The sequence below is a fragment of the Rhodococcus sp. SORGH_AS_0301 genome (assembly GCF_030818285.1).
Classification (GTDB): Bacteria; Actinomycetota; Actinomycetes; order Mycobacteriales; family Mycobacteriaceae; genus Rhodococcoides.
Genome location: NZ_JAUTAC010000002.1, coordinates 1,195,469 through 1,656,841, shown reverse-complemented (window position 1 = coordinate 1,656,841; position 461,373 = coordinate 1,195,469). Strand labels below are relative to the sequence as shown.

Genomic DNA, 461,373 nt, shown 5'->3' with positions numbered 1-461,373 from the left:
AGTTCGTCGGCCTCGGCGACACGCCGACGCTTGAGGTCGGGATCGGGAACGGGGCACGACGGATCGGCGGTGTCGTCCGGGGCGCGTCGGTGCCGAGGCTCGCCGGCGCTCGGGTCGGCTGCGCTCGTACCTCCGGCGCTCACAGACCCCCACCTCGCTGCGAGACGTTCATCGTCGAGTTCATCGACCATGAGACTAGTGGCCATCGTCGTCATATCCTCACCCCCTCGGCGATCGTGGTCCTGCGCGTCGCGGTCCTGGCGTACGCGCCACCGGGTCATGGCGCCCACGTCGCCGGGCAATGGCGCCCACGCCACGGCGCGTACATCGTGCAGGAATCATTCGTCACCGGGGCGTGAGTGGATCGGTGACCGGCGTCTCCGGCGAAAAACCCGTTGCGGACCTGCAATGACTGCGGGACGCTCGTCGCACCGGATCGGACGATCCGGACATACCGATGAGATCGTGGCGGATCAGGAGTCAGCACTCACATGACGACACATGACGGGAAGGCCGGAGGCCGGCCGCTGGAGGACGGGAAGGCCGGAGGCCGGCCGCCGACGGACGGGAAGGCCGGGGGCCTGGCGATCGAGGCGGTCGGTCTGGTGAAGAGGTTCGGGGACACCGTGGCGGTGGACGGCGTGGATCTCGCCGTCCCGCGGGGCGGGGTCTACGGGGTGCTGGGGCCGAACGGGGCCGGCAAGACCACGACGATGCGCATGTTGGCGACGTTGACCGGCATCGACGGCGGGTCGGCCCGCGTGCTCGGCCACGACGTGGCGACGGAGTCCGACGCGGTGCGGTCGACGGTGGCGCTCACGGGCCAGTTCGCTTCGCTGGACGAGGACCTGACCGGAGTGGAGAACCTGGTGCTCCTCTCGCGGCTGTACGGGTTCTCGCGCCCGGCGTCGCGGGAGCGTGCCGATCTGCTGTTGGGCGTCTTCGATCTGGTGGAGGCCGGCGGCAAGCAGGTCAAGGCGTACTCCGGCGGTATGCGGCGCCGCCTCGACATCGCGGCGAGTCTGGTGGTCACGCCGGAGCTGATGTTCCTGGACGAGCCGACCACGGGTCTCGATCCCCGCAGCCGCAACCAGGTGTGGGAGATCGTGCGCTCCCTGGTCGCCGGCGGCACGACGGTCCTGCTCACCACGCAGTACCTCGACGAGGCCGATCAGTTGGCCGACCGGGTGGCAGTCATCGACCGGGGCCGCGTGATCGCCGAGGGCACCACCGGTCAGCTCAAGGCATCGGTCGGCTCGGGGTCGCTGCACGTCCGCGTCGCGGAACAGTCGCGCCGCGACGACGCCGCCGACGTCCTGCGCGCGACCCTGCACACCGACGTGACTCTCGAGTCCGATCCCTTCGCCGTCACAGCGCTGGTCGACGACACCGCCCTGGTGGCCCGCGCACTCGCGACGCTGTCGGACGACGGCATCGGCGTCACCACCTACGCCCTCGGGCAACCCAGCCTGGACGAGGTGTTCCTGGCACTGACCGGACGAACGACAGAACTGGAGGCGTCCTGAGAATGACCACCACCAACTCCCCCACCGCCGCGACGGGCACCGCGCAGCCGAGCATCGCCGAGTTGCTCCGCGACTCCGGTCCCCGTCCCGATCGACCGTCGTCGATGTCGGCGGCGCTCTCGTTCGGGTGGCGAGCCCTGCTGAAGATCAAGCACGTCCCCGAGCAGCTGTTCGACGTGACCATGTTCCCGGTCATGTTCACGCTGATGTTCACGTTCCTGTTCGGCGGCGCGTTGGCGGGCTCGACCAGTGCCTACATCCAGTTCCTGCTGCCGGGCATCCTGGTGCAGACCGTCGTCATGATCACGATGTACACGGGTCTGACCTTGAACAAAGACATCGAGAAGGGCGTCTTCGATCGGTTCCGGTCGCTGCCCATCTGGCGGCCGGCGCCGTTGGTCGGCGCCCTGCTCGGAGACGTGGTCCGCTACACCCTCGCCTCGACGATCGTGCTCGTGCTGGGTCTCGCGCTGGGCTTCCGGCCGGCGGGCGGCGTGCTCGGCGTGCTGGCGTCGGTGGCGTTGCTGCTGGCGTTCTCGTTCTGCGTCTCGTGGGTGTGGACGATGTTCGCGCTGATGCTGCGCAGCGAGACCGCGGTGATGAGCGTGTCCATGCTCGTGCTGTTCCCGCTGACCTTCGCCAGCAACATCTTCGTCGACCCGACGACGATGCCCGGGTGGCTGCAGGCGTTCGTGTCGGTCAATCCGGTGTCGCATCTGGTGACGACGCTGCGCGGCTTCGCCGACGGTGTGCTCGAGACGGACGCGCTGATGTGGACCGGCATCTGGTCCGTCGGACTGCTGGCGGTGTTCGGACCGATCACGATGCGCCTGTACAACGCCAAGTGACGCGTCAGTCCCGGACGAACGATCCGATGCACTCGACGTGGCTGGTCATCGGGAAGGCGTCGAACGCACGGAGATTCTCCAGGCGGTAGCCGTGCGAGAGGTAGAGCCCCGCGTCCCGTGCGAAGGACGCGGGGTCGCACCCGATGTGCACCACACGATCCGGGTGCGCACCGGCGACCGCCGCGATCACCTGTCTGCCGGCGCCGGATCGTGGCGGGTCGAGGACGACGACGGACGGCTGTGGCGGCAGGGATCCGATCGCGCGCTCGACGGGCGCTGCCTGCATCGACAGCTGCGGCAGGTCCGTCACCGCCGCACGCCCGTCCACCACCGCCCGGTGGGAGAACTCGACCGCTGCGACGGTGCCGCCCGGTCCGACCGCCTCGGCGACGACGGACGCGAAGGTGCCCGCACCGGCGTAGAGGTCCCAGGCCGTGTCACCGGGCCGAGCACCGGACCACTCCCGGACCACCTCGGCGTACTGCGTGGCAGCCGCCCGGTGAGCCTGCCAGAACCCCCACGAGTCCACGGTCCACTCGCGCGACCCGACGCGCTCGACGGCCCGACCCGAGCCCGCGCGCACCCGGTGCGCGCGGTCACCGGACTTCGCGGCGCGGCGCGACGAGGCGCCGCGACGACCGGTGTCGGCGCGCACGCGACGGTCGACGGCAGGAGCGATCTCCACGACGTGACGGGTCCCGTCGGAGTCCACGGCCACCGCGAGATCGGCGCCCGGCGTCCACGACCGGGCAGCCAGCCCGTCGTACATCCCCGGAACCGCTTGTGGGCAGGCCAGATCCGTCACGATGTCGGCGCTGCGGAGCCGGTGGAAACCGGGCCGTCCCTCGTCGTCCACACCCAACCGGATGCGCGTCCGCCAGCCGGTCTGATCACCGAGCGACTCCACCTCGACGGTGCGCTCGATGCCCCCGACGCGGCTCAACTGCTCGGCGACCACGGCCGCCTTGATCTGGCGTCCGGCCTCGGCGGTCGCATGGGAGAAGTCGCAGCATCCCGACCCACCGGGGCCGGAGATGGGACACAGCGGCGCGATGCGGTCGGGCGAGGCCTCCAGGATCTCGACGGCGTCCGCGCGGCAGAAGGACTTGCCGGTGTCCTCGGTGACCCGCGCCGTCACCAGCTCGCCGGGAAGGCTGTGCCGGACGAACATGACGCGGCCCTCGTGCCGTGCGACGCAGAAGCCGCCGTGTCCCGGCTTGCCCACGCGGACCTCGACGACCGCGCCGAGCCACGAGTCGGTCATCGTTCGGATCGCCGTTCGGCCGAGGTGGGCTCGTAACCACGACGGGACGAGCCCGGTGCGTTCTCGAGGCTCTCGCGCTTCGCCCGCTCGGACGAGTTGAGCTGCCAGGGCACGCTGGTGACCATGACGCCGGGCTGGAACAGCAAGCGACTCTTCAGTCGCAACGCACTCTGGTTGTGCAGCACCTGCTCCCACCAGTGACCCACCACGTACTCGGGGATGAACACGGTGACGACGTCGCGCGGTGAGTCCCGCTTGACCCGGCGCACGTAGTCGAGCACGGGCTTGGTGATCTCGCGGTACGGCGACTCGACCACCTTGAGCGGGACACTGAGGTCGCTCTTCTCCCACTCGCGCACCAGGGTGCGGGTGTCCGCCTCGTCGACGTTGACCGTGATCGCCTCGAGGGTGTCCGGCCTGGTCGCACGGGCGTACGCGAGGGCGCGGAGAGTCGGGCTGTGCAGCTTGGACACGAGCACGATGGAGTGTGTGCGGCTGGGGAGCACACCGTCCCACTCGACGTCGGCGAGCTCGGTGGCCACCGAGTCGTAGTGCTTGCGGATCAGTTTCATCAGTCCGAAGATCGCCAGCATCGCGATGATCGCGATCCAGGCACCCGCGAGGAACTTGGTCAGCAGGACGATCACCAGGACGGCGCCCGTCATGGCCAGGCCGATGCCGTTGACGACACGCGACCGCATCATCGACCGGCGCTGCGCAGGGTCGGTCTCCGTCCGCAACAACCGCGTCCAGTGCCGCACCATGCCGGTCTGACTGAGCGTGAACGAGACGAACACTCCGACGATGTAGAGCTGGATCAGCTTGGTCACCTCGGCGCCGAACATGACGACGAAGAAGATGGCGGCGGCCGAGAGGAACAGGATGCCGTTGCTGAACGCGAGCCGGTCGCCGCGGGTGTGGAACTGGCGGGGCAGGAAGCGGTCCTGGGCCAGGATCGACCCGAGTACGGGGAACCCGTTGAAGGCGGTGTTGGCGGCCAGCACCAGGATCAGCGCCGTCACGATGGTGATGAAGTAGAAGCCGGGCGTGAAGTGCCGGAACACGGCCTCGGCCAACTGCGCGATGAGCGTCTTCTGCTGGTAGTTCTCGGGAGCCCCGACGAGCTGGGTCGCCGGGTCCGCCGCGTACTTCACACCGATCTTCTCCGCCAGCAGGATGATGCCGAGCAGCAACGTGATGCCGATCGAGCCGAGCAGCAGGAGCGTCGTGGCGGCGTTGCGCGACTTCGGCTTGCGGAAGGCGGGCACGCCGTTGGAGATGGCCTCGACACCCGTCAGCGCCGCACACCCGGAGGAGAACGCGCGCGCCAGCAGGAACGCGAACGCGATGCCGTAGAGGTGACTGTCCTCCGCCTGCAGCTCGAAGTTCGACGACTCGGCCGACACGTCGTCGCCGAGGACGTACACCTGCACCAGGCCCCACACGAGCATGACGACCATGCCCACCATGAAGGCGTAGGTGGGGATCGCGAACGCGGTACCGGACTCGCGGACGCCGCGCAGGTTGATCGAGGTGATGAGCACGATGGCGGCGACCGCGAACAGCACCTTGTGCTCCGCGACGAACGGCAGGGCCGATCCGATGTTGGAGGCGGCGGCCGAGATGGACACGGCGACCGTGAGCACGTAGTCGACGAGGAGGGCGCTGCCGACGGTCAGGCCCGCGGTCGGTCCCAGGTTGGTGGTGGCCACCTCGTAGTCGCCACCGCCGGACGGGTAGGCGTGCACGTTCTGGCGGTAGCTCGCCACGACCACCGCCATGACGACGGCGACGGCGAGACCGATCCAGATGGAGAACGAGTACGCCGAGATCCCGGCGACCGACAGCACCAGAAAGATCTCTTCGGGCGCGTAGGCGACGGACGACATGGCATCGGACGCGAACACCGGGAGGGCGATGCGTTTGGGCAGGAGCGTGTGTCCGAGCGTGTCGCTACGGAACGGCCTACCCAGCAGCAGCCTCTTGGTGGCCGTCGAAAGCTTGGACACATCGCAGAGCGTAGGCCGTACCGGGCTCGACCGTGGGGCAGGGTGACCGATAGCGTTGCGCGAAGTCCCTCCCGGCAGCAATCACCTGGGCACCGTCCTCTCGACTCCCGAACGGAGCGTCTGTTGTACGTAGTCGTCATGGGGTGTGGCCGCGTCGGCTCCGCCCTCGCGGGTGCACTCACCCGCATCGGCCACGAGGTCGCGGTCATCGACCGCGATCCCACCGCGTTCCACCGGCTCGGTCCCAACTTCACCGGACGTCAGGTGATCGGCATGGGGTTCGACCGGGACGTGCTCGTCGAGGCGGGCATCGAGAAGGCAGACGCACTGGCCGCGGTGTCCTCGGGCGACAACTCCAACATCATCTCCGCGCGTGTCGCCCGCGAGACGTTCGGTGTCGAGCGCGTCGTCGCGCGCATCTACGACGCCAAGCGCGCCGCGGTGTACGAACGCCTCGGCATCCCCACGGTGGCCACGGTGCCGTGGACGACGGATCGATTCCTGCACACGCTGATCCACGACAACGAGCTCACCAAGTGGCGCGATCCGTCGGGCAGCGTCGCGGTGGCCCGCCTCGACATCGGCGAGGGATGGGTGGGCAAGGGCGTGACCGCGCTCGAGAGTGCGACCAAGTCCCGAGTGGCCTTCATCATCCGCTTCGGTGCCGGACTCCTGCCCGACCGCAAGACGGTGATCCAGGCCGACGACGAGGTGTGGATCGCGGCGGTCGACGGCATGGTCGCCGAGGCCGTGGCGCTCGCGAGCAACCCTCCGCCCGAGGACTGACGGCTCCTGCCTCACCTCGTGTCCGTCCCCGCACCAGACCTGTCACTCGAAGGATCCGTCATGAGAGTCGCCATCGCCGGAGCGGGAGCCGTGGGCCGTTCGATCGCCCGCGAGCTCCTCAGGTCCGACCATCACGTCCTGCTGATCGAACGCAAGGCCGACCACGTCGACCCGGCATCGGTCGAGGCGGCCGAGTGGATCCACGCGGACGCCTGCGAGCTGGCCACCCTCGAGGGCGCCGGCATCGAGTCGTACGACGTGGTCATCGCCGCCACGGGCGACGACAAGGCCAACCTGGTCCTGAGCCTGCTGGCGAAGACCGAGTTCGGCGTCGACCGAGTGGTCGCCCGCGTCAACGACCCGCGCAACGAGTGGCTCTTCGACGCGTCGTGGGGAGTCGACGTCGCCGTGTCGACACCGCGCATGCTGGCCTCGCTCGTCGAGGAGGCGGTCTCGGTGGGAGATCTGGTGCGCCTGATGACGTTGCGCCAGGGCAAGGCGAACCTCGTGGAGATCACGTTGCCGGCGAACACACCGCTGGCGGGCAAGCCGGTGCGCCGCATCACGCTTCCTCGCGACGTCGCGCTGGTCACCATCCTGCGCGGTGGCCGCGTCATCGTCCCGGAGAAGGACGACCCGCTCGAGGGCGGCGACGAACTGCTGTTCGTCACCACCGTCGACGTCGAGGACGAACTCCGCGAGGTGCTGGGACTCTCCCAGCGTTGACGGACAGGACCGACCGACAGCCGTCAGGGCTCGATGCGGTCCGCGTCCACGACCTCGGTGGTCTCGCTCTCCCGGTGCGTCGCTGCGGCCACGACAGCGTCGGCCCGTCGCACGGCCCAGAACGTGACGGCGAACGCGACCGCCGCGAGCGGCCAGCCCATCGCGATGCGGGCGACCGCGAGCCACCCGGTCTGGTCGGAGTCGTAGAGCTGCGATTGCACGACGTACCGCGCGACGAACACGAGAACCCAGGCGAACGTCGCGATGTCGTACGCGCGGACGGCGGCCCGATGCTCGCGCCAGGCCTTGCCGGTGCCGTTGAGGTAGCCCCACACGATGCCGACGAGCGGCCGACGAGCGAGGATCGAGACGAGGAACACCCCGCCGTACGCGAGCGAGGTGTAGATCCCGAACAGGAAGTAGCCCTTGGCGTCTCCGGTGCGGTAGGCGATGAACGCGCACACCGCCACGCCGAAGAATCCCGACACGGCCGGCTGGATCGGATCCCGCTTCACGAGGCGCCATACCAGGATCGCCACGGCCAGACCGAGGGCGGCCCAGATGGCCGCGGTGAGACCGGCGAGGGAATTGACCGGAACGAAGACCAGCACGGGCAGGGTGGAGAACACCAGTCCGCTGACCCCACCGAGCTGGGACAGGATCGTCTCGGGAGGCGCGTCCTCGGTGGGCTGACTGTTCGGTGACTCGCTCATGCAGTTCAGGGTGCCAGACGATGCGGCTCCCGAAGAACTAGTCCTCGGTGCGCAGCTCGTAGTACGGGTTGTAGATGACCTTGCGGCCCTCGCGCTCCCCCACGCGACCACGGACCAGCAACTGCGTGCCGGACTCGATGCCGGCGATCTTGCGTCGGCCGATCCAGATCAGTGAGATGGTGTCGGTGCCGTCGAAGAACTCGGCCTCGACGATGGCGTTGGCGGCCTTGCTGCACGTCTCGACGCTGCGGAGCCGTCCGACCATGGTGACCTCGTCACCGCGAGTGCAATCGCATGCTCGTTGGGCGCCGGACGCCTTCGACGTCGACTCCAACTCCTCGGCATCGAGTTGATCGATGTCCTCGGTCAACTTCCGGGCCATGCGGCGGAAGTATCCTGCGGCAGCGGGTGCCATGAGTGCTCCTGGAGCGGTTCGCGCGGGCCTTCCGCGGCGGATGTTCTGCTTCTGTCAGCGCCACTGTAGACCTTTCCGAGCACGCCTCACCACACCCGGCCGGTCGGGTCGGTGAACGCCACGAGAAGATGCGGACACCATGGAGACAACCACCGTCGTACTGCTGCCCGGCACCGGCTCCGACGCGTCGTTCGTCGAGGGGGCCTTCGGTGATGTCGTGGCGGATCTCGGCTGGTCGCTGCGGGTGATCGAGCCCGAACCCGCCGACGTCGTCGGGGGCTACGTGCGGGCGCTCGACCACGTACGAGGCGCCGTTCGAGGGGACCTGATCGTGGGCGGTGTCTCACTCGGCGCGGCGGTCGCGGCGCGGTGGGCGCTCGACCGTCGGGGCGCCGCGCAGGGCGCCGTCCTCGCGATGCCGGCGTGGACCGGATCTCCGGGCGACTCCCCCGCTGCGGTCGGTGCCGCCGCGACGGCGGCGACGCTGCGGGCCCACGGCCTCGATGCGTCGGTGGCGGCGATGGCGCAGTCGAGTCCGCGGTGGCTCGCCGAGGCGCTGACGCGGTCGTGGCGAGCACAGTGGCCGCTGCTGCCGACGGCGCTGGACGACGCCGCCCGGTACGTGGCACCCACCCTCGACGACCTGCGATCCCTCGCGGTGCCGGTCGGCGTGGTGGCAGCGATCGACGACCCGGTGCATCCGCTCGGTGTCGCGCAGGACTGGTGCGCGGCTCTTCCCACGGCGCACCTCGACACCTTCGCGCTCGACGTCCTCGCCGCGTCCCCGGGCGAGCTCGGCAGGCTGGGCGTCACCGCGTTCCGGCGTGCGACGGGCGGGTCCTAGTCGAGCTGCTCTCGCCGAGAACTCAGTCGAGCTGCTGCATCGCCGAACCGGAGGGCCCGCGCCGACGTTGCGCCTCGGCAGCGGCGTCCGCGTCGGGGGCCTGCTGCTGAGGTACCTGCTGCTGGGGTACCTGCTGCTGGGGTACCTGCTGCTGCACCGCCGCCCGGGCCTGCGCCTGTGCGGCAGCCATCTGCTGCTGCTGCGCGGCCGCGAGCTGCTGAGCGAGTGCCGGCGGCAGACTGATGGGCAACGGCGTCCGCACCGGGTGCGGATCCGAGCCGCGATCGACCACGGTCGCCGCCACGACGGCACGCGCCTGCTCGACCAGCGGCGATCCGGCCTCGACACTGCCTGCCGGTCCGCTCGCCACGCCGCGGATCATCCAGCGGTACCCGTCGACGCCGATGAAACGCAGATCCCCGCCGGCCGCGGAGCCCACCACCTCACGGCCCCACGGGCCGGTCTCGGTGGCCACCCGCGCGTTGTCGCGGCGCAGCGTGTCGGCCAACTCGGCGGCGACGTCACGCCACTGACCGGGCGACTTCGGAGCGGCGAAGGCCGCCACGGTGATGCGCCCGTTCGGAGTGACGATGTGGACGGCCTGGGGTGCGCCGGCCTGCGTCATCTCGACCTGCAGCTGTCCGCCGGCCGGAAGCATCAACAGCACGGACCCCAGGTCGAGCCGTCCCTCCGCGATGCTCTCGCGGTCGCCGTCCAGGTCGTCGATCGACCACGGCCCGGTGGTGTCGTCCGCCGTACCGTCCACCTCGTCGACCTCGTCCACCTCCTCGACCTCGACGTCCTGCGCGGAGTCGAGATCGGTGGCGTCGACGTCGTCGCGCCCCTTCTTCTTGCGTCCGAACATGCTCAGTTCTCCTTCTCGCTGGCGGTGACGGCATCGAGAACCGCGTGTCCGCCGCTGGAGCCGTAGCCGCCGACACCACGGGTGGTGTCGTCCAGCTCGGCCACCTCGACGAAGTCGGGCAGTTCGACCCGCTGCACCAGCAGCTGGGCGATGCGGTCCCCGCGCCGCAGTTCGATGGGGGTGCGTGGATCGTGGTTGATGAGGCAGACCATGATCTCGCCGCGATAACCGGCATCGACCGTTCCCGGCGTGTTGACCACCGACAATCCCGCTCGCGCGGCGAGGCCGGACCGGGGGTGGATCAGGCCGACGGTGCCGACCGGCAGCGCCACGGCGATACCCGTACCGACCATGGCACGCTCACCGGGTTCGATGACGACGTCGACGGTGGAACACAGGTCCACACCCGCGTCACCGGCGTGTGCACGGACGGGCAGCGGGATGTCCGGATCGAGTCGTCTGACGGCCACCGTCTCGACGGCCGGTGCCGATCCCTGGTCTCCGCGGGTCGTGCGTGTCGCCGTCTCGGCCGTCAGATCGCTCACATCGGTCGAGATTACTCGCCGATGCACCGTCGACCTCCCGCCCGTCCGACCCTCTACTCTGGAGAGGTGTCCGACGCAGCTTCGAGAGAGACCTCAGCAGATCACGCCACCCGGACGTCCGGGACGGCACACGACGGCGGGGGTGAGACGGTCGTCTACAGCGAACGGCTCCGCGTACCCGTCTGGTACTGGGTGGCCGCGATCGGCGTCGCGGCGATCCTGTCGGCCGAGGTGCACATGGGATCACCCGGCGTGATGGCCTGGCTGCCGTACGTGGTGCTGGTGCCGTTCGCGATCTGGGTGGTCTCGTACCTGGGCCGGATGCGCGTCGAGGTGACGGAGCAGAACGGCGAGCGCATGCTGCACGCCGGCAAGGCTCGGCTCCCCGCATCGGTGATCGATCGGGTGGCGGTGGTGCCGGGGACGGCGAAGAGTGCCGCCCTCGGACGCCAGCTCGACCCCTCCGCCTTCGTTCAGCATCGTTCGTGGGTCAAGCCGATGGTGTTGGTCGTCCTCGACGACGAGAACGACCCGACACCGTACTGGTTGGTGAGCACCCGGAACCCGGATGCAGTGGCTGCGGCTCTGACTCCGCAGCCACCGACCTCCTGACGGAGGTCTCCTCGGTCAGGCCGCGCAGTCGCGGCAGACCAGAACGCCGCCGTTGTCGGACGACAGCCGCGAGCGGTGATGCACCAGGAAGCAGCTCGAGCACGTGAACTCGTCGGCCTGCTTCGGCACGACACGCACGGACAGTTCCTCACCGGACAGGTCTGCGCCCGGCAGTTCGAAGGACTCCGCGGTGTCCGTCTCGTCGATGTCGACGACGGCGGACTGCGCCTCGTTGCGGCGTGCCTTCAGTTCTTCGAGGGAGTCCTCCGACACGTCGTCGGACTCGGTACGGCGTGGTGCGTCGTAATCGGTGGCCATGTTGTTCCCCTTACCTTCCTGCTGAGACCGGGTGTGCCCGGTCTCCTTCGATCGCCTTCATGGGGGATGTTCAAGACGTCGACCGCTTCTTGTTCGACGAACTCGTCCTCTGTCGGACTCACACCCTCGGATCCCGATGCAGGTCGTTCGTGTTCCTCGTCTGCTGTTCGTGGCAGAACATCGATCCGGTCGGACTTCTTCCCGACTTCCGCCGGGAGGATCTCCGTCCTTCTCGCTCACCTATTCGCAGCCGTCGTCCTGACGGATGACGGCCGGCGTGCGGGTGAGCCGACTGTGCCCGAATCCCCGTGACGGGAAACATTCGCTTGCTGCGGGCGTGCAGGCCCGAGGAGCCCGACCGGCCGTGAGTTCGATCCGCCGGGCCGCCAGACAATAGCCGACGACGAGCCGGTGTGGAAAACACCCTGCCCAGCGCGGTGTGTCGTGGCGCGAACGGCTCCCGCAGGAACCGCATCTCACCTGTTCACCCCGCCCAACGCCGTCGACCGTGCAGACGTTCCCACCCGCCGTGCGTCGCGCGTCACATGCCGGCGCGGCCCACTACAGTGAGCGAGTCACCGCCCGTGACACGACAGCGCGACACGTATCAGCAGAAGGGCACGCTCCCGTGGTCTCACTCATCACTCACGGCTCCTCGACCGACGACAAGGGGCGGCCGTACGCGCGGCGTCGGGCCTTCCCGATCCTCGTGGTGCTCGTCGTGCTCGCCCTCGCCGGTGCGGCCGTGTGGGTGAACATCCTGACCACGACCGAGACCGGCACGGACGCCGTCGCCTGCAACGCCCCCCAGCCGGCCTCCGATCCCGCCGCCCCCGCGGCCGCCGAGCCCGGCAGCGTCGTGGACGCCTCGGCGGTCACGGACACCCAGCCCGCCCCGTTGTCCGCCACCCGCGTGCGCGTGTTCAACGCGAACGGACAGGGCGGCCAGGCCGCCGAGATCGCCGCCGATCTCAGCGATTTCGGCTTCGCCAGCGCACCGGACGTGCAGGTGGGCAACGACCCGGTCTACGTCGACCAGAACATGCAGTGCATAGCTCAGATCCGGTTCGGCGCGGCCGGCGTGGCCACCGCTGGCACCGTCGCACTGGTCGCGCCGTGCGCCGAGTTCGTTCAGGACACCCGCGAGGACGACACTGTGGATCTCGCGCTGGGCACCAACTTTCGTGCGCTGGAACCGAACACCGACGGCGAGGAGGTCATCCGCTCGCTCGCGGACGTGGCTCCGGGCGCCGCGGCACCGAACCTGGACGTCGATCTGCTCGCCGCCGCGCACCGCGTCAACTGCTGACGCGGATCAGGCCTTCGCGATGGCGGCGACGCCACCGAGACGGTCGAGTACGGACAGGAACCCGTCTGCCACACCTTCCGCCACGGCGATCGTCACCTCGCCGTCGTCGCTGCGGGAGTGCGGCGACGGAGTGATCACCCGCGCACCCGCCTCCGCCGCGACCAGAGCGCCAGCCGCCCAGTCCCACGGGCTGAGCCCGTGCTCGAAGTGGGCGTCGACGCGCCCCGCCGCCACCATGCACAGATCCAGTGCCGCCGAGCCGATGCGACGAACGTCCCGCACCTCGGGGAGCAGAGCCGCGATCAGCGCGCCCTGACGGCGGCGGCGCGCCGCGTCGTACCCGAATCCCGTGGCCACCAACGTGAGTGCCACGTCGTCGATGTCGTTGACTCGCAGGCGCACCCAGTCTCCGCCCGCGTCCGAGCACCACGCGCCGCCGCCGAGCGACGCCGCGTACGTGCGATCCCCCACCACGTCCTCCACGGCGCCCGCCACCGACGCACCGTCGATCTGCGCGGCCACGGAGACCGAGTAGGCCGGGATGCCGTAGAGGAAGTTCACGGTGCCGTCGATCGGATCGAGGACCCACCGGACACCGGACGGGGCGATGTCCTCCCCGCCGCCCTCCTCGCCCAGTACCGCGTCGTCGGGACGCAGCCGGCTCAACAGGTCCCGGATGACGTGTTCGGTCTCGGTGTCGACCACCGTCACCGGATCGGTGGGCGTCGACTTCGACCGGACGGCGTCCACCGCCGCACCGCCCGCGCCGAACACCTCCGGCCGACGCCGACGTACGTGGCGTCCCGCCTCACGTGCGACGTCGACGGCGATGCGGCGCAACATCTCCGGGTCGAGCGTGCCCGTCGAGTCGTCCTGCGGCAGATCGTCATGAGGAGTCACCCGGTAATCCGAACACATCGGGCGGCGGAACGGTACGGCGCGCCACCCGCCGCGGTGCCGCGCGACCGGGAACGCCGTCAGCAACTAGGGTGACGTGCGCGCACCAGATCTCGCACGAACGCGCCGGTCGCCGACGCGTGCGTACGCCACCAGGAGGTTCTGTCATGACGAACGACCACACCGAACCCGGCCCGGTCTCCATCGCCGGGAAGACGGGCTCGCACCCCGAGGGCCGAGGCTTCGGTGTCGACGTCGGTGGCAGTGGCGTCAAGGGTGGCGTGGTCGATCTCGCCACCGGCGAACTGATCGGCGAGCGCTACAAGATCGAGACCCCGCAACCGTCGACTCCCACGGCCGTGGCCGAGACGGTCGCGGCCATCGTCGACCACTTCGAGTGGACCGGGGACGTGGGCATCACCCTCCCCTGCGTCGTCACCGGTGGCGTGGCGCGAACCGCCGCGAACGTCGACAAGGGCTGGATCGGGACCGACGCCGGCGCGCTGTTCCGCGACCATCTCGGGGGTCGTTCGGTGACCGTGCTCAACGACGCCGACGCCGCGGGCATCGCGGAGGACAAGTTCGGCGGCGGCAAGGACTCCAAGGGTGTGGTCATCCTGCTGACCTTCGGCACCGGCATCGGATCCGCGATCCTGCAGAACGGCGTCCTCCTGCCCAACACGGAGCTCGGGCACATGGAGGTGGACGGCAAGGAGGCCGAGCACCGCGCCGCGTCGTCGGTCAAGGACGACAACGGACTGTCGTACAAGGCGTGGGCCAAAGAGGTCTCGCGCGTGCTCGAGCGCATCGAGGATCTGTTCTGGCCGGACCTCTTCATCGCCGGCGGCGGCATCAGCCGCAAAGCCGAGAAGTGGATCCCCCTGCTCACCAACCGCACCCCGGTGCAACCCGCGACGCTGCGCAACGCCGCCGGAATCGTCGGCGCGGCCCTCGCCGCACAGTCCGGTGTGGCGCCCTGATTCTCGCCGAGGGCGGACACGCGCCCCTCTGACCTGCGCCGCGTCGGCTCGCCGATGCGCGATGTGACTCACACCCCACTGCCGGTGAGCCGGGAACCTCGGCGTCCTCCCGCGCGTTGGTGCTGTGCACTCGCGGCGGTCGTTACAATGGTCCACGCCCCGGTTTCACGCCGGGAAATCCACAGACCTCTCCGCCGGATCATCACTCTGGCGTGACGCCGCACGACACCGTCACGAAAGGGCGTACGTGGCAGCCATCGATATTCGTCAGACCGCGGACACCGCGCCGGCAGTAGACAGCACTCCGGCCGTCGACACCGCGTCGGCCGACGGCACCGCACCCGGCGCCGTCGGAACCGCACCCGCGAAGGCCCCGGCCAAGAAGGCGGCCCCGCGCAAGGCAGCAGCCAAGAAGGCCGCGCCGCGCAAGGCCGCAGCGAAGAAGACCGCAGCGAAGAAGGCGACGTCTCCTGCGACCGGCGACGACGCCGACGAGCCCACCGCGGACATCGAGGACATCGACGTTCCCGAGGGCGAGCTCGCAGCCGAGTCGGACGTCGTCGAGGTCGTCGCCGTCGGCGACGAGGTCGAGGACGACGCGACCACCGAACCCACGCCGGAGGACAAGGCGTCGGGCGACTTCGTGTGGGACGAGGAGGAGTCCGAGGCGCTGCGACAGGCCCGCAAGGACGCCGAACTCACCGCCTCCGCCGACTCCGTCCGCGCCTACCTCAAGCAGATCGGCAAGGTCGCCCTCCTCAACGCCGAGGAGGAGGTCGAGCTCGCCAAGCGCATCGAGGCCGGTCTCTACGCCGTCCAGCTCATGGCCGAGTCCGCCGAGAAGGGCGAGAAGCTCCCCGTGGCCCAGCGCCGCGACATGACCTGGATCTGCCGCGACGGCAACCGGGCGAAGAACCACCTGCTCGAGGCCAACCTGCGCCTCGTGGTGTCACTGGCCAAGCGCTACACAGGCCGCGGCATGGCGTTCCTGGACCTCATCCAGGAGGGCAACCTCGGTCTGATCCGCGCGGTGGAGAAGTTCGACTACACCAAGGGCTACAAGTTCTCGACGTACGCGACGTGGTGGATCCGTCAGGCCATCACCCGCGCCATGGCGGACCAGGCCCGCACCATTCGTATCCCGGTGCACATGGTCGAGGTCATCAACAAGCTCGGACGCATCCAGCGTGAGCTCCTGCAGGACCTGGGTCGTGAGCCCACTCCCGAGGAACTCGCCAAGGAGATGGACATCACGCCCGAGAAGGTGCTGGAGATCCAGCAGTACGCTCGCGAGCCGATCTCCCTCGACCAGACCATCGGCGACGAGGGCGACAGCCAGCTCGGCGACTTCATCGAGGACTCCGAGGCCGTCGTCGCCGTCGACGCGGTGTCGTTCACCCTCCTGCAGGACCAGCTCCAGTCGGTTCTCGAGACTCTCTCCGAGCGCGAGGCGGGTGTCGTGCGACTGCGTTTCGGCCTCACCGACGGCCAGCCGCGCACGCTCGACGAGATCGGCCAGGTCTACGGGGTCACGCGTGAGCGCATCCGACAGATCGAGTCGAAGACCATGTCGAAGCTGCGGCACCCGAGCCGGTCGCAGGTGCTGCGCGACTACCTCGACTGACAGTTCCGCACCTCACCCGACGGCGACGAACGTCCCGTCGTCGTCGGGCAGGTAGGGCTGCACCTCGACCACCGCGGTGAGCGGGACCGGTCCGTAGAGGTGTGGGAACAGCATCGAACTCGGATCACCGGGTACTCCCGGCTCCCACTCCAGCCGGTCCTTCAGTCGAGTGGGGTCCAACGACAGCAGCACGATGTCCCGGCGCCCGGCGAACAGCCGGTTGGCCGGGAGATGAACCTGCTGCGGCGTCGACAGATGGACGAACCCCTGCTCGGCGAGCGACGCGGGTGCCACCTCCCCCGCGGCCACACTCGCCTCCCAGTCCGCCGCCGGGCACATGTGCACCAGGATCTCGGTCATCGGCCGTCCTCTCGTGTCGGGTCCTGCAGTCGCGTCGTGTCGGCCGGCGGCGCCGGTCGTGCGCGTCGTTCCACACCGCCCAGCGCGACGGCGACGATCACACACAGGATGCCCGCGAGTTCGGCGATCGAGGGCACCTGCCTCAGCACCACGACGCCGACCACCGTCGCAGTGGTGGGCAGCAACGCGAGCAACAACGCGAACCGTGCCCGTCCGACCGTGCGCAGGACCACCTGGTCGAGCGCGTAGGGGATCACGCTCGACAACACACCCACCCCGACACCCAGCAGCCACGTGGACGGCGCGGTGAACACCGACGGATCGTCGAGTACCTGGGGCGTCAACGCGAGCGGGGCGAGGATCACCGACGCCACCGCCATGCCGACGGCGAGGGAGTCCAGCCCGTCGCCCGCCGTCGCGACCGACTTCCCGAGCACCACGTAGCCGGCCCACAGTCCGGCGGCGAGGAGTGCGAAACCGACCCCGACCAGGCCCACGTCGAATCGCGCTCCGGCCACCAGCGCGACTCCCGCGACCACCAGGACGAGTGCGAGCACGTCGCGAGCGCGCCGCGATCCGAGTGCGGCGACGAGGACAGGACCGAGGAACTCGATCGCCACGGCGGTGCCCAACGGGATGCGGGCGATCGCCTCGTAGAACGCCAGGTTCATTCCCACCGTGACGACACCGAACCCACCGGCCACCGCGATGGTGCGGGCCGTCCATCGCGTGCGCCAGGGACGACGCCAGGCCAGCAGAACGGCCGCTGCGCCTGCCGCGCGCAGCCACGCCACGGCCGCCGGCGAGATGGTGTCGAACAGATGGACGCCGATGGCGGCACCGAGATACTGCGCGAGCGCTCCGACCACGAAGACGAACGGCACCGACCACGGCGGGAACGAACGCCCCACCGACGCGAGGCCGCGCGCGTCCACATCCGTCATGGTCGAACCGTATCCACCGGTCGCGACACGGGCGCACAGGGGCGGGTGCGTTCTGCCGACAGCGAACGATGCTCGAGAGGGACGTGGTTCACCAGCATGTTTCGTGTCTGTGACAACACACGGCCATCCGCGTGGGAACAACGCACGAACCCCATACGTCTGTAAGAGTGAACGAACCGCGTCGAACCGACGTGGCGGACCGACCCCAGGACCGTGGTAGTCACGGTCAGTACGGAGGAGTCATGCCCGATTTGTTGACCGACACCACCCTCACCGCTGCCGACAGGTGTGATCGTTGCGGAGCGGGAGCGCGGGTGCGTGCCGTCCTCCCCACCGGCGGAGAACTGCTGTTCTGCCGTCACCATGCCAACGAGCACGAAGCGCGTCTCCTCGAGATGAACGCCACCATCGTCGCGGACGCGGATTCCGACGCCATGGCGTGATGACCGGGGCACTCGGTCCCACAGCATCAGCACTCGACTCCTGACACCACGAAGGGCGGCCACCGATCCGGTGGTCGCCCTTCGTCGTGCGCGGGGCTCGTGCAGTGATGCGGTCACCACGAACGCAGGGCCGAGATCCTCTCGGTGAGCTGCTCCGCCGTCGCGATCGCGGTGGGCGGCCCACCACAGCTCCGTCGGAGTTCGCCGTGGATGATGCCGTGGGCCTTGCCGGTGCGGTGGTGATGCATCGCCACCAGGCCGTTGAGCTCCTTACGCAGATCGGCCAGCTTCGCGGCGTCCGCGGACCGCCCGGCGGGCGGGAGGGTGACCGGAGCCGGAGTCTCCGTGGGCATCGCCGGGCGTGCCAGCTGCGTCTCCTGCCGTTTCCGCAACAGCGCGCGCATCTGGTCGCCGTCCAACAGGCCCGGCAGGCCGAGATAGTCCGCCTCGTCGTCGCTGCCCGAGAACGTCGCGGTGCCGAAGGAGGAGCCGTCGAAGATCACCTGGTCGAGCTCTGCGTCGGCACCGAGCGACGTGAACGCCTTCTCCTCCTCGCCGGGCTCGTCCTTCTGCTGGTTCGCCTCGATGAGCAGATCGTCGTCGAGACCGTCCTTCTCCCGGTGCGGCTTCCCGATGACGTGGTCGCGCTGCGCCTCGAGCTGGCTGGCCAGGTCCAGGAGCACCGGCACCGAGGGCAGGAACACGCTCGCCGTCTCACCCTTGCGGCGAGAACGCACGAAGCGCCCGACGGCCTGGGCGAAGTACAGCGGTGTGGAGGCGCTGGTCGCGTAGACGCCGACCGCGAGGCGCGGGACGTCCACGCCCTCCGACACCATGCGCACGGCCACCATCCAGGTCGACGTTCCCGCGCCGAACTCGGCGATGCGGGCCGAGGACCCGGGATCGTCGGACAGCACGAGCGTCGGGGTCTCCCCCGTCGCCGCCTCGAGGATTCCCGCGTAGGCGCGCGCGGTGGTCTGATCCGACGCGATGACGAGGCCACCCGCGTCGGGAATGCCGCCCTGCCGGAGTTGGTGCAGCCGGGTGTTGGCCGCGGCGAGCACCGACGGCACCCACTCACCGGACGGGTCGAGAGCGGTACGCCAGGCCCGCGCCGTCTGCTCGGCGCTGAGCGGCTCCCCGAGACGGGCGGCGAACTCCTCGCCCGCACTGTTGCGCCAGCGTGCCTCGCCCGAGTACGCGAGGAAGACGACCGGCCGCACGACACCGTCCGCCAGCGCGTCGGCGTAGCCGTAGCTGTGGTCCGGGCGCGACCGGGGCAGGCCCTCGTCGTCCGGCTCGTAGTTCACGAAAGGAATGGGGCTGTCGTCGCTGCGGAAGGGCGTTCCCGTCAATGCCAGGCGGCGCGTCGCGTCGCCGTAGGCCTCGCGGATGCCCTCGCCCCAGCTCTTGGCGTCACCGCCGTGGTGGATCTCGTCGAGAATCACGAGCGTCTTGCGGTTCTCGGTCCGCACCCGGTGGCGGGAAGGGTGCGACGCCACCTGTGCGTACGTGACGACGATGCCGTGGAAGTCGCTGGACGTCTGCCCGGTGCTGTTGGAGAAGCGGGAGTCGAGGGCGAGTCCGACGCGCGCCGCCGCCTCCGCCCACTGGTGCTTGAGGTGCTCGGTGGGAGCGACGACCGTGACCTGGTCCACGGTGCGGTCGCTCAGCAGCTCGAGCGCCACGCGGAGCGCGAACGTGGTCTTGCCGGCTCCCGGAGTGGCGACGGCCAGGAAGTCGGTCGGACCCGCCGACAGGTACTTCGTGAGCGCTCGCCGCTGCCAGGCGCGCAGTGGCGGCAGGGCGACTCCGGCCGGCCCTGTCACAGGGAGACCTCCTGCGCTGTCGACCTTCTCGCCGATCTCGGCCGTCATGAACGGGCCTCGTCCGGCGCCGTACGTCCACCTGAAAGGATGCGAACCACCCGTGGCATGGAACTCCCGTTCGGCTCGTCGTCTCGTGTGCACATCCGTCGATCAGACTATCGCGGACGTCGGCGCGCCCACCAATGCGCACGTCGCCGCCGGTGCCCGCGACGGCGACACACCGGGCCGGGACGTGCCCGAGCGACGCCGGTGGGCCATGCTGGAGTCATCATGAGCGCACCCGCCGACAACACGTCCGATCGGGACACCGCGGCAGCGTCGACGCCCGACGGAGAGCCGGGGCCCGGTCCCGTCCCGGGACGGCCGCTGCGCACGGCCTGGCGCGTCGTCGCGAGGACGGCGGGCAAGGCGTGGGACGACTCCATCTTCGGCAAGTCCGCCACCGCCGCCTTCTGGCAGACCCTGTCGCTGCCGCCGCTGGTGCTCGCACTCCTCGGCAGCCTCACCTACATCGCGGGGTGGTTCGGACCGAACACTCTCGACATCATCGAGTCGAAGATCGTGACGTTCAGCTCCACGCTGTTCAGCGACAACGTCGTGGACGAGATCATCGCCCCCACGCTGACGGACATCCTCAACAGCGGACACGGTCCCGTCGTGTCCGTGGGCTTCCTGCTGTCGTTGTGGGCCGGCTCGTCGGCGATCTCCACCTTCGTCGACTCCATCGTCGAGGCACACGGTCAGCAGGACGCGCGCAACCCCGTGTGGCAGCGCATCTTCGCTCTGCTGCTGTACGTCGCGTTCCTGATCGTCGCGGTGTTCGTCCTGCCCCTCGTCGCGCTGGGGCCCACCATCATCGGTCGGGTGCTGCCGTCGTCGTGGTTCGAGATCGGCTCGCAGGTGATCGACATCGCGTACTACCCGGGTGTCGGACTGCTGCTCATCGTCGGCCTGACGACGCTCTACAAGGTGGCTCTGCACACCTCGCTGCCGTGGCACCGCCTGCTCGGCGGATCGCTGCTGGCCGGAGTGTTCTTCATGCTGGCGAGTGCGGTGCTGCGCACCTACCTGTCCTGGGTGACCGGAACGGGCTACACCTACGGCGCGCTCGCGGCTCCGATCGCCTTCCTGCTCTTCACGTTCTTCCTGGGATTCGCGGTGGTGCTGGGGGCGGAGTTCAACGCCACGGTCCAGGAGTTCTGGCCGGCGCGCGCCACACGCATGGACCAGGTCAAGGGATGGATCGCCGAGAAGGCAGCCGATCCGGGTGCGGGCACCGTCGGCGCTCTCGGCCGGCTGGCCACCGGCCCGATCCGCATCGCACGGTCGGATCGGGACGGCGGCGAGTCACCGGAGAAGCGTCAGGTGACGCGTGATCGGCAGGATCACTCGCCCTTGCGCAAGCCGTCGTAGACCTTCTTGCAGTCGGGGCACACGGGTGACCCGGGCTTGGCCGACTTCGTGACGGGAAAGACCTCGCCGCACAGTGCGACGACGTGGGTGCCCATCACCGCGCTCTCGGCGATGCGGTTCTTCTTCACGTAGTGGAAGAACTTCGGAGTGTCGTCGTCGGTGGTCTCGTCGGTGCTGACGTCGGGGCGTTCCTTGGTCTGCGTGCTCATGCATCGATTATGACGGTTGTTCCCGACACGCGCGTCGCACATCTCACCACCTCCGATTACTGCACACTTCGTTCAGTAGTGACACAGTGGAGTCATGGCACACGACGGCATCTCACCCCGCGACAGCGTTCGCGAGGCCGTACTGATCACCGAGGCACGAACGTCGGTCGAGGAACAGCACCGAGCGCGCGTGCGCAAATACCTCTTCATCATGTCTTTCCGTATCCCGGCGCTGGTCCTCGCGGCGCTGTCGTACGGCGCGTGGCAGAACCCGTGGATCGCCATGGCCATCGTCGGCGTGTCCATTCCTCTCCCGTGGATGGCAGTCCTGATCGCCAACGACCGACCGCCGCGGACCGCGGACGAGCCCAGCCGCTACGGCTGGCGGGCGACCGACTCCACCGCGCTGGAGGCCCGCAGCCACCCGGTGGTGAACCTCGACGAGGAACCCGATCTCGACCGCCGCGCGATCTCGAATCCGCGCGCCACGTCCTGAGACGGGTCCGTCCCGAGATCGGTCTGCTGACACACTGACGCGGTGACCGACTCGAACCACCGCACCTCGCCTCCCCCGTCCGTCCCGGTGGACGCGGACCGCCTCGTCGACCTCGCGTCCACGTTGCGGGTCGCGTTCGACCGAGCGGACTTCACCGCGGACGGGATCCTGGAGGCACTGGGCGACTCGGTTCATGCCGCGTTGGGACGTGGCGAACCCGCACCGGTGCGACGCCGGTGCGGAGAACTCGGTCCCCTCGGCACTCTCGTCCTGCTGTTCCTGCTCTCCGACGACGTGGCGATCGACGCCGCGACCACCGCCCTCGCGCCGACGACACTCGACGGAGCGGTCGCTGCGGGCCTCCTCGAGACCGGCAGCGGCACCGTGCGCAGTCTGCTCGACATCCGCCCCCTCGATCTCGGCACGGGCACGCGGTGGGTGGTGTCCGACATCGATGGCAGCATGCGCGACGTCCGTATCGGATCCGATCACGTGCTCGGCGTCGGTCACGCGTCGCTGTCGCTGGTCCGCGGGACACCCACCCGTGTCGACGGGAGTCCGCCCACCGTCCTGGATCTCGGTACCGGCTGCGGCATCCAGGCGCTCCACGCGGCGCCGTACGCCCGGTCGATCACCGCCACCGACGTCAGCGATCGGGCCATCGCCCTCACCCGCATGACGGCTGCCCTCAACGGTCTGGACTTCGAGACGATCCCGGGCTCGTGGTTCGCACCCGTCGCGGGGCGGACCTTCGATCGCATCGTCGCCAACCCGCCCTTCGTCGTCGGATCGGGCCGAGTCTCCCACTCCTACCGCGATTCCGGCCTGGACCTCGACGGTGCCAGCAGCCTCGTCGTGGGAGCGGCACCGGACCATCTCGCTCCCGGCGGGACCGCGTCGTTGCTCGCCTCCTGGGTTCACGTGGACGGTGAGGACTGGCGGTCACGGGTCGCCTCCTGGCTGCCGGACCACGGTGTCGACGCGTGGATAGTGCAGCGCGACATCGCGGACCCCGCTCTCTACGTGGGCACGTGGCTGCGGGACGGCGGACTCGATCTGCGAGACCCGGCCGTCGACGAGACGGCGACCGCCTGGCTCGATCACCTCGACGCCGCCGGCGTCACGGGTGTCGGCTTCGGCTTCGTGTACCTCCGCCGGACCGACCGGCCCACCAGCGTCCTCGCGGAGGACCTGATGCACGGGTACGAGGATCCCCTCGGCGACGAGGCACTCGACGTCCTGGACCGGGTGGACTGGCTCCGCACACACGATCTGCTCGACGAGTGTGTGGCCGTCGCCCCGACCACGGCACTCGAGGAGGTCTCCACCCCCCGATCCGGACGGTGGGTGGACCACCGTCGTGCGCCGGGTCCACCGCGGCGACGGGCCCGCGTGGTCCCACGAGATCGACGCGGACGGGGCGGCACTCCTGGCCGGGATGCGCGCGGGCGGACCGACGGTCGGCGACCTCACCGAGCTTCTCGCGGCCGCACGCGGTGTGGACGCCGCGGAGCTGACGGACTCGGTCGTCGCGTTGGTCGCGGGGCTCGTCGTGCACGGGTTGGTGATCCCCACCTGAGCCGAGCAGTCGTTTCTCTCAGCAACTTCTCAGGGCTGAGGTGGTGAAACCGCAGCTCAGAGTGTTTGACGGAGGTGGGCTTCGGGAACTTTTCTGACGTGTCCCGGCGTTGTAGCCAGTGAGACACCACCGATCAGGAGGCACGTCATGACCAGCCCCACCACCATTCGCCCTCGACCGAGTGATGCCGACCTGGATGCACAGAGCCCGGCAGCGGACCTCGTTCGCGTCTACCTCAACGGTATCGGCCGCACGGCTCTGCTGACGGCCGCGGAGGAAGTCGATCTGGCGAAGAAGATCGAGGTGGGTCTGTACGCGACCCATGTGCTCGCGACCGGCAAGCGCCTCTCCCCCGCCAAGAAGCGTGACCTCGCGCTCATCGTCCGCGAGGGCCAGTCCGCTCGGGCACACCTCCTCGAGGCCAACCTCCGTCTCGTCGTCTCACTCGCCAAGCGCTACACGGGCCGCGGGATGCCGCTGCTGGACCTCATCCAGGAGGGCAACCTGGGTCTGATCCGTGCGATGGAGAAGTTCGACTACGCCAAGGGCTTCAAGTTTTCGACGTACGCCACCTGGTGGATCCGTCAGGCCATCACCCGCGGCATGGCGGACCAGAGCCGCACCATCCGTCTCCCCGTGCACCTGGTGGAGCAGGTGAACAAGCTCGCGCGGATCAAGCGTGAGCTGCACCAGCAGCTCGGCCGCGAGGCCACCGACGACGAGCTCGCCGAGGAGTCCGGCATCCCGGTCGAGAAGATCGCGGATCTGCTCGACCACAGCCGAGACCCGGTGTCGCTCGACATGCCCGTCGGCAGCGACGAGGAGGCGCCGCTGGGCGACTTCATCGAGGACTCGGAGGCCACGTCCGCCGAGAACGCCGTGATCGCCGGGCTGCTGCACACCGACGTGCGCAGCGTGCTCGCCACGCTGGACGAGCGTGAGCAACAGGTCATCCGGTTGCGCTACGGCCTCGACGACGGTCAGCCGCGCACCCTCGACCAGATCGGCAAGCTGTTCGGCCTCTCGCGTGAGCGCGTACGCCAGATCGAGCGTGAGGTCATGGGCAAGCTGCGTCAGGGCGACCGCGCCGAGCGACTGCGGTCCTACGCCAGCTGATCGTCCCCCGCATCACGAGACAGGCCCCCGGCTCTGGCCGGGGGCCTGTCGTCGTTCACGGCCTCAGCGCAGGCGACGGGGGCCCAGATCGATACGGCTGGGCTCGGGCCCGATGCGGATCCGTGCGTCGGTGGTCTCCGCGCCACTCGGTGACGCGAGGACCGGGTCGCACACCAGCTCGCGCACCTCGGACAGATCGTCCGCCAGTGTGGAGACCCGGAGCACGACGTCCACCAGCGCGCCCTTGTTCACCGGGGACGCGGTGCGGTACCCCGACAGCATCGGCGCGGCCCGCGGCGCGTCGATGAGCTCCGCGGCTTCCCTCTCGGTGAGTGGGAGCACGCGGTACGCCCTGTCTCCCAGCAGATCCGACATGATGCCGGACAACCCGAACGACACCAGTGAGCCGAACGACGGATCGTCCTGGACCCGCACCAGGCACCCGATCCCCTTGGTCGCCATCCGCTGCACCTGCATCACCGGGGTGCCCGATGCCTCGAACAGATCCCGGTACGCGCGGGCGACGGCGTCCGGCCCCACGACGTCGAGGCGGACACCGCTCAGGTCGGGGCGGTGTCGCCACTGATCGCCGGTGGCCTTCACCGCGACGGGTCCTCCCAGCTCGCGAGCCGCCTCCACCGCCTCGGCCTCGTCCGTCACCGTGCGGAAGTCGGCGATCTCCACGCCGTAGCACCGCAGCAACTGCTCGGTCTCGACGTCCGAGAGCCACCGCCCCGACGGACTGGCCGCCATCCAGCCGGCCACCAGTGCGCGCGCCGCGTCGGCGTCGACGCCGCCGGGCCGCACCACGCTGTCGGCCGGTCGATTCAGCCACGAGGCGTACCGCCACGCCTTCTGCAGCGCGTAGACCGCCCGCGCCGGGTCGGGATAGGACGGCACCGATCCGCGGATCGGCGTTCCGTCGTCGCCGCGGACCGCCAGTACGTCCGGAATGCCCTCGGCGGCGAGGAAGGTCGTCAGCACCGGCTTGTCGGCGCCGCGGACCGCCGCGCCGAGTGCCTCGGCGTAGGAGGCGACACGGACGGCGACCGGAGGCACGAAGACCGCGAGAACGGTGTCCACGTCGTCCGACCGCAGCGCCGTGGTGACCGCGGCCGCGAACTCCTCGGGCGTGGCCTGCGCGCCCACGTCGACCGGGTCCGGTGCTGTCATGCCGCTGTCGCGTGCGGCGTCGACGGCGAGGACGCCGAGCGCCGTCGAGTTGCCGACCACCGCGACCCGCGGACCTGCCGGCAGCGGCTGATAACCCAGAAGGATGGCGCAGTCGAACAGTTCCGCGATCGAGTCGACCTGGATCACCCCCGCCTGCTCGAAGAGGGCACGCACGATCGTGTCGTCTATGTCCGTGCCGGTCGCCAGCGCGGGCGGCACGGCTCCGCGTCCGCTCTTGACCGCGACGATCGGCTTGGACCGCGCGACCCGGCGCGCGATGCGCCAGAACTTGCGGGCGTTGCCGAAGCTCTCGAGGTAGAGCAGGACCACCTCGGTGGCCTCGTCCTGGTCCCAGTACTGCAGCAGGTCGTTGCCGGACAGGTCGGCGCGGTTACCGGCGGAGACGAACGTCGACAGTCCCAGGAGCCGTTTCGACGCCTGCGCCAGGATGGCGATACCCAGGGCACCCGACTGGCAGAAGAAGCCCACGCGTCCGCGACCCGGGAGGTCCGTCGCCAGCGTGGCGTTGAGCGACACCGCGGGATCGAGGTTCGCGACGCCGAGAGCATTGGGGCCGACCAGGCGCATGCCGTGTGCACGAGCGGAGTGCACCAGGCGCCGTTCGTTCGCGCGCCCGTCCTCTCCCGTCTCACCGAACCCGGACGAGACCACCACCAGCGCCTTCACGCCCTTGGCGAGGCAGTCGTCGAGCACCGCGTCGATCTGGTCGGCCGGCACGGCGGCCACCGCGAGATCCACCTCGTCGGGAATGTCCCGCACCGTCGGGTACGCGCGCACTCCGCGCACCGACGTGTGTTCCGCGTTCACGGGATAGACGGGTCCGGTGAACGACGCGCGCAGCAGGTTGGTCAGCACCGCGTTGCCCACCTTCTCGGGGTCCGTCGAGGCACCGATGACGGCGACGGAGCGTGGGCCGAGCACGTTGCGGACGCTGCGGGCCTCGGCCGCGCGCTCGCGGGAGTTGCGCACCTGGACGAGCGCGTCGCTGGGATCGATGTCGAAGTCCAGGTTGAGCACGCCGCCGTCGAAGCTGCGACTGACCTGGTAGCCGGCCTGCCGGAACACGGTGACCATGTTGCGGTTCTCCGCGAGGACCTCGGCGACGAAGCGGCGCACCCCGTTCTCGGCGGCCGCCCCCGCCAGATGCTCGAGCAGGATCGGACCGAGCCCACGACCCTGGTGCGCGTCGGCGACGACGAAGGCCACCTCGGCGGAGTTGCCGTCGCCCTGCGGCAGGCGCTCGTACCGGCCGACGGCGATGATCTCGTCGCCGAGCGTCGCGACGAGGGCCACCCGCGACGTGTGATCGACCGTCGTGAAGTTGAGGATGTCGCGCTTGGGCATGGTGGGGTACGGACCGAAGTAGCGCAGGTACCGCGTCCGCTCGGACAGCTTGCCGTGGAACTCGACCAGGGCGTCCGCGTCACCGGGCACGATCGGCCGCAGATGCACCACGCGGCCGTCGGACGCGAGCACGTCGGCGGCCCAGTGCCGCGGGTAGTTCTCGGCCCGTTGCCGCTCGAGCTCCTTGGGATCCGGCGGCGTCGGCGCGTCCGGTGCCGTCTGCGCTGTCGGTGTCTCGGGTGCGGGTGTCTCGTCAGTCACGCGGATCCTCCGGGTCGAGTCCCCACAGCGGGTAGACGGCGCGGCGGGTGGCCACGATGGCGGTGTCGATGCGTTGGATGGCGCGATCGACGTGCTCGACACCCGACTCCGGGGAACCACCCGGCCCGTCCCACGGCGGGTAGTCCACGTCGCCGTCGTCGCTCATCGTGGACGGCAGGTCGATGCTCGGCGCGGCGAGCCGCACCTTCTCGTGCCACTCGTCCGGAATGGAGGTCGTCGGATCGAGATCGCGGTCGAGCACCGCGGCGATGAGATGGGTCCAGGCACGGGGCACCACCCGCACCAACCCGTATCCGCCACCCCCCACCGCGAGCCACCGACCCTCACAGACCTGGTCGGCGAGGTCGCGCATCGCACGGAACGCGGCGCGCTGCCCGTCCACGGTGAGTCCCAGATCGGCGAGCGGATCCTCCCGATGACTGTCCACGCCGCACTGGCTGATGATGATCTGCGGCTTGAACGCCGCCACCGCTCCGGGTACCACCGCGTGAAACGCTCTCAGCCACAACCGGTCTCCCGTGCCGGGCAGGACCGGCACGTTGACGGAGGTGCCCTCCGCGGCGTCGGCACCCACCTCGGTGGACCATCCGGTGTTGGGCCACAGCGTGGCCGGGTGCTGGTGCACCGAGACCGTCATGACGCGGGGATCGGCGAGGAACGCCGCCTGGACACCGTCACCGTGATGAGCGTCCACGTCGATGTAGGCGATGCGGTCGTACCCGTTGTCGAGCAGCCACGAGATGGCGATGGCCGCGTCGTTGTAGACGCAGAAGCCCGACGCCCAGTCCGCCATGGCGTGGTGCATGCCCCCGCCGATGCTCACCGCGCGGCGCGAGCGTCCCGAGGCGATGGCCCGCGCGGCCGTCAGGGTGCCACCCGCGATGACCGCACTGGCCTCGTGCATGTCGGGGAACACCGGATTGTCCTCGGATCCGAGACCGTGCAGCACCTCGGACGCCCGCGAACCCAGCGGCAGGTCACGCGGCGCGCGCTTGACCGCCTCGACGTACCCCGGTGTGTGCACCCGCAACAGCTCACTGTCCGACGCGACCTCCGGCGGCAGCAGTTCGGTCCCCTCGAGCAGACCGATCCCCCGTGCCAGATCCATGGTGAGTGCGAGACGGGTGGGATTCATCGGGTGGTCGTCGCTCCACCGGTAGTTCAGGTAGTCCGCGCTCCAGACCAGAGCGGGCTGCCCCGGAGGCGACTGCGATGTCGAGGACGACTGCAGAGTCATGGCCCTCAACCTACGTGTCCGATTCGGCGTTCGTGATCGACTCGCGCACACGTGCTCGACGGGTCGTGGCAGGGCGGACGCACCGCGGCTCACCATGCCGCACCTGGACCCACCGGTGAACCGTCCGTACCGGTAGAATCCACTACGACGAAGGGTGTGATTGTGAAGGATCTGGTGGACACCACCGAGATGTATCTCCGGACCATCTACGACTTGGAAGAAGAAGGGGTCGTTCCCCTGCGCGCCCGCATCGCCGAGCGCCTCGAGCAGAGCGGACCGACCGTGAGCCAGACCGTGGCTCGGATGGAGCGCGACGGGCTGCTCCTGGTCGCGGGCGACCGGCATCTGCAGCTGACGGAGAAGGGCCGCGAGCTCGCGGTCGCCGTGATGCGCAAGCACCGGCTCGCCGAGCGGCTGCTCGTGGACGTGATCGGCCTGCGCTGGGAGGACGTGCACGCCGAGGCCTGCCGCTGGGAGCACGTCATGAGCGAGGAGGTCGAACGTCGCCTCGTCGAGGTGCTGGACAACCCGACCACCTCGCCGTACGGGAACCCGATTCCCGGTCTGGCACTGCTGGGTTCGTCCCGGCCGACCGAGCAGCCGGAGGATCTGGTGCGCCTCAGCGACATCGCGCCCGGAACGCCCACCGCCGTGGTGGTGCGCCGCCTCGCGGAGTACGTGCAGTCCGACCCCGACACGATCGCGCGCCTGCGCGAGGCCGGAGTCGTCCCGGACGCGCGCGTCACCGTGTCCGTCACGCCGGGCGCGGTCACCATCACCGTGCCGGGCCACGACGACGTCGACCTGTCCGAGGAGATGGCGCACGCCGTTCAGGTCCGCACCATCTAGCTGCTCGGGTCTCTCGCGGAGTTCCCAGACACAGGAATCGGAGTTCGAGTGAAGTTCGTGGTGACCGGCGGCGCCGGCTACGTCGGCAGTGTGTGTGCGGCCGTCCTGATGGAGAACGATCACGACGTCGTCGTGGTCGACGATCTGTCCACCGGCAACGCCGACGGAGTGCCCTCGGGTGCGGAGTTCGTCGAGGGCCCCGTCGCCGAGGTCGTCTCGTCCGTGCTCGGACGCGAGAAGGTCGACGGGGTCCTCCACTTCGCGGCTCAGTCGTTGGTCGGCGAGTCGGTGGAGAAGCCGGAGAAGTACTGGCGCGGCAACCTCGGTGCGGCGCTGGAACTGCTCGATGCCGTCGTCGAGCACCAGGTTCCGCGCCTCGTGTTCTCCTCGACCGCCGCGACGTACGGGGAGCCCGAGCGCACGCCCATCACGGAGGACTTCCCCACTCGGCCCAACAACCCGTACGGAGCCAGCAAGCTCGCGATCGACCATGCGATCACGGGATACACCGCGGCGCACGGGTTCGGGGCGACCAGCCTCCGATATTTCAACGTGGCCGGAGCACACGCCGGTCTCGGCGAGAACCGTGTCGTCGAGACCCACCTCATTCCTCTCGTCCTGCAGGTCGCTCTCGGACACCGTGAGTCCATCTCGGTGTTCGGCACCGATTGGCCGACACCGGACGGTACGGCCGTCCGTGACTACATCCACGTCCGCGATCTGGCCGACGCGCACCTGCGCGCCCTGTCCCAGAGCGTCCCCGGGAGTCACCGGATCTTCAATCTGGGTAGTGGCGAAGGGTTCTCGGTGCGCGAGGTCATCGACGCGTGCCGCCGCGTCACCGGCGTCGACATCGCCGTCACGGACGCACCCCGGCGAGCCGGCGATCCGGCAGTGCTCGTCGCGTCGAGCGAGAAGGCCATGGCCGAGCTCGGCTGGAAGCCCGAGCTCACCGATCTCGACGTGATCGTCGCGGACGCCTGGGCGTTCCTGCAGTCTCTCGGCGACAGGGCGCACTCCGCCCGTCGCTGACCCCGGGCCTCACACCGCGTCCGGCGGCAACTCGACCCCCAGGTCCTCCGCCAGTGACCGCGCGGACAGCACGAGCTCACGCACCACGGTGGGTCGCACACCGTTCTGCAGAGCCGTGTCCAGCAGTTGCGCGAAGCGGTACTCCGGATCCGCGGTCAACGCCGTCTGCAGCGCCACCCCGGCGAGCGGTCCGTCTCCGCGCAGGTACGCCCACGCCCCCAGCATCGTCGCGGGGTGCGCTCGGTCCGGTCCGCTGACCCGCCGCGTCAGCTCGACCCACACCGCCTCGGCCGTGGGTCCCAGCGCGGTCGTCGCGAGGCCGAGAACGGCGTCCCGCACCGCGATCGTGCTGATCGCCACCATGATGCGCGCCGCCGTCAGGTGGTCGAGCTCGTCGGAGGCGTGCAGTGCCTCGAGGAAGACGACCGTGTCCGCCAGCAGGTCCGAGTGGCCGACCGGCCCGTCCTCCAGCTCGACCCGCAGTCGGCTGTTGCGGAACCGTTCGCACTCCGACTCCGGAACGGGTTGCAGCAGCAGCGCGATCTCCGACCGGGACGTGCGGATCTGCCGTCCCGCCATCACGCGGGACGCCGCGACCTGCGACGATCCGGGATCGGGCAGCGTGCCGCACCGCGGATCACCACCCAGGCTGCGCCACCGCTGACCGACCGCCAGGTGGGACACGTGGTGCACACCGAACAGGTCGATCCCGCGCGGGTCGAGTGTGTCCCGCAGCGCATCGGCCACCACCTCGTACGGCATCGTGAACTTCGACCCGGTGATCAGCACCGCGACGACCGCGTCCAGACCCTCTCTCGTGCAGACCTCGCCGCACCGCTCGATCACGTCGGCGAGCTCGGGTGAGTCGAGCCGGTCGGAGAGGTCCTGCCGCATGCACATCTCCACGACGGTGGGGCTGCCGGTGCTGAGGCAGATGAGCACGATGGACCGCGCCGGCACGAAGCCGAGCAGAGCCGGAACGGCGGCGATGAGGTCGCCCACCGACGTCACGACGGGGTGGTCCGCCGTCGTGGACGACGGGGATCGATGGCGGGGAACGGGGTAAGGGCGTCGAGTCATGAGGAGGACTGTCCGCGTGCGGCCGACAGGTCGTCCGGGGTCGACCTGGGCCGATGAAACGGCCTGTGGATCGGCCCGCGCCCGGGGATGGACGCTCGCGCGGGTGCCACACTCGTCAGGAGACGACGAGAGGCAACCGTGCGCGCAGTGATTCAGCGAGTGAGCGAAGCGACCGTTCGAGTCGACGGCGTGCAGGTCGGACGTATCGGCGCCGGACTCCTGGCACTCGTCGGGGTGTCACCGTCGGACGGCGGCGCGGACGTCGAATACGTCGCCCGCAAGATCGCGGATCTCCGCATCCTGCCGGACGAACGATCCGTCTCGGACGATCCCGACGCAGCCGAGGTCCTCGTCGTGTCCCAGTTCACGCTGTACGGGGACACGCGCAAGGGCCGTCGGCCGTCGTGGAACGGTGCGGCGTCGGGCGACATCGCAGAACCGCTGGTCGATGCGGTGGTGGCGTCGCTCCGTGCGCGCGGCATCACGGTCGCGACAGGTGTGTTCGGCGCACACATGGCGGTGCAGTCGGTGAACGACGGGCCCATGACCGTCCTCGTCGACAGCCCCTGACTCACCGGCCTCGTCGGCGCCGCGGACGGCGCCACACCACTTCCTCCGGCAACATCCAGCCGCGACGGCGCGCGAGGAGACACAGGGCCGCGCCGACCACGGTCGCGGCGATCAGAGCTATCGTCGGTTGCCCTGCAGCCTGCACCACCACGAGGGTGGCGCTCGCGATCAGGGCGCACGACGCGTAGAGCGTGTTGCCACCGAAGATGGTGGGGATGCGCCCCACCGCGACGTCGCGGATCGCACCGCCGCCCACCGCGGTGACGGCGCCGAGCCCGATGGCCGGGAGCCACCCGAGCCCGACGCCCAGGGTCTTCTGCGCTCCCGCCGCGGCCCAACAGCCGAGTGCCAGCGCGTCGACGTAGGGGAAGACGCGGTCCCACCCACGCCCTTCGAAGCGCACGGCGAACGCGACGACGGCACCGATCAGCGCCACCGTCAGATAGCGGTAGTCGGTGAGTGCGACGGGCGGCCCGGCCTGGAGCAGGGTGTCGCGGATGATGCCGCCGCCGAGCCCCGACACGATGGCGAGAACCGAGAAGCCGACCAGGTCGAAGCGGAAGGCCCGAGCGACGGCGCCGCCGAGAAGGGCATTGGCGAAGACACCCGTGAGGTCGAGGACCCGGAACAGCTCGGGCACTGCCCATGACATGGGCTATCCCCCGGCCTTGACCTTCTGCACCGCGGCGGTGAACGTGCGGTCGAGCGTGGCGGAGTCGGGCGTCAGTTCCCCGAAGGACATGTACGTCGCCGTGACGCGGACGTCGTCGACCTGGGCGAGCAGCGACAACATGGACTGCGTGACCTCGCCCGCCTGACCACCGGAGGTGACGGTACGACGTAGCGCGAGGGTGTCGTCGGCACCGATGGGCGGCGGCGGGACGATGTCGGTGGTCACCAGGCTCGTCACACCGGCTGAGGTGGCCTCGACCTCGGAGCACTGCTCCCAGAGTGCCTTCCGATCCTCCAGCGTCGTGTCCACCCGCGACAACTCGATGGAGATGGTGGCCCGGTCGTCGGGATCGGTCGCGACGAGCAGTGCCGTCGAGTCGGGATCGGACGATCGTGCCTCGGGCTTGCATCCCGTCGGTTCGACGGACGCGTCGGCCGCGATGCCGTCGAGGTCCTGAGCCGCCTGCGCCACGGCCTGCGGGGGCAACACCACGGCCTGGTACGGCGCCGTGAAGGTGCTGGGATCGAGGAGCAGGGCCGACAGCGATCCCGCCGCGTCGGGACTCGCCGAGGTGCTGGACGGAGAGCTCGACGGTGTGGTGGTGGTCGACGACGACGATCCGGGTGCACTGGACGGCGCGGCGGAGGGCGGCGGACCGCCGGCCTCCGGCGTCCCGCTCACCGTGGAGCCACTGCATCCCGCCAGCACGGCGGCGGCGAGGGCGACGAGCGCACCGGCACGCACCGCGGACACTCTGCTGGTGGCACCGGTACTCGTCGCTCGCGTCTGCATGTCTCCCCTGTCGGTGAGGTCCCCGGGCGTCCGGTGACCGTGCGTGGCCTCGACGCTGCCACACCGGCGCCCGCCCGCCCGCGGGCCACACCGAGGGGTGTCCGGTTCGTTACCCGGCACTCGGCTCAGGATCCGCGTGCGATCCATTCCTCGAGATGGGGCGATTCGTCGCCGATGGACGTCCCGTCCCCGTGTCCGGTGTTGACCACCGTCTCCGGTGACAGGGCGAACAGTCGTTCCCGGATGCTGCCGATGATCGTCGGGAAGTCCGAGTAGGACCGCCCGGTGGCACCGGGCCCGCCGGAGAACAACGTGTCGCCGCTGAAGAGCTGACCGGCCTCGGGGAGATACAGGCAACTCGATCCCGGTGAGTGACCCGGCGTGTGCAGGACCTCGATCTCGGTGCCGGCGACCGAGATCCGGTCCCCGTCCGCCAGATCACGGTGAGCCAGTCCCGGGTGCGTCTGTTCCCAGAGCACGTCGTCTGCCGGGTGCAGCAGGATCGGTGCGTCGAGCCGCTCCGCGAGCTCGGGCGCGACCGTCACGTGGTCGTTGTGTCCGTGGGTGCACACCACGGCGACGACCTTCCGGCCACCGACGGCGTCGACGATCGGGCCGGCGTCGTGTGCGGCATCGATCACCACGACCTCGGAGTCGTCGCCGACGATCCAGATGTTGTTGTCGACGTCCCAGGATCCGCCGTCGAGCTCGAACGTGCCCGAGGTGACGACCTTCTCGACACGGAAGCCGGAAGGCGTGGTCACAGGACCACCACCGAACGCAGGACCTGACCCTTGGCCATGGTGTCGAACGCCGCCTCGACGTCGTCCAGCGCGATGCGCTCGGTCACGAACTTCTCCAGCGGCAGACGACCCTGCTGGTACAGGTCGACCAGCATCGGGAAGTCGCGCTCGGGAAGGCAGTCGCCGTACCAGGAGGACTTGAGTGAACCGCCGCGACTGAAGAAGTCGATCAACGGCATCTCGAGCGTCATGTCCGGCGTCGGGACACCGACCAGGACGACGGTGCCGGCCAGGTCGCGGGCGTAGAAGGCCTGCTTCCACGTCTCGGGACGCCCGACGGCGTCGATGACCACGTCGGCACCGAAGCCGCCCGTCAACTCCTGGATGGCCTCGACCGCGTCCACGTCGGAGGCGTCGACGGTGTGCGTGGCACCCAGGCCCGTCGCCCACTCGAGCTTGCCCTTGTCGCGGTCCACCGCGATGATCGTGCCCGCTCCTGCCAGCCGGGCACCGGCGATGGCGGCGTCACCGACACCACCGCAGCCGATCACCGCGACCGAGTCGCCGCGACCGACGTTGCCGGTGTTCATCGCCGCGCCGAGGCCCGCCATGACGCCGCAGCCGAGCAGTCCGACGACGGCGGGGTCGGCGGAGGGATCGACCTTGGTGCACTGGCCCTCGTGCACGAGGGTCTTGTCGGCGAAGGCGCCGATGCCCAGTGCGGGCGAGAGTTCCGTGCCGTCCTCGAGTGTCATCTTCTGCGAGGCGTTGTGCGTGTCGAAGCAGTACCAGGGCTCACCGCGCTTGCAGGCACGACACTGACCGCACACGGCGCGCCAGTTGAGCACCACGAAGTCGCCGACCTCGACGTGGGTGACCGCGTCGCCGACCGTCTCCACGATGCCGGCCGCCTCGTGGCCGAGCAGGAACGGGAACTCGTCGTTGATGCCACCCTCGCGGTAGTGCAGGTCGGTGTGGCAGACGCCGCAGGCCTGCACCCGCACGACCACGTCGTTGGAGCCCGGATCGGGGATGACGATCGTCTCGAGGGACACCGGAGCACCCTTGCTCCGAGCGACGACGCCGCGGACCTGCTGTGGCATTTCTTGCCTCCATCTGTCGGTACTGCCGGGTGCTGCGAACCTGACCGTCACCCTAACGATGCACAGGTGCGAACTGCTGCATCGGAGAGGTGTTCACCCAGTCGTGACACGCACGGCACACCGGATTCTCCTGACGGGACTACTTGTTGGGGCATGTCGGACCAACTCGAATACGACCTGGTAGTCATCGGTTCCGGACCGGGAGGGCAGAAGGCCGCGATCGCGGCGGCGAAACTGGGCAAGCGCGTCGCCATCATCGAGAAGGGCAGCATGCTCGGCGGCGTGTGCGTCAACACGGGCACCATCCCGTCGAAGACGCTGCGCGAGGCGGTTCTCTATCTGACAGGCCTCAATCAACGCGAGCTCTACGGAGCGAGCTATCGCGTCAAGGCGAACATCACGCCGTCGGATCTGCTGGCCCGGACGTCCCACGTGATCGGCAAGGAGGTCGAGGTCGTCCGATCGCAATTACTGCGCAACCGAATAGAGATGATCACCGGCGAGGGCCGGTTCCTCGACGCGCACACCATCGCGGTGGACGACCGCAGCCGCGGCGAGCGCATCACGGTCGGCGCGCGGAACGTCGTGATCGCCACCGGGACGGCGCCCGCCCGTCCCGACGACGTCGAGTTCGACAACTACCGCGTGCTGGACTCCGACGGCATTCTGGATCTGCAGTTCATCCCGTCGTCGATGGTGGTGGTCGGAGCCGGCGTCATCGGGATCGAGTACGCCTCCATGTTCGCGGCGCTCGGATGCAAGGTGACCGTGGTCGAGAAGCGCGACACCATGCTCGACTTCTGTGACCGTGAGATCGTCGAGTCGCTGCAGTTCCACCTGCGCGACCTCGCGGTCACATTCCGCTTCGGCGAGGCGGTCACGGCCGTCGACGTGGGTCCGTCGGGAACGGTGACCACGCTGGCGAGCGGGAAGAAGATCCCGGCCGAGACGGTGATGTACTCGGCCGGACGTCAGGGCATGACCGACGGGCTGGATCTGGAGAAGGCCGGGCTCGAGGCGGACGCCCGAGGACGGATCGACGTCGACGACGACTTCCAGACCAAGGTGGACACGATCTACGCGGTCGGTGATGTCATCGGATTCCCCGCGTTGGCCGCGACGTCGATGGATCAGGGCCGACTGGCCGCGTATCACGCCTTCGGCGAGCCGGGGAACAAGCTGACCGACCTCCAGCCCATCGGCATCTACTCCATCCCGGAGGTGTCGTACGTCGGCGCCACCGAGGTGGAACTGACGAAGAACTCGGTTCCCTACGAGGTGGGCGTGTCCCGCTACCGCGAACTCGCGCGCGGACAGATCGCAGGAGACTCCCACGGGATGCTGAAACTGATCGTGTCGACCGTCGACCGACGGGTCCTCGGCGTGCACATCTTCGGTTCCGGCGCGACCGACCTCGTGCACATCGGCCAGGCGGTCATGGGGTGCGGGGGCACGGTCGACTATCTGGTCGACGCCGTCTTCAACTATCCCACCATGTCCGAGGCGTACAAGGTCGCGGCGCTGGACGTCGCCAACAAAATTCGGGCTCTGGAGGCTTTCACGCGCTGACCGGCGACGGCGGGGAATGTCGGGGTCCCCGCCGTCGTTGGGAGGAGAAACGGGTGAAGCCCGGTCGCGCAGGGTCGCTGTGGGAAAATGGGGTAACCGCACAGTGGTGCCCCGGCAGGACACGCACGGCGACGAGGAAGGACACCGGCATGGACGAGAAGTCGAGAATGTACGAGCTGGAGTTTCCAGCGCCCCGAGTGTCGTCCGAGGACGGCGTGGGTCCGGTGCTGGTCCACGGCCTCGAGGGTTTCTCCGACGCAGGTCACGCGGTCAAGCTGGCCACCACGCATCTGCGTGAGACCCTGGAGACCGAACTGGTGGCGTCCTTCGACGTCGACGAGTTGCTCGACTACCGCTCACGTCGCCCCATGATGACGTTCTCCGCCGACCACTTCTCCGACTACGACGAGCCGCACCTCAATCTCTACGCGGTGCAGGACGCCGTGGGCACCCCGTTCCTGCTGCTGGCAGGTCTCGAACCCGACCTGAAGTGGGAGAAGTTCACCACCGCGGTGCGTCTGCTGTCGGAGCAGCTCGGAGTACGCCGCACCATCGGCCTCAACTCCATTCCCATGGCGGTGCCGCACACCCGGCCGCTGGGCGTCACCGCCCACTCCAGCGACACCGACCTGGTGGGCGAGCACCACAAGTGGTCGGGTGAGCTGCAGGTGCCGGCCAGCGCCTCGTCCCTGCTCGAGTACCGCATGGCTCAGCACGGCCACGAATCGATGGGCTTCTCGGTGCACGTGCCGCACTACCTGGCACAGACGGCGTACCCGAGCGCGGCGGAGACGCTGCTCGAACTGGTAGCCGAATCGTCGAAGCTGACCATTCCGTTGAACGCACTGACGGAATCTGCGGCACGGGTGCGCGAGCAGGTCGACCAGCACGTCGAGGGCAACCCGGAGGTCCAGTCCGTGGTCCAGGCACTCGAGCGTCAGTACGACACCTTCGTCACGGCGCAGGAGCAGCAGTCGACGCTCCTCGCCGCGGACGAGGAACTGCCCAGCGGCGACGAACTGGGTGCCGAGTTCGAGAAGTTCCTCGCGGAGCAGACCGAGTTCGTCGAGGACGAGCCGTCGCCCGAGGGTCCCGAGGACGGAACAGACCGCTCCTGACGTCACGAGTTCTTACCCAGCCGTAACCCGACGGCTGTGTGAACGGTGACGATCCCGGTTTACGCTCGGTCGGCGACACACACGGTGCCGCCGATCGAGAGGGGCCGGGATGTCCGACACACGCCGCCGCGCCCTGCGTCCGGTTCCCGACGCGGAACCGCGGCTGCACTTCCGCACGGTGCACGGTTATCGACGTGCCTTCCGGATGGCGGGAGACGGACCGGTACTGCTGCTGATCCACGGCATCGGTGACAGCTCCGAGACCTGGCTCGACGTGCTCCCCCATCTCGCGTCGAAGTACACCGTCATCGCGCCGGACCTGCTCGGCCACGGACTGAGCGACAAGCCTCGTGCCGACTACTCGGTGGCCGCATACGCGAACGGCATCCGCGATCTGCTCGTCACCCTCAACATCGACGCGGTGTCCGTGGTGGGCCACTCGCTCGGCGGCGGTGTGGCCATGCAGTTCGCCTACCAGTATCCGGACATGGTCGAGCGCCTCGTCCTCGTCTCGGCGGGCGGTGTCACCAAAGACGTCCACCCGGCGCTGCGACTCATGTCCACGCCCATCGTCAACGAGGCGTTCAAGTTGCTGCGCCTGCCCGGCGCCATGCGCATGCTCCGTATGGCGGGCGCTGCGATCGACCAGTTGGACGGCACTCCTCTGCACCCCGGAGCCGTCCTGCACGACACGCCCGATCTGGTCCGCGTTCTCGGCAACCTCCTCGACTCCACCGCCTACGACGCCTACCTGCGCACGCTGCGGGCCGTCGTCGACTGGCGCGGGCAGGTGGTCACCATGCTCGACCGGTGTTACCTGACCGAGAACCTGCCCGTGCAACTCATCTGGGGTGATCAGGACACGGTCATCCCCATCGCCCACGCGACGCTCGCGCACGCCGCGATGCCCGGCTCCCGCCTCGACGTCTTCGCCGGCGCCGGCCACTTCCCGTACCGCGACGATCCGATGCGCTTCCTCGAGGTCCTGGAGAACTTCCTCGGGACGACGATGCCGCTGAAGTTCGACGAACAGCGATGGCGGCAGATGCTCGTCTCCGGTGTCGGCGAGGACGCCATCACCGGCAGTGCGACGACGAGGCAGGCGGTCCTGGGTGCCATGGGGTCGGACGAGAGGTCGGCTACGTAACCTGTAGTGATGCTGCTGACCGAGATGGTTCCTGACTCCGCGTCGGCCGACGATCTGTACGACGCGTTCACCACCTGGGTCTCCGACCGTGGACTCGAGCTGTATCCGCTGCAGGACGAGGCCGTCATCGAGTTGGTCTCCGGCAACAACGTCGTGCTCGCCACCCCCACGGGGTCGGGAAAGTCGATGGTGGCCATCGCCGCTCACTTCGCCGCGTACGCGGCCGGCATCCGATCGTTCTACACGGCGCCGATCAAGGCGCTCGTCAGCGAGAAGTTCTTCGCACTGTGCGAGATCTTCGGTGCGGACAAGGTCGGCATGGTCACGGGCGACGCCTCGGTCAATGCGTCGGCACCCATCATCTGTGCGACAGCGGAGATCGTCGCCAACATGGCACTGCGGGAGGGGCCGGACTCGTCCATCGGCCAGGTGATCATGGACGAGTTCCACTACTATTCCGAGCCCGATCGCGGCTGGGCGTGGCAGGTGCCGCTCATCGAACTTCCCCACGCCCAGTTTCTGCTGATGTCCGCCACTCTCGGCGACGTCTCCTTCTTCCGCGACGACCTGACCCGCCGGACCGGACGGGTCACCACCGTCGTCGAAGGCTCCGAACGCCCTGTGCCCCTGATGTTCTCCTACCGACTCACACCCGTCGTCGAGACCATCGAGGAACTCGTCTCCACGCACCTCGCACCCGTCTACGTCGTGCACTTCACGCAGGCCTCCGCACTCGAACGGGCTCAGGCGCTCACCTCGATCACCGTCGCCTCCAAGGAGACCCGTGCGGCCATCGCCGAGGCCATCGGTGGCTTCCGGTTCACCACCGGATTCGGTAAGACGTTGTCCCGCCTGGTCCGTCACGGCATCGGCGTGCACCACGCGGGCATGCTGCCGCGCTACCGGCGGCTCGTCGAGAAGCTGGCGCAGGAGGGTCTGCTCGCCGTGATCTGCGGAACGGACACTCTCGGCGTCGGAATCAACGTGCCCATCCGCACCGTGCTGCTCACCGGACTGACGAAGTACGACGGTGTTCGCACGCGCCAGTTGCGCGCCCGCGAGTTCCATCAGATCGCCGGTCGCGCAGGCAGAGCCGGGTACGACACCCTGGGTACCGTCATGGTGCAGGCACCCGAGCACGAGGTGGAGAACGCCCGGTTGGTGGCCAAGGCCGGAGACGATCCCAAGAAGCTCAAGCGGATCCAGCGCAAGAAAGCACCGGACGGGTTCGTCTCGTGGGGCAAGCCCAGTTTCGAGAGGCTCGTGGCGGCGAGCCCCGAGCCGCTGACGTCGAAATTCACCGTCAACAACTCGATGTTGCTCAACGTCATCGCCCGCCCGGGCAGTTGTTTCGACGCGATGCGGCATCTGCTCGAGGACAACCACGAGACCCGAGCGAACCAACGGCGGCACATTCTCCAGGCGGTGCGGTTGTACCGGGGTCTACGCGACGCCGGCATCGTCGAGCAGCTTCCCGAGCCGGACGAGGACGGGCGCACCGCACGGCTCACCGTCGACCTGCAGCGCGATTTCGCTCTCAATCAGCCGCTGTCGCCGTTCGCCCTCGCGTCGTTCGAGCTGCTCGACCAGGAGTCGCCGTCCTACGCGCTCGACGTGGTGTCCGTCATCGAGGCCACCCTGGACGACCCCCGCCAGATCCTGATGGCCCAACAACACGCGGCGCGCGGCGAGGCGGTGGCGCAGATGAAGGCGGACGGTCTCGAGTACGAGGAGCGTATGGAGCTGCTCGAGGAGGTCACGTGGCCCAAGCCGCTGGCCGATCTTCTTGGCCCCGCCTTCGAGATCTACCGCGGTGGGCACCCCTGGCTGTCCGAGTTCGGCCTCTCCCCCAAGTCCGTGGTGCGCGACATGATCGAGAAGTCGATGACGTTCACGGAGCTGATCTCACACTACGGTCTCTCCCGCTCGGAGGGCTCCGTGCTGCGGTACCTCGCCGACGCGTATCGCGCTCTGCGACAGACGGTTCCACCGGAGGCGCGGACCGAGGACGTGCAGGACATCACCGAGTGGCTCGGCGAGACCGTGCGCCAGGTCGACTCCAGCCTTCTCGACGAGTGGGAGAACCTCACCGATCCGACGTTCGAGGAGGACGGCACACCCGTCGTCGCGTACGGAGCAGACACACCGAAACCCATCTCTGCGAACCCCCGAGCGTTCCGAATCATGGTGCGCAACGCCCTGTTCCGACGCGTCGAGCTGGCGTCCCGTCGTCGCTGGGAACTCCTCGAGGAGCTGGGCGACGAGGTCGACTGGCAGGACGAGCTCGAGCCCTACTTCGAGGAGTACGGCGAGATCGGCATGACGCCCGCCGCCCGCGGACCGCACTTGTTCTCGTTCGTCCAGACCCGCGAGGAGACCACTGCGCGTCAGGTTCTCGACGATCCGGACGGCGACCACGGCTGGTCGCTGGACGCGACGGTGGACGTCGAGGAGTCCGACGCCCTCGCCGAGATCGTGTTCGACGACATCACCGTCACCGCAGGCTGAGAGGAAGACCATGTCATTCGACGTCCATGTCGTGCGGGTGTTCACCGACGACCAGGGTCGATGGGGCAACCCCCTCGGCATCGTCGACGCTGCGTCCGTTGCCCCGTCGGATCGCCAGTCCGTGGCGCACGACCTGCAGTACAGCGAGACGGTGTTCGTCGATGTTCCCGAGAGCCCTGTCGACTCCGCCGCCCTCCGCATTCACACGCCCGCCGTCGAGTTGCCGTTCGCCGGGCACCCCACCGTGGGCACAGCAGCATGGCTGGCCGGCCGCGGAACTCCGGTGGAGACGTTGCTCGTCCCCGCGGGCGAGGTTGCCGTCCGAGTCGCCGGCGACACCACCTACGTCCGTGCACGGCCCGAATGGGCACCACACTTCGAGTTCCGTCAGGTCCGGGGCGCCGACGAGGTTCTGGCCGTGGACCCCGCCGAGTTCACCACGGGCCACCACTACGTCTGGGCATGGGTGGACGAGGAGCGCGGGGCGATCCGGTCACGCATGTTCGCCCCCGACATGGGCGTCCCCGAGGACGAGGCCACGGGCTCGGCCGCCGTCCGCGTCACTGAACTCCTGGGTCGAGATCTGGGCATCGTCCAGGGCCGCGGGTCGATCCTGTCGACCACGCTGTCCGACGACGGGTGGGTGGAGCTCGGTGGGCGCGTGGTGGCGGACGCCTCGCGCACTCTCTAGTCCAGCACGACCGCGATCTCACGCCCCAGCTCGACGCCCTCCGCCAAGGGAAGGTGATCGCCGCTCCAGAACCGGCCGGGGTCGTACCAGTTCGCGCGGCGCCGCGGTGGCTTCAGGCCCACCTTGTCGAAAGGCTTCAGCGGCGTCGGTGACTCTCGCGGATCGAGCAGACCCATCGCCTCGTACGTCAGGGCAACCACCTCCGCGCAGTAGGCGGTCTCGAGTCGACGGTCGTCCTTGGCCGACACCGCTGGGAGCCGCCCCGCGAACCATCTACCCGCCAGCTTCGCGGTGGTCGGGAATGCGGTGCCGTCGAGTCGCGCGATGGTCCGCATCAGCTCGTCTTCTTGTTCACGCGTGATCGGCGACTGCAGTTGCCGGAACCAGCATTTCTGGTCGTAGCGCTCGCCCCAGTGAGTGACGGCGTCGCGTAGGTCGTGCAGCTGCACGCCGCGCTGATGGCGCCCGGTCCACATGTCGGGCAGTGACTGGCCCAACTCTGCATGCCACATCAAGGGCGGCAGATCGTCGAGGACCACGGCCATGCCCACGTGATTCACCGGGCTGTTCGTCAGCGTCTGGATCGCTCGATCCGCCGCCGACCGGCCGCGGAAGATCCAGAGATCGCCTGTCCGCGTGGTCTCCACGGCGGTGGCGAGGTTGACTGAGGACACTCCGTCGACGCTCATCGACGACGAGCCTAGTTCGTGGCGCTAGCCTTCATGAATGGCTGCACGATCCCGAAAGATCTCCGTGCGCGGTCTGCTGAAGGTCGCAGGTCTCGCCGGCGCCGTCGGCGTGGCAGCGTCCGGCGTCCTCGTCGCCCGCAACGAGCGTCAGCGTCGTCAGTACGAACCGGACGAAGTGCGCGAGCGGTTGCACCAGCGGCTGGCCGTGGCCACGTCCACGAAGCGCTAGCGTTCGATCGTCACCTCGTAGCCGATCGGAGTGGTGATCGAGCGAGCGAGCGCAGTCGCGGGAAAACGCTCGTCGCGCCGATAGTCCCCCAGTCGGCGCGCGAGCGCCTCGGCAACCTGTCCGGGCGCGTCATCGCCCACCAGCAGTCGCAGCCTGTCGTCGCCCGGGCTGCGGACATGGTCGACGATCGCCGCCGCAGCATCCGCGGGCGCCGTCCCACCGCCCGTCCCCTCTCGCGGCCACGGCACGGCGGGAGTGCCGAACACCGCGGTCCGCAGATCGTCGTAGTCGGGAGACGGAGCGCTGAATCGCATGCTTCCTGTGCCCCACTGGGTGTCGACCGCGCCGAGCTCCGCGATGCTCACGCGAATCCCGAAATCCTTCACCTCTGCTGCCATCGCCTCACTGAAGGCTTCGAGCGCCCACTTCGACGCGGCGTACAGGCCCAGGGTGGGCATCGTGCCGACGGCTCCGACGGTCGATATCTGCACGATGTGGCCGGACCGCCGAGGCCGCATGACCTCGACGGCTGCCTGACTGAGCCAGAGCGCACCGAAGAAGTTCGTGTCGACGATGTCGCGGGCCTCCTGCTCCGTCGTCTCCTCGATGGCACCCACCGCCCCGTGACCCGCGTTGTCGACCAGTACGTCGAGGCGGCCGAACTTCTCGACGACGGACGAGACGACCGCCCGCGCCGCGCCGCGATCGCGCACGTCCAGGTGATCGACGACGAGTCGCTCGTGAGCGGGAAGGTCTGCCTCGCCCCTCACGGTCGCGATCACGCTGTCCCCCACGTCGAGCACACGGTCCACGAGCGCGCGACCGAGCCCTCGACTCGCACCGGTGATCAGCCACACCCGGCCGCTCATGATCCGACCCCCGCTCGACGGGTGTACTCGGCGATGACGACTCCGGAGTCGAACGCCCGCAGTCGGGTGCGCTCGAACGGCCGGTCAGCGTATCGGGCACCGGCGAACAGGCGCATACCGTCTCCGAGAACAACCGGGTTGATCTTCAGGACGAGTCGGTCGATCTGGTCGACGAGGTCACCCGCCAGCGCTCCCCCACCCGCCAGCCAGATCCCGGCGCCGTCTTCCCCACGAAGTCGGTCGAGGGTGGCTGCCGGATCGTTCGTGACGGTCACGTCGTCGGACTCGGATCGGCGGTGCCGGGATGCCACGAACTGCCGCAGGTGCGGATAGGGGCTGACGATGCCGACGTCCAGGGCCGCGGAATATGTCGTCCACCCCATGATCACCGTGTCGAACATCGTTGCGTCCGAATGGATCCCGAGCGCATCCTGCACGTGTCCGGGAAGCGTGTCCGCGAACTCGTCCACGAGCACGTCCATATGGTCGCCCTCGTCGAGGAACGCGCTCCAGGTGCCGTCGGGAGCCGCGATGAATCCGTCGAGACTCGTGGCGACGTAGTAGGTCAGTTCTCGCATGGGCGAACCCCTCTCGGTCGACTCTTGCACGGTAGGTGCTCGACCAGCGACCGCGCGACCCCATTTTCGTGGTGGGTGCAATCGGGCGCGCCTGACGCCACATGATTGCGACACATTCTGCGGATCGGTGGACATCGTGACGATCGTGTGGCAAAAGCGCACAGAGGGGTTGAGTAGCCGCCGATGCCGAGGTTCGATGCCCGGATGGCTGTCATGACACGGCGGTGACCGCGTGGCAGAGGACACGTACCGCGCGCGGCCCGGGTTTCGTACCGTCGAACGATGTGGCGACGACGCGTGCGCGGGCCTCTCGTACCCGAGGGAACGCTGGCCGCAGCAGCGGCGACGCGAGGGCTTGTTCTCGACACGTCTCAGCTCGAGGCCGCAACCCGTCTCGAAACCATGGCCGGCCAGGGGATCTACCTCTGGGGTCCGCCCGGTCGGGGCAAGAGCTGGCTGATGGACACCTTCCTCGCGGAGGCACGCACCAGCCGGACGACGAGGACACACTGTCACCGCTTCTTCACCGACCTGCACGCCGAGCTGAACCTGCGCGGTCACGACCTCGACGCCGCGCTCGATCACATGCTCGGTGATGCGGAACTGGTGTGCTTCGACGAGTTCCACGTCCATGACCCGGCGGACGGCATCTTCGTCGACCGACTGCTCGACGCGTTGTTCCGGCGGCCCGTCAGAGTGATCCTGACGTCGAACTACCCTCCGCGACGGCTGCTTCCAAACCCTCTGTTCCACAGCATGTTCGAGCCCACCATCCACCGCATCGAGCAGGCACTGGCGATCGTGCACGTCGACGGCCCGATCGACTATCGCACCCTGGACCTCGACACACCGCGCAGCGGGTTCGCCGCGGGACGGTGGATGACGGGGGACCGATTCTCCGATCGGCGAGAACCAGGTGACGGAGACGCGGCCTCACTCTCGATCGGGGTACGTACGGTCGTCGCTCGAGCTGTGCGTCCGGACCTGGTGTGGTTCACGTTCGACGCTCTGTGCGCGCGACCCACCGCACCGTCCGACTTCCTCGAGCTCGCGGACCGATTTCCTCGGTGGGTCATCAGCGAGGTACCGGGACCCGACCGCCTCGGACGAGACGCCGCCCATCGGTTCGGCAGCCTCGTCGACGTGCTCTACGACGCGTCGATACGCACCGATTTTCTCGCGGAGGTTCCACTCGGACAGTTCCTCCTGAGCCGGCATCTTCCGGTCGATGCCGAACGTATGGCGAGCCGCCTGAGCCAGTTGCAGACGACCCCGTGAGCAGCCGTCCCGCGGATCGAATCGGTTCCCGCTGATGCTGCAGCATCCACCACTCCCGATGACGTCCGCGGGAACTACGGCGACTCCACCAACTCCGGCCCCGCGGGGAAGTCGAGCACGTATTCCTCGCCCACGTCCCCACAGCATCGGACGCGGCGGTCGTCAGGACGATGCGGTGGTCGTCCAGAGATCGGATGCGCACTGTGCGCCCCTCGAACCGGAACCTGTTCATGAGGAACCGGAGGCCGCGGCGCTCCAACGCTTCTTCCGCATCGGGCCACTCCGACACCGCCGACAGGGGTCGACCCAGTCGATCGATGGGGATCAGATTCGGAGTCGCCGTCTGCATGTCGATCCACCCGACCACCTCGCCGTCCTCGCGGGCGTGCGGGATCCAGTGATCGGGAACTGCCACGACGCTCAGCTCACCGTGGCGTCCAGCGCCCGCGCGGTGGCGGACGCCATCTGTTCGACCTGCTCGTCGGTCATGACGAACGCCGGCGAGAACTGGATCGCGCCGTTGCCGGCCGCTCGCGCGGAGACACCTTCGCGGCGCAGAGTCTTGACGAACGGCATCGCGTAGGACGGGTCGGCGAACTGCACCGCGGCGACGACACCCATCCCACTGCGGACCTCGCTGACCAGGTCGTGCGAGGCCAGGGGCGAGAGATGCCGGTGCAGCGTGGCTTCGAGGCGCGACGCGTGCGTCAGCAGGTCCTCGTTCTCGATGATGTCGAGGTTGGCCATGGCCGCGGCAGCGGCGCCGGCGTGACCGCCGTACGTGTAGCCGTGGCGCCACCAGGCGCCGCCCTCGTAGAACGGCTCGGCGACCCGCGGGGCGACGAAGACCGCACCCATCGGCACGTAGCCCGACGTCAGACCCTTCGCGGTGCACATCATGTCGGGCTCGAGGCCCAGCTTCGACGACGCGAACCACGCTCCGCCGATACGACCGAATCCGGTCACCACCTCGTCGGCCACGAACAGGATGTCGTGGTCGCGGCAGATCTGACGCACCTCGTGCAGGTAGCCCTCGGGCGGCAGGTAGACCCCGCCGGCACCGATGATCGGCTCGGCGAAGAACGCGGCGATGGTGTCCGCGCCCTCCTTCTCGATCAGTTCGAGCAGCGCCTTGCCCTCGTCCCACGCGACCGTCCGCGCGTCCGTCATCAGCTCGCCGTAGTTCTCCCGGTTCAGCGGGAGTCCGGACAGTGCGGTGCCGGCGACGTGCATGCCGTGGTACGCCTTCTGGCGGCCGACGACGACGGTCTTGCCGGGCTTGCCCATCTGGTGCCAGTAACGCCGGGCCAGCTTGGCAGCGGTGTCGATCGAGTCGGAGCCGCCCGAGGTGAAGAAGATCTTGCTGCCCGCGACGGGCGCGATCGCTGCGAGGCGGTCGGCGAGTTCCAGCGTCACGTCGGGAACGACGTCGCCGAACGTCGAGTAGTGCGCGAGCGTGGACAGCTGCCGCGCCACGGCGTCCGCGATGGCGGTGCGGCCGTGACCCACGTTCGTGAACCACAGACCCGCGGTGCCGTCGAGATACTCGGTGCCGGCCGTGTCCCAGATGCGCGCGCCCTCACCTCGGGCGACGACGAATCGGCCGCCGGACTCGACGGTGTGCATGTCGGCGAAGCCGTGCCAGAACGCGGAGGACGTGTGCTGGGGAGTGGTCACGAGAGGTCAGCCTAGGCCACTCGTGGCGTGCTTCCGCGACCGGCGGGACGCCGCCAGTTCGCCCACTCTGTCGACCGCCAGGGCGATGAGCAGGAACGCCACGACCAGGACGGCGAGCCCGATCGCGAGGGGGCCGTACCCCCGCTCCCGCGGGTCCAGGAACGGATACGGGTACCAGTCGACGATGGGCCCGCGGATCAGGCTGTAGACCCCGTAGACCACGGGAAAGACCAACCACAGCACCGGCCCGCTCTCCGCGCTGCGACGACGTGGTGGCGCCAGGATCCAGTCGAGAACGATGAGGACGGGCACGATGCGGTGCAGCACCGAGTTGGTCCACGCGTCCTGGATCTGCACGTCGACGTTCGACAGCAACACCGCGTACACGATTCCGGTGATCACCATGTAGGTCGTGGCCGCCCCGCGAAGCCTGTCGAAGGTCTCGGAGCGGGGATCGACGACCCCGCCGATCACGAAGACCACGACGGCCAGCACGTTGCTCAGCACGGTGAAGTAGCTGAAGAAGTTGGCTAGCGAGAATCCGGCGACGTCCGCGGACCGGACGGGGATCCAGATCAGGGCGGCCAGCCCGAGCAGCGCGGCGACGACTCGGAGAACGCGCAGCGCGACAGGGGTGGCGACGCGATCGTCCGGCGGAGTCATGGAGCGATCCTCACACGAGCGCGGTCCTCGGCGCCGAGCAACGAAGCACTAGATCGCGACGCGATGCTCCCTGTCGCCCTGCCATGCGTCCACCGCGTCGGAGACCGGCAGTCCCAGTGCCGCACAGATCTGCAGCACGGTCCCGAAGCTGGGGCTCGCGATCCGACCCACCTCGATCTTGCGGAGCGTCTCGGGTGAGATCCGGGCGTCACGGGCGACGATCTCGGGGTCTCGTCCCGCTCGTGCGGCGCGCAGGACGGCGCCGAGGCGACGACCGGCCTCGACCTGCTCGGGACTCAGAGGAATGCGGACCACAAGGTCAGCATAGCGGTATTCCTGTACCGGTCTGCTACCGTTCGTTGGTATTGAAATACCGACAGGAAGCGATGGACGGATGATCGAGCTCAAGGGCCCTGCCGAGATCGACAAGATGGCGGTGACCGGCGCGTTCGTGGCCGAGACACTGACGACGCTGTCGGAGCAGGCGCAGCCCGGCGTGAACCTGATGGATCTCGAGCATCACTGCCGCGACCTCGTCGCCACCCGCGGCGCGGTGTCCTGCTACTGGGACTACGCCCCCGAGTTCGGCAGCGGGCCGTTCCGCAACGTCATCTGCCTGTCGGTCAACGACCGTGTACTGCACGGCCTCCCGTTCGACCACACGCTCGCCGCTGGGGACGTCCTGAGCCTGGACTTCGCTGTCTCCATCGACGGATGGGTCGCCGACTCGGCGCTGACCGTCGTCGTCGGCGACAACCCTGATCCCGCGGACGTCGAACTGATCGAGAGCACCCGGCGCGCACTGGATGCCGGCATCGCCGCGGCCGTCGTCGGTGGGCGACTCGGGGACATCTCGGCGGCGATCGAGAACGTCGCCCGGGAGACCGGAAAGCAGGTCAACACCGATTTCGGTGGTCACGGCCTGGGCCGGACGATGCACGAGGACCCGCACGTGGCCAACGCCGGCCGTGCGGGATCGGGATTGACACTCCGGGCCGGCATGACACTCGCGTTGGAACCCTGGTGGTCCCGCGGGACGGCGAAGCTCGTCATGGACCCGGACGGATGGACCCTCCGGTCGGCCGACGGATCCATGACCGCCCATTCCGAGCACACCATCGCGATCACGGACGACGGGCCACGCATCCTGACGCCGCGGTGACGGATAAACTGGCGTGAGCCATGTCGACATCTGCTCCCCCGTCCTCCGGACCCACCCGCCGCGACCTCACGGCCCGCCTGTCCGACCTCACCTTCCGTGACGCGCACAGGCTGCGCCGTCGGCTCGACCGCAGCCGCAAGCCCGCCGAACTCGAATCGATCGCTGCCGACATCGGCCGCGCCGAAGCCACGATCGCGGCTCGTCGAGCCTCCGTTCCCACGATCACGTATCCCGAGGCACTGCCGGTGTCCGCCCGCAAGGACGACATCGCAGCCGCCATCGCGGAGAACCAGGTCGTCATCGTCGCGGGCGAGACCGGCTCGGGCAAGACGACACAGATTCCGAAGATCTGCCTCGAGCTCGGTCGCGGCGTCCAGGGCGTCATCGGACACACACAGCCCCGGCGACTGGCCGCCAGGACGGTCGCGGAACGTATCGCCGACGAACTCGGGCAGGAGATCGGCGACGCCGTCGGTTACACGGTGCGCTTCACCGACCACTCCAGCGACAACACCCTCGTCAAGCTGATGACGGACGGCATCCTGCTCGCCGAGATCCAACGGGATCGGCTGATGCGTCGGTACGACACGATCATCATCGACGAGGCGCACGAGCGCAGCCTCAACATCGACTTCATCCTGGGCTATCTCGCCCGGTTGCTCCCCCAGCGTCCCGATCTGAAGGTCATCGTCACCTCGGCCACCATCGACCCTGGCCGCTTCGCGCACCACTTCGCGGTGAACGGGGTCGACGCGCCGATCGTCGAGGTGTCGGGCCGGACGTTCCCCGTCGAGGTCCGGTATCGGCCGCTCACGGTCGAGAACGGCGAGCAGACCATCGAACTCGACCCGGTCGACGCCACGTGCGACGCCGTCGAGGAACTGCTCACCGAACCGGAGGGCGATGTCCTCGTGTTCCTGTCGGGCGAGCGCGAGATCCGCGACACCGCCGATGCTCTGAAGGATCGCCGACTGCGCAACGTCGAGATTCTTCCGCTCTACGCCCGGCTGTCGGCAGCCGAGCAGCACCGCGTCTTCACCGGCCACACCGGTCGACGAGTCGTGTTGTCCACCAACGTCGCCGAGACGTCGCTCACCGTGCCCGGCATCCGGTACGTCGTCGACCCCGGAACCGCGCGCATCTCGCGGTACTCGCTGCGCACCAAGGTGCAGCGTCTGCCGATCGAACCCATCTCGCAGGCGTCGGCCCGCCAGCGAGCCGGCCGGTGCGGTCGCGTCGCGGACGGCATCTGCATCCGGTTGTACTCGCAGGAGGACTTCGAGGCCCGCCCCGAGTACACGGATCCCGAGATCCTGCGCACGAACCTCGCATCGGTCATTCTGCAGATGGCCTCGCTGGGACTGGGCCGCATCGACGCGTTCCCGTTCGTCGAGGCACCGGACCCGCGCAGCATCCGTGACGGCCTGGGACTGCTCGACGAACTCGGGGCGCTCGAGTCGCAGGGCGAGGACGGGCCCGTGCTCACCTCACTCGGCAAGGAGCTCGCCGGCCTCCCGGTCGACCCGCGCATGGCGCGCATGCTGGTCGAGGCCAACCGCAACGGATGCCTGCGGGAAGTTCTCGTCATCGTCTCGGCGCTCTCGATCCAGGACGTGCGCGAGCGGCCCGCGGAGCATCAGCAGGCCGCCGACGAGATGCACAAGCGTTTCGTGGTGGAAGGTTCGGACTTTCTCGCACTGTGGCAACTGTGGACGTATCTGGGAGACCAGCGCCGAGAGCTGTCCTCGAACCAGTTCCGACGCATGTGCCGATCGGAATTCCTGCACTACCTGCGCATTCGCGAATGGCAGGACCTGCACGGTCAGCTGCGCCAGATCACGCGTGGCCTGGGCTGGACCATGCCTGACACGGCCGACTCCTCGGAGCCGAACCATGCCGTGATCCACCAGGCACTGCTGCCGGGTCTGCTGTCGCACATCGGTCTTCGTGAGGGCGACAAGAAGGATTTCCTCGGAGCACGTGGGTCGACCTTCGCCGTCTTCCCCGGTTCGAGCCTGTTCCGCAAGCCGCCGCGCTGGATCATGGCGGCCGAACTCGTGGAGACCAGCCGACTCTGGGCCCGGATGGGTGCGCGCATCGAACCCGAATGGGCCGAGAAGCTGGCCCCGCACCTGATCAAACGCCAGTACTCGGAGCCGCACTGGTCGACGAAGCGCGAAGTGGCGATGGCCTACGAACGCGTCACGCTGCACGGCATTCCTCTCGCCGCCCGCCGGCCCGTCACCTTCAGCGGTATCGATGCCGAGGTGTCTCGCGACTTGTTCATCCGCCACGCTCTCGTACAGGGCGAGTGGCGGACGCACCACCGCTTCTTCCACGCGAACCAGGAGATGCGCAGCGACGCCGAGGAACTGGAGTCGCGCGCCCGCCGACGCGACATCGTCGTCGACGACGACACCCTCTTCGCTTTCTACGACGAGCGTGTACCTGCGACCGTGGTGTCGGCCCGTCACTTCGACCGGTGGTGGAAGAAGGCGTCCCGCACGACGCCGGACCTGCTCGACTTCGACCGCGCCACCGTCGTCAATCCGGACGCCGCCGCGGTCGTCGAGGGCGACTACCCCGACGCCTGGCGTCAGGGCGAGGCGCAGTTCCCCCTGACCTACCAGTTCGAGCCGGGCAAGGAGGACGACGGCGTCACCATCACCATTCCCATCGCCCTCCTCCCCCGCGTCGCCGACGTCGGATTCGATTGGCTCGTCCCCGGCATGCGCGTCGAGTTGGTGACGGCCCTGATCAAGACTCTTCCGAAGGAGTTGCGCCGCAACGTCGTCCCAGCGCCCGACCACGCGGTGGCCGCCGTCGCGGCGATGCGACCGAGGACGGAACCACTACTGGTCGCACTGTCGCGTGAACTCACCCGCATGGGCGCCGTGCCGATCGCACCGTCGGATTTCGACCCGTCCGCGCTGCCCCGCCACCTGAAGATGACGTTCGTGGTGGTCGACGATCGCGGCCGTCGACTGGACAAGGACACGTCCCTCTCCGCCTTGCGCACCCGACTCGGTGCTGCCGCGGCCGCTGCGGTCGGCGTCGCCGCCAAGGACTCGGAGAAGGCCCCGGTGACACGGTGGACGTCCGAGACCATCGGCACACTCGAGCCCACCGTCACCCGAACGGTCAACTCGCAGAAGGTGACCGGGTATCCCGCCCTGGTTCCCGAGAAGGGCGGGGTCGCCGTTCGTGTCCTGGGCACCGCCGCCGAGCAGCGAGCAGCGATGCGCGAGGGCACCCGACGCCTCCTGCTCGACGCCATCCCATTGTCGACGAAGAACCTGCTCACCGGACGCTCCCCGGCTCAGCGGCTCGCGCTGGGGCAGAATCCGCACGGAAGCATCGAGGCGTTCGTCGAGGACTGCCGCACCCTCGCGGCCGACGAGCTCATGATGAAGCACGGCGGCCCGGTGTCCACGCCCGAGGCGTATGCAGTGCTGGAGAAGGCGGTCCGGGGCGAGCTCGCCGGCCGGACGGCCGCGGTGCTCCGGGTGGCGGAACCATCTCTCGGTGCCGCGACGAGGGTCCGCCTCGCACTCGACGACGCGACGGGTGATGCCGCGGACGACGTGCGCCAGCAGCTCGACGGGCTGATCTTCCCCGGATACGTCTTCGAGACCGGCGAAGCGCACCTGCCACATCTTCCGCGCTACCTCGAGGCGGCCGAGCGCCGACTTCGCGCATTCCCGTCCAGCGCTCGCCGCGACGCGGCGGGGATGGACGTGCTGGACCGCGTCTATGCGGACTACGACGCCCTGCTCGGGTCGGTACCGGACTCGGTGGGCCGCAGCGATGCCGTGCGGGAGATCGCCTGGATGATCGAGGAGCTGAGGGTCAACCTGTTCGCTCAGACCCTGGGAACGCTGTACCCGGTGAGCGAGAAGCGGGTGCGCAAGGCCATCGACGACGTCCGACGTGCGGTGCGGCGCTGACTCACCGCTGAGCGGCGGGCTCCGCGTCCCGGGCGGGGGCGGCATCGTGCTCGGCGCGGTGGCGACGAAGGTCCTCGATCTCGCGCTCGAAGTCGTCCGCACTGCTGAACGAGCGGTAGACGGAGGCGAATCGGAGGTAGGCCACCTCGTCGAGATCGCGCAGTGGCCCGAGTATGGCGAGCCCTACCTCGTTGCTGGGGATCTCGGCCGACCCGGAAGCCCGCACCGTGTCCTCGACCTGCTGGGCGAGGAGGACGAGCGCGTCGTTGTCGACCTGGCGGCCCTGGCAGGCCCGACGGACTCCCTTGACCACCTTCTCGCGACTGAACGGCTCACTCACGCCACTGCGTTTCACGACGGAGAGCACTGCTGTCTCCACCGTGGTGAAGCGTCGACCGCATTCGGGGCAGGAACGACGCCGCCGGATCGCCTGGCCCTCTTCCGCTTCACGCGAATCGACGACGCGCGAGTCGGGGTGACGGCAGAACGGGCAGTGCATCGGACAGAGACCCCTCGATGGCTCGGGCATTTCCCGAGCGCCACGGCGGCTCTCGGTGTGTCCAGCGTACCGGGACGGCCTTCCGCGGCCCCGGGGGCGTGTCCGGCCGGTGTCAGCGTCCGGAGACGACGCCCATCTCCACCTGCTCCGAGATGGACGGCTGTGCCGGAACGTCGGCGGAGCGCATGTTCGCCAACCCCACCAGCCCCAAAACGGACACTGCTGTGATCAGCGCCACAGCGATGGGCGTCGCGAATCCGTGTCCCCGACGAGTGCGGTGTTCGACCTGCGAGACACCGTTCGAGCGGCGACGGTAGTCGACAGTGCCGCCGTCGGGGCGGCGGGAGTCGCGCGGAGCGGGGCTGCGGCGGACCGTGGTGCGCTCGCGCACGTCGGTCGTCGTGGACCCGGCCGCGCGGTCGGCCACACCCCAGTAGGAATCGTCGTCGCAGGTCCAGCGCGTGCGGACGGGTGCATGCATGTCGATGGAACGTGCGGTGCCGACAGTCAGCAGGTCACTTCGAGTCATTGCAACCACTCCTCGTGGATAGCCGGTGGCCGTCCGCGTCGCCGATGCACCGAGGTGTTCGAACAACACATTCGCCCACGCGTTCGAATGAACGCATGTTCGATGTATAGCAGTCCGGTCCGACAAAGTGCATCGAACACGCGACACGCTTCGAACAGGTGTTTGATCCGAGTCCCGTTTCGGTTTAGGTTCGACACACGCACAACGGACGTGACACCAGCACCACCTGCCCCACGTCCACTGCTACCGATGGAGGTATCTCGATGAAGGACGACAGCTCATCCGGCACGGTCGGCGGGCGCGCGTCAGCGACCGGCTCGGCCAAGACCGCCGACACCGAGTCCGGTCTCACCGAACGTCAGCGGCGAGTGCTCGAGGTGATCCGTGCGTCGGTCGTCGAACGCGGCTATCCGCCGAGCATCCGGGAGATCGGTGACGCCGTCGGATTGACGTCCACCTCGTCGGTCGCGCATCAACTGCGCACCCTCGAACGCAAGGGGTTCCTGCGCCGCGACCCCAACCGTCCCCGCGCCGTCGACGTGCGTCTGCCGGGCGAGAACGGGCGCCCCGAAGAGGTCTCTGCCGTCGCGCAGGACGATCTAGTCGCCGCGGACACCACGAATCACCTCGACAGCGCGGACATACCGTCGTCGGACGACGATCGCCTGCCCGCACCGACCTTCGTCCCCGTCCTGGGACGTATCGCCGCGGGTGGTCCGATTCTCGCGGAGCAGGCCGTCGAGGACGTGTTCCCGCTTCCGCGCGAGCTCGTCGGGTCCGGCTCGCTGTTCCTTCTCCGCGTCGTCGGTGAGTCGATGATCGACGCCGCCATCTGCGACGGTGACTGGGTGGTCGTGCGTCAGCAGAACGTGGCAGACAACGGGGACATCGTCGCCGCCATGATCGACGGAGAGGCCACCGTCAAGACGTTCAAGCGGACTGGTGGGGACGTCTGGCTGCTCCCCCACAACGACCTGTTCGAGCCTATTCCCGGGAACGACGCCGTGGTGCTGGGCAAGGTCGTCACCGTGATGCGCAAGCTCTGATTCCGGACACACGAACGCCGGCGCTGGATTTCCAGCGCCGGCGTCGTCGTGTTCGAGGTTCCTACAGGTCCAGACCGCGACCGATGATCTCCTTCATGATTTCCGTCGTGCCGCCGTAGATGGTCTGCACGCGGGAGTCCATGTACGCCTTGGCGATCGGGTACTCCTTCATGTAGCCGTAGCCACCGTGCAGCTGCAGGCACCGGTCGATGAGCTTGACCTGGTTCTCGGTGGTCCACCACTTCGCCATGGCGGCTTCCTGGACCGACAGCTCGTTCGCGTTGAGCTGCTCGATGTACTTGTCCACCATGATGCGGACGGCAGTCGTCTCGGTCGCGCACTCCGCCAGCACGAATCGCGTGTTCTGGAACTTGCCGATCGGCTTGCCGAACGCCTTGCGGTCCTTGCAGTACTGGATCGTCATCGCGAGCGCGGACTCCATCGCGGCAGCCGCGACGACGGCGATCGACAGGCGCTCCTGCGGCAGGTTCTGCATCAGGTAGATGAAGCCCATACCCTCCTGACCGAGCAAGTTGGCGGCAGGGATGCGGACGTCGGTGAAGCTGAGCTCCGCGGTGTCCTGCGCCTTCATACCGATCTTGTCGAGGTTGCGGCCGCGCTCGAAGCCCGGCATGTCGCGCTCGACGACGAACAGGCTGAAGCCCTGCGCGCCCTTCTCCGGATCGGTGCACGCCACCACGATGACGATGTCGGCGTTGATGCCGTTGGTGATGAACGTCTTGGAGCCGTTGAGCACCCAGTCGTCACCGTCACGGACGGCCTTGGTCTTGATGCCCTGCAGGTCACTGCCCGTGCCCGGCTCGGTCATCGCGATCGCGGTGATCAGCTCGCCGGAGCAGAACCCGGGCAACCAGCGCTGCTTCTGCTCGTCGTTGGTCAGCTCGATCAGGTAGGGAGCGACGACGTCGTTGTGCAGCGTGAACCCGATGCCGCTGTACCCACCGGCCGTGGTCTCCTCGGTGACGATGGCGTTGTAGCGGAAGTCCTTGACTCCGCCGCCGCCGAACTCCTCCGGCACTGCCATGCCCAGGAAGCCCTGCTTGCCGGCCTCGACCCAGACACCTCTGTCTACGATGTTCTGCGTCTCCCACTCCGCGTGATGCGGCGCGACGTGCTGCTCGAGAAACTTCTTGTACGAGCTGCGGAACAGGTCGTGCTCGGGCTCGAACAACGTGCGCTTCATGATTCTCCTCGTCGTGCGTACGGCGGATCTGTCTCGAGCCTAGAACCAGGTACGAGCGGGGTCGATGACCAGTGCGAGCACGTTCGGTGACCTCGGCGTCACTGACTCGAATCCGGTGTGTTGAGCCGCGGTATCCGCGGCTCAGCGCACCCAGCCGCCTCAGAGACCGAGCACCCACCGGTGCCCGACGCGCTCTGCCACCACACCGCCGCCGGTCGCGGACGCGAGGACACCGTCGAGCCGGTCGCCGTCACCGATCACCCGGAGCCGCACGTCGGATCCGTAGGCGACGTCGTCGACGGCGAATCCGTGCACTCGCAGGACGCCCTCCACCCGACCGGCATCAGCATGGGACAAGTCCATCTCGAGGACGTCGACTCGCGCGAGCTCGCCGACCTCCGCGCGGTCGAGCGCCGCACTCACCGCGCCCGAGTAGGCGCGCACCAAGCCACCGGCGCCGAGCTTGACGCCCCCGAACCACCGACTGACGACGGCCACCACATCGACGAGGTCGCGGCCGGTCAGCACGCCGAGCATCGGAACACCTGCCGTACCGCCAGGTTCGCCGTCGTCCGATGCGCGCTGACGACGGTGCTCCTGATCTGCGCCGACGACGAAAGCCCAACAGTGGTGGCCCGCATCGGGGAACTTTGCCGACACCGCAGCGACCACGTCGAGCGCCTCGGACTCGGTGTGGACGGTGACCACGCGGGCGAGGAACCGGCTCCGCTCGATCACCGTTTCCGCATCGACGTGTCGGGTCGAGACGAGGGCATGCGGCACGGAGCCAGCCTAGATCCGGTGCAGAAATCGTCGGTGAGCGACGAAATCTGCACCGGATCGCGTGACCCGGCGGTTGTGCCGAGCCTGCAGAACGAGGGGCGGCAGAACCCAGACGACGAGCGCCGCGGTCACCCACCAATACCAACCCGGAACGGCATTCAGCGCCAAGGCCCCGACGAACAGAGCAGACCCACTGCAGCTTTGAAGCAGGTCGACGTCTCGGCGACGCACCGCGGGGCCGCGCAACCAGGAGATGCGCTGGTCGCCGCTCTCGCGCACGGCTCGGCGTACGGATGCCACGGCGAGGACCACAGCAACAATCAGGGCAACAGCCGCAACGGATGCACGAGCAGCAATGTTCGGCAGCGCGAGCGTCGAGGCGGCTGCTACAGCCGAGACAGCCATGAGCGCCGGAACCTTCCACGCCGGCGTCGACGGCCACTCGTCCGGCGCGAGGCGCACGGGTCGCATCGGGTCGAGGTGTGGGTGGCTCACCGCCTCAGCGTGACACAGACCGCTCAGTCTCGTCGCCGCTCCGACAGCGCGCGGGAGCACCGGGTACGCGACCAGGATGCCGACCGAGCCCCACACGATGCCGCCGAGTTCGACGGATCCGATGGTCAGCGTCAGGTCACCGACACCGGCGACGAGGGCGGCCGCCGCGACCATCAGGTTGAGCGGTTTGGTGAAGTCGATCCCCGCTTCCTGCCAGATCCGCACGCCGAGAAGGCCGATGAGACCGTAGAGCACGAGCGTCGCGCCGCCGATGACACCGCTCGGGACCGTGAAGATCAGCGCGCCGAACTTCGGGGAGAACGAGAGCACCAGCGCCGTGGCGGCGGCGACCCAGTAGGCAGCGGTGGAGTACACGCGGGTGGCGGCCATGACACCGATGTTCTCCGCGTAGGTCGTGGTGCCCGAACCACCACCGGCACCGGCGAGGACGGTCGCCGCGCCGTCCGCCATGAGGGCGTCACCGGCGACGTCGTCGAGGGACCGACCCGTCATCGCCGCGACCGCCTTCACGTGACCGACGTTCTCGGCGACGAGCACCACGACGACGGGCAGTGCGACGAGCACGACGGAGAGCTGGAACGAGGGGCCGGTGAACTCGGGCAGTCCGATCCACGACGCGCTACCGAGTGCGTCGACGCGTGCGGGATCGAGAGCACCGGTGACGGCAGCGAACACCCATCCCACGACGACGCCGACGAGGATGCCGAGGCGACCGATCAGCCCCGGCACCGCGACGGTGACCAGCAGGACCGCCACGAGGGTCACGGTCGCGACGAGCGGCTGAGCTTCGTACGAGGTCGCGGCGGTGGACGCGAGGTTCAGGCCGATGAGCGCCACGATCGCGCCGGTCACGAGCGGCGGCATGACGGCGTCGAGGACGCGGCTCCCCGCCAACCGGACGAGCAGGCCGACCAGGAACAACACCACGCCCACCACGAGCACCGCGCCGAGCTGCGCAGCGGGACCGTCGCCCGCCGTCGCCGCCAAGGGTGCGATGAAGGCGAAGGACGAGCCCAGGTAGCTCGGGATCCGGCCGCGCGTGGCCAACAGGAAGATCGCGGTACCCAGGCCGGAGAAGAACAGCGTCGTCGTGACCGGGAACCCGGTGATGGTCGGCACCAGCAGAGTGGCGCCGAACATCGCGACGACATGCTGCATCCCGATCCCGATCGTGCGCGGCCACGAGAGCCGTTCGTCCGGAGCGACGACCGCGTCGGGCGCCACGGTGCGACCGTCACCGTGGACGGACCAGCGAGGGAAGAACTGTCTGGATCGAGTTGTCGTCACGGCGGAAATGATGTCATGCGGGAAGGCCGGAGGCCGGTCGGCAGGTCACCGGGAAGGCCGGAGGCCGGTCGGCAGGTCACCGGGAAGGCCGGAGGCCGGTCGGAGGGCGGGAGCGCATCACCCGAGCAGGCCGGCGGCCACCTCGCGTGCTTCGGCCGGGCTGGAGGTGGACAGCACGGCCTCGGCCGCGGCCCTGCACTGCTCGAGCGTCACGGTGCCGAGCTTCGCGCCGACACCGGCCACGGCGGCCGACGCGGCCGAGAGGGACGTGACGCCGAAGCCGACGAGGACACAGGCCAACAACGGGTCCGCGGCGGCCTCTCCGCAGACTCCGACAGGCTTGTTCACCGCTGCGCCGGCCTTCGCCGCGTGGGCGACGAGCGTCAGGACTGCGGGCTGCCACGGATCGGTCAGTGCGGCCAGGTCGGCGGACATGCGGTCGGCCGCCATCGTGTACTGCGCGAGGTCGTTGGTTCCGATGGACAGGAAGTCGACGTGATCGAGGATCCGGTCCGCGAGCAGCGCCGCGGCGGGCACCTCGATCATGACGCCGGGGGTGAGCCCGCGTTCCCGCACGTCGGCGGCGAAGGCCTGCGCCTCGGCGGACGTGGCGATCATCGGGGCCATCACCCACGGGGACGACTCGGTCGAGGCCGCCGCGGCCGCGATGGCGTCGAGCTGGCGGTGCAGGATGCCGCGATTGCCCTCGGCGATACGGATGCCGCGCACTCCGAGGGCCGGGTTGGCCTCGTCGGCGTGGTTCGCGAAGCGCAGCGGCTTGTCCGAGCCGGCGTCGAGCGTGCGGACGACCACCTTGGTGCCCTCGAACGCGGTGAGCACCTCGGCGTAGATCGAGGCCTGCTCGTCGACGGTGGGCTCGACGTCGCGGTCGAGGAAGCTGAGTTCGGTGCGGAAGAGTCCGACGCCGTCGGCCGCGGTCGACCGGGCTGCGCGAGCGCCGGCGCCGTCCTGCACGTTCGCGAGGATGTCGACACGGTGACCGTCGGACGTCCGGCCCGGCCCGCTCCAGTCGGCGACCTCGGCGAGGTGGGTGGCCGATTCCTCGACCGCGGAGCGTGCCGTGGACGGATCGGGCTCGATCTCGATGCGGCCGGTGGTGCCGTCCACCATGACGAGCGTCCCGGCGGGGACGTCGTCGAGGCCCGTCGCCGCGACGATGCACGGGATGCCGAGCTGACGGGCGATGATCGCGGTGTGGCTGGTGGGTCCACCGAGCGAGGTCGCGAGGCCGACGACCAGCGTGGCGTCGAGTCCCGCGGTGTCGGCGGGTGCGAGGTCCTCCGCCAGGAGAACCGAGGGCTCCGACGGGGTGGGCACGCCGGGCTCCGGGAGATCGGACAGCTCGGCGATCACGCGGTCGCAGATGTCCATGAGGTCGGTGATGCGCTCGGCCATGCGTCCGCCGAGCTTGGCGAACATGGCGACGAACTGGTCCGTCGCGGTGACGGCGGCGTACGCGGCGTCGGAACCCTTGCCGATGGCCTTGACGCCGGCGCCGATCCACCCGCGGTCCTCGGCCATCGCGGCGTTGGCGGCGAGCACCTCGGACGCGGAGCCGGTTGCCAGTGCGGCACGGGCCTGCAGACGTCGACCGACCTCGGCCGCCGCGGCGCGGAAGCGCTCCTTCTCTGCATCGCGCGCGTCCTCGGCGATCTCGACGGCCGTGTCGGGACGTGAGGGGCGCGGCGCCGGGCGGATCGCGGGGCCGTAGCCGACGCCGGGCACCACCGGCGTGCCCTGCACCGCGTGGGCCGTCGGCTGTGCCTCGTTCACGGTGAGCGATCCCGTCATCTGCTTCCTCCTGCTGCGCGGTGGTGCGGGGGCATCTCGCCTACCCGCTGTGCATCGCGTCTCCCGCGATGGCTCTTGTGACTCAGATTACTCGAACCTCTTGACATGTCAACAGAGACGGGCGTAAAACAACATAAACCAACAGTGAAACAACGGTTCGGACGGAGGGGCGGTGAACACGATGTACGCGGAAGAGCGGCAGAACGCCATCGCCGGCCTCATCGGACAGCGCGGTCGCGTCTCCGTCGCCGACCTGGCCGACACGTTCGGTGTCACCACCGAGACCGTGCGCCGTGACCTGGCCTCGCTCGACCGTATGGGCGTCGTGCGCCGAGTCCACGGTGGCGCAGTGCCCGCCACGTCGGTCACCGCGGTGGAGCCAGGGATGGCCGAGCGCGAACACACCCGCGCGAAGGAGAAGGACCGCATCGCCGCTGCCGCCCTCGCCTACCTGCCTGCACCCGGCGGATCCATCGCGCTCGATGCCGGCACCACCACCGGTCGCCTCGCCGCGCTGATCCCCGTCGAGTCGGATCTGACGGTGGTGACCAACTCGCTTCCCATCGCGACGCGTCTCGCCGCGGTTCCGTCCCTCGATCTCCACCTGCTCGGTGGCCGCGTCCGCGGTGTCACGCAGGCGACCGTCGGCGAGGACACCCTGCGAGTGCTCGGGACCGTGCGTGTCGACGTGACGTTCATGGGCACCAACGCGATCAGCGTCGGCCACGGTCTCTCGACTCCCGACACCGACGAGGCCGCCGTCAAGCGCGCGATGGTGAGCGCGGCGGACCGCGTGATCGTCGTCGCGGACTCGGCCAAGATCGGCCTGCAGTTCTTCATGTCCTTCGCCGCACTCGACTGTGTGGACGTCCTCGTCACCGACGACGGCATCACCGACACCGACTGCACCCGTCTGCAGCAACACGGATTGGAGGTGGTGGTCGCATGATCCTCACCCTGACGGCCAACCCCAGCATGGATCGCACGGTCTCCCTCGACGTGCCGTTGGTGCGCGGATCGGTGCATCGCAGCGCACTGACCACGACGGAGCCCGGCGGCAAGGGGGTCAACGTCGCACGCGTCGTCACCTCCGCCGGACGGACCGCCACAGCGGTGCTCCCGTGCAGCGGTTCCGATCCGCTGCTCAGCGCGCTCGGCACCCTCGGAGTCCGGTACCACGCCGTACCCACGTCGGGTGTCGCGCGCACGAACCTGACCATCAGCGAGTCCGACGGCACGACGACCAAGATCAACGAGCCCGGGGCCGGACTCGCGCCCGAGACGGTCGACGCCCTGATGGCGTCCGTCCTGGAACTCGCGCAGCGCGCCGACTGGGTCGTCCTGTCCGGATCGATCCCGCCCGGAATCGACGCCACCTGGTACGGCCGCCTCGTCACCGCGCTGCACGAGGTGTCGGCCAAGGTCGCGGTGGACACCTCCGACGATCCGCTCTCGGCACTCGCCGCGGGCTTCCCCGCCACGGCACCGGACCTGATCAAGCCGAACGCGGAAGAACTCGCACACCTCACCGGACACGACGGCGCGGCTCTCGAAGCCAGTGCCGCACAGGGTGACCCGTATCCCACGGTCGAGGCCGCGCGCGTTCTCGTCGACCGCGGAGTGGCTGCCGTCCTGGCGACACTCGGTGGGTCCGGGGCCGTCCTGGTCACCGCGACAGGGTCGTGGTTCGCCACCCCTCCCCCGATCACCCCGCGAAGCACCGTCGGCGCGGGCGACTCGTCGTTGGCCGGATACATCCTGGCCGATCTCGACGGCGAGGACGGTGCCGGTCGACTCGCCCGGGCCGTCGCCTACGGATCCGCAGCCGCCGCCCTACCGGGCACCCGGTTGCCGACGCCGTCCGACGTCGACGTCACTGCCGTCCCCGTCCACACCCTCGACTCGTCACCCGCCGTACCCCAGTCCTGAAACCCCAGTCCTGATCCCCCAGCTCCACTCCACTCCCAGAGGAAACGACATGTCCAGTCCCACCACGGCTCACGATGCCAAGCCCGGCATCATCGCCGAGGACCTCATCCTGCTCGACGCCGATCTCGGCTCGACGAAGGACGACGTCATCGCCCGCCTCGCTCGCGTCCTCACCGACGCGGGCCGTGCATCGGATGCCGACGCCCTGCGCGACGCCGCGATGGCTCGTGAGGCGCAGTCGGCCACCGGCCTGCCCGGCGGCATCGCGATTCCACACTGCCGCTCCGCCGCGGTCACGACGGCATCGCTCGGATTCGCTCGCCTGAACCCGAAGGTCGAGTTCGGCGCACCCGACGGCGACGCGGACCTGGTCTTCCTCATCGCCGCACCGGAGGGCGCCGGCGCGGAGCACATGAAGCTGCTGTCCTCGCTCGCACGCGCGCTGGTCAAGCCCGCATTCGTGACGTCGCTGCGCGAGGCGGCCACCCCCGCCGACGTCGTCGCACTGGTCGAGGGCGTTCTGGCCCCCAAGCCTCCGAAGGCTGCGACTCCCGTCACGACCACGAAGACCGCTCCTCCCGCTCCGACCGCCACGGCGGACGCTGCCAAGCACATCGTCGCCATCACCGCGTGCCCCACCGGCATCGCCCACACCTACATGGCCGCCGACTCCCTCAAGGACGCCGGCGACCGTGCGGGCGTCACCGTGCACGTCGAGACGCAGGGCTCGAGCGGCTCCACGGCACTGGACCCGGCGCTCATCGCGTCGGCCGAGGCCGTCATCTTCGCGACCGACGTGGGCGTCAAGGGCCGCGAGCGCTTCGCGGGCAAGCCCGTCATCGAGTCCGGCGTCAAGCGCGCGATCAACGAGCCCGACAAGATGGTTGCCGAGGCTCTGCGCGCCGGCGGTGACCCGAACGCCGCACGCGTCTCCGGTACCGCACCGGGAGCGTCCGCTGCGGCCGCTGCCGGTGGACTCGGCTGGGGCACCCGGTTGCGCCAGATCCTCCTGACCGGTGTCAGTTACATGATCCCGTTCGTCGCGGCCGGTGGACTCCTCATCGCCCTCGGCTTCCTTCTCGGTGGATACGAGATCAAGGGTGTCGCCGAGGACATCATGACCAACAACAGCCTCACCAACCTGCCCGACGGCGGGCTCCGCATCTTCATCGGCGCGGTGCTGTTCCAGCTCGGCGGCCTGGCCTTCGGCTTCCTCGTCCCGGCCCTGTCCGGTTACATCGCCTTCGCCATCGCGGACCGTCCCGGTCTGGCTCCCGGCTTCACCGCCGGTGCGGTGGCCCTGTTCGTCGGTGCCGGCTTCATCGGTGGCCTCGTCGGTGGCCTCATCGCCGGCTTCGTGGCGCTGTGGATCAGCCGGATCGCGGTGCCGCCGTGGCTCCGTGGCCTGATGCCCGTCGTCATCATCCCGCTGGGTGCGACCCTCGTCGTCGGCGGTCTGATGTTCCTCGTACTGGGTCGCCCGCTCGCTGCCATCACCACCGGCCTGACCAACTTCCTCAACGGCCTCTCGGGCTCGTCGGTCATCATCCTCGGCATCATCCTGGGCCTCATGATGTGCTTCGACCTCGGTGGACCGGTGAACAAGGCCGCCTACGCCTTCGCTACCGCCGGGCTCAGCGTCGACAACGAGGCATCGCTGCGCATCATGGCCGCCGTCATGGCTGCCGGTATGGTTCCCCCGCTCGCCATGGCACTCTCGTCGACTCTGCGACCGAAGCTCTACAGCGAGGCAGAGCGCGAGAACGGCAAGGCTGCATGGCTTCTCGGAGCTGCGTTCATCTCCGAGGGTGCGATCCCGTTCGCCGCGACCGACCCTCTACGTGTCATCCCCTCGATGATGGCCGGCGGCGCTGTGACCGGCGCCCTGATCATGTCCTTCGGGACGACGCTCAGCGCACCCCACGGCGGACTGCTCGTGTTCTTCGCGATGAACAACTTCTTCCTGTTCCTGCTGGCTCTGGCGATCGGCACCGTGGTCTCCGCGGCGCTCATCACCGCAGCCAAGCAGTTCGCCGGCAAGAAGCCTGCGGAGATCGTCGACGAACCCGTCGCCGTCGCAGCCTGACACCCACGTCACCACCCCCACAGCTGGCAGTATCGACACCAGCACTCACCTGACGAAGAAGGAGATCACCACGATGCCCAGCACCACGGTCACGGTCGGATCCGCCATCGGCCTGCACGCCCGTCCCGCCGCCGTCATCGCCGAGGCGGTCGCCGACTCCGGCGTCGATGTCACCCTCGAGGTGGAGGGCGAAGAGGCCGTCGACGGCGGCTCCGCGCTCATGATCATGACGCTGGGGGCCACCAAGGGCACCGAGGTCACGATCACCAGCGACGATCAGGCCACGCTCGACAAGGTGGCCGCACTGGTCGCGTCGGACCTCGACGGCTGATCTTCCGCACAGACGACGACGGCCCCCACACACCGTGGGGGCCGTCGTCATGTGTGCTTCTGTGTCTACCGCGACCGGAACAGTCGACGCACGAAGAACAGGGTCAGCACCACGACCACACCGACCGACGCCGCGGCGGCGATCAACGGAACGAGGATGGACCCGGTGGGCTCGGCGGGTGCTTCGGAGTCCGCGGTCTCGGTGGCCTCCGGGCCGGCCTCGGCGGAGGGTGCCACATCGCGCAGGACGAGGACGGCGGGACGAGCTGCAGCCGTGTCCACACCCTGCTCGGACCCGAGCAGCACCTCGTCGTCCGAGGTGAAGGCGATCGACTCGCCCTGCGGCTGCGGCGGGAGCGCGACGACGCGGGCGGGGGCCGACGCGAAGGCCGCGGCCACGTCACCGTCCCGCACGGACCACAGGTACAGATCGGTGTAGGTGCGCACGGCAGCGATGGACCCGTCGGCGCTCACGGCGCCGCCGGTGACCAGGCGACTGCCGTCGAGCAGCGGCGGACCCCCGGGTGTGGTCGTCGCGGACGGCGCGAAGTCGGCCACGCGGCGCAGCGGGGTGGGACCGGGACTCGGGAGATCGGACACCGACGTGTCCGCGGTGTACACGGCACCGGTTCCGAGACCGTCCTTCGTGACGACGACGGGACGGCCGTCGGGCCCGATGAGGAGTGCTTCGGCATCGTGCGCACCGTCGGGATAGGTGAGCCGGTGCAGTTCACCGGCACCACCGGCCGCAGGATCCATCCGGGTGAGGGCCACGGCGTCGCGTCGACGGTCGTTGTCGCCGATGTCCGCGAGCCACAACGACCCCTCGAACGACGAGAGATCCTCGACGTCGTACGGATCCACCGGATTCGGAAGCCACTCCGCGACAGCACACTCGGAGTCGAGGCGCGCGACACGGTCGTCGGCGCCGCTGTCCCCGATCGCGTACACCGTCCCGTCGAGTACCGTCATACCCGAGAGTTCGGACAGTCCCGGATCGGTCGGCACACAGTACGGCTCCGCATCCGGTGCCTCGGTCTGCGCCGCCGCGGGAGACGCTGCCACGAGCGCCACCACGGCAGCGCCGAGCACCGGCGCGAACCGACGGCTCACGCGCTGTGGGCGTATCGCGTGAGTATCGAGGCCAGCGCCGTCGGCACGGTCGCGTCGATGCGCGTACCGCCGCTCTCGTGACTCGTGCTCGAGATCCGTCCGTCCGCATGGATGCGCGACACCAGGTCGCCGCGGTCGTAGGGCAGCAGGACGCTGACCGACACCTCGGGCGGGCGGACCAGCTCGCCGAGTCGTGTCCGCAGCTCCTCGATGCCCTCACCGGTCTTCGCGGACACGAAGACCGCACCCGGCAGCAGGCCCCGCAGCTGCGTCAGCGTGACGGGATCCGCGGCGTCGATCTTGTTGACCACGATCAGTTCCTCGGGCGCCGCGGCGTTCTGCTCGCGCACCACCGAGACGATGACCTCGCGGACCGCCTCGATCTGCCCGATGGGGAGCGGGTCGGACCCGTCCACCACGTGCAGCAGCAGATCGGCGTCCGTCACCTCCTCGAGCGTGGAGCGGAACGCCTCGACCAGCTGGGTCGGCAGGTGGCGGACGAAGCCGACGGTGTCGGTGAGCACGCACTCGCGGCCGTCCTCGAGCGTCGCCTTGCGCGTGGTCGGATCCAGGGTCGCGAACAGTGCGTTCTGCACCAGCACACCGGATCCGGTCAACGCGTTGAGCAGCGACGACTTCCCCGCGTTGGTGTAGCCGACGATGGCGATGGACGGCACGTTGCCCTGCAGCCGGCGCTCACGTTTGGTGTCGCGGGCCTGCTTCATGCCCCGGATCTCGCGACGTAGCTTCGCCATGCGCTCGCGAATGCGACGACGATCGGTCTCGATCTTCGTCTCACCGGGACCACGCAGGCCCACACCGCCGTTGCTGCCGGCGCGGCCACCCGCCTGACGCGACATGGACTCACCCCAGCCGCGCAGACGCGGAAGCATGTACTCCATCTGCGCCAGGGCGACCTGCGCCTTGCCCTCGCGGGAGGAGGCATGCTGAGCGAAGATGTCGAGGATCAGCGCGGTGCGGTCGATGACCTTCACCTTCACGATCTTCTCCAGTGCCGTCAGCTGCGCAGGCGTGAGTTCACCGTCGCACACGACGGTGTCCGCGCCGGTCGCGATGACCACCTCGCGCAGTTCCTTCGCCTTGCCGGAGCCGATGTAGGTGGAGGCGTCGGGTCGGTCGCGACGCTGCACCAGCCCTTCGAGCACCTCGGAACCCGCCGTCTCGGCCAGAGCCGCGAGTTCGGTCATGCTGGACTCCGCCTCCTCGGCGGAACCGCTGGTCCAGACACCGACGAGCACCACGCGCTCGAGCCGCAACTGGCGGTACTCGACCTCGGTGACATCGGTGAGCTCGGTGGAGAGTCCGGCCACACGGCGCAGTGCGCTGCGATCGTCGAGCTGCATGTCGCCGGTGGACCACTCGGCGTCCTGCTCGAACCCGTCGCTGTGGGAGGAACCTGTCGTGTCGGCCCTGTCGGCCGCTGCATTCGTTGTCGTCATACGAGACCCATGATCCACGAGAACGTCCTGACGTGCACTGTCATTTACGCAACCGTGTCGCGGGGAATACCCGCACCCCGGCCGTCACGCTTCCAGCCCCGCCCACCAGGCGTCCGACAGCTCCCCCGACGCCACCAGCACCGACGGCCCCCGCATCGACGCGGAACCGTTCGACACGCGCACCGACACGACACCACCGGGAACGTGGACGGCCAGCTCACCGTCGCCGGACCCGTCGAAACGCAGCGCGGCGACCGCGGCGGCGACGATGCCCGTGCCACACGACCTGGTCTCCCCCACGCCGCGCTCGTGGACACGCATGCTCACCGCACCGTCCTTCGGCACGGTGACGAACTCGATGTTGACCCCGTGCGGGTACACCGCACCGTCGAAGGCGGGTTGCGCCGTGAGGTCGAGGTCGCCGAGGGTCTCCGCATCGAGATCCGCGGACACGCAGGCCAGGTGCGGATTGCCGACGTCGACGCCGATGCCCGTGAAGGACCTGCCGTCGACCTCGGTGTCGGAGGTCTCGAAGACCCGCGGGGTACCCATCTCGACGGTGACCACGGCGTCGGTGGCGTCGTGCGAGTGCACGGTGACCGGTTTTCCGCCGGCGCGCGATCCGACGACGAACTCGTCCGAGTCCACGAGACCGGCCGCACGAACGTAATGGGAGAACACCCGGACACCGTTGCCGCACATCTCCGCGATGGACCCGTCCGCGTTGCGGTAGTCCATGAACCAGTCGCCGGCGGACACGCCCTCGGGCAGCGCGTCGAGCACGCCGCGGTCGACGAGAGCACCGCTGCGGGCGACCCGCAGTACCCCGTCCGCGCCGAGCCCGGCTCGGCGATCGCACAGTGTCGCCACACGGTGTGCGCTCAGATCGAGGAGTGCGTCCGGATCCGGCAGCACGACGAAATCGTTCTGCGTTCCGTGTCCCTTGGTGAACTGCATGGGATCAGTCTCCCACCGGCGCGGACGTCCGCGCGATCAGCCGTTGGCGGGTGATCTCGTACAGCCCGACGGCGCCGGCGGACGGTGCTCCGAGGGAGCTCGCCGCGCCGCCTATCGGGATGGACACGACGACGTCGCAGGCATCCCGCCACGCGGCACTCATGCCGCGGGTCTCGTTGCCCACCACCAGCACCGTTCCTCCTGTGAAGTCGTGCTCGTGCGCTGCCACCGTGCCGGTCTCGTCGGTGCCCACGATCGTCATGTCGGTGCCCTGCTGCCGCAGCCTGTCCACCATCGCGCGAACCTGCTCCGGACCTCCGACCTGTCCCACGGGGAGTGCGAACAGGGAGCCGGTGGTCGCGCGGACGCACGCGGGATCGAACGGGTCCGCGGCATGCCCGCTGACCAGCAGCCCGGACGCTCTGAAGGCGTCCGAGGACCGGATCAGGGTGCCGAGATTGCCCGGCGACGTCGGCCGATCGAACGCGACCACCACCGGCGCGTCGCCCGTCGGAGTCCAGTGGCCGGGATCGAGGAGCCGGGACCGTGCGAGGAGCAGGACCTCCGGTGGTTGATCGACGCGTTCGCCGAGCTCCGCCATCAACTCCGGCGCGACACCCACCGCGGACACGCCTGCGGCCCGGCAGCGGTCCACGGTCGACGTGGCCCAGGACGACAAGGGGTCGCCGGTTCGATAGAGCACGGACTCGAGAGGCCACTCGTGCTCGACGGCCAGCGTCACCGGCCGCACTCCCTGCACGAGGAAGACTCCCGCCTTGGTGCGCTTGCCGCGGGTGACGAGGTAGGACTGCCACTGCTGGAACCGCGCGTTCCTCGACAGGACGAGCGCATCGCTCATCGGTGTTCTCCCCTCGTGCGCAGTGCGGCGTCCAGCAGGTCCGATGCGCCCCCGCGCAGCCAGTGCACGCGGGGATCACGACCGAACCAGGACCGTTGGCGGCGAACATAGCGACGGGTACCGACGAAGGTCGCCTCGCGCGCGGCCGCCTCGTCGATCTCGCCGTCCATCAGCTGCAGCACCTGCGCGTAGCCGATCGCCCTCGGGGCGGTGACTCCCTCGCGCAGTCCCTGCCCCACGAGGGTCTCGACCTCGGCGACGAGCCCCTCGGCGAACATCGCGTCGGTGCGTGCCGCGATGCGCGCGTCCAGCTCGTCGGTGTCACGGTCGATGCCGAGGACGACGGTGTCCCAGCGCGGCTCGCCGATGGTGGGCGCCGACGCGGCGAACGGCTTCCCGGTGAGGCGTCCCACCTCGAGCGCGCGGACGATGCGTCGGCCGTCGGTCGGCAGGATCGATGCCGCGGCCGCCGGATCGGACTCGGCGAGTGCGCGATGCAGCGCCGCGACCCCCTCGGCGGCGAGCCTGGCCTCGAGTTCGGCACGCACCGCGGCATCCGTGGCCGGGAACTGCCATCGGTCCAGCAGAGCCTGGACGTACATCATCGATCCGCCGACGACGACGGGCACGACGGACTGCTCGAGCAGCTCCTCGATCTCCCGCACCGCGGCGTCCTGGTACGCCGCCACCGTTGCCGTCTCCGTGACGTCCAGGACGTCGAGTCGGTGGTGCGGGATGCCGCGACGCTCCGCCACCGGCGTCTTCGCGGTACCGATGTCCATGCCTCGGTACTGCTGCATCGCGTCGATGTTCACGATGTGCCCGCCGAGGCGCTCGGCGAGATCGAGCGCGAGGGCCGACTTGCCCGTGGCCGTGGGTCCGATCACCGCGACCGGTGTCGGTCGCGTCACAGCGACCACGAAGCGACGTGATACCCGACTCCGTAGGGGGCACCGCGAAAGAGACTGTGCGGCACCACTCGTGCGGGTCCGACCAGCGTGGCCGCCACCTGCCATGCCACCCGCCCGTCCACGCCGAGGGCATCACACAGAGCAGCGTCCAGGGACGCCAGCGCGTCGACGTCGGCTCTGCCGAGCGCATCGTCGATCGCGTGCTGCACCGCCTCGGCCCGGTCGTCGAACGCGCCGGGCGCCTTGTCGGTCAGGGTCGTCGCCCCGTCACCGACGACGAGCAGCCCCACCGGGCCGGGCGCGGCGTCGACGCGGCCGCGCAGGTCGAGCGCCACCGCCGCCACGTCCTGGACACTCGCGTTCCGAGCGACGAGCTGTACGGGGACCGACCACTGCGGAACAGCCTGCCCGCGGAGCAGCCCGACGGTCAGCGCGGCCAACTCCATCGCGCGATCGACAGGCCCGCGATCCGGGGCGAGACCGACCACGACATCGGCCCCGAAACCGGCGTACGTACCCGCGGCATCGCCGTCGATCCAGGTCGTGGTCGCACCGACCCCGACCCCGATCCAGTCGTGACAGGACTGCCCCAGGTCGTCGCACACCTCGCGCACGGCTGCACGCAGATCGTCCAGTTCGCCTGTGGCGGAACCGGCGAGCTCCGCGAGCAGCAACGGAGGCGACGGGACGAAGGCGAGGGCGGACAGCACGGACGCCACGGTAGTCGACCGTCCGAGGGCGTCCCTTTTCCGCGCGTCCCTCGGGGTTTGCATGGTCGCCGACGCGCGGAGGGGGTTGAATGGGCCGAGAACGACCGAGCAGAGAACCACGTAGCGCCAGGCAGCCGTGACGCGCGGCAGAGACGGAGAGAACCATGACCGAGCACGAGACGACCGAGAACGCCCCCGGCGAGGCGCAGGCGAGCCCCACACCTCCCCGGCCCGGGCCCCGACCGGGTCCTCGACCCGGCGGCGCACCGCGCCCGGCGCCCACCCGGCCCGGTGCCCCGGCCGATCCGTCCGCACCGTCGTCGTCCACAGGCGACGGGGAGTCGCACCCGACGCCGCATCGGGCTGCACACCACGTGCCGACGACGCCCGCTGTCGTCCCGGTCGTGACCGATCCGTCCCGCTGGGGCCGGGTCGACGAGGACGGTTCCGCGTGGGTACGTACCACCGACGGAGAGCGGCAGGTCGGTTCCTGGCAGGCCGGTGACGCGGCCGAGGGCCTCGCACACTTCGGGCGCCGCTACGACGATCTCGCCACCGAGGTCGCACTCCTCGAGGCGCGACTCGCCTCCGGCGCCGGCGACGCCAAGAAGACGAAGACCGCCGCCGTCGCGCTCGCCGAGACCCTGCCCACCGCTGCTGTGATCGGCGACATCGACGCGCTGGCGACCCGCCTGCAGGCCGTGATCGAACACTCCGACGAGGTCGCCGCCGAGCATCGCAAGCGCAAGGATTCCGAGCGGACCGAATCGACGGCACGCAAGGAGGCGCTGGCCGTCGAGGCCGAGACCATCGGCAGCGAATCCACGCAGTGGAAGGCCGCGGGTGACCGTCTTCGCGTGATCCTCGAGGAGTGGAAGACCATCCGCGGCGTCGACCGGAAGGTCGACGACGCCCTGTGGAAGCGCTACTCCAAGGCACGGGAGGCGTTCAACCGCCGCCGCGGCGCGCACTTCGCCGATCTCGACCGCGAACGCGGTGCCGCCAAGGTGCGCAAGGAAGAACTGGTCGCCAAGGCCGAGGAACTGTCGTCGTCCACCGACTGGGTGGGCACCGCGCAGGTGTTCCGCGATCTCCTGACCGAGTGGAAGACCGCCGGCCGGGCTCCCCGCGACGCCGACGACTCGCTGTGGCAGAAGTTCAAGGGCGCCCAGGACGTGTTCTTCGAGGCACGCAACGCGGCTCAGTCCGAGCAGAACGCGGAGTTCGAGCAGAACGCCGAGGCGAAGGAACGGCTGCTGGCCGAGTCCGGTCACATCGACCCGTCCAAGGACATCGAGGCGGCCCGCGCAGCACTGCGGACATTGCAGGACAAGTGGGACGCCATCGGCAAGGTCCCGCGGGAGAAGATGCACGATCTCGAGGGCAAGCTCCGCGCGATCGAGAAGCGCGTCCGCGACGCCGCCGACTCCGAGTGGCGACGCACCGACCCCGAGGCGATGGCGCGCGCGGCTCAGTTCCGCGAGCGGGTCGCGCAGTTCGAGGAGCAGGCCCAGAAGGCCGAGGCCGCGGGCAAGGCCAAGGACGCCGAGAAGGCCCGTGCGCAGGCACAGCAGTGGCGCGAGTGGGCCGACGCCGCCGACAGCGCCCTCGGCGGTCTGTGACTCCGGAGGATCAGTTGTCGCGGCGCCGGGACGTGTCCAGCACGTTCTCGCGCCGCGCCTCGTCCATCACGGCCGCGTCCCGCCGGGCGGCGGCAGCCGCCCACTGAGCGTTGGAGCGGTTCCACACCACCTTGAACCAGTGGAACGCCAGCACGACCACGAGCAACCAGCCGAGGACGAGGCCCAGCCCGGGGCCGGCCCCGGTGAGGCCGACGGGAACGGTCTGACGCGACCAGATGGCCAGGATGCCCAGCACCGTCGCCACCCCGGACCCGTAGAGCGCGACCCAGGCCAGCGCCCAGCGTTGAGTGACCAGGGCGAGGGCCGAGAAGCCGACCGCGAACACCAGGGTCAGCCACACGAAGATGCGTGACGGCAGTGCCACCGACTCCGCCACGGCGTCCTCGTCGTGCACCAGCACGTCCCACGCGTTGGCCGAACCTGTGTGCGGCAGTGCGAAGCTCAATAGCAGCAACAACACGACCACTGCCACGACGACGGCGCGGACCCCCGGGTCGATACGACCCGAGATCCGCTTCTCGGCGGCCGCCGGATCGGACCCGGTCGTCGGCTCGGTACTCACAGTGAACATCCCATCGTCGTGACCGGCTCGGGCGCCGGGGCGCCGACGGACGGCAACCCCAACCCGACACCGACCGGTGCGGTCCGGGGCATCGTGCCCCGCTCGTGTCGGTCGCCGGCCGTGGTGCGCCGGTGCGAGCGCACCGGGACGTCGGCGACCAGGTGGTACGGCTTCGCGTCGGTCACCGTGGTGACGACGACGTCGCCGGGCCGGACGGCGCGGTCGATGGCGCCCGTCGGGGTGAAGTGCACGAGTCGCCCGTCGCGGGTGCGCCCACTCATCCGCTCGGTGACGGCGTTCTTGCGTCCGGCCCCGTCGGCGACGAGCAACTCCACCTCGGTTCCGACGACGCGACGGTTCTCCTCGTGGGAGATCTCCTCCTGCAGAGCGGCGAGCCGTTCGTAGCGTTCCTGCACGACGGCCTTCGGCACCTGATCCGGCATGTCGGCGGCCGGCGTTCCCGGTCGCTTGGAGTACTGGAACGTGTAGGCGCTGCTGAAGCGAGCGCGACGGACGACGTCGAGGGTCTCCTGGAAGTCCTCCTCGGTCTCCCCGGGGAAGCCCACGATGATGTCCGTCGTCAGTGACGCGTGCGGGATGGCTTCGCGCACCCGGTCGATGATGCCGAGGAACTTCTCCTTGCGGTACGAGCGGCGCATGGCACGCAGCACGCGGTCCGATCCGGACTGCAGAGGCATGTGCAGCGTCGGGCACACGTTGGGCGTCGACGCCATCGCCTCGATGACGTCGTCTGTGAACTCGGCGGGATGCGGCGAGGTGAACCGGACGCGCTCGAGACCGTCGATCTCCCCGCACGCGCGCAGGAGCGATGCGAACGCACCCCGGTCACGCGGCTGCTCGGGATCCGCGAACGAGGCGCCGTACGCGTTGACGTTCTGTCCGAGCAGCGTCACCTCGAGCACGCCCTCGTCGACGAGGGCCTGCACCTCGGCGAGGATGTCGCCCGGCCTGCGGTCGACCTCCTTGCCGCGCAGTGCGGGCACGATGCAGAAGGTGCAGGTGTTGTTGCACCCCACCGAGATGGACACCCACCCGGAGTAGGCGGAGTCGCGCTTGGCCGGGAGAGTCGAGGGGAACGCGTCCAACGACTCGAGAATCTCGACCTCGGCGCGCTGGTTGTGGCGCGCCCGATCGAGCAGCGCCGGCAGGGATCCGATGTTGTGGGTGCCGAACACGACGTCCACCCACGGCGCCTTCGTGACCACGACGTCGCGGTCCTTCTGTGCGAGGCACCCACCGACGGCGATCTGCATGTCGGGGTTCTCGTCCTTGGCCGGCCGGAGTTGGCCGAGGTTGCCGTACAACTTGTTGTCGGCGTTCTCCCGTACCGCACACGTGTTGAAGACGACGAGATCGGGGGACGACCCGGAGTCGGCCTTCTCGTAACCGGCCTCCTCGAGAAGGCCGGACAGTCGTTCGGAATCGTGCACGTTCATCTGGCAGCCGTACGTGCGCACCTCGTAGGTGCGCGCAGTCCCGGACCGCGCAGGCAGGGTCTGGGTGTCGATCGTGTCCACCCCTCCAGGGTACGGCGGCGCTCGAACCCGACCCACCGAGCGGTCCGAGTAAAGTTTCCATTACATATCCGCGGTCCCCGCACCAAAACGAGCAGTGGCGGAGGAAACTACCTCTAGGGTCATCGCCATGACCCACCCTGACGGCGAGCGCGAACATCGCTCGTCCACAGCATCGTCTGCCCCCATGATCGCGATGCACGGCGTGCAGAAGCACTTCGGTGATCTGCACGTCCTCAAGGACATCGAACTCGACGTTCCCAGCGGCCAGGTCGTCATCGTCCTCGGCCCCTCCGGGTCGGGTAAATCGACGTTGTGCCGCACCATCAACCGGCTCGAGCCCGTCGACGAGGGCACCATCGAGGTCGACGGCAAGGCACTTCCCTCCGAAGGCAAGTCGCTCGCCGCGCTCCGCGCGGACGTCGGCATGGTCTTCCAGTCCTTCAATCTCTTCGCGCACAAGACGATTCGTGAGAACGTCATGCTCGGGCCGACAAAGGTCCGCAAGATGAAGAAGGACGAGGCCGAGAAGACCGCGCAGCGTCTGCTCGAACGCGTCGGCATCGCCAACCAGGCCGACAAGTACCCGGCGCAGCTCTCCGGCGGCCAGCAGCAACGTGTCGCCATCGCGCGTGCACTCGCCATGAACCCCAAGGTGATGCTCTTCGACGAGCCGACCTCGGCGCTCGATCCCGAGATGGTCAACGAGGTGCTCGACGTCATGACGTCGCTGGCCAAGGAGGGCATGACCATGGTGGTCGTGACCCACGAGATGGGCTTCGCCCGACGCGCCGGCGACCGTGTCATCTTCATGGCCGACGGCCAGATCGTCGAGGACACCGATCCCGAGACCTTCTTCACCACACCGAAGTCCGATCGCGCCAAGGATTTCCTCGGCAAGATCCTGAGTCACTGATCTCCCACCCGCTCGTCCCAACTTCTGGAGGATCTCGATGAGAATCACCCGTACCGCCCGCGTCGGCGTCGCCGCACTCGCGCTCGCCTTCGCCGCCACCGCGTGTGGTGGCGACGAGGCCACCAGCGCGTCGTCCAGCGCCGAGAGCGGCAAGCTGACCGTCGGCATCAAGTTCGACCAGCCGGGCCTGGGCCTGCGCACCCCCGACGGCTCGTTCAGCGGCTTCGACGTCGAGGTCGCGAAGTACGTCGCAGGCAAGCTCGGTGTCACGCCGGAGAACATCACGTTCAAGGAGTCGCCGTCGGCGCAGCGCGAGACGCTGATCGAGAACGGTGAGGTCGACTACATCGTCGCCACCTACTCGATTACCGACGCCCGCAAGGAGAAGGTCGACTTCGCCGGACCGTACTTCGTCGCCGGACAGTCGCTTCTCGTCGCCGACGGCAACACCGACATCACGGGCCCCGAGTCGCTCAGCGGTGGCAAGCGCCTCTGCTCCGTCTCCGGCTCCACCCCCGCGCAGAAGGTCAAGGACCAGTACGCGCAGGACGTGCAGCTGCAGGAGTTCGACACCTACTCCGCCTGTGTCGAGGCACTGCGCAACGGCGCCGTCGACGCGGTCACGACCGACGACATCATCCTGGCCGGCTACGCGGCTCAGTACCCGGGTGAGCTCAAGGTGGTCGGCGAGCCGTTCACCGAGGAGCGCTACGGCATCGGCCTGGCCAAGGGCGACGACGAGACCCGCACCAAGATCAACGACGCGATCGACGCCATGATCGAGGACGGGTCGTGGCAGAAGGCATTCGAGGACACCGTCGGACCGTCCGGGTACCCGCTGCCCGCACAGCCGACCGTCGATCGCTACTGATCACCACTCTTCGCGAGACCCGAACGGGCGGTTCACACCGGTGAACCGCCCGTTCGACTCGTCACCGCTCTCGGAAGGAGTCGCCGGTGGACATACTGAGTGACTACGCGCCCGAACTCCTCGACGCGTTCTGGATGACGATCAAGCTGACGGTGCTCTCCGCCATCGGCGCTCTCGTCCTCGGCACCCTGCTCGCGGCGATGCGGGTCTCCCCCGTTCCCGTCGCGCGGTGGATCGGTGCCACCTACGTCACCATCTTCCGCAACACCCCGCTCACGCTGATCCTGCTGTTCTGCGCCTTCGGCCTCTACCAGACCCTGGGCGTCACGCTCGCCGATCAGGCGTCCCCGACCGGCCAGGCGGACAACAACTTCCGGCTCGCCGTTCTCGGTCTCAGCATCTACACGGCCTCGTTCGTGTGCGAGTCGCTGCGGTCCGGAATCAACACCGTGAACGTCGGTCAGGCGGAGGCCGGGCGTTCGCTCGGTCTGACGTTCTCGCAGAACCTGCGCTTCATCGTGCTCCCCCAGGCGTTCCGTGCGGTCATCGGCCCGCTGGGCAGCGTGCTCATCGCCCTGACGAAGAACACGACCGTCGCCGCGGCGATCGGCGTCCTCGAAGCGGCCATCCTGATGAAGGAAATGATCGAGAACGAGGCGGCGATCTTCGTCGTCGGCGGTATCTTCGCGCTCGGCTTCGTCATCCTGACCTTCCCCACCGGCCTCTTCTTCGGCTACCTCGGCAAGCGATTGGCGGTTGCCCGATGACCACAGCGAACGCACCTCTGAGCACCGAGGCACCGCCCAAGAAGGTCGCCTCCGCCGAACGCGCCACCGTTCTCTACGACGCTCCGGGGCCCCGCGCCAAGGTGCGCAATCACATCATCTCGGCCGTCGTGCTCGTCCTGGTACTGCTGGCGGCGTACGTGATCTACGCGAAGCTGGACGAGAAGGGCCAGTTGACATCGGAGAAGTGGAGCCCGTTCGTCGAGTCGTCGACCTGGACGACGTACCTGGTTCCCGGCATCCAGGGCACCCTGGTCGCCGCGGGGCTGTCGATCGTGCTGGCGCTGATCCTGGGCGCGGTCCTGGGCATCGCGCGCCTGTCGGACCACCGCCCGGTGCGGCTGGTCGCCGGATTCTTCGTCGAACTGTTCCGCGCCATCCCGGTGCTGATCCTGATGATCTTCCTGTACCAGTTCTTCGCCGAGTACCAGGTGTTCAAGTCCCGCTACCTGGCCCTGGCCGCGGTGGTGACGGGCCTGACGCTCTACAACGGCTCGGTCATCGCCGAGATCGTGCGGTCGGGCATCCAGTCCCTGCCGAAGGGTCAGACCGAGGCGGCCATGGCCATCGGCCTGCGCAAGGGCCAGATCATGCGCATGATCCTGCTTCCCCAGGCCGTGACCGCGATGTTGCCGGCCATCATCTCGCAGATGGTGGTGGCGCTGAAGGACTCCGCGTTGGGCTACATCATCGGCTATGTCGAGGTGGTCCGGTCGGGCCAGCAGGTCGGTGCCTTCTACGGCAACTTCCTACCGGCGCTGATCATCGTGGCCATCATCATGATCATCCTGAACTCGCTGCTGACGTACCTCGCCACGAAGGTGGAGAAGCGACTGCGACGAGCGAAGAAGAGTCCGGTTCCTGTCGATCAGGGTGCCGCCATGGGTGGCGCGACAGTCTGACGTTCTAGTACTCGAGGCCTTCGGAATCGTTTCCGAGGGCCTCGAGTTCTGTCCGAACCACGTCGAAGGCCATGCCCTGGGCGAACCCGCGACGCGCGAGCATCGACACGAGCTTGCGCACCACCTTGTCGCGTTGCGCACGCCGCTCCCGCGGATCCTCGATCTCCTCGTTCAGAGCGGACAGCAGAGCCGGGGCTCGGAGCTTCTTGACGACCAGTTCGCGCGCACGCTCCCGCTCGTCCTCGGGCTCGATCATGTCGAGTGCCTCGGTGGCCAGCACCGGATCGATGCCCTTGGTGCGTAGTTCTGTGCGCAGCGCCTGCTTGCCTCGGCCCGAGTACGTGTGTCGCGAGCGGACCCACTGATGCGCGAAGTCGCGATCGTCGACCAGCTTGATCTCGGTCAGCCTGTCGAGCACGGACGTGATGATCTCGTCCGTGAATCCTTTGGCGGCCAACCGCTGTTCGAGCTCGACGCGGCTCCGGGCGCGATCGGTGAGCAACCGCAACGCGGCATCCTTGGCCTGCACCGCCGTGCCCCCGCCCGGGGGCGGCGTCTCGCCCGATCGGCGGCCGGAACGGGACCGGGCGCCCGACGTACGTCGGGCGCCCGGTGCACGCGAGTCCGGAAACTCGTCGTCGTTCACAGTCGAGAGACCTGCTGTCAGAAGTCGACCGGAGCAGAGACGGCCTCGTCGGGCGTACGCACGTCTGCACCGATGCCGAGCTTCTCCTTGATCTTCTTCTCGATCTCGTCACGGATGTCGGTGTTCTCGAGCAGGAACTTGCGTGCGTTCTCCTTGCCCTGGCCCAGCTGATCACCCTCGTAGGTGAACCAGGAGCCGGACTTGCGCACGAAGCCGTGCTCGACACCCATGTCGATGAGCGAGCCTTCCTTGCTGATGCCCTTGCCGTACAGGATGTCGAACTCGGCCTGCTTGAACGGCGGCGACACCTTGTTCTTGACCACCTTGACGCGGGTGCGGTTACCGACTGCGTCGGTTCCGTCCTTGAGCGTCTCGATACGACGGATGTCCAGGCGCACCGATGCGTAGAACTTCAGCGCCTTACCGCCCGTCGTGGTCTCGGGCGAGCCGAACATGACGCCGATCTTCTCGCGCAGCTGGTTGATGAAGATGACCGTGGTGCCGGACGAACTGATGGCGCCGGTGATCTTGCGCAGGGCCTGGCTCATCAGGCGGGCCTGCAGACCGACGTGACTGTCACCCATCTCGCCCTCGATCTCGGCACGGGGAACCAGGGCTGCCACGGAGTCGACGACCAGGATGTCGATGGCACCGGACCGGATCAGCATGTCCGCGATCTCGAGCGCCTGCTCACCGGTGTCCGGCTGGGAGACCAGCAGCGCGTCGGTGTCGACACCGAGCTTGGCGGCGTAGTCCGGATCGAGGGCGTGCTCCGCGTCGATGAACGCGGCGATGCCGCCGGCGGCCTGTGCGTTGGCGACCGCGTGGAGCGCGACCGTCGTCTTACCCGAGGACTCCGGGCCGTAGACCTCGACGATGCGGCCGCGCGGGAGTCCGCCGATGCCGAGCGCGACGTCCAACGCGATCGAACCCGTGGGGATGACGGCGATGGGCACACGGGCCTCGTCGCCGAGACGCATGACCGACCCCTTGCCGAAGTTCTTGTCGATCTGCGCGAGCGCGAGATCGAGCGCCTTGTCCCGATCGTATGCAGCTGCAGCCATCATGGTCTCCTTCTCGAAGTTCTTGTCCCCGAAGCGTCTGTACCCCGTCGATCTGTCGCCAAGGTAGAGGGGGGCACCGACAAGAACCGCTGCCGTGCGATTCCCGTCGACTCTGCACACGACTATAAGCGAACAGGTGTTCGATACCCAGCGACACGCCGGAGGTTCACCACCGCGATCGGGGAACGTCGAACTCGACGCACAGTGCACGCCACACGTCCTTCGGATCCTCGCCGTCCTCGATGGCCTGCGCGGCGGTGCGGTTCCCGAGGCTCAGCAGCAGGTGGTCGACCAGCATCGAGTCCCCGGTCACGGTTCCGAACTGTTCGGCGACACGGTCGTGGAAGTCGGTCAGGCGCACCATGTCACCGTAACCCGGGACGTCCGCGCTCCCCCTCAGCGCGGGCGGGAGTCGACGATCACGCTGCGGCACACCGCGACGGGATCCTCGACCGCGGCGGCGGTCGCCGCGGCACGACCTGCCGCGGCGGCGTACGTCGAGTCGTTCAGCACCCGGTCGATCGCCTCCGCCACGGCGTCGGCGGACACCGGACGCACGATCGTGGCGCTTCCTTGCCGGGCCGCGCGGTTGGCCAGTTCCCACTGATCTCCCCCGCCGGGGATCACGACCACCGGGACGCCGGCGGACAGCGCCTTCGCCAACATCCCGTGGCCGCCGCCGCACACCACGACCGACGCCAGCGGCAGCAGCGCGTCCTGGCGCCCCAGTCCGCCCACCGCCCAGGACGGTAGACCGGCCGGAACGTCGTCCACCGTGGTGATCACCAGTCGACGACTCCGGCCGCGCGCACGTGAGGCCGCCGTCGCCTCGACAGTGGCCTCGACCATGGACACGGCGCCGGTCGCGGCCGTCGACGGTGCCAGCAGGATCAGCGGTTCGGTCCCCGGCGGCGGGTCGAGGAGAGCGGTCGTCGGCTCCCACAACAACGGACCGACGACCCGCGCCTCGGCCGGCCAGTCCGTCCGCGGCACCTCGAGCGCGGGGATGGTCGCGACGAGGCGCCGCGCGGGGCCGGGGTCCGACGCGGGCAGACCGACGCCCTCGCGCGCCCGAGCGCGCTGCGCCAGCCCCGCTCGGACGGAGCGGTCCGTCAGAGCTCGCATCACGGTGTCCCGCAACCGACCTCGCAGTCCCGTGCCCGGTGCGAGACCACTCCCGATCGGGGGCAACGACACGGAGGGCCGGTAGAGCGGGTGCGGAGACAGTTCCACCCAGGGAACTCCCAGCCGCTCGGCGGCGAGACCGCCGCCGGCCGTGAGAATGTCCGAGACCACCAGATCGGGAGCCGCCTCGGAGAGCACCGGCAGCAGCATCGAGGACATGTGGGCCGCTCGCTCGTGGATTCTGCGGCCGGCGTCCGCGTCGTCGTCCTCGGGTCGCGGTTCCAGTCCCGGCAGCAGGCGAGTGTCCACCCCGTCCGCTCGCGCGGCGTCGAGCCACCGATCGCCGGTGTAGACCACGGCCGTCTCTCCTGCGGCCGTCAGCGCCTTCGCGAGCGCGATGGCAGGGAAGGCGTGCCCCGCATCGGGGCCGGCGACCACCGCGACGAGCATGGGCGAAGCCTAGGTCAGCGCGGCACCGGGGACGTCAGAAGGGTGACTTCGCCGAGTCGCGATCGCCGCTCATCGCGCGGAAGAGGAAGTAGAGACCGGTTCCCACCACGGCCAGCGCCACCAGGGGGAACAGCGCCTTCAGCAGGGCGCCGAGAACGACGATGCCGATCCACACCAGAACGATCGCACCGAGAATCTTCCAGAACATGTCGAACTCCTTCTCGTCGGGGACTCCCGTCGCCGGCCGCGGTGGAGTTCACCGGCGATCCGTCGACGAGTTCGACACTGCCAGAACCGAACTGGCACAGCACCGAATCGTCGCGGAGTTCAGGGTGAAGATCGGGGTCGACCCCGAGGACGGTAGGTCGATCTCAGGGTCGCGGTCGGGGTGAGACCGTCGCCGAGGTCAGGGCTTCTGCAGGTGCTCGAGGCCGAATGCCCAGCCCTCGAGGCGATCGGACGCGAACTGGAGGGCGTCCCGTCGCGCGTCGAGTGCGGTGAGCGAACCGGAGGAGCCCGGCGCGGTGAGCAACGCAGCCGCGGCGACGAGCCCGTCGAACTGGTGCACACCGTCCGTCAACCGGGCCGCGGTGGACCCGATGGACCCGGACAGATGGACCGCTGCAGCCGGACTTCCCAGCGCTGCTCTCTCCATCGCGACGATGTCGTGCGCGACCTCGGTGAGGGCTGCCGACGCGGCCGCGGCGATCCGGGTCGTGTCGTGCACGTCGTCCGCGGCGACCGCCCCGGACCGAGCGAGGATGCCCGTCAGCTCGTGCAGACTGCGTTCGGCGGCCGCGAGACGTTCGATGGGCTCGCGAGCGGCGGAGCCCACCGGAGGCAGAGCACGGCGGACCGGCGCTGCAGCCGGCAGTGGCTGGGCCCGCAGCCGTCGGTAGGCCGCCGCCGCGGCCACGGCGGGCACCGCGAACAACACCGTGGTGCCCGATCCCCCGACGACGATCCAGTCGGGTGCGGACGTAGCTGCCACCGTGACGGTGGCGACGCCCATCGACCCGGACGCCGCACCGAAGAGCGTGGCCCGCCGGCGAGTCCGACGGATCCGCCGTTCGGCCTTCTTCCGCGGGTCGTTCCACGACTTGGCGGCGTCGAGGAACGGCCGCGTGACGTCCACGACGCCACGAGCCCGGGCGCGCACCAGGTCGGCAGCGCGCCCCACCTCGGGCGGAGCAGCGGGCCGCTCGTGCCACATCGGCCGTCGGTGCGGGTCGCCGTGTCCGGACATCAACGCTCCGTGAGGGTCTCGTGCAGGCAGATCAGTTGGCCTGAGGAGGCTCGGGGGTCGCCTGCGGGGACGACAGGTTCTTCTGTGTGGACACGCCGTCCGCGGAGGGGCCGGCGGTGAGCGAGTCGCCCGCCATGGAGGCACGGATCTGCTCGAGGCGGCTGTGTCCGGCCATCTGGACGCTCGCCTGCTGGACCTCCATCATGCGGCCCTGCACGGAGTTCTGAGCGAGCTCGGCGGAGCCGAGCGCGTTGGCGTAGCGGCGCTCGATCTTGTCCCGGACGGCGTCGAGACTGGGCGTGTTGCCGGGCGCGGACAGCGTGGAGTCCATCGAGCGGAGCGACTCGCTGACGCGCTCCTGCATCTTGGCCTGCTCGAGCTGGCTGAGCAGCTTGGTGCGCTCGGCGACCTTGGCCTGCAGCGTCATGGCGTTCTGCTCGACGGCCTTCTTGGCCTGGGTGGCGGCCTGGAGCGCCTGGTCGTGCAGAACCTTGAGGTCCTCGACGCTCTGCTCGGCGGTGACCAGCTGGGCCGCGAACGCCTCGGCGGCATTGGTGTACTGGGTGGCCTTCTCGACGTCGGCAGCCGCATTGGCCTGGTCGGCGAGGGTGACGGCCTGGCGCGCATTGGCGTTCAGCTTCTCCACCTCGTCGAGCTGGCGGCTGAGCTTCATCTCGAGCTGGCGCTGGTTACCGATGACCGACGCGGCCTGCTGCGAGAGCGCCTGGTGCTGACGCTGGGCGTCCTCGATGGCCTGCTGGATCTGGACCTGCGGATCCGCCTTCTCGTCGATCTTGGAGTTGAACAGAGCCATCAGATACTTCCAGCCCTTGACGAAAGGATTGGCCATCGGTTCTTCCTGCCTCCATGTGATCCGCCGCGTACGCGACCCGGCTGGCGACCGTCACCGCCGGTGATGCTGCGCGTGTCCGGGACACGCGGTCTGTCTGTGATCGGTACCCGCCATGATCCCATGTCGAACCACGAATGGTCGGAAACGGGACGCGAAGATCAGGCAGCGGCGAGTGCTCGCGCGGTCGGGGCCGGGATGACCACGCGCGTCTCGTCCGAGATGTGGGCCGCACCGCGCTCGGCGGGAACACCCGTCGACGCGGCCGCACTCGCCATCGTGTCCGTGAGCGATTCGCTCACATCGAACAGAACGTCCGACAGTGGGACGTCGAGGGCATCGCAGATGGCGTTGAGCAGTTCGCTCGACGCCTCCTTGCGGCCACGCTCGACCTCCGAGAGATACCCGAGGCTGACGCGCGCCGTGTTGGAGACCTCGCGCAACGTGCGGCTCTGAGCGACCCGTGTGCGGCGAAGACTGTCGCCCAATGCCTCACGCAAGAGCAGCGCCATGTGGCCCCTCCTTCATCGTGTTCGAACTACGTCGTGGTCGACCGCGGGAACGCCTGTCGGTGCACCGTCGCTCGACCCTCGTCCACCTACAACGCCGGAACGGTCCGATCGGTTCCCGCGACGCGTGTGGACACCCCGTCGGAACGGGTGAGAGAACCCTAACCCCCGCCCGCGATCCGCACGCGGCGGAGCACCGGACGGCTCATCGCCCGTCGTGTGGTGTCCGGACCCGCGGCCGCACTGCCTGCACCACGTAGTCGAGGCCTGTGATCACGGTCAGCGCCACGGCCACGATCATCAGCACCATCGCTGCCGGGATCACAGCGTCGGGAAGCGGCAGAACGTAGACCCCGATGGCCACGCTCTGGACGAGGGTCTTGAGCTTGCCGCCGCGTCCCGCGGGGATGACACCGTGCCGCAGGACGGCGAACCGCAGGAGCGTGATGCCGATCTCGCGGGCACCGATGACGAGGGTGATCCACCAGGGCAGGTCCCCCAGCATGGACAGTCCGACCAGGGCCGCCCCGATCAGTGCCTTGTCGGCGATGGGGTCCGCCATCTTGCCGAACTCCGTCACGAGCCCGTGCTTGCGCGCCAGTTGGCCGTCGATGCGATCGGTGATCGCCGCGACGACGAAGATCCCGAAGGCCGCGAGCCGCCACCCGGTCTCCTGGCCACCGTCCGCGAACAGAGCCCACAGGAACACCGGGACCAGCGCGATCCGCAGGACGGTCAGGACGTTGGCGATGTTGAGCAGTGGAGCCGGAGTGAGCGGGCCCGAGCCGACGACGGCGTCCGGCGTCGGCGCGGACGCGTCACCGGGGCCACGACCGACGTCGTACTGAGCGCTCACGTCGCCGAGCCCGCTCTCGGGACGTGACGTGAGTTACCGGCGCGGGACACACGGTCACAATATCGGTACGCCCGATGACTACTGTTCACCCCATGACTTCCGACCTCGATCCGGAGACGGACTCCCGGGCGGCGCAGGATCGCGCAGACGTCCGGACCGCGTCCGGGTCCACCACCGAGCGCGTGCGCCTGCGCCGTGCCCGCACCTCCGACATCCCGGAGATCAAGCGACTCATCGACATCTACGCGGGCCGGATCCTGCTCGAGAAGAATCTCGTGACCCTCTACGAGGCGGTCCAGGAGTTCTGGGTCGCCGAGGTCGACGGTGTCGTCGCCGGCTGCGGCGCGCTGCACGTGCTGTGGGCGGATCTCGGCGAGATCCGCACGGTCGCCGTCGATCCGTCGGTCAAGGGCCACGGCGTGGGCCACCTCATCGTGTCCCGGTTGATCGACGTCGCCCGCGAACTGCAGCTCTCCCGCATCTTCGTGCTCACCTTCGAGGTGCCGTTCTTCGCCCGCCACGGGTTCTCCGAGATCGACGGGACCCCGGTCACCGCCGAGGTCTACGCGGAGATGTGTCGCTCGTACGACACCGGTGTCGCCGAGTTCCTCGATCTCAGCTACGTCAAGCCGAACACTCTCGGCAACACCCGCATGCTGCTCACGCTCTAGATCACCCACCACCCGCTCACACCGCAGGAGAACATCGATGGCCCATTTCCTCGTCAACTACACGTACTCGTCGGCCACCGCCGAGGGACGCGACCGCGTCCGCGCCGAGCACCGCGACTGGCTGCGGGATCTGCTCGCCCGCGACATCGTGGTGGTGGCGGGACCGTACGCGGACGACAGCGGCGCGACCATCATCGTCAAGGGTGAGAGTGCGGACCAGGTGGGCACGCTGTTCGCCGAGGACCCGTTCGCGGTGGAGAAGCTCGTCGACGCCGTGGCGATCCAGGAGTGGAAGCCGGTGATGGGCGTCCTCGCGGAGTGACCCCCCTCCGGCACCCACCGGACACACGAACAGCCCGGCACCTCTCGGTGCCGGGCTGTTCTCGTGCGGGACGGATCAGCGCGAGTCGCGCTCGGTGTCCGTGACGCCGGTCGACGTGGTACCGGTCGAGGCGGCCGTGGTGTCGTCGCCGAGGACCGGGCTTCCGGTCTCGCCGTCCTTCACCGCGGGCTTCGCGTCGCCGCGGGTCTTGAGCAGGCTGGCCACGGTGGTGACGATCAGGATGCCCATGATGACACTGAGCGACACTCCGGTGCTGATCTCGGGGACCGACAGGTTCTCGCCGCCGTTGATGAAGCCGAGCTCGTTCTCGTGGAGCGCGTGGAGGACGAGCTTGACGCCGATGAACGCCAGTACCAGGGACAGGCCGTAGGACAGGTAGACCAGGCGATCGAGCAGTCCGCCGATCAGGAAGTACAACTGGCGCAGACCCATGAGGGCGAAAGCGTTGGCCGTGAAGACGATGTACGGCTCGGTGGTGAGACCGTAGATCGCCGGGATCGAGTCCAACGCGAACAGGATGTCGGTGAAACCGATGACGACCAGGGCCAGCAGCATCGGGGTGACCACGCGCTTGCCGTCGATCTTCACCGTCAGACGATCACCGTGGTACTCGTCCGTGGTGGGGAGGATCTTCTTGGCGAACTTCATGATCTTGGTGTCCTGCTGGACCTCGTTCTCCTCCTCTTCCCCGGCCTCCTTGATGAGCTTGTAGGCCGTGTAGATGAGGAACGCACCGAAGAGGTAGAAGACCCAGCTGAAGTTGTTGATGGCCGCGGCACCGAGGGCGATGAAGCCACCGCGCATCACGAGCGCCATCACGATGCCGATGAGCAGCACCTTCTGCTGGTACTGACGCGGTACGGCGAACGTCGTCATGATGATGAGGAAGACGAACAGGTTGTCGACGCTGAGCGCCTTCTCGGTGACGTACCCGGCGAAGTACTCACCGCCGTAGGTCGCGCCGTACTGCCAGAACACGATTCCGCCGAAGATGATGGCGATCGTGATGTAGACGACGGACCACGTCGCCGATTCCTTGAAGGTCGGCTCGTGGGGGGTCTTCACGTGAGCGAAGAAGTCGAAGACGAAGAGTCCCAGGATCACCACGATGGTGACGATCCAGACTGTGGACGAGACATTCATGTGAGCAACTACCTCCGGTAGTCCATGGGTGGGCTCCGGAGGTCTCTCCCACAGAACCAGTGATGATGTCTCGTGTGACCACTGTGTCTGCCGATGACCCGGATCGAGGCAGGGCTCGATCGTGCTGACGGGTCCTTCGCAAGCTGGGGATACTCCCCTCCTGAGAACAACCATGCCACAGCCCCGGCCGTATGGAGGCACGCGAAGGGTAATGCACAGGTAAAACTCAGCTAGCGTGAGAGTCAATTCACAACGGGGCCACCGTCACTCGTCCGGATTGTCCGACTCTCCCGGATCCCCGCCCTTGATCGACCACAGCAGCCCGTCCAACTCGTCGGGCTTGACCAGGACGTCGCGGGCCTTCGATCCCTCGCTCGGGCCGACCACGCCGCGCGTCTCCATCAGATCCATGAGCCTGCCGGCCTTGGCGAAGCCGACGCGCAACTTGCGCTGCAGCATGGACGTCGAGCCGAACTGACTCGTCACGACGAGTTCGACGGCTTGGAGCAGCACGTCGAGATCGTCGCCGATGTCGGCGTCGACGTCCTTCTTCTCCGCGGCCTTCTGCGCGGTGACGCCCTCCTGGTACTCCGGCTCCGCCTGGTTCTTGGCGAAGTCGACGACCGCGGTGATCTCCTCGTCGGTGATGAAGGCGCCCTGTAGACGGGTGGGCTTGCCCGCGCCCATCGGCAGGAACAGGGCGTCGCCCATACCGATGAGCTTCTCCGCACCCTGCTGATCCAGGATGACGCGGGAGTCGGTCAGCGACGACGTGGCGAACGCGAGCCTGGACGGGACGTTGGTCTTGATCAGGCCCGTGACGACGTCGACGGACGGGCGCTGGGTCGCGAGCACGAGGTGGATGCCGGCCGCGCGCGCCTTCTGCGTGATGCGGACGATCGCCTCCTCCACGTCCCGCGGCGCGGTCATCATCAGGTCCGCGAGCTCGTCGACGATCGCGAGGATGTACGGGTAGGGCTTGTAGACGCGCTCGCTGCCGAGCGGTGCGGTGATCTCGCCCGACTTCACCTTCTTGTTGAAGTCGTCGACGTGGCGCACCCTGTTTGCCTGCATGTCCTGGTAGCGCTGCTCCATCTCCTCGACCAGCCAGGCGAGGGCCGCGGCAGCCTTCTTCGGCTGCGTGATGATCGGCGTGATGAGGTGCGGAATCCCCTCGTACGGGGTCAGCTCGACCATCTTGGGGTCGATGAGGATCATCCGGACCTCCTCCGGCGTCGCCCGCGCGAGCAACGACACCAGCATGGAGTTGACGAAGCTCGACTTGCCCGAGCCGGTGGAGCCCGCCACCAGGAGGTGCGGCATCTTCGCGAGGTTGGCGCTGACGAAGTCGCCCTCGATGTCCTTGCCGAGGCCGATGACCAGAGGATGGTGATCCTTGCGGGTCGAGGGCGCCGTCAGCACGTCGGCCAGGCGGACCATCTCGCGGTCGGAGTTGGGCACCTCGATGCCCACCGCCGACTTGCCGGGGATGGGGGCCAGCAGACGCACGTTGTCGGTGGCCACCGCGTACGCGATGTTGCGGGCGAGCGCCGTGATCTTCTCGACCTTGACGCCCGGTCCGAGCTCGACCTCGTAGCGCGTGACCGTCGGTCCGCGGGTGAAGCCGGTGACGGCGGCGTCGATCTTGAACTGCTCGAGGACCTCGGAGATCGCCTCGATCATCGCGTCGTTCGCCTGGCTGCGCGTCTTCGGCGGATCGCCGTCGATCAGCAGGGACAGCGAGGGCAGGACGTAGTCGCCGTCGACGACGCGGTCCATGACGAGTTTGTCGTCCTCCTTCGGCTTCGGCGGAGTCGCCGCGACGACCGGAGCGGGCTTCGGCTTCGGCGTCGGCTCGACCGCCGGTTCCTTCGCACGCGTGCGGACGGGCGGCGGCACCGGCACGTACTCGGTGGGAGCGTCGTCCACCGGTGCCGACTCCTCCACCGGGTACGCGTCGGCCGGCGCGGACGATCGGCGGCGGCGCGACCTCGCCGGCTTCTCGTCGACCGGGTAGCCGTCGGCGTCGAACAGGGCCGGGTCGTACTCGTCGTACGAGGAGCCGTAGCCCGCGGAGTCGTACCCGTCCGGTGCGAAGTCACCGAGGTGCGACTCCTCCTCCCAGTCCTCGTAGTCGCTGTACTCGTCGCCGCGGTTCGCCGTACCGAACAGGGTCCGCAGACGCGCGGGGATGTCGCGCACGGTCGTCCCGGTGAGGAGAAGGACGCCGAACAGGACCGCGAGCAGGAGCAGCGGCACGGCGAGCCAGACGGTGACCCCGCTGCTGAGCGGACCGCCGACGACGAAGCCGACGAAGCCGCCGCCGGACGCACGCCCGGCCAGGTCGTCCGGTGATCCCGAACCCAGATGCCAGAGTCCGAGCATCGGCAGGCCGACGAGCAGAGACCCGAGGACGAGCCGGGGGCGGTCGTCGGGAGCGGGTTCGGTCCGCATCAGGGCTACGGCGACGCCGATGCCGAGCAGCGGCAGCAGGATGGCCGCGCTGCCGACGACGGCGCGCAGCCCGATCTCGATCCACTCCCCGACCGGGCCACCGGCCGAGAACCAGAGACCGGCGGCGACGACCACGCTGACCGCGAGGCACCCGAGGGCGATGCCGTCGCGGCGGTGGCCGTGTTCGATGTCGGCGGCCTTGCCGACGGTGCGAGTGGTGGCACCGAGTCCGCGCGCGGCGAGGCCCCACCCCTTGCCGATGCCGCGACCCACGGAGTTCAGGGCCGCGCGACCGGGCGAGATCGTGCGCTTGGGGGCGCTGCGAGGTCGGGCTCCGGACGACGACCGTGCGGTACCGGACGAGCGAGTCGCCGGGGTGCGCCCGGTGGACGACCGCGGGGCGGTGGGCTTGCGCGGCGTCGTGACCGTCCGCCCGCGTCCGGTGGAGGCACCACTCGTGCCGGTGCCTGCCTTGCTCGATCCGGCCGCGCCGGATCGGGACGCGCGCGTACTCGTCTTGCCTGCCATACCCGTCAGGCTAGTCGGTCGACCCCATCCGGACCATCCGCAACACCAGTAACAGCTCGACCGCTGTCACACGCCGCGGTCGAGGCCCTTCACCGCGGCGACGTCCGCCTGGTCGCCGTCGAACTCCAGCACCACCGCATCGCGGCCGAACGCGTGCAGCACGAGCTCCGACGGCTCCCCGCGCAGCGCCACCCGGCGCGAGGCCGACTTCTTCCCGAACGTGCGCCGACGACCGTCCGGGGTCTCCACGTCCACGACCACGGGGGCTCCCCTGTAGGCGACACGGCCGAGCAGACCCAGCAGACCCCACAGGGCGGTCTGCATCTCGGCGCTCAGTTCTCGCGGAGTCGGTGCGGATCCGTCGGCCCGCCGGACGTCCTCGTGGTGGACGAACATCTCCCCGAGGTTGATCTGCGCGTCGAGGAGCTTGTACGGCGACCACACCGGAGGTCCCGTGCGCACGTCGTCGACGAGGCCCACCCACTCCCCCGCGGCGACCGAGTCCTGCACGCGGCGCGTGTACCCCGCCAGCGGCGGCAGGAAGATGCCCGGAGCCGCATCGAGGCGGCGTTCGCGGATCACCAGATGCGCCGCGAGATCCCGGACGGTCCAGTCACCGCACAGGGTGGGAGCGTCCGGACCGACCTTCGCCATCGTGTCGGCCAGTTCCAGACGTTCGTCATGCGCAAGGCTCATGACACACGAATCTAGCCGTGTCGTACGGTCGCCGGTGTGCCCGTCTCCGAAATAGTCCTCGTGCTGCTCGCGGGGTTCGCCGCCGGTGGCATCAACGCCGTCGTCGGGTCAGGAACGCTCATCACGTTCCCCACCCTCATCGCCTTCGGGTACCCGCCCGTCACGGCGACCATGAGCAATGCGATCGGACTGGTGGCAGGAAGCGCCTCCGGCGCATGGGGCTACCGACGCGAACTACGCGGCCAGTGGTCGCGGTTGCGCTGGCAGCTCCCCGGATCGCTGCTCGGCGGCGTGCTCGGTGCCTGGCTCCTGCAGCACCTGCCCGAGAAGACCTTCACCGCCGTGGTTCCGGTGCTGCTGATCCTGGCGCTGGTCCTGGTGGTCACCGGCCCCCGCATCCAGGCCTGGGCCCAGAAGCGCTCCGAGCCGGACACCGCCGCCGGGATCGGCCGCGGACGCTTCGTGCTGCTGGTGATCGGGACGTTCGCCGTGGGTGTCTACGGCGGCTACTTCACCGCGGCCCAGGGCATTCTGCTGATGGGCGTCATGGGAGCGTTGCTGCCGGAGAACATCCAGCGCATGAACGCGGCCAAGAATCTGCTGTCGCTCGTGGTCAACGTCGTGGCGGCGGCATCGTTCATCATCTTCGCCTTCGACCGGATCAGTTGGGCGGCAGCCGGTCTCATCGCCGTCAGCTCCCTGATCGGCGGCGCGGTGGGAGCACGGTACGGCCGACGTCTGTCACCGCGGGTGCTGCGTGCCTGCATCGTCCTGCTGGGCCTCGTCGGCCTGTACAACCTGCTCGCCTAGCGGGCCGACGACGGGGCGAGAGACACGACAGGCCGGCGCCGGGGTGTCCCCGGGGCCGGCCTGTCGAGTGCGACCGTGTCAGCTCGGCGTGACCTCGAGCACGGTCGGCACGATCATCGGCTTGCGGCGGTACTTGTCCGCCACCCAGCGACCGACGATGCGGCGGACGGACTGCGCGATGCGGTGCGTGTCCCGCACACCCTCGCCGGCGAGACGCACCAACTCCGCCTCGACCAGCTGCGCCGCTTCCTTCAGTGCCGCGGGATCGTCGGAGAAGCCGCGACCCGAGACCTCGGGAGTGCCGACGGACTTGCCGGTGGTGGTGTCCACGGCCATGGTGATGGCGATGAAGCCGCCCTCACCGAGGACGAGGCGGTCGGACAACGTCGAGTCGCCCACGTCGCCGACGGACAGGCCGTCGACGTACACGTGGCCGACCGGCACCTGGCCGACGATCTCGGCGAGGCCGTCGACCATGTCCACGACGACGCCGTCCTCGGCCAGCACCACGCGCTCCTCCGGCACACCCGTCGACACCGCGAGAGCGGCATTGGCGCGCAGGTGCCGCCACTCGCCGTGCACGGGCATCGCGTTGGTGGGACGGACCGCGTTGTAGAGGTACAGCAGCTCGCCGGCCGACGCGTGGCCGGAGACGTGCACCTTGGCGCTCTGCTGCGTGACCACCTTGGCGCCACGCTTCGCGAGCCCGTTGACGACGGCGAACACGGAGTTCTCGTTGCCGGGGATCAGCGACGACGCGAGGACGACCAGGTCGTCGGCACGGATGTTGATCTGACGATGCTCACCCCGCGCCATCCGGGACAGCGCGGAGAGCGGCTCGCCCTGCGAGCCGGTGGAGACCAGGACCAGCTTGTCGTCCGCGAGCTTCGTCGCGGTGTCCATGTCGACCTCGACACCCGAGGGCACCGTCAGGTACCCGAGCTCCTGGGCGATGGCCATGTTGCGCACCATCGACCGCCCGACGAAGGCGACCTTGCGGTTGTAGCGGTGTGCGACGTCGATGACCTGCTGGATGCGGTGCACGTGGCTCGCGAACGACGCGACGATCACGCGGTTCCTGGCCTTGCCGATGACCGTGTCCAGGACACCGCCGATCTCACGCTCGGGCGTGACGAATCCGGGCACCTCGGCGTTGGTGGAGTCCACCAAAAAGAGGTCGACACCCTCGTCGCCGAGTCGCGAGAACCCGCCGAGATCGGTCAGGCGGCCGTCGAGCGGCAGCTGGTCGAGCTTGATGTCGCCGGTGTGCAGCGCGACACCGGCATCGGTACGGATGGCGACGGCGAGCGCGTCGGGGATCGAGTGGTTGACCGCGAAGTACTCGAGCTCGAACGGTCCGTGGTTCGTGCTCTCGCCCTCGCGCACCTCGACGAGCTTCGGCTTCTGGCGGTGCTCACGGCACTTCGCCGCCAGCAGCGCCAACGTGAACTTGGAGCCGATGACCGGGATGTCCGGGCGCAGGCGCAGCAGGAACGGCACGGCACCGATGTGGTCCTCGTGACCGTGGGTGAGCACCAGGGCGACCACGTCGTCCATCCGGTTCTCGATGTGACGGAAGTCCGGGAGGATCAGGTCGACACCGGGCTGTGCGTCCTCGGGGAAGAGCACACCGCAGTCGACGATGAGCAGCTTGCCCTTGTGCTCGAAGACCGTCATGTTGCGGCCGATCTCGCCGATGCCGCCGAGAGCGACGACGCGGAGACCGTTCTTCGGTGCCTTGGGCGGAGCTCCGAGTCGCTGCGTCTTGTCCACGACCGTGCGCGCATCGGGTCGCTGGATGGCAGCGGAGTTCTGCGGGGTGCGCGCGGGACGCGACCGAGGACCGCGGCCCCCACCCGAGCCCGAGTTGCCGTTCGACGATCGCGAGCCGCCCGACTGGCGGTCGCGGCCGGTCGGCGCGTCCTTCACGGGCGCCTCCTTCACGGGAGCGGCTTTCGCCGGCGCCTGCGCCGCGGGGGCGTCCTGCACGGGCGCGGCCTCGGCCTTCGGTGCGGGAGGAGCGGGCTGCTGTTCCTGCGGGGGAAGTTCCGCGGGCGGTCCGGCACTACGGGTGGCACTGCGCCGCCTGGGCGGTCGAGTCATCAAAGAACTCCTGCACGGTGAAGATCGGCTGCCAGAGCATCGATCTGATCGGTGGACGGTGGAACTTGCGGCAGACGGGGCTCCCCCACGTCGATGCCGAGAAGACGAAGGCCCGCCTTGGAGCCCGTGACGCCGCCGAGTCGGGCGAACGACCGCACGATCGGCAGCAGACCGACGTTGATGGCCTGCGCTGCGGCGATGTCGCCCGCGGCCCAGGCGGAGTGGAGATCCCGGAGCTTGCCGGGCACGAGGTGCCCGATGACGCTGACGAAGCCGATGGCCCCGACGGACAGCCAGGGCAGATTGAGCGGGTCGTCGCCCGAGAAGTACTCGAGACCGGTCGAGGCGATGAGTTCGGCTCCCGCGGCGAGGTCGCCCTTCGCGTCCTTGACGGCGAGGATGCGCGGATGATCGGCGAGGCGACGCAACGTCTCCGTCTCGATCGGCACCACCGAGCGGGGCGGGATGTCGTACAGCATGACGGGCAGATCGGTCGAATCGGCCACGGCGACGAAGTGGGCGTACAGGCCGGCCTGCGGCGGGCGCGAGTAGTACGGGGTGACGACGAGCAGTCCGTGTGCCCCGGCGTCGGCGGCGGCACGAGCGAGTTCGATGCTGTGCGCGGTGTCGTTGGTACCGGCGCCGGCGACGATGCGAGCGCGATCTCCGACGGCAGCGACCACGGCGCGCAGCAGGTCGGCCTTCTCGCGATCCGTCGTGGTCGGCGACTCGCCCGTCGTTCCCGAGATCACGAGGCTGTCGCACCCGCTCGAGACCAGATGCGCGGCCAGTGCGACGGAGGCGTCGATGTCGAGAGCACCGTCCGGAGTGAACGGTGTCACCATCGCGACGGAGACGGCACCGAACGGCGAGGGCGTGCTGCTCGTCTGCACTCGTGCCGCAGTGTCGACAGTCCCCGCAGCGTCGACAGTCCTCGCGGTGTCACCGATGGTCATGGTCAGGAAGGTTACCCGGTCCCCGTCCGGCCGCCGGACCCCCACGACCCGCGCCGCCTATTCCCCCGCGTACGAACTCCTGGCGACTTCCGTTCCGTCGGCCAGTGTCTCGATCTCGAAGTCGGCGAAGACGTCGGGTGCGACCTCGACGAGGCGCCGCAGGCAGGCCACCGCGAGCCGTCGGATCTCGAGATCCGCGTGCTCGGAGGCCCGCATGGTGACGAAATGCCGCCACGACCGGTAGTTCCCGGTCATCACCAGGCGCGTCTCCACGGCGTTCGGGAGCACTGAGCGCGCGGCCTGCCGCGCCTGCTTCCCGGCGACGACCGCAGGCGAGTCCGCACCGGTCTCCGCTTCGAGTGCGGACAGCAACGCGTCGTACGCGGCACGGGACGAGTCGGTCGCATTCTGGAACAACTCACGCAACGTCGCGTCGGACTCGAGAGCTGGAGGCACGACCATCAGCGCGTCGCGTTCGGACACCGAACGCTGGGAGAGCTGAGAGAAGGAGAAGTGGCGGTGCCGGATCAACTCGTGACTGCAGGAGCGTGAGATGCCGGTGATGTAGAAACTCGCGGACGCGTGCTCGAACACCGACCAGTTCCCCACGGCCAGTAGATGGTTGAGATACCCGGCGTTGGTCGCGGTGCGCGGATTGGGCTTCGACCAGCTCTGGTAGCAGGCCCGGCCGGCGAACTCGACCAACGCCTGACCGCCGTCGGCGTCGGTCCCCCACGGCACCTCCGACGGAGGGGTGAAGGACGTCGCGGCCACGAGCTGAACGGACAACGGGGCACCGGCTCGATGCTCTGACACTGGACGCTGGGACATTCGACACAGACTATGGGGTGGCGGAGTCATCGAGAGACGGCGCGTACCTCGCGGCCCAGGTCGGCCGCGAGATCACCACGGTCACCGACCACGACGTCGGCCACGTCCAGCCATTGCGCCATCTCCGTCACCGACGCGGCCAGCGCCGCCGCCACCTCGCCACGGCGGCCGCGGGCGTCGACGGAGGGCTCGGTGAACGCACCGGGCACCGTGAGCACTCCGGCGGAGCGATCGACCCGGATGTCGACGCGGGCGACGAGCTCGTCGTGCAGCAGGAACGGGAAGACGTAGTACCCGTACGTCCGCTTCGGCTCGGGCGTGTAGATCTCGATGCGGTAGTGGAAGTCGAAGAGACGCTCGGTGCGCGGACGCCCGAAGATCAGCGGATCGAACGGGCACAGCAGTGCGGCCGACTCGACCGACCGCGGTACCCGGGTGTCTCGATGCAGGAAAGCCTGATCCCGCCACCCGGTCACGGTCACGGGCACCAGCACGCCCGCGTCCACCAGGTCGGCCACGGCCCGAGTGGTCTGGGCCGCCGACAGCCGGTAGTGATCGCGCAGGTCGGCCGCCGTGGCGACCCCCATCGCCTCGGCCGACTTCTCGACGAGCTGACGCACCGCGTCCACCTCGTCCACCCGTCGCGACACGACGTCCGGGGGCAGCACGCGCTCGGCGAGGTCGTACAGCCTCGTGAACCGTTCCCGCCGCGGTACCGACAACACGCCGCCGGCGAAGAGCTGTTCGCACACCACCTTGACGTCACTGTGGTCCCACCACGGCCCCTTGGGGCCGGGTCTCCGGCGATCCAACAGAACTTCGAGCTCTCGCGCGGTGACGGGCCCCTGGTCGCGGATCGCGTCGAGCACGTCCTCCACCAGTCCGGGACTGCGCGCAGCGACCCTCGCGGCGCCGCCCCACCGACCGTGCTCGTACTGATCCATCCGCCACCGCATCAGCGGCCAGTCGGCGACGGGCAGGAATGCCGCCTCGTGCGCCCAGTACTCGACGAGCAGGCGCGGCGATCGCGCCGTGTCGGTCCACGCCGCATCGTCCAGCGCCTGACGGTCGTAGGGGCCGACACGACTGAACACCGGCGCGTAGTGCGCCCGCACCGCCGCGGACGCAGAATCGATCTGCAGCAACTTCGTCGAGCGCACCACACCCGCCACCGCGCGCCTGCCGGAGACCGCACCGGACCGCGCTCGACCGAAGCCCTGGGCCGCGACGGCCGTGCGACGCGCTGCCGCCGCGGACAGCTCACGCATGGGCACCGCCCGCGTTCGTCCGGGCGTGGGTCACTCCGGCGTCGACGACGGACACCAGGAGCAGCACCGCACCGACGGCGCCCACCGCCGTGAGTCGTTCGTCCAGCAGGATCACTGCCAGGACGGTACCGGTGAGAGGTTCGAGGAGTGCGACGACCGCCGCCGTCGACGCCGCCGCGGTCCGCAGTCCGCGGAAGTACGCGCTGTAGGCCACAGCCGTCGGGACGAGGGCGAAGCTGAGCACGAGGAGAATGCTCGTCACCGACACGACCGGGAGCAGCGCCGTGCGGTCCGTGGCTGTCGCTGCCACCGCGAGCAGCGCCCCGCCCAGCACGAACGACCATCCGGTGACGACGGTGTCGTCGCCCTGCGCGGCATGTCGACGACCGACGAGGGTCATCGTCGCGAACGCACTGCCCGACACCACCGCCAGAGCGCCGCCCACGACGGTGGACCGCAGATCGCCGTCGGCCGGGGAACCGACGAGCAGCCCGAGCCCCGCGACACCGACGACGACGGTCCGCACGACGGCACCCGCCGGGCGGCGACGTGCCGTCAGCGACTCCACGAGGACGACCACCACGGGAGCCGACCCGATGGTCACCAGGGTCGCGGCCGCCACGCCCGCCGTGACGGTGGCCGCGAAGTAGGCACCCTGGAAGACCGCGGCGAGTGTTCCGATGACGGCGATGCGACGCCACACAGGTCGGCCGCGCGGCAGGACACCCCCGGTCGCGGCCACGACCGCGAGGAGCATCAGCCCGCCGAGGCCGAGCCGGTACGCGGCGACCGCGGTGGACGGGAGGTCCGCGGAGCGACCCAGCGCGGTTCCGAGAACACCGCCGGTCCCCCACAGCACGGCGGCGACGACGAGCAACGCCACACCTGATCGCGGCGCACTCGTGTGCGGCACCGGCAGCCTCCTCACCCTCACGTGTCCAGCGACCGTAGCGCCGGTGGACAGTACTGCTCACTCCGGCGTAACGTGCGTAACAGTACAAGCGTACTGTTTGCCGGCCCGTCGAAGGAGCCATCATGTGGAGCCCGTCCGACTACCTCACCTTCGCCGACGAGCGCACCCGTCCGTTCCGCGAACTGATCGCACGCATCTCTGTCGGGAGTCCCCGGCGCGTCGCCGATCTCGGCTGCGGCCCGGGCAATGCGACGGCGTTGCTCGCGCACCGCTGGCCGGACGCCGCCGTCGAGGCGTCGGACAACTCGCCGGACATGGTCGCGGCCGCGCGCGCTGCCGGTCTGGACGCCACCGTGCTCGACGTGCGGGACTGGGTGCCGTCCTCCGACACCGACGTCGTCGTCTCCAACGCGACTCTGCAGTGGGTGCCCGAACACCGGGAACTGCTGGCGCGCTGGCCCGGCCAGTTGCCGGACGGTGCCGTGATCGCCGTCCAGATGCCCGGCAATTTCGATGCACCGTCGCACCGCATCATCCGGGACCTCGCGACATCGGACGCCTGGGCACCGCGGCTTCCCACTCTCGAGCTGCGGCACGCGAACGCCGTGGACGATCCCGAGCAGTACGCCGACCTGCTGGCCGCCCGGGGTTGCGCCGTGGACGCCTGGGAGACCACGTACGTCCAGCAACTCCGTGGTGCCCGGCCCGTTCTCGACTGGGTCTCCGGCACCGCTCTCACCCCGATCTTCGACCTCCTCGACGAGAAGGGTCGGGACGAGTTCCGCGACGACCTCGCTCCGTTGTTGGCCGAGGCCTACCCGGCACGATCCGACGGGACCACCTTCTTCCCGTTCCGACGCGTCTTCGTCGTCGCGGTGGTGCGGAACGGCTGACGAGCAGGACGGTGCGGCCGGACGGATACTCTCGAATCATGCATCGGTCGGCGCTCGTTCCCCTGATCCTGTCGGCCGCCCTCCTCGCCGGCTGCTGCGGCAGGGCCGTCGAGGGACGTCCGACGGCCGACGCGTGGGTGCCCACCGCCGACAATCCCGACCCCTCTCTCGCGCTCGACGGCATCGAGGTGGTCGACTACCCGCCCGCCTACCACGTACTGCCGAACTACCGTGTGGCGTACGCCTTCTCACCGCCGATGGGTGGTCGACACGACAACGCGTGGGCGACGTGCACCGGCGTGGTCTATCCGGAGGCCGTGCGCACCGAGAACATGGTGCACTCCCTCGAACACGGTGCCGTGTGGATCGCATACGACCCCGAAGCGCTCGACGACGGCGAGATCGCAGCGCTGGCTGCGCGGGTGGAGGGCGAGCCGTACCTGATGATGTCGCCGTATCCGGGCATGGATCGCCGGATCTCGCTGCAGTCGTGGGGGCATCGCCTGGCAGTGGAGAGCAGCGACGACGAGCGCATCGACCGTTTCGTCTCGGCACTGCGCCTGAATCCGAACACTTTCCCGGAGCCCGGCGCGACGTGCGCGACCCTGCCCACCACGTTCGACACGGCGAACCCGCCGGCGTTCGTCGAGAGCGCGCCGGATCCCGCATCCCCGCTGACCCTTCCGGAGTGATCAGGCAGGCATGATCGTCGCGGCCACCGTGCCACCGAGTTCGACGAGCCGTTCCCGCGCAGCGGCGTCGAACCCGGTCACCTCGACGGGCACCGCGGCCGGCTCGAGGCCCCATCCGCTCACGATGCTCGTCAGTGCGCGCACCGCGCCCGCAGTGTCGTTGTTGCCGTACACCCAGGCGCCCCAAGGCTTTCCGTTCATCGACCCGAGCGTCGGGTAGTACACCGTGTCGAGGAAATGCTTGAGAGCACCGGACATGTACCCGAAGTTCGCGGGAGTGCCGAGGAGGATGCCGTCCGCGTCGACCACGTCGGCGATCGTGGCACCCAAGGCCGGGCGCACCCGGACGTCGACACCCTCGATGTCGGGATCCCGCGCCCCGGCCAGCACCGCCTCGAGCATCTCCGCCATGGGCGGCGACACCGTGTGGTGCACCACCAGCAGGACGGTCACGCGCTCTCGGTGCGCTCGAGTTCCACGGCGCGCCGCATGATCTCGCGTGCGCGCCCGCGATCGCCCGCGTAGTCGTACGCACGGGCGAGACGGTAGTTCGTGCGCCAGTCGTCGGGCGACTTCTCGTACTCCGCCTTGACGTCCGCGAAGAGCGAATCCGCCGCGCCGCGCTCGATGCGCCCCGACGGCATGCGCGGAAGGTCGTCGACGTCCAGCTCGAGATTCTCGTCGTGGATCCGACGGGCCAGGTGCTGGTGCCGAAAACCCGCCCGCAGCGTCGCCGCCACGATCCACAGGCCCAGCAGCGGAAGGATCAGCACACCGATACCCAGCCCGATGTTCACCGGACCGCCGAGCTGGATGAAGTCGATCCCCCGCCCGCCCAGGATGACGAAGTAGACGCCGAGAACCAACACCATCACGGCGATGATCGCGACCACCCGCGAATACTTGCTCACTCCGACCGTCCTCCGGACTTCCCGCTGCTCATCACAGATCCATCAGCGGTTCGATGCCCAACGTCAACCCGGGCCGCGCCGCGATGGACCGGACGCCCAGCAGCACACCGGGAGTGAAGGAGGTGCGGTCGATCGAGTCGTGCCGGATGGTGAGAGTCTCGCCCTGCGTTCCCAGGAGCACCTCCTGGTGCGCCACCAGACCGGCGAGGCGCACGGAGTGCACACGCACTCCGTCGACGTCGGCGCCGCGCGCACCGTCGAGTTCGGTGGTGGTCGCGTCGGGACTCGGGCCCACTCCCGCCGCGCGCCGCGCGTCCGCGATGAGCGCCGCCGTGCGGTACGCGGTGCCGGACGGCGCGTCCGCCTTGTTCGGGTGGTGCAGCTCGATCACCTCGACCGAGTCGAAGAAGCGTGCCGCCTGCTGCGCGAACGCCATCGACAGCACGGCGCCGATGGCGAAGTTGGGAGCGATGAGCACTCCGGTCGCGGGCGAGTCCGCGAGCCAGGACCGCACCTGATCGAGTCGCTCGTCGTCGAACCCGGTGGTGCCCACGACGGCATGGATCCCGGCGCCGATCAGGTACTGCAGGTTGTCCATGACGACACTGGGATGGGTGAAGTCGACCACGACCTGCGCGCCGTTCTCAGCGAACGTCTCGAGCCGGTCGTCCTTGTCCACGCGAGCGACGAGCTCCGTGTCGGCCGCGGCCTCGACGGCCTCGCACACCGCCTGGCCGACCTTGCCGGCCGCGCCGAGTACTCCGACACGTATCGCCTCTGTCACCTGTTCACCCCTCACCTGGAACCGTCGGGGACAGCCTAGTGGTCGAACTCGATGACCTGACGAATCGCCTTGCCGTCCGCCAGTTCGTCCATCGCCCGGTTGATCCCGTCGAGCGTGATGCGTGAGGACACCAGTTTCTCCACCGGGAAGCGGCCCTCGCGCCACATCTGCTCGTACGTCGGAATGTCCCGTTCGGGAACGGCGGACCCGAGGTAGCTCCCGACGATGGTCCGCGCCTCGGCCACGAGCGTGAGGGGCGAGATCGACGCTCGGGCGTCCGGCGACGGCAGGCCCACTGTCACGGTGGTGCCGCCCGGAGCAGTGGCAGCGAGAGCGGTCTCGAAGGCGCGCGCGTTGCCGGCGGCCTCCACGACGATCTGGGCACGCACGCCGGACTCGGCCAATTCCTGCGGGGTGTACACGGACGTGGCGCCCAACTCGCGGGCCGTCTCCAGCTTCTCCGGCATCGAATCGACCCCGATGACGTCGCCCAGTCCGAGCGAGGCCGCGGTGAGCACCGCGGCCATGCCCACTCCGCCGAGCCCCACCACCATGATGGTGTCGCCCTCGGTGGGGGACGCGGCGTTCAGCAGTGCGCCGCCGCCGGTGAGCACCGCGCACCCCGAGCACCGCGGCGACGGCCGGCGGGACGTCGTCGCCCACGGGCACCACCGACCGGCGGTCCACCACCGTGTGCGTCGCGAAACCGGACACCCCGAGATGGTGCTTGATCTCGACGCCGTCGCGGCGCAGCCGCACGTCTCCGCCGAGCAGAGTGCCGGCGTTGTTGGCCGCGCTGCCGGGGATGCACGGTGTGCGCCCGTTCGACCGGCACCCCGAGCACTCACCGCATCGAGGCAGGAAGGTCATCACCACGCGCGTGCCGAGCGCGAGATCGACCCCCGGGCCGACGCCCTCGACGATGCCCGCAGCCTCGTGCCCCAGCAGCATCGGGACGGGGCGCACGCGGTTGCCGTCGACCACCGACAGATCGGAATGGCACAACCCCGCCGCCTCGATGCGTACGAGGATCTCCCCCTCGCCGGGAGGATCGAGCTCGAGCTCGGACACCGTCAGGGGACGCGACTCCGCGAACGGCCGCGAACGGCCGATCTCTTCCAGGACAGCTCCGCGAATCTTCATGCCGCCACGTTAACCCGGCGGCGTCGGCGGTTGCGGCACTCTGGGATTGAGAAGATGCGCGACCAGCGCCGTCCATCCGGTCTGATGGCTGGCGCCGAGCCCCTCTCCGGTGTCCCCGTCGAAGTACTCGCTGAAGGTCGGATGTTCCGACCACAGCGGATCGTCCGAGGACTCGATGCGATCGCCGTCCGACGGCCGACCGGATCCGCGCACGCGGAACAGGTCCGCGAGGCCGTTCTCGATGATCTCGGCGGCCTCGACCAGGGTGTGCTGCACGCCGGACCCGGTGGGGATCTCGATGGTGAACGTGTCGCCGAAGTAGCGACCGTAGGCGCGGAGCTTGTCGGCGAGCAGCACGTTGACGGGGAACCACACCGGGCCGCGCCAGTTCGAGTTCCCGCCGAACATCGACGTGCGGGACTCCCCCGGCTCGTACTCGATGGACAGTGATCGGCCCTCGACCTCCATCGTGACGCCGTCGCGGTAGGACGCGGACAGCGACCGGATACCGAAGGACGACAGGAACTCGTCGCTGTCGAACATGCGCTCGAGGATGCGCCGCAGCCGATCGGGATCCACGAGGGCGAGGAGCATGCGCCAGGTCCCGTTGTCGTTGCGCGACATCATCGGGGACACCAGATCCGGTCTCCGGTGCTGCAACCACCGCAAGCGAGACGTCAGGTCCGGACACTCCTTCGGCACCCATGACGGGATCTCGGTGGCCCCCAGGATCGGCAGGAGGCCCACCATCGAGCGCACCCGCAGCGGCACCGCGTCACCGTGCGGTGGGGCGAGGACGTCGTAGAAGAATCCGTCCTCCTCGTGCCACAGCGACATCTGCGCCGACCCGAAGGATCCCACGGCCTCCGCGATGGACAGGAAATGCGCGAAGAACTTCGTCGCGACGTCGTCCCAGGCGGAGTCGTGGCGTGCCAGTTCGATCGCGATCTTGAACATCTGCTGGCAGTAGAACGCCATCCAACTGGTCGCGTCGGACTGCTCGAGTCGGAAACCGGGAGGCAGTGGCTCCGAGCGGTTGAACATCCCGATGTTGTCCATCCCGAGGAAGCCGCCCTCGAAGATGTTGGAGCCGCCCGCGTCCTTGCGGTTGACCCACCACGAGAAGTTCAACAACAGCTTGGTGAACACCCGGACCAGGAACTCACGGTCGCGGTGTCCGTCGATGCGGTACACCTGCCACACCGCCCACGCGTGGACCGGCGGGTTGACGTCTCCGAACTCCCACTCGTACGCGGGCAGTTGACCGTTGGGGTGCATCGCCCACTCGCGACACATGAGTACGAGCTGTTCCTTGGCGAAGTCCGGGTCGACGTGCGCCAGCGGGATGGTGTGGAAGGCGAGATCCCAGGCGGCGAACCACGGGTACTCCCACTCGTCCGGCATGGAGACGACGTCCGCGAGCGAGAAGTGCGACCAGGCGTGGTTGCGGGCGGTCGCGTCGAGTCGCGACTGCGGCGCCGACGCTCCCACCGGATCACCCTGCGCCCACTCGCGTACGTCGTAGCGGTAGAGTTGTTTGCACCACAGCAGGCCGGCGTAGGCGCGCCGTGCGACGTGGCGGTCGGCCGCGGACAGATCCGGGCCGATGACGTGGTCGTAGAACTGGTCCGCCTCGTACCGTCGGTCGGCGAGGACCGCGTCGAAGCCGGGGCCGAACGTGAACGAGTCCGGCACCGTGGTGCTCAACCGGAGACGGATGCTGCGGGTCTCGCCGGGCGCCACGTCGTCGAGCGAGTACCAGAACGCACTCTTCGTCCCCGTGCCGTCCGGATTGACGGCCGACTCGTCGCCCTCGACGATGCGCCGCCCGATGCCGTCCTTCGTCCAGGCCGAGAGGTTCTCCGCGGCGCCGAACAGCTCCACCGCATTGGTCTCGTTGTCGCAGAACAGCACTCGCGCATCACCCTGAGCGGCGAGGTGGTACCGGCCGAGAAAACCGTGCTCCGCACGCACCACGGCCATGTCACCGGGAAGCGCGTCCGCCGTGACGTCGACGATGGAGGCGGTGCGATCGTCGCGCCCCCAGGACCACGTGTTGCGCAACCACAGATGCGGCACCACGTCGACCGATGCGGCCTCGGGCCCGTGATTGGTGACGTCGACGACGATGCACACGTCGTCCGGCGACGCCTTGGCGTAGGTGACGACCACGTCGAAGAACCGGTTCTCGTCCAGCACCCCGGTGTCGGCCAGTTCGAACTCGCGGTCCATGCGTGTGCGCGCGCGGCTCGCCTCACGCAGCCCCTCGTAGGGGTACTCGGCCTGCGGGTAGCGGTAGAGCCACGTCATCCAGCTGTGGGTGGGCGTTCCGTCGAGCGCCCACCAGTACTCCTTGGCGTCCTCGCCGTGATTGCCCTCACCGTTGGTGAGTCCGAACAGCCGCTCCTTGAGGATCGGATCGCGCCGGTTCCACAGGGCCACCGAGAAATTGAGGAAGCCGAAGCGGTCGCAGATGCCCCCGAGGCCGTCCTCGCCCCATCGGTAGGCGCGCGAGCGGGCGTGGTCGAAGGGGAAGGACTCCCAGGCGTTGCCGTCCTCGGAGTAGTCCTCGCGCACGGTGCCCCACTGACGGCCCGCGAGATACGGGCCCCAGGTACGCCAGGCGCTCTGTGCTCCGGGCGATTCGGCGAGCCGAGAGTGCTCGACGGTCGGGTGTGCAGGCTGATCTGCGGCGTCGGTCACCGCCACAGTGTGCCCCGACGGACGCGGACGTGCATCGCACCGGAGGCCCGGGCGTCACACCGCCGCGGGAAATCCCCGTCCGGGCGCGCTGACGGTGCAGCCGGTGACCAGACCGGCCAGAAGTCCGACGAGACCCGCGACCGAGGCCGACGGGTGGGACAGGTCGAAGAGAGTGCCCGGCGCGAGACCCGCACGGACGGCGAGATCGGACACCGACGCGGCCAACTCCTCGTGCGTGACGGTGACGCGTCCGGTCGTGCCCGGACCGAGCGCGACGAGGGCGGGCCGCCAGGCGTCGAGTGCGGTGGGCCGGCCGGCTTCGGTGAGACCCTGATCCCAGGCGGGCGACTCCCACCAGACACCCTCGTGATCCACGACGGCGTCGAGACGAGCATCGAACGTCACCGACGCGGCCGGTACGGCACCGACGGCCGCGCAGGCGTGCGCGCGGAGCACGTCGGGAAGTTCGGCGTCGACGGCGAACAGGGGATGCCCGGAGGCGAGGACGGCCAGGACGGAGGTGACCGCGTCGACCGAGCCGTCGGCGAGTACGGCGAGCGGGACGCGGTCGCGGGAGTGGGCACGGCGCAGCGCGGCTCCGCGGTTTCTGGCGGCCACGGCGAGCTCGCCGTAGGTGATCGAGTCGGCGGGTGAGACCAGCGCGAGACTCGACGGGTTCCGCCGCGCCACCGCGTCGATCGCCGCGACGACACCGCTCCGGAGCGCCGACGACGGCGGTGCGTCGAGCACGCCGCGCGGGTGGAGACCGGTCATACCGCAACACCGCCAACTGCCGAGGAAACTATCGGCGATCAGGTCAAGGACTCCATAACCATACCTGAAGTATGTTTCCATTCGTAACACTCACCCCCGAGACTGTGAGAAGTCACGGTGTCAGTCGCCGCCGTATCCCAGCTTGCGGCTGATCTCGAGGGCCGCACTCATCGCGTCCGCCGCGACGGACGCGAAGTCGTCCGGTTCGAGCCGGTAGGCCGGACCCGAGACGCTGAGCGCAGCCACGACGTCCCCGGTGTGGTCACGCACGGGCGCGGACACCGCGTTCAGACCGATCTCGAGTTCCTCACGCACTGAGGCCCAGCCCCGCGAGCGCACCGCCTCGAGCTCCTGCTCCAGCGCGGTCGACGAGGTCACCGTGGTCTCCGTGAAGGAGTCCAACCGGGACGGGAGGCGCCGACGTACCTCGTCCCGCGACAGTCCGCTGAGGAGAATCTTCCCGCTCGACGTGGCGTGGACCGGGCTGCCCTGGCCCACCCACGTACGCAGCGCGACCTCGGACTCGGACCGAGCCTTGACGATGTTCACGGCGCGGTCCTCGTCGAGCACCGCGAGGTTGGTGGTCTCCCCCACCTTCTCGGCCAACATGTCGCAGATGCCCTGCGCTGCCTTCGCGAGGTCGCGTTCGGCCGTCGCGGACCCGGCGAGGCGGACGATGGTGAACCCCAGCCGGTACTTGCCCCGTTCACCCACCTGCTCCACGAAGCCGCGGGCGTCCAACACCCCCAGCAGCCGCGAGACGGTGGACTTGTGCACCCCGAGTTCGTCGGCGATGGCCGTGACACCGGCCGTCCCGAGTCGAGCGACGATCTCGAGGACCTCGAGAGCGCGGTCGACCGACTGCACCGCGGTACCGCGCGTCACCGCTCTGCCCGCGTCGTCGCCGTCGTCGGTGCCGGACGTGTCGGACACGGAGATCTCGGAAGAAGCCATGATGGTGTCCGATTCTATCCGGCACCGGGTGTCAGCGGTCGCGCACCGCGCGGGGCACGGGGACACCGACGGTGGACGCCACGTGGCCCACCCTGCGCTGGACCGACGCGATCTCCCGGATCGCGTCCATCACCATGCTGCGCTCGAGGGGTGTCAGCTCACCGAGGGCCACGACGTCCGTCGGGGTGCGCCCGTCGCTCAGGCAGTCCACCTGATGGCCGAAACGCAGGTGCTGCAGCCGCTCGAACACGTCGACGAGCACGCGTGAGTCCGGTTCCGACAGCAATCCGTTGCCCGCCGCCGCGGTCAGCCGGGCGGGTGTCGACGCGCAGGCGACGCCGACACTCATACCGCCCCACCGCGCCAGGTTCACGATCGGCGACACCGCGTGCGACTTGAGATCCACCGTCGTACCGCGCCGCGCGAGCACGTCCCGCACCGACCGCACCCGTGCTCGGGTGGCCAGCGCATCGCGGAGCTGGAGCCGCAGCGCCTCGGGATGCTCGACGGCCATCTCGCGGTACGCGTCCGGAACCGAGTGGAGATCGGGATCGCCCCACACCACCCGGCCGTCGACCAGGAGCGAGGACATGACGATGCCGCGATCGCCCAGGGGGTCGTCGAGCCAGCCGCTCGCGGCGGCGCGCCACGCGGAGGCCGATCGGGCGAAGCGGGGGCTGGACGCGATCGCGTTGTTGGTGTCGGCGGGCAGTCCACAGGCGTCGAGCGTGCGGTGCACGGCGCGGGCAAGGCCGCGGAGCGCCTCCTCTCGGCCGGCGAGGCCGTCGCTCCACGACAACGCGCTGTCGACGTCGGACGACGGCATCGCCTCCCGTCGTCCGACGCTTCCCAGCGACAACCACGCGAGATCTCGGCCGCGCAGCGGGGTCGGCGATGCCGCGATCGCCAGCTCCACGGCACGACGGACGAGGGCGTCCACCACCACGGACAGGATCCCGGACGCGGCCCCCGCGGTGGTCCCGGTGCGCCACAGGTCGACGATCAGCGGACGCAGACCCGCACTCACCCCGATCAACGCGTCGGTGGACACGGCTGCCTCGACGTGCCGACGCAACGAGAAGCTGCGGGTGGTCGAGTTGGCCAGCAGATCGGCGCTCTCGAGGACACCGACCAGACCGCCCCGGACATCGACGACCGGCATGTGTTGCACGCCGAGCTCGAGCATCTCGAACAGGACGCCGGTGGGCGTCCGGTCCGCGTCCACCACGGCCGCCGGCGCTGTCATGACGGATCCGATCCGCGTGTCCACCGGCACACCGGCGGCGACCACCCGCGTCCGCAGGTCTCGATCGGTGAAGATGCCGTACCGGCCCCGCGTCGTCGGGATCACCACGCACGACGACCCGCGCTCCGTCATCAGGCAGACTGCGTCGCGGATCGAGGTGTCGGCGTCCACGGTCGCCGCCGCACGACGCACGAGGGCGGCCGCGGTGCCGCCGGGCGCCGACGACAGACCGGCGCCGTCGGGACTCGGTGAGGCGATGGACCGGCCGCCGAAAGACTGCGCGATCGTGCGAGCCAGGTACGTCACGCCCGCGGGGCTCGCGAACACCGGTCGCGCGGACGGACCCGGCAGGCGCACGACGACCGACGGCCGCGCCGCCGTCGCCGTGAAGGTCCTGCGCAGACCGACGAGCATGGCCGAGAAGCCGAACAACCCACCCGGCTCGATCGTGTCGAGCGGCGCGGCGCCGTCGACGTCGTCGGGGTGCAGCAGGTCGACGCTGCCGGACCACACCACCCACACCGCGTCGATGTCGTCGACACCCGGTCCGACCACGACGTCGCCCGCCGCGTACTCGGCGGTGGACGCCGTCGCCGCCAGATCGGCGAGATCGCTTCTGGTCAGCGAGTCGAACGGAGAGTGACCGGCGAGGAATTCTGCGAGCGTGTCAGCCGGTGACGAGGTCGGCACACCGTTCCGCCATCGTCATCACCGTGATGTTCGGGTTCACCGCCGGCAGCTTCGGCATCGCCGACGCATCGACCACCCGCAGATTGTGCACGCCCTTGACGCGCAATTCGGGATCGAGCACCGCCATCGGATCCGACGCGGCACCCATCTTCGCGGTGCCGGCCGGGTGATACACGGTGTTGTGAGTGCGATGCACGTAGTCGAGGAGATCGTCGTCGGTGACGGCGTCCGGCCCCGGCGCCAACTCGCGGGCGATCCAGTCCTTCAGCTGCGGCTGGTCGGCGATGCGTCGAGCGAGCTTGAGACCCGCGAGCATCACGCGGTCGTCGTGCCCCTCGCTGTCGGTGAAGTACCGCGGGTCGACCTTGGCGCGATCACGGAAATCGCGTGAGCGCAGTCGGACGGTTCCGCGTGAACGGCCCTGTGTCACATTGGGAGTCAGGCAGAAGCCGTTGTCCGTGGTGGGGTAGCCCCAGCGCAGGGTGTTCATGTCGAACGGCACGCTGCCGTAGTGCATCATCACGTCCGGATACGTCAGATCGTCCTCGGTCGTGGCGAACAGGCCGATCTCCCACCACTGCGACGACGTGGTGACCATCGGCTTCGACGCCTCCCAGAACACCAGGCCCTCGACGTGGTCGTCGAGGTTCGCGCCGACGCCCGCCGAGTCGACACGCACCGGAATCCCCATCTCGCGCAGGTGCACCGAGGGCCCGATTCCCGACAGCATCAACAGTTTCGGAGTGTCGATCGCACCCGCGGTGACAATGACCTCACGGCGTGCGGAGACGACGTCGTGCCCCGTCAGATCAGGACGCTGATACCGCACTCCGGTGGCCGTGAGCGAGTCGTCGATGACGATCTCGCTGACCCAGCAGCCCGTGCGGACCTCGAGATTGGGGCGCGTCGCCATGATCGGATGCAGGTACGCGTGCGAGGTGGACATGCGCAACCCGTCGTCGGACGAGTTGATCTGGAACCAGCCGGCCCCGTTGAGCACCGTCTCACCGCGATTGAACTGCACGGTCGGCAGTCCCACGCCGGCCGCGGACTCGAGGACGGCGGCACCACACGGATCGAGTGGCGGAACGTCCCGCAGCGTCACCGGTCCGGTGACGCGCGAGACGTACGGGAGGATCGACTCGGCGTTCCAGCCCGTGGCGCCCATGGCCTCCCAGTCGTCCAGGATCCCGGCCGGTGGATGGAACGCGATGCACGAGTTGTGAGACGAGCAGCCGCCCAACACCTTCGCCCGCGCGTGGCGCATGAAGCTGTTGCCGCGTTCCTGCGGCTCGACGGGATAGTCCCAGTCGTAGCCGGAGTCGAGCAGATGCATCCACCGGTCGAGCACCAGGATGTCGTCGTTCCCGACGTCCGTGGGTCCCGCCTCGACCAGACACACGGTCACGGTGGGATCCTCGCTGAGGCGTGCGGCGAGAACACATCCCGCTGTTCCGCCGCCCGCGATGACGTAGTCGAAGATCGCGTCCGTCATACCTTCTCGCCTTCCGCCGTACCCGTTGTGGTGGTCGCTGCGTGTGACGTCAACGTACCGATGTGTCCGCGACCGACGGTGAAATACCACAGATACCCGAGCCCGAGGATGACACCGATGTAGACGAACGCACCCCAGGTGTTGTACCAGGGTGTCCCGTAGACGGCTTCGCGCGGCCACGCCAGATTCAGCGCCATGCCGGCGCCCCACACGACCGCAAAGATGTTGACGGGCAGACCCCAGCGACCCATCGTGAAGTAGCCACCCTCCTTCAGGTCCTTCGGCGGCCATTCGCCCTTCAGTCGCTTCTTCAAGAGCGGTCCTGTGACCATCAGATACGCCAGGTAGATCATGATGATCGCGATCGACGTGAGCACAGTGAAGATCTTGGGCTGCCCCACGTTGATCACCAGGATCAGGATCGAGAGCAGACCGATCACGACGGCGGGCACCACGGGCGTCTGGTACTTCGGATGCACGGTGGCCAGCCGCTCGCCGAACGGCAGCGCGTTGTCGCGCGCCATCGCGAAGGTGAGGCGGATCGCCGCCGTGTGCACCGCGAGCGAGCACACCGTGACGGCCACCAGGATGCAGATCAGGAACACCGTTCCCAGGGGTCCGGACAGCACCGAGGTGACGATGGACTGCAGTCCACCCTGCGGCGTGCCCAGCTCGGGATCGTTCAGATCCGGCGCAGCCATGACGGCGAACACGAGGATGGCGCCGCCGATGACGAACGACGCGAGGATGGCCCGCAGGATCGCCTTGGGGGCGGTACGCCGCGGTTCGACGGTCTCCTCACCGAGCGAGCTCGCCGTGTCGAAGCCGTACATCACGTAGCCCGACGCCAGCGACGCCACGAGGAACGCGCCCAGGTACCCGGCACTCTCCTCGGTTCCGTACCCGTTGGTGGAGAAGAAGATCTCCGGGCCGCGCTGAATGTTGAACGCCAGGATCACGGCGATGAGCACGGCCGCGACGAGTTCGATGAAGACGCCGGCACTGTTGATCCGCGCCATCAACCGGATGCCCGCGGCGTTCACCAGAGTCGTGAACGCGATCATGATGGTGCCGAGAACGACGGCATTGGTGGCGTAGTCGTACTCCCCCGTGCCGTCCCCGATGAGCTGGAAGCCGGACCATAACCGAGGCAGGTTCACCTGCAGGGCGAGCACCACCGCCGACAACGTGACGATCGACGCGGTGAGCATGAGCCACCCCGACGACCATCCGACGATGCGGCTGCCGAGCAGCTTCGCCCAGTTGTAGACCGAGCCCGCCACCGGATACTTGGCCGCGAGTTCCATGAAACACAGCGCTACGGCCATCTGCCCGACGAAGACGATGGGCCAGGACCACAGATAAGCCGGGCCCGCGGACCCGAATCCGAAGTAGAACAGCTGGAACGTGCCGGTCAGGATCGAGATGTAGCTGACGCCGGCCGCGAAACTCGCGAACTTGCCCAGACTGCGGTCGAGAGATTCCTTGTATCCGAAATCGCCGAGACCGCCGTCCTCGACGTCGGAAGTGGAAGACACCATGTCGCCTCGCTCACGTGAGAATGGAAGAAACTAGCTGGTGGTGCCGAACCACTCCGCCCGAGGTGCTGCGGTGTTGTTCCAGATGTGCTTGGTCTCCTGGTACTCGTGGAGTCCCGCGGGCCCGAGTTCGCGCCCGTTGCCCGACTTCTTGAAACCGCCCCACTCGGCCGCGGCCGTGTAGTACCCGAAGTCGTTGAGCCACACGGTTCCGTGTCGCAGCCCGCGCACCATGCGTTCGCCGCGTTCGGGATCGGTGGTGCGCACACCGGCCGCGAGACCGTAGTCCGTGTCGTTGCCCAGTCGCAGTGCCTCTTCCTCGGTGGTGAACCGTTCGACGGTCAGTATGGGCCCGAAAGTCTCGAGCTGCACGATGTCCATCTCACGAGAGCAGTGGTCGAACACCGTGGGCAGGAAGTAACTTCCGTCCGCCAGAGCCGGATCGGACGGTGCGCGGCCGCCCGTGCGCAGAACTGCACCCTCCGCGAGGGCGGTCTCGACGAACGCCTCCATCTTGTCGCGCTGTGTCGTGGAGACCAGTGGCCCCGTCTCGCTGGACGGATCCGTTCCCGGTCCCATCCGGATGGCTTCGGCGCGGCGCACGATCTCGTCGACGAACCGATCCGCCACCGAGTCCTCGACGATGAGACGTGTTCCGGCCGAACACACCTGGCCGGAGTGCAGGAAGACGCCGGTGAGCACCTGGTCGACGGAGGCGTCGAACGTGTCCTCGTCGGCGGCGTCCGCGAACACGATGTGCGGATTCTTGCCCCCGAGTTCCACCGCCACCTTGGTCACGTGCGGCGCGGCACTCGCGAGGATCGCACTGCCGGTCGCCAGTCCACCGGTGAACGACACGAAGTCGACGTCCGGATTGTCCGTGAGCGCCGGCCCGATGGTCGCGCCGCTGCCCTGCACCAGATTGACGACACCGTCCGGCACCCCCGCTTCCTCCAGCAGGTGGGTGAACGCGATGGTGCTCAGCGGGGTGACCTCGCTCGGCTTGAGCACCATCGTGCAGCCGGCAGCCAGCGCAGGCGCGATCTTCCACGAGATCTGCAGCAGAGGGTAGTTCCAGGGCGCGATCATCACGCAGACACCGATCGGCTCGTGCACCACGCGCGAGATGACCGCAGGATCACCCACGTCGACGAGACGATCGCTCGAGACGGCGGCGAGCTGAGCGTAGTACCGAAACACCGAGGTGACGTCGTCGATGTCGATGCGGCTCTCCGCCAACGTCTTCCCGGTGTCGAGGGTCTCGATGACCGACAGTCGCTCCTTGTCGCGCTGCAGGAGATCCGCCACGCGGTCGAGCACCGCACAGCGTTCCGCGACCGGGGTTGCGGGCCAGTCGCCGCGATCGAAGGTGGCACGGGCCGCGGCGACGGCGGCGCGGGCGTCGTCCGGCGAGGCCTCGTCGACCGACACCAGGACGCGACCGGTCGCGGGGTCGATGCAGTCTCGGGTCTCCCCCGAGGTGGCAGGGACCCACTCACCCCCGATGAGGAGAACGCGCTCGAACAGTGTCGGATCGACGTCGTGCTCGGTCTGTTGATTCACTGCCCCACCCTTTCACCGATCGGTCACCCCTGCAGGCGCCCGTCCTCCCGCAGGCGTTCCGCCAGCCAGTCGTGGAAGAGCCCGATGTGATGCTCGGCCGGCACCAGAACGCCACCGTCACGGTATGCCCGTGAGCTCATCGCCGGTTGGGTTCGCTCACATGCGTCGAAATCCTGCACGTTGACGCGATGGAACAACTCGACCGATCGGCTGACGTCGCGGCCGGACTCGACGACGTCCCGCGTGTACAGCCAGTCGCACTCGACGACGGTGCGGTCCGCGGACACCGGGTACATGCGGTGCAGGATCACGTGGTCGGGAACCAGGTTGACGAAGACGGTCGGCTTGATCGTGATGGCGTAGTACCGCCGGTCCTGATCCTCCGAGAGCGTCGGCAGGGCGCCGAACCCCGCGGACCCGTCCACGGTGAATCCGTCGATCTCCGCGCCGAACTCCGCACCGTGGCCGACGAAGTACTGGGCCGCGAGCCCGTCCGCGAACTCGGGGAGGACCTCGGTCAGCTCCGGGTGGATCGTGGCGCAGTGATAACACTCCATGAAGTTCTCGACGATCAGCTTCCAGTTGGCCGCCACGTCGTAGACCTCGCGGCGACCGAGTTCGAGAGACGGCATGTCGTACCGGTCGATGGCCGTCGGGTCGCCGAGCCGCTCGGTGACCGCGCCGATCACCTCGTCCTCGAAGGACGGCGGCTCGTCCGCAAGGCACAGCCACGCGTAGCCGAGCCACTCCCGGAGCGCGACGGGGATCAGACCCCACTCCGTACGGTCGAGCGGGGCACCGGACCCGTCCGACAACGCGGACAGATTGGGAGCGGCCACGAGCTTCCCGTCCAGCCCGTACGTCCAGGCGTGGTACGGACACTGCAGATTACGCTTGACCTGGCCCGACTCCTCCGTGCAGATCTGTGCGCCGCGGTGGCGGCACACGTTGAGGAACGCGCGCAGGACCCCGTCACGCCCGCGCACCACCAGCACGCTCTCGCGGCCCACGTCGACGCGGCGGAAGGCGCCGGGTGCCGCGAGATCGGCACTGCGGACGGCGCAGAACCACATCGTCTCGAACACGTGCTCCTGCTCGGCCAGAAACGTCTCCGCGCTGGTGTACCAGGATCCGGGGAGAGTGGGGATCAACGACTGAGTGCGGGGCGCGGCGCTTGTCATACGGTCACCAATCGGCGGGGATCGAAGAGGGTGATGGGGTGCGCGGTCGTCCCGGTGGTCGCGAGGTCGGCCAGGATCTCACCGACGACGGGCACGAACTTGAAACCGTGGCCGGAGAACCCGCACGCGACGGTGACGTTGGTGGCGTCGGGGTGCCGCGCGATGACGAAGTGCTCGTCCGGAGTGTTGGAGTACATGCACGTCGCGGAGTGCACGCTCGGCCCGTCGAGGCCGGGCACCGTCTGCCGCACCCGGGTCTGCATCGCCTCGATCTCGTGCGGGTGCACCGTACGGTCGATGGTGTCCGGCGTGCACTCGATGCCCTTGCGGAAGAAGGGCCACCTTGACGCCGCCGTCGGGACCGTCGATCGCCGGGAAACCGTAGTCCTGCATACCGTCCGCGGCCTCGTGGATGAAGATCGGGTTGTTCTCGTACGCTGCGGTACCGGCGCTCGCGCCGAACCAGTGCAGTACCTGGCGCTCGACGACGATCGGTACCGCGAACTGCTCGAGCAACTGCGGCGCCCAGGCACCGGGGCAGATCACCACCTGGCCCGCCGTGTGGGTCCCCTTGTCGGTGGTGACGGTGACGCCGTCCCCCGACTCCTCCCAGCCGAGCACCGTCTCACCGAACTGCAATGTCGCACCGCGGTTCTCGGCGAGGTCCAGATGGGCCTGAACGGTGAGTTCAGGCCTCGCGAAACCCGCGGCGGCCTCGAACAGTGCCACCTCGTCGGGGTCGGGATCGAAGGTGGGGAACGCCTCGCGCACCTGCGCGGCGTCCAGGATCTCGTGCGGCAGCGACCATTGCCGTGACGCCAGCAGCGAGCCCGAGAACGTCACCGAGCTCTCGCGCCCGAGGAACAGTCCTCCGGTGATCCGATGCACCTCCTTCCCGGACATGCTCCTCAGTTCGTCCCACAGTTCGTAGGACCGCAGGAGGAGCGGGACGTAGGCCGGGTCCTCGAAGTAGGACTGCCGGATGATCCGCGATCCGCCGTGGCTCGATCCCTTGTCGTGGGCGGGGGTGAACTTCTCGAGTCCCAGCACCCGCTGTCCGCGGTCGGCCAGATGGAAGGCGGCGGCGCTGCCCATGCCGCCGAGTCCGATGACGATGACGTCGTAGCTCACGTGGTTCATCTCCTGATCAGCTGTCCGGCGGGATCGACGACCGCGTCGTCGGACACCGTCGCACCCAGTGCGGCGGCGAAGTAGGTCACCGACACCGCGGTGCCGAGTGGAGTGTCCAGCGGAAGCCAGGCGTACGCGACGCACCGCCCGAGGGTCGCCGACCATCCCGCGCTCGTGACGTACCCGACGACCGTGCCGTCGAGAGAGACCGGCTCCTTCCCGAGCACCACGGCGTCCGGGTCGTCGAACACGAGGGTCCGCAGCCGTCGCGTCGCGGGCCGAGCGGCCAGGGCCGACCGACCGACGAAGTCCGTGGCGTCCTTGACGGCGAACTCGACGCCCGCGTCGGCCGGGGTGTCCTCGGAGGTCATGTCGTGCCCCCACGCGCGGTACCCCTTCTCGAGTCGCAGGCTGTCGAACGCGAGCCGACCGGCAGCGATCACCCCGTGGTCGGACCCGGCCTCCCACAACAGGTCCCACAGGGCGCCGCCGTACTCGGCGTCGGTGTAGATCTCCCACCCGAGTTCGCCGACGTACGACACCCGCATCATGATCACGGGAATCGCACCGACGTACGTCCGCACGGCGCGGAAGTAGCCGAAGGCCTTGTGTCCCAAATCCGCGTCGGCCAGCGGTGCCACCATCGCGCGGGCACGGGGACCCCACACTCCGACACAACACGTCGCTCCGGTGACGTCCCGCACCGTCACCGGACCGTCGGGCGTTCCCGCCCTGGTGCGGCGCAGCATCGCATCGAGGTCGAGTGGACCGTTCGCTCCGACGCGATAGTGATCGGCGCCGAGTCGCGCGACCGTGAGGTCGCTGCGGATCCCGCCTCTCTCGTCGAGCATCAGCGTGTAGGTGACACGGCCGATCGCGGTGTCCACGTCGTTGGTGGTGAGGTGCTGCAGGAAGTGGGCTGCGCCGGGTCCTTCCACGTCGTACCGGGTGAGCGGTGTCATGTCGTACATCGCGACCCGGCTCCTCGTCACCGCGGCCTCGGCCACGGCGATGTCGGAGAAGTGACGCGCGGACCACTCGTCGCGGACCGGAAGGTGGAACCCGGTCTCGAGGAGCGCCGCGAGTTCGCCCGCGTTGCTCTCGTACCAGGCGGGGCGCTCCCAGCCTCCGCCCTGGACGAAGCGGGCGTCCAGCGCGACCTCCGCGGCGTGGAACGGGCTGCGCCGCAGTCCTCGCAGCGCCGTGCGCTGCTGGCGGGGGTGCACGATGTCGTACACCTCCACGAACGCCTGCGCGCTGGTCGCGGCGATGAAGGCGGGACTGCGCTCGACCGATTCGAAGCGATACAGATCGGACTCGTGGAGGTCGATCTCCGAGGCGCCGTCGATCAGGGTCTGGGCGAGAGCGCGCGCGATACCGGCGGAGTGCGTCACCCACACCGCCTCCGCCACCCAGAAGCCGGCCAGATCCCGGTGCTCCCCGACGATCGAGTGACCGTCGGGAGTGAAGGAGAAGATGCCGTTGAATCCGGATTCGACCTTCGACTCCCGCAGCGCCGGAAGCACTCTCGCGGACTCACGCCAGGCCGGCGCGAAATCGTCCTCGGTGAACGGCAGCATCGACGGCATCGGTGGGGGCGCCACGGACGACGCGTCACCGTCCGCGTCCCACGACAGCGCGCCCATGTCCGCGGGCATCGGGTCGTGGCCGTAGTAGCCGATACCGAGACGATCCCCGTGCTCCCGGTAGTAGAGGTCGCCGTCCTGGTGACGAAGGATCGGCAGACTCGCGTCCGTCGCACCGGTGTTCCGGCCGACCAGCGCCTCGATCTGTCCGGTGTAGGCGTACTGGTGCGCCATCGGGACCAGGGGAACCGTGAGGCCCACCGTGCGCCCGAGCTCGGCACCCCAGAAGCCCGCGGCCGACACGACGATATCCGCCGGCACGTCGCCGTGCGGGGTCCGCACTCCCGTCACACGTCCACTCGCCTGGAGGATCTCGGTCACCGGACTGTCCCCCCGGAACACCGCCCCGCGGGCCTGCGCCGCACGCGCCTGCATCTCGGCGGCCCGCACCGCCCGGGCGAGACCGTCGCTCGGAGTGTGGAACGCGCCGAGCACGACGTCCGGGTCCACGAGCGGGTGCAGAGCCGCTGCGGCCGCGGCGTCGACGAGCCGTCCCTCGATACCCCACGAGCGCGCCCACCCGGCCTTGCGTTGCAGATCAGTCCACCGAGCCTCGGTCGTCGCGATCTCGAGGCCGCCGAGCGTGTCGAAGCACGGCCCGTCGTCGTGCGTGAGTGCGCGGAACTTGTCGGCCGTGTAGGCCGCGAAGTGGGCCATGGAGCGCGAGGGATTCGTCTGGAACACCAGTCCGGGGGCGTGCGACGTGGATCCGCCGGTGGAGAACAGCGGCCCCTGGTCGAGCACGGTGACGTCAGTCCACCCACGGGCGGTCAGTTCGTCCGCCAGGGAGGTCCCGACGATGCCGGCGCCGATGACGACGATACGAGGTGCCACGAGCGCCCCCCTGGGACCTGTTGCGATCAGCGCAACGATGGGTGGTTTACGCAACACAGACTCGACGCCTCGGGCCGGGCTGTCAACCCGGCACGCTGTGGTTCGACACACCGGTGCAGCGATTGACGTGGTGGATCGTCCTGGTGCATCCTGTTGCGCAGATCGATCATAGTTGCGATCGACGCAACACCGTCACACTTGCGGGAGGCATCATGCCGGACACCGTTCATCGCGTCGCCGTCTGCTCCGCATCGGCCCTCCCCGTCGGCGAGGTCGCCACCGTCACCCCGCCGGGTCACACCGCGATCTCCGTCTTCCACACCGAGGAGGGCCTCTTCGCGATCGACGACACGTGCACACACCAGGACGCCTCGCTCGCCGACGGATGGGTGGAGAACTGCGCGGTCGAGTGCCCGCTCCACGAGTCGTGCTTCGATCTGCGGACCGGCGCGCCCTCGGGCACACCGGCGAAGACTCCCGTTCGAACCTATGCGGTGCACGTCGTCGACGGCGCGGTCGTGCTCGACCTCCCCGGCTCGTGACGACCCCCGACAGGCCCGACGTCGAGACGGTGAACTCCGTCCTGGTCGTCGGGGCGTCGCTCGCGGGCTCGACCGTCGCGACCGCTCTCCGCGAGGACGGGTTCACGGGTCGCGTCACCGTCGTCGGCGACGAGCCCCACCTGCCGTACGATCGCCCGCCCCTCTCCAAGGCCTTCCTGCAGGGATCGGCTCCCGACCCGTGGCTCGTTCCCGAACCCGATGCGCTCGACGTCGACTGGGTGCTCGGGACACCGGCTGTCGGCATGACCGGGCGGAGCGTGGAGCTCGCGGACGGGCGGGAGGTGAGTGCCGACGTCGTCGTCATCGCGACCGGCGCGCGCGCACGGACCCTGCTGGGCGCCGACGACCTCCGCGGCGTTCACACGCTGCGCACGTTGGACGACGCCGCCGCACTGCGCTCGTCGCTGGCCACGGCGACCACCATGGTGGTGATCGGCGCGGGATTCATCGGATCCGAGGTGGCGTCCACGGCCGCCGGCCTCGGCATCTCCGTCACCATCGTCGAGGCGTCCACCGCTCCCCTGTCCGGCCCGCTCGGCCTGACGATGGCCGAGGTCTGCGTCGATCTGCATCGTGCGAACGGCGTGACCCTCCTGCTCGGCGCCGCCGTCGACTCTCTCGAGGGCCGCGACGGGGCCGTCACCTCCGTCCTGCTCGGGGACGGGACGGTACTGCCCGCCGACGTCGTGGTGATCGGAATCGGATCGATCCCCAACACGGAGTGGGCGGCAGCGTCCGGTCTCGCCATCGACGGCGGTTTCGTCACCGACGCGCAGTGCCGCACCACCGTTCCGGGCGTCTACGCGATCGGGGACTGCGCTCGCGCGTTCGACGAGGTGCTGCAGGACCACCATCGCAGCGAACACTGGTCGCACGCGGTCACCCAGGCTCGGCGAGTGGCGCGGTCGATCGTGGGGGCGCAGCCCGCGCCGTCCGGTGTTCCGTACTTCTGGTCGGACCAGTACGGCTCTCGCATCCAGTTCGCCGGCCGTCGCCAGTCGACCGATTCGGTGCGCGTGGTCGAGGGCGACCCGGAGGCCGGCTCGTTCGTCGCCGTGTACGAGCGAGCGGACGACGTCGTCGCCGTCCTGGCGATGAACAACGCCCGATCGTTCACCAGGATGAGGAAGAGCCTCGGGGCCTGATTCTCCGCATGCCGATCAGCATTGGGTGCGTATAACAATCTCGAAGTCGCTTTTCTGTGATCAGCCCGGAGAACTCCGTTGGCACTGCACAGCGCTCGTCGCCGGGGATAGGTTGCCGTCATGACTGCCGAGATCCTGGCCACCGACGCCGTCGCGAGCGACACCACGTTCGACCCGGCGCAGCATGCGCTGGACATGGTGGGCTACCACTACCGCGCCGACGACTACTACGAGGTCGGCCGCGAGAAGGTGCGGGAGTACGCGAAGGCCGTCCGCGACTTCCATCCGGTCCACTGGACCGAGGAGGGCGCACTCGAGGTCGGCTATCCGGCACTGATGGCGCCGCCCACGTTCTTCTCGCTGGTCGGCATCATCGCCCAGCAGAAGCTGCTCGAGCGCATCGCCACCGGATACGACCTCAGCCGGATGCTGCAGACCGACCAGCATGCCGAGTACTTCGCGCCGATCCTGGCGGGCGACCGGCTCACGTGCGACGTCTCGCTCGACTCCTTCCGCACGGTCGTCGGCCGCGACATGATGGTGACCAAGACCGTCATCACCAACCAGCGCAACGAGCTGGCGCAGATCACGTACACCACACTGCTCATCGGGCGCGCCGACGACGGCGACGACAGCATCGCGGACGTCGCGCGCGGCATGGTCATGAACGGCATGTTCACCCTGTCCACCTCCGACGAGGTGGCCGACGTCAATCCCGGCGGTGACGACCTCGAGACGGTCTACGCCCCGCCCGTCGTCGTCCCGCACACCGGCCATGCCCGTCGGCGCTTCGAGGACGTGGCGGTCGGCGACGCACTGCCCACCAGGACGGTGCTGCTCTCGCGCGGCGATCTCGTGAACTACGCGGGCGTGGTCGGCGACAACAACCCCGTGCACTGGAGCGACCACTTCGCGTCGCTGCTCGAGCTCGACACCGTCGTCGCCCACGGCATGCTCACCATGGGCCTCGGCACCGGCTTCGTGTCCGAGTGGCTCGGCGACCCGGGTGCCCTGAAGGACTGCACCGTGCGCTTCACCAGCCCCGTCATGGTCGACCCGGTGTCCAAGTCGGAGATCGTCATCGACGGCACGGTGAAGTCGAAGGACGAGGCGACCCGGACTGCGGTGGTCTCCATCGACGCCCGCTACAAGGGCAAGCGCATCCTCGGCCACAAGGCCATGGCCACCGTTCACCTGGCCTGAGACGCCTCAGCTCCCGGCCACGGCTCCGCGTACCGAGGCCGGGAGCTTCGTCACCTTCGAGAACGGCCCGACCACGGCGGCCGCCATGGGCCGCGCCAGCAGGGTCCGGGCGACGTCGCGGACCTCGTCGTTGGTCACCTGATCGATGCGCGCGAGCGTCTCCTCCACCGACCTGTGGTCGCCGTAGTTGAGCTCGCTGCGACCGATCCGGTTCATTCTCGATCCGGAATCCTCTAGTCCGAGAACCAGTCCCCCGCGCATGCTCCCCTTCGCGCGAGCGCACTCCGCGTCCGTGATGCCGTCGGTGGCCACCGACGCGAGCACGTCGCGGATCACCGAGGTGACCTCGCCGAGATTCTCGGGCTGGCATCCGGCGTACACCGAGAACGCACCCGTGTCGGAGAACGTGTCCACCGAGGAGTACACCGAGTACGCGAGACCGCGCTCCTCCCGGATCTCTTGGAACAGGCGCGAACTGAGCCCTCCACCGATGGCGGTGTTCAGAACCGACAACGCCCACCGATGACCCTCGTGGCGTCCGAACGCCCGCACGCCCAGGCACAGGTGCGCCTGTTCACTGTCCCGCGTCGTCAGGCTCAGGGCCGGGCGCGCGGTGATGCGGCCCGCTCCCCCACGCCGCGGTGCCGGTTCGGCGGCACCGGCGATCCGGTCGGCGAAACTGCGACGGACCCCCGCCACCACGTCGTCGTGGTCGACGTTGCCGGCGACCGCCACCACCATGCGCGGCGGGGTGTAGCGCCGAGTGTGGAACGAGTGCAGCTGATTCCGCGTCATGGACTCGATGGACTCCACCGATCCGATGACGGGACGACCGATGGGGTGGTCACCGAACAGCGCGGTGAGGAAGGCGTCACCGAGCAGGTCCTCGGGGTCGTCGTCGCGCATCGAGATCTCCTCGAGCACCACCTGGCGTTCGACATCGACGTCCTCGGCGCGGCAGCGACCGCGGAGCACCACGTCCGCCACCAGGTCGAGTCCGAGGTGCAGGTCCTCGTCGAGCACGTGCGCGTAGAAGCACGTGTGCTCCTTGGACGTGAACGCGTTGAGCTCGCCGCCGACTCCGTCCATCACCTGCGCGATGTCCAGAGCCGTACGGGTGGGGGTGGCCTTGAACAGCAGGTGCTCGAGGAAGTGCGCGGCACCGGCGACGGTCCGGCCCTCGTCGCGCGAACCGACGGCGACCCAGACGCCGACCGAGGCGGACCGCACGCCGGGAACGAACTCCGTGACGACGCGGACGCCGCCCGGCAACACCGTGCGGCGGACGCCGGACGGTTCGGGTGTACGCACACGGCGGCGCGGCCGGGAGCCCGAGAGCTCCGCAGACCGCGCCGCCGCGTTCGTGTACTTCTTACTCAGCGCTGACCTCGTCGGAGGTGGCGACCTGATCGTCGGCCGGCGCGGCGGCTGCCGCGTCGTCCTCGACCGGGACGAGGCTGATCTTGCCGCGGTTGTCGATGTCGGCGATCTCCACGCGGAGCTTCGATCCGACGCTGACGACGTCCTCGACCTTGTTGATGCGCTTGCCGCTGCCCAGCTTGGAGATGTGCACCAGGCCGTCACGACCGGGGAGCAGCGAGACGAACGCGCCGAATGCCGTGGTCTTGACGACGGTTCCGAGGAACCGCTCGCCGACCTTGGGCAGCTGCGGGTTCGCGATGGCGTTGATCATGTCGATCGCGGCCTGTGCGGACGGGCCGTCCGCAGCACCGACGTAGACGGTGCCGTCATCCTCGATCGAGATGTTGGCGCCGGTCTGCTCGGTGATCGAGTTGATCATCTTGCCCTTGGGCCCGATGACCTCGCCGATCTTGTCCACGGGGACCTTGATCGCGGTGACACGCGGTGCGTACGGGCTCATCTCGTCCGGCGCGTCGATGGCCTCGGCCATGACGTCGAGGATCGTGACGCGCGCGTCCTTGGCCTGCGACAGCGCACCGGCCAGAACCTGCGACGGGATGCCGTCGAGCTTCGTGTCCAGCTGCAGGGCGGTGACGAACTCGCGGGTGCCGGCGACCTTGAAGTCCATGTCGCCGAACGCGTCCTCCGCACCGAGAATGTCGGTGAGGGCGACGTAGCGGGTCTCACCGTCGACCTGGTCGGAGACCAGACCCATGGCGATGCCGGCGACCGGTGCCTTCAGCGGCACACCGGCGTTGAGCATGCCCAGCGTCGACGCACAGACCGAGCCCATCGACGTGGATCCGTTGGAGCTGAGCGCCTCCGAGACCTGACGGATGGCGTAGGGGAACTCCTCCTGGCTGGGGAGCACGGGGAGCAGCGCGCGCTCCGCGAGGGCTCCGTGGCCGATCTCGCGACGCTTCGGCGATCCGACGCGTCCGGTCTCGCCGGTGGAGTACGGCGGGAAGTTGTAGTGGTGCATGTAGCGCTTGCTGGTCTCGGGTCCGAGCGAGTCGATCTGCTGGGCCATCTTGACCATGTCGAGGGTGGTGACGCCCAGGATCTGGGTCTCGCCACGCTCGAACAACGCGCTGCCGTGGGCGCGCGGGATGACGGCGACCTCGGCGGAGAGCTCACGGATGTCCGTGATGCCGCGGCCGTCGATGCGGAACTGGTCCCGCAGGATGCGCTGACGCACGAGCTTCTTGGTCAGCGAGCGGAACGCTGCGCCGATCTCCTTCTCGCGGCCCTCGAACCGGTCGCCCACGCTGGTGAGGATCTGATTCTTGACCTCGTCGAGCTTGCTCTCGCGCTCGGTCTTGCCGGCGATGGTGAGTGCCTCGTTGAGCGGGATCTGAGCCGCACCCTCGACAGCCTCGAACACGTCGGACTGGTACGCGGGGAAGAGCGGGAAGTCGCCGGTGGGCTTGGCGGCCGCCGTGGCGAGCTGCTTCTGCGCCTCGCACAGCGATGCGATGAACGGCTTCGCTGCTTCGAGGCCCTCGGCCACGATGGCCTCGGTGGGCGCCTGCGCGCCGTCCTCGATGAGGGCGATGACCTTCTCGGTCGCCTCGGCCTCGACCATCATGATCGCGACGTCGGCGTCCGCACCGGTGCCCGAGACGACGCGGCCGGCGACGACCATGTTGAACACGGCCTTCTCGAGCTGCTCGTTGGTGGGGAACGCTACCCACTGCTTGTCGATCAGGGCGACACGGACGCCGCCGATGGGGCCGGAGAACGGCAGGCCCGCGAGCTGGGTGGACGCCGACGCGGCGTTGATGGCCACGACGTCGTACAGGTCCTTCGGATCGAGGCTCATCACGGTGATGACGACCTGGATCTCGTTGCGCAGTCCGTCGACGAACGTCGGACGCAGCGGCCGGTCGATCAGGCGACAGGTCAGGATGGCGTCGGTGCTGGGGCGTCCCTCACGACGGAAGAACGATCCGGGGATGCGGCCGGCGGCGTACATCCGCTCCTCGACGTCCACCGTGAGCGGGAAGAAGTCGAAGTGGTCCTTGGGGTGCTTCGAGGCGCTGGTGGCCGAGAGCAGCATGGTCTCGTCGTCCAGGTATGCGACGACGGCGCCGGCGGCCTGCTTGGCCAGCCGGCCGGTCTCGAAGCGGATGGTGCGGGTGCCGTACGACCCGTTGTCGATGACGGCGGTGGTCTCGAACACGCCCTCGTCGACCTCGGTGGCCGCTGCGGTGTTCGTGGTGGTCTCTGACATGGAAGTCTTCTCGTCCTCTCGTCTTCGCCGTGCCCACCCGGGCGCGCACTCGAACCCGGTGGTCCGGTGCGGCGTCCCCGAGTCGACGTGCGAGCGGAGGCGGCCCACGATCGAAGTCCCCCGGGCCGGGTCGCGCTCCGCGCGTCCGGAAACCGAGAGACCACTACCGAAGACCGACACCGCGACGTGTGTCGGGGACGAACGGCTGATGGTGCTCACCGCCGAGTCGGCGGCCTACCTGTGGTGCTGTGCACTCCCGGAGAGGGAGTACTGCTGTGACACTACCGGTCCACGACGAACGGCCGACGAGGAACAGCCGTGGGCTGCCTCGCCGGCGCGATCGCGTGAACCATGACGGAATTATCGACGCAGTCCCAGACGCTCGATGAGCGAGCGGTACCGCGCGACGTCGACCTTCTGCACGTACTTGAGCAGACGACGACGACGACCCACGAGCAGCAGCAGGCCGCGACGCGAGTGGTGATCGTGCTTGTGCACCTTGAGGTGCTCGGTGAGATCCTGGATGCGCTTGGTGAGCATCGCCACCTGGGCTTCCGGCGATCCGGTGTCCGTCTCGTGGACGCCGTACTCGCCGAGGATCTGCTTCTTCTGTTCGGTGGTCAAAGCCACAGTGAAACTCCTGATGCAGTGCCGTCCGCGCGTGGATGGTGCCGCACCCGAGGGCGCGGTGTTGCAGCCGCCGCGGACCGCAGCGAACAACAGTCGTCCATCCTACCTCAGTGGCCGAGGCCCGAACGACACCTCTTCATTCAGGCGTCCAGGGCGGCGAGGATGTCGCGGGCACGGTCGACGTCGAGATCCATCTGCGCGATCAGCTCGTCCACCGAGGCGAAGGCCTCCATGCCGCGCAGACGCTCGACGAAGTCCACCGCGACGTGCTGCCCGTAGAGATCGGCGTCGCCGTCCAGGACGAACGCCTCCACCGTGCGGGTGCGCCCCGAGAACGTGGGATTGGTCCCCACCGACACCGCTGCGCGACAACGCTTTCCGGGAGTCACGGTACCCATGATCGGTCCGGGTCCGAGCACCGTGAACCACGACGCGTACACCCCGTCCGCCGGGATGGCGGCGTGCATGGGCGGCTTGACGTTGGCCGTGGGGTAGCCGATGGTGCGGCCACGGCCGTCACCGTGCACCACCACGCCCTCGACTCGGTGGGGTCGACCGAGCGCGTCGGCGGCCGCCGCGACGTCACCGGCGTCGACGCAGGCGCGAATGTAGGTGGAGGAGAACGTGACCGACTCCTCGGCCAGCAGAGTGACACCGTCGACCGCGAACCCGAACCGCGTGCCGGCGGACCGGAGCAGATCGACGTTGCCGGCGGCCTTCTTGCCGAACGTGAAGTTCTCCCCCACCACGACCTCGGCGGCGTGCAGCCGCTCGACGAGGATGTCGTGGATGTAGCGATCGGGGGTGAGCTTCATGAACTCCGGCGTGAAAGGCATGACGCAGAAGACGTCGATGCCCAGTTCCTCGGCCAGTTCGGCACGCCGGGTGAGGGTGGTCAGCTGGGCCGGGTGACTGCCCGGACGCACCACTTCCATCGGATGCGGATCGAAGGTCATGAGCACACTCGGCACTCCGCGTGCCGCCGCCGATGTCACGGCGCGGTCGATCAATTGGGCGTGGCCGCGGTGTACGCCGTCGAACACGCCGATCGTCAGAACACATCTGCCCCAGTCGGCCGGGACATCGTCGAGACCTCGCCATCTCTCCACGACCAGGAGCCTACGGGCCGACGATCGACCGGTCACGTCCGGCGCACCGACGGCTAAGCTGTCGGCGTGCCAGCCCCTGCCCTCTCCACCGTCGCGCAGGACTACCTCAAGGTCATCTGGACCGCGAGCGAGTACTCCGACGAGCCGGTGAGCACCAAGATGCTCGCCTCCCGGATGTGCGTCTCGCCGTCCACGGTCTCCGAGGCCGTACGCAAACTCGCCGATCAGGGCCTCGTCGACCACGCCCGCTACGGGTCCATCACGCTCACCGAGGCCGGGCGGCGCGCCGCCATCGGCATGGTCCGCAGGCATCGGCTCATCGAGACCTGGCTGGTCGAGGAGATGGGCTACGGCTGGGACGAGGTGCACGACGAGGCCGAGGTGCTCGAACACGCGGTGTCGGACCTGCTCGTCGAGCGCATCGACGCCAAACTCGGTCGGCCGTCACGCGACCCGCACGGTGATCCCATCCCTACCATCGACGGCACCATTCCCGCGCCGCCGGCGGTACCGCTCAGCGATTTCGTCGCGGGCCAGAAGGGCCACGTCACCCGCATCTCCGACTCGGATCCGGACATGTTGCGGTACTTCGATTCCATCGGCATCACCCTCGACCTGTCGATCACGATGGTCGAGCGCCGCGACTTCGCCGGGACCGTGGCCGTGCAGGTGGCCGACACGGTACTCGACCTGGGTCATGTTGCTGCCGAGGCGATCTGGATGACCACGGACTGACGCCGGACCGCCCCGACGAACTCAGGGGCGCAGCGTGGCCGGCCGCACGACCATCACGGTGCTGGCCCGCTTGCCGCGTTCCTGCACCAGGGCGATGGTGTGGCCGTTCTCGTCCAGTGCCGCGTAGATGCCGGGCATCCCGATCGGGTCGAGCCAGCGTCCCTGGCTCAACGATTCGGCCTCGTCCGACGTGACCGTCCGGTGCGGGAACGCCGTGCGAGCGGCAGCGTCGATGTCGAGGCTCACGTGCGGGTCGTCCCGCACCTCGTCGAGAGTGCGGGCGTGCTCCAACGTGAACGGTCCGACCCGGGTGCGCCGCAACGCGGTCAGGTGGCCGCCGACGCCCAGGGACGCACCCAGGTCTCGCGCGAGCGCCCGCACGTAGGTCCCGGACGTGCACTCGACATGGACGTCCAGATCGATCACGTCGCTCCCCCGGCGACGCTCCAGGACGTCGAAGCGGGAGACGGTGACCGTGCGCGGTTCGAGCACGACGTCCTCGCCCTCCCGAACGAGAGCGTGGGCGCGCTTGCCGTCCACCTTGATGGCGCTGACACTCGACGGGACCTGACTGATCTTCCCGGTCAGCGCGGCGACGGCCTCGTCGATCCCGGAGTCCGTCACCGCACTCGCGTCTGCCGTCGACACCGTCTCGCCCTCGGCGTCGTCGGTGGTGGTGGCGGCTCCGAGGCGGACGGTCGCGGTGTACTCCTTGGTGGTCAGCGACAGCAGACCCAGCATCTTGGTCGCTCGCTCGACACCGAGCACCAGCACCCCCGTCGCCATGGGATCGAGCGTGCCGGCGTGTCCGATGCGGCGCGTCTTCAAGGCCTTGCGACAGGCGGAGACGACGTCGTGGCTGGTGACTCCGCCACTCTTGTCCACCACCAGAAGTCCGGCGCCGTCGAGTCCTGTGGGGGGTTTGGGGTGAGCTGGCACGAGGGAGAAGTCTGTCAGAAGATCGCGGGAAGGCCGGAGGCCGGCCGTCCATAAAGCGGGAAGGCCGGAGGCCGGCCGTCAGAAGACCGTGATTGCAGTGACGACGAGGCCGTCGGAGACGGCCCAGCGTCCGTCGAGGGAGGTGAGCGGTGCGCCGCTGGTGGTGTCGCCGGGGACCAGCAGCCGGGAGCGGAAGGTACCGGTGATGGTCGAGCGTCCCGCCGAGTCGGCATCGCGCTCGAAGGTGATGTGCGCGTCCTCGAATCCGAGCCACCGCCCGGTCAGCGGGTACCAGGCCTTGTACGTCGCCTCCTTCGCGCAGAACAGCAGCTTGTCCCACTGCACCTCGTCGTCGGTGCGCGTGGCCAGGACCTCACGCTCGGCCTCGATGCTCACGGCTTTCAGCACGCCGTCCGGCAGCGGTTCGTGCGGTTCCGCGTCGATGCCCACCGAGCGGACCAGCAACGCGTAGCCCACGGCGGCGGCGCGATAGCCGTCGCAGTGCGTGAGCGAGCCGACGACGCCGCCCGGCCACACCGGCGATCCCATCTCGCCGCGCAGGATCGGACCGGGCTCGAGTCCGAGCCGGCCCATCGCGAGCCGGGCGCAGTGCCGCGCCGAGGTGAACTCGCGCTTGCGCTTGTCGACGGCCTTCTCCACGAGATGCGCCTCGCGGGGGTGCGGGGTGAGACCGGGCGGATCCTCGAACAGCTCCTCGGCGACGACGCCGCGCGCGAGCAGCCCGCCGAGCAGGGAGGTCTCTCGTGCCGTCGTCACAGTCGCTTCTCCGCTCGCATCTTCTCCACTTCCGCTTCCATCTCCGGCGTGACCGTGAAGTGGCCGCCGAACTTGTTCAACGATCCCGGCGGGTACTCGGGGACCGGAAGGATTTGTCGCAGCACCTGATCCGGGAGTCCGCGGCGTTTCCACTCGCGCGGGTAGCCCACCGACACCTCCTCGAACCGCACGCCGTCGTAGTACGTCGTCCGTGGGATGTGGAGGTGGCCGTAGACCGCACACAGGGCGTTGTAGCGGGTGTGCCAGTCCTTGGTCGCCGTGGTTCCGCACCAGAGGGCGAACTCGGGATAGAACAGCACCTCGGTGGGCTGCCGCACCAGCGGCCAGTGGTTGATCAGCACCGTCGGGATCGAGGTGTCCACCTCGGCCAACCGCTTCTCGGTGATCGCCAGCCGCGCCGCGCACCACGCGTCGAGGGACGCGTAGGGCGTCGGGGTGATGAGGAACTCGTCGGTGGCCACCACGTTGCGGCTGCGCGCCAGCGCCAGACCGTCGAGCTTGTTCGTGGTGCCCGCAGGCAGGAACGAGTAGTCGTACAACACGAACATCGGCACCAGCGTGACGGGGCCCACATATCCCGACCGGCCTCCGGCCTGCCCGACCTCCCCCTCCCACACGGGGAACGGGTCCTCGGGCGTCAGCACACCCAGTTCCCGGCACATCGTGACCAGGTAGTCGTAGCGCGCCTCACCGTGCATCTGTACCGGGTCCTTGACCGTGGTCCACAGCTCGTGGTTTCCCGGCACCCAGATCACGGTGTCGAACTTCGACTTCAGCTCGGCGAGCGCCCAGCGGATGTCGTCCGTCTTCTCCGACACGTCTCCGGCGACGATCAGCCAGTCCTCGGGGCTCTCCGGTTCGATGGCCTCGGTGACGGGCCGGTTGCCCTTGTGACCGACGTGGATGTCGCTGACGGCCCACAACTTGGCTGGCACACTCACGACCCTTCTGCGGTTGATGTTCGGCTCCCGACGGTATCGGTCCCCGTTCTGATCCAGGCGCCCGACGCGGTCCGCCAGACCACGGAGACCGCTCTCAGGCTGACGAACACCATCAGGCCCACCCAGATTCCCGGCAACCCCCAGTCGAGGATCGCCGCGAGCCAGATCAGCGGCAGGAATCCGACGACGGCGCTCGCGAGAGTCGCGTTCCGCAGGAAGGCGGCATCCCCGGCCCCGAGCAGCACACCGTCGAGGGCGAACACGACGCCGGCGACGGGGATCAGCGCGACGAACAACCACCAGATGCCGTCGATGCTCGTCAGGGTCGACGAGTCGGACGTGAAGAGCGGCGGGATCACGGCGTGGGTGGCGGCGAACAGTCCTGCGAGCACCACGGCGAAACCGACGGACCACGCGGTCACCCGCGAGGCGAGCATCGACGCGGCGCGGCCACGGCCCGCCCCCAACGCGGCGCCGACCAGGGACTGTGCGGCGATGGCCAACGAGTCCAGCATCAACGCGACGAGATTCCACAACTGCAGAACCACCTGATGGGCCCCGACCGCACCGGCACCGAAGCGTGACGCCACGGTCACCGCGGACAGGAAGCAGGCCTGGAAGGCGAACGAGCGGAGCACGAGGTCCCGGCCGAGGACGAGCTGGCGGCGGATGATCGCGAGATCCGGCCGGAGCGAGCGGGTCCGCGGCCCGCGCATCAGGGCAGAGACGAACAGCGTCGCTGCGACGGCCTGGCCGATGACGTTGGCCACGGCGGATCCGACGAGGCCGAGGGCCGGAACGCCGATCAGACCGTGCACGAGGACGGGACACAGCACGGCCGACAGTGCGAGCCCCGCCACCACGTACCGCAACGGCCGCACGGTGTCCTGCACGCCCCGCATCCACCCGTTCCCGGCGAGCGTGACGAGGATCAACGGGGTACCGAGCACGCCGACTCGGAGCCACGTGGTGGCCTCGGCGGTGATGTCTCCCCCGCCGCCCAGCACCGACAGGATCGGGTTCGCGAAGAGCTGGACCACCAGGATCAGCAGGAGGCCCAGCACCACTGCGAGCCACGTGGCCTGGACGCCCTCGTTGCGGGCGTCGTCGTCCCGGCCCGCACCGTGCAGCCGTGCCGCGCGCGCGGTCGTCCCGTACGAGAGAAACGTCAGCTGCGTACTCACCTGGGCGAGAACGAGGCCACCGACGGCCAGACCCGCGAGTGGGAGCGCACCGAGTCGACCCACCACCGCGGAGTCGAAGAGCAGGTACAGCGGCTCGGCCACCAGGACGCCGAGTGCGGGGAACGCGAGGCCGAACAAGGTGCGAGCGGACACCCGCCCGTCCACGGCGGAGCGATCGGTCACCCGAGCGCGGCGACCAGGGCGTCGACGTCGTCCTCGATCGGGCCCGTCGCGGTGTAGCCGGCGGAGAACTTGTGGCCGCCCCCACCCAGCGCGGACGCCACGACGGAGACGTCGACACTGCTCTTCGCGCGCAACGACACGGCCCAGCCCGCCTCGTTCTGCTTGAACACGGCGGCCACCTCGGCCTCCGCGGTGGTGCGCACGATGTCCACGACGCTCTCGATCTCCTCGGGACGCAGTCCGCGAGAGTCCTCGAGCCGCACGATCGCGTAGACGAGCCCACGCGAGCCGGCCGCGTCCGGCACCAGGCGCGCCGAGCCCAGGACGGCGCCCAGCATCGGCAGCCAGGCGAAGGGGTGGGTGTCGAGCAGGCGGCGCGAGATGGCGGCGCCGTCGATCCCGGTCGCGAGAAGTCGCTCGGCCAGCAGGTGGGAGCCCGGCCGGACCCAGCGGAACGATCCGGTGTCGGTCACGAGGCCGGCGAACAGGCAGTGCGCGAGGTCCCGGTCGATCTCGACGCCCCACTCGTCGAACAGCACGGCGACCACCGCTGTGGTGGACTCCGCACTCGCATCGATCACGTGATGCGAGCCGTAGAAGGTGTTGGACCGGTGATGGTCGACGACCAGGGACACGGCGCCGTCCAACCGGTCACCCAGTGACCCGAGCCTGCCTCGACTGCCGGCGTCCACGGTGACCACCAGGTCCGCGTCCGTCGGGACCTGGGCGGGCGGCACCAGGAACTCCGCTCCCGGCAGACCGATCATCGACTCGGGCAACGAGGCGGGCGCCGCGAACGACACGGTCGGCCGCGCGCCGCGTCGCGAGAGCGCGACGGCCAGGGCGAGCGCACTGCCGATGGTGTCGGCGTCGGGTTGCACGTGGCACAGCAGAGTCACCGTCCGGGCGTCCTCGAGAAGACGGACGGCTTTCTGCATGTCTGCGCGCAGCGTGTCGGTCACCGGGGTCTCAGAGCTCGTCGGTGTCGCTTCGAGGCACCTTGTACGGATCCGGATCACCGGCGGGCTGCGCCCCCGCAGCGGCCTGAGCCACCTTGTCGTCGATCTGGCGGGCACGCTCGAGCAGTTCCTCCATGTGGCGCGCGGTGTCGGGCACCGTGTCCGCACGGAAGGTCAGCGTCGGGGTGAAGCGCACGCCGGTACCGGCACCGACCTTGGTGCGCAGAGCGCCCTTGGCCTTCTCCAGACCCAGAGCGGCAGCCTGGAAATCGGGCTCGGCGTCGAGCGTCTCGCCGCGCACGGTGTAGTAGACGGTGGCGTCGTGCAGGTCCGGGGTCACCTTGGTGTCGGTGACCGTCACGAACGACAGCCGCGGATCCTTGATCTCGTGATCGATGGCCGTCGCGACGATCGCACCGATGCGCTTGGCCAGTTTACGAGCGCGGGCTTGGTCCACCACGATGCGTCTCCTTCGTCCATCAGTCCTCTGGCCCGAACACTCGGCGCCGAACTGCGAGTAGTTGTAGTTCCGGCCTCTCGGCCACGTGTCGCTCGCACGAGTCGAGTACCTCGTGCAGGTGGGCGACGTCCCCGGTGGCGATGGCGACACCCACCATCGAACGACGGTAACGCTCTTGTTCCCCGGTCTCGGCGGCCGACACACCGAAGCGCTGCAGGGCAGCGACGACGGGCTTGATCACCGAACGTTTCTCCTTCAGCGAATGTACGTCGCCGAGCAGGATGTCGAGTTCGAGAGCACCGAGAAACACGAGCACCTCATCGATAGCAGGGTCGGACACCGTCTTCGACGAACGGGTGTGGCCCGCGGACATACCGCGGGCCACACCCGTACGTTCTCGTCGATCAGTCGCGCGGCTTCTCCCGAAGCTCGTACGCCTCCACGACGTCTCCGACCTTGATGTCGGAGTACGTCACCGTCAGACCACACTCGTAGCCCTCGCGGACCTCGGTGGCGTCCTCCTTCTCGCGCCGGAGCGACGAGATGGTGACGAGCTCGGCGACCACGTTGTTGTCACGCAGCAGTCGAGCCTTCGCGTTGCGGCGCACCAGACCCGAGGTGACGAGGCAACCGGCGATGTTTCCGACCTTCGAGGAACGGAACAGCGCGCGGATCTCGGCCTGGCCCAGCGTGACCTCTTCGTAGACCGGCTTGAGCAGACCCTTGAGGGCCTTCTCGATCTCGTCGATCGCCTGGTAGATCACCGAGTAGTACCGGATGTCCACGCCCTCGCGGTTCGCCAGCTCCGTCGCCTTGCCCTCGGCACGTACGTTGAAGCCGATGATGATCGCGTTGGACGCCGACGCCAGGTTGACGTTGGTCTCGGTGACACCACCCACGCCGCGGTCGATGACGCGCAGTTCGACCTCGTCGTCGATCGCGATACCGACCAGCGCCTCCTCCAAGGCCTCCACGGTGCCGGAGTTGTCGCCCTTCAGGATCAGGTTGAGCTGCGACGTCTCCTTCAGTGCGGCATCGAGATCGTCGAGGCTGATCCGCTTGCGCGACTTCGCTGCCAGCGCGTTGCGCTTGCGAGCGTTGCGGCGGTCCGCGATCTGACGGGCGATGCGGTCCTCGTCGACGACGAGCAGGTTGTCACCGGCACCCGGCACCGACGTGAAGCCGATGACCTGAACGGGACGCGACGGGAGCGCCTCGATGACGTCCTCGCCGTGCTCGTCGACCATGCGACGGACGCGACCGTAGGCATCGCCGGCGACGATCGAGTCACCGACACGCAGGGTTCCGCGAGCGATGAGCACGGTGGCCACCGGTCCGCGACCACGGTCGAGATGTGCCTCGATGGCGACACCCTGTGCGTCCATGTCCGGGTTGGCGCGCAGATCGAGCGCCGCGTCGGCCGTCAACAGCACTGCCTCGAGAAGGGCATCGATGTTGGTGCCCTGCTTGGCCGAGATGTCGACGAACATCGTGTCGCCGCCGTACTCCTCGGCGATGAGGCCGTACTCGGTCAGCTGCTGCCGGATCTTGTCCGGGTTCGCGCCTTCCTTGTCGATCTTGTTGACCGCGACCACGATCGGCACGTCTGCTGCCTGGGCGTGGTTGATCGCCTCCACCGTCTGCGGCATGACGCCGTCGTCGGCCGCGACCACGAGGATCGCGAGGTCGGTGGCCTTCGCACCACGGGCACGCATGGCGGTGAAGGCCTCGTGACCGGGGGTGTCGATGAAGGTGACCAGACGCTCGTTGCCCTCGAGCTCGGTGAGGACCTGGTAGGCACCGATGTGCTGCGTGATGCCACCGGCCTCGCCCTCACGCACGGTGGCGTTACGGATCGAATCCAGCAGTCGCGTCTTGCCGTGGTCGACGTGACCCATGACGGTGACCACGGGGGGACGCTGCTCGAGCTCGTCCTCGCCGCCCTCGTCCTCGCCGTAGGTGAGGTCGAACGAGTTCAGCAGTTCGCGGTCCTCGTCCTCTGGGCTCACGACCTGGACGACGTAGTTCATCTCGCCGCCGAGCAGTTCGAGCGTCTCGTCGTTGACCGACTGAGTCGCCGTCACCATCTCGCCGAGGTTGAACAGCGCCTGCACGAGTGCAGCCGGGTTCGCGTCGATCTTGTCCGCGAAGTCGGACAGCGATGCGCCGCGAGCGAGACGGATCGTCTCACCGTTGCCACGGGGCAACCGCACGCCACCGACTGCGGGAGCCTGCATGGATTCGTACTCGGCGCGCTTCGCCCGCTTCGACTTGCGGCCACGACGGACTGCGCCGCCGGGACGACCGAACGCGCCTGCCGCGGCACCGCGCTGGCCGGGACGGCCACCGCCACCGGGACGACCACGGAAGCCGCCACCGGCAGGTGCGCCGGCACCGGGAGCGCCGGGTGCACCGCCGCCGCCACCGCGGTAACCGCCGCCGCCACCGGCACCGCCGGGACGACCGCCCGGTGCGCCGCCGGGACGACCCGGACGACCGCCGGCTGCGGGAGCCGGACGAGCCGAGCGGCTCGGCATGGCACCCGGGTTCGGGCGGGGAGGCATGGAGCCGGGATTGGGACGGGGTCCGCCGGGGCGAGGTCCACCCTGACCTGCGGGGGGACGACCTGCTCCACCCTGAGCGGGTGCGCCGCCGGCCGGACGAGGTCCACCCTGGCCCGGAGCCGGACGCGGGGCGCCGGGTCGCGGACCGGCCTGTCCCGGAGCGGGACGCGGCGCGGGGCGCTCGACGGGTGCGGACGAGTAGGGATTGTTGCCGACGCGCGGTGCCTTCGGTCCCGGCTTGGGGCCGGGAGCAGCGGGCGCTGTGGGCGCCGACGCTGCCGGTGCCTCGGGGGCGGGTGCCGCCGGAGCAGCCGGTGCCGCGGGAGCGGCAGGTGCTGCGGGTGTCGGAGCCGGGGCAGCGGGTGCCGGGGCGGCGGGAGCCGACGGGGCCGGAGCCTGCGCGGCGGGCGCCTCGGGTGCTGCTGCGGCCGGTGCCTCGGGGGCCGCCGGAGCCGGCTTCGGACCGGGGCGGGGGCCGCCCGGCTTCGGGCCTGCGCCGTTTCCGGACGGACGGGCGCCGGTCGACGGTGCCGCGTCGCCGGACGCGGACGGGTACGACTCACGGAGACGTCGCGCGACCGGTGCTTCCACGGTCGACGACGCCGACTTCACGAACTCGCCCTGCTCTTTCAGCCGAGCGAGTAGATCCTTGCTGGTGACACCGAGTTCTTTAGCCAACTCGTGCACGCGGGCCTTGCCTGCCACTGCTCTCCTCACTGAGAGGTCGAGCGCGGCTCCTATGGCAGGCGCCCGCACGACCTCGGGTTATCTCGAAACGATGTTCATCGTCGGTGCTTCACGGTGTGCTCATGAATTCGTGTACCTGTTCTCCTCGTGGCGCGGCGAGGTGCCGCGACCGTTCGGCCGGTCGATCGGGTGTGGTCCACACCGTCACGGTGCGAACTCTCGGGCAAGCGCGGACAGGTCCAGCGGACCGGTCACGCGCAAGGCACGCCCGAAGGCTCGACGTCGCTCCGCCTGCTGCAGACAAGTCGCGTCGGGATGCAACCATGCACCCCGGCCGGGCAGTCTGCGGCGATGATCGACCACGGCACCGACCGTGCCGGTGTCGGAGACGCCGGCGACGATCCGCACCAAGGCGGAAGGCGACTCGCGCTGTCTGCATCCTACGCACGTACGCACCGGTCCACCTGGTGCGGACGCGGTGTCGTCGGACAACGCGTGTCGAGCCGTGTCACAGTCTAACGCGGATTCGGTCCGGTTCGGAACGTCGCCCGCTCGCGCGCGCCGACTCAGTGATCGTCCTCGGTCGGCGCGGCGTCGCTCCGGATGTCGATACGCCACCCGGTCAGGCGCGCGGCGAGCCGCGCGTTCTGACCTTCCTTGCCGATCGCGAGCGACAACTGGTAGTCGGGCACCACCACACGAGCGGCGCGGGCAGCCGCGTCGACGACCGTGACAGAGACAACCTTCGACGGTGACAACGCATTCCCGACGAACACGGCGGGATCGTCGTCGTAGTCGATGATGTCGATCTTCTCGCCGGCCAGCTCGCTCATGACGTTGCGGACACGCTGGCCCATCGGACCGATGCACGCGCCCTTGGCGTTGAGGCCGGACACCGACGTCCGCACGGCGATCTTCGACCGGTGTCCCGCCTCGCGGGCCACCGACACGATCTCCACGGACTCGTCCGCGATCTCCGGCACCTCGAGCGCGAACACCTTGCGGACCAGGTTGGGGTGCGTCCGGGACAGGGTGACCTGCGGGCCGCGATTTCCGCGGGTGACGCCCACGACGTAGCACTTGATCCGGTCGCCGTGCTCGTACGTCTCACCGGGCACCTGCTCCGCCGGCGGGATGGTCGCGTCCACGCCCTCGGAGTCGCTGCCGATCCGCACCACGACCGTGCCGCGTGCGTTCAGCCGTGCGTCGGCCTGGATGACACCGCCGACGATCTCGCCCTCGTGCGTCGAGTACTCACCGAACGACTTCTCGTTCTCGGCGTCCCGGAGTCGCTGCAGGATGACCTGACGCGCGGTGGTCGCGGCGATGCGACCGAACCCCTCGGGGGTGTCGTCCCACTCGGAGACGAAGTTCCCGTTCTCGTCGGTCTCGCGTGCCATGACGCGGACCTCGCCACTCTTGCGATTCACGTCGATGTAGGCGTCGGACCGGTGACCGGCCGTGTGCTTGTACGCGGTGAGCAGCGCACTCTGCAGCGTCTCGATCACCGCGTCGATGGTGATGCCCTTCTCCGCCTCGATCGCGCGGAGGGCAGTCATGTCGATGTTCACGTCGTTATCGGCTTTCGTCGTCTGTGTCGTCGTCTTCGTCACCGGAGACGGGCTCCTCCGGCGGGTTCAGCGGATCGAAGCGTCCGGGCGTGACGCCGCCCGCCATCTCGAGCTCCGCAGGATTGGGCTTCTTGAACTCCACCTGCACGGTGGCCGACGTGACCGCGTCGAGCGGCACGGTGCGCAGCGTCGGACCGGTGCGCGAGCGGAGAACGAGATCCAGTTCGGTCGTACCGCCCTCCGAGGTCCTGAGCTCACCGACGCGGGCGTCGATCGTCTCGTCCCCGAGCGCGACGGTGACCATCCGGCCGCGAGCACGACGCCAGTGGCGAGGCTCGGTCAGGGGTCGGTCGACACCGGGCGTGGTCACCTCGAGGTTGTACGCGGTGTCCCCGAATTCGGTTGCCGCGTCCAGGATGTCGGAGATCTCGTGGCTCAGCCGAGCGAGCGCGTCGAGCTCGAATCCGGAATCCCGATCGACGATCACCTTGACGACGCTGTGAGCACCGGCCTTCGACACGGTGACGTCCTCGAGATCGAGATCGCCGTCGGTGAACCCCGGGCCCGCCACGTGTGCGGAGAGGAGTGCGACGACCCTCTCCCTGGATGGAACCGGCATCGCTCGACCACTCCTCGCTGAAGTTGTACAGCTCGCCACCGGCGAACTGGGAAGGGACCACGATACCGCGACCGGGGCGCGTCTCCCGACACGCTGCGTCGTCGCGCCGAGAGTGCTCGTGTCCGGCGCGGGGACGGTGTCCGTGTCTGGCACGATGACCGGGTGCCACCGACAGTTCCGCACCGACCGGTCTTCCTGCACGGCCGCAGTCTCCCGACGCTCTCGCGGCGCACGATGTTGCGCGGTGCGGCGGCAGTGGTCGCAGGCACGACGATCCTCGCCTCGACGGTCGCGTGCTCGGACGGTACGCAGGACGACGAGGCGGCGCAGCCCGATCCGCTCGCGGCCCATGCCGCCCGGGCCCGCCGCGACGCGGCCGCCGCAACGGCGGCGATCGCGCAGAACCCGGCGGCGGTCGACACTCTCACCGTGATCGCCGATCAGCGGACCGCCCACGCCGACGCACTCGACACCGAGATCGCACGTCTCACTCCCCCGCCCACGGTGTCCGGGACCGCCACTGCGACGACCGGCACTGCCGAGCCGGTGCCGGCTCCGGCTCTCATCGACTTGTCCACGGCGCTGTCGGACGCGGGCCGCAGCGCAGCCGACGACGCGCGTGCGCTGTCCGGTTACCGAGCGGGCCTGCTCGGGTCGATCAGTGCCGCGTGCACGCTGGCGTCCGCGGCGGTGGCCGGATGAGTGATCTCGGCCCAGAGCAGCAGGCCCTCGTGGACGCGCTGAACGTGGAGTTCGCCGCCGTCTTCGCGTACGGCGTCATCGCGGCGTTCTCGAACCCCACCCGCGATCCGATGGTCGCGCAGTACGCCGCCGACCACCGAGCGCGGCGCGACGGCACCATCGACGCCCTGACCGCGGCCAGCGTCACCGCACCGGAGCCCGCGGCCGGGTACACGGTGCCGTTTCCGGTGACCGACGCGGTGGCAGCGGCACGGCTCGCGGCGCAGGTCGAGGACGACGCCGCAGTCGCCTGGCGGTCGGTCGTCGAACGGGCCCAGTCCGGGCACACCCGCGACATCGGCATCGTCGCCCTCACGGACTCAGCTCGGCGCGCTTCGGCGTGGAAGGCGATTCTCGGCATCTTCCCGTCGACGGTGGCCTTTCCCGGCACTCCGGCGACCTGACCCCTCCGCCGGTCGGGACCTCGACTCAGGGTTGATCGGTCACGGCGGCGACGATCACCGCGGTGCCCGCGGTCCACGACGCCGCGGCGAGCCGTGGGTGACCGTCGACCATGTCCTGCACCGCTGTCCACGTCGCCCCGTCGGCGTCACCGGTGACCACCACGGCGGTCCCGGGTCGACCGAGCACCAGCGCCCACTCGAGGTACTGCACGGCCTCGGCCGCACCGGCCCGCGAGACGTCGACGGACACCACACCGAAGGTCGTGTCGTCGTCCGTGCGGAGCTGCGGCAACGATCCGGCGGGTTCGCCGGCGACGATCTCCACCCGGCCTCGTGCCGCCTCCGTGTCGGCCCGGACGGCCGCGACGCTCTCGTCCGCGGCGAGCACCACGACCGAGCCGCGCTCGCCGACCGCGTCGGCCGCGAGAGCGGCCGATCGTCCGTGTGTCGGCGCGATCAGCAGGACTCGGCGAGCGTCGACGAGCCGGGTCAGGACGGCAGGGAGAGACTCGCTCGACGACGAGGTGCTCACACGGGTCGCCCGACCGCGCGCAGGACCTCCCGGCCCGCCGACTCGGCCGGAACGTCGCGAGCCTCACCGGTGAAGCGATCCTTCAGCTCGACGGTGCCGTCCGCCCAGCCGCGACCGAGGACGACGACGAGCGGCACACCGATCAGCTCGGAGTCCTTGAACTTCACACCGGGAGACACCTTGGGACGGTCGTCCAGGACGACCTCGAGTCCGTGCGCGTCGAGTTCGACGGCGAGCGCCTCGGCACCCTCGCGCGCGCCCACGTCCTTGTTGGCGATGACGATGTGCACGTCGGCGGGTGCGACGGACGCGGGCCACCGCAGACCCTTGTCGTCGTGCATCTGCTCGGCGATGACAGCCACCAGGCGAGACACGCCGACGCCGTACGAGCCCTGGAGCAGGCGGGTGGGCTTGCCGTTCTCGCCGAGGACGTCGACCGCGAAGGCGTCGGTGTACTTGGTACCGAGCTGGAAGATGTGGCCGATCTCGATGCCGCGAGCGGACACCAGTGCGCCGCGGCCGTCCGGAGAGGGATCACCGTCGCGCACCTCGGCGGCCTCGATGGTGCCGTCCGCGACGAAATCGCGGCCCGCGACCAGATCGACGACGTGCTTGCCCTTCTCGTTCGCGCCGGTGATCCACGCCGTGCCGTCGACGACGCGAGGGTCGACGAGGTAACGCACGCCGTTGTCCTGCAAGGCCTTCGGTCCGATGTACCCCTTGACGAGGAACGGATTGGCGGCGAAGTCCGCGTCGCCCAGCATGACGAACTCGGCGGGGGCGAGGGAGGCCTCGAGGCGCTTCTCGTCCACGTCACGATCACCGGGAACGCCGATGGCGAGCAGTTCCCACTCACCGCCGGGGACGCGTGTCTTGAGCAGCACGTTCTTGAGCGTGTCCGCCGCGGTGACCGTGCGGCCGAGATCCGCACCGTTCGCCCAGTCGACGAGCGTCGCGATGGTCGGGGTGTCGCCGGTCTCGTGCACCGTCGGTTGCGGCAGGCCCTCGAGGGGGATCGACGGCGGAGCCGGCGTCGTGACGGCCTCGACGTTCGCGGCGTACCCGGACTCGACACACCGCACGTAGGTGTCCTCGCCGACGACCGATTCCGCGAGGAACTCCTCGGACGCGCTCCCGCCCATCGCACCGGACGTGGCCGCGACGATGACGTAGCTGACACCGAGGCGCTCGAAGATCCGCTGGTACGCCTCGCGGTGGGCCTCGTAGGAGGTCTTCAGACCCGCCTCGTCCAGATCGAACGAGTACGAGTCCTTCATGACGAACTCACGGCCGCGCAGGATGCCGGCCCGCGGACGCTCCTCGTCGCGGTACTTGGTCTGGATCTGGTACAGCGTGACCGGCAGGTCCTTGTAGGAGCTGTACTCCCCCTTGACCGTCAGCGCGAAGAGCTCCTCGTGCGTCGGCCCGAGCAGCATGTCGACGCCCTTGCGATCCTTGAGCCGGAACAGCCCGTCGCCGTACTCGGTCCAGCGGTTGGTCACCTCGTACGGTTCGCGCGGCAACAGCGCCGGCAGCGAGATCTCCTGGCCACCGATCGCGTTCATCTCCTCGCGCACCACCTGCTCGACGCGGCGCAGCACCCGGAGCCCGAGCGGCAGCCACGAGTACACACCGGGAGCGATGCGGCGGACGTAGCCGGCGCGCACCAGGAGCTTGTGGCTCGGTACCTCGGCATCGGCGGGATCGTCGCGGAGCGTGCGCAGGAACAGGTGGGACAGACGGGTGATCACAGGCGCACAGCCTAGTCCGTGGGTGTGTCGGTACCGTTCCTGCCGTGCTCGTTCTTCTGCCACCGTCCGAAACCAAGTCCGCGGGCGGCCGCGGTGATCCGCTCGATCTCGACCAGCTGTGGCTTCCGCAGCTCACCGACGTCCGATCGACGCTGGTGAACGCTCTCGTGTCCCTCGCCGACGATCCCGCGGCCTCCCGCACGGCCCTGGGACTCTCGCCGAAGCAGGACGACGAGATCGAGCGCAATGCGGCCCTGACGGTCTCGGCGACGAGACCGGCTCTCGAGCGCTACACCGGAGTGTTGTTCGACGCGTTGGACGCGGCATCGTTCACCCGGGCGCAGAAGGCCAAGGCTCGGCAGCGCCTCGCGATCGGGTCCGCCCTCTTCGGTGCGGTGCGAGCGGACGATCCGGTTCCGGCGTACCGGCTCTCGGGCGGGTCCGCACTGCCCGGGCTCCCCACGCTCCGCGCCCTGTGGAAGCCGGTGCTGCCCGCGGCGGTCACCGCCGCGGCCGACGGTCTCGTCGTCGATCTGCGCTCGGGAATCTACCGCGACCTGGGCCCCATACCCGGCGCGGTCACCGCCACCGTGCTCACCGAGCAACCCGACGGATCCCGCACCGTCGTCAGCCATTTCAACAAGCATCACAAGGGACTGCTGGCGCGGGCGCTGACCGTCACCCGCGCGGAACCCACGAGCGCACGGGCCGTCGCCGCGGTCGCCGTCCGTGCAGGACTCCGAGCCGAGGTCGCATCGCCGACCGAGGTGATCGTGCTGACCGAATGAACCCGGTCCCGGAACTGCTGCAGCGCGGCGCCGATGCCGCCGTCGGTCGCACCGCCTCGCAACGCGTGGTGGACGACGTCGCGGACCAGTTGGTCGCCTGCACCGACGCGGATCCCCTCGCTCAGGGGTCCGTCACGCTCCTGTCCACGATCACGGCGCTGTACGAGGAGGGGTGGCAACCGCTCGACCTGCTGCACGTCGTCCGCCGCCACTGCACCGCCGAGGTCACCGGACTCGCCGCGGCGGCCCTCCTGCACGAGGCCGAGCTCTCCGACGCCACCGCGCGCGCGCCCGAGAGCTGGGTGCGCCAGGTCGAGGCGATCCGGGCGCTGCGCCCGGACGTCGAGTCGCCTGTCGACGCGTCTCCGAGTCTGCTTGCCGCGCGTCTGCGCCTCGGCGGTGCGTCCGACTACATCGCCGTCAGTGACCAGTGGATCGCCGTGCTCACGCTGCTCGGGCGGTGGCAGAGCCTGCCCCGACTCACCCGGATCGGTGCGCTGCCGTCGCAGTGGCCGTCGGCCCGGACCGCACGCCTGCTGCCGCCCGACACCGTCGTCGGGGCCGGCATGCTCGGACGCATCAGGGGGCTTCTCGCCAAGGCGGACTCGACCGAGTTCGAGGAGGAGGCCGATGCGTTCACCGCGAAGGCGCAGGAACTGATGACGAAGTACTCCGTCGACACCCTCGTGCTCGCCGAGGGCCGGACCGACGTCGTGAGCAGGCGTGTGCACGTCGACAATCCGCACGCGGATGCGCGTGCACAGTTGCTGCACGTGGTGGCGACGGTCAACCGCACCCGGGTGGTCTGGGACACCGATCACGCCCTCGCGACGGTGGTGGGTGCACCCGTCGACGTGGAGCAGACCGAGATGCTCTTCACCTCCCTCTCGGTGCAGGCGGCGCGCGCTCTGGCTCGCGCTCCCCGACCGGCTCGGCGGAAGAAGGCGGCATCCGGGTTCGACACCGCGTTCCTGTGGGCCTACGCCGTGCGGCTGGGTGAACGCCTCGCCGAGTCGGACGCGCTGGCCCTCGAGGAGGCGAGTCGACGGTCCGGCGATCTGCTGCCGATGCTGGCGACGCAGACGGTGGCCGTCGAGGCCGAGGTCGAGCGACTGTTCCCGGCCACCCGGTCGGTCCGTGGACCCCGGCTGGACCTCGCGGGATGGGAGTCCGGGCGGGCGGCGGCGAACGAGGCGGACCTGCCCGCCGATCGTCAGCGGTGAACCGCGTCCTGGGCTGCCTTGGCCTGGGCGACGTCGGCCGCGCTGTAGCGGATGAACAACGCCGAGACGGCGGCGACCGCGGCGAGAACGGCGCAGCCGAGAAGAGCGAACGTGTAGCCCTCTCCCAACGCGACGATCTCCGGCCGGGTCATGTCGACGGCCGAGCCCGTCCGACCGCCCAGTGAGAGCGTCTTCGACGCCGCCATCGCGCTGACCACAGCGAGGCCGAGTGGGCCACCCAGGTTCTGCGCGACGAGCGAGATGGCGGTGAGGGGCCCGATGTTCTTCTGGTCGACGTTGGCGATCGCGCAGAGCGGGAGGGCGATGACCGCCAGTCCGACGCCGAAACCGATGCCGCCGATGGGGAGGAACAGGTTCTTCCAGTACGTCGACTCCACCGTGATGGTCGACGCGAAGATCAGGTACCCGACGGTGAGGACCGCGCCGGTCGCGATGATCCAGCGCGGTGCGACCCGCGGCGCCAGCCACGACGACGCGACGGCGGCGAGCGCCATGCCGCCACCGAACGGGATGAACGAGATGCCGGCGCGCAGCGGGCTGTAGTCCAACACGTCCTGGACGAACACCGCGACGATCACGGTCATCGCGAACAGGGCGCCGCCGGAGAAGAAGATGGCGACGAAGGTGGCGACGCGGTCCCGGTCGCGGAAGAGTTCGAAGGGCAGCAGTGGGTTCCTGGCGCGCCGCTCGACGGTGAGGAACGCGAGCAGCAGGAACAGACCGACAACGATCGCGGTGAGGGTGACGACGTCCGTCCAGCCTCGTTCCGGACCCTCGACGATGCCGAACACGACACCGGTGGATCCGAGCGTCGCGAGGATCGCCCCCGGCACGTCGAGGGGTGCCCGTTCGCCGGCCGTCTCGGTGAGCGCGCGCCATCCCAGGGCCAGGATCGCGAGACCGATCGGCACATTGATGAGGAAGATCCACCGCCACGAGACCTCGGTGAGCGCGCCGCCGATGATGAGACCGGAGAAGGAGCCGACACCGGTCATGGCCGCGTAGATGGCGATGGCCTGATTGCGGACGGGCCCCGGCGCGAACGTGGTGGCCACCAGTGCGAACGCCGTGGGCGACGCGACGGCGGCGCCGGCGCCCTGGATCACGCGGGCCAGCACCAGCATCGCCTCGTTCTGCGCGAGTCCGCAGGCCGCAGACGCCACCGTGAACAGCGCGACTCCGACGAGGAACATGCGCTTGCGTCCGAAGGCGTCGCCCATGCGCCCGCCGAGGAGCATGAGCCCGCCGAAGGCCAGTACGTACGACGAGACCACCCAGTTGCGACCGGCATCGCTGAGGCCGAGTTCGGCCTGCAGCGGAGCGAGCGCGAGGTTCACCACGGTGCCGTCGAGCACGGCCATCAACTGCATGCCGCTGAGCGCGATGATCGCGAGTCCGAAGGCCCGCTCGGTCACGGGATAGGTCATCGGCCGGGTCACGAGGCTGCGCCGATCACGGCCGCGGCGTCGAATCCCGCCACCGGTCCGATGACGATGATGGCCGGGGGGCGCACGTTCTCCGCACGCACCCGCTCGGCGACGGTGGTCAGATCTGCCCGCACCACCCGCTGCGACCGCGTCGTGCCCTCCTGGACCACCACGACCGGCGTGTCCGCGGCGCGCCCGTTCTCGACGAGCACGTCCGCGAAGGCTCCGATGCGCTCGACCGCCATGAGCAGCACGATGGTGCCGCGCAACCGGCCCAGGGACGGCCAGTCGATCAGCGAGTCCGGGTGATCCGGGCGCAGATGACCGCTGACGACGACGAACTCGTGCGTGACTCCACGATGGGTGACCGGGATACCGGCGGCCGACGGCACCGAGATGGCGCTGGTGATGCCGGGAACGACGGTGACGGGAATGCCCGCTGCGGTGCACGCCTCGAGTTCCTCGTATCCGCGGCCGAAGACGTAGGGATCGCCGCCCTTCAGTCGGACCACGAACCGGCCGGCGCGGGCATGCGTGATCAACGCGTCGTTGATGGCCTCCTGTGCCATGAACCGGCCGTACGGGATCTTCGACGCGTCGATCACCTCGACGTGCGGTCCCAGTTCGGCCAACAGCTCGGGCGGCGCGAGACGGTCGGCCACCACCACGTCGGCACGCGCCAGCAGGCGGCGTCCCCGCACGGTGATGAGGTCCGGGTCTCCCGGTCCACCGCCCACGAGTGCGACCCCCGCGATCGACTTCTCCGGTGCGTCCACGATGGCCCCGGACTGCAGCCCGTCCAGCACGGCGTTGCGCACGGCGGCGGACCGGCGATGCTCTCCGCTGGCGAGCACGCCGACGGTCAGACCGTCGTACTCCGCGCTGGCAGGCGTGACCGCCGTGCCGTCTCTCGCAACGTCCGCGCGCACGCAGAAGACCCGGGAGCGCGCCGCTTCCGCGACGATGGCCGCGTTGGTCTCGGCCTCGTCGGTGCAGGCGATGGCGTACCAGGCCTCGTGCAGATCGCCGTCGCGATAGTCGCGCAGCTCCAGCTCGATCTGACCGAAGCTCGCCATGCCCTCGACGGCCGGGGTGGCCTCGCGGGTGATGACGACGACCTTCGCGCCGCACGACACCAGCAGCGGGAGCCGCCGCTGCGCGACACTGCCCCCACCGACGACGACCACGCGACGACCGGCCAGATCGAGCCCTGCGAGGTAGGGAGAATCGGTCGCGTCCACGTCGGAAGACCCTACCTGTCGTGGCACGGGCACGATCAGCGCTGCCGCACCCCGGACGGCGTGAGGTCGTAGCGAGCCGTGGTGCTGAGCGTCTGACGCCCGTTCACCACCGCGGCGTGGTTCACCTCGAGACGCAGCGCCTGCGAGTCCGTGGTCAACGACATCACCCCGTTGTCGAACCAGGGACCCGCCTCCGTGCTCCACTCCGCGTGCACGGGTTCCGCCTTGGCTCCGCGCGCCAGGCGCGCGAGCATCCTCGCCACCGGGCGACGGATCGCCAGGCGGTTGACCGCCCGGATCGGCAGGTTCAGTGGATTGCGGAACGGCGACATCGTCAGCTGGTACAGAGACGTCGACGTCGACACGCGGGTCTCCGCCTTCGCGACGTAGGAGCAGTGCACGTCACCCGACAACCACACGACCGACTTCGGCGCGTCCGGTCCCACGACCACCTCGTCGACCAGATCCACCATGTCGCCGAACGACTTTCCGAACGCGGCCCAGTGCTCGAGATCGAGCGCGATACGCAGCTTCTCCCCGATCCGACCGAACCGCTTCCCCCACGCGCCCTGCGCCACCGCTTCGTTCCACTGCTCCACCGCGTGCAGCCCCGGAAGCATGAGGAAGGGCAGCGAGGAACCCAGGAGCACGTGCTCCTTGCCCGACTTCAGCGTGTGCTCGCGCACCCATGCCCACTCGACGTCGTCGACCATGGCCCTGCGCTCGGGCGACAGGTCACGCGAACATCGGCTGTCGATCATCACCAGACGCGTGTTGCCGATGTCGCGGTGATAGCTCCAGCGCGCCGAGGACGGTTCCGCGTCCGCCTTCAGGGCGAACTCGGCGAGCAGCGTCTCACGCTCGGAGTCGCTCGCGGCGGATCGCACGGCCGCGTACATCGCGTCGTCCTCGAGTTCGCGCGGGGACAGGTTGCCCAGGTGTTGGTAGACCCAGTACGAGGAGAAGGCGCCGATCACGCGGTCCTCCCACCAGGACGCCTGTGTCACCTCCGCGCGCCAGTCCGCGGAGGAGTTCCAGTCGTCCCGCAGATCGTGGTCGTCGAGGATCATGCACGTCGGGACCGTGGCCATCAGTTGGCGGACGCGGTCGTCGCCCCACGACTCCTGGTAGAGCCAGGTGTACTCCTCGAAGTCGCAGATCTCGTCCTCGACCTCCTCCGAGCGGGCCCCGGCAGCACGCTCGGAGGCCTCGCGCCGGGCGTGCAGGCGCTCGACGATCTCGGGCGACGGATCGTCCGCGTAGACCTGATCGCCGAGGAAGACCAAAAGATCCGGCCAGGTGTCGGGCTCTTCGCTCGCGACACGGTCGGCGAGCCCGACCAGAGCGTCGGCGCCGATGCGCGTCAACGCCTCGTCGCTGTAGGTGTCACCCCGCCGGCAGGATCCGAAGGCGACGGTGACGGGCTCGTCGTCGCACATCGTGTGCACGACGGCCCGGCGGTCGGGAGTGGGCCACACCTGCTCGCCGTCGATCGCGACGGTGTAGTCGACGAGTGAGTTCTGCGGCAGATCCTCGACGGCGACGAGGGCGTAGTGGTGCCCGTGGAGACCCCACGTGCGCTCGTCCACCGAGGCGCCCGAGGACGTGGTGACCGTGACGGTGCAGGAGTGCGATGTCTCCACCCAGAAGGTCGCGCGATCGGTACTGACGTAGCGGACGAACGGCCCCAGGATCAGTCTCTGGTCGATGTCGGTCATTCGATCCAGATTGCCACCAATGCCCGATTTCCGCGCCGTTCACCGGCAACCTGTCGGGAAAGTCTCCCGACGACATGTCCGGGAAAAGCCGCCGCGGGGCACGTAGATGTCCCAATTGACGTGTGCGACAGGGGATGTTTACGTTGTTTGGATGACTGTGCGGATGTATTCGGTCGACGATGTCGCCGACATGCTGGGGCTGCACGTGCGCACCGTCCGCGGCTACGTGCGGTCCGGGCGCCTTCCCGCCGTCCGCATCGGCAAGCAGTACCGCATCTCCGGCGAGGACCTCGAGACGTTCACCGGGCAGGCCGCCTCCGCACTGCGCACCGAGCATCGCGTCGAGGTCACCTCGATCGTCGACATCGACACCGTCGACCGCGAGACAGCGGATCGGCTGACCGCACTGCTCGCCAGAGCCACCGGGGACGCGCGACCCGACAGTGAACCGTTGCGCGTCAACACCGCCTACGACGCGCAACGCGACCGGCTCAAGGTCGTCGTCCTCGGCGCCCCGCGGGAGGTGTCACGGCTCCTGGACTACCTGGAGGGACTGCTCGCGGCGTGATCGGTGGACGACGTCGATCAACTACCGAAGAACCCAGCGGGCACAGGTGCCGGAACGGGAAGGGGGGTTGCCGGACCCTCGGACACCGTGCAGGACGTGTCGAGGTTGCTCGCAGCCGACGGGTCGGTACCGAAGATGTTGGCGCCGCACACCTGGGCGCCGAAGAACTTCGTGCCCGCGAACCGTGCATGCGACAGATCAGCGTCTCGCAGGTAGGACACGGTGAAATCCGTGCCGCTCAAGCCCGTCCGCGTCAGATCTGCCTGATCGAGCATCGTGTCCGACAGTGCTGCATTCGTCAGGTCGGCGTTCGCCAGCGACGCGTGATGGAAGTCCGCGCGGCCGAAGGACGAGCCCGCGAGATTCGCACCCCGCAGATTCGCGCCGGTGAAGCGGCCGCCGAATCCGACCACGCCGGACAGGTCCGCTCCACTGAGGTTCGAGCCAGAGAAGTCGGCTCCCGACAGATTCAAGCCCGCGAGATCCGCGCCGCTCAGGTCCATACCGGTGCAGACCGTGCCGTCTGCCGGCGAGGTGATCACGCACCCTTTGATCTCGGTGGCACCGGCTGCGGCCGGTAACGCCACGGCCAGCGCCGCCGCCGCGACGACGACGGATCCGACACTCGCCCACGAGACGCGTGCGCTACCGAACATTCTGCTGACCATGTGAAGGACCCTCTCGCCGGATGCACTCCCCAGGAAACCGGGTGCAAAAAATCTTTCGGTATGTATCCGACCGACAGTAGACACCAGAAGTTTGTGAGATGCAACCAGACGGGCGCCGAGACGCTGTGGGTCAGTTCGGCCGGCAGGCCGCCACGAACCGAGCGAATCCCCGGGCCGTCGCCAGCGGATGGGTGTGCAGATACGACGCGTGCACCCGTCCGCCGGCGCCGACGGATCCCTCCTGCACGGTGCTGCCGTCGCGCCGCCAGGCCCACGCGGGTTCGAACGATCCCGCCCGGACGACGTGGGTGCGGTGGAATTCGTGGCCGGTGATGCGCTGGCCGACGTCGAACATCACCGACCCCGTCAGCGCCACCGCGTCTCGATAGCCGAGGGTGAGCCTCGACCCGAACTCGACGTCGAGGTCGAGCACTGCCGCCATGCGGTGCCCGTCCAGCGAGGTGGCCAGGTACAGGAGGCCCGCACACTCACCGTGCACCGGCCACCCGGCGTCGGCGAGAGCCCGGATGTCGTGCAGCAGTGGCTCGTTGGCGGCCAGCTCGGCGGCGTGGAGCTCGGGGAAGCCGCCGGGGACGACCAGGCCGGTGGCACCCTCGGGCAACCGGTCGTGGCGCGGATCGAACACCGCCACGTCCGCTCCCGCGGCACGCAGCACCTCCGGTTGCTCGGCGTAGCCGAACGTGAACGCCGGGCCACCGGCGACGGCGACCACCGGACGCGGACCCTCGATCCGCACCCCCACCGCAGCGTCCGGACTCCACGGCTCCGCCGTCGGAACCTGCGCCGTCGCCGCGATGCGAGCGAGAGCGTCGACGTCGACATGGCGCGACACCAGCTCGGTCATCGCCGCGACGGCGTCGACCGCGGCGGAGCCGTGCTCGGCTGCGGTCACCAGGCCGAGGTGACGCGACGGCACCTCGAGCGCGCCGGCGCGAGGCACCGACCCGATCACGGGAACGCCGACCCGGTCGCAGGCCTGTCGCAGCACCGCCTCGTGTCGCTCACTGCCGACCCGGTTCAGGATCACCCCGGCGACGCGGACCGAGGGGTCGTACGTCGAGAACCCGTGGACCAGCGCGCCGATGCTCTGGCTGTGCCCTCGCGAATCCACCACCAGGATCACCGGCGCACCGATCGCGGCGGCGACCGCGGCCGTGGACCCCTCCGCAGCGGGTCCGGTGGCGTGGGGGTCGATGCGACCGTCGAAGAGACCCATGACGCCCTCGACGACCGCGATGTCGCAACCGCTCGCACCCCAGCGCAGCGCGGGCACCATCGCGTCGCGGCCCGTCATGACGGCGTCGAGGTTGCGACCGGGCCGTCCTGCGGCGACGGCGTGGTACCCGGGATCGATGTAGTCCGGGCCGACCTTGAACGGAGCGACCCGCCTGCCGGCGGCGCGCAGTGCGCCCATGATGCCGGTGGCGATGGTGGTCTTTCCGCTGCCGGACGAGGGGGCCGCGATGACGACGGCGGGCAGATCGTTCACCATTCGATGCCGCGCTGACCCTTGCGACCCGCGTCCATGGGGTGCTTGATCTTCGACATCTCGGTGACCAGATCGGCGGCGTCGAGCAGCGCGGTGGGTGCATTGCGGCCCGTGATGACTACGTGCTGGTTGCCGGGCCGGTCGGTGAGGGTGCGCACCACGTCGTCGACGTCGATCCACCCCCAGTGCAGCGGATAGGTGAACTCGTCGAGGACGTAGAAGCGGTGCCGTTCGTCCCGGATGCGCGCCGCGATCTCCGCCCACCCTTCGCGTGCGTCCTCGGCATGGTCGACCTCGTCGCCGCGCTTGCGCGACCAGGACCATCCCGAGCCCATCTTGTGCCACTCCACGGCGCCGCCGACGCCGGTCTCGTCGTGCAGATCACCGAGGGTGCGGAACACCGACTCCTCGCCGACCTTCCACTTGGCGCTCTTGACGAACTGGAAGACCGCGACGTCGAAGCCCTGGTTCCAGGCGCGCATCGCCATGCCGAACGCGGCGGTGGACTTCCCCTTTCCGGGGCCCGTGTGGACGGCGAGGATGGGGAGGTTGCGACGCTGCCTGGTGGTCAGGCCGTCGTCGGGAACGGTGCCGGGTGCCGGAACTCCCTGTGGCATGGAGAATCTCCTCAGGCTGCGGCCCGGACGACGCCGGCCACGCTCGCCGACGACAGTTCGGGCAGTGAGATGTAGGTGCCGCGCAGGGCGGTCGCGAGGTCACGGGCGAGTCCGAGGCGAACCATGCCGGACTCGCAGTCGACGACCACGGAGGCCACCTTGTCCGCGGCCAGCAGTGCGGCGGCGTGACGGGCTCGTCCCACCGGATCTGGTCCACCGGTGGCTCGGCCGTCGGTCAGGGTGACGACGAGGGCACGACGCCCCGGCTCCCGGACCCGCTCACGTGCGACGACGTCGCGTGTCGTCAGGAAGCCCGACGCGAGCGGCGTTCTGCCACCGGTGCGTACGTCGCGGAGTCGGGTGACGGCGACGTCCACCGACCGGGTCGGCGGGAGGATCACCTCCGCGTCGCTGCCCCGCACCGAGACGACGGCGACGCGGTCGCGGCGTCGGTAGGCGTCGCGCAGCAACGACACGACGGCACCGGTGACCGCAGACAGGCGGTCGCGCGCCGCCATCGAGCCGGAGGCGTCGACGACGAAGACGATCAGATTGCCTTCGCGCCCTTCGCGATCGATGCCGCGCAGATCACCGCCCGCGATGGACAACCGGCCGGATTCGGCCGCTCCCCTGCGCTCCGCGGCACGCATCAGAGTGCCGACGAGATGGAGTGAGCCGCCGGTGAAGTCGGTCGCACGCACGACACGACCCGAGGACACCCGCGCGCGTGAGCGACGGCCGGGTGCGCCGTCGCCGACACCGTCGATCTGCAGGAGCCGGGCATCGAAGCCGTCCCCGGACGCGGCGGTTCCGGAGCTGCCACCGGTCGACGGCCGCGGGGGCGGTTCATCGGCCGACGGTGCATCGTCGGAGCTCGACTGTTCGGGAGCACCGTCCTCGGCAGCGGGATCGGGTGCGCCTCCGTCGTCGTCCGGGTCGGGATCGGGCTCCGGTTCCGAACGTCGCACGTCCTCGTCCGCCTGCGACATCGCGTCGTCCAGCTCGCCGTCCGCGAGTCCGGGAGCATCGAACGGATCGCGCCGACGCCGATGGGGCAACGCCAGTTCGACGGCGACGCGCACGTCGTCCTCGGTCACCGTGGTGCCGCCCCGCCACGCGGCGTGAGCGGTCGCGGTGCGCGCGACGACGAGGTCACCGCGCATCCCGTCGACGTCGAAGGCCGCACACACGGCCGCGATACGACGCAGTTCCGAGTCGGGCAGCTCGACGTCGGCGACACGGTCCCGCGCACCGGCGATGCGGGCCGCGATCTCCGCGTCGGCGTCGGCATGCGCCTCGGCGAACGCGACGGCGTCGCGTTCGTAGTCGAGTCGGCGACGGACGACCGTCATCCGCGTGTCGACATCGCGGGAGGCGGAGACGTCCACGGCGAGGCCGAAGCGATCGAGCAGCTGCGGGCGCAGCTCCCCCTCCTCGGGGTTCATGGTGCCGACGAGCACGAAGGTCGACGGGTAGGAGTGCGAGATGCCGTCCCGCTCCACGTGTACACGGCCCATGGCTGCCGCATCGAGCAGCAGATCGACGAGATGATCGTGAAGAAGATTGACCTCGTCGACGTACAGAAGGCCACGGTCCGCGGACGCGAGCAAGCCGGGGGTGAAGGCGCGTTCTCCGTCGCGGACTATGCGCTCGAAGTCGATGGACCCGACGACGCGGTCCTCGGTCGCACCGACGGGCAGTTCGACGAGCCGAGCGGGCCGGGTGCCCGCCGAGTCCGTGACGGGAGGCATCAGCGCCGTCAGCGCACGCACGGCGGTCGATTTCGCCGTGCCCTTCTCACCGCGTACGAGCACGCCGCCGATGCCGGGGTGAACGGCACAGAGTGAGAGCGCCAACAGCAGTCGGTCCTGACCGACGATGGCAGAGAACGGATATCCGGGATTCACGCGTGTGGTCCTGTTCGACCTCGGTGACCGCGCCGAGGAGTCGAGACGAAGCTGCGCGTGGTCTCCTCACGCAGCAGTGACACGAACGCTCGGCGATCTGGCTCCGTGGTCCGACCTCCTGAAGGAGGCCGGACCACGTCACAGTGGCGGGACCGCGCCCGAGTCACACGGGCTTCTCCGAGACGTTCGTCGGTTGTTCAGTGTCGGTGCAGGCGAGTCAGTTCTTGTCGCCTTCGCTCCAGGGACTGCCGCCGCCGCGCCGCATGGGCGTGTGCGGGATGCCGTCCTCGAGAACTTCCTGGCCGTCCGGGTAGAAGCCGTGCTTTGCGTACATCTCCACCAGGTAGCTCTGCGCGTTGATGCGGCACGGGGACGACCCGACCTCCGCGAGCGCAGCCCGCAGCAGACGCGTGGTGTGGCCCTGCCCGCGCGAGGAGCGGTGGGTGCACAGGCGCCCGATGCGGAACGACTTCTCGCCGTCGTCGTGCTCCTCGAGGAGACGCAGTGTGCAGACCACGCTGCCGTCGCGCTCGAGCCAGAAGTGGCGGGTGTCGGAGAGCAGGTCCTTACCGTCGAGCTCGGGGTAGGCGCAGGCCTGCTCCACCACGAACACCTCCACGCGCAGCTTGAGCAGCTCGTAGAGGGTCTCGTTCGACAGGTCGAGTGCCCAGGATCGCTTGAGTGTTGCAGTCGCCGTCGTCATGTGATGGTGGTATCACACAGTTCCGGAGTGCGCGACCTGCCGGCCGGTGGCCGAGGTCGTGTCGAGCTGCAGCACTCGCGTGGTGTGCGACCAGATCTCGTCGAACAGACGCGGGTTCTCGGCCAGCTTGGTGCCCAGGGACGGAACCATGTCCTTGAGGGTCGGCTCCCACGAGCTGTACCTGTCGGAGAAGCAGCGCTTCAGCACGTCCAGCATCGCCGGCACGGCGGTGGACGCGCCGGGTGACGCCCCGAGCAGGCCCGCGATGGTGCCGTCGCCCGCGTTGATCACGGCGGTGCCGAACTCGAGCACGCCGCCGCGACCCTTGCGACGGATCACCTGGACTCGCTGCCCGGCGGTGACCAGCTCGAAGTCCTTGCCTTGAGCGGACGGCATGAACTCCCGCAGCGTCTCCACGCGGTCGGTCTCGGACTGCAGCAGCTCGGTGACGAGGTACTTGGTGAGGGCCATCTCGGTGACACCGACACCGAGCATCGAGAACAGGTTGTTCGGCTTGACCGAGTTGACGAGATCGGTCATCTTGCCCTGCTTGAGGAACTTGGGCGACCAGCCGGCATAAGGCCCGAACAGGAGCCCGGGCTTGCCACCGATGACGCGGGTGTCGAGGTGCGGCACCGACATCGGGGGCGCACCGACCGAGGCCTTGCCGTACACCTTGGCGGAGTGCTGCTCGACGAGCTCGGGGGTGGTGCACCGCAGCCACTCACCGCTGACGGGGAAACCGCCGAAGCCCTTGGCCTCCGCGATGCCCGACTTCTGCAGGAGGTGCAGGGCGCCGCCGCCCGCGCCGACGAAGACGAACTTGGTGACGATCTTGCGCGTGACGCCGGTCCGCCCGTTGTAGACCTTGACGGTCCAGGTGCCGTCGGAGTTCTTGGACAGGTCGCGGACCTCGTGCCCGAAGTTGACCGACGCGCCCTCCACCGCGAGGTGGTTGAGGAGCTGCTTGGTCAGTGCGCCGAAGTCGACGTCCGTGCCGCCGTCGGACCAGTTGAGCGCGATCGGATCACTGAAGTCGCGCCCCTTCGCCATCAGCGGGAGGCGACGGGCGAACTCGGTCTCGTCGTCGATGTACTCCATACCGGGGAACAGCGGGTTGCCCGAGAGCGCGTCGTACCGCGCACGCAGGTACTTCACGTTGTCCTCGCCGTGCACGAAGCTGACGTGCGGGATGGGGTTGATGAAGTTCTTGGGGTCGGCGAGCACGCCGGCCTCCAGCGCGTGCGACCACCACTGCCGCGAGACCTGGAACTGCTCGTTGACGTTCAGCGCCTTGCTGATGTCGACGGAGCCGTCCTTGCCCTGCGGGGTGTAGTTGAGCTCGCAGAGGGCGGAGTGGCCCGTACCGGCGTTGTTCCACGGGTCGCTGCTCTCCGCGGCCGCGGCGTCGAGACGCTCGAAGACGGAGATGGACCAGGTGGGCTCGACCTGACGGAGGAGCGTGCCCAGCGTGGCGCTCATGATGCCCGCGCCGATCAGGACGACGTCGGTCCTCTCCACCTTCGATCCCGACTTGGTGCCGGACTGACTGTTCTGATCGTGTTCGCCCACTGCTGGATCGACTTCCTTCGTCCATCGGCACTCCCGGCAGGGAGTGCGGTGCGGATGCTGCTGTCCGCGGCGCCGTGCCGCGTCACCGCGACAGTCACCGTCTCTGTACCCGATTGTGCCCCTCGCCACCCCTGCGAAGCGGCCATTACTGTGTGAGTGTGACTACATGGGCGCCCGATGTACTCGGTGACGATTACGAGCAACTGACCATACCGCTCGGCTCCGACCCGGACGGCGAGGGCGAGGTGCGGGCCACTCTCGTGCGCCTGACGCGGTCCGTGACGGGTTCCGCGACGCTGAAGGGCGCAGTTCTCTACGTGCACGGTTTCACCGACTACTTCTTCCAGCGCCATCTGGCCGAGCACTTCGCCGATCTGGGACACGCGTTCTACGCACTCGATCTGCGCAAGTGCGGACGCTCCATCGGCGAGGGGCAATCGCCGCACTTCGTGTCCGACCTGGCGCTGTACGACGAGGAACTCGACCGGGCGCTTGCGATCGTGCGCGAGGAGACGGGCGCCGAGGTCCTGATGGCGGCGCACTCGACGGGCGGCCTCATCGTCCCGCTGTGGCTCGATCGTCTCGAACGCACCCGAGGGGGCGCCGCTGCCGCCGGCATCTCCGGTCTGGTGCTGAACAGTCCGTGGTTCGACCTCCAGGGCCCGCCTCTCGTGCGCAGTGTCGGAACCGTCGCGATCGGTGTCCTGGGCCGCGTCGCTCCCCTGCGCGCGCTGCCGGGTCAGGGTCTGGACACCTACGGCCTCTCCATCAGCTCGGGTGGCAACGGCGAGTGGGACTACGACCTGTCGTGGAAACCGTTGGCAGGCTTCCCCATCAAGCTCGGCTGGATCCGCGCGGTCCGTCGCGGCCACGCGGAACTGCACCGGGGGACTCGACATCGGCGTACCGTCCCTGATCCTGCGTTCCAAGGTCACCCGCTTCTCCAAGACGTACGTGCCGGACGTCGACGCCGCGGACGCCGTTCTCGACGTCCGACAGATCGCGCGGTGGGCGGGATGCCTGGGCAACCGCACGACGATCGTGCCGATCGAGGGCGCCCGCCACGACGTCTTCCTCTCCACACCCGAGCCGCTGGAACGCGCCTTCGCCGAGATGGACGACTGGCTGCGGCACCGCGGCAGCGGGTTGTCCGACGCGCCCTCGGGCGGCGACCACGCAGAACTGGCGACCGGATCGTGAGCGCCACGGCGGACACCGGGTCCGATGTCCAGCATTTCGACCTCGCGATCATCGGAACCGGTTCCGGCAACTCGATTCTCGACGAGCGCTTCGACGGGTTGACAGTCGCGATGTTCGAGGAGTCCATCTTCGGCGGCACCTGCATCAACGTGGGATGCATCCCGACGAAGATGTTCGTCTACGCGGCGGAGGTGGCCCGCGCTGTCACCACTGCGTCGAAGTACGGCATCGACGCCCACATCGACAAGGTGCGGTGGACCGACATCGTGGACCGCGTCTTCGGCCGGATCGACCCCATCGCGGACGGCGGGGAGAAGTACCGCCGCGAAGGTTCGCCCAACGTGACACTGTTCAGCAGCCACGCGCGCTTCGTCGGACCGCGCCGTATCGACACCGGTGACGGCCGTGTCGTCACCGCCGACAAGGTCGTCGTCGCGAGCGGCTCGCGTGCCACCGTCCCCGATTTCGTCCGCGACAGCGGCGTCACGTTCCACACCAACGACGACATCATGCGGCTGCCGTCCCTTCCGGAGCGGCTGATCGTGCTCGGGTCGGGCTACATCGCCGCCGAGTTCGCGCACGTGTTCTCGGCCCTCGGCTCGCACGTGACGGTCCTGGCACGCAAGGAGCGCCTCCTCCGCAAGTCGGATCTCGAGATCTCGCAGCAGTTCACCACGCTCGCGCAGGACAAGTGGGACGTCCGGCTCTCGGTCGATGCCACCGGTGTCCGTCAGGACGGCGACGACGTCGTGGTGTCCCTGTCGGACGGCACCGAGGTACGCGGGGACGCGCTGCTGGTGGCGATCGGTCGCGCTCCCAACGCCGATCAGCTCGGCGCCGACGAGGCGGGCATCGACCTGCACGACGACGGCCGCATCGCGGTCGACGAGTTCGGCCGCACGTCGGCCGAGGGCGTCTTCGCACTCGGCGACGTCTCGTCGCCGTACCAGCTCAAGCACGTCGCCAATGCCGAGGCGCGTGTGGTGCAGGAGAACGTCCTTCAGCCGTCGTGGGCCGACACGACGGGGTGGAAGCGCTTCGATCACCGCTACGTCCCCTCCGCGGTGTTCACCGATCCGATGATCGCCGAGGTGGGGCTCACCGAGCAGGAGGCTCGTGACCAGGGATACGACATCGCGGTCAAGGTCCAGAAGTACGCCGACGTCGCGTACGGCTGGGCGATGGAGGACGACGAGGGTCTCTGCAAGGTGATCGCCGACCGCGCGACCGGTCGACTGCTGGGCGCGCACATCATCGGTGAGCAGGCGCCGACCGTGATCCAACCGCTGATCCAGGCCCTCACGTTCGGGCAGTCCGTCCGCGACGTCGCACGGGGCCAGTACTGGATCCACCCGGCACTGCCCGAGGTGGTCGAGAACGCGCTCCTGGGTCTCGATCTCGACTGATCGGAGGCCCTCACGCCACGCTGATTCGTGTCGGTGGTGTCGGTTACTGTCTGTCCAGGTCGTCGGGGGGCGGTCTGATCGGGGCATCACCGGGGGGTGAATTCGTGGACGACACAGCGGTTTCGACAGATGAGTTGGTGTCGGCGAAGGTCGACGCTCAGGCCTCGTTCGCCCGGACCGTGTCGGCGTCGTGTGCGGTGGCGGAGTTCGCGGCGGCGTTGTCGGTGTCGACGCGCACGGTGACCGAGTGGCTGTTCCTGACCCGCACCGCGCATCCTGCGGTGGCGGAGGCGTTCGATGCGGGCCTGTTGGCGTATGCGGCGTTCCGGACGGTGTGCCGGTCGGTGGCCGGGGTTCCGAACGCCACCGAAGCGCTGCTGCAGCGTGTGATCGCTGCCGCGTCGAGGTGCACTCCCGGTGCGGTGGCAGCGGCGGTCGATCGGATTCTCGCGGAGTTCGACGCGGAATGGCACCGCATCGCTCGGGAGCGCGCGACGACGGAACGGTACGTCTCGGTCAGGAAGCTGCCGCGAGGTCAAGCCGAGCTGAAAGTTCGTGGCCCCGCAGAGCAGATCGCCGGGATGAAGCGGGCCATCGTCGAGGCGGCCCGAGGGGTGACCGATCCGAGTTCGCTGCCGGCGCGGTTGTTCGACGCTGCGCACGCGATCATCACCGGCACACCTCTGCCGTGCGACTGCGTTGACGAGAGTTGCGCCCACGCGCCGTCGCCGGCCGCACCGGCCCATCATGCCGTCATCGTCCTCGACGCCGCCACGGCGGCGGGGTTGGCAGGGGAACCCGGTCACCTCGTCGGCTGGGGTCCGGTTCCTGCGGACACTGCACGGAGGATCGCCGGGGATGCGACGTGGCAAGCACTCATCACCGCAACCGGCAGAACTGAACCGCGAGCGGGATGCAACTGCCTATGCCCGGAGCACGACCCACCCACCGTCCCCGACCCGCCTGTGCCGATCACGGGTCGGGAAGTCCGCCGCACCCGCCGCATGCCCGCAGGCTGGACACCGACCACGGGGAAGCTGGGCAGCACGACAGCCCGCAAAGCCAGGGAGCAGGTCGAGTATCTCCGCGCGCTCCCACCACCGGCAGTGGACCGAGCCGTCGAGAACCCCGACGGCCATGGGGGGTTCGCCGTACCCCCGGCCGGTGCGTTGACCTACCGGCCGTCCGAGGCGATCGCGTCGCTGGTGACAGCCCTGTATCCGACGTGCGTGCACCCGGGATGTGCTGTGCCCAGCGAGGACTGCGACCTCGACCACGTGGTTCCGTTCGATCATGCGGATCCGGTGTCCGGCGGATGGACGGTCGCCGCCAACCTTTAACCCCTGTGCCGCCGGCATCACGGGTTGAAGACACGGGGGCAGTGGCATTACCGGAAGCTTCACAACGGCATCGTCCACATCCGCGACTCGCAGGGGAATGACTACCTCACCGCGCCCGGCGAATGATCACCAGGCGCTGGTGCGCATCACGATCTCGGTGGCCAGTGCTGCGGCCGCGGCGTCCGGGGTCGACGAGTCGAGCGTGACGACGCGGTAGTCGCCGTAGACGTAGCGGCTCGTCGCGGACGCCTCCTCCGCGAAGGTCGGGTCCACGACCACCATCGTCGTACGCAATTCGACTGCCGGGCAACCGGAGTCGTCACGAACAGCCGGGTGACCCCGGTCGATGACGACCAGGCTCGACACGCGCCCGAACGTGCGGGCGGCGAGCGACCAGGCGCGGTCGGCGCCCTCTCCCCTGCCGACCAGATTGACCCACGGCAACCCGAGAGCATCGAGCAGCGCCACAAGATCGGTGTCGTTCGGACTCACGCCGGGCTCGAGCGTGACGGTGCGCAGATCCGATGTCGTCAGCCGCGCCGCCGTGTCGTCGAAGACGTCTGCGCCGTCGTCGTCGGCCGGGAGCAACAGCACCGCGTGGCCACTGTCCGGCCCATCGATTCGCACGGTCAGATCGCCGGAGGGCAGGGAGACGGTCTGCTGCTGCATGGGACCCGACGCTACCCGACCCTGCACGTTCGCAGCCCTTGCCACGACCGAGCCGAAGGTTGTACGGTTGATTACATGAGTAATGAACCAATGAGGCTGCGGCGCCTCCGGGCGCGGTGGTCCCGGTGATGGACGACGGCCGGCCGATCTTCCTGCAGATCGCCGAGATGATCGAGAACTCGATCATCGACGGTTCGCTCGCCGAGGAGAGCCAGGTTCCCTCGACCAACGAGCTGGCAGCCTTCCACCGCATCAACCCCGCCACCGCAGGCAAGGGCCTGAACCATCTGGTCACGGCCGGAATTCTCCACAAGAAGCGAGGAATCGGAATGTTCGTCACCTCGGGCGCACGAGATGCGCTCCGCTTCCGTCGGCGCGAGGGCTTCGCCGAGCAGTACGTCCGGCCGCTCGTGGCCGAGGCACGCAAACTCGGCCTCGGCACCGCCGAACTTCAGGACATGATCGACGCGCTCTCGCACGCGTCGACTGTCGATCCCATGACCACGGAGGTCCGGCGATGACCGCGGCAGTGGCGACGGTCCGTGGTGTCGTCAAGACCTTCGGCGACGTGGCCGCACTCCGGGACGTGACCTTCGAGTTGCAGGAGCATCGCATCCACGGACTGCTGGGGCGCAACGGTGCCGGCAAGACGACGATGATGCAGATCCTCACCGGTCAGGCGTGGCAGGACGCCGGCGACGTGGAAGTGTTCGGCGCCCGCCCATTCGAGAACGCGACCGTCCTGCGCGACGTCTGCTTCGTCAAGGAAAGCCAGAAGTACCCCGAGGACTTCACGGTCGGCCAGGTTCTCTCGTCCGCTGCGACAGTGATGCGTGACTGGGACGAGGACTTCGCCCGCCGGCTGACCGACGATTTCCAACTTCCTCGGAAGCGCAAGGTGAAGAAGCTCTCTCGCGGCATGACGTCGGCACTCGGCGTCGTCGTCGGACTGGCGTCCCGAGCACCGTTGACCTTGTTCGACGAGCCGTACCTCGGTCTCGACGCTGTGGCCCGGCAGATGTTCTACGACCACCTGCTCGCGGACTTCGCGGAACACCCGCGCACTGTCGTGCTGTCCACCCATCTCATCGACGAGGTCAGCGAGCTCGTCGACCGCGTCGTCGTCATCAGTGACGGCACCGTCGTGGTCGACGACGATGCGGAGAATCTTCGCGGACGCGCGGTCACCATCGGTGGGTCCACCGACGCCGTCGAGCGACTCGTCGCGGATCGCGCAGTGCTGCATCGTGAGTCATTCGGATCGATGGCCCGCACCACCGTCGTGGGCCCGCTCACCGAGGCAGACCTCGACCGGGTCGCTGCAGACGGGCTCGCCGTCGAACCCGTGTCGTTGCAACAGTTCGTCGTCCACTGCACCTCGCGCGGACGAGCCACGCTGCCCGCCGTGTCCGACACACGAGAGGACGTCCCGTCATGACCACCGCACTCGACACTCGGACAGCCCCCGCTCGTGACCGCATCGTCTCCGTGATGCGCGTCCACATCAACTACCGCACGCTCGCCTTCGCATGGCCACTCGGCATCCTGGCCGTCATCGTCGGCGTCACGTGGGCGGTGTTGTCCCTCGCTCCCGAAGGCAGTACCGAGATCAAGACGGGCGGGTCGCTGTTCGTCTTCTTCTTCGGCCTGGTGCTGTTCGCGCAGATGGTGACGCAGGTGTTCCCGTTCGTTCTGGGGCTGGGGGTCACGCGCCGCGAGTTCTTCCGCGGGACTCTGTGCGTCGCAGCGCCGCATGCTCTCGTGTTCGGAATCGGCATGTTCGTGCTGTCTGTCGTGGAGACGGCGACGAACGGCTTCGGGGTGGGAATGCAGATGTTCGCGCTCGCAACGCCGCTCGCCGGCAATGCTGTCACCGAGCTACTCTTCCTCCTTGCGGCGTTCCTGATGTGCAACCTCGTCGGCATGCTGGCCGGCGCCGTCTACCTGCGCTGGCGGGTCTCCGGTATCTGGACTGCCGTACTGGTCGAATCCGTCGTCATCGGCGCCGTGATCTTCGTCGTCACCTGGCAGGGGTGGTGGGGCACGATCACCGAGACCATCGCCGACGCACCACGACTGTCGACCATGGTGCTGCTGCCGCTTCTCGTCGCATCCGCGGCCGGTCTGGGAACACACGTCATCCTGCGGAGGACGACTGCGTGACGCGCAGCACGGGTAGGGCGGGAGCTCCCTCGGCGACGAGCGTGAGAAGCGCGTCGACGTCGAGGGAGCTCTCCATGAGGTCGGCCAACAGGTCCACCTGGGCGGTGCGCATCGCGTCGACATCGGTGTCCGGGGCCACCACGAAACCGGTGCGGCCGGCCTGCTCCGCCACCTCCGTGAGGAATGCCCGACGAAAGTCGTCGTTCTCCAGGAGGCCGTGCCAGTGGGTGCCGCGCACCCTTCCACGGACGCTCCCCTCCGGTTCGCCGTCGGTGCCCGTGAACCAGGGCTCGTCGCCGCTTCGGGTCACCCGGCCGTGGTGGATCTCGTAGCCGGTCACGGGGACCGCGCCGGCATGCCCGGTGACCCGGGAGAGCACCTTGTCCGCCGCGAATTCGATCTCGAGGTCCAGGAGGCCGAGCCCCTGCACCTGCCCGGCACTCGACTCGACGGCGTCGGTGATCGTTCTCCCCAGCATCTGGTAGCCGCCGCAGATCCCGAGGACCGGAGCACCGCGAGCCACCCGCCGTGCCAGCTCGTCCGCGATACCGGTGCGACGAAGCCAGTCCAGGTCCTGGACCGTGGCCTTGGAGCCGGGGAGCACCACCAGATCGGCATCTGCCAGTCGGGAGGCCTCGGTCGCCCAGTGCACCGTCACCCCCGGTTCGCACGCCAGGGCCTCGACGTCCGTGGAATTCGAGATGCGCGGTAACCGCACGGCGGCGACGCGGAGCCACTGCGATCCGATCGGAGGAGCGGGCCGGCCCAGCGGTGCGTCGGCCACGGTCCCGAGAGAGTCCTCGGCGTCGAGCCACAAGTCGTCGCTGAACGGAACGATGCCCAACGTCGGTCGGCCTGTGAGAGTCTCGAGGGTGTCGAGTCCCGGTTGCAGCAGCGCGGGATCGCCGCGGAACTTGTTCACGACGAACCCCGCGATCAGTGCCTGATCCGCCGCGTCGAGCACGGCCAGAGTGCCGAAGAAGTGGGCCAGCACTCCCCCGCGATCGATGTCGCCCACGACGATCACGGGAAGGCTCGCAGCGCGCGCCAGTCCCATGTTCGCCAGATCGGTGGCCCGCAGGTTGATCTCGGCGGGTGAGCCGGCGCCCTCGCAGATCACCACGTCGAAGTCGGCCCGCAGAGCGTCGAGTTCCTCCGCCACGACCGAGCGCAGATGCTGTCGGTGCGTCATGTAGTCGGCGGCGCCCACGGTGCCGGTGGCACGACCGCGAACAACCAGTTGCGACGTCCTGTCCCCGCCTGGCTTCAGCAGTATCGGATTGAACCGCACGCTGGGCTCGAGACCGCATGCCCGGGCCTGCAGTGCCTGCGCACGACCGATCTCCCCGCCGTCCAACGTGACGACGGAGTTGTTGGACATGTTCTGCGCCTTGAACGGCGCCACCCTCACACCGCGTCTAGCGAGGAGGCGGCACAACCCCGCCACGACGACACTCTTGCCCGCGTCCGAGGTGGTTCCCGCGACCAGAATGGCGCCGCGAAGGGTCAAGGGAGGGTGAGGATCTCGGCGCCCGTCTCCGTGACGACGAGAGTGTGCTCGAACTGGGCGGTCCAGGATCGGTCCCGCGTGACGACGGTCCAGCCGTCGTTCCACTGGTCCCAGTCGATGCCGCCGAGGGTGATCATCGGCTCGATGGTGAAGACCATCCCGGGCTCCAGCACCGTCTCGACGGTGGGCTCGTCGTAGTGCAGCACCACCAGGCCGTTGTGGAAGGTGGTGCCGATGCCGTGGCCGGTGAAGTCCCGGACGACGCCGTACCCGAAACGATCGGCGTACGCCTCGATGACCCGTCCGACGACGTTCAGAGCGCGACCCGGCTTGACCGCCTTGATCGCCCGCATGGTGGCCTCGTGGGTGCGCTCCACGAGCAGGCGCGCTTCCTCGCAGACGTCCCCGGCGAGGAAGGTGGCGTTCGTGTCACCGTGCACCCCGTCGATGTACGCCGTGACGTCGATGTTGACGATGTCGCCGTCCTGCACGACCGTCGAATCAGGGATGCCGTGGCAGATGACCTCGTTGAGCGAGGTGCAGCAGGACTTCGGAAATCCCTTGTAGCCCAACGTCGAAGGGTACGCGCCGTGGTCGACCATGTACTCGTGGGCGATACGGTCGAGTCGGTCCGTCGTGACGCCCGGCTCGACGGCCTTTCCGGCCTCCTGCAGTGCCTGCGCGGCGATGCGGCTCGCCAGACGCATCTTCTCGATGGTCTCCGGGGTCTGCACCCACGGCTCGTGGCCTTCGCGCGCAGTCTTCTTCCACGCGTACTCGGGACGCTCGACGGACTTGGGAACCTCGAGAACGGGTGAGACGGTGCCGGGTTCGAGAACGGTGCGGACGGACATGGCACCAGCGTAGTCGCCGCCGGTCGAGGTCAGTATCCGGCGGGCAACGCGGTGATCATGTCCCGCGTCACGGCGACGGCATTGTCCGAGCTGCCACCGCGCACGACCAGGGTCGCGAACGCGAGATCACCGCGGTATCCGACGAACCAGGCATGGGATCCGCCCTCGACCTCGGCCTCACCCGTCTTGCCGTACACCTCGCCCTGGTCGGCGATCCGGTCCGCGGTGCCGCTCGTGACCACCGAGCGCATCATCCCGCGGAGTCCGTCGACCATGGCCGGCTCGATCTGCGGGTGGTCACCGTCGATCGTGGTCTCCTCCCCCTGGATCAGCCGGGGAACGGGCGTCGATCCGTGTGCGACGGTCGCGGCGGCGAGAGCCATGCCGAACGTCGACACCAGCACCTTTCCCTGTCCGAACCCGTCCTCGGTGCGCTGCACCAATTCCTCTGCGGGCGGGACGGATCCCGACTCGGTGGGCAGACCCACGACGCCGTAGTCGGGCCCGACGCCGAACATGGCCGCCGCGTCGGTGAGAGCACTCGCGGACATCTCACTGGCGAGCTTCGCGAACGAGGTGTTGCACGAGCGCGTGAAGGCCGTGTTCATCGAGACGTCCCCGAGGGAGAACTCGTTGTAGTTGGGCACGCTGCGCTCGCCGATGACGATGCGGCCCGGGCACGGCACGGTGGTCTCGGGCGTCGCGAGTCCCTCCTCGATCGCCGCACCCGCCGTGATGATCTTGAAGGTGGAGCCCGGTGGGTAGAGGCCGGTCGAGGCCACGGGACCGTCCCGATCCGCCGCCGGGTTCTGCGCCACCGCGAGGATGTCGCCTGTCGACGGCTGTATCACCACCATCATCGCCTGGTCCCGTGACACGTTCACGGCGTTCTGTGCGGCCACCTGCACCGGACGGTCGAGGCTGATACTGATCGACGGAACCGGCTGCGGCGCCGTCTCGGTCAACACGCCGGTGTCCGCGCCGTTGGTGTTGACCGCCACGACGCTCCAGCCCGCGGCACCGTCGACGCGGTCCATCACGGTCTTCTTCACCTGGCTCACCAGGTCGGGGGCGAACGTGCGATCGGTGGAGACCAGGTCGGACTGCTCCGTCACCGACACCCCGGACAACGCGAGCAGACCGGGCGCGACGGCGTCGTAGTCCTCGTCCCGGAGGGTCATCAGGCGGTACGAGCCCTGCGTCGCGGTTGCCGACTCCACGATGGACTGCGCCGTGATCGACGCGTCGAAGGGCTTCAGGATGCGTTCGAGGGTGCGCGCCGTGCCCACCACATCGGTCGACTCGGCGGCGTCGAAGGACACCCCCTGGACCACCCCGGGCACCAGGACGTCCGACCCCGCGTGCTCGTTGACCCGCGCGCGCGGCGCCGACGTGGACCGCAGCACCATCGACTGGGTGTCCCCGAGCTTGGGGTGCAGATCGGTCGAGTTCCACCGGACCACCCAGGCCCCGTCGCGTCGGCCCATCTGCAGAGCCCCGTCGTAGGTCCAGGTGCGGTCCTTCGGAAGGTGCCACGTGTAGGTGTAGTCGACGGTCGCGGTGTCGCCGTTCACGCTCACCGCGCCGGTCGCCGCGTCGAGCGACTCGGCCTGCAGGCCGTCCCACGCCTGATCGACGGCGGCGGTCGCGAGGTCCGGCCGATCCGTGGCCTGCGCCGCGGCGGCACTGTCACGCTCGGCCAGCGCGGAGACGAACGAATCGGCCGCGGACTCGGGGCCCTGCGGTTTCGGGGTGCACGCCGAGGCCGCCACCGCGGTGATCGCCGCGACGAGCACGATCAGGACGCGGGTGGCACGGCCGTGTTCACGAGAGGTCATCGATCCTCATCGTAGGGCGACGGGACGCCCGCGGCCCTCACCCTGACAGCGTGTCAGTCGAGCAGAACTGTGGAGAAGGTGGCAACGCGCTCGAACCCGACACGCTCGTAGGCACGGCGGGCGGGCACGTTGAAGCTGTTGACGTACAGGCTGGCCGTGCGGCCGCTGTCGACCACCGCGGCCGCCACGGATGCGGTTCCCGCGGTGCCGAGCCCGCGCCCGCGGTAGAGCGGGTGCACCCACACGCCCTGGATCTGACCGACCGAGGTGGACAGCGATCCGACCTCGGCCTTGAAGACGACGCGGCCCTCCTCGAACCTCGCCCAGGCGCGACCCGCCGCGATCAACGAGGCGATGCGCCGCCGATAGCCGCGTCCGCCGTCGCCCGCGCGCGGATCGACGCCCACCTCCTCGATGAACATCGCCACGGCAGCGGTGAGGTACACGTCCAGCTCGTCGACGGTGACGCGTCGGACGTAGGGGTCCACGGCGGTGGGCGCGCTCGTCAACGCCAGCAGTGGCTGCTCGGCACGCACCTCACGCGGGGTCCCCCAGTCCGCGGCGAGCATGTCCCACAACGGCAGCGTCAGTTCGGCTCGCCCCACCAGCGACGAGCAGACGCGGGGAGAGCGCAACGCGCGCTCGGCGAAACTCCGGAGATCGTCGTAGGTACCGAACAACGGCACGAGATTGGCTCCCGAGAAACACAGGGACGATGCCGGACCTCCGCGTGACCACAGTTCACCGTGGTTGTCGCGGGGCTCCACGCCCGATTCCTCGACACGTGCCAGCACCATGCACGATGCGACGGGATCACTGCGCAACACACGGACGACCTCGTTCGTGTCGCGGCTCGTCAGCGCCTTAGCGCCGAGCAGCTTGAGCATCCCGCCACCTCCGTGACCACCGATCCACACCGAGCACACCCGTTGTCATGGTGACACTGCCAGGAAATGTCGCCGCAGACGAGGAGAATCAGCTGACCGACACGACGGGCGATCCGCCGGCGGCTTCCTGGTCGGACTCGTACGACTCGGCGATACGCATCGCCTCCTCGATCAGGGTCTCCACGATCATCGCCTCGGGCACCGTCTTGATGACCTCGCCCTTGACGAAGATCTGTCCCTTGCCGTTTCCGGACGCCACACCGAGATCGGCGTCGCGTGCCTCACCGGGACCGTTGACGACGCAACCCATGACGGCGACGCGGAGCGGGATCTCCATGCCCTCGAGTCCGGCCGTCACCTGGTCGGCGAGGGTGTAGACGTCGACCTGTGCGCGTCCGCAGGACGGGCAGGAGACGATCTCGAGCTTGCGGGGACGGAGGTTGAGGGACTGCAGGATCTGCGTCCCCACCTTGATCTCCTCGTTGGGCGGCGCGGACAACGAGACGCGGATCGTGTCGCCGATGCCGTCGGCCAGCAGCGACCCGAAGGCGACGGCGGACTTGATGGTGCCCTGGAACGCCGGCCCGGCCTCGGTCACGCCGAGGTGCAGCGGGTAGTCGCACTTGGCGGCGAGCTGACGGTAGGCCTCGACCATGACGACCGGGTCGTTGTGCTTGACCGAGATCTTGATGTCGCCGAAACCGTGTTCCTCGAAGAGGCCGGCCTCCCACAGCGCCGACTCCACCAGCGCCTCGGGCGTGGCCTTGCCGTACTTCTGCATCAGGCGCGGATCGAGGGATCCTGCGTTGACTCCGATACGGATGGGGATGCCCGCGTCACCGGCCGCCTTCGCGACCTCCTTGACGCGGCCGTCGAACTCCTTGATGTTGCCGGGGTTCACGCGCACGGCGGCGCACCCGGCATCGATGGCCGCGAAGATGTACCGCGGCTGGAAGTGGATGTCCGCGATGACAGGGATCTGCGACTTGCGCGCAATGGTCGCCAGGGCGTCCGCATCCTCCTGACGCGGGCACGCGACGCGGACGATGTCGCATCCCGCGGCGGTGAGTTCGGCGATCTGCTGCAGGGTGGAGTTGATGTCGTGAGTCTTGGTGGTGCACATCGACTGCACCGAGATCGGCGAGTCGCTGCCGACACCGACGCTGCCCACCTGAAGCTGACGAGTCTTCCGTCGCGGTGTGAGCACCGGTACGGGTCCGGCCGGCATGCCCAGTCCAACGGTCACTTCGATCCTTTCGAGCTTCTGACGGCATCTGGTGCCGACTGACTCTCCCCACTGTAGTCGCGCCGGGAGGACCGCCGTGTGTTCGCGCCGTCACGCCGGACCTGCGCTTCTAGCGGAAGATCTGAATGGGGTTCACGATGTCGGCGGTGAGGGTCAGGAGCATGAACGCGCCGCCGATGAGAATGACGACGTACGTCACCGGCATCAGCTTGAGGTAGTTCACGGGCGCACCCTTGCCCAGCCCCCGCAGCGAGCGGATCTTGTTCCGGATGCCCTCGTAGACGGTCACCGCGATGTGACCGCCGTCGAGCGGGAGCAACGGGAGCAGGTTGAAGGCACCGAGGAAGAAGTTGAGGGTCGCCAACAGCGTGACGAAGACCTCCCACAGGCCGCGTTCCGCCGCCTGACCGCCGATGACGCTGGCACCGACCACGCTGATGGGAGTGTTCGGATCCCGCTCACCACCGGTGATCGACGTCCACAGTGCCCCCACCTTGCTGGGGAGATCGACGATGGCCTGCACCGTCTGCCCCGCGATGAACACCGTGTAGGAGGCCGATCCGCCGATGGCGGACACCGCGTCGTAGTCGAGGGTGAGTGGGGTGCGGGCGACGCCGATGGCGCCGACCGTGCGCAGCTCCGTGGCGTCGGGTGCGCCGTTCTCGACGGCGAAGAGACGGTCCGTCTCCTGCACGTCGACGGGCACGGTGAGGGTCTCACCGGCCCGCTCGACCGTGACGGACACCGATCCACGCTCGTCCTGGATCACCGCGACGACGTCGCCGAACGTGGGCGTCGACTCACCGTTCACGGCGGTGATGACGTCACCGTCCCGGATGCCCGCGGCACCCGCGGGACCGGGACCCGAGCAGGGCGCCATGTCGCCCTCGACGTTCTGCGGGGCCACGCACTGGGTCCCCGCCACGGTGGCCGTCGTGTCGCGATTGGGCAGACCCCAGCCGAGGGCGAGGGTGTACACCAGCACGAATGCCAGCACGAAGTTCATCGCGATCCCGCCGAACATCACGGCGAGGCGCTTCCAGGTCTTCTGCTTGTACATCGCGCGCTCGACCTCGTCGGGAGCGAGCTCGTCCACCGCCGTCATGCCCGCGATGTCGCAGAAGCCACCGGCCGGGATCGCCTTGAGTCCGTACTCGGTCTCGCCGCGACGCCAGGAGAAGATCTTGGGCCCGAACCCGATGTAGTAGCGGCGCACCTTCATGCCGGTGGCCTTGGCCACCCACATGTGCCCGCACTCGTGGAGCGCGATCGAGATGCCGATGCAGATCGCGAAGGCGATCACACCGAGAACGAACACCATCTTCTCGTTCAGCCTTTCGATCGTGCGGCGGCGAGTGTGCGGGCGGTGCCCCGAGCCCACGTGTCCGCTGCGAGAACGTCGTCCACCGTAGACGGTTCCGCGGACCAGTCGCCGCGTCCGGCGTCGACCACGTCGGACACGACGTCCACGATCTGCGGGAACGACAGGCGCCCGTCGAGGAACGCCTCGGCGGCGATCTCGTTCGCCGCGTTGTAGACCGCCGTCATGCAGCCGCCCAGCGCGCCGGCGGTGCGCGCGAGCTCGACCGCGGGGAACACCTCGTCGTCGAGTGGTTCGAAGTCCCACGTGTGGGCTCGGGTGAAGTCCAGGGCCGTCGCGGCGCCGGCGATGCGATCAGGCCATCCGAGTGTCAGCGCGATCGGCAGCTTCATGTCCGGCGGGCTGGCCTGAGCGAGCGTCGATCCGTCGGTGAACGTGACCATCGAGTGGACGATGGACTGCGGATGCACGGTGACGTCGATGCGGTCGTACGGAATGCCGAACAGCAGATGCGCCTCGATCACCTCGAGGCCCTTGTTCACCAGGGTGGCCGAGTTCAACGTGTTCATCGGACCCATCGACCAGGTGGGGTGCTTGCCGGCCTGCTCCGGCGTCACGGACTCGAGGCCCTCGCGATCCCAGCCGCGGAACGGCCCACCGGACGCCGTGACCACCAGTCGGGCCACCTCGTCGGCGCGACCGCCGCGCAGGCACTGGGCGAGAGCCGAGTGCTCGGAGTCGACGGGAACGATCTGGCCCGGAGCCGCCGCGGACGTGACCAGCGAGCCGCCCGCCACGAGAGACTCCTTGTTCGCCAACGCCAGTCGAGCTCCCGATTCCAGCGCAGCGAGCGTCGGCGGCAGACCGAGAGACCCGACGAGCGCGTTGAGGACCACGTCGGCCTGCACCTCGCGGACCAACGACGTCGCCGCGTCGGCCCCCGAGCGCAGCCCCGGCGTGTCCACGGTCCGCGCAGCGTCGACGTCGGCCACCGCCACGTCGCGGACACCGGTCTCGGCGATCTGTCGACGCAACAGATCGACGTTGCCGCCGCCGGCGGCCAACCCGACCACAGTGAAACGGTCCGGTCGAGCCGCCATCACCTCGAGCGCCTGGGTGCCGATGGACCCCGTACTGCCGAGCACCAGCACCCGCACGGGTCCGTCGGTCCCACGTGCCTTCTGTTCCGTCACCTGGACAGTGTGGACGACCTCACTGAGAGCACGGTGAGCGGGCAACTGCGGCTCACCGTGTGAGGATGGACCGCGTGCCCCTGCTCCCGTCCGCCGATCCGGACTCGTACTTCTCGACGCCCCTCACGTACGCCGAGATCGGAGGGACCGCGCACGAGTCGATGCCGGCGGGTTACCACCACGTCGACGTAGAAAAGCGCATCGGGACCGGCCTCGAACTCTTCGAGCGGGCCGGACGCCGCATCGTCGAGTGGGACATGCATCGCGGCGCCGGGCTGCGGGTGCGGTCGAGCGCGGCGTCGGCGACCGTCGACACCGTGGTGGTCCTGCTACTCGGTCCGGTCCGCATCCCGTGCCGGGTAGTCGAGGTGATCGACGAGTCGCACCACCGGGGCTTCGCGTACGGCACGCTGCCGGGTCACCCCGAGTCGGGTGAGGAGCGCTTCACCGTTCGACACGATCCGGTCACCGACGCCGTGACCGCCCACATCCGCGCCTTCTCGCGGCCCGGCAACAGGGTCGTCGCACTGGGCGGGCCCCTCAACAGGGCGACCCAGCGCATCGCGACCGGACGCTACATCGCGGCCCTCACCGCCTGACACGTCGTGGCGACTGCCCCTACGACGGCCGGTCGTACAGCGCGCTAGGATTCAGCCCACCAGGGACCACCTGCATCACAGACTTTCAGGAGGATCGGCCGTGACCGACATCAGCCGCAACCAGGCTTCGGACGTCGAGCGCGTTCCCACGACCAAGGTCAGCACCGCCGAGGTGCCGTCCGCGGAGTGGGGGTGGAGCGGCGAAGGCCCCCGTACCTCGCGCATCGCGGGCTGGGTCACCGTCGCGATCCTGCTGGTCATGATCATCGGTAACCACACGGGCCGGGTCGAGGACATCTGGCTCGTCGGCTTCGCCGTGGCCATCGCAGGCCTGCTGGTCCGCGACATCCTGCTCCGCCGCAAGCCGCGCCGCTCCTGACGGCTCAGTTCTCGGCGGCCAGCTGCCCGCAGGCCGCCGCGATCTCCTGACCCCGCGTGTCACGCACGGTGCACGAGACTCCGTGCGCACGGACGCGTCGCACGAATTCCTGCTCCACCGGCTTCGGACTGGCGTCCCACTCGCTGCCGGGCGTGGGGTTGAGCGGGATCAGGTTCACGTGGACCAACGCCCCCAGGGCGCGCTTGAGCTTCTTGGCCAGCATGTCCGCTCGCCACGGCTGATCGTTGATGTCGCGGATCAGTGCGTACTCGATGGAGACCCGTCGCCCCGTGGTGTCGGCGTAGTAGCGCGCCGCAGCGAGGACCTCGGCGATGGGCCAGCGGTTGTTGACGGGGACGAGCGTGTCGCGCAGTTCGTCGTCCGGGCAGTGCAGCGACACGGCCAGCGTCACCGTCAGACCCTCGTCGGCCAGCTTGCGGATCGCGGGCGCGAGCCCGACGGTGGACACCGTCACCGAGCGCTGTGACAGGCCGAGGCCCTCCGGCGCGGGCGAGACGATCCGTTTGACCGCCGCGACGACGCGCTTGTAGTTCGCGAGCGGCTCCCCCATCCCCATGAAGACGACGTTGGACAGTCGCCCCTCGCCGCCCTCGACCGCACCGTCGCGGAGATCCGCCGCAGCGCTCCGCACCTGGTCGACGATCTCGGCCGTGGAGAGGTTGCGTTGCAGCCCGGCCTGGCCGGTGGCGCAGAACGGGCAGGCCATGCCACACCCGGCCTGGCTCGAGATGCACAGCGTCGCGCGATCCGGGTACCGCATGAGAACCGACTCGAGCAGTGTGCCGTCGGCGGCCTTCCACAGCGTCTTGCGCGTGTCCCCGCCGTCGCAGGCGATGTGCTTGACGGGCGTGAGCAACGTGGGGAACAGCGCGTCCCCGACCTTCTCGCGGACCGACGCCGGAAGATCGGTCATCTTCGCCGGGTCCGCCTCCAGCCGGGAGTAGTACTGCCGCGCCAGCTGGTCGGCGCGGAACGCCGGCAGGCCCAGCTCGGCGACGGCCGCTCGACGCTGGTCCGCGTCGAGGTCGGCGAGGTGCTTCGCGGGCATGCCGCGACGGGGAGCGTCGAACACGAGAGGGAGAGCGATGGGTGCCATAGTGAGCACCATTCTCTCACTGTTCGGCGACACTGTCGGGCACGGTCGGGGCAGACGTGCATTCGCCACCTCCGTACAGCATGATCTGTACATGGCCCGCTCATCGCACGACGCATCCGATCCGAACGCCCTGACCGGCACGGACGCCCCTCTGGACACCTCCTCCACCGCCGCGGGTCTCCCCGTCGAGCAGACCGGGCCCACGGACACCCGCCTGGCGCAGGGAAAGACGCCCGACGGCGTCAAGCACACCCGTGCGGCGGCGCTCTACACCGGTCTCGTGGTGGGCGCGATCATCCTGGTCGTCCTGATGGTGTTCATCATCCAGAACCTCGACAGCGTCCCGATTCACCTGTTCGGCTGGACCTTCGACCTGCCCATCGGCATCGGCATGCTCCTCGCCGCGGTCGCCGGTGCGCTCGTCATGGCCACCGCGGGTGGAGTGCGCATCCTGCAGGTCCGCCGGGCCGCCAAGCGCAAGTAGTTTCTCGGCCGCCGTCGTGAGCGATCTCACGTCGCGGCCGTCGGTGTTCCGTCGCGCACGTGAACACTATTGACACAACCTTCACGTGTGGTGGTCTGCCGTGCACAGTGGTAGTCGAACGGTACGAGTCGCAGCTCGACGCGACCCACGAGCGACACACCGAGCGAGGACTGCACACGTGACGACCTTCCTGGAGAACCCCGTGCTATCTGGAGTGGCCGCCGACAAGGCGCGCTCGTGGCTTCTCGTTCCTGCGAGCAAGCCGGAACTCTTCACCCCGGCCGCGGAGTCCGCCGTCGACGCCGTGATCCTGGACATCGAGGACGCCGTCGCACCGGGCGCGAAGCCCGCCGCACGCGATGCCGTCGTGTCCTGGCTCCGTGCCGGCGGCCGCGCCTGGGTACGCATCAACGACGCCACCACGCCGTACTGGGCCGACGATCTCGACGCGCTGCGCGGCATCGACACCCTCGAGGGCGTCATGCTCGCCAAGACCGAGAGCGGAAGCCAGGTCGAGGCCACCGCCGACCGATTGGGTCACGGTTGCCGGATCGTGGCGCTGGTGGAGTCGGCCATGGGTCTCGAGGCTGCCCCCGAGATCGCGCGCGCCGAGGCCACCTTCCGCCTGGCGTTCGGCAGCGGCGACTTCCGGCGCGACACCGGCATGAGCGACGACCCGATGGCGATGGCCTACCCGCGCGCCCGGCTCGTCGTGTCGAGCCGCGCCGCCCGGCTTCCCGGCCCCATCGACGGCCCCACCCTCGCCGTCAACGACAGCATGCTGAGCCGCGACAGCCAGCTCACCGTCTCCATGGGCATGACCGGCAAGCTGTGCATGCACTCCGATCAGGGCCCCATCGTCAACCGCGAACTCGCACCCAGCGCTGCCGATGTGGCGTGGGCTCGGGACGTCATCGCCCAGCTCGGTGAGGACGGCTCCGGCGTGCGCGACGGCAGCGATCTCCCCCGCCTGGCCAAGGCGAAGAAGATCACCGCTCAGGCCGCGGTCTTCTCGATCGGCTGACGGTCACCGCTCGACGTACGCGGCGAGGTGTTCACCCGTGAGCGTGGACCGTGCCGCGACCAGGTCCGCGGGTGTTCCTTCGTAGACCACGGTGCCACCGTCGTGCCCGGCGCCCGGTCCGAGGTCGATGATCCAGTCCGCATGGGCCATCACGGCCTGGTGATGCTCGATGACGATCACCGACTTCCCGGCGTCCACCAGCCTGTCGAGCAGGGCGAGCAACTGCTCGACGTCGGCGAGATGCAGTCCCGTCGTGGGCTCGTCGAGGACCAGGATGCCGCCCTTGTCCCCCATGTGCGTCGCCAGCTTCAGCCGCTGACGCTCGCCGCCGGACAGTGTGGTCAGCGGCTGACCGATCTTCAGATAGCCCAGGCCCACGTCGTTCACCCGAGTCAGGATTCGATGCGCCGCCGGTAGCGCGGCATCACCGCCGGCGAAGAACTCCTGTGCCTGCGCCACCGACATCGCGAGCACCTCGCTGATGTCGCGGCCGCCGAGGTGGTACTCGAGGACCGAGTTCTGGAACCGTCGGCCCTCGCACAGCTCGCACACGGTGGCGACTCCGGCCATCATCGCGAGGTCGCTGTAGATCACCCCGTTGCCGTTGCACGTCGGGCACGCTCCCTCCGAATTCGCGCTGAAGAGAGCCGGCTTCACTCCGTTGACCTTGGCGAAAGCCTTCCGGATCGGCTCGAGGAGGCCCGTGTAGGTCGCGGGGTTGCTGCGCCGCGAGCCGCGGATCGCGCCCTGATCGACGGCCACGACGTCCTCGCGGCCCGAGAGCGAGCCGTGGATCAACGAACTCTTGCCCGACCCGGCGACCCCGGTCACGACCACCAGGACCCCGAGGGGCACGTCGACGTCCACCGACTTCAGGTTGTGCGAATCGGCGCCGCGGATCTCCACCGCTCCGGTCGACGTGCGCACCGCGTCCTTCACCGCGGCGCGGTCGTCGAAGTGCCGGCCCGTGATGGTGTCACTCGTCCGCAGCCCCTCGACGGTGCCCTCGAAGCACACCGTGCCACCGGCCGTTCCGGCGCCGGGTCCGAGATCGACGACGTGGTCGGCGATGACGATCGTCTCGGGCTTGTGCTCGACGACGAGCACCGTGTTTCCCTTGTCGCGCAACCGGATCAACAGATCGTTCATGTTGGCGATGTCGTGGGGATGGAGTCCGGTGGTGGGTTCGTCGAAGACGTAGGTGACGTCGGTGAGCGACGATCCGAGGTGTCGGATCATCTTGGTGCGCTGCGCTTCACCACCGGAGAGCGTGCCCGCCGGCCGGTCGAGACTCAGATAGCCCAGTCCGATCTCCCGGAACGAGTCGAGGGTGTCTCCCAGCGAGGTGAGCAGCGGGGCCACGGACGGTGCCGACACTCCGCGGATCCACGTCGCGAGATCGCTGATCTGCATGGCGCACGCGTCGGCGATCGACACGCCGTCGATCTTCGAGGACCGTGCACCCTCGTTGAGCCGCGTGCCGTCGCACTCCGGGCACACGGCGAAGGTCACCGCGCGTTCGACGAACGCCCGGATGTGCGGCTGCATCGCGTCGACGTCCTTGGACAGGAACGACTTCTGGATCTGGGGTATCAGTCCGGAGTACGTGAGATTGATGCCGTCCACCTGGATCTTGGTCGGCTCCCGGTACAGCAGGTCCTCGCGCTGGCGCTTGGTGAACTTCGCGATGGGCTTGTCCGGATCGAAGTAGCCGGAGCCGCGGAAGATCCTCCCGTACCACCCCTCCATGCTGTAGCCGGGGATCGTGATCGCACCCTCGTTGAGCGACTTGCTGTCGTCGAAGAGCGCCGTGAGGTCGATGTCGGAGACGGAGCCGCGCCCCTCGCACCGCGGACACATCCCGCCGGTGATGCTGAAGGTGCGCTTCTCCTTCGTCTGACGTCCGCCCTTCTCCACCGTCACCGCTCCCGCACCGGAGATGGACGCCACGTTGAACGAGAACGCCTGCGGGGAGCCGACGTACGGCTGTCCGAGACGGCTGAAGAGGATGCGCAGCATCGCGTTGGCGTCGGTGGCGGTACCGACGGTGGACCTCGGATCGGCGCCGAGCCGCTGCTGGTCCACGATGATGGCCGTCGTCAGACCGTCGAGCAGATCCACGTCGGGCCGCGCGAGACTGGGCATGAACCCCTGCACGAACGCGCTGTACGTCTCGTTGATCATGCGCTGGGACTCGGCGGCGATCGTGCCGAACACCAACGAACTCTTGCCCGATCCGGACACGCCGGTGAAGACCGTCAGACGGCGCTTCGGGAGGTCGACGCTCACGTTCTGCAGAGTGTTGACTCTCGCCCCCTGCACCCGGATGACATCGTGGGTGTCGGCGACGTGCCGTGCGGTACTCGACTTCGTGGCCATGGCTGATGTCCTTCGTGGTGCAGCGAACGGGTCAGCGGACACGGTAGCCGGTGCGCATCGGGGCTGCTTCTCGATTCCTGATCGCCGACGCGGCGGCTCAGGCCGTCTCGAGTCCGTGCGGTCTGCGACGAGTGTGCACCCGGTATCCGACCTCGACGGACGTGCCGGTGAGCTGCCGCAGCGCGCGAGCGGCCACCCGCGGCGAGAACTCGATTCCCAGCACCGCAGCGGCCTCCTCGCGGTCCGCGAACGACCACCGCGTCCGGACCCGGCGCAGGTCGAAACCCTGCGCGGCGAAGAATCGTTCGACGGTGAGGGGGTCGTAGTGCGGCAGGTCGCGGCGCATCCATCCTCCGTACGGATCGACCGTGGCGTCGAGATCCACCACCACCACCACACCCCCGGGGCGCAGGACGCGCATGGCCTCGGTGATGCCCGGCCCGCATCCCGGCCCGAAGAAGTAGGCCGTCCTGGCGTGCACGACGTCCGCCGAGCAGTCCTCCAACGGCAGCCGATCCGCAGTCCCCCGGAGCACCCGCACAGCGGAGCTCGCGACCCGGTGCCGAGCACGCTCGATCAGTGGCGGGTGTGGTTCGACACCGACCACGGACCGTGCCTCGCGGGCGAACAGAGGCAGATGGAATCCGGTTCCGCATCCGACGTCGACGACGTCGCGTCCCGCCCACGGCGTGAGATCCCGCAGCAACGCCTCGATCTCGCCGGTGACGTCCTGGGCGCGATTCTCGGCCTCGTACACATCGGGCCAGTTCCAGATGTTCGGACTGGCGATCACGCCGTCGCGACCGGGCACAGGATCAGACGAAGATCGTCAGAACGATCCACGTCACGAGGATGCTGGGCAGAACGGAGTCGAGGCGGTCCATCAGTCCGCCGTGACCGGGAAGCATCGTCCCCATGTCCTTGATCCCGAGCTCCCGCTTGACCTGCGACTCGACCAGGTCGCCGAGCGTCGCGGAGAAGACGATGAGCACGCCCAGCAGGGCCCCCACGAACGGGTTCGCGTCCAGCAGGAACGTGACGGTGAGGACGCACCCGACGACACTGAAGAGCAGCGATCCGCCGAGCCCCTCCCAGGACTTCTTCGGGCTGATGGCCGGCGCCATCGCGTGCCGTCCGAACAGGACTCCGGCCGCGTAGCCGCCGACGTCCGAACACACCACCGCGATCATGAGCACGAGGACGCGCGAGCCGCCGTCGTCCTCGAGGGTCAGCAACGCCGCGAACGCACCGAACAGCGGCAGCCACGACAGGACGAAGATCGAGATCGCGCAGTCGCGCAGGTAGTTCTTCGGTGCCACGTCCAGACCACCGGACAACAGGCGCCAGACCATCGTGACAAGTACCGTCGCGGCGAACGCACTGAGCGCGCCCAGTGCGCCGAACGGCCACGCGAGCCAGATCATCGCCTGACCTCCGAGGATCACCGGGATCCGGGGCACGGAGATGTCGGACTCCCGCAGCCGCTTCGTCACCTCCCACGAGGCGACGGCGACCGCGGCCGCGGCGATGCCGATGAACACGAGCGGAACCAGGACCAGGACGACGATGAGCGACACGCCCAGTGCGCCGCCGACCGCGATCGCCGCGGGGAGGTCGCGGCCCGCCCGCGAGGTCTTCGGGGCGGGATCGGCGGTCGAACCGTTGTCGGCCGATACGGACACTGCTTCTCGTTTCACTTCATCTGGGCCACCGGGACGTGCGGAGGTCACACCTCCATCAGTTCCGCTTCCTTGTTCTTCACGATCTCGTCCACCTGCGCCACGTACTTCGCGGTGGTCTTGTCGAGCTCGGCCTCCGCACGCGTGACCTCGTCCTCGCCTGCCTCGCCGTCCTTCTGGATGCGCTTGAGCTCGTCCATCACCTTGCGGCGGACGTTGCGGATGGACACCTTCGCGTCCTCACCCTTGCTCTTGGCCTGCTTGACGTACTCGCGGCGCCGCTCCTCGGTGAGCTGCGGGATCGAGATCCGGATGATGTGTCCGTCGTTGGACGGGTTGAACCCCAGGTCCGAGTTGCGGATCGCAGTCTCGATGGGGCCCAACTGGGCCTGCTCGTACGGCTTGACGATCACCATGCGCGCCTCGGGCACGTTGATGCCCGCGAGCTGGGTGATGGGGGTCAGCGAGCCGTAGTACTCGACCACGATCTTCGAGAACATCCCCGGGTTCGCGCGACCCGTCCGAATGGACGACAGATCGTTCTGCGCGACCGTGACGGCCTTTTCCATTCTCTCTTCGGCGTCGAAGAGCGCTTCGTCGATCACGACCGTTCCTTCCGAAAACCTCGAGTGTGCAGCGACTGCACGTGGTGACTCACTTGACCAGGGTTCCGATCTTCTCACCCGACACCGCTCGCGCAATGTTTCCCTCGGTGAGCAGATTGAAGACCATGATCGGCATCCCATTGTCCATGCAGAGGCTGAAGGCTGTGGCATCGGCCACCTTCAGCCCCTTCTCGATGACCTCGCGGTGCGAGATCTCGGTGTACATCGTGGCGGTCGGATCCTCTCGCGGGTCCGCGGAGTAGACCCCGTCGACGCCCTTGGCCATCAACACCACTTCCGCGCCGATCTCGAGCGCACGCTGCGCCGCCGTGGTGTCGGTGGAGAAGTAGGGCATGCCCATGCCGGCTCCGAAGATGACCACGCGCCCCTTCTCGAGGTGGCGTTCGGCGCGCAGCGGGATGTACGGCTCGGCGACCTGCCCCATGGTGATGGCCGTCTGCACGCGCGTGGTGATGCCCTGCTTCTCGAGGAAGTCCTGCAGGGCGAGGCAGTTCATGACGGTGCCCAGCATGCCCATGTAGTCGGAGCGGGACCGGTCCATACCGCGCACCTGGAGCTCGGCTCCGCGGAAGAAGTTCCCGCCGCCGATGACGACGGCGACCTGGACACCCGAACGGACGACGTCCGCGATCTCCTCCGCCACCTTCTGCACCACGTCGGGATCGAGCCCGACCTGGCCACCACCGAACATCTCACCGCCCAGTTTGAGCAGCACTCGGGAGAATCCGGTGCGGGCGGGCGACGACTCGGTCATGAAGGCTCCTGTCCGTGGGGCGTGTGCGGGTCGGTGTCCGCACGACACTGTTGCGCCTGATCTTGCCCCATGCGTCGGCACGGGGCGCACATGACTGTGCCGTCCACCCATCGGGGTGGACGGCACGGTCATGACGTCACTCGGGTGTCACGAGGCTCAGTTGGAGCCGACCTCGAAACGCACGAAGCGCGTGATGGTGACTCCGGCGTCGGCGAGAAGAGCCTTGACGGTCTTCTTGCTGTCCTGGACCGAGGACTGCTCGGTCAGCACGACGTCCTTGTAGTAGCCGTTGACGCGACCCTCGATGATCTTGGGCAGTGCCTGCTCGGGCTTGCCCTCCTCGCGGGCGGTCTGCTCCGCGATGCGTCGCTCGCCCTCGACGATGTCGGCGGGGACCTCGTCGCGGGTGACGTACTTGGCCTTGAGCGCGGCGACCTGCATCGCTGCGCCGCGAGCGGCCTCGGCTGCGGCCTCGCCCTCACCGGTGTACTCGACGAGGACACCGACGGCGGGCGGGAGGTCAGAGCTGCGCTTGTGCAGGTAGGTCGCGACCGGACCGTCGAAGGAGACGACGCGACGGATCTCGAGCTTCTCGCCGATCTTGGCCGAGAGCTCCTGCAGTGCGGCGTCGACGGTCTTGCCGTCGAGCTGCAGCGCCTTCAGGGCGTCGACGTCGGCCGGCTTGCCCTCGGCCGCCACGTCCGCGATGGACTGCGCGAAGTTCTGGAACTCCTCGTTCTTGGCGACGAAGTCGGTCTCCGAGTTGATCTCGAGGAGGACACCGTTCTTCGCGACGACGAGACCCTCGGCGGTGGAACGCTCGGCGCGCTTGCCGACGTCCTTCGCGCCCTTGATACGGAGCTGCTCGACGGCCTTGTCGAAGTCGCCGTCGTTGTCGGCGAGCGCGTTCTTGCAGTCCAACATGCCGGAGCCGGTCAGCTCACGGAGCCGCTTGACGTCGGCGGCAGTGTAGTTCGCCATCGTGGGCGAGCCTCCTTGCATTGCTCGAGGAGACGCACGGGTGATGCGTCTCGTGTGTGACGAGAGAGGGGGTGAATCAGAACGAGACCCGGTGCGCCACTAACGGGCACACCGGGTCTCGACCGTGATCAGTTCTGCGCGGTGGGAACGTCCGCGACGGGTGCCTCGGTCTCGGCGGGAGCCGCCGCACCGTTCGCGCCCTCGGCGGCCGGAGCCTCCGTGACAGGTGCGTCGGTGGTTGCCGGGGTCTCGGCAGCGGCCTGCTGCGTCGCCTCGGCGGCCGGGGAGGCCTGCGAGAGCTGCTCGAGCTCCCACTCGGCCAGGGGCTCGCCGGCACCGACCTCGGGCTTCTCGTCCGTACCGGCGTTGCGGCCGGCACGCGCCTGCACGCCCTCGGCCACGGCGGACGCCACGACCTTGGTGAGGAGTGCTGCGGAACGGATCGCGTCGTCGTTGCCCGGGATCGGGTAGTCGACGACGTCGGGGTCGCAGTTGGTGTCCAGGATCGCGATGACCGGGATGTTCAGCTTGCGAGCCTCGGCGACCGCGAGGTGCTCCTTGTTGGTGTCGACGATCCAGATCGCCGACGGGACCTTGGACATGTCCCGGATACCACCGAGGGTGCGATCGAGCTTGGTCATCTCACGCGTGAGCATGAGGATTTCCTTCTTCGTGCGGCCATCGAAGCCACCGGTCTGCTCCATCGACTCGAGTTCCTTGAGCCGGATCAGACGCTTGTGGACCGTGGTGAAGTTGGTGAGCATGCCGCCGAGCCAGCGCTGGTTCACGTAGGGCATTCCGACCCGAGTCGCCTCGGCCGCAATGGACTCCTGTGCCTGCTTCTTGGTCCCGACGAAGAGAACGGTGCCACCGTGGGCGACGGTCTCCTTGACGAATTCGTACGCCTGATCGATGTACGTCAGCGTCTGCTGCAGGTCGATGATGTAGATGCCGTTGCGATCGGTGAAGATGAATCGCTTCATCTTCGGATTCCAACGACGGGTCTGGTGCCCGAAGTGCGTGCCGCTGTCGAGCAGCTGCTTCATGGTAACGACAGCCATAGCTGTGGATCTCTCTTTCGTGTGCCGGTTGATGCGCGAGCACCGTCGATCGCCGAACCCGTGGGTCCGTCGTACCGCTGGTGTGTCGTGCCCTGGCGCTCGTCGTCCGTCGGACCTGCAGTGCAGGACCAGCCGACGAACCCGTGCTCCGGTGGAGGATCGACAGGTGCCGTTCCGTACCGAAGCGCGACGAGCGCGCGAAGTCGACCCGTGTGGACAGGCCGCAGAAGTCAGTGTACGTCCGCGACGCCGCAGGTCATAACCGGGTCGACCGCCTGTGCACGGAGGACGGTCCGTCCCCGGGTGCGGTGGCTCGACGCGGGACCACTGTCGTCGCGTTCGCAAGAGTGCGGGGATGACCTGTCTCCGCTCCGCCCGCCGTTGGTCGCCGCGTTCGGCGCTCGTGTCCGCGGCGCTGACGGCAGCCCTGCTGGCGTCCGGATCCGTAGCCGCCGCGGACACGGACGGACGCCCGTTCGACTGGCCGCTGCAGCCCCGTCCCGCCGTGGTGACCCCGTACGACCCGCCACCCGAGCGGTGGCTGCCGGGCCATCGCGGCGTCGACCTCGACGCGGGCTCCGATCCGACACACACCGTCGTCGCGGCCGGGGACGGCGTCGTCGTGTTCGCAGGTGCGGTCGCCGGCCGCCCCGTCGTCTCGATCGACCATGCCGGCGGCCCTCCGGACCACGTACGAGCCGGTCACGCCCACCGTCACGGTCGGCACCCGGCTGCGACGAGGTCAGCCGATCGGTGTCCTCGAGGCAGGTCACCAGGGGTGCGGCGCCGCCTGGTGCCTGCACTGGGGAGCGCGTCGCGGCCGTGACTACCTCGATCCCACGGCTCTCGTCGACCGCGGTGTGGTGGTGCTGAAACCCCTGGCCGAGCCCGAGTGAGGCGCCTTCAGTACGCGCGGTGACGCTGCGGCGTCGACTGCGGCGCGGACGCGTGCCGGCCCTCCGCGTCGGGGAAATCGTCCGCCATCATCGCCGCCAGGTCCATTAAGGCGGCGCGCGTGCGGGGGCGCAGTCGATCGAGATCGACGACGGAGCCCTCCGCCAGATGATCGTCGAAGGGAATCACCACGACGGCGCGGCAGCGCGCGAGGAAGTGCCGGGTGAGTTCGTCCATGTCGATGCTCGCGGCGCCCGGTCGGTGGGCGCTGATGACGACGACGGTCCGCTCGACGAGGTGCGCGTACCCGTGCAGCCCGAGCCAGTCGAGGGTCGCGGCGGCGCTCTTGGCGCCGTCGACCGCCGGCGAGCTGACGAGCACCAGTGCGTGCGCCAGCGACAGCACCCCCTCCATCGCCGAGTGCATGATGCCCGTGCCGCAGTCGGTGAGGATCAGGTTGTAGTGCGCTCGGAGGGTGTCGATGACCGCGCGGTAGTCCTGTTCGGTGAACGCCTCCGACGCGGCCGGGTCACGCTCCCCCGCGACGACCTCGAGACGACTCGACGACTGGGAGGTGTGCTCCCTGATGTCGGCGTAACTCCGGATGGTCGGCCGGGCAGCGAGGAGATCGCGCACCGTGGACATCGTCTGCCGCGGGACGCGCTCCCCCAGCGTTCCGAAGTCGGGGTTCGCGTCGACGGCGATGACGTCGTCGCGTCGCAAGGAAGCGAACACCGACCCCAGCCCGACGGTGACGGTCGTCTTGCCCACCCCGCCCTTGAGGGACAGGAAGGCGATCCGGTAATCGCTGCGCAGCGGTTGTCGAATGCGGTCGATCTGGTGGCGACGCTCCGCCTCGGAGGCGACCGCACCACGGCCACCCGGTCGCCCACTGCCCAGGACGCGATCCAGGGTGCGGCGCCACCCCGGCCGAGTGGAGGACGGGGCCGGCGAGACGAAGGGCGACCCGGGTCGGCGCACCGGACTCTCCGCACCGAAGGCGGCCGAGTCGCGTCGCGGATCGGCGAGGCCCGGATGGTGCGGTGCGGGAACGTGGGACGGCGGAACGGACGGCCGAGAGAATCGCTCCGGTTCGGGCGGAGACCAGGGTCCGTTCGTACCCGCCCGGCTGCCGGGACCGGAGGAGTGCGGGCTGTCGTCTCGACGATCCACGGTCCCCACCCTCCAGTCGACGGTCTGCTCCGATTGCCGATCAGGGACGAACGGTGTGGTTCACAGCGCCGGCACGGTCACATCCCCCGTGCAGACGGTACCAAACGTGCACGAGCGTGCGAGGTGGTCGACAGGACCCGACGTCAGGCTCGCGGATGCGCCTGATCGTGGACCGCGCGCAGCCGCTCCACGGAGACATGGGTGTAGATCTGCGTCGTGGCGAGCGACGCGTGCCCGAGCAGTTCCTGCACCACGCGGAGATCGGCGCCGCCCTCGAGCAGGTGGGTCGCGGCGGAGTGTCGGAGGCCGTGCGGACCCAGGTCCGGGGCACCGGGCACGGCGGACAGCACCTCGTGCACCACCGAGCGCGCCTGCCGCTGATTCAGGCGTCCGCCGCGACGCCCCAGGAGCAGGGCCGCGCCGGAGTCCGGTGTGGCCAGGGCGGGGCGGCCCGCGGTCGACCACTGCACCACCGCGTCCTCCGCGGGCGCGCCGAACGGTACGACGCGTTCCTTGTCGCCCTTGCCGAGGACGCGGAGCACCCGTCTGTCGAGATCCACGTCGTCCACATCGAGACCGCACAGTTCGCCGACCCGGATTCCGGTCGCGTACAAGAGCTCTACGACGACCCTGTCGCGCAGGGCCATCGGATCCTGTTGCTCGGCACCGGATGTCGCGGCCGTCATCGCGTCCCGAGCGTCACGCTCACGCAGCACGCCCGGGAGCGTCCGACGCGACGGCGGTGCCGACAGCCGCACCGCCGGGTCCGCGGTGAGTGCTCCGACGGTGCACGACCACGCGGTGAAGGTGCGCGCCGAACTCGCTCGACGCGCGAGAGTCGAGCGGGACACTCCCGCGACCGACATCGAGGCGAGCCACGAGCGCAGGGAGCGAAGTGTGATCACGTCGTCGAGTGCCGCGGACGGATCACCGTGCGCGTCTCGACAGAAGCCGATCAGAGCACGGGCGTCGCCGACGTACGCGCGCACGGTGTGCTCGGAGCGGTTGCGTTGCAGAGCGAGATGCTCGGTGAATCTCGCGAGGAGCGCGAGATCGTCAGGATTCGCTGGCAGCGAGTTCTCGCTTCCAGGTGCGGAATCCCTCCTCGGTGCGGCCACGACGCCAGTATCCCGATATCGAGGCCCATTCCGCAGTCACGCCACGCTCTTTGCGGATGTAAGGCCGGATCTCGTGCATCACGGACTGCGCTTCACCGTGCACGAAGACATGAGGCTGACCGGGCAGCCACTCCACCGCACGGACGGCGGCGGCCAGCGGTGAGCCACCCGGATCCTGGTCGCGGTACACCCAGCGGATGTCGGCAGAGGTCGGCGCCGCGATCTCGACGCGGTCCTCCGGACTCGCTGCTTCGAGCACCACTCGCGCGACGGCTCCCTCGGGAAGCGCCGCGAGTGCTGCGGAGATGGCGGGCACGCCCGTCTCGTCGCCGGCGAGAAGGTGCCAGTCTGCGTCCGCACGAGGCGAGTACGCGCCGGCGGGACCGAAGAACGAGAGCTGGTCCCCCGCCGCGGCGCTCAGCGCCCACGGGCCGGCGACACCCTCGTCGCCGTGGACGACGAAGTCGATGGCGACTTCGCGGGCCTGCGTGTCCACCGATCGCACCGTGTAGGTGCGCAACGTCGGCTCGTCGGCGTCACCGAAGTGCAGCTTGACGTAGCTGTCGGTGAACTCGGACGGCGCGAACTCGTCGAAGTTCGCACCGCCGAGCACCACGCGCACCATGTGCGGGGTTAGCCGCTCGGTGCGGAGAACGGTCAGGGTGGTCAGTCGTCGCGCCACAAGGCACCTCCATCGGGTACGGGCCTTGCAGCCGGTGGGGCGCAAGACGTGGTTAGCCTACCCTAATTGCCGACCGGCCCCACGACAGGTCAGTGCGCGGCGTCGTACGCGTCCTGGATCTCCTGGCTGATGCGCCCGCGGGTGCTGACCTCGAAGCCGTTCTCCTTGGCCCACGCCCGCACGTCCTGCAGATTCTGGCGGCCCTTCTTCGGCGCCGCGGCGGACCCGTTCCGGCGAGACTTCTTGCCGCCCACCTTCTCCGCGTGTTCGATCCAGAATGCGAATTGGTCGTACAACTCGTTGGCGTGCTTGCTGTTGAGATCGATCGAATAGGACACGCCTCCGACCGCGAACTCGACCGTCTCGCCCTGCCCGTCCTTGATGAGTGAACCGTCGACATCGTCGATCATTTGGACGGTGGTGCGTCGTGCCATTGTTCTGCGCTCCTCGATACCGGGTGGAGAAAGAATTTCCTCCAAGATAACAGCCGAGATGGCCGACATCGTGACACCGACCCGACACCGCCCTGACAACATCCGAATCACGACATCTCGGTCGTGCATTCGACGACCTGTTGTTCGTGACCGACACGGGACGATCGGGCTCACCGCGGTCGCCGGTACTGTGACGGACGCAAACTCGACGCGGCCACTCCCGTCGACGTCGGCCACGAAGGGTTCACGGATGACCGCACAGAGTTTCTCGGAAACGCGTGCCGTGTCGTCGACGACGAGACCGTCCGGTTCGCTGACCTTCGTCGATCTCTTCAGCGGTGCGGGCGGAATGAGTTGCGGCTTCGCACGACACGGCGCCTTCGATGTCGTCGGCGCGGCGGACGCACAACTGGGTAAACCGAGCAGTGCGCGCGGATCTCTCGAATGCAATGCGTCCTATGAGGCGAATATCGGAACGGTGCCGCACGCCGTGGATCTTTCCGCTGTCACCGGGGCCGAGTTGGCGCGACTCTTCGCCCCGCGTCTGAACGGACGACCACTCGACGTACTCAGCGCGTGCCCGCCGTGCACCGGCTTCTCCCGTGCAAATCCTCGAAATCATCTCACCGACGATCCACGCAATTCGCTCGTGACCCGTGTCGCCGACTCCGTCGAGGCTCTGCGCCCGATCGTCCTCGTCATGGAAAACGCACGAGAATTGGTCGGCGGTAATTTCCGTGGTCATCTCGACGCGTTGGCTCTGCGGTTGGATCACCTCGGCTACGACGTCGATGCCTCGGTGCACATGCTCAGTACGGTCGGCTTACCGCAACGACGCGAGAGATCCCTGGTGGTCGCGGTGCGGCGCGATCACCAATTGCACACTCTTTCCGAATTGTGGGAGGGCACGACCATCGCACCGGAGGCGATCACGGTGCGTCGCGCGATCGGCCACCTGCCCCGCGTCGAGGCCGGTGAGACGGCGTCCGGCGATCCGATGCACCTCTCGCCCAGCATCGGTCGTGAGTCGACCCGCCGCCGCCTCCACGCCCTCCCCCACGACGGCGGTTCCTGGCTCGACCTCAGGTCCGTCCCCGGCGGCGACGACCACCTGACGCCCGCGATGCAGCGCCTCGTCGCCGCCGGGCGCCTGGGGTCGCACCCCGACGTCTACGGCCGACTGTGGTGGGACCGTCCCGCGCCCACCGTCAAACGGGAGTGCGCCCACTTCGGCAACGGCCGCTACACCCACCCCGAGCAGGACCGGCTGTGCACGGTGCGAGAGTTGGCCCTGCTGAACGGTTTTCCGGACGACTACGTGTTCCGCGCGCGATCGCTGTCGAACATGTACCGCCACATCGGGGACGCGGTACCGCCGCTCGTGTCCGCTCAGCTCGCCGCGCTGTGCACCTGGATCATCAGCGGCGTCAGGCCGGACCTGCGCGACGCGATCCTGCCCGGCACCTCCCTGCGGGCAGAGGACCTGCTCCCGGCACAGCCCTCACCGGATCTTCTCGATGCGCACCCATCCCGCCTCGTCGCGGCCGGCGTGTCCCTCGATCTCGAGGACCACCAGCGCTGACCGCACCGCCGACACGGGCACGCCGGAGTCCACGGACAATTGCTGCACCGTTCGGGCTCCCGAGGCCGGGAACGCGTCCAGCACGCGGGCGGGAGTCTGCGGCAGGCGATCGAGATCGCGGCCGAACAGGGCGTCCCGGTCGTCGTCGTCCTCGACACCCGCACCCACCGCACCCGCCTCGGCCACCACGTCCCGGGCACCCGTCACCAGACGCGCTTCGCCCTCGCGGATCATCCGATGGCACCCCGTCGACGACGCGGACGTCACCGGCCCCGGTACCGCCATGACCGGTCGCCCCAGTGCCCGTGCCCACGACGCCGTGTTACGCGCCCCGCTGCGCCATCCCGCCTCGACCACGACCACGCCGTCACACAGTGCGGCCACCAGCCTGTTGCGGGAGAGGAAGCGGTACCGGGCGGGTGGTGTGCCCGGCGGATACTCCGACACCACCGCACCCGTCTCCGACACTCTCCGCAGCAGACGCTCGTGCCCCGCCGGGTACGCCCGGTCGACGCCGCACGCCAGCACCGCCACCGTGCAGCCGCCCACGCCCAGCGCGGCGCGATGCGCCGCACCGTCGATGCCGTACGCGCCGCCGGAGACCACCGTCCACCCGTCCACGGCCAGGTCTCCCGCGATCTCACCCGTCACGTGCTCCCCGTAGCTCGTCGCCGCGCGCGTTCCCACCACGGCCACCGCCCGCTCCGTGGACGACGCCACCGGCGCCGGACCCACCACCCACAACGCCAACGGCGCACCGCCGTCGCGAGTGGGCAGAGCCCCGTCCGGCCGCTCGAATCCGAGGAACCGCCAGGCGGGCCACTCCTCGTCCGACGGCACCACCAGTCGACCGTCCATCGCAGCCATCAGGTCGAGGCTCGCCGCGGCGGTGTCGAGATGTGCCCGCGCCGACACGCGGTCCCACACCGCTTTCGGAACGTCCCCGGTGCGCATCGTCGCCGCGGCGTCCACCACTCCGCGCGACGCGATGAGCTGCTCGACGGCGCGCGACGGACCCTGCACCACCGTCGAGACGTACGCCCACGCCAGGGTCTCCGGATTCTCCGCTCCACTCACACGCCACTCCCCTGTTCGCGAAAACTCATCGCCGACGCCACGCATTCGGGTCCCGGAGACATCCGCCCCTCGAGGTCGCCGAGCGTCCAGGCCAAGCGCAGGATGCGGTCCGCGCCCCGCGCCGTGATGCCACCGCGCCGCAGCGCCCGTTCGATCGGGATCAACGCCTCGCGTTCGAGCCGGAAGCGCTGGCGCAGTGCCGATCCGGGTACTTCGGCATTGGTCTTCCAGCCGAACTCGGACCACCGTTCCGCCGCCGCCTGCCGCGCTGCCGTCACTCTGCCGCGCACCACCTCGGTCGTCTCCCCCACGTCGTCGGTCAACATTCCGGTCGCAGCGGGCTGCATCGACAGCCGCAGGTCCACCCGGTCGAGCAGTGGTCCGGACAGCTTGCCGAGGTAGCGCCGGCGGGCGTTCGGCGCACACACGCAGTCGGCGGTCCGCGGCGATGCGCACGGACACGGATTGGCCGCCAGCACCAGTTGGAAGCGAGCGGGATAGCGGGCGACCCCGTCGCGCCGCGCGATGCGCACCTCGCCGTCCTCCAGCGGGGTACGCAGTGCCTCCAGCACGCGCACCGACATTTCGGCGCACTCGTCGAGGAAGAGCACGCCGTGGTGCGCCCGGCTCACCGCACCCGGTCGCGCCATGCCGCTTCCGCCGCCCACCAGTGCCGCCACCGAGGTGGTGTGATGCGGCGCGATGAACGGGGCGGTGGTGATCAACGGACACTCCGCCGTGAGTGTCCCCGCGACGGAGTGCACCGCCGTCACCTCCAGGGCCTGACCCTCCGTCAGCGGCGGCAGCAGGCCGGGCAGCCGACCCGCGAGCATCGTCTTGCCGATACCGGGCGGTCCCGTGAACATCAGATGGTGTGCGCCGGCGGCCGCGACCTCGAGAGCCCAGCGTGCTTCGGACTGTCCGACCACGTCGGCGAGATCGCCGTACCGGGGCTCCGGACCCGGCCGTGTCGGCATCGGTTCCGGGAGAGTGCACCGGTGCGAGAGCCACTCGATCACCTGCCGCAGATGCGCGGCCCCGAGGACCTCGATCCCGCCCACCAGGCCCGCCTCGGCGAGGCTGTCCTGCGGCACCACCACGCGAGTCCATCCCGCTCCGCGTGCGGCGAGCACGGCGGGAAGGACCCCGCGCACGCTCCGCACCCGCCCGTCGAGTGCCAGCTCCCCCACCAGCACCGTCGAGGCCAACAGACCCGGCGGCACCACCTTGGCGGCGCCGAGCACCGCGCACGCCAGTGCCAGGTCGTACACGGATCCCACTTTCGGGAGTGTGGCCGGCGACAGCGCGAGCACCACCTTGGACGCGGGCCAGCTCTGGCCGGAGTTGTTCACCGCGGCCCGCACTCGGTCCCGTGACTCCTGCAGCGCCGCATCGGGGAGTCCGACCACGTGCACGCCCGGCAGGCCCCGCCCCACGTCGGCCTCGATCTCCACCAGGATGCCGTCGATGCCCGTGACGGCGACCGAGAACGTCCGTCCCAGCGCCATCAGAACGCCGCCCTCAGATGCGAGAGCAGAGGCCCCCGGCCGTCGGCGATCACGACCTCCACGACGTCGAACCGCACCGGCACCCACGGACCGGGCCGCTCGGCGAGCCACAGCCCGGCCAGCCGGTGGATGCGCTGCGCCTTCGCCGGCGTGACCGCCTCGGCCGGAGTGCCGTACCCGTCGCCGGAGCGGGTCTTCACCTCGACGAACACGACGGTGTCGCCGTCCACGCCGATGATGTCGACCTCGCCGTGCCGGCACCGCCAGTTGCGGTCGAGAATCCGCAGACCCACCGTCGTCAGATACGACGCGGCAGCTTCCTCGCCCGCTCTGCCCATTTCCGCGTTCGTCGCCATGGCTCCCCTCGCCGACCCGGTGCCCGGTGGTGGGCACACCCGGTGTCGGAGCACGACTGTGCAGGCACGCGGCGACCGTGCCGCGGCGCCGACCTGCGGCCGCAGAAAACCCGGGGACGACGCTCGACCCGGGGATGACGGACCACCGAAACCCCCTGTTGCGCGGCGCTCGGCCGTGGGGTTTGCGATGATCGGGTCATGAACACTGCACGCGACTCGTCGGCGAGCGGGACGCCGTCCGGCAGTGAGTTCCTTCTCCGCCGCGTGCCGGACGATCGGCGGCCCGCTCACCCCTATGCACTGCTGTGGACGTCGAACGATGCGCTGGGTCGGGAATCGACCAGGGAGGTGGGGTGCGGCGACTACTCGTGGGCGCTACGGACGGCACGCATCCTGTCCATTCCGCGCGCGTCGATCGAGCACGACCAGCGCAGAGGCGTGGACGACGGCTACGAGGGGTGGCACCTCAACGCGCGCATCCTGGGAACGGATCAGCGCTGATTCACTCGGGAAGTCCCCGTCACTCGGGAAGTCGCAGATCCGGCTTGTCGAGTTCCTCGATGTTGACGTCCTTGAACGTGATCACCCGGACGTGCTTGACGAAGCGCGCGGGTCGGTACATGTCCCACACCCACGCATCGGACATCCGCACCTCGAAGTAGATCTCACCGTCCGCGTTCCGCGGGATCATCTCCACCGAGTTCGCGAGATAGAAGCGACGCTCGGTCTCCACCACGTAGGTGAACTGGCCGACGATGTCGCGGTACTCCCGGTACAGCGACAGTTCCATCTCGGTTTCGTACTTCTCGAGATCCTCGGCACTCATGCCGCCATCATCGCGCATCGGCGCCCTCGTGTTCCCATCGACCCCGCTCCTGCGGCGACACCGTCGGTGCGGCGCCGGCATCCTCGAGGCAGGCGACGTTCGACCACGAGCGACGGTGCTCCCGGCTCGCCCCGAGACGGGCGAGGGCGTCCGTGTGCAGCGTCGTGTTGTAGCCCTTGTGTACGGAGAAGTCGTAGCCGGGAATGTCTCCGTCGAGTGAGCGCATGATGCGGTCGCGGTGCACCTTGGCGAGCACGCTCGCGGCGGCGATACAGGCCGCGGTGGCGTCACCACCGATCACCGGGAGTGACGGCGCGGGAAGCCCGGGCACCCGAAAACCGTCGGTGAGGACGTACCCGGGGTCGACCGACAGTCCGGCGACCGCGCGGCGCATGCCCTCGATGTTGGCGACGTGGATACCGATGCGGTCGATCTCGGCCGCGGGGACGGTGACGATCGAGTATGCCGTCGCCCAGCGGATCACCTTCGGAAACAACGACTCCCGCGTCTTCTCGCTCAACTTCTTCGAGTCGTCCAGAAGGTCCAGCGCGGCGCGGGCGCGATCGCCCAGGATGCACGCGGCGATGACCAGTGGGCCCGCACAGGCGCCACGACCCGCTTCGTCCACGCCCGCCACGGGCCCGAGCCCCGACCGGAGAAGGGCCGACTCCATGGTGCGCATGCCACCCGCACGCCGGATGACGGTGCGCGGCGGCCACGACGTCCGGGAGAGCCGCGTGGTCGACTTCATGGGCCCCGAACTCACTGCCCCTGGATGTCCGGATCGTCGATGAGACCCCAGCGACCGGGCGGCAGCACGATGGCCTGCGCCTTGCCGATCACGTTGTCCAGCGGGATGGTTCCCTGCAGTTCGTCGGCGACGTGGAAGCGCGAGTCGGCGGAGTTGCTGCGGTTGTCACCCATGACCCACACGTTGCCCTCGGGCACGGTGACGGGCCCGAAGCACCGCCCGGAACGGATCGGGGTGTCGCACGTGAGCGTGCCGGGCACGAAGTCGAAGTCCATGGTGATGTACGGCTCGTCGAGCGGCTTGCCGTCGACGAGAACGCGCCCCTGCTCGTCGCAGCACTCGACGGTCTGACCGCCGGTGGCGATGACGCGCTTGACCAGATCGTTCTCGTCCGGTGCGACCAGGCCGACGAGGGATCCGAGTTCCTGAGCGCCGCGGACGACGACGTTGGACGACCGCGTGGAGACGTAGTCGCCGTCCCAGGACGGCGGTCCGCGGAACACGACGACGTCACCGGCCGTCGGATCGCCGAAGCGGTACCCGATCTTCTCCACGACGATGCGGTCACCGGTGCAGCCAGTGCAGCCGTGCAAGGTCGGCTCCATCGATTCCGAGGGGATCAGGTACACCCTCGCGACGAAGGTCTGCAAGAGGAAGCTGAGCACCAGGGCGACCAGGATGAGAATCGGGAGCTCACGCCAGAAGGACCGTGGCTTCTTGGTTCGCTGCGCCTCGTCGTTGTCGTCGCCCGCGCGCTCGTCCGTCACGGGTCAAGATTAGCGGCAGCGCCGCGGTGCAGAACGGCCGGGACGCAGAACGGCCGGACACCGGGGAACGAGTCCCCTGTGTCCGGCCGTCCAGCGAGTGGAACGCCGAAGATCAGCGCTTCTCCTTGATCTTGGCTGCCTTGCCGCGCAGCTCGCGCAGGTAGTACAGCTTCGCGCGACGCACGTCACCGCGGGTCAGCACGTCGATCTGGGCGATGTTCGGGGTGTGGACGGGGAAGGTGCGCTCCACGCCGACGCCGAAGGACACCTTGCGGACCGTGAAGGTCTCGCGGATGCCGCCACCCTGACGCCGAATGACGACGCCCTTGAAGATCTGCACGCGCTCCTTGGAGCCCTCGATGACCTTCACGTGCACGTTCAGTGTGTCGCCCGGGCGGAACTCGGGAATGTCGCTGCGCAGCGACTGCTTGTCCAGGAAATCCAGGGTGTTCATGGTTCATCCTTGCTGTGACGAGATCTCGAGCAGAGGACCCGAGCGGCTGCCGTCGGCGGATGCCGTCGACGCTCGACTGGTTCGTACTCCGAATAGGTGTCCACCGGATGCCGGGCATGCGAGTAGCACGCCCGGTGTCAGGCAACCCCACGATTGTGCCAGAGAACCGGTGCCCGACGAAATCGGCCGGATCAGCCCGCGCCGACCGATTCGCGATCGGGGCGCGACTCCCCCGGCGCCGGCGCCGGAAGGACGATGCGATCGAGTTCGTCCTCGGCAGCGGCGCGCACGTGCGCGACGTCGGGCGTGCCCGCGATGGCGTCCTGCATCCAGATCTTCGCGCGGACGACGGGACGGCGCAGGTTGCGCTCGCGCCGCAGGGCCTTCTCCATCCGCCGTGGGCGTCGGGTGTAGCGCCAGCGCGCCCAGGGTGACCCCGGCCGGCCGATCCGGATCGCGCCGATCACGAGCAGCGGCAGGAAGAACAGGCCGACGAGCCCGGTCCAGATCTTGCCCTTCGCGAGGACGATCGCGGCGAGGAGGAGATTGAGCGCGGCCAGGACGACGATGATGCTCCGCACCGCGACGCTGGGATCGTCACGGAAGCCGGCGACGTCGAAGAACTCGAGCGGTTTGAGACCGAACAGCAGCATGACGGTGGCGGCCACGGCGACGAAGACCGCATCGACGGAGGTGCGGCCCTGCTCGGCCCAGTACACGTCCTCCAGATAGAAGATGAGCGCGAACTCGTCGAGTACCAGTGCCGCACCGATACCGAAGAACGCCGCGAGCGCCGCGCCCGTGGTCTGGGTGCCGTCGACGTACACGGTGATCATCGCGATACCCGAGACCAGCATGGCGACCACACCGAACACGACGTGATGCACGTGGTGTCCGCCCGGCGTGACGTTGCCCGGCCACCAGGACACCTGCGCGCGGATCATGCGGACGCTGAACCGGATGAAGACGAACCCGGCGATGAACCCGACGAGGAAGAACAGCAGCGGGATGCGCCCCTCGTCGGAGACGTGGTGCATCCACCGCTCCATCGCAGCGCCTTCCTGCCGTGCCCGTCCTGTGACGAGGAAGTCTATCCGCGCCGCCGCGACACCCTCTACTTTCCGAAGCCCGCCTTCCGCAGCGCATCGGCCATCGATCCCGTTGCCGCGGCCGGTGCCGAGGACTGCGCTCCCTTGCGCGGTCCGGCTCCGGTCTTCTGCCGGTTCCGGGTGCCCTGGCCTCCCGACCCGCCGCGTGGAGCCGATGCCGCTGCCGTACCGCCGATCTCGTCGGTCAGTCGCAAGGACAGGCCGATCCGCTGGCGCGGCAGGTCGACCTCCATGATCTTCACGCGCACGACCTGTCCGGACTTGACGACGTCGTGCGGGTCCGAGACGAAGCGGTCGGACATCGCCGAGACGTGGACGAGTCCGTCCTGGTGCACGCCCACGTCGACGAAGGCGCCGAAGGCCGCCACGTTGGTCACCACTCCCTCGAGCACCATGCCCGGTCGGAGGTCGGCGACCTTCTCGACACCGGCCGCGAAGGTGGCGGTGGCGAACTCCGGACGCGGATCGCGGCCGGGCTTCTCGAGCTCGGACAGGATGTCGGTGACGGTCGGGAGTCCGAACCGGTCGTCGACGAAGTCCTGCGGGCGCAGGGACCGCAGCACCCGCTCGTTGCCGATCACCTCACGGACTCCCATGCCGGCCCTGTCGACGATGCGGCGCACCACGGGATACGCCTCGGGGTGCACGCTCGACCGGTCGAGGGGGTCGTCGCCGTCGGTGATGCGGAGGAACCCGGCGCACTGCTCGAAGGCCTTGGGCCCGAGCCGCGGAACCTTCTGCAGTGCGGATCGGGATCGGAAGGGGCCGTTCTCGTCGCGGTGCGCGACGATCGACTCGGCGAGAGTGGTGGCCACGCCGGAGACGCGCGCGAGCAGAGGCACGCTGGCGGTGTTGACGTCGACGCCGACCGCGTTCACCGCGTCCTCGACGACGGCGCCCAGGGAACGCGCCAACATGGATTCCGAGACGTCGTGCTGGTACTGCCCCACGCCGATCGACTTCGGGTCGATCTTCACCAGTTCCGCGAGGGGATCCTGCAGACGACGGGCGATGGAGACCGCGCCGCGGATCGAGACGTCGAGATCGGGCAGTTCGCGCGACCCGTAGGCGGACGCGGAGTACACGGAGGCGCCGGCCTCGGAGACCATCGCCTTGGTCAGGTTCGCGTCCGGGTACTTCGCGATGAGTTCCGCCGCCAGCGCGTCGGTCTCACGCGACGCGGTGCCGTTGCCGATGGCCAGCAGATCGACACGGTGCTTCGCCGCCAGTGCGGCCAGCGTCGCGAGCGCCTCGTTCCACTTGCCCTGGGGCTTGTGCGGATAGATGGTGTCGTACGCGAGGACCTTGCCGGTGGGGTCCACGATCGCGACCTTGGTTCCCGTGCGGAACCCGGGGTCGAGGCCCATGGTGGTGCGACTGCCGGCGGGCGCAGCCAACAGCAGGTCCTCGAGGTTGGAGGCGAAGACGTCGACCGCGCGCTCCTCCGCGGACTGCCGCAGGCGCATGCGGGTGTCGATGCCCAGGCTGACCAGAAGCTTGGTCCGCCACGCCCATCGCACCGTGTCCAGGAGCCACCGATCGGCCGCACGGCCGTGGTCGCCGATACCGAAGCGCGCCGCGATGCGGGTCTCGTACACCGACGCGGTACCGGGTGCGGGTTCGTCGGTGTTCGGCTCCGGATCCATCGTGAGGGAGAGCACCTCCTCCTTCTCCCCGCGCAGGACTGCCAGTACTCGATGGGACGGAACGGAGGTGAAGGACTCGGAGAACGCGAAGTAGTCGGAGAACTTCGCACCGTCCGTCTCCTTGCCCGGTCGCACCGCGCTGGTCAACCGGCCACGGGTCCACATCAGCTCGCGCAGCGACCCGACGAGGTCGGCGTCCTCGGCGAAGTGCTCGACGAGGATCGCGCGCGCACCGGCGAGCTGCTCCTCGTCGAAGGACGTCGGATCGGTGGTCGGATCGGACAGCAGGGCGTCCGCCACGGGCTGGTGGCCGGCCTCGCGCGCGATCTGCGCCTTGGTGCGGCGCTTCGGTTTGAACGGGAGGTAGATGTCCTCGAGGCGCGCCTTGGTGTCCGCGAGCACGATCGAGTCCTCGAGCGCGTCGTCGAGCTTGCCCTGCGAGCGGATGGACTCGAGAATCGCGGCGCGGCGCTCGTCGAGCTCGCGCAGGTATCGCAGTCGCTCGTCGATCGTGCGCAGCTGGGTGTCGTCGAGCGTGCCCGTGACCTCCTTGCGGTAGCGCGCGATGAACGGCACCGTCGCACCCCCGTCGAGCAGGTCCACGGCGGCGCGTACGCGCTCCTCCGCGACGTCGAGCTCCTCGGCGATCCGGCGATTGACAGATTTCACAGCGGTCGTCACGGCGATGGACCCTACCGCGCCGGTACCGTGGAGTGACGGTGCCGCCCCGGGTTCCGAGCGCCGACGCGCCCGGTACGTCCACTCTCGAATGTGGGGGCACTCGATGACAGAACGGTAGTCACGTGACAACTCTCTCGGCGCGCCTGCGACGAGCCTCCACCATGATGGCGGCGGTGGCGCTCGCCACCACGATGGCGGCGGCCTGCGCGCAGCCGGCCGAGCCGGCGGCGACGACGATCCCGGTCGCACCGGAGTTCCCCGAACCCGAGATGCCGATGGCACCGGACCTCACCGGCCGCCTGCAGCAGGCACTCGACGGCGCGGCCGCTCGCGGCGCCACGCTCTCCATCGGCTTCCTCGACCGGGAGACCGGGACGTACATGGGTTCCGGTGACAACGATCCGATCGAGACGGCGTCGGTGGTCAAGTTGTTCATCGCCGACGATCTGCTCTACCGCTCGTCGCGCGGCGAGTTCGCCCTCGACGAGGAGTCCCGTGCCCTCATCGCGCCGATGCTCTCGTCGTCGGACGACAGTGCGGCACAGGTCCTGTGGGACGCCGCCGGTGGATCCGACGTCGTGGCACGCGTCGCCGGCCGCTACGGCCTGCCCGCCACAGCCGCGTCGGCGGACGGGATCTGGTGGAACACCCGGACCACCGCGGCAGACCTGGTGCGGTACTACGACGCCGTCCTCGACGGCACCGGCGGACTGAACCCGGCGGACCGGGCGACCGTCGTCGGAGACCTCGAGGCGTTCACCCCCGAGGGGGCAGACGGCTATCCCCAGACCTTCGGCATCCCGCGGGCACTCCCGGGCGAGACGGTCCGCGGGGTCAAGCAAGGGTGGATGTGCTGCGTCGACGGTCGGTGGATCCACCTGAGCACGGGGTTCGTCGGCGACGGAGAACGCTACGTGGTGGCGGTGCTCTCGCGGGAGGATCCCTGGTACGGCGCGGACGGCGGCAGCGCGGAGACGACGGCGGACACCGCGGTGACGGACGACGACGGCGCCAAGCACGCGCGCGTCACCGTCACCGGCGCGCTGAAGATCCTGTTCCCCACCGGGGTCGTCGCCTGAGCGATCGCGTCAGGGCAGGAGGTCGGGCCGGCGCTGAGCGGTACGCTCGAGCGACTGTTCCCGCCGCCACTGTTCGATGCGGGAGTGGTTGCCGGACAACAGGACCGGCGGCACGTCCAGGCCGCGCCACGTGGCCGGTCGGGTGTAGCCAGGCCCCTCGAGGAGACCGTCGGAGAACGAGTCCTGTTGGTGCGAGAGCTGATTGCCCAGGACGCCGGGCAGCAGCCGAGTCACGGCCTCGGTCATCACCAGCACCGCGGCCTCGCCGCCGATGAGCACGTAGTCCCCGATGCTGACCTCCTCGACGCGCACCCGGGTCGCCGCGTCGTCGAAGACTCGCTGATCGATGCCCTCGTAGCGGCCGCATGCGAACACCAGATGATCCTCGCGCGACCATCTCTCGGCGGTGCGCTGGGTGAAGGGCACTCCGGCGGGCGTGGGCACCACCAGGATCGGGTCGGCGTCGCGCATGACGTCGTCCAACGCGTCTCCCCACACCGTCGGCTTCATGACCATGCCGGGGCCGCCGCCGTAGGGCGAGTCGTCGACCGCCTTGTGCACGTCGTGTGTCCAGTCCCGGAGGTCGTGGACACCGAGGGTCACCAGACCGTTCTGCACGGCCTTGCCCAGCAGCGCGGTACGCATGGGCTCGAGGTACTCGGGGAAGATCGTCACCACGTCGATACGCATGGTCACTCGCCGTCCAGAAGCCCTTCGGGCGGGTCGATCTCGACGGTCCGCGTCTCGCGGGAGACCGACACCACGATCGCGGACACGAACGGTACGAGCAGTTCGCGGCCGACGTTCTCGTCGGCCGGCGTGATCGACAGCAACTCCCCCGCAGCGGAGTGCAGCACCTCGCTGACCGTGCCGATCACCGTGCCCGCCGACTCGTGATCCGGAGCGAACTGCACCGTCATGCCCTCGAGCTCGTGGTCGTAGAACTCGTCCGGATCGTCGGACGGGGGTAGATCCGCGGTGTCGACGACGAACAGGGTGCCGCGCATCGCGTCGGCGGTACTGCGATCGTCGATTCCCTTCAGACGCAGCAGAAGCCGCCCGGAATGCTCCCGGGCGGCTTCCACCGTGTAGTCGGTCGTGCTGTTGTCGCGACGCGCACGGCCGTGCAGAACGGATCCCGGAGCGAACCGCTCGTCAGGATCGTCCGTGCGGACCTCCACGACGACCTCGCCCTTGATGCCGTGCGACTTGGCCACGCGGCCCACGACGAGCTCCACGTCGGTGATCAGCGATCGGTGTCGACGACGTCGACACGGATCCCACGGCCGCCGATACCCGAGACGAGGGTACGGAGCGCGGTGGCGGTACGACCGCCACGGCCGATGACCTTGCCCAGATCGTCGGGGTGCACGTGCACCTCGACGGTCCGGCCACGGCGACCGGTGATCATCTCGACACGAACGTCGTCCGGATTGGACACGATGCCGCGAACCAGATGCTCGACGGCGTCGGCGACCATGGTGCTCACAGGTGGGTCCTACTTCTCGGTGGACTCGGCGGTGGCGTCCGCGGTCTCGTCTGCCGGTGCGCTCTCGGCGTCGTCCGCCTTGGCGGCCTTCTTCTTCTTCGGCGTGGTGGCCTCGGCGACGGGCTCGTTGTCGGCGGCGGCGAGCGCAGCGTTGAACAGGTCCAGCTTGGACGGCTTCGGCTCCTTGACGCGGAGCGTGCCCTCGGCGCCCGGCAGGCCCTTGAACTTCTGCCAGTCACCGGTGATCTTGAGGAGTGCCTCGACGGGCTCGGTGGGCTGTGCGCCCACGCTCAGCCAGTGCTGCACGCGATCGGAATCGATCTCGATCAGCGACGGCTCTTCCTTCGGGTGGTACTTGCCGACGGTCTCGATGGCACGGCCACCGCGACGGGTACGCGCGTCGGCGATGACGACGCGGTACTGCGGGTTGCGGATCTTGCCGAGACGGGTGAGCTTGATCTTGACTGCCATGTGAAACGAAGCCTCTTTCGATGTGGTCGCGGGACGCGACCGCTGGTCACGGCGCAATTCAGCGATGCGCACGGCATGCGCACCCGGTTTTGCGGTGGATGGGTGTTGTGACCGCCGCTCGGTACGGAACCGGAGACGGGCGAACAGCGACTTATTCTGCCAGACGCTGCCCGCCCCTCATAATCCTCGGCCTTCCCGTCCCCGGAGACCCGCCCGTCAGTCCTCCGGCTTCACCGCCAGCACCGGCTTGGGGCACGTGAGCAGGATCCGCTGCGCGGTGCTGCCCATCAACAGCTTGCCCACCGGAGTGCGGTGCCGGATGCCGATGACCAGGACGTCGGCGTCGGGCTTCTCCATCGCGTTGAGCAGAGCCTCGACCGGATCGGTGGTGGTGTCCTGCTCGACGGTGAAGGGCACGCCGGACGACTCGAGCGTGCTCTGCAACTGGTCCACCGCCGCGGAGTCGGCGAAGTGCGGGTCGGCCAGCGCATCGCCCTTCGAGGCGTTGACCACGGTCACCTCGGTGCCGTGCGCCTTCGCCTCGGCGATGCCGTGCTCGAGGGCGGCTCGGCCATACTTGTCCGGGGTGTAGCCGACGACGATCATGCGTTCTCCTTCTGAAGTTCCCGGTCCGCGGTGGCGGACACACGGGGTCGGACGAGACGGGCCAGCAACGGCGCGATCAACAGGACGGCGATGATCGCGTAGACCACCACGGCGATGGGCTCGGTGAAGATGCCGCTCCAGTCGCCTTCGTTGAGTTGCAGCGTCTGGCGGAGCTGACGTTCGATGCGCGGTCCGAGGATCACACCGATGATCAGCGGGAGCACGGGGAGTCCGAAGCGCCGCATCATCAGCCCCAACAGGCCGAAGATCAACAGCATCGCCAGGTCGAGCCACTGCAGGTTGACGGCGTACGCACCCAGGACGGCGAAGAACAGAATGCCGGCGTACAGGTACGGACGCGGAGTACGCAGGAGCTTGGCCCACACCGGCGCGAGCGGCAGGTTCAGCACGAGCAGCAGGAAGTTGCCGATGAAGAGGCTGGCGATGAGTGTCCAGATCAGCAGCGGTTCCTTGTCGAACAGCGTAGGGCCGGGCTGGATGCCGTAGGAGACGAACGCTGTGAGCATGACCGCGGCGGTGGCATTGGTGGGCAGGCCCAGTGAGAGCATCGGGACCAGGGTGCCGGCCGCGGACGCGTTGTTGGCGGCCTCGGGTCCGGCGACGCCCTCGATGGCGCCCTTGCCGAACTCCTCGGGATGCTTCGACAGCTTCTTCTCGGTGATGTAGCTCAGAAATGTCGGCAGTTCGGCGCCGCCGGCGGGAAGAGCACCGAACGGGAAGCCGTAGGCGGTTCCGCGCAGCCAGGGCTTCCACGACCGCTTCCAGTCGCTTCTACCCATCCACGGACGCCCGACGGGAATGACCTCGGCCGGCTTGCGACGCAGGTGCGCGGCGACCCAGAGAGCCTCGCCGAGGGCGAACACGGCGACGGCGATCACGACGATGTCGATGCCGTCCGACAGCTGCGGGATACCGAATGTGGCACGCGGCTGGCCGGTCAGGAAGTCGATGCCGACCAGTCCGATGGACAGTCCGAGCAGCAGCGAGATGCACCCGCGGAGCTTGGACGAGCCGAGGACCGCGGTCACGGCGACGAGGGCCAGCAGCATGATGGCCAGATAGGACGGCGCACCCAGGGATACGGCGAACCGAGAGACCATCGGGGCGAAGAGCACCAGCAGCATCGTGCCGATCGAGCCGGCGATGAACGACCCGATGGCAGCGGTCGCGAGCGCTTGTGCAGCTCGACCCGCTCTCGCCATCTTGTTGCCCTCGATGGCCGTGATCACCGACGACGACTCACCCGGCGTGTTGAGCAGGATCGAGGTCGTCGAACCGCCGTACATACCGCCGTAGTAGATGCCGGCGAACATGATGAACGCCGCACTGGGACTGACGTTGTAGGTGATGGGGAGCAGCAGCGCGACCGTCATGGCCGGGCCGATTCCGGGGAGCACTCCCACGGCGGTGCCGAGAAGCACACCGATGCAGGCGTAGAGCAGGTTCATCGGCGTCGCAGCCTGGGAGAACCCCTCCATGAGCCAGTTCAGATTGTCCATCAGAGAATTCCGTCCAGGATGCCTGCGGACAGCGGGATCCCGAGTCCGACGTAGAACGCGTAGAAGCTGACGAGCGAGAGCACCAGACCGATCCCGAGATTGCGGATCCAATGCCTGTTGCCCAGGATCGTCGCGGCGCCGCCGAACAGCACGGCGCCCATGATCACCCAGCCGAGAACGTCGACCAGTGCGATCGTGGCGACGAACAGGGCAACCAGCAGTCCCACCGTCTTCCAGTCGGCCGGCGTGGACGTGTCGATGTCCTCACCGTCGTCGGGGGTGCCCTTGCTGCCGCGCGCGGTGGCGATGGCCAGCAGCACGGAGCACACCAGCAGGCCGGCGCCGATGACGAGCGGGAACAGCTTGGGGCCCACCGGGTCCACCTTCGCGAACTCGGCCGTCAGGGACAGGGCGTCGACGATCAGGAAGATCCCCACCACCAGCATGACCGCGCAGACGACGAACTGCGCCCAGTCCGGACGGTTCTGCGCAGCCGCGTCGTCCGGTCGTTCCACCGTGGCCGTCACACCAGCCCCAGTTCGGTCAGAGTCGACTCGACCCGTTCGTCCTGCTCGCGCAGGAACTGCTCGAAGCCCGGTCCCGTCTCGAAAGCGTCGGTCCAGCCGTTGGTCATCAGTGCGTCCTTCCATTCCGTCGTGGCGTGCAGCTCTGTCAGCGCCTCGACCATCTCGGCGCGGACCTCGTCGGAGAGTCCGGGCGGCGCGAGAATGCCGCGCCAGTTGGTGAATTCGAGATCGATGCCGGCCTCGCGCAGCGTGGGGGCGTCGACCCCGCGAACGCGCTCCGCTCCCGAGACGGCGAGAACACGGACCTGGCCCGCCTCGATCTGGTCGACGTACTCCCCCAGACCCGACGTGCCCGCGGTGATCTTGTTGCCCAGCAACGCCGTCAGCAGATCGCCGCCGCCGTCGTAGGAGATGTAGTTGACCGCGGTGGGATCGACGCCCACCGCCTGCGCGGTCTCCATCGGGAACAGGTGGTCCGGGCCGCCAGGCGACGAGCCGCCACCGATCGTCACCGACCCCGGATTCGCGCGCCACGCTTCCACCAGCTCGTTCACCGTGGTGAACGGCGAATCGGCGGGTACCAGGATGCCCTCCTGCTCTTCGACCACCTTGGCCAGCGGAGTCGCGTCGGACACTCGGGCAGCGGACCCGTTCGTGTATCCCGCGCCGACCACACCCAGGCCCATCATCATCATGAGGTCGTCGTTACCCGACTCGTTCATCAGACGGGCCATGGCGACAGTGCCACCGGCGCCGATGACGTTGAACACCTCGACACGACCGGTGATGTCGTCGTCCTCCATGATCTTCACGGCCGTGCGCGCCGTCAGGTCGTATCCGCCGCCGGGGCTGTTGGGCACCATCATGCGGATGCGGTGCAGCCCTTCGCCCTCGTCGCCCCGCGTGACGCCGCACCCCGCCAGCAGGAGTACGAGCGCCAGAACGGCTGTCAGCCTTCTCGGCATCGGTCCTCGATTCGTCTCGATCGTGATGTAAGACTGTGATCGAGAGCAATCATGGATGTTTCAGTGATTCAGGTCACCCATTCGTTACCAAGGAAAGTTGAGTTCTTTGTGGTCACGACGGTCGATCCGGACCGCCCTGGTCCGGCACGCGCGCGGCAGGTCGCTGGCCGGCCAGTTCCTCGTGTTGCAACTGGCCGTCGTCGCCGTGGTGTTGGGGGCCGTGGCCGCGATCTCGATTCATCAGTCGACCACCGAGTTCCGGGACATCCAGGGCGGGCGCATGCTGTCCGTCGCGGAGAGCCTGGCCTCCACCCCGATCGTGCGGGAGCAGCTGAACGCGCCGCTGGTGGAACAAGTGCTCGCGCCGGATGTCGACCGCGCGGTGTCTCTCTCCGGAGCCACCCTGGCCGAGATCGTCTCGACCGAAGGCGAGGTTCTGGTGTCCACCGATCCGACCCGCGTCGGATCCGCCGCAGAACTCGGTGACAGCGACGTCTTCGGCGGCCGCGGCTGGTACGGCGACGTCGACGTGGAGGGCCACCCTTCCATTGCCGGACACGTGCCGATCCTCGACACCGACGGTGGTGTGATCGCTGTGGTCACCGTGTCGGAGAACTATCCCTCGACGTGGATGCTGTTGTCCGACTCCGGTGCTCGCCTCCTGATCTATCTCGGAATAGGCGCCGGCGTCGGTGCCGCGGGATCGTGGCTGCTCTCCCGGCGCATCCGTCGCCACACTCTCGGGCTCGAGACCACCGAGATCGCGAGCCTTGCCGACCACCGAGAAGCGTTGCTGCACAGCATCCGTGAAGGCGTCATCGCCGTCGGCAACGACGGCCGGATCACGATGATCAACGACAGCGCGTGCGCCCTGCTGGATCTACAGCCGAGCGTCGTCGGGAATCACGTCGCCGAGGTCGACATCGACGCCGGGATACGCGAGGTACTTCTGTCCGACGGTGACGTCGAGGACGTCGTCGTCACCACCTCGACGCGGGTCCTGGCCCTCAATCGCCGCAGTGCCACCAGTCGCCGTGCGGAGAACCGCGGGCAGCACATCGGCACCGTCACCACAATGCGTGACAGCACCGAACTCGCCTCGATGCAGAGCCAACTGACGTCGCACAAGAGTGTGACCGACACCCTGCGCGCCCAGACCCACGAATTCGCGAACCAGCTGCACACCATCTCCGGCTTGGCACAGCTGGGCAGCTACGACGACGTGACCCGGTTGGTGGGCACGCTCACCCGCCGCCGCGCGGAGATCAGCGATTCGATCACGGCGCACGTCCACGACCCGGCGGTGGCGGCACTGCTCATCGCGAAGACGTCGCTCGCCGCCGAGGCCGGGGTGCGGCTCGTGTTGGATCCGGAGTCGGATCTGGGTGCGCTCGATCCGGCGCTGTCGACGGACGTCATCACCGTCCTCGGCAACCTCGTGGACAACGCGCTCGACGTCTCCCGCGACCACGGCGATCGCTCCATCACCGTGCTCGTCCGTGACGATCCGGAACTGTGTGTCGAGGTCGTCGACTCCGGCCCCGGAGTTCCCCCGCAGATGCGCGAGTTGATCTTCTCGCGGGGCGTGACGTCCAAGACGGACGTTCCCGGCGGACGCGGCATCGGTCTCGCGCTCGTCCGGTTGGTCAGCGTGCAGCACGGCGGCACCGCGACCATCGAGGACGCAGATTCCGGCGGTGCCCGTTTCCGCGTCCGCATGCCGCTCGGTTAGGTTCTGCACATTCCCGACCCGACGAGAGAGGACGTACTCCGAGTGCCCACGGTGCTGGTGGTGGACGACGACTTCATGGTGGCGGACATCCACCGCCGCTTCGTCGACCACACACCTGGCTTCACGGCGGTCGGTGTCGCGCACTCCGCGGCGGCAGCCCGGACCAGCATCACCGAGTTGACCCCGGACCTCGTCCTTCTCGACGTGCACCTGCCCGACGCCTCGGGACTCGACGTGCTCCGTGCCTTGCGGGCCGAGAAGAATCCCGTCGGCGTCATCATGATCACCGCCGCACGGGAACTCGACACCGTCGCGGATGCCTTGAGCGGCGGCGCCGCGGACTACCTGATCAAGCCCTTCGAGTATCCGCAGCTGCGCGACAAGCTGGACGCCTTCGCCGCGCGCTTCGATGCCCTGTCCTCCGGGCAGGCTGATCAGTCACTCGTCGATTCGCTGTTCGGTGCCGCAGCGCGGCCGGACCAGTCGACTTCGGACGCCGCCGCCCGGCTGCCCAAGGGTCTGTCGCCGGAGACCGGCGGCGTGGTACTCGGGCAGATGACCGGAGGAGCCGAGCTGTCGGCCACGGAATGCGCTGAAGCCGTCGGCATCTCGCGAGTCAGCGCGCGCCGGTACCTCGAACACTATCTGGCCTGCGGCGTGCTGGACGTCCGTCTGCAGTACGGCCGGGCAGGGCGCCCGGAACGCCGCTACCGAGCACGCTGACCATCGGAGCCGCCGGTCACCAGATCCGGCCGCGCAAGACCACCACGTCCGGCGCCGACAGGACGTCCGGCCCGGTTCGTGGGTCCGTGGAGTAGAACACCAGATCCGCGGGTGCGCCGTGCTCGATGCCCGCACGCCCGAGCCACCGCCGCGCCGTCCAACTGGCCGCACCCAGGGCGTCGGTCGGCGACAGGCCCACGCCCACCAGCGCCGCCACCTCGTCGGCCACCCGCCCGTGCTCGATGCTGCCGCCCGCGTCGGTGCCCGCGTAGATCGGGACTCCGGCGTCGTGCGCGCGCCCCACCGTGTCCGCCACTCGGGCGTGCAGATCGCGCATGTGATCGGCGTAGCGCGGGTAGCGGGTGGCCGAGTCGGCGATCGACGGAAATGTCTCGATGTTGATGAGCGTGGGCACCAGTGCGGTTCCGTGCTCGACCATCATCTCGATGGTCTCGTCGGTCAGGCCGGTGCCGTGTTCGATGCAGTCGATGCCGGCACCGATCAGCCCGGGCAGCGCGTCCTCGCCGAAGACGTGCGCAGTGACCCGGGCGCCCTCGGCGTGGGCGGCGTCGATGGCCCGGCGCAGGACCGCGTCGTCCCACAAGGGTGCGAGGTCGCCGACCTCGCGGTCGATCCAGTCGCCGACCAGCTTGACCCACCCGTCGCCGAGGCGCGCCTGCTGAGCCACGGCCTCGGGCAGTTGCGACTCGTCCTCGAGATCGACGGCGAGGCCGGGAATGTAGCGCTTGGGCATCGCGATGTGCCGACCCGCGCGGATGATGCGCGGCAGATCCTCGTGGTCGTCGAGTGCGCGGGTGTCGACGGGCGATCCCGCGTCACGCAGCAGCAGCGCACCCACCTCGCGCTCGGTGGTGGCCTGCGCGACGGTGCCGTCGTGATCCTCGTGCCCGCCGCCGTACGTGATACCGACATGGCAGTGCGCGTCGACGAGACCCGGAACGATCCAGCCGCCCCGCGCCACCGTGGTGGCACCGGGAACCGGATCCAGTGGAGACGAGGCCGTCTCGCACCCAGACGTCCACCTCGTCGTGGCCGGGCAGCACGACGCCGCGCAGATGCAGACTCGGCGAGATGCGCACCGCGTGCTCCGCCCTACTTCTTGGGGAGCTTCAGCTGCGACAGGTCGATGCCCTCGAGGCCCGGCGGAAGCTGGTCGAGGCCCTTCGGCATCGAGGACAGATCGGGCATCCCCGCGGGCATTCCGCCCGGCATACCGGGGAAGCCTCCCCGCACGCCCTTCGGCGGTGTGGGTCCGCGACCGCCCTTCTTCCCCTTCTTGCCCTTCTTGTTGCTGCGCTGAACCTGCTTGCGCGCGCCGGGCATGCCCATGCGGCCGGCCATCGACGCCATCATCTTGCGGGCCTCGAAGAAGCGGTCGACGAGCTGGTTGACGTCGGAGACCTTCACACCGGAACCGTTGGCGATGCGCAGACGACGGGAGGCGTTGATCATCTTCGGATCGGCCCGCTCGGCGGGTGTCATACCGCGGATGATGGCCTGCACGCGGTCGAGCTGCTTGTCGTCCACCGACGCGAGGGCGTCCTTCATCTGACCGGCACCGGGCAGCATGCCGAGCAGGTTGCCGATCGGTCCCATCTTGCGGATCGCCATCATCTGCTCGAGGAAGTCCTCGAGCGTCAACTGGCCGGACCCGATCTTCGCGGCGGTGTCCTCCGCCTGCTTCGCGTCGAAGACGGTCTCGGCCTGCTCGATGAGGCTGAGCAGGTCGCCCATGCCGAGGATGCGGCTCGCCATGCGATCCGGGTGGAAGATCTCGAAGTCCTCGAGCTTCTCGCCCGTCGACGCGAACATGATCGGTCGACCGGTGACCTCGCGGACGCTCAGCGCGGCGCCACCGCGGGCGTCGCCGTCGAGCTTGGTCAGCACGACGCCGGTGAAGCCGACACCGTCCTGGAAGGCCTGCGCCGTGCTGACGGCGTCCTGGCCGATCATCGCGTCGAGCACGAACAGGATCTCGTCGGGGTTCGTCGCGTCGCGGATACCGGCGGCCTGGCCCATGAGCTCGGTGTCGATACCGAGACGGCCCGCGGTGTCGACGATGACGACGTCGTACTGCTTGGCCCTGGCCTCCGCGACACCGGCGCGAGCGACCTCCACCGGATCGGCCGCGGTCACGCCGAGGGCATTCTCGCCGCCGCCGATCGACGTGCCCGGATGCGGCGCGAAGACGGCGGCGCCCGCACGCTCGCCGACGATCTGGAGCTGACTCACCGCACCGGGGCGCTGGAGGTCGCAGGCCACGAGGAGCGGGGTGTGGTTCTGGTCCTTGAGCCACTTGGCTAGCTTGCCGGCGAGTGTCGTCTTACCGGAGCCCTGCAGACCGGCCAGCATGATGACGGTCGGCGGGTTCTTCGCGAACTCCACCCGCCGGGTCTCGCCACCGAGGATGCCGACGAGCTCGTCGTTGACGATCTTGACGACCTGCTGCGCGGGGTTGAGAGCAGCGGAGACCTCGGCGCCCTTCGCGCGCTCCTTGATCCGAGTGATGAAAGCGCGCACGACCGGCAGCGCGACGTCGGCGTCGAGCAGTGCCAGGCGGATCTCGCGGCACACCGCATCGATGTCGGCGCCCGAGAGCCGACCCTTGCCTCTCAGATCCTTGAGGCTTCCGGTCAATCTGTCGGACAGTGATTCGAACACCGATACTCCTGAACATCGCGAGAGAAGTGAAGACTCCGTCGACCAGACTAACGGTCGATCGACCCGGCGGTGGCCCGGCCCGACGCGTACCTCAGTCGTCCGACTCGGGCTCCTTCGGACGCAGGGCGGGGACGACGGCCAGCAGCGCGCGTTCGAGCTCCTCGCGCTGTGCCCGCGATCCGGCGCCGCCCTCCGACGCCCCGCTGGTGTCGACGCAGAACGCGTCCACCACCGAGGATCCGCGGGTGGTGACCTTGGCCCAGCGCACGTCGGCACCGTGCTTCTCGAAGACGGACGAGAGCCGGCACAGCAGCCCGAGCCGATCCTCGGCGCGGACCTCCACGATCACGGAGTCACCGTCCGGACCGTCGAACCACAGCACCCGCGGCGGCGCCTGCGCGTACAGCAGAACCTCCGACGAGTCGAGCGCTCCGAGATCGCCGTCCGACGCGGCGATCCGTGCCCCGGCCTCCTTGAGGTCGAGTTGCGCGAGCAGGTCGAGGTCCCCGTCGAGTGCCCGGATGAGCTCCTGGCGCAGCAGGCCGGGCTGGGGCGGCGCCCCGAAGGTGGGCGTGACGACGAAGCGGTTGATCGCGAACCCGTTCGCGCTGACCACGGACGCGGACAGCACCCGCAGCGCGGCCAGAGCGAGCACGCCCGACGCGTTGGACAGCAGGCCGAGCCTGTCCGGCGCGGTCACCGTCACCTCGAACGTGTGCGGACTGTCCGACGGCTGCAGATCGACGTCGACTCCGCCCTCGGCGGCGCGGGCCGCGAGCGCCGCGTCGATCGGATCGGGCGTCGGCAGTGATTCACCGGCCATGATCATGCGGCAGCGCCGCACGAGCTCACCGATGAGCGAGGACTTCCAGTCCCCCCAGACACCGGGTCCCGTCGCGAGCGAGTCCGCCTCGGCCAGCGCGTGCAGGAGTTCGAGCAGGATCGGATCGCCGTCCAGCGCGTCGACCACCCGCTGCACCGTCGCGGGATCGTCCAGGTCGCGTCGGGTCGCGGTGTCCGGCAGGAGCAGATGGTGGCGCACCATCGCCTCGAGCAGCCGGACGTCCGACGGCCACAGACCGAGCCGCTTGCCCACCTGCGTGGCCAGATCCGCGCCGACGATGCTGTGGTCTCCCCCGCGGCCCTTGCCGATGTCGTGCAGCAGTGCCCCGAGGACCAGCAGGTCGGGCCTCGCGACCCGGGTGGTGAAACCGCTCGCGTGAGCGGCGGTCTCGACGAGATGGCGATCCACGGTCCAGGTGTGCACGGCGTCGCGCGGCGGCAGGTCGCGCACCGCCCCCCACTCGGGAAGCAGACGCCCCCACAGGCCCGTCCGGTCCAGAGCCTCGATCGCGTCGATGGCGCGGCGGCCGGATCCGAGGACCACCAGCAGGTCGTTCAGCGCCTCCTTCGGCCACGGCTCGCGCAGTTCCGGTGCACTGTCGGACAGCCGGCCCAGGGTCGACGCGGACATCGGCATCCCTGTCACCGCGGAGGCCGCCGCGACACGCATGATCAGTCCCGGATCCTTGTTGGGGCGGGCGTCCCGCGCCAGCACCACCTCGCCGGCGTGCTCGACGACCCCCTCGTCCAGGGGCCGACGCACAGGTACCCGGCGGAGCCGCGAGAGTCCGCGTCGCGGTATGGCATTCCCGGCGGTACGCAGGCCCACGTCCGTCGAGTAGACGATGGTGCGCGCCGAATCACTCAGTACGCGTGCGAGATCGAACCGATCGCCGATACGGAGCGCGGCGGCGATCTCGTCCGCGTCCTGCGCTCGCAGCTGATCACGGGCACGGCCCGCCACCCGGTGCAGCTCGGTACGGACGTCGAGGATCCGTCGGTGAGCGAAATCCAGTCCACCGCCCGGTGATTCGGGCCCGAGGCCCGGCATCGCGTCGGTGAGCTGCGCGATGGAGAGCGCGTCGAGCAGCTGCACGTCGCGCAGTCCGCCGCGTCCACTCTTGAGATCGGGCTCGGCCCGGTGGGCGATCTCGCCGCTACGCCCCCAGCGAGTGCGGGTCAGCGCGTGCAACTCGTCGAACCGATCGCGGATCCCGATGCGCCACTGACGCCGGATCCCGTCGATCAACATCGAACTGAGTTCGGCGTCGCCCACGATGTGTCGGGCGTCGAGCAGACCGAGGGCCGCGGTCATGTCGTGGGCGGCGACGTCCAGAGCCTGCGGAACCGTGCGGACACTGTGATCGAGCTTGATGTGCGCGTCCCACAGCGGGTACCAGAGTTGGTCGGCCACACCGCTGACGAGCGCGGGATCGAGATCGTCGTGCAACAGCACCAGGTCCAGGTCCGAGTACGGCAGCATCTCGCGGCGACCCAACCCGCCGACGGCGACGATGGCGAATCCGCTGTCCGGCTTGATACCCACCTCGGAACCCTTGGTGGTCAGCCAGAACTCGTGCAGATCGACGAGCGCCTGGCGCAGCGCCGTCGCGTCCAGTCGTCGATTCCGGCCCTGGCCCGCGAGCAGTTGCTCGCGCGCTCGGACGAGATCCGCCGCTGCTTCGGAACCTCCCACGGGGCTCACTCCTTCTGGTGTCGTGTCGCCGAGAAACAGATCGGCCGCGGATCCGCCCCGTCGAACGAGGCGGATCCGCGGCCGGACTGACGGGAACTACAGAGCGTCGGAGCCACGCTCGCCTGTGCGCACGCGCACGACGGCCTCCACGGGCGAGACCCAGACCTTGCCGTCACCGATCTTGCCGGTACGGGCTGCCTCGACGATCACCTCGACGACCTTGTCCACGGCCGCATCGTCCACGACGACCTCGACGCGCACCTTGGGAACGAAGTCCACGGAGTACTCGGCACCGCGGTAGACCTCGGTGTGGCCCTTCTGTCGGCCGTACCCCTGTACCTCGCTCACGGTCATACCGAGAACGCCTGCCTGCTCGAGAGCCGTCTTGACGTCCTCGAGAGTGAACGGCTTGACGATTGCAGTGATCAACTTCATGTCTCACGCCTCCTTGCTGGGAACGCGTCCCAGTGTTGACCCACCGAGTGCCGCAAAGTCGTAGGCGGTCTCGGCATGTTCCGATTCGTCGGCTCCCATGGATTCACCATCGTCGTCGATCCGGAGGCCCACGGTGTACTTGACGATGAGCGCGACGATGGTCGTACCCACCAGAGAGTAGAGCAGCACCGCACCGGCACCGACTGCCTGACGCCACAGCTGGTCGAATCCGCCGCCGTAGAACAGCCCCTCGACACCGGCCGGCGCCTCGGAGGTGGCGACCAGTCCGACGAGCAGCGTGCCCACCAGACCGCCGACGAGGTGGACGCCGACGACGTCGAGCGAGTCGTCGAAACCGAACTTGAACTTCAGGCCGACGGCCAGTGCGCAGAGCACACCGGCGACGACGCCGATGACGAGTGCACCGAGGATGTTGACCGAGGAGCAGGCCGGGGTGATGGCCACGAGTCCGGCGACGATGCCCGACGCACCACCGAGACTCGTCGCGTGCCCGTCACGGATGCGCTCCGTGAGGAGCCAGGCCAGCATGGCTGCGGCCGTGGCCGCGATGGTGGTGACGAAGGTGGCACCGGCGATGCCGTTGGAGCCGACGGCGGAACCGGCGTTGAAGCCGAACCAACCGAACCAGAGGAGGCCAGCACCCAGCATGACGAACGGCAGGTTGTGGGGGCGGAACGGAGTACCCGGCCATCCCTTGCGCTTGCCCAGGATGACGGCGAGCACCAGACCCGCGGCACCCGCGTTGATGTGGACGGCGGTACCGCCGGCGAAGTCGACCGCCGCGAGCTTGTTGGCGATCCAGCCACCGGTCGTGGTGGTGACCTCGTCGAAGGAGAAGACCCAGTGCGCGACCGGGAAGTAGACGAGGGTCGCCCACAGTCCGGCGAACAGCAGCCACGGTCCGAAGCGCATGCGGTCCGCGACAGCGCCGGAGATCAGCGCGACCGTCAGGATCGCGAACATGGCCTGGAAGGAGACGAACACGGTCGCGGGGATGGTGCCGACGAGCGGGATCGCGGCATCGGTGAGCACACCGGCCTCGTCCTCGGAGGCGAGGTACGTTCCGCCGATCAGGCCCTTGAGCCCGAAGTACTGGAACGGGTCACCGATCAGGTTGCCCTTGTCCTCGCCGAAGGTGACCGAGTAGCCGTACAGCACCCAGAGAACGCCGACGACGCCCATCGCGCTGATGCTCATCATGATCATGTTCAGCACGCTCTTCGCGCGGACCATGCCGCCGTAGAAGAACGCAAGACCCGGAACCATGAGCAACACGAATGCCGCGCTTGTCAGCATCCATGCGGTGTCACCGGTGTCGGGCGCACCGATAGTGGGAAAATCCACCTTGAGCCTCCTCCTTCTTCCTCGCCCCAGCCGATGGCGGCTGACGACCTGAGGAGAAGGGTGCTCACTCGACGTTTCGGCGACGACACTGCGGTGTTTCGTCGGTGTGAACGCACAGCCGAATCATGTTGCGACCGTGTTGCGTCTCGGTCTTTTCACCCGATTCGGCCGCCGAGGACTCGACGAGAGTCGAATTCTCGGCGGCCCGAGCGGAGCTCGCGGTCAGCCGAGAAGAGCGTCGACGAACGCGCCGGGCTCGAACGGAGCGAGGTCGTCGGCGCCCTCACCGAGGCCCACGAGCTTCACCGGGACACCGAGTTCACGCTGCACCTGGAACACGATGCCGCCCTTGGCGGTGCCGTCCAGCTTGGTCAGCACGACGCCGGTGATGTCGACGACCTGAGCGAACACCCGGGCCTGCGCGAGACCGTTCTGACCGATGGTCGCGTCGAGCACGAGCAGGACGTCGTCGACGGGCGCCTTCTTCTCGATGACGCGCTTGACCTTGCCCAGCTCGTCCATCAGTCCGGTCTTGGTGTGCAGTCGGCCCGCCGTGTCGATGAGCACGGCGTCGACTCCGTCGGCGATGCCGCGCGTCACAGCGTCGAACGCGACGGCGGCCGGATCGGCGCCCTCCTTGCCGCGCACCACCTCGGCGCCCACGCGCTCGGCCCACGTCTGCAGCTGGTCGGCCGCCGCGGCGCGGAAGGTGTCGGCCGCGCCCAGCACGACCCGACGGCCGTCCGCCACCAGGACGCGGGCGAGCTTGCCGGTCGTCGTGGTCTTGCCGGTGCCGTTGACGCCGACGACGAGCAGGACCGACGGTCGGTCACCGTGCGGCAGCGCACGGATCGAGCGGTCGAACGACGGGGTGAGCTGCTCGATCAGCACCTCGCGCAGCAGGGCGCGGGCCTCGGGCTCCGTCCGCACGTTGCGCACGGCCATCTGTTCACGCAGCGTCGCAACGATCTCGGCGGTCGCCGCACTTCCCAGGTCGGCGACGAGGAGGGTGTCCTCGACCTCCTCCCACGAGTCCTCGTCGAGGTCGCCGCCACCGAGCAGTCCGAGCAGCGACCGGCCCACGGCGTTCTGCGATCGCGACAGTCGACCGCGCAGCTTGGTCAGGCGGCCCGACGTCGGCTCGATCTCGTCGAGCACCGGAGCGGAGCTCGCCGGTTCTGCGGGCGTCTCCTCCTCCACCGGAGGGACGACCACGGGCGGGGTCTCGACAGTCGGTGCCTCCGTGGCCGGAGCGGGCTCGTCGAGCACCGGGTCGGGCAGCGAGATGTCGGTGATGCCCCGCTTGGGTGCGTCGCGAGGAACCGACGCGTCGTCACCGACCCGCGGCTGATCGTCGGTGTCGGTGCGCTCGAGGGTGGGTTCGGGGATCGGCTTCCGGGGCGCCGGCGCGGGCGGAGCCGCCGTGCCCTGCGAGAAGTCGAATCCGGTCCCGGCCTTGTAGCCACCCGATCGGTCGACCTCGCGGACCTGCTCGGTGGTGTCCGGACGGGCCAGGGAGATGCGGCGACGACGCTGCAACACCAACCCGACGACGAGCACGACGACGAGCAGTGCGAGGACGGCCGCCACGACGATCCACAGTTCGGTAGTCACGTCGACCATCCTGTCAGGACGGTGGCTCGGGAGTCGCCACCTCCCCCGCGGGCTCGAGGACGGCACGCTTGGGCAACCGCTGCGAGATCACCGTCGTGATGCCGTCGCCGCGCATGCTCACGCCGTACAGCGCGTCGGCCACCTCCATGGTGGGTTTCTGGTGCGTGATGACGATGAGCTGCGACTTCTCCCGCAGCTGCTCGAACAGGCCGATGAGGCGACGGAGGTTCGTGTCGTCCAGCGCCGCCTCGACCTCGTCCATGACGTAGAACGGGGACGGCCGGGCCCGGAAGATGGCGACGAGCATCGCGACCGCGGTGAGCGACTTCTCGCCGCCGGACAGCAGCGACAACCTCTTGACCTTCTTGCCCGGCGGACGGGCCTCGACCTCGATGCCGGTGGTGAGCATGTCCGAGGGGTCGGTCAGTACCAGTCGGCCCTCACCGCCCGGGAAGAGCTTGGCGAAGACGCCGACGAACTCGCGCTCGACGTCGGCGTAGGCCTCGGTGAACACCTGCAGGATGCGGGCGTCGACGTCCGCGACCACGCCCAACAGATCCTTGCGCGCCGACTTCACGTCCTCGAGCTGGGTGGACAGGAAGTTGTAGCGCTCCTCCAGGGCGGCGAACTCCTCGAGAGCCAGCGGGTTGACCTTGCCCAGCGTCGCGAGGTCCTTCTCCGCACGCTTGACCCGGCGCTCCTGCTCCGCGCGGTCGAACGGCATCGGGGCCGGGGCCACCACCTGCTCGCCGCGTTCCTTCGCCTGCTCGTACTCCGCCATCTCGAGGTCGGTCGGCGGCAGCGTGACGTCGGGTCCGTACTCGGCGATCAGGTCGTCGGGCGCGATGGAGAACTGCTCCACCACGTTCTGTTCGAGCTGCTCGATGCGGAGCACCGCCTGCGCCTTGGCCACCTCGTCGCGGTGCACCGCGTCGGTCAACTGCGTGGCGCGCGCGGCGAGGGCGCGAACCTGTTCCCGCGTCCGGTCCAGCTCGGCCGCTCGGTCGGAACGACGGCGAGCCAGTTCGTCGCGGCGCACGGCAGCGTCCGCCACGACGCGCTCCAGCCGTCCGGCGACACGAGTCCCGGCCTCGGCGACCGCGGCGGCCACCGCAGCGGACTGCACGCGGCGTGCCCGTGCCCGCTCGGCCCGCGCACGGCCTTCTCGTTCCATCCGTGCCTGCCGACGGAGCTGGTCGGCCTTGCCGCGGACCGAGTCGGCGCGCTCCTCGGCGGTGCGTAGGGACAATCTGGCGTCGACCTCGACGGACCGCACCTCGGTGACCGCTGCGGCAGCGTCCTCGCGGGCCCGCGCCCACTCCTCCGCCTCACCGTCCCCGTCGGCGTCGCCGCCCTGGTCGTCCTCGGCCCGGCGCACGCGCTCCTCCAGTTCGGCGAGCGCGGTCACCGCCTCGTCCCGCTGATGCTCGGCCCGTTCGCGCTGGGACTGCAGCCGGGTCGACTCGGCATGCGCGACACGGGCGACCTGGCCCAGTCGGCCGAGTTGCTCGTACACCGCGGACATCGCGGCGTCGGACTCCGTGAGCGCGGCCAACGCCTGATCGGCGGCCTCCCGGCGGTCCGCCTGTTCGGCGAGCGCCCCGGACAGCGCCGCGGCGAGTTCCTCGGTCCGACGCTCCGTCGCCGCCAGTTCGGTCACCGACTCGTCGATGGCCGCCTGCACCTCGAGCGTGCTGGGTCGGCGGTCCGACCCACCGGTGATCCACCCGCGCCCCACCAGGTCGCCGCCGCGTGTCACGACGCGCACGTCGGCGCTGTCCTCGACCAGGGCGGTGGCCTCCTCCAGCGTGTCGACGACGCTGGTGCCCGCCAACAACGAGGCGAGCGCGCCGCGCGCCGACTCGGACGCCTCGATCACCGACAGGATCGAGGTGCCGGAGCCGATCGTCCGCTCCTCGGACGCCGCGCCCGTGGGGTAGACGATCGCCGCGCGGCCGGCGTCCTCGCTCTTGAGCGCCGACACCGCCTCGCGGGCGTTCTCGACCGACGAGACCACCACGGCGTCGGCCGCGGCTCCCAGCGCCACGGCCACAGCCACCTCGTACCCCGGCCGCACGGTGAGGTGATCGCCCAACCTGCCGACGACGCCGTGCTGTTGCTTCTCCCCCAGCCACGCACCGCCGTCGCCGCGTTCCAGGTTCATCGTGAGAGCGTCGATCCGGGCGCGCAGCGATGCCACTCGCTGGCTCGACTCCCGTTCTCCCGTCTGTAGTTCCGCGACGCGGGCGTCGGCGATGGCCAGTGCCTCGACAGCATTCTCGTGCTGCGAGTCCAGTCCCGCCTCACCGGCGTCGAGTTCGCCGACCTTCTCCTGGACGATGTCGAACTCGGCCTGTGCGGCGTCGCCGCGGTGCCTCGCGTCCTCGATCGCGGTCGCGAGACGGGCCACCTCCGTGTCGTACGACTCGGCCCGAGCGCGCAGCCCGTCCACCTGACCGGAGAGCCGCGCGAGGCCCTCCCTGCGGTCGGCGACGGCGCGCACGGCAGCGGCGTGGGCGCGCTCCGCGTCCGCCGCGGCCGCTTCCCGTTCCGCGAGCTGCTCCCTCGCGGCATCGAGGGTGGCGCGCGCGAACTCCACCGCCTCGGTCAGCTGCAGCTCCTCCTCGGCGACCCGGTCCGCACGCTGCTCGAGCTCGTCCGGGTCGGGACCGCGGCGGTCCTCCGGCTCGTCACCGAGGTGACGTGCCCGCTCGGTCGCGATGCGCACGGTGGCGCCGACACGCTCGGCGAGAGCGGACAGCTGGAACCACGTCTGCGCCGCCGCCTCCGCGCTCGGGGTGAGTCGCGCGAGGTCCTGCTCGCCCTCGGCCAGCACCGCCTCGCCCTCGGCCAACGCGTCCTGGACAGCGGCGTACTCCTCGCGAGCCTTCGTCTCGTCGTGCGACTGTTCCGCCAGTTCGGTCCGGCGTGTCACCAGATCGTCGGCGGCGATGCGCAGGCGCGCGTCGCGGAGGTCCGCCTGCACGGTCTGCGCGCGCCGGGCCACCTCGGCCTGTCGGCCCAGGGGCTTGAGCTGCCGACGCAGTTCGGTGGTGAGGTCCGTCAGACGCGCGAGGTTGGCCTGCATGGAGTCGAGCTTGCGGACGGCCTTCTCTTTGCGCTTGCGGTGCTTGAGGACGCCGGCGGCCTCCTCGATGAAGGCGCGACGGTCCTCCGGCCGCGACTCGAGAATGGCGGCGAGTCGACCCTGACCGACGATGACGTGCATCTCACGGCCGATACCCGAGTCGCTGAGCAGTTCCTGGACGTCCATCAGTCGGCACGAGCTGCCGTTGATCTCGTACTCGCCGGCACCGTCGCGGAACATGCGGCGGGTGATCGAGACCTCGGAGTAGTCGATCGGCAGCGCGCCGTCGCTGTTGTCGATGGTCAGCGTCACCTCGGCCCGGCCCAGCGGGGCGCGGCCGGACGTGCCGGCGAAGATGACGTCCTCCATCTTGCCGCCGCGCAGCGCCTTCGCGCCCTGCTCCCCCATGACCCAGGTCAGGGCGTCGACGACATTCGACTTGCCCGATCCGTTGGGCCCCACGACGCAGGTGATGCCGGGCTCGAAACGCAGAGTCGTCGCCGAGGCGAAGGACTTGAAGCCCTTCAGCGTCAGACTCTTGAGGTGCATGGCGGTTCAGACTACCCAGCCCTGCTCTCTCAGCGTTCGACGAACCCGTCGAGTCCGCCGCGAGCGGATTCCCAGTTGTCCACCACGGTGGTCACCGAGCCCGGGGTGTCACCCGATCGCAGAGCGGCGAGCAGCGCCTCGAGATCAGCTCGATCTCCCTCGGCGACCACGTGCACCCGGCCGTCGGACGTGTTGGTCGCTGATCCGACGAGCCCGAGTTCCAACGCGCGCGACCGCGTCCACCAGCGGAAACCGACGCCCTGGACACTGCCGTGGACCCACGCGCTCAGCCGTTCGAGGTCGACTGCCGTCACTCCTCGACCTCGATACGGAGGTCCACCTCGGTGCCCGCCTTCAACGTGCGCCCCACCGTGCACACCTTGTCGACGGCCTTGGTGACGACGGTGAGCAACCGTTCCCTGGCCTCCGGATCGAGGGCGCTGAGGTCGACCGTCAGCACCTCCTCGAGCCGCGGGTAGCGCTCCTCGTCACGATCGGCGACGCCCGACACCCGGACGGTCGCATCGTAGTCGTCACCGAGCCGGCGGGCGAGGGGGCGGTCGGAGCTCATGCCCGTGCACGCCGCGAGAGCGATCTTGAGCAGCTCACCGGGAGTGAAGACACCCTCGACGTCCTCGGACCCGATGAGCACTTCGGCACCGCGCGAACTCTTGCCGGTGTAACGACGTGTCCCGGTGCGATCGACCCACAGTTCAGCCATGAGTCGAGTCTAGTCAGCGGCGACCGAGACCGTCCGCGGCCAGGTCCTTCGCCAGTCGTTCGGCGGCCGAGACGAGCAGTGGCACATAGTCGTTCGCGGTGTCGGGGGTGACGCGGGCGGACGGGCCCGCGATCGAGATCGCGGTGAGTGTCGGGGCGCCGATCACCGGAACCGCGAAGCACCGCACCCCCACCTCCTGCTCCCCCTCGTCCACTGAATACCCGCGCTCGCGGATCACGGCGAGATCTGCGAGGAGCGCCGCGGGTGTGGTGTGGGTGTTCACCGTCTTCGGCGCCATCCCCGTCCGGGCGAGCAGTGCGAGCACCTCCTCGTCGGGCAACTGCGCGAGCAACGCCTTCCCCACCCCGGTGCTGTGCGGGAACACGCGCTGACCCACCTCGTTGAACATGCGCATCGCATGCTCGGACGGCACCTGCGCGACGTACACGGCCATGTCGTCCTCGAGGAACGCCATGTTGGACGTCTCGTGCGTGATCGACACGAGCTCCGCCAGATAGGGACGAGCCCACGAGCCGATGAGCTTGGCGGATCGCTCACCGAGGGCGATGAGCCGTGTCCCCAGGGCGTACCGGCGCGACGGGAGTCGGCGTGCGTATCCCAGCGCCACCAGGGTCTTGAGCAGACGATGGATGGTCGGCATCGGCAGCTCGGCCGCCTCGGCCAGCTCGCTGACACCGACCGACCCGCCCGCACCGGCCATGATCTCGAGAAGGTCGAACGCGCGCTCGACCGACTGCACGCCGCCACTGGACTCCATGCCGCCGAGCCTATTCCACCAGGCGGAAGAAACGGCTCATTCCCTTCGCTCGACCACGATGGGTGGTGCCGCTGCGACCACCGACGGCGACGACCGTCGACCGGCAGTGATCTCGTTGAAGAAGATGTTGAGGATCACCGCGACGATGCTCGCCGCGCTGATTCCCGAGTCGAACACCACGTGCACCCACTCCGGGAACGCCGACCAGAATCCGGGCACGGCGATGGGAAGCACGCCGAATCCGATGGCCACGGCCACGATCACGAGGTTCAGGTTGCCGTCGAAGTCGACCTTCGACAGGGTGCGAATGCCGCTCGCCGCCACCGAACCGAACAACACGATACCGGCGCCGCCCAGCACGGGCAGTGGTACTGCGGCGACGAGACGTCCGAGGACGGGAAACAACCCGAGCACCAGCAGGACCGATCCACCGGCGGCGACCACGAACCTGCTCTTGATGCCCGTCACCGCCACGAGGCCGACGTTCTGTGCAAAGGCACTCGCGGGGAACGTCCCGAAGATCGGGGCAACGGTGGTGGCGAGCATGTCGGCCCGGAGACCGTCCCCGACGCGGCGGGAATCGACGTCGGTGCCGACGATCTCGCCCACCGCGAGGATGTCGGCCGTCGTCTCGGTCATGATCACCAGGATGACCACGACCATCGAGATGATCGCCCCGATCTGGAAGACGGGCGTCCCGAAGGCGAACGGCTCCGGGAGACTGAAGATCGCGCCCGTGCCCACGTCACCGAAGTCGGCCTCGCCGACGAGCGACGCGACGATCGTGCCGACGACGATGCCGATCAGGATGGACAGGCGCGACACTGTGCCCTGCGCGAACCGGCTGACGACGAGGACGACGAGGAGACTGACACCGGCCAACCCGATGTTCGAGGTCGACCCCCAGTCCGGCGCGGACTCCGTCCCACCCATGGCCCACCGACAGGCCACGGGCAGCAACGAGATTCCGATGACCGTGATGATGGTGCCGGTGACCACCGGTGGGAAGAAGCGGACGATCCTGCTGAAGAACGGTGTGACGAGGATGCCGATGGCACCGGCGGCGATGATGGCGCCGAACACCGCGTTCAGCCCACCGGGCCCACTCGCGACGGCCACCATCGTGGACACGGAGGCGAACGAGATTCCCTGCACGAGAGGTAGCTTGGCGCCCACGAACGGCAACCCGAGTGTCTGCAGCAGAGTCGCCGCGCCGCTGACGAACAGGGCCGCCGACACCAGGATCGCGATGTCGGTACCGGACAGACCGGCGGCGCCGCCGACGATGAGCGGAGGCGCGATGACCCCGCCGTACATCGTCAGGATGTGTTGCAGGCCGTAGACGTACGTCTTGCCGAGACTCAGCCGCTCGTCCTCCGGACGGGCGGGATCGTGCGCTGCGCGTGTCATCGCCGTCTCCTAGCAGAATCCGGGGACGGTGTCCCACGCCCGGCCGGCGTCGGGGGCGTCGTCACGTTCGACGGTGGCCTCGATGAGCCCGTAGGGCCGGTCCGCGGCGTAGAACACCTCGCCTGGGTTGTCGAGCCCGAACGGTTCCAGGTCGACGAGGAAGTGGTGCTTGTTGGGCATCGAGAATCTGATCTCGCCGATCTCGGGATGCGCCTCCAGAACTTTCGTCCCCATCTGGAACAGGCTCTGCTGCAACCCCAGTGAATGTACCGTCGCGAAGGTCTCGAGCATGATGGAGCGGACGTCGGTGAACGTCTTGTCGAAATCGAGCTCGGTGGTGAGGTACCGCCACCGTGCACTCACCGAGGTGGCGAGGATGCGATCCGTCGTCTCCTGCAGAGTGGTGTATCTGTCGGTGGGGAAGCCCCAGAACTCCGAGCCCGTCGACTTGAGCACCACCAGATCGCTGAGGCCCGAGACGATCCAGGTGTCGTCGCCGTCCACGGTCACGATGGTGGTGCGCTTCTCGTCGCCGGCACGGACGAAGGAGTGATCGTGCCCTTCCGGTCCCGTCGGGATGCGGTCCCACGCGTACTGCTCTATCTCCCAGCGGCCGCCGGTGATCCAGTCGAAATCGGTGGTGAAGTGCCGCCCGAGACGCAACGCGAACTCCTCGATGGCACCGATCCCGTGGCGTGCGAACGCGTACACGGTGTTCTTCTGTGTGTCGGTCGCGACGACATGACCGTTGTCGCCGTCGGTGTGCGCCGCGGACAGATCTCCTCGCAATTGCGACGTGACCGAGATGTCGGTGATGCGGTGGCGCGGGGTCTCCCTGTCGATGCGCACGAGGCGGCATTCGGCCTTGCCGTACTGGTTGGCTCCGAGAACGATCGTGCTCATGTCTAGCTCCCTCGATAGGTCGTGTACGCGAACGGGCTGAGAAGGATCGGTACGTGGTAGTGCTCGTCGGCGGAACGGATATCGACGGCGATGTCGATCCGTGGATAGAAGGTCGGACGGCCCCCGCGCGCGAAGTAGGACGCGGTGTCGAAGGTCAGCCTGTAGACGCCCGGTTCGAGGCGGGCGGGACCGAGATCGGTGATGCGGCCCTGCGCGTCCGTCACGCGCGAGGCCAGGGTCACGCCGTCGCGTTCACGCACCAGTACGACCGACACGCCCTGTGCGGGAACACCATCGGCTGCATCGAGTACGTGCGTCGTGACGTGAGCGGGCTCGGTCACAGGACACCCGGCCCCAGGAGCCGCACAGCGGCGATCTGACGCAGAGCGTCCTCGATCTCACGGAGTTCGGTCGACTCGTCGTGACCCAGCCGCCGATCGAGCTCGGCGAGCACGTCGGCGGCACTCCGGCCGGCCGCTCTGACGAGGAACACCCGACCGAATCGCGATTCGTACTCCTCGTTGCCGGCGGCGAGCCGAGCGCCGACCCGCGCATCGGAGCTGTCCACGCCGGACTGCTCCGAGCGTGCGAACGCGGCGCCGGCGTCGTCACCGACGGGCCGGTCCCCGATGCGCGGATGGTGCCGGAGCGCACCGTCGATCTCGGCGAGCGTGAACGGGGCGGCCACCGACATCACCGCCGTGTGCAGCGATCTCTCGTCCGCGAAGGGCGTCAGCGCGAGCAGCGCCCGGCCCCACCGGGGGATGTCGAGGCAATGTCGGAGGTGCTCTTCTCCGCCGTCATTCGCGGGGGTCTTGGATTCCGTATCGCGAAACAGCAATTCCATAGATCGAAGAGTGACAGCGGTCACACGCACTGTCAACCCTCGATCCGCAGCGCCTCGCACGGCGCGGTCCAGGGGTTGACATCCCCACTGTGACCCGTGACACTCGACGCATCCGCGGAATACTTATTCCACAATACGGATTCTGGAGGTCCATTCGATGGCTCGACTCTTCTGCAACGGCGACGCTATGCGTGGTGGCGTTCTGCACCACAACGTCGCCGCCCACACCTTCCTCGGCACCGTGCGCACCACACCCGACTACCGCTTCTACTCGGTACGGGACGAGTTCCCGGCCCTGGTGCTCGCCCCGGACGGCGGCGCCGCCATCGAGGGTGAGCTGTACGACGTCCCGATGAACGACATCCGCGCTCGGTTCCTGCCCGACGAGCCACCCGAGCTCGAACTGACGGTCGTGCAGCTCGAGAACGGTGATTCCGTTCTCGCCGTGGGTCTTCGGCCCGGCATACTGCTCGACGACCGCACGGGCCTGACCGACATCACCGCCGCCGGCAGCTGGCGGCGGTACCGCGGGCTCACCGCCCCGTCGTCCGGCGACGTCTCGTGAGCGGCGGCGAGACGTGGACGTACGCGGTCAACTGCTCGATCCTGTTGACCGAGGTGCCCCTCCTCGAGCGCCCTCGGCTCGCTCGGGTTCTCGGCTTCGACGCCGTCGAGTTCTGGTGGCCCTTCGCCTCTCCCGTACCCGCCGACCGCGAAGTGGACGCCTTCGTCACCGCGGTCGAGGATGCCGGGGTCCGACTGACCGGGCTGAACTTCGCCGCGGGCGACATGCCGGCCGGTGATCGGGGAGTCCTGTCCGACCCGGCACAGATCGCGGCGTTCCGCGACAACATCGACGTCACGGTCGGAATCGGTGAGCGACTCGGTACCCGAGCGTTCAACGCGCTCTACGGCAATCGGCTCGAGGGGGTCGATCCCGTCGAACAGGACCGCGTCGCCACCGACAACCTGGTGGCCGCCGGCACCGCCGTCGCCCGACTCGGTGGAGTCGTCCTGATCGAGCCGGTGAGCGGAGCTCCCGCCTACCCGCTGACGACGGCCACGGACGCGGTCGCCGTGATCGACCGGGTCGCCGCCCGCGGCGTCGACTCGCTCCGACTGCTCGCCGACCTGTACCACCTCGACGTCAACGGTGACGACGTCGCCGCGGTCATCGACACCCGGGCCGCCCTGATCGGACACGTCCAAATTGCTGACTCGCCCGGTCGCGGTGCACCCGGCAGCGGCGCCCTCGATCTGGACGCGCACCTCGCGCGCCTCGCCGAGAACGGCTACCGCGGTGTCATCGGACTCGAATACAAGGCCGCTCGGGACACCGCCTTCGACTGGCTCACCCACTCGCACTCCACGTAAGGATCCGCCATGAGCACCATCGCATTCATCGGACTCGGCATCATGGGCAGCCCCATGGCCGTCCACCTCGCACATGCCGGCCATCAGGTGGTCGGGTACAACCTCACACCCGACCGCACCGCACCACTGGTCGAGGCCGGCGGCACCGCGGCCGAGTCGATCGCCAAGGCGGTGACCGGCGCGGACGTCATCGCGGTCATGGTGCCCGACTCCCCCGACGTCCAGGACGTCCTCACCGGCGAGGGCGGGGTGTTCGACAACGCACCTGCAGACGCCCTGATCATCGACTTCTCCAGCATCCGACCGGACGTCACCAGCGCGCTGGCGCAGGAGGCCCGGTCACGAGGGTTCCGCATCATCGACGCGCCGGTGTCGGGCGGTCAGGCCGGCGCCGAGAACCGGGCCCTGTCGATCATGGTGGGCGGCAGCGCCGAGGACGTCGAGTCGGCCAGGCCCATTCTCGACGTGGTGGGCTCGACCGTCGTCCACGTCGGACCCAACGGCTCCGGGCAGACCGTCAAGGCCGCCAACCAATTGATCGTGGCCGGCAACATCCAGGTGCTCGCGGAGGCGATCGTCTTCCTCGAGGCCTACTGCGTCGACATGCGCGCCGCCGTCGAGGTTCTGGGGGGCGGCCTCGCCGGATCGGCAGTCCTGAGGCAGAAGGCACAGAAGATGCTCGACCGATCGTTCGAGCCCGGGTTCCGGATCGACCTGCACCACAAGGACCTCGGCATCGTCGGCTCCGCGGCACGCGAGGCGGGTGTCGTCACGCCGATGGGCGCCCTGCTCGCTCAACTGATGGCGTCGGCACGCGCCAACGGCGACGGCGGACTCGACCACTCGGCCCTGTTCCGCGGCGTCGAGCAGCTGTCCGGGAAGGCGAGCCGATGACCCGCATGCGCGCAGCCGACGCCGCGGTGAAGATTCTCGAACTCGAGGGCGCCACCACCGCGTTCGGTCTGCCCGGCGCAGCGATCAACCCCTTCTACTCGGCCTTGCGGGCGCACGGCGGGATCCGGCACGTCTTGGCCCGCCACGTCGAGGGCGCGTCACACATGGCGGAGGGATTCACCCGAGCGAAGGCCGGCAACATCGGCATCTGTATCGGCACCTCCGGGCCCGCCGGCACCGACATGATCACCGGTCTCTACTCCGCGATGGCGGATTCCGTTCCCGTACTGGCTATCACGGGTCAGGCACCGGTGGCCCGACTGCACAAGGAAGACTTTCAGGCCGTCGACATCGCGTCGATCGCCGCGCCCGTGACCAAGATGGCCATGACCGTGCTCGAACCCGCACAGGTGCCCGGCGCCTTCGCGCAGGCGTTCCACCTGATGCGGTCCGGGCGCCCGGGGCCCGTCCTGATCGACCTGCCCATCGACGTGCAGATGGCCGAGATCGAGTTCGACCCCGACACGTATCAGTCACTGCCGGTGCACAAGCCGCATGCCTCGCGGGCGCAGGCCGAGAAGGCGATCGACATGCTGCTCGCCGCCGAACGACCGTTGATCGTCGCCGGCGGCGGCATCGTCAACGCCGACGCATCGGACCTCTTGGTCGAGTTGGCCGAGATCCTGAACGTCCCCGTCATCCCGACGCTGATGGGCTGGGGCACCATTCCCGACGATCATCGTCTCGCCGCGGGCATGGTGGGGCTGCAGACCTCGCACCGTTACGGCAACGCGACGCTGCTCGCCTCGGACTTCGTCATCGGCATCGGGAACCGGTGGGCCAACCGACACACCGGTGGCCTGGACACCTACCGCGGGACGCGGACGTTCGTCCACGTCGACATCGAGCCGACTCAGATCGGACGGGTGTTCGCCCCCGACTACGGCATCATCTCGGACGCTGCGGCAGCACTGGAACAGTTCGTCGCCGTCGCACGGGACCGCCGCGCGGCCGGTGCGCTCCGCGACCTCACTGGCTGGGTGGAGGAGTGCGCGACGCGGAAGCGGACCATGCAGCGTCGCACGCACTTCGACGACGTCCCGATCAAGCCGCAGCGCGTGTACGAGGAGATGAACCGCGTCTTCGGCCGGGACACCCGCTACGTCACCACGATCGGGTTGTCGCAGATCGCGGGCGGACAGTTCCTGCACGTGTACGAGCCGCGCAACTGGATCAACTGTGGCCAGGCCGGTCCACTGGGGTGGACGATCCCCGCCGCGCTCGGTGTGGTCGCGGCGGACCCGAGCACCCCCCGTCGTGGGACTCTCGGGCGACTACGACTTCCAGTTCATGATCGAGGAGTTGGCCGTCGGCGCGCAGTTCAACCTGCCCTACGTGCACGTGCTGGTGAACAATTCGTACCTCGGTCTGATCCGACAGGCCCAGCGTGCCTTCGACATGGACTTCTGTGTGCAGCTCGGGTTCGACAACATCAACCACCGAGATCCTGTCGACGGTGAACCGGGCATCCCCAAGGGCTACGGCGTCGATCACGTTGCCGTCGCGGAGGGGTTGGGCTGCAAGGCGTTGCGCGTCACCGACCCGGATGCGATCGCGGACGCACTCGTCTCGGCCCGCACCCTGGCGGCCGAGCACAAGGTTCCCGTCGTCGTCGAGATCGTGCTCGAGCGCGTCACGAACATCGCGATGGGCACCGAGCTGGACAATGTCGGCGAGTTCGAGGATCTCGCGCGATCGTCCGCCGATGCACCCACGGCACTGCTGATGTTGGACTGAGGATGCCGCGCGTTCTCCTCTCGCCCGACAAGTTCAAGGGGTCGGCGACGGCGATCGAGGTCGCCGATGCTCTGGCCGAGGGCATCGCGACCACCGCACCGTCGTGGGACGTCGTGCGACTGCCGGTGGCGGACGGCGGCGACGGCACGGTCGACGCCGCCGTCGCCGCCGGGTGGGACCGCGTGCCCGTGTCCACGACCGGTCCGACGGGCATGCCTGTCGACTCCTCGTACGCGCGGCGGGGAGCCACCGCGGTCGTCGAACTCGCCTCCACGGTGGGATTGTCCCTACTACCGGGCGGAACCCCGAATGCTCTGGCGGCGAGCACGTTCGGACTCGGAACCGTCATCTCCCACGCGCTTGCCGCCGGAGTGCGGACCGTGGTCATCGGGCTGGGCGGCAGCGCCTCCACCGACGGCGGCGCCGGCATGCTCCGCGGACTGGGTGTGCGCATCCTCGACGCCCGTGGCCGTGAGATCACCGGCGGCGGTGCGGCGTTGCGCGAGGCGGCGACGTTGGATCTCGACGCGATGACGTCCACGGTGGCCGGCGTCTCCTTCCAGCTCGCGTGCGACGTCGACAATCCACTGCTCGGCCCGGCGGGCGCCACCGCCGTGTACGCACCACAGAAGGGCGCCGGCCCGGACGCAGTGCGTGTCCTCGAGCAGGCGATGACGCGATGGGCGGAGGTCGCGGGCGCTGCCCACGCCGATCGGCCCGGTGCGGGCGCAGCCGGCGGAACTGCCTTCGGCGCGATGGCAGTGCTGGGGGCGACGGTGCGGTCCGGGATCGATACCGTGCTCGACCTGGTCGACTTCCGTCGCCGGCTGGCGTCGGCAGACCTCGTGGTCACCGGTGAGGGATCGCTGGACGAGCAGAGCCTGCACGGCAAAGTCCCGGTCGGCGTCGCCCACGTCGCCCGCGACGAGGGCATCCCGGTGATCGCCGTCGCCGGCCGAATCACGCTCGCACCCGATCGCCTACTCGACCACGGCATCGTTCGCTCCTACTCGCTCGCCGATCTCGAACCCGATCTCGCCGCGTCGATGCGCCACGCTCCGACGCTGCTCCGGCGGATCGGCGCGACCATCGCCACCTCGTACCTCACTGAAGGAGTTTCATGACCACCGCTGCGTTCACCGCCCATGTCGACCTCGCCTCCCGAGCCTTGGGAGGAAGCGTCAGCGCGGCGAACGACGAACTGTTCGCCCAGCGGGAGAACCTGATCCGGCCGGAACCCCCATTCTTCGACCCCCACGACTTCGGGCACAAGGGCAAGGTCTACGACGGGTGGGAGACACGCCGCCGCCGCGACGACGGACACGACTGGGCGATCGTCCGACTCGGTGCCGCCGGCATCGTGCACGGCGTCATCGTCGACACGGCACACTTCCTCGGCAACTACCCGCCGTTCGTGTCCGTCGACGGGGCCTGCGTCGAGGGCCACCCGTCGAGCGAGGAGCTGGAGAAGGCCGACTGGCACACCCTCGTCGAGAGATCGCCGGCACTCGGCGGCACCGCGAACGCCTACAGCGTCGACGATCACCACCGGTGGACACATGTGCGCCTCAACATCTTTCCCGACGGGGGCGTGGCCCGACTCCGGGTGCACGGCGAGGTGGTCCCGGACCCGAGGTTCCTGACGGGGACGGTCGACCTGCTCGCCGCGGAGAACGGCGCTGTCCTGACGGAGTGCTCCGACGCGTTCTACTCCTCGCCGGCCAACATCATCATGCCGGGCCGCGCCCGCAACATGGGTGAGGGCTGGGAGAACGCGCGACGACGACACGGAGGCAACGACTTCGCGGTATTCGCACTGGCGGCCGCGGGTGTTCCCCGCCACCTCGAAGTGGACACGAGCTACTACGTCGGCAACGCCCCCGGGTGGGTCCGTGTCACCACCGTGGATGCGCGCACCGCCGACGTCCGCGACGAGGGCGCGTGGCACGAACTGCTGCCGCGAACGGCCGTCGCTCCGGACACACGGCACCGGTTCGCCCTGGATGCCTCGCCTGCCGCGACGCACCTGCGTCTGGACGTCTACCCGGACGGCGGACTGTCGCGGCTGCGGCTGTTCGGTGAGCTCGACGACGCCTCGGCCACCGCGGCCCGGAAACGCTGGTCGTCCTCGCGTCCCACCGAGTAGCGCTGGCTCGTGTGCAGTGATCCGCGGATACCGCGGATCACTGCACACGATCAACGAGCGCGCGGATCTCCGCGATCACGTCGCCGGGACGCTCGGTCAGGTCGCGCCAGGTGTAGCGCAGCACCGTCCACGACGCGCTCAGCACGTTCTGCCGGATACGGTCACGGTGGAAGGCCGCGCTGTCGGAGTGGAATGCCCACCCGTCGATCTCGATCGCCAAGCGCTGCAACGGGAACGCGATGTCGAGCACGTACCCGCCGAACGGATGGTTCACCACCCACCCGCGGAGCCCGGATGCGGTGAGCAGGCGAAGAACGAGCCGCTCCGCCTCCGATCGAGCGCCGGACTCGGCCGCCCGCAACAATCGCTCTGCTTTCGTGCTGCCGTGTCGTCCGCGATTGCGGTCCTGCGCCCGCCGTAGGCCCAGAAGAGTCGCGTGCCGCTGCAGCTGCCGGTCCATGACCTCCTGGCCGAGAACGACCGACGCCTCGAGCACCGTCAGCGCCAGACCGGAGACGCGGACACGGCGGACCTCGACGATGTCTGCCGCATCGAGAGTGCGGCGGCGCAACCGAACCCCCGGCGCGGGGCGTCCCGACGCGGTGAGCGGAACGGTGACCTCGACCAGCGGCGGGAGATGCGTCGTCAGGCCCAACCAGAACGCGGCGCTCGTCCCGGTGAGCACTCCGCTGGTGGTCGACCACACTGCGCACCGCACCCGCGCTGTGTCGGTGAACGGTCGGTCGAGGGCGACGTACACGCCGGGACTCACCCGTCGCCACCGTCCCGAGCGGACTCGTCGTTCGAGAGCGTCCGAGCTCAGGCCGGCAGCTCGAGCGTGTGCGGACGTGACCACGCCGTCCTGAGCCGCGAGCAGTCTGTCGATCACGAGTGGTTCGACGCGCAGGGCGGCACGGTCGTTCCCGGTCCGCCTGTGTGCAGAGATCCGCGCCCACCGCGGATCACTGCACACAACTCGGCTACGCCTGACGACGGTCGGGCACGGTCGCGTGGTGGATCGGGCCGTCCCCGAGTGTCAGGGACATGCCGCTGCCGCCGCGCCGCGCTGCCACGAACTCCGCCGCGATGGCCACAGCGGTCTCCTCCGGCGTGCTCGCACCCAGGTCGAGGCCGACGGGCGAGCGCAGTCGAGACAGCTCGGTCTCGGTCATCCCCACCTCGCGCAGCCGTGCCTGCCGGTCACGATGGGTTCGTCTGGACCCCATCGCCCCGACGAACGCGACCGGCAGCCGCAGCGCGACCTCGAGCAACGGCACGTCGAACTTCGCGTCGTGGGTCAGGACGCACACCACCGTGCGCGCGTCGACGTCCGTGCGCGCGAGATAGGAGTGCGGCCATTCGGCGATCACCTCGTCGGCGTCCGGAAACCGCGCCCGTGTGGCGAACACCGGGCGCGCGTCGCACACCGTCACGCGGTAGCCGAGGAAGCTGCCGAGGCGGGCGAGGGCGCCGGCATGGTCGATCGCCCCGAACACGAGCAGCCGCGGCGGTGGGGCGTACGACACGACAAACATCTCCACTCCGGGCCGGCATCGGACGGAACGGATTCCGGTGCTGCCGGCGTCCAGCATCGCGCGAGCCTCGTCGACAGCGATGCGGTCGATGTCGGCGAAGCCGGTCGATCCGAGGTGCCTGTCCGGCCGCACGGCCAGGACCGTGCCGACGGAGTCGAGGAGCTGAACGGTGGCGACGGCGCCGTCGAACGACCGCAGGACCGCGGGGTCGGGCGCCGGCGAGACGAACACCTCGATCTCGCCCCCGCAGGTGAGCCCGACGGCGAACGCGTCGTCGTCGCTGTAGCCGAAACTCTGCCGGACCGCGACGCCGGTGTCCAGGACCTCCTGGCAGAGCGCGTAGACGGCACCCTCGACGCAGCCGCCCGACACGCTCCCCACCACCCGCCCGTCGGAGGCGACGGCCATCGCGGCACCGGGTGACCGGGGCGCGCTGCCCGAGACGGCGACGACGGTCGCGACGGCGTACGCCAGTCCCGCGTCGTGCCAGGCCATCAACCGGTCCGCGATGTCCCGCATCAGGAGATGCCCAGCGCTTCCTCGATGGGGTGCAGTGCGAAGTACACGACGAACACCGCGCTCATGACGTACAGCAGCCAGTGCGTCTGCCGCACCTTTCCCTTGGCCAGGCGGATGATCGTGTAGGACAACACCCCTGCCGCCACACCGACCGTGATCGAGTACGTGAAGGGCATGAGCACGATGGTCAGGAAGGCCGGGATCGCGATCTCGGTGTCCTCCCAGTCGATCTTGCGGACGTGGGTCATCATCAACGCGCCGACGAGGACCAGGGCAGGTGCTGCCGCGCCGACCGGGACGACGCCGGCGAGTGGTGTGAAGAAGATGAGGCTGGTGAGCAGTCCACCGGTGACCACGCTGGCCAGTCCCGTGCGAGCACCCTCCGCGACTCCGGCGGCCGATTCGACCACCGCGGTGTTGGCGGAACCGTTGATCGCGCCGCCGAGGATGGCGCCGATGCCGTCGACGGTGAGGATGCGGCTCAGTCCGGGCAGCCGGCCCTGCTTGTCGACGAGACCGGCTTCCTCGCCCACTCCCAGAATGGTTCCCATGGCGTCGAAGAAGCCCGAGAGCACCAGCGTGAACAACACGACCGACGCGGTGACGACGCCGGCGCGGGCGAAGCCGCCGAACACGTCCACCTCGAACAGCAGGTCGAATCGCGGTGTGGCGACGATGGAATCGGGTACCGAGGGCACCACGGGACCCCATGCGCGTGGGTCGATGTCGACCACGGAGTTCAGCACGATGGCGAGGTTGGTGGCGACGAAGATGCCGATGAGCATCGCACCGGGGACGCGCCGGACGAACAGCACCATCATGACCACGAGGCCGACGCAGAACACGAGGACCGGCCAGCCTGCGAGCTTGCCGAAGATTCCGAGTGTGACTGCGGTGGAGGCGTTGTCGCCGTAGCCGACGAACCCGGCGTCGACGAGACCGATGAGAGCGATGAACGCTCCGATGCCCACTCCGATGGCCTGCTTCAGCACGCGCGGGATCGCGTCCATGATGAGTTGGCGGACACCGGTCAGCGCGAGGACGACGATGATGACACCTTCGAGGACGACCAGCCCCATCGCCTGGGGCCAGGTCATGAACGGCGCGGCCTGGAACACCACGATCGGCGTCACTCCCAGCCCTGCCGCCATGGCGAGCGGCGCGTTGCCCACCACGCCCATCAGCACGGTCGTCAGCCCCGCCGACAGCGCGACCATGGTGCTCAACTGTGGCGGGTCGAGGGTCGCACCGGTGACGTCCTGCGCGTCGCCGATGATGAGCGGGATCAGCACGATCAGGTAGGCCATCGCGACGAACGTCGTGATGCCGCCGCGGATCTCACGGGTGATCGTGGAGCCGCGCATCGTGATGGAGAAGAAGGTGTCGAGTCGGGAGCGGCGTCCGCCGCTGCCCACCGTCGTCGCGGGATCGAGTTTCGTCATGAGGTCAGGGCCTTCCCGGGTCCGTGATGTGTTCGGGTCGTATCGGTACTCGTGTGAGGGCGAGACCGGTGGCGTCGCGAACGGCAGCGACGACTGCGGGGGTGGAGGACAGGGTCGGAGGCTCGCCGGCGCCGCGAAGGCCGTACGGCGCCAGCGGGTCCGGGTTCTCCAGGATGTCGAGTTTCATCGGCGGCATGTCGAGGATGGTGGGGATGAGGTAGTCGGTGAACGACGGGTTCTTCACCAGCCCGTCCACGACGACGATCTCCTCCATCAGAGCCAGGCCCAGTCCCTGAGCCGATCCGCCGTGGATCTGCCCCTCGAGGGAGAGCCGGTTGAGGATCCTGCCGACGTCCTGGACGGCGGCCATCTCGACGACCTTCACCAGACCGAGCTCGACGTCGACGTCGACCACCGCGCGGTGCACGCACAGCGCGAGCTGGGTGTGGCTCGCGCCCTGCCCGGTCACCGGATCCATGCCGGTGGTGGGACGGTGGTGGAACTCGCGGGTCTGCTCTACCACTCGGTCGCCGAGAACGTCCTCGATCGTGGCCAGGACGCCGTCGGTGCGGGAGACGACCTTGCCGCCGTCGAGAGTCAGGTCCGTCGCGGCGCGACCGAGATGCAGTCCGGCGAGGACGAACACGGCCTCCCGGACCGCCTCGCACGCGGCCTTCACCGCACCGCCGGTCATGTAGGACTGGCGGGACGCGGACGACGACCCGGAGTTCCCGACGGTGGTGTCGGCAGGATGGATCGTCACGCGCGACACCCCCAGCTCGGTGCGGGCGATCTGCGCCTCGAGTGTCACCAGGCCCTGTCCCACCTCGGCGGCGGCCGTGTGCACCAGAGCGGTGACCTCGCCGCCGATGACCTCGAGTCGGACCCGCGCCGTCGAGTAGTCGTCGTAGTTCTCGGAGAAGCAGATGTTCTTGAGTCCCACTCCGTAGCCGACTCCCCGTACGACGCCCTCACCGTGCGTGGTCTGCGACGCGCCTCCGGGAAGGTTGCGGATGTCGGAGGTGTCCAGTGGCGCGGGCATGGGCATCGCCTCGGCCCGGAGGAGCATCTCGGCGAGGGGCGCGGGAGCCTCGATCACCTGACCGGTGGCGAGGAGCGAACCCTGTGCGACGGCGTTGACGCGGCGGACCTCGACCGGGCTCAGACCGCACGCCTCGGCGAGCTGGTCCATCATCGACTCGTACGCGAAACATGCCTGTACGGCGCCGAATCCGCGCATCGCGCCGCACGGCGGGTTGTTCGTGTAGACGCCGTACGCGTCGATCTCGATGTTCGGGATGACATACGGTCCCACGCCCAGCGACGCAGCGTTGCCGACGACGTTCAGCGTGGCCGACGTGTAGGCGCCGCCGTCGAGGATGATCTCGACGTCCGCGAACAACAGCCGGCCGTCGCTCGTGGCGCCGTACTCGTAGTGCATCTGCGCCGGGTGCCGGTGCACATGCCCGAAGAACGACTCGTAGCGGTTGTAGACCATCCGGACCGGCTTGCCCGTGTACATCGCGAGCATGGCCGCGTGGATCTGCATGGACAGGTCCTCGCGCCCGCCGAACGCTCCCCCGACTCCGGAGAGCGTCATCCTGATCTTCTCCTTCGGCAGTCCGAGGCACGGCCCGATCTGTTCGAGGTCGTTGTGCATCCATTGCGTCGCGACGTACAGGTCCACCCCGCCGTCGTCGCCGGGAACCGCGAGACCCGATTCGGGTCCGAGGAAGGCCTGGTCCTGGATGCCGACCGAGAAGGCGCTGCTGACGATCACGTCGGCCCGCGCACGCGCAGCGGCCACGTCGCCGACGCGCACCGGTTGGTGGCGTGCGATTCCGCCGCGCTCCTGCACCTTCGGGTAGGTCGGATCCAGTGCGGCACGGCGGGCGTCGCACAGTGGCTCGAGCACCTCGTAGACCACCTCGATCCGTTCCATCGCCCGGCGCGCGGTCTCGGGGTGATCCGCCGCGACGAGGACGATGGGCTCGCCTTCGTGACGCACCTCGCCGAAGGCGAGGACAGGCTGGTCCCATGTGCCGTCGAGGCCGAAACACGGGCGTCCCGGCACGTCCTCGTGGGTGAGCACGGCCTCCACGCCGGGGAGGGCGAGCGCCGCCGAGATGTCCACGGACACGATGCGCGCGCGGGGATGCGGACTCCGCAGGGTGGCGCCGTGCAGCATGCCGTCGATGAACAGATCGGACGAGTACGCGAACTCTCCCTTGACCTTCAGGGTCCCGTCGGGGCGGAGCGGACTGTCTCCCACGCGTCCGAGGCCCGGTGCGTCCACGGGTGCGGGGAAGGCGCCGGGGCGCGTCCGTCCGGGGGCGCTCACAGGACGTCCTTCGCGAGAGCCATGAGACGACGGTGTGCGTTCGCTCCGGCCGCCGCCGCCTCGTCCTGCGACACGCTGATCAGCGTGTCGTCCTCCACGATCGTCCGACCGCCGACCATGAGGTGGCCCAGTGGCGGCGTCTGCCCGTACGCGAGCGCGACGACGGGATCGTCTATCGCGGCGAAGAAGCCGCCGGTACGCCAGATCGCGAGGTCGGCGAGCTTGCCCACCTCGAGGGACCCGATCTCGTCCTGCCGGCCGAGGACCGTGGCGCCACCGAGTGTCGCGGCCTCGAGAGCCTGGCGGGCACTCAACGCGGTCGGCCCGTAGCGTGCCCGCTGCATGTACACGGCCTGACGGATCTCGCCGGCGAGCGAGACCATCTCGGCGGACGCCGATCCGTCCACGCCGAGACCGACCGGCGCGCCGGCGTGCAGCAGATCGGCGACACGGGCGATTCCCGCGCCGAGTCGCGCGTTCGAACTGGGGCAGTGCGCGACGCCGGTACCCGTTGCCGCGAGCGAGGTGATGTCGGAATCGTGGAGGTGGACGGCGTGGGCGAACCACACGTCGTCGCCCAGCCACCCCACCTGTTCCATGTACTGCACGGGCGTGCAGCCCATCTGGGCGAGGCAGTGCTCCTCCTCGTCCACCGTCTCGGACAGATGTGTGTGCAGCCGAACACTTTTCACTCGGGCGAGGCTCGCCGATTCCACGAGCAGGTCCTTGCTGATCGAGAACGGGGAGCACGGCGCGACGGCGATCCGCAGCATCGAGCCGAACGACGCGTCGTGGTACGTGTCGATCGCATCCGCGGTGGCGGTCAGGATGTCGTCGAGCTTCTCCACCACCTCGTCGGGAGGGAGCCCGCCGTCCGACACGCCCCGGTCCATCGACCCGCGGCAGGGGTGGAAACGCACTCCGATCCGCGCCGCCGCGTCGATCTCGGCGGCGAACAGATCGCCCCGTCCCTTCGGGAAGATGTAGTGGTGATCGGTGCTGGTGGTGCACCCGGACTTCGCGAGCCAGCCGAGCCCCGCCAGCGCGGCCCCGCCGACCACCTCGGCGTCCATCTTCGCCCATGGTCGGTACAGGGTCACGAGCCACTCGAAGAGGGTGCTGTCCTTCGCCAGTCCCTGCGACGCCCACTGGTACAGGTGGTGATGGGCATTGACCAGACCGGGCGTGACCAGTCCGCCACGCGCGTCGATGATCTCGGCGCCGGGAACGATCGGCGCAGGACCCGCGCCGATCGCGGTCACGAGCGGCCCGTCGACGACGATGTACCCGTGCGGGATCTCGGCACCGACCACGGGTGCGATGTAGGCGTTGGTGACGATGCGAACACTCATCGGGAATCGGCCCTTCGTGAGGCGGCGAGTCGGAGGGCGTCGAGAATTTTCTCGTAACCGGTGCAGCGGCAGAGGTTTCCGGCGAGGGCCTCGCGGATCTCCGCATCGGACGGATCGGGCACCCGCTCGACGAGGTCGTGCGCCTGGACCACCAGCCCGGGTGTGCAGAAGCCGCACTGGACGGCGCCGCACTCCACGAAGGCCTTCTGGATCGGGCCCAGCGCCTCCCCGTCGGAGAGTCCCTCCACGGTGCGCACGCGTCGACCTTCGACCTGGCCGGCCGCCACCAGGCACGAGCACACCGGCACGTCGTCGAGATAGACGGTGCAGGAACCGCACTCCCCCTGCTCGCACGCGTTCTTCGATCCGGGCAGGCCCATGCGCTCGCGCAACACGTAGAGAAGACTCTCGCCCTCCCACACGTCGTCCGCGCTCTGGTCGGTGCCGTTCACCGTGCAGTTCACTCTCATGCTCACGCCGCCTCTCCGTTGTTCCTGTGGTCGCGCCACGACCAGGCGAGAGTGCGTCTCGCCATGACCGCCAGCGCATGTCGCCGATAGTCGGCGGTACCGCGTACGTCGTCGATCGGGCTCGCCGCCTCACGGACCAGGTCGCCGAACCGGCGGGCGACGGCGTCGTCGAGCGGGCCGTCCCAGTCGAGTTCCGCAGCGAGAAATACCTCGGCGGCGGTGGCCCGCCGCGGCGTCGGGGCGGCCGAACCGATACCCGTGCCGACACGTCGCTCGGCCGGGAACAGGGCGAGCGAGAACGAACACACCGCGATGACCATGGCGTTGCGCGTGCCGACCTTCGAGAAGTACTGCGGCCCGGTGGCCGGCGGCACGTGGAACGCGCGGATCAACTCGTCCGGTTCCAGGCAGTGACGCTTGACGCCGACGTAGAACTCCTCGGCCGGAATCATGCGTGTGCCCCGAGCGGCCGACTCGGCCTCGACGATCGCGCCGCACGCGAGCAGCGGCGCGTGCAGATCGCCGGCGGGGGATGCGCCCCCGAGATTGCCGCCGACCGTCCCCCTGTTGCGGATCTGGGGCGAACCGACCGTGCGCGCGGCCTGCGCGATTCCCGGCAGCCGATCGCCCAGTTCGGCGATGATCCGCACGTACGGCATGCCGGCACCGACGCGGAGCGACCCGTCTGGATTTTCCTCCCAGGTGGTGAGCTCCGTGATCGGGTTCAGGTCGAGCAGCGCCGTCGGTCTGTGCAGATCGAAGTTCATCTCGACCATGACGTCGGTACCCCCCTGCACGGGGACGACATCGGGTCGATCGGCTGCGGCGGCGAGTGCGTCCGCCCAGGTCTGTGGCCGAAGAAAGTCCATGGGAGAAGTACACCCGCCCGCCGTCCGGCGGACGAGACGCAGGAACGACAGACTATGACCCGCATCACACGCGAAGCACTGTAGGTTCCTCCGAATGAAGGTGCACGACCTACTCGACATGCCCCATCTCGGACTCGACCCCCTCGTGTCCGACGACGGACGAGACACGGTCATCCGATGGGTCGTGACGACCGACATGCTCGATCCCGGTCGCTATCTCGAGGGCGGAGAACTGGTCCTCACCGGACTGATGTGGCACACGAGACCCGAGGATTCAGACGTCTTCGTCCGTGCGATCACCGGTGCCGGCGTCGCCGCACTGGCGGCCTCGTACGACGGCGTGGTGCCCGCCGATCTCGTCGAGTCGTGCCGCCGACACGGGCTGCCCCTGTTCCGGGTGTCCGCCGCCGTGGCCTTCGCGACGATCACGGAGAGCGTGGTGCGCTCGCTCTCGCGCGAGCGCGCGACCGATCTCCGGTCGGTCCTCGACCGGCACCGCCGCCTGGTGTCGGGCGCCGGCGCCGGGGACGGCATCGGGCCACTTCTCGACCTGGTGTCCGAGGATCTCGGACTGGAATGCTGGGTGCTCACCCCCGGCGGGCGCGTCGTGGCCTCGTCCCATCCGCTTCCCGACGAGATCCGTCCCGACGATCTGGCGCACGACTTCCTCACGGCACGAAGACTTCCCGTGGTGTCCCACGGCCTGTCCCTCCTCGCCGTCGACGGTGACCGGACGTCGCGCGTCGCCGACGCGATGGTGGCCTTCCGCAGCGACTGGCGCAGTTGGACTCCCGAGCGGCTCGCACTCGCCGAGGACGTGGCGTCGATCGTCGCGCTCGAACGTGAGCGCACCGACGACCGCCTCGGGTCGTCCGGACGCTCGGCGCACCAGCTGATCCGCGTGATCACCGCGGGCGGATCGGTCGCGGACACCCTCGCCCAGATGACGGTGGTCGGCCTCGACACCGACGCTCGGTACGCGGTGGTCGCCGCGGCCGTCGCGAGTGGCCCCCTCCGCCCCGGCGAACTCCGGGTGGTCCTGCGCGAGTTGCTCCCGAGCGGCGGCGCGATCGGTGTGACGGACGGTGAGGTGGTCGCGATCGTTCCCACCGACGACGACCTGACGCCGCGAGTGCGGTCGGGGATGGATCGCCTCGTTCCCGGACTTGCCGGCAGCGACGTCTCGCTCGGCGTCAGCAGCGCGGTGACGGCGGGCGAACTCCGCGGCGCCGTCGACGAAGCCAGGTATGCCCGCCGGCTCGCGGCCGGCCGCAGCGACGGGGTCCGCATCGTGGGGCACGACGAACTGGCGGATCTGGTGCTGCTCCTGGCGAGCGTGCCGGACGAGATGAGACGGCTGTTCCGCTCGCGTCTGCTGGATCCTGTCGTGGAGTACGACGACCGCCATCAGAGCGATCTCGTCCCGACTCTGCGAGCCTTCCTCGACTGCAACGGATCGTGGACGGCGTGCTCGACCCGGCTGCACCTGCACGTCAACTCGGTGCGCTACCGCATCCAGCGCATCGAGGAACTCACCGGTCGGGATCTCTCCGGACTCGAGGACCGCGTGAACTTCTATCTGGCACTGCGGATGTCGTGACGGCCGGGATCAGATCATGTCCTTGCGCGCCAACCACCGCATGATCGGCCAGCCGAGGAACACCGGGATCCAGCACGTGAGCACGCGATAGAGCAGAACGGACGGCACCGCGATGGTGGCGGGCAACCCGAACGCCGCCAGACCGCCGATGAGAGCGGCTTCCACGGCGCCGATGCCACCCGGCGTCGGGGCTGCGGAGGCGAGCGTCCCACCGATCATCGTGACGATGGTGACCGTGATGAAGGTGGTTCCCCCGCCGAACGCCTCGATGCTCACCCACAGCGCGAAGGCAGCACCGAGAGTGGTTGCGGCGCAGCCCAGCACGATGACGGTGAAGCGTGCCGGATGCCGCACGAGCTCCGAGAGGTCCGAGTAGACCTCCGCGAGCTGAGGCCGCACCGCGGTGCGCAGGAAGCGCCGCAGGGTGGGCACGAACAGGAAGGCGCCGAGGGCGCCGAACGCGACACCGGCGATGAGGTACAGGATCGTGGCGCTCGGGACGAAGCGGGACAGGTCGGCGGACTGGCCCGCCGCGACGCTGAACACCACGAGCAGCGTCACGTGCGAGATCACCTGCACCAGTTGCTGCAGAGCTACCGCGGCGGTCGAGCGCGTGAGCGTCAAACCGCCCTTCTGCAGGAAGCGGACGCTCAGCGCCAGTCCGCCGACACCCGCCGGAGTCGTCGTCGCCGCGAACGTGTTGGCCACCTGCATGATCGTCGTGTTCAGGAAACCCACGGCGCCCGAGGCGCACGCCCACAGCGCCGCGGCCGCTCCGAAATAGGTCGCGGCGGAGATCGCGAGACCGAGCAGTGCCCACCACCAGTTGATCGAGGCCAGCTCGGAGGCGAAGGTCGGGACCTGACTGATGAACGGATACGCGACGTAGACCAGCGCGATGAGCAGGACCAACTGCACGACCTGGTTACGCGAGAACCGCGTCACCTGCTCGGTGGCGATCGCCGAGGTCCCGGTCCGGGCCAGCACCGTGTCCCGCGTCGCCGTGAGCACCCCCTTGGCGTCGTGCACCGCCCGGCGCACGCGGGTCGGGATAGCGGACGGCGTCAGCCGGCGTGAGGCGGTGAGAACGTCCGCCGGGCCGAGCCTGTCGATCGCGGCGTCGACGGCGACGTCGGGCCCGTACAGCGATGCGGTGGTCAGCATCAGCTGCGCGGCGTCCGAGTGCAACTGGGCCTGCGACGCGCCGAGTTCCGCGGTGTCGAAGCCACCGAGCAACGCGGTGCCGTCCTCGTCGATCCGGATGTCGTCGACCCGGAGGTCTCCGTGCGAGATCTGCCGGGAGCGCAGCACTCCCAGAGTCCGCCACAGTGCGTGCGCATCCTCCGGACGCTCGGGGTCCACGCGCCGACCGCGGGGAACGCTGTGGGCGTACAGGACCCAGCCACGCTCGAGGGCCGACACCGCCGTCGGGACACAGGCCGCCACGCCCAGGTCGTTCAGCGCGATGCCCATCAACGCGCGATGCTCCACCGCGCGGCGCTGTGAGGCGTGCAGGGGCGGGCTCTCCGACGACCGCAGAGTCACCAGTCGGCGCAGCAGACGCAGGGCGCCGCGGCTGCGCTGATTGGGACCGAACAGCTCGACGACGACGTCGTGGCCCACCGGCCCGATCCGTCCCGAGAGCACCAGGGGACCCGAACCCGCCGGGCGCAGAACGACGAACCCGGCGATGTCGACTCCCCGGCGCTTCAGGGCACGGACGGCCTCGGCGAGCGGCACCTCGAGTGCCGGGGTGCCCACCACCCAGATCACGAGCGATCCGGCGAGCCACCCCACGGCGAGACCGAGCAGCGAGCGCGCGGGGACGACGGTGCTGATGAGCAGATGGATCGGGACGAAAGCCAGCAGCAGCACCCACCACGTCCGCTTCCAGCGGATCGGCAGCCCCGGGCCGGAGACGGTGAGCACGGCCGCGACGATGGCGATCCAGCGCGGATCGTCGAGGATCTGCGAGAGCAGGGTGTCCAGGCGCGTCGATTCGTCGATGTGCCACTTCGGCGCGGAGATCCCGCTGCCACTGACCGACAACGCCAGTGCGGCCACCACGGCCGCAGCGACGTAACCCGCGAGCAGCCGCCAGCGGCGTGCCGCCACCAGTCCGGCGAGCACGGTGAACGGAAGAGCCAGAATGGCGACGCCGTACACGAGATAGACGGCATTGGACTGGCTCGGGGTGAGCACGCCGACGATGTCGGAGATCGAGCGCTCCAGCGCTGTCCACTCGTTGCGGGTCACCAACGAACCGACGACGATCGCCCCCAGGACGATCGCCGCGGTCACGACCCGCAGGATGTCGCTCGTTCGCCGGGTCAACGGTTGCAGGACGCTCCCGGTGACCGGGATGTCTCTTCCGTCGACCAGCACACCGGCCAACCTATCGGAGCGGTGGGCCGCCGGCGGTGAGGCGCATCAGGTTCGGAAGCGATACCCCATGCCGGCCTCGGTCAGCAGGTGGCGTGGATGCGCCGGATCGGGCTCGAGTTTGCGCCGCAGCTGACCGAGATACACCCGGAGATAGTGGGTCTCGGTCTCGTACGCCGGACCCCACACCTCGCGCAGCAGTTCTCGCTGTCCGACCAGCTTGCCGCGGTGCCGCACCAGCATCTCGAGCATGCCCCACTCGGTGGGGGTGAGGTGGACCGGCTGCCCGTCGCGCGTCACCGATCTCGCGGCCAGATCCACGGTGAACGAGTCGGTCACGACGACCGCCTCGCCGTCGCCGTCCGCCGTGCGTGCGGCGCGCCGAACCGCGACGCGCAGCCGGGCGAGGAACTCGTCCATGCCGAACGGCTTGGTCACGTAGTCGTCCGCACCCGCGTCCAGCGCGTCGACCTTGTCGCCGGAGTCCGAACGGGCGGACAGCACGATCACGGGCACGGTGGTCCACCCGCGAAGTCCGGCGAGCACCTCCAGGCCGTCGAGATCCGGCAGACCCAGGTCGAGGACGATCACGTCCGGATGCCTCTCGGCGGCGGCGCGCAGAGCTCCCGCTCCGGTCGACGCCGTCGACACGTCGTAGCCCCGCACCCCGAGATTGATGCGCAGCGCCCGCAGCAACTGCGGCTCGTCGTCGACGACGAGGACACGGGTGGGCGGCGGTCCCGGCCGCGGCGTCTCGGTCGTTCCCCCGTCCTCGGTCACGACGCCGCCGGCAGGTCGACGGTGACGGTCAGCCCGCCGCCGACGGTGCGCTGCGTCGACACCGTGCCGTGCATGGCCTCGACGAAGCCGCGCACCACGGACAGTCCGAGGCCGACGCCGGTGGTGTTGTCGCGATCCCCGAGCCGCTGGAACGCGTCGAAGACGGTCTCCTCCGAGCCGTCCGCGATACCGGGCCCGTGGTCGGCCACGGCGAGCCGGACGCGGTCGTCGTCCACACGAGCGGACACGCGGATCTCGCCGTGGGGTGCGTACCGCACAGCGTTGTCGATCAGATTCGCCACCACTCGCTCCAGCAGACCCTCGTCCGCCAGCACCGACAGATCCCCCACCTCCACCTGCAGGCGGGACCGCGCCGGACCGACGGAGGCCGAGGCGCGGTGCACCACCTCGTCGAGGAACACACGCGCCGACACCGGCCGCACCACGCCGGCGGCCAGGCGCGAGGAGTCGAGCAGGTTCTCCACCAGCGCGGTGAGCTGATCCGCCGACTCCTCGACCGTCGCCAGCAACTCCGCGGTGTCCTCGGGCGAGAAGGTGACGTCCTCGCTGCGCAGACTCGAGGCGGCGGCCTTGACCGCGGCCAGCGGCGTCCTCAGGTCGTGTCCCACGGCGGACAGCAGTGCCCGCCGCAGTGTGTCCGACTCGACGGCGGCCGCGGCGGTGCTCGCCTCCGCGGCCAGTTCGCTCTGGCGGATCAAGCCGACCGCCTGATTGGCGACCGCCGTGAGGACACGCCGGTCGGTCGCGCGGGTGCGGTGCCCCGCGAGGACGAGGGCGTACTCCTCGTCGCCCACCTCCACCGCGGTGTCGGCGGCGTCCACGCTCGTGGGCGGGTTCTCCCCCACTGCACTGACGACGCCGTGCCCCGAGCGCAGCACCGCCACGGCGCGCTGCCCGTACGTCTCGCGCACCCGCTCGAGCAGAGCGGGCAGGTCGGCTCCACGCAGCACCGATCCGGCGAACAGCGCCAGCAGTTCCGCCTGTTGCGACGCGCTGCGGGCGTCCCGTGCCCGCCGGGCGGCCGCGTCGACGAGCACGGCCACCGCCACGGCGACGACGAGCAGCACCACTGTCGTCACGAAGTTGTCCGGTTCGGCGATGGTGAAGCTGTAGCGCGGATCGGTGAAGAAGTAGTTCAACAGCAGAGCCGAGAACAGTGCCGACAGCGCGGCCGGAGCGACACCGCCGAGCAGGGACACCGCCAGCACCACCACGAAGAACAGGGCGCTCTCACCGCCGAGTTCGAGGGAATCGTCGAACAGCGAGATGATCGCGGCCGCAAGTGCAGGAACCACGACCGACGCGGCCCACGCCAACGGGCGTCGCAACGCCGGCGCGGCAGTGCGTCTGATTCCGCGGCGCGCCTCCTCGTGAGTGACCATGTGCACGTCGATCTTGCCGGAATGCTGCACCACCGACGATCCGATGCCCTCGTCGAAGATGCGGGCCCACCGCGAGCGACGTGACGTCCCGAGCACCAGCTGTGTCGCGTTGACGCCCCGCGCGAACTCGAGAAGCGTCGCCGGAACATCGTCGCCGACGACGCTGTGCACGGAGGCACCGAGCGCGGTGGCCAGGGTACGGACCTTGCCCATGTGCGAGGCGGAGACACCGGAGAGTCCGTCGCCTCGGACCACATGCAGCACCATCAGTTCCGCGCTGGACTTGGCGGCGATTCGGCTCGCCCGGCGCAGCAGCGTCTCGGATTCGGGACCGCCGGTCACCGCGACAACGAGACGTTCTCGTGCTTCCCACATGTCCTTGATGGCGTTGTCCGCACGGTAGCGGGCCAGCGCCGCGTCGACCTGATCGGCCAGCCACAGCAGTGCCAGCTCCCGCAGCGCAGTGAGATTACCCCGTCGGAAGAAGTTGCTGAGCGCTGCGTCGACCTTCTCGGGCGCGTAGACGTTCCCGTGTGACAGCCTGCGCCGCAACGCTTCCGGGGTGATGTCGACCAGCTCGACCTGGGCTGCGGCCCGCACGATGGCGTCGGGAACCGTCTCCCGTTGCACCACACCGGTAATGCGCTGGACCACGTCGTTGAGACTCTCGAGGTGCTGCACGTTCAGAGTCGACACCACGTCGATCCCGGCGGCCAGAAACTCCTCGACATCCTGCCAGCGCTTGGCGTTACGACTGCCCGGAGTGTTCGTGTGGGCCAGTTCGTCGACGAGCACCAATTCCGGCATTCTGGCCAAGACGCCGTCGACGTCGAGTTCGGGCACCGAGGCTCCGCGATACTCGACCATTTTCGGCGCCAGTACCGCGATGCCGTCCAGCATCTCTGCCGTTCGAGTGCGTCCGTGAGTCTCGACGACACCGGCGACGACGTCACACCCGCGGGACTGGCGACGGTGCGCCTCGCCGAGCATCGCGAACGTCTTTCCCACGCCCGGCGCCGCGCCGAGATAGATACGCAGTTCTCCCCTGCCCCCCGGAGTCGTGCGTTCGTCTGCGGCGTCGGCGTGCATGCTCACCTGCTCATCATCCACCCGTGGTCGAGCAGTCGGGTGCAGTCAGTCCCAGGTCGACGTTAAGCGTGGCGACGTTCACCACCGATTGTCCGAGGAAACCGAGCTGCCGACCGTCGGTGTTCTCCGCGACCAGCGTGCGCACCTCGTCCTGTGATTTCCCTGTTGCTGCCGCCACGCGGGCGACCTGAAGCTCTGCATACGCCGGACTGATGTCCGGGTCGATACCCGAACCCGAACCCGTCACCGCGTCGACGGGCACCGCCGCCGGATCGACGTTCTCACGCTCGGCGATCGCAGCGCGACGTTGCTCGATGAACGACGCGAGAGTGTCACTGCTCGGACCCTGGTTCAGAGGGAGAGCGGCGGAGGGGTCGCCCGCGGCAAAGGCGTCGTCATCGGCGACCGACCCCGTGACGCGCGTGTGGAAATACGGATCGGGTTGTCCGTCTGCGACAGTGGTGTCGACGCCGATGAGCGAGCTGCCGACAACACATCCCGAGGCATCGCGGATGGGTGAGCCTTCCGCCGAATCGGACCCGATCCGGCTGACCGCCCACACCGCAGCCGGGTACCCGATGCCGAGAAGTACCGTCAACGCCAACAGGACCGTGAACCCGGCGACGACCTGTTTGAAGAACACCGAAGTAATACGCATTGCTAGCCCATTCCAGGAATAAGTCGGACCACGAGGTCGATCAGCCAGATGCCGACGAAGGGCGAGATCACGCCTCCGACGCCATAGACGGCGAGGTTGCGGCCGAGCAGTGTCGACGCGGTGGACGGCGTGTACCGAACACCTTTCAGCGCAAGGGGAATCAGCGCCACGATGACCAGTGCGTTGAACACCACGGCCGAGACGATCGCTGATTGTGGAGTTGCCAGCCGCATGATGTTCAGCGTGTCGAGCTGGGGATACACCGTGGAGAACATTGCCGGCAGGATCGCGAAGTACTTGGCGAGGTCGTTCGCCAACGAGAACGTGGTGAGCGCTCCGCGGGTGATGAGGAGTTGCTTTCCGACCTCGACCACCTCGATCAATTTGGTGGGATCGGAATCGAGATCCACCATGTTGCCCGCCTCTTTCGCTGCGGACGTGCCGGTGTTCATTGCCACGCCTACGTCGGCCTGAGCCAGCGCGGGAGCGTCGTTGGTGCCATCCCCCGTCATTGCGACCAGCCGACCACCGTTCTGTTCACGGCGGATCAATGCGAGTTTGTCTTCCGGTGTCGCTTCGGCGAGGAAATCGTCGACCCCGGCTTCCGCAGCGATGGCCCGAGCGGTGAGGGGGTTGTCACCGGTCACCATCACGGTCCGAATGCCCATGGCGCGCAACCGTTCGAATCGTTCGGCGATGTGAGGCTTGACCACATCGGACAACTCGACGACTCCGAGAACTCGGGCGCTCGAACCGGATTCGGCGACCGCAACGACGAGCGGAGTACCGCCCGCTTCGGACACCGACTCGACCGAATCACGTACCGCAGTGTCGGTGGCGTCGCCACTGCGTTCACGGACCCAGGCGAACACGCTGTCGGAGGCGCCCTTTCGGATCTGCCGACCGTCGACGTCCAGCCCACTCATGCGGGTCTGAGCGGTGAACGGAACGAACTCACCCCCTGCTGCGGGATCTGCTTCCCCGCCGAAGTCGCGTGCGACGAGTTCGACGATGCTGCGTCCCTCGGGTGTTCCGTCAGCGAGCGAAGACAGGCGAGCCGCATCGGCGAGTTCCCGAACCTCGACCCCTGGTGCCGGATGCAGTGCCGTGGCTCTGCGATTTCCGAAGGTGATCGTGCCGGTCTTGTCCATCAGCAGGGTGTCGATGTCACCGGCGGCCTCGACCGCGCGGCCCGACATGGCGAGAACGTTGCGCTGCACCAGTCGGTCCATGCCGGCGATGCCGATGGCGGACAGGAGTGCGCCGATGGTCGTCGGGATCAGGCAGACGAGAAGTGCGATGAGCTTGACCGGATCCTGCGCCGACCCCGCGTAGATGCTCATGGGACCGATGGCCACGACGGCAAGCAAGAACACGATGGTCAGGGACGCGAGCAGGATGTTGAGAGCGATCTCGTTCGGAGTCTTCTGTCGCGACGCACCCTCGACGAGCGCGATCATCCGGTCGACGAACGTCTCACCCTGTGCGGCGGTGATCTTCACGACGATCCGGTCCGACAGCACGGTGGTGCCGCCGGTGACGGCGCTTCGGTCACCGCCCGATTCACGCACCACCGGTGCGGATTCACCCGTGATGGCGGATTCGTCCACCGATGCGATGCCGTCGACCACGTCACCGTCACCAGGAATGACTTCCCCTGCGGTGACGACCACCTCGTCACCGACCTTCAGTTCGGTGCCGGGCACGCTCTCGACGGACCCGTCGGGCAGCCGACGATTGGCAAGCGTGTCCCGTTTGACGTTGCGCAGACTGGCCGCCTGGGCCTTGCCGCGACCCTCGGCAACGGACTCGGCGAGGTTCGCGAACAACACGGTGAACCAGAGCCACCCGGTGACGAGCCAGGAAAACACCGACGGGTCGGCGATCGCCATGACAGTGGTGATGACCGAGCCGACCAGAACGACGAACATGACCGGGTTGCGGGCCTGGTGACGCGGATCGAGCTTGCGGAATGCGGTGGGTAACGAGGTCCACAGCTGTGTGGGGCTGAAGTAGCCGGACTTGACGGGAGCCGGCGCGCCGTTGTCGGGTGTCGCCTCCGACAGAGTGGGATGGTCGTTGACGAGGGTCATTGCAAAGCCTCCGCGAAGGGGCCCAGCGCGAGCGCTGGGAAGAATGTGAGCGCAGCGACGAGGACGATCGTGCCGGTGAGAAGGCCGGTGAACAGCAGTCCCGTGGTGGGCAGGGTGCCGGGTCCAGCCGGACTTCGACGCTTGGTGACCAGTGAGCCGGCCAGGGCCAGAACGAATACGATCGGAAGGAACCGGCCCAGCAGCATCGCGATGCCAAGGGAGGTCTGGAACCAGTCGTTGGTCACGGTCAGTCCGCCGAACGCACTTCCGTTGTTGTTCGACGCGGACGCGTAGGCGTAGAGCACCTCGCTGAATCCGTGGATCGAACCCGGAGTTCCGGGGTCCCCGCTGTTGCCGAGCGCTCCGCTCGTGGAACCCAGGATCACCGTGATACCGGTCCCGATCAGAACGAGCGCCGGCATGACGAGCACCGACAGTGCCGCCATGGTGATCTCGCGTTTGCCGAGCTTCTTACCGAGGTACTCCGGCGTGCGTCCCACCAGGAGCCCACCGACGAACACGGCGATGATGGCCAGGACCAGCATTCCGTAGAGGCCGGTCCCGACTCCGCCGGGAGCGACCTCACCGAAAAGCATGTTGAGGATGACGACTCCACCGCCCAGGGGCGACATCGAGTCGTGCGCCGAATTCACTGCGCCGGTCGAGGTTCCCGTGGTGCTGACTGCCCACAGGGCGGACGCGGGGATGCCGAAACGCTGTTCCTTACCCTCCATCATGGCGCCCGCGGCCTGCGCGGCGACACCGCGAGTACCGGATTCCGCCGCAAGGGTCACGGCGAGAACGGCGCCCCACAGCAGCGTCATGACGGCGAGGATCGACAGACCCTGCTTACGTTCTCCGACAAGGGTTCCGAAGGTTCGCGTCAACGCGACTGGGATCAACAACAGGGCGATGATCTCGACGATGTTGGACAACGGCGTCGGGTTCTCGAACGGGTGCGCCGAGTTGGCTGCCAGGATTCCGCCGCCGTTGGTGCCGAGCTCTTTGATCGCTTCCTGAGAGGCGACGGGAGCGAGAGCATTCGTGATCGAGCTACCGTCCAGACCCGTCGACGCGAAGCTGCTGTGGAACGACATGACCACGCCCTGCGTCAGCAGGATCAGCGCCACGACGAACGACAACGGCAGCAGGATCCGAAGTACGCCGCGTGTGAGATCGACCCAGAAGTTTCCGAGTTCGCCTCCACTGCGCACACGAACGAACCCGCGGATCACTGCAACCGCCACGGCCAATCCCACTGCGGCAGAGACGAAATTCTGCACTGCGAGGCCGAGCGGTTGCGTGAGGTTGCTCATCGTTGTCTCGGGTGAATACGACTGCCAGTTGGTGTTGGTCACGAAGGAGATGGCGGTGTTGAACGCAACCGACGGGCTGACACCGGGCAGCGAATTGTTCAGCGGCAGAACACCTTGAACGCGTTGGAGGGCATAGAGGAAGAAGACGCCGGCCGCAGAGAAGCCCAGCAGCGACAAGGCGTAGCCGACCCACGTCTGTTCCGAGCGGGGGTCGATCCGGCACACGCGATAGAGCAGGGATTCCACCCGCCAGTCCGCTGTTGCCGATACCGACCTGCTCGTCGGCTGCGGAGGGTCGAGAGCAGTGGTCGTGGTGATCGTCGATCCCTCTGCCTGGTTCGCGGCAGAGCTGACCAATTCTTCACGAGCACGTGCATCTCGCGGGGTGGTGAACACGCGCGCCATGTAGTCGCCGAGTGGAACGTAGGCGGCAGCGAGCACGATCACGACGGCCGCGATCTGCACGCCGGCCGCAAGTGCGGGGGTCACGGCTCAGAACCTTTCGGGGTCGAGCAACGCGATCAGCAGGTACACCGCAAGTGCCGCGGACACCACGATCAAGATCACGCTCTCGATTCCGGCGGCGGTCATGCGGATCGCCCGAGTCGAAGAACGGTGAATACCAGCACAGTGAAACCTGCTGCGGCGGTGAGTAGATAGGCCAGGTCAGCCATGGATGCAATCCTCGTGAAACGGCGACGAACTGCCGGCGGTTGCTCGGCAGCTACGCCAGCGTCCACCCCCTACGCGCCCATCTCGGCCTCACTGACACTCTGTTGACGCTGCGAGCAGGCGTTTTTATGAGATCTTTACGACCGACGTGCCGGGAGTCGCCCTACCCCCGCCGAACCCTCGGCGCCGGCTGACACTTCGGACAGCTGAAGGACGACCGATTCATGAACTTCTCGCGGCGGATGGGAGCGCCGCAGCGAGGGCACGGGAGTCCCTCCTGGCCGTATGCGGCCAGTGACCGGTCGAAGTACCCCGACTGACCGTTCACGTTGACGTACAGCGCGTCGAACGAGGTGCCGCCCTGCGCCAGTGCCTCCCCCATGACAGCGTGCGCGTTGTTCAGCAACCTGCGCAGCGCCGGGCGAGTCAGTGAATCGGTGAGTCGATTGCCGTGGATCTTGCTGCGCCACAACGACTCGTCGGCGTAGATGTTGCCCACGCCCGACACGACGGTCTGATCGAGGAGCGCGCGCTTGATCTCGGTGTGCTTCCCCCGCATCGCCGTCACCACGGACTCCGCGTCGAACTGGGGGTCGAGTGGGTCGCGGGCGATGTGCGCCACGGGAACCGGGACCCGGGAGCCGTCGACCTCCACGAGGTCGGCGACGGCCCACCCGCCGAACGTCCGCTGATCGACGAATCGCAGATCCGTGCCGCTGCCCAGTCGGGCGCGGATGCGGAGATGCTTCTCGTCGGGTGCGTCCGCGGGCTGGACGAGCATCTGCCCGCTCATGCCCAGGTGCACCACGATCGACTCGAGCGGCCCGGTCGCGTCGTCGTTCGCGGCGACCACGAGCCAGAGGTACTTGCCACGGCGCTCGGCGGACACGACGGTGGTGCCGGCCAGTCGCGACTGGAGATCGAGACTTCCCTCGAGATGCCGTCGAGCGGCACGCGGATGAAGGACCTCGATGTCGACGAGGGTCTCCCCCACGACGTGCGACGCGAGTCCGCGTCGCACCACCTCGACCTCGGGAAGTTCAGGCATTCCGGTCGGACGACATCTCCGGGGTCGGGCCGGCGATCAGCGCTGCGGAGGCCGATTCACTGAGAGCGTTCCAGGCCGCGCTGGCGGCACGCTGCTCGGCTTCCTTCTTCGAGCGACCCACGCCCTGCCCGTGCGGCGATCCGCCGACAAGCACGGTGGCCGTGAACTCCTTGTCGTGGTCCGGTCCCGTCGCGGTGATCTCGTACGCGGGAACACCGAGACCCTTCTCGGCCGTGAGCTCCTGCAGGCTGGTCTTCCAGTCGAGGCCGGCACCGAGACGCGGTCCACGCTCGAGCAACGCGTCGAACAGACGCAGCACCACCTCGCGTGCGACGTCGATGCCGTGCTCGACGTGGATGGCGCCGAGAAGCGATTCCATGCCGTCCGCGAGGATCGACGGCTTGTCGCGCCCACCGGTCATCTCCTCGCCCTTGCCCAGAAGCAGGTGCGCACCGAGTCCGCCGTCACCCAGTTGGCGAGCCACCTCGGCGAGCGCGTGCATGTTGACCACGCTCGCGCGGATCTTGGCCAGCTCGCCCTCCGACTTGTCGGGGTGGGCGCTGTACAGCTGCTCGGTGATGCTCAGACCCAGAACGGAATCTCCGAGGAACTCGAGGCGTTCGTTCGTGGGCAGCCCACCGTTCTCGTACGCGTACGAGCGGTGGGTGAGAGCGTGGACGAGCAGGTCGTGGTCCAGAGACACGCCAAGAGCGGCGAGAAGCGATGCATGATCGTCCTCGCCGCTCCGGTCTGTCGCTGGCGACTGTGAGGTCACCGTCAGACTGCCGCGGTGACCTGGCGACCCTTGTAGGTGCCGCAGTTCGGGCACACCGTGTGGGGCAGGGTCTTCTCGCCGCACCCGCGGTTGGGGCAGGTGATGAGGGTGGGTGCAGTGGTCTTCCACTGGCTGCGTCGCGATCGGGTGTTGGACCGCGACATCTTGCGCTTCGGAACAGCCACTTCTACTTCTCCTCGTACTCGTTCGGTGCAATGTCGTGCTGGTGAAGCACGGGTCGTGCAGGCGCAGGGTGCGCCGGCCGACTAGGTCTGGTCGGTGTCGGTCTGCAGCTTCGCCGCGAGACCGGCCCAGCGAGGATCAATTGTCTCATGCGCATGACCCGGTTCCGCAATCGACAGGCGGATGCCGCACTCCGGGCACAGTCCCTGGCAGTCCTCGGTGCACAGGGGTCGCAGCGGCAGGGTGAGCCCCGCCACGTCCACGATCAGTGGTTCGAGATCGATCGCGTCGTCCTCGACCCGGTAGAGATCGTCCTCGTCCGTGGTGGCCTCGGTGACGCTGTTCGGGTACGCGTACAGCTCCGTGAGGTGGAGCTGCACGTGTGACGTGAACGGCTCGAGGCACCGCGAGCACTCACCGACGGTGTCGGCGTCGACCGTGCCGCTGACGAGCACACCCTCGGACACGGACTCGAACCGGAGATCGAGATCGATGTCGGCCCCCTCCTGGATCGCGATCAGGTCCAGACCGATGCGCGACGGGGAGGGAACGGTGCGAGCGACCGGCATCATCGACCCTGCGCGGCGACCCAGACGACGGGTGTCCACCACCAGCCCCGAGACGGGTTCGGCGGAGTGGCGACGAGCAGCGGGAGACAACGAACGATCCTTTCACGGGCGGTGCGGGCAACCACTCCACGATACGGGAGCGTCAGGTCAGCGCCAAATCACACCAGCCCACCCTGCGAGGAGGGATCTGCGTGGCGGTCAGTAGCGCGAGCGGCCCTCACCACGCGAGTCGGCGAAATCGGTGTCGTAACTCGGAACGCCACTGCCGGTGCGGAGCTGCTGCCGTCCCCGACCGACGGACCGCAACGTGCCGGAGAGAATCTCCTCGAACTCCGCGAACTTCGTGTCGACGTAGAGGTCGCACTCGGTACGCAGACGATCGGACTCGGCGTGCGCCGCGTCGATGACCCGAGCGGACTCCGCGTGCGCGGACTGCACCACCTCGGTCTGCGAGACCAGGCGCTCCTGTTCGGCGAGACCCTCGGCGACGGAACGCTCGTAGGCCGCCTTGCCGGCGTCGATCGAGCGAGCGGACTCGACGCGGCCGCGCTCGGTCAGCGTCTCGTACTCGTGCTCCGCGTCCGCGATGGTGGCGTCGGCGCGCGCGGTGGCGTCGGCGACGAGGCTCTCGGCGTGCGCGGTGGCCTCGGCGACCATCCGGTCGGCGTGGGCCTTCGCGTCGGCCAGGAGTCGATCGGCCTCGTCCCGCGCGTTCTCCACCGTGCTGGTGGCTTCCGCGTCGGCCGACGAGATCGTCTTCTCGGCACCGGTCCGTGCGTCCGACACCAGCTTGTCGCGGTGGTCCAGCACGTCCTGCGCGTCGTCGAGCTCACCCGGAATGGCGTCTCGGACGTCGTCCAGCAGCTCCAGCACATCACCACGCGGGACGACGCATCCCGCGGTCATCGGGACGCCGCGCGCCTCCTCGACGATCGCGACGAGCTCGTCGAGCGCCTCGAATACCCGGTACACCGTGCTCGGCCCTCACTTCGATCGACAGTCTCTGAGTTCGGCGACCACACCCGTCGGGCGCGATCTCCGGTGTCAGTGTGCCCGGTACGCGCACCGGTCCGCACGATTGTCCCCCGGTGTGTCGCCGTCCGGCCCGGTCAGGAGCGCTCGGCGAGCCGGGCCAGCAGTCGGTCGTGCACGGCGGCCGGGACCATCGTCGTGACGTCTCCGCCCAATCGCGCGATCTCCTTGATGAGCGAGCTCGACAGGCTGCTGTGCACCGGGTCGGTTCCGAGGAACACTGTGTCCACGCCGGTGAGTCGCCGGTTCATCTGCGCCATCTGCACCTCGTAGTCGAAGTCGGCGGCGTTGCGCAGACCCTTGACGATGGCGGTGGCCCCGGACTCCGACGCGAAGTCGACGAGCAACCCCTGCCACGTCGCGACGCGCACACCCTGCAGATGAGTGGTGGCCTGCGCCAGCATCTCGACCCGTTCGTCGACGGTGAAGAGTCCACTCTTGTTGGGGTTCACCACCACCGTGACGATGACCTCGTCGAATTGCGTTGCGACGCGCGAGATCACGTCGAGATGACCGTTGTGGATCGGATCGAAGGATCCCGGGACCAGGGCGCGGCTCATGGTGGGTGAACGTATCAGCTTCCCCGTGCGGGGTGCTCGATCTGCGCGACCTCGAACCGGGCCATGTCGATGCGAGCCTCGCCGTAGCGCTTGGCCTTCAGTTCGACGAGCCCGGCGGGCCACACCGTTGCGGGCGAGCGCGAGGACCGCTCGACGACCACGAGGGCGTCCTCGGCGAGCCACTCGCCCTCGACGAGTCGGTCCAACACCGAGGACACGGCGCCGTCCGACACGGAGTACGGAGGATCGGCGAGCACGAGGTCGTAGCGGCGCTCCGGTGTCCCGCCGACGACGGCTGCGACGGGCGCAATACGCACCTGCGCTCCCGGCAGTCCCACGGATTCGATGTTCCGGGCGACCACGGCCGCCGCGCGCGCGTCGTTCTCGACGAGGAGGACGTGCTCGGCTCCGCGCGAGAGCGCTTCGAGGCCGAGAGCGCCCGATCCCGCGTACAGGTCCAGCACCGACGCACCGTCGAGGTACATCCGGCTCTCGAGCGCACTGAAGAGCGCCTCTCGGACCCGGTCCGCGGTGGGTCTGGTGCCGCGGGACGGCACGACGAGCGAACGCCCGCCGGCCGTCCCGGCCACGATCCTGGTCACTGCGAGAACCCTGTCAGGAGCGGTCGGTGGTGTCGCCGACGGCGATGACGCAGATCAGGTCCCCGCCCTCGACCTGCGCGACACCGGACAGAGCCAGACGGGTGACGGTGCCCGCCCGCGGCGCGGTGACGGCTGCTTCCATCTTCATCGCCTCGATCGTCGCCACCGTCTCCCCCGCCGACACCGACTGCCCCACCTCCGCGGTCAACGTCACCACACCCGCGAACGGCGCCGCCAGATGCGACGGATCGGACCGGTCCGCCTTCTCCGTCGTCGGCGCATCCGCCGAGATCGACCGGTCCCGCACCGACACCGGCCGCAACTGACCGTTCAGGATGCACATCACCGTCCGCATCCCCGCCTCGTCCGGCTCCGAGATCGCCTCCAACCCGATCAGCAGATCCACACCCTTCTCCAGGCGCACCCGATGCTCGTCGCCCTGACGCAATCCGTAGAAGAACTGATTCGCCGACAACCCCGAGGTGTCCCCGTACTTCTCCCGGTGCTCCGCCAACTCCTTCGCCGGCCCCGGGAACAACAGATGATTGAGACGATCACGCCGCTCCGCACTGGTGCCGGAGAGCAGCACCTCGTCCTGCGTCGTCAACGTCGCCTCCCCACGCCCGGCGCCGCGCCCCGCCAACGCGGTGGTGCGGAACGGCTCCGGCCACCCACCGGCCGGGGTGCCCAGATCGCCGCGCAGGAACCCGATCACCGAATCGGGAATATCGAACTTCCCCGGATCCGCCGCGAAGTCCTCCATCGACACCCCCGCCCCCACCAGGTGCAACGCCAGATCGCCCACCACCTTCGACGACGGCGTCACCTTGATCAACCGGCCCAACAACCGATCCGCATCCGCGTACGCCTTCTCCACGTCCTCGAACCGATCCCCCAGACCCAACGCGATGGCCTGCTGACGCAGATTCGACAGCTGCCCACCCGGAATCTCGTGCGTGTAGACCCGCCCGGTCGGAGCGGGGAGCCCGGACTCGAACGGGGCGTACACCTTCCGGATCGCCTCCCAGTACGGCTCCAGATCGCACACCGCCGCCAGATCCAACCCGGTGTCCCGCTCGGTGTGCGCCGCCGCCGCCACGATCGCCGACAACGCCGGCTGACTGGTCGTGCCCGCCATCGACGCCGACGCCCCGTCCACAGCGTCCGCCCCGGCCTCCCACGCCGCCAGGTACGTCGCCAACTGACCACCCGGAGTGTCGTGGGTGTGCACGTGCACCGGCAGATCGAAATTCTTGCGCAGCGCCGTCACCAACGTCGCCGCCGCCGGCGCCCGCAGAAGCCCCGCCATGTCCTTGATCGCCAACACGTGCGCGCCGGCGTCGACGATCTGCTCCGCCAACCGCAGGTAATAGTCCAGCGTGTAGAGCTTCTCGCCGGGGTTCGACAGATCACCGGTGTACGACATCGCCACCTCGGCGATCGTCGTGCCGGTCTCGCGGACGGCGTCGATCGCCGGGCGCATCTGATCGACGTTGTTCAGCGCGTCGAAGATGCGGAAGATGTCCACACCCGTCGCCGCCGCTTCCTCGACGAATGCTGTCGTCACCCGCTCCGGGTAGGGGGTGTAGCCGACGGTGTTACGCCCGCGCAGCAACATCTGCAGGGCGATGTTCGGCACCGCCTCCCGCAGCGCCGCCAACCGCTCCCACGGATCCTCGTGCAGGAACCGCAGCGCCACGTCGTACGTCGCACCGCCCCAGCACTCGATCGACAACAGTTCGGGTGTGGTCCGCGCGACGTAGGGGGCGACCATCAGCAGTCCCGAGGTCCGCACGCGCGTGGCCAACAACGACTGGTGGGCGTCGCGGAACGTGGTGTCGGTGACGCCCAACGCCTTTCGCTGACGCAGGTCGCGGGCGAAACCCTCGGGACCGAGCTCGAGCAGCCGCTGCCGAGACCCGTCGCGCGGCGCGACGGACAGATCGATGTCCGGCAGCTTGTCCTGTGGGTAGACCGTGCTCGGACGCTCGCCGTGCGGCTTGTTCACCGTCACGTCCGCGAGGTAGGTCAGGATCTTGGTACCGCGATCGCCGGACGACCGCGCCGTCAACAGCTCGGGTCGCTCCTCGATGAACGACGTAGTGACGTTGCCCGCACGGAAGTCCTCGTCCTGCAGAAGTCCCTGCAGGAAGCCGATGTTCGTCGAGACACCGCGGATACGGAACTCCGCCAACGCCCGCCGCGACCGCGCCACCGCGTCCTCGAACGTGCGACCACGGCAGGTGAGCTTCACCAGCATCGAGTCGAAGTACGCCGACACCTCCGCACCCAACGTCGTCCCGCCGTCGAGACGGATGCCCGCACCGCCCGGCGTCCGATACGCGGTGATACGGCCGGTGTCCGGGCGGAACCCGTTCGCCGGGTCCTCCGTCGTGATGCGGCACTGCATCGCCGCACCCCGGATCCGGATGTCCTCCTGCCGCAACCCCAGATCCTCGAGTGACTCCCCCGAGGCGATCCGCAACTGCGACTGCACCAGGTCGACATCGGTGATCTCCTCGGTCACCGTGTGCTCGACCTGGATCCGCGGATTCATCTCGATGAACACATGGTTACCGTCCCGGTCCACCAGGAACTCCACCGTGCCCGCACACGAGTACCCGATCTTCCGCGCGAACGCCACAGCGTCACTGCACAACCGGGCACGAAGCTCGTCCGAGATGTTCGGCGCCGGCGCCAGCTCCACCACCTTCTGGTGACGGCGCTGCACCGAGCAGTCACGCTCGAAGAGATGGATCACATCGCCGTGGGTGTCCGCGAGAATCTGCACCTCGATGTGCCGCGGCTCGACCACCGCCTGCTCCAGGAACACCGTCGCATCACCGAACGCCGACTCCGCCTCCCGCGCCGCCGCCTCGATCGCCGCACGCAACCCCGACGGCTCCGCAACCCGCCGCATACCGCGGCCACCACCGCCCGCGACCGCTTTGACGAACACCGGGAACGTCATCGACTCCGACGCCGCCACCAACGCATCGACGTCCGTCGACGGCTCCGACGACGCCAACACCGGCAACCCGGCATCCTTCGCCGCCGCGATCGCCCGCGCCTTGTTCCCCGTCAGCTCCAACACCTCCGCCGACGGACCCACGAACGTGATCCCCGCCGCCGCACACGCCGCCGCCAACTCCGGATTCTCCGACAGGAACCCGTACCCCGGATAGATCGCGTCCGCACCCGCACGCACCGCCGCGTCGACGATCAGATCCACCGACAGGTAGTTGCGCACCGGATGCCCCGGCTCACCGATCTCGTACGCCTCGTCGGCCTTCGTCCGATGCACCGAATTGCGGTCCTCGAACGGGAACACCGCCACCGTCTGCGCCTCGAGTTCATACGCCGCACGGAACGCACGGATCGCGATCTCGCCGCGATTTGCCACCAGCACCTTGGAGAACATTCCGGTCAACCTACCTTCAGTACGGGCGAGACGGAGCTATGACTTGTCCAGATATGAGACATGTGCGGAACGCAGCGAGCAGCCGTCGTGGTGCCGGGACAGTAGCGCCGATCACGTCCACGCCGCTCGCATCTCCTATGCAGAAATGTCGGCGGAGAGATTCGCGGCGGCCCACGTCATGTGTTCCGCCACCGAGGCGCTGGCAGCCGCGCCGTCGCCCGATCCGATCGCCTCGACGATGCGGCGGTGTCGGTCGGTGTCCATGTTCCCGACCGCGCGAGACTTGCCGGCCCACATGATGGACATGCGGATCGAACCCTCGAGGGACGTCCACGAGTGCACCAGGGTCTCGTTGCCGGTGAGCCGGCAGAGCAGTCGGTGGAAACTGAGATCGGACTCGATCCGGGCTTCGAGATCACCGTCACCGGCGGCGTCCATCAGGTCGAGCGCGCTCGACAGGCCGGCGACCGACTCCTGCCGGTCGTCTCGCTCCGCGAGCAGTGCGGCAGCGGTGGACTCGAGCGCGGCGCGCACGACGAAGATGTCCCTGATCTCCTTGTCGTCCAGATGCCGCACGTACAGCCGACCCCGAGCGCCGATGACGGCGAGCCCCTCCTGCTGAAGCTGCCGCAGGGCCTCGCGCAACGTGCCTCGGCTGATCTGCAGGCGCTCCGACAACTCCGTCTCCACCAGCGCGGAACTCGGACGCAGCTCGCCACTGGTGATGGCCCGACGCAGCGCGTCGAGAGCCTGATCGCGCAGATTCGTCTTCTGCAACCCCAGGAGCGTGGCGGGCTGTGCGGCCATGGAGACCTCCTCGAAACGGTGATGTCGACAGCTGCCGGTCGACAGTGATCTCAGGGTAACGGCCGCCCGTGTCGATCCGGCACTGCTCACCGCAACGCCGCGAGAACACGCTCCTCGATGCGGTCGGTGGACAACCCGTAACGATCGTGGAGCGTGGGGAGTGCGCCGGCGGCCAGGAACTCGTCGGGCAGCGCGATGGGAGTCACCTGACGCACCGTGCCGGACTCGACGCACGCCGAGGCGACCGTCTCGAAGAGCCCACCGATGCGGGTGTGGTTCTCGAGGGTGAAGGCGGCCCGGTCCGTCGAGAGTTCACGCAGGACGGTCTCCGCGTCGAACGGTTTGATCGTCGCCACGTGCACCACCGACACGTCCACCCTGTGCTTCGCGAGTCGCTCGGCGGCCTGGAGCGCACGCATGGTCATCAGACCGGACGACACCAGCACGACGTCGTTGCCCGGTCGAATGACCTTGGCCTTGCCCAGTTCGAAGGTGTAGTCGTACTCGTCGAGTACCGATGCGACCTTCCCGCGGAGCAACCGGAGGTAGGTCGGGCCCGGAGTCGCGGCGAGCTGGGGAACGGCCTGCTCGATGTCCACGGCATCGCACGGGTCGACGATGGTGAGGTTCGGCATTCCGCGGAAGATCGCCATGTCCTCGGTCGCCTGGTGACTCGGCCCGTAGCCGGTGGTGAGACCCGGGAGTCCCCCGACGATGTTGACGTTCAGATTCGGCTCGGCCGCGTCGAGGCACAGGAAGTCGTACGCGCGGCGCGCCGCGAAGACCGAGTAGGTGGACGCGAAAGGAACCAGGCCGGTCTCCGCCATGCCCGCCGCGGCGCCGAACAGCAATTGCTCCGCCATCCCCATCTGGAAGAAACGGTCGGGGAAGGCCTGCGCGAAGATGTGCATGTCGGTGTACTTCGCCAGGTCGGCGCTGAGGCCGACGATACGCGAATCCTGTTCCGCTGCAAGGACGAGCGCGTGTCCGAACGGGGCCGCCGTGGTGCGCTGACCCTCGTCGACGAACGAGGCGATCATCGCCGACGTCTTGAGCTTGGGGGCGGATGCGGTGGTCATGAGTGGTCTCCCTCGTGAAATTCTGCGTCGTGGAAGCGAGCGGTGAGCTGATCCCGGCACACGCTCCACTCGTCCTCGTCGATACGCATGAAGTGCGCCTTCTCGCGGGTCTCGAGCATGGGTACGCCGAACCCGATCCGCGTGTCGCACACGACGACCGACGGGGTGCCGGTCGGCGACGTCCGCGCCGCGATGTCGTCCAGGGCGTCCAGCAACGCGCCCGCGTCGTTGCCGTCGACACGGTGGACGGACCATCCCGCGGCCGCCCACTTGTCCTGCACCGGTTCGATGCCCAGGACTCCCGCGGTGGGTCCGTCGGCCTGCAGTGCGTTCATGTCGACGAGTGCGACGAGGTTGCCCAGTCGGTGATGAGCGGCTCCCATCGCGGCCTCCCACGTGGAGCCCTCGTCCAGTTCCCCGTCCGACAGGAAGTTGAACACGAGCGACGGCGACCCCTGGTGGCGCAGTCCCAGAGCCATTCCCACCGCCACCGGCAGTCCGTGTCCCAGCGAGCCGCCGCTGATCTCCATCCCGGGCGTGTAGGACGCCATGCCGGACATGGGGAGCCGCGAATCGTCGGAGCCGTAGGTCTCGAGTTCGGAGACGCTCACCGTGCCCGCTTCCGCGAGCGCCGCGTAGAGCCCGATGGCGTAGTGACCGGTGGAGAGCAGGAAGCGGTCCCGCTCCGCCCAGTGCGGCTCCGCCGGGCGGTAGCGCAGCCGTCCGCTGTAGACGGCGGCGAACATGTCCGCCGCTCCCAGTGCCTGACCCACAGTATCCCTGACCCTGCGCTTCGCCCATGTCGAGGACGTGATGGCGCATGGCGTAGGCGAATCGCTCTGCGGCGCGGACCCGTGTCGTGCGGTCGGTGGTGATGCTGTCGGTGACGGTCACAGCGATTCCTTTCGAGAGGTGGCGGTCGCGACGAGGTTCTCGTCGAGCTCGGCCTGCAGTGCGAGTCGTCGTTCGGTGGGGCCCCACGTCTCACGGGTGGACAGGGCGGCGAGGAGACCGATCAGCGCGTAGACGCTGAAGAGGACTGCCGGCCCCATCCAGCCGTAGGAGACGAAGAGCAGCGTGGTGATGAACGGAGTGAAGCCGGAGACCATGGCCGAGATCTGGTAGGCCAGTGAGGCTCCGGACGCTCGGCGACTCGCCGTGAAGAGTTCGGGGAACCACGCGCCCTGCGCACCGGCGAGCGCGTTCTGGCACACGGTGTAGGCCAGGACGAAGGTGACGGCCACGAGGATGAAGGTGCCCGTGTTGACGAGGAGGAACATCGGGATTCCGAACAACACCCCGAACGCACACACTCCGATGTAGACGGGTCGGCGGCCCATCCTGTCCGTCAGAGTCGCCCAACCGACGGTCGCGCCGATGCCCAGCGCCGACGCGATGCAGAGAGCGGTCAGGGTCTCGGACTTCGTCGCCAGTTCCTCGTTGTGCAGGTACGAGATCATGTAGGTGATGGACACGGCGTAGCCGGCGGTCTCGGCGATGCGCAGTCCGATACCCCGCAGGATGTTGCGCCAGTCCTGCTTCACGGACTCGACGATCGGCGCACGCTGGACCTGGCCGGACTCCTTGACCTCGTCGAACACCGGGGACTCCGGGACCTTGGATCGAATGATCAGCCCGACGACGACGAGGACGATGCTGGCGAGGAACGGAACGCGCCAGGCCCAGTCGCCGCCGAGGTGCACGCTGAACAGGAACACCAGGTTCGCGAGCAGGAGACCCACCGGGAATCCCGCCTGCACGATGCCGGTGAACGCGCCCTTGCGCCGCCACGGGGCGTGTTCGTAGCTCATCAGAATCGCTCCGCCCCACTCGGCACCGAACGCCAGTCCCTGGACGATGCGGACGATGACCAGCAGCACGGGCGCGACGACGCCGACCTGGGCGTAGGTGGGCAACAGACCGATGACGAACGTCGCGAGTCCCATCACGATGAGCGACGCCACCAGAACGGGCTTGCGCCCGACACGATCACCGAGGTGGCCGCCGATGATGCCTCCGATCGGGCGTGCCGCGAAGCCGACGCCGAGCGTGGCGAAGGCGGCCAGGGTGCCGGCCACCGAACTCTGGCCCGGGAAGAACGCCGTTCCGAAGTAGAGCGCCGCGGCGGTGCCGAAACCGATGAAGTCGTACGTCTCGATCACCGCGCCGACGGACGACCCCACGGCGACACGCTTGGCGTCGGGTGTGCCGTGGACCTGCCCGCGCATGGCCAGAGTCTCGCTGCTCACGACTACCCCTTTTCGAGGTGTTGGAGGTGTGAGGAAAGGGTGACGGATGCCGTCATCGATTACGAGTGTGACCCACCGCACGTTCACTGTCAACAGTCAACTGTTGGTGTCCAACAGTTGACTGAACCGCAGTTCGGGTCTTACTGTGTGCTGCATCACGACGAGCCTTCGCAGGCGGCCGACACCGGCCGTCGCCCCTCTCGAACCGTGACAGCAGCCTCGACAGCCGTTTCCCCACACCCGTATCGGAGATCACCATGTTCGACACTCTGGCCCGACCGGCCACCGTCAGCCGTACCGCCGTCGTCACGGGAGCTGCCTCGGAACGGGGCCTCGGCCGCGCGACCGCGGCGTTGTACGCCGAGCAGGGCTGGGCAGTCGTCGTCCTCGATCTCGACGGGGAGGCCTCGGCCAAGGTCGCCGCGGACATCGCGAATGCGTACGGCGTCCGGGCCTTCGGTCACGAGGTCGACGTGGCGGACGAGTCGTCGGTGGAGCGAGCTCGTGCGGCCGTGGCCGTCGAGGTCGAGTCGGGATCGCTCCCCACCGTGGGCGCCCTGGCGAACATCGCCGGCATCACGTCACCGGTGCCGTTTCTCGAGACCACGCTGGACCTGTGGAACAAGGTGATGGCGGTCAACGCGACCGGCACCTACCTCGTCACGAAGGCCTTCCTCCCCGCGATGATCGATGCCGGGTGGGGACGCGTGGTCAACATGTCGTCGGTGTCGGCTCAACGCGGCGGCGGCGTGTTCGGCAAGGTGCCCTACTCCTCGGCGAAAGCGGCGGTTCTCGGTTTCACCAAGGCGCTGGCCCGCGAGATCGGACACACCGGGGTCACGGTGAATGCTGTCACTCCGGGCGCCGCGGACACCGCCATCCGGGTGGGGAGCACGCCCGAGCAGGAGCAGGCGATCGCCGACGGCATCCCGGTGGGACGCGTCGCCACTGCTCGTGAGGTCGCCGCGATCATCACGTTCCTGTCGTCGGAGGACGCGTCCTACCTGACGGGCACCACATTGGACATCAACGGGGGAAGCCACATGCACTGACCGGGTCGGGCGTTCAAGCCTTGTCGAGGAAGTCCACCCTGGTCGCGTCCACGGCGGATCGCATCATCGCCGCGAGACCGGGGTGCTCCACGAGCCCCGGGTCCCGATCGACGACGTCGCGGGCGAAGGTCTGGGCCGCGGTGATGATGTCGAGGTGATCGAGAAGTGACAACAGTCGCAGGGTCGTCGTGGTGCCCGACTGCGCTGCGCCCAGCACGTCACCCTCCCGGCGTTGCCGTAGATCGAGAACGGCGAGCTCGAACCCGTCGGTCGTCGCCGCGACGGCGTCGAGCCTCGCGTAGGTGGGGGTGCCCGGTGCGAGCTCGGTGAGCAGGATGCACAGACCCTGGTGGCCGCCACGACCGATGCGGCCACGAAGCTGATGCAGCTGACTCACGCCGAACCGGTCGGCGTCCACGATGACCATGACCGTGGCGTTGGGGACGTCGACACCGACCTCCACCACGGTGGTGCAGACGAGGACGTCGATGTCGCCGTCGTTGAACGCGGACATCACCTCGTCCTTCTCCTCCGTGGGCAGCCGCCCGTGCAGCAACCCGACGCGCAGGTTCGCCAGAGCGCCGGCGCGGAGCGACTCGTACACATCGACCGCCGACGCGGTGTCCGGAGTGTCCTTGCCGAGATCCTCGGGCTTCTCGTCGCCGATCCGCGAACACACCACGTAGGCCTGGCGGCCGGCCGCCACCTCCTCGGAGATCCGGCTCCACGCTCGCTCGACCCAGGCAGGTCTGTGCTGGGCGGGAACGACCGAGGTGCGGATGGGCGCGCGTCCGCGGGGAAGCTCACGCAGGGTGGACGTCTCGAGATCGCCCAGCGTGGTCATGGCGATCGTCCGCGGAATGGGCGTGGCCGTCATGACCAGCAGGTGCGGGCTGACGCCCTCTCTCGCCTTCGCGCGCAACGCGTCCCGCTGCTCGACTCCGAAGCGGTGCTGCTCGTCGACCACCACCATCCCGAGGTCGAAGAACGACACCGTGCTCTGGATGAGTGCGTGAGTGCCGATGACGATGCCTGCGTCTCCGGTCACGATCGACAACAGCGCGGCACGTTTCGCGGCCGTCGACATCGATCCGGTCAGCAGCACCACTCGGGTGGCGCGGTCGGGCGCACCCAGTTCCCCGGCCGTCGCGAGCGCCCCGAGTTGCCGCGTGATCGACCGGTGGTGCTGTGTGGCGAGCACCTCGGTGGGTGCCAGCAACGCGCACTGCAGTCCCGCGTCCACCACCTGCAGCATGGCGCGCAGAGCGACGATCGTCTTGCCCGATCCCACCTCACCCTGCAGGAGCCGGCTCATCGGCCGAGTGCGGGACAGGTCGCTCTCGATCTCCTCGGCGACCTCCTTCTGCCCGTCGGTCAGCTCGAACGGCAGCACCTCGTCGAAGGCGGCGGCGACACCGTCGGCCACGCGCGCGCAGGCCGGCGCCGTGCGCACTGCCACCGAGTGGCGCCGTTCGGCGAGCACCAACTGCAACGCCGTCGCCTCGTCGAAGCGCAGACGGTAGCGCGCGTTCTCGATGTCGTCCTCGGACTCCGGAAAGTGCACGACCCGCAGTGCGTCGTCGAGGCTCATCAGCGCGTGCTCGGCGCGCACCGTCTCGGGCAGCGGATCCTCGACGCGATCGAGCTGGTCCAGGACCTGACGCACGCAGCGCAGGAAGGTCCAGCTCTCGACCTCCCGCGTCGCCGCGTACATGGGAAGGAACGGAAGCGACAGCATGGACATGTTCACCGCACCGGAACTGTCCGTGGCGCCGCGAGCCATGCCGGCGAGCTCGCCACCGCCGTGCGGGCGCCCCACCAGGTCGTCCTCGTCGCCCTCGAGCATCAGGTAACCTGGGTGGTTCAGCGACCAGGACGTCCGGAACCACTTGACCGTGCCCGAGAACATCGCGCGCGACCCCACCGTGATGTTGTGACGCACCTTGTGACCGTTGAAGAAGGTGGCGGAGACGTTCTGACCGTCGCACGTGAGCACGACCTTGAGCATGTGGCCCTTGCGCGCCTTCATGGGCACGAGGTCCGCCTTGGACACCGTCCCCACGACGGTGATGCGTTCACCGTCGTCCGGGTCCTTGCGGGCCAGCTCCTGACCCTGTGTCACGTAGCGGAAGGGGTAGTGACGCAGCAGGTCCTCGACCGTGACGAGACCGAACGCCGTCTCGAGCGGATCGGCGGCCCTGCGACCCAGTACGTGGTCGAGCCGGTCACCGAGCTGAACCACCGCGCTGCTCCCGTCCTGATGCTGCCGCCATCTGTGCGACCATTCCACCAGGCACCTGCGGCATCGGCGCGTGCGGGCCGGTTTGGACTCGGGGCACCCGAGCGGCTAGTCTTGCAGGGTTGCGTCTGACGCGTCCGGCATGCCCGGAGGTATCGGGCGCAGTTGTACGAAGATCTTGCCCCACACCGGCCACGGTTCGAATCGTGTCCCGGTCTCACCTCGAATACCAAGGAGTTCGCGACTATGGCTGCCGTCTGCGACGTATGCGCCAAGGGACCCGGCTTCGGTAAGTCGGTTTCGCACTCGCACCGCCGTACCAACCGTCGCTGGAACCCCAACATCCAGACCGTCCGCGCGCAGGTCGCGCCGGGTAACTCTCGTCGGCTCAATGTGTGCACCTCGTGCCTCAAGGCCGGCAAGGTGGTCCGGGGCTGACGTTCCCGCACGACATTTTCACGGCAAGGCCCCGATACCTCGGTATCGGGGCCTCTGTCATCTCCGGCGACTCTGTCGTTTCCGGAGCCGAGCAGTCCTGGTCTAAGTTCGAACGATGACCGAATCAGTCGACCCCCCGGCCACGTCCCCCGTCACCGTCGAGGACGGTGTCCTGTACGTACGGGTGGCGACGCCCCGCGGCGGCAACGTGCTGAACGGCGAGGCGATGGCCGCAGGCGCTGCGTCGCTGTCCGATCTCGACGAGTCCGTGGGCGCCGTGCTGCTCGTCGGCGCCGAATCCAACTTCTGCGCCGGTGGCGACGTGCGGGCCTTCCACGGAGCGCCCGACAGAAGCGCGTTCGTCCGGCAGCTCGCCGACACCTTCCACGATTTCGTCCGCGCGCTCACCTCGGTGTCGGTCCCCGTCGTGGCGGGAGTACCGGGCTGGGCAGCGGGCGCGGGCATGTCGCTCGTGTGTCACGCCGACATCGCGATCGGCGGTCGATCCACCCGGCTCCGTCCCGCGTATCCGGCGCTCGGCTTCACTCCGGACGGCGGTCTGACGTGGGCTCTCCCCCGCATCATCGGCACCCGCCGCGCGCGCGACATCCTGCTCACCGACGGCGTTCTCGGCTCGGACGAGGCCTACCGCCTGGGTCTGCTGACACGGTTGGTCGGTGACGACGTCATCGCATCGGAGGCCGAGCGGGTGGCGCGCTCTCTCGCGGCCGGGCCCACCGAGGTGTCCCGTGCGACCAAGCGGTTACTGCTCGCCTCGGACTCCGCGACGCTGTCCGATCAGCTCGACGCCGAGACCGACTCGATCTCTCACCAGGCGTCCACCGCGGACGGCATCGAGGGTGTCGACGCCTTCGTGGAGAAGCGCCGGCCGTCCTTCGGCCACTGACGGCCGCCTCAGTCCAGACGCCAGTCGACGGGTTCCTCGCCCAGCGTCGCGAGATGGTCGTTCACGGTGCTGAACGGCCGTGACCCGAAGAACCCCCGCGACGCGGACAGCGGTGAAGGATGGACGGACTCGACCGTGGGCGTGGACCCGAGCAGCGGCGTGGCCGTCGCGGCGTCGCGTCCCCAGAGGACCGCGACCAGGGGGCGGCCGGGTCGGTTCACCAGAGCGGTGATCGCCTGCGCCGTCACCGCTTCCCAGCCCTTGCGCCGGTGCGACGCCGCCTTGCCCGGTTCCACGGTCAGAACACGGTTCAACAGGAGCACACCACGATCGGCCCACGGAGACAGATCACCGGTGGTGGGCGTCGGCAGGCCGAGATCGGCGCTGTACTCGGTGAAGATGTTCGCGAGGCTGCGCGGGACCGGCCGCACGTCGGGTGCGACCGAGAAGCTCAGTCCCACAGCATGTCCCGGCGTCGGGTAGGGATCCTGTCCCAGCACCAGCACACGCACCTCCTCGAACGGGCGGCTGAAGGCGCGCAGCACGTCCTCCCCGGCGGGCAGGTAGCCTCGCCCGGCGGCGTTCTCGGCGCGCAGGAAGTCGCCCATCCGGGCGATGTCGTCGGCCACCGGACCGAGCGCGGACGCCCACCCCGGATCCGCGACGGGCGCCGTCACGACAGCACGCGCAGCGCGCCCCGGTAGTACTCCGCATTGGCCTTGTACATCGCGACGTTGACGTCCACGTGCCCCTCCGCCACCTCGTGGCTCTCGCGGACCTTGGCCGGAACCCCCAGTGCCATCCGGCGTTCGGGCACGACGGCGTCGAAGGGGACCACGGCGCCGGCGCCGACGATCGCGCCGGATCCGATGGACGCGCCGTTGAGGACGACACTGCCCGACGCGATGAGGACCGCGTCTCCGATGGTCGCCCCCTCGACGTGCGCGTTGTGCCCGACGACGCACCCGGCGCCGATCACGGTCGGATGGATCGGCGTGCAGTGCACGACGGTGCCGTCCTGAATGTTCGTGTCCTGCCCCACGGTGATGGTCCCGTAGTCGCCGCGCAGCACCGCCCCGGGCCACACCGACACTCCCGCAGCGAGTGTCACCGCACCGATGACGACGGCATCGGGATGCACATAGGCGGTGGGGTGGATGTCGGGTTCACGGTCACCGAGTGCGTAGACGGTCATGGCTCCAGCATGTCATCCGGTCAGATCCTTCACCATGCACACCGACTGCTCCTCGTGCCGGTAGAGGCCGAACTTCGGTACGAGCGGTCGATACCCACTCGAGGTGTAGAGGCCGATGGCCTCGGGTTGACGCAATCCGGTCTCGAGGACCAGTCGTAGCCGGCCAGCGTCGCGGGCGGTGTCCTCGATCGTCCGCAGCAGGGCACGCGCGACGCCCGCGCCTCGCGCCTCGGTGCGGACGTACATGCGCTTGATCTCCGCGTCGCCGGTGCGCAGGCCCTCCGCCTCGGGTCCTCCGTGCTCGTGGGTCCGCCAGCCGCCCATACCGACGACGGCGCCGTCCAGGTCGGCCCGCAGCATCACGCCGTGCGGCGGCAGGAACTCTCGGACGTCGAGCGGCGTCTCGTCGGGGCCGCCGTAGCGGCGCACGTACTCCTGCTGGACCTCGTCGATCATCGCGACCACGTCCGGGTCGTCGAGCCGAGTGGTCGTGACCGTCAGAAGCTCGTCCATGCCGCAGGTCCTTCCCATCGCACACCGTCCACCGTGACTCCTGTTCCCGCACTCACGGATCCGATCCGGCGCCAGCCGGTCGGCACGTCGTCGGAGGCGAAGGTCGCGAGCAGCACGTGGTCCTCCCCGCCGCCGAGAGCCCAGTGCAGCGGGTCGACGCCGAGTTCGGTGCCGGCGTGCACCACGTCCTCGGGGATCTCCATGTCGGCCGACGAGATGTCGAGCCGCACAGCGGACATCGCCGCCAGATGTCCCGCGTCGCCGATCACGCCGTCGGACACGTCGCACATCGACGACGCTCCCGCGCGCGCCGCGGCCGGACCGTCGGCGGGATCGGGCGTCGGGACGCGATGTGCTGCCAGCAGATCCGGGTGGGTGGTCGAGCCCGCCTCGTACAGTGCCCACCCGGCAGCGGACCGGCCGGTGGGTCCGGACAGTGCGAGCACGTCCCCCGGCCGGGCACCGGACCGCAGCACCGGGGGTCGACCCTCGAGGTCACCCAGCGCGGTGATCGACAACACCAGCCGGTCCCCTCCCGTGACGTCCCCGCCGACGATCGACGCGCCGACTCGCGTCGCCTCCGCCCACAGACCCGCGGTGAGCGCGTCCACGTCCGACACCGCGGTGGTCGACGGGCACGACATCGAGACGAGGAATCCCGTGCACCGCGCGCCCATCGCGGCGATGTCCGCGGCGTTCTGCGCGATGGCCTTTCGGCCGACGTCGTGGTGACTCGACCAGTCGAGGCGGAAGTGTCGACCCTCCACCAGCATGTCGGTCGTGACGACGACGCGGGAATCGGGGGCGGCGATCACCGCCGCGTCGTCCCCCGGCCCGATCGCGACCGATGGGGGGTGGACACGGCCGGCCGTCGCGCGGCCGATGAGTGCGAACTCACCGAGGTCCCCCACCGTCCCGGTCGCGGGATCGTCCGCCTGTGACACAGAACTCCTCCATCACCGTCGTGGATCACCGTCGTGCAGCATCCCACGGGGCCTCGTCGTCGTCACGCATCCGGGCCCCCGTCAGGGCGCGGGTAACGTTTCCGCCGAGACCGTTCGACACGAGGGAGCACGATGACGCAGGACGAACCGACCGCGACGGACGAGTCGGCCACGGGTCTGCACCCCGCTCTGATCGCCACCGCGATCGCCCTGCCCGTCGCGCTCGTCGTCGGCATCATCGTCGCGGCGGTCATGGCGAACAGAACTCCCGTCCGCGAGCCCGTCGCTCTCGGCGCGGTCCCCTCGCCGCTCGCCGAGAGCACCCAGTGCGCGACGTTGCTCGGCGCACTGCCCGAGACGTTCGACTCGTTCACTCGCGCCGAGCTGGCCGACCCCGCGCCCGTGGGTGCGGCCGCCTGGCAGTCCGAGGACGTCACCGACCCCATCGTGCTGCGGTGTGGGCTCGAGCGTCCGGCGGAATTCGATCAGGCCGCCGCTCTCGACGTCGTCGACGGCGTGCAGTGGTTCCGGGTGTCGGGCGCGGATCAGGGCCTCGCCGCGAGCACGTGGTTCGTCGTCGACCGGGGCGTGTACGCCGCGGCCACCATCCCCGACGGCACGGGCCCCACACCGATCCAGGCCCTGTCTGCCGCGGTGTCGGGAGCCCTTCCGCAGACGCCGCTGGACCCCGCTCCGATCAACTGATCCGGCAGGGCCGACCTCTCACCGCAGTCCGGTCCCCCGTGCGAGCGCGGTGTCGACGAGAGTGCCGACGAGCTGCGAGTAGCCGACGCCCGTCGCCTCCCACATCCGCGGGTACATCGAGATGGCCGTGAAGCCGGGCATCGTGTTGATCTCGTTGATCACCGGACCGTCGTCGGTCACGAAGAAGTCGACGCGCGCGAGACCTTGCAGATCCAGCGCAGCGAAGGCACGGACCGCGATCTCCCGCAGCACCGTCGAGACGTCGTCGTCCAGCAGGGCCGGGATGTCGAACTCGACCACGTCGTCGAGGTACTTGCTGTCGAAGTCGTAGAACGTCGCACCACCGGCCGACGCCGAGGCCTCGTCCATGCGGATCTCGGCGACGACGCTGGCGCGGACGGAGCCGTCCGGCATCTCCAGCACACCGCACTCCACCTCGCGGCCGACGATGGCGGCCTCGATCACGACCTTCGGATCATGTTCTCGCGCAACCGCCACCGCGTCGTCCAACTCGTCCCAGTCGACGATGCGCGTGATCCCGATCGACGATCCGCCGCGGGCCGGCTTCACGAACGCGGGAAGACCGATGACGTCGCGCTCGTCGGAGGTCAGGGTCTCGCGATCGCGGCGCAGGACGACCTGGCGGCCGACGGGAAGGCCCTCGGCCGCGAGCAGCTTCTTGGTGAACTCCTTGTCCATCGCCGCGGCGCTCGCGAGGACTCCCGGTCCCACGTAAGGGACGCCGGCGACCTCGAACAGCCCCTGGACCGTGCCGTCCTCGCCGTAGGCACCGTGCAGCACCGGGAAGACGACGTCGACCGCACCGATGTCCTCGGCAGTCCCGTCGACGGAGCGCGTGATGCGACCGGGGTTCTCGGGATCGACTCCGAGAGCGAGCGGGACGCCCGCACCGGCGACCGACGGGAGAACCCGATCCCGGATCTGCAACTCCGTCGGGTCGGCGGTGCCCTCGACCCACGTTCCGGCGCGCGTGATCCCGATGGGGATCACGTCGAAGCGGTCGGAGTCGAGGTGACGCATGACGCTTCCTGCCGAGACGCAGGAGACGGAGTGTTCGTTGCTTCGACCGCCGTAGATCACGGCGACCTTGATGGGATCGGTCACGTGAGCACCGTACCGGCGAACCCCGGACGAGGCGTGACGCGCACCGCCGCGGTTCACTCCGGCTTGTGACGACGCCCCAGGAGGCTGTGGACGGCGTCCGGAACGGAGAGGCCCTCGTGGCAGACCCGGTGGACCGCGTCGGTGAGCGGCATCTCCACGTCGTAGGCCTCCGCGAGAGCTCGGATGGATGTGCACGACTTCACACCCTCGGCCACCTGACCGTGCGCCGCTTCCTGCGCACTCTCCAGCGAGCCACCCGACCCCAGCCGCTCGCCGAACGTGCGATTACGCGAGAGCGGGGACGAGCACGTGGCGACGAGGTCACCCACCCCGGCGAGACCCGCGAGCGTCGACGGGTTGGCGCCGAGCGCGACACCGAGACGGGTCACTTCGGCGAGACCGCGGGTGATGATGCTGGCGACCGAGTTCTCCCCGAAACCGATCCCCGCCGCCATGCCGCACGCGAGGGCGATGACGTTCTTGCACGCACCGCCGATCTCGCACCCGATGACGTCGGAGTTCGTGTACGGGCGGAAGTAGCTGGTGGCACACGCCGACTGGAGCGCGATCGCGCGATTGGAGTCCGGGCACGCGATGACCGTCGCGGTGGGTTGCTCGGCGGCGATCTCCTTGGCGAGGTTCGGTCCCGACAACGTGCCGACGCGACTCGGGTCCGCACCGGTGACCTGACAGATCACCTGCGACATGCGCATGAGGGTCCCCGTCTCGATGCCCTTGGCGAGCGAGAGCAGGGTGACGTCCGACCCCATCAGCGGTGCCCATTCCGCCAGGTTGGCGCGCAAGGCCTGCGAGGGCACCGCGAGGACGACCGTGCAGGCCCCGTCCAACGCCTCCGCGGCGTCGTGAGTCGCTCGAATGGCCGACGGCAGTGCGACTCCCGGAAGGTAGTCGTCGTTCCGGTGGTTCTCCTGGATGGACGTCGCGAGTTCCTCTCGACGCGCCCACATGGTCACGTCGGTGCCCGCGTCGGCGAGCACCTTCGCGAACGCGGTTCCCCACGAACCGGAACCGAGCACCGCTGCCTTGACCATGACCCAGCCTTTCCTCGATCGACACGAGGCCGTCGCCCGCTCGGCAGCCCTGGCGGCTCACAGTAGCGATGTCGGAGGCCTGCCGAACGAAGTCGGCGGTAATGACTGCTGGCAGGATCGACGGTCATGAGCACGCCCAGTCGACCTCCGACCGACACCGCCCCACGGCGCGGTGTCCATCTCGTGCTCGCGGTGAAGAACCTCGTCGACGCGAAGAGCCGACTGTCCACGACCTTCCCCGGCGACGAACGCGCCGAACTCGTGCTGGCGATGTTGCGCGACACCGCGTCGGCCGCCGCAGCGGCGGACGTCGTCACCGGATGGTCGGTCGTCACGCCGGACTCTCGCGTCGCGAGCGTCGCCGTCGCCCTCGGCGGACACACGGTGTCCGAACCCGAGTCGGGTGCCGCCACCACCGTGGAGCGACTCAACCGCGCCCTGTCCGCAGCGGACGACGCGATCAGTGACGCCCACGGCGGCGACGTGATCGCCCTGCAGGCCGACCTCCCCGCCCTGCGCACCGCGGAACTGGTCGCGGCCTACGCCGCCGCTCCCCCGGACACCCGCTCGGTGGTGATCGATCACACCGGAACCGGAACGTCGGCCCTGATCGTGCGGGGTCGCCCCCGGCGCCTCGAACCACGGTTCGGTCCGGACTCGGCCTCGCGCCACGTCGATTCCGGGGCGTTCCCTCTCCGCGGCACCTGGCCGGGTCTGCGTCTGGACGTGGACACGGCGGACGACGTCCGCGCCGCCCTCGACCTGGGGGTGGGGCCGCACACCGCCGCGCTGCTCGCCGAGCTCGGCTGGACCGCCGCGCGCTGACACGGCCGGGCGAGGCCCGTCGCGAATTCGGCGGGTGCACGCGGTCGACTACTCGCGCACGGCCCGCGTGAGGGATGATCGACGCGTGACCAACGAGGCGACCGAAAGCACGACCGACGCCCCTTCCCGTTCCGGGGCCCCCACGAGTTCCGCAGCACCCGGTGACGCCGTCGACGGTGAGTGGAGCGCGCCGCTGGCCAGCCGCGCACCCTCCGCACCCACGGCACCGCCGGCCGCGACATCGGACACCGCGGTGCCGGTGGACCTGCTCCCGGAGGACCGCTATCTCAACCGCGAGTTGAGCTGGCTCGACTTCAACTCACGGGTGCTGGCACTCGCGGAGGACTCGTCGCTGCCGCTGCTCGAGCGGGCGAAGTTCCTCGCCATCTTCGCCAGCAACCTCGACGAGTTCTACATGGTGCGGGTGGCCGGCCTCAAGCGCCGCGACGAGACCGGGCTGTCCGTCCGCTCCGCCGACGGACTCTCCCCCCGCGAACAGCTGGCGTTGATCGCCCGGCGCACCCAGGAGATCGCCGACCGTCACGCCCGCACCTTCATCGACCGCATCCTGCCGGAGCTGGCGAACGAGGGAATCTCGGTCATCCGGTGGTCGGAGGTCACCTCCGACGAGCGGACTCGTCTGACACGGTATTTCACCGAGCAGGTGTTCCCCGTCCTCACCCCGCTGGCCGTGGATCCCGCCCACCCGTTCCCGTACATCTCCGGACTGAGCCTCAATCTCGCTGTGACGGTGAAGGACTCGACCACGGGCGGCGAGCACTTCGCCAGGGTGAAGGTCCCGGACAACGTCGATCGGTTCGTGCAGTTGCACCGAGGCGACGTCGGCGCCGTGCCCGCGTTCCTTCCCATGGAGGAGCTCATCGCGGCGCATCTCGACGTTCTGTTCCCGGGACTCCAGATCGTCGAGCACCACGCCTTCCGCATCACGCGCAACGCCGATTTCGAGGTGGAGGAGGATCGGGACGAGGACCTCCTGCAGGCCCTCGAGCGCGAACTCGCGCGCCGCCGTTTCGGATCGCCCGTGCGCCTCGAGGTCGCGGACGACATGACCGACCACATGCTCAGCCTGTTGCTGCGCGAGTTGGACGTCGATCCCGGCGACGTCATCCAGGTGCCGGGACTGCTCGATCTGTCGTGCCTCATGCAGCTCTACGGCGTCGACAAGCCCGTCCTGAAGGACGCACCGTTCGTGCCGGCGACGCACCCCGCCTTCGGAGAGCGCGAGACGCCCAAGTCGATCTTCTCCACGCTGCGCGACGGGGACGTGCTGCTGCATCACCCGTACGACTCGTTCTCCACCAGCGTGCAGCGCTTCATCGAGCAGGCGGCAGCCGATCCACACGTGCTCGCCATCAAGCAGACCCTCTATCGGACGTCGGGCGACTCCCCCATCGTCAACGCGCTGATCGCCGCGGCGGAGGCCGGCAAGCAGGTCGTGACTCTCGTGGAGATCAAGGCGCGCTTCGACGAACAGGCCAACATCGCCTGGGCACGCAAACTGGAGCAGGCCGGCGTGCACGTGGTCTACGGGTTGGTCGGCCTGAAGACCCACTGCAAGACGTGCCTCGTCGTCCGCCGCGAAGGCGACACCATTCGCCGGTACTGCCACATCGGCACCGGCAACTACAACCCCAAGACCGCCCGGCTCTACGAGGACGTGGGTCTCATCACGGCCGCCGACGAGATCGGCGCCGACCTCACCGACCTGTTCAACTCGCTCACCGGTTACTCGCGCAAGGAGCAGTACCGGAACCTCCTCGTCGCGCCGTTCGGTGTGCGGGCGGGAATCGTCGAGCGCATCGAGGCCGAGGTGCGTGCGCACAAGGACGGCGCGAAAGCCCGAATCCGCCTGAAGGCCAACGCACTCGTCGACGAGCAGGTGATCGACGCGCTGTACTGGGCGTCCACCGAGGGCGTCCAGGTCGAGGTGGTCGTGCGCGGTATCTGCGCTCTCAAGCCGGGCGTACCCGGTCTCAGCGAGAACATTCAGGTGCGGTCGATTCTCGGACGGTTCCTCGAACACTCGCGTGTGTTGCACTTCGAGGCGATCGACGAGTTCTGGATCGGCAGCGCGGACATGATGCACCGCAACCTCGATCGACGCGTGGAGGTCATGGCTCAGGTGAAGGACCCGAAGCTGTCCGGTCAGCTGAACTCGATGCTCGACTCGGCCATGGACGTCACGACCCGCTGCTGGGTTCTGCAGTCCGACGGCGCCTGGACGGCGTCCCCCGCGAGCGGCGAGACGGTGCGGGATCACCAGGTGTCCCTCATGCGCCAGCGTCGCTACACCGGATCGTGAGGTGGGTCGATGAGCAGCTCACGCGCATCGAAGACGCCTGATCCGGTCCAGGCCGCGGGTGCGGTGCTGTGGCGTCCGGGCCCCGAGGGCGACGAGCCGATGGTGGCGCTGGTGCATCGACCGCGCTACGACGACTGGTCCCTTCCGAAGGGCAAGGTCGAGGCCGACGAGGTACCCGCTGTCGCCGCCGTCCGAGAAGTGTGGGAGGAGACCGGTTTCCGGTGCGTTCTCGGACACGGTCTCGGAACCACCACCTACCCGCTGCCGCGCTCGAAGAAGATCAAGCAGGTGGACTACTGGGCAGCTCGAGTCGTGGACGGCGAGTTCGCCGTCAACGACGAGGTCGACGAACTGCGGTGGCTCACACCCGCCGAGGCTCGTGATCTCGCGACCTACGAGGCGGACCGGGACGTCGTCGGCCGTTTCGCGCAGCACCCGGTCCCGACGAGTACTGCTGTGCTGGTGCGCCATGCGCGGGCGGGGAGCAAGGCTCGCTACAAGGGGGACGACGCCGAACGGCCTCTCGACAGCGTCGGGGTCCGCCAGGCGGCCGCACTGGTTCCTCTGATCCAGGCCTACGGCGGCACCGACGGATTCACCGCCGAGCGTGCTCGGTGCGTCCAGACCATCGCGCCGTGGGCCGAGTCCGTCGGAGTCGATCTGGCCCTGGAGCCCACGCTGACCGAGGAGGGGTACGCGCAGGATCCCGACAAGGGACGTCAGCGCGCACGCGAGATCATCGCCTCGACGTCCGGCGTCCCGGTGATCTGCAGTCAGGGCAAGGTGATTCCGAACCTGATGGAGTGGTGGGCCGAGAGCGACGGCGTCGAACTCTCCCGCACCCGATCACGCAAGGCCAGCGTCTGGGTGCTCAGCTTCGTCGGTGGTGTGCTGGTGGCAGCGGACTACACCGATTCGCCACTCCCGCGTAGTCGGCACGACTGAACTGCCGGTACGGCCGACACGAACGCGAAGGAGCCCCGGACCGATGGTCCGGGGCTCCTTCGTGCCGAACGGGAACGTTACTTGCGTGCAGTACGTTTCGCCGGCGCCTTCTTGGCGGGCGCCTTCTTCGCGGGCGCGGCCTTCTTGGCCGGGGTGGTCTTCTTGGCTGCAGCCTTGGCCGGTGCCTTCGTCGCCGTGGTCTTCTTCGCGGCGGCCGTGGTGGTCTTCTTGGCTGCCGTCTTGGCGGGTGCCTTGGTGGCGGTGGTCTTCTTGGCTGCCGTCTTGGCCGGTGCCTTGGTGGCCGTGGTCTTCTTCGCCGCCGTCTTGGCCGGTGCCTTGGTGGCCGTGGTCTTCTTCGCCGCCGTCTTGGCGGGAGCCTTGGTCGCCGCCTTCGCGGGAGCCTTGGCCGCGGTCTTCTTCGCCGCCGCCGTCTTCTTCGCTGCCGCAGTCTTCTTCGCGGGGGCTGCGGAGGCGCCACGCTTCACGGCGGGGCCCGTGGCGGACAGCTTCTGGCCACCGGCGATGACGGCCTTGAACTGAGCACCGGGACGGAACGCGGGAACGGACGTCGGCTTGACCTTGACGGTCTCGCCGGTGCGCGGGTTACGAGCGACGCGGGCCGCACGGCGACGCTGCTCGAAGACACCGAAGCCGGTGATGGTGACCGACTCGCCGCGGTGCACGGCGCGCACGATGATGTCGACGATGTTCTCGACAGCGTCCGTGGCGCTCCGGCGATCCGCGCCTGTCTTCTCGGTCAGGGCGTCGATCAGTTCTGCCTTGTTCATCGGTGATTCCTCCGCATACTGATTGGCCCGTCGTCGGACCGACTGAGTACCACGGTAAACCGGAAGTGCGCTCGAGTCCACGAGCCACGCCAAAACAGTCTGTTCGGCTGTAATCGTCGCAGCCACAATGAGTGTCGCGGGAAGGACCTTTTCGGCCCGGAATCACCGAGCCTGATCGGGCGCCGGAAGTGTCTTCGGCTTCCATTCCGGACGCGACTTCTCGAACTCGGAAATGGCCTCTACCTGGCGCAACGTCAGCGCGACGTCGTCCAGCCCCTCCAGCAGACGCCACCTCGTGTAGTCGTCAATATCGAAGCGCACCACCAGTGTTCCGGCGCTGATCGTCTTCGTCTCGAGGTCGACGGTGAGTTCCGTCCCGGGGCGCTCGTCGAGCAATTTCCACAGCAGTTCCACATCCGATTGCTCGACAACGGCGGCCAGCAGACCCGCCTTTCCGGCGTTTCCGCGGAAGATGTCGGCGAATCTGGACGCGATCACGGCCCGGAATCCGTAGTCCGAGAGTGCCCACACGGCGTGCTCCCGAGAGGACCCGGTGCCGAAATCGGGTCCGGCGACGAGAACCGAACCCTTGTCGAACGGCGGGGTGTTGAGGACGAAACCGGGATCGGTGCGCCACCCCGCGAAGAGCCCGTCCTCGAAACCCGTTCGGGTCACGCGCTTGAGGTACACGGCGGGGATGATCTGGTCGGTGTCGACGTTGCTGCGGCGCAGCGGGACACCGATTCCGGTGTGCGTGGTGAACGATTCCATGACGAGCTCCTGACGGGGCGTACGAGGGACGGGGCGGACGGATTCTCGGTCGACTCAGCCGAGATCGGCGGGAGCCGACAACCGTCCACGCACCGCGGTGGCGGCGGCGACGGCCGGCGAGACGAGGTGCGTACGGCCGCCCTTGCCCTGGCGCCCTTCGAAGTTGCGGTTCGACGTCGAGGCCGATCGCTCACCCGGAGCGAGCTGATCGGGATTCATGCCGAGACACATCGAGCACCCCGCCTGGCGCCATTCCGCCCCTGCGGCAGTGAAGATCGCGCCCAGTCCCTCGTCCTCGGCCTGTGCGCGCACGCGCATCGAGCCGGGAACGACGAGCATCCGCACACCGTCGGCAACGGTACGGCCGTCCAAGATCTTCGCTGCCACACGGAGATCCTCGATCCGACCGTTGGTGCAGGACCCCAGGAAGACGGTGTCGACCGCGATGTCGCGCAACGGCGTGCCCGGCTCCAGACCCATGTAGGTGAGCGCCTTCTCGGCGGACTGACTCTCGCCCTCGTCGAGGATCTCGGCCGGATCGGGTACCGACGCACTGAGGGGGGCGCCCTGACCAGGGTTGGTGCCCCACGTGACGAACGGAGTCAGCGCCGACCCGTCGATCCGCACTTCCTTGTCGAAGACGGCACCGTCGTCGGTGACGAGCGTGGACCAGTCGGCGACGGCCTGCTCCCACAGCTCACCGGAGGGAGCGTGCGGCCGACCCTTGATGTACTCGAACGTGATCTCGTCGGGGGCGATCATGCCCGCGCGCGCGCCCGCCTCGATGGACATGTTGCAGATGGTCATCCGCGCTTCCATCGACATCTTCCGGATGGCCTCGCCGCGGTACTCGATGACGTAGCCCTGCCCACCGCCCGTACCGATCTGTGCGATGACCGCCAGGATCAGGTCCTTGCTGCCGACGTCGTCACCGAGCTCGCCGTCCACCGTGACCGACATGGTCTTGAAGGGGCGCAACGACAGTGTCTGGGTCGCCAGCACGTGCTCGACCTCACTGGTGCCGATGCCCATCGCGAGGGCGCCGAACGCGCCGTGCGTCGAGGTGTGGCTGTCCCCGCACACGACAGTGGTTCCCGGCTGCGTCAGACCGAGCTGGGGCCCGATGATGTGCACGATGCCCTGCTCGATGTCGCCCATCGAGTGCAGGCGGATGCCGAACTCCTCGCAGTTGCGCCGCAGGGTGTCCACCTGCGTCCGGGAGACGAGATCCGCGATCGGCTGGTCGATGTCGACCGTCGGGACGTTGTGGTCCTCCGTCGCGATCGTCAGATCGGGCCGTCGCACGGGCCGACCGGCCAGACGCAGTCCGTCGAACGCCTGCGGGCTGGTGACCTCGTGCACGAGGTGGAGATCGATGTAGACGAGATCCGGCTTGGTCGCGTCACCCTCACCACCGCCGCGAACGACGACGTGCTGATCCCAGACCTTCTCCGCCAGGGTCTTCGCTGCCATGACTCCACCTTTCGACCGACGACGATCACCATCTCACGTTGTGAGACGCTAGTATCGCTACATGGGACAGCATAGCGGCATCGGCGTTCTGGACAAAGCAATGAGCGTTCTGCAGGCTGCGTCACTCGAACCGTGCAGCCTCGCCGACCTGTGTTCCGCCACCGGACTCCCCCGCGCCACCGCGCATCGGCTCGCCATCGGACTCGAGACGCACCGCATGCTGAGCCGCGACGCCGACGGACTGTGGCGACCGGGGCCGGCGCTCGCCGAACTCGCGCACACCGCCGAGGACCCCCTTCTCGACGCCGCGGCCACGGTGCTGCCACGGCTGCGCGAGATCACCGGGGAGAGCGTGCAGGTCTACCGCATCGACGGCACGGTGCGCGTGTGCGTGGCCTCCATGGAACCTCCCACCGGGCTGCGCGACACCGTGCTCGTCGGCGCCCGCCTCCCCCTCACCGCCGGCTCCGGCGCCAAGGTGCTGTTGGCGTGGGCCGACCCCGCACTACAGCGCAGCGTCCTCCCCGACGCCGCCTTCGGTGAGCGGGTGCTCGCCGAGGTACGCAAGCGCGGCTGGGCGCAGAGCGCCGCCGAGCGCGAGCCCGGCGTCGCCAGCGTCGCCGCACCGATCCGCGGACGCGACGACCGCGTGGTCGCCGCGATCTCCGTGTCCGGCCCGATCGACCGCATGGGGCGCCGCCCCGGAGCGCGCTGGGCCGCCGACCTTCTCGCGGCCGCGGACGCCGTGCAGAAACGCCTCTGAGGCGGAGCGTCTCTGCCGGGCTACCGGAACTCGTGCACCGTCGGCTGCGGCGTGGACAGCCAGTTCCTCACGTTGCCCCGGTGCAGGCGCAGCACACCGCCCACCATGCCCACCGCGGACTTGGCGAGGTACTTGCGGTTGCCCATCATCGCGATGGCCGTTGCTCGGCCGAAGTGGTTGATGAACGCGCGCTCGGTGACATAACTGCCGAATCCCTCTGCTGCAGCACGGATGCAGAAGTCGACGTCCGCACCCCACCCCGTGGACCCGAAATTGCGTTCGTCGTATCCGCCGAGCGCCAGCCAGGTGTCCTTGGTGATGGTCATGGCGGTTCCGTCCACGGCGTAGCACTTGCGGTACCGGTCGACCGGAACGTAGTCCTCGGCCGGCCCGGAGTATGTCGTCTTCATGTCTCGGTGGCCGTACGCGTCGTCGTAGACGGGCACGACGATGCCTGCATCGGTCGGCAGTTGCGGGTCGGTCACCGCGTCGAGGAACCCGCGGGACAATCGCGTGTCGTTGTTCAGCGTCATCGCATGGGTGTGGCCGTCGCTGAAGGCGATGCGGAACCCGAGGTTCGATCCGCCGGCCCAGCCGAGATTGCGGCCGGGCGTGACGACGCGCTCGTCGGCGAGCGGGACGTAGTCACCGCGGTTGTCGATGATCACGAAGGTGGCGTTCTCGCGCCGCAGATCCTGGACCACAGCGTGGGTGTAGTCGATCTGGCCGTAGACGGGAACAGCGATGAGTAGTGAGGACACCCAGTGAACCTACGACACACCGACACGGCCTCACCACCGGAGCGTGAGGGCACGGCTTCCCCGGAAACGACTCGAGGACCACCGCATCGCGGTGGTCCTCGACTGTTGTAGCCCCGACGGGATTCGAACCCGCGCTACCGCCTTGAGAGGGCGGCGTCCTAGGCCGCTAGACGACGGGGCCAGGATCTTCATCTGTGAATCAGGTGGAGCAACCGGAAGAGCATAACCGGCCGAGAGCATCCGACGAAATCGGGTGTTTCTCTGCTGGGGTACCAGGACTCGAACCTAGAATGGCGGTACCAGAAACCGCTGTGTTGCCAATTACACCATACCCCAATGGCCTGGTCCGGCCGCGTTCTCCGGGCCGTTTCGAGCCGTGGAGAACACTACCAAACACCATCCCGCATTCACCAAATCGGCTGGTCAGCGGGCCGAGTCGGTCGACTGCGACCCGTCGGGCTCGCCGAAGGTGACCTCGATCTCCTCGAAACCCTTGCTTCGCTGCGCCTCCGCCTGTGCCGTGTACGCGTCTCGATCACCGTCGGTCAGTTCGACGTTGTCCGTGAACGGGGTGAGCAGAGCGCGCGGGTGCAACCTGTCGGTCCGCACGACGTTCACCTCGATGCACAGCACCAACACCAGCGAGGAGATGTAGAGGAACGCGAGCAGCCCGAGGACGATCGCGAACACACCGTTGGTGGTGTCCGCACCGCCGACGACGCGTTGGACGTACAGCCCACCGAAGGACTGCAGGGCCTGCCACAGCAGCGCGCCGATGACGGCTCCGGGAAGCACGTCGCGCACGCTCACCGCACGCGTGGTCCCGAGCCGGAACGCCACGACGAACGTGGCGGTGTTGAGCACGATCGCCGCGATCGTGACGAGCACCTGTGCGACCGTGCCGAAGAAGCCCGCCGCGTTGAAACCGTTCAGGACCGTGACGCCGATGACGGCCGTCCCGACGGTCAGCAGCAGGCCGAAGCCGCGCACCCGCGCCCGGACGGGATCGGGGCGATCGTTCTTCGGGACGGACCAGGCGACGTTCATCGCGTTCTGTGCGGCCACTGCCACGCCCAGACCGCCGTAGAGCGATCCCAGGACACCGATGACGATGGCCCCGGTCCCCCCGCTCAGCCCTTCCGGTTGGCCGAGTTGTTCACCGATCAAGGGGATCTGGCTCATGGCCGAATCGATGATGCGTTGCTGCAATTCGGGATCACCGGCCAGGACGATGCCCAGGACGGTGGAGAACAGCAGCAGCAACGGGAACAGCGAGATGAAACCGAAGTAGGCGATGAGCGCTGCCAGGTAGCCGCCCTGGTCGTCGAAGAACTTGTAGAACACGGCCAACGGGAATCCCATGGCGGGATGCCGCTGCTGAAATCTGTCGATCCGATCGGTGAAGCTCATCACCACACCCTTTCGCCCGAACTGCCCCTAGTCACCTCAGACGATCGACGCACGGGCCGACCGCAACCGGGCCAGCGTCAGCTCCCGGCCCAGCAGCACCATCGACTCGTACAGCGGTGGGCTGATGTGGGAACCGGTCACCGCCACGCGCACCGGCGCGAACGCCTTACGCGGCTTCAGCTCCATCTCGTCGATCAGCGCGACCTTGAGAGCCGACTCCAAGGCCTCCGCAGTCCACTCCGGTGCGCCCTCGACGGCGCTCACCGTCGCGTCCAGAACGGGTGCCGCGTCGGCGCCCAGATTCTTGGCTGCCGATGCCGGATCGACCGTGAACTCGTCGGCGGGGGCAAGCAGGAACTTCAGCAGTCCCCAGGCGTCGGACAGCACGACGATGCGCGTCTGCACCAGTTCCGCGGCCTCGGCGAACGCTGCGTCCGACACCCCGATCGGATGGCCGTGCGTCTCGAGATACGCCCGCAGGCGCGCGGCGAAGTCGGCCGGCTCGAGCAATCGGATGTGTTCGGCGTTGATGGCGTCGGCCTTCTTCTGGTCGAAGCGGGCCGGGTTCGAGTTGACCGTCGAGATGTCGAAGGCACCCACCATCTCGTCGAGCGAGAACACGTCCCGGTCCTCGGAGAATCCCCACCCGAGGAGAGCCAGGTAGTTCAGCAGACCTTCGGGGACGAACCCGCGCTCCCGGTGCAGGAAGAGATCGGCCTCGGGGTCGCGCTTCGACAACTTCTTGTTGCCCTGCCCCATCACGAACGGGAGGTGCCCGAACTGCGGAATGCGTTCTGCCACACCGATGCGCACGAGGGCTTCGTACAGCGCGATCTGACGCGGGGTCGAGGACAGCAGGTCCTCACCGCGCAGGACGTGCGTGATCTTCATCAACGCGTCGTCCACGGGGTTCACCAACGTGTACAGCGGGACACCGTTGCCGCGGGTGAGCGCGAAGTCGGGGACCGTGCCGGCGCGGAACGTCGTCTCGCCGCGCACGAGGTCGTTCCACGACAGATCGTGATCGGGCATACGCAACCGGACGACGGGCTTGCGTCCCTCGGCGCGGAAGGCCTCCCGCTGCTCGTCGGTCAGCGTGCGGTCGTGATTGTCGAAGCCCAACTTCGGATCCCGGCCGGCCGCGAGATGCCGCGCCTCCACCTCCTCCGGTGTGGAGAAGCTCTCGTACGCCTCCCCCGCGTCGACGAGCTGCTGCACCACGGCGAGGTGCTGATCGCGGCGCAACGACTGTCGGTACGGCTCGTACGGCCCACCGACCTCGGGACCCTCGTCCCAGTCGAGTCCGAGCCACCGCAGTGCGTCGAGCAGCGCCTGGTACGACTCCTCGGAATCACGTGCCGCGTCGGTGTCCTCGATGCGGAACACGAATGCGCCGCCGTGATGGCGGGCGAACGCCCAGTTGAACAGCGCCGTGCGCACCAGCCCGACGTGCGGGGTTCCGGTGGGCGACGGGCAGAACCGGACGCGGACGTCGGATGCGGGAACGCTCGCGGCGGTCACTTGTCCACCACCGGATTGGTCAGCGTGCCGATGCCCTCGATCTCGACGGACACGCTCTCGCCCGCCACGATCGGCCCCACGCCTTCCGGGGTGCCGGTCAGGATGACGTCGCCGGGAAGCAGCGTCATCACCGACGAGATCCACTCGATGATCTTCGGCACGTCGTGCAGCAGGAGCGACGTACGGCTGTTCTGCTTCACCGCGCCGTCCACCGTGGTGGTCAGAGCGAGATCCGAGGCGTCGAGCGAGGTCTCGATCCACGGGCCGAGTGGGCAGAAGGTGTCGTAACCCTTGGCGCGGGTCCACTGACCGTCGTGGCGCTGGTTGTCGCGGGCCGTGACGTCGTTCGCAACGGTGTAGCCGAGCACCACGTCGAGAGCGCGTGCTGCCGGGACGTCCTTGCACGGACGGCCGATGACCACCGCGAGCTCACCTTCGAAGTGGACCTCGGACGACGTCGGCGGACGCACGATGTTCGCACCGGGTCCGACGATGGACGTGTTGGGCTTGATGAAGATGACCGGGTCCTCGGGTGCGTCCGAGCCCATCTCCGCGGCGTGCGCCGCGTAGTTCTTGCCGATGCAGATCACCTTGCTGGCCAGAATGGGCGCCAGCAGGCGGACATCGGCCAGGGACCAGCTCCGGCCGGTGAAGGTGGGTGTGCCGAAGGGATGTTCCGCGATCTCTCGCGCCGTCCTCTCGTCTCCGTCGCCTTCGATGGCGACGAATGCAACACCGTCGGGACTCGCTACTCGACCAAGACGCATGGCGGAAGTCTATCGAGCGGCGTCGAGCGGACACCGGCGGGCGACGAACGACGATCACGTACGGGGTAGCATCGGCGACCGGGAGTTCAACAGGCGAGAATGTTATCCCATATAGTGAGAACGGAGCCGGTATGAGTCGCGTCCAGCGCTACACCACGTCCACGGCGGGTCGGTGGGCGATGCTCGTGATCGGCATGCTCGCGACGGCCTCCACGGCACTGCTTCTCAACGGCGCCGCCTTCCTCATCCCCGCACTTCGGGATCAGCGCGGACTCTCGCTCGCGTCGGCGGGTCTGGTCGTGGCGATGCCGACGGCCGGCATCGTCCTGACTCTGTTCGCGTGGGGCGCCGTCGTCGACCGCGTGGGCGAACGGCGATCCCTGATCGCTGGTTCCGTGCTGACGTCGATGGCCGCCTTCTGCGCCGCCCCGACGGAGTCCACGGTGGCGCTGGCCGTCTTCCTGCTGCTCGGCGGCATGGCCGCCGCCAGCGTGAACTCCGCCACCGGACGCGTGGTGGTGGGGTGGTTCCCTCCCCACCGCCGCGGCCTGGCGATGGGAATCCGGCAGATGTCACTCCCTCTCGGAGTCGCGCTGTCCGCGTTGCTGATTCCCGGTATCGCCCGCGATCACGGAGTGGGAACCGCGATGCTCCTTCCCGCGGTCGCGTCCGCCCTCTCCGCTCTCGCCTGCCTCGTCGGTGTGTTCGATCCGCCGCGGCCCTCCCGATCGGCCGCCTCGAGTGCCGATCTCCTCGCCAACCCCTACCGCGGGCGTCGCGATCTCTGGCGCATACACGGTGCGTCGGTCGCGCTGGTGGTGCCGCAGTACGTGGTGTGGACGTTCGCCCTCGTCTGGCTCGTGGACCAACGGGCCTGGTCCCCGGAGGCCGCCGGTGTCCTGATCACCGTCTCGCAGATTCTCGGAGCGGGAGGACGCATCGCCGCCGGCGCAGTGTCGGACCGGGTGGGCAGCAGACTCGGACCGATGCGGTGGGTCGCCGTCGGCGTCGTGGCCGTGATGGCCGCGCTGGCGATCGCGGACGCCGCCGGCCTCGCGGTATCGGTGGTGGTACTCGTGGTCGCGTCGGTGGCGACGGTGTCACCCAACGGGCTCGCATTCACCGCCGTGGCCGAGCGGGCGGGTCCGTTCTGGAGCGGGCGAGCACTCGGCGCGCAGAACACCAGTCAGTTCATCGCCGCGTCGGCGGTTCCCCCGGTGTTCGGCGCCCTGATCACGCACACGTCGTACGCGGTGGCGTTCGGGGTGTCCGCGGCGATCGCGCTTCTCGCGGTACCGACCATTCCGCGAGAAGCGCGAGACCGACTACACCAGTGAGGCGATCCGATCGCCGATCGTCGCGGTCGTGCCCGGGTCCCCGGCGGTGCGCGTCGCCAGGTCCTGCGCGACGGCGGACTCGACGCGCGCCGCCGCCTCGGTCTCGCCGAGATGTGCGAGGAGGAGCGACACCGACAGGATGGCGGCCGTCGGATCGGCGATTCCCTTGCCGGCGATGTCCGGCGCACTGCCGTGCACGGGCTCGAACATGCTCGGATTCGTCCGCGTCGCATCGATGTTCGCGCTCGCGGCCAGACCGATACCACCGGCGACCGCGGCCGCGAGATCGGTGATGATGTCGCCGAAGAGATTGTCGGTGACGATCACGTCGAAGCGGCCCGGGTCGGTCACCAGGTGGATCGTCGCCGCGTCGATGTGCTGGTACGCCACCTCGACGTCGGGGAACTCTGCGGCGACCTCGTCGACCGTCCGCTTCCACAGCGATCCCGCGAACCCCAGCACGTTCGTCTTGTGCAGCAGGGTCAGGTGCCTGCGACGACCCATCGCTCGCGCGAAGCCGTCACGGACCACGCGCTCCACACCGAACCGCGTGTTGAGGCTGACCTCGGTGGCGACCTCGTGCGGAGTGCCGACGCGGATGGCGCCGCCGTTGCCGGTGTACGGGCCCTCGGTGCCCTCCCGCACGACGACGATGTCGACCGGCTTGTTGCCCGCCAACGGACCGACGACACCCGGGTACAGCTTGGACGGGCGCAGGTTTATGTGGTGATCCAGCGCGAATCGTGCGGTCAGCAACAATCCGCGCTCGAGCACACCGCTGGGCACCGACGGATCACCGATGGCGCCGAGCAGGATGGCGTCGTGTCCGCGGAGCTCCTCGAGCACCGACGGCGGCAGGATCTCCCCCGTCGCGTGATAGCGCCGTGCACCCAGGTCGTACTCCGTGGTCTCCGCACCGGGCGCGACCACCTCGAGCACCTTGAGTGCCTCGGCCACCACCTCCGGTCCGATGCCGTCTCCGGCCACGACACCCAGCTTCATCGAAGTCCCCTCGTTCGGCGTCGACATCAGGACAGGTCGACCAGCTCGATGGTCGTCGCGCCCACGGAGGCGGCGATGGCGTCCCGAACGTCCTGCGCCACATCACGATCGACGCGCAGCAGGATGGTGGCGCCACCGCCCTCCGCGTCCTGGCTGAGTGCCGCGGCGGCGATGTCGACACCGGCGTCGCCCAGGGCGGTGCCGATGCGTCCGAGCGAGCCGGGACGGTCGTCGTACGTCACGATGAGGTTCTTGCCCTCGGCGCGCAGATCGAAGTTGCGGCCGTTGATGTTGACGATCTTCTCCACGTGCTGGGGACCGGTGAGGGTGCCCGCGACGTTGACGACGGTCCCGTCGCCGTAGACCGCACGGACGTCGACGACGCTCCGGTGGTTGGGGCTCTCGCTGGCCTTGGTCACGTCGGCCGTGACACCACGCTCCTCGGCGAGCGACGGTGCGTTGACGAAGGTGACCGCGTCCTCGATGACGGCGGAGAACAGTCCCCGCAGCGCCGACAGCTTGAGGATGTCGACGTCCTCGGACGCCAGCTCACCGCGCACGTCGACGGACAGCGACGTCGGGAGCTCGTCCGACAGGGCACCCAGCAGGACGCCCTGCTTGCGCACGATGTCGAGCCACGGCGCGACCTCCTCGCCGACGGCACCGCCGGAGACGTTCACCGCGTCGGGCACGAACTCGCCGGCGAGGGCGAGCAGGACGGACTTGGCGACGTCGGTGCCGGCGCGGTCCTGGGCCTCGGTGGTCGAGGCACCGAGGTGCGGGGTGACGACGACCTGCGGGAGCTCGAACAGCGGGCTGTCGGTGCAGGGCTCGCTCGCGTAGACGTCGATACCCGCGGCGAAGACGTGGCCGCTGGTGATCGCGTCGGCGAGAGCCTGCTCGTCGACCAGTCCACCGCGGGCAGCGTTGACGACGATGACGCCCTTCTTGGTCCGGGCGAGCGCCTCCTTGCCGATCAGACCCTTCGTCTCGGGGGTCTTCGGCAGGTGCACGGAGAACATGTCGGCGCGCTCGAGAAGCTCGTCGAGGCTGACCAGCTCGATACCGAGCTGCGCGGCACGAGCCGGCGAGACGTAGGGGTCGTACGCGATGATGTGCGTCTCGAACGCGGCGAGACGCTGCGCGAAGAGCTGACCGATACGGCCGAGCCCGACCACGCCGACGGTCTTGCCGAAGATCTCGACGCCGTTGAACTTGCTGCGCTTCCACTCGTGCTGACGCAGTGTGGCGTCGGCGGCGGGGATCTGGCGAGCAGCCGAGAGTAGGAGCGTCACCGCGTGTTCGGCAGCGGTGTGGATGTTGGACGTGGGGGCGTTGACGACGAGCACGCCGCGCTCGGTGGCTGCGGGGACGTCGACGTTGTCCAGGCCGACGCCGGCGCGGGCGACGATCTTGAGCTTGGTACCGGCAGCGAGCACCTCGGCATCGACCGTGGTCGCGGAGCGGACCAGGATGGCGTCGGCATCGGGGACCGCGGCGAGGAGGGCCGGACGATCCGGACCGTCCACCCACCGGACCTCGACTCCGTCGCCGAGAGCCTCGACGGTGGACTGCGCAAGTTTGTCGGCGATGAGGACGACGGGGCGGCCTGGCTGGCTCACGTGGAGAACTCCCTGATCAGGTGACGGAGAAGAGGTGTGGTTCCGGATTCGTGCGGGCGTCAGCCTAGTGGCCGAGCCGCGACCCGACGCAGGGCATCCGAGGTCGAGGAACTCGACCGCGGGTGCCCCGTGTCAGGAATGCGAGAGTCAGGCCGTCTCGGTGATGGGACGGTCGACCCAGCTCATGAGGTCGCGCAGCTTCTTGCCGGTGACCTCGATGGGGTGCTCGGCGTTCTGCTTGCGCAGGCCCTCGAGCTCGGTGTTGCCGTTCTCGACGTTGGCCACGAGGCGCTTGGTGAACTCGCCCGACTGGATGTCGGCCAGGATCGCCTTCATGCGCTCCTTGGTGCCGGCGTCGATGACGCGCGGCCCGGAGAGGTAGCCACCGAACTCCGCGGTGTCGGACACCGAGTAGTTCATGCGCGCGATGCCGCCCTCGTACATGAGGTCGACGATGAGCTTGAGCTCGTGCAGCACCTCGAAGTACGCCATCTCGGGCGCGTAGCCGGCCTCGACCATGACCTCGAAGCCGGTCTTCACCAGCTCCTCGGTACCGCCGCACAGCACGGCCTGCTCACCGAAGAGGTCGGTCTCGGTCTCTTCCTTGAACGTGGTCTTGATGACTCCGGCACGCGTGCCGCCGATGCCGCGGGCGTAGGACAGCGCGAGAGCCTGGCCCTCACCCTTCGGATCCTGGTCGACGGCGATGAGGGCGGGAACACCCTTGCCGTCGACGAACTGACGGCGCACGAGGTGGCCGGGTCCCTTGGGGGCGACCATGCCGACGGTGATGTTGGCCGGGGCCTCGATGAGCTTGAAGTGGATGTTCAGGCCGTGGCCGAAGAACAGCGCGTCGCCGTCCTTGAGGTTGGGCTCGATGTCGTCCTTGAAGATCTGCGCCTGGGCGGTGTCCGGAGCGAGCAGCATGATGACGTCGGCCCACTCGGAGACCTCCGCCGGCGTGCCCACGCCGAGGCCCTGCTCGGCAGCCTTGTCACGCGACTTGGAGCCTTCCTTCAGACCGATACGGACGTCGACGCCCGAGTCGCGCAGGCTGAGCGAGTGCGCATGGCCCTGGCTTCCGTATCCGATCACAGCGACCTTGCGGCCCTGGATGATCGAGAGATCGGCATCGTCGTCGTAGAACATCTCGACTGCCACTGTGGTTTCCTCCTACATCTGTCCCGGTCGCATGTGACCGGGTAATCGAAACTACTGGGTTGGGTGACTAGCGGGACGCGGTGATGGACTTCGGTCCACGACCCACCGCGACGACGCCGGACTGGACGATCTCGCGAACACCGTACGGGTCGAGCATCCGGAGCAACGCCTCGAGCTTCGAGCGGGTACCGGTCGCCTCGACGGTGACTGCCTCCGGCGAGACGTCGATGACCTTCGCGCGGAACAGGTTCACCGTCTCGATGACCTCGCTCCGCACGCTCGCGTCGGCGCGGACCTTGATGAGCACGAGCTCACGGGCGACCGACGAATCGGCTTCCTGCTCGACGATCTTGATGACGTTGACGAGCTTGTTCAGCTGCTTCGTCACCTGCTCGAGCGGGAACTCGTCGACCGTGACGACGATGGTCATGCGCGAGATCTCGGGAACCTCGGTGCCGCCCACCGCGAGGGAGGCGATGTTGAATCCGCGGCGCGAGAACAGCGACGCCACGCGTGCGAGCACGCCCGGCTTGTCCTCGACGAGCACGCTCAGGGTGTGACTGGTGCTCACAGGTCGATGCCTTTCGAATTCGCGCCCTGGGCCGCCTCGGTGACGTCGCCGACCGAGCCGGGCTCCTGCGCCGCTTCCTCGTCGTTGTCGAACAGAGGACGGATGCCGCGGGCGGCCATGATCTCGGAGTTGCCGGTGCCCGCAGCGACCATCGGCCACACCTGGGCGTCCTTGCCGACGATGAAGTCGATGACGACCGGGCGATCGTTGATCGCACGCGCCTGCGCGATCACCGCGTCGACGTCCTCCTCACGCTCGCACCGCAGTCCGACGCATCCCAGCGCCTCGGCGAGCTTGAGGAAGTCGGGGATGCGGACGGCGCCGTGCGTGCCGAGCTCGGTGTTGGAGTAGCGCTCCTCGTAGAAGAGCGTCTGCCACTGCCGCACCATGCCGAGGTTGCCGTTGTTGATGACGGCGACCTTGATCGGGATGCCCTCGACCGCACAGGTCGCGAGCTCCTGGTTGGTCATCTGGAAGCAGCCGTCACCGTCGATGGCCCAGACCTCGGTGTCGGGCAGACCCATCTTGGCGCCCATCGCGGCCGGGACCGCGTAGCCCATCGTGCCGAGTCCACCCGAGTTGAGCCACGTCCGCGGCTTCTCGTAACTGATGAACTGAGCGGCCCACATCTGGTGCTGTCCGACCCCGGCGCAGTAGATCGCGTCGGGTCCGGCGAACTTGCCGATCGACTGAATCACGAACTCGGGCGACATCGCACCGTCCGACGGACGGTCGTAGCTCAGCGGGTAGGTGCGCCGCACGTTGTCGAGGTAGGTCCACCAGTCGGCGAGATCCAGCGCGGTGCCGGTGGCCTGGTCCGCGCGGATCGCCTCGATCAGCTCGACGATGACCTCGCGGCAGTCACCCACGATCGGCACGTCGGCGAACCGGTTCTTGCCGATCTCGGCGGGATCGATGTCGGCGTGGACCACCTTCGCCTCGGGGGCGAACGAGTCGAGCTGCCCGGTCACGCGGTCGTCGAAACGAGCGCCGAGCGTGATGAGCAGATCGCTCTTCTGCAGTGCGGCGACCGCGGCGACCGTTCCGTGCATGCCGGGCATGCCGAGGTTCAGGTCGTGGCTGTCCGGGAAGACGCCCCGCGCCATCAGTGTCGTCACGACGGGGATGCCGGTGAGCTCCGCCAGCTCGAGGAGCTCGGGCGACGAGTTCGACTTGATGATGCCGCCGCCGCAGTACAGCACCGGCTTCTTCGCTGCCGCGATGAGCCGCGCGGCCTCACGCACCTGCTTGCCGTGCGGCTTCGTCACCGGGCGGTAGCCCGGCAGCTTCATCTCCGGCGGCCACGAGAAGGTGGTCTGCGCCTGCAGGACGTCCTTCGGGATGTCGACGAGCACCGCGCCCGGTCGTCCGGAGGACGCCAGGTAGAAGGCCTCGGCGATCATGCGCGGGATGTCGAGCGGGTCGGTGATGAGGAAGTTGTGCTTGGTGACGGGCATCGTGATGCCCGAGATGTCGGCTTCCTGGAAGGCGTCGGTACCGATCAGCGCGCGGCCGACCTGTCCGGTGATGGCGACGACCGGGACGGAGTCCATCTGCGCATCGGCCAGCGGCGTCACCAGGTTGGTGGCGCCGGGACCGGACGTCGCGATGCACACGCCGACGCGGCCGGTGGCCTGCGCGTAGCCGGTGGCGGCGTGGCCGGCACCCTGCTCGTGTCGCACCAGCACGTGCCGGACCTTCGCCGAGTCGAGCAGCGGATCGTAGACGGGAAGTACGGCACCACCGGGAATGCCGAAGACGACGTCGACCTCGAGCTCCTCGAGTGCGCGGACGACGGACTTCGCTCCGGTCACGCGCTCGGGCGCGAGGGGACGACGCTGCGGCGTCGCGGACGGAGTGGGACGATCGGCGGCGGGCGGAGCCTTGCGTGGTGCCGGGCCGGGCCGGGCGGTGGGTGCGCTCACTGGTGCTTCCTTAGAACTTCATCCGGGCAAGAAAAAACCCTCGCCAGCAGATGCTGTACGAGGGTGGCGCGTCGTGGCTGAGCGTGAAGACGTTTCGGCTCAGGCGACGACGCGCCTGCCGATTACGAGGAACTCTTCACGCTTCACGCGTGTGACGTTAGGCGCGTGATGCGGTGCCAGTCAAACTTACCGAACTCGTTGTCCCATTATGTGGGATGGCGTTATGCAGTGCGAAGATGGAGGGGTGTCGTCTTCGCAGCAGTCCGAACCACCGGTGACAGTCTCCCATACCGAGAGCCCCACTTCCGACGCCTCCCCCGCGGCCCCCACGGTGTTCCGCATCCCGGCCCTGGCGCTGTCCGGCGTGGCGCTGTTCCTGTTCGGGGTCACGTTCCCCGTGGTCGGGGCGCCGGAGCTCTTCGGGTGGATGCTCGCGCTCCCGGTCCTGCTGGGGTACTGGATCATCCGCGTCCGGACCACCGTCACTCCGGAGCGGTTCGTCTCGCGCCGGGCGTTCCGTTCCACCACGGTGCCGTGGTCGTCCGTGACGGGACTGCTGTTCCCGAAGCTCGGGTGGGGCAAGGCGACCCTCGAGGACGGCTCGACCGTCCGGATGCCGGGCGTGACCGTCGACAAGCTCCCGCTTCTGTCCGCGGCGAGCGGCGGCGCGGTGCCGGATCCGTCGCCGGTCGAGGAGCCCGCTCAGGACGAGCCGGTCGAGGCCGAGTCCGCCGTCGAGCAGGACGAGGCCGAACCGCGGGCCTGAACGACCACAACTCGGCCGGATCGACGGAATCCCGTCGATCCGGCCGAGTTGTGGACGGTGACGCATGGATCAGGCGAAGGGGTCGGCGCCGTTCAGGAAGATCCACAGCGCTGCAGCACCGCCGATGCCGATGGCCAACGCGAGGAACGACCCGATGAAGGGGCGGCGCGCCCATCCACGTCCGCCGTCCACGGCGATCCGTCCGGGGCCCGTGAGGATGATGGACGCCGACGCCAGCACCAGCAGCGTCTCGTACTCGACACCTGCAGGGGCGAAGAACTGCAACCCCGGCTCGCCGACCTGACGCACGAGCCAGGCGTTGATCATGACGGCGAGGACTGCGGCACCCGCGAGAGGCGTGGCCAGGCCGAGGATCAGCAGCGCACCGCCGGCGACCTCGCCGACCGCACCGAGAATGGACAGCAGACGTGCCTGGTCGTAGCCGGACCCGGCGACGATCTCCTGGAAGCCCGAGAGCCCGGGACCGTCGAACCATCCCGTGAGCTTCTGCAGACCGTGCACAAGCACGATCGCGCCGACGCTCACGCGCAGGATCAGCAGTCCGAGATCGAGCGTGCCGCGACGCTCCGGGACCACCTCGGGCCGCACCTCGGCCGGGGTCGCCGTGCGGTCGGTTCCTGCCACCGGGATCGCGCGCGTCGCGCTGTCGTCGTAGGCCGGTTCGGTGCGACTCGCCGTCGTCGTGTCACCGGGGTAGCCGGTGAGCTTCTCGGTGGGATGCGCGGTACGCGACCGGTCGGCGTCGAGTTCGTCGTCGGTGCGCGGGAGCTGTGCTCCGCTGCCCCCGCCTATCCGCTCGGTCGGCTGGTCGTAGGGACTCGCCGCCGGCTCGTAACCGGACGGGGAACGGCCTGTGTCATCGGACTTCTCACTCACGTGCATCAGCGTAGATGCGGCGGGCCCGTTCCCGGCGCAGGCGCGACCCGTACCGTGGGATCTCATGACAGTGGGTGGGACTCGGCGCGCGGCCCGGCGATCGTTCGTGCTCGGCGCGGCGGTGATGGCGATCGTCACGGCCTCCGCGGGATGCGCACGCTTCGACGACTCCGCCTCGACGGAGTTCTCCCCCGAACCCACGTTCGGCGCTGCCGACATCGAACCGGTGGAGCCGGGAGCGCCGGGTTCCAGCACGCCGCCCGCGCCGTCGCCGGCCACCGGCCCCTGCGTGGATCCGGATCCCAACGTGGTCGCGACCTGTCTCGACACCCTGTCCGGCCTCGTCGTCCTTCCCGGCGGGGCATCGGCCCTGGTCGGCGAGCGTCGCACCGGCACCATCTTCCAGGTGGCTCCGGGCCAGGCGCCCCGACCCGTCGTGACCGTCCCGGTGGACGGCGACGGCGACGGCGGACTGCTCGACATCACGCTGTCCCCCACCTACGACGAGGACCGCCTCCTGTACGCGTACATCACGACGGCGACCGACAACCGCGTGGTGCGCATCGCGGCGGGAGACGTCCCGAAGACCGTGCTCGCCGGCATCCCCCGCGGGACCACCAGCTCGGGTGCCCTCGATTTCTCGTCACCCGACGAACTCCGGGTGATCACCGGCGACGGGGGCGATCCCGCCGCTGCGGCGAACCCGGCGTCGCTCGCAGGCAAGGTTCTGGCCGTCACCGACCCGCGTGTCGACTCCACCTCGGCTCCCCGCGTCGTCATGAGCGGCATCGGCCGCGCCGGCGACGTCTGCATCGACGCCACGGGCAGCACCTGGGTGACCGATGCGACGGCCACCGAGGACCGGCTCTCCCGCATCACGCCCGAGGGTGCCGTCGTCAGTCCCGTGTGGACGTGGCCGGACAAGCCGGGCGTCGGCGGATGCGCAGCCGCACCCGGCTCGGTGGCCGTGTCGATGTCCGGTGCCCGTGCGCTGGCACTGGTTCCCGTGGACCCGGACACCAACGCGGTGACGACGCCGCCGACCCTCACCGCACAGGACCGGTACGGCCGCCTGCGTGGTGCGTCGCTCGGCGCTCAGGGCCAGGTGTGGGTGACCACCGTGAACAAGGACGGCGACCAGCCGGTGCCGACGGACGACCGAGTGGTCATCGTGCCGGTGCCGGCCGGCGGCGGCGGGAGCGACTAGCGGGAAGGCCGGAGGTCGTTCTAGCTGCAGGCGGCGATGACGAGTTCCTTGACTCGCGCGGGGTCGGCCTGGCCCTTGGTCGCTTTCATGACGGCACCGACGATGGCACCGGCGGCCTGCACCTTGCCGCCGCGGATCTTCTCCGCGACGGAGGGGTTGGCCGCGAGCGCCTCGGACACGGCCGTCTCGAGCGCCGAATCGTCTTGCACGACAGCGAGTCCGCGTGCCTCGACGACGGCGTCGGGGTCACCCTCACCATCGAGGACACCGTCGACCACCTTGCGGGCGTTGGCGTTGGTGAGTGTGCGGTCGGCGACCAGCGCGGCGACGCGGGCCACCTGAACCGGGGTGATCGCCAGGTCCGCGAGGTCGACGCCGCGGGTGTTGGCCTGCTGCGACAGGTACGCCACCCACCAGCTGCGGGCGGCGTCGGGTGTCGCACCGGCGTCGACGGTCGCGGTGATGAGGCCGAGCGCATCGGCGTTGACGACGTCGCGCATGACGAGATCGGACCAGCCCCACTCCTTCTGGATGCGAGAGCGGGTGATCCACGGCGCCTCAGGAATGGTGGCGCGCAGTTCCTCGACCCAGGCGGCGTCCGGGGCGACCGGCTCGAGATCGGGCTCCGGGAAGTAGCGGTAATCCTCCGCGGTCTCTTTCTTGCGACCGGGCGCAGTGCTGCCGTCGGCCTCCTGGAAGTGCCGCGTCTCCTGCACGATCTCGCCGCCCTCCGCGAGAACTGCTGCCTGACGGCGCATCTCGTAGCGGACGGCGACCTCGACGCTCTTGAGGGAGTTGACGTTCTTGGTCTCGGTCCGGGTGCCGAACTCGGTGGCGCCCTTCTCCATCAGCGAGACGTTGGCATCGCACCGGAGCGAGCCCTGGTCCATCCGCACGTCGGACACGCCGAGCTCGCGGATCAGTTCCCGCAGCGCGGTGACGTAGGCGCGGGCCACCTCGGGCGCGCGGTCGCCGGCGCCCTCGATGGTCTTGGTGACGATCTCGACGAGAGGCACACCGGCCCGGTTGTAGTCCAGCAGTGAGTGACTCGCTCCGTCGATGCGACCGGTGGCGCCGCCGACGTGCAACGACTTGCCGGTGTCCTCCTCCATGTGGGCGCGCTCGATGTCGACCCGCCACGTGGACCCGTCGTCGAGCACCACGTCGAGATAGCCCTCGGTGGCGATCGGCTCGTCGTACTGCGAGATCTGGTAGTTCTTCGGCTGGTCCGGGTAGAAGTAGTTCTTCCGCGCGAACCGACCCCACGGCGTGATGGAGCAGTTCAGCGCGAGGCCGATCCGGATGGCGGACTCGACGGCAGCCGCGTTGACCACCGGCAGCGCACCCGGCAGGCCGAGGCACACCGGACACACCTGGGTGTTGGGCTCGGCACCGAACTCGGTGGGGCACCCACAGAACATCTTGGTGGCGGTACCGAGCTCGACGTGCACCTCCATGCCCAGCACGGGGTCGTACCGGGAGATCACCTCGTCGTAATCCATCAGGCTCGTCGAGTGCGATGAGGTGGCAGCAGTCATGGTGCCGAGTTTACTGCGGACCGGTGGGCCGAACCCCCTCGGTGTCAGCCGAAGAAGGCGGCCGCGTCCAGGTAGCGACTCTCGGGAACCCGCTTGAGCTGGCGGACGGCCTCCTCGAGGTCCACCAGGCCGATCTCGGCGCCCTGGAGGGAGACCATCTTGCCCTTCTCCCCCGCGTGCACGGCGTCGACGGCGTTGACGCCGAAACGGGTAGCGAGGACGCGGTCGTACGGAGTGGGCTTGCCGCCGCGCTGCACGTGGCCCAGCACCGTGGTGCGGACCTCCTTGTTGATGCGGCGTTCGATCTCGACGCCCAATTGCTGTGCGACACCGGTGAACCGGACGTGGCCGAACTCGTCGATTCCTCCGTCGCGGATCTCCATCGACCCCTCCTTGGGCGTCGCTCCCTCGGCGACGACGCAGATGAAGTGGGAGTCCCCGCGCTGGAACCGCTTCTTCACCAGATCGCACACCTCCTGGACGTCGAAGGGCTGCTCGGGGATCAGTGTCATGTGCGCGCCGGACGCGAGGCCGGAGTGCAGCGCGATCCAGCCGGCGTGCCGCCCCATCACCTCGACGAGCATGACGCGCTGGTGGGACTCGGCGGTGCTGTGCAGCCGATCGATCGCGTCGGTGGCGATGGTGAGTGCCGTGTCGAAACCGAACGTGACGTCGGTGCAGTCGATGTCGTTGTCGATGGTCTTGGGAACCCCGATGACGGGCACGCCCTCCTGCGACAGCCAGTGTCCGGCGGTCAACGTGCCCTCGCCGCCGATGGGGATGAGCACGTCGATGCCGTTGTCGTCCATCGTCTGCTTGATCTGGTCGAGCCCCGCCCGCAGCTTCTCGGGATTGACGCGTGCGGTCCCCAGGATGGTGCCGCCCTTGGTGAGCAGTCGATCGTTGCGATCGTCGTTGCGCAGTTGGATACGACGGTCCTCGAGCAGGCCGCGCCAGCCGTCGAGGAATCCGACCACCGACGACCCGTAGCGGGCGTCCGCCGTGCGTACGACGGCCCTGATGACCGCGTTGAGTCCCGGGCAGTCGCCGCCGCCGGTCAGTACTCCGATACGCATGGGTCGGTGCCTCTCGTTCGCGGGTGTCGACGCGGGGTCGCCGCGCACGATGCTCGTCACCATCTTGCTACCTCCGGCGCGCGGAGGCACGGTCGGATCAGATCGCGGACGGCTGGGGAAACTCTCCCCGTGCGGCTTCGTACGCCGCACCGACCCGGTAGAGGCGATCGTCCGCCATCGCCGGAGCCATGATCTGCAGCCCGACCGGGAGACCGTCCGCGAGACCGGACGGCACCGACATGGCCGGGTGACCGGCCAGGTTGGTCGGCAGGGTGCAGAGGTCGTACAGGTACATGGCGATGGGGTCGTCGACCTTCTCGCCCAGCGCGAACGCCGTCGACGGGGTGGTGGGCGACACCAGGACGTCCACCTTCTCGTAGGCACGATCGAAGTCCCGGGCGATGAGCGTCCGGATCTTCAGAGCCTGGCCGTAGTACGCGTCGTAGTAGCCTGCGGACAGCGCATACGTCCCGATCATGATGCGGCGCTTGACCTCCGGGCCGAACCCGGCGGCACGCGACATCGCCATGACCTGATCGGCACTGTGCGTTCCGTCGTCACCGACCCGCAGTCCGTAGCGCATCGCGTCGAAGCGGGCGAGGTTGGACGACACCTCCGACGGGAGGATGAGGTAGTACGCGGCGAGGGCGTGATCGAAGTTGGGGCACGACACCTCCACCACCTCGGCGCCCAGCGAGGTGAGCACCTCGACGGCGGCGTCGAAGGAGGAGATGACCCCCGGCTGATAGGCGTCCGAGTGCAGTTCCTTGACGACGCCGACGCGCACGCCCGTCAGATCTCCACCCGCGCCGCGGCGCGCGGCCGCGACGACGTCCGGCACCGCCGCGTCGACCGACGTCGAGTCGCGGGGGTCGTGTCCGGCGATGACCTGGTGCAGCAACGCGGTGTCGAGCACCGTCCGCCCGCAGGGACCGCCCTGATCCAGGGAGGAGGCGCAGGCGATGAGCCCGTACCGGGAGACGCCGCCGTACGTCGGCTTGCACCCGACGGTTCCGGTGACGGCGGCCGGTTGCCGGATCGAGCCACCGGTGTCGGTACCGATGGCCAACGGTGCCTGGAACGACGCGAGCGCCGCGGCCGAACCGCCGCCCGATCCACCCGGCACCCGAGTGGTGTCCCACGGGTTCAGGGTCGGTCCGTACGCACTGTTCTCGGTGGACGACCCCATCGCGAACTCGTCCATGTTGGTCTTGCCCAGCAACGGGATTCCCGCGGCACGCAGCCTCGCGGTGACCGTGGCGTCGTACGGCGAGACCCATCCCTCGAGGATCTTCGAGCCGGCGGTGGTGGGCATGTCCGTGGTGGTGAACACGTCCTTGAGCGCCAACGGGACGCCGGCCAACTCCGATGCGGGCGTCTCACCCGCGTCCAACGCGTCGTCGACGCGCTGGGCGGCGGCGATCGCCTCGTCCCCTGCGACGTGCAGGAAGGCGTGCAGCGTTCCGTCGACCTCGGCGATGCGATCGAGGTGGGCGCGAGTGACCTCCACGGCGGAGACCTCGCGGGTACGGATCTTCGCGGCCAGGTCGGACGCGGTGGACCGGATCAGATCGGTCTGCTCGGCGGCGGTCATCACTCTTCTCCCAGGATGCGCGGCACCGCGAAGCGGCTCTGTTCGGACGCGGGCGCCTCGGCGAGGGCACTGTCCGGGCCGAGACCCGGGACGATGACGTCTGGCCGGGTGACGTTGGTCACAGCGAGCGGACTCGCGGTGGCGTCGACGTCCGAGACGTCGACCTCCGACACTGCCTTCACGTGGCCCAGAATGGCGTCGAGCTGACCGGCGAACGCATCGAGTTCGTGCTCCTCGAGCGCGAGCCGGGACAGTCGTGCGAGGTGGGCGACCTCGTCGCGGGATATGGCAGACACGTCCGTCAGGCCCCCTTCGATTCGTAACGCATGCCGAGCAGCCTAGTTCGTGGCGACCACCCCACCGTCAGGGCCTCGCGTCGTGGCGAGGGACGACGAGCCCCGCCGTCCTCCACCTTCCCGTGGGCCGCGTGCGACTCGATGGAGACGGCGTCGAGTGCGAGGATGTCGGCGTGTCGTATCTCCTGCGGGTCCAGTTGCCCGACCGTCCGGGCAGTCTCGGGTCGCTCGCCGTCGCCCTGGGTTCGGTGGGGGCCGACATCCTGTCGCTCGACGTCATCGAACGCGGAGCCGGATTCGCGGTGGACGATCTGGTGGTGGACGTCGCGCCGGGCGCCCTCCCCGACACACTCATCACCGCGGCCGAGAAGCTCACCGACGTCCGCGTGGACTCCATCCGTCCCTACGCCGGCATCCTGGACACACACCGCGAGCTCGAGCTCATCGATCAGGTGGCCACGGCGCACGACGACCGTCTGCAGGTGCTCGTGGACGGTGCGCCGCGGGTCTTGCGCGTCGGATGGAGCACCGTGGTGGGCATGTCGGATCACGGTCCGGCCGTCATCGTCGGCAGCTCCGGGGCGCCCGAGTCGCGGGCCGACGACATGCCGTGGATGCCCCTCGAGAAGCCGGCAGTCCTCGACCCGACCGGAGCATGGGTTCCGCAGTCGTGGAAGGACATGGACACCACACTGGCCGCGGCGCCGCTCGGATCGTCGGGCACCGTGCTGGTGCTGGGACGACCCGGCGGACCGGACTTCCGACCGTCAGAGATCGCCCGGCTCGGCTACCTGGCCGGCATCGTCGCCACCGTCCTCGGCTGAGTCCGCCCCGGCGACCAGCGCGCGGGCCGCGTCGGGCCCCTCGCCGAGCAGCAGGCGGAACCCGTCCTCGTCGAGCACGGGAACACCCAGTTCGAGCGCCTTGTCGTGCTTGGATCCGGGCGCGTCGCCGACGACCACGAACGCCGTCTTCTTCGACACCGACGAGGCCGCCTTGCCGCCGCGGGCCAGGATCGCCTCCTTCGCGTCGTCACGCGTGAACGTGGCGAGCGATCCGGTGACGACGATCGACAGACCGTCGAGCGTGCGCTCGATACTCTCGTCGCGTTCGTCCTCCATGCGCACGCCCGCCGCCGACCACTTCTCCACGATGGCGCGGTGCCAGTCGACGTCGAACCACTCGACGACTGCGCGGGCGATGGTGGGGCCCACCCCGTCGGCGGTGGCCAGTTCCTCCTCCGTCGCCGCCCGGATGGCCTCGAGCGACCCGAAGCGGGCGGCGAGGGCGCGGGCGGCGGTCGGCCCGACATGGCGGATCGACAATCCGACGAGCACCCGCCACAGCGGCTGATCCTTGGCTCGCCCCAGGTTGTCCAGCAATCGCCGACCGTTCGCGGACAGCGCTCCCGCCTTGGTTCGGAAGAGATCCGTCCGGGTGAGCTGGTCCTCGGTGAGATCGAACAGATCGCCCTCGTCCTCGATCACCTGTGCGGACAGCAGCGCCGTCGCGGCCTCGTACCCCAACACCTCGATGTCGAATGCACCACGGCCCGCGACGTGAAAGACCCGCTCCCGCAACTGTGCCGGGCACGAGCGCGAGTTGGGGCAGCGGATGTCGGCGTCGCCCTCCTTGGCCGGTGCGAGCTCGGTTCCGCACTCGGGGCAGTGCGTCGGCATGACGAACTCCCGCTCGTCCCCGGTGCGCGCGTCGACCACAGGACCGAGCACCTCCGGGATCACCTCGCCCGCCTTGCGGATGACCACCGTGTCTCCGATCAGCACGCCCTTGCGCACGACCTCGGACGCGTTGTGCAACGTCGCGAGGGACACCGTCGACCCCGCCACGAGCACCGGCTCCATGAACGCGAACGGCGTCACTCGCCCGGTGCGACCGACATTGACCCGGATGTCGAGCAACGTCGTGGTGGCCTCCTCCGGCGGATACTTGAAGGCGATGGCCCAGCGGGGTGCGCGGGACGTGGATCCGAGTCGGCGGTGCAACGCCATCTCGTCGACCTTCACCACGAGGCCGTCGATCTCGTGCTCGACCGAGTGCCGGTTCTCGCCCCAGTACTCCATGCGTTCGACCACCGCGTCGACGCCCTGCACCAGTGCGGTGTGAGTCGAGACCGGCAGACCCCAGGCGGCGAGCGCGTCGTACGCGACGGACTGGGCGGCGGGGGCGAAGCCCTCCATCCGGCCGAACCCGTGACAGATCATGCCGAGCCGCCGACGCGAGGTGACCGCGGGGTTCTTCTGCCGCAGCGACCCCGCGGCGGAGTTGCGCGGGTTGGCGAACGGCGGCTTGCCCTGCTCGACGAGAGAGGCGTTGAGCGCCTGGAAGTCCTCGAGTCGGAAGAACACCTCGCCCCGCACCTCGAGCAGCGTCGGGACCGGGAACTCGTCCGACGGGGTGAGCACCTCGGGGATGTCGTCGATGGTGCGCGCGTTGAGCGTCACGTCCTCCCCGGTGCGTCCGTCACCGCGGGTGGCGGCGCGCACCAGTCGGCCGTTCTCGTACACCAGATTGAGCGCGACACCGTCGATCTTGACCTCGCAGAGGTAGTGCAGGTTCTCCCCCGCCTCCACCTCGACCCTGCGCGCCCAGGCACGCAGCTCGTCCGCGTCGAACACGTTGTCCAGGGACAACATTCGCTCGAGGTGGTCGACAGCCGTGAAGTCCGTCTCGAAGCCGCCACCGACGAGCTGGGTCGGCGAGTCGGGCGTCCGGAGATCCGGATGCTCCTCCTCCATCGCCTGCAGGCGCTTCAGCAACTCGTCGAACTGCCCGTCCGAGATGATCGGCGCGTCCCGCACGTAGTACCGGAACTGGTGACCGCGGACCTCCTCGGCCAGCGCGTCCCACTCCTGCTTCTGCTCGGGTGAGGCCGGGACCAGGTCCGGCGGTGTCTCGATCTCGTCCACGATCGCAGACTATCGGAGCGCTCCGACACCGTTCCCGGTGACGAAGGCCGGTGTCACAGAGCGTCGGGATCCTCGGTGAAAGCAGCGCGGACGTCGCGCAGCACCGTCAGAGCGTGCCGGGCCCACGGCAGGCTCGCGCCGGACAACCCACACGTGGGTGAGACGGCGACGCGCTCGGCGAGGTACCGCCTCGGGAAGCCCAACCGATCCATCAGTTCCACTGCGGGCGCCGCACTCTCGCGCCACGCCGGGTACTTCTCCGGGTCGGTTCCCGGCACCACCCCCAGGACGGCGACACCGCCGCTCTCCAGGTAATCGCCGACCGCGTCGTACCGCGACGTGGGCAGCAGGGACAGATCGAACGAGACGCCGTGCACCCCGCTGCGTCCGAAGACCTCGAACGGGACGTCGGCGGAGCACGTGTGCACGATCACGGGTCGGTTCACCCGCTGCACCACCGAGCCCAGCAGGTCGGCCACCTCCGGCGCCGGCACCGCGGCGATCTGCTCGAGGCTCGTCACGCCCTGCAGGCGACCGGCCAGCACGGCCGCGATGCGAGGTTCGTCGAACTGGACGACCACCTCGGCGCCGAGCCGCCTCGCGACCTCGTCGGCGTGCGCGGCCACTCCCTCGGCCAACGACCCGGCTATGTCGCGCACCGCACCGCGGTCGGTCAAGGCGCGGTGACCGAACGCCAGCTCGATGTCCGCGGCCATCGTCAGCGGGCCCGCGGCCTGCACCTTGACGGCGCGGCCGGATCCGCGCAGCCCGGCCAGTTCCCACTGCTCCTCGAGAACGTCGAGGTCCTCCGTCAGGAAGTCGCGGGCCCGGCGGCTCGTCGTACTCGGCCGTCGGCTCACGCGGTATCCGCTGGTGGCCGCATCGATCTCGATGTCGACCAGCAGCACGCCGGTGCGCCCGATCATGTCGGCGCCGAGACCTCGCGCCGGGAGTTCCACGACGTGCGGCAGGTCGGGGAGCTCGCCGATCACCGTCGTGACGGCGTTCGCGATGTCCGTTCCCGGCCACGAGCCGATACCCGTCGCCACGCCTGCCAGAGCGGCAGCAGGATCCGTCACGGGCGAGCGGACGCGGTGAGTGGCGACTCGGCGGAGGTTCCTGCGATGGTGCCGCTGCCGACCACGATGTCGCCTGCCGGGTCGGGGCGGTACAGCACGGCCGCCTGACCACGTGCGACTCCGGTGAGCGGGGACCGCAGACCGATGCGCAGGGTGTCGCCGTCGACACGAGCGACGGCGTCCGCGAGTCCGCCGTGTGCCCGGACCTGGACGACGCAGTCCACGTCGCCCTCGGGCGCCGTGCCGGACGTCCAGACGGGTGTGCTCGCATCGATGCCGTACACGTCGAGGCGGCTCGCCGAGCCGACCCGGACGGTCCCGGTCTCGGGCTCGATGGAGGTGACGTACCGCGGCTTGCCGTCGGCGGCCGGTCCCTCGACGCCGAGGCCCTTGCGCTGGCCGACGGTGAACCCGTGCACACCGTCGTGCTCGGCGAGCACCGCGCCGGAGTCCGCGTCGACCACCGATCCGGGGCGCACGCCGATACGGGCGCCGAGGAACGCCCGGGTGTCGCCGGACGGGATGAAGCAGATGTCGTGACTGTCGGGCTTGTCCGCGACGGCGAGACCGCGGCGGGCGGCCTCGTCACGCACCTCCGCCTTCGGGGTGTCCCCGATCGGGAACAGGGCACGGGACAGCTGGCGCGCGGTGAGGACGCCCAGCACGTACGACTGGTCCTTGTCGGCATCGACCGCACGACGCAGCACGCCGTCCTCGAGCCGGGCGTAGTGGCCGGTGGCGACCGCGTCGAAACCGAGCGCCTCGGCCCGATCGGCGAGCGCCGCGAACTTGATCTTCTCGTTGCAGCGCAGGCACGGGTTCGGGGTCTCGCCTGCGGCGTAGGACGCGACGAAGTCGTCGATCACGTCCTCCTTGAACCGATCCGCGAAATCCCAGACGTAGAACGGGATCCCGAGCACGTCCGCGGCGCGGCGCGCGTCCCCGGCGTCCTCCTTGGAGCAGCACCCGCGCGACCCGGTGCGCAGAGCGCCGGGAGCGGTGGACAGCGCCAGGTGCACCCCGACCACCTCGTGGCCGGCATCGACGGCACGCGCCGCCGCCACGGCGGAATCGACGCCGCCGCTCATCGCTGCCAGAACTCTCATGTCACCACTCTTCTCGTCTCGACGTTCTCGTCATCTCGAACTGGACGCCATGCCGGCGGCCCGCGCACGTTCGACGACGCGCGGCAGGACCTCGAGCAGTGCGTCGACATCGGCGTCGGTGCTGGTGTGGCCCAAGGAGAACCGCAGTGATCCGCGGGCATCGGCCGCATCGACGCCCATCGCCAGCAGCACATGGCTCGCCCGCGCGACACCCGCCGTGCACGCGGATCCCGTCGAGCACTCGACACCGGAGGCGTCGAGCAACATCAACAGTGAATCGCCCTCGCATCCGGGGAACGTGACGTGCACGTTGCCGGGGAGTCTGTCCGCGCCGCGGGCACCGTTGACCGACGCGCCGGGCACCGCGTCGAGGACACCCTCGATGACACGCTCGCGCAACGCCACGAGCCGCGCCTCGGTGTCGGCCCGTCCGGCGACGGCGACGTCGAGGGCGGCCGCCATGCCCACGGCACCTGCCGTGTCGGGCGTCCCGGACCGGACGTCGCGTTCCTGACCGCCTCCGTGCAGCAGTGATTCGCAGGGCACCGAGCGTCCGAGCAGCAGCGCGCCGACGCCCTGGGGTCCGCCGAACTTGTGTGCCGCGATGGACAGCGCGGAGAGACCACTGGACGCGAAGTCGAGCTCACGGACACCGGCCACCTGGACCGCGTCGCTGTGCATGGGCACGTCGAACTCGGCCGCGATGGCAGCGAGTTCGCGGATCGCCATGATGGTGCCCACCTCGTTGTTCGCCCACATGATCGACACGACGGCCACCTCGTCGGCGTGCAGCTCGAGTTCTCGGCGCAGCGTCGACGGGAGGACGCGGCCGTCGGCCTCGACCGGCAACCAGGAGACCGCGGCGCCCTCGTGACGTTCGAGCCACTCCACGGCATCGAGCACGGCGTGATGCTCGACCGAGCTGGTGATCACGCGGACGCGACGAGGATCACGCGCTCGGCGTGCCCAAAAGATGCCCTTGACCGCCAGATTGTCGCTCTCGGTGCCGCCGGAGGTGAAGATGACCTCGGACGGACGAGCGCCCAGCGCCGCGGCGATGGACTCCCGCGACTCCTCGATGCGGCGGCGGGCCGTGCGCCCCGATCCGTGCAGGGACGACGCGTTTCCCACGGTCCGATGGATCTCCGTCATCGCCTCGATCGCCGCGGGGACCATCGGAGTGGTCGCGGCATGATCGAGGTACACCGGCGTTCCGGGCACACGTGGGGGCTGTGGCATGACGTGGTCCAGGATAACCGGTCGCGGACCTCGCCTCTCCCCCGCGCGAGCACGCCCGAACTGCCGTGCGTCAGCTCGCCCGCACGACGGTTCCGGCGTACTCACCGAGGCGGACCGGCTGGGCGAGCCGATCCCGGCGCGGCAGTCGCGTGCGGGTGACGCGCAGGGGCGGAACTGCCGTCTCGTCCTGGTGTCGGCGCACGGCCAACTCCGCGCTGCGCGCCAGCAGTCGACGATCGTCGATGGGCGCGATGTCCTCGCACACCCGCACGGCGGCACGGACGCCCTTCAGCCGCAGGATCCTCGACATCGACTCGCCGATGGTCTCGTCGCCCACGAAGGCGGTGGCCGTCGTCGGACGGTGGTCGACGTCGCGGTAAGTGACCGCGATCGGCCGCACCACCGCACCGGCGTCGATGGCCGCCTGGAACAGGGCGGGACGGAACGATCCGTAGGCGGTTCCGCACCAGGTGGTGCCCTCGGGGAAGACGACCACCGTGGCTCCCGATCGCAAAGCCTCGGTCACCTCGTCGACGGTGCCGGGCAGGGAGCGGAGTCGCTCACGGGCGATGGGGACGACCCGCACGATGCGTGCGAGCAGACCCAGGACGGGCCAGTCCACGAGGTCCGCGCGGGCGACGAAGCGGCACGGGAAACAGGCTGCCAGCACCAGGACGTCCGTCCAGGACACGTGATTGGCGACGACGAGCGTTCCGACGCCGGTGGGCTCGGCCGTGCGGTCGCCGTCCAGAGTCACCCGGACACCGAGCGCGCCGAGGAGTCCCCTGGCTCCGGCACGTGCGGCGGCGCGTCGACCGCCCGCCGGCAACACCCGGCCCGCCAGCAGGAGCGGGACCACGGCGAGCAGCACCGCCACCAGGACGCAGCGCACCACCACGCGTGCGGTGCCCACGGTCGCCGAGACCGCCGGATGGCACCCCGTCCCGCACGGGCTGGCGGGCATCCAGGCGTGTGTCGTCACGCGTGCGACTCCGCGGTCGCCGCGGCCGAGCGGAGCCGGTCGAGATAGCGGACGTTGGCGTCCTTCATGTGCAGGAGGGTGACGAAGTCCGCGACGCCGAAATCGGGATCGTGGGCCGGCTCCCCGCAGATCGAGGCGCCCATGCGCAGATAGCCGCGCATCAGGGCCGGCACCGAGGTGCGGGCGGGCGCCGTCATGTCGGCGAGGGCGACACCGTCGACGCGCACGGGGGTGCGGGGGTACGCGCGGACCTCGGAGCGGTGCCGCTTCTCGACGAGGTCGTACACGCCCTTGACGTGCGCGCCGTCCGGCTCCCCGTCGCCGAGTGCCATGGGGACCGACACACAGCCCATCACCCGGTCGTAGCCACCGAGGTCGATGTACCGGAGGATCCCGGACCACATCAGCGCCAGCACCGAGCCGGATCGATGGCCCTCCAGGACGCACGCACGACCCATCTCGACCGTCCGCAACTCGTGTGCACGCAGTTCGCTGATGTCGAACTCCGTCGCCGTGTAGTACCCGCCGGCGTGCTCCGCACCGTCCGGGGTGAGCATGCGGTAGCAGCCGACACGATCGCCGGTGCGGTTGTCGACGACGAGCAGGTGATCGCAGTGGTCGTCGAAGCGGTCGGCGTCGAGGCCGCCGTCGAAGGCGGTCGACTCGTACCCCGCTTCCGAGCCGAACACGGTGGCGCGCAACCGCTGCGCCGCGAGCACGTGTTCCGGGGTGGATCCGAGAACGAGTGAGTGGTGCTTGTCGGAGACGAGCACGTGCTCGTCGGCCGAGGACGGGGTGATGACGGTCGGTGCCGAGTCGCACACATCTGATGTCATGGCACATAGATCTATCGAGCCCACTCGACGGCACTCACAACACGACGTGACCGGAAGGTGCACGAACGACGAAAGCCCCGCTACCGACGAACGGTAGCGGGGCTCTCGGGTACTGCTGAGGGGATCAGCCCTTGCGCTTCTTCACTGCCTCGGCGAGCTGAGGCGTGACGTCGAAGAGGTCGCCCACGACGCCGAAGTCCGCGATCTCGAAGATCGGTGCTTCCTCGTCCTTGTTGACGGCGACGATCGTCTTGGACGTCTGCATGCCGGCGCGGTGCTGGATCGCACCGGAGATGCCGAGCGCGACGTACAGCTGGGGCGAGACGGTCTTGCCCGTCTGACCCACCTGGAACTGGCCCGGGTAGTAGCCCGAGTCGACGGCTGCACGCGACGCGCCGACGGCCGCACCGAGCGAGTCGGCCAGGTCCTCGACGACGGAGAACTTGTCCGCGCTGCCGACACCGCGACCACCGGAGACGACGACCGACGCCTCGGTGAGCTCGGGGCGGTCGCCGCCGGCGACGGGCTCACGCGAGGTGACCTTGACGACGGCCTCCTCCTGCGCGGGAACCTCGACGTCGACACGCTCACCGGCACCGGCCTGCGGCTCGGCGTCGATGGCACCCGGGCGGAGCGAGATGACCGGGACGTCGCCGTTGGTCTTCGCCTCGACGGTGAACGCGCCACCGAAGATGGAGTACGTGGCGGACTTGTCGGCGTTGATCGCCACGACGTCCTGGTGCAGTCCGGCACCGAGGCGAGCGGCGAGACGACCCGCCACCTCCTTGCCCTCGATGCCACCCGACGTGAGGATCGCGGCGGGCGAGACCGACTCGGCCAGGGACGACAGCACGTCGACCTTGGGCGTGACGAGGAAGCCGTCGACGTCGGCGGACTCCGCGACATAGATCTTCGCGGCGCCGGCCTCGGTGAGTGCGGCGGCGATCGCGTCGGTGGTGCCCGGCGCTCCCGTGACCACCGCGGACGGCTCACCCAGAACGCGGGCGGCCGTGATGAGCTCGCTGGTGACCTTCTTCAGTGCCCCGTCTGCGTGCTCGACGAGTACGAGTACCTCTGCCATGGTGTTTCTCCTGTACTGCAGTGAGACGAATGTGTGCTGGTGACGGGGATCTAGATGATCTTCTGCGAGACGAGGTACTCGGCGACCTTGGTTCCGCCGTCGCCCTCGTCGTTCACGCGCTCACCAGCGGTCTTCGGCGGCTTCGGGGTCACCGTGGTGACGGTGGTGCCGGCGTTCGCGACGCCCACGGTCTCCGGATCGACGCCGATGTCGGCGAGGGTGAGGACCTGCACCGTCTTCTTCTTGGCGGCCATGATGCCCTTGAAGGACGGGAAGCGCGGCTCGTTGATCTTCTCGGTGACGCTGACGATCGCGGGGAGATCCGCCTCGAGGCCGAAGATGCCCTCGTCGGTCTCGCGCTCGCCGCTGACCTTGCCGTCGGCGACGACCAGCTTGCGCATCTGGGTCAGCTGCGGGATGCCGAGGTACTCGGCGATGATGGCAGGGACCGCGCCGATGCGGCCGTCGGTCGCCTCGTTGCCGGCGATGACCAGATCTGCGGCCTCACCGTTCTCGAACTCGACCTGGCCGAGTGCGGCAGCGAGAGCCCACGCGGTCTGGATGGCGTCGGAACCGTGCATGGCCGGATCGTTGACGTGCACAGCACTGTCCGCGCCCATGGAGAGGGCCTTGCGGATGGCCTCGGTCGCGCGGTCGGGTCCTGCCGAGAGAACCTTGACCTCGCCGCCGTCGCGCTCCTTGATCAGGAGTGCCTCCTCCACGGCGCGCTCGTTGATCTCGTCGAGCACGGCATCGGCCGCGTCGCGGTCGAGCGTGTAGTCGCCGTCCGAGAGCTTGCGCTCGGACCACGTGTCGGGAACCTGCTTGATCAGTACGACGATGTTCGTCATGGGTCTTCGTCGACCTCCTGTGTCCTGTCTCGGTGAATCAGGTCTTGATCTCGTAGCGCGGGGCCCGAAACGTATTCGGAGTTCACGCTGCGCGCGGTGGGCCGAAGCCCCGGAACCGACGTGTCACGGACGTTACCCCATTCGTGGTTACTGATGGGTAACTTACTCCTGTCGGGCCGAGAAATCACCCCCCGGGGCCCCTCGGACCGCCGACCGGCGTCGCTCGACCGGGCAGGTGGGAACTACTGTCGCCCGGATGAACGACGCCGCGACCGACACGACCGTGTCGACCGAGACACCCCTCCCGCTCACCGGCGAGCGCACCGTGCCCGGCATCGCCGAGGAGAACTACTGGTTCCGTCGGCACGAGGTCGTGTACCGCCGTCTCGCACCGGCCTGCGCCGACCGAGTGGTGCTCGAGGCGGGCTCCGGCGAGGGCTATGGCGCGGACATGATCGCGCGGACGGCGACACGGGTGATCGGTCTCGACTACGACCGCAGCGCCGCCGAACACGTCGCTCGCCGGTACCCGTCGGTCGCCATGACCCGAGGCAACCTCGCGATGCTGCCGCTGCGCGGCGAGAGCGTCGACGTCGTCGTCAACTTCCAGGTGATCGAACATCTGTGGGACCAGGCCGAGTTCCTGCGGGAGTGCCTCCGGGTTCTGGTTCCCGGCGGCGTCCTCCTCGTCAGCACTCCCAACCGCATCACGTTCTCCCCCGGCCGGGACACCCCGCTGAACCCCTTCCACACCCGCGAGCTCGCAGCCGCGGAACTACGGGAATTGCTGTCCGACACGGGATTCGAGATCGACTCGATGACCGGCGTGCATCACGGCGAGCGACTGCGCGCACTCGACGCGACCCACGGCGGATCGTTCATCGACGCGCAGATCGACCGCGCGCTCGCCGGTGAGCCGTGGCCCGCGACCCTCGTCTCCGACGTCGCCGGCATCACCGTCGACGACTTCGACATCCACGCCGAGGCGATCGACGAGAGCCTGGATCTCGTCGCGGTGGCCCGGAAACCGTCCAGCACGTGACGAGCGCGACCTCGGCCGACGAACCGGGCATGTTCGCGCTCGTCCTGCACTCCCATCTCCCGTGGCTCGCCCACCAGGGGCGGTGGCCCGTCGGGGAGGAGTGGCTCTACCAGTCGTGGGCAGATTCGTACCTGCCCGTGGTCCGCGAACTGCGGACCCTGGCCGACGAGGGCCGCACCGATCTGCTGACCCTGGGCGTCACCCCGGTACTCGCCGCCCAACTGGACGATCCGTACAGCCTCGACGGGATGCATCACTGGCTCGGCAACTGGCAGCTCCGCGCCGCCGAAGCCGCCGGGTCCCGTGACCCGGACCGCCGCGCGCTCGGTCACCGCGAACACCGGCGATCGGCTGCCGCTCTGCACGAGTTCGAGACCCGCTGGCGCCACGGCGGCGCCCCCCGACTGCGCGAACTGGCCGACTCCGGCGCCGTCGAACTGCTCGGTGGGCCGTCGATGCACCCGTTCCAACCTCTGCTCGACCCACGACTGCGGACGTTCGCGCTCCGCGAGGGACGCGCCGACGCCGTACGCCGGTGGGGCCGCGGCACCGAGGGCATCTGGGCACCCGAGTGCGCCTTCACCGCAGGGATGGAACTCGACTACGCCGCCGCGGGCGTCGGACACTTCATGGTCGACGGCCCGGCTCTGCACGGAGACACGACGTGCGGCCGTCCGGTCGGCGACACCCACGTCGTCGCGTTCGGTCGTGATCTCCCGGTCAGCTATCGCGTGTGGTCACCGAAGTCCGGTTATCCCGGTCATTCCGCGTACCGCGACTTCCACACCTACGACCACGACACCGGGCTGAAGCCGTCCCGGGTCACCGGCAGAAGCGTCGCGGGCCCGGACAAGGCACCGTACGAACCGGAGCGCGCCGCAGCAGCCGTCCGCTCGCACGTCGAGGACTTCGTCGACGTGGTTCGCCGCCGGATGCGCTCCGAACACGCGCGCACCGGGTCCCCGGCACTGGTGGTCGCCGCCTTCGACACCGAGCTCTTCGGACACTGGTGGCACGAGGGTCCGGCATGGTTGGCCGGCATCCTGCGTGCGCTCCCCGAGGCCGGCATCCGCGTCGGGACACTCGCGGGCGCGAAGCGAGACGGCTACGTCGGTGACCCCGTCGAACTCCCGGACACCTCCTGGGGCAGCGGGAAGGACTGGCGGGTGTGGGCGGGCGATCCCGTCTGCGACCTGGTCGATCTCAACGCCGAGGTCACCGCCACCGCGCTCGACGCCGTCGACGCGGCACCCCCCGGCGGTCTGCGAGACCGTGTCGCGGACCAGATACTGCGCGAGACGATGCTCACCGTCTCGAGCGACTGGGCCTTCATGGTGAGCAAGGACTCGGCCGCGCAGTACGCCCGCGACCGCGCCCACAAGCACGCTCACGCGGTGCGCGAGATCGCCGACGCCCGCGTGCACGGGCATCACGCACGAGCCGCCGACCTTGCATCCGGGTGGAACCAGGCGGACGATCTGTTCCCGGACCTCGATGCGCGGCGTCTGCAACCGACGGGTCGGGAGGTGCGGGCGTGAAGGTCCTGATGATCTCGTGGGAGTACCCGCCCGTGGTGGTCGGCGGCCTCGGTCGCCACGTCCACCATCTCGCGGTGGAACTGGCCGCGGCCGGACACGAGGTGGTGGTCCTCTCCCGCCGCCCCACGGGTTCCGACGCGGCGACCCACCCCACCGTGAGCTCGGTCGCCGAGGGCGTGCTCGTCGTCGCCGTGGCCGAGGATCCGGCGCACTTCACCTTCGGAGTGGACATGCTGGAGTGGACGCTCGCGATGGGTCACGCGATGGTGCGCGCCGGCCTCGCACTCTCCAAGCCCGGCATCGGCGAGGGGTGGGTTCCCGACGTCGTCCATGCCCACGACTGGCTGGTGGCGCACCCGGCGATCGCGCTCGCCGAGTACTACGACGTCCCGCTGGTCTCGACGATCCACGCGACGGAAGCCGGACGCCACAGCGGATGGGTCTCCGGCCGCGTGAACCGCCAGGTGCACTCCGTGGAATGGTGGCTGGCGCACGAATCCGATTCCATCATCACGTGTTCCGCGGGAATGGAGGACGAGGTGGTCCGCCTCTTCGGTCCGCTTCCGTCCCCGGTCCACGTGATACGCAACGGCATCGACACCCGGACCTGGACGTACCGTCCTCGCGCGGCGCGCACCGGCGCCCCGTCCCTGCTCTTCGTGGGTCGGTTGGAGTACGAGAAGGGGGTGCAGGATCTGATAGCGGCACTCCCGCGTGTCCGACGGACGCACCCCGGCACCACGCTCACCGTCGTCGGCGACGGGACCCAGCTCGACCACCTCGTCGATCTGGCGCGTGTGCACCGGGTGCGCCGGGCGGTGACGTTCGTCGGATCCCTCGGCCACGACGGCGTTCTCGGGCATCTGCACCGGGCGGACGCGCTGGTGCTGCCGAGTCGATACGAGCCCTTCGGCATCATCGCCCTCGAGGGCGCCGCGGCCGGCACACCGCTCGTCGCCTCCACCGCGGGCGGCCTGGGCGAAGCCGTCGTCGACGGCGTCACCGGGATGTCCTTCGTTCCCGGCGATGTCGGCTCCTTGGCGACGGCGGTGCGGCGCACACTCGACGACCCCGCTGCGGCACGTACCCGGAGTGACGCGGCACGTGCGCGACTCACGTCCGACTTCGACTGGCACTCCGTGGCCCGCGAGACCGCCACGGTCTACTCCACCGCGAAGCGCCGGGTGCGCTTTCCGCTGGGCAGGCCCACGATCAGCGAACGTCCACTGCCCGAACGGGACTGAGTCACTCGCTCCCGAGCGACTTCTTGCGGGCGATGTCCTCCAGTGCGGCGACGTACGCCGCGCGGTCCTCCGCGCCGGCCTCCCAGTCGGTGCGACGGTTCCGGACCACTCGTGCGGGTGCGCCGACCGCGATCCCGTAGTCGGGCACGTGACCCTTGACCACCGCGTGCGCGCCCAGGACGCAGCCGCGACCGACGACGGTCTCCCGCAGCACGGTCACCTTCGCGGCGATCCACGTGTCCGGGCCGATCCGCACCGGCGACTTGACGATGCCCTGATCCTTGATCGGCACCGTGATGTCCTCGGTCCGATGATCGAAATCGCAGATGTAGCACCAGTCGGCGACGAGGGTGGACGCACCGATCTCGATGTCGAGATAGGTGTTGACGACGTTGTCCTTGCCGAACACCACCTTGTCACCGATGCGCAGCGACCCCTCGTGGCAGCGGATCGCGTTGCCGTCACCGATGTGCACCCAGCGACCGATCTCGAGTCGCGCCAGCTCGGGCGTCGCGTGGATCTCGACGTTCTTGCCGAGGAACACCATTCCGCGCAGCACCACGTGCGGGTTCGCGGCCTTGAAACGCGCGAGGCGGTAGTACCGCACCAGGTACCAGGGCGTGTACGCCTTGTGGCCGATCACCCAGCGCAGCGACGCGAGCGTGAGGAAGCGCGCCTGGTCGGGGTCACGTCGCCGCGATCCTCGCCACCGGGTGCGCAACGGCGCGTTCCACATGCTGGTCATGGGCGGCACATTACTGTCGGCGCCGCCGCAGGGAACCCGGGGGCCGACCACCGGGGGTCGGAACCGTGACGCATCGTTTCAGCCGTTAGTCTCGTGCGAGCCGATCACCCGACATCAGGAGAGTGCATGCACGACGAGAACCCGCGTACCTCGGTGCGCACTCGTCGAGCCGGTGCCGCTCTCCTCGCGGTCGGCGCCCTCGCCCTCGGGGCCTGTGGCAGTGACTCCGGGCCCATCGACATCCTGGGCGACGAGGGCTGGCGCGGCGGTCTCGCCGACGCCCACAACTCCGCCTCCGTGACCACCGAGGGCAGTCGCTCCCTCGCTCTCGACTGGACCCGCCCTCTCGGCGCTCCGACGTCCACACGTCCCTCCGTCGCGCCCAACGGTCAGATCACGGTGACGATGACCGGAGACGCCGGCTGCGCGCTCGGATCGTTCCAGGGCGAGACCGGACGCAAGCGGTTCTGCAACTCGCTCGGACCCTCCGGCGTCTCGTCGACCGCGGTCGCCGACTCGGCGTCCAACCTCTACGCCGGTGACGACGGCAGCATGAGCTCGATCAACCAGAACGGTCAACTGCGCTGGCGCACACCGGTCTACGGAGTACCGCGCACCCCGCAGTTCCTGCCCGACGGCAACGTCCTGGTGGTCACCCAGTTCGGTCAGATCAACGTGCTGAGCAACCAGACCGGGAACGCGGTCGCACCCGTACTGGACCTGAACCCCAATCCCACGCCCCTGGACGCGCCGAACACCACGCTGCGGCCCGCGGACGACGGTCTGCTGGCCTGCCTGGGCGGTGGGCCGGACTGCGCCGTCGCGGCGGCACCGGCCGTCGATCTGGAGTCCTCGACCGTCTACCTCGTCCTGTGGCGCACCGGCGCCATCGCTCCCCAGCTCGTGGCGCTGTCCTACACCGGCGGGGACTCCCCCGGCCTCACCGAGGCGTGGTCGTCGCCCCTGCTTCCCGCCGCCGTGACGTCGAGCCCCGTGGTGTCACCCGACGGTGACCGTGTGTACCTCACGGACGTCGAGGGCACCGTGCGTGCGTACTCCACCGAGGACGGCTCCGAGATCTGGTCCTACTTCGTCGGTGACCGCGCGGCAGGAAGTGTGTCCGTCGCTGCGGACGGCACCATCGTCCCCGCGGGCGGCGCGGGGTCGCATCTGCGGGCGATCCGCGATGCGGGCGAGCGACCCGAAACGGTCTGGGAGCGGCCAGATCTCGTGACACAGGGTTCCTCCGCACTGGCGGGTGGCACCACGGGCTACACGGTGGTCGGCGACGGTGACGGGCTCGCACTCGTCACCTTCGACACGGCCACCGGCGAGACGGTCGACACCGACGCGCTCCCCGGCGCCGAGGGCTACAGCCCCGGAGTCGTCGTCGGCTCGGACGGCGAGGTGGTCGTCCCGACCGCGCTGGGATCCCTCTACTCGTTCCGCTGAGGCCCGGTACGCGGCCCGCACACGAAGGCCACCCCCGAGCGCCCGATCCGGGTGATCACGAGCCCCAGCGGCACGGTGCCCCGGAGATCGAGCCGGGGGCGCAGCAACGCGGGATCGACGTCGATGCCGCGGACGAGAATCTCGAGCGACCCGCATCCCAGCTCCGCGAGCCGCTTGCGCAACACCTTCTCGGTGAAGGGCAACCTGTCGAGGATCTCGAAGCCCGTCGTCCCCTCCGGTATCGCGTCTCCCGTGAGGTGCGCGATGCGTGGATCCAGTTGCCACAGTCCATGTCTCGCGGCGTAGTGGCGCACGAGACCGGCCCGCACGACGGCGCCGTCGGGATCGACGATGTACCTGCCAGGGGCACGATCGTCGTCGATGGCGTCCGGGTCGGCGTCCGTCACCTCCCACGCGGAACCGTCCGACCGGAGCACCGTCGCACGGCGACGCACAGCGGGGTCCGCCACCTCCCCCAGCCAGAGGCACGCCTCGCGGACGGCGCCGTCGAGGGAGACGAGTTCGACCTCGGCCCGCGTGTGTCGGCTCGTGAGGTCGAGACGGTCGACGTCGAGACCCGGTGCGCACTTGACCACCAGGTCGCGGCCGGCATAGGCGTCGAGGAGGTCCGGAAGCGGGGGTTCGAGGGCTGCGGGGTCGTGACGGCGGCGGCCGCCGGCGCGGCGGCCGGGGTCGGCGACGACGACGGTGCCGCGCGTGGTGGGGACCACCGCGTCGGCACGCAGCACGGCCACGTCGGGAACGTTGTGTCGTGCCATGGCCAACCGCACCGGATCGAGATCGCTGCCCACCACGATGTCCGCGACCGAGTGCAGGGTGTGCAGTTCGGTGCCGATCGAGCAGGTGACGTCGTGGATGCGACGTCCGCGCAGCCGCTCGGCCCGGTGCCGGGACACCTGTTCGGTGGTGGCCTGCTGCACCGCGTCGTCGGTGACCAACCACGTTCCGGCGAACGGCAGCTTGGTCGCGGCCTTGCGGCGCAGGGTGACCGTCTCGATCAGCGCGGCGGCGCGGTCACCGAAGGCGCTGCGGATCCGGCCGATGTCCGAGACCAGCGTGGCGGGTGTCAGCGCACGGTCACCGACCGCGGCCAGCGCGTCGGACGCCCCGGCCAGGTACTCGACGTCGTCGAGGTCGAACGAGTATCCCACCGACGCGTCAGAGCGCGCCGGTGTCCGGCTTCGTGCCCGTGATCATCACGTTGTAGAAGTAGCCACGGGGCACGACGTGGTGCAGCACGTTCTCGTCGAGCCAGGACAGCGACTTCCAGCCGTTGAACGCGAACCTCGCCCAGCCCCAACCCAGCTTCTCCGCCGGCACCGCCGCCTCGAAGGTGCGGACCGGCCAGCCCAGCAGCGCTGCGGCGAACTCCTCGGTCTTGGCCTGCACGTCGTCCGCACCGGCGGCGACGGCGATGTTCTCGAGCTCCGTCGGGTCGAAGGTGTGCAGATCGACGACGGCCTCGAGTGCCGCGGCACGGGACGACTCGTCCAGCTCCTGCTGCGGGCGACGCCAGTCCGCGAGGAACGGCAACCGCGTCGTGCGGGTCGTGGCCTCCCACGTGAGACGCCCCAGCCACCGCGCGTAGAAGTTGCCCACCGTCGTCGGCTCGCCCGCGAACACGAACCGGCCGCCGGGCTTGAGCACGCGCAGCACCTCGCGCAGAGACTGCTCCACGTCCGGGATGTGGTGCAGCACCGCGTGACCGACGACGAGATCGAACGTGTCGTCCTCGTACGGGATGGTCTCGGCATCGGCGACGCGGCCGTCCACGTCGAGGCCCAGGTTCTCGGCGTTGCGCAGCGCGACCTTGACCATGCCCGGCGACAGGTCCGTGACCGACCCGGTCGCGGCGACGCCGCTCTGCATGAGGTTGAGCAGGAAGAAGCCGGTACCGCAGCCCAGTTCCAGCGCGCGACCGTACGGCAGGGCCTCGGATCCGGCCACCGCGTCGAAACGGCCGCGGGCGTAGTCGATGCAGCGCTGGTCGTAGGAGATCGACCACTTGTCGTCGTAGGTCTCCGCTTCCCAGTCGTGGTAGAGCACCTGGGCCAGCTTGGTGTCCGACCGTGCGGCCTGCACTTCCTCGGCACTCGCGTGCGGGCGCGGCGCCGGATCCGACGGTGCGGTCGAGGCGGCGGTGTCGGTGTGCGGTTCACGAGCGGTCATGGAAGGGAACCCTATCTGAACGAGTGCGGGAGGCTAGTTGCCGGTGAAGTCGGCCTTGCCCGGGCCGTTCTCGAGGAACGACGCCATGCCGATCGCGCGGTCCTCGGTTCCGAACAGCGAGGCGAAGACGTGCGCCTCGATCTTCAGGCCCGTCGCGAGGTCGGTGTCCAGACCCTCGTCGATCGCCGCCTTGGCTGCGGCGAGGGCGCGCGAGGCACCGCGGACGAACTGACCGGCCCACGTGCGCGCCGCCTCGTAGACGGCATCGGGGGCCACCACCTCGTCCACGAGACCGACGGCGAGCGCCTCCTCGGCCCCGACGAAACGGCCGGTGAACACCATGTCCTTCGCGCGGCTCGGGCCGATCAGCCGGGCGAGTCGCTGGGTGCCGCCACCGCCGGGAATGACGCCGAGCAGCACCTCGGGGACGCCGAGCTTCGCGTTGTCGCCCGCGATGCGGCGATCGGCACCGAGGGCGACCTCCAGACCGCCGCCGAGGGCGTATCCGGTGATGGCGGCGACGGTGGGCTTCGGGATGGACGCGATCGCTCCGAGACCGGCCTGCAGAGCGCCGATCGCGTCGGTCATCTGGCCCGCGGACATCTCCGCCATCTCCTTGATGTCCGCGCCGGCGGCGAACACCTTCTCACCGCCGTACACGATGACCGCCTTGACGTCCGGATCCTCGGCGGCGGCCCGCGACACCTTGAGGAGCTCACCCTGCACCTGGCGGTTCAGAGCGTTCATCGGCGGCCGGGAGAGCCGGATGGTGCCGATGCCGTCGGTCACGTCGAGAGTCACGAATTCAGCCATGGCCAGCACGCTAGCCGTTCGACGTCCGCTCGGCGCGTGGGGGGAGGTCGGCGCGATACTCGTCGGCGCCGTCGAAGTTCACCCGCACGGATCCACCCGATCCGCTGATGACGGGCTGCACCGGCGCCAGATCGGCCTCTGCGGCCATGGCCTCGGCCACCGACCCGTGACCGGCGAGATGCCGCAGGCACGCCCAGGTGGGCGGCATCAGCATGCGGTCGCCGCGACGGAACTCGTCGAGGGCATCCGCGGGCCGCACCCACGCGGCGTCGACGGCCTCGGACGTCTCGCCGTCGGGACGTTGCCCGGACGGGAGCGCCGCGACGAAGAAGCGGGTGTCGTACCGACGGGTCGTCTCGCCCTCGGGCGTGATCCAACGGGCGTGCGGGCGCAGCAGATCGGAGCGCACCACCAGGCGGGTCTCGGCCAGGAACTCACCGAACGAGATCTCGTGATTCTCGACGGCACGACGCCGGTCGGCGTGATCGGACGTGTCCGCGACGACGGTGTGCGCGTCGGGCCCGGCGAACAGGACACCGCACTCCTCGAAGGTCTCGCGCACCGCGGCGAGCACCAGGGCCCGCGCCGCGGCGTCGTCGTCGGTGCCGAACCGTGCCGCCCACCACGCGGGTGACGGGCCGGCCCACCGGTCCTCCCCGTCCGCGGGCGTGCGATCGGTCGGATCCACACCGCCGCCCGGGAAGACCGTCATGCCGGCGGCGAACGCCATCCGTCCGACTCGCCGCTGCAGGAAGACCTCGAGCCCTGCCGGCGCATCGCGCAGCAGGATGACGGTGGAGGCGTCCCGCAGCGCGACCGGTTCGGTCACCGCGCTCGCCGATGGGACGACCGCGACCGCTTGCGCCGCGCGAAGAAGCGCCCGTCGGTGCGCTCGAGGGCGATGGCCTGACTGAACGCGGTGGACAGGTTCTCCTCCGTGATGACGTCGTCGATGAGACCCTGCGCCACGACTCCGCCCTCCTTGAGCAGCATCGCGTGGGTGAAGCCCGGTGGGATCTCCTCCACGTGGTGCGTGATCAGCACCGTCGCGGGGGCGTCGGGGTCGAGTGCGAGGTCGGTGAGGATGGCGACGAGATCCTCGCGGCCTCCGAGGTCGAGACCCGCGGCCGGCTCGTCGAGCAGCAGCAACTCGGGGTCCGTCATCAGAGCGCGGGCGATCAGGACACGCTTGCGTTCGCCCTCGGACAGCGTCCCGAAGGTCCGGCGAGCGAGATGCTCGATACCGGCCGTCTCGAGCATGTCGACCGCACGCTCGTCGTCCACCTCGTCGTACTTCTCACGCCAGCGACCGAGCACCGCGTACCCCGCCGACACGACCAGATCGGCCACCACCTCGTCGGACGGGATGCGTCCGGCGAGAGCAGAGGACGACAGGCCGATGCGCGGCTTGAGTTCCGAGATGTCGACGTGCCCGAGCGTCTCGCCGAGCACGTGCGCGGTGCCGGAGGTCGGGTAGATCTCCGCCGCGGCGACGCGCAGCAGCGTGGTCTTGCCCGCACCGTTCGGTCCGAGGACCACCCACCGCTCGTCCAGCTCCACGTTCCAGGAGACGGGGCCGACGAGGGTCGTCCCTCCGCGGACGACGGAGACATCGGCGAGTTCGACGAGCAGGTCTGGGTCAGGAGAGGACACGCCTTCCATCTTCCCGCACGCGCGGGGTGCATCCACGGCAGGATCAGCACGCGTGTCGCACGAACAGAACTCACCGAAGTCCGCCGCCGCGTCGGGCAGGCCCTTCCCGCTGGGCGCCCACCCCGTGGAGGGCGGCGTCTGCTTCGCCGTGCACGCACCCGACGCGCACGCCGTCGAGGTGTGTCTGGTGGACGGGTCGGGCCCCGACTCACGGGAGTCGCGTCACCTCCTCACCCAGCGCACGTACGGCATCTGGCACGGTGTGGTCGCCGAGGCCGGCGTCGGATCCGTCTACGGCTACCGCGTCTCCGGACCGTGGAATCCCGAGGCCGGTCACCGGTTCGATCCGCACAAGATCCTTCTCGACCCCTACGCACGGCGCATCGTCGGCAGCCTCGGCGACGCGCGAGCCCTCCTGCCGTATCGCGACGACCCGTTCGGACCGCAGTCGACGGTCGACTCGCTGGGACACGCTCCCCTCGCGGTGGTCACCGCTCCCCTGCCGGCCTCGGACGCACCGCGACTCGAGACCGACTGGGACCGCACCGTCGTGTACGAGGTGCACGTCGGGTCGTTCACCGGCGCCCATCCGGACGTCCCCGAGAATCTGCGCGGCACCTACCTCGGACTCGTTCACCCTGCGGTGCTCGAGCACCTTCGTACGCTGGGCGTGACGGCGGTGGAACTGCTTCCGGTGCACGCGTGCCTCACCGAACCCGGTGTGCGCGCCCGAGGGATGCGCAACCACTGGGGCTACAGCACCGGCTCGTACTTCGCCGTCGAACCGTCGTACGCCTCGGTCCCCGGCGCCGAGGTCACCGAGTTCCGCACGATGGTGGACACGCTGCACGAGGCGGGTATCGAGGTGATCCTCGACGTCGTCTACAACCACACCTGCGAGGGCGGTGTCGACGGCCCCTCCCTCTCGTGGCGCGGCCTGGACGCGCGCGGGTACTACCTGCTGGACGCCCGCGGTCACGACATCGATCTGACGGGATGCGGCAACACCGTCGACGCCGCGTCCCCGGCCGTCGTCCGGATGGTCTGCGACTCGTTGCGGTACTGGGTCACCGAACTGGGGGTCGACGGCTTCCGCTTCGATCTCGCCAGCACTCTGGGCAGGCCGGGCGGATGGCGCTTCGATCCGCACGCCCCGATGTTGAGCGCCATCGCCGCCGACCCGATCCTGTGCCGTGCCAAGCTGATCGCCGAGCCGTGGGACGCGACCGGGCCCGGGTACCAGGTCGGCGGGTTCGGCGGCGTGTGGAGCGAGTGGAACGACCGCTACCGAGACACGCTGCGCCGCTTCTTCGCCGGGCACGGCGGTGTGCGTGAGCTGGCGTCCCGCCTCGCGGGATCCGAGGATCTGTTCGCGCCGACCGGACGCAGGCCGTGGGCGTCCGTCAACTTCGTCACCGCTCACGACGGCTTCACCGCGCGAGACCTGGTGTCCTACACCGCCAAGCACAACGAGGCCAACGGCGAGTCCAACCGCGACGGCACCGACAACAACCTCTCGGTGAATCACGGCGTCGAGGGCGAGACCGAGGACCCCGCCGTGCTCGCGGCGCGCGATCGACACGTGCGTGCGCTGCTGTCGACCCTGGCCCTGTCCACCGGGACACCCATGTTCCTGGCCGGCGACGAACTGGGACACACGCAGCACGGCAACAACAATGCCTACTGCGTGCCGCAGGGAACATCGGCCGCGGATGCGCACGCGATCGACTGGTCGAGACGGGACGACGCCCTGACGGCGACTCTGGGACGAGCACTGCGGCTGCGTCGATCGGCACCCGTTCTGCGCCAACAGGAGTTCTTCGCCGGTCGTGACACACCCAGCGGCGAACCGGATCTCATGTGGTTCGACCACGACGGGGCCGAGATCGTCGGCGATCGGTGGAACGACGATCACGCCCGTACCCTGCAGGCCTGGGTCGACGGATCCGACGTGCGCATCCCCGCGCTCCGACACGCAGGGGTCGAGGCGGAGACCTTCGATTCGGCTCTGCTGGTGGTGCACTCGGGAGGCGATGCGAACATCGTCCTCCCCGATCACCGTCGACACGGGCCGAACGAGGCTCCCGGCTACGTTCCCGTCTTCGACTCCGCGACACCCGACGGTCGACCGGTGGACGCGTCGCCCGTCACCGCGGGAAGCACCGTCCGAGTGGCCGGTCCGATCGTGCTCGTCTACATCTCGACGATCCCGTCCTGACTCAGGCGGTGCGCGGGACGTCCAGCTCGGCGATCACGGTCATCGACCCGGGGGCGACCTCCGTGTAGCCCGCGTCCCGCACGCCGACGGCGGTGCCGCGCTCGCACTCGGCCACGAGGCGAGACCAGGTCTCGGCATCGGCATCACGGACGCTGACGGCCCACTGCGCGTCCTGCCACGCCCGGACGTCCTCGACCGTCATGGCACCGGCAGCGAGCATCACGGCGTGTCCCACCTGGGCGGCGGTCTTGCCGACGGTCATCTCGAGCTCCGCGTCCACCCAGAGCCGCACGGCACCCTCGGCGTGCGATCCCGGGTCGTCGGCCGGCAGGTCGGTGCCTCCCACCTGGAGCTTGCGCAGCCTCGGGTCCAGATCACCCACACGGCACGGCACATAGGCCCGAGCCGACGCCCCGCCCACGTCGACGGTCACGCCGTCCACCTCCTGCGCCGCCGTCCACTGCGCGCCCCGCGCGCGACGGGACACCTTGCGGATCCGCGCACCCAGCCACGCCGTGTACTCCTCGTGCCAGGGACCGCCCGGGGCGATGCGCTCGTCCAGGCACACCTGCAGCGTCGCGGACGCCGCCGCGGCCAGCAGGTCGGACCGGGCCGGCGGATCGACCTTGGGGATGTGGAGCACCAGCGGCATCGCGCGCACGTCGACAGGATCGGGCGGATCGACTCGCGAGCCGTAGGAACTGGCCGCACTCGTCCCGGCCACCAGCACCGCGTGGCGCTCCTCGAGGGTGGACGGCCGGACGTCCTCCAGGGGACCCTCGTCGATCACGGGATGGGGATGCGGCGAACCCCGCCGTCGAGGGAGTCGGCGGCCTCGATCTCACTGCGGGTGACACCGAGGACGAAGAGCAGCGCGTCGAGGAACGGATAGGACAGCGCCGCGTCCGCGACCTCGCGCAGCGCCGGCTTCGCGTTGAAGGCGATGCCGAGACCCGCCGCGGTGAGCATGTCGATGTCGTTGGCACCGTCGCCGACCGCCACCGTCTGCTCCATCGGCACACCGACCTGTGAGGCGAACTGGCGCAGCGCCACCGCCTTCGCCGCGCGATCGACGACATCGCCGATCACGCGCCCGGTGAGCTTGCCGTCGACGATCTCCAGGGTGTTCGCCTTCACGAAGTCCAGTTCGAGCTCGTGCGCCAAGCCCTCGATCACCTGCCGGAAACCGCCCGACACCACGCCGCAGTGATAGCCGAGTCGTCGTAACGTCCGAATGGTGGTGCGCGCGCCCGGCGTGAGCTCGAGATCCTCGGCGACGTCGTCGATGACCGATGCGTCCAACCCGGCGAGGGTCGCGACTCGACGGTGCAGTGACTCCGCGAAGTCGATCTCGCCTCGCATGGCCGCCTCGGTGACGGCTCGGACCTCGTCCTCGACTCCGGCCCGCGCCGCGAGCATCTCGATGACCTCGCCCTGCACCAGCGTCGAGTCGACGTCGAACACGATGAGGCGCTTCGCTCGACGAGCCAGTCCGGACCGTTCGACGGCGACGTCGATACCGACTCCGGCAGCCACGGTCGCGAGCGCCGACCGCAACGCCTCGTCGGCCTCGTCGCTCGACAGCCCGCCCTCCTCCTGCGGACGGGCCGAGACCAACAGCTCGAGTCCCGTCACCGGGTAGTCGGCGATACCGCGGATCGAGTCGATGTTGGCGCCCTGTCGCGCGAGTTCGCTCGACAGCACGCTGATGGCTCGCGCGGTGACGGGCCGTCCCAGCACGACGACGACGTGGGTGGAGAGGGGCGAACGACCGTGCGCTCCCCCGACCTCGACGTCGACGTGGACACCCACCGTGCCCATGGCCTCCTCGAGGTGCTCCTGCAAACTCTCGACGTCCCCGGGGCAACTGCCCAGGACACCGAGCGTCAGGCGACCGCGAATGACCACCTGCTCCACGTCCACGACGCTGACGTCGTGTCGCGCCAGCGAGGCGAAGAGCACGGATGTGACACCGGGCTTGTCACCGCCGGTGACCGTCACGAGCACGGACGTCGGCGGGGGTGGTGTCTCCACCATCGAGGTATCTCCTTGTCACACGAAAAGCCCCTCACCGTGAGGAGAGGGGCTCGTCGCTGGAACGGTCGTGGAACGAGAGGACTACTTGTCGCGGTCGCCCGAACCTTCGTGATCGCTGGTCGCGATCGGCGCGCGGCGTGCCTGCTCGAGCACCTCGGTGGTCTTGCCTCCACCGTGGCCCGGTCCCACATGCGCTTCGTCTCGCATGCGTTCGACCATGTGCGGGTAGTGCAGCTCGAACGCGGGGCGCTCGGAGCGGATACGCGGGAGCTCCACGAAGTTGTGGCGCGGCGGCGGGCAGCTGGTCGCCCACTCCAGGGAGTTGCCGTAGCCCCACGGATCGTCGACCGTGACGACCTCGCCGTAGCGGTAGCTCTTGAAGACGTTCCAGAGGAACGGCAACGTCGAGGCGCCGAGGACGAAGGCACCGACCGTCGAGATCGAGTTGAGCACCGTGAAGCCGTCGGACGGGAGGTAGTCCGCGTAGCGACGCGGGAATCCCTCGGCGCCGAGCCAGTGCTGCACCAGGAACGTGGCGTGGAAGCCGACGAAGGTGGCCCAGAAGTGCCACTTGCCGAGAGCCTCGTCCATCATCCGGCCCGTCATCTTCGGGAACCAGAAGTAGATACCGGCGTAGGTCGCGAACACGATCGTGCCGAACAGCACGTAGTGGAAGTGCGCCACCACGAAGTAGGAGTCGGTGACGTGGAAGTCGATGGGCGGGCTGGCGAGCAGCACACCGGACAGACCACCGAAGAGGAACGTGACCAGGAAGCCGACCGAGAACAGCATCGGCGTCTCGAACGTCAGCTGGCCCTTCCACATCGTGCCGATCCAGTTGAAGAACTTCACACCCGTCGGGACGGCGATGAGGAACGTCATGAAGGAGAAGAACGGCAGCAGCACCGCACCGGTCGCGTACATGTGGTGGGCCCACACGGCGATGGACAGCGCCGCGATGGCGATGGTGGCGTAGATCAGGCCCGTGTAACCGAACAGCGGCTTACGGGAGAAGACCGGGAAGATCTCCGACACGATGCCGAAGAACGGCAGCGCGATGATGTACACCTCGGGGTGACCGAAGAACCAGAACAGGTGCTGCCACAGCAACACACCGCCCGTGGCCGGATCGAACAGGTGCGCACCCAGGTGTCGGTCGGCCGCCAGTCCCAGCAGTGCCGCGGTGAGCAGCGGGAAGGCGAGCAGCACGAGGATCATCGTGACGAAGATGTTCCAGGTGAAGATGGGCATCCGGAACATGGTCATGCCCGGGGCACGCAGGCAGATGACCGTCGTGATCATGTTCACGCCACCGAGGATGGTGCCGAGGCCCGAGAGCGCGAGGCCCATGATCCAGAAGTCCGCGCCCACGCCCGGCGAGTGCACGGCGTCGGTGAGCGGCGTGTAGGCCGTCCAGCCGAAGTCTGCAGCGCCACCGGGGGTGATGAAGCCCGCCGAGGCGATGAGTGCGCCGAACAGGTACAGCCAGTAGCTGAACGCGTTCAGACGTGGGAACGCCACGTCGGGCGCACCGATCTGCAGCGGGAGGATGTAGTTGGCGAACGCGAACACGATGGGCGTCGCGTACAGCAGCAACATGATCGTGCCGTGCATGGTGAAGAGCTGGTTGTACTGCTCGTTCGACAGGAACTGCATGCCCGGGAGGGCGAGCTCCGCACGCATGAGCAGGGCGAGGACGCCACCGAACAAGAAGAAGCCGAACGACGTGACCATGTACATGATCCCGAGCGTCTTCGGATCGGTGGTCGTCACCATCTTGTGGATGAACGATCCCTTGGGCCCCATACGGGGCGGGTACGGCCGTGAAGCCGTCAGCTCGGGGACTGGCTGGGGCGCTAGGGCAGTCACTGATCCTCCTGAAAGCGCGTCTCCCCGTGCCCGAGGTGGACGCATGAAATTCGTGCGCTCTATGGATCGTAACCCCATGACACACGAACTGCGGCACGGGTCCTACGAAGTGTCGTACTTCCACCCGGGTGTCGCATTTTCCGGCCCGCGGGAGGCCCTCTTCCGAAGGCCTCCACGACCGGAGCACGGCCTGCCCGCCACTCGCCGAGCGACCGGCTTCCGGACTGCCCGTAAGGTCTCGGCCATGTCGGATCGCTCTCGTCGTCACGCTCGATCGGTCGTCGCCCTCGCGACGATTCCCGCGATGCTCGCCCTCTCTGCCTGCGGCGACACCTCGAGTGACGACGCCTCCACCATCGTCCGGACCACCACGAACGTGGCCGGAGCCGGCGTGGTCGGCATCGAACGTGACACCGCCGGCCTGTGCGCGCTCCCGCAGCCGATCGACTCGGTCGGGCAGCAGGGTGACACCCGGCTCGTCGTCGGCAGCGGCCGTGCGACCACGGTGCCCGCCGATCCGCAACGTGTCGTGGTTCTCACCATGACGGCACTCGACGCGTCGTGCGCCGTCGGCACCTGGGAGCGCGTCGTCGGCGCACCCACGGCGCCGCTCGCTCCCACCGCTCCCCCGTCCGGCCTGCTGCGCCCGGACTACCTCGGCACCGGCATCGCCGAGATCGCCGGCGTCGGACCCGAGGGCTCCCCCGACGTCGACGCGATCCGAGCACTGGCTCCGGACGTCATCATCGGCGGCGACGCCCTCGACCCCGCCGTCACCGCGCAACTCGACGGCATCGCCCCGACCGTTCTCACGCGCGCGTCGTCGTCGTGGCTCGAACGGTCCACGCTCGCGGCCGCGGCGATGGGACGACGTGACGCCGCCACCCGTGCGACGGAGCAGTACCGCGCACGCGCCGAGACCGTGGGCCGCGAGCAGAACTCCCGCATCACCGAGGCGTCTCTCGTGCGCTTCGGCGCCGACGGCACACAACTGCTCGGCGACGACAGCTTCGCGGGGCAGGTACTCGCGCAGGCGGGCGTGCGACGACCGGGGCCTCAGCTCGGCGAGACCCGCGCACTCCCGCAGGACGATCTGTCCGACGCGGAGGGCGACCTGATCTACGTCATGTTCGACGGACAGGCGGGGCTGGAACGCGGCACCGAGGTCATGGACTCGGACGCGTGGAAGGACCTCGGCGCCGCGACGGACAGTCGCGTGTTCAGCGTCGACGACACGGTGTGGTCGGGCGAGGGCCTCGTGGCCGCGGGCGCGATCCTCACCGACGTGTCCAACACGCTGAACGGCTACGTCTGACGCGTCGGCGGTAGCGTTCCGGGAGTGCCGATACCCGAGTTCATCACCACCCTGCGCGCCAAGATCGGTCACCATCCGCTCTGGCTCTCCGGTGTCAGTGCCGTCGTGCTCGACGCCGACGATCGGCTCCTGCTGACGCGTCGCAAGGACAACGAGCTCTGGGCCGTGGTGTCCGGCGTCCTCGAGCCCGGCGAGGAACCCGGACCGGCCGCCCTCCGGGAGATCCTGGAGGAGACGGGCGTGACGGCCGAGCTCGTGCGGTTGACGAGTGTCGACGTCACCGAGCCCATCGTCTACCCGAACGGCGACCGCACCCAGTACCTCGACGTCTGCTTCCTCGCCCGGTACGTCGCCGGCGAGGCGCGGGTCGCGGACGACGAGAACCTCGACGTGCAGTGGTTCGCGCGCGATGCGCTGCCCGCGGACATCACCGACACCTCGACTCTCCGCATCGCGAAGGCGCTGGACCACGGCCCGGAGGCTTGGTTCCGGCGGTAGGTGGCGCCGGACCGTGCCGTCCTGCCGCGTCCTGTGTGCACCGCTGCTCAGTGTCCGGCGCGCCCGCACACCCTCACCGATTTCGGCCACCTTCACCGGTCACAACCGGTGAAGGTGGCTACAACCGTTGCAGGAGGGCGCAACGGCGCACGTGCTCCGGTTTCCGCAAGCCGCTCCTGCTACAACCGAAGCGGGTTGCGGGAACCGGAGCACCTCGCACTCGAGACGTGCTCACCAGACATGACTCAGGGCACCACCCGCAAAGCGGACGGTGCCCCGAGGTGAGGTGGGTCAGAAGTCCCAGTCGTCGTCCTCGGTGTTGATTGCCTTGCCGATGACGTACGAGCTTCCCGAACCCGAGAAGAAGTCGTGGTTCTCGTCGGCGTTGGGTGAGAGCGCCGACAGGATGGCCGGGTTGACGTCGCACTCGTCCTTCGGGAACAGGCCTTCGTAGCCGAGGTTCATGAGCGCCTTGTTCGCGTTGTAGCGCAGGAACTTCTTGACGTCCTCGGTCAGACCGACCTCGTCGTACAGGTCCTGCGTGTACTCGGTCTCGTTCTCGTACAGCTCGAAGAGCAGGTCGAACGTGTAGTTCTTCAGCTCTTCGCGCTCGGCCGGCGAACGGGTCTCGAGTCCGCGCTGGTACTTGTAGCCGATGTAGTACCCGTGCACGGCCTCGTCGCGGATGATCAGGCGAACGAGGTCGGCCGTGTTGGTGAGCTTGGCCCGCGAGGACCAGTACATCGGCAGGTAGAAGCCCGAGTAGAAGAGGAACGACTCGAGCAGGGTGGAGGCCACCTTGCGCTTGAGCGGGTCGTCGCCCTTGTAGTAGTCCATGACGATGGACGCCTTGCGCTGCAGGTTCGCGTTCTCCTCGGACCAGCGGAACGCGTCGTCGATGTCGCGAGTGGAGCACAGCGTCGAGAAGATCGACGAGTAGGACTTGGCGTGCACCGACTCCATGAACGAGATGTTGGTGTACACCGCCTCCTCGTGCGGAGTGATGGCGTCCGGGATCAGCGACACGGCGCCGACGGTGCCCTGAATCGTGTCGAGCAGCGTCAGACCCGTGAAGACGCGCATGGTGAGCTGCTTCTCGTGGTCCGTCAGCGTGTCCCAGGACGGGATGTCGTTCGAGATCGGCACCTTCTCGGGCAGCCAGAAGTTGCTGGTGAGCCGATCCCAGACCTCGGAATCCTTGTCGTCGACGACGCGGTTCCAGTTGATCGCGGAGACGCGATCGATGAGCTTCACCATGGGTACCTACCTGCTGATCGATGACTCTGCTTCACGGCTGCACCTGCGGTGCGCCGGGGACTGCGAGAAATGCGGCCGTGGCCGCGAATTGTCACTGACGGCAACACTACCCGTTGTGGCATGCCCCGGGGGCCAACACAACACCGTGTGTCTCCGACCCGTGCGCCTCATGCGCGTTCAGAGATGCGCACGAGGCTCACAACGGGCGCAGCCCGACCACTCGCCTACCCACCCCTCACGACGGAGGACGGTCGTCACCTCACGTGCGACACCGCAGGGATCGTCGACCACCTCGTCGTACCCGAGCACCAGACGCGGGCGGCCGGCAAGTTCCGCGGCGTTGTCGCGTCGACGGTCGCGGAAGGCCACGCCGGGCATCGCGTGGAACCGACGGCCGTCCAGGCGAACGATCAGGTCGACGCCGACGTTCGAATAGTCGACATCCTCGAACAATGTCCGCCCGTCGACGCGAACAGGGCTCTGACGTGCACCGACGGGAAATCCATGCGCCTGCTCGACCTCGAGTGCGTACGCGAGTTCGAGAACGGACTGCACCTCGTCGGACATGTACCGCACAGCCTGTTCGAGGGCCACACGGTAGCGGTAGGGGCGACGCTTCTCGAGTCGCTCACGGATGTCGTCGAGGCGCACGATCCGACTGCTCACGGAGGACACCAGACTCGTCATCGCTTCGCGCGCAGTCGATTCGGATGTCGCAAGGTCGATCGCCGTGTCGGCCGCACGGGTTCTCGGTAGCGGCCCGTCGTGCACGATGTGTGCATGAGCGCGGGACCGATGCACCACGACCCCGGGATGTAGAACTGACCCGACGCGGGCCACCGGTCCCGTCGCCGTCACTCGGGAGCGAACCCTGGTGGGACTCTGGCACCGCGCCGAACGGCCGTAGGGAACCGTGACATGGGCGCGTGCACCCGATGAGACTCGCCGCAGACCCCACTCCTCCGCTGCGCTCCGGTGACTGAGCAAGGAGTCCGGGCCGCCGTAGAGCAGGGCGGCGCACAGAGTCTGTTCCCGATCGAGCGGACCTGCTGCGATGGCGTAGACGCCCCGAAGAACGATCGCCCAGCGGCCCGACTCGACGTGCCGCCGAACTCTGTCTCGGCTGTAGCCGAGAGCCGTCACCTGCGATTGCGTGAACAGGCCTGACTGATCGTCCAATAGTCGATGCAGTTCATGTTCGTCCCCCCGGATGCGCATGCGGGGATGGTGCACGACCGGTACGACACCCGTCCGTGCGCCTTTTGCGCATCGTCAGATGCGCACAAGGCGCACGGGGGCGAAGCCCACTAGAGCATGCAGCTGACGCAACCCTCGACCTCGGTCCCCTCGAGGGCCATCTGGCGCAGCCGGATGTAGTACAGCGTCTTGATTCCCTTGCGCCACGCGTAGATCTGCGCCTTGTTGATGTCGCGGGTGCTCGCGGTGTCCTTGAAGAACAGCGTGAGGGACAGGCCCTGGTCGACGTGCTGCGTCGCTGCCGCATACGTGTCGATGATCTTCTCGTAGCCGATTTCGTACGCGTCCTGGTAGTACTCCAGGTTGTCGTTGGTCAGGTACGGCGCCGGATAGTAGACGCGGCCGATCTTGCCTTCCTTGCGGATCTCGATCTTCGACGCCACCGGGTGGATGGAACTGGTGGAGTAGTTGATGTACGAGATGGAGCCGGTCGGCGGGACGGCCTGCAGGTTCTGGTTGTAGATGCCGTGCTGCTGCACCGACGCCTTCAACTCGACCCAGTCGTCCTGCGTCGGGATGCTGATTCCCGACTGGGAGAACAACTCTCGGACACGCGCTGTCTTGGGCTCCCAGGCGCGCTCGGTGTACTTGTCGAAGAACTCGCCCGACGCGTACTTGGACTGCGGGAAGCCTCCGAAGTAGCTGCCGCGCTCCTTCGCCAGACGGTTCGAGGCCCGCAGCGCATGGAACAGCACGGTGTAGAAGTAGATGTCGGTGAAATCGACACCCTCCTCGCTGCCGTAGTGGATGCGCTCACGAGCGAGGTAGCCGTGCAGGTTCATCTGGCCGAGGCCGATGGCGTGCGAGGTGTTGTTGCCCTGCTCGATGGACGGCACCGAGTAGATGTGGGTCTGGTCCGACACGGCCGTCAAGCCGCGGATGGCGACCTCGATGGTCTGCGCGAAGTCGGGCGAGTCCATGGTCTTCGCGATGTTCAGCGAACCCAGGTTGCACGAGATGTCCTTGCCCACATGGCTGTACGAGAGATCCTCGTTGAACGTGGACGGCGTCGAGACCTGCAGGATCTCCGAGCACAGGTTCGAGTGCGTGATCTTGCCCTCGATGGGATTGGCCCGGTTCACCGTGTCCTCGAACATGATGTAGGGGTAGCCCGACTCGAACTGCAGCTCGGCGAGGGTCTGGAAGAACTCGCGCGCCTTGATCTTCGTCTTGCGGATGCGCGCGTCGTCGACCATCTCGTGGTACGTCTCGCTGACGTTCACGTCGGCGAAGGGCTTGCCGTAGATGCGCTCGACGTCGTACGGCGAGAAGAGGTACATGTCCTCGTTCTTCTTCGCCAGCTCGAACGTGATGTCCGGGATGACGATGCCGAGGGACAGCGTCTTGATGCGGATCTTCTCGTCGGCGTTCTCGCGCTTGGTGTCGAGGAACTTGTAGATGTCCGGGTGGTGCGCGTGCAGGTACACCGCGCCGGCACCCTGCCGCGCTCCGAGCTGGTTGGCGTACGAGAACGAGTCCTCGAGCAGCTTCATGATGGGGATGACGCCCGAAGACTGGTTCTCGATGCGCTTGATCGGCGCACCGGATTCACGAATGTTGCTGAGCAGCAACGCGACTCCGCCACCACGCTTGGACAGCTGCAGTGCCGAGTTGATGGAGCGACCGATGGACTCCATGTTGTCCTCGATGCGCAGGAGGAAGCAGGAGACGGGCTCGCCGCGCTGCTTCTTGCCCGAGTTGAGGAACGTGGGAGTGGCCGGCTGGAAGCGGCCGGCGATGATCTCGTCGACCAGGTCGGTCGCGAGAGTCTCGTTGCCGGCGGCCAGCGTCAGCGCGACCATGCACACGCGATCCTCGAAGCGCTCCAGGTAGCGCTTCCCGTCGAACGTCTTGAGTGTGTAGGACGTGTAGTACTTGAACGCACCCAGGAAGGTGGGGAACCGGAACTTCTTGGAGTAGGCGTGCTCGATCAGACCCTTGACGAAGGATCGCGAGTACTGGTCGAGAACCTCTGCCTCGTAGTAGTTCTCCTCCACCAGGTAGTCGAGCTTCTCGTCGAGGTTGTGGAAGAAGACCGTGTTCTGGTTGACGTGCTGCAGGAAGTACGCCCGCGCGGCGTCCCGGTCCTTCTCGAACTGGATCTCGCCGTTCGGCCCGTACAGGTTGAGCATCGCGTTCAGAGCGTGATAGTCGAGCTCCGAGTCGTCACGGCGCGACACGGCGGGAGACGAGTCGGTGATGGTCGGTGCCATGTGCGTACTCCTGAGATCGATGATGGGCGGTACTGGTGCGGACGATCAGATGGTGCAGGTCGCGTCGAGCCGGTCCCAGAACTCGGCGAGTCCGGTGCGGACCCGCTCCACGTCCTCCGGGGTACCCATGACTTCGAAGCGATAGAGGAACGGGACCTGACATTTTGCCGAGACCACGTCCCCGGCGAAACAGTACGAATCGCCGAAGTTGGTGTTGCCCGCGGCGATGACGGCGCGAATGAGGGACCGGTTGTGCTCGTCGTTGAGGAACCGGATGACGGGCTTGGGGACGTAACTCGTGTCGCGCCCCAGCGCGGTGGTGCCGCCGCCGTAGGTCGGGAGGATCAGGACGTACGGACGGTCGATCTCCACGTCGTCGCGGGGATAGCGAACGGGGATGCGCGTCGCGGGGATCTCGAGCTTCTCCACGAACCGGTGGGTGTTCTCCGAGACGCTCGAGAAGTAGACCAGCGATTCGGACACGATGCTCCATCCTCCGCCGACTCTGCGCACTTCTTCGACATTCGCGACGGCGCGGACCGGGTGGGTCGGCCGTCAGCGGTGAGTCGGGAACTCACCCCAGCCGGCCTCCTCGTCCGAAGGCGCGGCGGACGCGCTTCAGGCAGCGGCGGTGACGAGGGTCTTGATGCGGTCGGGACGGAAGCCGGACCAGTGGTCCTCGCCTGCGACGACGACAGGTGCCTGCAGGTAGCCGAGCGCCATGACGTAGTCACGTGCCTCGGGATCCTGCGAGATGTCGATGACGTCGTACTCGATGCCAACTTTGTCGAGAGCGCGGTACGTGGCCTTGCACTGCACGCAGGCGGGCTTGGTGTAGACGGTGACGGTGGTGGCGCTCATGAATCCTCTTCTCCGCATCCTGTGTCCGGATGCGCTCGCTGTTCGCCCGAGAGCTGTCCTGCACTGCTGCTGTGGGATCGCACTGGAGAAAGCGAGACCCGCCGACTCTGCCGTGCACACCACTGACAACCTGTCCGAGAGACCGGGCCGGACCCGCATCCACCCCTCCGAAAAGGGGGTGATGCGGGCCTCGAGCCGTTGTGGCCTCTCGGTGTTCAAGACACTACACCTAGTGTCCGACAGTGCAAGGCAACACCACACTTTGTAATGACACTGGTGGAATTACCTGGTCGGACGCGAAAAACTCCGGCGTGTCGCGACCCCTCGGGCGCGTCGCGAGACCGCGCTGCGGACGGGGCCTCGAGCCTCAGGCGTCGACGAGCTCCGCGCGGGTGAGCGCCGTGACGACCTCGGCGATGTCCGCGGCGATCTGTGAGTTGTCACGGGGATGGCCCCCGTCGATCGCGGCCACCACGCCACCGATGGCGAGATCGACGTCGTCGAGCACGCTCGCGCCGGCGATCCGCGCCGCCTTCTCCGTGTCCTCCTTGGCCCACCGGGCGCCGTTCGAGCTCGGCGAGGAACTGATGACGGCGGTCGGCTTGGTGGAGATGGCGCCGCTGCCGTAGGGGCGGGAGAGCCAGTCGATGGCGTTCTTGAGTACTGCGGGGATGGTGCCGTTGTACTCGGGCGTGAGCAGCAACACGGCGTCGGCGTCCTGGACGGCCGCGCGCAGAGCGGTCACGGTGTCGAGCGAGGCGACCGACTCGGGGGTGTCGATGTCCTCGTTGTAGAACGGAAGGTCTCCGAGGCCCTCGTGGATGACGACCTCGACGCCCTCGGGTGCGACGGACGCGGCGGTCTCGGCGAGACGACGGGTGATGGAGGCGGCGCGGAGGCTGCCGACGAGTGCGATGACGCGACTCATGGGTGGGTCCTTTCGACGAAGTGTGTCCGTGATCTACAACCGGACCGTAGTCCACTTTCTTCCGTCACGCGCTATCCTGACGGTGTGACACATGCCCCTCTGCCGATGGCGGCCGACGACAGCGAGCGCTGCGACGCCGCGCGCAACCGCCGTCTGCTCCTCGACGCCGCGATCGGGCTGGTCGACGAGCGCGGAGCGGACTCCGTCACCATGGACGCCGTGGCAGCCCGCGCAGGTGTGGGCAAGGGCACCGTGTTCCGTCGGTTCGGCAGTCGTGCGGGTCTGATGTTCGCTCTTCTGGACCACACCGAGACCGAACTCCAACAGGCCTTCCTCTTCGGTCCTCCCCCGCTGGGCCCCGGCGCACCACCGCTCGATCGACTCGTCGCGTTCGGCCGTGCCCGCCTCGACCTGGTCGCCGTGCAGGGTGAGGTGCTGCGGGCAGCCGAGAACTCGCCCGTCTCGCGCTTCTCCGCGCCCGCCCACGCGGTCGGCCTGACCCACGTGAGCACACTGCTGCGGCAGATCGGCGTGTCGGGCGATGTCACGTTGCTGGCCTACGCGCTGCTCGCCCCGCTCGAGGCCACTCTGGTGCTGCACCTGCAACGCGACGCCGGAATGACCACCGAGCGCCTCGCCGACGGCTGGGAGGATCTCGCCCGCCGCATCGCCTCCGCCTGACCTCAGGCCAGCGCGAGGGTCCGCGTCGCGGCGTCGGCCAGTGCCACGCCGTAGCTCCGGCCGTGACCCGCCGCGTGCACTGCGAGGGGATGCAGCTGATGCAGAGGCACCCGTTCCTCGGCACCCGGAGCGAGCTCGTGCTGCTCCTGATAGCCGTCGAGAAGGTGCTCGAGGTGCGGACAGCCGAAGAGAGACAGCATGGCGAGGTCCGTCTCGCGGTGTCCGCCGTGCGCCGCGGGGTCGATGAGCGTCACGCCGCCGGGCGTCCAGAGCACGTTGCCGGTCCACAGGTCGCCGTGCAGACGCGCCGGAGGGTCGGTCGAGTCGAACGACCCGTCCGCGACGACGGAGCAGGCACGCTCCACGAGGTCGGCCTCGTCCCGCGTGACCGTGCCGGCGTCGACCGCGACACGGAGATACGGCAGCACCCGTTCCTGCGCGTAGAACTCACCCCAGCGGTCGTGCTCCACCGACGACATGGTGCGCGATCCGATGAACAGCGTTCCGTCGAAACCTGCAGGCGGCGAGCCGAACCGGGGGGCACCGCTGTCGTGGGTGCGGGCGAGCAGTGCGCCGAAGCGGCGAGCAGCGTCCGGCGTCGGCCGGACGGAGTCGAGGCGTTCGAGAACGATGTGGTCGGCCGCGACCTCGAGGACGTCGACCGTAGGCGCTCCCCCGTCGGCGAGCCACCGCAGACCTGCAGCTTCGGCGGCGAAGAAGTCGGGATGCGCGTCCTCACGCCGTTTGACGAACGCCATCTCTAGCCGCCGGCGAAGGGCGGGAGTACGTCGATCCGGGAACCGACGGGGTAGGCGTCGTCGCGGACCATCTCGTCGCCGATGAGGAACACCGCCACGTCCAGCACACGATTCAATTTCTGCCCGTGGCGTCCACGCAGCGCCGACTTCACGTCCGCCACGGTCGCGCCGACCCTCAGGTCGTAGGACTCCTGCGTGGTGCCCGCAGCGTCCGCGGCCCCCGCGAAGTACCGCACGTCCACAGTCACGGACTCAACCACCGATGGCACCCATCGAGCGTTCCGGCGGCACGAAGTCCTCACGTTCCATCCCGTGGCCGGCCCACTTGTTCCACATCGCTCCGCGCCAGAGGTCCGCGATCTCCTCGTCGGTCGCACCCCCGCGCAACGCCACCCGCAGATCGGTCTCGGAGTCGCTGAACAGGCAGGACCGCACGGTCCCCTCCGCCGTCAACCGGGTCCGGTCGCAGTCGGCGCAGAAGGACCGGGTGACCGAGGCGATGATGCCCACCGTGGCGGGGCCACCGTTCACGGTCCACTCCTCGGCGGGCGCGGACGGATCGGTGCGGCCGATCTCGGTGAGCGTGAACCGCTCCCCGAGCAGATCGAGCAGTTCCGCCGCCGACACCATCGTCGAGCGCGCCCACTCCCGGTCGGCGTCGAGCGGCATCTGCTCGATGAACCGCAGATCGACACCGCGGTCCAGGCACCACTGCACCAGGTCCTGAGCGCCGTGCAGAGTCTCGCGCATGAGAACGGCGTTGATCTTGACCGGCGTCAGTCCGGCCGCCAGGGCCCCGTCGATGCCGCCGAGCACGGCGGGCAACCGGTCCCGCCGGGTCAACGATGCGAAGTGCTTGCGGTCGATCGTGTCGAGAGAGACGTTGACCCGGGTCAGACCCGCCTCGCGAAGACGCTCCGCTCGGCGTTCGAGGCCGATGCCGTTGGTGGTCATCGACAGTTCGACACCGGGTGCGTGCTGAGAGGTCAGGGCGATGATGTCCACGATGTCCTTGCGGACCAACGGCTCGCCGCCGGTGAAGCGGACCTCGCGCACACCGAGGAGTCGATCGGCGACGCCGACGAGGCGGGCGATCTCCTGCGCGGTGAGCAGCTGTTCGAACTCCAGGTTCGGCAGCCCCTCGGCCGGCATGCAGTAGGTGCATCGCAGCGAGCACTTCTCGGTGACCGAGATGCGCAGGTCCCGCGCGATGCGACCGAAACTGTCCAGCAGGTGCGGAACGTCCGGACGGCCGACCATGGACGGCGCGCGCACGACACCGGGCAGGCTGGGAATTCCCATGCTCACCGTCGTCATCCGATCACCTCCACTCGCCGTTCACGTCAGTATGCCCGTTCGGGGCAACGGGAACCCGACCGTCCTCATTCCCGCTCTAGGATGACCGCATGGGCCATGCGCACACGACGTCGGCACGCTCGGTCGAGGATCACGCCGTTCGGATCGACGAGATGATCACCCGCGCGTGGTCCGCTCGCCCCCCGGAGACGGTTCCGCTCACCGATGCGCTCGGCCGCGTGACGCACGCGGACATCGAGGCCCTCATCGACGTCCCCAACTTCCGGAACTCCCAGATGGACGGATACGCGGTCGACGCGGAATCGGTTGCCCGCGTACCGGTCACACTGCCGGTCACCGGCGTTCTCGCCGCCGGCGATGCCGGGGACGAACGGCATCGGTCGGGCACGGCACGCAAGATCATGACCGGCGCTCCGGTACCCGAGGGCGCCGACGCGGTGATCCCCGTCGAGGATACCGAGATGGACGGGGACGGTGTCCGCGTCCTCGGCTCACGGCGCTCGGGTGAGTACGTGCGGGAGCAGGGCAGCGACATCGCGGCGGGGTCGGTCGTCGTCACAGCCGGCACGACGCTCGGCCCCCGTCACCTCGGCGCTCTCACGGCCGTCGGCCGATCCGACGTCACCGTCCGCCCCCGGCTGCGGGTCGCGGTCATCGCGACCGGCGCCGAACTCGTCGAGGCGGGCAGTGCACTCGGACCCGGTCAGCTGTACGACTCGAACGGTCTCACGCTCGCGACCTCGGTGACCGCGGACGGCGCCGTGGTGACGTTCCGCGGCCGCAGTACCGACACCGCCGACGAGTTCTTCGCGATGCTGTCCGAGGCCGCCGAGAACGCGGACGTGATCATCACCTCGGGGGGTGTGTCGATGGGCGACTTCGAGGTGGTCCGGGACGTGCTCGGCCCCCGCGGGGGAACCTTCACCCACGTCGCGATGCAGCCCGGTGGGCCGCAGGGGTGGACCGACCTCGACGGCACCCCGGTGATCAGCTTCCCCGGCAATCCCGTGAGCACCCTGGTGTCCTACCTCGTCTTCGCCCGTCCGGCGATCCGGAGGCTCTCGGGCCTCCCCGACGCGACCGTCACCGAGCGCATCGCCGACGAGGCCGTCCGATCCCTGCCCGGACGGCGACAGTTCCTGCGGGGCCGACTCACGGAGACCGGCGTCGTGGTGTCGTCCGGACCGGGGTCGCACCTGGTGGTGTCGATGGCCGCCGCCGATGTTTTGGTCGACGTCCCCGCGGACACCGTCGAGGTGCCCGCGGGCAACAGTGTGCGAGTGTGGCCGCTGTGAACGATTCATCCGCTGCGCACTCATCCGGGAGTTCCTCCACAGGGCTCTCGCACCTGGACTCCGACGGCCGGGCCCGCATGGTCGACGTCAGCGGGAAGAGCGAGACCACGCGCACCGCGGTCGCCGCCGGGTCCCTGCGGACGACTCGGGACGTGATCGCCCTGGTGCGTGCCGACGGCATGCCGAAGGCCGATGTCCTGTCGACCGCGCGCATCGCCGGCATCGCCGGAGCGAAGCGGACGTCCGATCTCATTCCGCTGTGCCATCCGCTTCCGCTGTCCTCGGTCGCGGTGTCCTTCGGCTTCACCGACGACACGATCACGATAGAGGCCACAGCCGTCACGACCGGGCGGACGGGCGTCGAGATGGAAGCACTGACGGCGGTGTCCATCGCCGGGCTCACGCTGCACGACATGGTCAAGGCCGTGGATCCGGCAGCGTCGATCGAGTCGGTGCGTCTGATCCGGAAGGAGGGTGGCAAGCGCGGCGTGTGGACGCGCGACGACCACCAGCCCGACACCTCCTCCACAGCAACGCCTCTCGGCGATCGAACTGCGGTCGTCGTCGTCGCGTCCACCGGCGGCGCAGCCGGGACGCGCGAGGACACCACGGGACCGCGCATCGTGTCGTGGCTCGGTGACCGCGGTTTCGACGTTCGAGGGCCTCTCGTGGTGGCAGACGCCGACGTGGCCGCGGGCTTACGAGACGCCCTCACCGGCGGACCCGCCCTGATCATCAGCACCGGCGGCACGGGCGTCTCCCCCACCGACGCCACACCCGACGCCACCCGGCCACTGCTCGACCGCGAACTACCCGGCGTCGCGGAGGAGATCCGACGTACGGGACTGGCAGCCACCGTGCGCGCCTCGATCAGCCGCGGGTTGGTGGGCGTCGCTGGGAAGACAGTGATCGTGAACCTGCCCGGATCACCCGGCGGAGTGAAGGACGGACTGACGGTGCTGGATCCGATCGTGGACCATCTCGTCGCCCAGGTACGCGGAGGCGGTGCTCACGAATGACAACGGTTCTCGCCCGGATCTCGAGCGATCCGATCGATCCAGCGGAGGTCTCCGACGCCGTCTCGGGTCCCGAACACGGTGCCGTGCTGGTGTTCTGGGGAGTCGTCCGCGACCACGACCACGGCGAGTCGGTGTCGGCACTCGAGTACCGAGCCCACCCCGACGCCGAGAAGTTCCTGCGTCGCTGCTGCGAGGACGCGGCCGCGTCGTCCGGCCTGCCGACGGCGGCCGTGCACCGCGTCGGCGACCTGACGATCGGTGACACCGCTCTCGTCGCCGCGGTCGCGTCTCCCCATCGCGCCGAAGCATTCGCAGCGTTGCAGGCGTTGGTCGATCGCATCAAGACCGAGGTGCCGATCTGGAAGCGCCAGCAGTTCCCCGGCGGCACCAGCGAGTGGGTGGGGCTCTAGCGGTCGCCGGTGCGCAGGAACCTGTGCACCACGAGTGATTCTTCGTCGGTCGCACTCTCGGTGCGGACCATCGCCTCGATCCGGGAACGCGCCGCCGCGACGTCGAGTCCCGAGCCGATGAAGACCAGCGCGGTGTCTCCGCGGGACGAGGCGGTCTCGACGTCGATGTGGACGCCGACCGTCTGGACGACGAATCGCGCCGCGCCACGGCCGAATCGAACGAATCCCTTGGATCTGTACAGCCCCGCCGGCGGGTTCTCGAGGAACTCGAAGAACGCCCGCGGATCGAGGCAGTCGCTGGTCTCGACGCTGAACGTCTCGTAACTCGCGTGCAGGTGGTCGTGGGGATCGTCCTGCTCCCGCAACAGATCGTCGAGGGCGAGTTGCCGGGGCTCGTCGTCGGGCCGCTTCGGCGGATCGAGAAGGAGCGACACGTCCACGGCTCCGTGCGACGTCACCACCGTCGGGGCAGCGGGAGCCGCGTCGCGCACCAGCGTGAGCACCTCGTCGATGCGTCCGGGTCCCACCGCATCCGCTTTGTTCACCACCACCAGGTCGGCGAGACCGAGATGCTGAGCGAGGTGCTGGTGCCGGGCCGTCGACTCGAGCACGTGCAGGGCGTCCACGACCATCACCATGCCGCCGTACCGGATCCGCGAGTCGGTGCTCGCGACGACCATCCTGATGAGAGTACGTGGCTCCGCCACACCGCTTGCCTCGACGACGATCGCGTCGACGGCGGCACTGGTCGCGGTGAGGGCTCCGAACATCTCGTCGAGATCCTCGGTGTCGACGGCGCAACACAGACAGCCGTTGCCCAGGGTGATCATCGAGTCGACCTGCCCGGCGACCAGCATCGAGTCGATGTCCACGGCGCCGAAGTCGTTGACCACCACGCCGATTCGAATGCCGTGATTGCGGCGGAGGAGATGGTTGAGCAACGTCGTCTTACCGGATCCGAGGTACCCGGCGACGAGGACGACCGGAACAGCGCTGCGAGACACCGCGTCAGGGTACGTCAGCCGATTCAGCCTCCCCGCCCTCACCGACCGGCCTCCGGCCTCCCCGCCCTCACCGACCGACCTCCGGCCTTCCCGCCACGAAATCGACGATCCCGGTCGCGATCGCCGCCGCATGGGACGCGCGACCCTCAGCACTCTCGAGCTCGGCGGCATCCGACGGGTTCGACCCGTTGCCCATCTCGAGGAAGACGACGGGGACGGTCGTGAGAGCGGGGGCGGCCACGTCGGATCGCACCTGCAGCCCGTCCACCCCCGCATAGTTCGCCGGTGTGAATCCGGCTCGCTCGTACGCGTCCCGCATGGCGGTGGATGCACGCCGTCCCTCACCGGACTGCACCTCGTCGACGTCGGCGGACGGCACCGGCAGCGCCGGGACGATGACGTGGAATCCGTGATGCGCGTCGTCGGACCGGAGTGAGGTGGAGTCGGCGTGAACACTCACCGCCACCGCGGCGCCCGATGCACTCGCCGCCCGCGCACGGTCGGTGATGCACCCACCCCATCCCGTGTCGTCCGGCCGGCTCAGCACGATCTCGGCACCCAGACTCTCGAGGCGCGAGGCCACCAGTTGCGACACGTCCCAGACGATGGTGTGTTCCGGCGTTCCGCCGAGCGCCGTCATCCCGCTCGTCTGGCAGTCCTTCGTACCGCCCCGGCCGTCGTCCACCTGCGCTGCGAGGTTCTCCCCGTGGCCCGTTCCCTGGTGTCCGGGATCGAGGAAGATCACGGTGCCCGCGAGCGGTGCGTCCGGTGTCACCGGGATCGCAGCGGCCCCCGGCGGGACCGCCACGGAGACCAGTGCGACCGCGAGGATCGAGACACCACAGTGTCGTGCAACCGACGATCGCATACGCCCCACTTCCCACCTCGGCGCACGTGCGCCGACACGATGTTCTCGCGATTTCCAAGAATGGCACGGCGAATTGGTTGAACGTGTGATGATCGGTAGCCGTCCGTGACCCCGTCGTGACCGTTCGCGAGTCCGGACAGCGTGAATCGCGATATCCGTGCACAATGGCTCCGCGCCCCGAGAAAATGACGTGTATCGCGGCGCCCCCGACCGAATTGGAAGGGCGGTTCACACGGTATGGTCTCGGCAAAGCGTGATTAACCGAGCTCAGCGACGAAAGCAGAAGACATGGCGAAGAAGGTCGTTGTTCAGCTGGTCGACGACATCGACAGAACACCTCTCGAGGACGACGGCGAACACATCACGTTCGCGGTCGACGGCACGCACTACGAGATCGACCTCGGGCCCGACAATGCCGCCGAGTTCCGACGTGTTCTGGGTTATTACATCGAGCACGCGGCGAAGGTGTCGGCCGGAACGCACAGCGGACGACGCAGCACGAAGCCGATGGGACGACGCAGTCCCGAACAGACCAGGGCCGTGCGCGAATGGGCCGTGGACGCGGGATTCACGGTGTCGAGCCGCGGGCGCATTCCCTCCGAGGTGCAGAGCGCGTACGACGCAGCGCACTGACACCACATCACACGCGAAAGGCCCCGTACCTGACCGGTACGGGGCCTTTCGCGTGTCTGCCAACTTCGGTGGAGCTGTTACTCGGTGGAGCTGTCAATCGGTGGAGCTAAGGGGACTCGAACCCCTGACCCCCACACTGCCAGTGTGGTGCGCTACCAGCTGCGCCATAGCCCCGTGCTCTTCTGACCGTGAGAAACAGTGTTTCGCACCGCTCGAAGAACGCTCGACCGAAGTTACACCATCGGTTCGACGAGGTCCAAATCAGCGTCAGCCGAGATCGGACACCCAGGCGGAGTTGGTGGTGGTGTCGACGATCGCGCCGTCCACGATGACGGTGGGAGTGCCTCGCGCGCCGGCAGCTGCGAGCGCCGCGCTGCCCGTCGCAGCGTCGGTGGCGGCGTCCGCCACTCGCGTTCCGTCGGTGATGCACTGCGCCGCCTCGTCGGAGGCTCCCGCCTCCGTGGCGCGGGCGGCGAGCTCGTCCGCGGTGTGGTCCGCGCTGCCCTTCTCCTCCGGCTGGAAGTCCGGCGAGAACAGGGCCGAGTGGAATGCGGAGTAGGCGGGCCCGTCGCCCGTGGCGGCGACGCACTGCGATGCGGCGGCCGCACGGGTGCTGTAGTCACCGCTGGGCGACAACTGATTCAGGAAGTCGAGCATGTGATAGCGCACCGCGATGGTGCCCTCGTCGATCTTCTGCGCGAGTTCCTGGCCGTAGGTGTTCTCCAACTCGGCGCAGTACGGGCACATCGCGTCCTCGTAGATGTCGACCGTGCGTGTCGCCTCCGGGAGACCCAGCCGCACCACGCCGTCGTCGTCGACCGAGGAGGTGACCGCCGCATTCTGCACGGACCCGTATCCGTCGGCGCGCGGCTGGCTGCGGGAGTTCTGCCACAACACTCCGCCGATGACGACGGCCGCGATGACCAGGAGAGCGAGACCGCCCAGAACATAGGTCGACGTGCTCGACGACTTCTGTGGCGTGTACTTGCTCGACGATTTCGATGACGACGATTTCGAGGCATTCACGCGAATACTGTGTCACGCGCGACTGACAGTGTGCTGAGAACTGGATGTCAGGTATGCCAATGCTTGCTGGTAGAGACGTTCCGGCGCGCGTACATTCGCCCCGTGACCCACATCGAGCCCCGTGATCCGCAGGCGTCCGCCGTGCCCGTCGAGGGAGGGCCCGGCCTGCCCCACGACATCGATCACACACACGCCGACGTCTCGGGAGGCTGGCTCCGGGCCGCCACGTTCGGGGCCATGGACGGACTGGTGACCAACACCTCGCTCATCGCGGGTGTCGGCGGTGCGGGCGTCTCGACGCACATGCTGGTCCTCAGCGGAATCGCCGGCCTCGTCGCGGGAGCGTTCTCGATGGCACTCGGCGAGTTCACGTCCGTGTCCACCCAGAACGAGCAGATCGATGCCGAGGTGACCACCGAGCGCGCCGCGTTCACGAAGTACCCGGAGGCCGAACAGGCGGAGTTGGTGGGCATGCTCACCGACATGGGCATGTCGACCGAGACGGCCACGGTCGCCGCGCGCGAGATCCACACGGACGCCGATCGTGCCGTGGATCTGCACATCTCGCGGGAGTTGGGTGTCGACCCCACCGAGAAGCCGTCACCGTGGGTGGCGGCCGGATCGTCCTTCGTCCTGTTCTCGATCGGCGCGATCATTCCGCTCATACCGTTCCTGCTGGGATCGGACGTCCTCGCCCTCGGGCTCGCGTGCGGCGCCGTGGGCCTCATGATCGCGGGCGCGCTCGCCGCGCACTTCACCTCGCGGTCGACCGTCGTCGGAGCGCTCCGCCAACTGCTGTTCGGCTCACTCGCCGTCGCGGCGACCTACGCCGTCGGATCCCTCATCGGTGTCGGCACCGCCTGAGTCGCCGTCCGGATCGATCGTCACCGCGCTGGGCTTCCCGGTCAGCGACACCCGCCCGGACCGCGTGTCGGGTACCACCATCCAACCGACCGCGGCGATCAGCAGGATGGCACCCGAGGTCCCGAACGCGGCCGCGTAGGAGAGTTCCGTCACGAGTACACCGGCGACCAGCGGCCCGATGACCGAGCCCACGTCCATGGCCATCTGGAATGCGGCGAGGACGGGGCCTCCACGGGCGCGCGAGCCGATCATGTCGGCCACCGCCGCCTGCTGGGTCGGCGTGATCAGCCCGGACCCGAGCCCGGCGACGAAGGTGATCACGAGGAACACCTCCGTCGATCCCGAGATGCCCATGGTCGCGGTCGATGCGCCGCACAGCAGGAGCCCGGCGACGAGGAACGGCTTGCGCCCGTACCGATCGGACCATCGCCCCGCCGGCACCAACACCACCGCATTGCCCACCGCGAACACCGCGAGGGCCACGGCGGCCATGGAATCGCTGCGTCCGAGCGCAGCGACGACGAACAGCGGCACGATGGCCGTGCGCACGCCGAACACCGCCCATCCGTTGGCGAAGTTGGACAGCAGGGCCGACCGGTACGTCGGGGAGCGCAGGGCGTCGGCGAACCGCAGCACGACCGCCGCGTCCCGATCGGCCTCCGTGGTCGCGGCGGGTGTTCGCAGGCCCACCGCGACGACGGCGGCGGCCGCGACCAGCGTCACGGCGTAGAAGACGAACGGCGCCCGCAGACCTCCGACACCGAGCACGATGCCGCCCACGAACGGGCCCAGGACTGTGCCGGCCAGGAAGCTCGACGCGTACATGCCGGAGACGCGCCCGCGGCGATCGGGCGGGGCGATCCGGATGAGCAGTCCCAGCGCGGACACGGTGAACATGGTGGACCCGATACCGCCGAGCGACCGGAAGAGGAGGAGTTGCCAGTACGTCTGGGCCAGTGCGCACAACCCGGTCGACACCGCGACGACGACGAGACCGGTGAGGTAGACCCGGCGCTCGCCGATGCGCTGCACGAGCGATCCGCTGGCGGGCGCGAAGATCAGCCGTGTCGCCGCGAAGGCACTGATGATGACGGTGACCGCGAACTCGTCGACCCCGAAGGCGAGCGCGAACCCCGGGAGCGCGGGCGCGACGATGCCGAAGCCGAGTGCGATGACGAACGCGGCCGAGACGAGGATCCAGATGTCGCGGGTGGGATCGGGGGCGGTCCCCCGCGTCCCGGCACCGGCCCCTGCTGCGGCGCTCACTCCCCGGTCAGGACGGACGACACGAGATCGCGTGCGGCGCTCTGCACCTCGGCGAGGTGATCCGCACCGCGGAAGGACTCGGCGTAGATCTTGTAGACGTCCTCCGTACCCGACGGCCGAGCGGCGAACCAGGCGCTGTCCGTGGTGACCTTGAGTCCGCCCAGAGCCGCCCCGTTGCCGGGAGCCGAGGTGAGCGTGGCGGTGATGTCCTCCCCCGCCAGGGTGGTCGCGGTGACCTGCTCCGCCGACAGCTTCGCCAACACGGCCTTCTGCTCGCGCGTCGCGGGCGCATCGGTGCGTGCGTAGGACGGGTCACCGAACTGCTCGGTGAGCTCCCGGTAGCGGGTCGACGGTGTCTTCCCGGTCACCGCGGTGATCTCGGAGGCGAGCAGGGCCAGGATGATGCCGTCCTTGTCGGTGGTCCAGACGGATCCGTCCGTCCGCAGGAACGAGGCGCCGGCGCTCTCCTCGCCGCCGAACCCGATCTCACCGGAGACGAGACCGGGCACGAACCACTTGAACCCCACGGGCACCTCGAGCAGGGCGCGACCGAGCGAGGCCACGACGCGGTCGATCATCGAGGAACTGACGAGGGTCTTGCCGACCGCCGCCTCGGCGGGCCATCCCGGCCGGTGCGAGAACAGGTAGTCGATCGCCACCGCGAGGTAGTGGTTCGGGTTCATCAGTCCGCCGTCGGGGGTGACGATGCCGTGCCGGTCCGCATCGGCGTCGTTGCCCGTCGACACGTCGTAGTCGTGCCGGGCGCCGATCAACGACGCCATCGCGTTGGGCGACGAGCAGTCCATCCGTATCTTGCCGTCGGTGTCCAGGGTCATGAACCGCCATGTCGCGTCGACGAGCGGGTTGACCACGGTCAGATCGAGGCGGTGCCGCTCGGCGATCGCCGCCCAGTAGTCGACGCTCGCACCGCCCAGCGGATCGGCGCCGATGCGCACACCCGCGGACCGGATGGCATCGATGTCGACGACGGACGGGAGATCGTCGACGTAGGTGGTGAGGAAGTCGTACTTCTGCACGGACCCGGCCAGTGCCGACGCCAGGGACACGCGCTTCACGGACGACACACCGGAGCGCAGGATCTCGTTGGCGCGCGCCGCGATCACGGAGGTGGCGTCGCTGTCGGCGGGTCCACCGTTCGGCGGGTTGTACTTGAAACCGCCGTCGCGCGGCGGGTTGTGGGACGGCGTGACGACGATGCCGTCCGCGAGCGCCGACGGACCCGAGGCGTTGTGACGCAGGATCGCGTGGCTCACCGCCGGGGTGGGCGTGTAGCGGTCTGCCGAATCCACCAGCACCGCAACGTCGTTGGCGGCGAGAACTTCCACGGCGGTGACCCACGCGGGCTCGGAGAGCGCGTGGGTGTCGCGACCGAGGAAGAGCGGTCCCGTGGTGCCCTGCGCGGACCGGTACTCCACGATGGCCTGTGTCGTGGCCACGATGTGGTCTTCGTTGAAGGCGCCGTCCAGGGACGATCCACGATGTCCGGAGGTACCGAAGACCACCTGCTGATCGGGATTCTCGACGTCCGGCTTCACGCTGTAGTAGGCCGTCACCAGATGCGACAGATCGACCAGATCCGATGCCTGTGCCCGTTGTCCCGCTCGCTCGTGAGCCACTCGGGTCCTCCTGTGTCGATTGCGTACCCCCGCCCCGAGAACCCTAGTGGGCGAGCAACGACCGCGGACCACGACTGTCGGATCGAGACCCCGACCGCGTCGTCGGACGGTCAGAGATCGGGCAGCGCGGAGAACTCGGCGATCGCGATGACGTCCTCGAGAGCGGTCGCGAGGACGTGGAGTCGTCGTCCGACCGTTTCTGCCGCGAGCACCTTCGCGCGATCGGACGAGCCGAGCGGCAGGGACGACGCGAACTCCCAGACCTCGGCGACGGAGCGCGTTCCGTCCGCGTCGACACGCGGCGCCTCGGGTGTGGGCAGATCGCGCGAGCGTGCGATGCCTGTCAGGATCTCGAACAGCCGGTCGGTGCGCTCCTGCACGAGGTCGTACACCTCGTCCAGCGACTCGTCGCCCGCCGGGAGATCGGGCCAGGCGGTGACACGCGCCCGCGGGTACGGATCGTCCGGCAGCCACTCCAGCACGCGGATCCGGTCGACTCCGCGGCACTCGAGCACGAAGCGCCCGTCCGGTGTGGGGAGGGCGCGGTCGATCCGGGTCGACGCTGCGGCCACGCCGCGCACGTCCCCGCCGCCGACCTCGTGGCCTCGCTCGATGAGCGCCACCCCGAAGTCCGACTCGGTGTCCAGGCAGTGCTGCACCATCGCGCGGTAGCGGGGCTCGAACACGTGCAACGGCACGTCGTCCCCCGGAAGTACCACCGAGCCGAGCGGGAACATCGGGAGCTCGTAGATGTCGTCGGACCGGGCGTGCATGTCGTCGTCCACACCACCAGCATGCACTCACCGCGACCACCGCGACAGAACCCGACGACCCGGGTGTGGTGCAACTCCCCCGCCGGTCCGGTGTCGGTGGCCCGGCTACTGGGTAAGGATGCGTCCATGAGCACTCCGGTTCGCGCCGCTTCCCGCACCACTGGACCCCGGACGTTCGCGGTCTGGGCACCCACACCCGAGCGGGTCCGACTGCACCTCGACGGCGACCTGCACCCGATGACCGAGAAGGACGGGTGGTGGAGCGCCGAGGTGCCCGCCGCCGACGGTGCCCGGTACGGCTTCGTCCTGGACGACGACGATGCGGTGATCCCGGATCCGCGCTCGCCGCGGCAGCCGGACGGCGTGCACGAGGCGTCGGCGCTGTACTCCGCGGACACCTTCGCGTGGACCGACGACGCGTGGACGGGTCGCCCGCTGGCGGGCGGCGTGCTGTACGAACTGCACATCGGCACCTTCACCGCGGAGGGGACGTTCGACTCGGCGATCGACCGACTCGATCACCTCGTCGACCTCGGCGTGACGTTCGTGGAGGTCATGCCCGTCAACGGTTTCAACGGGACACACAACTGGGGCTACGACGGCGTCCTCTGGTACACCGTCCACGAGGGCTACGGCGGTCCGGAAGGTTTCCAGCGGTTCGTCGACGCCTGCCACGCCCGGGGGCTGGCCGTCACGCTCGACGTGGTCTACAACCACCTGGGTCCGTCGGGCAACTACCTCGAGAAGTTCGGCCCGTACATGTCCGAGGGTGCGAACTCCTGGGGACAGACGGTCAACGTGGCCGGCGCGGAGTCGGACACGGTGCGGCGCTACATCATCGACAACGCACTGCGGTGGTTCGAGCAGTTCCACGTGGACGCGCTCCGTCTCGATGCGGTGCACGCCCTGGCCGACACCACGGCCACCCACATCCTCGAGCAGCTCGCCGTGGAGACCGAGGCCCTGTCGGCGCACGTCGGTCGACCCCTGAGCCTGGTCGCGGAGAGTGACCTCAACGACCCGACGCTCATCACTCCCCGAGCGGGCGGCGGGTACGGCCTCACTGCCCAGTGGGACGACGACGTCCACCATGCCGTGCACGCAGCGGTGTCCGGCGAACGTCAGGGCTACTTCGGTGACTTCGGCTCGATGCAGTGCCTCGCGACCACCATCACGCAGGGCTTCTTCCACGCCGGGACGTATTCGACCTTCCGTGGCCGCGTGCACGGTCGACCCCTGGACCGACGGGTGCTCCCGGCGAGCTCGCTCGTCGCGTACACCACGACGCACGATCAGGTGGGCAACCGCGCAATCGGCGATCGTCCCGGCTTCTCACTCACGCCGGGGCAGCTGGCGGTCAAGGCGGCGCTGATCCTGTTGTCCCCCTTCACCCCGATGCTCTTCATGGGTGAGGAGTTCGACGCCTCCACCCCGTTCCAGTTCTTCACCTCCCATCCCGAACCCGAGCTGGGTGAGGCCACCGCGAAGGGCCGCAAGGCCGAGTTCGCGTCCCACGGGTGGGACAGCGAGGACATCCCCGACCCGCAGGATCCCGCGACGTTCGAGAACTCGAAGCTGAACTGGGACGAGGTCACCGAGGGTGATCACGCCCGCGTACTCGACTGCTACCGAGCACTTCTGGCGTTGCGCGCCCAGCGCACCGAGATCACGAACCCGTGGTTGACCGGCGTGCACGTCGACTACGACGAGGACGCCCGATGGATCGTGATCCACCGGGCGCACCCCACCGCGGGCCGTGGTCTGAGCATCGCGTGCAACCTCACCGACTCGCCGGTGACCGTGCCGGTGGGCGGCACACCGCTGCTGTGGTGGGACGAGCCGACGCCGAACGCGACCGCGTCGGCGACGACCGTTCCGGGTCACTCCTTCGTCGTGCTGGAGTGAGTTCCGCTGGAGCGACTCTCCGGATCGGCCCGCGCGTCGCCGGCGTCCGAGCCACGCAGAGCCAGAGCCACGAGGAGAGCGTTGGCGGCGAGCACGATCGCGGTGGCCACCGCCGCGACGTGCATCCCGTCGACGAAGGCGGCGCCGGCCGAACTGGTCAGAGCGTCACCGAGATCCGCCGGTAGCGTCCGCGCGAGCGAGACCGCCTCGCCGATGGTCTCGCGGGCACCCGACGCGGTGTCCGGGTCGAGCGCCGACGTGTCGATACCGCCACGGAACACGGCCATCACCACCGAACCGAGCAACGCGACGCCGAGGGCGATCCCGAGTTCGTACGCCGTCTCGGAGATCGCAGACGCTGCGCCGGCGCGCGGCGCGGGAACCGAGGCGACCACCAGATCCGACGTCAGCGTCAGCGCGAGACCCGCGCCGACACCGACCAGGACGAACGACGCCATGAACACGGCGATGCCGTCGGTCTGACCGAGACGTGTCAGGAGCAGTGCCCCCGCCGCGGAGACCCCGAGTCCCACGGCGAGAACGGTGCCCGCCTCCCATCGGCGTACGAGATGTGCGGCGGCGAGCGACGCGACGATGCTCGTCGCCGTTCCCGGCAGCATGATCAGACCGGCCTCCAGCGGGGACGTGCCGAGAACCGACTGCAGGTACTGCGAGCCGAAGAACAGGACTCCCGCCAGCGCGAAGACGGACAGCAGGTTCGTCGCGACGGCTGTCGAGAAGCGACGCTGCGCGAACAGCATCAGGTCGATCATCGGAGCGGCGAGTCGGCCCTGCCGGCGGACGAAGACGGTGCCCGCGGCCAGACCGACCAGCGCGACCGGAATCATCGACGGGTGCGGCCCGTGAGCGGCGGTCTCCTTGATCGCGTAGACGACGGGAACGATGGCCAGGATCGACAGCGCGGCGCTGGGTACGTCGAATCGGCCCGGTTCCGGATCCTTGGACTCCGGGATGGTGAACGGACCGACGACGACCAGCGCGATCATGATCGGCACGTTGATCAGGAAGACCGAGCCCCACCAGAAGTGCTCGAGAAGCCACCCGCCCACCAGAGGACCCGCCGCCGCGCCGCCGCCGGCCATGGCACCCCAGACACCGATCGCGAGCGTGCGTTCACGCCGCACCTGGAACATCGTGCGGATCAGGCCCAGGGTGGCGGGCATCAACGTGGCACCCGAGATGCCCTGCAGCACACGGGCCGCGATCATCATCGCGGGGTCGACCGCGAAGGCGGCGAGCACCGAGGACAGCCCGAAGCCGACCGCGCCGATCAGGAGCAACCGCCGTCGTCCGATGCGGTCGCCGACAGTGCCCATGGTGACCAGCAGGCCGGCGAGGACGAACGAGTAGACGTCGATGATCCACAGCAGCTCGGTGCTGCTCGGGCGGAGATCCGCGCTGAGGAACGGCAGCGCGATGTCGAGGACGGTGCCGTCGACGGCGATGAGCATCACGGCACCGGCCAGCACCACCAGACCGAGCCAGTCGCGGCGGGTGGCGCCGGCCGGTACGAGATCGTCGGGATTCGGCTGCACGGACGCTGCCGGGGACACGGACACGAGACACCTCTTTCGTTTACCGTCCGGACGGTACAGTCGACGGACACCGACAGCGTAGCAACAACCGTCCGGCCGGTACAGTGCGTGTCATGGCAGCCGACACACGCGACCGCATCCTGGACGCCCTCGAGACGCTGCTCCTCGACGACGGCGCGGACAAGGCCACCCTCGAGGCGGTGGCCTCTCGGGCCGGCGTCTCGAAAGGTGGTCTGCTGTACCACTTCCCCAGCAAGGACGCGATGATGGCCGCGCTGGTGCGTCGCCTCGGTGAACGATCCGACGTCCAACGCGTCGAGGCGGAGGCCGCCGGCACCTCGCTGGCGCAGTGGTATCTCCAGCCACCGGACGCCTCGTCCGCCGAGGAGGTGGCGCTCTACCGCTCCACTCTCGCCGCGCTGCGCAGCATCGACGGCAGACCCGGCGAGGTGCAGCAGGCCGTCATCGACGTCATGGGCATGTGGGACCGCGCGCTGCAGCGCGAGGTGACCGATCCGGTGCAGGCCGAGATCGTGCGGCTGGTGGGCGACGGCATCTACCTCGCCGCGCTGCTCGGCCTCCCCCACACGCCGCCCGACCTGCACCGTGACGTGGTCGAACGGCTCCTCGGTGGCGGTTCGAGCAGTGTCGACCCGAGCGGTCAGGGGTCGGCCGGATGACTCAGGTCAGGTAGCGGTATGCGGGAGACCCGGGCTCGAGATGCTCGACGTGCATCGGCGACGTCTCCATCCGCTCGAGGAGGGACGACAGGCCCGCGGCCGAACCGAGCTCGATACCCACCAGCGCGGCACCCGTCTCGCGGTTGTTGCGCTTGACGTACTCGAACAGCGTCACGTCGTCCTCCGGACCGAGAACGACGTCGAGGAACGTGCGCAGTGCGCCCGGCTCCTGCGGGAAATCGACGAGGAAGTAGTGCTTGAGCCCCTTGTGCACGAGCGACCGTTCGAGAATCTCCCCGTAGCGCGAGACGTCGTTGTTACCGCCCGAGATCAGGCACACGACGGACGAGCCGGCCGGGATGTCGATCTGCGACAGCGCGGCCACCGACAGCGCTCCGGCGGGTTCGGCGATGATGCCCTCACTCTGGTACAGATCCAGCATCGCGGTGCAGATGGCACCCTCGTCCACCTGCGTGACCACCACCGACCCGCGTCCGTCGTGGCCCGCACCGACCGTCACCGAGGCATGCGAGGCGACGGTCGCGCCGAGCGACGACACGACCCGGTACGGGAGATCGCCGATCCGGCGCACGGCGGCGCCGTCGACGAACGGGTCGATCTCGTCGAGTGTGACGGGGCCGCCGGCCATGAGCGCCGCCGCCATGGATGCGGCGCCGGTGGGTTCCGCACCGACGACGGAGGTGTGCGGCGACCGCTCGGCGAGGTACGCCGACATGCCCGTCATGCACCCACCACCGCCCACCGCGACCACGACGACGTCCGGAGCGGCACCGAGTTGCTCCAGGATCTCCGCGGCGATGGTTCCCTGTCCCGCCACGGTTCTCGGGTCGTCGAACGGCGGCACGATGGTGGCCCCGGTGGTGCGGACGTCGGCGAGGGCTGCCGCCGCGGCCGCATCGAAGGTGGAGCCGACGCTGATGACCTGCACCATGTCGCCGCCGTGGAAGGCGATGCGATCGCGCTTCTGCTTCGGGGTGTTGGTCGGCACGTAGATGCGACCGCGGATGCCGAGCGCCCGGCACGCGAACGCGACACCCTGCGCGTGATTGCCGGCGCTCGCCGCCACGACACCGACCGCGCGCTCGTCGTCGTCGAGTTGCAGCATGAGGTTGTACGCGCCGCGCAACTTGTACGAGCGCACGCGCTGGAGATCCTCGCGCTTGAGGTGGATCCGCGCACCCGTCTGCTCGGACAACCGCTCGCAGAACTCGAGCGGGGTGCGGGTGGCCACGTCCCGCAGCCGGACGGCCGCGGCATCGATGTCGTCTGCGGTCGGCGCAGCGGCGTCGGTACGGCTCGTCGTCTCGGTCACACGGACATGCTGCCACGGTGGTGCGACGACCACCGACCCACCCTCACCTGCGGAGCGGCCGCCGGCGGGGGTGACGAATCAGCGCTCAGGCCCGCTCGAGCACGAAGACAGGGATCTCGCGGTCGGTCTTCTTCTGGTAGTCCGCGTAGTCGGGGTAGGCCGCGACCGCGCGCTCCCACCACTGCGCCTTCTCCTCGCCGTGGACCTCGCGCGCGACCATGTCCCACTTCTCGGTCTTGTCCCGCAGTTCGACGTGGGGGTTCGCGAGCACGTTGAAGTACCAGACGGGGTGCTTCGGCGCGCCGCCGAGCGACGCGACGGCGGCGTACGCACCGTCGTGCTCCACGCGCATCAGAGGGGTCCGACGGAGCTTGCCCGTCTTGTTCCCGATGGTCGTGAGGAGGATGACGGGCATCCCCCGCATCTCGGTGCCCTCGGTCCCTCCCGAGCTCTCGTACAGGTCGGCCTGATCGGCGGCCCAGGTGGACGGACTCGGCTCGTACTCTCCGTGCAGCGGCATTATCCCAGTACACACACCTCGGCGGTCTCCGGCAACCATCCGCAGGGTGATCAGGAGGTTTCGGTCGCCCTAACTTCCATGTACGTGTAGCCTGGGGACCAACGCACGGCACACGGAACACGAATGGTTCGGGAGGCGAATATGACCACGGTCGACCTGCAGTTCACACGCCCGCGGCACTCGACGAGCGTTCGTACCGTGGACGTGGCCGGCACCGACTGGCCGCTCTACAAGCTCGAGAGCATCATGGTCGCCGTCATCCTCTTCGCCGCTCTCGCGCTGACAGTCAGCATGCAGACGGCAGTCCTCACCTCCGCCGCTGTCGGCGTGACGCTGTGGTGGGCCCTCGGCGCGACCGAGCGGTTCCGCACCCGTCACTGATCACGGACAGACACCGACGGGGCGCCCACTCCATGTGGGCGCCCCGTCGGCGTTCGTGTGGTCCGGCCGTATGTCAGGAACCGAACGGCAGGACACCGGGGGCCAGGTAGAGACCGCTGCTTCCGGCGGCGATGCCACCGACGAGTTCGAGCACGGCGTTGATGAAGTTCGTGATCATGGGATCATCCCTCTCGGTCGAGTTCGACGTGACGATCCGACGGTACCGTCCGTCCCTGTGAACAGTCACGAACTCGTCTGGTACGTCGGCTACGGCTCGAACACCCTGCCCGCACGCCTCGACGCCTACCTGGGCGGCTCCGCGGCCGACAGCAGATTCGGTGCGCACGCCGCCCCGCGGACAGTCTCGCTTCCTCGCGAACACCGGTGGATCACCGTGCCGCATGCGGTGTACTTCGCCGGCGTCTCGGCCCGGTGGACCGGAGCGTCCGCGTTCCTCTCGCTCACACCCTCCCCCGACTCCGACAGTATCGCCCGCGCCTACCTGCTCGACTGGGCCGCCCTCGACCACATCGCGACGGTGGAGAACGCGCAGACGGAGCAGACACTCGACGTCCGCGCGTCCCTACCGACACGGCCGGGAGCGTGGGCGCTGCTGCCGGTCGAGGTGTCGCCCGAGCCGCACCGCGGCAAGTACGACGCGGCGCTGCGCCTGGACGACATCGACGGCGTCCCGGCGATGACTCTGACGTCGAGCCACGTGCGAGAACGCGGAGTGCCGGCCGACCGCTACCGCGACGTCATCGCGGAGGGCTTGCGGGACAACCCGTTCGGGGTCGATCCCGATGCCTACCTCGCGGCAGCCGTCGAGCGGTCGGCCGTCGTCAGACGGTGAGGCAGCGTCAGACGGTGAGGCAGCCGGGTCCGAGCAGCGCCTTGAGATCGCCCATCAGCGCCGATGACGGTGTGACGCGCAGCTTCTCGTCCACCTTGAGCATGGTGACCCGGTCGCCACTGATGAGGCGCAGGTGCACGTCGGTGGTGCCGGGATGGCTGGCCAGCACCCGCTTGAGCGCCCCGACCTTGTCCGCGGTGCACTGACGCGTCGGCAAGCTGACGGCGACGGGCTTCGCGACACCGACGGACGACAGATCGGGAACCGCGATGTCGTTCGCGATGAGCGAGATCCGATCGTCCCGAGCTGACACCCTGGCCTTCACCAGCACCACGGCGTCCTCGGCGACGTCCGCACCGAACACGGAGTACGCCTGCGGGAAGAACAGCACCTCGATACCGCCGGTGAGATCCTCGAGCTGGGCGGACGCCCAGGTCAGACCGTTCTTGTTCACCCGTCGGTTGACCGACGCCAGAATGCCGCCCACCGTGACCTGCGTGCCGTCCTTCAGACTGCCCTCGAGGATCGTGGGAATGGCGGTGTCCGACTGAGCCGCGAGCACGTGCTCGACTCCGTTCAGCGGATGCCCGGACACGTACAGCCCCAACATCTCCCGCTCCAAAGCGAGACGGTGCTTGCTGTCCCACTCCTCGGGCGGGATCTTCACGTTGAAGACGGAGGTGATGGACTCGTCGGCGTCGACGCCGCCGAACAGGTCGAACTGGCCGATGGCCTCCGCCTTCTTGGTGCCCAGCACCGAGTCGATCGCGTCGGCGTGGATCAGCATCAAACCCTTGCGTGGATGGTCCAGCGAATCGAAACCACCGGCCTTGACGAGAGACTCGGTGACCTTCTTGTTGCAGGCAGTCGCATCGATCTTGGCCAGGTAGTCGGAGAAGTCGGTGAACTTCCCCTTCTCCTTGCGCGCCGAGATGATGGACGCCACGACGTTGGCGCCCACGTTGCGCACCGCGCCCATACCGAAGCGGATGTCCTCGCCCACCGAGGCGAAGTTGAGCTCGGACTCGTTGACGTCCGGCGGCAGCACAGTGATGCCGAGCCGTCTGCAGTCGGCGAGATAGATCGCCGCCTTGTCCTTGTCGTCGCCGACACTGGTGAGCAGTCCGGCCATGTACTCGGCCGGGTAGTTGGCCTTGAGATACGCCGTCCAGTAGGACACCAGCCCGTACCCCGCCGAGTGCGACTTGTTGAACGCGTAGCCGGCGAACGGGAGCACGGTGTCCCAGAGCGCCTTGATGGCGGCCTCGGAGAAATCGTTGTCCAGCATGCCCTGGCGGAAACCGGCGTACGCCTTCTCCAGCTCGGACAGCTTCTTCTTTCCCATGGCGCGCCGCAGCAGGTCGGCCTGGCCGAGCGAGTATCCGGCGACCTTCTGCGCCAGCTGCATGATCTGCTCCTGGTAGACCACCAGGCCGTACGTCTCGCCGAGGATGACCTTCAGCGGTTCCTCGAGTTCGGCGTGAATCGGCTTGACCTCTTGACGGCCGTTCTTGCGATCGGCGTAGTCGTTGTGCGAGTTCATGCCCATCGGACCGGGCCGGTAGAGCGCCAGGACGGCGACGATGTCCTCGAATCCGGTGGGCTGCATCTTGCGCAGCAGGTCCCGCATCGCGCTGCCGTCGAGCTGGAACACGCCGAGCGTGTCTCCGCGCGAGAGCAGTTCGAACGTCGCCGGATCATCGAGAGGCAGGGCGTCGAGGTCGATGTCGATGCCGCGATTGGCCTTGATGTTGTCGATGGCGTCGCCGATGACCGTGAGGTTGCGCAGCCCCAGGAAGTCCATCTTCAGCAGGCCGATTGCCTCGCAGGACGGGTAGTCCCAGCCGGTGATGATGGCGCCGTCCTGCGGACGCTTCCACACCGGGATGGCGTCGGTCAGCGGCTCCGAGGACATGATGACCGCGCAGGCGTGGACTCCGGCGTTGCGGATCAGCCCCTCGAGACCCTTGGCCGTCTGGTAGATCTTCGCGACGTCGGGGTTCGAGTCGATCAGCGAGCGGACCTCGGTGGCCTCCTTGTACCGCTCGTGCGTCGGATCGGTGATGCCCGCGACCGAGATGTCCTTCGCCATCACGGGCGGGGGCAGTGCCTTGGTGATCTGGTCGGCGATGGCGAAGCCCGGCTGCCCGAACTGCACGCGGGCCGAGTCCTTGATGGCGGCCTTCGTCTTGATGGTGCCGAACGTGATCACCTGCGCGACACGATCACTGCCCCACTTCTCGGTGGCGTAGCGCACCATCTCGCCGCGTCGGCGATCGTCGAAGTCGATGTCGATGTCGGGCATGGAGACGCGCTCGGGATTGAGGAACCGCTCGAACAGCAGACCGTGCGGGAGCGGGTCGATGTTGGTGATCCCCATCGCGTAGGCGACGAGCGACCCGGCCGCCGAACCTCGACCGGGGCCGACGCGGATGCCGACCTCCTTGGCATGGTTGATGAGGTCACCGACGACGAGGAAGTAGGCGGGGAAGCCCATCTCGAGGATGACGCTGATCTCGTAGTCCGCACGGGAGAGGTACTCCTCCGTCGGACCGTCGGGGAAGCGGCGGTGCAGGCCGTCCATGACCTCCTTGCGGAGCCAGGTGCCCTGCGTGTAGCCCTCCGGCACCGGGAACACCGGCATCCGGTCGCGGTGCTCCCACACCTCGTCGTAGGACTGGACGCGTTCGGCGATGAGCAACGTGGAGTCGCACGCGCCGGGCACCTCGTCGTCCCAGAGGGCACGCATCTCCTCCGCGGACTTGAGGTAGTAGCCGTCGCCGTCGAACTTGAACCGGGTGGGATCGCTCAGCGTCTTACCGGTCTGGATGCACAGCAGCGCTTCGTGATTGACCGACGCGTCCTTGGTGACGTAGTGGCAGTCGTTGGTCGCGAGCGGGGGGATGCCGAGCTGCTCCCCGATGCTCAGCAGTCCTTCTCGCACCCTCCGCTCGATCGACAGACCGTGGTCCATCAGTTCGAGGAAGAAGTTGTCGGGGCCCCAGATCTCCTGCCACTTGGCCGCCGCCTCGAGCGCCTCACGCTCGTGGCCCAGACGAAGCCGGGTCTGGATCTCGCCGGACGGGCAGCCGGTGGTGGCGATGATGCCCTCGGCGTGGTTGGCGATGATCTCCTCGTCCATGCGCGCCCACTTGCCCAGCTGCCCCTCGGTGGACGCGAGGGACGACAGCTTGAACAGGTTGCGCAGACCCGTCGCGTTCTCCGCCACCATCGTCATGTGCGTGTACGCGCCGCTGCCCGAGACGTCGTCCGACTTCTGGCTGCGGTCTCCCCACAGCACGCGCTTCTTGTTGAAACGGGACTCCGGGGCGATGTAGGCCTCGATCCCGATGATGGGCTTGACCCCGGCCTTCTTGGCCTCGTTGTAGAACTCACTGGCCCCGTACATGTTGCCGTGGTCGGTCATCCCGACCGCGCTCATCCCCAGGCGCTGGGCCTCCGCGAACATCGGCGCGATCTTCGCCGCCCCGTCCAGCATGGAGTACTCGGTGTGATTGTGGAGATGAACGAAGTCCGACACGGGAGCCACTCTAGGTCGTCGGGCCGACAACATTCTCCGCACACGCGGCGTGTGACGACTGTGACGGATGAGGACTAGCGCGGGGTGTCCGCGGACGCCGCCTCGACCGGCACCGACGCCACGCGATGCGCCCGCAGACGCCGCACGGAGTCGACCGTGAAGATCGCCAGCGCGCACCAGATGAGTGCGAAACCGATCCACCGCGACGCGGGCATGTCCTCGTTCAGCACCAGCACTCCCCACGCGAGCTGCAGGCCCGGTGTCAGGTACTGCAGCAGCCCGAGGGTGACCAACGGCAGCTTCTGCGCGGCGACCCCGAACAGCAGCAGCGGCAGTGCGGTGACGGGCCCGGCGAGGACGAGCAGCAGGGCGTGCGGCACCCCGAGCGAGAGGGCGCTCGCTCCCCCGGTGACGCCCAGCACCACCAGGTAACCGATCGCGATCGGCGCCCCCACGAGCCCCTCCGCGGTCAGCGACGTGGTGGGTTCGAGCCGGACCACCTTCTTCATGACGCCGTACAGCGCGAACGAGAAGGCCAGGGTGAGGGCGATGACGGGAGGCCGTCCGTAGTCGACGGTGAGCACGACCACCGCGACGAAGGCCAGCGCGAGGGCCGCGATCTGCGCACGGCCCAACCGCTCCCGGAACACCACGACGCCGAGCAGGACACTGACGAGCGGATTGACGAAGTATCCGAGGGCTGCCTCGACCACACGGTCCTGCGAGACCGCGAAGATGTAGACGCCCCAGTTGATCGAGATGAACGCCGACGACAACGCCACCACACCCCACGTGCGCGCCGGGAGACCGCGCAGCGTGGACAGTCGTCCCAACACTGCCAGGACGACGAGCATGAGCACCAACGTCCACACGATGCGGTGCGCGAGGACCTCGACGGGTCCGGCGAAGGACAGCACGCCGAAGAAGGCCGGGAACAGTCCCCACAGTCCGTACGCACCGACACCGCTGGCCATGCCGACGCTGGAGGACGACCGGGGAGCTCCACCGCGCCGGGAGCCGAGAGAGGACGTGAGACTGCGCACGCGCTCACGCTATCCCCGACCGGTGCACAATCGACGAGGTGGCACACAGGAAGAAGGCGCCGAGCGGCGAGGCCGAGGCTCGGGCGGACAAGACCTGCGCCGTCTGCGGTCGACGGATCGAGTGGCGCAAGAAGTGGGAACGCGACTGGGACTCGGTGAAGTATTGCAGCGACGCGTGCCGACGCACGGGCTCCGCGGGAGCCGACGACGGTCTCGAGGACGCGATCCGGCGGCTGCTCGACAGTCGCGCCCGCGATTCGTCGATCTGTCCCTCCGACGTGGCTCGCGCCGTGTCGCCGGACGACTGGCGCCCCCTGATGGAACCCGTCCGCCGCGCCGCCCGCCGTCTCGTCGCCGTGGGCGAGGCGGAGATCACGCAGGGCGGAAACGTGGTCGACCCGTCGACGGCGAAGGGCCCCATCCGCATTCGGCGACCCCGCTGACCCGGAGTCGACTCAGGCGCGTGCGGACCGTACCCGCCGCACCGCGTCGTCGACGGACCCGCGATGCACTCCCCCGTGTCCGGGAATCAGGACGTCGGCGTCCAGGCCGACGAAGGCGTCGAGCGCGTCGAACTCCCGCGGCCGGTCGTGCGCGAACAGGGGCGGCAGCATCTGCGGTCCGGTCCGAACGCTCAGAGCGTGTCCGGTGACCAGAGCGTCACCGGACAGAACGGCCCCCGCACCCGGCACGTGATACCCGGTGTGACCGGACGTGTGACCCGAACTGTCGAGCGGCACCGGCCCGCCCGGCAGGTCCAGCGGCCCACCCGGCACGGATCCGACGACCGAGTCGAACCCCTCGGCGTCGGCGACGGCGCCCGATTCGGTTCCGCCCGCGCGAGCGATGCGCACCGTCCATGCGAGCGCACCGCGCCGCCAGACGTTACGCGCCACGTCGAGCGGCGATGCCTGTTCGAGATACTCACGTCGGGCATGCCGAGCCTCGGTGTCCGAGGTGAGCACCGGCGTGCCGTAGGTCGAGGCGAAGTGGCCGGCGCCGCCGATGTGGTCGATGTGCGCGTGTGTCAGCAGGATCGCCCGCACGTCCTCCGGACGCCGACCGACACGACGGAGCGATTCGACGACCGCACCGACGTACCGCGGATATCCCGAGTCGACCAGCGTCACGTCCTCGCCGTCGACCAACAGTGTCCAGTTGACGTCCGGCCCGAAAGCGACGTGCACGCCGTCGGCGACGGTCGTGACTTCGAGTGTGCTCACGACTTCCGAGTATGGACGGTCGGGAGCCCCGGGGGAAGACCGACGAGTCTGCTGACGCGACACGCCGATGACACGACCGAGCGGAGCCGGGTGTGTCATGACGTTGGTCACCGACGACGCGAAAAGCCCGAGGCGACAGCCGCTCCCGCTCCTCGGGCCTCGTGTCGTGCACTACGCTGGTTCGACGTGATCGACGATCGAAATCTCGGCTCCGGCGCCTCCTCCACGATGACCACCACCTCACCCCACGACACCGCTGCGGACGACACCCCCGTCACCCGGCGGTGGAGTCCCGGCGGCTGCGTGTGGTGCGGCAGCCGGACCGACATCGAGATCTACCGGGACGAGCCCCGGTGCGGTGAGTGCCGTGAACACGAGAACACGATCGACGCGGCGCGTCGCTTCATCGGCATGTACGGCCTGCGTCCCCTGGGCGGCGCGGTGACGTCCGACGACGACGAGGAGCTCGAGCACCGCACCGCGGCTCGCAGTGCGCGTGCCGCTCTCGACCGGGTCCGCCTGCCGAAGCGTCCCGCGGCCGCCGACGTCCGGAAGGCCTCGGCCCGCGCCGGTGCGTCCGCCGCCGTCCGCACCACCCCGTCCCGCTCGTCGTCCTCCGCTCCGTCGGGTGCCGTCAGCACGGTGGACGTCGCCGTGCTCGCCGATCGCGTGACCGGTCTGCTCGAGCAGCTCACCGCCATCGAGACCGGCATCGCCGACGCCGAGGCGTCGTCGGGTCTGCCCGCGCGTGCCCGGCTCAGCGACCTGCAACGTCAGCGCGCCACCGTCATGTCGACACTGGCCGCGCTGGAGAAGGCCCGCCGCGGCAGCGCAGGCTGACCGACACGCTCGATCAGGCCGGCTGAACCTCACGCAGCGCACCGGTCGCCACGTCGAACACGAAGCCGCGCAACGACGTCGTCCGCGAGACGAACGGACTGAGCTCGATGCGCCGGAGCTGTCGCCGCAAGCATCGCGACAGGAACACTCGCGCTCGGGTCTCCGGACTGCTCGCGGTGCGACGGTGCGAACAGGGTTGGGCTCGAGGTGATCCGAGTGACTCGGGTCAGCCGATCTCGACGGCGCGGCGCACCGCGTCGGTCGGTGGCGACTGCACCGCGGGCGCGGAGCCGCGGAGCACGTCCAGCACGGCCTTGGGACGCGCGAGCATCTCGCGTACGAACTGCCGCAGCAGCGAGCGCCGGGAACAGTCACAGGGAGCGACGACACCGCCGGCATCGATCCCAGCAGCTCGGCACAGGGCCACCGCACGTGCGGCATGGGTGTCCTGACTGACGATCAGGGCCGTCGACACTCCGTACGTCGCCACAGCGCGTCGGCACGTGTCGTGGGTCGTCAGACCGTACGGGTCGGCCACGATGCGGTCGGGATCGACGCCGCGGCGCACCAGGTAGCGCGTCATCACCTCCACCTCGTCACCCGACGTGCCGGCGGCGTTGCCCGACAACAGAAGTGCGCGCACGGTACCGCGACGCACCAGATCGAGTGCCGCGTCGAGACGACCGGCGAGAAACGACGACGGTTCGCCCTCCTGGACCCGAGCGCCCAGCACGATGGCGACGGGAGCGCGCGGCGCGGTGTCCGCCGTGTACAGCCGACCGTGGGACGAGGCGGCGACCCACGCCGCCGATCCGAGCACGACGACGAGCACCGCGGCGGCGGACCCGCCGACGGCACGGATCAGATGTCGGCGCCCCACACGTCTCATGTCCCCAGTCCATCATGTGAGGGTTCCGTGAAGATCGGCGCCGCGATCCTGACCACGGAGGCCCGGCTCGGTAGCGTCGAGGCATGCCCACCACCCGCCTCCGCCGTACCGTCGCCGGCGTCGTCGCCCTCGCGGTGGTCGCCGTCGCGGCGGTGCTGTGGACCGCGCCCGAGCGGTGGTACCCGTGGGACACCGCCGACTTCCCCGCGGCCGACGCGTCCCTGTCCCCGGCGCAGCAGCGTGTGCTCGAGGTGGTGCAGCGTGAATACCGCGATCCCCGTCCCGCCACGTTCTACTCCGAGGGCGTCGACGAGGCTTGGTGCGCCGACTTCGTCAGTCACGTGATGCGCCAGGCCGGACAGCCGTTCACCAATCCGCACTCGGGTGGGTGGCGCATTCCCGGTGTCTACACGTTGACGGAGTACTACCAGGAACAGGGCCGTTTCGCGCCGGTCGGCGACCACTCTCCCGCGGTCGGCGACGTCGTCCTGTACGAGTCGGGTGGGCCCGTCGGGGATCTGCTCGTTTGGCAGCACACGAACATCGTGGTCGCGGTGGACGGGGACACGGTCACGACCGTCGGCGGAAACGAAATGGGCGGGATCCGCATTCACGATCTGGACTGGGCGGACGACTCGGCGGTGCTCGGTTTCGGCCTACTCGGGTCCTGAGGTCAGGAGGCGGGAACCGGGCCGTCGTCGGGCTGCACCGCGTCGCCGTCGCGTTCGGGATACAGCGGTGCCACCGCGAACCGGCCGTAGACCGCGTCCCCCGGCAATGCCTCGACCGCGCGGATGCCGTCCAGGCCCGCGAGCGCGGCGAGTTCCGGAACACTCGCACGTACCAGAACTCCTGCGGCGCAGTCACAGTCGGCCTGCAGGCGTGCGCGCACCACCGTCGCGATCGCGTTCCCGCGCTGGTCGCGTCCGGGCGGAACGAGGCCGGCGGCGAGACGGACGGACGACGCGAGCACGGAGTCGGTGTCCGGCACCGGGACCACCACGAGCGGGGTCTGCACGCGGTCGATCGGCACGTGCGCATAGACGACCGAGACCCTGATTCCGTCGACGGTGGGCGCGATCTCGTCGGCACGCATCGACCGGGTGAAGGACACCAGCGCCCACCGATCTCCGTCGCCGGAGGGCGGGTCCACCCGGGCCACGTACTGCGCGGCGGTCTCGTCGTTGTCGGGACCGAGGGCATCGGTGCGAACCGACGAACCACGGACCGGGTCGAGGACACCGAGCACGAGCACCGCGACGATCAACGCGACGACCGACGCCGCGGACACGGCGCGCACGCGTCTCAGCCCGCTCTCAACACGTCCAGTGCGTGCTGCAGATCTGCCGGGTACGGGCTCGAGAACTCCACGTAGCGGCCGTCACCGGGATGAGTGAACCCGAGTGCGCGGGCGTGCAGCCACTGGCGTTCGAGGCCGAGCCGTTCGGCCAGGCGCGGATCGGCACCGTAGGTCAGATCACCGCAGCACGGATGCCGCAGCGCCGAGAAGTGCACCCGGATCTGGTGAGTGCGCCCGGTCTCGAGGTGCACGTCCAGCAGGCTCGCGGCCTGGAACGCCTCGACCGTGTCGTAGTGGGTGATGCTGGGCTTGCCGTCGGCCGTGACGGCGAACTTCCAGTCGTTGCTGCGGTGTCGTCCGATGGGCGCATCGACGGTTCCGCTGCTCGGGTCCGGATGTCCCTGCACCAGAGCGTGATAGCGCTTGTCGATCGTGCGCTCCTTGAACGCGCGCTTGAGCACGGTGTACGCATGCTCCGACGTCGCCACCACCATCACGCCGGACGTCCCGACGTCGAGACGGTGCACGATGCCCTGACGCTCGTGGACCCCGGACGTCGAGATGCGGAATCCAGCGGCCGCGAGACCACCGATCACCGTCGGTCCCGTCCAGCCCACGCTCGCGTGCGCGGCCACTCCGACCGGCTTGTCCACGACGACGATGTGGTCGTCCGAGTACAGGATCTCCATGCCCGGCACCGGCTGTGCCTCGATGGTCAACGGACGCGCGGGCTCGGGCAGTTCCACCTCGAGCCACGTGCCGCCGCCGAGACGGTCGGACTTCGCCACAGTGGAACCGTCGACCTGGACCGCGCCCTCCTCGGCGAGGGTCGCGACGACGGTCCGCGACAACCCCAGCAGCCGAGCCAGTCCCGCATCCACGCGCATGCCGTCGAGCCCGTCCGGAACGGGCATCGACCGTGTCTCCCTCACGCCTTCTTCTCCGACTCCGTCGCCGCTGCGCTCTCGGTCACCGCGGGGTCGTCACCCTTGTCGTCGGCACGGCGAGTCCCGTCCGGCTCGATCCCGAACAGCGTGATGATCACCAGCAGGACGGCCCCGCAGACGATGGAGGAATCGGCGACGTTGAAGACCGGCCACCAGCCGATGGACACGAAGTCCACGACGTGACCCTGCAGCGGGCCGGGCGAGCGGAAGAATCGGTCGATCAGATTGCCGAGCGCGCCGCCCAGCACCAGGCCGAGGCCCACGGCCCACCAGCCGGAGCGAAGAGTGCGTCCGATGCGGATCACACCCACCACGACGGCGACGGCCACCAGCGTCAACAGCCAGGTCATGCCCGTGGCCATCGAGAACGCCGCGCCCGCGTTGCGCACCATGCGGAGGGTGACGGTGTCACCGATGATCTCGATCGGTCGACCGGGCTCGATGACGGCGACCGCGACGATCTTCGTGAGCAGGTCCAGGGCGAGCACGACCGCCGCGACAGCGAACAGCCGTCGGGTACGTCGGGCCAGGGGTCGGTCCGGATTCTCCACGTCGGTCACCCCACCATTGTCCACTACCTGCCCTCACCGCTCACCGGCCGCTCAGGATCCGACGCTAACCTCGGGCGCGTGACACTGCTCTCGACACGACCCCGCCGACGCTCCACCACCCTCGTCGCCGCGGCAGCGGTCACCGTCGTCCTCTCGCTCGGGGCGTGCGGGACCGACACCGACGTACCCGCGACCGAGGAGCTGACCCCCAGCACGTCCGCGGTCACTCTCCCGGTCTCCGCCGTCACCACCACGCTGGTCGATGCCGGAGCCGAGCCGCGGACCGTCGTCACCGCGACCCCGTCGGAAGCAGAGCAGACCGCGACCCTCGTGGCCGAGTCGACCATCAGCCAGCAGATCGACGCTGCCGAGTCGCAGGACTTCTCGACCCCGCCGCTGACGCTGCCGATGACGGCGACCTCACGCTCGGCGGCCGGGTCCGACGGACTCCAGGTCGACATGACACTCGGTGCGGCCACCACGTCGGACGCCACCCTGCAGGCGAGCCTCGGGCCCACCGCGGGATCGTCCGCAGGCTTCGCGACCACGCCGTCGGGTGCCGTCACCGCACTCACCATCGATCCGTCGCCGGACGCCCGGGACATCGCTCGATCAGCCGTCGAGCAGGCGCTGTCCCAGGCGGTGTACCGCGCCGTCCCGTTCCCGGCAGAGCCCATCGGCGTCGGCGCGAGATGGACCGTCACCCAGGAGGTCGTCAGCGGGATCTCGCTGCTGCAGACGACGACGGCGACACTCACCTCGTTCGACGACGGCGTCGCGACGGTCGACGTCGCCGTGACCCAGTCGCCGGAGGAACCGATCTGGCAGCTGCCCGACGAGCAGGGCACCCTGAACATCGAGTCGTTCGTGATGACCGGCCAGGGGCAGTTGCGGATCGATCCGTCCAAGCCGCTTCCCCTGGGCGGCACGGTCGCCGTCGGCGGCGACCAGGTCTACCGGGACGCCAACAGCCAGACGACGCTGAAGCAGACCACCAGCAACACGGTGACGTGGAGTTGAGACGACTGGGCGCGGTCACGGCAGCGCTCGCGGTGGTGCTCGTCGGATGCGGCACCGATCGGGACGTCGGCGACACACCGAGCGAGGCCGCGCCCGAGGCACCCACCGTCGGGCTCCCCGCCTTCACTCCGGTCCCTCCGCCGTCGGCCACCGGCACCGGCCCGATCACCGACAACGCTCTGCTCGCCGGTCGGCTCCTGAGCATCGCCGACCTCCCACCCGGCTACACCGGCTACGACCTGCCTCCGCTGGACCCCAGCGCTCCGGGCGCGACGGCCGAGGACCGGTCGAGCACCGACCCCGCCGAGTGCGCCGCGGTGCTGGCGCCCATCGCCACCCAGGTGCCCGGCGTCATCAGCGCCGCATCCGTCTCCTACGGCGGACCCGACTTCTCGTCGATCGACCAGGACGCCGCGAGCTACGACGGTCCCGGCGCCCTCACCGCGTTCGCGGCCGTGCAGGACTCGCTCACACGATGCGCGACCTTCAGCGGCACGGACGCCGACGGTGTGCGGGTGGACTACCGCGTCGGCGCCTCGACCCTGCTCACCGACGTCGCCCCGATCGGCGACGCCTCCGTGGCGGTGCGACTCGCGGTGAGCAGCGACGGCGTGTCCCTGACGACGGACGCGATCCTCACCGTCTCCGGATCCACCCTGAGCCAACTGGTGGCCACCGGGACCGAGCCCGTCGACCCCGACCTGGTGCGGACGCTCGCGCGCACCGCCGCCGACCGGCTGCGCTGAGACACGACGACGCCGGCACCACCCGAAGGTGATGCCGGCGTCGTGTGGTCGGTACTGCGGTGTCAGGCGGTGCAGGCAGGCGAGGTCAGCTGCGCCAGCGACACGATCGCGCAAGCGTTGTCCTTCGACAGCTTCCACTCCCCGTCCTCGGCCACGTAGGCGACCTGGAGCGGGTTGACCTGGCCACCGAGATCAATGGTGGCGTTGGAGCTGAGCGTGCCGTCGCCCAGATCGGTCACGTCGAGGACCTGAATCTTCGCGTTGTTCACGCGAGCGGCCTCGGCGACCTTGTTGATGAGCTCCGGATCGGCTTCCGCGCCCTGCACGTACTGGACCTTCTGCTCGAGCGGCACGTTGGGATCGAGGCTCTCCTGCAGGCGCGTGTTCAGCTCCTCGGCGGTGGGAACCGGGTGGGAGATCGGACGGTGCCTCGGCAACTGCGCTGGAGGTGGTGGCTGCCGACGTGGTGGCGTCGGTGGTGCCGCCGTCCTCGCCGCTGCTGCACGCCGTCATCGTCAGGGCGGCGGCGACTGCCATGCCTGCCACCAGTGCGCGTCCGGTACGGGGAAGCTTCACGTGTACGTCCTTACATCTCGTGAGTTGACTCGGTATCGAGCGTCGGGCCAGACCTTACCGACCAGTTCTGAGGAAACGGTAAAGCTCGTCGCGCTCTCGAGAGGGGTCACAGGGTGGGCGGCGTCGGCCGGCGCGGTGGCCGCCGCGCGCACCGCACGGGGTAGCGCGCACTCTGCATCCTGCGCAGAACACCGCGCGCTGCGCACGGGGCGAACCCCTGGCCGGGTGCGGGGTGCCGGATTCGACGCCGCGCCGGCTCGCACCGCGCGCATTCAGCCCACCGAGCCCCGATCAGTCGAACAATGAGCCATTCAGCTGATTCGGGAGGCTGCGAATGTCGCACCCTGACCCGCGCTGCCATTGCTCGCGTAGGTGAGATGCGCAAAGGAATTGAATCCGCCGATCTGGCACACCGGGTCTCCGAAGTTGCAGAAACTGCGGGCGCGCGGGCCGTAGGTTCCGCTCGCCGACTCGATGGTCCTCCCGGTCAGACCGAACGGGTTGCCGAACACGACGACGGCCTTGACCCTGTCGGCGACGCCGGCGGGCAGCACGGAACCGGTGAGACTGCTCGGGGTGCGCAGACCCACGGCATTGGTGACCACAGTGGCACCCTGTGAGTACCCACCGATGATGAATTGCGTTGCAGGACATGCTGCTGCGACGGAGGTGATGTGCGCGACCAGGTCACGCGAGCCGGGCCCGGCGCTGGCCTGCGAGAAGTCGGCAGCGTAGTTCACGGCGTAGGTGCTGACGGACCGTCCGGCGAGCGTGGAGGTGACACTGCTGGTGAAAGGTCCACCGGTGATGCCGAGTCCGGGCAGTTCACCGGTCCCGCGTGCAAACGAGACGTCGACGTCCGTACACGGCGCCGCGGTGGCCACAGCGCTGGGAACGACCAGGGCCGCAGCGGCGACAGACGCCGCTGCACACACCCGAGCGAGAAGTCTGACATTCATGACGAGCCTTTCCCCGAAGGTCAGTGGACTCGGTCACGGTAACGGACTGAAATGTCGGGTGACAGTACTTGTTCGCACACATCACAATTGCACGAACGCATTTCCCGCATGTCACCGGAAACGCCGAAGACACGGAAGGAACGAGCGCCGGAAGACCGTCACGACGAGCAGTTCGGACGCCGAAACCTCCTCGTGTCGTCCCGGGCGTCGACAGATGCTGCCGACACACCGCTCAGACGCCGAGAACGGCTCGGGCCTGGAGGGCCACCGTGCGATCCGCCGCGAACGCCGCCGCCCGCAGCACGGCCGACGCCGCGGGCGCGTCGATCCGGTGACGACCGGCCAGGACACCGATGGCCTCGTCGATCAGGTCGCACTCACCGCCCGGATCCGCCGGTACGCCTGCCAGGCCGGAGGTGACCAGTTCGTCGCCCAGCACATCGGCGAGTCTGCCCACCGCCGCGACGGTCCTCTCGTCGGGTGTGCCGAGGGGACCGCGTCCGTGGCACTGCAGGGTGCCGACCCGGCTGCTCGCTCCGACCGCGACGGTCCGGACCCATCGCACCCCCGACTCGATGAGACAGTCGACCAGCAGGGGCCATCGCACGCGATCCGCCGCCGAGTTGACCGACACACTGTGCATCCGACCGTCCGCCATCGTCTCCGCGTGCGGTCCCTCGCCCAGGAGGTACTGCAGATCCGCCAGCTGCACGGCATCGTGGGCGGTCGGGTACAGCACGCGCCTGCTGTCCGGGGCGTGCGTGGAGGTGAGTACCGCGGTCGCTCCGTCCGCGTGCAGGAGATCTGCACAGACGGCGACCCACTCGGCTCCGCGCAGACCCGCGAGCGGATGCCGCTGATCGCTCACCATGGGAGCGAGGCTCGCAGCGTGAACTTGGTGCCGGGCACGGGCACTCCTCGTCGTACGGGTGCGGCGACAGACGCCGCAGTCACGCGTATTCGGCGGTGCGCGCCCCGCGGATGGGTCACAGGACTCGATCGGTGAGCCTCAGGCCAGACTGTCCATCGGATCCGCCACCGCGAGGTGCTCGTCGTCTCCGGAGAAGGTCCGCGCCACCCCGGGGCCCGTGCTCCGCGTCTCGAACCGCACGGTCACCACGTCGTGCCCTGCGCCCTGCACCCACCCGTGGCCGTACTCGTCGTGTCGGACGTCGAGCCCCGGCCGCCAGAGCAGGACGTCGCTCGTGACGACCGGCGCGGGCTCGGCCGCGGTGACCGAGGAGTCGACGTCGAGGCCCTCCTGGTCGAGTTCGGGGAACAGCGACTCCTGCCGGACCGTCGACAGCCCGGCGAGGCCCACGCCCACGAGTCGGATACTGCCGAGGTCGCGCGGATCGAGAGCCTGCCGCTGCGCGGTGGCCACGATCGTCGCCAGATCGACCGTCGCGTACGGCAGTGTGGCCGAACGGGTCACGATGCTCATGTCGGACTTGCGGAGCTTGAGGACGACGGTGCGGGCCGCCCGCCCGTCCTTCGTCAATCGGGTGTGGGCGGCCTCCGCGCTGGCGACGATGGCGGATCGCAACCCGGCCATGTCGACGATGTCGGTGGCGAAGGTGGTCTCGGCACTGACCTGTTTGGACTCGGCGCGTTCCGCCACGGGTCGATCGTCGAGACCACGTGCGAGACGGTGCAGGCTGGGGCCGACGGCGGAACCGAGTACGGACGCGGCCTCCGCCTCCGGCATCGCGGCGAACGCACCGACCGTGTGCACTCCCAGTCGGCGGAGCTTGTCCTCGGCCACCGGCCCGATGCCCCACAACTTCCGCACCGGCAGAGTCTCGAGGAGGGCGGCCTGGTCCGCCGGAGAGACCACCCGGATGCCGTCCGGCTTCGCGAGACCCGAGCCGATCTTCGCGATCTGCTTGCCCGCTCCTGCTCCGATGGAGGCGACGAGCCCGGACGCGTCCAGGACTGACGCACGCAGCGCGGCGCAGAACTCCTCCACCTCGGCGACGGTCGCTCCCGCCAACTCCGCGGGCTCACCGAACGCCTCGTCGAGCGAGAGCTGTTCGATCACCGGCACGACGCGCCGCACGGTGTCGAAGACGACGGTGGAGAGAGCCGAGTAGACCTTGCCGCGGGGCGGCACCACCACCGCACCGGATCCGACGAGTCGTCGAGCCTGGTGCATCGGCATCGCCGACCGGGCACCGAACACGCGTGCCTCGTAGCTGCATCCCGCCACGACGCCTCGACCACCGCCACCGCCGACGAGCACGGGTCGGCCCCGCAGCGTCGGCCGGGTGAGCTGCTCGACCGACGCGAAGAACGCGTCCATGTCGAGATGCAACACCCAGCGTCTGCTGCGCTCGGCCGACCCGCCGCTCACACCGTCAGGCCTTCACCAGCGATGCCCGCACTCCGTCGCCGAGATCGACTGCTGCCGGACCCGGATCGCCGACCTGCAGATCGGTGGCCAGGATCTCGCCGGCGATGAGATCGCGGTGCGTGTCGAACCAGGACCGGCGCTCGGCGGGAACGTCGACCGTCACCGCGATACGGTCGGACACGTCCAGACCCGCGGAGCGTCGGGCGTCCTGGAACTCGCGGATGCGATCCTTGGCCCACCCCTCGGCCTCGAGCTCCTCGGTGACCTCCGAGTCGAGCACGACCAGCCCGGCATTGCCCGGGAGCGCCGCCGTCGACTCCGGTTCCGCCGCGACCAGGCGCCGGGTGAACTCCTCGGGCAGCAGCTCGAGACCTGCCGCCGTGACGACGCCGTCGGTCTCGCTCCACTCCCCTGCCTTGACCGCCTTGATGACCGCCTGCACCTGCTTGCCCAGACGCGGACCGGCCACGCGGGCGTTGACGACGAGCTCGAAACGGCCGTGCACGTCGACGTTCTCGGTGAGATCGACACGCTTGACGTTCACCTCGTCGGCGATGAGGTCCGCGAACGGGCGCAGCCGCTCGGCGTCGTCGGCGGCGACGGTGAGCTCCTGCAGCGGCAGGCGGACGCGCAGGTTCTTCGCCTTGCGCAGCGACAGTGCCGCGCCGCAGACGGTGCGGACCTCGTCCATCGCCGCGACCAGCTCGGGATCGGCCGGCAACTCGGTACCGACCACCGGCCAGTCCGCGAGATGCACGGAGCGCCCACCGGTGAGTCCCCGCCAGACGACCTCGCTGACGAGCGGGAGCATCGGGGCCGCGACGCGGGTGAGCACCTCGAGCACCGTGTGCAGAGTATCGATCGCGTCGGCGTCCTCGTTCCAGAAGCGCTGACGCGAGCGCCGCACATACCAGTTGGTCAGCGCGTCGCAGAACTGACGCAACTCGTCGCACGCCCCCGCGATGTCGACCGCCTCCAACGCCTCGGTGATGACGCGCGTGGTCTCGGCCAACTTGGCCAGGATGTAGCGATCGAGCACGTTGGTGGAATCGGTCCGCCACGTCCCCGGCTTCGACGCGTACAGCTGCAGGAAACTCCACGCGTTCCACATCGGCAGCAGTGCCTGCCGCACACCCTCGCGGATGCCCTGCTCGGTGACGATCAGGTTGCCGCCCCGCAGGATCGGGGACGACATGAGGAACCACCGCATGGCATCGGAGCCGTCGCGGTCGAACACCTCGTTGACGTCCGGGTAGTTGCCCTTGGACTTGCTCATCTTGAGCCCGTCCTCGCCCAGCACGATGCCGTGTGCGGCGACCGTCCGGAAGGCGGGCCGGTCGAACAGCGCCGTCGCCAGGACGTGGAGGGTGTAGAACCACCCACGCGTCTGACCGTTGTACTCGACGATGAAGTCGCCCGGGTTGTGCGTGGAGAACCACTCGGCGTTCTCGAACGGGTAGTGCACCTGGGCGAACGGCATCGAGCCCGACTCGAACCAGCAGTCCAGTACCTCGGGGACTCGACGCATGACGGACCGGCCCGTGGGATCGTCCGGGTTGGGACGGGTCAGCTCGTCGATGAACGGCCGGTGCAGGTCGTTCGGACGGACGCCGAAGTCCGCCTCGATCTGGTCGAGACTGCCGTACACGTCGGTGCGCGGGTACGCGGGGTCGTCCGACACCCACACCGGGATGGGGCTGCCCCAGTACCGGTTCCGGCTGATGTTCCAGTCACGCGCGCCTTCGAGCCACTTGCCGAACTGGCCGTCGCGGATGTGCTCGGGCACCCACGTGATGTCCTGGTTCAGCTCGACCATCCGGTCGCGGAAACTGGTGACGGAGACGAACCACGACGGCACCGCCATGTAGATCAGCGGCTGACCCGAACGCCAGCTGTGCGGGTACGAGTGCTCGATGGTCTCGTGCCGCACCAGCTTTCCCGACGCCTTGAGGTCCTTGATGATCACCGGGTTGGCATCGAAGATCATCAGACCCTCGTACGGCGGCACCATCGCGGTGAACTTGCCGCCCGCATCGAGCGGCTGCACCACCTCGATGCCGTTGGCCGTGGCGACGTCCATGTCCTCCTCACCGAAAGCCGGTGCGAGGTGGACGATTCCGGTACCGGAGTCGGTGGTCACGTAGTCGGCCGACAGCACACGATGACTGTTCTCGTGACCGAGGAAGACATCGAACGGCGGCGCGTAGGCGAGACCGATCAGATCGGCACCGGTGTGTTCGGACACCACCACGGGCTCGTCGCCGAACTCACGGGCGTAGTGCGACACCCGATCTCGGGCGAGCACGACACGGCCGCCCGCGCCGTCCTCGATCTGCACGTAGTCGATGTCGGGGCGTACGGCCATCGCCAGGTTGGACGGCACGGTCCACGGGGTGGTGGTCCAGATCAGTGCGTCCGCACCGTCGAGCGGGGAGCCGGGCGCGCTCAACGTCATCCGCACCGTGACCGCTGGGTCCTGACGCATCTTGTAGGCGTCGTCGAGCCTGGTCTCCTGGTTCGACAGCGGCGTCTGCTCGTACCAGCTGTAGGGCAGCACACGGAAGCCCTGGTACACCAGGCCCTTGTCGTGCAGTTCCTTGAACGCCCACATGACCGACTCCATGAAGTCCAGGTCGAGCGTCTTGTAGTCGTTGTCGAAGTCGACCCACCGGGCCTGACGCGTGACGTAGTCGCGCCACTCACCGGTGTAGCGCAGGACGGACTGCTTGCAGTAGGCGTTGAACTCGGCCAGACCCATCGAGTCGATCTGACTCTTGTCGGTGATGCCGAGCTGCTTCTCCGCCTCGAGCTCGGCGGGGAGACCGTGACAGTCCCAGCCGAACCGTCGCTCCACCTTGCGCCCGCGCATGGTCTGGAAACGCGGGATCAGGTCCTTCACGTAGCCGGTGAGGAGATGGCCGTAGTGCGGGAGGCCGTTGGCGAAGGGCGGCCCGTCGTAGAAGACGAATTCGTCGGCGTCGGCACGCGCGTCGACGCTGGCTCGGAACGTGCCGTCCGCGTCCCAGTGCGCGAGGACCTGCTGCTCGAGAGCCGGGAAATCGGGACTGCCGGACTCCGAGGCGTAGCGGACGCGGGGGTACCCCGCGTCGGGCGTCGTGGTGTCGTCGGTGGTGGTCATGGCTGCGGTGCTCCTGTGCCCGTTCGATGCGGCACGGGGACGACGACCGGCACTCTGCGCCGGGAGCCGCGGTACCACCCCGCTTGGCCGCCGAGGCGACCCACTCTCCGATCGAGCTGTGACGGGCTCGACCCGTCCGGTTCTACTGAGCACCGACCCGTGCGGGCCGAGACCGTTCTTCCGGACAGCTCCCCGGTGATGGCCGGATCATCGCTGGACCTACCTGTACTTCGACGTGAGGCATTCTACCGCCGCCGGCCCGCGAGGGCACCGGCGAGCAGCAGGACCGCACCCACGAGACACACCGTGATGCAGGCCCAGGCCCACACCACGGATCCCGTGACGAGCGAGACGACGAGTAACGCGAACCCGACGCCCGCCAGAACCAGCGTCAGAACAAGCACGCACTCATCCGTTCACCCTCGATCCCCCCGCTGGTTCCCCCCGGAACAGCCTCGACGAGGACGGATCAGTTGTTGCCCTTGGCGTACGACTGTCCGAAGTTCGACGACTGGCCGTTGTCCTTGCTGAACGGATCCTGACCGCTGTCGACCGGCAGTGCGGACGAACGCTGGTCGAGTTCCTGCAGCTGGGACTCGAGGTAGGACTTGAGGCGGACCCGGTACTCGCGCTCGAACGTCTTGAGGCGCTCGATGCGCTCCTCGAGGACCGAACGCTGCTGGTTGATGGTCGCCATGATCTCGGTGTGCTTGCGCTCGGCATCGCTCTCGAGCGCGTCGGCCTTCTCCTTGGCCTGGCGCAGCTGTGTCTCCGAGCGCGTCTGTGCGTCGGACAGCAGCGCGTCGGCCTTCTGGCGAGCCTCGGAGACGAGGGACTCGGCGCGGCTCTGCGCCTCGCTGACCAGACGGTCCGAGTTGGCGCGAGCGCTCCCGAGCAGCTGCTCGGACTCGGTCTTCGCGTCACCGGTGAGGCGATCGGCCATCTCCTGGGCGAGACCCAGGATCTTCGCAGCCTGCATGTTCGAATCGCCGGCGGACGACGCCGCGGCGGGGGCAGGAGCCGGTGCCGGAGCGGCCTGAACGACCGGTGCCGGCTTGGCGGGCTCCGGACGCGGTGCCGGTGCGGGGGTGGGAGCAGGCGCGGGGGCAGGGGTGCTCTGACGCGACGCTGCCGAGCTCTTGGCCTCGGCGAGATCCTGATCGAGCTCTCCGACCCGCTGACGCAGGTCGGCATTCTCCTCGATCAGGCGCGACAGCTCCTGTTCGACGAGATCGAGAAATGCATCGACCTCGTCCTCGTTGTATCCGCGCTTACCGATGGGCGGCTTGCTGAACGCGACGTTGTGCACATCGGCGGGAGTCAGCGGCATGGAAGGGTCCCTTCACGCGTCTCGAGAGCGGTGGAGCATCGACAAGCGATGTACGCGAGCATTCGTTCGATCAACAGTGGCAGTGGCACCCGGCTGCCGTAGTGGGGGCAACCAGGACATTCAGTTATATCGCACAAAGAGCGATGGTCACTCATCGTGCACCTTCGAGCAACATTCTGTCACACGGGACACTGTCGCCGTCGACGGAACTCACCGTCAGCCGACGCCCTGCACCACGCGCATCAGGATGAAGACGATGAAGAGCAGCACCATGATGGACAGGTCGAGCCGGACACCGCCCAGATTCAGTGGCGGGATGATGCGCCGCAGCAGTTTGACCGGCGGATCGGTGACCGTGAAGATCGCTTCGAGTACGACCACGACCACACCCGTCGGACGCCAGTCACGTGCGAAGGATCGGATGAACTCGACGATGATCCGGCCGATGAGCAACAGCCAGAAGACGAAGAGGATGAAGTACAGGACCGCGAACACTCAGCTCACCGTCCTGCGAGACGCAGGAGAGACCGACACCGACACAACTTTCTGATCACGCACGACACCACAATGCCATCTCGCGACACGGGGAGGCCATCTCGCGACACGGGGAGGCCATCTCGCGACACGGGGAGGCCATCTCGCACCGCGAGACCGGCCCACCGCGCCGTGTGAGACGTCACTGCTGGTTGTAGAAGCCCGTCTCGGCGATCCGGCGACGCTCTTCGGCAGAGACGTCGACGTCGGCGGGTGAGAGCAGGAACACCTTCGTGGCGACCTTGTCGAACGAACCACGCAACGCGAACGCGAGGCCCGCGGCGAAGTCGACGAGGCGCTTGGCGTCGGCGTTGCTCATCTCGACCAGATCCATGATGACGGGCGTGCCGTCACGGAAGCGCTCGCCGATCGTGCGCGCCTCGCTGTAGTCGCGCGGACGCAGCGTGGTGATGGTCGACATGGGGCCCCCGTCGTCGAGTGCGGCCTGGCGGCGGTCGGACACGCGCGGTTCGGCGTGACGGGGCTCGCTGCGACGCAGCTCCGAGTGCGGGTCCATGCGAGTGTCCATCGCGAGGGCGCCGCGGGTGGAGGTGCGCATCGCGCCGCCGGAGCGGGATCCACCACCGGAGCGCGACGACAGCGGCGCCACCCGAGCGCTGTGCCGGGGCTCGGGACGCTCGTAGTCGTCGTCCTCGTCCCGGCGACCACCGACGAACGCCGGCTCGGCGTAGTCGCGATCGGCGTAGTCATGGTCGTCCATCGATTTTCCGTATCCGCCACGCGACGACCGGGATGCGACGGGCGCATCCGTGTCGTCGAGGTAGTCGTCCTCGAAATCGTCGAGTGGGACCATGCCGAAGTAAGCCTTGAACTTGTGCAACGTGCTCATCGGTCGACCTTCCTGGCGTGGCGGTGTGGCTGGTACTCGTGTGACTGGAGTAAGTCCGTGGTGACGATGGTGTTCATGTCGTCAAGGCGAGGTTATCGGCCGTGGACCGAGGATTGCGGTTCCGACACGCACACACGTGGACCCGTGTCGGACAGCCTCTTCCAGGTCGCCCGTCATCCCGGCCGAGAGTCCGGTCGCGCCCGGATGCGAGGCGAGGACCTGCGTGTGAAGACGCTGCAGATCCTCGAACGACGCATCGGCGTCCGCACCCAACGGGGGCACCGCCATGAGCCCGGCGAGTCGCAGACCCGAGGTCTCGGACACCTGCGCGGTAAGTGCCTCCAGGTCTTCGCGGTCCACGCCTCCGCGATGCGTGTCACCGTCCAGACTCACCTGCACGTAGACGTCCAGATCCGCAGTCCTGTCACCGTTGTCCACCGCACCCGCGACCGCCTTGCCGAGTGCGGTGACCAGACGGTCGGTGTCCACCGAGTGGATCGCATGTGCCCAGGCGGCAACAGCTTTCGCCTTGTTGCGCTGCAGGCGGCCGATCATGTGCCAGCGCACACCGTCGGTGCCGATCTCGGCGACCTTGGGAGACGCGTCCTGCTCGCGCGACTCGCCGAACTCGGTGCACCCGAGCTCGCGCAGCAGTGCGACGTCGGAGGCCGGGAAGAACTTGGTGACGGGAAGCAGGGTCACGGAATCGGGTGCGCGATCCGCGGCCGCACAGGCGCGCGACAGCCGATCGCGGACCTCGGCGAGATGGTCCTCGAGATACGTCCGCCGATCGTCCGGCGCGGTCACGAGGTCGTGTCCATCCACACGACACCGGCGTGCCGCCCCGTGGGCGACCCCCGGCGGTGGCTGAACAGCGAACGGTCCGTGATGGTCTCGCGCGGATCCGCGGCCACTCCGGCGACGCCGGCCTCGAGCAACTGGCGACGCAGGCCCGCCCGGATGTCGAGACCGGGTGTGCCCTTGCGAGTACGCGTCGCACTGCCCGGCAGGTGGGTCTCGACGTCGATCTGCATGGTGCGGGGCACCTCGTAGTCGTCTCCCCCGGCCGCCGGGCCGAGGAACGCCTCGATCCGGGAGACGGCGGCGCCCGCGGCCACCATGGCGTCGAGAACGCGCGGGACGATGCCGATCCGAGCACCGACGCGGCCGGCGTGAACGGCGGCGACGACGCCCGCGGCATCGTCGGACAACAGGAGCGGTACGCAGTCGGCGGCCAGGACGACGAGCGCGAGGTCGCGCTGGGTGGTGACGAGGGCGTCGGTGGCCTCGACCGGTCCGGAGACCGGTCCGTCCACCGTCGCGACGGATCGACCGTGGATCTGGTCCATCCACACGAGACGCTCGGGAGACAGGCCGATCTTCTCGGCGAGACGACGCCGATTGGCCTCCACGTGCGCCGGGTCGTCACCGACGTGATCACCGAGATTGAAGGAATCGTAGGGCGGTTCGGACACGCCTCCGGCGCGTGACGTCGTCACGCGCCGGACACGGTAGCCGCGGTCGGAGATGCTCACCGACGCATGAAGGAGGGCACGTCCACGTCGTCGTCGCCCTCGTCCTCCACCCGGACGGGATGTCCGGTGGCACGCGCGGCGCGCTCGCCGATGGGGGGAAGAGACGAGGACGGCGCGTCGCGGAAGACGGCGGGACCGTCGTCCTCGGTACGCGTCTCGCCCGCGCGAGCCGTTCCCACGGTGGCGCCGCGAGACTGACTCTGCGGTGCCTCGATGGGGCGACGGGCCGGACCGCTGCCGTCGAAACCGGCGGCGATGACGGTGACGCGCACCTCGTCGCCCAGCGAATCGTCGATCACGGTGCCGAAGATGATGTTGGCGTCGATGTGCGCGGCCTCCTGCACCAGCGATGCCGCTTCGTTGATCTCGAACAACCCGAGATCGGATCCGCCGGCGATGGAGAGGAGCACTCCGCGTGCACCCTCCATGGACGCCTCGAGCAACGGCGAGTTGATGGCCGACTCGGCCGCCTTGATGGCGCGCCCCTCGCCGCGCGAGGACCCGATGCCCATGAGGGCACTGCCCGCACCGGACATGACGCCCTTGACGTCGGCGAAGTCCACGTTGATGAGGCCGGGAGTGGTGATGAGGTCGGTGATGCCCTGGACACCGTTGAGCAGCACCTCGTCGGCGGAGCGGAACGCGTCCATGAGGCTGACGGCCGCGTCGCCGAGCTGCAGCAGCCGGTCGTTCGGGATGACGATGAGGGTGTCGCACGACTCGCGCAGACCCTGGATGCCGACGTCGGCCTGACCGCCGCGCCGCTTGCCCTCGAAGGAGAACGGGCGTGTCACCACACCGACGGTGAGGGCGCCGAGCTTGCGCGCGATGCTCGCGACGACGGGGGCTCCACCGGTGCCGGTACCGCCACCCTCGCCCGCGGTGACGAACACCATGTCGGCACCCTTGAGCACCTCTTCGATCTCGTCCTTGTGATCCTCGGCGGCCTTGCGGCCCACCTCGGGATCGGCACCCGCGCCGAGGCCTCGGGTGAGTTCGCGACCGACGTCGAGCTTGACGTCGGCGTCCGACATGAGCAGCGCCTGCGCGTCCGTGTTGACCGCGATGAACTCGACTCCCTTGAGTCCCTGCTCGATCATGCGGTTGACCGCGTTGACGCCGCCGCCGCCGATGCCGACGACCTTGATTACGGCGAGGTAGTTGTGCGGGGGCGTCATGGGCTCTCGCCTTCCGTGGTTGGTGTGCATGATGCAGTCGAGGCAAACCCTCAACCTGAACCATAGGTTCATAGTTATGTCAAGTGATCGACTGGGTGAAACGCTAGAGACACCGCTCGGCGGGTTCCATTAGGCGCGCCGACACGCGCAGGAAAAATATGTGGGACGTCACCGTCACCGAATGGTCGGCAGATCCGGACTCGACACGTCGTAGGTCTGACCCGGCTGCGTGAGCAGTGGCAGAGCGATGGACGCCTTGTACTCCGTGTCCTCACTGCTCCCCCACACCACGACCCGGCCGTCGTACAACGTCAACGACACCGCCGAGATGGTCGGCGCGTCGATCTGTGCCACCTGCGATCGCAGCGGACCGGGCAGCGCGGTGAGCACCGACAGGGCCGCACGGGTCTCGAGGTTGCCGAAGGACGGGCTGGCCACCACCATGCGCACCACCCCGGGCGGGGGCGGTTCCACCGCGAAGTCGACGGCCTCGGCGTCCATCAGATGGGTACCATCCGCCGCGTCGAAGAAGACGACGGGAACGCGCTCCTCGACCGTGACCCGCACCGTGGACGGGTACACGCGCTGGACCCGGACCGACGCGACCTTCGGGATGGCGGCGACCCGCGCCGCGGCAGCATCCGTGTCCACTCTCGGCAGGGGTGTCCCCTCCTCGACCTGCAGCGTCTGCACGACCTGCTCGCGCGAGACCGCGGCGTTGCCGTTCACCTGCACGGAGGAGACCGCCCACAGCGGACCGAAGTACGACACCGCCACGAAGGCGACCGAGGCGACGAGCGCGAGAAGGATCAACAGCTTGCCGCGGCGACCGACACGCGGTTCGCGCGCCGGCGCCCGCGTCGACGTGCGCGACCGCGTCGACCGCTCCGCACCGACACGACGCGGTGTGGCCGCGGGTCGGGTGCGGCCGGTACCGCGCGCGTTCACGGTCTGTCGTCCTGCCATGTCACGTCCCGAACTCAGCGCCGCGCCGGGGTGGAGCGGAGAGCGTCGAGGATCTGGCTTCCCAGCATGGTCACGTCGCCCGCGCCCATCGTCACCACGATGTCGCCGGCGACACACAGGTGCGCCACCTGACGCGGCACCGCGGACAGATCGGGCTGGTAGTACACCGGCTTGGTCACCGACCGGGCCACCGTCGCTCCGCTGACACCGGGAACCGGCTCCTCGCGCGCGCCGTAGACGTCGAGCACGACCACCTCGTCGGCCAGATCCAGGGCGGCCGCGAACTGGTCCGCGAAGGTCACCGTGCGCGAGTACAGGTGGGGCTGGAACACGACGATCACGCGACCGGGGGTCGCGGTGTCCGCGGTGCGCACCAGGTCCGCCGCGGCACCGAGCACCGCGCGGACCTCGGTGGGATGGTGGGCGTAGTCGTCGAACACGCGCACGCCGCGCTCACGGCCCTGCAACTGGAACCGTCGGTGCACACCGGCGAACCCGGCCAGCCCCTCGATGATCTCGTCGACTCCGGCCCCGGTCTCGCGCGCGGCGACGATGGCGGCCAGCGCGTTCAGCGCCATGTGCCGGCCGGGCACACCCAGGCGCACGGTGCGGGCACGGTCCTCGCCGGCCAGCCGGAACTGCACCACGCCGCCGGTGTCCTCGGGCTCCCACCCGAGCAGCGTCGCGGACACCTCGGCGCCGTCGACCTGCGCGTCCTCGGAGCCGTACGTCAGAACCCGCACACCGTCGGTCGCCTTCGCGGCGACCCGACGCGCCAGCTCCCGCGACCCGGGGTCGTCCGTGCACACCACCAGGGCACCGCCGGCGGACAGACGAGCGGCGAAGTCGTCGAACACCTGGACGTAGGCGTCCTCGCTGCCGAAGTAGTCGAGGTGATCCGCCTCCACGTTGGTGACGACGATGACGTCGGGGTCGTACTGCAGCAGCGACCCGTCGCTCTCGTCCGCCTCCGCGACGAAGACCTCGCCGGTGCCGTGATGAGAGTTGGTACCCGCTTCGTTCAGCTCGCCGCCCACGGCGAAGGACGGATCCGCACCGCAGTGCTGCAGCGCGACGACGAGCATCGACGTGGTGGAGGTCTTGCCGTGCGTCCCCGACACCAGGACGGTGCGGAAACCCTTCATCAGCGAGGCGAGCACGGCCGGACGCAGGAGGACGGGCACACCACGCTCGGCGGCCGCGACCAGCTCCGGGTTCGTCTTCGGGATGGCCGCGTGCGTCGTGACCAACGCCGTCGGGCCGCCTTCGAGCATGTCGAGCGCCGACGCGTCGTGCCCGATCCGTATCTGGGCACCGCGGGCGCGCAGCGCCTTCACGCCGCGACTCTCCTTGGCGTCGGAGCCCGACACCTGGCCACCGCGCGAGAGCAGGATCCGGGCTATCCCCGACATGCCCGCTCCCCCGATGCCGACCATGTGCACGCGCTGCAGTTCGGGCGGCAGGGTCGCGTCGACGGTGTGTCGCGTCATGCCCGACCACCTCGTCCGGCGACCTCGAGAACGATGCGCGCGACCTCCGCGGCGGCGCCTCGATGACCCGCGCCCGCGGCGGCCGCACTCATGGCCGACACGCGATCGGGATCGGTCAGCAGCGACACCACGTCGGTGGCCACGAACTCCGGCGTGAGGTCGGCGTCGGCGATCACGACACCACCGCCGGCCGCGACGATCGGGCCCGCGTTGAGTTCTTGTTCCCCGTTGCCATGGGGCAAGGGTACGTAGAAGGCGGGCAGACCGACGGCCGAGACCTCCGCGACGGTCATCGCGCCGGACCGGCACACGACGGCATCGGCGGCGGCGTAGGCGAGGTCCATGCGGGTCAGGTACGGCACCGCCACGTACGGGGCGTCCGGATCGGCCGTGGCGACGTCGAGGGTGTTCTTCGGGCCGTGCGCGTGGAGCACCGACACGCCGGCGGCCGCGAGCGCGGCCGACGCGCCGGACACGGCGAGGTTGAGCGAGCGGGCGCCCTGCGACCCACCGAACACGAGCAGCACGGGACCGTGCTGCGGCAGTCCGAAGTGCGCACGCGCCTCGGCGCGCAGTCCGGCGCGGTCGAGCTCGGTGATGGTCGGCCGGACGGGGATGCCCACGATCTCGGCCTCCGACGACCCGCGGCCGTGGATCCCGGAGCCGGCGACGGCGGCGAGGACTCTCGTCGCCAGGCGGGCGCCCACCTTGTTCGCGATACCGGCCCGCGCGTTCGCCTCGTGCACGATCACGGGCACCGTGCCGCGAGCGGCGAGGTAGGCCGGCAGCGCGACGTACCCGCCGAAGCCGATCACCACGTCGGCGTCGACGTCGCGCAGGACCGCACGCGTGGCGCGGACCGATCGCACGACGTTCGCCGGCAACGCGAACAGCGACCGGGTCAGCTTGCGCGGCAACGGCACCGGCGGAACGAGTGCCAACTCGTAACCGCGGGCGGGTACCAGCGTCGTCTCGAGCCCGCGTTCGGTTCCGAGTGCCGTCACCCGTATCGACGGGTCCAGCTCCCGCAGGGCGTCGGCCACCGCGAGAGCTGGTTCGATGTGTCCCGCCGTGCCGCCGCCGGCGACGACGACGGACACGCCGGAAGAGCCTGTCACCGGTGATGTCTCCGTTCTCGTGATCGTGCGTCGCGGGCAGCGGCGCTGCGTGCCATATCCGCGGCGCCCCGTCGGGGATCCCGCGCGGACGGGCGTCCGGACGCGTGTCGCTCGGGAGCGGGGCGTGCCGCGCGGGACTCGGACTCGCGTCGTCGCGCCTGTGGCGGCAACGCCTGGCGCGCAGCGGGTCCCGCCACCCCCGGTCGGCCCGGACCACGCGGTCCGCCTCGCGCCTGCGACGCCTTGACCGGCGAGTAGGGCTCTGGCACCGGCAGTCTGAGCAGTCTGCCGAACTTCCCGTCGTGACCCGACGCGAGTGCGGCCACCGCCTCGGGTTCGTGTCGCGAGATGTTGGCGAGCAGCCCGAGCACCAGAAGTGTGATGGCGGTGGACGTTCCGCCCGCGGACACCAGGGGCAACTGCAGTCCCGTCACGGGCAGGAGCCCGATGACGTAGCCGATGTTGATGGCGGCCTGCGCGAGGATCCAGACAGTGAACGTCGCCACCAGGATCTTCATGAACGGATCGGGCACCCGCGCCGCGATGCGCAGGCCCGTGAAGACCAGCAGCCCGAACAGTCCGATGACCGCGATGCACCCGACCAGGCCGAGTTCCTCGCCGATGATCGCGAAGATGAAGTCGTTGTGCGCGTTGGGAAGATAGCTCCACTTGGCTCGGCTCTGACCCAGGCCGAGACCGAACAACCCACCGTCGGCCAGGGAGTACAGCGCCTGCCGCGACTGGTATCCGGTGCCCTGCGGGTCGCTGCCGGGGTTCAGCCACTGCTGGATACGCGCGGAGCGGTACCCGGCCGTCAGGGCGAGCACCACCGCCGCCAGGAAGAGGCCGCCGACGACCGATCCGAACACCTTGACCGGCAGACCCGCGAACCACAGCAGAGCCATGAGGATGATGCCCAGGGCCACGGTGGTACCGAGGTCGGGCTGCATCACGATGAGGAAGAAGATCACCATCGCGGCGGGCACAAGGGGAATCAGCAGACCCTTGAGGTCGGCACGCTCCGCCCGGCGCGACGCCAGCAGGTGCGCGCCCCACACGGCGAAGGTCACCTTCGAGATCTCCGACGGCTGGAGGCCGACTCCGCCGATGGTGAACCATCCGCGGGTGCCCTGCGCGACCGTTCCGATGCCGGGGATCAGCACGAGCACCAGCAGGATCACCGACACCACGAACATCGGGAACGACATCTTGCGCAGGATCCGGATGGGGAGGCGCAGCGCCACGACGAACAGCACCAGGCCGACCACGGTGAAGATGGCCTGCCGGGTGAACATCGTGTACGCGGAACCGTCCTCGGCGTAGGCCTCGACGGACGACGCGGACAGCACCATGACGAGTCCGAGAATGGTGAGCAGTGCCGCCACGGTGACGATGAGGTGGAAGGACGCGAGGGGCCGGTCCACCCATGTCTCGAACTTCGCGCGGACGGGTCGTCGACGCGGAGCCGTACGGCCGGGGCGGGCGGCGGTGACCGGCTCGGTCACGGGTCCGCCGGCGCGCGACGGGGGTGTCGTGGCGCCGCGGGCCGGGCTCATGCCGGCGTGCCGTGGTCGGCGGTGGGAGCGAGATCGTGCGGGCCGAGGCTCGCGGCGGCGGCGGCGAAGCTGTCGCCGCGGTGCCCGTAGTCCCGGAACTGATCGAACGAGGCGGTCGAGGGTGCCAGGAGCACGGTGGTTCCCGGCTCGGCGCGGCGCGCGGCTGCTCGCACCGCCTGTGCCATCACTTCGTCACCGTCAGTCACATCAGTCGCATCGGCCACTCCAGCATCGTCTCCCGACGGCACCCGATCCACGGGCACATCCGGCGCGTGTCGCCCGAGTGCTGCCGCGATCACGTCGCCGTCCTGGCCGAACACCACGGCACCGACGAGCCGCGGGGCGACCTCGGCGACGAGATCGTCGACCTCCGCGCCCTTGAGCAGACCGCCCGCGAGCCACACGACGCGCTCGTGCGCGAGGATCGACGACCTCGCGGCGTGCGGATTGGTGGCCTTCGAGTCGTCGACGAACAGCACCCCACCGAGCTCACGCACCACGGCGGCGCGGTGCGGTCCGACGCGGAACGACCGCAGACCGGCCGCGATGTGCTCGGCCGGGACCCCGGCCGCGCGCGCGAGCGACGCCGCGGCGAGCGCGTCCTGCAGTCCCGCGGGCCCTGCGGGTTCGATGGCGTCCGTCTCCACCAGCGACTCGGCGTCACCGAACGCGCGGTCCACGATCGTGCCGTCCACGACACCGACATCGCCGGCAGCAGGGTCGTGCGCAGTGAACCCGACCGTGATCGGAGCCGCGGCGCGCGCTCGCAGCGTGGACGCGATCGCGTCGTCCAGCCCCACCACGGCGACGTCGCCGTGCAGCGCCTGGAGCTTCGCCTGGACGTAGGCCTCCATGCCGCCGTGCCAGTCGAGATGGTCCTCGGCGATGTTGAGCACCACCCCGGCCGCGGGTCTCACCGACGGCGCCCAGAACAATTGGAAGGAGGACAGTTCCACGGCGAGCACGTCCGCCCGGGGGTCGCGCCGCAGCGCGTCCACGACCGGTACGCCGATGTTGCCGCACGCCGCGGACGCCACTCCCGCCGCGTCGAGGACGGCCGCGAGCATCGACGTCGTCGTGGTCTTGCCGTTGGTCCCGGTGACCACCAACCAGGTGCGCGGCGGCCCGTAGACCTCGGCCTGATCGATACGCCAGGAGAACTCGATGTCGCCCCACACCGGCACGCCGACCGTGAGCGCGGTGGTGAGCAACGGCGAATCGGGGCGAAATCCCGGGCTGGTGACGACGAGGGCGCTCTCGGCCACCGCGTCGCGGTCGGTGGCGATCGCGTCCATCGACACCGTGTCCACGCCGAGATCGGCGCAGGCCTCGAGTGAGGACGTGTCCGAGTCGGCCACCGTCACCGAGGCTCCCACCTCGAGCAGCGCGGGAATCACGGCGCGACCGGACACCCGACCACCGGCGACGAGAACCCGGCGACCCCGGAGGTCGAGCGGTGACGTGAGGGGTTCGCGGGGATCGTGCAACACCACGTCAGTCGCCGATCGCCGAGAGATACTCGCTGTAGAACAGAGCCAGTCCGACTGCCGACGAGATGGCGGCCAACAACCAGAAACGGATGATCACCGTCGTCTCGGCCCATCCTCCGAGCTCGAAGTGGTGATGGAACGGGGCCATCCGGAACACTCGTCGGCGGCTCGACCGGAAGACCGCCACCTGGATCACGACGGACGCGGCCTCGGCCACGAAGAGCGCACCGATGACGACCATCAGCAGCTCGGTCCGGGTGACGATGGACAGGCCGGCGAGCAGGCCACCGAGCGCGAGCGAGCCCGTGTCGCCCATGAAGATCTTGGCGGGCGCCGCGTTCCACCACAGGAAGCCGATGCACGCACCCGCCGCAGCGGCACAGATCAGGGCCAGGTCGAGCGGATCACGGACGTCGTAGCAGCCGGGTCCCGGACTCGTGGTGCACGCCTGCCGGTACTGCCAGAACGTGATGACGGTGTACGCACCAAGCACCAGGGTCATCGATCCGGCCGCGAGTCCGTCGAGGCCGTCGGTCAGGTTGACCGCATTGGACCAGGCACTGACGAGGAGGTAGCAGAACAGGATGAAGACGATGCCGCCCATGGAGACGGTCGCGATGTCGCGCACGTAGCTCAGCTGGACGCTGCCCGGCGTCAGTCCGCCGGCACCGTTGAACTGCAGTGCGAGGACACCGAAGATCACCGCGGCGAACAGCTGACCCACCAGCTTGGCCGTCTTGTTCAGTCCGAGGTTGCGCTGCTTGCGGATCTTGATGAAGTCGTCGAGGAAGCCCACCACGCCCAGCACCGTCGTCAGACCCAGCACCAGGAGCGCCGACACCGACGGCCCGTCCGCGTCGTAGCCGATGCCGATGAGGTGCGAGCCCCAGTAGCCGGCCCACAGACCGGCGAGGATCGCGACGCCGCCCATGGTGGGCGTGCCGCGCTTGGACTGGTGGCTCGCAGGACCCTCGACCCGGATCTCCTGGCCGAACCCCTGCTTCGAGAACGCCTTGATCAACACGGGCGTCAGCAGGATCGCCACCGCCAGCGCGATACCGCCCGCGAACAGAATCTGTCTCACCGAGTCTCCCCCTGCTCGCTCAGCAATGCCTCCGCGACGGTCCACAGCCCCACCGACTGGGACGCCTTCACCAACACCAGGTCACCCGGCTCCACCTCGTCGCGCAGCAGCGCGATCGCGGCGTCGGCATCGGGAACCAGGTGGGCCTCCTCGCCCCAGGACCCTTCCATGACGGCACCCTGGTACAGGCCGTGCGACGGGCGACCCGTTCCCACGACGATGATCTTGCTGACGGCAAGACGCACCGCGAGGCGCCCGATCCGATCGTGCTCGATCACCGACTCGTCGCCGAGTTCGGCCATCTCACCCAGCACGGCCCAGGACCGCCGACCCCTGTCGCGGCCACTGCGCGCCATCGTGACGAGCGCCTTCAGCGCGGCGCGTACCGAATCCGGGTTGGCGTTGTAGGAGTCGTTGACGACGGTGACGCCGTCGACGCGCGTGCGCACGTCCATGCGCCGGGCCGAGGCGGCCTCCGCGCCCGACAGCGCGGCCGCGACGGTCTCGACGTCCATGCCGCAGTCCAGGCCGACGGCCGCCGCCGCCAATGCGTTGCCCACCTGGTGCTCGCCGTGGACCAGCAGCGACACCGGAGCGCTCCCCGACGGCGTGACCATGGTGAACGACGCGCGCGCGGTCTCGTCGAGGCGGACGTCCAGCGCGTGGACGTCGGCACTGGTGTCCGACCCGTAGGTGACGACGCGAGCGGTGGTCTTCGACGCCATCGCTGCCACCAGCGGATCGTCGGCGTTGAGGATCGCCAGACCACCGGCCTCCGCAGCCGGAAGCGCTTGCACCAGTTCGGACTTGGCCTCGGCGATGTTCTCGCGCGAGCCGAACTCGCCGAGGTGCGCGGTGCCGACGTTGAGTTCCACACCGATCCGCGGCGGTGCGATCGCGGCCAGCGCGGCGATGTGGCCGCGTCCCCGCGCCGACAGCTCGAGGACGAGGAACCGTGTCGAGGCGTCCGCGCGCAGCACGGTCCAGGGATGCCCGAGCTCGTTGTTGAAGGAGCCGGGCGGTGCGACCACGGTGCCCGCACGCTCGAGCACCGCGCGGATCAGATCCTTGGTCGATGTCTTCCCCGAGCTTCCGGTGACACCGACGACGGTGAGATCGCCGGCGGCCAGTTCGGCGACGGACGCCGCGGCCAGCTTCCCGAGTGCGTCCAGAACGGCCGCCCCGGGTCCGTCCTCGTGCTCGACGACGATGGCGGGAACGCCCACCGGCCGCGCTGCGAGCACCGCGACGGCACCGGCGGCGACGGCACCGGCGGCATGATCGTGACCGTCCACGCGCTCACCGGGCAGAGCGAGGAACAGTCCGCCCTCGGTGATCTTCCGGGAGTCGAACTCGACGCCGGCGGTGATCTCCACGGAGGGATCGGGGACGTCGTGCAGTGTGCCCTCCACGATGTCCGCGACGGCGGACAGGGACAGTCGGATCACATCGAGCCTTTCTGTCGGTCGAGGGCGTCGGCGAGTACACGGCGGTCGTCGAAGGGGTACTTGATGCCGCCGACGTCCTGCCCCACCTCGTGGCCCTTGCCGGCGATCAGGACGACGTCGCCGTCCTTCGCCCACTGCACCACGGCGTGGATCGCCTCGTCGCGCGGAGAGATCTCGCGCACCTCGGCGCTACCGCCGACGGCGTCGGCGCCTCGCCGGACGGCCGCGCGGATGGCGGCCGGGTCCTCGGATCTGGGGTTGTCGTCGGTGATGACGACCAGGTCTGCGGCGCGCGCCGCCGCCTCGCCCATCAGCGGCCGCTTCTCGGCGTCGCGGTCTCCCCCGGCGCCGACGACGACGGCGATGCGGCCGTCGGTCTGAGCGCGCAGAGTGGCCAGCACCGCCTCGAGTGCGGCGGGTTTGTGGGCGTAGTCGACGACGGCCAGGAAGTTCTGACCACGCTCGACGCGCTGCATGCGGCCGGGCACGTCGACCTCGGCCATCGCGGCGAGGGCGACCGCCGGATCCACCCCGACCTCCGCGCACACGGCGGCGGCGACCACGGCGTTCGCGACGTTGTAGCGCCCCGGCATCCGGAGTGACGCCGACAGGACGGTGTCCCGTGCGGCGACCTCGAATTGCTGGGTGCCGTCCGGCCCGGACGACCAGGACGTCACCGACCAGGAGGCCGTCCCCTCGGTCGTGGTCGCCACGGTGAGCGGGGCGGCTCGGCCACCGGCCGCCGCGATCTCCGCCATGCGCCGGCCCCACCGGTCGTCGACGCAGACGACGGCGCGATCAGCGCGGACCGGCGAGTCCTCGGCGAACAACCGGGCCTTGGCCGCGAAGTAGTCCTCGAAGGTGAGATGGAAGTCGAGGTGGTCCTGCGAGAGGTTCGTGAACGCGCCCACCGCGAAGGTGGTGCCGTCGACCCGGCCGAGGGACAGCGCGTGGGAGGACACCTCCATGACGACCGTGTCCACCCCCTGCTCGTACATCGCCGCGAACATCGCGTGCAGATTCGGAGCCTCGGGCGTGGTCAGCGCGGACGGCACCGGTTCGGTGCCGATACGGGTCTCGATGGTGCCGATGAGCCCGGGAGTGCGTCCGGCAGCGCGCAGCGCCGCCTCCACCAGGTAGGACGTGGTGGTCTTCCCCGAGGTGCCGGTGATGCCGATGACCGTCATCTTGGCGGACGGCCGATCGTGCACTGCCGCGGACAGCGTGCCGAGGATCGAGCGGGGCTGCGGATGCACCAGGACGGCAGTGCCGTCGGGCACGCCGGAACCGATCATGAGGGCCACACCCTCGTCGTCGGTGACCACGGCGACCGCTCCGCGTTCGAGCGCCTCGCCCGCGAAGGCGGCGCCGTGCGACCGAGCGCCCGGCAGGGCCGCGAAGAGATCGCCCGCCAGGATGCTCTGCGCGCGCAGTTCGATGCCCGTGACGCCGACGTCGTCCGTCGCGTCGACCAGCGCACCGTCGACGAGCACTCCGTGGCGCAGACCGATCTCTCCGGCCAGCTCGGTCGCCGACGTGACCGTGGGCCGCTGCGGGCGGAGAGTCGAGCTGGGCACTTCGAGACGCTCCTCTGCTGTGGTGACGGGCGGACGGTGGGCGTTCGGGCCGGTGCGGTGACTGCCTCGGCGCCGAACATGCGAGTGCCGCCGACCGGTGGTCGGCGGCCGACGCATCAGATTACCGGCGAGTCGGCACGCCACGAGACGTGCCATGGCGAAGTCCGCCCCGGTGCAGGTGAACGCCCTGCACTGTCGACGGATCAGTCCGCCTGCAGGAGGAGCCGACGACCTTCCTGCGAGAGCGGCACCGCGTCACGCTGCAGCATCCAGGACGCGATCGAGTGGAACAGCGGAGCGGCGGACTGCCCGCCCGATCCGTCGGAGCTGCGGGTCGGGGCGTCGAGCATGATGCCGATCACGTAGCGCGGATCGTCCGCCGGCGCGATGCCGGCGAAGGTGATCCAGTAGTTCGAGTTGGAGTAGCACTTGCACTCCGGATCGACCTGCTGCGCGGTGCCGGTCTTGCCACTGACCTGGTATCCCTCGATACCGGCGGCGACACCGGTGCCGCGCTGGTTGCCGGTGTCGTTCTGCGTGACGGCCCGGAACATGTCGCGCACGGTGCGCGCGGTGTCGGCACTGACCACCGGCACGCCCTCGGGCTGCGGCTCCGCGGTGCGCTGACCGTCCTTGCCGACGGTCGCCGACACGATGCGCGGCGGGATGCGCACGCCGTCGTTGGCGATCGCCTGGTACATACCGGTCATCTGCAGCAGGGTCATCGACAGGCCCTGCCCGATCGGGAGGTTCGCGAACGTGCCGCCGGACCACTGGTCGCGGGCCGGGACACTGCCGGCACTCTCGCCGGGCAGGCCCACGTCGGTGCGCTGTCCCAGCCCGAACTTGTCCAGCATGTCCGCGTAGCGATCCTCGCCGACCCGCTGCGCGAGCATCAGCGTGCCCACGTTGGAGGACTTACCGAACACACCGGTGGTCGTGTACGGCGCGACGCCGTGATCCCAGGCGTCCTTGACCGTCGCACCGGACATCGTGATGCTGCCGGGAACCTGCAGCACCTCGTCGGGGTTCGTCAGACCGTCCTCGACGGCGGCCGCCGCCGTGACGATCTTGTTCACCGATCCCGGCTCGAACGGGCTGGACACCGCGAGGTTGCCCATCTGCGCCGTCGGCGAGTTGTTGCCCACGCCGATGGCCGGGTCGAAGGTGCCGTCGTTCGACATGGCCAGCACCTGGCCGGTGTGCGAGTCCAGGACGACTGCCGACGCGTTCTTGGCGCCCGACAGATCCTTGGCCTGCTGGACCTGCTGCTGAACGTAGTACTGGATGTCGCTGTCGAGCGTCAGCTCCACGTTCGAGCCGTCGATGGCGGGTTGCTGGTCGCGCCAACTGCCGGGAATCACCGCGCCGTCGCTGCCGCGGTCGTAGGTGCGGGAGCCGTCGGTACCGGCCAACACCGGGTCGAGGGAGTCCTCGAGGCCGAGCAGGCCGTGGCCGTCCCAGCCGGTCGCCCCGACGATGTTGGCGGCGAGCGCCCCACCCGGGTACTCGCGGATGTCCTGCCGCTCGAGGCCGACCTCGGGGTACTGCTCGGCGATGGTCGCCGCGACGGCGGGATCGATGCTGCGCACGAGGTACTCGAACGACGAGGATCCGGTCATCTTGTCGAGAAGGTCCTTCTCCGACACCAGGTCGCCCAGGATGCCGTGGACACCGGCAGCGACCTCGCGGATGCGATCGTCCGGATCCGGCTTCGTGTCGTCCTTCGCCTTCGCCTCCTCGAGCTCCACACGCACTCGCTGCGGCTGGAAGGTCAGCGCCTTCGCCTCCATCGTGAACGCGATGGGATTGCCGTCCCGGTCCGTGATGGACCCTCGCGTCGCCGGATCGACGATGGTGGTGGTGCGCTGACTGGCCGACTGCGCCGACAGCGACGGGGCGTCGATGCCCTGGATCCACAGCAACTGCAGCGTCGCGACGCCCAGGATCGCGAACATCGCGAAACGGCCGTAGCGGAACCGGAAGTCGAACGTCTCGGACTTGCGTGGACCCTGTCGACGCGGCGGACGAGGACCGCGAGGACCGGAGCCGGTGGCCGGCCGAGCGCGTGGGTCGCCGTGGTCGCGGCCGGTGCTCCGGTACGGCTGTCGAGTGGTCACCGAGCGCCTCCTGCGATGGGTACCTGCTGCTCGCCCACCGCGGCGGCGGGAGCCGGAAGAGGCTGCGGCGCAGCATTCTCCGGCATCGGCGTGGTCGTCGGTGCCGCGGGCGCGGACGTCGTGGGGGCCGGCGTGGTGGATGCTGCCGGTGCCGACGTGGTCGGGGTCGCGGACGCACTCGGCGACGTACCGGGGCGACCGACGGGAGTGAGCGCCTCCCCGCCGGACGCGGGTGCCCCGGGGCGCGCACTCGGAGTCGCCGCACCGCCCGACGGGGTGGCGGCCGCGAAGTCGGGAGCCGGTGGACCGGCGGCCGGTGCCGGCGTACCGATCACCTGGACGACGCCGTCCGGCAGGACCACCAGTCGCGGAACGTCCTTCGTCGGGATCATTCCCTGTGCGGTCGCGCGACGGGCCAGCTCGGGAGCCGAATTCGCTGTCTCCACGTCACGTTGCAGCGCGGCGGCCCGTTCCGTCAGCTCCTGGTTGGTGGCACGCCCCGCACTGAGCAGGTACGAATCCTCCGCAGCGCGTGTGCTCAACAGCAGTGTCGAGGCGAGTCCGATGGCGAGGAGCCCGATGATGCTGGCCACGAACGGGATCCGAGCCGCGACGGATCGGGTGGGTCGATGCGCGCGCGGGTCGGACTCGTGGGACATCGCACGCTGGCGACGCTTGTCGTACGCGCGCTTGGCCGCGCCCGTGCGAGCGGGAGGCCGCGGTGTGCGCACCGTCTCGAGCGAGGACCCAGCGCGGCGGTTGCCGTCCGATCCGGTCACGTCCACCGGAACACTCATGACGACCTCCTGGAAATGCGTTCTGCGCCGCGCAGTCTGACCGGAGCCGCGCGGGGGTTGTCGTCGATCTCGTCCTGCGAGGCCTTCTCGGCGCCGCGAGTGAGCAGCCGGAACTCGGGTCCGCTTCCCGGCAGCTCCATCGGGAGCCCCTCCGGAGTGGTGGACCGGGTGCGCGGTGTCAGCTCCTGCTTGACCACGCGGTCCTCGAGCGACTGGTACGACATGAAGACGATGCGTCCCCCGACGACCAGCGAGTCGAGAGCCGGTGCGATGGCGTCTCGCAACGAGTCGAGTTCCTCGTTCACCGCGACCCGCAGTGCTTGGAAGGTCCGCTTCGCCGGATGTCCGCCGGTGCGACGCGTCGCGGCCGGGATGCTCGCGTAGAGCAGTTCGACGAGAGGCCCGCTGGTGACGAACGGTTCCGTCTCCCGGCGGCGCAGGATCGCCGAGGCGATGCGGCCGGCGAAGCGTTCCTCGCCGTACGTGCTGAGGATGCGGGCGATCTCACCGTGCGACGCGGTGTTGAGGATGTCCGCGGCGGTCCGACCCGTCGTGGGATCCATCCGCATGTCGAGCGGTGCGTCCACGGAGTAGGCGAAGCCACGATCGGTGGAGTCGAGCTGCATCGACGAGACGCCGAGATCGAAGAGGATCCCGTCGACGCTGTCCGTCGCGCCGAGGCCGACCGACGCCAGCGCGTCCTCGATACCGTCGTACGTGGTCGCGACCAGCGAGACGCGGTCACCGAAGGGAGCCAGCCGTTTTCCGGCCATGGCCAACGCGTCCGGGTCGCGGTCGAGACCGACGAGACGCAACCGCGGATACGCGGTGAGGAAGTGTTCGGCATGACCGCCGAGGCCGAGAGTGGCGTCGATGTAGACGGGATCGCGGTCGTTCGCAGCAGCGGCGACGAACGCCGGTCCGAGAAGTTCGTCGGCCCGAGGAAGGCGGACCGGAACGTGCGAGAAAGGCGAGGCGGATGCCTGCTCGTCCTCCGCCATGGTGGTGATCTCCCGCCTGATTCGCATTCGAGCTGTGTGTCGTGCCAGGTGGAGCGGTGAGTGCGTCGAGGTCTCTGTCCGACAGTGGAACCTGGCGTTGGGGAAGTACGTCAGGGTCCGACCGGTACTTGGCGTTGGGGAAGTACGTCAAGGCCCGGTTCGGGCAGAGGCCACGCGGCACTCGCCGCCGGCCGGGTGTGGCTACAACATGTCCATGAGCGATTCGTCCACTGCCTGCGAGAAATCTTCTTCGTGCTCCTGCGAGTACCGCTCCCACGACGCGGCGTCCCACAGCTCGAGATGATCCATCGAGCCGATGACGACGCAGTCCTTCGACAGCGCCGCGTACTCGCGGTGCGAGGACCCGATGGTGATGCGACCCTGCGAATCCGGCCGCTGCTCGTCCGTACCGGCCGCGAGGTTGCGGATGTACGCGCGCGCCTGCGGGTTCGACCGCGAGGCCTTCGACAGCTTCGCCACCCGCTCCGCGAACACGTCACGGGGGTAGATGGCCAGGCTGTGGTCCTGCCCTTTGCTCACCATCACTCCTCCCGCCAGGTCTTCGCGAAACTTCGCCGGCAACGTCAGTCGAAACTTGTCATCGAGCTTGGGCGTGTAGGTACCGAGAAACACTCGGCACCTCCTCGACCCTGTGTCGTGCAGTTCGCGGGACTCCATCGATCCCCGCTGTCCGCCACATTACCCCACTTTCCCCCACATTCAATCGACACGGCGGAACATTTCAGTGACTCGTCACTAAAGGGCCAGGTCGCACGCACAAAGAGCGGCGAAGTCGATCCGGCAGCGGGAAGACCCACGTGCGCGTGGTGGAGGTGTCCCCCACCGTTCCGCGGCACCCGTGAACCGGATAATCCGAGGTCGAACGGCACGTTCGCGTCACGGGCCCGGGTGACCGCGCGCGGCAGAGTCGCCAGGGGTGCCGGGTGGGGCGTGGTGGGGATCCGGGGGCCGAGACCACCCTCGGTGGGGCGCGGTGGGGGGATCGACACCCACGGGGCCCTGAACGGCATCAGCGCGGCACCCGTGGTGGGTGCCGCGCTGAAGTGTCACAGCATCGGTGTGAGAGGCGCGCTGCCCCTCACGCGAGAATCGGAGCGGTCGATATGACCGCTCCGGTCTCTCTCATTCCTGGTCGAACCGTCGCTTGAAACGATCCTCCATCCGCGAGGAGAATCCCTTGCGAGGACCTCGGCGCGGTGCGGAACCGGAACGGCGCGGGCCGCTTCCCGGTGCCGGCGGGTTGTCGCCCTCGGACTGCTCGGACTGGGGCGCGGTGGGCTTGCGCAGCAAAGAGCAGAACGCCGGAGCCGAACATGAACACGAAGCCGACGAGACTGATGATCGGGAATCCACCGGGCTTGAACGGGAGGGCCACGCCTGCAATGAGCAGAATGAGGCCGATCACGAACAGAGCGACGGCCTGAAAACGACGCCGCGTGGATGCGGCTCGAATCCGTCCGCCGCGCACGGTCGACGCGAACTTGGGGTCCTCGGCATAGAGAGCGCTCTCGATCTGGTCGAGCATGCGCTGCTCGTGCTCGGAGAGTGGCACGGTACCTCCCCCGGCACTGGATGGTGGCTCTCACTTCTTGGCCAGAAGTGAGAGGTAGCCGATCGGTCCGGCTACCTGTTGTCGATGATACGAGCAGAATCGGCGGCGAGCCACCTACCTGCACCACCAGTATGCGAGAAAAAGTCGCTCCGTGGTGGCGACCAGGCCTACGCGGGCACCGCGACCGCGTCGGACCGCGAGGTCACACGGTCCTCGACGCGGTGCAGAAAGCGTCCCACCTGCGAGAAGAACTCGTCCGCCTCGGCCGCGTCGAGCCGATCGGCCGAGCCCGCCTCGATGGACGCACGCAGCGTGGAATACGCGGCGAAGTACGACGCCCACTCCGTGAACTCCGGCGCAGCCGTCCGCATGCGCACCCAGGCGCTGCGGGACGCCCCACGCTTGGGCACCGGATCGACCGCGTCGAGCAGGGCGCCGGCACCGCGCAACGCGGCGACGTAGGACTCGAGGAACATGTCGGCCGCCGACGGTGCACCAGCCGCGTCACCGAGAATGGCGTCCGCGCGACGCAGCAACATGCGGGCGCGGGCGTGCGTGCGCGACGGCGCCGCGGAGGCGTCGAACGAGACCACCGTGCCGTTCGTCATCGTCTCACCACCCTCCGTGCGGTCTGCAGAGCTGCGGCGTGCCGCAGTGTGACCACCCGTGCTCCGAGCCATTGCGCTACCTCCCTCTCCGACACGTGAACCGATCGGCGTCCCACGTCCTTCTCAACACCGTCGGCCTGTCGGTTACTCCCCTGAGCGGGCCGATCGAGCGCGATGTAAGCATGGAGGTCGGACATGTTCTCCGGACCGTCTCGCGCGATCGACCCGATGTCGGGCCGATCGACCCGAGGTCGATTCGTTCGAACGCGTGTTCGATGACTTCACTGTAGCGCGGACGTCCGACACGATGCGAGGGATCGAGGTGAGTACCGTTCACGACGCCCGAGGCGGCCCCTCCGACGAGGGCATTCGTCTGATCGAACTCACCCCGCAGGACATGCGCCGACGGTTGACCGAAGCCCTGTCCGTCTACGTCGCCGCGATGGGCTACCCGCGCGGAACCGAGTTGCATCGGGCGCCGATGTGGGCGGAGCACATCCTGCGGCCGGGGTGGGGCGCGGTGGGAGGAGTCTCACACGACGACCACCTGGTGGCGATCGCCTACTGCTATCGCGGAGCGCCACATCAGTGGTGGCATCAGCAGGTCCGCGACGGGATGCGACGAGCGGGGTGGTCCGCCGAGAACGCCGAGCGGGTCCTCTCGGACTACGTCGAGTTGACCGAGCTGCACGTCTCCCCCGAGGCTCAGGGGCACCGTCTCGGCGAACGGCTCCTGCTCGCCCTCATGGCGGGCCGCCGGGAGAGTTCCGTGCTGCTCTCCACCCCCGAGGTCACCGGCGAGGACAATCGAGCATGGCGTCTCTACCGGCGGACGGGGTTCCAGGACGTCGTGCGCCGATTCCACTTCGCCGGGGACGCCCGACCCTTCGCGGTGCTCGGCCGCGAATTACCCCTGACACCCGGGACCGGACTCGGTCTCGACACCACCACAGAAGAGGGGCCGACCACGTGATCGATGCCGCCGTCGTCGGATCGGGTCACAACGCACTCGTCTCCGCCGCCTACCTGACCGATGCCGGATGGTCCGTCCGCGTCCTCGAACGAGACACCGTCGTCGGAGGCGCGGCCTCCACGGTCGAGCGCTTCCCCGGCCACAAGGTGGATCGGGGCTCGTCCGCGCACATCATGATCCGGCAGACCGGCATCATCGAGGAGTTGCGTCTCGCCGATCACGGCCTGCGCTATCTCGACTGCGACCCGTGGGCGTTCGCGCCGCCTCCGCCCGGCACCGACGAGCCGGGCATCGTGTTCTCCGTGGACCTGGACGCCACCTGTGCCTCGATCGAGGCGGCGTGCGGACGCAAGGACGCGGACGCGTACCGCGCGTTCGTCGCACTGTGGGGGCCCCGCAGCGCACGTGTCATGACGTCGTTCGGGAGTCCGCCCACCGGGAGGGCTCTGCTGTCCTCCTTCTGGGGCATGGACGCGAGCGACGGTGCGGCGGCCCTGTCCCGCGAGTTCCTCGCGTCGGGCGACTCGCTTCTGAACCGGTGGTTCGACAGCGAGCGCCTGAAAGCGGCTCTCGCGTGGTTCGGCGCCCAGTCCGGTCCGCCGATGTCCGAGCCCGGCACGGCCCCGATGGTGGCCTTCAACGCTCTGATGCACACGACCCCGCCCGGCCGCGCCGTCGGCGGCAGTGGCGCGCTGAGCGTCGCGCTGCAGACGAAGATCGAGGCCGACGGAGGCACCGTCACCCTCGGTGACGCCGTCGTGTCGGTCACGCGTGTCGGAGACGGATGGTCGGTCCGCACCGCGAGTGGCGAGGAGGTGCGCGCACGCACGGTCATCGCCGGGTGCCACATCCTGACCACGCTCGACCTCCTCGACGCCGGCGGTTTCGACACGGCGACGACGGAGTCGTGGCGACGGCAGATCGACGTGGGGCCGGGCATCGGCATGGTGGTCCGCGCATCGACGTCGTCGTTGCCGCAGTATCCCGGCGCTCCCGGCGTCGAGTCGTCCAGCCGCGGACTGCAACTGCTGGTACACGACCGGGCCCAGCTCCGTCGGGCGCACGGAGCGGCATCGGCAGGCGATCTCCCGCCGGCGCCGGTGGTGCTGGCCATGAGCTTCAGCGCGGTCGACCCGTCGATCGCGAAGCCCGGCGAACACCAGGTCTCGCTGTGGTCGCAGTGGCACCCGTACCGACTGGCCGACGGTCGGAGCTGGCGAGGTGGCAGCCCCGAGGTGGCGGAACTCGAAGGTGATCGGATCGTCGCCGAGGTGGACAAGTACGCCCCCGGCTTCGCCGACAGCATCCTGCAACGGCACACCCAGTCCCCGTGGGACCTCGAACAGGAACTCGGGCTCATCGGGGGCAACGTGATGCACGTCGAGATGTCACTGCACCAGATGATGATGTGGCGCCCCATGCCGGCGCTCGCGGACATGACCGTGCCCGGAGCCCCGTCGTTCTTCCTGACCGGCGCCTCGATGCACCCCGGCGGCGGTGTCTCCGGATCCAGCGGCCGCAGTGCCGCCCGGCTCGCGATCGCCGAACGCGCGGGCAGCCCTCTGAAGCGCGTGGCGTCGCGTCTGGGCGCCGCTCTCCCGGGCCGCCGATGAGGTCGGGAGACACTCTCCGCGCGTCGGGGCGAGCCACACCCGTCGCGGTGGGCTTCGCCGTCGCGGCCGTCCTCGCGCAGATCAGTTACCCGCTCGTCTCGGGCGGCGTCAAGGACGCCGTGACGTTCTGTGTCGTCGCTCTGCTCGCCGCCGCCTGCGTCACGCACGCGGCGAGCGCACGCGGGGCCGGGTGGGCCACGCTCATGGTGCTGCTCACCGCCGGGATCGGCCTGACGGCCGAGATCATCGGCACGCGAACCGGCATGCCCTTCGGGTGCTACGAGTACGCGCAGGACCGCATCGGACCCTCCCTGGCCCACGTGCCGGTGGTGGTTCCGTTCGCCTGGACGGCCGGCCTGTACCCGGTGTGGTGCGCCGCCACCGTCGTCGCGCAGCGGATGCGCCGACCGGTGCCCACCCGCGTGGGACTCACGACCGTCGGCGTCGTGGGGTGGGATCTGTATCTCGACCCTCAGATGGTGGCCGACGGTCAGTGGACCTGGTGCAGTCCCTTCGCTTCCTTGCCCGGGCTCGACGGCATCCCGTGGACCAACTATGTGGGATGGCTGCTCGTCGCGGCGCTCATGGCCGTCGCCATGGAGGTCCTGGGGCGGTCACCGATGCGCACGCCCACGGTGAGCCCGCTGGTGCCGTGGGGGCTGTTCGTGTGGACGTGGCTCGGCTCCGCTCTCGCCCATGCGGTCTTCCTGCCGGACCTCGGTTGGTCCGCTCTGTACGGCCTCGTCGCCATGGGCGTCGTCGGTGTCCCCTTCCTCCTCGCCCTGTCCCGACCCCGGTCGGACATCGCTCGCGACGCGCCACGCCGCGCCGACCGACCCGTTCACTGACGGTGTCGCGGCGGCCTGGCACGATGACCGCTGTGCCCCACCCCGCTGCTCCTCGCACGTCGCCGCGCGTTTCCGTACCGCGCCGCGTGGTCTCCGTCCTCGTGCTCGCCCTGCTGACGGTTCCGCTGCTGGCCGGGTGCCTCCGGGCACAGGTGTCCATGGGCGTGTCCTCGAACGACAGGGTGTCCGGCCGCATCGTCGCCGCGACGGTGCCGACGGCCGAGGGTGACACCGGACCAGGCATGGAGGTCCCCGACAGCCTGGGCAGCAAGATCCGGGTGCAGCCGTACGACTCGGACGGGTACGTCGGCAGCGAGGCGCTGTTCAGCGACCTCACGTTCGGTGACGTGCAGCAGCTCGCGGCACTGTCCGACCAGTCGGTCGGCCTCTACCAGCTGTCCTTGGTCCGCGCGGGTGACCTCGTCACTCTCGCCGGCCAGGTCGATCTGAGCTCCGTACCCGCCGAGGGCAGCGACGTGCAGTTCACCATCGCCTTCCCCGCCCGTGTCACCACCACCAACGGCGCCCGCGAGGGCGACAACGTGGTGTCCTGGAAGCTCCCCGCCGGCGAGCGCAGCACCCTGCGCGCCGAGGTGCGCTACTCGGATCCGAACACGCGCAGCTTCGCCGGGTGGGCCGGCATCGTCTTCGGTGTCACCGTGGGTATCGCGGCCATCGTCGGCGGCATGGCCTACGTCGCCCGCGACGCTTCCGGCGGACGCCGACGCGATGCGGAGTCGGCCGGCCGCCGGTGACCGCCCGGCGCCGAGCCCGGAACGCGGTCCGAGTCGGCTCTCTCGCCTCGATCGCCACCGCGGGCATCGCCCTGATCAACGCCGCGACCGCACCCCGCGTGCTGCCCTCGTCCGCGGCGACGGTGCGGGCCGGTGAGCGCATCACGGTCTGCATTCCTGCCCGTGACGAGGCAGACCGTCTCCCCGACCTGCTGCGGGATCTGCTGGCTCAGCGCTCCCGGTCCGCGATGACCGTGCTCGTGCTGGACGACGACTCGTCCGACGGGACCGCGGACGTCGCCCGGGCCGTCGTGGGGGACGATCCGCGTTTCCGGATCCTGGCGGGCCGCACCACCGAGCCGGCCGACGCGCCGGGAATGGGCAAGTCCCTCGCCTGCCTCGACCTCGGCCGCCGCGCGCTCGCGACCACCGATCCGACCCTCGTCGTCTTCCTCGACGCGGACGTGCGATTGCATCCCGATGCACTGGACGCCGCCGCGTCCGTTCTCCGCGAGCACGACGTGGCCATGCTCTGCCCGTGGCCCGCGGAGACGGCGGTGACGACGATCGAGCGGGTCGTCCAGCCTCTGCTGTCGTGGTCGTGGTCGGTGACCCTCCTCGTCCGGGCCGCCAATCGAGGCCGTCGGCCGTCGATGGGCGTGGCCAACGGGCAGTTCCTCGTGCTCGACGCACCGTCCTACCGCGTGGTCGGCGGACACGAGTGCACACGCTTCGCGGTGGCCGACGATCTGACGCTGGTGCGGCACGTCCGCTCCCGCGGTCTCCCGACGGCAGTGGCGTACGGCGGGCGCGTCGCGACGTGCCGCATGTACACCGACGCCGCGCAGGTGCGTGCCGGTCACGCGAAGTGGCTCTGGTCCCAGTTCGGCGGCGCTGCAGGCACTCTCGCCGTCTCGGCGATCGCCACAGCCGTATGGATTCTGCCACCGATCGCGATGGCCGCGCGCGGATCGACCCGCCGGTGGGGAGTCGCCGGGTACCTGGCGGGATGGGTGTCGCGCATCGCTGCGCGGCGCGCGGAGGGCAGCGACGACTCGCTGGCCCGCGACGTCGTCACCTCGGCGCTGCACCCACTGTCCATCGCGGCGGGCTCGGCGCTGCTGGCCTCATCGGACCGGGGACGCCGCCAGGGCACTCTCGTGTGGAAGTCGCGCGTTCTGGCCACCCGGCACTGATCCGGTACCGATCCCACCCGTGCCCTCCGGAACCGGGCGGGCGAGCCCGAGATTGCCGACGACCTCACTGGTGGCCTTCGCGAAGTTCAGCGTGATGAAGTGCAGGCCGGGGGCGCCCTCGGCGATCAGTCGCTCCCCCATCTCGGTGGCGATCTCGATGCCCACCGCGCGCACGGCGGCCCGGTTCTCGTCCGGGTCGGACCCGGCCGCGGCGGACAGGCGCTTCTCGACGGATGCGGGCAGCGCAGATCCCGACAGCTCCATCGCACGCTTGACGCTGCGCAGCGACGTGATGGGCATGATCTCGGGGATGATCGGCTTGGCGCCCTGCTCCGGATCGAACGCGGCGACACGGTCACGCAGGCGGAGATAGTCCTCGACGTCGAAGAACATCTGGGTGATCGAGTACTCGGCGCCCGCACGCAGTTTCGCGACCAGATGGCGGGTGTCGTGGTCGAGATCGGGCGCGCGGTGATGTCCCTCGGGGAACGACGCGACACCGACGTGGAAGTCGCCCAGCTCGCAGACCAACCGCACCAGTTCCTCCGCGTACTCGACGCCGTCCGGATGCTTCTCCCACGGACCCAGCGGATCGCCGGGAGGGTCGCCGCGCAACACGAGAATGTTGGAGATGCCGCGGTCCGCGTAGGCCCCGACCATCGCGCGCAGCTCGGTGCGGCTGTGCCCCACGGCCGTGAGGTGGGCCACGGGCAGCAGGTTGGTGACCTCCGCCAGCTCGCCGGTGACCCGCACCGTGCGATCACGCGTGGATCCGCCCGCCCCGTACGTCATGGACACGAAGGCGGGATGCATCTGCTCGAAGGTGCGCACGGCACGCCACAGGCGGTCCTCGGCGGCCTCGTCGCGAGGAGGCGAGAACTCGACGGAGAACGGAACACTCCCGTGCGCCGCGGAATTCAACCGGTCGATCACCGACGGAGTGCGGCTGACCCGCGCGCGGGAGGATTCGTCTGTCACGCCTCACAGCATAGATTCCCGCGCCGACCTGCTCGGGCCCCCAGGTCGTCCGCACCGGCGCCGTGTCCGAATACCCGGATAGAGTCGGGGGTGCCAGGACGCTGCGCCCGAGACCCGACCGCATCCCGACCGACTGCCCGCGGACACCGTCCGCCGCCCCGAACACCGGAGGAAACTCTGTCCGCCGCACCGCACAGCCCCGCCGCCCACCGACCGCTCGACGTGGAGTCCGCCGCGGACGACCGTGATCAGTGGCCGCTGGGGACGTTCGTCGATGCGGTCGAGACGTCCCTGCGCGATTTCGTCGCGACGCAACAGGCCACGGTCGACTCGGTCGGTCCCATCTACACCGACGCCGTGGCAGAGCTCACCTCCTTCGTCTTCCGCGGCGGCAAGCGGATCCGCCCCGCTTTCGCGTGGACGGGCTTCCTGGGTGCGGGCGGCGATCCGCACGCCGCCGAGGCCGACGCCGTCCTCGACGTGTGCTCCGCCCTCGAATTCGTTCAGGCGTGCGCGCTGGTGCACGACGACATCATCGACGCGTCCTCGACCCGTCGCGGATTCCCCACAGTCCACGTCACCTTCGCCGAACGGCACCGCGCGGCCGGGTGGCGCGGGAACTCGGACAAGTTCGGCGAGTCGGTCGCGATCCTGCTGGGCGACATCGCGCTCTGCTGGGCCGACGATCTCGTCCGCGCGGCGGCACTGGACTCCGCCACGTCGGCACGCCTCGCTCCGGTGTGGTCCGCGATGCGCACCGAGGTGCTCGGCGGGCAGCTGCTCGACATCGCCGTGGAGGCCAGTGGAGACGATTCCGTCGAGGCCGCGCTCCAGATCGACCGCTACAAGACGGCGGCCTACACGGTGGAACGCCCTCTCCTCATCGGCGGCACGCTCGCCGGCGCCGGCCCCGACCTGCTGGAGGTCTACAGCACGTTCGGTGCGGACATCGGCATCGCCTTCCAGCTGCGGGACGACCTGCTGGGAGTGTTCGGGGATCCGTCCGTGACCGGCAAGCCGTCCGGCGACGATCTGCGTGAGGGCAAGCGGACGGTGCTCCTCGCCGCAGCCCTGGACGCGGCGGACGAACGCGATCCCGCCACCGCGGCTGCTCTACGCGCGGGAATCGGCACGGACCTCTCCGAGGCTGCCGTCGACGACCTGCGTGCGCACATGATCGATCTCGGTGCCGTCGACGACGTCGAGCGCCGCATCACCACACTGACCGACAGCGCCCTGGCGGCGCTGAACGCGTCCGATGTCACCGAGGACGCCAAGAGGCGGCTCACGGCCATGGCCTACACCGCCACCAGGAGAACCTCATGACGCATGCCACCGTGTCCGGACCCACCGATCACGTGATCGTCGTGGGCGCCGGTCTGTCCGGCCTCGCCGCGGCGCTCCACCTCCGCGGCACCGATCGCGAGGTCACCGTGATCGAGAAGTCCGACACCGTCGGCGGCCGGGTGGGTTCCGTCGCGGCGCCGGGCTACCGCATCGACACGGGCGCGAGCGTTCTCACGATGCCCGACCTGATCGATCAGGCGCTCGCCGCGGTGGGTGCGACCCGCGAGTCCACCACGCCTCCCCTGCGTCTGACACCGTTGCATCCGGCGTACCACACCCGTTTCGCCGACGGCACCACCATCGACGTCCACTCCGATCCCGAGCGGATGATCGCGGAGGTCGGCGAGAAGTGCGGGCCGGACGAGGCTCGGCGCTACCGCACGCTCCGCGCGTGGATCGGATCGATGTTCGACGCGGAGTTCGACCGCTACATCGACGACAACTTCGACTCACCGCTCGACCTCGTGGGCGAGCGCAGGGCGCGAGCGAACACGCTGACCCTGCTGCGTCTCGGGGGGTTCGGAAAACTCGGAAAGCGGATCGACAAGCTCATCGACGACCCGCGACTGCGCCGCATCTTCACCTTCCAGGCTCTCTACGCCGGTGTCGCGCCCGCCAAAGCTCTCGGGGTCTACTCCGCGATCTCGCACATGGACACGTCGTTGGGTGTGTCGTTCCCGGACGGCGGAATGCAGTCGATCGCGAACGCGATGGCCGACGCGTTCGTGAGTGCGGGTGGCACGCTGCTGCTCTCCACCGGCGTGGCCGCCATCGAGAAGGGCGGGACCCGCGCTCGCGCGGTGGTGACCGAGAACGGCGAGCGGCACACGTGCGACTCCCTGATCCTCACGCCGGATCTCCTGGTGACGGATCGCCTTCTCGCCACCGCCGGCATCACGGTGCGCCGCAAGATCCGGGCGTCACCGTCCTGTGTCGTGGTGCACGGCCGCGTGCCGGTGGACGTCACCGCGCGGTGGTCGTCCCGCTCGCACCACGTCATCGACTTCGGGCACAACTGGAACGAGACGTTCGAGGAGCTCACCGCCTCGCGCGGGCGCGGCACACTCATGTCGGACCCGTCGTTGCTCATCACCCGGACCTCGCTGACCGATCCGGCTCTGCGCGTCACGCACGACGGCGTCGAGCAGGAGCCCATCTCGATCCTCGCGCCCTGCCCCAATCTCGACAGCGCGCCGTTGGACTGGTCCGCCATCACCGACCCCTACGTGCGGGAGATCCTGCTCGAGATGGATCGCCGCGGTTACACCGGCGTGTCCGAGCACCTCGAGATCGACCACATCGACACGCCGGCCACCTGGCTCGCGCAGGGGATGGTCGCGGGAACCCCGTTCTCGGCGTCGCACATCTTCCGCCAGACCGGCCCGTTCCGGCGCCGCAACCTGGTCAAGGGCATCGACAACGTCGTCCTCGCCGGGTGTGGGACCACCCCCGGAGTGGGTGTGCCGACGGTGTTGATCTCGGGTCGACTGGCCGCCGAACGCATCGATCCGTCCGTGCGTCGCTCGGCCCGTGTGGCCGTCTGACGGCGGGCCGGTTCGTCTTCCGGTCCGGAGCCTCTAAACTCACGTGAGTTCAGCCCGGCTTCCGCACGGTCGCCGGCATGTCGCGTCTTCCGGGGAGGAACATGACGACGTCCTCCCCACTCCGGGCCGCGGACGCCACCGACGAGTCGTCGTGGCGATCGACACGACGGTTCTTCGGGGGACGCGCCGGCCGCGCCACGTTGGTGGGTCTGGCCGGGTCCGCGCTCATCACTTTCGGCGGTTTCGGCTCGGGTGCCGTGCGCCGTCGTGACCCGCTGCTCGAGGCGATGCACCTGTCCTGGCTCCGCTTCGGGCACGGACTCGTGTTGTCGACCGTCATGGTGTGGATCGGCGTGCTGCTCATGATCGCCGCGTGGGTCCGTCTCGGACGCGCCACTCTCGGTCACCGGACCACGGTGCGGCAGCTGCGCTGGGTGGTGCCGCTCTGGATCGCGCCGCTCCTGCTCGCGGTCCCGATGTTCAGCCGCGACGCGTACTCCTACCTCGCACAGGGCGCCCTCCTCCGGGACGGGTTCGACCCGTACGCCGTCGGTCCCGTCGCCAATCCCGGTGTGCTGCTGGACAACGTGAGCAACGTCTGGACCACCACCACCGCGCCCTACGGCCCGCTGTTCCTCCTGCTGGGCGAGGGCATCACCTCGCTCACGGGCGACAACGTGATCGCCGGGACGATGCTCCTGCGCCTGACCATGCTGCCGGGGCTCGCCCTCACCATGTGGGCAGTTCCCCGCATCGCCCGACACTTCGGCGCGGATCCTGCCGTGGCCCTGTGGCTCGCCGTGCTCAATCCCCTGGTCCTGATCCACCTGATCGGCGGCGTCCACAACGAGATGCTCATGGTCGGTCTCATGACGGCCGGCATCGCCGCCGTCCTCGACCGGCACCACGTCGCCGGGATGGGGCTCGTCGCGGTCGCCGTGGCGATCAAGGCCACCGCGGGCATCGCGCTGCCCTTCCTGGTGTGGATCTGGATGCTCCACGAGCGCGACCGGCTCCGCACCGAGAACGAGGCGCGGGCCGAGCGTGGTGACCCGCCGCGACGCCAGCACGTCCTGCTGGTGTTCGCGAAGACCGCAGGTATCGGTTTCGCCGTGTTCGTCGCGGTGTTCGTCGTCGCGTCCCTGGTGGCCGGCGTCGGCATCGGCTGGCTGACGGCGCTCTCGGGCTCGGCCAAGATCATCAACTGGCTCTCGCTGCCGACCATCCTCGCCCACCTGGTCACGGTCTTCACCGGGTGGTTCACGGGCGCTCGGCTCGGCCCCGTGCTCGAGGTGACCAGGATGCTGTGCGCGGTGGCTCTGGCCGCGATCCTGGCCGCGGCGTGGTGGCGATCGCGCCACTCGGAGCGCGGCGCACTGCTGGGCATCCTCGTGTCGCTGGTGGCCATCGTGATCCTGTCCCCGGCCGCTCTCCCCTGGTACTACTCGTGGCCTCTCGCCGTCGCCGCGGGTCTCACCATGTCGGCGACCACTCTGACCGTGCTGGTCGGCCTGTCCGCCTGGCTCATGTTGGTGTTCCAGCCGGACGGGTCCATCGGTCTATACACGTTCCCGCACGTCGTGCTGGCGACGTTCGCCGCAGTGGTCGCCGCGCTGTCGCTCCGGACGGTCGATCCCCTCCGCCTGCGGGCCGTCACACACCCGGAGCACGAGAACACGTTCGTCCCGGCCCCGCGCGTCCGCGCCGAGACCGCCCGCCCGGACCAGCCCCGTCCGGACCAGCCCAGCCAGGAGTTGACCGAGTGACCGATCTTCCCGAGGCCTACGCGCTGTGCCGGGACGTGGCAGCCGAACACGGTAAGACGTACTTCCTCGCCACCCGCCTGCTGCCGACCGACCGTCGGCCCGCGGTGCACGCGCTGTACGCGTTCGCACGCATGGTCGATGACATCATCGACGTCGACATGATCGCCGAGCGCGGCGACGACACGGCGGTCGCACTCGACCTGGCGCTGCTCACCCGCATCGAGGAGCGACTGAACGAGGGTCTCGCCTCGACCATCGCCCCGCCGACGTCGGTCCCGCCCGGACCCGACCGGCGCAACGAGCTGATCCTGGCGGCCCTGTTCGACACCGCACGTCGCTACGACATCCCGTCCGAGTACTTCACTGCCTTCATGACATCGATGCTGATGGACGTACCGCACTCGGCGATCTACAAGGATCGCTACGCCACCATGGACGAGTTGTCGACGTACATGTACGGCTCCGCCGCCGTGATCGGGCTGCAGATGCTCCCCGTCCTCGGCACCGTGTGTCCGGTCGAGGAAGCCCGCCCGACGGCGTCCGCTCTCGGCGAGGCCTTCCAGGTCACGAACTTCGTTCGCGACGCGGGCGAGGATCTCGCGCGCGACCGCATCTATCTGCCCGGCGACGTGCTCACCGCCTACGGCGTCGACGAGGACCTGCTGTGGTGGTGCCGCCGTACGGACTCCGTCGATCCGAGGGTCCGCCGCGCTCTAGCCGACATCATCGCCACCACCCGCGCGCTCTACCGCACCGCCGAGCCCGGCATCGCCCTGCTGGAACCGCGGGCGCGCGAGGGCATCCGGGTCGCGTTCGCGCTGTACCAGGACATCCTCGAGGCCGTGGAGAACGACGGGTACCGGTCGTTGTCCGTCCGCTCTCGCGTGGGCACTCCTCGGCGCGCTCGTGTCGCCGCGACCGCGGCCGGTCGAGGTCTTCTCGTCAGAGCCGGAGAACGGCTCCCGCGGCCCGGGTCACGCGCCGCCTGATCCGATCGAGCGCTAGAAGGCCATGGCCTGGGCGCGGCGGATGATCTCGCGGGCGTGGTCGCCGCGCAGCACGTCGGCCGGCATGCCTGGCAGACTGTCGTCCGGGGTGAAGAGCCACCGCAGAATCGACGGGTGGTTGTAGCCGCCGTCGAGCAGAACCGCGATCGCACCGGCGAGGTACTTGATCGGCTCGCCGTCCTCGCCGACGAACTTCGCGGGGATCGAGACCACTCGATCGCGGCGCACCGCGATCAGCTTGTGCTCACGCACCATCTGGTAGAGCTTCGTCACGGGGACGCCCATGATCTCGGCGGCGTCGGGAATCGCGATCACGGCCTCGTCGGCAGGCAGGACGTCGTCGCAGTAGGGAATGGCACTCACGCGGTCAAAGGTAGTCACGGCCCGCCGCCAGGACAATTCGCCGACGCCCGCCTCCCGCGCCGTGTTCCCGCACACGTGACTGCTACCTCACGCGTCACACTGGCTACCATCGAATGATCGGCATCGATCGATGCGAGAACACGACAGGAGAGTGGACGCAGGTGACAACGTCAGGTCCGTCGCTGCTCGGCGCGCTGCTGGACCGTCGTTACCGCGTCGACGCGCCGATCGCCCGCGGCGGTATGTCCACGGTCTACCGGGGGTCTCGACCTGCGTCTGGACCGGCCCGTGGCCATCAAGATCATGGATCCCCAGTTCGCCGCCGACCCCGAGTTCGTGCGTCGCTTCGAGTTCGAGGCGCGCGCGGTCGCCCGGCTCAGCCACCCGGGTCTGGTCGCCGTCCACGATCACGGTCGCGACGGTCAGCACGCCTTCCTGGTCATGGAACTGGTCGAGGGCGGCACGCTGCGCGAGTTGCTCCGCGAACGCGGTCCCATGCCCCCGCACGCCGTCGCCGCCGTTCTCCAACCCGTACTCGACGGACTCGCGGTCGCGCACCGCGGTGGCCTCGTGCACCGCGACGTCAAACCGGAGAACGTGCTGATCTCCGACGCGGGCGAGGTCAAGATCGCCGACTTCGGTCTGGTGCGCGCCGTGGCCGCGTCGACGACGACGTCCAACAGCGTCATCCTCGGCACTGCCGCCTACCTCTCCCCCGAACAGGTGACCACCGGATCGGCCGACGCGCGCAGCGACGTGTACTCGGCGGGCATCCTGCTCTTCGAACTGCTGACCGGACGCACGCCGTTCCAGGGAGACACCTCCCTCTCGATCGCGTACCAGCGCATCGAGAACGACGTTCCGCCGCCGAGCTCGGTGATCGCAGGGGTGCCGCCCCACTTCGACGCACTGGTGCGCGACGCGACGGCGCGGCGGCCCGAGGAGCGGTTCCGCGACGCCGGCACGATGGGCGACGCGGTGCGCTCGGTCACCAGGACCCTCGCTCTGCCCCACTATCGGGTGCCGTCCCCGTCGCGGTCGGCCGAGCATCTGAGCGCCGAGACGCTGAACGCTCCGCGCCCCTACGCTCCGCAGGCTCCGCGTACTCCGGAGACGGAGATCGTGTCGGTCCCCGCGGACGACTTCTCCGCCGCCTCCGACCGCGGGCAGCCGTCCACCGGCGGCGTTCAGCACACGCGGATGGTGACCACCGCGACTCCCCGCGGCGCCGACGAACCGCGGTCCACCGCCGCCGAGCCGGTGGACCGAAAAGCCTTCGCGTTCCCGGACTTCGACGCGGACAAGCGCAGGTCGCGTCGAGTCGCACTCACGTGGCTCGCGATCGTCGTGATCGTGGCGGTCCTGCTCGGCACCGTCGGCTGGTGGGCCGGGTCCGGCCGCTTCACCGCGGTGCCGGCCATCGACGGGCTCGACCGATCCACCGCCGTCTCCGCCATCGAGGCGGCCGATCTCTCGGCGACCGTCGAGGGCCGCTACACCGACAGCGATCCCGTGGACCGATTACTCGGAACCGATCCTCCCGCAGGGTCACGGATCGCCCGGGGCGAGACCGTGACCCTTCTCGTTTCTCAGGGCAGGCCCACCGTTCCGGCCCTCGGGAACGCGGACTCGACCACGGTGGAGGCGGCACTGCGGGAGCGGACGTTCGTCCCCGTGGACGGCGGTGACGCCTTCAGCAGCGCCGCACCCGTCGGTGCGGTCGCCGCACTCGACCCCGCGCCCGGGACGGTCCTGCCGGTGGGCAGCGAGGTCCGGGTGGTGACCAGCAAGGGCGCTCCCCCCGTCGACGTTCCCGACGTCCGGGGCGAGACGGAGCAGCAGGCGCGCGCAGAACTCGATCGGGTCGGCATCACCGTGGCGACGGTGGACTCCGTCTTCGACGAGGACGTCGACGGTGGCCGTGTCATCGGGACCGACCCGGCGAGCGGCACGTCCGTGACCGCGGGATCGACCGTCACGCTGCGGGTGTCGACGGCCGTGGAGGTGCCCTCGATGCTCGGACGTACCGTCGGCTCGGCGCGGTCGGAACTCGAACGCCTGGGGCTCACCGTGGTGGTGCGCCAGGTCGCGCAGACGGATCGCTCGCTCGTCATCGCCCAGTCGCCCGGTCAGGGCGACCGAGTGCAGAAGGGCAGCACGGTCACTCTGACCGCGCTGCCCTGAGTTCTGCTCCGGCGATCAGCCGCGCAGCATCTCCGCGACGAGGAAGGCCAGCTCGAGGGACTGCTGCGTGTTCAGTCGCGGGTCGCAGGCCGTCTCGTACCGTCCGGACAGATCGAGGTCCGAGATGTCCTGGGCGCCGCCGAGGCACTCGGTGACGTTCTCACCGGTGAGCTCGACGTGGATGCCACCCGGGTGCGTCCCGAGCTCGTTGTGCACCTCGAAGAAGCCCTGGACCTCGTCGACGATGCGGTCGAAGTGGCGCGTCTTGTAGCCGGTGGACGCCTCGTGCGTGTTGCCGTGCATGGGGTCGCACTGCCAGATGACCTGGTGACCGGTGGCCTGCACCTTCTCGATGATGGGCGGCAGCAGGTCCCGAACCTTGCCGTTGCCCATGCGCGAGATCAGCGTCAACCGGCCGGGCTTGTTGGTCGGGTCGAGCCGCTCGACGTACTCGACGGCCATCTCGGGCGTCGTGCTGGGACCGATCTTCAGTCCGATGGGGTTGGAGACCAGCTCGGCGAACGCGATGTGCGCGCCGTCCAGCTGCCGCGTGCGGTCGCCGATCCACAGGAAGTGTGCCGACAGGTCGTAGAGCTTGGCGTGCTCGTCGTCGTTGTCCAGACGCAGCATCGCGCGCTCGTAATCGAGCACGAGCGCCTCGTGAGAGGCGTAGATGGTGGCCTGGTGCAGGTTCGGATCCGTGACGCCGCACGCGTCCATGAACTTGAGACCGTTGTCGATCTCGGAGGCGAGCTGCTCGTACCGGGCACCGGCCGGCGAGTTCTGCACGAACTCGCGGTTCCAGTCGTGCACCTTGTGCAGGTCGGCCATGCCGGCGCCGGTGAGCGCGCGCACCAGGTTCATCGCGGCGCTGGCGTTGGCGTAGGCGCGGACCAGGCGCGACGGGTCGTGCTGGCGGACGGCGTCATCGGCCACGAGGGAGTTGACCATGTCGCCGCGGTAGGACTTCAGGCCCAGGGCGTCCACGTCGGAGGAGCGGGGCTTGGCGTACTGGCCGGCGATGCGCGCGACCTTCACCACGGGCATCGACGCGCCGTAGGTGAGCACGACGGCCATCTGCAGCAGCGTGCGGATGTTGCCCTTGATGTGGGGCTCGGTGTTGTCGACGAAGGTCTCGGCGCAGTCGCCGCCCTGCAGCAGGAACGCCTCGCCGCGGGCGACGGACGCGAGCTTCTCCGACAGCGCCTCGACCTCGCTGGCGACCGTGATGGGCGGCACGCTCTCGAGGACCTTGCGCATGGCCTCCGCCTGATCGGCGGGCCAGCTGGGCTGCTGCGCCGCCGGCTTGGCCAGCGCCACGTCGAGTTGCTCGCGCATCGACTCGGGCAGCGGGGGAAGCTCGGGCAAGCGTTCGATCGGAACGTCGACAGTCCAGTTCACGCGTACAGAGTAGTCGCCCGCTCCGACGGCCGGGACCAGCGGTGTGTCACTCCCGACCGGACCACGCTCTCGCGGCCTCGACGGCCCGGAACTTCGCGAGATTGTGCCGGGCGTCGGCGAGCGCGTCGTGCGAGTCGTCCGGCACCGGCGGCAGCGCGGGCGACCCGTGCTCCTCCCAGTACTGCTTCAACTCCCGCGTGTACCGCGGCATGATCCGCGGGAGCGCCGTCATCGAACCCCACAGCTGGCACAGCGCGACGTGGTCGTACGCCGCCACCCAGGCCCACATCTCGACGGTCGGTCCGACGGTGCCGTGCGGCGCCGACACGAACTCGAGAATGTCGTCGCGGATGCGGCTGCGCGAGCGCCAGAGCGGCGACGAGAACGGCGGGAGCTTCGGCAGGACGTTGCGGCGGACCCAGGTGCCCGCGCGCTCGGGATCGAACTCCGTGGACACGGCGTAATATTCACGCCCGTCCTCCGCCACGATCCCGATGGACACCAGATCGATCGTGCGGCCGTCCTCGATGAACTCGCAGTCGTAGAAGTAACGCACGTCTGCGAGCCTAGGTCACCGAAAGGATCCACCCCGACCATGACGTGGACTCTGCCGTCCGCCCCTCCCTACACCGGGCCGGGGGCGTCGCTGCCCCGACCGGTCGCCGTGATCGCGAAGGTCGCGGTGTGCGTCGGGCTCGTGGCGGGCATCGCGTTCAACGTGGTCGGTCTGCCCCCGCTGCGGGAGTGGGGTGCGATCTACCGGCTCGACCTCGACGTGTACCGCATCGGTGGCCGCGCTCTGCTCGACGGCGTGAATCTCTACGGAGTCCTGCCGCGCACCTCGGTGAACATCCCGCTGCCGTTCACCTATCCCCCGATGGCCGCGGTGTCCTTCGCGCCGATGGCGGTCCTCCCGCTGCCGGCGGCCTCGTTGATCATGACGGCGATGACGATGATCCTGCTCGCCGTCACGGTGGCGGTGTGCCTGCGCTCTCTGGTGCACCTGTCGGCCGGGACGACGGCGTGGGTCACGGGCGGCATCACCGCGATCGCGTTCGCGCTCGAACCGGTGTGGTCCACCCTCGACTACGGGCAGATCAACGTCGTGTTGATGTGCCTCGTCGTCCTCGACGTCCTGCTGAAGCGCACCCCGTGGCCGCGCGGTCTGCTCATCGGCTTCGTCACGGCCATCAAGCTCACGCCGGCGGTGTTCGTCCTCTACTTCCTGCTGCGCAAGCAGTACCGGGCGGCCGTGGTCACCGGCCTGTCGTTCCTCGGGTTCACGGCACTCGGATTCGTCGCGACGTTCCGCGACTCGGTGCAGTACTGGACCGAGGTGCTGCTCGACTCGGACCGCATCGGCGGGCCGGGGTACATCTCGAACCAGTCCCTCACCGGGATGCTCGCGCGGCTGGGTCTCGCGGACGGCCCGCGGACGATCGTCTGGATCGTGTGCAGCGCCGTCGTGGGGCTGGTGGCCCTCGTCGCGATGCGACGCGCTCTGGCGGCACACGAGTACCTGCTGGCCCTGTGCGTCAATGCCGCTCTGGGCCTGCTGGTCTCACCGGTGTCGTGGTCGCATCACTGGGTGTGGACGGTGCCGATGCTGATGGTCCTGGTGCACGTCGGCGTGACGCGGCGCGCCCCCGCACTGGTGGCCCTCGCCGTGATCGGCGCAGTGCTGCTGCACTATCCGTCGCACTGGCGCCTCGCGCCCGGACGCTGGAACGGCCTGGGCTGGCCCCTGTGGGACCAGATCCAGGCCTCGTCCTACGTGTGGTGGGGACTGGTGTTCGTGATCGCGGTGGCGGCGGTGCCGCTGCGCGATCGACGCAGTCCCGAGCGCCCCGGGGTGACCGCCGAGGCGGTCTGACTCAGCCCGCGCGGGTGTCGGGGATGCGCGCGGCCTCGGTCGACGGAGCCGGATCCACCACGGGGGTGGGCGTCTTCTTCATGCTCGCCGCGTACACGTCGACGTACTGCTGACCACTGAGCTTCATGAGCTCGTACATCACCTCGTCGGTGACGGCGCGCTCGACGAACCGGTTGCCGGCCATGCCCTCGTACCGCGAGAAGTCCAGCGGCTTACCGAACTTCACGCCGAGCTTGGTGGGGCGCGGAATCCGCGAGCCGATGGGATTCATCTTCGCGGTGCCGATCATCGCGACCGGAATCACCGGGACGCCGCTCTCGAGAGCCAGACGCGCCATACCCGTCTTGCCCTTGTAGAGCCGATCGTCCGGCGAGCGCGTGCCCTCCGGGTAGATACCCAGCACCTTGTTCTTCGCCAGCACGCGCAGTCCCGCGTCGAGCGCGTCCTGCGCGGCGGAGGCACCGGTGCGATCGATCGGGACCTGTCCCGCCGACGAGAAGAACCACTTCTGGAAGCGGCCCTTGAGGCCCTTGCCGGTGAAGTACTCGCTCTTCGCGAGGAACGTGATGCGACGCGGCACGACCAGGCACGCGTAGAACGAATCGAACACCGCCTGGTGGTTGCTGGCGAGAATCACCGGCCCGTCGTCGGGGATGTTCTCCAGGCCCTCCACGCGAGGACGGCCCATCACCTGCAACACCGGCCCGAGAAGGACGTACTTGAATATCCAGTACCACATGCCCGACATGCCTTTCTCGAAGTACCCGCGACCCGCACCGCGATGCCCGCGGCCCGCTCGGACATCTCGTGGGCGTAACTGTACCGGGGCTTTATGACACCAGCCACAGTTCGAGCGTCAGCTCGGACACATCTCACACCGCCGTCATCACCCGGCCATCGGCCGGACACGAATCCCTCCGCCGAGGCGGTCAGGCGCGTGCCGCGCCCACCTCGACGCGCGCCAGCTCGGCCGCGCCGATCATGCCCGCGGCCTCCCCCAACTGGGTTCCGCGTATCCGGGCGAGGGGCCGGTGGCCGGCGCCCGTGATCTGCGCGGCGTAGTGCTCACGGGCGGTGTCCAGGAACAGCGCGGACGACGTGGCGACGCCGCCGGCGATGACCATGCGGTCGGGGTCGTAGACGTCCGACACCAGCGCCAGACCGATGCCGAGCCACCGTGCGAACTCGGACATCGTCTCGATGGCCACCAGGTCACCGTCCTGCGCGGCGTTGGCGATGCGTCGACCGGTGAGGGATCCGGGATCGAGGAAGGCCTCACGCGCGAGCACCGTCGATCCCCGCGGGTTGGCGGCGAGGAGCTCGATCGCCGTGTCCACCAACGCGGTCCCGCTGCAGTAGCGCTCCCAGCAGCCGCGCTTGCCGCACGCGCACTGACGCCCGTCGGGAACCACCTGCAGGTGGCCGAGTTCCGGCGCGATGCCGTAGCTGCCGCGGTAGAGCTTGCCGTCGATGAGGAGTGCGGCGCCGATGCCGGTGCCGATCGCGATCATGACGACGTTCCCACCGCCCGCGGCCGCACCGAAGCGGTGTTCCGCCCACGCGGCGGCGTTGGCGTCGTGCTCGAGGATGACCGGGATGCCGAGGCGTTCCGTCATCTCCCGCGCGACCGGGCGGTTCACCCACGGCAGGTGGGGGGCGAAGCGCACGACGGTGCGGTCGGAGTTGATGAACCCGGCGACGGCGAGACCGACGGCCGCGATGTCGTGGCGGCTCGCGAGTTCGCGCACGGCCCGGTCGATGCCGTTCTCGAGTGCGCGGGAGGACTGCGGCGTGGGCGCCTGGGTGGAGTCGAGCACCTGACCGTCGACGTCGACCACCGACGCGCGGATGCTGGTGCCGCCCACGTCGATGCCGATGGTCAGAGGCCGGCTGGACCGGGACTGGGCGCTCACGTCTGCGGCATCCTCACGTGGTGGCGGGCGACCGGTGTCACCGGTCGCGATCGGGTCTGCGTGCCGGGTCGGGTTCACGCGTCCTGGTCACCGTAATCGGCTGATAGCTCGCGGGGCGAACGACGGGTGGCGCAGCGCCCTCCGGCGCGTCGGCTCGTTCCGCGTCGCCGGGCGTGTGTCGCCCCGAACCGTGGGTCTGCAGGAAGTCCCGGAGCACGTCGATCAGACCGTCCATCTCACCGGTGACCAGCGTCAGCAGATCGTGGCGTTCCCCGCGCAGGGCAGCGGCGAGAGCGCAGAACGGGCACCAGGAGCAGCCCTGCCACTCGGGCGCGTCCTCGGTGTCGAGGCGGCGCAGCACCGGCTCGACCCGGTCGATGAGCAACTCGGCCAGCACCCGGAGCTCGGCCGCCAGGTCCCGCCGGCCCTCATCCATCGCCGGACTCCCCCGGTACGTCCGCCTTCTGCAGGTTCTCCGGCCACAACGCCGGGTCGGGGGCGAAGGTCACGGACAGCACGCCGTCGTCGACGCCGGCACCGGTGACCACGCACCGACGCAGCACAGACGCCAACCGCAGTCGTCGTCGACTGCCCTGCGCACTCACGATCACGTCGTCCTCCACCCGACCCACCGCCACCGAGTCCGTGTCGACGAACGGCAGCGGGACGTCCATCACGTACACCGAGTCCAGGCCCTGCCCGGACTCGTGCCGCACCCGCGGCGACAGCGCGGGCAGCGCGCCGCCGTGTCCGGCCGCCACCTGCCCGTTCAGGTCGGCCGCGACGGCCCCCAGAGCAGTCGACCCTACCGGCTCGGTGGGCTGGGCCGACACGACGTCGACGCGGAGGTCGCCCACCGCGCCGCGGAACTCCGCCAGCGCCGCGCGATGCTCCGCGTGCGCCCGGTCCATCCAGAACACGCCGGGATGCGTGCCCAGCACGGACGACGGCGCCCCGGCCCCGAGGTCCGGGATCACCCCCACGGCCACCACACGATCGACGCGGACGCCGTGGAAACTGGTGACTGCCAACAGCTCTCGCGCCGTTGCGAAGGACCGCGCGGTCGGACGCGAGACGACGACCGCAGAGGTCCGTCCGTCGTCCTCGAGCACGGCGGTGACCGACGTCGCCGCCGCCACGACACGATCGACGAGCTCCACCAGGACGGCCGCGCGGACGTCCTGGCCCGTCGAGGCCACGACGCGGGCATGACGTGGCCAGATGCGTTCGACGTACCCCGCGACAGCTCCGGGGGTCGCGACGATCTCCCGCCAGGACATCGGTCCGGGGCAGTCGACGATCACGTCGTCCCACTCGCCGCTGTCGGCGACGCGCACCACCTCGAGCAGCGCGGTGAGCGGCTCGGCGCCCGGCAGCGACGTCAGCTCCTCGGGATCCGGCAGCGTCGGACCGGCGCCGTGGTCGTGGCGTCCGGCCATCGCCAGAGCCGTGGTCAGCAGGCGGTACTGCGATTCGAGAACGGCCGAGGGGTCGATGCGCAGCACCTCGACGGCGACGTCGGGCACCAGGTCCGACGGATCCGCGCCGTCGACGGACGCGAGAAGCACACGCCGACCGGCGCGGTGTGCGTCGACGGCCAGGGCCGCGGCGACGGTGGACTTGCCCGCACCGCCGGCTCCGACGACGAACGTGATCCGCGCGGCGGTCTCGGGAACGCGATCGCTCAGCCTTCGACTCGCTTCTTCAATTCCTTCAACGCGGTGTCGGTGATGACCTTCTCCGCCTTGCGCTTGAACAAGCCGATCATGGGAATGGCGAGATCGACCGTCAGTTCGTAGGTCACCTCGGTGCTTCCGGCACCTTTCTCGGTGAGCACATAGGACCCGACCTGGGACTTCTGCATCTCCCCCGCGACGAGCGTCCACGACACCGCGGTGCCGTCCGGCCGCCAGTCGTACTCGAGCTCGTAGGTGTCCTTGACCATGCCCGCGTCGAGCACGAACCGGACCCGGCGAGCCCGGCCCGACTCCCCCTCCTCGAGGATCTCGACCGACTTGGCCGCGGTGACCCATTCCGGATACCTGGGGAAATCGGCGATGACCGCCATCACCTCGTCCGGCGCCGCTCCGACGACGATCGATTTCGTGGTCTTGTCTGCCATGGAACTCGTTCCCTCCGCGCCGCGTGCCGTCACCTGATCGGCGTCCGTGTACCCACATGATCGACCGTCCGGTGGCACCGCCCGAACGGCGGGGTCGGTTCCTGTCGCCGCGAGTACCCGCGAGTCAGGACCGAAGCCCCGGGACCGGCGGTTCTCCCGCCGCCCGCCCGGCCTCGAGGAGCGCCTTGATCTCGAACGACATCTGCTTGCCCAGTACTCGTCGGCGGTGGGTGGACGGTTCCTGCACTCCGTCGGTCGGCTCCGCGTGCAGGAAGTAGTGGAGTACGACGCCGTCGAGCATCGGCTCGAGCCACACCTCCATGGTTCCCTGGAGCTGTCCCCCGACGACCCAGCGGACACCCTTCTCGGCCCGGTCCTCCTGGACCGTGACGGTGAGACCCGGGAACCAGGCCCGCCATCGACGGGTGTCCGACACGAGCGCCGCGACGTCCTCGGCCCGCGCTGCGACGAACGTCTGGTCGGCGACCTGCACACTGCTCATGCGGACCAGAATCCCACGTGCCCTCGTCGACGGCGTCGACGACCTCGGTCGACGAGCACGTGCCGGTGACATCCGGGGAATGGACAGGATTACTGTGAAGCCTCGTCCGAAACCGCTACGACATCGGAGGAATCCGTGCGCGAGTTCACCGTCCCGGCACCATTCACCATCGAGGACGACGCGTCGGTGGTCGACGCCGTGTTCGCGCACGAGAAGACCCGGCCCGACGTCGTGGTGTACCGCCGCGCCACCCGCGACGGGTGGTCGGACGTCCGCGCAGCGGACTTCGCGGCCCAGGTTCGCGCAGTGGCCAAGGGGCTCATCGCATCCGGCGTGAAGCAGGGCGACCGGGTCGCCCTCATGTCGTCGACCCGCTACGAGTGGCCCCTGCTCGACTACGCGATCTGGTCCGCCGGCGCCGTCACGGTTCCGGTGTACGAGACGTCCTCGTCGGACCAGGTGCGGTGGATCCTCGAGAACTCGGGCGCCGCCGCGATGATCGCCGAGACGGTGGCCCACACGAACATCCTCACCGACATCCTTCCCGTGCTGCCGGGTGTCGCGACGGTCCTGCAGATCGACGCCTCCGCCGAGCGGCCCGGCGCCATCGACGTCCTCACCGACGCCGGTGCCCAGATCACCGACGCGACGGTGGCCGACCGCGTCGCGGCGCTGCGCTCCTCGGACCCGGCGACGCTCGTCTTCACCTCCGGCACCACGGGACGGCCGAAGGGCTGCGTGCTCACGCACTCCAACCTGATCGCCGAGTCCCGCGGTATCGCCGCCAGTTCCATCGGCCGCATGCTCACCGAGGGACGCACCACCCTGATGTTCCTGCCGATGGCCCACGTGCTGGCACGTGCGGTGTCCATCGCCGCCTTCGACCAGGGCGCGACACTCGGGCACACCCACGACATCCCGCACCTCGTCGACAACTTCGGCTCGTTCCGACCGCACTTCATCCTCAGCGTCCCGCGCGTGTTCGAGAAGGTGTACAACACCGCGCGTCAGAAGGCTCACGGCGACGGCAAGGGCAAGATCTTCGACGCGGCCGCCGACACCGCCGTCGCCTACAGCGCGGCGCGGGACACCGGTGGCCCGTCGATCGTGCTGCGCGCCAAGCACGCTCTGTTCGACCGTCTGGTCTACGGCAAGCTTCGCGCAGCGCTCGGTGGGCAGTGCGAACTCGCCATCTCGGGCGGCGCCCCGCTGGGTGAGCGCCTCGCGCACTTCTACCGCGGCATCGGTGTGACCATCTACGAGGGTTACGGCCTGACCGAGACCACCGCCGCGGCGGCGGTCAACACGCCGGACGAACAGCGCATCGGCACCGTCGGAAAGCCGTTGCCGGGCAACGCCGTCCGCATCGCCGACGACGGCGAGATCCTGCTCAAGGGCGGCGTGGTCTTCGAGGGCTACTGGAAGAACGACGACGCCACCGCCGAGGCGCTGACCGACGGGTGGTTCCACACCGGCGATCTCGGCGCCGTGGACGAGGACGGCTTCATCGCCATCACCGGGCGCAAGAAGGAGATCATCGTGACGGCGGGTGGCAAGAACGTCTCACCCGCCGGCCTCGAGGACTCGCTGCGGGCCAGTGCGCTCATCGGTCAGGCCATGGTCGTCGGTGACCAGAAGCCGTTCATCGGCGCGCTCATCACCATCGACCCCGACGCGTTCCCCGGCTGGAAGCAGCGCAACGGCAAGGACGAGGGCGCCACCGTCGCCGACCTGACGAAGGATCCCGACCTCGTCGCGGAGATCGATGCTGCCGTGGCCGAAGCCAACAAGACGGTCTCGCACGCGGAGTCCATCAAGAAGTACCGGATCCTGCCGGCGGACTTCACCGAGGAGGGCGGCGAGCTGACCCCGACGATGAAGCTCAAGCGCGCCGTGGTCCAGAAGTCCTACGCGAGCGACATCGAGGCCATCTACAGCAAGTGAGCCAGTCGGGCGGCGAGGTCGTCCCACCGCCACTCGGTGGAGACGAACTCGCGTCCCGCGGCCCCCATCGCCGCGGCGCGGTCACGATCGGACAGCACGTCCACGACGGCGCGCCGGACGTCGTCGACCGAGGTGCCGTCGACGGTTGTGCCGGTGACGCTCTCGACGACGGTCTCCGGCGCTCCACCCGACCGGCCCGCGACCACCGGCACGCCGGACGCGGACGCCTCGAGGAACACGATGCCCAGGCCCTCGACGTCCAGACCGGCACCGCGGGTGCGACACGGCATGGCGAACACGTCGGCGAGGGTGTGGTGTGCCGCCCAGTTCCTCGGCCGGCACCGACCCCGTGAACACGACGTGATCCGCCACCCCGCACGACTGCGCCAGAGCCCGCAGGGTGTCGCCGTACGGACCGCCGCCGACGACGACCAACACGGCCCCGTCGATCTCCGCGCGAATCCCCGGTAGCGCCCGGATCAGCATGTCCTGTCCCTTGCGCGGCACCAACCGCGACAGGCACAGGACGGTCGGCCGATCACCCAGGCCGTAGCGCGCGCGCAGTGTCTCCCGTGCCGACGTGTCGGGCGCGAACACGGTCGAGTCGACCCCCGGCGGCACGTGTTCGAGGGCCGCGTCCGCCCCGAAGGCCGCGGCGAATCGGCCGCGCGTGTAACGGCTGACGAAGGTGACGACGTCCGCCGTCGAGCCGATACGACCGAGCACCTGCCGCGCCGCCGGCAGCATCGACCAGCCCACCTCGTGACCGTGGGTGGAGGCCACGACGCGCTCGGCTCCGGCACGGCGCAGGTGCGGTCCGAGCACGGCGAGCGGAGCAGCGGCCCCGAACCACACCGTGTCGCACTGTCGGTCGGCCACCAGCCTGGCCGCCCGACGGGCAACGTCCGGTGTCGGAAGCATCAACGTCGTCGGGTGCCGCACCACCTCGAAGGGCTGCTCCGCGTCGAACCGCACGTGGGAGTCGCCACGCCACCGCGGTGCGTAGACCACCAGTTCGTCCGCGGGCAACAGCTGGGCGAAGGTGTGCAGATACGACTGGATGCCGCCGCGCCGCGGAGGAAAGTCATTGGTCACCAGCAGCGTTCGACGCATGGGACCACCGTAGACGGAGACCGCCGTCAGCTCTGCCCGGCGGCCTGTTCCGCCACCCACTGCCCCCACTGCGCGAGGAAGTCGACGGTGCCGACGCCCAGCGTGGCCGAGAAGACCGAGTCGGTCACGGTGGGATCGGTCGGTCCGGCCGCGAAACGGTCGTACAGCTGCCGGAGCACCGGCTCCCCGAACCGGTCGGCGACGAACGAGGCCACCGACCAGGCGGACTCGTACGCGATCGATCCGCGACTGCCACCTGCGGCGAAGTCCGAGTCCTCCGGGAGGACCCTGGGCGGTCCCGCCGCGCGGACCACGGCCGCGAGGGTGGGCGCGATCTCGTCGAAGGACAGTCCCGAGCCTCGATAGCCCGAGTAGTCGGCGAAACCCTCGAGCATCCACAGGGGCGCGTCCTCCCCGGTGACCGCGCGCATGGCCACGTGGGTGAGCTCGTGGCGCAGCACGGTGCGGCGGGTCGAGTCGGTGAGCCGGTCCGGCGCAGTCGGGCCGAAGACGATGCGCTGGCCGGTGACCAGGCCCCCGCGGACCGGATCCGCGATCGTCGAGGCCGCGACATCGGTGGACGTGAATCCGTCTGCCGTGCTGATGAACTCGGCATCGGAACCGGTGACCGTCAGGACCGCGCGGCGAGACCATCCGAGCCCGGCGAACTCGGTCACGGCCGCCACCGCGGAGGGCAGCTCCGCCGCGAGGTCGTCGATGAAGGCGCGCTGCGCCTCGTGACCCACGACGAGCGACGTGGTCGACCCGGTGGCGACTCGCTCCGTGACCACCGGCCCGAAGTCCCACGGGCCACGCCACGTGGTGCGCCCGTACTGCGGCAGGTCGGCATCGGAGACCAGACGCCACGTGTCGCCCCGACGAGCGACGACGAGTGCGATGTCGCGACTCGTGGAACCGATGTCGGCGTCGGCCCAGGCGTAGCGCAGTGCGACGTTCGGCGCCCACACCTCGGTGGCCGCGAGTGCATCCGCCCGATCGACCGGCACCGGAGTCTCCGGACCCGGAGTGATCTCGTAGCCGAAGTCGGACAGCGGCAGACCGCGCAGCGCCTGCGCGCGGGCGATCTCGCGATCAGCGAATCCCGGGTCAGCGTCGGAGTCGATCAACTCGCGCAGCGCGGCCTCGTCGTCGGAGCGGAGTGCGGCCGTCCATGAGTCGAGCAGTGCCGTGACACCGACGGTGCGGGCGTCCGGGCCCGCAGTCGTCGTGGGCGTCTGCTCGTCGGGTGCCGACGGCGAACACGCCACCAGAAGGGAGAGAACCAGGCCCAGCGCCGCCAGGGCGCGGACCGTCAGTAGCGGCGAGCGCCGTAGAAGGGCCACGATGCCATCGACTCGACACGAACGGGAACACCGAAGGTCGATGCATGGACCACGTTGCCGTTACCGGCGTAGAGACCCACGTGCGATGCGTCGGGATAGAACAGGACCACGTCGCCGGGCTGGAGGTTCGCCTTGTCGACGGGGGTGCCGCCGGCGGCCTGCGCCTGACTCGACCGCGGGAGAGTCTTACCGATCTGCTTGTATGCCCACACCACGAGGCCCGAGCAGTCGTACCCGTCCGGGCCGGTCGCACCCCACACGTACGGCTTGCCGATCTGCGTGAACGCGGCCGACAGTGCTCCGGCCTGCGATCCCGGCGGGAGGGCGCCGAGGATGGCGGAGGGATCGAAGCCCGGCGGGAACGCGGCGCCGGCCAGCCCCTGCTTCTCCGTGTCGGACAGCGAACCGAACGCGGCGACGACATCGGCTATCTCGCTCTGCAGACGGCTCTGCTTGCCCTGCAGGTCGTCGCTGACAGCCTTCGCCTGCTCCGTGGCCACCCGGGCCGCGTCGGCGGACTGCTGTGACGCCGCCTCGGCTGCCGCTGCGGCGTCGCTGGCCTCCCGGAAGGTGCCGACGGTGGCGGCCGCGTCGGTGGAGATGATGTCGAGAGCGGACATCTGGTCGAGCAACTGCTGCGGGGAATCACTGACCATGACCGCGAAGAGCCGGTTCGTCCGAGCGCCCTGGTAGTTGGCACGGGCGATCTTGTCGACGGCGGGCCGCACCGTGTCGATCTGCGCCGTGGCCGCGTCGAGGGCGGCACGGTCGGCGTCGTGTCGAGCGTCCGCCTCCTGCTGGGCGGCGAGCTTCGCGTCGAGCTCGATCTGGGCGTTGTGCATCGCCTCGGTGGTCTGCTCGGACTCGCGCGAGAGATCGGTGAGCTTCGTGACCGCCTCGGAGGCGGACGCGCCGGGAACCGGGTCGGCGCCGGCGGGACCGGCGGGGAGGACGGCGATCGCCGCTGTCATCGCACTCGCGATCACCAGTCCACGCAGTCTCGTACGAGAAGTGGGACGAACGCGGGGGTGGACCGATGACGGCACGATGAACGGTTCTCCGATCTGGACGAGTCCGGGTCGCTCGGCGGCGCGGATGATGGCCGAGGACGTCACGGAAAGATTACGCCGCGAACGATGATTCCGTCCACGAAGCCCGAGAACCCGTCGAAAACGGCGGATTCACCGACTGACGCCGCACGGAACCGACCGGTCGATCGGTTCCGTGCGGCGTCAGGGTGTCGAGCGAAGGTGTCGCTGCGTCAGGCGTAGCGACGTGCGCCGTCGAAGGGCATCGACGACAGCGGAGCGATCTTGACGGGCTGGCTCTCGGTGGACGCGTGGACGACGTTGCCGTTGCCCACGTACATGCCGGAGTGCGAGCCGCCGTAGAAGGACACGACGTCGCCGGGCTTCAGATCCGCCTGCGAGACGGGCACGCCGGCCGCGGCCTGGTCGTAGCTCGTGCGGGGAAGCTCGATACCGGCCTGCTGGTACGCCCACTTCATGAGACCGGAGCAGTCGAACGCACTGGGGCCTGCGGCTCCGTAGACGTACGGTGCGCCGACCTTGCTCTCGGCTGCCTGCACGGCGACCTGCGCGGCGCTGGACTGCGGTGCGGCCGGGCCGGGAAGCGCGGGGACCTGCGGCATGGGGGGAAGCTGGCTCAGGATCTGGTCCGGGACCTCGAAGGTGCCGATACCGGGGATCTCCACCGGTGCCGCGAAGGCGGGGGCGGCGGGGATGGCGACAGCGCCTGCGGTGAGCGCGCCGGCGACGAGAACGTTGCGGACCGGCCGCGAGGCAGTGCTGGGTTTGCGGTGTTTCGCCACGAAAAGATGTGCTCCGTTTCTTCCTGGTATCCGCCGACCGAGTTAGCTGACGGGTTCGGGCTGGGAAGATCAGCCCTACCCGACGAGCCGCTGGTGCGACTGCGACGGGATTCACCCCGGTGTAACGGTGGGTTCCCGGTACGACCACCCGGAAGAGGTGGCCGATTAGGCGGTGACCTTGCGGCGCAGTCCCTGGTGGCTCTGCTCGACTCCGCAATGTCTCGGAAAGATTACGAAACGGCATCCCCGATGTCGAGCCCAGCCGACTCGTGTCGCGAAACGATCACGGTCCGACTCACCCCGCGGCGTGCTCCGGCCCCGCAGCGGGTCGGTCGTGGCCGGTCTCCTGTGGTGAGGGAATTTCTCTGCCTACCAACCGCAACCGGGGCACCAACCCGCTTTCCGCCAGAACGGCCATCGCCTCCTGTTCGTCCTGCTCGAGACGCATTCTGCGCGTGGCGAAGTGGGTGTCACGCGGGCCGCCGGCCGACGCCGCGGGCATGCCCGGCACCCCCAGCAACACCGAGACGACACAGTCCGAACACGCGTCTCCGCGCACGGTGCACTCGCCGCAATCGACAATCATGTGATCTCCGTCTCATTGTGGTTCACGGTCTCTCGCCGTGATGTTCAGCCCGGATCACACCCGATCCGACGCTCGATCACGCCTCGGAAACGGACGCTAACGACGTGCACCGACACGGCGTGCTCGTCGTGGACGGACCGGGTTCCTGTCGGTGGGACCACCTACGGTGACGCACGTGACTGATGGGGCGACTGTGGTGTCGGGGCATGCACGCGGTGTGCAGCTCGCATTCGACGAACTGGACCAGTCGTTGCGCGACACGACCTTCGTGGTGGTGGACCTCGAGACCACCGGAGGCCGACCGGGCGAGGACGCGATCACCGAGATCGGCGCCGTCAAGGTTCGCGGCGGCCGGGTGATCGGTGAGATGGCGACACTCGTGGACCCGGGCCGGTCCATTCCTCCTGCCATCGTCGCGTTGACGGGCATCACCAGCGCGATGCTTCTCGACGCCCCTCGCATCGAGCGGGTCCTGCCCACCTTCGTCGAGTTCGCCCGCGGCAGCGTGCTGGTGGCACACAACGCCCGCTTCGACACCGCGTTCCTCCGCGCAGCGGCGACGCGGATGGATCTGGCCTGGCCGTCGTTCCGAGTGCTGTGCACCGTCACGCTCGCCCGTCGGGTGCTCACCCGGGACGAGGCGCCCTCGGTCAAGCTGTCCTCGCTCGCCACTCTCTTCCAGGTGTCCACCAAGCCCACCCACCGGGCTCTCGACGACGCACGGGCCACGGTCGACGTGCTGCACGGGCTGATCGAACGGGTGGGCAACCAGGGCGTCCACAGCTATGCGGAACTGGTCGACTACCTGCCGACGGTGTCCTCGGCGCACCGCGCCAAACGCACGCTCGCGGCGGGCCTTCCGCACGCCCCCGGTGTCTACCTCTTCCGCGGACCGTCCGACGAGGTGCTCTACGTCGGCACCTCACGGAACCTCCACCGCCGTGTACGGAACTACTTCACGGGATCCGAGACCCGCGGACGCATGAAGGAGATGGTCGCCCTCGCGACCCGGGTCGACCACGTCGAGTGCAGCCATGCCATCGAGGCCGGCGTGCGCGAACTGAGGCTCATCAGTGCGCACACGCCCCCGTACAACCGTCGATCGAAGTACCCCCGCAAGGGCTGGTGGCTGACCCTGACGAGCGAGGCGTTCCCGCGCATCTCCATCGTCCGGACACCGGCGCCCGGCGCGCTCGGACCGTTCTCCGTTCGCGGGGCGGCAGCCGAGGCCGCCGCTCTCGTCGCCGAGCACACCCGGTTGCGCTCCTGCACCCACCGCATCGCCGCCTCGGCGGTGCACGACTGTTCCACCGAGGCCGTCGGTGGATGCACGGCGGCGACGGCGAGCCCGCTCACTCCCGAGGAGTACGCCGACGCGCCCGTCGCCTTCCGCGCTCTCACCGAGGGTGCCGACGCAGCGGTGCTCGATGCCGTCGCCGCCCGGATCGACGCACTGTCCGAGGATCTGCTCTTCGAGTCCGCGGCCCGCCTGCGCGACCGCGCGGCCACCCTGTTGACGGCCCTGCGGTCGGTGCAGCGGCTGCAGGCACTCGCGGCCATCGAGCAGCTGATCGCCGCGCGCCGCGCCGACGACGGCGGGTGGGAGTTCGTCGTCGTCCGGCACGGACGTCTTGCCAGTGCTGGTCGTTCCCGCCGCGGCGTCGCGCCCATGCCCGTGGTGGAAGCACTCGTCGCCGGTGCGGAGACCGTCGTGCCGGACGCCACTCCCCTACGCGGTGCCACGCCGGAGGAGGTGGCGCTGATCGCGCGGTGGCTCGAGTCGGGTGGCGTCCGCATCGTCGACACCACGGACGGATGGTGCGAACCGGCGCACGGAGCGGGGCGATGGGCACAGTGGTGCGCCGCCGTGCGCGACGTCGGACGCCGCGAGAAGGAACGCACGATGGCCTGGGGATGACCGCACGGCCGAGAACTAGGCTGACCCGCAGTTCGCCCTCTCACGACAGTTCGGAAGGTTCACCATGATCACCGCCATCGTTCTGATCCACGCCGAGGTGCACTCCATTCCGGAGACCGCGCGTGCCGTCGCCGACGTACCAGGTGTGTCCGAGGTGTACTCGTGCGCCGGCGACGTCGACCTGATCGCCGTGGTCAAGGTGCGTACGCACGAGGAGATCGCCGAGGTGATCACCGAACGCGTCAACCGCGTCACCGGCGTGGTGCGGACAGACACGCACATCGCGTTCAAGTCCTACTCGAGCGCCGACGTCGACGCGGGCTTCTCCATCGGCGAGTGACTCAGGCCGACGTGAACGCCGCCCATCGCGTCAGCAGCGTCTGAGCGGCTCCCTCGTCCACCGCGGCGGCTGCCGTCGTCAACGCACCGGCCATCGCGTCCTCGAGCGAACCGTCGACGCCGCGGAACGCCGCGATGGCACCTGCTGCATTGAGCAGCACCGCGTCCCGCACGGGGCCTCGTTCGCCGCCGAACACCCGACGCGCCACGTCCGCGTTGTGTGCGGCGTCCCCGCCTCGGAGGGCGTCGAGGGACACCCGCTCGATACCGAGATCGCGTGGATCGAGCACCGCGTGGTCGACGACACCGTTCCGGACGACGCGCACCGACGTGGTCGTCGACGTCGTGATCTCGTCCAGCCCGTCGTCGCCGCGCACCACGAGGACGGAGTTGCCGCGCGCCGCGAACACGCCCGCGACGACGTCGATCAGATCGTCGAACGCGCATCCCACCAGACCGGCGCGCGGACTCGCAGGGTTCGTCAGCGGCCCGAGGACGTTGAAGGCCGTGGGGATGCCGATCTCCTTGCGAGGCGCCGCAGCGAAGCGCAGCGCCGGGTGGAACACGGGCGCGAAGCAGAACCCGATGCCCAGCTCGGCGACACTCGCCGCGACCCGCTCCGGCCCCTGGTCGATACGCACGCCCAGCGCTTCCAACACGTCGGCTCCGCCGCTCTTGGACGAGGCGGCCCGGTTGCCGTGCTTGACCACCCGGATTCCCGCGGCCGCCACGACCACTGACGCCATTGTCGAGATGTTCACCGTGTGGGACCGATCGCCGCCCGTACCGACGATGTCGACGACGTCGTCGTCCACGGGCACGCGCTTGGCGTGGCCGAGCATCGAGTCGGCCAGTCCGCGCAGTTCGTCCGACGTGGGGCCCTTCATCTTGAGGGCGACACCGAAGGCAGCGATCTGGGCCGCGGTGGCGTTGTCCGACATGATCTCGTCCATCGCCCACGCCGTGTCGGCACCCGTCAGGTCCTGGCGTGATGCCAGGGCCCCGAGGACCTGTGCCCATGTACGCGTGCCATCCCCAGCGCTCATGAGCGGGAAGCCTAGTGCTCCGGCGATGCGTCCTCGGCAGCCGGTTGGAGGGCGTCCCAGCCCAGTACCACCCCGTCGCGCCGTTGGGCCAACCCCGCCATCCGTGACCGTTCCTGCGAGCAGTGCAGCGCGTCGAGCACCTGCACCCGCTGCAGCACCAGGACGGTCGCGTCGGAGACACCGCCGGGCAGATGCCCGGGAGTCTGCGCCATGGGACCTGCGGTCGCCTCGCTGTATCCGTCCTGCGCCGCCACCGACACCGCGTCGGCGATCTGATCGGCGGGGAGGAGCAGGTGGTGGCGCAACACCACGTCGTCGTCCGCGGACCAGAGGGGATCCGTGTGCGCCGCGCGCTCGAGGGTCGTCGAGCACGCCTCCACGTCGTCGAAGCACGACGCGACCACGACGAGGTCGGTGCGAGTGGGGTCGATGGGCTCCGGAGCCGCCCGGCCGAACAGCCGCTGCCACCACCGTGTCCGCCCACGACCAGAGCCCGAAGTCATGTCACGACAGTGCCAGATGCCGCTGGAACCGGTCCCGGAGTCGCTCGGGAGGCATCGAGTCTGAAGCTCGGGTCGAGACTCCGGCGTGCGGGATACATCACGGGCGCGGGGGTCGACGGAACCCGGTCCGACGTGCACGGACGAGTACTATTGAACAGAAAGTCCAGGAAGACGGGCCGACCGGACCACGAGGAGGCATTCTGTGTCACGCGCGCGCGAACGATGCTCGACTCGCCAATACTGCCCCGGCTATGCCATCCGTACTACGACGAGTCATACTTCTCGATGTGACGAGCGCAGTAGGTACTTCGGGATCCGCCATCACCCAGCGTGTCCACTCGCTGAACCGACCGAACATGGTCAGCGTGGGCACCATCGTGTGGCTGTCCAGCGAGTTGATGTTCTTTGCCGGCCTCTTCGCGATGTACTTCGTCGCGCGGGCTCAGGCCGCTCCCGGCCAGTGGCCGCCGGAGCCGACCGAGCTCAACCTGACGCTGGCCGTCCCCGTGACCGCGGTGCTCATCGCATCGTCCTTCACCTGCCAGCTGGGCGTGTTCGCCGCCGAGCGTGGCGACGTGTTCGGACTGCGCCGCTGGTACACGATCACTCTGGCCATGGGCGCGTTCTTCGTCGCCGGCCAGGGCTACGAGTACTACCACCTCGTTCACGAGGGCACCTCGATCTCGAGCAGCGTCTACGGATCCGTCTTCTACATCACCACCGGCTTCCACGGCCTGCACGTGATCGGCGGTCTGATCGCCTTCGTCTTCCTGATCGCCCGCACCCTGGTCAGCAAGTTCACGCCGGCCCAGGCCACCGCCGCCATCGTCGTGTCGTACTACTGGCACTTCGTCGACATCGTCTGGATCGCGCTGTTCGCGACGATCTACTTCATCCGCTGACCGAGCAGGCGTCGAATACCCGATGACAGCCTCATCGGTCGCATCCGACAAGCCGTCCCGACACGACAAGGGATACAGATGAGTTCCTCTCCCCCCGCCACTCCCGACGACGACGGCACCGTCGTGTCCGCCGGTACGCCGGACGCCTCGGCGACCAAGGCGCGTCGCAAGCGTCGTACCCGTCGCCGGGTCAGTGGCGCCATGGCGCTGTTCATGGGTCTCGTCGGCGCGGGCTTCCTCGCCGCAGCCCTCACCCCCGACGCTCAGGTCGCCACCGCGCAGGAAGACAGCGCGGCCATGGTGCGCGAAGGCCAGCAGATCTACGACACGTCCTGCGTGACGTGCCACGGCGCCAACCTCCAGGGTGTCCAGGACCGCGGACCGTCCCTCATCGGAGTCGGCGAAGCAGCCGTCTACTTCCAGGTCTCCTCCGGTCGCATGCCGATGGCGCGCAACGAGGCCCAGGCCGAGCGGAAGCCCCCGAAGTACAACCAGTCGCAGGTCGACGCCCTCGGCGCCTACATCCAGGCCAACGGCGGCGGACCCACGGTGGTGCGCACCGACAACGGTGAGATCGCGCAGGAGTCGCTTCGCGGCGATGACATCGCTCGCGGCAGTGAACTCTTCCGCCTCAATTGCGCGTCCTGCCACAACTTCACCGGTCGCGGTGGCGCCCTGTCCTCGGGCAAGTTCGCGCCGATCCTCGACCCGGCCAACGAGCAGCAGATCTACCAGGCGATGGTCACCGGCCCGCAGAACATGCCCAAGTTCTCGGACCGCCAGCTCACGCCCGAAGAGAAGAAAGACATCATCGCGTACGTCAAGTCCTCCTCCGAGACGCAGCCTCCCGGTGGATACGGACTCGGCGGCTTCGGCCCCGGTACGGAAGCCATCGCCATCTGGGTGGTCGGCATCGGAGCGGTCGTCGCAGCAGCACTGTGGATCGGAGTGAGGTCATGAGCGACGACAACCGCAAGGACGACGGCGTGCCCGGCGATCCGAACAAGTTCCCCGAGGGCTTCGACCCGGACCGCAAGTACACGGACGAGGAACTGGCCGCCATGAGCCGCGACGAGCTCGTCGCACTCGGCACCAACCTCGATCACGTGGACGTGGCGTTCCGTCGCGCACGCTGGCCCGTCCCCGGAACCAAGGCCGAGAAGCGCGCCGAGCGCAGCGTCAGCCTCTGGTTCTTCCTCGCGGGTGTGTCGGCCGTGGCCTTCATCGCCATCTACCTGTTCTGGCCGTGGCAGTACGCCGGCATGGGCGAGGACAGCTATGGGCTGTACAGCCTGTACACACCGCTGATCGGTCTCACCATGGGTCTCGCGATCATCGGTGTCGGCGTCGGCGCCGTGCAGTTCACCAAGAAGTTCATTCCCGAAGAGGTGTCCATCCAGGACCGCCACGACGGTGGATCGAGCGAGGTGGACAAGAAGACGGTCGTCGCCGAACTCAGCGACTCCTTCGACACCTCCACGCTGGGTCGACGCAAGATGATCAAGCGCAGCCTCGTCTTCGGCGGCGGCGCGCTCGGCGTCATGTCGATCCTCCCGCTCGGCGGTCTGATCAAGAACCCTTGGGCCGAGGGCGACGAGTCCTCGCTCTGGGTCTCGGGTTGGACGCCGAACTACGAGGGCGAGACCGTCTACCTGCGTCGCTACACCGGACGCGTCGACGACATCGTTCTGGTCCGCCCGGAGGATCTCGACGCCGGCGCCATGGAGACCGTCTTCCCGTTCCGTGAGTCGGAGCGTGGAAACGAGGAGGAGCTCTCGCACGCACTGAAGGGCATCCGCAACGCGGTCATGCTCATCCGTCTGCGCACCGAGGACGCCGACCGCACCATCAAGCGGAAGGGCCAGGAGAGCTTCAACTACGGCGACTACTTCGCCTACTCGAAGATCTGCACCCACCTCGGGTGCCCCACATCGTTGTACGAGCAGCAGACCAACCGGATCCTGTGCCCGTGCCACCAGTCGCAATTCGACGCGTTGGAGTACGCCAAGCCGATCTTCGGACCGGCCGCCCGCGCTCTTCCGCAGCTGCCCATCACGGTCAACGACGAGGGCTACCTCGTCGCCGCGGGCGATTTCATCGAGCCGCTCGGACCCGCCTACTGGGAACGTCCGGCCGGAGTACACGAGCAGGAGAGCGCTTCTGCTGCGTCGTCATCGGAAGGTTCACGATGAGTCCATCCATCGCCACGCTCGCTGCGAAGCAAGCCGAGGACGTCGACTCCCGCTATCACCTCTCAGCGGGTATGCGTCGTCAGATCAACAAGGTCTTCCCCACCCACTGGTCGTTCCTGCTGGGTGAGATCGCGCTGTACAGCTTCGTCATCCTGCTGCTGTCCGGTACGTACCTGACCCTCTTCTACGACCCCTCCATGACGGAGACCACCTACCAGGGCGCCTACGCTCCCTTGCGCGGTGTCGAGATGACCAAGGCGTACGCCACCACGCTGGACCTGTCCTTCGAGGTGCGCGGCGGTCTGTTCATCCGCCAGATCCACCACTGGGCAGCTCTGCTGTTCGCCTGCTCGATCATCGTGCACATGATGCGCATCTTCTTCACCGGTGCGTTCCGTCGCCCGCGTGAGGCGAACTGGGTCATCGGCTCGCTGCTGCTCATCCTGGCGATGTTCGAGGGCTTCTTCGGCTACTCGCTCCCCGACGACCTGCTGTCCGGTACCGGCCTGCGCGCCGCCTTCTCGGGCATCACGATCTCCATCCCGGTCATCGGAACGTGGATGCACTGGCTGATCTTCAACGGTGACTTCCCCGGCACGCTGATCATCCCGCGCCTGTACGTCGCGCACGTGCTGCTCCTGCCCGCCATCATCCTGGCGCTCATCGCAGCTCACCTCGCGCTCGTCTGGTACCAGAAGCACACGCAGTTCCCCGGCCCCGGCCGCACCGAGACCAACGTGGTGGGTGTCCGCATCCTCCCGGTCTTCGCGGTCAAGTCCGGCGCCTTCTTCGCCATGACCTTCGGTGTCCTCGCGGTCATGGGTGGAGTACTGCAGATCAACCCGGTGTGGGCCCTGGGCCCGTACAACCCGTCGCAGGTCTCCGCCGGCTCACAGCCCGACTTCTACATGATGTGGACGGACGGCCTGGCTCGACTGTGGCCCGCGTGGGAGCTCTACATCGGCAACTACATGATCCCGGCCGTCTTCTGGGTCGCCGTCATCATGGGTGCGGTGTTCGCGATCATGATCGCGTACCCCTGGATCGAGAAGCGCTTCACCAAGGACGACGCTCACCACAACCTGCTGCAGCGTCCCCGCGACGTTCCGGTGCGTACCGCGGTCGGCGCCATGGCGATCGCCTTCTACGTGGTCCTGACGCTCAGCTGCGTCAACGACATCATCGCGTACAAGTTCTCGATCTCCCTGAACGCGATGACCTGGATCGGCCGCATCGGCCTCGTGGTCCTGCCTCCGATCGTCTACCTGCTGACCTACCGCTTCTGCATCGGTCTCCAGCGCAGCGATCGCCAGGTGCTCGAGCACGGCATCGAGACGGGTGTCATCAAGCGTCTGCCCCACGGCGCCTACGTCGAGATCCACCAGCCCCTCGGCCCGGTCGACGATCACGGCCACCCGATCCCGCTCGAGTACCAGGGTGCTGCGATCCCGAAGAAGATGAACAAGCTCGGTTCCGCCGGCAAGCCCGGCTCGGGCAGCATCTTCACTCCGGACTCGGACGAGGAGCACCGGCTGCACGAGCGTCTGTCGCACGAGGGTGAGCACGATCAGCTCACCATGCTCCGCACCTACCAGGCGAAGATCCTGTCGCAGGGCAACGGGCACTCGAACGGCAACGGCTCGTCCAACGGCCACTCGAACGGCAACGGCTCGTCCAACGGCAACGGTCACGGACCGGAGTCCAACGGGCACTGAGCGACCCGCTGAACGGTAGAAGAGGCGCCACCCACTCGGGTGGCGCCTCTTCTCGTCTGTCCCCTCCCCCACCGCTCGTGCCCGCACCCGTCGTCGCTCGGCGAGGCGGGGTGTCAGCGCAGTCCGAGATCCGCGCCGGCGGATCGGGATGCCACCCACCCCTCTTGTGTGCAGTGATCCGCGCCCACCGCGGATCACTGCACACGAATACCCCGCCCCAGCAGATCCGGTGCACTGGACCGTGTGGAGCGCGGGCTACTGCACTGAATCCCACCGCCCCGCCGAGGCGAGGAACGGCAACAGCGCGTCGACGAGGTGGTGCGGGGCCTCCTCGGCCATGTGGTGTCCCCAATCGATGCCGTGCCCGACGACGCCCGGCGCCCATGCACGCCAGATGGTCAACGGGTCGCCGTACAACTCCTCGAGGTCGTCCCGTGTGGACCACAGCACCTGCACCGGCACGGCCAACGTCCTCCCCTGCGCTCGGTCGGCGCGTTTGTGGTCGGCGTCGACAGTGAGTCCCGCTCGGTAGTCCTCGAGCATCGCGCGTACGACATCGGGATCGTGGATCGCCGTCAGCCACTCACGGTGGTTCTCCACTCCCATGAGGGCCGGATCGCCGCGGTACCACGAAGAGGGATCGGCAGTGATGGCGCGCTCGGGGAGGTCGGGCTGGGCGTAGAAGAACCAGTGCCACCATCGGGTCGCGAATCGACTGTCCGCCCAGTCGAGGTGCTCGCTGATGGGGATGCAGTCGAGCAGGGACAGCGCGGTCACGAGGCCCGAGTGGTCCAGGGCCAGGCGCAGGGCCACGTAACTTCCACGGTCGTGACCGACCACGGCGAAGCGTCGGTGCCCGAGTGCGGCCATCACCTGCACCATGTCCGAGGCCATCGCCCGCTTCGAGTGTGCGGAGTGGTCGGGTGTCGGCGCCGGGCCCTGCGAGCGGCCGTACCCGCGCAAGCCCGGGCAGACGACCGTATGTCCTGCGTCGACCAGCAGTGGGGCGACACGGTGCCACGTCGCCGACGTACGCGGGTGCCCGTGCAGCAACAGCACCGGGAGATCGCCCGCGCCCCAGTGCCGGGTGAGGATCGACGCGGCCTCGACCTCGATCATCGATTCGTCAGTTCCCGCACCCTTCCTTGCGTCACGCATGCGTGTTGCTCGGCAAGGCGATGTGCGACGGCGCAGCGTGGGTGCGGGAACACGGGAGGTGCGAGAAGCCCATCAGAAGGGGCGCTATCCCACCCCACCGACGCCGAACGCCCCCGACCACAGGCCGGGGGCGTTCAAGGTGGAGCTGTGTCAGTGCTTCTCGGGTCCCACGTGGTACTCGAAGACCAGTCCGGCTGCGGCGGCGATGATGGCGAGGGCGCCGACCGCGAGCATCCAGGGCTCGTAGAACGCGAACGCCAGGGCCATGAAGGCGGCGCATCCGGCGAGGATGATGGGCCAGAAGCTACCGGGGCTGAAGAAGCCCAGGTCGCCTGAACCGTCGGCGATCTCCGCGTCGTCGTAGTCCTCGGGACGGGTGTCCAGTCGACGAGCGACGAACCGGAAGTACGTTCCGACGATCAGCGTCAGGCCCGCCGAGAGGGCGATGGCGGTGAGGCCGGCCCACTCGATGCCGGTCCGCGAGAAGCCGGTGAACACGCCGTAGAGGATTCCGACGAGGATGAAGAACCCGGTCAGGATCTCGAAGAGTTTCGCTTCGATCTTCATGGGATGTCAGTTTCCTTCTGCCACGGTCGCAGCCTTGACGGTGCGGTCGGTGTTGAACGGCGAGGTGGAGGTCGCGCGAGGCTCTTCGCCGATGGACTCCAGCGCCTGAGCGTTGGTCTGGCCGTCGCGACGCGCCGCCATGTAGTTCTCGAAGGCCTCGGGGCTGACCGCGCGAACCTCGAAGTTCATCATCGCGTGGTACGTGCCGCACATCTCGGCGCAGCGCCCGACGAAGGCACCCTCACGCTCGATCTCGCTGATCTGGAACACGTTGTCGGAGTTGTTCTCGTCCGGGTTCGGCATGACGTCGCGCTTGAACAGGAACTCGGGAACCCAGAACGAGTGGATGACGTCGGAGGACGCGATCTCGAACTCGATGCGCTTGCCGGTGGGGAGCACGAGGATCGGGACCTCGGAGCTGGAGCCGACGGTCTCGACCTCGTTGTAGTGCAGGTACGACTGGTCGGACTTCTCGCGGCCGAACAGCGGGCCCGGCTCCTCACCCTCGGGGGTGCCGGCCTCCTCTGCTGCCTGCTCGCGCTCCTGGTCGGTGCCGTCGTACAGCGGCTGCCCGTCCTTGAGGTCGACGGTGCGGTAGCCGAACTTCCAGTTCCACTGGAACGCGGTGACGTCGACGACCACGTCGGGGTTGTCCTGCTTCTCCTGGACGTAGTTCTGCACGACGACCGTGAAGTAGAAGAGGACGGCGATGATGACGAACGGCACGGCCGTGTAGAACAGCTCTAGCGGGACGTTGTACGCGGTCTGGCGCGGGAACTCCGGCGAGTCCTTCTTCTTGCGGTGGAATGCCACCGTCCAGAAGGTCAGGCCCCACACGATGACGCCCATGATGAGCGCCGCGATGACGGACCACGTCCACAGCTCGCGCATCCGCTCGGCCTGCGGCGTGACGCCCGACGGCCATCCGAATCGAAGTACGGAATTGTCGATGCCGCAGCCCGACAGCACCACGGCGGCCACTGCAAGAGAGGCCACCAATCCGACTCGTCGTGTCGTCCGACGACCGGATCCACCACCACGCTGCGCCACGATCACGCCTTCCTGATTGCCAGATGGAGAGTACGAGAACCGTCCGGACGAGCCACCGAAGTCGCTCACACGCACGAGGTACTCGTGTACTACGCAGCGTAGACCAAAGCGGGCTCGGTTCTCGTGTCGGGTCGGGTGCGAGTTGGGTGGCGACACCGGGCCCGGCCGGTCACTTCGGCGTTCCCGCCGCACTGCGGCATACTCGGACCGATGCGCGTCGGGCCGTCGAGGTCCCGGCGACGCCTGTGACCAGGCCCGCTACCGGGCCGACACCCGAACGAAACGAGGCGTACCGACCGTGTGTGGACTGCTGGGACTGCTGACGTCGAACGCATCCGCGGAAGATGTCGTCGATGCCGTCGGCCACGCGTCGCACTGCATGCGACACCGCGGGCCGGACGAGCCGGGAACGTGGCACGACGACGATCTGGCGCTGGGCTTCAACCGGCTCTCGATCATCGACATCGAGCACTCGCACCAGCCGCTCCGCTGGGGTCCCGCGGAGAGTCCGGAGCGCTACGCGCTGGTGTTCAACGGCGAGATCTACAACTACCTCGAACTGCGCGAGACGTTGGCACGCGAGCACGGCGCGACGTTCGCCACCGAGGGTGACGGCGAGGCCATTCTCGCCGCGTTCCACTTCTGGGGCGACGACGCCGTTCGACGCCTGCGGGGCATGTTCGCCTTCGCGCTGTGGGACACCGAGAAGCGGGAACTGTTCCTCGCGCGTGACCCGTTCGGCATCAAGCCGCTGTTCTACTCGACGGGCGCCGCGGGCACCGCGTTCGCGAGCGAGAAGAAGAGCATTCTCGAACTCCTCGAGTCGTTGGGCGTGTCCGACGAGCTCGACCCCCGCGCCCTGGAGCACTACACGGTGCTGCAGTACGTGCCGGAACCCGAGACGCTCCACGCGGGCATCCGTCGCCTGGAGTCCGGCTGCACCGCTCGCCTGACTCCCGGCTCCGAGCCGACCGTCACCCGCTACTTCCGGCCGACGTTCCCGGTGCGTCCCGTCCCGTCGGGCACCGAGGCGGCGCGCTACCGCGAGATCGCCGAGGCGCTCGAGGACTCCGTCGCCAAGCACATGCGTGCCGACGTCACCGTGGGCTCGTTCCTGTCCGGCGGCATCGACTCCACGGCGATCGCCGCGCTCGCCATGCGGCACAACCCGGATCTGGTCACCTTCACCACCGGTTTCGAGCGTGAGGGCTACTCCGAGGTGGACGTCGCGGCCGAGTCGGCCGCCGCGATCGGCGCCAAGCACGTCATCAAGGTCGTCGGGCCCGAGGAGTTCGCCGCGGCGATCCCCGAGATCGTCTGGTATCTCGACGATCCGGTGGCGGACCCGGCGCTGGTGCCGCTCTACTTCGTCGCCAAGGAAGCACGGAAGCACGTCAAGGTGGTGCTGTCGGGCGAGGGTGCGGACGAGTTGTTCGGCGGCTACACCATCTACCGGGAGCCGTTGTCGCTCGCACCGTTCGAGAAGCTGCCACCCTCCCTGCGACGCGCCGCCGGTCGACTGAGTGAGCGCATCCCGGAGGGCACCCGCGGCAAGAGTCTCCTGCACCGCGGGTCGATGAGCCTGGAGGAGCGCTACTACGGCAATGCGCGCAGCTTCAACGATGCGCAGTTGCGGTCGGTGTTGCGCGAGTTCCGGCCCGAGTGGACCCATCAGGACGTGACGGCGCCGATCTACGCGCAGTCCGCCGGCTGGGACCCGGTGGCGCGGATGCAGCATCTGGACCTGTTCACGTGGCTGCGCGGCGACATCCTGGTGAAGGCCGACAAGATCACGATGGCCAACTCGTTGGAGTTGCGCGTGCCGTTCCTCGACAACGAGGTGTTCCGGGTGGCGGAGCAGTTGCCGCTGGAGCAGAAGATCACGAAGTCGACGACGAAGTACGCGCTACGCAAGGCACTCGACGGCATCGTGCCCGATCATGTGCTCAACCGCGCGAAGCTGGGTTTCCCTGTGCCGCTTCGGCATTGGCTGCGTGGCACCGAGCTCTTCGACTGGGCGCACCAGCAGATCGCCGATTCCCAGACCGATCACCTGCTCGACAAGGCCGCGATCACCCGCATGCTGAACGACCACCGCGAGGGACGCAGCGATCACAGCCGCCGGTTGTGGACCGTGCTCATCTTCATGGTGTGGCACGGCATCTTCGTCGAGAAGCGCATCGTGCCGGCCATCGCCGAACCCACGTACCCGGTTCGGCTCTAGCCGGCAGACGCGAACTACTGCGGGAGGATCGCGGCGATCTCGGCCGCGGCCTCGTCGCCGTACGCGTCGGTGAGGCGCTTGATCGCGTCGTCACGGACGAGCGTCCATTCCTGGGTGCCGGTGGTCTCGAGCACGAGCACCGCGATGAACGATCCGAGCTGGGCGGCGCGCTCGAGGCCCAGCCCGTTGGCGCGGCCGACGAGGAAGCCGGCGCGGAACGCGTCACCGACACCGGTGGGGTCGACCTTGCTGGTCTCCGGGACCACGGAGACGCGAATGTCCGTGCCGTCGGCGCCGACGATCTCGACGCCGTTCTTGCCGAGCGTGGTCACGCGCAGGCCGACGGTGTCGCGGATCTGGCGTTCGGTCAGCCCGGTCTTCTGACGGAGGAGGCCCCACTCGTACTCGTTGGTGAACAGGTACTCGGCACCCTGGATGAGCTCGGTGGCCTGCGTTCCGTCGAGGCGTGCGAGCTGCTGCGACGGATCCGCGGCGAAGGGGATGCCCAGTTCGCGGCACTCCGCCGTGTGGCGCATCATCGCGGCCGGGTCGTTGGCGCCGACCAGGACGAGTTCCAGGTCGCGACCCTCGGCCACGGTGTGGACGGAGATGTCGCCGGCCTCGGTCATCGCGCCGGGGTAGAACGAGGCGATCTGTGCCATGTCCTCGTCGGTGGTGCAGACGAAACGCGCGGTGTGAGCCGTCTCGGAGAGGGTGACGGCGGAGCAGTCGACGCCGTTGTCCTCGAGCCACGTCTGATACTCGGCGAAGTCGGGACCGACCGAGCCGACGAGCAGCGGTGCGCCGCCCAGAACACCCATGGTGTAGGCGATGTTGCCGCCCACCCCGCCCTTGCGGATGACGAGGTCGTCGACGAGGAAGCTCAGCGAGACGTGTGCCAGCTGATCGGCGAGGAACTGGTCGGCGAACCGACCGGGAAACCGCATCAGATGGTCGGTAGCAATGGAGCCGGACACCGCAATGGTCACGTCCGAGGGCCTTTCGCAGCAGGTGGAGGAGAACTGCTGTGAACCTTACCCGGGTGACGAGTGGGTGAACCCCATCAGACGGACGCCCCGGGACGAAGCACCCCGGACACACGTCGTCCCCGGCACCCACGCGGGGTGCCGGGGACGGCGGGAGACTACTCGGGACTCAGTTGAAGGAGTCACCGCACGCGCACGAACCCGTGGCGTTGGGGTTATCGATCGTGAAGCCCTGCTTCTCGATGGTGTCGACGAAGTCGATCGATGCGCCCTCGACGTACGGCGCGCTCATCCGGTCCACGGCGAGCGTGACGCCGCCGAAGTCCTTGACCAGGTCGCCGTCGAGCGAGCGGTCGTCGAAGAACAGCTGGTAGCGCAGCCCTGCGCACCCGCCGGGCTGAACCGCGATGCGCAGCGCCAGGTCGTCGCGGCCTTCCTGATCCAGCAGTGCCTTGGCCTTGGACGAGGCCGCTTCGGTCATCAGGACGGCGTGCGTCTCGGTGTCGGTGGTGGTCACGTCACTGGTGGCGACGTCGTTCTGCACAGTCATGGGTTCTCCCTATCGTTCGTGCCCTCTCGGCGACAACGCCGGCGAACACAGTCAACGGTACTCCCGACCCCGCTATTCCACACGATCGCCGGGGTTGTCACGCCCACGAGCCGGTGCGGGCGACGTCCGCGGCGAGGCCGGTCAGCTGGGCACGCGCGTCCGACATGGCGAGGTCGACCGATCCGGCGAAATCGGTCACCGAGTGCGCCGACTCGATGCCCGCCGCGCGCATGTCGTCCTCGCCCAGACGCACCTGACCGGCGAGGACCACCGTGCGCACACCGTGCTCGCGAGCCGACCCCGCGAGAGCGGTCACCACCTTTCCGCGCAACGACTGCGAGTCGAACTTCCCCTCGCCCGTCAGCACCACGTCGACCGTCGGCATCACCTCGTGGCGACGGGTGCGCTCGGCCACCAGATCGGCCCCGGACGTGCGGGTCGCTCCCAGCGCGAGCAACGCGGCGCCCAGGCCGCCGGCCGCACCCGCCCCCGGCAGGTCCGCCACCGCGCGCTCGGCGACGCGATCGAGCTCGACGCACCAGTCGGCGTTCCGCTCCTCCAGGACGCGCACGGTGTCCGCGTCCGCACCCTTCTGCGGTCCGAACACCGCGGCCGCACCGGCCGGACCCAGCAACGGATTGTCGACGTCCGTGGCCGCGACGAGGTCGACGTCCGCGAGAGCCGCGACCGCCGCGTCGGGTCCCCCGAGAGCCTCGATCATGCCCGCGCCGCCGTCGGTCGAGCTGCTGCCACCGAGACCGACCACCACGGTGGTCGCACCACGGGTCAGCGCCTCCGCGACGATCTGCCCCACTCCCCTGCTGGACGCCGCGACGGCCGACTCCGGATCCGGCGAACGACCGAGAAGTCCGAGACCGACGGTCTGCGCGACCTCCACGTAGGCGGTCGCGCCGTCGAGCAACCAGCGCGCGGTCACGACGTCGCCGAGGGGTCCGGACACGGTCGACTCGATCACCTCGCCGCCGTCGGCCGCGAGTGCGTCGACGAACCCGGGTCCGCCGTCGGACTGGGGCGCGAGGATCAGCTCGTCGTCGCGCGCGCTCGACCACCCCGCCGCGATGGCGTCGGCTGCTTCGGCCGCGGTCAGGGTGTCTCCGAAGGAATCGGGGGCGATGAGAACGCGCATCGGAACACTCTAACGAGGAGCGTCGGTCGTGAGAGCCCACGACTGCGGTGTTCGCGTGGTGGTGAACGTCGAATAACCTGTGGGGGTGAAGCTGCCCTTCGGTAAGTCGAGTGAGAAGTCCGACACCCAGACCCCCGTCGACCACGAGTCGACGAGCCTGGACGAGAGCACGGCGCAGACCCGCGGCAACGTCAGCCTCGGCAAGGGCCGTCCGACGCCCTCCCGGCGTGAGGCCGAGGGCCGCCGCCGTGGCCCGGTCGCACCGGCACCGCTGACGGCCAAGGAGGCCCGGGCGCGACGCAAGGCGACGCGGGGCAGCAAGGACGAGCGCAAGGCCGCCTCGGCCGAGCGTCGCGCGAAGGCCGCGGACCAGCGTGCCCGCATGATGGCCGGCGAGGACAAGTTCCTCCTCCCCCGCGACAAGGGCCCCGTTCGCGCCTACGCGCGTGACCTGGTCGACTCGCGTCGCAACTTCGTCGGGCTCTTCATGCCGATGGCCCTGATCCTTCTCGTGGCACTGTTCCTGAGCCCCGAGGTGCAGTCGATCGTCACGCTCGCGCTGTTCATCATGATGATCTTCATGGGTATCGACGGCTATCTGCTCGGCCGCCGCGTCAACAACAAGGTGCGGGACCGTTTCCCCGAGACTCCGGACGGCGGCTTCAAGCTCGGCTGGTACTCGTTCGTCCGCGCGTCGCAGGTCCGCAAGATGCGTGCCCCCAAGCCTCGCGTCGGCCCCGGCGACGCGGTCTGAGCGCACCCGCGGTGACGCGCACGCTCGTCCTCGGAGGTGCCCGGTCCGGCAAGTCCGGCCATGCGGAGTCGTTGCTGGCCGGTCACGCCGAGGTCCGGTACGTGGCCACCGGGCGGCGGAACAGTGCGGACGCCGATTGGGACGCCCGCATCGACACGCATCGACGGACGCGGCCGGAGCACTGGTCCACGGTCGAGATCACCTCGTACGCGGGACTGTCCGAGGCCCTGCGGGACGACGTGCCCACACTGGTCGACGACCTGGGGACCTGGCTCACCGGCGCGCTGGACGATCTGCGCGCGTGGGACTCGCCGCGCGGCACGGTGGTGGCCGCGGTCGACGACCTGGTGACGGCCGTCGACCGGTTCGAGAGTCCGCTGGTGCTCGTCTCCCCCGAGGTGGGTCTGGGCGTGATCCCGGAGTCGCGGGCGGGCAGACTCTTCCGCGACGAGATCGGTGCCGCGAACGCCCGTCTCGCGCAGGTGTGTGACGCGGTGACGTTGGTGGTGGCCGGGTTGTCCGTCCCCCTCACCCGACCGAGTGACCGACCCACCGACCGATCGAGAGGCACGTGGTGACCGAGAGTTCCGCACTGTTCCGTCCGGTGGATCCACCCGACGCCGAGATCGCCCGTGAGGCGAGGGCCAGGCAGTCGTCGTTGACCAAGCCCGCGGACTCGCTCGGCCGTCTCGAGGACCTCGCCGGGTGGGTCGCGTCGTGCCAGGGCGTGAACCCTCCGCATCGGTTCGCTCGGGCTCGCGCCGTGGTCTTCGCCGGCGATCACGGCATCGCCCGCGGTGGGGTCTCCGCGTACCCGCCCGAGGTGACGGCGCAGATGGTCGCGAACATCGCCGCCGGCGGCGCCGCGATCAACGCGTTGGCGTCGGTGTCCGGTGCGACCGTGCGAGTGGTGGACATCGCGGTCGACGCGGACACCGACGACTCCGTGTCGTCGCACAAGGTGCGTCGCTCCAGCGGGTCGATCGACCGTGAGGACGCACTGTCGCAGGACGAGGTGATCGCCGCCCTGACAGCGGGCCGCGACATCGCCGACGAGGAGGTCGACGGCGGCGCCGACCTGTTGATCGCCGGCGACATGGGCATCGGCAACACCACCCCCGCCACCGTGCTGATCGCTGCCGTCACCAACACCGAACCGGTGGCGGCGGTCGGCCGCGGTACCGGCATCGACGACGCGGGGTGGATCCGCAAGACCGCCGCGATCCGTGACGCCCTGCGGCGTGCGCGTCCCGTCACCCGCGACCCGATCGCACTGCTGCGCACCGTCGGCGGCGCCGATCTCGCCGCGATGACCGGCTTCCTGGTGCAGGCCGCGGTGCGTCGCACACCGGTGCTGCTCGACGGCGTCGTCGTCACGGCGGCGGCACTGGTCGCGAACGATCTCTCGGTCGGCGCCTCGTCGTGGTGGCTGGCCGGCCATCGGTCGACGGAACCGGCACACGCCTTGGCGCTCGCACACCTGCGACTCGATCCCCTGCTCGACCTGTCGATGCGCCTCGGCGAGGGCTCGGGGGCGATGGTCGCGCTGCCGATCCTGTCCGGTGCCGTCGCGACACTCGCCGACATGGCGACGTTCTCCGATGCCGGTGTGAGCACGCGGCCCTGATGTTCCTGGACCCGGTGCGCCTGGCGTTCTCCTGGCTGACGGTGCTGCCGGTGCGTGGTCCGGACGCCGTCGATCGCGACGACGCACGCCGCGCGATCGGGATCGTCCCGCTCGTGGGCCTGGCGCTGGGCGGCGCGGCCGCACTGGTGGTGTGGTCGTGCGCCGCAGCCGACCTGCCGCCGCTGCTCGCGGGACTGCTGGGCGTCGGCATCCTGGCGCTGCTGACCCGCGGAATGCATCTCGACGGGCTCGCGGACACCGCGGACGGACTCGGGTCCTACGGCCCGGCCGAGCGTGCGCTGGCGATCATGAAGTCCGGGTCCACCGGACCGTTCGGGGCCGCGACCCTCGTTCTGATTCTCGGCGTGCAGGCGGTGGCCATGGGCGAACTCGTCTCTCGGGGAGACGCTCTCGCGATCGTGGTCGCTGCCGTCGTGTCCCGGTGCGCCGTCGTGATCGTGTGCCGCCGCTCGGTGCCCGCCGCCACCGGCAGTGGCTTCGGCTCACTCGTCGCGGCGTCGCAGTCACCCGCCGTGGTCACCCTGTGGGTCCTCGTGGCACTCGCCGCCGGGCTGCTCGCCGTCCCCGGCGTCCCGCTGCAGGGAGTGGCAGCCGTCGCGGTGGCACTCGCTGCCGTCACTCTGCTCGCCCGGCACTGCGTTCGGCGATTCGGCGGTCTCGTCGGTGACGTGCTCGGGGCGAGCATCGAGCTGACCACCGCCGTGGTGCTCGTGCTCTGCCTCGTCGGCTGAGCGATCAGTCGCGCAGCGTGCTCATCCAGCCGTGGGTGTCGGCGAAGGTGCCGCGCTGGATTCCGGTGAGTGTGTCGCGCAGCGCCATGGTGACCTCGCCGGGCTCTCCGGTACCGATGCGGAAGTTGCCCTCGGCCGACTTCACACTGCCGACGGGGGTGATCACGGCTGCGGTGCCACACGCGAAGACCTCGGTGATCTCGCCCGACTCCGCCTTCTTCTGCCACTCGTCCGTGGAGATCTTGCGCTCCTCCACGGCGAAGCCCGCGTCGGTGGCGAGCGCCAGCAGCGAGTCACGCGTGATGCCGGGCAGCAGCGAGCCGGACAGGGACGGCGTGACCAACCGCGCGTCGGGTCCGGAGCCGAAGACGAAGAACAGGTTCATCCCGCCCATCTCCTCGACGTAGCGGCGCTCGAGAGCGTCGAGCCACACGACCTGGTCGCAGCCCTGGTCCGCGGCCTGCGCCTGGGCCAGCAGGGAGGCCGCGTAGTTGCCCGCGAACTTCGCGGCTCCGGTGCCGCCCGGCGCGGCGCGCACGTACTCGGTGGAGAGCCACACGCTGACCGGCTTGACCCCGCGCGGGAAGTACGCGCCGGCGGGCGAGGCGATGAGGAGGTAGCGGTAGGAGGACGACGGGCGCACGCCCAGCCCCGCCTCGGTGGCGAACATGAACGGCCGCAGGTAGAGCGCGTCCTCGCCGCCGGCGACGGGCACCCACTCGTGGTCGACGGCGAGCAGCTGCTCGATGGACTCGCGGAACAGCTCCACCGGCAGGGCCGGCATCGCCAACCGCGCGGCCGAGCTCTGCAGGCGCTCCGCGTTCGCGCCGGGGCGGAACGACGCGAGACTGCCGTCGGGCTGGCGGTAGACCTTGAGACCTTCGAAGATGGCCTGGCCGTAGTGCAGAACCATGGCCGCGGGATCCATCGGGAACGGCGCGTAGGGCGTCACCACCGCGTCGTGCCACCCGGTGCCGGCGTCGTAGTCGATGGCCACCATGTGATCGGTGAAGTGCACGCCGAACCCGGGCGCCTGCAACACCGCTGCCCGCGCTTCCGCGGTGGCGGGCGACGGGTGCTCGTGACGCGTGAATTCCAGGCCAGTCATGCCGAACACTCTAAAGCAGCGTGGTGTGGCATCTCACCGCACGTGCGCCTCGACGAACGGCGGCCTGACCACCTCGCACGCGATCGCCCGACCACGCACGTCCACGTCGACCGCGTCACCGACGGCGACGCCCGCCGCGGTGTCGAGCAACGCGAGCGCGATGCCCACCTTGAGGGTCGGCGAGAAGGTGCCGGACGTGGTCGCACCGACCGGTTCTCCGGTGCCGACCGAATTCCCGGGGCGCAGGACGGTCAGATCCGGACGCAGCACACCGCGTCCGACGGCGCGGAGGCCGACGAGGGTGCGGGGTGCGCCCGCCTCCTTCTGCGCCACGAGGGCGTCGCGTCCGCGGAACTCGTCCTTCTTCCAGCCCACCGCCCAGCCGCAGCGCGCTTCCAGCGGACTGATGTCGACGGACAGCTCGTGCCCGTGCAGCGGGTAGCCCATCTCGGTGCGCAGCGTGTCGCGCGCTCCGAGACCGGCGGGCTCGCCGCCCACCTCGCGCACCGCGCCCAGCAGCGCCTCGAACAGCGACGCGGCCGTGTCCCACTGCGGCAGCAGCTCGTACCCGTGCTCCCCCGTGTAGCCGGTGCGACAGACCCGTACCGAGCCGGATCCGAACGCGACGTCCTCGAACGCCATGTAATCGAGGGAGGACGGCAGCCCGACGGCGGCGAGGACGTCGGCCGACCGCGGTCCCTGCACGGCGAGGACGCCGTACTCCCGGTGGGCCGAGCGGACCTCGATGCCGGCCGGGGCACCCTGCGCGAGCACCTCGACCACGGCGGCGGTGTTGGCCGCGTTGGGCACGAGGAACACCTCGTCGTCGGACACGAGGTAGGCGATGAGGTCGTCGACCACTCCGCCGTTCTCGGTGCAGCACAACGTGTACTGCGCCTGGCCGGGCCCGATGCGGTCGAGCGCGTTGGTCAGCACCGAGTCGACGTACGCCGCGGCGCCGGGACCGGAGACGACCGCCTTGCCCAGGTGACTCACGTCGAACAACCCCGCGGTGGTGCGCGTCGACGTGTGCTCGGAGACGGTGCCCGCGTACGACACCGGCATCGTCCACCCGCCGAAGGGGGCGAACGTGGCTCCGAGGGCGACGTGCGCCTCGTGGACCGGACCGTGCAACAACTCTTCGCTCATGGTGGGGAACGCTAACTCAGACGAGGCCGATGTCGGGGTCAGCATACGATCGACTGCGTCGCTCCACCCTCACCGACCGTCCCCGACCATCAGGAGCAGCAGCACGTGAGCAGTCAGTCGCAGCGCACACTCGGACCCGAACTGGTCCTCGCCGGAACCGTCGACAAGGCCGTCGAGGTCGTCGTCGTCGGACTCGAGAAGACCGACGACGGTGTCCGCATCGTCGGCGAGGACTTCCTCGGGAACGCCGCCGCAGACGTCCTCGCCGCGGTCACGGCCCTCGGCGCCACCGGCCGGGCCGATCAGGTCACCCGCGTTCCCGCACCCTCGTCCCTGCCCGCCGCCAGCGTTCTCGCCGTCGGTCTGGGCACCGCCGCCGAGCGCACCGACGACGTGCTGCGTCGTGCGGCCGGATCGGCGGCGCGCGCGCTCACCGGCATCGGCCACGTCGCGACGACCCTGTCCGCCGTCGGCCTCGCCGCCGCCGCGGAGGGCCTCTACCTCGGCGCCTACCAGTTCAGCGAGTACAAGCAGAAGTCGGCGCCCAAGGACGACGCGACACCGATCACCCGGGTGGATCTGCTCGTCGGATCGCCGCGCGACAAGCAGGCTCGCGCCGAACTCGCGCGCTCCGAGGCCGTCGCCGAGGCGGTCGCCACCGCGCGTGACCTCGTCAACACGCCCCCGAGCCACCTCTTCCCGGCCGAGTTCGCCGAGCGCGCCCGTGCCCTCGGGACCGAGGCCGGCCTCACCGTGCAGGTGCTCGACGAGAAGGCACTCGAGCGCGGGGGCTACGGCGGCATCGTCGGCGTCGGCAAGGGCTCGTCCCGCCCGCCGCGTCTGGTCCGGCTGTCCTGGTCCGGCGGGAAGAAGAAGTCCCCCACCGTCGCTCTCGTCGGCAAGGGCATCACGTTCGACACCGGCGGCATCTCGATCAAGCCCGCGGCGGGCATGGAGAACATGACCTCGGACATGGCCGGCGCGGCCGCCGTCGTCGCGACGGTGGTGCTGGCGGCCAAGTTGAAACTGCCGATCGACGTCACCGCGACGGTGCCGATGGCCGAGAACATGCCGTCGTCCACGGCGCAGCGTCCCGGCGACGTGCTGACCCAGTACGGCGGCACCACGGTCGAGGTCATCAACACCGACGCCGAGGGCCGCCTCATTCTCGCCGACGCCATCGTGCGCGCCTGCGAGGACGAGCCGGACTACCTCATCGACACCGCGACCCTCACCGGAGCGCAGATGGTCGCCCTCGGCACACGCACCCCGGGTGTCATGGGCACCGAGGTGTTCCGCGACCGCGTCGCCGCCATCTCGCAGCGCATCGGCGAGAACGCCTGGGCGATGCCGCTGCCGGCCGAACTGCGACCCGATCTCGACTCCCGCGTCGCCGACCTCGCCAACGTCACCAACCACCGGTGGGGCGGCATGCTCGCGGCCGGGCTCTACCTGAAGGAGTTCGTCGCCGAGGGCGTCCAGTGGGCGCACATCGACGTGGCCGGGCCGGCCTTCAACACCGGCGGGCCGCACGGCTACACGAGCAAGGGCGGCACCGGTGTCCCGGTGCGCACCATGATCTCGGTGCTCGAGGACATCGCCGAGCAGGGCTGACCCGCTCGCGCGAGCGGGGAGCTCAGGCTCCCTGCTCGCGCCTCCGGATGATCTTCTGTCGGGCGTCGTGGTCCCGCATCCGCTGGGGATACCCGGTCTTGCGCACGTCGTAGACCGGGATCTTCAGGTCCTCGCCCAGCTTGCGCGCGCCCTTCTCGCCGCCCACCGCGCGGCGGGTCCACTCACCGTCGTTCGCGACCAGCACCACGGTGATCGGAGTGACCGTCGTCTCCGGTTCGACGTAGGCCTCGACGCCGATGCGGGCGGCCGTCCAGTCGGCGAGATGCGCTCTGTCGGACGAGGACGCTCCGCCTCGGGATCGACTCGGGCGCTTGAATCTGTCGAACAGTCCCACGGTGTCTCCTCCATCCGCCGAGCAGTACACGCGACTCTCGCGTGCACGAAATGCACTCAATCCGGTCCACACCATCATCCGGACGGCACGCCGACCCCGCCGAGCGCGAACCGTCTCACGAAGTGACAGGATGATCGGGCATCGCGTGAACCATCTCACGGTGCGCGTCACCCGTTACCGGCACAACTCGCCGCGAGAACGGTGCGACGCGGCCACAATGGTCCACGTACCGCGACCGGCTAGACACCACACCCGCTAGCGACCACGAGCCGCTACACCCGTACTACAACTTGTCGAGGAGTCAACAGACATGACCTTCTCCGTCCAGATGCCAGCTCTCGGTGAAAGCGTCACCGAGGGGACTGTCACACGGTGGCTGAAACAGGAGGGGGACACGGTCGAAGTCGACGAACCCTTGCTCGAAGTCTCCACCGACAAGGTGGACACGGAGATTCCGTCTCCGGCAGCGGGTGTCCTGACCAAGATCGTCGCGCAGGAGGACGACACCGTCGAGATCGGCGGTGAGCTCGGTGTCATCGGTGACGCGGACGAGGCGCCGTCCGACGGCGACGACTCGAGCAGCGACGACTCGAGCAGCGACGACTCGAGCAGCGACGAAGCCGACGCAGGCCCGTCCGACGCCGCCGAGCAGGCGTCCGTCGAGGGCGAGAGCGAGGCCGACGCGCCCGCACCCGACAGCGACGACGACGGCGGTGCGAGCAGCGGTTCCACCGGTGGCGGCGACGGCACTCCCGTCACGATGCCCGAACTGGGCGAGTCCGTCACGGAGGGCACCGTCACCCGGTGGCTCAAGGCCGTCGGCGACGAGGTTGCCGTGGACGAGCCGCTCCTCGAGGTCTCCACCGACAAGGTCGACACCGAGATCCCGTCCCCGGTCGCCGGCACCCTGCTCGAGATCAGCGCCGAGGAGGACGACACCGTCGAGGTCGGCGGCCAGCTCGCCGTCATCGGTTCCGGTGCTCCCACGAAAAAGGAGTCCGCGCCCGAGCCCGAGCCGGAGCCCGAGAAGAAGCCCGAGCCGGAGAAGAAGCCGGAACCCGAGGCGGAGGCGAAGCCCGCCGAGAAGCCCGCCAAGCAGGCCGACCCCGAGCCCGCCGGCGAGGTCTACACGCCGGAGCCGAAGTCCGAGAGCAAGTCCGAGAACTCCTCGAAGTCGGAGTCCGAGGCGCCGGCCGGCGGCTCGAACGCCGGCGGTTCCAGCCCGTACGTCACGCCGCTCGTGCGCAAGCTCGCGCAGGAGAACGACGTCGACCTGAACTCCGTGTCGGGAACCGGCGTGGGTGGGCGCATCCGCAAGCAGGACGTCCTCGCCGCCGCAGAGGCGAAGAAGGCACCGGCCGAGGAGAAGGCCGCTCCGGCTGCCGCAGCTCCCGCCGCGTCCGCCACGCCCTCGGCACCGTCCACTGCCGGCGTGCGGCCCGAACTCGCGCACCTGCGCGGTTCGACGCAGAAGATCAACCGCATCCGGCAGATCACCGCCAAGAAGACCCGCGAGTCGCTGCAGACGTCGGCGCAGCTCACGCAGGTGTTCGAGGTCGACCTGACCAAGGTGGCAGCACTGCGCACCCGCGCCAAGGCCACGTTCAAGGAGCGCGAGGGCGTCAACCTGACGTTCCTGCCGTTCTTCGCGAAGGCCGTCGTCGAGGCGCTCAAGGTTCACCCCAACGTGAACGCGAGCATCGACGAGGAGAAGAAGGAGATCACGTACCACGACGCCGAGCACCTGGGCATCGCGGTGGACACCGAGCAGGGCCTCCTCTCCCCGGTCATCCACAACGCGGGCGACCTGTCGCTGGCCGGCATCGCACGCGCCATCGCGGACATCGCGGCACGGGCACGGTCGAACGGCCTCAAGCCGGACGAGCTGTCCGGTGGCACGTTCACCATCACCAACATCGGCAGCCAGGGCGCCCTGTTCGACACGCCGATCCTGGTTCCGCCGCAGGCCGCCATGTTGGGCACCGGGGCCATCGTCAAGCGCCCGGTAGTGGTGACCGACGCCTCGGGCAGCGAGTCCATCGGTGTCCGCTCCATGGCGTTCCTGCCGCTCACCTACGACCACCGTCTCGTCGACGGCGCCGATGCGGGTCGCTTCCTGACCACCATCAAGCACCGCCTCGAGGAGGGCGCGTTCGAAGCCGACCTCGGCCTCTGACGCTTCTTCGGTAATCTCGGAAGTCCCCGACACTTCGCAGCCCCGACCTCCGGGAATCTGTGACCTGTCGAACGAGGGGGCACTCGCTGCACACCGTGCAGTGGGTGCCCCCGTCGCCGTCCCAGGAGGCAGTCACTCGTGCGCATCGTCATCGCAGGTTCGTCCGGACTCATCGGCACGTCGCTCGTGGCGGCGTTGCGCAGCGGAGGGCACGACGTCTTCCGCCTCGTCCGCCGTGCACCCGCGGGACCGGACGAGATCGGCTGGGATCCCACAGCCGGATCGCTCGACCCGGAGGCGCTGAAGGGCGCCGACGCCGTGGTGAACCTGTGCGGTGTCGGGATCGGTGACAAGCGGTGGACCGGCGCGTACAAGCAGGCCGTCCGCGACAGTCGCATCGTCCCCACCGAGGTGATCTCCCGCGCCGTCGTCGAGGCGAAGGTGCCGACGCTCGTCAACGCCAGCGGCATCAACTTCTACGGTGACACCGGCGACACCGTGGTCGACGAGACGGCGCCGGTCGGTACGGGCTTCCTCGCCGAGGTGTGTCGCGACTGGGAGGACGCCACGTCCTTCGCGGCCTCGAACGGCGTCCGGGTGGTGTTCCTGCGCAGCGCTGCCGTCCTGTCCCGGCACGGCGGCATGATGGGCAAGCTCCGCCCGCTGTACCTCTTCGCGCTGGGCGGTCGGCTCGGCAGCGGCCGCCAGTACTTCCCGTGGATCTCACTGACGGACGAGGTCCGGGCGATCGTCTTCACCCTGGAGAATCAGGACATCACCGGACCGGTCAACCTCCAGGGTCCCGCACCGGTGACCAACGCCCAGTTCAACAGCGCCATGTCGCGAGCGGTGCATCGCCCGGCACCGTGGATGGTGCCCGGGTTCGCGATCTCCGCGATCATCGGCGAGTTCGCGAACGAGGCCATCCTGCACAATCCGCGAGCCATCCCCGCGGTGCTCGAGAAGCACGGATTCACGTTCGAGCACAACACCATCGGAGAGGCGCTCGCGGACACCGTCGGCTGACCCGGAGGCGTACTCTTCGATGTCATGATCACCCGCTCCGCCCGCGCCGACGCCCGGCCGATGCTCGTGCGTTCGCTCGGCACGATCGACTACCTCGACGCTCTCGAGATCCAGCGCGAGGTCGCCGGCCGTCGTGCCGAGAACGTCGGCGCCGACGAATTGCTGCTTCTCGAGCACCCCGCCGTCTTCACCGCGGGTCGGCGTACGGCTCCCGAGGATCGGCCGCGCGACGGCACCCCCGTCATCGACGTCGACCGTGGCGGCAAGATCACCTGGCACGGTCCCGGGCAGCTGGTCGGCTATCCCATCGTGCGGCTCGCGGAGCCCGTCGACGTCGTTCGGTACGTCCGGCTGATCGAGGAAGCACTCATCGCCGTGTGCACCGATCTGGGCCTCGAGGTCGGGCGTATCGACGGCCGTTCCGGCGTCTGGCTCGCGGCCGGCGAGGTGCGCGGAGCCCGAGATTCTGGTCCGGGACGGCAGCCCGAACGCAAGGTGGCTGCCATCGGGGTCCGCGTGCAGCGGGGTGTGGCTCTGCACGGCTTCGCCCTGAACTGCAATGCGTCCCTGGAGGGCTTCGGCACCATCGTTCCGTGCGGTATCGCGGACGCCGGCGTCACCACACTGTCGGACGAACTCGGCCGCGACGTGACCGTCGACGAGGTCACTCCGGCGGTCACGCAGCGCATCCTGGACGCACTCGACGGTGCCCTGCCGTTGGCGGTGCACGATCTGGACAGAACGCCCGTCGCACCCACGCCACGCTTCACCACGGTGAACTTCGGCGGATGACCCCCCGCGAGTAGCATCGATGCGGTGACCGTCGCACCCGAGAACTCTCCTGCACAAGCTCCGAACGGACGCAAGCTTCTCCGCCTCGAGATCCGAAACGCGGAGACCCCGATCGAACGCAAACCGTCGTGGATCAAGACCCGCGCGAAGATGGGCCCCGAGTACTCCGAACTCAAGGGACTCGTCAAGCGCGAGGGACTGCACACGGTGTGCGAAGAGGCCGGGTGTCCCAACATCTACGAATGCTGGGAAGACCGCGAAGCCACGTTCCTCATCGGCGGTGAGCAGTGCACCCGTCGCTGCGACTTCTGCCAGATCGACACCGGCAAACCTGCCGACCTCGATCGGGACGAGCCGCGCCGCGTGGCCGAGTCGGTGCAGGCGATGGGTCTGCGCTACTCCACCATCACGGGTGTCGCCCGCGACGATCTCGAGGACGGCGGCGCCTGGCTGTACGCCGAGACCGTCCGTGAGATCAAGCGCCTCAACCCCAACACCGGTGTCGAGCTGCTGATCCCCGACTTCAACGCCGACCCCGACCAGCTGGCCGAGGTCTTCTCCTCGCGCCCCGAGGTGCTCGCGCACAACGTGGAGACGGTGCCGCGCATCTTCAAGCGCATCCGTCCCGCGTTCCGCTACCAGCGCAGCCTCGACGTCATCACCGCGGCGCGCGACGCCGGCCTGGTGACCAAGTCGAACCTGATCCTGGGCATGGGCGAGACCTACGAGGAAGTCACGCAGGCGATGCAGGACCTGCACGACGCCGGCTGCGACATCCTCACCATCACCCAGTACCTGCGCCCGTCGCCGCGGCATCATCCGGTCGACCGGTGGGCCAAGCCGGAGGAGTTCGTCGAGCACTCCAAGGCCGCCGAGGCCATGGGCTACGCCGGCGTCCTCGCCGGTCCCCTGGTCCGCTCCTCGTACCGCGCGGGTCGCCTCTACACGCAGGCCATGGCTCACCACGGCCGTGCGATCTCCGAGAACATGTCCCACCTCGAGCACGGCGGCGAGGCGTCCCAGGAAGCCAGCTCGCTGATGGCGCGCCTGGCAGCCCGCTGACCCCACACCCCCAGCGACACCACGCGGCCCGCCGTCCTACCGGATGGCGGGTCGCGCTGCGTCTGCGCCTATCCTGGGAGCCATGGCGAACGGCGGTACAGCAGGCAAGGGCAAGGCCTCGAAAGAGGCGAAGGCCGCGGCGAAGGCAGCACGCAAGCAGGCCTCGAAGGAACGGCGCTCCCAGTTGTGGCAGGCCTTCCAGATGCAGCGCAAGGAGGACAAGCTCCTCCTGCCGCTGATGATCGGATCGGTCGTCGGTATGGCGGTGCTGTTCTTCCTGATCGGGCTGATCTTCGGGATCGAGTGGCTCCTGCTGCCGTTCGGGCTCCTCATCGGTGTGCTCATCGCGTTCGTGATCTTCGGTCGCCGCGTGCAGAAGTCGGTGTACGGCAAGGCCGAGGGCCAGGCCGGCGCCGCCGCGTGGGCACTGGACAACCTGCAGGGCGGGTGGCGTGTCAAGACCGCCATCGCCGGCACCACGCAGCTGGACGCCGTGCACCGCGTCATCGGTCGTCCCGGCGTCATCCTGGTGGCCGAGGGCGCACCGCAGCGCGTGAAGGCACTGCTGGCGCAGGAGAAGAAGAAGACCGCACGCCTCGTCGGCGACACCCCGATCTACGACGTCGTCGTCGGCAACGACGAGGGCCAGGTGCCGCTCTCGCAGCTGCAGAAGTACCTGACCAAGCTGCCGAAGAACATCGACAGCAAGCGCATGGAGACCATCGAGTCACGGCTCTCGGCGCTGGGCGCCCGCGGTGGCCCGGCACTCCCCAAGGGACCGATGCCGGGCGGCGCGAAGATGAAGGGTGTGCAGCGCACCATCAAGCGTCGCTAGTGGCCTCCGGCCCCACTATCGGGACATGAGGAGTGCGGTGCCCGTCGCGCGGTCGTGCATGCCGCGGCTGTCGATGTCGGTGATGACGGCGGGCACCACGAAGGCGATGAAGACCTGACGCACCAGCGCGCGCACGACTCCCACGCGGCCCGGAGCGTCGATGCGCGCCACCTGCATGCCCATGCAGAACTGACCGGGCGTGAAGGAGAACAAGCTCACGGACACGAATCCGAGCAGGAACCACACTCCCAGGGTCAGGGTCGACAGGTTGCCCCCGGCGACGCTGCCGCCGAGGAACAGCGCGGACACACCCATCGACATCAGCCAGTCGATGGCCAACGCCGCGACACGCCTCGGTGTCGGCGCGAGCGAACCCGGCCCTACCTTGGGAAGTCCCAGGTACTCGCCCTGGTAGGCCTGCTGCTCGTGGTCACCGTCGGGCAGCGCGGCGGCGGGGCCCGAGAGCCACGATCCGGTCATCCGTGCCATGAGTGTTCTCCATACTGGTGTGAGTGCGGGGCCATTGCTCCAGGATAGGTGTCGCCCCGGCGGGAGGGTCTTCCCACCGGCCACCAGCTGCGACGACGGGACGCGTAACACCGACGAAACACGGACTTGACGGTGAGGCAACACCACTTCCCTACCGTCGGCGTGGCGCAGCTGCCGCACTCACACAGACGTCGCGGACCAGCACTCGACAAGAAGGAGTTCCAGCGTGGATTTCACCACGGCCGAAGAGGTCATCAAGTACATAGCGGACGAGAGCGTCGAGTACGTCGACATCCGTTTCACCGATCTCCCGGGTATCCAGCAGCACTTCTCGATCGCGGCGAAGGCGTTCACCAAGGACACCCTCGAAGACGGTCTCGCGTTCGATGGCTCGTCCGTGCGTGGCTTCCAGTCGATCCACGAGTCGGACATGATGCTGCTGCCCGACTACGGCACCGCTCAGATCGACCCGTTCCGTCACGCCAAGACGCTGAACATGGACTTCTTCGTCCACGATCCGTACACCCGCGAGTCCTACAGCCGCGACCCCCGCAACGTCGCGCGCAAGGCCGAGGAGTACCTCGCCAGCACCGGCATCGCCGACACCGCGTTCTTCGGTCCCGAGGCCGAGTTCTACATCTTCGACTCGGTGCGCTACGACTCCCAGATGAACGGCGCGTTCTACGAGCTCGACTCGAGCTCCGGCGCCTGGAACACCGGCGCCGAGACCGAGGCCGACGGGTCCCCCAACCTCGGCTACAAGGTCCGCCCGAAGGGCGGCTACTTCCCCGTCGCGCCGTACGACCACTACGTCGACATCCGCGACGCCATCTCCACCAACCTGCAGAACGCGGGCTTCGAGCTCGAGCGCGGCCACCACGAGGTCGGCACCGGCGGTCAGCAGGAGATCAACTACAAGTTCAACACCATGCTGCGTGCAGCCGACGACCTGCAGCTGTTCAAGTACATCGTCAAGAACACCTGCTGGCAGCACGGCAAGTCCGCGACCTTCATGCCGAAGCCGCTCTTCGGTGACAACGGCTCGGGCATGCACGTCCACCAGTCGCTCTGGAAGGACGGCAAGCCGCTCTTCTACGACGAGAAGGGCTACGCGGGTCTGTCGGATCTCGCTCGTCACTACATCGGCGGCATCCTGCACCACGCGCCGTCGCTGCTGGCGTTCACGAACCCGACGATCAACTCGTACCACCGCCTGGTGCCGGGCTACGAGGCCCCCATCAACCTGGTGTACTCGGGCCGTAACCGCTCGGCCGCCGTCCGTATCCCCACCACGGGCAACAACCCGAAGGCCAAGCGTCTCGAGTTCCGCGCGCCCGACGCGTCCGGTAACCCGTACCTGTCGTTCGCCGCGCAGATGATGGCCGGCCTGGACGGCATCAAGAACAAGATCGAGCCACTCGCTCCCGTCGACAAGGACCTCTACGAGCTCCCGCCCGAGGAAGCGAAGAACATCCCGCAGGCACCCACCTCGCTGCCTGCCGTGATCGACCGCCTCGAGGCCGACCACGAGTACCTCACCGCCGGTGGCGTCTTCACCACCGACCTGATCGAGACCTGGATCTCGCTCAAGCGTGAGAACGAGATCGCGCCGGTGAACCTCCGTCCGCATCCGTACGAGTTCCAGCTGTACTACGACTGCTGAGTCACGCTCCACCACGTCGAGCCCGCTCCGGACCCTGTCCGGCGCGGGCTCGCGTCGTTTCCGGGACGATTCGGGAACGATGCGGACACGACTCGACCGAAAGCTGGATTGAACTCCGAACCTTCGGGGTAGACACGGGTGTCCGCTGTGTTCCGGGTGACGATCCACCCGGCCGCCGGACGTCGTGGCACCACCACAGTCGCGTCTCTCCTGTTGCCGAGCGAAGGATCTGCACCTGATGGATGCTCTGTGGGACTTCATCGTCGGCCGCCGAAGGCAGCTCGCGATCGATTCCTATCTTCACGTCTCCGCCGTCGTCCAGTGTGTCGTCATCGCGACCATCCTGGGTGTCGCCATCGGAGTTCTCGTCTACCGCAGTCCCGCCGGCTCCGCCGTCGCCACCGCTCTCGCGAGCACGGTGCTCACCATCCCGTCGTTCGCGCTGCTGGGACTGCTGATTCCCATTCTCGGTCTCGGCGTCAAGCCGACCGTCACCGCGCTGGTGCTGTACTCGTTGCTGCCGATCATCCGGAACACGGTGGTCGGACTCGACGCGGTGAATCCGGCGGTCAGCGATGCGGCACGCGGTATCGGCATGAGCCGAGCCACCGTGTTGCGTCGCATCGAGATTCCTCTCGCGTGGCCGTCGATTCTCACGGGGATGCGCGTCAGCACCCAGATGGCGATGGGCATTCTCGCCATCGCCGCGTACGCCAAGGGCCCCGGCCTCGGCAATCTCCTGTTCTCCGGCCTCGCCCGCGTCGGCAGCCCCACCGCAGTTCCCCAGGCCCTCACCGGCACCGTCCTGATTGTCATCCTGGCGCTGATCCTCGACGGGATCTACGTCCTGATCGGCAAACTCACCACCTCGAGGGGTATCCGTGACTGACACGACTCGCACCACCACCGGAGCAGAGATCGTCCTCGAGGACGTGACGAAGTCCTACCCCAACCAGAAGGCCGCCGCGGTCGACCACGTGTCGCTCACCATCCCCGCGGGTGAGGTCGTCGTGTTGGTGGGACCGTCGGGCTGCGGCAAGACGACGACGATGCGGATGATCAACCGCCTCATCGAGCCCACGTCCGGCCGGATCACGATCGGCGGCAAGGACGCGCTGTCCATCGATCCGAACGAGCTGCGACGCACCATCGGCTACTCGATCCAGCAGGCCGGCCTGTTCCCGCACATGACGATCGCGCAGAACGTCGGCATGGTCCCCGGGCTCATCGGGTGGAACAAGAAGAAGATCTCCGACCGCACCGACGAGATGCTCGATCTGGTCGGACTCGATCCGGGCCAGTACCGCGAGCGCTACCCGCGCCAGCTCTCCGGTGGGCAGCAGCAGCGCGTGGGTGTGGCCCGCGCTCTGGCGGCCGACCCCCCGGTGCTGTTGATGGACGAGCCGTTCGGTGCCGTCGACCCCATCACCCGCGGCCTCCTGCAGGACGAGCTGATGCGCCTGCAGGCCGAGCTGGGCAAGACGATCGTCTTCGTGACACACGACTTCGACGAGGCCGTCAAGCTGGGCGACCGGATCGCCGTCCTGGGCAACCAGTCCCGCATCCTGCAGTACGACACCCCCGAGGCCGTGCTGGCCAATCCCGCCGACGAGACGGTGGCCGGCTTCGTCGGCGCCGGTGCGGCTCTCAAGCAGCTCACCCTCATGCGTGTGCGCGACATCGAGCTCAGCGATGTTCCCGCCTTCGGTGAGGACGAGCCGGTCGAGACGATGAACCGGGCGCTCGGCACCGATCCGGAGGCGTGGGGTCTCATCCTCGACTCCCGGAAGCGGCCCATCCGGTGGACCGACCGTCGTCACCTCGCCGGCGTGGGCAGCCTCCGCGACGTCGGTGTGCCGATCGGTGAGCTCGTGTCGATCCAGTCCACGCTGCAGGACGCGCTCGAGGCCCTGCTCGCCGAGGGCAACGCGACGGCGACCGTGACGGGCAAGCGCGGCGAGTACGTCGGCACCGTCACCATCGAGGCACTGATCGACACCATCAAGACCATCCGTTCGCAGCACGCGCACGACCACGACGACGTGGTCGACGCGGGCGCGGCGTCCGTCTCGGGCGCGTCGTCGTGACGGCGTCGGTCGAGGCGTCCGTCGTCGACGATCCCGCCGACGCAGAGGGCGATGCGAAGTCCGCGGCCAGGGCAGCGCGGCGAGCCGAACGGATCCGTCTGGTCGTCCAGCCCGCACTGGTTCTCGTCCTCGTGGTGGTCACGCTGGTCTACGCCCTCACGCGTGATCTCACGGCGACGCAGGCGGCGACGATCAACGTCGCCACGATCTCCCAGCGCGTTCTCGAGCACGTCCTGATCACGTTCGTCGTGACGGCACTCGTCGTGCTGATCGCGGTGCCCCTCGGAATCATCCTCACTCGCAACGGCTATCGACGACTCGCTCCCGTCTTCATCGGTATCGCGAACATCGGTCAAGCAGCGCCTGCCGTCGGCCTGCTCGTCCTGTTGTTCCTCGCGACCGGCAGCACCGGGTTCTGGGTCGGTGTCCTGCCCATCGCGTTCTACTCGCTGCTCCCGGTGCTGCGGAACACCATGCTGGGGTTCCAGCAGGTGGACGCCAGTTACATCGATGCCGCACGCGGACAGGGCATGTCGGGCTCCGGCATCCTGTGGCGCATCGAGTTCCCACTCGCGGTGCCGTACATCCTCGCCGGCCTGCGCACCTCTCTCGTGCTGGCGGTCGGTACCGCCACGCTGAGCTTCCTCGTCGGCGCCGGCGGCCTCGGCGTGCTCATCGACACCGGGTACAAGCTCAATCAGCCGCTCATCCTCGTCGTGGGC

419 protein-coding genes, 3 tRNA genes, 16 pseudogenes and 2 riboswitches (2 of these 440 only partly in view) are annotated in these 461,373 nt (G+C 69.0%); of the genes and pseudogenes, 141 read left to right on the top strand and 297 right to left on the bottom strand.

All coding sequences use genetic code 11. From position 1 onward, the window contains the following. A protein-coding gene (locus QE397_RS08460) for a sigma-70 family RNA polymerase sigma factor (RefSeq protein ID WP_307092826.1) crosses the window boundary here: on the bottom strand, positions 1-143 show its 5' end (the start). 541 nt of this gene lie to the left of the window's left edge; the window shows 143 of its 684 coding nt (coding positions 1-143); the start codon lies at positions 141-143; its stop codon lies off the left edge, out of view. 348 nt (positions 144-491) lie between these two features. On the opposite strand from QE397_RS08460, the gene QE397_RS08455 reads away from it, so the two are divergent. Then, positions 492-1,526 carry an ATP-binding cassette domain-containing protein gene (locus QE397_RS08455; RefSeq protein ID WP_307092824.1) on the top strand — a complete coding sequence of 345 codons (1,035 nt, stop codon included), beginning with the start codon at positions 492-494 and terminating at the stop codon, positions 1,524-1,526. Between the two features lie 2 nt (positions 1,527-1,528). After that, complete coding sequence (locus tag QE397_RS08450) at positions 1,529-2,374, top strand: ABC transporter permease (protein ID WP_222630970.1); 846 nt, start codon at positions 1,529-1,531, stop codon at positions 2,372-2,374. A 4-nt stretch (positions 2,375-2,378) separates the two neighbouring features. Here QE397_RS08450 and QE397_RS08445 read toward each other — a convergent pair whose 3' ends face one another. Together QE397_RS08445 and QE397_RS08440 are read right to left on the bottom strand one after the other, a co-directional pair. Continuing rightward, positions 2,379-3,638, bottom strand: coding sequence for a class I SAM-dependent RNA methyltransferase (locus tag QE397_RS08445; protein WP_027505191.1), 1,260 nt, complete (start codon positions 3,636-3,638; stop codon positions 2,379-2,381). Further along, complete coding sequence (locus QE397_RS08440) at positions 3,635-5,647, bottom strand: APC family permease (RefSeq protein ID WP_027505190.1); 2,013 nt, start codon at positions 5,645-5,647, stop codon at positions 3,635-3,637. Before QE397_RS08440 ends, QE397_RS08445 begins: the two co-directional genes overlap by 4 nt. A 123-nt stretch (positions 5,648-5,770) precedes the next feature. Here QE397_RS08440 and QE397_RS08435 point away from each other — a divergent pair, with 123 nt between their 5' ends. Beyond that, entirely contained in the window at positions 5,771-6,433 is a 663-nt protein-coding gene (locus QE397_RS08435; RefSeq protein WP_027505189.1) for a TrkA family potassium uptake protein, read from the top strand. Between the two features lie 60 nt (positions 6,434-6,493). After that, positions 6,494-7,159: a TrkA family potassium uptake protein gene (locus tag QE397_RS08430; protein ID WP_027505188.1), complete on the top strand. Its 666-nt coding sequence runs from the start codon at positions 6,494-6,496 to the stop codon at positions 7,157-7,159. Between the two features lie 23 nt (positions 7,160-7,182). Here QE397_RS08430 and QE397_RS08425 read toward each other — a convergent pair whose 3' ends face one another. Both QE397_RS08425 and QE397_RS08420 read right to left on the bottom strand, forming a co-directional pair. Then, positions 7,183-7,872 (bottom strand): DUF3159 domain-containing protein, encoded by a 690-nt coding sequence (locus QE397_RS08425; RefSeq protein ID WP_051613201.1) that lies wholly within the window; start codon positions 7,870-7,872, stop codon positions 7,183-7,185. A gap of 37 nt (positions 7,873-7,909) precedes the next feature. Then, positions 7,910-8,287: an OB-fold nucleic acid binding domain-containing protein gene (locus QE397_RS08420; RefSeq protein WP_027505186.1), complete on the bottom strand. Its 378-nt coding sequence runs from the start codon at positions 8,285-8,287 to the stop codon at positions 7,910-7,912. A 139-nt stretch (positions 8,288-8,426) separates the two neighbouring features. Between QE397_RS08420 and QE397_RS08415 the strand changes: the two genes are divergently transcribed. After that, a complete protein-coding gene (locus QE397_RS08415) occupies positions 8,427-9,131 on the top strand; it encodes an alpha/beta fold hydrolase (RefSeq protein ID WP_261775620.1) in 705 nt (234 codons plus the stop codon). Between the two features lie 22 nt (positions 9,132-9,153). Here QE397_RS08415 and QE397_RS08410 read toward each other — a convergent pair whose 3' ends face one another. Together QE397_RS08410 and dut are read right to left on the bottom strand one after the other, a co-directional pair. Continuing rightward, positions 9,154-9,996: a DUF3710 domain-containing protein gene (locus QE397_RS08410; protein WP_307092820.1), complete on the bottom strand. Its 843-nt coding sequence runs from the start codon at positions 9,994-9,996 to the stop codon at positions 9,154-9,156. 2 nt (positions 9,997-9,998) lie between these two features. Continuing rightward, positions 9,999-10,466, bottom strand: coding sequence for a dUTP diphosphatase (gene dut, locus QE397_RS08405; protein ID WP_307097434.1), 468 nt, complete (start codon positions 10,464-10,466; stop codon positions 9,999-10,001). A 141-nt stretch (positions 10,467-10,607) separates the two neighbouring features. Between dut and QE397_RS08400 the strand changes: the two genes are divergently transcribed. Beyond that, on the top strand, positions 10,608-11,153 hold the full coding sequence (locus tag QE397_RS08400; protein WP_307092818.1) for a DUF3093 domain-containing protein: 546 nt from the start codon (positions 10,608-10,610) through the stop codon (positions 11,151-11,153). Positions 11,154-11,168: 15 nt separating this feature from the next. Here the strand turns inward: QE397_RS08400 and QE397_RS08395 are convergent, their stop codons facing one another. Further along, positions 11,169-11,471, bottom strand: coding sequence for a DUF4193 domain-containing protein (locus tag QE397_RS08395; RefSeq protein WP_027505182.1), 303 nt, complete (start codon positions 11,469-11,471; stop codon positions 11,169-11,171). Positions 11,472-12,099: 628 nt separating this feature from the next. On the opposite strand from QE397_RS08395, the gene cei reads away from it, so the two are divergent. Continuing rightward, entirely contained in the window at positions 12,100-12,780 is a 681-nt protein-coding gene (gene cei, locus QE397_RS08390; RefSeq protein ID WP_307092816.1) for an envelope integrity protein Cei, read from the top strand. A 6-nt stretch (positions 12,781-12,786) separates the two neighbouring features. Here the strand turns inward: cei and QE397_RS08385 are convergent, their stop codons facing one another. Further along, positions 12,787-13,698, bottom strand: a complete 912-nt coding sequence (locus QE397_RS08385; protein WP_222637633.1) for an inositol monophosphatase family protein — start codon at positions 13,696-13,698, stop codon at positions 12,787-12,789. A gap of 146 nt (positions 13,699-13,844) precedes the next feature. Between QE397_RS08385 and ppgK the strand changes: the two genes are divergently transcribed. Further along, entirely contained in the window at positions 13,845-14,657 is an 813-nt protein-coding gene (ppgK, locus tag QE397_RS08380; RefSeq protein ID WP_081821182.1) for a polyphosphate--glucose phosphotransferase, read from the top strand. A 247-nt stretch (positions 14,658-14,904) separates the two neighbouring features. Continuing rightward, entirely contained in the window at positions 14,905-16,281 is a 1,377-nt protein-coding gene (locus QE397_RS08375; protein WP_056444837.1) for an RNA polymerase sigma factor, read from the top strand. A 12-nt stretch (positions 16,282-16,293) separates the two neighbouring features. Here the strand turns inward: QE397_RS08375 and QE397_RS08370 are convergent, their stop codons facing one another. Both QE397_RS08370 and QE397_RS08365 read right to left on the bottom strand, forming a co-directional pair. Beyond that, complete coding sequence (locus tag QE397_RS08370) at positions 16,294-16,641, bottom strand: DUF952 domain-containing protein (RefSeq protein ID WP_027505177.1); 348 nt, start codon at positions 16,639-16,641, stop codon at positions 16,294-16,296. Then, positions 16,638-17,585 (bottom strand): DMT family transporter, encoded by a 948-nt coding sequence (locus QE397_RS08365; protein WP_082544481.1) that lies wholly within the window; start codon positions 17,583-17,585, stop codon positions 16,638-16,640. The genes QE397_RS08370 and QE397_RS08365 overlap by 4 nt, the downstream gene beginning before the upstream one ends. A gap of 242 nt (positions 17,586-17,827) precedes the next feature. On the opposite strand from QE397_RS08365, the gene QE397_RS08360 reads away from it, so the two are divergent. Then, entirely contained in the window at positions 17,828-18,028 is a 201-nt protein-coding gene (locus QE397_RS08360; protein WP_307092813.1) for a hypothetical protein, read from the top strand. 113 nt (positions 18,029-18,141) lie between these two features. Here QE397_RS08360 and QE397_RS08355 read toward each other — a convergent pair whose 3' ends face one another. Then, entirely contained in the window at positions 18,142-19,905 is a 1,764-nt protein-coding gene (locus QE397_RS08355; RefSeq protein ID WP_307092811.1) for a DEAD/DEAH box helicase, read from the bottom strand. Between the two features lie 222 nt (positions 19,906-20,127). Here QE397_RS08355 and QE397_RS08350 point away from each other — a divergent pair, with 222 nt between their 5' ends. Beyond that, entirely contained in the window at positions 20,128-21,270 is a 1,143-nt protein-coding gene (locus QE397_RS08350; RefSeq protein WP_081821180.1) for a YihY/virulence factor BrkB family protein, read from the top strand. Here QE397_RS08350 and QE397_RS08345 read toward each other — a convergent pair. Then, entirely contained in the window at positions 21,243-21,479 is a 237-nt protein-coding gene (locus tag QE397_RS08345) for a DUF3039 domain-containing protein (protein ID WP_027505173.1), read from the bottom strand. The two genes, QE397_RS08350 and QE397_RS08345, sit on opposite strands and share 28 nt — an antisense overlap. 94 nt (positions 21,480-21,573) lie before the next feature. Here QE397_RS08345 and QE397_RS08340 point away from each other — a divergent pair, with 94 nt between their 5' ends. From QE397_RS08340 to QE397_RS08330, 3 genes and pseudogenes are all read left to right on the top strand, one after another. After that, a complete protein-coding gene (locus tag QE397_RS08340; RefSeq protein ID WP_056444840.1) occupies positions 21,574-21,975 on the top strand; it encodes a DUF3099 domain-containing protein in 402 nt (133 codons plus the stop codon). Between the two features lie 87 nt (positions 21,976-22,062). Then, positions 22,063-23,554: pseudogene (locus tag QE397_RS08335) on the top strand (methyltransferase). Between the two features lie 147 nt (positions 23,555-23,701). Beyond that, the gene (locus QE397_RS08330; protein ID WP_027505171.1) at positions 23,702-24,670 is read left to right on the top strand and encodes a sigma-70 family RNA polymerase sigma factor; all 969 of its coding nucleotides are present in this window, start codon (positions 23,702-23,704) and stop codon (positions 24,668-24,670) included. A gap of 63 nt (positions 24,671-24,733) precedes the next feature. Here QE397_RS08330 and QE397_RS08325 read toward each other — a convergent pair whose 3' ends face one another. Together QE397_RS08325 and QE397_RS08320 are read right to left on the bottom strand one after the other, a co-directional pair. After that, a complete protein-coding gene (locus tag QE397_RS08325; RefSeq protein WP_307092806.1) occupies positions 24,734-27,469 on the bottom strand; it encodes a bifunctional GNAT family N-acetyltransferase/acetate--CoA ligase family protein in 2,736 nt (911 codons plus the stop codon). Next, a complete protein-coding gene (locus QE397_RS08320) occupies positions 27,462-28,727 on the bottom strand; it encodes an acetoin utilization protein AcuC (protein WP_027505169.1) in 1,266 nt (421 codons plus the stop codon). The genes QE397_RS08325 and QE397_RS08320 overlap by 8 nt, the downstream gene beginning before the upstream one ends. Before the next feature lie 162 nt (positions 28,728-28,889). Here QE397_RS08320 and QE397_RS08315 point away from each other — a divergent pair, with 162 nt between their 5' ends. Both QE397_RS08315 and galE read left to right on the top strand, forming a co-directional pair. Next, positions 28,890-29,576, top strand: a complete 687-nt coding sequence (locus QE397_RS08315; protein WP_027505168.1) for a metal-dependent transcriptional regulator — start codon at positions 28,890-28,892, stop codon at positions 29,574-29,576. Between the two features lie 48 nt (positions 29,577-29,624). After that, positions 29,625-30,608, top strand: coding sequence for a UDP-glucose 4-epimerase GalE (galE, locus tag QE397_RS08310; protein WP_307092803.1), 984 nt, complete (start codon positions 29,625-29,627; stop codon positions 30,606-30,608). A gap of 9 nt (positions 30,609-30,617) precedes the next feature. Here the strand turns inward: galE and QE397_RS08305 are convergent, their stop codons facing one another. Beyond that, a complete protein-coding gene (locus QE397_RS08305; protein ID WP_222630939.1) occupies positions 30,618-31,688 on the bottom strand; it encodes a DUF4192 domain-containing protein in 1,071 nt (356 codons plus the stop codon). A gap of 138 nt (positions 31,689-31,826) precedes the next feature. Here QE397_RS08305 and dtd point away from each other — a divergent pair, with 138 nt between their 5' ends. Next, positions 31,827-32,258 carry a D-aminoacyl-tRNA deacylase gene (dtd, locus tag QE397_RS08300; protein WP_307092799.1) on the top strand — a complete coding sequence of 144 codons (432 nt, stop codon included), beginning with the start codon at positions 31,827-31,829 and terminating at the stop codon, positions 32,256-32,258. 1 nt (position 32,259) lies between these two features. Here the strand turns inward: dtd and QE397_RS08295 are convergent, their stop codons facing one another. From QE397_RS08295 to QE397_RS08280, 4 genes are all read right to left on the bottom strand, one after another. Further along, entirely contained in the window at positions 32,260-32,910 is a 651-nt protein-coding gene (locus QE397_RS08295; protein ID WP_027505164.1) for a trimeric intracellular cation channel family protein, read from the bottom strand. Positions 32,911-32,913: 3 nt separating this feature from the next. Beyond that, positions 32,914-33,723, bottom strand: coding sequence for a sensor domain-containing protein (locus QE397_RS08290; RefSeq protein ID WP_307092797.1), 810 nt, complete (start codon positions 33,721-33,723; stop codon positions 32,914-32,916). A 125-nt stretch (positions 33,724-33,848) separates the two neighbouring features. Further along, positions 33,849-34,487: an MBL fold metallo-hydrolase gene (locus QE397_RS08285; protein WP_307092796.1), complete on the bottom strand. Its 639-nt coding sequence runs from the start codon at positions 34,485-34,487 to the stop codon at positions 33,849-33,851. Then, positions 34,484-35,569, bottom strand: coding sequence for an S-(hydroxymethyl)mycothiol dehydrogenase (locus QE397_RS08280; RefSeq protein WP_027505161.1), 1,086 nt, complete (start codon positions 35,567-35,569; stop codon positions 34,484-34,486). Before QE397_RS08280 ends, QE397_RS08285 begins: the two co-directional genes overlap by 4 nt. A 153-nt stretch (positions 35,570-35,722) precedes the next feature. On the opposite strand from QE397_RS08280, the gene sthA reads away from it, so the two are divergent. The 5 genes from sthA (at position 35,723) to QE397_RS08255 (ending at position 42,602) form a co-directional block, all read left to right on the top strand. After that, positions 35,723-37,138, top strand: a complete 1,416-nt coding sequence (gene sthA, locus QE397_RS08275) for a Si-specific NAD(P)(+) transhydrogenase (RefSeq protein WP_027505160.1) — start codon at positions 35,723-35,725, stop codon at positions 37,136-37,138. A 149-nt stretch (positions 37,139-37,287) separates the two neighbouring features. Further along, positions 37,288-38,256 carry a proteasome assembly chaperone family protein gene (locus QE397_RS08270; protein ID WP_056444855.1) on the top strand — a complete coding sequence of 323 codons (969 nt, stop codon included), beginning with the start codon at positions 37,288-37,290 and terminating at the stop codon, positions 38,254-38,256. A gap of 109 nt (positions 38,257-38,365) precedes the next feature. Next, on the top strand, positions 38,366-39,403 hold the full coding sequence (locus QE397_RS08265; RefSeq protein ID WP_027505158.1) for an alpha/beta fold hydrolase: 1,038 nt from the start codon (positions 38,366-38,368) through the stop codon (positions 39,401-39,403). 9 nt (positions 39,404-39,412) lie between these two features. Continuing rightward, positions 39,413-41,911: an RNA helicase gene (locus QE397_RS08260; protein ID WP_307092791.1), complete on the top strand. Its 2,499-nt coding sequence runs from the start codon at positions 39,413-39,415 to the stop codon at positions 41,909-41,911. A gap of 10 nt (positions 41,912-41,921) precedes the next feature. Next, positions 41,922-42,602 (top strand): PhzF family phenazine biosynthesis protein, encoded by a 681-nt coding sequence (locus QE397_RS08255; RefSeq protein WP_307092789.1) that lies wholly within the window; start codon positions 41,922-41,924, stop codon positions 42,600-42,602. On the opposite strand, the gene QE397_RS08250 is transcribed toward QE397_RS08255, so the two are convergent. Continuing rightward, the gene (locus QE397_RS08250; protein ID WP_027505155.1) at positions 42,599-43,291 is read right to left on the bottom strand and encodes a hypothetical protein; all 693 of its coding nucleotides are present in this window, start codon (positions 43,289-43,291) and stop codon (positions 42,599-42,601) included. The genes QE397_RS08255 and QE397_RS08250 overlap by 4 nt on opposite strands. Positions 43,292-43,328: 37 nt before the next feature. Here QE397_RS08250 and QE397_RS08245 point away from each other — a divergent pair, with 37 nt between their 5' ends. Further along, positions 43,329-43,520, top strand: a complete 192-nt coding sequence (locus QE397_RS08245; RefSeq protein WP_037185345.1) for a hypothetical protein — start codon at positions 43,329-43,331, stop codon at positions 43,518-43,520. On the opposite strand, the gene QE397_RS08240 is transcribed toward QE397_RS08245, so the two are convergent. Together QE397_RS08240 and QE397_RS08235 are read right to left on the bottom strand one after the other, a co-directional pair. Beyond that, positions 43,517-44,389 (bottom strand): SDR family NAD(P)-dependent oxidoreductase, encoded by an 873-nt coding sequence (locus QE397_RS08240; RefSeq protein ID WP_261781336.1) that lies wholly within the window; start codon positions 44,387-44,389, stop codon positions 43,517-43,519. The genes QE397_RS08245 and QE397_RS08240 overlap by 4 nt on opposite strands. After that, on the bottom strand, positions 44,386-44,967 hold the full coding sequence (locus QE397_RS08235; protein ID WP_307092784.1) for a dihydrofolate reductase family protein: 582 nt from the start codon (positions 44,965-44,967) through the stop codon (positions 44,386-44,388). Before QE397_RS08235 ends, QE397_RS08240 begins: the two co-directional genes overlap by 4 nt. Before the next feature lie 282 nt (positions 44,968-45,249). On the opposite strand from QE397_RS08235, the gene zapE reads away from it, so the two are divergent. Continuing rightward, entirely contained in the window at positions 45,250-46,245 is a 996-nt protein-coding gene (gene zapE / locus QE397_RS08230) for a cell division protein ZapE (protein ID WP_307092782.1), read from the top strand. A 420-nt stretch (positions 46,246-46,665) separates the two neighbouring features. Here zapE and QE397_RS08225 read toward each other — a convergent pair whose 3' ends face one another. From QE397_RS08225 to QE397_RS08215, 3 genes are read right to left on the bottom strand one after another with little or no spacing between them, the layout of a single operon-like run. Then, the gene (locus QE397_RS08225) at positions 46,666-47,871 is read right to left on the bottom strand and encodes an aspartate aminotransferase family protein (RefSeq protein ID WP_056445275.1); all 1,206 of its coding nucleotides are present in this window, start codon (positions 47,869-47,871) and stop codon (positions 46,666-46,668) included. Positions 47,872-47,928: 57 nt separating this feature from the next. Then, on the bottom strand, positions 47,929-48,585 hold the full coding sequence (locus tag QE397_RS08220; RefSeq protein WP_056444876.1) for a Pr6Pr family membrane protein: 657 nt from the start codon (positions 48,583-48,585) through the stop codon (positions 47,929-47,931). 48 nt (positions 48,586-48,633) lie between these two features. Continuing rightward, on the bottom strand, positions 48,634-48,900 hold the full coding sequence (locus QE397_RS08215) for a helix-turn-helix domain-containing protein (protein WP_027505150.1): 267 nt from the start codon (positions 48,898-48,900) through the stop codon (positions 48,634-48,636). 79 nt (positions 48,901-48,979) lie between these two features. Here QE397_RS08215 and map (QE397_RS08210) point away from each other — a divergent pair, with 79 nt between their 5' ends. Beyond that, positions 48,980-49,747, top strand: coding sequence for a type I methionyl aminopeptidase (gene map, locus QE397_RS08210; RefSeq protein WP_027505149.1), 768 nt, complete (start codon positions 48,980-48,982; stop codon positions 49,745-49,747). Between the two features lie 20 nt (positions 49,748-49,767). Continuing rightward, positions 49,768-53,694 (top strand): ATP-dependent RNA helicase HrpA, encoded by a 3,927-nt coding sequence (gene hrpA, locus QE397_RS08205; RefSeq protein WP_307092778.1) that lies wholly within the window; start codon positions 49,768-49,770, stop codon positions 53,692-53,694. Position 53,695: 1 nt separating this feature from the next. On the opposite strand, the gene nrdR is transcribed toward hrpA, so the two are convergent. Both nrdR and QE397_RS08195 read right to left on the bottom strand, forming a co-directional pair. Next, complete coding sequence (gene nrdR / locus QE397_RS08200; RefSeq protein WP_056444882.1) at positions 53,696-54,193, bottom strand: transcriptional regulator NrdR; 498 nt, start codon at positions 54,191-54,193, stop codon at positions 53,696-53,698. A gap of 112 nt (positions 54,194-54,305) precedes the next feature. Continuing rightward, positions 54,306-54,722 (bottom strand): hypothetical protein, encoded by a 417-nt coding sequence (locus QE397_RS08195; protein WP_027505146.1) that lies wholly within the window; start codon positions 54,720-54,722, stop codon positions 54,306-54,308. A 263-nt stretch (positions 54,723-54,985) separates the two neighbouring features. Between QE397_RS08195 and lexA the strand changes: the two genes are divergently transcribed. Continuing rightward, a complete protein-coding gene (gene lexA, locus QE397_RS08190; RefSeq protein ID WP_307092775.1) occupies positions 54,986-55,768 on the top strand; it encodes a transcriptional repressor LexA in 783 nt (260 codons plus the stop codon). 61 nt (positions 55,769-55,829) lie between these two features. On the opposite strand, the gene QE397_RS08185 is transcribed toward lexA, so the two are convergent. From QE397_RS08185 to QE397_RS08170, 4 genes and pseudogenes are all read right to left on the bottom strand, one after another. Continuing rightward, positions 55,830-56,972, bottom strand: coding sequence for an acyl-CoA dehydrogenase family protein (locus QE397_RS08185; RefSeq protein WP_222630911.1), 1,143 nt, complete (start codon positions 56,970-56,972; stop codon positions 55,830-55,832). A gap of 159 nt (positions 56,973-57,131) precedes the next feature. Beyond that, a complete protein-coding gene (locus tag QE397_RS08180) occupies positions 57,132-57,755 on the bottom strand; it encodes a YigZ family protein (protein WP_307092772.1) in 624 nt (207 codons plus the stop codon). Between the two features lie 543 nt (positions 57,756-58,298). After that, positions 58,299-59,558: pseudogene (locus QE397_RS08175) on the bottom strand (uracil-xanthine permease family protein); the annotation flags it as partial. Positions 59,559-59,675: 117 nt separating this feature from the next. Further along, positions 59,676-61,370: a phosphoenolpyruvate--protein phosphotransferase gene (locus tag QE397_RS08170; protein WP_307092770.1), complete on the bottom strand. Its 1,695-nt coding sequence runs from the start codon at positions 61,368-61,370 to the stop codon at positions 59,676-59,678. A gap of 181 nt (positions 61,371-61,551) precedes the next feature. Between QE397_RS08170 and QE397_RS08165 the strand changes: the two genes are divergently transcribed. The 4 genes from QE397_RS08165 (at position 61,552) to QE397_RS08150 (ending at position 65,716) form a co-directional block, all read left to right on the top strand. Continuing rightward, complete coding sequence (locus tag QE397_RS08165; protein ID WP_027505139.1) at positions 61,552-62,319, top strand: DeoR/GlpR family DNA-binding transcription regulator; 768 nt, start codon at positions 61,552-61,554, stop codon at positions 62,317-62,319. After that, on the top strand, positions 62,316-63,299 hold the full coding sequence (locus QE397_RS08160) for a 1-phosphofructokinase family hexose kinase (protein WP_222649155.1): 984 nt from the start codon (positions 62,316-62,318) through the stop codon (positions 63,297-63,299). Before QE397_RS08165 ends, QE397_RS08160 begins: the two co-directional genes overlap by 4 nt. Positions 63,300-63,348: 49 nt before the next feature. Continuing rightward, positions 63,349-65,385 carry a fructose-specific PTS transporter subunit EIIC gene (locus QE397_RS08155; protein WP_056444900.1) on the top strand — a complete coding sequence of 679 codons (2,037 nt, stop codon included), beginning with the start codon at positions 63,349-63,351 and terminating at the stop codon, positions 65,383-65,385. 73 nt (positions 65,386-65,458) lie between these two features. Then, positions 65,459-65,716 carry an HPr family phosphocarrier protein gene (locus tag QE397_RS08150; RefSeq protein ID WP_307092767.1) on the top strand — a complete coding sequence of 86 codons (258 nt, stop codon included), beginning with the start codon at positions 65,459-65,461 and terminating at the stop codon, positions 65,714-65,716. 65 nt (positions 65,717-65,781) lie between these two features. Here the strand turns inward: QE397_RS08150 and QE397_RS08145 are convergent, their stop codons facing one another. From QE397_RS08145 to QE397_RS08120, 6 genes are all read right to left on the bottom strand, one after another. Continuing rightward, the gene (locus tag QE397_RS08145; RefSeq protein ID WP_222630894.1) at positions 65,782-66,828 is read right to left on the bottom strand and encodes a hypothetical protein; all 1,047 of its coding nucleotides are present in this window, start codon (positions 66,826-66,828) and stop codon (positions 65,782-65,784) included. Further along, positions 66,825-68,288, bottom strand: a complete 1,464-nt coding sequence (hflX, locus tag QE397_RS08140; protein WP_027505135.1) for a GTPase HflX — start codon at positions 68,286-68,288, stop codon at positions 66,825-66,827. The genes QE397_RS08145 and hflX overlap by 4 nt, the downstream gene beginning before the upstream one ends. 84 nt (positions 68,289-68,372) lie before the next feature. Next, complete coding sequence (dapF, locus tag QE397_RS08135; protein WP_307092763.1) at positions 68,373-69,245, bottom strand: diaminopimelate epimerase; 873 nt, start codon at positions 69,243-69,245, stop codon at positions 68,373-68,375. Positions 69,246-69,249: 4 nt separating this feature from the next. Further along, positions 69,250-70,104: an RNA methyltransferase gene (locus QE397_RS08130; RefSeq protein WP_307092761.1), complete on the bottom strand. Its 855-nt coding sequence runs from the start codon at positions 70,102-70,104 to the stop codon at positions 69,250-69,252. Further along, complete coding sequence (gene miaA / locus QE397_RS08125; protein WP_222637656.1) at positions 70,101-71,015, bottom strand: tRNA (adenosine(37)-N6)-dimethylallyltransferase MiaA; 915 nt, start codon at positions 71,013-71,015, stop codon at positions 70,101-70,103. The genes QE397_RS08130 and miaA overlap by 4 nt, the downstream gene beginning before the upstream one ends. Beyond that, entirely contained in the window at positions 71,012-71,734 is a 723-nt protein-coding gene (locus QE397_RS08120) for a hypothetical protein (protein WP_307092759.1), read from the bottom strand. Before QE397_RS08120 ends, miaA begins: the two co-directional genes overlap by 4 nt. 155 nt (positions 71,735-71,889) lie before the next feature. Here QE397_RS08120 and QE397_RS08115 point away from each other — a divergent pair, with 155 nt between their 5' ends. Beyond that, entirely contained in the window at positions 71,890-73,347 is a 1,458-nt protein-coding gene (locus QE397_RS08115) for a DUF349 domain-containing protein (RefSeq protein ID WP_307092757.1), read from the top strand. Between the two features lie 10 nt (positions 73,348-73,357). Here QE397_RS08115 and QE397_RS08110 read toward each other — a convergent pair whose 3' ends face one another. Further along, entirely contained in the window at positions 73,358-73,939 is a 582-nt protein-coding gene (locus tag QE397_RS08110; protein WP_037185326.1) for a hypothetical protein, read from the bottom strand. Beyond that, positions 73,927-75,468, bottom strand: coding sequence for a tRNA (N6-isopentenyl adenosine(37)-C2)-methylthiotransferase MiaB (miaB, locus tag QE397_RS08105; RefSeq protein WP_027505131.1), 1,542 nt, complete (start codon positions 75,466-75,468; stop codon positions 73,927-73,929). Before miaB ends, QE397_RS08110 begins: the two co-directional genes overlap by 13 nt. Before the next feature lie 184 nt (positions 75,469-75,652). On the opposite strand from miaB, the gene gluA reads away from it, so the two are divergent. The 4 genes from gluA to QE397_RS08085 all read left to right on the top strand — a co-directional run bounded on the left by gluA (position 75,653) and on the right by QE397_RS08085 (position 78,939). Continuing rightward, positions 75,653-76,381: a glutamate ABC transporter ATP-binding protein GluA gene (gene gluA, locus QE397_RS08100; protein ID WP_027505130.1), complete on the top strand. Its 729-nt coding sequence runs from the start codon at positions 75,653-75,655 to the stop codon at positions 76,379-76,381. Between the two features lie 37 nt (positions 76,382-76,418). After that, positions 76,419-77,252 carry a glutamate ABC transporter substrate-binding protein gene (locus QE397_RS08095; protein WP_027505129.1) on the top strand — a complete coding sequence of 278 codons (834 nt, stop codon included), beginning with the start codon at positions 76,419-76,421 and terminating at the stop codon, positions 77,250-77,252. Between the two features lie 86 nt (positions 77,253-77,338). Further along, positions 77,339-78,019 (top strand): amino acid ABC transporter permease, encoded by a 681-nt coding sequence (locus QE397_RS08090; RefSeq protein WP_027505128.1) that lies wholly within the window; start codon positions 77,339-77,341, stop codon positions 78,017-78,019. After that, positions 78,016-78,939 carry an amino acid ABC transporter permease gene (locus QE397_RS08085; protein WP_082544487.1) on the top strand — a complete coding sequence of 308 codons (924 nt, stop codon included), beginning with the start codon at positions 78,016-78,018 and terminating at the stop codon, positions 78,937-78,939. The genes QE397_RS08090 and QE397_RS08085 overlap by 4 nt, the downstream gene beginning before the upstream one ends. 4 nt (positions 78,940-78,943) lie before the next feature. Here the strand turns inward: QE397_RS08085 and QE397_RS08080 are convergent, their stop codons facing one another. The 9 genes from QE397_RS08080 to pgsA all read right to left on the bottom strand — a co-directional run bounded on the left by QE397_RS08080 (position 78,944) and on the right by pgsA (position 85,589). Next, positions 78,944-79,585 (bottom strand): regulatory protein RecX, encoded by a 642-nt coding sequence (locus tag QE397_RS08080; protein WP_373425217.1) that lies wholly within the window; start codon positions 79,583-79,585, stop codon positions 78,944-78,946. Positions 79,586-79,602: 17 nt separating this feature from the next. Next, positions 79,603-80,649, bottom strand: a complete 1,047-nt coding sequence (recA, locus tag QE397_RS08075; protein ID WP_307092750.1) for a recombinase RecA — start codon at positions 80,647-80,649, stop codon at positions 79,603-79,605. Positions 80,650-80,815: 166 nt separating this feature from the next. Continuing rightward, positions 80,816-81,010: a DUF3046 domain-containing protein gene (locus QE397_RS08070; protein ID WP_027505125.1), complete on the bottom strand. Its 195-nt coding sequence runs from the start codon at positions 81,008-81,010 to the stop codon at positions 80,816-80,818. Between the two features lie 35 nt (positions 81,011-81,045). Continuing rightward, on the bottom strand, positions 81,046-82,224 hold the full coding sequence (locus QE397_RS08065) for a glycosyltransferase (protein WP_307092748.1): 1,179 nt from the start codon (positions 82,222-82,224) through the stop codon (positions 81,046-81,048). Positions 82,225-82,258: 34 nt separating this feature from the next. Then, a complete protein-coding gene (locus QE397_RS08060; protein ID WP_027505123.1) occupies positions 82,259-82,432 on the bottom strand; it encodes a hypothetical protein in 174 nt (57 codons plus the stop codon). 198 nt (positions 82,433-82,630) lie between these two features. Further along, positions 82,631-83,470: a hypothetical protein gene (locus QE397_RS08055; protein ID WP_307092745.1), complete on the bottom strand. Its 840-nt coding sequence runs from the start codon at positions 83,468-83,470 to the stop codon at positions 82,631-82,633. A 31-nt stretch (positions 83,471-83,501) separates the two neighbouring features. Beyond that, positions 83,502-84,320: a phage shock protein PspA gene (gene pspA / locus QE397_RS08050; protein ID WP_027505120.1), complete on the bottom strand. Its 819-nt coding sequence runs from the start codon at positions 84,318-84,320 to the stop codon at positions 83,502-83,504. A gap of 161 nt (positions 84,321-84,481) precedes the next feature. Next, the gene (locus QE397_RS08045) at positions 84,482-84,832 is read right to left on the bottom strand and encodes a helix-turn-helix domain-containing protein (RefSeq protein WP_027505119.1); all 351 of its coding nucleotides are present in this window, start codon (positions 84,830-84,832) and stop codon (positions 84,482-84,484) included. A gap of 202 nt (positions 84,833-85,034) precedes the next feature. After that, positions 85,035-85,589 (bottom strand): CDP-diacylglycerol--glycerol-3-phosphate 3-phosphatidyltransferase, encoded by a 555-nt coding sequence (pgsA, locus tag QE397_RS08040; protein ID WP_027505118.1) that lies wholly within the window; start codon positions 85,587-85,589, stop codon positions 85,035-85,037. A 284-nt stretch (positions 85,590-85,873) separates the two neighbouring features. On the opposite strand from pgsA, the gene QE397_RS08035 reads away from it, so the two are divergent. Together QE397_RS08035 and QE397_RS08030 are read left to right on the top strand one after the other, a co-directional pair. After that, a complete protein-coding gene (locus QE397_RS08035; protein ID WP_027505117.1) occupies positions 85,874-86,356 on the top strand; it encodes an amino-acid N-acetyltransferase in 483 nt (160 codons plus the stop codon). Positions 86,357-86,393: 37 nt separating this feature from the next. After that, positions 86,394-86,678 (top strand): YciI family protein, encoded by a 285-nt coding sequence (locus QE397_RS08030; protein WP_027505116.1) that lies wholly within the window; start codon positions 86,394-86,396, stop codon positions 86,676-86,678. A 75-nt stretch (positions 86,679-86,753) separates the two neighbouring features. Here the strand turns inward: QE397_RS08030 and QE397_RS08025 are convergent, their stop codons facing one another. The 3 genes from QE397_RS08025 to QE397_RS08015 form a co-directional block, all read right to left on the bottom strand. Then, a complete protein-coding gene (locus tag QE397_RS08025) occupies positions 86,754-87,842 on the bottom strand; it encodes a TerC family protein (protein ID WP_081821174.1) in 1,089 nt (362 codons plus the stop codon). Positions 87,843-88,106: 264 nt separating this feature from the next. After that, positions 88,107-90,824 (bottom strand): DNA translocase FtsK, encoded by a 2,718-nt coding sequence (locus tag QE397_RS08020; protein ID WP_307092741.1) that lies wholly within the window; start codon positions 90,822-90,824, stop codon positions 88,107-88,109. A 66-nt stretch (positions 90,825-90,890) separates the two neighbouring features. Continuing rightward, the gene (locus QE397_RS08015) at positions 90,891-91,520 is read right to left on the bottom strand and encodes a TIGR03085 family metal-binding protein (protein ID WP_307092739.1); all 630 of its coding nucleotides are present in this window, start codon (positions 91,518-91,520) and stop codon (positions 90,891-90,893) included. A gap of 36 nt (positions 91,521-91,556) precedes the next feature. Between QE397_RS08015 and QE397_RS08010 the strand changes: the two genes are divergently transcribed. Beyond that, positions 91,557-92,330, top strand: a complete 774-nt coding sequence (locus QE397_RS08010) for a sulfite exporter TauE/SafE family protein (RefSeq protein WP_056444919.1) — start codon at positions 91,557-91,559, stop codon at positions 92,328-92,330. 78 nt (positions 92,331-92,408) lie between these two features. Here QE397_RS08010 and QE397_RS08005 read toward each other — a convergent pair whose 3' ends face one another. The 5 genes from QE397_RS08005 to QE397_RS07985 are packed head-to-tail and all read right to left on the bottom strand — an operon-like array spanning position 92,409 to position 98,401. Beyond that, a complete protein-coding gene (locus tag QE397_RS08005) occupies positions 92,409-94,433 on the bottom strand; it encodes a ribonuclease J (RefSeq protein WP_027505112.1) in 2,025 nt (674 codons plus the stop codon). Continuing rightward, positions 94,433-95,389, bottom strand: coding sequence for a 4-hydroxy-tetrahydrodipicolinate synthase (gene dapA, locus QE397_RS08000; RefSeq protein WP_307092733.1), 957 nt, complete (start codon positions 95,387-95,389; stop codon positions 94,433-94,435). Before dapA ends, QE397_RS08005 begins: the two co-directional genes overlap by 1 nt. A 57-nt stretch (positions 95,390-95,446) precedes the next feature. Beyond that, complete coding sequence (thyX, locus tag QE397_RS07995; RefSeq protein WP_222645317.1) at positions 95,447-96,220, bottom strand: FAD-dependent thymidylate synthase; 774 nt, start codon at positions 96,218-96,220, stop codon at positions 95,447-95,449. A 26-nt stretch (positions 96,221-96,246) separates the two neighbouring features. Continuing rightward, positions 96,247-97,488, bottom strand: a complete 1,242-nt coding sequence (locus QE397_RS07990; protein ID WP_307092731.1) for a winged helix-turn-helix domain-containing protein — start codon at positions 97,486-97,488, stop codon at positions 96,247-96,249. Continuing rightward, the gene (locus tag QE397_RS07985) at positions 97,481-98,401 is read right to left on the bottom strand and encodes a DMT family transporter (protein ID WP_307092730.1); all 921 of its coding nucleotides are present in this window, start codon (positions 98,399-98,401) and stop codon (positions 97,481-97,483) included. The genes QE397_RS07990 and QE397_RS07985 overlap by 8 nt, the downstream gene beginning before the upstream one ends. A 122-nt stretch (positions 98,402-98,523) precedes the next feature. Here QE397_RS07985 and QE397_RS07980 point away from each other — a divergent pair, with 122 nt between their 5' ends. Both QE397_RS07980 and QE397_RS07975 read left to right on the top strand, forming a co-directional pair. Next, positions 98,524-99,294, top strand: a complete 771-nt coding sequence (locus tag QE397_RS07980) for a trans-aconitate 2-methyltransferase (RefSeq protein ID WP_307092728.1) — start codon at positions 98,524-98,526, stop codon at positions 99,292-99,294. Between the two features lie 38 nt (positions 99,295-99,332). Continuing rightward, entirely contained in the window at positions 99,333-99,986 is a 654-nt protein-coding gene (locus QE397_RS07975; RefSeq protein WP_307092724.1) for a DUF3105 domain-containing protein, read from the top strand. Here QE397_RS07975 and QE397_RS07970 read toward each other — a convergent pair whose 3' ends face one another. The 14 genes and pseudogenes from QE397_RS07970 to QE397_RS07905 all read right to left on the bottom strand — a co-directional run bounded on the left by QE397_RS07970 (position 99,987) and on the right by QE397_RS07905 (position 118,579). Beyond that, positions 99,987-100,439 (bottom strand): flavodoxin family protein, encoded by a 453-nt coding sequence (locus tag QE397_RS07970; protein WP_027505105.1) that lies wholly within the window; start codon positions 100,437-100,439, stop codon positions 99,987-99,989. After that, positions 100,436-100,858 (bottom strand): hypothetical protein, encoded by a 423-nt coding sequence (locus QE397_RS07965; protein WP_197027766.1) that lies wholly within the window; start codon positions 100,856-100,858, stop codon positions 100,436-100,438. Before QE397_RS07965 ends, QE397_RS07970 begins: the two co-directional genes overlap by 4 nt. 70 nt (positions 100,859-100,928) lie before the next feature. After that, positions 100,929-101,681, bottom strand: a complete 753-nt coding sequence (dapB, locus tag QE397_RS07960; protein ID WP_027505103.1) for a 4-hydroxy-tetrahydrodipicolinate reductase — start codon at positions 101,679-101,681, stop codon at positions 100,929-100,931. A 35-nt stretch (positions 101,682-101,716) separates the two neighbouring features. Continuing rightward, a pseudogene (locus QE397_RS07955) lies at positions 101,717-102,824 on the bottom strand (zinc-binding dehydrogenase). 9 nt (positions 102,825-102,833) lie between these two features. After that, positions 102,834-105,527, bottom strand: coding sequence for a glucosidase (locus QE397_RS07950; protein ID WP_307092722.1), 2,694 nt, complete (start codon positions 105,525-105,527; stop codon positions 102,834-102,836). A 54-nt stretch (positions 105,528-105,581) separates the two neighbouring features. Continuing rightward, the gene (locus QE397_RS07945) at positions 105,582-106,301 is read right to left on the bottom strand and encodes an AMP-binding protein (RefSeq protein WP_307092720.1); all 720 of its coding nucleotides are present in this window, start codon (positions 106,299-106,301) and stop codon (positions 105,582-105,584) included. A gap of 120 nt (positions 106,302-106,421) precedes the next feature. Then, positions 106,422-107,255: an IclR family transcriptional regulator gene (locus QE397_RS07940; RefSeq protein WP_037185313.1), complete on the bottom strand. Its 834-nt coding sequence runs from the start codon at positions 107,253-107,255 to the stop codon at positions 106,422-106,424. Positions 107,256-107,286: 31 nt separating this feature from the next. Continuing rightward, complete coding sequence (locus tag QE397_RS07935; RefSeq protein WP_307092717.1) at positions 107,287-109,191, bottom strand: DUF294 nucleotidyltransferase-like domain-containing protein; 1,905 nt, start codon at positions 109,189-109,191, stop codon at positions 107,287-107,289. After that, entirely contained in the window at positions 109,169-110,686 is a 1,518-nt protein-coding gene (locus tag QE397_RS07930; protein ID WP_027505097.1) for a GMC family oxidoreductase, read from the bottom strand. The genes QE397_RS07935 and QE397_RS07930 overlap by 23 nt, the downstream gene beginning before the upstream one ends. Further along, entirely contained in the window at positions 110,683-112,227 is a 1,545-nt protein-coding gene (locus QE397_RS07925; RefSeq protein WP_307092713.1) for an APC family permease, read from the bottom strand. Before QE397_RS07925 ends, QE397_RS07930 begins: the two co-directional genes overlap by 4 nt. A gap of 30 nt (positions 112,228-112,257) precedes the next feature. Further along, positions 112,258-113,787 carry an aldehyde dehydrogenase family protein gene (locus QE397_RS07920; protein WP_051613194.1) on the bottom strand — a complete coding sequence of 510 codons (1,530 nt, stop codon included), beginning with the start codon at positions 113,785-113,787 and terminating at the stop codon, positions 112,258-112,260. A gap of 23 nt (positions 113,788-113,810) precedes the next feature. Further along, positions 113,811-114,968 (bottom strand): aromatic ring-hydroxylating dioxygenase subunit alpha, encoded by a 1,158-nt coding sequence (locus QE397_RS07915; RefSeq protein WP_056444954.1) that lies wholly within the window; start codon positions 114,966-114,968, stop codon positions 113,811-113,813. Next, positions 114,965-116,108: pseudogene (solA, locus tag QE397_RS07910) on the bottom strand (N-methyl-L-tryptophan oxidase). The gene QE397_RS07915 and the pseudogene solA overlap by 4 nt, the downstream one beginning before the upstream one ends. Next, positions 116,105-118,579 (bottom strand): FAD-dependent oxidoreductase, encoded by a 2,475-nt coding sequence (locus QE397_RS07905; RefSeq protein ID WP_307092710.1) that lies wholly within the window; start codon positions 118,577-118,579, stop codon positions 116,105-116,107. The pseudogene solA and the gene QE397_RS07905 overlap by 4 nt, the downstream one beginning before the upstream one ends. Positions 118,580-118,791: 212 nt before the next feature. Between QE397_RS07905 and QE397_RS07900 the strand changes: the two genes are divergently transcribed. The 3 genes from QE397_RS07900 (at position 118,792) to QE397_RS07890 (ending at position 121,490) form a co-directional block, all read left to right on the top strand. Next, positions 118,792-119,121 carry a bifunctional 3-phenylpropionate/cinnamic acid dioxygenase ferredoxin subunit gene (locus tag QE397_RS07900; protein ID WP_027505091.1) on the top strand — a complete coding sequence of 110 codons (330 nt, stop codon included), beginning with the start codon at positions 118,792-118,794 and terminating at the stop codon, positions 119,119-119,121. After that, entirely contained in the window at positions 119,118-120,287 is a 1,170-nt protein-coding gene (locus QE397_RS07895; RefSeq protein ID WP_307092707.1) for an NAD(P)/FAD-dependent oxidoreductase, read from the top strand. Before QE397_RS07900 ends, QE397_RS07895 begins: the two co-directional genes overlap by 4 nt. Before the next feature lie 120 nt (positions 120,288-120,407). Next, entirely contained in the window at positions 120,408-121,490 is a 1,083-nt protein-coding gene (locus QE397_RS07890; protein ID WP_056444959.1) for a fused (3R)-hydroxyacyl-ACP dehydratase subunits HadA/HadB, read from the top strand. A 6-nt stretch (positions 121,491-121,496) separates the two neighbouring features. On the opposite strand, the gene QE397_RS07885 is transcribed toward QE397_RS07890, so the two are convergent. The 4 genes from QE397_RS07885 to QE397_RS07870 form a co-directional block, all read right to left on the bottom strand. After that, complete coding sequence (locus QE397_RS07885; protein WP_051613192.1) at positions 121,497-122,801, bottom strand: pitrilysin family protein; 1,305 nt, start codon at positions 122,799-122,801, stop codon at positions 121,497-121,499. A 61-nt stretch (positions 122,802-122,862) separates the two neighbouring features. Continuing rightward, positions 122,863-125,145, bottom strand: a complete 2,283-nt coding sequence (locus tag QE397_RS07880) for a polyribonucleotide nucleotidyltransferase (protein WP_056445309.1) — start codon at positions 125,143-125,145, stop codon at positions 122,863-122,865. A 360-nt stretch (positions 125,146-125,505) separates the two neighbouring features. Continuing rightward, on the bottom strand, positions 125,506-125,775 hold the full coding sequence (gene rpsO / locus QE397_RS07875) for a 30S ribosomal protein S15 (protein ID WP_027505086.1): 270 nt from the start codon (positions 125,773-125,775) through the stop codon (positions 125,506-125,508). A 140-nt stretch (positions 125,776-125,915) separates the two neighbouring features. After that, the gene (locus QE397_RS07870; protein WP_222630856.1) at positions 125,916-126,884 is read right to left on the bottom strand and encodes a bifunctional riboflavin kinase/FAD synthetase; all 969 of its coding nucleotides are present in this window, start codon (positions 126,882-126,884) and stop codon (positions 125,916-125,918) included. A 66-nt stretch (positions 126,885-126,950) separates the two neighbouring features. Between QE397_RS07870 and QE397_RS07865 the strand changes: the two genes are divergently transcribed. Next, positions 126,951-127,619, top strand: coding sequence for a metal-dependent transcriptional regulator (locus tag QE397_RS07865; RefSeq protein WP_027505084.1), 669 nt, complete (start codon positions 126,951-126,953; stop codon positions 127,617-127,619). A 21-nt stretch (positions 127,620-127,640) separates the two neighbouring features. Here QE397_RS07865 and truB read toward each other — a convergent pair whose 3' ends face one another. From truB to rimP, 11 genes are all read right to left on the bottom strand, one after another. Further along, on the bottom strand, positions 127,641-128,558 hold the full coding sequence (gene truB, locus QE397_RS07860; RefSeq protein WP_222649191.1) for a tRNA pseudouridine(55) synthase TruB: 918 nt from the start codon (positions 128,556-128,558) through the stop codon (positions 127,641-127,643). 78 nt (positions 128,559-128,636) lie between these two features. Beyond that, a complete protein-coding gene (locus tag QE397_RS07855; protein WP_307097427.1) occupies positions 128,637-129,311 on the bottom strand; it encodes a 4'-phosphopantetheinyl transferase in 675 nt (224 codons plus the stop codon). A gap of 20 nt (positions 129,312-129,331) precedes the next feature. Then, entirely contained in the window at positions 129,332-130,291 is a 960-nt protein-coding gene (locus tag QE397_RS07850) for a metallophosphoesterase (protein ID WP_027505081.1), read from the bottom strand. Positions 130,292-130,293: 2 nt separating this feature from the next. Then, complete coding sequence (locus tag QE397_RS07845) at positions 130,294-131,664, bottom strand: MATE family efflux transporter (protein ID WP_285185087.1); 1,371 nt, start codon at positions 131,662-131,664, stop codon at positions 130,294-130,296. Then, positions 131,661-132,602, bottom strand: a complete 942-nt coding sequence (locus QE397_RS07840; RefSeq protein WP_307097424.1) for a bifunctional oligoribonuclease/PAP phosphatase NrnA — start codon at positions 132,600-132,602, stop codon at positions 131,661-131,663. The genes QE397_RS07845 and QE397_RS07840 overlap by 4 nt, the downstream gene beginning before the upstream one ends. Positions 132,603-132,633: 31 nt before the next feature. Continuing rightward, positions 132,634-133,083 (bottom strand): 30S ribosome-binding factor RbfA, encoded by a 450-nt coding sequence (gene rbfA / locus QE397_RS07835; RefSeq protein WP_027505079.1) that lies wholly within the window; start codon positions 133,081-133,083, stop codon positions 132,634-132,636. Positions 133,084-133,102: 19 nt separating this feature from the next. Next, on the bottom strand, positions 133,103-133,393 hold the full coding sequence (locus tag QE397_RS07830) for a DUF503 domain-containing protein (protein WP_027505078.1): 291 nt from the start codon (positions 133,391-133,393) through the stop codon (positions 133,103-133,105). Between the two features lie 94 nt (positions 133,394-133,487). Continuing rightward, on the bottom strand, positions 133,488-136,352 hold the full coding sequence (gene infB / locus QE397_RS07825) for a translation initiation factor IF-2 (RefSeq protein WP_027505077.1): 2,865 nt from the start codon (positions 136,350-136,352) through the stop codon (positions 133,488-133,490). Between the two features lie 186 nt (positions 136,353-136,538). Next, complete coding sequence (locus tag QE397_RS07820; protein ID WP_373425284.1) at positions 136,539-136,742, bottom strand: YlxR family protein; 204 nt, start codon at positions 136,740-136,742, stop codon at positions 136,539-136,541. Positions 136,743-136,900: 158 nt separating this feature from the next. Continuing rightward, positions 136,901-137,905: a transcription termination factor NusA gene (nusA, locus tag QE397_RS07815; protein ID WP_027505075.1), complete on the bottom strand. Its 1,005-nt coding sequence runs from the start codon at positions 137,903-137,905 to the stop codon at positions 136,901-136,903. Positions 137,906-137,909: 4 nt separating this feature from the next. Then, a complete protein-coding gene (gene rimP / locus QE397_RS07810; RefSeq protein ID WP_056444990.1) occupies positions 137,910-138,524 on the bottom strand; it encodes a ribosome maturation factor RimP in 615 nt (204 codons plus the stop codon). 162 nt (positions 138,525-138,686) lie between these two features. On the opposite strand from rimP, the gene QE397_RS07805 reads away from it, so the two are divergent. Together QE397_RS07805 and QE397_RS07800 are read left to right on the top strand one after the other, a co-directional pair. After that, positions 138,687-139,226 carry a hypothetical protein gene (locus tag QE397_RS07805; protein WP_307092696.1) on the top strand — a complete coding sequence of 180 codons (540 nt, stop codon included), beginning with the start codon at positions 138,687-138,689 and terminating at the stop codon, positions 139,224-139,226. Then, positions 139,223-139,669: a ferritin-like domain-containing protein gene (locus QE397_RS07800; RefSeq protein WP_027505072.1), complete on the top strand. Its 447-nt coding sequence runs from the start codon at positions 139,223-139,225 to the stop codon at positions 139,667-139,669. The genes QE397_RS07805 and QE397_RS07800 overlap by 4 nt, the downstream gene beginning before the upstream one ends. A 25-nt stretch (positions 139,670-139,694) precedes the next feature. Here the strand turns inward: QE397_RS07800 and QE397_RS07795 are convergent, their stop codons facing one another. After that, positions 139,695-140,201 carry a hypothetical protein gene (locus QE397_RS07795; RefSeq protein ID WP_307092694.1) on the bottom strand — a complete coding sequence of 169 codons (507 nt, stop codon included), beginning with the start codon at positions 140,199-140,201 and terminating at the stop codon, positions 139,695-139,697. Further along, a complete protein-coding gene (locus tag QE397_RS07790; protein ID WP_056444999.1) occupies positions 140,198-141,952 on the bottom strand; it encodes a proline--tRNA ligase in 1,755 nt (584 codons plus the stop codon). Before QE397_RS07790 ends, QE397_RS07795 begins: the two co-directional genes overlap by 4 nt. A gap of 44 nt (positions 141,953-141,996) precedes the next feature. On the opposite strand from QE397_RS07790, the gene yaaA reads away from it, so the two are divergent. Further along, on the top strand, positions 141,997-142,740 hold the full coding sequence (yaaA, locus tag QE397_RS07785; protein WP_307092692.1) for a peroxide stress protein YaaA: 744 nt from the start codon (positions 141,997-141,999) through the stop codon (positions 142,738-142,740). After that, the gene (locus QE397_RS07780) at positions 142,737-143,963 is read left to right on the top strand and encodes a DUF2786 domain-containing protein (RefSeq protein ID WP_307092691.1); all 1,227 of its coding nucleotides are present in this window, start codon (positions 142,737-142,739) and stop codon (positions 143,961-143,963) included. Before yaaA ends, QE397_RS07780 begins: the two co-directional genes overlap by 4 nt. On the opposite strand, the gene QE397_RS07775 is transcribed toward QE397_RS07780, so the two are convergent. Genes QE397_RS07775 through QE397_RS07765 form a run of 3 tightly spaced genes read right to left on the bottom strand, consistent with a single transcriptional unit; the run spans position 143,954 to position 148,370 of the window. Further along, the gene (locus QE397_RS07775) at positions 143,954-145,411 is read right to left on the bottom strand and encodes an MFS transporter (protein ID WP_222630838.1); all 1,458 of its coding nucleotides are present in this window, start codon (positions 145,409-145,411) and stop codon (positions 143,954-143,956) included. The genes QE397_RS07780 and QE397_RS07775 overlap by 10 nt on opposite strands. 8 nt (positions 145,412-145,419) lie before the next feature. Next, a complete protein-coding gene (cobA, locus tag QE397_RS07770; RefSeq protein WP_307092687.1) occupies positions 145,420-146,652 on the bottom strand; it encodes a uroporphyrinogen-III C-methyltransferase in 1,233 nt (410 codons plus the stop codon). Between the two features lie 35 nt (positions 146,653-146,687). Next, positions 146,688-148,370, bottom strand: a complete 1,683-nt coding sequence (locus QE397_RS07765; RefSeq protein WP_307092686.1) for an alkaline phosphatase D family protein — start codon at positions 148,368-148,370, stop codon at positions 146,688-146,690. Between the two features lie 151 nt (positions 148,371-148,521). On the opposite strand from QE397_RS07765, the gene QE397_RS07760 reads away from it, so the two are divergent. Further along, complete coding sequence (locus tag QE397_RS07760) at positions 148,522-148,938, top strand: helix-turn-helix domain-containing protein (RefSeq protein WP_307092684.1); 417 nt, start codon at positions 148,522-148,524, stop codon at positions 148,936-148,938. Positions 148,939-148,955: 17 nt separating this feature from the next. On the opposite strand, the gene QE397_RS07755 is transcribed toward QE397_RS07760, so the two are convergent. The 6 genes from QE397_RS07755 to mqo form a co-directional block, all read right to left on the bottom strand. After that, a complete protein-coding gene (locus QE397_RS07755; protein ID WP_307092682.1) occupies positions 148,956-149,606 on the bottom strand; it encodes a pentapeptide repeat-containing protein in 651 nt (216 codons plus the stop codon). 130 nt (positions 149,607-149,736) lie between these two features. Continuing rightward, on the bottom strand, positions 149,737-151,119 hold the full coding sequence (locus tag QE397_RS07750; protein ID WP_307092680.1) for a cobyrinate a,c-diamide synthase: 1,383 nt from the start codon (positions 151,117-151,119) through the stop codon (positions 149,737-149,739). Next, complete coding sequence (gene cobO / locus QE397_RS07745; RefSeq protein ID WP_027505063.1) at positions 151,113-151,733, bottom strand: cob(I)yrinic acid a,c-diamide adenosyltransferase; 621 nt, start codon at positions 151,731-151,733, stop codon at positions 151,113-151,115. Before cobO ends, QE397_RS07750 begins: the two co-directional genes overlap by 7 nt. A gap of 11 nt (positions 151,734-151,744) precedes the next feature. Continuing rightward, positions 151,745-153,640, bottom strand: coding sequence for a VWA domain-containing protein (locus QE397_RS07740; protein WP_307092677.1), 1,896 nt, complete (start codon positions 153,638-153,640; stop codon positions 151,745-151,747). 94 nt (positions 153,641-153,734) lie between these two features. Then, a riboswitch (cobalamin riboswitch) is annotated at positions 153,735-153,818 on the bottom strand. 39 nt (positions 153,819-153,857) lie between these two features. After that, positions 153,858-154,343: a GNAT family N-acetyltransferase gene (locus QE397_RS07735; protein WP_027505061.1), complete on the bottom strand. Its 486-nt coding sequence runs from the start codon at positions 154,341-154,343 to the stop codon at positions 153,858-153,860. 12 nt (positions 154,344-154,355) lie between these two features. Next, positions 154,356-155,915 (bottom strand): malate dehydrogenase (quinone), encoded by a 1,560-nt coding sequence (gene mqo, locus QE397_RS07730; protein ID WP_081821172.1) that lies wholly within the window; start codon positions 155,913-155,915, stop codon positions 154,356-154,358. A 158-nt stretch (positions 155,916-156,073) separates the two neighbouring features. Between mqo and QE397_RS07725 the strand changes: the two are divergent. From QE397_RS07725 to QE397_RS07715, 3 genes and pseudogenes are all read left to right on the top strand, one after another. Next, positions 156,074-157,115, top strand: a pseudogene (locus tag QE397_RS07725) (alpha/beta hydrolase). Beyond that, a complete protein-coding gene (gene mtr / locus QE397_RS07720) occupies positions 157,112-158,521 on the top strand; it encodes a mycothione reductase (RefSeq protein WP_307092674.1) in 1,410 nt (469 codons plus the stop codon). The pseudogene QE397_RS07725 and the gene mtr overlap by 4 nt, the downstream one beginning before the upstream one ends. A 104-nt stretch (positions 158,522-158,625) precedes the next feature. Then, positions 158,626-159,861: a DUF222 domain-containing protein gene (locus tag QE397_RS07715; protein WP_307092672.1), complete on the top strand. Its 1,236-nt coding sequence runs from the start codon at positions 158,626-158,628 to the stop codon at positions 159,859-159,861. 126 nt (positions 159,862-159,987) lie between these two features. On the opposite strand, the gene QE397_RS07710 is transcribed toward QE397_RS07715, so the two are convergent. Further along, positions 159,988-160,530 (bottom strand): alpha/beta hydrolase, encoded by a 543-nt coding sequence (locus QE397_RS07710; protein WP_307092670.1) that lies wholly within the window; start codon positions 160,528-160,530, stop codon positions 159,988-159,990. 125 nt (positions 160,531-160,655) lie between these two features. Here QE397_RS07710 and QE397_RS07705 point away from each other — a divergent pair, with 125 nt between their 5' ends. From QE397_RS07705 to QE397_RS07695, 3 genes are read left to right on the top strand one after another with little or no spacing between them, the layout of a single operon-like run. Next, positions 160,656-161,051, top strand: coding sequence for a GntR family transcriptional regulator (locus tag QE397_RS07705; RefSeq protein WP_197027756.1), 396 nt, complete (start codon positions 160,656-160,658; stop codon positions 161,049-161,051). Next, a complete protein-coding gene (locus tag QE397_RS07700) occupies positions 161,048-161,968 on the top strand; it encodes an ABC transporter ATP-binding protein (protein ID WP_307092667.1) in 921 nt (306 codons plus the stop codon). Before QE397_RS07705 ends, QE397_RS07700 begins: the two co-directional genes overlap by 4 nt. Further along, positions 161,965-162,693 carry an ABC transporter permease gene (locus QE397_RS07695; protein WP_307092665.1) on the top strand — a complete coding sequence of 243 codons (729 nt, stop codon included), beginning with the start codon at positions 161,965-161,967 and terminating at the stop codon, positions 162,691-162,693. The genes QE397_RS07700 and QE397_RS07695 overlap by 4 nt, the downstream gene beginning before the upstream one ends. On the opposite strand, the gene QE397_RS07690 is transcribed toward QE397_RS07695, so the two are convergent. The 7 genes from QE397_RS07690 to dxr form a co-directional block, all read right to left on the bottom strand. After that, complete coding sequence (locus QE397_RS07690; protein ID WP_307092664.1) at positions 162,668-164,203, bottom strand: cobyric acid synthase; 1,536 nt, start codon at positions 164,201-164,203, stop codon at positions 162,668-162,670. The genes QE397_RS07695 and QE397_RS07690 overlap by 26 nt on opposite strands. After that, entirely contained in the window at positions 164,200-165,057 is an 858-nt protein-coding gene (gene map / locus QE397_RS07685) for a type I methionyl aminopeptidase (protein ID WP_307092661.1), read from the bottom strand. The genes QE397_RS07690 and map (QE397_RS07685) overlap by 4 nt, the downstream gene beginning before the upstream one ends. Positions 165,058-165,086: 29 nt before the next feature. After that, the gene (locus QE397_RS07680) at positions 165,087-166,895 is read right to left on the bottom strand and encodes a penicillin-binding transpeptidase domain-containing protein (protein ID WP_307092659.1); all 1,809 of its coding nucleotides are present in this window, start codon (positions 166,893-166,895) and stop codon (positions 165,087-165,089) included. Between the two features lie 53 nt (positions 166,896-166,948). Further along, entirely contained in the window at positions 166,949-167,782 is an 834-nt protein-coding gene (locus tag QE397_RS07675; protein ID WP_027505050.1) for a GNAT family N-acetyltransferase, read from the bottom strand. Positions 167,783-167,870: 88 nt separating this feature from the next. Further along, positions 167,871-169,034: a flavodoxin-dependent (E)-4-hydroxy-3-methylbut-2-enyl-diphosphate synthase gene (gene ispG, locus QE397_RS07670; protein WP_204870455.1), complete on the bottom strand. Its 1,164-nt coding sequence runs from the start codon at positions 169,032-169,034 to the stop codon at positions 167,871-167,873. A 103-nt stretch (positions 169,035-169,137) separates the two neighbouring features. Then, entirely contained in the window at positions 169,138-170,349 is a 1,212-nt protein-coding gene (locus tag QE397_RS07665; RefSeq protein ID WP_027505048.1) for an RIP metalloprotease, read from the bottom strand. A gap of 8 nt (positions 170,350-170,357) precedes the next feature. After that, positions 170,358-171,500: a 1-deoxy-D-xylulose-5-phosphate reductoisomerase gene (gene dxr / locus QE397_RS07660; RefSeq protein ID WP_373425283.1), complete on the bottom strand. Its 1,143-nt coding sequence runs from the start codon at positions 171,498-171,500 to the stop codon at positions 170,358-170,360. 107 nt (positions 171,501-171,607) lie between these two features. On the opposite strand from dxr, the gene QE397_RS07655 reads away from it, so the two are divergent. Continuing rightward, entirely contained in the window at positions 171,608-172,141 is a 534-nt protein-coding gene (locus QE397_RS07655) for a DUF1990 family protein (RefSeq protein ID WP_307092653.1), read from the top strand. Between the two features lie 100 nt (positions 172,142-172,241). Then, positions 172,242-172,520, top strand: coding sequence for a DUF2631 domain-containing protein (locus tag QE397_RS07650; RefSeq protein WP_037185298.1), 279 nt, complete (start codon positions 172,242-172,244; stop codon positions 172,518-172,520). A gap of 4 nt (positions 172,521-172,524) precedes the next feature. Here the strand turns inward: QE397_RS07650 and rlmN are convergent, their stop codons facing one another. After that, entirely contained in the window at positions 172,525-173,637 is a 1,113-nt protein-coding gene (gene rlmN, locus QE397_RS07645) for a 23S rRNA (adenine(2503)-C(2))-methyltransferase RlmN (RefSeq protein WP_307097421.1), read from the bottom strand. A gap of 91 nt (positions 173,638-173,728) precedes the next feature. On the opposite strand from rlmN, the gene QE397_RS07640 reads away from it, so the two are divergent. Further along, positions 173,729-174,121: a lipopolysaccharide assembly LapA domain-containing protein gene (locus QE397_RS07640; protein ID WP_027505043.1), complete on the top strand. Its 393-nt coding sequence runs from the start codon at positions 173,729-173,731 to the stop codon at positions 174,119-174,121. A gap of 178 nt (positions 174,122-174,299) precedes the next feature. After that, complete coding sequence (locus QE397_RS07635) at positions 174,300-175,145, top strand: CoA ester lyase (RefSeq protein WP_197027755.1); 846 nt, start codon at positions 174,300-174,302, stop codon at positions 175,143-175,145. A gap of 3 nt (positions 175,146-175,148) precedes the next feature. On the opposite strand, the gene QE397_RS07630 is transcribed toward QE397_RS07635, so the two are convergent. The 7 genes from QE397_RS07630 to rpsB form a co-directional block, all read right to left on the bottom strand. Continuing rightward, a complete protein-coding gene (locus tag QE397_RS07630) occupies positions 175,149-177,524 on the bottom strand; it encodes an excinuclease ABC subunit UvrA (protein WP_307092648.1) in 2,376 nt (791 codons plus the stop codon). A gap of 97 nt (positions 177,525-177,621) precedes the next feature. Beyond that, positions 177,622-178,317, bottom strand: a complete 696-nt coding sequence (locus QE397_RS07625; protein WP_307097419.1) for a class I SAM-dependent methyltransferase — start codon at positions 178,315-178,317, stop codon at positions 177,622-177,624. 22 nt (positions 178,318-178,339) lie between these two features. Further along, on the bottom strand, positions 178,340-179,206 hold the full coding sequence (locus QE397_RS07620) for a phosphatidate cytidylyltransferase (RefSeq protein ID WP_037185291.1): 867 nt from the start codon (positions 179,204-179,206) through the stop codon (positions 178,340-178,342). Between the two features lie 44 nt (positions 179,207-179,250). Then, positions 179,251-179,808, bottom strand: a complete 558-nt coding sequence (gene frr / locus QE397_RS07615; RefSeq protein WP_027505038.1) for a ribosome recycling factor — start codon at positions 179,806-179,808, stop codon at positions 179,251-179,253. Positions 179,809-179,857: 49 nt separating this feature from the next. Further along, positions 179,858-180,583 (bottom strand): UMP kinase, encoded by a 726-nt coding sequence (pyrH, locus tag QE397_RS07610; RefSeq protein WP_027505037.1) that lies wholly within the window; start codon positions 180,581-180,583, stop codon positions 179,858-179,860. Positions 180,584-180,739: 156 nt separating this feature from the next. Further along, entirely contained in the window at positions 180,740-181,564 is an 825-nt protein-coding gene (gene tsf / locus QE397_RS07605; RefSeq protein ID WP_027505036.1) for a translation elongation factor Ts, read from the bottom strand. 128 nt (positions 181,565-181,692) lie between these two features. Next, a complete protein-coding gene (gene rpsB, locus QE397_RS07600; RefSeq protein WP_307092644.1) occupies positions 181,693-182,625 on the bottom strand; it encodes a 30S ribosomal protein S2 in 933 nt (310 codons plus the stop codon). Between the two features lie 355 nt (positions 182,626-182,980). Here rpsB and QE397_RS07595 point away from each other — a divergent pair. Further along, positions 182,981-183,521: pseudogene (locus QE397_RS07595) on the top strand (M23 family metallopeptidase). A 7-nt stretch (positions 183,522-183,528) separates the two neighbouring features. On the opposite strand, the gene QE397_RS07590 reads toward QE397_RS07595, so the two are convergent. The 4 genes from QE397_RS07590 to QE397_RS07575 all read right to left on the bottom strand — a co-directional run bounded on the left by QE397_RS07590 (position 183,529) and on the right by QE397_RS07575 (position 186,926). Beyond that, positions 183,529-184,500, bottom strand: a complete 972-nt coding sequence (locus tag QE397_RS07590) for a MinD/ParA family protein (RefSeq protein WP_373425282.1) — start codon at positions 184,498-184,500, stop codon at positions 183,529-183,531. A 335-nt stretch (positions 184,501-184,835) separates the two neighbouring features. Further along, entirely contained in the window at positions 184,836-185,765 is a 930-nt protein-coding gene (locus QE397_RS07585) for a tyrosine-type recombinase/integrase (RefSeq protein ID WP_307097417.1), read from the bottom strand. Then, entirely contained in the window at positions 185,749-186,492 is a 744-nt protein-coding gene (locus tag QE397_RS07580; RefSeq protein WP_027505032.1) for a siderophore-interacting protein, read from the bottom strand. Before QE397_RS07580 ends, QE397_RS07585 begins: the two co-directional genes overlap by 17 nt. 89 nt (positions 186,493-186,581) lie before the next feature. Beyond that, the gene (locus tag QE397_RS07575) at positions 186,582-186,926 is read right to left on the bottom strand and encodes an Lsr2 family protein (RefSeq protein WP_027505031.1); all 345 of its coding nucleotides are present in this window, start codon (positions 186,924-186,926) and stop codon (positions 186,582-186,584) included. Positions 186,927-187,176: 250 nt separating this feature from the next. Between QE397_RS07575 and QE397_RS07570 the strand changes: the two genes are divergently transcribed. Then, entirely contained in the window at positions 187,177-188,508 is a 1,332-nt protein-coding gene (locus QE397_RS07570) for a DNA cytosine methyltransferase (protein ID WP_307092637.1), read from the top strand. On the opposite strand, the gene dprA is transcribed toward QE397_RS07570, so the two are convergent. From dprA to QE397_RS07555, 3 genes are read right to left on the bottom strand one after another with little or no spacing between them, the layout of a single operon-like run. Further along, complete coding sequence (gene dprA, locus QE397_RS07565; protein WP_307092636.1) at positions 188,428-189,630, bottom strand: DNA-processing protein DprA; 1,203 nt, start codon at positions 189,628-189,630, stop codon at positions 188,428-188,430. The two genes, QE397_RS07570 and dprA, sit on opposite strands and share 81 nt — an antisense overlap. Then, positions 189,582-191,093 (bottom strand): YifB family Mg chelatase-like AAA ATPase, encoded by a 1,512-nt coding sequence (locus tag QE397_RS07560; protein ID WP_222630764.1) that lies wholly within the window; start codon positions 191,091-191,093, stop codon positions 189,582-189,584. Before QE397_RS07560 ends, dprA begins: the two co-directional genes overlap by 49 nt. After that, a complete protein-coding gene (locus QE397_RS07555) occupies positions 191,093-191,449 on the bottom strand; it encodes a YraN family protein (RefSeq protein ID WP_307092633.1) in 357 nt (118 codons plus the stop codon). The genes QE397_RS07560 and QE397_RS07555 overlap by 1 nt, the downstream gene beginning before the upstream one ends. 198 nt (positions 191,450-191,647) lie before the next feature. On the opposite strand from QE397_RS07555, the gene QE397_RS07550 reads away from it, so the two are divergent. Then, entirely contained in the window at positions 191,648-191,950 is a 303-nt protein-coding gene (locus QE397_RS07550) for a hypothetical protein (protein ID WP_027505027.1), read from the top strand. A gap of 19 nt (positions 191,951-191,969) precedes the next feature. On the opposite strand, the gene QE397_RS07545 is transcribed toward QE397_RS07550, so the two are convergent. The 6 genes from QE397_RS07545 to QE397_RS07520 form a co-directional block, all read right to left on the bottom strand. After that, positions 191,970-192,275: a DUF2469 domain-containing protein gene (locus tag QE397_RS07545; protein WP_027505026.1), complete on the bottom strand. Its 306-nt coding sequence runs from the start codon at positions 192,273-192,275 to the stop codon at positions 191,970-191,972. 7 nt (positions 192,276-192,282) lie between these two features. After that, positions 192,283-193,026: a ribonuclease HII gene (locus QE397_RS07540; RefSeq protein ID WP_056445340.1), complete on the bottom strand. Its 744-nt coding sequence runs from the start codon at positions 193,024-193,026 to the stop codon at positions 192,283-192,285. 11 nt (positions 193,027-193,037) lie between these two features. Further along, a complete protein-coding gene (lepB, locus tag QE397_RS07535; RefSeq protein ID WP_222630753.1) occupies positions 193,038-193,793 on the bottom strand; it encodes a signal peptidase I in 756 nt (251 codons plus the stop codon). Positions 193,794-193,905: 112 nt separating this feature from the next. Then, positions 193,906-194,247, bottom strand: a complete 342-nt coding sequence (gene rplS, locus QE397_RS07530; RefSeq protein WP_027505024.1) for a 50S ribosomal protein L19 — start codon at positions 194,245-194,247, stop codon at positions 193,906-193,908. A 191-nt stretch (positions 194,248-194,438) separates the two neighbouring features. Beyond that, the gene (locus tag QE397_RS07525; RefSeq protein ID WP_222649212.1) at positions 194,439-195,296 is read right to left on the bottom strand and encodes a hypothetical protein; all 858 of its coding nucleotides are present in this window, start codon (positions 195,294-195,296) and stop codon (positions 194,439-194,441) included. Positions 195,297-195,361: 65 nt separating this feature from the next. Next, complete coding sequence (locus QE397_RS07520) at positions 195,362-197,683, bottom strand: Tex family protein (protein WP_307092628.1); 2,322 nt, start codon at positions 197,681-197,683, stop codon at positions 195,362-195,364. A gap of 122 nt (positions 197,684-197,805) precedes the next feature. Between QE397_RS07520 and QE397_RS07515 the strand changes: the two genes are divergently transcribed. Beyond that, positions 197,806-198,762: a serine hydrolase gene (locus QE397_RS07515; protein ID WP_231476263.1), complete on the top strand. Its 957-nt coding sequence runs from the start codon at positions 197,806-197,808 to the stop codon at positions 198,760-198,762. Between the two features lie 9 nt (positions 198,763-198,771). On the opposite strand, the gene trmD is transcribed toward QE397_RS07515, so the two are convergent. The 8 genes from trmD to QE397_RS07475 all read right to left on the bottom strand — a co-directional run bounded on the left by trmD (position 198,772) and on the right by QE397_RS07475 (position 204,340). After that, a complete protein-coding gene (gene trmD / locus QE397_RS07510) occupies positions 198,772-199,452 on the bottom strand; it encodes a tRNA (guanosine(37)-N1)-methyltransferase TrmD (RefSeq protein ID WP_056445343.1) in 681 nt (226 codons plus the stop codon). Positions 199,453-199,454: 2 nt separating this feature from the next. Further along, positions 199,455-200,000, bottom strand: a complete 546-nt coding sequence (gene rimM / locus QE397_RS07505) for a ribosome maturation factor RimM (RefSeq protein WP_056445061.1) — start codon at positions 199,998-200,000, stop codon at positions 199,455-199,457. An 8-nt stretch (positions 200,001-200,008) separates the two neighbouring features. Further along, a complete protein-coding gene (locus QE397_RS07500) occupies positions 200,009-200,251 on the bottom strand; it encodes an RNA-binding protein (RefSeq protein ID WP_027505019.1) in 243 nt (80 codons plus the stop codon). 9 nt (positions 200,252-200,260) lie between these two features. Beyond that, positions 200,261-200,722: a 30S ribosomal protein S16 gene (gene rpsP, locus QE397_RS07495; RefSeq protein ID WP_027505018.1), complete on the bottom strand. Its 462-nt coding sequence runs from the start codon at positions 200,720-200,722 to the stop codon at positions 200,261-200,263. A 216-nt stretch (positions 200,723-200,938) separates the two neighbouring features. Beyond that, a complete protein-coding gene (locus QE397_RS07490) occupies positions 200,939-201,328 on the bottom strand; it encodes a universal stress protein (RefSeq protein ID WP_307092624.1) in 390 nt (129 codons plus the stop codon). Further along, positions 201,325-202,848 carry a tripartite tricarboxylate transporter permease gene (locus QE397_RS07485; protein ID WP_051613188.1) on the bottom strand — a complete coding sequence of 508 codons (1,524 nt, stop codon included), beginning with the start codon at positions 202,846-202,848 and terminating at the stop codon, positions 201,325-201,327. Before QE397_RS07485 ends, QE397_RS07490 begins: the two co-directional genes overlap by 4 nt. Further along, a complete protein-coding gene (locus QE397_RS07480) occupies positions 202,848-203,375 on the bottom strand; it encodes a tripartite tricarboxylate transporter TctB family protein (protein WP_269320092.1) in 528 nt (175 codons plus the stop codon). The genes QE397_RS07485 and QE397_RS07480 overlap by 1 nt, the downstream gene beginning before the upstream one ends. Next, on the bottom strand, positions 203,372-204,340 hold the full coding sequence (locus QE397_RS07475) for a tripartite tricarboxylate transporter substrate binding protein (RefSeq protein ID WP_027505015.1): 969 nt from the start codon (positions 204,338-204,340) through the stop codon (positions 203,372-203,374). Before QE397_RS07475 ends, QE397_RS07480 begins: the two co-directional genes overlap by 4 nt. A 106-nt stretch (positions 204,341-204,446) precedes the next feature. On the opposite strand from QE397_RS07475, the gene QE397_RS07470 reads away from it, so the two are divergent. Together QE397_RS07470 and QE397_RS07465 are read left to right on the top strand one after the other, a co-directional pair. Further along, positions 204,447-206,072, top strand: coding sequence for an ATP-binding protein (locus tag QE397_RS07470; protein ID WP_307097414.1), 1,626 nt, complete (start codon positions 204,447-204,449; stop codon positions 206,070-206,072). Positions 206,073-206,114: 42 nt separating this feature from the next. Then, a complete protein-coding gene (locus tag QE397_RS07465; protein ID WP_156380502.1) occupies positions 206,115-206,795 on the top strand; it encodes a response regulator in 681 nt (226 codons plus the stop codon). 16 nt (positions 206,796-206,811) lie between these two features. On the opposite strand, the pseudogene QE397_RS07460 reads toward QE397_RS07465, so the two are convergent. From QE397_RS07460 to uraD, 14 genes and pseudogenes are all read right to left on the bottom strand, one after another. After that, a pseudogene (locus QE397_RS07460) lies at positions 206,812-207,877 on the bottom strand (amidohydrolase family protein). A gap of 31 nt (positions 207,878-207,908) precedes the next feature. Next, positions 207,909-209,477, bottom strand: coding sequence for a signal recognition particle protein (ffh, locus tag QE397_RS07455; protein ID WP_056445067.1), 1,569 nt, complete (start codon positions 209,475-209,477; stop codon positions 207,909-207,911). A gap of 91 nt (positions 209,478-209,568) precedes the next feature. Further along, the gene (locus QE397_RS07450; protein WP_307097411.1) at positions 209,569-212,055 is read right to left on the bottom strand and encodes a [protein-PII] uridylyltransferase; all 2,487 of its coding nucleotides are present in this window, start codon (positions 212,053-212,055) and stop codon (positions 209,569-209,571) included. Positions 212,056-212,112: 57 nt separating this feature from the next. Beyond that, positions 212,113-212,451 (bottom strand): P-II family nitrogen regulator, encoded by a 339-nt coding sequence (locus QE397_RS07445; protein ID WP_027505009.1) that lies wholly within the window; start codon positions 212,449-212,451, stop codon positions 212,113-212,115. Between the two features lie 3 nt (positions 212,452-212,454). Continuing rightward, the gene (locus QE397_RS07440; RefSeq protein WP_027505008.1) at positions 212,455-213,816 is read right to left on the bottom strand and encodes an ammonium transporter; all 1,362 of its coding nucleotides are present in this window, start codon (positions 213,814-213,816) and stop codon (positions 212,455-212,457) included. A 222-nt stretch (positions 213,817-214,038) separates the two neighbouring features. Beyond that, entirely contained in the window at positions 214,039-215,439 is a 1,401-nt protein-coding gene (gene ftsY / locus QE397_RS07435) for a signal recognition particle-docking protein FtsY (protein WP_307092618.1), read from the bottom strand. 4 nt (positions 215,440-215,443) lie between these two features. Then, positions 215,444-219,067 (bottom strand): chromosome segregation protein SMC, encoded by a 3,624-nt coding sequence (gene smc / locus QE397_RS07430; RefSeq protein WP_307092616.1) that lies wholly within the window; start codon positions 219,065-219,067, stop codon positions 215,444-215,446. A 29-nt stretch (positions 219,068-219,096) separates the two neighbouring features. After that, complete coding sequence (locus QE397_RS07425) at positions 219,097-219,381, bottom strand: acylphosphatase (protein WP_027505005.1); 285 nt, start codon at positions 219,379-219,381, stop codon at positions 219,097-219,099. Next, on the bottom strand, positions 219,378-219,788 hold the full coding sequence (locus QE397_RS07420; protein ID WP_027505004.1) for an OsmC family protein: 411 nt from the start codon (positions 219,786-219,788) through the stop codon (positions 219,378-219,380). The genes QE397_RS07425 and QE397_RS07420 overlap by 4 nt, the downstream gene beginning before the upstream one ends. A 13-nt stretch (positions 219,789-219,801) precedes the next feature. Then, on the bottom strand, positions 219,802-220,566 hold the full coding sequence (locus QE397_RS07415) for an IclR family transcriptional regulator (protein ID WP_027505003.1): 765 nt from the start codon (positions 220,564-220,566) through the stop codon (positions 219,802-219,804). A gap of 36 nt (positions 220,567-220,602) precedes the next feature. Continuing rightward, positions 220,603-221,976: a nucleobase:cation symporter-2 family protein gene (locus QE397_RS07410; RefSeq protein ID WP_222645350.1), complete on the bottom strand. Its 1,374-nt coding sequence runs from the start codon at positions 221,974-221,976 to the stop codon at positions 220,603-220,605. Positions 221,977-221,985: 9 nt separating this feature from the next. After that, positions 221,986-222,879, bottom strand: coding sequence for a factor-independent urate hydroxylase (gene pucL, locus QE397_RS07405; protein ID WP_307092610.1), 894 nt, complete (start codon positions 222,877-222,879; stop codon positions 221,986-221,988). A gap of 2 nt (positions 222,880-222,881) precedes the next feature. Further along, positions 222,882-223,220 carry a hydroxyisourate hydrolase gene (uraH, locus tag QE397_RS07400; RefSeq protein WP_307092609.1) on the bottom strand — a complete coding sequence of 113 codons (339 nt, stop codon included), beginning with the start codon at positions 223,218-223,220 and terminating at the stop codon, positions 222,882-222,884. Next, a complete protein-coding gene (uraD, locus tag QE397_RS07395) occupies positions 223,217-223,726 on the bottom strand; it encodes a 2-oxo-4-hydroxy-4-carboxy-5-ureidoimidazoline decarboxylase (RefSeq protein ID WP_307092607.1) in 510 nt (169 codons plus the stop codon). Before uraD ends, uraH begins: the two co-directional genes overlap by 4 nt. A 157-nt stretch (positions 223,727-223,883) precedes the next feature. Here uraD and QE397_RS07390 point away from each other — a divergent pair, with 157 nt between their 5' ends. The 6 genes and pseudogenes from QE397_RS07390 to alc all read left to right on the top strand — a co-directional run bounded on the left by QE397_RS07390 (position 223,884) and on the right by alc (position 229,937). Next, a complete protein-coding gene (locus QE397_RS07390) occupies positions 223,884-224,291 on the top strand; it encodes a gamma-glutamylcyclotransferase (protein ID WP_307092604.1) in 408 nt (135 codons plus the stop codon). Further along, positions 224,288-225,100, top strand: coding sequence for a hydroxypyruvate isomerase family protein (locus tag QE397_RS07385; RefSeq protein WP_307092602.1), 813 nt, complete (start codon positions 224,288-224,290; stop codon positions 225,098-225,100). The genes QE397_RS07390 and QE397_RS07385 overlap by 4 nt, the downstream gene beginning before the upstream one ends. 9 nt (positions 225,101-225,109) lie before the next feature. Continuing rightward, on the top strand, positions 225,110-225,994 hold the full coding sequence (locus tag QE397_RS07380) for a 2-hydroxy-3-oxopropionate reductase (RefSeq protein WP_307092600.1): 885 nt from the start codon (positions 225,110-225,112) through the stop codon (positions 225,992-225,994). Beyond that, positions 225,991-227,791, top strand: a pseudogene (gene gcl, locus QE397_RS07375) (glyoxylate carboligase). The gene QE397_RS07380 and the pseudogene gcl overlap by 4 nt, the downstream one beginning before the upstream one ends. Before the next feature lie 2 nt (positions 227,792-227,793). After that, on the top strand, positions 227,794-228,915 hold the full coding sequence (locus QE397_RS07370; RefSeq protein ID WP_307092598.1) for a glycerate kinase: 1,122 nt from the start codon (positions 227,794-227,796) through the stop codon (positions 228,913-228,915). Then, positions 228,912-229,937: an allantoicase gene (gene alc / locus QE397_RS07365; RefSeq protein ID WP_307092596.1), complete on the top strand. Its 1,026-nt coding sequence runs from the start codon at positions 228,912-228,914 to the stop codon at positions 229,935-229,937. Before QE397_RS07370 ends, alc begins: the two co-directional genes overlap by 4 nt. Before the next feature lie 37 nt (positions 229,938-229,974). On the opposite strand, the gene QE397_RS07360 is transcribed toward alc, so the two are convergent. From QE397_RS07360 to QE397_RS07330, 7 genes are all read right to left on the bottom strand, one after another. Continuing rightward, a complete protein-coding gene (locus QE397_RS07360; RefSeq protein WP_285185207.1) occupies positions 229,975-230,826 on the bottom strand; it encodes a type IV toxin-antitoxin system AbiEi family antitoxin domain-containing protein in 852 nt (283 codons plus the stop codon). 91 nt (positions 230,827-230,917) lie between these two features. After that, complete coding sequence (locus QE397_RS07355) at positions 230,918-231,991, bottom strand: XdhC family protein (protein WP_307092593.1); 1,074 nt, start codon at positions 231,989-231,991, stop codon at positions 230,918-230,920. Continuing rightward, the gene (locus QE397_RS07350; protein WP_307092591.1) at positions 231,991-233,433 is read right to left on the bottom strand and encodes an NCS2 family permease; all 1,443 of its coding nucleotides are present in this window, start codon (positions 233,431-233,433) and stop codon (positions 231,991-231,993) included. Before QE397_RS07350 ends, QE397_RS07355 begins: the two co-directional genes overlap by 1 nt. A 4-nt stretch (positions 233,434-233,437) precedes the next feature. Continuing rightward, positions 233,438-235,774: a molybdopterin cofactor-binding domain-containing protein gene (locus QE397_RS07345; protein ID WP_285185213.1), complete on the bottom strand. Its 2,337-nt coding sequence runs from the start codon at positions 235,772-235,774 to the stop codon at positions 233,438-233,440. Beyond that, positions 235,771-237,126, bottom strand: a complete 1,356-nt coding sequence (locus tag QE397_RS07340; RefSeq protein ID WP_307092590.1) for an 8-oxoguanine deaminase — start codon at positions 237,124-237,126, stop codon at positions 235,771-235,773. Before QE397_RS07340 ends, QE397_RS07345 begins: the two co-directional genes overlap by 4 nt. Next, the gene (locus tag QE397_RS07335) at positions 237,123-237,596 is read right to left on the bottom strand and encodes a (2Fe-2S)-binding protein (protein WP_307097409.1); all 474 of its coding nucleotides are present in this window, start codon (positions 237,594-237,596) and stop codon (positions 237,123-237,125) included. Before QE397_RS07335 ends, QE397_RS07340 begins: the two co-directional genes overlap by 4 nt. Before the next feature lie 2 nt (positions 237,597-237,598). After that, a complete protein-coding gene (locus QE397_RS07330; protein WP_285185217.1) occupies positions 237,599-238,465 on the bottom strand; it encodes a xanthine dehydrogenase family protein subunit M in 867 nt (288 codons plus the stop codon). A 94-nt stretch (positions 238,466-238,559) separates the two neighbouring features. On the opposite strand from QE397_RS07330, the gene QE397_RS07325 reads away from it, so the two are divergent. Continuing rightward, a complete protein-coding gene (locus tag QE397_RS07325; RefSeq protein WP_307092587.1) occupies positions 238,560-240,065 on the top strand; it encodes a PucR family transcriptional regulator in 1,506 nt (501 codons plus the stop codon). A 9-nt stretch (positions 240,066-240,074) separates the two neighbouring features. Here the strand turns inward: QE397_RS07325 and QE397_RS07320 are convergent, their stop codons facing one another. From QE397_RS07320 to QE397_RS07230, 19 genes and pseudogenes are all read right to left on the bottom strand, one after another. Next, positions 240,075-242,450, bottom strand: coding sequence for a lysylphosphatidylglycerol synthase transmembrane domain-containing protein (locus QE397_RS07320; RefSeq protein ID WP_027504985.1), 2,376 nt, complete (start codon positions 242,448-242,450; stop codon positions 240,075-240,077). A gap of 45 nt (positions 242,451-242,495) precedes the next feature. Next, positions 242,496-243,227: a response regulator gene (locus QE397_RS07315; protein WP_027504984.1), complete on the bottom strand. Its 732-nt coding sequence runs from the start codon at positions 243,225-243,227 to the stop codon at positions 242,496-242,498. Further along, entirely contained in the window at positions 243,224-245,719 is a 2,496-nt protein-coding gene (locus QE397_RS07310; RefSeq protein WP_307097407.1) for a sensor histidine kinase KdpD, read from the bottom strand. Before QE397_RS07310 ends, QE397_RS07315 begins: the two co-directional genes overlap by 4 nt. Before the next feature lie 13 nt (positions 245,720-245,732). Further along, a complete protein-coding gene (locus QE397_RS07305; RefSeq protein ID WP_027504982.1) occupies positions 245,733-246,377 on the bottom strand; it encodes a potassium-transporting ATPase subunit C in 645 nt (214 codons plus the stop codon). 2 nt (positions 246,378-246,379) lie between these two features. Continuing rightward, on the bottom strand, positions 246,380-248,470 hold the full coding sequence (gene kdpB / locus QE397_RS07300) for a potassium-transporting ATPase subunit KdpB (protein ID WP_307092584.1): 2,091 nt from the start codon (positions 248,468-248,470) through the stop codon (positions 246,380-246,382). Then, positions 248,467-250,035 (bottom strand): annotated as a pseudogene (gene kdpA, locus QE397_RS07295) (potassium-transporting ATPase subunit KdpA); the annotation flags it as partial. The pseudogene kdpA and the gene kdpB, both read right to left, overlap by 4 nt. A gap of 243 nt (positions 250,036-250,278) precedes the next feature. Continuing rightward, the gene (gene kdpF, locus QE397_RS07290) at positions 250,279-250,377 is read right to left on the bottom strand and encodes a K(+)-transporting ATPase subunit F (RefSeq protein WP_027504979.1); all 99 of its coding nucleotides are present in this window, start codon (positions 250,375-250,377) and stop codon (positions 250,279-250,281) included. Between the two features lie 244 nt (positions 250,378-250,621). Further along, the gene (gene mutM / locus QE397_RS07285) at positions 250,622-251,506 is read right to left on the bottom strand and encodes a bifunctional DNA-formamidopyrimidine glycosylase/DNA-(apurinic or apyrimidinic site) lyase (protein WP_056445093.1); all 885 of its coding nucleotides are present in this window, start codon (positions 251,504-251,506) and stop codon (positions 250,622-250,624) included. Continuing rightward, entirely contained in the window at positions 251,499-252,281 is a 783-nt protein-coding gene (rnc, locus tag QE397_RS07280; protein WP_027504977.1) for a ribonuclease III, read from the bottom strand. Before rnc ends, mutM begins: the two co-directional genes overlap by 8 nt. Positions 252,282-252,283: 2 nt before the next feature. Continuing rightward, complete coding sequence (gene rpmF, locus QE397_RS07275; protein WP_027504976.1) at positions 252,284-252,466, bottom strand: 50S ribosomal protein L32; 183 nt, start codon at positions 252,464-252,466, stop codon at positions 252,284-252,286. Positions 252,467-252,547: 81 nt separating this feature from the next. Continuing rightward, positions 252,548-253,036 carry a DUF177 domain-containing protein gene (locus QE397_RS07270; RefSeq protein ID WP_081821208.1) on the bottom strand — a complete coding sequence of 163 codons (489 nt, stop codon included), beginning with the start codon at positions 253,034-253,036 and terminating at the stop codon, positions 252,548-252,550. Positions 253,037-253,231: 195 nt separating this feature from the next. Then, positions 253,232-254,005, bottom strand: coding sequence for a DivIVA domain-containing protein (locus QE397_RS07265; RefSeq protein ID WP_027504974.1), 774 nt, complete (start codon positions 254,003-254,005; stop codon positions 253,232-253,234). A gap of 137 nt (positions 254,006-254,142) precedes the next feature. Further along, positions 254,143-254,625, bottom strand: coding sequence for a pantetheine-phosphate adenylyltransferase (gene coaD / locus QE397_RS07260; RefSeq protein ID WP_027504973.1), 483 nt, complete (start codon positions 254,623-254,625; stop codon positions 254,143-254,145). 14 nt (positions 254,626-254,639) lie between these two features. After that, a complete protein-coding gene (gene rsmD, locus QE397_RS07255; RefSeq protein ID WP_307092574.1) occupies positions 254,640-255,227 on the bottom strand; it encodes a 16S rRNA (guanine(966)-N(2))-methyltransferase RsmD in 588 nt (195 codons plus the stop codon). 13 nt (positions 255,228-255,240) lie between these two features. After that, on the bottom strand, positions 255,241-258,648 hold the full coding sequence (locus QE397_RS07250; protein WP_307097405.1) for a pyruvate carboxylase: 3,408 nt from the start codon (positions 258,646-258,648) through the stop codon (positions 255,241-255,243). Positions 258,649-258,783: 135 nt separating this feature from the next. After that, positions 258,784-259,455, bottom strand: coding sequence for a GntR family transcriptional regulator (locus tag QE397_RS07245; RefSeq protein ID WP_027506987.1), 672 nt, complete (start codon positions 259,453-259,455; stop codon positions 258,784-258,786). Positions 259,456-259,541: 86 nt separating this feature from the next. Next, the gene (locus QE397_RS07240; protein ID WP_307092572.1) at positions 259,542-260,534 is read right to left on the bottom strand and encodes a transketolase family protein; all 993 of its coding nucleotides are present in this window, start codon (positions 260,532-260,534) and stop codon (positions 259,542-259,544) included. Continuing rightward, positions 260,531-261,356, bottom strand: a pseudogene (locus tag QE397_RS07235) (transketolase). Before QE397_RS07235 ends, QE397_RS07240 begins: the two are co-directional and overlap by 4 nt. 68 nt (positions 261,357-261,424) lie before the next feature. After that, positions 261,425-262,783 carry an MFS transporter gene (locus QE397_RS07230; protein ID WP_307092569.1) on the bottom strand — a complete coding sequence of 453 codons (1,359 nt, stop codon included), beginning with the start codon at positions 262,781-262,783 and terminating at the stop codon, positions 261,425-261,427. A 257-nt stretch (positions 262,784-263,040) separates the two neighbouring features. Here QE397_RS07230 and QE397_RS07225 point away from each other — a divergent pair, with 257 nt between their 5' ends. Next, the gene (locus QE397_RS07225; protein ID WP_307092568.1) at positions 263,041-263,835 is read left to right on the top strand and encodes an SDR family NAD(P)-dependent oxidoreductase; all 795 of its coding nucleotides are present in this window, start codon (positions 263,041-263,043) and stop codon (positions 263,833-263,835) included. Positions 263,836-263,848: 13 nt separating this feature from the next. Here the strand turns inward: QE397_RS07225 and recG are convergent, their stop codons facing one another. After that, positions 263,849-266,077, bottom strand: coding sequence for an ATP-dependent DNA helicase RecG (gene recG / locus QE397_RS07220; RefSeq protein WP_222637746.1), 2,229 nt, complete (start codon positions 266,075-266,077; stop codon positions 263,849-263,851). Positions 266,078-266,320: 243 nt separating this feature from the next. Here recG and rpmB point away from each other — a divergent pair, with 243 nt between their 5' ends. Both rpmB and QE397_RS07210 read left to right on the top strand, forming a co-directional pair. After that, the gene (rpmB, locus tag QE397_RS07215; RefSeq protein WP_042576517.1) at positions 266,321-266,512 is read left to right on the top strand and encodes a 50S ribosomal protein L28; all 192 of its coding nucleotides are present in this window, start codon (positions 266,321-266,323) and stop codon (positions 266,510-266,512) included. A gap of 115 nt (positions 266,513-266,627) precedes the next feature. After that, entirely contained in the window at positions 266,628-267,419 is a 792-nt protein-coding gene (locus QE397_RS07210) for an enoyl-CoA hydratase/isomerase family protein (RefSeq protein WP_222630710.1), read from the top strand. A gap of 8 nt (positions 267,420-267,427) precedes the next feature. Here the strand turns inward: QE397_RS07210 and QE397_RS07205 are convergent, their stop codons facing one another. From QE397_RS07205 to QE397_RS07190, 4 genes are read right to left on the bottom strand one after another with little or no spacing between them, the layout of a single operon-like run. Beyond that, positions 267,428-268,096: a uracil-DNA glycosylase gene (locus tag QE397_RS07205; protein ID WP_307092563.1), complete on the bottom strand. Its 669-nt coding sequence runs from the start codon at positions 268,094-268,096 to the stop codon at positions 267,428-267,430. Continuing rightward, positions 268,093-268,614: a gamma carbonic anhydrase family protein gene (locus QE397_RS07200; protein WP_307092562.1), complete on the bottom strand. Its 522-nt coding sequence runs from the start codon at positions 268,612-268,614 to the stop codon at positions 268,093-268,095. Before QE397_RS07200 ends, QE397_RS07205 begins: the two co-directional genes overlap by 4 nt. A 12-nt stretch (positions 268,615-268,626) precedes the next feature. Continuing rightward, positions 268,627-269,127 carry a GNAT family N-acetyltransferase gene (locus QE397_RS07195; protein ID WP_037187035.1) on the bottom strand — a complete coding sequence of 167 codons (501 nt, stop codon included), beginning with the start codon at positions 269,125-269,127 and terminating at the stop codon, positions 268,627-268,629. Further along, a complete protein-coding gene (locus tag QE397_RS07190; protein WP_056445450.1) occupies positions 269,112-270,071 on the bottom strand; it encodes a thiamine-phosphate kinase in 960 nt (319 codons plus the stop codon). Before QE397_RS07190 ends, QE397_RS07195 begins: the two co-directional genes overlap by 16 nt. Before the next feature lie 132 nt (positions 270,072-270,203). On the opposite strand from QE397_RS07190, the gene QE397_RS07185 reads away from it, so the two are divergent. Beyond that, positions 270,204-270,776 (top strand): DUF3515 domain-containing protein, encoded by a 573-nt coding sequence (locus QE397_RS07185; RefSeq protein WP_027506997.1) that lies wholly within the window; start codon positions 270,204-270,206, stop codon positions 270,774-270,776. An 18-nt stretch (positions 270,777-270,794) separates the two neighbouring features. Here QE397_RS07185 and QE397_RS07180 read toward each other — a convergent pair whose 3' ends face one another. Together QE397_RS07180 and QE397_RS07175 are read right to left on the bottom strand one after the other, a co-directional pair. Next, positions 270,795-271,901 carry a D-alanine--D-alanine ligase family protein gene (locus QE397_RS07180; RefSeq protein ID WP_307092557.1) on the bottom strand — a complete coding sequence of 369 codons (1,107 nt, stop codon included), beginning with the start codon at positions 271,899-271,901 and terminating at the stop codon, positions 270,795-270,797. 53 nt (positions 271,902-271,954) lie between these two features. Then, the gene (locus QE397_RS07175; RefSeq protein ID WP_027506999.1) at positions 271,955-272,953 is read right to left on the bottom strand and encodes an NAD(P)H-dependent glycerol-3-phosphate dehydrogenase; all 999 of its coding nucleotides are present in this window, start codon (positions 272,951-272,953) and stop codon (positions 271,955-271,957) included. Positions 272,954-273,079: 126 nt separating this feature from the next. On the opposite strand from QE397_RS07175, the gene cofC reads away from it, so the two are divergent. From cofC to QE397_RS07160, 3 genes are all read left to right on the top strand, one after another. After that, the gene (cofC, locus tag QE397_RS07170; protein ID WP_027507000.1) at positions 273,080-273,778 is read left to right on the top strand and encodes a 2-phospho-L-lactate guanylyltransferase; all 699 of its coding nucleotides are present in this window, start codon (positions 273,080-273,082) and stop codon (positions 273,776-273,778) included. Positions 273,779-273,971: 193 nt separating this feature from the next. Next, positions 273,972-276,101: an RNA degradosome polyphosphate kinase gene (locus QE397_RS07165; RefSeq protein ID WP_231476464.1), complete on the top strand. Its 2,130-nt coding sequence runs from the start codon at positions 273,972-273,974 to the stop codon at positions 276,099-276,101. Between the two features lie 9 nt (positions 276,102-276,110). After that, a complete protein-coding gene (locus QE397_RS07160; RefSeq protein WP_056445456.1) occupies positions 276,111-277,046 on the top strand; it encodes an NUDIX hydrolase in 936 nt (311 codons plus the stop codon). A 77-nt stretch (positions 277,047-277,123) separates the two neighbouring features. On the opposite strand, the gene QE397_RS07155 is transcribed toward QE397_RS07160, so the two are convergent. The 3 genes from QE397_RS07155 to leuC all read right to left on the bottom strand — a co-directional run bounded on the left by QE397_RS07155 (position 277,124) and on the right by leuC (position 280,078). Then, positions 277,124-277,834: an HU family DNA-binding protein gene (locus tag QE397_RS07155; protein ID WP_307092546.1), complete on the bottom strand. Its 711-nt coding sequence runs from the start codon at positions 277,832-277,834 to the stop codon at positions 277,124-277,126. A gap of 162 nt (positions 277,835-277,996) precedes the next feature. Further along, positions 277,997-278,605: a 3-isopropylmalate dehydratase small subunit gene (gene leuD, locus QE397_RS07150; protein ID WP_027507004.1), complete on the bottom strand. Its 609-nt coding sequence runs from the start codon at positions 278,603-278,605 to the stop codon at positions 277,997-277,999. 54 nt (positions 278,606-278,659) lie between these two features. Beyond that, the gene (gene leuC / locus QE397_RS07145; protein WP_204867952.1) at positions 278,660-280,078 is read right to left on the bottom strand and encodes a 3-isopropylmalate dehydratase large subunit; all 1,419 of its coding nucleotides are present in this window, start codon (positions 280,076-280,078) and stop codon (positions 278,660-278,662) included. 61 nt (positions 280,079-280,139) lie between these two features. Here leuC and QE397_RS07140 point away from each other — a divergent pair, with 61 nt between their 5' ends. Then, positions 280,140-280,841 carry an IclR family transcriptional regulator gene (locus tag QE397_RS07140; RefSeq protein ID WP_027507006.1) on the top strand — a complete coding sequence of 234 codons (702 nt, stop codon included), beginning with the start codon at positions 280,140-280,142 and terminating at the stop codon, positions 280,839-280,841. 20 nt (positions 280,842-280,861) lie between these two features. On the opposite strand, the gene QE397_RS07135 is transcribed toward QE397_RS07140, so the two are convergent. From QE397_RS07135 to QE397_RS07110, 6 genes are all read right to left on the bottom strand, one after another. Further along, positions 280,862-281,602: a glycosyltransferase family 2 protein gene (locus tag QE397_RS07135; RefSeq protein WP_222630698.1), complete on the bottom strand. Its 741-nt coding sequence runs from the start codon at positions 281,600-281,602 to the stop codon at positions 280,862-280,864. 108 nt (positions 281,603-281,710) lie between these two features. Further along, positions 281,711-281,783, bottom strand: a tRNA-Glu gene (locus tag QE397_RS07130). A gap of 83 nt (positions 281,784-281,866) precedes the next feature. Then, positions 281,867-281,938 (bottom strand) — tRNA-Gln (locus tag QE397_RS07125). An 87-nt stretch (positions 281,939-282,025) separates the two neighbouring features. Further along, positions 282,026-283,012 carry a YihY/virulence factor BrkB family protein gene (locus QE397_RS07120; protein ID WP_037187043.1) on the bottom strand — a complete coding sequence of 329 codons (987 nt, stop codon included), beginning with the start codon at positions 283,010-283,012 and terminating at the stop codon, positions 282,026-282,028. Positions 283,013-283,048: 36 nt separating this feature from the next. Continuing rightward, positions 283,049-284,533, bottom strand: coding sequence for a glutamate--tRNA ligase (gene gltX, locus QE397_RS07115; RefSeq protein WP_027507009.1), 1,485 nt, complete (start codon positions 284,531-284,533; stop codon positions 283,049-283,051). Continuing rightward, on the bottom strand, positions 284,530-285,300 hold the full coding sequence (locus tag QE397_RS07110) for a fumarylacetoacetate hydrolase family protein (protein WP_027507010.1): 771 nt from the start codon (positions 285,298-285,300) through the stop codon (positions 284,530-284,532). Before QE397_RS07110 ends, gltX begins: the two co-directional genes overlap by 4 nt. Before the next feature lie 131 nt (positions 285,301-285,431). On the opposite strand from QE397_RS07110, the gene QE397_RS07105 reads away from it, so the two are divergent. After that, complete coding sequence (locus tag QE397_RS07105; protein WP_307092539.1) at positions 285,432-286,637, top strand: MFS transporter; 1,206 nt, start codon at positions 285,432-285,434, stop codon at positions 286,635-286,637. Here QE397_RS07105 and QE397_RS07100 read toward each other — a convergent pair. The 5 genes from QE397_RS07100 to QE397_RS07080 all read right to left on the bottom strand — a co-directional run bounded on the left by QE397_RS07100 (position 286,626) and on the right by QE397_RS07080 (position 292,918). Beyond that, on the bottom strand, positions 286,626-287,639 hold the full coding sequence (locus tag QE397_RS07100; protein WP_222637759.1) for a 3-isopropylmalate dehydrogenase: 1,014 nt from the start codon (positions 287,637-287,639) through the stop codon (positions 286,626-286,628). The two genes, QE397_RS07105 and QE397_RS07100, sit on opposite strands and share 12 nt — an antisense overlap. A 26-nt stretch (positions 287,640-287,665) precedes the next feature. After that, positions 287,666-289,261 (bottom strand): phosphoglycerate dehydrogenase, encoded by a 1,596-nt coding sequence (gene serA, locus QE397_RS07095; RefSeq protein ID WP_056445463.1) that lies wholly within the window; start codon positions 289,259-289,261, stop codon positions 287,666-287,668. A 147-nt stretch (positions 289,262-289,408) separates the two neighbouring features. Then, positions 289,409-290,410 carry a ketol-acid reductoisomerase gene (ilvC, locus tag QE397_RS07090; protein WP_027507014.1) on the bottom strand — a complete coding sequence of 334 codons (1,002 nt, stop codon included), beginning with the start codon at positions 290,408-290,410 and terminating at the stop codon, positions 289,409-289,411. A 79-nt stretch (positions 290,411-290,489) separates the two neighbouring features. Continuing rightward, entirely contained in the window at positions 290,490-290,993 is a 504-nt protein-coding gene (gene ilvN / locus QE397_RS07085; RefSeq protein WP_027507015.1) for an acetolactate synthase small subunit, read from the bottom strand. Then, positions 290,990-292,918 (bottom strand): acetolactate synthase large subunit, encoded by a 1,929-nt coding sequence (locus QE397_RS07080; protein ID WP_051613648.1) that lies wholly within the window; start codon positions 292,916-292,918, stop codon positions 290,990-290,992. The genes ilvN and QE397_RS07080 overlap by 4 nt, the downstream gene beginning before the upstream one ends. A gap of 274 nt (positions 292,919-293,192) precedes the next feature. Between QE397_RS07080 and QE397_RS07075 the strand changes: the two genes are divergently transcribed. Further along, on the top strand, positions 293,193-293,684 hold the full coding sequence (locus QE397_RS07075; RefSeq protein WP_162246770.1) for a PH domain-containing protein: 492 nt from the start codon (positions 293,193-293,195) through the stop codon (positions 293,682-293,684). A gap of 69 nt (positions 293,685-293,753) precedes the next feature. Here the strand turns inward: QE397_RS07075 and QE397_RS07070 are convergent, their stop codons facing one another. Further along, positions 293,754-294,587: a DoxX family protein gene (locus QE397_RS07070; protein WP_197027855.1), complete on the bottom strand. Its 834-nt coding sequence runs from the start codon at positions 294,585-294,587 to the stop codon at positions 293,754-293,756. Positions 294,588-294,645: 58 nt separating this feature from the next. Here QE397_RS07070 and QE397_RS07065 point away from each other — a divergent pair, with 58 nt between their 5' ends. Continuing rightward, entirely contained in the window at positions 294,646-295,788 is a 1,143-nt protein-coding gene (locus tag QE397_RS07065) for a PQQ-dependent sugar dehydrogenase (protein ID WP_307092535.1), read from the top strand. Between the two features lie 20 nt (positions 295,789-295,808). On the opposite strand, the gene gatB is transcribed toward QE397_RS07065, so the two are convergent. From gatB to gatC, 4 genes are all read right to left on the bottom strand, one after another. Beyond that, the gene (gene gatB / locus QE397_RS07060; RefSeq protein WP_056445465.1) at positions 295,809-297,326 is read right to left on the bottom strand and encodes an Asp-tRNA(Asn)/Glu-tRNA(Gln) amidotransferase subunit GatB; all 1,518 of its coding nucleotides are present in this window, start codon (positions 297,324-297,326) and stop codon (positions 295,809-295,811) included. A 44-nt stretch (positions 297,327-297,370) separates the two neighbouring features. Continuing rightward, positions 297,371-298,402, bottom strand: a complete 1,032-nt coding sequence (locus QE397_RS07055) for an ATP-dependent 6-phosphofructokinase (protein ID WP_027507019.1) — start codon at positions 298,400-298,402, stop codon at positions 297,371-297,373. A 97-nt stretch (positions 298,403-298,499) separates the two neighbouring features. Further along, entirely contained in the window at positions 298,500-299,996 is a 1,497-nt protein-coding gene (gene gatA, locus QE397_RS07050; protein WP_037187049.1) for an Asp-tRNA(Asn)/Glu-tRNA(Gln) amidotransferase subunit GatA, read from the bottom strand. Then, positions 299,996-300,292, bottom strand: coding sequence for an Asp-tRNA(Asn)/Glu-tRNA(Gln) amidotransferase subunit GatC (gene gatC / locus QE397_RS07045; RefSeq protein WP_027507021.1), 297 nt, complete (start codon positions 300,290-300,292; stop codon positions 299,996-299,998). The genes gatA and gatC overlap by 1 nt, the downstream gene beginning before the upstream one ends. A gap of 173 nt (positions 300,293-300,465) precedes the next feature. Between gatC and QE397_RS07040 the strand changes: the two genes are divergently transcribed. Next, positions 300,466-301,116 (top strand): amino acid-binding protein, encoded by a 651-nt coding sequence (locus QE397_RS07040; RefSeq protein ID WP_027507022.1) that lies wholly within the window; start codon positions 300,466-300,468, stop codon positions 301,114-301,116. On the opposite strand, the gene ligA is transcribed toward QE397_RS07040, so the two are convergent. From ligA to QE397_RS07000, 8 genes are all read right to left on the bottom strand, one after another. Continuing rightward, positions 301,060-303,210, bottom strand: a complete 2,151-nt coding sequence (ligA, locus tag QE397_RS07035; RefSeq protein WP_307097402.1) for an NAD-dependent DNA ligase LigA — start codon at positions 303,208-303,210, stop codon at positions 301,060-301,062. The genes QE397_RS07040 and ligA overlap by 57 nt on opposite strands. A 62-nt stretch (positions 303,211-303,272) precedes the next feature. Further along, positions 303,273-304,298, bottom strand: a complete 1,026-nt coding sequence (locus QE397_RS07030) for a methionine synthase (RefSeq protein ID WP_307092533.1) — start codon at positions 304,296-304,298, stop codon at positions 303,273-303,275. Further along, positions 304,295-305,404 (bottom strand): tRNA 2-thiouridine(34) synthase MnmA, encoded by a 1,110-nt coding sequence (gene mnmA / locus QE397_RS07025; protein WP_222631828.1) that lies wholly within the window; start codon positions 305,402-305,404, stop codon positions 304,295-304,297. The genes QE397_RS07030 and mnmA overlap by 4 nt, the downstream gene beginning before the upstream one ends. Positions 305,405-305,434: 30 nt before the next feature. Then, a complete protein-coding gene (locus QE397_RS07020; RefSeq protein ID WP_056445477.1) occupies positions 305,435-306,643 on the bottom strand; it encodes a cysteine desulfurase family protein in 1,209 nt (402 codons plus the stop codon). Between the two features lie 70 nt (positions 306,644-306,713). Then, positions 306,714-307,625, bottom strand: a complete 912-nt coding sequence (locus QE397_RS07015; RefSeq protein WP_307092529.1) for a lysophospholipid acyltransferase family protein — start codon at positions 307,623-307,625, stop codon at positions 306,714-306,716. After that, a complete protein-coding gene (locus tag QE397_RS07010; protein ID WP_307092528.1) occupies positions 307,622-308,461 on the bottom strand; it encodes a GNAT family N-acetyltransferase in 840 nt (279 codons plus the stop codon). Before QE397_RS07010 ends, QE397_RS07015 begins: the two co-directional genes overlap by 4 nt. 124 nt (positions 308,462-308,585) lie before the next feature. Continuing rightward, entirely contained in the window at positions 308,586-309,542 is a 957-nt protein-coding gene (locus tag QE397_RS07005) for an electron transfer flavoprotein subunit alpha/FixB family protein (RefSeq protein WP_027507028.1), read from the bottom strand. Between the two features lie 50 nt (positions 309,543-309,592). Continuing rightward, entirely contained in the window at positions 309,593-310,393 is an 801-nt protein-coding gene (locus QE397_RS07000; RefSeq protein ID WP_307092525.1) for an electron transfer flavoprotein subunit beta/FixA family protein, read from the bottom strand. Between the two features lie 256 nt (positions 310,394-310,649). On the opposite strand from QE397_RS07000, the gene QE397_RS06995 reads away from it, so the two are divergent. Genes QE397_RS06995 through QE397_RS06985 form a run of 3 tightly spaced genes read left to right on the top strand, consistent with a single transcriptional unit; the run spans position 310,650 to position 314,217 of the window. Continuing rightward, positions 310,650-311,435, top strand: a complete 786-nt coding sequence (locus QE397_RS06995; RefSeq protein WP_051613650.1) for a bifunctional 2-polyprenyl-6-hydroxyphenol methylase/3-demethylubiquinol 3-O-methyltransferase UbiG — start codon at positions 310,650-310,652, stop codon at positions 311,433-311,435. A 29-nt stretch (positions 311,436-311,464) separates the two neighbouring features. Next, on the top strand, positions 311,465-312,973 hold the full coding sequence (locus tag QE397_RS06990; protein WP_197027857.1) for a glycoside hydrolase family 57 protein: 1,509 nt from the start codon (positions 311,465-311,467) through the stop codon (positions 312,971-312,973). Continuing rightward, on the top strand, positions 312,970-314,217 hold the full coding sequence (locus QE397_RS06985; protein WP_307092523.1) for a glycosyltransferase family 4 protein: 1,248 nt from the start codon (positions 312,970-312,972) through the stop codon (positions 314,215-314,217). The genes QE397_RS06990 and QE397_RS06985 overlap by 4 nt, the downstream gene beginning before the upstream one ends. Position 314,218: 1 nt before the next feature. On the opposite strand, the gene QE397_RS06980 is transcribed toward QE397_RS06985, so the two are convergent. Further along, positions 314,219-314,962 (bottom strand): acyltransferase, encoded by a 744-nt coding sequence (locus QE397_RS06980; RefSeq protein ID WP_027507033.1) that lies wholly within the window; start codon positions 314,960-314,962, stop codon positions 314,219-314,221. Positions 314,963-315,088: 126 nt separating this feature from the next. Between QE397_RS06980 and QE397_RS06975 the strand changes: the two genes are divergently transcribed. Beyond that, the gene (locus QE397_RS06975) at positions 315,089-316,414 is read left to right on the top strand and encodes a PQQ-binding-like beta-propeller repeat protein (RefSeq protein WP_307092521.1); all 1,326 of its coding nucleotides are present in this window, start codon (positions 315,089-315,091) and stop codon (positions 316,412-316,414) included. Here QE397_RS06975 and QE397_RS06970 read toward each other — a convergent pair. The 5 genes from QE397_RS06970 to QE397_RS06950 are packed head-to-tail and all read right to left on the bottom strand — an operon-like array spanning position 316,399 to position 321,079. Beyond that, positions 316,399-317,586, bottom strand: a complete 1,188-nt coding sequence (locus tag QE397_RS06970; RefSeq protein WP_307092519.1) for a class I SAM-dependent methyltransferase — start codon at positions 317,584-317,586, stop codon at positions 316,399-316,401. The genes QE397_RS06975 and QE397_RS06970 overlap by 16 nt on opposite strands. A gap of 7 nt (positions 317,587-317,593) precedes the next feature. Beyond that, a complete protein-coding gene (locus tag QE397_RS06965) occupies positions 317,594-318,604 on the bottom strand; it encodes a class I SAM-dependent methyltransferase (RefSeq protein WP_027507036.1) in 1,011 nt (336 codons plus the stop codon). A gap of 33 nt (positions 318,605-318,637) precedes the next feature. Next, entirely contained in the window at positions 318,638-319,417 is a 780-nt protein-coding gene (locus QE397_RS06960) for an enoyl-CoA hydratase/isomerase family protein (RefSeq protein ID WP_307092517.1), read from the bottom strand. A gap of 10 nt (positions 319,418-319,427) precedes the next feature. Next, positions 319,428-320,246: an NUDIX hydrolase gene (locus QE397_RS06955; RefSeq protein WP_307092515.1), complete on the bottom strand. Its 819-nt coding sequence runs from the start codon at positions 320,244-320,246 to the stop codon at positions 319,428-319,430. Continuing rightward, positions 320,243-321,079 carry an ABC transporter ATP-binding protein gene (locus QE397_RS06950; RefSeq protein ID WP_027507055.1) on the bottom strand — a complete coding sequence of 279 codons (837 nt, stop codon included), beginning with the start codon at positions 321,077-321,079 and terminating at the stop codon, positions 320,243-320,245. The genes QE397_RS06955 and QE397_RS06950 overlap by 4 nt, the downstream gene beginning before the upstream one ends. A gap of 43 nt (positions 321,080-321,122) precedes the next feature. Here QE397_RS06950 and glgX point away from each other — a divergent pair, with 43 nt between their 5' ends. Then, positions 321,123-323,288, top strand: a complete 2,166-nt coding sequence (gene glgX, locus QE397_RS06945) for a glycogen debranching protein GlgX (RefSeq protein ID WP_307092514.1) — start codon at positions 321,123-321,125, stop codon at positions 323,286-323,288. 1 nt (position 323,289) lies between these two features. On the opposite strand, the gene QE397_RS06940 is transcribed toward glgX, so the two are convergent. From QE397_RS06940 to ctaD, 3 genes are all read right to left on the bottom strand, one after another. After that, positions 323,290-324,078, bottom strand: a complete 789-nt coding sequence (locus tag QE397_RS06940; RefSeq protein ID WP_373425216.1) for a peptidyl-tRNA hydrolase — start codon at positions 324,076-324,078, stop codon at positions 323,290-323,292. Continuing rightward, positions 324,075-325,325, bottom strand: a complete 1,251-nt coding sequence (gene serB, locus QE397_RS06935; protein WP_027507041.1) for a phosphoserine phosphatase SerB — start codon at positions 325,323-325,325, stop codon at positions 324,075-324,077. Before serB ends, QE397_RS06940 begins: the two co-directional genes overlap by 4 nt. 81 nt (positions 325,326-325,406) lie before the next feature. Next, positions 325,407-327,194, bottom strand: coding sequence for a cytochrome c oxidase subunit I (gene ctaD, locus QE397_RS06930; protein WP_027507042.1), 1,788 nt, complete (start codon positions 327,192-327,194; stop codon positions 325,407-325,409). A gap of 244 nt (positions 327,195-327,438) precedes the next feature. Between ctaD and QE397_RS06925 the strand changes: the two genes are divergently transcribed. Beyond that, complete coding sequence (locus QE397_RS06925) at positions 327,439-328,509, top strand: ABC transporter substrate-binding protein (protein ID WP_307092510.1); 1,071 nt, start codon at positions 327,439-327,441, stop codon at positions 328,507-328,509. Positions 328,510-328,533: 24 nt separating this feature from the next. Beyond that, positions 328,534-329,007: an NUDIX domain-containing protein gene (locus tag QE397_RS06920; RefSeq protein ID WP_307092508.1), complete on the top strand. Its 474-nt coding sequence runs from the start codon at positions 328,534-328,536 to the stop codon at positions 329,005-329,007. 291 nt (positions 329,008-329,298) lie between these two features. Here QE397_RS06920 and nrdF read toward each other — a convergent pair whose 3' ends face one another. The 6 genes from nrdF to QE397_RS06890 form a co-directional block, all read right to left on the bottom strand. Beyond that, a complete protein-coding gene (gene nrdF / locus QE397_RS06915; protein WP_307092506.1) occupies positions 329,299-330,264 on the bottom strand; it encodes a class 1b ribonucleoside-diphosphate reductase subunit beta in 966 nt (321 codons plus the stop codon). A gap of 177 nt (positions 330,265-330,441) precedes the next feature. Then, positions 330,442-331,482, bottom strand: coding sequence for a type IV toxin-antitoxin system AbiEi family antitoxin domain-containing protein (locus QE397_RS06910; protein WP_307092504.1), 1,041 nt, complete (start codon positions 331,480-331,482; stop codon positions 330,442-330,444). Positions 331,483-331,571: 89 nt separating this feature from the next. Next, positions 331,572-333,734, bottom strand: coding sequence for a class 1b ribonucleoside-diphosphate reductase subunit alpha (nrdE, locus tag QE397_RS06905; RefSeq protein ID WP_027507046.1), 2,163 nt, complete (start codon positions 333,732-333,734; stop codon positions 331,572-331,574). A 45-nt stretch (positions 333,735-333,779) separates the two neighbouring features. Next, positions 333,780-334,217: a class Ib ribonucleoside-diphosphate reductase assembly flavoprotein NrdI gene (gene nrdI / locus QE397_RS06900; protein ID WP_037187075.1), complete on the bottom strand. Its 438-nt coding sequence runs from the start codon at positions 334,215-334,217 to the stop codon at positions 333,780-333,782. Positions 334,218-334,352: 135 nt separating this feature from the next. After that, positions 334,353-334,595: a redoxin NrdH gene (locus tag QE397_RS06895; protein ID WP_307092501.1), complete on the bottom strand. Its 243-nt coding sequence runs from the start codon at positions 334,593-334,595 to the stop codon at positions 334,353-334,355. Positions 334,596-334,962: 367 nt separating this feature from the next. Then, positions 334,963-335,523: an NAD(P)H-dependent oxidoreductase gene (locus tag QE397_RS06890; protein ID WP_222637772.1), complete on the bottom strand. Its 561-nt coding sequence runs from the start codon at positions 335,521-335,523 to the stop codon at positions 334,963-334,965. An 84-nt stretch (positions 335,524-335,607) separates the two neighbouring features. On the opposite strand from QE397_RS06890, the gene QE397_RS06885 reads away from it, so the two are divergent. Next, a complete protein-coding gene (locus tag QE397_RS06885) occupies positions 335,608-336,204 on the top strand; it encodes a TetR/AcrR family transcriptional regulator (RefSeq protein ID WP_027507050.1) in 597 nt (198 codons plus the stop codon). Positions 336,205-336,206: 2 nt separating this feature from the next. On the opposite strand, the gene QE397_RS06880 is transcribed toward QE397_RS06885, so the two are convergent. Genes QE397_RS06880 through moaA form a run of 3 tightly spaced genes read right to left on the bottom strand, consistent with a single transcriptional unit; the run spans position 336,207 to position 338,279 of the window. After that, positions 336,207-336,962: a fructosamine kinase family protein gene (locus QE397_RS06880; protein ID WP_222630639.1), complete on the bottom strand. Its 756-nt coding sequence runs from the start codon at positions 336,960-336,962 to the stop codon at positions 336,207-336,209. A 2-nt stretch (positions 336,963-336,964) separates the two neighbouring features. Further along, positions 336,965-337,210 carry a MoaD/ThiS family protein gene (locus QE397_RS06875; RefSeq protein WP_307092495.1) on the bottom strand — a complete coding sequence of 82 codons (246 nt, stop codon included), beginning with the start codon at positions 337,208-337,210 and terminating at the stop codon, positions 336,965-336,967. Between the two features lie 4 nt (positions 337,211-337,214). After that, entirely contained in the window at positions 337,215-338,279 is a 1,065-nt protein-coding gene (gene moaA / locus QE397_RS06870) for a GTP 3',8-cyclase MoaA (RefSeq protein ID WP_222630637.1), read from the bottom strand. 89 nt (positions 338,280-338,368) lie between these two features. Between moaA and glp the strand changes: the two genes are divergently transcribed. The 3 genes from glp to QE397_RS06855 are packed head-to-tail and all read left to right on the top strand — an operon-like array spanning position 338,369 to position 341,003. Further along, a complete protein-coding gene (gene glp / locus QE397_RS06865) occupies positions 338,369-339,574 on the top strand; it encodes a gephyrin-like molybdotransferase Glp (protein ID WP_307092492.1) in 1,206 nt (401 codons plus the stop codon). Further along, positions 339,571-340,593, top strand: coding sequence for a bifunctional molybdenum cofactor biosynthesis protein MoaC/MoaB (moaCB, locus tag QE397_RS06860; protein WP_307092490.1), 1,023 nt, complete (start codon positions 339,571-339,573; stop codon positions 340,591-340,593). The genes glp and moaCB overlap by 4 nt, the downstream gene beginning before the upstream one ends. Then, positions 340,590-341,003 (top strand): molybdenum cofactor biosynthesis protein MoaE, encoded by a 414-nt coding sequence (locus tag QE397_RS06855; protein ID WP_204868029.1) that lies wholly within the window; start codon positions 340,590-340,592, stop codon positions 341,001-341,003. The genes moaCB and QE397_RS06855 overlap by 4 nt, the downstream gene beginning before the upstream one ends. On the opposite strand, the gene QE397_RS06850 is transcribed toward QE397_RS06855, so the two are convergent. Continuing rightward, positions 341,000-342,007: a GTP-binding protein gene (locus QE397_RS06850; protein WP_307092488.1), complete on the bottom strand. Its 1,008-nt coding sequence runs from the start codon at positions 342,005-342,007 to the stop codon at positions 341,000-341,002. The two genes, QE397_RS06855 and QE397_RS06850, sit on opposite strands and share 4 nt — an antisense overlap. Positions 342,008-342,074: 67 nt before the next feature. Then, positions 342,075-342,875, bottom strand: coding sequence for an N-acetylmuramoyl-L-alanine amidase (locus tag QE397_RS06845; protein ID WP_373425215.1), 801 nt, complete (start codon positions 342,873-342,875; stop codon positions 342,075-342,077). A 288-nt stretch (positions 342,876-343,163) separates the two neighbouring features. On the opposite strand from QE397_RS06845, the gene QE397_RS06840 reads away from it, so the two are divergent. Continuing rightward, positions 343,164-343,508 (top strand): Lsr2 family protein, encoded by a 345-nt coding sequence (locus QE397_RS06840; protein ID WP_027505883.1) that lies wholly within the window; start codon positions 343,164-343,166, stop codon positions 343,506-343,508. A gap of 101 nt (positions 343,509-343,609) precedes the next feature. Here the strand turns inward: QE397_RS06840 and QE397_RS06835 are convergent. Together QE397_RS06835 and QE397_RS06830 are read right to left on the bottom strand one after the other, a co-directional pair. Then, positions 343,610-343,682: transfer RNA gene (locus QE397_RS06835), tRNA-Ala, on the bottom strand. A 93-nt stretch (positions 343,683-343,775) separates the two neighbouring features. Beyond that, positions 343,776-344,534: a thioredoxin domain-containing protein gene (locus QE397_RS06830; RefSeq protein WP_027505882.1), complete on the bottom strand. Its 759-nt coding sequence runs from the start codon at positions 344,532-344,534 to the stop codon at positions 343,776-343,778. 111 nt (positions 344,535-344,645) lie between these two features. On the opposite strand from QE397_RS06830, the gene QE397_RS06825 reads away from it, so the two are divergent. Then, complete coding sequence (locus QE397_RS06825) at positions 344,646-345,398, top strand: VIT1/CCC1 transporter family protein (protein ID WP_373425281.1); 753 nt, start codon at positions 344,646-344,648, stop codon at positions 345,396-345,398. Here the strand turns inward: QE397_RS06825 and QE397_RS06820 are convergent. The 3 genes from QE397_RS06820 to QE397_RS06810 all read right to left on the bottom strand — a co-directional run bounded on the left by QE397_RS06820 (position 345,339) and on the right by QE397_RS06810 (position 349,086). Then, positions 345,339-346,664, bottom strand: a complete 1,326-nt coding sequence (locus QE397_RS06820; protein WP_081821272.1) for an MFS transporter — start codon at positions 346,662-346,664, stop codon at positions 345,339-345,341. The two genes, QE397_RS06825 and QE397_RS06820, sit on opposite strands and share 60 nt — an antisense overlap. Continuing rightward, positions 346,661-348,301 (bottom strand): phosphoglucomutase (alpha-D-glucose-1,6-bisphosphate-dependent), encoded by a 1,641-nt coding sequence (gene pgm / locus QE397_RS06815; RefSeq protein ID WP_307092484.1) that lies wholly within the window; start codon positions 348,299-348,301, stop codon positions 346,661-346,663. Before pgm ends, QE397_RS06820 begins: the two co-directional genes overlap by 4 nt. Positions 348,302-348,411: 110 nt before the next feature. Further along, a complete protein-coding gene (locus QE397_RS06810) occupies positions 348,412-349,086 on the bottom strand; it encodes an LON peptidase substrate-binding domain-containing protein (RefSeq protein WP_307092482.1) in 675 nt (224 codons plus the stop codon). Positions 349,087-349,200: 114 nt separating this feature from the next. Between QE397_RS06810 and treZ the strand changes: the two genes are divergently transcribed. Beyond that, positions 349,201-350,979 carry a malto-oligosyltrehalose trehalohydrolase gene (gene treZ / locus QE397_RS06805; protein WP_307092480.1) on the top strand — a complete coding sequence of 593 codons (1,779 nt, stop codon included), beginning with the start codon at positions 349,201-349,203 and terminating at the stop codon, positions 350,977-350,979. Here the strand turns inward: treZ and QE397_RS06800 are convergent. Next, on the bottom strand, positions 350,955-352,559 hold the full coding sequence (locus QE397_RS06800) for an MFS transporter (protein ID WP_307092477.1): 1,605 nt from the start codon (positions 352,557-352,559) through the stop codon (positions 350,955-350,957). The genes treZ and QE397_RS06800 overlap by 25 nt on opposite strands. Before the next feature lie 89 nt (positions 352,560-352,648). Here QE397_RS06800 and QE397_RS06795 point away from each other — a divergent pair, with 89 nt between their 5' ends. Continuing rightward, the gene (locus tag QE397_RS06795; RefSeq protein WP_056446231.1) at positions 352,649-353,215 is read left to right on the top strand and encodes a TetR/AcrR family transcriptional regulator; all 567 of its coding nucleotides are present in this window, start codon (positions 352,649-352,651) and stop codon (positions 353,213-353,215) included. Between the two features lies 1 nt (position 353,216). Here QE397_RS06795 and ilvA read toward each other — a convergent pair whose 3' ends face one another. Both ilvA and QE397_RS06785 read right to left on the bottom strand, forming a co-directional pair. Continuing rightward, entirely contained in the window at positions 353,217-354,548 is a 1,332-nt protein-coding gene (gene ilvA / locus QE397_RS06790; RefSeq protein ID WP_307092474.1) for a threonine ammonia-lyase IlvA, read from the bottom strand. A gap of 85 nt (positions 354,549-354,633) precedes the next feature. Next, entirely contained in the window at positions 354,634-355,068 is a 435-nt protein-coding gene (locus tag QE397_RS06785; RefSeq protein WP_027505875.1) for a nitroreductase family deazaflavin-dependent oxidoreductase, read from the bottom strand. A 141-nt stretch (positions 355,069-355,209) separates the two neighbouring features. Between QE397_RS06785 and QE397_RS06780 the strand changes: the two genes are divergently transcribed. After that, positions 355,210-355,449, top strand: a complete 240-nt coding sequence (locus tag QE397_RS06780) for a hypothetical protein (RefSeq protein WP_027505874.1) — start codon at positions 355,210-355,212, stop codon at positions 355,447-355,449. 235 nt (positions 355,450-355,684) lie between these two features. Then, positions 355,685-356,302, top strand: coding sequence for a hypothetical protein (locus QE397_RS06775; RefSeq protein ID WP_307092472.1), 618 nt, complete (start codon positions 355,685-355,687; stop codon positions 356,300-356,302). A 7-nt stretch (positions 356,303-356,309) separates the two neighbouring features. Here QE397_RS06775 and dnaE read toward each other — a convergent pair whose 3' ends face one another. After that, positions 356,310-359,876 carry a DNA polymerase III subunit alpha gene (gene dnaE / locus QE397_RS06770; RefSeq protein ID WP_051613374.1) on the bottom strand — a complete coding sequence of 1,189 codons (3,567 nt, stop codon included), beginning with the start codon at positions 359,874-359,876 and terminating at the stop codon, positions 356,310-356,312. A gap of 41 nt (positions 359,877-359,917) precedes the next feature. Next, positions 359,918-360,817 (bottom strand): EamA family transporter RarD, encoded by a 900-nt coding sequence (gene rarD, locus QE397_RS06765; RefSeq protein WP_307097397.1) that lies wholly within the window; start codon positions 360,815-360,817, stop codon positions 359,918-359,920. A gap of 107 nt (positions 360,818-360,924) precedes the next feature. On the opposite strand from rarD, the pseudogene QE397_RS06760 reads away from it, so the two are divergent. Further along, positions 360,925-361,059 (top strand): annotated as a pseudogene (locus tag QE397_RS06760) (DUF2256 domain-containing protein); the annotation flags it as partial. Continuing rightward, positions 361,042-361,329, top strand: coding sequence for a DUF3253 domain-containing protein (locus QE397_RS06755; protein ID WP_307097395.1), 288 nt, complete (start codon positions 361,042-361,044; stop codon positions 361,327-361,329). The pseudogene QE397_RS06760 and the gene QE397_RS06755, both read left to right, overlap by 18 nt. Positions 361,330-361,341: 12 nt before the next feature. Here the strand turns inward: QE397_RS06755 and QE397_RS06750 are convergent, their stop codons facing one another. After that, positions 361,342-362,109, bottom strand: coding sequence for an MBL fold metallo-hydrolase (locus tag QE397_RS06750; protein WP_027505869.1), 768 nt, complete (start codon positions 362,107-362,109; stop codon positions 361,342-361,344). Positions 362,110-362,295: 186 nt separating this feature from the next. Here QE397_RS06750 and QE397_RS06745 point away from each other — a divergent pair, with 186 nt between their 5' ends. Then, positions 362,296-362,949 (top strand): hypothetical protein, encoded by a 654-nt coding sequence (locus tag QE397_RS06745; protein WP_307092468.1) that lies wholly within the window; start codon positions 362,296-362,298, stop codon positions 362,947-362,949. Between the two features lie 13 nt (positions 362,950-362,962). On the opposite strand, the pseudogene QE397_RS06740 reads toward QE397_RS06745, so the two are convergent. Then, positions 362,963-363,079, bottom strand: a pseudogene (locus QE397_RS06740) (carbonic anhydrase); the annotation flags it as partial. Between the two features lie 96 nt (positions 363,080-363,175). Further along, complete coding sequence (locus tag QE397_RS06735; RefSeq protein WP_373425280.1) at positions 363,176-363,829, bottom strand: vancomycin high temperature exclusion protein; 654 nt, start codon at positions 363,827-363,829, stop codon at positions 363,176-363,178. Positions 363,830-363,921: 92 nt separating this feature from the next. Between QE397_RS06735 and QE397_RS06730 the strand changes: the two genes are divergently transcribed. Next, positions 363,922-364,509 (top strand): CHAP domain-containing protein, encoded by a 588-nt coding sequence (locus tag QE397_RS06730; RefSeq protein WP_307092464.1) that lies wholly within the window; start codon positions 363,922-363,924, stop codon positions 364,507-364,509. A gap of 2 nt (positions 364,510-364,511) precedes the next feature. Here QE397_RS06730 and QE397_RS06725 read toward each other — a convergent pair whose 3' ends face one another. The 3 genes from QE397_RS06725 to lspA are packed head-to-tail and all read right to left on the bottom strand — an operon-like array spanning position 364,512 to position 366,645. Continuing rightward, complete coding sequence (locus QE397_RS06725) at positions 364,512-365,138, bottom strand: hypothetical protein (protein WP_051613372.1); 627 nt, start codon at positions 365,136-365,138, stop codon at positions 364,512-364,514. A gap of 5 nt (positions 365,139-365,143) precedes the next feature. Beyond that, positions 365,144-366,070, bottom strand: a complete 927-nt coding sequence (locus QE397_RS06720; RefSeq protein WP_027505865.1) for an RluA family pseudouridine synthase — start codon at positions 366,068-366,070, stop codon at positions 365,144-365,146. Then, a complete protein-coding gene (lspA, locus tag QE397_RS06715; protein WP_231476321.1) occupies positions 366,067-366,645 on the bottom strand; it encodes a signal peptidase II in 579 nt (192 codons plus the stop codon). The genes QE397_RS06720 and lspA overlap by 4 nt, the downstream gene beginning before the upstream one ends. Positions 366,646-366,714: 69 nt before the next feature. On the opposite strand from lspA, the gene QE397_RS06710 reads away from it, so the two are divergent. Next, positions 366,715-367,656 (top strand): hypothetical protein, encoded by a 942-nt coding sequence (locus QE397_RS06710; RefSeq protein WP_027505864.1) that lies wholly within the window; start codon positions 366,715-366,717, stop codon positions 367,654-367,656. Continuing rightward, entirely contained in the window at positions 367,647-368,402 is a 756-nt protein-coding gene (locus QE397_RS06705) for a sensor domain-containing protein (RefSeq protein ID WP_307092461.1), read from the top strand. Before QE397_RS06710 ends, QE397_RS06705 begins: the two co-directional genes overlap by 10 nt. Before the next feature lie 62 nt (positions 368,403-368,464). Here the strand turns inward: QE397_RS06705 and QE397_RS06700 are convergent. The 26 genes and pseudogenes from QE397_RS06700 to QE397_RS06575 all read right to left on the bottom strand — a co-directional run bounded on the left by QE397_RS06700 (position 368,465) and on the right by QE397_RS06575 (position 397,684). Continuing rightward, positions 368,465-368,939: pseudogene (locus QE397_RS06700) on the bottom strand (hypothetical protein). Positions 368,940-369,289: 350 nt separating this feature from the next. Then, complete coding sequence (locus QE397_RS06695) at positions 369,290-369,937, bottom strand: cutinase family protein (RefSeq protein ID WP_056445560.1); 648 nt, start codon at positions 369,935-369,937, stop codon at positions 369,290-369,292. Positions 369,938-370,169: 232 nt separating this feature from the next. Continuing rightward, a complete protein-coding gene (locus QE397_RS06690) occupies positions 370,170-370,808 on the bottom strand; it encodes a hypothetical protein (RefSeq protein ID WP_307092458.1) in 639 nt (212 codons plus the stop codon). A 138-nt stretch (positions 370,809-370,946) separates the two neighbouring features. Further along, positions 370,947-372,239 (bottom strand): DNA polymerase IV, encoded by a 1,293-nt coding sequence (locus QE397_RS06685; protein ID WP_373425279.1) that lies wholly within the window; start codon positions 372,237-372,239, stop codon positions 370,947-370,949. Between the two features lie 55 nt (positions 372,240-372,294). Further along, positions 372,295-375,429, bottom strand: coding sequence for an isoleucine--tRNA ligase (gene ileS / locus QE397_RS06680; protein WP_307092455.1), 3,135 nt, complete (start codon positions 375,427-375,429; stop codon positions 372,295-372,297). Between the two features lie 245 nt (positions 375,430-375,674). Next, positions 375,675-375,833 carry a hypothetical protein gene (locus QE397_RS06675; protein ID WP_307092454.1) on the bottom strand — a complete coding sequence of 53 codons (159 nt, stop codon included), beginning with the start codon at positions 375,831-375,833 and terminating at the stop codon, positions 375,675-375,677. A gap of 65 nt (positions 375,834-375,898) precedes the next feature. Continuing rightward, entirely contained in the window at positions 375,899-376,759 is an 861-nt protein-coding gene (locus tag QE397_RS06670) for a DivIVA domain-containing protein (RefSeq protein WP_027505857.1), read from the bottom strand. A gap of 216 nt (positions 376,760-376,975) precedes the next feature. Further along, the gene (locus tag QE397_RS06665) at positions 376,976-377,254 is read right to left on the bottom strand and encodes a YggT family protein (protein ID WP_027505856.1); all 279 of its coding nucleotides are present in this window, start codon (positions 377,252-377,254) and stop codon (positions 376,976-376,978) included. Positions 377,255-377,435: 181 nt separating this feature from the next. Further along, entirely contained in the window at positions 377,436-378,143 is a 708-nt protein-coding gene (locus tag QE397_RS06660) for a cell division protein SepF (protein WP_027505855.1), read from the bottom strand. Between the two features lie 81 nt (positions 378,144-378,224). Then, complete coding sequence (locus tag QE397_RS06655) at positions 378,225-378,950, bottom strand: YggS family pyridoxal phosphate-dependent enzyme (protein WP_222645408.1); 726 nt, start codon at positions 378,948-378,950, stop codon at positions 378,225-378,227. Continuing rightward, positions 378,947-379,672 (bottom strand): peptidoglycan editing factor PgeF, encoded by a 726-nt coding sequence (pgeF, locus tag QE397_RS06650; protein ID WP_027505853.1) that lies wholly within the window; start codon positions 379,670-379,672, stop codon positions 378,947-378,949. Before pgeF ends, QE397_RS06655 begins: the two co-directional genes overlap by 4 nt. 2 nt (positions 379,673-379,674) lie before the next feature. After that, complete coding sequence (gene ftsZ, locus QE397_RS06645) at positions 379,675-380,856, bottom strand: cell division protein FtsZ (RefSeq protein WP_027505852.1); 1,182 nt, start codon at positions 380,854-380,856, stop codon at positions 379,675-379,677. 174 nt (positions 380,857-381,030) lie between these two features. Next, entirely contained in the window at positions 381,031-381,822 is a 792-nt protein-coding gene (locus tag QE397_RS06640) for a cell division protein FtsQ/DivIB (protein WP_307092449.1), read from the bottom strand. A gap of 14 nt (positions 381,823-381,836) precedes the next feature. Continuing rightward, complete coding sequence (gene murC / locus QE397_RS06635; protein WP_307092446.1) at positions 381,837-383,312, bottom strand: UDP-N-acetylmuramate--L-alanine ligase; 1,476 nt, start codon at positions 383,310-383,312, stop codon at positions 381,837-381,839. Then, complete coding sequence (murG, locus tag QE397_RS06630; protein ID WP_027505849.1) at positions 383,309-384,430, bottom strand: undecaprenyldiphospho-muramoylpentapeptide beta-N-acetylglucosaminyltransferase; 1,122 nt, start codon at positions 384,428-384,430, stop codon at positions 383,309-383,311. Before murG ends, murC begins: the two co-directional genes overlap by 4 nt. Then, positions 384,427-385,986 (bottom strand): putative lipid II flippase FtsW, encoded by a 1,560-nt coding sequence (gene ftsW, locus QE397_RS06625; RefSeq protein WP_307092444.1) that lies wholly within the window; start codon positions 385,984-385,986, stop codon positions 384,427-384,429. Before ftsW ends, murG begins: the two co-directional genes overlap by 4 nt. After that, positions 385,983-387,473 (bottom strand): UDP-N-acetylmuramoyl-L-alanine--D-glutamate ligase, encoded by a 1,491-nt coding sequence (gene murD, locus QE397_RS06620; protein ID WP_307097391.1) that lies wholly within the window; start codon positions 387,471-387,473, stop codon positions 385,983-385,985. The genes ftsW and murD overlap by 4 nt, the downstream gene beginning before the upstream one ends. 7 nt (positions 387,474-387,480) lie before the next feature. Continuing rightward, complete coding sequence (mraY, locus tag QE397_RS06615) at positions 387,481-388,560, bottom strand: phospho-N-acetylmuramoyl-pentapeptide-transferase (protein WP_027505847.1); 1,080 nt, start codon at positions 388,558-388,560, stop codon at positions 387,481-387,483. Next, positions 388,557-390,008 (bottom strand): UDP-N-acetylmuramoyl-tripeptide--D-alanyl-D-alanine ligase, encoded by a 1,452-nt coding sequence (gene murF, locus QE397_RS06610; RefSeq protein ID WP_307092441.1) that lies wholly within the window; start codon positions 390,006-390,008, stop codon positions 388,557-388,559. Before murF ends, mraY begins: the two co-directional genes overlap by 4 nt. Then, the gene (locus tag QE397_RS06605) at positions 390,005-391,741 is read right to left on the bottom strand and encodes a UDP-N-acetylmuramoyl-L-alanyl-D-glutamate--2,6-diaminopimelate ligase (RefSeq protein WP_307092439.1); all 1,737 of its coding nucleotides are present in this window, start codon (positions 391,739-391,741) and stop codon (positions 390,005-390,007) included. The genes murF and QE397_RS06605 overlap by 4 nt, the downstream gene beginning before the upstream one ends. A gap of 47 nt (positions 391,742-391,788) precedes the next feature. Next, a complete protein-coding gene (locus QE397_RS06600; protein WP_082544520.1) occupies positions 391,789-393,705 on the bottom strand; it encodes a penicillin-binding protein 2 in 1,917 nt (638 codons plus the stop codon). Continuing rightward, a complete protein-coding gene (locus QE397_RS06595; RefSeq protein WP_307092436.1) occupies positions 393,702-394,502 on the bottom strand; it encodes a hypothetical protein in 801 nt (266 codons plus the stop codon). The genes QE397_RS06600 and QE397_RS06595 overlap by 4 nt, the downstream gene beginning before the upstream one ends. Continuing rightward, positions 394,499-395,503 carry a 16S rRNA (cytosine(1402)-N(4))-methyltransferase RsmH gene (rsmH, locus tag QE397_RS06590; protein WP_307097390.1) on the bottom strand — a complete coding sequence of 335 codons (1,005 nt, stop codon included), beginning with the start codon at positions 395,501-395,503 and terminating at the stop codon, positions 394,499-394,501. The genes QE397_RS06595 and rsmH overlap by 4 nt, the downstream gene beginning before the upstream one ends. A 201-nt stretch (positions 395,504-395,704) precedes the next feature. Further along, positions 395,705-396,136, bottom strand: coding sequence for a division/cell wall cluster transcriptional repressor MraZ (mraZ, locus tag QE397_RS06585; protein ID WP_027505841.1), 432 nt, complete (start codon positions 396,134-396,136; stop codon positions 395,705-395,707). Positions 396,137-396,646: 510 nt separating this feature from the next. Further along, positions 396,647-397,076, bottom strand: a pseudogene (locus QE397_RS06580) (DUF3040 domain-containing protein). Positions 397,077-397,243: 167 nt separating this feature from the next. Further along, positions 397,244-397,684, bottom strand: a complete 441-nt coding sequence (locus QE397_RS06575; protein WP_231476320.1) for an SAV_6107 family HEPN domain-containing protein — start codon at positions 397,682-397,684, stop codon at positions 397,244-397,246. Between the two features lie 397 nt (positions 397,685-398,081). Here QE397_RS06575 and QE397_RS06570 point away from each other — a divergent pair, with 397 nt between their 5' ends. From QE397_RS06570 to QE397_RS06550, 5 genes are read left to right on the top strand one after another with little or no spacing between them, the layout of a single operon-like run. Beyond that, the gene (locus tag QE397_RS06570) at positions 398,082-398,657 is read left to right on the top strand and encodes an N-acetyltransferase (RefSeq protein ID WP_231476337.1); all 576 of its coding nucleotides are present in this window, start codon (positions 398,082-398,084) and stop codon (positions 398,655-398,657) included. Beyond that, positions 398,654-400,270: an NAD(P)/FAD-dependent oxidoreductase gene (locus QE397_RS06565; RefSeq protein WP_307092434.1), complete on the top strand. Its 1,617-nt coding sequence runs from the start codon at positions 398,654-398,656 to the stop codon at positions 400,268-400,270. The genes QE397_RS06570 and QE397_RS06565 overlap by 4 nt, the downstream gene beginning before the upstream one ends. Next, positions 400,267-401,118, top strand: a complete 852-nt coding sequence (locus QE397_RS06560; RefSeq protein ID WP_307092432.1) for a carotenoid biosynthesis protein — start codon at positions 400,267-400,269, stop codon at positions 401,116-401,118. Before QE397_RS06565 ends, QE397_RS06560 begins: the two co-directional genes overlap by 4 nt. Before the next feature lie 23 nt (positions 401,119-401,141). Continuing rightward, positions 401,142-401,873, top strand: coding sequence for a hypothetical protein (locus tag QE397_RS06555; protein ID WP_056445605.1), 732 nt, complete (start codon positions 401,142-401,144; stop codon positions 401,871-401,873). Continuing rightward, positions 401,870-403,048, top strand: a complete 1,179-nt coding sequence (locus QE397_RS06550; protein ID WP_307092429.1) for a glycosyltransferase family 2 protein — start codon at positions 401,870-401,872, stop codon at positions 403,046-403,048. Before QE397_RS06555 ends, QE397_RS06550 begins: the two co-directional genes overlap by 4 nt. Here QE397_RS06550 and QE397_RS06545 read toward each other — a convergent pair. Further along, positions 402,980-404,026 carry a methylenetetrahydrofolate reductase gene (locus QE397_RS06545; RefSeq protein ID WP_081821267.1) on the bottom strand — a complete coding sequence of 349 codons (1,047 nt, stop codon included), beginning with the start codon at positions 404,024-404,026 and terminating at the stop codon, positions 402,980-402,982. The two genes, QE397_RS06550 and QE397_RS06545, sit on opposite strands and share 69 nt — an antisense overlap. 222 nt (positions 404,027-404,248) lie before the next feature. On the opposite strand from QE397_RS06545, the gene QE397_RS06540 reads away from it, so the two are divergent. From QE397_RS06540 to QE397_RS06525, 4 genes are all read left to right on the top strand, one after another. Beyond that, positions 404,249-405,352, top strand: a complete 1,104-nt coding sequence (locus tag QE397_RS06540) for a polyprenyl synthetase family protein (RefSeq protein ID WP_197027790.1) — start codon at positions 404,249-404,251, stop codon at positions 405,350-405,352. Then, the gene (gene crtI / locus QE397_RS06535) at positions 405,349-406,917 is read left to right on the top strand and encodes a phytoene desaturase family protein (RefSeq protein WP_027505835.1); all 1,569 of its coding nucleotides are present in this window, start codon (positions 405,349-405,351) and stop codon (positions 406,915-406,917) included. The genes QE397_RS06540 and crtI overlap by 4 nt, the downstream gene beginning before the upstream one ends. Before the next feature lie 101 nt (positions 406,918-407,018). After that, the gene (locus QE397_RS06530; RefSeq protein WP_051613368.1) at positions 407,019-408,683 is read left to right on the top strand and encodes an alpha-(1->6)-mannopyranosyltransferase A; all 1,665 of its coding nucleotides are present in this window, start codon (positions 407,019-407,021) and stop codon (positions 408,681-408,683) included. Then, the gene (locus tag QE397_RS06525; protein WP_285185473.1) at positions 408,680-409,672 is read left to right on the top strand and encodes a phytoene/squalene synthase family protein; all 993 of its coding nucleotides are present in this window, start codon (positions 408,680-408,682) and stop codon (positions 409,670-409,672) included. The genes QE397_RS06530 and QE397_RS06525 overlap by 4 nt, the downstream gene beginning before the upstream one ends. Before the next feature lie 12 nt (positions 409,673-409,684). On the opposite strand, the gene QE397_RS06520 is transcribed toward QE397_RS06525, so the two are convergent. Continuing rightward, positions 409,685-410,053 (bottom strand): Rv2175c family DNA-binding protein, encoded by a 369-nt coding sequence (locus QE397_RS06520; RefSeq protein ID WP_027505833.1) that lies wholly within the window; start codon positions 410,051-410,053, stop codon positions 409,685-409,687. Positions 410,054-410,214: 161 nt separating this feature from the next. Between QE397_RS06520 and pknB the strand changes: the two are divergent. Further along, a pseudogene (pknB, locus tag QE397_RS06515) lies at positions 410,215-412,237 on the top strand (Stk1 family PASTA domain-containing Ser/Thr kinase). Positions 412,238-412,252: 15 nt separating this feature from the next. Here pknB and QE397_RS06510 read toward each other — a convergent pair. Both QE397_RS06510 and QE397_RS06505 read right to left on the bottom strand, forming a co-directional pair. Continuing rightward, complete coding sequence (locus QE397_RS06510; protein WP_027505831.1) at positions 412,253-413,638, bottom strand: class II 3-deoxy-7-phosphoheptulonate synthase; 1,386 nt, start codon at positions 413,636-413,638, stop codon at positions 412,253-412,255. A 46-nt stretch (positions 413,639-413,684) separates the two neighbouring features. Next, positions 413,685-414,194 (bottom strand): polyadenylate-specific 3'-exoribonuclease AS, encoded by a 510-nt coding sequence (locus tag QE397_RS06505; RefSeq protein ID WP_027505830.1) that lies wholly within the window; start codon positions 414,192-414,194, stop codon positions 413,685-413,687. 39 nt (positions 414,195-414,233) lie between these two features. Here QE397_RS06505 and QE397_RS06500 point away from each other — a divergent pair, with 39 nt between their 5' ends. Then, positions 414,234-415,511, top strand: a complete 1,278-nt coding sequence (locus QE397_RS06500) for a glycosyltransferase 87 family protein (RefSeq protein ID WP_081821264.1) — start codon at positions 414,234-414,236, stop codon at positions 415,509-415,511. Between the two features lies 1 nt (position 415,512). Here the strand turns inward: QE397_RS06500 and QE397_RS06495 are convergent, their stop codons facing one another. The 6 genes from QE397_RS06495 to QE397_RS06470 form a co-directional block, all read right to left on the bottom strand. After that, positions 415,513-416,250, bottom strand: coding sequence for a 1-acyl-sn-glycerol-3-phosphate acyltransferase (locus QE397_RS06495; protein ID WP_204870508.1), 738 nt, complete (start codon positions 416,248-416,250; stop codon positions 415,513-415,515). Positions 416,251-416,440: 190 nt separating this feature from the next. Continuing rightward, the gene (locus QE397_RS06490; RefSeq protein WP_027505827.1) at positions 416,441-417,424 is read right to left on the bottom strand and encodes an ROK family protein; all 984 of its coding nucleotides are present in this window, start codon (positions 417,422-417,424) and stop codon (positions 416,441-416,443) included. Positions 417,425-417,461: 37 nt separating this feature from the next. Continuing rightward, the gene (locus QE397_RS06485; RefSeq protein WP_307092422.1) at positions 417,462-417,860 is read right to left on the bottom strand and encodes a hypothetical protein; all 399 of its coding nucleotides are present in this window, start codon (positions 417,858-417,860) and stop codon (positions 417,462-417,464) included. After that, a complete protein-coding gene (locus QE397_RS06480; protein ID WP_268788588.1) occupies positions 417,853-419,079 on the bottom strand; it encodes an ArsA family ATPase in 1,227 nt (408 codons plus the stop codon). The genes QE397_RS06485 and QE397_RS06480 overlap by 8 nt, the downstream gene beginning before the upstream one ends. A gap of 29 nt (positions 419,080-419,108) precedes the next feature. Beyond that, complete coding sequence (locus tag QE397_RS06475) at positions 419,109-419,546, bottom strand: SRPBCC family protein (protein WP_027505826.1); 438 nt, start codon at positions 419,544-419,546, stop codon at positions 419,109-419,111. 124 nt (positions 419,547-419,670) lie between these two features. Further along, on the bottom strand, positions 419,671-420,048 hold the full coding sequence (locus QE397_RS06470) for a hypothetical protein (protein ID WP_027505825.1): 378 nt from the start codon (positions 420,046-420,048) through the stop codon (positions 419,671-419,673). A 135-nt stretch (positions 420,049-420,183) separates the two neighbouring features. Between QE397_RS06470 and QE397_RS06465 the strand changes: the two genes are divergently transcribed. Beyond that, on the top strand, positions 420,184-421,992 hold the full coding sequence (locus QE397_RS06465) for a long-chain fatty acid--CoA ligase (protein WP_027505824.1): 1,809 nt from the start codon (positions 420,184-420,186) through the stop codon (positions 421,990-421,992). On the opposite strand, the pseudogene QE397_RS06460 reads toward QE397_RS06465, so the two are convergent. The 5 genes and pseudogenes from QE397_RS06460 to QE397_RS06440 all read right to left on the bottom strand — a co-directional run bounded on the left by QE397_RS06460 (position 421,980) and on the right by QE397_RS06440 (position 426,865). After that, a pseudogene (locus QE397_RS06460) lies at positions 421,980-423,105 on the bottom strand (glycosyltransferase family 4 protein). The gene QE397_RS06465 and the pseudogene QE397_RS06460 sit on opposite strands and share 13 nt — an antisense overlap. A gap of 26 nt (positions 423,106-423,131) precedes the next feature. Then, the gene (locus QE397_RS06455) at positions 423,132-424,448 is read right to left on the bottom strand and encodes a hypothetical protein (protein WP_307092417.1); all 1,317 of its coding nucleotides are present in this window, start codon (positions 424,446-424,448) and stop codon (positions 423,132-423,134) included. Further along, positions 424,418-425,419, bottom strand: a complete 1,002-nt coding sequence (locus QE397_RS06450) for a C40 family peptidase (RefSeq protein ID WP_081821287.1) — start codon at positions 425,417-425,419, stop codon at positions 424,418-424,420. Before QE397_RS06450 ends, QE397_RS06455 begins: the two co-directional genes overlap by 31 nt. A 290-nt stretch (positions 425,420-425,709) precedes the next feature. Further along, on the bottom strand, positions 425,710-426,279 hold the full coding sequence (locus QE397_RS06445) for a C40 family peptidase (RefSeq protein WP_027505820.1): 570 nt from the start codon (positions 426,277-426,279) through the stop codon (positions 425,710-425,712). Between the two features lie 15 nt (positions 426,280-426,294). Continuing rightward, positions 426,295-426,461, bottom strand: a riboswitch (cyclic di-AMP (ydaO/yuaA leader). A gap of 113 nt (positions 426,462-426,574) precedes the next feature. Continuing rightward, entirely contained in the window at positions 426,575-426,865 is a 291-nt protein-coding gene (locus tag QE397_RS06440; RefSeq protein ID WP_307092415.1) for a hypothetical protein, read from the bottom strand. A 175-nt stretch (positions 426,866-427,040) separates the two neighbouring features. Between QE397_RS06440 and QE397_RS06435 the strand changes: the two genes are divergently transcribed. Next, positions 427,041-428,783 (top strand): DEDD exonuclease domain-containing protein, encoded by a 1,743-nt coding sequence (locus tag QE397_RS06435; RefSeq protein WP_307092412.1) that lies wholly within the window; start codon positions 427,041-427,043, stop codon positions 428,781-428,783. A gap of 64 nt (positions 428,784-428,847) precedes the next feature. Beyond that, a complete protein-coding gene (locus QE397_RS06430; RefSeq protein ID WP_027505818.1) occupies positions 428,848-429,123 on the top strand; it encodes an Lrp/AsnC family transcriptional regulator in 276 nt (91 codons plus the stop codon). Position 429,124: 1 nt separating this feature from the next. Here QE397_RS06430 and trpD read toward each other — a convergent pair whose 3' ends face one another. After that, positions 429,125-430,168, bottom strand: a complete 1,044-nt coding sequence (trpD, locus tag QE397_RS06425; RefSeq protein WP_307092409.1) for an anthranilate phosphoribosyltransferase — start codon at positions 430,166-430,168, stop codon at positions 429,125-429,127. A gap of 11 nt (positions 430,169-430,179) precedes the next feature. Continuing rightward, entirely contained in the window at positions 430,180-430,671 is a 492-nt protein-coding gene (locus QE397_RS06420; RefSeq protein ID WP_307092406.1) for a hypothetical protein, read from the bottom strand. Positions 430,672-430,958: 287 nt separating this feature from the next. Here QE397_RS06420 and QE397_RS06415 point away from each other — a divergent pair, with 287 nt between their 5' ends. The 4 genes from QE397_RS06415 to QE397_RS06400 all read left to right on the top strand — a co-directional run bounded on the left by QE397_RS06415 (position 430,959) and on the right by QE397_RS06400 (position 435,480). Continuing rightward, positions 430,959-431,573 carry a heme-copper oxidase subunit III gene (locus QE397_RS06415; protein WP_027505815.1) on the top strand — a complete coding sequence of 205 codons (615 nt, stop codon included), beginning with the start codon at positions 430,959-430,961 and terminating at the stop codon, positions 431,571-431,573. Positions 431,574-431,651: 78 nt separating this feature from the next. Next, positions 431,652-432,533 (top strand): c-type cytochrome, encoded by an 882-nt coding sequence (locus QE397_RS06410; protein ID WP_027505814.1) that lies wholly within the window; start codon positions 431,652-431,654, stop codon positions 432,531-432,533. Beyond that, complete coding sequence (locus tag QE397_RS06405) at positions 432,530-433,765, top strand: ubiquinol-cytochrome c reductase iron-sulfur subunit (RefSeq protein ID WP_081821261.1); 1,236 nt, start codon at positions 432,530-432,532, stop codon at positions 433,763-433,765. The genes QE397_RS06410 and QE397_RS06405 overlap by 4 nt, the downstream gene beginning before the upstream one ends. Beyond that, positions 433,762-435,480 carry a cytochrome bc complex cytochrome b subunit gene (locus QE397_RS06400; RefSeq protein WP_222647740.1) on the top strand — a complete coding sequence of 573 codons (1,719 nt, stop codon included), beginning with the start codon at positions 433,762-433,764 and terminating at the stop codon, positions 435,478-435,480. Before QE397_RS06405 ends, QE397_RS06400 begins: the two co-directional genes overlap by 4 nt. A gap of 255 nt (positions 435,481-435,735) precedes the next feature. On the opposite strand, the gene QE397_RS06395 is transcribed toward QE397_RS06400, so the two are convergent. From QE397_RS06395 to QE397_RS06385, 3 genes are all read right to left on the bottom strand, one after another. Further along, a complete protein-coding gene (locus tag QE397_RS06395; protein WP_307092401.1) occupies positions 435,736-436,638 on the bottom strand; it encodes an alpha/beta fold hydrolase in 903 nt (300 codons plus the stop codon). A gap of 150 nt (positions 436,639-436,788) precedes the next feature. Next, positions 436,789-437,205: a cytochrome c oxidase subunit 4 gene (locus QE397_RS06390; protein ID WP_027505813.1), complete on the bottom strand. Its 417-nt coding sequence runs from the start codon at positions 437,203-437,205 to the stop codon at positions 436,789-436,791. A 6-nt stretch (positions 437,206-437,211) separates the two neighbouring features. Continuing rightward, positions 437,212-438,258 (bottom strand): cytochrome c oxidase subunit II, encoded by a 1,047-nt coding sequence (locus QE397_RS06385; protein ID WP_371831725.1) that lies wholly within the window; start codon positions 438,256-438,258, stop codon positions 437,212-437,214. 295 nt (positions 438,259-438,553) lie between these two features. Here QE397_RS06385 and asnB point away from each other — a divergent pair, with 295 nt between their 5' ends. Beyond that, positions 438,554-440,479: an asparagine synthase (glutamine-hydrolyzing) gene (asnB, locus tag QE397_RS06380; RefSeq protein WP_027505811.1), complete on the top strand. Its 1,926-nt coding sequence runs from the start codon at positions 438,554-438,556 to the stop codon at positions 440,477-440,479. A 14-nt stretch (positions 440,480-440,493) separates the two neighbouring features. Here the strand turns inward: asnB and QE397_RS06375 are convergent, their stop codons facing one another. The 3 genes from QE397_RS06375 to QE397_RS06365 all read right to left on the bottom strand — a co-directional run bounded on the left by QE397_RS06375 (position 440,494) and on the right by QE397_RS06365 (position 443,162). Continuing rightward, positions 440,494-441,468 carry a carbohydrate kinase family protein gene (locus tag QE397_RS06375; protein ID WP_307092398.1) on the bottom strand — a complete coding sequence of 325 codons (975 nt, stop codon included), beginning with the start codon at positions 441,466-441,468 and terminating at the stop codon, positions 440,494-440,496. A 166-nt stretch (positions 441,469-441,634) separates the two neighbouring features. Next, a complete protein-coding gene (locus QE397_RS06370; RefSeq protein WP_027505809.1) occupies positions 441,635-442,015 on the bottom strand; it encodes an iron-sulfur cluster assembly accessory protein in 381 nt (126 codons plus the stop codon). Positions 442,016-442,112: 97 nt separating this feature from the next. Continuing rightward, the gene (locus QE397_RS06365; RefSeq protein ID WP_222638381.1) at positions 442,113-443,162 is read right to left on the bottom strand and encodes a glycerate kinase; all 1,050 of its coding nucleotides are present in this window, start codon (positions 443,160-443,162) and stop codon (positions 442,113-442,115) included. A gap of 85 nt (positions 443,163-443,247) precedes the next feature. On the opposite strand from QE397_RS06365, the gene QE397_RS06360 reads away from it, so the two are divergent. The 4 genes from QE397_RS06360 to cobS are packed head-to-tail and all read left to right on the top strand — an operon-like array spanning position 443,248 to position 446,295. Continuing rightward, on the top strand, positions 443,248-443,916 hold the full coding sequence (locus tag QE397_RS06360) for a DUF3043 domain-containing protein (RefSeq protein ID WP_027505807.1): 669 nt from the start codon (positions 443,248-443,250) through the stop codon (positions 443,914-443,916). A gap of 11 nt (positions 443,917-443,927) precedes the next feature. Beyond that, entirely contained in the window at positions 443,928-444,494 is a 567-nt protein-coding gene (locus QE397_RS06355; RefSeq protein WP_307092395.1) for a bifunctional adenosylcobinamide kinase/adenosylcobinamide-phosphate guanylyltransferase, read from the top strand. Further along, complete coding sequence (gene cobT, locus QE397_RS06350; protein ID WP_373425214.1) at positions 444,488-445,543, top strand: nicotinate-nucleotide--dimethylbenzimidazole phosphoribosyltransferase; 1,056 nt, start codon at positions 444,488-444,490, stop codon at positions 445,541-445,543. Before QE397_RS06355 ends, cobT begins: the two co-directional genes overlap by 7 nt. Before the next feature lie 5 nt (positions 445,544-445,548). Next, the gene (gene cobS / locus QE397_RS06345; RefSeq protein ID WP_222647761.1) at positions 445,549-446,295 is read left to right on the top strand and encodes an adenosylcobinamide-GDP ribazoletransferase; all 747 of its coding nucleotides are present in this window, start codon (positions 445,549-445,551) and stop codon (positions 446,293-446,295) included. Positions 446,296-446,299: 4 nt separating this feature from the next. On the opposite strand, the gene QE397_RS06340 is transcribed toward cobS, so the two are convergent. After that, a complete protein-coding gene (locus QE397_RS06340; RefSeq protein ID WP_307092392.1) occupies positions 446,300-447,403 on the bottom strand; it encodes a branched-chain amino acid aminotransferase in 1,104 nt (367 codons plus the stop codon). Between the two features lie 33 nt (positions 447,404-447,436). Beyond that, positions 447,437-448,552, bottom strand: a complete 1,116-nt coding sequence (gcvT, locus tag QE397_RS06335) for a glycine cleavage system aminomethyltransferase GcvT (protein ID WP_027505803.1) — start codon at positions 448,550-448,552, stop codon at positions 447,437-447,439. 105 nt (positions 448,553-448,657) lie between these two features. Between gcvT and QE397_RS06330 the strand changes: the two genes are divergently transcribed. Further along, positions 448,658-450,166, top strand: coding sequence for a leucyl aminopeptidase (locus QE397_RS06330; protein WP_056445653.1), 1,509 nt, complete (start codon positions 448,658-448,660; stop codon positions 450,164-450,166). Between the two features lie 22 nt (positions 450,167-450,188). On the opposite strand, the gene QE397_RS06325 is transcribed toward QE397_RS06330, so the two are convergent. Continuing rightward, on the bottom strand, positions 450,189-450,521 hold the full coding sequence (locus tag QE397_RS06325; protein ID WP_027505801.1) for a hypothetical protein: 333 nt from the start codon (positions 450,519-450,521) through the stop codon (positions 450,189-450,191). A 310-nt stretch (positions 450,522-450,831) separates the two neighbouring features. Between QE397_RS06325 and sucB the strand changes: the two genes are divergently transcribed. The 5 genes from sucB to QE397_RS06300 all read left to right on the top strand — a co-directional run bounded on the left by sucB (position 450,832) and on the right by QE397_RS06300 (position 456,412). Then, positions 450,832-452,697 carry a 2-oxoglutarate dehydrogenase, E2 component, dihydrolipoamide succinyltransferase gene (gene sucB, locus QE397_RS06320; protein WP_307092389.1) on the top strand — a complete coding sequence of 622 codons (1,866 nt, stop codon included), beginning with the start codon at positions 450,832-450,834 and terminating at the stop codon, positions 452,695-452,697. 138 nt (positions 452,698-452,835) lie between these two features. Next, positions 452,836-453,723 carry a TIGR01777 family oxidoreductase gene (locus QE397_RS06315; RefSeq protein WP_056445658.1) on the top strand — a complete coding sequence of 296 codons (888 nt, stop codon included), beginning with the start codon at positions 452,836-452,838 and terminating at the stop codon, positions 453,721-453,723. A 24-nt stretch (positions 453,724-453,747) separates the two neighbouring features. Further along, on the top strand, positions 453,748-454,515 hold the full coding sequence (lipB, locus tag QE397_RS06310; protein WP_307092387.1) for a lipoyl(octanoyl) transferase LipB: 768 nt from the start codon (positions 453,748-453,750) through the stop codon (positions 454,513-454,515). A 24-nt stretch (positions 454,516-454,539) separates the two neighbouring features. Next, positions 454,540-455,577: a lipoyl synthase gene (gene lipA / locus QE397_RS06305; RefSeq protein WP_307092385.1), complete on the top strand. Its 1,038-nt coding sequence runs from the start codon at positions 454,540-454,542 to the stop codon at positions 455,575-455,577. 82 nt (positions 455,578-455,659) lie between these two features. After that, a complete protein-coding gene (locus QE397_RS06300; RefSeq protein WP_056445665.1) occupies positions 455,660-456,412 on the top strand; it encodes a DUF4191 domain-containing protein in 753 nt (250 codons plus the stop codon). A gap of 15 nt (positions 456,413-456,427) precedes the next feature. On the opposite strand, the gene QE397_RS06295 is transcribed toward QE397_RS06300, so the two are convergent. Next, a complete protein-coding gene (locus tag QE397_RS06295; protein ID WP_027505795.1) occupies positions 456,428-456,901 on the bottom strand; it encodes an RDD family protein in 474 nt (157 codons plus the stop codon). A 226-nt stretch (positions 456,902-457,127) separates the two neighbouring features. On the opposite strand from QE397_RS06295, the gene glnA reads away from it, so the two are divergent. The 4 genes from glnA to QE397_RS06275 form a co-directional block, all read left to right on the top strand. Further along, complete coding sequence (gene glnA, locus QE397_RS06290) at positions 457,128-458,564, top strand: type I glutamate--ammonia ligase (RefSeq protein WP_027505794.1); 1,437 nt, start codon at positions 457,128-457,130, stop codon at positions 458,562-458,564. 238 nt (positions 458,565-458,802) lie between these two features. Next, a complete protein-coding gene (locus QE397_RS06285) occupies positions 458,803-459,453 on the top strand; it encodes an ABC transporter permease (RefSeq protein WP_027505793.1) in 651 nt (216 codons plus the stop codon). Continuing rightward, the gene (locus QE397_RS06280; protein WP_056445669.1) at positions 459,446-460,651 is read left to right on the top strand and encodes an ABC transporter ATP-binding protein; all 1,206 of its coding nucleotides are present in this window, start codon (positions 459,446-459,448) and stop codon (positions 460,649-460,651) included. Before QE397_RS06285 ends, QE397_RS06280 begins: the two co-directional genes overlap by 8 nt. Next, positions 460,648-461,373 carry the 5' portion of an ABC transporter permease gene (locus tag QE397_RS06275; RefSeq protein ID WP_027505792.1) on the top strand. It continues 87 nt past the right edge of the window, so 726 of the gene's 813 nt are visible here — the first part of the coding sequence; it begins with the start codon at positions 460,648-460,650; the stop codon falls past the right edge of the window. The genes QE397_RS06280 and QE397_RS06275 overlap by 4 nt, the downstream gene beginning before the upstream one ends.

Coding starts and splice junctions, on each gene's coding strand:
- QE397_RS06500 (WP_081821264.1), top strand. CDS start 414,234: ATGACGTGGACTCTGCCGTCCGCCCCTCCCTACACCGGGCCGGGGGCG.
- QE397_RS07000 (WP_307092525.1), bottom strand. CDS start 310,393: ATGACGAACATCGTCGTACTGATCAAGCAGGTTCCCGACACGTGGTCC.
- QE397_RS07330 (WP_285185217.1), bottom strand. CDS start 238,465: ATGGACTTTCTTCGGCCACAGACCTGGGCGGACGCACTCGCCGCCGCA.
- rpmB (WP_042576517.1), top strand. CDS start 266,321: ATGGCTGCCGTCTGCGACGTATGCGCCAAGGGACCCGGCTTCGGTAAG.
- QE397_RS06595 (WP_307092436.1), bottom strand. CDS start 394,502: ATGAGTGTTCCGGTGGACGTGACCGGATCGGACGGCAACCGCCGCGCT.
- QE397_RS07555 (WP_307092633.1), bottom strand. CDS start 191,449: ATGGCGACGAACGCGGAAATGGGCAGAGCGGGCGAGGAAGCTGCCGCG.
- QE397_RS08115 (WP_307092757.1), top strand. CDS start 71,890: ATGACCGAGCACGAGACGACCGAGAACGCCCCCGGCGAGGCGCAGGCG.
- QE397_RS07680 (WP_307092659.1), bottom strand. CDS start 166,895: ATGACCTCTCGTGAACACGGCCGTGCCACCCGCGTCCTGATCGTGCTC.
- dapA (WP_307092733.1), bottom strand. CDS start 95,389: ATGACCATCGGTGACACCGCGAGGACTGTCGACGCTGCGGGGACTGTC.
- QE397_RS08085 (WP_082544487.1), top strand. CDS start 78,016: ATGACCACAGCGAACGCACCTCTGAGCACCGAGGCACCGCCCAAGAAG.
- QE397_RS08445 (WP_027505191.1), bottom strand. CDS start 3,638: ATGACCGACTCGTGGCTCGGCGCGGTCGTCGAGGTCCGCGTGGGCAAG.
- QE397_RS06300 (WP_056445665.1), top strand. CDS start 455,660: ATGGCGAACGGCGGTACAGCAGGCAAGGGCAAGGCCTCGAAAGAGGCG.
- QE397_RS07485 (WP_051613188.1), bottom strand. CDS start 202,848: ATGGACAATCTGAACTGGCTCATGGAGGGGTTCTCCCAGGCTGCGACG.
- zapE (WP_307092782.1), top strand. CDS start 45,250: ATGTGGCGACGACGCGTGCGCGGGCCTCTCGTACCCGAGGGAACGCTG.
- QE397_RS07055 (WP_027507019.1), bottom strand. CDS start 298,402: ATGCGTATCGGAGTACTGACCGGCGGCGGCGACTGCCCGGGACTCAAC.
- QE397_RS08305 (WP_222630939.1), bottom strand. CDS start 31,688: ATGACTCGACGCCCTTACCCCGTTCCCCGCCATCGATCCCCGTCGTCC.
- QE397_RS07700 (WP_307092667.1), top strand. CDS start 161,048: ATGACCGCGGCAGTGGCGACGGTCCGTGGTGTCGTCAAGACCTTCGGC.
- QE397_RS08015 (WP_307092739.1), bottom strand. CDS start 91,520: ATGAGCCTTGCGCATGACGAACGTCTGGAACTGGCCGACACGATGGCG.
- dnaE (WP_051613374.1), bottom strand. CDS start 359,876: ATGTTGTCGGCCCGACGACCTAGAGTGGCTCCCGTGTCGGACTTCGTT.
- QE397_RS07975 (WP_307092724.1), top strand. CDS start 99,333: ATGCATCGGTCGGCGCTCGTTCCCCTGATCCTGTCGGCCGCCCTCCTC.
- QE397_RS06925 (WP_307092510.1), top strand. CDS start 327,439: ATGTCGGATCGCTCTCGTCGTCACGCTCGATCGGTCGTCGCCCTCGCG.
- QE397_RS07225 (WP_307092568.1), top strand. CDS start 263,041: ATGTTCGACACTCTGGCCCGACCGGCCACCGTCAGCCGTACCGCCGTC.
- QE397_RS07380 (WP_307092600.1), top strand. CDS start 225,110: ATGAGCACCATCGCATTCATCGGACTCGGCATCATGGGCAGCCCCATG.
- QE397_RS07550 (WP_027505027.1), top strand. CDS start 191,648: ATGAACACTGCACGCGACTCGTCGGCGAGCGGGACGCCGTCCGGCAGT.
- QE397_RS07335 (WP_307097409.1), bottom strand. CDS start 237,596: ATGAGAGTGAACTGCACGGTGAACGGCACCGACCAGAGCGCGGACGAC.
- QE397_RS07195 (WP_037187035.1), bottom strand. CDS start 269,127: ATGGACGAGCTTCTGACGGTCACGACCACTCGGCTCGACGACCCGGAC.
- QE397_RS07890 (WP_056444959.1), top strand. CDS start 120,408: ATGACTGCCGAGATCCTGGCCACCGACGCCGTCGCGAGCGACACCACG.
- QE397_RS07415 (WP_027505003.1), bottom strand. CDS start 220,566: ATGGAGTCCAGTGGCGGCGTGCAGTCGGTCGAGCGCGCGTTCGACCTT.
- QE397_RS08280 (WP_027505161.1), bottom strand. CDS start 35,569: ATGCCACAGCAGGTCCGCGGCGTCGTCGCTCGGAGCAAGGGTGCTCCG.
- QE397_RS07945 (WP_307092720.1), bottom strand. CDS start 106,301: ATGACCGGTCTCCACCCGCGCGGCGTGCTCGACGCACCGCCGTCGTCG.
- QE397_RS08295 (WP_027505164.1), bottom strand. CDS start 32,910: ATGTCATGGGCAGTGCCCGAGCTGTTCCGGGTCCTCGACCTCACGGGT.
- QE397_RS06560 (WP_307092432.1), top strand. CDS start 400,267: ATGAGGTCGGGAGACACTCTCCGCGCGTCGGGGCGAGCCACACCCGTC.
- QE397_RS07800 (WP_027505072.1), top strand. CDS start 139,223: ATGAGTGATCTCGGCCCAGAGCAGCAGGCCCTCGTGGACGCGCTGAAC.
- QE397_RS08225 (WP_056445275.1), bottom strand. CDS start 47,871: ATGCACACCGTCGAGTCCGGCGGCCGATTCGTCGTCGCCCGAGGTGAG.
- QE397_RS07310 (WP_307097407.1), bottom strand. CDS start 245,719: ATGCACGCCGACGCCGCAGACGAACGCACGACTCCGGGGGGCAGGGGA.
- ftsY (WP_307092618.1), bottom strand. CDS start 215,439: ATGGTCGACGTGACTACCGAACTGTGGATCGTCGTGGCGGCCGTCCTC.
- gatA (WP_037187049.1), bottom strand. CDS start 299,996: ATGACCGCCGCCGAGCAGACCGATCTGATCCGGTCCACCGCGTCCGAC.
- uraD (WP_307092607.1), bottom strand. CDS start 223,726: ATGGAATTGCTGTTTCGCGATACGGAATCCAAGACCCCCGCGAATGAC.
- murC (WP_307092446.1), bottom strand. CDS start 383,312: ATGACGCGACACACCGTCGACGCGACCCTGCCGCCCGAACTGCAGCGC.
- QE397_RS08170 (WP_307092770.1), bottom strand. CDS start 61,370: ATGACGGGATCGCTCACCGTGAACGAGGCACAGCCGACGGCCCACGCG.
- QE397_RS08045 (WP_027505119.1), bottom strand. CDS start 84,832: ATGGCGCTGCTCTTGCGTGAGGCATTGGGCGACAGTCTTCGCCGCACA.
- QE397_RS08350 (WP_081821180.1), top strand. CDS start 20,128: ATGAGCGCACCCGCCGACAACACGTCCGATCGGGACACCGCGGCAGCG.
- ppgK (WP_081821182.1), top strand. CDS start 13,845: ATGACGAACGACCACACCGAACCCGGCCCGGTCTCCATCGCCGGGAAG.
- QE397_RS06890 (WP_222637772.1), bottom strand. CDS start 335,523: ATGAGTCGCGTCATCGCACTCGTCGGCAGCCTCCGCGCCGCCTCCATC.
- QE397_RS08095 (WP_027505129.1), top strand. CDS start 76,419: ATGAGAATCACCCGTACCGCCCGCGTCGGCGTCGCCGCACTCGCGCTC.
- QE397_RS06410 (WP_027505814.1), top strand. CDS start 431,652: ATGAGTTCCTCTCCCCCCGCCACTCCCGACGACGACGGCACCGTCGTG.
- QE397_RS06420 (WP_307092406.1), bottom strand. CDS start 430,671: ATGACTTCGGGCTCTGGTCGTGGGCGGACACGGTGGTGGCAGCGGCTG.
- QE397_RS08150 (WP_307092767.1), top strand. CDS start 65,459: ATGCCCAGCACCACGGTCACGGTCGGATCCGCCATCGGCCTGCACGCC.
- QE397_RS07760 (WP_307092684.1), top strand. CDS start 148,522: ATGACTGTGCGGATGTATTCGGTCGACGATGTCGCCGACATGCTGGGG.
- mutM (WP_056445093.1), bottom strand. CDS start 251,506: ATGCCTGAACTTCCCGAGGTCGAGGTGGTGCGACGCGGACTCGCGTCG.
- QE397_RS07100 (WP_222637759.1), bottom strand. CDS start 287,639: ATGAAGCTGGGTGTCGTGGCCGGAGACGGCATCGGACCGGAGGTGGTG.
- QE397_RS08245 (WP_037185345.1), top strand. CDS start 43,329: ATGGCTGCACGATCCCGAAAGATCTCCGTGCGCGGTCTGCTGAAGGTC.
- QE397_RS07120 (WP_037187043.1), bottom strand. CDS start 283,012: ATGAGCTTCACCGATCGGATCGACAGATTTCAGCAGCGGCATCCCGCC.
- crtI (WP_027505835.1), top strand. CDS start 405,349: ATGACGCATGCCACCGTGTCCGGACCCACCGATCACGTGATCGTCGTG.
- QE397_RS06685 (WP_373425279.1), bottom strand. CDS start 372,239: ATGGACGCGTTCTTCGCGTCGGTCGAGCAGCTCACCCGGCCGACGCTG.
- QE397_RS07410 (WP_222645350.1), bottom strand. CDS start 221,976: ATGACACGCGCAGCGCACGATCCCGCCCGTCCGGAGGACGAGCGGCTG.
- rpsP (WP_027505018.1), bottom strand. CDS start 200,722: ATGGCAGTCAAGATCAAGCTCACCCGTCTCGGCAAGATCCGCAACCCG.
- hflX (WP_027505135.1), bottom strand. CDS start 68,288: ATGACGACAACGAATGCAGCGGCCGACAGGGCCGACACGACAGGTTCC.
- QE397_RS06430 (WP_027505818.1), top strand. CDS start 428,848: ATGATCACCGCCATCGTTCTGATCCACGCCGAGGTGCACTCCATTCCG.
- QE397_RS06855 (WP_204868029.1), top strand. CDS start 340,590: ATGACAACGGTTCTCGCCCGGATCTCGAGCGATCCGATCGATCCAGCG.
- sucB (WP_307092389.1), top strand. CDS start 450,832: ATGACCTTCTCCGTCCAGATGCCAGCTCTCGGTGAAAGCGTCACCGAG.
- QE397_RS07925 (WP_307092713.1), bottom strand. CDS start 112,227: ATGGTGTCTTCCACTTCCGACGTCGAGGACGGCGGTCTCGGCGATTTC.
- gluA (WP_027505130.1), top strand. CDS start 75,653: ATGATCGCGATGCACGGCGTGCAGAAGCACTTCGGTGATCTGCACGTC.
- lipB (WP_307092387.1), top strand. CDS start 453,748: ATGATCACCCGCTCCGCCCGCGCCGACGCCCGGCCGATGCTCGTGCGT.
- QE397_RS07965 (WP_197027766.1), bottom strand. CDS start 100,858: ATGGTGTTGGTTCTCGGCGTCTACTTCGTCATCCTGGGCGGGCGGGGG.
- QE397_RS08235 (WP_307092784.1), bottom strand. CDS start 44,967: ATGCGAGAACTGACCTACTACGTCGCCACGAGTCTCGACGGATTCATC.
- QE397_RS08055 (WP_307092745.1), bottom strand. CDS start 83,470: ATGTCCGGACACGGCGACCCGCACCGACGGCCGATGTGGCACGAGCGG.
- QE397_RS06570 (WP_231476337.1), top strand. CDS start 398,082: ATGCGCCGACGGTTGACCGAAGCCCTGTCCGTCTACGTCGCCGCGATG.
- leuC (WP_204867952.1), bottom strand. CDS start 280,078: ATGGCAGCGAAGACCCTGGCGGAGAAGGTCTGGGATCAGCACGTCGTC.
- QE397_RS06785 (WP_027505875.1), bottom strand. CDS start 355,068: ATGCCGCTGCACGGAGAGTACGAGCCGAGTCCGTCCACCTGGGCCGCC.
- QE397_RS06640 (WP_307092449.1), bottom strand. CDS start 381,822: ATGGCAGGACGACAGACCGTGAACGCGCGCGGTACCGGCCGCACCCGA.
- QE397_RS07630 (WP_307092648.1), bottom strand. CDS start 177,524: ATGGCCACGAAGTCGAGTACCGCACGGCACGTCGCCGACACCCACGAT.
- QE397_RS07640 (WP_027505043.1), top strand. CDS start 173,729: ATGGCCCGCTCATCGCACGACGCATCCGATCCGAACGCCCTGACCGGC.
- QE397_RS06470 (WP_027505825.1), bottom strand. CDS start 420,048: ATGAGCAGTGTGCAGGTCGCCGACCAGACGTTCGTCGCAGCGCGGGCC.
- ileS (WP_307092455.1), bottom strand. CDS start 375,429: ATGACCACCACCGACGACACCACGACGCCCGACGCGGGGTACCCCCGC.
- serB (WP_027507041.1), bottom strand. CDS start 325,325: ATGGTGGAGACACCACCCCCGCCGACGTCCGTGCTCGTGACGGTCACC.
- QE397_RS06975 (WP_307092521.1), top strand. CDS start 315,089: ATGCACGACGAGAACCCGCGTACCTCGGTGCGCACTCGTCGAGCCGGT.
- QE397_RS07990 (WP_307092731.1), bottom strand. CDS start 97,488: ATGCGTGAGCTGTCCGCGGCGGCAGCGCGTCGCACGGCCGTCGCGGCC.
- QE397_RS08240 (WP_261781336.1), bottom strand. CDS start 44,389: ATGAGCGGCCGGGTGTGGCTGATCACCGGTGCGAGTCGAGGGCTCGGT.
- QE397_RS06895 (WP_307092501.1), bottom strand. CDS start 334,595: ATGAGCGCCACCACCGTCACCGTCTACACCAAGCCCGCCTGCGTGCAG.
- QE397_RS07570 (WP_307092637.1), top strand. CDS start 187,177: ATGACCGCACAGAGTTTCTCGGAAACGCGTGCCGTGTCGTCGACGACG.
- QE397_RS07175 (WP_027506999.1), bottom strand. CDS start 272,953: ATGGTCAAGGCAGCGGTGCTCGGTTCCGGTTCGTGGGGAACCGCGTTC.
- QE397_RS07390 (WP_307092604.1), top strand. CDS start 223,884: ATGGCTCGACTCTTCTGCAACGGCGACGCTATGCGTGGTGGCGTTCTG.
- QE397_RS08395 (WP_027505182.1), bottom strand. CDS start 11,471: ATGGCCACCGATTACGACGCACCACGCCGTACCGAGTCCGACGACGTG.
- lexA (WP_307092775.1), top strand. CDS start 54,986: ATGAAGGACGACAGCTCATCCGGCACGGTCGGCGGGCGCGCGTCAGCG.
- QE397_RS06845 (WP_373425215.1), bottom strand. CDS start 342,875: ATGCGATCGTCGGTTGCACGACACTGTGGTGTCTCGATCCTCGCGGTC.
- QE397_RS07065 (WP_307092535.1), top strand. CDS start 294,646: ATGACAGTGGGTGGGACTCGGCGCGCGGCCCGGCGATCGTTCGTGCTC.
- QE397_RS08020 (WP_307092741.1), bottom strand. CDS start 90,824: ATGGCAGGCAAGACGAGTACGCGCGCGTCCCGATCCGGCGCGGCCGGA.
- QE397_RS08370 (WP_027505177.1), bottom strand. CDS start 16,641: ATGACCGAGATCCTGGTGCACATGTGCCCGGCGGCGGACTGGGAGGCG.
- QE397_RS06695 (WP_056445560.1), bottom strand. CDS start 369,937: ATGAATGTCAGACTTCTCGCTCGGGTGTGTGCAGCGGCGTCTGTCGCC.
- QE397_RS06450 (WP_081821287.1), bottom strand. CDS start 425,419: ATGACAGCGGCGATCGCCGTCCTCCCCGCCGGTCCCGCCGGCGCCGAC.
- gatB (WP_056445465.1), bottom strand. CDS start 297,326: ATGACTGCTGCCACCTCATCGCACTCGACGAGCCTGATGGATTACGAC.
- QE397_RS07675 (WP_027505050.1), bottom strand. CDS start 167,782: ATGCTCAAGCTGCTCGGCGCTAAGGCGCTGACGAGCCGCGACACGAAC.
- QE397_RS07655 (WP_307092653.1), top strand. CDS start 171,608: ATGGACCGCGTGCCCCTGCTCCCGTCCGCCGATCCGGACTCGTACTTC.
- ilvC (WP_027507014.1), bottom strand. CDS start 290,410: ATGTTCTACGACGACGATGCCGATCTCTCGATCATCCAGGGCCGCAAG.
- QE397_RS06780 (WP_027505874.1), top strand. CDS start 355,210: ATGACCACGGTCGACCTGCAGTTCACACGCCCGCGGCACTCGACGAGC.
- QE397_RS07140 (WP_027507006.1), top strand. CDS start 280,140: ATGGGACAGCATAGCGGCATCGGCGTTCTGGACAAAGCAATGAGCGTT.
- QE397_RS08165 (WP_027505139.1), top strand. CDS start 61,552: ATGTACGCGGAAGAGCGGCAGAACGCCATCGCCGGCCTCATCGGACAG.
- rpsB (WP_307092644.1), bottom strand. CDS start 182,625: ATGGCTGTCGTTACCATGAAGCAGCTGCTCGACAGCGGCACGCACTTC.
- QE397_RS07710 (WP_307092670.1), bottom strand. CDS start 160,530: ATGCAGCAGCAGACCGTCTCCCTGCCCTCCGGCGATCTGACCGTGCGA.
- QE397_RS06605 (WP_307092439.1), bottom strand. CDS start 391,741: ATGGCACGTCTCGTGGCGTGCCGACTCGCCGGTAATCTGATGCGTCGG.
- QE397_RS06555 (WP_056445605.1), top strand. CDS start 401,142: ATGACCGCTGTGCCCCACCCCGCTGCTCCTCGCACGTCGCCGCGCGTT.
- QE397_RS07245 (WP_027506987.1), bottom strand. CDS start 259,455: ATGGCCGCACAGCCCGCCACGCTCCTGGGGTTGCAGAAGACGAATCTG.
- QE397_RS08030 (WP_027505116.1), top strand. CDS start 86,394: ATGGCCCATTTCCTCGTCAACTACACGTACTCGTCGGCCACCGCCGAG.
- QE397_RS07980 (WP_307092728.1), top strand. CDS start 98,524: ATGTGGAGCCCGTCCGACTACCTCACCTTCGCCGACGAGCGCACCCGT.
- ftsZ (WP_027505852.1), bottom strand. CDS start 380,856: ATGACGCCCCCGCACAACTACCTCGCCGTAATCAAGGTCGTCGGCATC.
- QE397_RS07155 (WP_307092546.1), bottom strand. CDS start 277,834: ATGAACAAGGCAGAACTGATCGACGCCCTGACCGAGAAGACAGGCGCG.
- QE397_RS07750 (WP_307092680.1), bottom strand. CDS start 151,119: ATGGTGAACGATCTGCCCGCCGTCGTCATCGCGGCCCCCTCGTCCGGC.
- QE397_RS08345 (WP_027505173.1), bottom strand. CDS start 21,479: ATGAGCACGCAGACCAAGGAACGCCCCGACGTCAGCACCGACGAGACC.
- QE397_RS07445 (WP_027505009.1), bottom strand. CDS start 212,451: ATGAAGTTGATCACTGCAATCGTCAAGCCGTTCACTCTCGAGGACGTC.
- QE397_RS07185 (WP_027506997.1), top strand. CDS start 270,204: ATGACGCAGGACGAACCGACCGCGACGGACGAGTCGGCCACGGGTCTG.
- QE397_RS07775 (WP_222630838.1), bottom strand. CDS start 145,411: ATGACCTATCCCGTGACCGAGCGGGCCTTCGGACTCGCGATCATCGCG.
- moaA (WP_222630637.1), bottom strand. CDS start 338,279: ATGACGACGGTGAGCATGGGAATTCCCAGCCTGCCCGGTGTCGTGCGC.
- QE397_RS06575 (WP_231476320.1), bottom strand. CDS start 397,684: ATGACGAACGGCACGGTGGTCTCGTTCGACGCCTCCGCGGCGCCGTCG.
- QE397_RS06840 (WP_027505883.1), top strand. CDS start 343,164: ATGGCGAAGAAGGTCGTTGTTCAGCTGGTCGACGACATCGACAGAACA.
- QE397_RS07575 (WP_027505031.1), bottom strand. CDS start 186,926: ATGGCACGACGCACCACCGTCCAAATGATCGACGATGTCGACGGTTCA.
- QE397_RS08415 (WP_261775620.1), top strand. CDS start 8,427: ATGGAGACAACCACCGTCGTACTGCTGCCCGGCACCGGCTCCGACGCG.
- QE397_RS07525 (WP_222649212.1), bottom strand. CDS start 195,296: ATGGAGCGGTGGATGCACCACGTCTCCGACGAGGGGCGCATCCCGCTG.
- QE397_RS06370 (WP_027505809.1), bottom strand. CDS start 442,015: ATGACTGTGCAGAACGACGTCGCCACCAGTGACGTGACCACCACCGAC.
- QE397_RS06795 (WP_056446231.1), top strand. CDS start 352,649: ATGGCAGCCGACACACGCGACCGCATCCTGGACGCCCTCGAGACGCTG.
- QE397_RS08130 (WP_307092761.1), bottom strand. CDS start 70,104: ATGAGCGATGCGCTCGTCCTGTCGAGGAACGCGCGGTTCCAGCAGTGG.
- QE397_RS07940 (WP_037185313.1), bottom strand. CDS start 107,255: ATGGCTTCTTCCGAGATCTCCGTGTCCGACACGTCCGGCACCGACGAC.
- QE397_RS06995 (WP_051613650.1), top strand. CDS start 310,650: ATGAACGACGCCGCGACCGACACGACCGTGTCGACCGAGACACCCCTC.
- QE397_RS07880 (WP_056445309.1), bottom strand. CDS start 125,145: ATGTCAGAGACCACCACGAACACCGCAGCGGCCACCGAGGTCGACGAG.
- QE397_RS07325 (WP_307092587.1), top strand. CDS start 238,560: ATGAAGGTGCACGACCTACTCGACATGCCCCATCTCGGACTCGACCCC.
- QE397_RS06340 (WP_307092392.1), bottom strand. CDS start 447,403: ATGACTGGCCTGGAATTCACGCGTCACGAGCACCCGTCGCCCGCCACC.
- trmD (WP_056445343.1), bottom strand. CDS start 199,452: ATGCGTATCGACGTGGTGACGATCTTCCCCGAGTACCTCGAGCCCATG.
- ftsW (WP_307092444.1), bottom strand. CDS start 385,986: ATGAGCCCGGCCCGCGGCGCCACGACACCCCCGTCGCGCGCCGGCGGA.
- QE397_RS06990 (WP_197027857.1), top strand. CDS start 311,465: ATGTTCGCGCTCGTCCTGCACTCCCATCTCCCGTGGCTCGCCCACCAG.
- QE397_RS07755 (WP_307092682.1), bottom strand. CDS start 149,606: ATGGTCAGCAGAATGTTCGGTAGCGCACGCGTCTCGTGGGCGAGTGTC.
- mnmA (WP_222631828.1), bottom strand. CDS start 305,404: ATGAGAGTTCTGGCAGCGATGAGCGGCGGCGTCGATTCCGCCGTGGCG.
- rimP (WP_056444990.1), bottom strand. CDS start 138,524: ATGCCGGTTCCATCCAGGGAGAGGGTCGTCGCACTCCTCTCCGCACAC.
- QE397_RS07250 (WP_307097405.1), bottom strand. CDS start 258,648: ATGTTCTCCAAGGTGCTGGTGGCAAATCGCGGCGAGATCGCGATCCGT.
- QE397_RS07020 (WP_056445477.1), bottom strand. CDS start 306,643: ATGCCACAGCCCCCACGTGTGCCCGGAACGCCGGTGTACCTCGATCAT.
- QE397_RS06365 (WP_222638381.1), bottom strand. CDS start 443,162: ATGCGCGTTCTCATCGCCCCCGATTCCTTCGGAGACACCCTGACCGCG.
- QE397_RS08025 (WP_081821174.1), bottom strand. CDS start 87,842: ATGAATGTCTCGTCCACAGTCTGGATCGTCACCATCGTGGTGATCCTG.
- QE397_RS06965 (WP_027507036.1), bottom strand. CDS start 318,604: ATGACCGCTCGTGAACCGCACACCGACACCGCCGCCTCGACCGCACCG.
- QE397_RS08355 (WP_307092811.1), bottom strand. CDS start 19,905: ATGACGGCCGAGATCGGCGAGAAGGTCGACAGCGCAGGAGGTCTCCCT.
- QE397_RS07540 (WP_056445340.1), bottom strand. CDS start 193,026: ATGAAGTCGACCACGCGGCTCTCCCGGACGTCGTGGCCGCCGCGCACC.
- QE397_RS08420 (WP_027505186.1), bottom strand. CDS start 8,287: ATGGCACCCGCTGCCGCAGGATACTTCCGCCGCATGGCCCGGAAGTTG.
- QE397_RS07900 (WP_027505091.1), top strand. CDS start 118,792: ATGCCGGACACCGTTCATCGCGTCGCCGTCTGCTCCGCATCGGCCCTC.
- QE397_RS07560 (WP_222630764.1), bottom strand. CDS start 191,093: ATGGCGCTGGGACGGACGTTCTCGGTCGCCGTCACGGGCATCGACGGC.
- QE397_RS06950 (WP_027507055.1), bottom strand. CDS start 321,079: ATGGAAGGCGTGTCCTCTCCTGACCCAGACCTGCTCGTCGAACTCGCC.
- QE397_RS07490 (WP_307092624.1), bottom strand. CDS start 201,328: ATGATCGTCGTCGGCTACACCCCGGACAAGTATGGCCGAGCCGCCCTC.
- coaD (WP_027504973.1), bottom strand. CDS start 254,625: ATGAGCCGCGCCCTGGTCCCGGGATCCTTCGATCCGATCCACAACGGT.
- QE397_RS07475 (WP_027505015.1), bottom strand. CDS start 204,340: ATGCCGAGAAGGCTGACAGCCGTTCTGGCGCTCGTACTCCTGCTGGCG.
- QE397_RS06660 (WP_027505855.1), bottom strand. CDS start 378,143: ATGAGCACGTTGCACAAGTTCAAGGCTTACTTCGGCATGGTCCCACTC.
- tsf (WP_027505036.1), bottom strand. CDS start 181,564: ATGGCGAACTACACTGCCGCCGACGTCAAGCGGCTCCGTGAGCTGACC.
- QE397_RS08270 (WP_056444855.1), top strand. CDS start 37,288: ATGGACGAGAAGTCGAGAATGTACGAGCTGGAGTTTCCAGCGCCCCGA.
- QE397_RS08365 (WP_082544481.1), bottom strand. CDS start 17,585: ATGACGGATGTGGACGCGCGCGGCCTCGCGTCGGTGGGGCGTTCGTTC.
- QE397_RS07270 (WP_081821208.1), bottom strand. CDS start 253,036: ATGATGCCGGTCGCTCGCACCGTTCCCTCCCCGTCGCGCATCGGTCTG.
- trpD (WP_307092409.1), bottom strand. CDS start 430,168: ATGAGCGCTGGGGATGGCACGCGTACATGGGCACAGGTCCTCGGGGCC.
- QE397_RS06295 (WP_027505795.1), bottom strand. CDS start 456,901: ATGGCACGGATGACCGGATCGTGGCTCTCGGGCCCCGCCGCCGCGCTG.
- QE397_RS06395 (WP_307092401.1), bottom strand. CDS start 436,638: ATGCGTGACGCAAGGAAGGGTGCGGGAACTGACGAATCGATGATCGAG.
- QE397_RS07355 (WP_307092593.1), bottom strand. CDS start 231,991: ATGCGGGACATCGCGGACCGGTTGATGGCCTGGCACGACGCGGGACTG.
- cobO (WP_027505063.1), bottom strand. CDS start 151,733: ATGCCACAGGGAGTTCCGGCACCCGGCACCGTTCCCGACGACGGCCTG.
- QE397_RS07545 (WP_027505026.1), bottom strand. CDS start 192,275: ATGAGTGCCGAGGATCTCGAGAAGTACGAAACCGAGATGGAACTGTCG.
- QE397_RS08330 (WP_027505171.1), top strand. CDS start 23,702: ATGACCAGCCCCACCACCATTCGCCCTCGACCGAGTGATGCCGACCTG.
- QE397_RS08155 (WP_056444900.1), top strand. CDS start 63,349: ATGTCCAGTCCCACCACGGCTCACGATGCCAAGCCCGGCATCATCGCC.
- QE397_RS08005 (WP_027505112.1), bottom strand. CDS start 94,433: ATGACTCGACCGCCCAGGCGGCGCAGTGCCACCCGTAGTGCCGGACCG.
- kdpF (WP_027504979.1), bottom strand. CDS start 250,377: ATGACCGCCGCCGGAATCGAGAGCGTGATCTTGATCGTGGTGTCCGCG.
- kdpB (WP_307092584.1), bottom strand. CDS start 248,470: ATGACCCTCGTCAACGACCATCCCACTCTGTCGGAGGCGACACCCGAC.
- QE397_RS07110 (WP_027507010.1), bottom strand. CDS start 285,300: ATGCGTCTTGGTCGAGTAGCGAGTCCCGACGGTGTTGCATTCGTCGCC.
- QE397_RS08320 (WP_027505169.1), bottom strand. CDS start 28,727: ATGACTCTGCAGTCGTCCTCGACATCGCAGTCGCCTCCGGGGCAGCCC.
- QE397_RS07915 (WP_056444954.1), bottom strand. CDS start 114,968: ATGACAAGCGCCGCGCCCCGCACTCAGTCGTTGATCCCCACTCTCCCC.
- glp (WP_307092492.1), top strand. CDS start 338,369: ATGGGCCATGCGCACACGACGTCGGCACGCTCGGTCGAGGATCACGCC.
- alc (WP_307092596.1), top strand. CDS start 228,912: ATGACCACCGCTGCGTTCACCGCCCATGTCGACCTCGCCTCCCGAGCC.
- QE397_RS07840 (WP_307097424.1), bottom strand. CDS start 132,602: ATGCAGAAAGCCGTCCGTCTTCTCGAGGACGCCCGGACGGTGACTCTG.
- QE397_RS06440 (WP_307092415.1), bottom strand. CDS start 426,865: ATGATTGTCGATTGCGGCGAGTGCACCGTGCGCGGAGACGCGTGTTCG.
- QE397_RS06285 (WP_027505793.1), top strand. CDS start 458,803: ATGGATGCTCTGTGGGACTTCATCGTCGGCCGCCGAAGGCAGCTCGCG.
- QE397_RS08385 (WP_222637633.1), bottom strand. CDS start 13,698: ATGTGTTCGGATTACCGGGTGACTCCTCATGACGATCTGCCGCAGGAC.
- QE397_RS08340 (WP_056444840.1), top strand. CDS start 21,574: ATGGCACACGACGGCATCTCACCCCGCGACAGCGTTCGCGAGGCCGTA.
- map (WP_307092661.1), bottom strand. CDS start 165,057: ATGTCCGTCCGCACCGTTCTCGAACCCGGCACCGTCTCACCCGTTCTC.
- QE397_RS06400 (WP_222647740.1), top strand. CDS start 433,762: ATGAGTCCATCCATCGCCACGCTCGCTGCGAAGCAAGCCGAGGACGTC.
- QE397_RS07105 (WP_307092539.1), top strand. CDS start 285,432: ATGAGTCGCGTCCAGCGCTACACCACGTCCACGGCGGGTCGGTGGGCG.
- QE397_RS07210 (WP_222630710.1), top strand. CDS start 266,628: ATGACCGAATCAGTCGACCCCCCGGCCACGTCCCCCGTCACCGTCGAG.
- QE397_RS07735 (WP_027505061.1), bottom strand. CDS start 154,343: ATGACGACGGCGACTGCAACACTCAAGCGATCCTGGGCACTCGACCTG.
- QE397_RS06730 (WP_307092464.1), top strand. CDS start 363,922: ATGCCCACCACCCGCCTCCGCCGTACCGTCGCCGGCGTCGTCGCCCTC.
- QE397_RS07200 (WP_307092562.1), bottom strand. CDS start 268,614: ATGACCGTCTACGCACTCGGTGACCGTGAACCCGACATCCACCCCACC.
- QE397_RS06910 (WP_307092504.1), bottom strand. CDS start 331,482: ATGCGCATCCGGGGGGACGAACATGAACTGCATCGACTATTGGACGAT.
- QE397_RS07160 (WP_056445456.1), top strand. CDS start 276,111: ATGAGCAGCTCACGCGCATCGAAGACGCCTGATCCGGTCCAGGCCGCG.
- rsmH (WP_307097390.1), bottom strand. CDS start 395,503: ATGGCGGAGGACGAGCAGGCATCCGCCTCGCCTTTCTCGCACGTTCCG.
- dprA (WP_307092636.1), bottom strand. CDS start 189,630: ATGCGTGGCGTCGGCGATGAGTTTTCGCGAACAGGGGAGTGGCGTGTG.
- smc (WP_307092616.1), bottom strand. CDS start 219,067: ATGCACCTCAAGAGTCTGACGCTGAAGGGCTTCAAGTCCTTCGCCTCG.
- QE397_RS07350 (WP_307092591.1), bottom strand. CDS start 233,433: ATGACGAAACTCGATCCCGCGACGACGGTGGGCAGCGGCGGACGCCGC.
- QE397_RS07305 (WP_027504982.1), bottom strand. CDS start 246,377: ATGCGTATTACTTCGGTGTTCTTCAAACAGGTCGTCGCCGGGTTCACG.
- QE397_RS06880 (WP_222630639.1), bottom strand. CDS start 336,962: ATGGCGTTCGTCAAACGGCGTGAGGACGCGCATCCCGACTTCTTCGCC.
- map (WP_027505149.1), top strand. CDS start 48,980: ATGATCGAGCTCAAGGGCCCTGCCGAGATCGACAAGATGGCGGTGACC.
- pspA (WP_027505120.1), bottom strand. CDS start 84,320: ATGGCCAATCCTTTCGTCAAGGGCTGGAAGTATCTGATGGCTCTGTTC.
- QE397_RS08455 (WP_307092824.1), top strand. CDS start 492: ATGACGACACATGACGGGAAGGCCGGAGGCCGGCCGCTGGAGGACGGG.
- QE397_RS08360 (WP_307092813.1), top strand. CDS start 17,828: ATGCCCGATTTGTTGACCGACACCACCCTCACCGCTGCCGACAGGTGT.
- QE397_RS07070 (WP_197027855.1), bottom strand. CDS start 294,587: ATGCACGTGAGTGAGAAGTCCGATGACACAGGCCGTTCCCCGTCCGGT.
- QE397_RS07340 (WP_307092590.1), bottom strand. CDS start 237,126: ATGAGTGTTCGCATCGTCACCAACGCCTACATCGCACCCGTGGTCGGT.
- QE397_RS06690 (WP_307092458.1), bottom strand. CDS start 370,808: ATGGTGAGCGATCAGCGGCATCCGCTCGCGGGTCTGCGCGGAGCCGAG.
- QE397_RS07695 (WP_307092665.1), top strand. CDS start 161,965: ATGACCACCGCACTCGACACTCGGACAGCCCCCGCTCGTGACCGCATC.
- QE397_RS08450 (WP_222630970.1), top strand. CDS start 1,529: ATGACCACCACCAACTCCCCCACCGCCGCGACGGGCACCGCGCAGCCG.
- QE397_RS07930 (WP_027505097.1), bottom strand. CDS start 110,686: ATGACGGACGCGATCTTCGACTACGTCATCGCGGGCGGCGGAACAGCG.
- QE397_RS07665 (WP_027505048.1), bottom strand. CDS start 170,349: ATGGTGTTCGTTCTCGGTGTGATCGCCTTCGCGATCTGCATCGGCATC.
- nrdE (WP_027507046.1), bottom strand. CDS start 333,734: ATGGCACCGACCATCACCGACTCGTCTCCCGCCGTGTCGCGCCGTGAC.
- QE397_RS06960 (WP_307092517.1), bottom strand. CDS start 319,417: ATGGCTGAATTCGTGACTCTCGACGTGACCGACGGCATCGGCACCATC.
- hrpA (WP_307092778.1), top strand. CDS start 49,768: ATGTCGACATCTGCTCCCCCGTCCTCCGGACCCACCCGCCGCGACCTC.
- sthA (WP_027505160.1), top strand. CDS start 35,723: ATGTCGGACCAACTCGAATACGACCTGGTAGTCATCGGTTCCGGACCG.
- QE397_RS07010 (WP_307092528.1), bottom strand. CDS start 308,461: ATGACATCAGATGTGTGCGACTCGGCACCGACCGTCATCACCCCGTCC.
- rarD (WP_307097397.1), bottom strand. CDS start 360,817: ATGGCCAGCGGTGTCGGTGCGTACGGACTGTGGGGACTGTTCCCGGCC.
- QE397_RS08065 (WP_307092748.1), bottom strand. CDS start 82,224: ATGCTCGTCGCGGTGGTCGCCGGCCCCGATGCGGGGCACGCCTTCCCT.
- rlmN (WP_307097421.1), bottom strand. CDS start 173,637: ATGGCACCCATCGCTCTCCCTCTCGTGTTCGACGCTCCCCGTCGCGGC.
- QE397_RS08260 (WP_307092791.1), top strand. CDS start 39,413: ATGCTGCTGACCGAGATGGTTCCTGACTCCGCGTCGGCCGACGATCTG.
- QE397_RS07420 (WP_027505004.1), bottom strand. CDS start 219,788: ATGGCTGAACTGTGGGTCGATCGCACCGGGACACGTCGTTACACCGGC.
- QE397_RS08410 (WP_307092820.1), bottom strand. CDS start 9,996: ATGTTCGGACGCAAGAAGAAGGGGCGCGACGACGTCGACGCCACCGAT.
- QE397_RS07005 (WP_027507028.1), bottom strand. CDS start 309,542: ATGGCAGAGGTACTCGTACTCGTCGAGCACGCAGACGGGGCACTGAAG.
- thyX (WP_222645317.1), bottom strand. CDS start 96,220: ATGTCCCAGCGTCCAGTGTCAGAGCATCGAGCCGGTGCCCCGTTGTCC.
- QE397_RS08160 (WP_222649155.1), top strand. CDS start 62,316: ATGATCCTCACCCTGACGGCCAACCCCAGCATGGATCGCACGGTCTCC.
- QE397_RS07240 (WP_307092572.1), bottom strand. CDS start 260,534: ATGACCACCGCATCCGCCCCCAAGCTCAAGACGTCGGCGATGATCGCC.
- QE397_RS08430 (WP_027505188.1), top strand. CDS start 6,494: ATGAGAGTCGCCATCGCCGGAGCGGGAGCCGTGGGCCGTTCGATCGCC.
- cofC (WP_027507000.1), top strand. CDS start 273,080: ATGAGCACGCCCAGTCGACCTCCGACCGACACCGCCCCACGGCGCGGT.
- rplS (WP_027505024.1), bottom strand. CDS start 194,247: ATGAACACCCTGGATTTCCTGGACAAGCAGTCGCTGCGCAGCGACATT.
- nrdR (WP_056444882.1), bottom strand. CDS start 54,193: ATGCACTGCCCGTTCTGCCGTCACCCCGACTCGCGCGTCGTCGATTCG.
- QE397_RS07370 (WP_307092598.1), top strand. CDS start 227,794: ATGCCGCGCGTTCTCCTCTCGCCCGACAAGTTCAAGGGGTCGGCGACG.
- leuD (WP_027507004.1), bottom strand. CDS start 278,605: ATGGAATCGTTCACCACGCACACCGGAATCGGTGTCCCGCTGCGCCGC.
- QE397_RS08185 (WP_222630911.1), bottom strand. CDS start 56,972: ATGAAGCGCACGTTGTTCGAGCCCGAGCACGACCTGTTCCGCAGCTCG.
- QE397_RS06475 (WP_027505826.1), bottom strand. CDS start 419,546: ATGGCAGACAAGACCACGAAATCGATCGTCGTCGGAGCGGCGCCGGAC.
- QE397_RS06390 (WP_027505813.1), bottom strand. CDS start 437,205: ATGAAGATCGAAGCGAAACTCTTCGAGATCCTGACCGGGTTCTTCATC.
- dapF (WP_307092763.1), bottom strand. CDS start 69,245: ATGCAGTTCACCAAGGGACACGGAACGCAGAACGATTTCGTCGTGCTG.
- nrdF (WP_307092506.1), bottom strand. CDS start 330,264: ATGGTGAAGCTCATCGATCGCGTCTCCGCGATCAACTGGAACCGCGTC.
- QE397_RS08290 (WP_307092797.1), bottom strand. CDS start 33,723: ATGCAGACGCGAGCGACGAGTACCGGTGCCACCAGCAGAGTGTCCGCG.
- QE397_RS08220 (WP_056444876.1), bottom strand. CDS start 48,585: ATGACTCCGCCGGACGATCGCGTCGCCACCCCTGTCGCGCTGCGCGTT.
- QE397_RS08110 (WP_037185326.1), bottom strand. CDS start 73,939: ATGTTCACTGTGAGTACCGAGCCGACGACCGGGTCCGATCCGGCGGCC.
- treZ (WP_307092480.1), top strand. CDS start 349,201: ATGAGCACTCCGGTTCGCGCCGCTTCCCGCACCACTGGACCCCGGACG.
- QE397_RS06530 (WP_051613368.1), top strand. CDS start 407,019: ATGACGACGTCCTCCCCACTCCGGGCCGCGGACGCCACCGACGAGTCG.
- gcvT (WP_027505803.1), bottom strand. CDS start 448,552: ATGAGCGAAGAGTTGTTGCACGGTCCGGTCCACGAGGCGCACGTCGCC.
- recA (WP_307092750.1), bottom strand. CDS start 80,649: ATGGCTGCAGCTGCATACGATCGGGACAAGGCGCTCGATCTCGCGCTC.
- QE397_RS06485 (WP_307092422.1), bottom strand. CDS start 417,860: ATGGATGAGGGCCGGCGGGACCTGGCGGCCGAGCTCCGGGTGCTGGCC.
- QE397_RS06405 (WP_081821261.1), top strand. CDS start 432,530: ATGAGCGACGACAACCGCAAGGACGACGGCGTGCCCGGCGATCCGAAC.
- QE397_RS08425 (WP_051613201.1), bottom strand. CDS start 7,872: ATGAGCGAGTCACCGAACAGTCAGCCCACCGAGGACGCGCCTCCCGAG.
- QE397_RS06495 (WP_204870508.1), bottom strand. CDS start 416,250: ATGTGGTACTGGATATTCAAGTACGTCCTTCTCGGGCCGGTGTTGCAG.
- QE397_RS07780 (WP_307092691.1), top strand. CDS start 142,737: ATGAACCCGGTCCCGGAACTGCTGCAGCGCGGCGCCGATGCCGCCGTC.
- QE397_RS08060 (WP_027505123.1), bottom strand. CDS start 82,432: ATGTTCTGGAAGATTCTCGGTGCGATCGTTCTGGTGTGGATCGGCATC.
- QE397_RS07765 (WP_307092686.1), bottom strand. CDS start 148,370: ATGACCGACATCGACCAGAGACTGATCCTGGGGCCGTTCGTCCGCTAC.
- QE397_RS06670 (WP_027505857.1), bottom strand. CDS start 376,759: ATGCCGCTGACTCCCGCCGATGTGCACAACGTCGCGTTCAGCAAGCCG.
- QE397_RS06980 (WP_027507033.1), bottom strand. CDS start 314,962: ATGACCAGCATGTGGAACGCGCCGTTGCGCACCCGGTGGCGAGGATCG.
- QE397_RS08195 (WP_027505146.1), bottom strand. CDS start 54,722: ATGACTCGAAGTGACCTGCTGACTGTCGGCACCGCACGTTCCATCGAC.
- QE397_RS08255 (WP_307092789.1), top strand. CDS start 41,922: ATGTCATTCGACGTCCATGTCGTGCGGGTGTTCACCGACGACCAGGGT.
- QE397_RS08250 (WP_027505155.1), bottom strand. CDS start 43,291: ATGAGCGTCGACGGAGTGTCCTCAGTCAACCTCGCCACCGCCGTGGAG.
- pucL (WP_307092610.1), bottom strand. CDS start 222,879: ATGAGCACGATCGTTCTCGGAGCCAACCAGTACGGCAAGGCCGAATGC.
- pyrH (WP_027505037.1), bottom strand. CDS start 180,583: ATGACCGAGTCGTCGCCCGCCCGCACCGGATTCTCCCGAGTGCTGCTC.
- QE397_RS08265 (WP_027505158.1), top strand. CDS start 38,366: ATGTCCGACACACGCCGCCGCGCCCTGCGTCCGGTTCCCGACGCGGAA.